This is a genomic window from Advenella kashmirensis W13003, assembly GCF_000506985.1.
Lineage (GTDB): Bacteria > Pseudomonadota > Gammaproteobacteria > Burkholderiales > Burkholderiaceae_B > Advenella > Advenella kashmirensis_A.
In genome coordinates, this window is sequence record NZ_KI650979.1 from 576,447 (window position 1) to 1,037,819 (window position 461,373).

General features: G+C 53.9%; 420 protein-coding genes, 1 tRNA gene, 2 pseudogenes and 1 riboswitch (1 of these 424 cut by a window edge). Of the genes and pseudogenes, 163 read left to right on the forward strand and 260 right to left on the reverse strand.

The window, feature by feature from the left end:
* Positions 1 to 113: the beginning of a TauD/TfdA dioxygenase family protein gene (locus tag W822_RS26830; protein ID WP_024003610.1), read on the reverse strand. Its footprint begins 757 nt before the window's first position; the window shows 113 of its 870 coding nt (coding positions 1-113); its start codon is at positions 111 to 113; the stop codon falls past the left edge of the window.
* Between the two features lie 323 nt (positions 114 to 436).
* On the opposite strand from W822_RS26830, the gene W822_RS45755 reads away from it, so the two are divergent.
* On the forward strand, positions 437 to 1,930 hold the full coding sequence (locus W822_RS45755; protein WP_024003611.1) for a TPM domain-containing protein: 1,494 nt from the start codon (positions 437 to 439) through the stop codon (positions 1,928 to 1,930).
* 103 nt (positions 1,931 to 2,033) lie between these two features.
* Here W822_RS45755 and W822_RS26835 read toward each other — a convergent pair whose 3' ends face one another.
* The 6 genes from W822_RS26835 to W822_RS26855 form a co-directional block, all read right to left on the reverse strand.
* Entirely contained in the window at positions 2,034 to 3,446 is a 1,413-nt protein-coding gene (locus W822_RS26835) for an LLM class flavin-dependent oxidoreductase (protein ID WP_024003612.1), read from the reverse strand.
* A 50-nt stretch (positions 3,447 to 3,496) separates the two neighbouring features.
* Positions 3,497 to 3,808, reverse strand: coding sequence for a DUF4387 domain-containing protein (locus W822_RS26840; protein ID WP_024003613.1), 312 nt, complete (start codon positions 3,806 to 3,808; stop codon positions 3,497 to 3,499).
* Complete coding sequence (locus tag W822_RS26845; RefSeq protein WP_024003614.1) at positions 3,792 to 5,177, reverse strand: acyclic terpene utilization AtuA family protein; 1,386 nt, start codon at positions 5,175 to 5,177, stop codon at positions 3,792 to 3,794. Before W822_RS26845 ends, W822_RS26840 begins: the two co-directional genes overlap by 17 nt.
* A gap of 113 nt (positions 5,178 to 5,290) precedes the next feature.
* Positions 5,291 to 6,274 carry a Bug family tripartite tricarboxylate transporter substrate binding protein gene (locus W822_RS0123150; RefSeq protein ID WP_172642759.1) on the reverse strand — a complete coding sequence of 328 codons (984 nt, stop codon included), beginning with the start codon at positions 6,272 to 6,274 and terminating at the stop codon, positions 5,291 to 5,293.
* A gap of 66 nt (positions 6,275 to 6,340) precedes the next feature.
* Positions 6,341 to 7,351 (reverse strand): flavin reductase, encoded by a 1,011-nt coding sequence (locus W822_RS45760; RefSeq protein ID WP_051401586.1) that lies wholly within the window; start codon positions 7,349 to 7,351, stop codon positions 6,341 to 6,343.
* Positions 7,352 to 7,454: 103 nt separating this feature from the next.
* Positions 7,455 to 8,420 (reverse strand): LysR family transcriptional regulator, encoded by a 966-nt coding sequence (locus tag W822_RS26855; protein WP_024003619.1) that lies wholly within the window; start codon positions 8,418 to 8,420, stop codon positions 7,455 to 7,457.
* A gap of 351 nt (positions 8,421 to 8,771) precedes the next feature.
* Between W822_RS26855 and W822_RS26860 the strand changes: the two genes are divergently transcribed.
* Together W822_RS26860 and W822_RS26865 are read left to right on the forward strand one after the other, a co-directional pair.
* Complete coding sequence (locus W822_RS26860; protein ID WP_024003620.1) at positions 8,772 to 9,740, forward strand: Bug family tripartite tricarboxylate transporter substrate binding protein; 969 nt, start codon at positions 8,772 to 8,774, stop codon at positions 9,738 to 9,740.
* An 8-nt stretch (positions 9,741 to 9,748) separates the two neighbouring features.
* The gene (locus W822_RS26865) at positions 9,749 to 10,522 is read left to right on the forward strand and encodes a GntR family transcriptional regulator (RefSeq protein ID WP_024003621.1); all 774 of its coding nucleotides are present in this window, start codon (positions 9,749 to 9,751) and stop codon (positions 10,520 to 10,522) included.
* Positions 10,523 to 10,587: 65 nt separating this feature from the next.
* Here W822_RS26865 and W822_RS26870 read toward each other — a convergent pair whose 3' ends face one another.
* From W822_RS26870 to W822_RS26890, 5 genes are all read right to left on the reverse strand, one after another.
* Positions 10,588 to 11,445: an isocitrate lyase/PEP mutase family protein gene (locus W822_RS26870; protein ID WP_024003622.1), complete on the reverse strand. Its 858-nt coding sequence runs from the start codon at positions 11,443 to 11,445 to the stop codon at positions 10,588 to 10,590.
* A gap of 36 nt (positions 11,446 to 11,481) precedes the next feature.
* Positions 11,482 to 12,006 carry a LeuD/DmdB family oxidoreductase small subunit gene (locus tag W822_RS26875; protein ID WP_031242073.1) on the reverse strand — a complete coding sequence of 175 codons (525 nt, stop codon included), beginning with the start codon at positions 12,004 to 12,006 and terminating at the stop codon, positions 11,482 to 11,484.
* Positions 12,003 to 13,280, reverse strand: a complete 1,278-nt coding sequence (locus tag W822_RS26880) for a 3-isopropylmalate dehydratase large subunit (RefSeq protein WP_024003624.1) — start codon at positions 13,278 to 13,280, stop codon at positions 12,003 to 12,005. Before W822_RS26880 ends, W822_RS26875 begins: the two co-directional genes overlap by 4 nt.
* Positions 13,281 to 13,460: 180 nt before the next feature.
* On the reverse strand, positions 13,461 to 13,979 hold the full coding sequence (locus W822_RS26885; RefSeq protein WP_024003625.1) for a SixA phosphatase family protein: 519 nt from the start codon (positions 13,977 to 13,979) through the stop codon (positions 13,461 to 13,463).
* A 98-nt stretch (positions 13,980 to 14,077) separates the two neighbouring features.
* Positions 14,078 to 14,926, reverse strand: coding sequence for a response regulator transcription factor (locus W822_RS26890; RefSeq protein WP_051401588.1), 849 nt, complete (start codon positions 14,924 to 14,926; stop codon positions 14,078 to 14,080).
* 202 nt (positions 14,927 to 15,128) lie between these two features.
* Between W822_RS26890 and W822_RS26895 the strand changes: the two genes are divergently transcribed.
* Together W822_RS26895 and W822_RS26900 are read left to right on the forward strand one after the other, a co-directional pair.
* Positions 15,129 to 17,123 carry a ligand-gated channel protein gene (locus tag W822_RS26895; protein ID WP_024003627.1) on the forward strand — a complete coding sequence of 665 codons (1,995 nt, stop codon included), beginning with the start codon at positions 15,129 to 15,131 and terminating at the stop codon, positions 17,121 to 17,123.
* 55 nt (positions 17,124 to 17,178) lie between these two features.
* Complete coding sequence (locus W822_RS26900; RefSeq protein WP_031242074.1) at positions 17,179 to 18,138, forward strand: siderophore ABC transporter substrate-binding protein; 960 nt, start codon at positions 17,179 to 17,181, stop codon at positions 18,136 to 18,138.
* A 43-nt stretch (positions 18,139 to 18,181) separates the two neighbouring features.
* Here W822_RS26900 and W822_RS26905 read toward each other — a convergent pair whose 3' ends face one another.
* A complete protein-coding gene (locus W822_RS26905; protein ID WP_024003629.1) occupies positions 18,182 to 19,108 on the reverse strand; it encodes a LysR family transcriptional regulator in 927 nt (308 codons plus the stop codon).
* A gap of 131 nt (positions 19,109 to 19,239) precedes the next feature.
* Between W822_RS26905 and W822_RS26910 the strand changes: the two genes are divergently transcribed.
* Positions 19,240 to 20,121, forward strand: a complete 882-nt coding sequence (locus tag W822_RS26910) for an aldo/keto reductase family oxidoreductase (protein WP_024003630.1) — start codon at positions 19,240 to 19,242, stop codon at positions 20,119 to 20,121.
* 122 nt (positions 20,122 to 20,243) lie between these two features.
* A complete protein-coding gene (locus W822_RS0123155) occupies positions 20,244 to 20,861 on the forward strand; it encodes a nucleotidyltransferase domain-containing protein (protein WP_031242075.1) in 618 nt (205 codons plus the stop codon).
* A 258-nt stretch (positions 20,862 to 21,119) separates the two neighbouring features.
* On the opposite strand, the gene W822_RS26915 is transcribed toward W822_RS0123155, so the two are convergent.
* Positions 21,120 to 22,022, reverse strand: coding sequence for a LysR family transcriptional regulator (locus W822_RS26915; protein ID WP_024003631.1), 903 nt, complete (start codon positions 22,020 to 22,022; stop codon positions 21,120 to 21,122).
* A 116-nt stretch (positions 22,023 to 22,138) separates the two neighbouring features.
* Here W822_RS26915 and W822_RS26920 point away from each other — a divergent pair, with 116 nt between their 5' ends.
* Positions 22,139 to 23,122, forward strand: coding sequence for a Bug family tripartite tricarboxylate transporter substrate binding protein (locus W822_RS26920; protein ID WP_024003632.1), 984 nt, complete (start codon positions 22,139 to 22,141; stop codon positions 23,120 to 23,122).
* A 28-nt stretch (positions 23,123 to 23,150) separates the two neighbouring features.
* Positions 23,151 to 24,668 (forward strand): M81 family metallopeptidase, encoded by a 1,518-nt coding sequence (locus W822_RS26925; protein WP_024003633.1) that lies wholly within the window; start codon positions 23,151 to 23,153, stop codon positions 24,666 to 24,668.
* A 33-nt stretch (positions 24,669 to 24,701) separates the two neighbouring features.
* On the opposite strand, the gene W822_RS26930 is transcribed toward W822_RS26925, so the two are convergent.
* The 6 genes from W822_RS26930 to W822_RS26955 all read right to left on the reverse strand — a co-directional run bounded on the left by W822_RS26930 (position 24,702) and on the right by W822_RS26955 (position 30,575).
* Complete coding sequence (locus W822_RS26930; RefSeq protein ID WP_024003634.1) at positions 24,702 to 25,664, reverse strand: 5'-nucleotidase; 963 nt, start codon at positions 25,662 to 25,664, stop codon at positions 24,702 to 24,704.
* A gap of 120 nt (positions 25,665 to 25,784) precedes the next feature.
* A complete protein-coding gene (locus W822_RS26935; RefSeq protein WP_024003635.1) occupies positions 25,785 to 26,663 on the reverse strand; it encodes an amidohydrolase family protein in 879 nt (292 codons plus the stop codon).
* A gap of 39 nt (positions 26,664 to 26,702) precedes the next feature.
* Positions 26,703 to 27,779 carry an isocitrate/isopropylmalate dehydrogenase family protein gene (locus W822_RS26940; RefSeq protein WP_024003636.1) on the reverse strand — a complete coding sequence of 359 codons (1,077 nt, stop codon included), beginning with the start codon at positions 27,777 to 27,779 and terminating at the stop codon, positions 26,703 to 26,705.
* A 34-nt stretch (positions 27,780 to 27,813) separates the two neighbouring features.
* The gene (locus tag W822_RS26945) at positions 27,814 to 28,821 is read right to left on the reverse strand and encodes a Bug family tripartite tricarboxylate transporter substrate binding protein (protein ID WP_024003637.1); all 1,008 of its coding nucleotides are present in this window, start codon (positions 28,819 to 28,821) and stop codon (positions 27,814 to 27,816) included.
* A 73-nt stretch (positions 28,822 to 28,894) separates the two neighbouring features.
* Entirely contained in the window at positions 28,895 to 29,536 is a 642-nt protein-coding gene (locus W822_RS26950; protein WP_024003638.1) for a GntR family transcriptional regulator, read from the reverse strand.
* Between the two features lie 64 nt (positions 29,537 to 29,600).
* On the reverse strand, positions 29,601 to 30,575 hold the full coding sequence (locus tag W822_RS26955) for a Bug family tripartite tricarboxylate transporter substrate binding protein (protein WP_024003639.1): 975 nt from the start codon (positions 30,573 to 30,575) through the stop codon (positions 29,601 to 29,603).
* A gap of 315 nt (positions 30,576 to 30,890) precedes the next feature.
* On the opposite strand from W822_RS26955, the gene W822_RS26960 reads away from it, so the two are divergent.
* Genes W822_RS26960 through W822_RS26980 form a run of 5 tightly spaced genes read left to right on the forward strand, consistent with a single transcriptional unit; the run spans position 30,891 to position 34,993 of the window.
* Positions 30,891 to 31,418, forward strand: coding sequence for a cupin domain-containing protein (locus W822_RS26960; protein ID WP_024003640.1), 528 nt, complete (start codon positions 30,891 to 30,893; stop codon positions 31,416 to 31,418).
* Positions 31,419 to 31,441: 23 nt separating this feature from the next.
* Positions 31,442 to 32,326 carry an alpha/beta fold hydrolase gene (locus W822_RS26965; protein WP_031242078.1) on the forward strand — a complete coding sequence of 295 codons (885 nt, stop codon included), beginning with the start codon at positions 31,442 to 31,444 and terminating at the stop codon, positions 32,324 to 32,326.
* Positions 32,323 to 33,180 (forward strand): IclR family transcriptional regulator, encoded by an 858-nt coding sequence (locus W822_RS26970; protein ID WP_024003642.1) that lies wholly within the window; start codon positions 32,323 to 32,325, stop codon positions 33,178 to 33,180. The genes W822_RS26965 and W822_RS26970 overlap by 4 nt, the downstream gene beginning before the upstream one ends.
* A complete protein-coding gene (locus tag W822_RS26975; RefSeq protein WP_024003643.1) occupies positions 33,173 to 33,973 on the forward strand; it encodes an aspartate dehydrogenase in 801 nt (266 codons plus the stop codon). The genes W822_RS26970 and W822_RS26975 overlap by 8 nt, the downstream gene beginning before the upstream one ends.
* Positions 33,974 to 34,018: 45 nt before the next feature.
* A complete protein-coding gene (locus tag W822_RS26980; protein WP_024003644.1) occupies positions 34,019 to 34,993 on the forward strand; it encodes a Bug family tripartite tricarboxylate transporter substrate binding protein in 975 nt (324 codons plus the stop codon).
* A 38-nt stretch (positions 34,994 to 35,031) separates the two neighbouring features.
* Here the strand turns inward: W822_RS26980 and W822_RS26985 are convergent, their stop codons facing one another.
* The 6 genes from W822_RS26985 to W822_RS27010 form a co-directional block, all read right to left on the reverse strand.
* Positions 35,032 to 35,856: a phosphodiesterase gene (locus W822_RS26985; RefSeq protein WP_253272216.1), complete on the reverse strand. Its 825-nt coding sequence runs from the start codon at positions 35,854 to 35,856 to the stop codon at positions 35,032 to 35,034.
* Between the two features lie 4 nt (positions 35,857 to 35,860).
* Positions 35,861 to 36,916 (reverse strand): ABC transporter ATP-binding protein, encoded by a 1,056-nt coding sequence (locus W822_RS26990; protein WP_024003646.1) that lies wholly within the window; start codon positions 36,914 to 36,916, stop codon positions 35,861 to 35,863.
* 12 nt (positions 36,917 to 36,928) lie between these two features.
* On the reverse strand, positions 36,929 to 37,729 hold the full coding sequence (locus W822_RS26995; RefSeq protein ID WP_024003647.1) for an ABC transporter permease: 801 nt from the start codon (positions 37,727 to 37,729) through the stop codon (positions 36,929 to 36,931).
* 9 nt (positions 37,730 to 37,738) lie between these two features.
* Positions 37,739 to 38,566, reverse strand: coding sequence for an ABC transporter permease (locus W822_RS27000; protein WP_024003648.1), 828 nt, complete (start codon positions 38,564 to 38,566; stop codon positions 37,739 to 37,741).
* 76 nt (positions 38,567 to 38,642) lie between these two features.
* Positions 38,643 to 39,653 carry an ABC transporter substrate-binding protein gene (locus tag W822_RS27005; RefSeq protein ID WP_024003649.1) on the reverse strand — a complete coding sequence of 337 codons (1,011 nt, stop codon included), beginning with the start codon at positions 39,651 to 39,653 and terminating at the stop codon, positions 38,643 to 38,645.
* A 38-nt stretch (positions 39,654 to 39,691) separates the two neighbouring features.
* Positions 39,692 to 40,708 (reverse strand): LacI family DNA-binding transcriptional regulator, encoded by a 1,017-nt coding sequence (locus W822_RS27010; protein WP_024003650.1) that lies wholly within the window; start codon positions 40,706 to 40,708, stop codon positions 39,692 to 39,694.
* A gap of 324 nt (positions 40,709 to 41,032) precedes the next feature.
* Between W822_RS27010 and W822_RS0123160 the strand changes: the two genes are divergently transcribed.
* Complete coding sequence (locus tag W822_RS0123160; protein WP_253272217.1) at positions 41,033 to 41,311, forward strand: toxin HicA; 279 nt, start codon at positions 41,033 to 41,035, stop codon at positions 41,309 to 41,311.
* Positions 41,301 to 41,624, forward strand: coding sequence for a type II toxin-antitoxin system HicB family antitoxin (locus tag W822_RS27015; RefSeq protein ID WP_024003652.1), 324 nt, complete (start codon positions 41,301 to 41,303; stop codon positions 41,622 to 41,624). The genes W822_RS0123160 and W822_RS27015 overlap by 11 nt, the downstream gene beginning before the upstream one ends.
* A 29-nt stretch (positions 41,625 to 41,653) precedes the next feature.
* Here W822_RS27015 and W822_RS27020 read toward each other — a convergent pair whose 3' ends face one another.
* The 6 genes from W822_RS27020 to W822_RS27045 all read right to left on the reverse strand — a co-directional run bounded on the left by W822_RS27020 (position 41,654) and on the right by W822_RS27045 (position 49,323).
* The gene (locus W822_RS27020; RefSeq protein WP_024003653.1) at positions 41,654 to 42,655 is read right to left on the reverse strand and encodes a Bug family tripartite tricarboxylate transporter substrate binding protein; all 1,002 of its coding nucleotides are present in this window, start codon (positions 42,653 to 42,655) and stop codon (positions 41,654 to 41,656) included.
* 39 nt (positions 42,656 to 42,694) lie between these two features.
* Positions 42,695 to 43,495: an SDR family NAD(P)-dependent oxidoreductase gene (locus W822_RS27025; RefSeq protein WP_024003654.1), complete on the reverse strand. Its 801-nt coding sequence runs from the start codon at positions 43,493 to 43,495 to the stop codon at positions 42,695 to 42,697.
* 27 nt (positions 43,496 to 43,522) lie between these two features.
* Positions 43,523 to 45,079 (reverse strand): class I adenylate-forming enzyme family protein, encoded by a 1,557-nt coding sequence (locus W822_RS27030; RefSeq protein WP_024003655.1) that lies wholly within the window; start codon positions 45,077 to 45,079, stop codon positions 43,523 to 43,525.
* A 3-nt stretch (positions 45,080 to 45,082) separates the two neighbouring features.
* Positions 45,083 to 46,699 carry a GMC family oxidoreductase gene (locus tag W822_RS27035; RefSeq protein ID WP_024003656.1) on the reverse strand — a complete coding sequence of 539 codons (1,617 nt, stop codon included), beginning with the start codon at positions 46,697 to 46,699 and terminating at the stop codon, positions 45,083 to 45,085.
* 12 nt (positions 46,700 to 46,711) lie between these two features.
* Positions 46,712 to 47,587: a Bug family tripartite tricarboxylate transporter substrate binding protein gene (locus W822_RS27040; RefSeq protein ID WP_051401591.1), complete on the reverse strand. Its 876-nt coding sequence runs from the start codon at positions 47,585 to 47,587 to the stop codon at positions 46,712 to 46,714.
* A gap of 248 nt (positions 47,588 to 47,835) precedes the next feature.
* A complete protein-coding gene (locus W822_RS27045) occupies positions 47,836 to 49,323 on the reverse strand; it encodes an aldehyde dehydrogenase family protein (RefSeq protein ID WP_031242082.1) in 1,488 nt (495 codons plus the stop codon).
* Positions 49,324 to 49,416: 93 nt separating this feature from the next.
* Between W822_RS27045 and W822_RS27050 the strand changes: the two genes are divergently transcribed.
* Positions 49,417 to 50,430: a LacI family DNA-binding transcriptional regulator gene (locus W822_RS27050; RefSeq protein ID WP_024003660.1), complete on the forward strand. Its 1,014-nt coding sequence runs from the start codon at positions 49,417 to 49,419 to the stop codon at positions 50,428 to 50,430.
* A gap of 75 nt (positions 50,431 to 50,505) precedes the next feature.
* Here the strand turns inward: W822_RS27050 and W822_RS27055 are convergent, their stop codons facing one another.
* The 5 genes from W822_RS27055 to soxC (W822_RS27075) form a co-directional block, all read right to left on the reverse strand.
* A complete protein-coding gene (locus tag W822_RS27055; RefSeq protein WP_024003661.1) occupies positions 50,506 to 51,492 on the reverse strand; it encodes a Bug family tripartite tricarboxylate transporter substrate binding protein in 987 nt (328 codons plus the stop codon).
* Between the two features lie 61 nt (positions 51,493 to 51,553).
* Complete coding sequence (locus tag W822_RS27060) at positions 51,554 to 51,967, reverse strand: Zn-ribbon domain-containing OB-fold protein (RefSeq protein WP_024003662.1); 414 nt, start codon at positions 51,965 to 51,967, stop codon at positions 51,554 to 51,556.
* The gene (locus W822_RS27065) at positions 51,964 to 53,154 is read right to left on the reverse strand and encodes a thiolase domain-containing protein (protein ID WP_034279402.1); all 1,191 of its coding nucleotides are present in this window, start codon (positions 53,152 to 53,154) and stop codon (positions 51,964 to 51,966) included. The genes W822_RS27060 and W822_RS27065 overlap by 4 nt, the downstream gene beginning before the upstream one ends.
* 433 nt (positions 53,155 to 53,587) lie before the next feature.
* Positions 53,588 to 54,118 carry a c-type cytochrome gene (locus tag W822_RS27070; protein ID WP_253272218.1) on the reverse strand — a complete coding sequence of 177 codons (531 nt, stop codon included), beginning with the start codon at positions 54,116 to 54,118 and terminating at the stop codon, positions 53,588 to 53,590.
* A 31-nt stretch (positions 54,119 to 54,149) separates the two neighbouring features.
* The gene (soxC, locus tag W822_RS27075; RefSeq protein ID WP_024003665.1) at positions 54,150 to 55,550 is read right to left on the reverse strand and encodes a sulfite dehydrogenase; all 1,401 of its coding nucleotides are present in this window, start codon (positions 55,548 to 55,550) and stop codon (positions 54,150 to 54,152) included.
* Between the two features lie 75 nt (positions 55,551 to 55,625).
* Here soxC (W822_RS27075) and W822_RS27080 point away from each other — a divergent pair, with 75 nt between their 5' ends.
* Both W822_RS27080 and wrbA read left to right on the forward strand, forming a co-directional pair.
* Positions 55,626 to 56,225: a TetR/AcrR family transcriptional regulator gene (locus W822_RS27080; protein WP_024003666.1), complete on the forward strand. Its 600-nt coding sequence runs from the start codon at positions 55,626 to 55,628 to the stop codon at positions 56,223 to 56,225.
* A 181-nt stretch (positions 56,226 to 56,406) separates the two neighbouring features.
* Entirely contained in the window at positions 56,407 to 57,003 is a 597-nt protein-coding gene (wrbA, locus tag W822_RS27085) for an NAD(P)H:quinone oxidoreductase (protein ID WP_024003667.1), read from the forward strand.
* A 10-nt stretch (positions 57,004 to 57,013) separates the two neighbouring features.
* On the opposite strand, the gene W822_RS27090 is transcribed toward wrbA, so the two are convergent.
* The gene (locus W822_RS27090; RefSeq protein ID WP_024003668.1) at positions 57,014 to 58,003 is read right to left on the reverse strand and encodes an NAD(P)-dependent oxidoreductase; all 990 of its coding nucleotides are present in this window, start codon (positions 58,001 to 58,003) and stop codon (positions 57,014 to 57,016) included.
* Positions 58,004 to 58,390: 387 nt separating this feature from the next.
* On the opposite strand from W822_RS27090, the gene W822_RS27095 reads away from it, so the two are divergent.
* The 7 genes from W822_RS27095 (at position 58,391) to acuI (ending at position 65,432) form a co-directional block, all read left to right on the forward strand.
* Positions 58,391 to 59,593, forward strand: a complete 1,203-nt coding sequence (locus W822_RS27095; RefSeq protein WP_024003669.1) for a mandelate racemase/muconate lactonizing enzyme family protein — start codon at positions 58,391 to 58,393, stop codon at positions 59,591 to 59,593.
* 71 nt (positions 59,594 to 59,664) lie between these two features.
* A complete protein-coding gene (locus W822_RS27100; RefSeq protein WP_024003670.1) occupies positions 59,665 to 60,006 on the forward strand; it encodes a carboxymuconolactone decarboxylase family protein in 342 nt (113 codons plus the stop codon).
* 128 nt (positions 60,007 to 60,134) lie between these two features.
* A complete protein-coding gene (locus W822_RS27105; protein ID WP_024003671.1) occupies positions 60,135 to 61,115 on the forward strand; it encodes a Bug family tripartite tricarboxylate transporter substrate binding protein in 981 nt (326 codons plus the stop codon).
* A 35-nt stretch (positions 61,116 to 61,150) separates the two neighbouring features.
* Positions 61,151 to 62,650 carry a class I adenylate-forming enzyme family protein gene (locus W822_RS27110; protein WP_253272219.1) on the forward strand — a complete coding sequence of 500 codons (1,500 nt, stop codon included), beginning with the start codon at positions 61,151 to 61,153 and terminating at the stop codon, positions 62,648 to 62,650.
* The gene (locus W822_RS27115) at positions 62,647 to 63,393 is read left to right on the forward strand and encodes an enoyl-CoA hydratase/isomerase family protein (RefSeq protein ID WP_024003673.1); all 747 of its coding nucleotides are present in this window, start codon (positions 62,647 to 62,649) and stop codon (positions 63,391 to 63,393) included. Before W822_RS27110 ends, W822_RS27115 begins: the two co-directional genes overlap by 4 nt.
* A 214-nt stretch (positions 63,394 to 63,607) precedes the next feature.
* Positions 63,608 to 64,375 (forward strand): IclR family transcriptional regulator, encoded by a 768-nt coding sequence (locus W822_RS27120; protein WP_024003674.1) that lies wholly within the window; start codon positions 63,608 to 63,610, stop codon positions 64,373 to 64,375.
* A 70-nt stretch (positions 64,376 to 64,445) separates the two neighbouring features.
* Positions 64,446 to 65,432, forward strand: coding sequence for an acrylyl-CoA reductase (NADPH) (gene acuI, locus W822_RS27125; RefSeq protein WP_024003675.1), 987 nt, complete (start codon positions 64,446 to 64,448; stop codon positions 65,430 to 65,432).
* A 23-nt stretch (positions 65,433 to 65,455) separates the two neighbouring features.
* Here the strand turns inward: acuI and trpA are convergent, their stop codons facing one another.
* Entirely contained in the window at positions 65,456 to 66,265 is an 810-nt protein-coding gene (gene trpA, locus W822_RS27130) for a tryptophan synthase subunit alpha (protein WP_024003676.1), read from the reverse strand.
* On the reverse strand, positions 66,262 to 67,473 hold the full coding sequence (gene trpB / locus W822_RS27135; protein ID WP_024003677.1) for a tryptophan synthase subunit beta: 1,212 nt from the start codon (positions 67,471 to 67,473) through the stop codon (positions 66,262 to 66,264). Before trpB ends, trpA begins: the two co-directional genes overlap by 4 nt.
* A gap of 133 nt (positions 67,474 to 67,606) precedes the next feature.
* On the opposite strand from trpB, the gene W822_RS27140 reads away from it, so the two are divergent.
* The 3 genes from W822_RS27140 to queC all read left to right on the forward strand — a co-directional run bounded on the left by W822_RS27140 (position 67,607) and on the right by queC (position 69,766).
* The gene (locus W822_RS27140; protein WP_024003678.1) at positions 67,607 to 68,512 is read left to right on the forward strand and encodes a LysR family transcriptional regulator; all 906 of its coding nucleotides are present in this window, start codon (positions 67,607 to 67,609) and stop codon (positions 68,510 to 68,512) included.
* A 66-nt stretch (positions 68,513 to 68,578) separates the two neighbouring features.
* Positions 68,579 to 68,965, forward strand: a complete 387-nt coding sequence (locus W822_RS27145; RefSeq protein WP_024003679.1) for a DUF2784 domain-containing protein — start codon at positions 68,579 to 68,581, stop codon at positions 68,963 to 68,965.
* 93 nt (positions 68,966 to 69,058) lie between these two features.
* Positions 69,059 to 69,766 (forward strand): 7-cyano-7-deazaguanine synthase QueC, encoded by a 708-nt coding sequence (queC, locus tag W822_RS27150; RefSeq protein ID WP_024003680.1) that lies wholly within the window; start codon positions 69,059 to 69,061, stop codon positions 69,764 to 69,766.
* Between the two features lie 6 nt (positions 69,767 to 69,772).
* Here the strand turns inward: queC and W822_RS27155 are convergent, their stop codons facing one another.
* The gene (locus W822_RS27155) at positions 69,773 to 70,639 is read right to left on the reverse strand and encodes an AraC family transcriptional regulator (RefSeq protein ID WP_024003681.1); all 867 of its coding nucleotides are present in this window, start codon (positions 70,637 to 70,639) and stop codon (positions 69,773 to 69,775) included.
* Between the two features lie 234 nt (positions 70,640 to 70,873).
* On the opposite strand from W822_RS27155, the gene W822_RS27160 reads away from it, so the two are divergent.
* From W822_RS27160 to W822_RS27190, 7 genes are all read left to right on the forward strand, one after another.
* A complete protein-coding gene (locus W822_RS27160; RefSeq protein WP_024003682.1) occupies positions 70,874 to 71,827 on the forward strand; it encodes a 4-hydroxyproline epimerase in 954 nt (317 codons plus the stop codon).
* 55 nt (positions 71,828 to 71,882) lie between these two features.
* Positions 71,883 to 73,136 (forward strand): NAD(P)/FAD-dependent oxidoreductase, encoded by a 1,254-nt coding sequence (locus W822_RS27165; protein WP_024003683.1) that lies wholly within the window; start codon positions 71,883 to 71,885, stop codon positions 73,134 to 73,136.
* A gap of 27 nt (positions 73,137 to 73,163) precedes the next feature.
* Entirely contained in the window at positions 73,164 to 74,027 is an 864-nt protein-coding gene (gene dapA, locus W822_RS27170; RefSeq protein WP_024003684.1) for a 4-hydroxy-tetrahydrodipicolinate synthase, read from the forward strand.
* A 13-nt stretch (positions 74,028 to 74,040) separates the two neighbouring features.
* Entirely contained in the window at positions 74,041 to 75,522 is a 1,482-nt protein-coding gene (locus tag W822_RS27175; RefSeq protein WP_024003685.1) for an aldehyde dehydrogenase, read from the forward strand.
* 121 nt (positions 75,523 to 75,643) lie between these two features.
* Entirely contained in the window at positions 75,644 to 77,110 is a 1,467-nt protein-coding gene (locus tag W822_RS27180; RefSeq protein ID WP_024003686.1) for an alanine/glycine:cation symporter family protein, read from the forward strand.
* A gap of 134 nt (positions 77,111 to 77,244) precedes the next feature.
* Positions 77,245 to 77,730, forward strand: a complete 486-nt coding sequence (locus W822_RS27185; RefSeq protein WP_051401592.1) for an EF-hand domain-containing protein — start codon at positions 77,245 to 77,247, stop codon at positions 77,728 to 77,730.
* A gap of 234 nt (positions 77,731 to 77,964) precedes the next feature.
* Positions 77,965 to 78,972, forward strand: a complete 1,008-nt coding sequence (locus W822_RS27190) for an Lnb N-terminal periplasmic domain-containing protein (RefSeq protein ID WP_024003688.1) — start codon at positions 77,965 to 77,967, stop codon at positions 78,970 to 78,972.
* 6 nt (positions 78,973 to 78,978) lie between these two features.
* Here the strand turns inward: W822_RS27190 and W822_RS27195 are convergent, their stop codons facing one another.
* The 4 genes from W822_RS27195 to hmgA form a co-directional block, all read right to left on the reverse strand.
* Positions 78,979 to 80,313 carry an HdeD family acid-resistance protein gene (locus W822_RS27195; RefSeq protein WP_024003689.1) on the reverse strand — a complete coding sequence of 445 codons (1,335 nt, stop codon included), beginning with the start codon at positions 80,311 to 80,313 and terminating at the stop codon, positions 78,979 to 78,981.
* A gap of 49 nt (positions 80,314 to 80,362) precedes the next feature.
* Positions 80,363 to 81,628 carry an MASE1 domain-containing protein gene (locus W822_RS27200; protein WP_172642760.1) on the reverse strand — a complete coding sequence of 422 codons (1,266 nt, stop codon included), beginning with the start codon at positions 81,626 to 81,628 and terminating at the stop codon, positions 80,363 to 80,365.
* A 235-nt stretch (positions 81,629 to 81,863) separates the two neighbouring features.
* Positions 81,864 to 82,298: a phasin family protein gene (locus tag W822_RS27205; RefSeq protein ID WP_024003691.1), complete on the reverse strand. Its 435-nt coding sequence runs from the start codon at positions 82,296 to 82,298 to the stop codon at positions 81,864 to 81,866.
* Between the two features lie 112 nt (positions 82,299 to 82,410).
* Positions 82,411 to 83,766 carry a homogentisate 1,2-dioxygenase gene (gene hmgA / locus W822_RS27210; RefSeq protein ID WP_024003692.1) on the reverse strand — a complete coding sequence of 452 codons (1,356 nt, stop codon included), beginning with the start codon at positions 83,764 to 83,766 and terminating at the stop codon, positions 82,411 to 82,413.
* A 312-nt stretch (positions 83,767 to 84,078) separates the two neighbouring features.
* On the opposite strand from hmgA, the gene W822_RS27215 reads away from it, so the two are divergent.
* The 3 genes from W822_RS27215 (at position 84,079) to W822_RS27225 (ending at position 85,439) form a co-directional block, all read left to right on the forward strand.
* A complete protein-coding gene (locus W822_RS27215) occupies positions 84,079 to 84,336 on the forward strand; it encodes an AbrB/MazE/SpoVT family DNA-binding domain-containing protein (protein ID WP_024003693.1) in 258 nt (85 codons plus the stop codon).
* Positions 84,333 to 84,734 (forward strand): type II toxin-antitoxin system VapC family toxin, encoded by a 402-nt coding sequence (locus tag W822_RS27220; protein WP_024003694.1) that lies wholly within the window; start codon positions 84,333 to 84,335, stop codon positions 84,732 to 84,734. The genes W822_RS27215 and W822_RS27220 overlap by 4 nt, the downstream gene beginning before the upstream one ends.
* 213 nt (positions 84,735 to 84,947) lie before the next feature.
* Positions 84,948 to 85,439 (forward strand): methylated-DNA--[protein]-cysteine S-methyltransferase, encoded by a 492-nt coding sequence (locus W822_RS27225; protein WP_024003695.1) that lies wholly within the window; start codon positions 84,948 to 84,950, stop codon positions 85,437 to 85,439.
* Between the two features lie 131 nt (positions 85,440 to 85,570).
* Here W822_RS27225 and W822_RS27230 read toward each other — a convergent pair whose 3' ends face one another.
* Together W822_RS27230 and W822_RS27235 are read right to left on the reverse strand one after the other, a co-directional pair.
* A complete protein-coding gene (locus W822_RS27230; protein WP_024003697.1) occupies positions 85,571 to 86,869 on the reverse strand; it encodes a M20/M25/M40 family metallo-hydrolase in 1,299 nt (432 codons plus the stop codon).
* A gap of 135 nt (positions 86,870 to 87,004) precedes the next feature.
* Complete coding sequence (locus W822_RS27235; protein WP_024003698.1) at positions 87,005 to 87,694, reverse strand: type 1 glutamine amidotransferase domain-containing protein; 690 nt, start codon at positions 87,692 to 87,694, stop codon at positions 87,005 to 87,007.
* A gap of 161 nt (positions 87,695 to 87,855) precedes the next feature.
* Here W822_RS27235 and W822_RS27240 point away from each other — a divergent pair, with 161 nt between their 5' ends.
* Both W822_RS27240 and W822_RS27245 read left to right on the forward strand, forming a co-directional pair.
* Entirely contained in the window at positions 87,856 to 88,080 is a 225-nt protein-coding gene (locus W822_RS27240) for a type II toxin -antitoxin system TacA 1-like antitoxin (protein ID WP_024003699.1), read from the forward strand.
* A gap of 360 nt (positions 88,081 to 88,440) precedes the next feature.
* Entirely contained in the window at positions 88,441 to 89,589 is a 1,149-nt protein-coding gene (locus W822_RS27245) for a glycosyltransferase family 4 protein (RefSeq protein WP_024003700.1), read from the forward strand.
* A gap of 21 nt (positions 89,590 to 89,610) precedes the next feature.
* Here the strand turns inward: W822_RS27245 and W822_RS27250 are convergent, their stop codons facing one another.
* The 3 genes from W822_RS27250 to W822_RS27260 form a co-directional block, all read right to left on the reverse strand.
* Positions 89,611 to 91,173: an alkaline phosphatase family protein gene (locus tag W822_RS27250; RefSeq protein ID WP_024003701.1), complete on the reverse strand. Its 1,563-nt coding sequence runs from the start codon at positions 91,171 to 91,173 to the stop codon at positions 89,611 to 89,613.
* A gap of 8 nt (positions 91,174 to 91,181) precedes the next feature.
* Entirely contained in the window at positions 91,182 to 92,156 is a 975-nt protein-coding gene (locus tag W822_RS27255) for a Bug family tripartite tricarboxylate transporter substrate binding protein (RefSeq protein ID WP_024003702.1), read from the reverse strand.
* A gap of 84 nt (positions 92,157 to 92,240) precedes the next feature.
* Positions 92,241 to 92,708 carry an Rrf2 family transcriptional regulator gene (locus tag W822_RS27260; RefSeq protein WP_024003703.1) on the reverse strand — a complete coding sequence of 156 codons (468 nt, stop codon included), beginning with the start codon at positions 92,706 to 92,708 and terminating at the stop codon, positions 92,241 to 92,243.
* A 163-nt stretch (positions 92,709 to 92,871) separates the two neighbouring features.
* On the opposite strand from W822_RS27260, the gene hmpA reads away from it, so the two are divergent.
* The 3 genes from hmpA (at position 92,872) to W822_RS27275 (ending at position 96,497) form a co-directional block, all read left to right on the forward strand.
* Positions 92,872 to 94,095, forward strand: coding sequence for an NO-inducible flavohemoprotein (hmpA, locus tag W822_RS27265; protein ID WP_024003704.1), 1,224 nt, complete (start codon positions 92,872 to 92,874; stop codon positions 94,093 to 94,095).
* 162 nt (positions 94,096 to 94,257) lie between these two features.
* A complete protein-coding gene (locus W822_RS27270; protein ID WP_024003705.1) occupies positions 94,258 to 94,878 on the forward strand; it encodes a trimeric intracellular cation channel family protein in 621 nt (206 codons plus the stop codon).
* Between the two features lie 200 nt (positions 94,879 to 95,078).
* Positions 95,079 to 96,497, forward strand: a complete 1,419-nt coding sequence (locus tag W822_RS27275; RefSeq protein ID WP_024003706.1) for an amino acid permease — start codon at positions 95,079 to 95,081, stop codon at positions 96,495 to 96,497.
* Here W822_RS27275 and W822_RS0123165 read toward each other — a convergent pair.
* Both W822_RS0123165 and W822_RS27280 read right to left on the reverse strand, forming a co-directional pair.
* The gene (locus W822_RS0123165; protein WP_024003707.1) at positions 96,460 to 96,864 is read right to left on the reverse strand and encodes a single-stranded DNA-binding protein; all 405 of its coding nucleotides are present in this window, start codon (positions 96,862 to 96,864) and stop codon (positions 96,460 to 96,462) included. The two genes, W822_RS27275 and W822_RS0123165, sit on opposite strands and share 38 nt — an antisense overlap.
* Before the next feature lie 23 nt (positions 96,865 to 96,887).
* Positions 96,888 to 97,880 carry a metal ABC transporter solute-binding protein, Zn/Mn family gene (locus tag W822_RS27280; protein ID WP_024003708.1) on the reverse strand — a complete coding sequence of 331 codons (993 nt, stop codon included), beginning with the start codon at positions 97,878 to 97,880 and terminating at the stop codon, positions 96,888 to 96,890.
* 226 nt (positions 97,881 to 98,106) lie between these two features.
* Here W822_RS27280 and W822_RS27285 point away from each other — a divergent pair, with 226 nt between their 5' ends.
* The gene (locus tag W822_RS27285) at positions 98,107 to 99,468 is read left to right on the forward strand and encodes an alanine/glycine:cation symporter family protein (protein WP_031242092.1); all 1,362 of its coding nucleotides are present in this window, start codon (positions 98,107 to 98,109) and stop codon (positions 99,466 to 99,468) included.
* 117 nt (positions 99,469 to 99,585) lie between these two features.
* Here W822_RS27285 and W822_RS27290 read toward each other — a convergent pair whose 3' ends face one another.
* On the reverse strand, positions 99,586 to 100,104 hold the full coding sequence (locus tag W822_RS27290) for a HugZ family pyridoxamine 5'-phosphate oxidase (protein WP_031242093.1): 519 nt from the start codon (positions 100,102 to 100,104) through the stop codon (positions 99,586 to 99,588).
* A gap of 145 nt (positions 100,105 to 100,249) precedes the next feature.
* On the opposite strand from W822_RS27290, the gene W822_RS27295 reads away from it, so the two are divergent.
* Positions 100,250 to 101,029 (forward strand): class I SAM-dependent methyltransferase, encoded by a 780-nt coding sequence (locus W822_RS27295; protein ID WP_031242094.1) that lies wholly within the window; start codon positions 100,250 to 100,252, stop codon positions 101,027 to 101,029.
* A gap of 82 nt (positions 101,030 to 101,111) precedes the next feature.
* On the opposite strand, the gene W822_RS46735 is transcribed toward W822_RS27295, so the two are convergent.
* On the reverse strand, positions 101,112 to 101,234 hold the full coding sequence (locus W822_RS46735; RefSeq protein WP_024003712.1) for a hypothetical protein: 123 nt from the start codon (positions 101,232 to 101,234) through the stop codon (positions 101,112 to 101,114).
* Positions 101,235 to 101,569: 335 nt separating this feature from the next.
* On the opposite strand from W822_RS46735, the gene W822_RS27300 reads away from it, so the two are divergent.
* Positions 101,570 to 102,052, forward strand: coding sequence for an META domain-containing protein (locus tag W822_RS27300; protein ID WP_024003713.1), 483 nt, complete (start codon positions 101,570 to 101,572; stop codon positions 102,050 to 102,052).
* A gap of 11 nt (positions 102,053 to 102,063) precedes the next feature.
* Positions 102,064 to 102,567, forward strand: coding sequence for a DUF2938 family protein (locus W822_RS27305; protein WP_024003714.1), 504 nt, complete (start codon positions 102,064 to 102,066; stop codon positions 102,565 to 102,567).
* Here W822_RS27305 and W822_RS27310 read toward each other — a convergent pair.
* The 5 genes and pseudogenes from W822_RS27310 to W822_RS27330 all read right to left on the reverse strand — a co-directional run.
* Positions 102,555 to 103,871, reverse strand: a complete 1,317-nt coding sequence (locus W822_RS27310; RefSeq protein WP_024003715.1) for an MFS transporter — start codon at positions 103,869 to 103,871, stop codon at positions 102,555 to 102,557. The two genes, W822_RS27305 and W822_RS27310, sit on opposite strands and share 13 nt — an antisense overlap.
* Before the next feature lie 135 nt (positions 103,872 to 104,006).
* The gene (locus W822_RS27315; protein ID WP_024003716.1) at positions 104,007 to 104,471 is read right to left on the reverse strand and encodes a MarR family winged helix-turn-helix transcriptional regulator; all 465 of its coding nucleotides are present in this window, start codon (positions 104,469 to 104,471) and stop codon (positions 104,007 to 104,009) included.
* A gap of 178 nt (positions 104,472 to 104,649) precedes the next feature.
* Positions 104,650 to 106,491 carry a phosphoenolpyruvate carboxykinase (GTP) gene (locus W822_RS27320; RefSeq protein WP_024003717.1) on the reverse strand — a complete coding sequence of 614 codons (1,842 nt, stop codon included), beginning with the start codon at positions 106,489 to 106,491 and terminating at the stop codon, positions 104,650 to 104,652.
* Positions 106,492 to 106,885: 394 nt separating this feature from the next.
* Positions 106,886 to 108,214 carry an MFS transporter gene (locus tag W822_RS27325; protein ID WP_024003718.1) on the reverse strand — a complete coding sequence of 443 codons (1,329 nt, stop codon included), beginning with the start codon at positions 108,212 to 108,214 and terminating at the stop codon, positions 106,886 to 106,888.
* A 194-nt stretch (positions 108,215 to 108,408) separates the two neighbouring features.
* Positions 108,409 to 110,010 (reverse strand): annotated as a pseudogene (locus tag W822_RS27330) (GMC family oxidoreductase); the annotation flags it as partial.
* A gap of 200 nt (positions 110,011 to 110,210) precedes the next feature.
* Here W822_RS27330 and W822_RS27335 point away from each other — a divergent pair.
* Both W822_RS27335 and W822_RS27340 read left to right on the forward strand, forming a co-directional pair.
* The gene (locus W822_RS27335; protein ID WP_024003720.1) at positions 110,211 to 111,056 is read left to right on the forward strand and encodes an IclR family transcriptional regulator; all 846 of its coding nucleotides are present in this window, start codon (positions 110,211 to 110,213) and stop codon (positions 111,054 to 111,056) included.
* A gap of 22 nt (positions 111,057 to 111,078) precedes the next feature.
* Entirely contained in the window at positions 111,079 to 112,053 is a 975-nt protein-coding gene (locus W822_RS27340; protein ID WP_024003721.1) for a Bug family tripartite tricarboxylate transporter substrate binding protein, read from the forward strand.
* A gap of 95 nt (positions 112,054 to 112,148) precedes the next feature.
* Here the strand turns inward: W822_RS27340 and W822_RS27345 are convergent, their stop codons facing one another.
* Both W822_RS27345 and W822_RS27350 read right to left on the reverse strand, forming a co-directional pair.
* Positions 112,149 to 113,111, reverse strand: a complete 963-nt coding sequence (locus W822_RS27345) for a CobW family GTP-binding protein (RefSeq protein ID WP_024003722.1) — start codon at positions 113,109 to 113,111, stop codon at positions 112,149 to 112,151.
* Positions 113,108 to 114,787 carry an amidohydrolase gene (locus W822_RS27350; protein ID WP_024003723.1) on the reverse strand — a complete coding sequence of 560 codons (1,680 nt, stop codon included), beginning with the start codon at positions 114,785 to 114,787 and terminating at the stop codon, positions 113,108 to 113,110. The genes W822_RS27345 and W822_RS27350 overlap by 4 nt, the downstream gene beginning before the upstream one ends.
* 191 nt (positions 114,788 to 114,978) lie before the next feature.
* Here W822_RS27350 and xsc point away from each other — a divergent pair, with 191 nt between their 5' ends.
* Both xsc and pta read left to right on the forward strand, forming a co-directional pair.
* Positions 114,979 to 116,802 (forward strand): sulfoacetaldehyde acetyltransferase, encoded by a 1,824-nt coding sequence (xsc, locus tag W822_RS27355; protein WP_024003724.1) that lies wholly within the window; start codon positions 114,979 to 114,981, stop codon positions 116,800 to 116,802.
* A gap of 27 nt (positions 116,803 to 116,829) precedes the next feature.
* Positions 116,830 to 117,882, forward strand: coding sequence for a phosphate acetyltransferase (gene pta, locus W822_RS27360; RefSeq protein ID WP_024003725.1), 1,053 nt, complete (start codon positions 116,830 to 116,832; stop codon positions 117,880 to 117,882).
* Here pta and W822_RS27365 read toward each other — a convergent pair.
* The 17 genes from W822_RS27365 to W822_RS27440 form a co-directional block, all read right to left on the reverse strand.
* A complete protein-coding gene (locus W822_RS27365; protein WP_024003726.1) occupies positions 117,856 to 119,565 on the reverse strand; it encodes a cobaltochelatase CobT-related protein in 1,710 nt (569 codons plus the stop codon). The two genes, pta and W822_RS27365, sit on opposite strands and share 27 nt — an antisense overlap.
* A complete protein-coding gene (locus tag W822_RS27370; RefSeq protein ID WP_024003727.1) occupies positions 119,562 to 120,542 on the reverse strand; it encodes an AAA family ATPase in 981 nt (326 codons plus the stop codon). The genes W822_RS27365 and W822_RS27370 overlap by 4 nt, the downstream gene beginning before the upstream one ends.
* A 53-nt stretch (positions 120,543 to 120,595) precedes the next feature.
* Complete coding sequence (locus W822_RS27375; protein WP_024003728.1) at positions 120,596 to 121,393, reverse strand: IclR family transcriptional regulator; 798 nt, start codon at positions 121,391 to 121,393, stop codon at positions 120,596 to 120,598.
* A gap of 61 nt (positions 121,394 to 121,454) precedes the next feature.
* Positions 121,455 to 123,023 (reverse strand): MocR-like pyridoxine biosynthesis transcription factor PdxR, encoded by a 1,569-nt coding sequence (locus W822_RS27380; protein WP_081724270.1) that lies wholly within the window; start codon positions 123,021 to 123,023, stop codon positions 121,455 to 121,457.
* Between the two features lie 30 nt (positions 123,024 to 123,053).
* Positions 123,054 to 123,881, reverse strand: coding sequence for an ABC transporter permease subunit (locus W822_RS27385; RefSeq protein ID WP_024003730.1), 828 nt, complete (start codon positions 123,879 to 123,881; stop codon positions 123,054 to 123,056).
* The gene (locus W822_RS27390; protein WP_024003731.1) at positions 123,874 to 124,686 is read right to left on the reverse strand and encodes a taurine ABC transporter ATP-binding protein; all 813 of its coding nucleotides are present in this window, start codon (positions 124,684 to 124,686) and stop codon (positions 123,874 to 123,876) included. The genes W822_RS27385 and W822_RS27390 overlap by 8 nt, the downstream gene beginning before the upstream one ends.
* A 63-nt stretch (positions 124,687 to 124,749) precedes the next feature.
* The gene (tauA, locus tag W822_RS27395; RefSeq protein ID WP_024003732.1) at positions 124,750 to 125,784 is read right to left on the reverse strand and encodes a taurine ABC transporter substrate-binding protein; all 1,035 of its coding nucleotides are present in this window, start codon (positions 125,782 to 125,784) and stop codon (positions 124,750 to 124,752) included.
* Between the two features lie 181 nt (positions 125,785 to 125,965).
* Positions 125,966 to 126,793 carry a transporter substrate-binding domain-containing protein gene (locus W822_RS27400; RefSeq protein WP_051401594.1) on the reverse strand — a complete coding sequence of 276 codons (828 nt, stop codon included), beginning with the start codon at positions 126,791 to 126,793 and terminating at the stop codon, positions 125,966 to 125,968.
* Positions 126,793 to 128,163, reverse strand: a complete 1,371-nt coding sequence (locus tag W822_RS27405) for an NAD(P)/FAD-dependent oxidoreductase (protein WP_024003734.1) — start codon at positions 128,161 to 128,163, stop codon at positions 126,793 to 126,795. Before W822_RS27405 ends, W822_RS27400 begins: the two co-directional genes overlap by 1 nt.
* Positions 128,164 to 128,177: 14 nt before the next feature.
* Positions 128,178 to 128,570, reverse strand: a complete 393-nt coding sequence (locus tag W822_RS27410) for a nuclear transport factor 2 family protein (protein ID WP_024003735.1) — start codon at positions 128,568 to 128,570, stop codon at positions 128,178 to 128,180.
* Between the two features lie 246 nt (positions 128,571 to 128,816).
* The gene (locus tag W822_RS27415) at positions 128,817 to 130,082 is read right to left on the reverse strand and encodes an NAD(P)/FAD-dependent oxidoreductase (RefSeq protein WP_024003736.1); all 1,266 of its coding nucleotides are present in this window, start codon (positions 130,080 to 130,082) and stop codon (positions 128,817 to 128,819) included.
* Between the two features lie 98 nt (positions 130,083 to 130,180).
* Complete coding sequence (locus tag W822_RS0123170) at positions 130,181 to 130,561, reverse strand: c-type cytochrome (RefSeq protein WP_216593285.1); 381 nt, start codon at positions 130,559 to 130,561, stop codon at positions 130,181 to 130,183.
* Between the two features lie 26 nt (positions 130,562 to 130,587).
* Positions 130,588 to 131,505 (reverse strand): quinoprotein relay system zinc metallohydrolase 2, encoded by a 918-nt coding sequence (locus W822_RS27420; RefSeq protein WP_024003738.1) that lies wholly within the window; start codon positions 131,503 to 131,505, stop codon positions 130,588 to 130,590.
* Positions 131,505 to 132,302 (reverse strand): quinoprotein dehydrogenase-associated SoxYZ-like carrier, encoded by a 798-nt coding sequence (locus W822_RS27425; RefSeq protein WP_024003739.1) that lies wholly within the window; start codon positions 132,300 to 132,302, stop codon positions 131,505 to 131,507. Before W822_RS27425 ends, W822_RS27420 begins: the two co-directional genes overlap by 1 nt.
* Before the next feature lie 224 nt (positions 132,303 to 132,526).
* Entirely contained in the window at positions 132,527 to 133,033 is a 507-nt protein-coding gene (locus tag W822_RS27430; protein WP_024003740.1) for a hypothetical protein, read from the reverse strand.
* Positions 133,033 to 133,641: a hypothetical protein gene (locus W822_RS27435; RefSeq protein ID WP_253272220.1), complete on the reverse strand. Its 609-nt coding sequence runs from the start codon at positions 133,639 to 133,641 to the stop codon at positions 133,033 to 133,035. Before W822_RS27435 ends, W822_RS27430 begins: the two co-directional genes overlap by 1 nt.
* Before the next feature lie 83 nt (positions 133,642 to 133,724).
* Positions 133,725 to 134,681: a LysR family transcriptional regulator gene (locus W822_RS27440; RefSeq protein ID WP_024003742.1), complete on the reverse strand. Its 957-nt coding sequence runs from the start codon at positions 134,679 to 134,681 to the stop codon at positions 133,725 to 133,727.
* Positions 134,682 to 134,832: 151 nt separating this feature from the next.
* Here W822_RS27440 and W822_RS27445 point away from each other — a divergent pair, with 151 nt between their 5' ends.
* Genes W822_RS27445 through W822_RS27455 form a run of 3 tightly spaced genes read left to right on the forward strand, consistent with a single transcriptional unit; the run spans position 134,833 to position 137,318 of the window.
* Positions 134,833 to 135,816: a Bug family tripartite tricarboxylate transporter substrate binding protein gene (locus W822_RS27445; protein ID WP_031242107.1), complete on the forward strand. Its 984-nt coding sequence runs from the start codon at positions 134,833 to 134,835 to the stop codon at positions 135,814 to 135,816.
* Positions 135,817 to 135,865: 49 nt separating this feature from the next.
* On the forward strand, positions 135,866 to 136,579 hold the full coding sequence (locus tag W822_RS27450) for a PIG-L deacetylase family protein (RefSeq protein ID WP_024003744.1): 714 nt from the start codon (positions 135,866 to 135,868) through the stop codon (positions 136,577 to 136,579).
* 25 nt (positions 136,580 to 136,604) lie between these two features.
* A complete protein-coding gene (locus W822_RS27455; RefSeq protein ID WP_024003745.1) occupies positions 136,605 to 137,318 on the forward strand; it encodes an RraA family protein in 714 nt (237 codons plus the stop codon).
* Between the two features lie 125 nt (positions 137,319 to 137,443).
* Here W822_RS27455 and W822_RS27460 read toward each other — a convergent pair whose 3' ends face one another.
* The 5 genes from W822_RS27460 to W822_RS27480 form a co-directional block, all read right to left on the reverse strand.
* A complete protein-coding gene (locus W822_RS27460; RefSeq protein ID WP_031242109.1) occupies positions 137,444 to 138,397 on the reverse strand; it encodes a Bug family tripartite tricarboxylate transporter substrate binding protein in 954 nt (317 codons plus the stop codon).
* 124 nt (positions 138,398 to 138,521) lie between these two features.
* Entirely contained in the window at positions 138,522 to 139,289 is a 768-nt protein-coding gene (locus W822_RS27465; protein WP_024003747.1) for an SDR family oxidoreductase, read from the reverse strand.
* Positions 139,290 to 139,298: 9 nt separating this feature from the next.
* A complete protein-coding gene (locus W822_RS27470) occupies positions 139,299 to 140,513 on the reverse strand; it encodes a mandelate racemase/muconate lactonizing enzyme family protein (RefSeq protein ID WP_024003748.1) in 1,215 nt (404 codons plus the stop codon).
* On the reverse strand, positions 140,510 to 141,232 hold the full coding sequence (locus tag W822_RS27475; RefSeq protein ID WP_024003749.1) for a FadR/GntR family transcriptional regulator: 723 nt from the start codon (positions 141,230 to 141,232) through the stop codon (positions 140,510 to 140,512). Before W822_RS27475 ends, W822_RS27470 begins: the two co-directional genes overlap by 4 nt.
* Before the next feature lie 127 nt (positions 141,233 to 141,359).
* Positions 141,360 to 141,986 carry a pyridoxamine 5'-phosphate oxidase family protein gene (locus tag W822_RS27480; protein ID WP_024003750.1) on the reverse strand — a complete coding sequence of 209 codons (627 nt, stop codon included), beginning with the start codon at positions 141,984 to 141,986 and terminating at the stop codon, positions 141,360 to 141,362.
* Positions 141,987 to 142,157: 171 nt separating this feature from the next.
* On the opposite strand from W822_RS27480, the gene W822_RS27485 reads away from it, so the two are divergent.
* Positions 142,158 to 142,541: a COG4315 family predicted lipoprotein gene (locus W822_RS27485; protein ID WP_024003751.1), complete on the forward strand. Its 384-nt coding sequence runs from the start codon at positions 142,158 to 142,160 to the stop codon at positions 142,539 to 142,541.
* A gap of 30 nt (positions 142,542 to 142,571) precedes the next feature.
* Here W822_RS27485 and W822_RS27490 read toward each other — a convergent pair whose 3' ends face one another.
* The gene (locus tag W822_RS27490; protein ID WP_024003752.1) at positions 142,572 to 143,501 is read right to left on the reverse strand and encodes a ZIP family metal transporter; all 930 of its coding nucleotides are present in this window, start codon (positions 143,499 to 143,501) and stop codon (positions 142,572 to 142,574) included.
* Between the two features lie 137 nt (positions 143,502 to 143,638).
* Between W822_RS27490 and W822_RS27495 the strand changes: the two genes are divergently transcribed.
* The 4 genes from W822_RS27495 to W822_RS27505 all read left to right on the forward strand — a co-directional run bounded on the left by W822_RS27495 (position 143,639) and on the right by W822_RS27505 (position 147,511).
* Complete coding sequence (locus W822_RS27495; RefSeq protein WP_024003753.1) at positions 143,639 to 144,133, forward strand: type VI secretion system amidase effector protein Tae4; 495 nt, start codon at positions 143,639 to 143,641, stop codon at positions 144,131 to 144,133.
* Complete coding sequence (locus W822_RS45765; protein ID WP_024003754.1) at positions 144,130 to 144,570, forward strand: T6SS amidase immunity protein Tai4 family protein; 441 nt, start codon at positions 144,130 to 144,132, stop codon at positions 144,568 to 144,570. Before W822_RS27495 ends, W822_RS45765 begins: the two co-directional genes overlap by 4 nt.
* Positions 144,571 to 144,708: 138 nt before the next feature.
* The gene (locus W822_RS27500; RefSeq protein ID WP_024003755.1) at positions 144,709 to 146,070 is read left to right on the forward strand and encodes an esterase-like activity of phytase family protein; all 1,362 of its coding nucleotides are present in this window, start codon (positions 144,709 to 144,711) and stop codon (positions 146,068 to 146,070) included.
* A gap of 139 nt (positions 146,071 to 146,209) precedes the next feature.
* Positions 146,210 to 147,511 carry an NAD(P)/FAD-dependent oxidoreductase gene (locus W822_RS27505; protein ID WP_031242111.1) on the forward strand — a complete coding sequence of 434 codons (1,302 nt, stop codon included), beginning with the start codon at positions 146,210 to 146,212 and terminating at the stop codon, positions 147,509 to 147,511.
* A 121-nt stretch (positions 147,512 to 147,632) separates the two neighbouring features.
* On the opposite strand, the gene W822_RS27510 is transcribed toward W822_RS27505, so the two are convergent.
* The 3 genes from W822_RS27510 to W822_RS27520 all read right to left on the reverse strand — a co-directional run bounded on the left by W822_RS27510 (position 147,633) and on the right by W822_RS27520 (position 152,056).
* Positions 147,633 to 149,264, reverse strand: coding sequence for an acyl-CoA dehydrogenase family protein (locus tag W822_RS27510; protein WP_024003757.1), 1,632 nt, complete (start codon positions 149,262 to 149,264; stop codon positions 147,633 to 147,635).
* Between the two features lie 71 nt (positions 149,265 to 149,335).
* On the reverse strand, positions 149,336 to 149,728 hold the full coding sequence (gene cueR / locus W822_RS27515) for a Cu(I)-responsive transcriptional regulator (RefSeq protein ID WP_024003758.1): 393 nt from the start codon (positions 149,726 to 149,728) through the stop codon (positions 149,336 to 149,338).
* A 24-nt stretch (positions 149,729 to 149,752) separates the two neighbouring features.
* Entirely contained in the window at positions 149,753 to 152,056 is a 2,304-nt protein-coding gene (locus W822_RS27520; RefSeq protein ID WP_155848075.1) for a heavy metal translocating P-type ATPase, read from the reverse strand.
* A 306-nt stretch (positions 152,057 to 152,362) separates the two neighbouring features.
* On the opposite strand from W822_RS27520, the gene W822_RS27525 reads away from it, so the two are divergent.
* Together W822_RS27525 and W822_RS46305 are read left to right on the forward strand one after the other, a co-directional pair.
* Positions 152,363 to 152,857 carry an acyl-CoA thioesterase gene (locus W822_RS27525; protein WP_024003760.1) on the forward strand — a complete coding sequence of 165 codons (495 nt, stop codon included), beginning with the start codon at positions 152,363 to 152,365 and terminating at the stop codon, positions 152,855 to 152,857.
* A 422-nt stretch (positions 152,858 to 153,279) separates the two neighbouring features.
* A complete protein-coding gene (locus W822_RS46305) occupies positions 153,280 to 153,435 on the forward strand; it encodes a hypothetical protein (protein ID WP_024003761.1) in 156 nt (51 codons plus the stop codon).
* A gap of 120 nt (positions 153,436 to 153,555) precedes the next feature.
* Here W822_RS46305 and W822_RS27530 read toward each other — a convergent pair whose 3' ends face one another.
* The 3 genes from W822_RS27530 to metH all read right to left on the reverse strand — a co-directional run bounded on the left by W822_RS27530 (position 153,556) and on the right by metH (position 159,024).
* Positions 153,556 to 154,194, reverse strand: coding sequence for a YiaD family glycine zipper/OmpA-like lipoprotein (locus W822_RS27530; RefSeq protein WP_024003762.1), 639 nt, complete (start codon positions 154,192 to 154,194; stop codon positions 153,556 to 153,558).
* Between the two features lie 199 nt (positions 154,195 to 154,393).
* Complete coding sequence (locus tag W822_RS27535; protein ID WP_024003763.1) at positions 154,394 to 155,212, reverse strand: helix-turn-helix transcriptional regulator; 819 nt, start codon at positions 155,210 to 155,212, stop codon at positions 154,394 to 154,396.
* A gap of 35 nt (positions 155,213 to 155,247) precedes the next feature.
* Positions 155,248 to 159,024: a methionine synthase gene (gene metH / locus W822_RS27540; protein WP_024003764.1), complete on the reverse strand. Its 3,777-nt coding sequence runs from the start codon at positions 159,022 to 159,024 to the stop codon at positions 155,248 to 155,250.
* 147 nt (positions 159,025 to 159,171) lie between these two features.
* Positions 159,172 to 159,336, forward strand: a riboswitch (cobalamin riboswitch).
* A gap of 70 nt (positions 159,337 to 159,406) precedes the next feature.
* Here metH and W822_RS27545 point away from each other — a divergent pair.
* Positions 159,407 to 161,284, forward strand: a complete 1,878-nt coding sequence (locus W822_RS27545) for a TonB-dependent receptor domain-containing protein (RefSeq protein ID WP_031242113.1) — start codon at positions 159,407 to 159,409, stop codon at positions 161,282 to 161,284.
* Positions 161,285 to 161,286: 2 nt separating this feature from the next.
* Positions 161,287 to 162,216, forward strand: a complete 930-nt coding sequence (locus W822_RS27550; RefSeq protein WP_024003766.1) for a helical backbone metal receptor — start codon at positions 161,287 to 161,289, stop codon at positions 162,214 to 162,216.
* Here the strand turns inward: W822_RS27550 and W822_RS27555 are convergent.
* On the reverse strand, positions 162,152 to 163,063 hold the full coding sequence (locus W822_RS27555) for an NAD(P)/FAD-dependent oxidoreductase (protein WP_024003767.1): 912 nt from the start codon (positions 163,061 to 163,063) through the stop codon (positions 162,152 to 162,154). The genes W822_RS27550 and W822_RS27555 overlap by 65 nt on opposite strands.
* 133 nt (positions 163,064 to 163,196) lie before the next feature.
* On the opposite strand from W822_RS27555, the gene folB reads away from it, so the two are divergent.
* The 4 genes from folB to W822_RS27575 are packed head-to-tail and all read left to right on the forward strand — an operon-like array spanning position 163,197 to position 166,247.
* On the forward strand, positions 163,197 to 163,556 hold the full coding sequence (gene folB, locus W822_RS27560) for a dihydroneopterin aldolase (protein WP_024003768.1): 360 nt from the start codon (positions 163,197 to 163,199) through the stop codon (positions 163,554 to 163,556).
* Between the two features lie 28 nt (positions 163,557 to 163,584).
* Positions 163,585 to 164,592, forward strand: coding sequence for a tRNA 2-thiocytidine(32) synthetase TtcA (gene ttcA, locus W822_RS27565; protein ID WP_024003769.1), 1,008 nt, complete (start codon positions 163,585 to 163,587; stop codon positions 164,590 to 164,592).
* 8 nt (positions 164,593 to 164,600) lie between these two features.
* Positions 164,601 to 165,431, forward strand: coding sequence for an NADPH-dependent 7-cyano-7-deazaguanine reductase QueF (gene queF / locus W822_RS27570; RefSeq protein ID WP_024003770.1), 831 nt, complete (start codon positions 164,601 to 164,603; stop codon positions 165,429 to 165,431).
* 27 nt (positions 165,432 to 165,458) lie between these two features.
* Entirely contained in the window at positions 165,459 to 166,247 is a 789-nt protein-coding gene (locus tag W822_RS27575; RefSeq protein WP_034279416.1) for an EI24 domain-containing protein, read from the forward strand.
* 11 nt (positions 166,248 to 166,258) lie between these two features.
* Here the strand turns inward: W822_RS27575 and grxD are convergent, their stop codons facing one another.
* From grxD to hemA, 4 genes are all read right to left on the reverse strand, one after another.
* Positions 166,259 to 166,588 (reverse strand): Grx4 family monothiol glutaredoxin, encoded by a 330-nt coding sequence (gene grxD, locus W822_RS27580; protein WP_024003772.1) that lies wholly within the window; start codon positions 166,586 to 166,588, stop codon positions 166,259 to 166,261.
* A gap of 68 nt (positions 166,589 to 166,656) precedes the next feature.
* Positions 166,657 to 167,514 carry a peptide chain release factor N(5)-glutamine methyltransferase gene (prmC, locus tag W822_RS27585; protein ID WP_253272221.1) on the reverse strand — a complete coding sequence of 286 codons (858 nt, stop codon included), beginning with the start codon at positions 167,512 to 167,514 and terminating at the stop codon, positions 166,657 to 166,659.
* A gap of 41 nt (positions 167,515 to 167,555) precedes the next feature.
* Positions 167,556 to 168,641 (reverse strand): peptide chain release factor 1, encoded by a 1,086-nt coding sequence (prfA, locus tag W822_RS27590; protein ID WP_024003774.1) that lies wholly within the window; start codon positions 168,639 to 168,641, stop codon positions 167,556 to 167,558.
* A gap of 84 nt (positions 168,642 to 168,725) precedes the next feature.
* Positions 168,726 to 170,000: a glutamyl-tRNA reductase gene (gene hemA, locus W822_RS27595; protein ID WP_024003775.1), complete on the reverse strand. Its 1,275-nt coding sequence runs from the start codon at positions 169,998 to 170,000 to the stop codon at positions 168,726 to 168,728.
* Between the two features lie 144 nt (positions 170,001 to 170,144).
* On the opposite strand from hemA, the gene W822_RS27600 reads away from it, so the two are divergent.
* The 4 genes from W822_RS27600 to W822_RS27615 all read left to right on the forward strand — a co-directional run bounded on the left by W822_RS27600 (position 170,145) and on the right by W822_RS27615 (position 172,588).
* Positions 170,145 to 170,220 (forward strand) — tRNA-Phe (locus tag W822_RS27600).
* 293 nt (positions 170,221 to 170,513) lie between these two features.
* Entirely contained in the window at positions 170,514 to 171,527 is a 1,014-nt protein-coding gene (locus W822_RS27605; protein ID WP_024003776.1) for a class I SAM-dependent methyltransferase, read from the forward strand.
* Positions 171,528 to 171,615: 88 nt separating this feature from the next.
* A complete protein-coding gene (locus tag W822_RS27610; protein WP_024003777.1) occupies positions 171,616 to 172,254 on the forward strand; it encodes a TetR/AcrR family transcriptional regulator in 639 nt (212 codons plus the stop codon).
* Between the two features lie 61 nt (positions 172,255 to 172,315).
* Positions 172,316 to 172,588 (forward strand): c-type cytochrome, encoded by a 273-nt coding sequence (locus W822_RS27615; RefSeq protein ID WP_024003778.1) that lies wholly within the window; start codon positions 172,316 to 172,318, stop codon positions 172,586 to 172,588.
* A gap of 24 nt (positions 172,589 to 172,612) precedes the next feature.
* Here W822_RS27615 and W822_RS27620 read toward each other — a convergent pair whose 3' ends face one another.
* From W822_RS27620 to W822_RS27630, 3 genes are read right to left on the reverse strand one after another with little or no spacing between them, the layout of a single operon-like run.
* Positions 172,613 to 173,509, reverse strand: coding sequence for an amidohydrolase family protein (locus W822_RS27620; protein ID WP_024003779.1), 897 nt, complete (start codon positions 173,507 to 173,509; stop codon positions 172,613 to 172,615).
* 46 nt (positions 173,510 to 173,555) lie between these two features.
* Positions 173,556 to 174,521 (reverse strand): Bug family tripartite tricarboxylate transporter substrate binding protein, encoded by a 966-nt coding sequence (locus W822_RS27625; RefSeq protein WP_024003780.1) that lies wholly within the window; start codon positions 174,519 to 174,521, stop codon positions 173,556 to 173,558.
* Positions 174,522 to 174,550: 29 nt separating this feature from the next.
* Positions 174,551 to 175,336 (reverse strand): class II aldolase/adducin family protein, encoded by a 786-nt coding sequence (locus W822_RS27630; protein WP_031242116.1) that lies wholly within the window; start codon positions 175,334 to 175,336, stop codon positions 174,551 to 174,553.
* 253 nt (positions 175,337 to 175,589) lie between these two features.
* Here W822_RS27630 and W822_RS27635 point away from each other — a divergent pair, with 253 nt between their 5' ends.
* Positions 175,590 to 176,516, forward strand: a complete 927-nt coding sequence (locus tag W822_RS27635) for a LysR family transcriptional regulator (RefSeq protein WP_024003782.1) — start codon at positions 175,590 to 175,592, stop codon at positions 176,514 to 176,516.
* 45 nt (positions 176,517 to 176,561) lie between these two features.
* Here W822_RS27635 and W822_RS27640 read toward each other — a convergent pair whose 3' ends face one another.
* Both W822_RS27640 and W822_RS27645 read right to left on the reverse strand, forming a co-directional pair.
* A complete protein-coding gene (locus W822_RS27640; protein WP_024003783.1) occupies positions 176,562 to 177,728 on the reverse strand; it encodes an acyl-CoA dehydrogenase family protein in 1,167 nt (388 codons plus the stop codon).
* A gap of 25 nt (positions 177,729 to 177,753) precedes the next feature.
* Positions 177,754 to 178,992, reverse strand: coding sequence for a CaiB/BaiF CoA transferase family protein (locus W822_RS27645; RefSeq protein ID WP_253272222.1), 1,239 nt, complete (start codon positions 178,990 to 178,992; stop codon positions 177,754 to 177,756).
* A gap of 157 nt (positions 178,993 to 179,149) precedes the next feature.
* On the opposite strand from W822_RS27645, the gene W822_RS27650 reads away from it, so the two are divergent.
* The 3 genes from W822_RS27650 to W822_RS27660 all read left to right on the forward strand — a co-directional run bounded on the left by W822_RS27650 (position 179,150) and on the right by W822_RS27660 (position 181,863).
* Positions 179,150 to 179,926 carry an enoyl-CoA hydratase/isomerase family protein gene (locus W822_RS27650; protein WP_024003785.1) on the forward strand — a complete coding sequence of 259 codons (777 nt, stop codon included), beginning with the start codon at positions 179,150 to 179,152 and terminating at the stop codon, positions 179,924 to 179,926.
* Between the two features lie 23 nt (positions 179,927 to 179,949).
* The gene (locus W822_RS27655) at positions 179,950 to 180,822 is read left to right on the forward strand and encodes an HpcH/HpaI aldolase/citrate lyase family protein (RefSeq protein ID WP_024003786.1); all 873 of its coding nucleotides are present in this window, start codon (positions 179,950 to 179,952) and stop codon (positions 180,820 to 180,822) included.
* A gap of 63 nt (positions 180,823 to 180,885) precedes the next feature.
* Entirely contained in the window at positions 180,886 to 181,863 is a 978-nt protein-coding gene (locus W822_RS27660; protein WP_024003787.1) for a Bug family tripartite tricarboxylate transporter substrate binding protein, read from the forward strand.
* A gap of 89 nt (positions 181,864 to 181,952) precedes the next feature.
* Here the strand turns inward: W822_RS27660 and W822_RS27665 are convergent, their stop codons facing one another.
* On the reverse strand, positions 181,953 to 182,417 hold the full coding sequence (locus tag W822_RS27665) for a MaoC family dehydratase (protein WP_024003788.1): 465 nt from the start codon (positions 182,415 to 182,417) through the stop codon (positions 181,953 to 181,955).
* A gap of 31 nt (positions 182,418 to 182,448) precedes the next feature.
* Complete coding sequence (locus W822_RS27670) at positions 182,449 to 183,381, reverse strand: 3,5-dioxohexanoate:acetyl-CoA acetone transferase (RefSeq protein WP_024003789.1); 933 nt, start codon at positions 183,379 to 183,381, stop codon at positions 182,449 to 182,451.
* A gap of 136 nt (positions 183,382 to 183,517) precedes the next feature.
* Between W822_RS27670 and W822_RS27675 the strand changes: the two genes are divergently transcribed.
* The 6 genes from W822_RS27675 to W822_RS27705 all read left to right on the forward strand — a co-directional run bounded on the left by W822_RS27675 (position 183,518) and on the right by W822_RS27705 (position 188,556).
* Entirely contained in the window at positions 183,518 to 184,288 is a 771-nt protein-coding gene (locus tag W822_RS27675) for a FadR/GntR family transcriptional regulator (RefSeq protein ID WP_024003790.1), read from the forward strand.
* Positions 184,289 to 184,920: 632 nt separating this feature from the next.
* On the forward strand, positions 184,921 to 185,907 hold the full coding sequence (locus tag W822_RS27685; RefSeq protein WP_024003792.1) for a Bug family tripartite tricarboxylate transporter substrate binding protein: 987 nt from the start codon (positions 184,921 to 184,923) through the stop codon (positions 185,905 to 185,907).
* A gap of 92 nt (positions 185,908 to 185,999) precedes the next feature.
* Entirely contained in the window at positions 186,000 to 186,155 is a 156-nt protein-coding gene (locus tag W822_RS46495) for a hypothetical protein (RefSeq protein WP_172642761.1), read from the forward strand.
* Positions 186,156 to 186,165: 10 nt separating this feature from the next.
* On the forward strand, positions 186,166 to 187,020 hold the full coding sequence (locus W822_RS27695; protein ID WP_024003794.1) for an amidohydrolase family protein: 855 nt from the start codon (positions 186,166 to 186,168) through the stop codon (positions 187,018 to 187,020).
* Complete coding sequence (locus W822_RS27700) at positions 187,021 to 187,656, forward strand: flavin reductase family protein (protein ID WP_024003795.1); 636 nt, start codon at positions 187,021 to 187,023, stop codon at positions 187,654 to 187,656.
* A 30-nt stretch (positions 187,657 to 187,686) separates the two neighbouring features.
* Positions 187,687 to 188,556 carry a cupin domain-containing protein gene (locus W822_RS27705; protein ID WP_051401597.1) on the forward strand — a complete coding sequence of 290 codons (870 nt, stop codon included), beginning with the start codon at positions 187,687 to 187,689 and terminating at the stop codon, positions 188,554 to 188,556.
* 19 nt (positions 188,557 to 188,575) lie between these two features.
* Here W822_RS27705 and W822_RS27710 read toward each other — a convergent pair whose 3' ends face one another.
* Positions 188,576 to 189,088: a Cif family virulence factor gene (locus W822_RS27710; protein ID WP_253272223.1), complete on the reverse strand. Its 513-nt coding sequence runs from the start codon at positions 189,086 to 189,088 to the stop codon at positions 188,576 to 188,578.
* A gap of 122 nt (positions 189,089 to 189,210) precedes the next feature.
* Here W822_RS27710 and W822_RS27715 point away from each other — a divergent pair, with 122 nt between their 5' ends.
* From W822_RS27715 to W822_RS27725, 3 genes are all read left to right on the forward strand, one after another.
* Positions 189,211 to 190,167 (forward strand): Bug family tripartite tricarboxylate transporter substrate binding protein, encoded by a 957-nt coding sequence (locus tag W822_RS27715; RefSeq protein ID WP_024003798.1) that lies wholly within the window; start codon positions 189,211 to 189,213, stop codon positions 190,165 to 190,167.
* Positions 190,168 to 190,220: 53 nt separating this feature from the next.
* Entirely contained in the window at positions 190,221 to 190,967 is a 747-nt protein-coding gene (locus W822_RS27720; RefSeq protein WP_024003799.1) for an HpcH/HpaI aldolase family protein, read from the forward strand.
* Positions 190,968 to 191,063: 96 nt separating this feature from the next.
* The gene (locus tag W822_RS27725) at positions 191,064 to 191,876 is read left to right on the forward strand and encodes a DNA-binding transcriptional regulator (protein WP_024003800.1); all 813 of its coding nucleotides are present in this window, start codon (positions 191,064 to 191,066) and stop codon (positions 191,874 to 191,876) included.
* Here the strand turns inward: W822_RS27725 and W822_RS27730 are convergent.
* The 4 genes from W822_RS27730 to W822_RS27745 form a co-directional block, all read right to left on the reverse strand.
* Positions 191,873 to 192,841, reverse strand: a complete 969-nt coding sequence (locus tag W822_RS27730; protein ID WP_024003801.1) for a Bug family tripartite tricarboxylate transporter substrate binding protein — start codon at positions 192,839 to 192,841, stop codon at positions 191,873 to 191,875. The genes W822_RS27725 and W822_RS27730 overlap by 4 nt on opposite strands.
* A gap of 20 nt (positions 192,842 to 192,861) precedes the next feature.
* Entirely contained in the window at positions 192,862 to 193,620 is a 759-nt protein-coding gene (locus W822_RS27735; protein ID WP_024003802.1) for an enoyl-CoA hydratase/isomerase family protein, read from the reverse strand.
* Entirely contained in the window at positions 193,617 to 194,810 is a 1,194-nt protein-coding gene (locus W822_RS27740) for a CaiB/BaiF CoA transferase family protein (RefSeq protein ID WP_024003803.1), read from the reverse strand. The genes W822_RS27735 and W822_RS27740 overlap by 4 nt, the downstream gene beginning before the upstream one ends.
* A gap of 196 nt (positions 194,811 to 195,006) precedes the next feature.
* A complete protein-coding gene (locus tag W822_RS27745; protein ID WP_024003804.1) occupies positions 195,007 to 195,903 on the reverse strand; it encodes a LysR family transcriptional regulator in 897 nt (298 codons plus the stop codon).
* Positions 195,904 to 196,028: 125 nt separating this feature from the next.
* On the opposite strand from W822_RS27745, the gene W822_RS27750 reads away from it, so the two are divergent.
* On the forward strand, positions 196,029 to 197,057 hold the full coding sequence (locus W822_RS27750) for a TauD/TfdA family dioxygenase (protein WP_024003805.1): 1,029 nt from the start codon (positions 196,029 to 196,031) through the stop codon (positions 197,055 to 197,057).
* Positions 197,058 to 197,147: 90 nt separating this feature from the next.
* On the forward strand, positions 197,148 to 197,618 hold the full coding sequence (locus W822_RS27755; RefSeq protein WP_031242123.1) for a MarR family winged helix-turn-helix transcriptional regulator: 471 nt from the start codon (positions 197,148 to 197,150) through the stop codon (positions 197,616 to 197,618).
* Between the two features lie 59 nt (positions 197,619 to 197,677).
* Here W822_RS27755 and W822_RS27760 read toward each other — a convergent pair whose 3' ends face one another.
* On the reverse strand, positions 197,678 to 198,640 hold the full coding sequence (locus tag W822_RS27760) for a Bug family tripartite tricarboxylate transporter substrate binding protein (RefSeq protein WP_034279422.1): 963 nt from the start codon (positions 198,638 to 198,640) through the stop codon (positions 197,678 to 197,680).
* 49 nt (positions 198,641 to 198,689) lie between these two features.
* Positions 198,690 to 199,601, reverse strand: coding sequence for a LysR family transcriptional regulator (locus tag W822_RS27765; protein ID WP_024003808.1), 912 nt, complete (start codon positions 199,599 to 199,601; stop codon positions 198,690 to 198,692).
* Between the two features lie 96 nt (positions 199,602 to 199,697).
* Between W822_RS27765 and W822_RS27770 the strand changes: the two genes are divergently transcribed.
* From W822_RS27770 to W822_RS27785, 4 genes are all read left to right on the forward strand, one after another.
* Entirely contained in the window at positions 199,698 to 200,849 is a 1,152-nt protein-coding gene (locus W822_RS27770; RefSeq protein ID WP_024003809.1) for a CaiB/BaiF CoA transferase family protein, read from the forward strand.
* Positions 200,842 to 201,783: a hydroxymethylglutaryl-CoA lyase gene (locus W822_RS27775; protein ID WP_024003810.1), complete on the forward strand. Its 942-nt coding sequence runs from the start codon at positions 200,842 to 200,844 to the stop codon at positions 201,781 to 201,783. Before W822_RS27770 ends, W822_RS27775 begins: the two co-directional genes overlap by 8 nt.
* Before the next feature lie 43 nt (positions 201,784 to 201,826).
* Positions 201,827 to 202,801 (forward strand): Bug family tripartite tricarboxylate transporter substrate binding protein, encoded by a 975-nt coding sequence (locus W822_RS27780; protein WP_024003811.1) that lies wholly within the window; start codon positions 201,827 to 201,829, stop codon positions 202,799 to 202,801.
* A gap of 131 nt (positions 202,802 to 202,932) precedes the next feature.
* A complete protein-coding gene (locus W822_RS27785; protein ID WP_024003812.1) occupies positions 202,933 to 203,901 on the forward strand; it encodes a tripartite tricarboxylate transporter substrate binding protein in 969 nt (322 codons plus the stop codon).
* A 78-nt stretch (positions 203,902 to 203,979) separates the two neighbouring features.
* Here W822_RS27785 and W822_RS27790 read toward each other — a convergent pair whose 3' ends face one another.
* The 15 genes from W822_RS27790 to W822_RS27860 all read right to left on the reverse strand — a co-directional run bounded on the left by W822_RS27790 (position 203,980) and on the right by W822_RS27860 (position 219,665).
* A complete protein-coding gene (locus tag W822_RS27790; protein WP_024003813.1) occupies positions 203,980 to 204,681 on the reverse strand; it encodes a TetR/AcrR family transcriptional regulator in 702 nt (233 codons plus the stop codon).
* A 70-nt stretch (positions 204,682 to 204,751) separates the two neighbouring features.
* Positions 204,752 to 205,126 carry a DUF6285 domain-containing protein gene (locus W822_RS27795; RefSeq protein ID WP_024003814.1) on the reverse strand — a complete coding sequence of 125 codons (375 nt, stop codon included), beginning with the start codon at positions 205,124 to 205,126 and terminating at the stop codon, positions 204,752 to 204,754.
* Entirely contained in the window at positions 205,119 to 206,150 is a 1,032-nt protein-coding gene (locus W822_RS27800) for a phosphotransferase family protein (RefSeq protein WP_024003815.1), read from the reverse strand. Before W822_RS27800 ends, W822_RS27795 begins: the two co-directional genes overlap by 8 nt.
* A 3-nt stretch (positions 206,151 to 206,153) precedes the next feature.
* Positions 206,154 to 207,350: an acyl-CoA dehydrogenase family protein gene (locus W822_RS27805; protein WP_024003816.1), complete on the reverse strand. Its 1,197-nt coding sequence runs from the start codon at positions 207,348 to 207,350 to the stop codon at positions 206,154 to 206,156.
* Positions 207,351 to 207,360: 10 nt separating this feature from the next.
* Positions 207,361 to 208,128 carry an SDR family NAD(P)-dependent oxidoreductase gene (locus tag W822_RS27810; RefSeq protein ID WP_024003817.1) on the reverse strand — a complete coding sequence of 256 codons (768 nt, stop codon included), beginning with the start codon at positions 208,126 to 208,128 and terminating at the stop codon, positions 207,361 to 207,363.
* 121 nt (positions 208,129 to 208,249) lie between these two features.
* Positions 208,250 to 209,050: a GntR family transcriptional regulator gene (locus W822_RS27815; protein WP_024003818.1), complete on the reverse strand. Its 801-nt coding sequence runs from the start codon at positions 209,048 to 209,050 to the stop codon at positions 208,250 to 208,252.
* A 38-nt stretch (positions 209,051 to 209,088) separates the two neighbouring features.
* Positions 209,089 to 210,231, reverse strand: a complete 1,143-nt coding sequence (locus tag W822_RS27820; protein ID WP_024003819.1) for an iron-containing alcohol dehydrogenase family protein — start codon at positions 210,229 to 210,231, stop codon at positions 209,089 to 209,091.
* Positions 210,228 to 211,217, reverse strand: coding sequence for an NADP-dependent oxidoreductase (locus W822_RS27825; protein WP_216593286.1), 990 nt, complete (start codon positions 211,215 to 211,217; stop codon positions 210,228 to 210,230). Before W822_RS27825 ends, W822_RS27820 begins: the two co-directional genes overlap by 4 nt.
* 104 nt (positions 211,218 to 211,321) lie before the next feature.
* A complete protein-coding gene (locus tag W822_RS27830) occupies positions 211,322 to 212,272 on the reverse strand; it encodes a Bug family tripartite tricarboxylate transporter substrate binding protein (protein WP_024003821.1) in 951 nt (316 codons plus the stop codon).
* A gap of 73 nt (positions 212,273 to 212,345) precedes the next feature.
* The gene (locus W822_RS27835; protein WP_155848078.1) at positions 212,346 to 213,368 is read right to left on the reverse strand and encodes a Bug family tripartite tricarboxylate transporter substrate binding protein; all 1,023 of its coding nucleotides are present in this window, start codon (positions 213,366 to 213,368) and stop codon (positions 212,346 to 212,348) included.
* A 23-nt stretch (positions 213,369 to 213,391) separates the two neighbouring features.
* Positions 213,392 to 214,645, reverse strand: a complete 1,254-nt coding sequence (locus W822_RS27840; RefSeq protein ID WP_024003823.1) for a CaiB/BaiF CoA transferase family protein — start codon at positions 214,643 to 214,645, stop codon at positions 213,392 to 213,394.
* A 106-nt stretch (positions 214,646 to 214,751) separates the two neighbouring features.
* On the reverse strand, positions 214,752 to 215,873 hold the full coding sequence (locus tag W822_RS27845) for an NAD(P)H-dependent flavin oxidoreductase (RefSeq protein WP_051401599.1): 1,122 nt from the start codon (positions 215,871 to 215,873) through the stop codon (positions 214,752 to 214,754).
* Positions 215,874 to 215,888: 15 nt separating this feature from the next.
* Entirely contained in the window at positions 215,889 to 217,691 is a 1,803-nt protein-coding gene (locus tag W822_RS27850) for an acyclic terpene utilization AtuA family protein (RefSeq protein ID WP_024003825.1), read from the reverse strand.
* Positions 217,688 to 218,488: an enoyl-CoA hydratase-related protein gene (locus W822_RS27855; RefSeq protein ID WP_024003826.1), complete on the reverse strand. Its 801-nt coding sequence runs from the start codon at positions 218,486 to 218,488 to the stop codon at positions 217,688 to 217,690. The genes W822_RS27850 and W822_RS27855 overlap by 4 nt, the downstream gene beginning before the upstream one ends.
* A 10-nt stretch (positions 218,489 to 218,498) precedes the next feature.
* The gene (locus W822_RS27860) at positions 218,499 to 219,665 is read right to left on the reverse strand and encodes an acyl-CoA dehydrogenase family protein (RefSeq protein WP_024003827.1); all 1,167 of its coding nucleotides are present in this window, start codon (positions 219,663 to 219,665) and stop codon (positions 218,499 to 218,501) included.
* A gap of 357 nt (positions 219,666 to 220,022) precedes the next feature.
* Here W822_RS27860 and W822_RS27865 point away from each other — a divergent pair, with 357 nt between their 5' ends.
* Complete coding sequence (locus W822_RS27865) at positions 220,023 to 220,919, forward strand: SIR2 family NAD-dependent protein deacylase (RefSeq protein WP_024003828.1); 897 nt, start codon at positions 220,023 to 220,025, stop codon at positions 220,917 to 220,919.
* Here the strand turns inward: W822_RS27865 and W822_RS27870 are convergent.
* The 15 genes from W822_RS27870 to W822_RS27935 all read right to left on the reverse strand — a co-directional run bounded on the left by W822_RS27870 (position 220,891) and on the right by W822_RS27935 (position 239,188).
* A complete protein-coding gene (locus W822_RS27870; RefSeq protein ID WP_051401600.1) occupies positions 220,891 to 221,676 on the reverse strand; it encodes a GntR family transcriptional regulator in 786 nt (261 codons plus the stop codon). The two genes, W822_RS27865 and W822_RS27870, sit on opposite strands and share 29 nt — an antisense overlap.
* Positions 221,677 to 221,699: 23 nt before the next feature.
* Entirely contained in the window at positions 221,700 to 222,743 is a 1,044-nt protein-coding gene (gene pdxA, locus W822_RS27875; protein WP_024003830.1) for a 4-hydroxythreonine-4-phosphate dehydrogenase PdxA, read from the reverse strand.
* Positions 222,740 to 223,954: a four-carbon acid sugar kinase family protein gene (locus W822_RS27880; RefSeq protein WP_024003831.1), complete on the reverse strand. Its 1,215-nt coding sequence runs from the start codon at positions 223,952 to 223,954 to the stop codon at positions 222,740 to 222,742. Before W822_RS27880 ends, pdxA begins: the two co-directional genes overlap by 4 nt.
* Entirely contained in the window at positions 223,951 to 224,976 is a 1,026-nt protein-coding gene (locus tag W822_RS27885; protein ID WP_024003832.1) for a 2-keto-3-deoxygluconate permease, read from the reverse strand. The genes W822_RS27880 and W822_RS27885 overlap by 4 nt, the downstream gene beginning before the upstream one ends.
* Before the next feature lie 204 nt (positions 224,977 to 225,180).
* On the reverse strand, positions 225,181 to 225,993 hold the full coding sequence (locus tag W822_RS27890) for an IclR family transcriptional regulator (RefSeq protein ID WP_024003833.1): 813 nt from the start codon (positions 225,991 to 225,993) through the stop codon (positions 225,181 to 225,183).
* A 9-nt stretch (positions 225,994 to 226,002) separates the two neighbouring features.
* The gene (locus W822_RS27895; RefSeq protein ID WP_024003834.1) at positions 226,003 to 226,728 is read right to left on the reverse strand and encodes an SDR family NAD(P)-dependent oxidoreductase; all 726 of its coding nucleotides are present in this window, start codon (positions 226,726 to 226,728) and stop codon (positions 226,003 to 226,005) included.
* Between the two features lie 18 nt (positions 226,729 to 226,746).
* Entirely contained in the window at positions 226,747 to 227,490 is a 744-nt protein-coding gene (locus tag W822_RS27900) for an SDR family NAD(P)-dependent oxidoreductase (protein ID WP_024003835.1), read from the reverse strand.
* Between the two features lie 2 nt (positions 227,491 to 227,492).
* Positions 227,493 to 227,999 (reverse strand): 2,4'-dihydroxyacetophenone dioxygenase family protein, encoded by a 507-nt coding sequence (locus W822_RS27905; protein WP_024003836.1) that lies wholly within the window; start codon positions 227,997 to 227,999, stop codon positions 227,493 to 227,495.
* A gap of 68 nt (positions 228,000 to 228,067) precedes the next feature.
* Complete coding sequence (locus W822_RS27910; RefSeq protein ID WP_253272224.1) at positions 228,068 to 229,036, reverse strand: Bug family tripartite tricarboxylate transporter substrate binding protein; 969 nt, start codon at positions 229,034 to 229,036, stop codon at positions 228,068 to 228,070.
* A gap of 343 nt (positions 229,037 to 229,379) precedes the next feature.
* Positions 229,380 to 230,180: an ABC transporter permease gene (locus W822_RS27915; RefSeq protein WP_024003838.1), complete on the reverse strand. Its 801-nt coding sequence runs from the start codon at positions 230,178 to 230,180 to the stop codon at positions 229,380 to 229,382.
* The gene (locus tag W822_RS0123180; RefSeq protein ID WP_172642762.1) at positions 230,177 to 230,896 is read right to left on the reverse strand and encodes an ABC transporter ATP-binding protein; all 720 of its coding nucleotides are present in this window, start codon (positions 230,894 to 230,896) and stop codon (positions 230,177 to 230,179) included. Before W822_RS0123180 ends, W822_RS27915 begins: the two co-directional genes overlap by 4 nt.
* A 193-nt stretch (positions 230,897 to 231,089) precedes the next feature.
* A complete protein-coding gene (locus W822_RS27920; protein ID WP_024003840.1) occupies positions 231,090 to 232,814 on the reverse strand; it encodes an NAD-binding protein in 1,725 nt (574 codons plus the stop codon).
* A complete protein-coding gene (locus tag W822_RS27925) occupies positions 232,815 to 236,183 on the reverse strand; it encodes a TIR domain-containing protein (RefSeq protein WP_024003841.1) in 3,369 nt (1,122 codons plus the stop codon).
* A gap of 121 nt (positions 236,184 to 236,304) precedes the next feature.
* A complete protein-coding gene (locus tag W822_RS27930; protein ID WP_024003842.1) occupies positions 236,305 to 236,733 on the reverse strand; it encodes a VOC family protein in 429 nt (142 codons plus the stop codon).
* Between the two features lie 163 nt (positions 236,734 to 236,896).
* The gene (locus tag W822_RS27935) at positions 236,897 to 239,188 is read right to left on the reverse strand and encodes an NADP-dependent malic enzyme (protein WP_024003843.1); all 2,292 of its coding nucleotides are present in this window, start codon (positions 239,186 to 239,188) and stop codon (positions 236,897 to 236,899) included.
* Between the two features lie 110 nt (positions 239,189 to 239,298).
* Here W822_RS27935 and W822_RS27940 point away from each other — a divergent pair, with 110 nt between their 5' ends.
* Entirely contained in the window at positions 239,299 to 240,285 is a 987-nt protein-coding gene (locus tag W822_RS27940; protein WP_024003844.1) for a LysR family transcriptional regulator, read from the forward strand.
* Positions 240,286 to 240,325: 40 nt separating this feature from the next.
* Here W822_RS27940 and W822_RS27945 read toward each other — a convergent pair whose 3' ends face one another.
* From W822_RS27945 to W822_RS27955, 3 genes are all read right to left on the reverse strand, one after another.
* A complete protein-coding gene (locus W822_RS27945) occupies positions 240,326 to 240,658 on the reverse strand; it encodes a chaperone modulator CbpM (RefSeq protein ID WP_024003845.1) in 333 nt (110 codons plus the stop codon).
* Positions 240,655 to 241,605 (reverse strand): DnaJ C-terminal domain-containing protein, encoded by a 951-nt coding sequence (locus W822_RS27950; RefSeq protein ID WP_024003846.1) that lies wholly within the window; start codon positions 241,603 to 241,605, stop codon positions 240,655 to 240,657. The genes W822_RS27945 and W822_RS27950 overlap by 4 nt, the downstream gene beginning before the upstream one ends.
* Before the next feature lie 108 nt (positions 241,606 to 241,713).
* On the reverse strand, positions 241,714 to 242,646 hold the full coding sequence (locus tag W822_RS27955; protein WP_024003847.1) for a LysR family transcriptional regulator: 933 nt from the start codon (positions 242,644 to 242,646) through the stop codon (positions 241,714 to 241,716).
* A gap of 103 nt (positions 242,647 to 242,749) precedes the next feature.
* On the opposite strand from W822_RS27955, the gene W822_RS27960 reads away from it, so the two are divergent.
* The 3 genes from W822_RS27960 to W822_RS27965 all read left to right on the forward strand — a co-directional run bounded on the left by W822_RS27960 (position 242,750) and on the right by W822_RS27965 (position 245,560).
* Positions 242,750 to 244,276: a CoA-acylating methylmalonate-semialdehyde dehydrogenase gene (locus tag W822_RS27960; RefSeq protein WP_024003848.1), complete on the forward strand. Its 1,527-nt coding sequence runs from the start codon at positions 242,750 to 242,752 to the stop codon at positions 244,274 to 244,276.
* Positions 244,277 to 244,312: 36 nt separating this feature from the next.
* Positions 244,313 to 245,059, forward strand: coding sequence for a helix-turn-helix domain-containing protein (locus W822_RS45770; RefSeq protein WP_024003849.1), 747 nt, complete (start codon positions 244,313 to 244,315; stop codon positions 245,057 to 245,059).
* 117 nt (positions 245,060 to 245,176) lie between these two features.
* Entirely contained in the window at positions 245,177 to 245,560 is a 384-nt protein-coding gene (locus W822_RS27965; RefSeq protein WP_024003850.1) for a VOC family protein, read from the forward strand.
* A gap of 82 nt (positions 245,561 to 245,642) precedes the next feature.
* Here the strand turns inward: W822_RS27965 and W822_RS27970 are convergent, their stop codons facing one another.
* The 3 genes from W822_RS27970 to W822_RS27980 all read right to left on the reverse strand — a co-directional run bounded on the left by W822_RS27970 (position 245,643) and on the right by W822_RS27980 (position 248,453).
* Positions 245,643 to 246,092 carry a PaaI family thioesterase gene (locus W822_RS27970; RefSeq protein WP_024003851.1) on the reverse strand — a complete coding sequence of 150 codons (450 nt, stop codon included), beginning with the start codon at positions 246,090 to 246,092 and terminating at the stop codon, positions 245,643 to 245,645.
* 16 nt (positions 246,093 to 246,108) lie between these two features.
* On the reverse strand, positions 246,109 to 247,488 hold the full coding sequence (locus W822_RS27975) for an MATE family efflux transporter (protein ID WP_024003852.1): 1,380 nt from the start codon (positions 247,486 to 247,488) through the stop codon (positions 246,109 to 246,111).
* Between the two features lie 104 nt (positions 247,489 to 247,592).
* A complete protein-coding gene (locus W822_RS27980) occupies positions 247,593 to 248,453 on the reverse strand; it encodes a LysR substrate-binding domain-containing protein (protein WP_024003853.1) in 861 nt (286 codons plus the stop codon).
* A gap of 142 nt (positions 248,454 to 248,595) precedes the next feature.
* Between W822_RS27980 and W822_RS27985 the strand changes: the two genes are divergently transcribed.
* The 7 genes from W822_RS27985 to W822_RS28015 all read left to right on the forward strand — a co-directional run bounded on the left by W822_RS27985 (position 248,596) and on the right by W822_RS28015 (position 255,152).
* Positions 248,596 to 249,186 carry a cysteine dioxygenase family protein gene (locus tag W822_RS27985; RefSeq protein WP_024003854.1) on the forward strand — a complete coding sequence of 197 codons (591 nt, stop codon included), beginning with the start codon at positions 248,596 to 248,598 and terminating at the stop codon, positions 249,184 to 249,186.
* A complete protein-coding gene (gene metC / locus W822_RS27990) occupies positions 249,183 to 250,346 on the forward strand; it encodes a cystathionine beta-lyase (RefSeq protein WP_024003855.1) in 1,164 nt (387 codons plus the stop codon). Before W822_RS27985 ends, metC begins: the two co-directional genes overlap by 4 nt.
* A 59-nt stretch (positions 250,347 to 250,405) precedes the next feature.
* Positions 250,406 to 252,034, forward strand: coding sequence for a rhodanese-like domain-containing protein (locus W822_RS27995; protein ID WP_051401601.1), 1,629 nt, complete (start codon positions 250,406 to 250,408; stop codon positions 252,032 to 252,034).
* A complete protein-coding gene (locus tag W822_RS28000) occupies positions 252,018 to 252,899 on the forward strand; it encodes an ABC transporter substrate-binding protein (protein ID WP_024003857.1) in 882 nt (293 codons plus the stop codon). The genes W822_RS27995 and W822_RS28000 overlap by 17 nt, the downstream gene beginning before the upstream one ends.
* A gap of 99 nt (positions 252,900 to 252,998) precedes the next feature.
* A complete protein-coding gene (locus W822_RS28005) occupies positions 252,999 to 253,694 on the forward strand; it encodes an amino acid ABC transporter permease (protein ID WP_024003858.1) in 696 nt (231 codons plus the stop codon).
* A 12-nt stretch (positions 253,695 to 253,706) separates the two neighbouring features.
* On the forward strand, positions 253,707 to 254,402 hold the full coding sequence (locus tag W822_RS28010; RefSeq protein ID WP_024003859.1) for an amino acid ABC transporter permease: 696 nt from the start codon (positions 253,707 to 253,709) through the stop codon (positions 254,400 to 254,402).
* Between the two features lie 24 nt (positions 254,403 to 254,426).
* Positions 254,427 to 255,152 (forward strand): amino acid ABC transporter ATP-binding protein, encoded by a 726-nt coding sequence (locus W822_RS28015; RefSeq protein WP_024003860.1) that lies wholly within the window; start codon positions 254,427 to 254,429, stop codon positions 255,150 to 255,152.
* Positions 255,153 to 255,200: 48 nt separating this feature from the next.
* Here the strand turns inward: W822_RS28015 and W822_RS28020 are convergent, their stop codons facing one another.
* Positions 255,201 to 256,136 (reverse strand): LysR family transcriptional regulator, encoded by a 936-nt coding sequence (locus W822_RS28020; protein ID WP_024003861.1) that lies wholly within the window; start codon positions 256,134 to 256,136, stop codon positions 255,201 to 255,203.
* A gap of 164 nt (positions 256,137 to 256,300) precedes the next feature.
* Here W822_RS28020 and W822_RS28025 point away from each other — a divergent pair, with 164 nt between their 5' ends.
* Genes W822_RS28025 through W822_RS28050 form a run of 6 tightly spaced genes read left to right on the forward strand, consistent with a single transcriptional unit; the run spans position 256,301 to position 261,929 of the window.
* A complete protein-coding gene (locus tag W822_RS28025) occupies positions 256,301 to 257,308 on the forward strand; it encodes a Bug family tripartite tricarboxylate transporter substrate binding protein (protein WP_024003862.1) in 1,008 nt (335 codons plus the stop codon).
* 28 nt (positions 257,309 to 257,336) lie between these two features.
* Positions 257,337 to 258,272 (forward strand): NAD(P)-dependent oxidoreductase, encoded by a 936-nt coding sequence (locus tag W822_RS28030; protein ID WP_024003863.1) that lies wholly within the window; start codon positions 257,337 to 257,339, stop codon positions 258,270 to 258,272.
* 40 nt (positions 258,273 to 258,312) lie between these two features.
* A complete protein-coding gene (locus tag W822_RS28035) occupies positions 258,313 to 259,119 on the forward strand; it encodes an HpcH/HpaI aldolase family protein (protein ID WP_031242137.1) in 807 nt (268 codons plus the stop codon).
* Positions 259,120 to 259,142: 23 nt separating this feature from the next.
* Complete coding sequence (locus W822_RS28040; RefSeq protein ID WP_024003865.1) at positions 259,143 to 260,048, forward strand: amidohydrolase family protein; 906 nt, start codon at positions 259,143 to 259,145, stop codon at positions 260,046 to 260,048.
* A 24-nt stretch (positions 260,049 to 260,072) separates the two neighbouring features.
* Complete coding sequence (locus W822_RS28045; RefSeq protein ID WP_031242139.1) at positions 260,073 to 261,062, forward strand: Bug family tripartite tricarboxylate transporter substrate binding protein; 990 nt, start codon at positions 260,073 to 260,075, stop codon at positions 261,060 to 261,062.
* Positions 261,063 to 261,077: 15 nt separating this feature from the next.
* Positions 261,078 to 261,929, forward strand: coding sequence for a TauD/TfdA dioxygenase family protein (locus tag W822_RS28050; protein ID WP_024003867.1), 852 nt, complete (start codon positions 261,078 to 261,080; stop codon positions 261,927 to 261,929).
* A gap of 6 nt (positions 261,930 to 261,935) precedes the next feature.
* Here W822_RS28050 and W822_RS28055 read toward each other — a convergent pair whose 3' ends face one another.
* The 3 genes from W822_RS28055 to W822_RS28065 form a co-directional block, all read right to left on the reverse strand.
* Entirely contained in the window at positions 261,936 to 262,817 is an 882-nt protein-coding gene (locus tag W822_RS28055; protein WP_024003868.1) for a LysR family transcriptional regulator, read from the reverse strand.
* 57 nt (positions 262,818 to 262,874) lie between these two features.
* Positions 262,875 to 263,288, reverse strand: coding sequence for a DUF305 domain-containing protein (locus tag W822_RS46095; protein WP_253272225.1), 414 nt, complete (start codon positions 263,286 to 263,288; stop codon positions 262,875 to 262,877).
* A gap of 81 nt (positions 263,289 to 263,369) precedes the next feature.
* Entirely contained in the window at positions 263,370 to 263,567 is a 198-nt protein-coding gene (locus W822_RS28065; protein WP_024003870.1) for a heavy-metal-associated domain-containing protein, read from the reverse strand.
* A gap of 263 nt (positions 263,568 to 263,830) precedes the next feature.
* Between W822_RS28065 and W822_RS28070 the strand changes: the two genes are divergently transcribed.
* From W822_RS28070 to W822_RS28090, 5 genes are all read left to right on the forward strand, one after another.
* The gene (locus tag W822_RS28070; protein WP_024003871.1) at positions 263,831 to 264,697 is read left to right on the forward strand and encodes an HpcH/HpaI aldolase/citrate lyase family protein; all 867 of its coding nucleotides are present in this window, start codon (positions 263,831 to 263,833) and stop codon (positions 264,695 to 264,697) included.
* Positions 264,690 to 265,697, forward strand: coding sequence for a tripartite tricarboxylate transporter substrate binding protein (locus W822_RS28075; RefSeq protein WP_024003872.1), 1,008 nt, complete (start codon positions 264,690 to 264,692; stop codon positions 265,695 to 265,697). The genes W822_RS28070 and W822_RS28075 overlap by 8 nt, the downstream gene beginning before the upstream one ends.
* A 15-nt stretch (positions 265,698 to 265,712) precedes the next feature.
* The gene (locus W822_RS28080; protein WP_024003873.1) at positions 265,713 to 266,909 is read left to right on the forward strand and encodes a CaiB/BaiF CoA transferase family protein; all 1,197 of its coding nucleotides are present in this window, start codon (positions 265,713 to 265,715) and stop codon (positions 266,907 to 266,909) included.
* 15 nt (positions 266,910 to 266,924) lie between these two features.
* Positions 266,925 to 267,935, forward strand: coding sequence for a cyclase family protein (locus W822_RS28085; RefSeq protein WP_024003874.1), 1,011 nt, complete (start codon positions 266,925 to 266,927; stop codon positions 267,933 to 267,935).
* Positions 267,936 to 268,007: 72 nt separating this feature from the next.
* The gene (locus W822_RS28090) at positions 268,008 to 268,973 is read left to right on the forward strand and encodes a Bug family tripartite tricarboxylate transporter substrate binding protein (protein ID WP_024003875.1); all 966 of its coding nucleotides are present in this window, start codon (positions 268,008 to 268,010) and stop codon (positions 268,971 to 268,973) included.
* Between the two features lie 88 nt (positions 268,974 to 269,061).
* Here the strand turns inward: W822_RS28090 and W822_RS28095 are convergent, their stop codons facing one another.
* Together W822_RS28095 and W822_RS28100 are read right to left on the reverse strand one after the other, a co-directional pair.
* Positions 269,062 to 270,057, reverse strand: coding sequence for a tripartite tricarboxylate transporter substrate binding protein (locus tag W822_RS28095; RefSeq protein ID WP_024003876.1), 996 nt, complete (start codon positions 270,055 to 270,057; stop codon positions 269,062 to 269,064).
* Positions 270,058 to 270,184: 127 nt separating this feature from the next.
* Positions 270,185 to 271,150 (reverse strand): Bug family tripartite tricarboxylate transporter substrate binding protein, encoded by a 966-nt coding sequence (locus W822_RS28100; RefSeq protein WP_024003877.1) that lies wholly within the window; start codon positions 271,148 to 271,150, stop codon positions 270,185 to 270,187.
* Positions 271,151 to 271,310: 160 nt separating this feature from the next.
* Here W822_RS28100 and W822_RS28105 point away from each other — a divergent pair, with 160 nt between their 5' ends.
* Genes W822_RS28105 through W822_RS28130 form a run of 6 tightly spaced genes read left to right on the forward strand, consistent with a single transcriptional unit; the run spans position 271,311 to position 277,077 of the window.
* Complete coding sequence (locus W822_RS28105) at positions 271,311 to 272,081, forward strand: IclR family transcriptional regulator (RefSeq protein WP_024003878.1); 771 nt, start codon at positions 271,311 to 271,313, stop codon at positions 272,079 to 272,081.
* A 27-nt stretch (positions 272,082 to 272,108) separates the two neighbouring features.
* Positions 272,109 to 273,269, forward strand: a complete 1,161-nt coding sequence (locus W822_RS28110; protein WP_024003879.1) for a CaiB/BaiF CoA transferase family protein — start codon at positions 272,109 to 272,111, stop codon at positions 273,267 to 273,269.
* Positions 273,266 to 273,991 carry an enoyl-CoA hydratase/isomerase family protein gene (locus tag W822_RS28115; protein ID WP_024003880.1) on the forward strand — a complete coding sequence of 242 codons (726 nt, stop codon included), beginning with the start codon at positions 273,266 to 273,268 and terminating at the stop codon, positions 273,989 to 273,991. The genes W822_RS28110 and W822_RS28115 overlap by 4 nt, the downstream gene beginning before the upstream one ends.
* A gap of 17 nt (positions 273,992 to 274,008) precedes the next feature.
* Positions 274,009 to 274,839, forward strand: coding sequence for a CoA transferase subunit A (locus W822_RS28120; protein WP_024003881.1), 831 nt, complete (start codon positions 274,009 to 274,011; stop codon positions 274,837 to 274,839).
* On the forward strand, positions 274,839 to 275,573 hold the full coding sequence (locus tag W822_RS28125) for a CoA-transferase subunit beta (protein ID WP_024003882.1): 735 nt from the start codon (positions 274,839 to 274,841) through the stop codon (positions 275,571 to 275,573). Before W822_RS28120 ends, W822_RS28125 begins: the two co-directional genes overlap by 1 nt.
* A gap of 10 nt (positions 275,574 to 275,583) precedes the next feature.
* Positions 275,584 to 277,077: a class I adenylate-forming enzyme family protein gene (locus W822_RS28130; protein WP_024003883.1), complete on the forward strand. Its 1,494-nt coding sequence runs from the start codon at positions 275,584 to 275,586 to the stop codon at positions 277,075 to 277,077.
* Positions 277,078 to 277,406: 329 nt separating this feature from the next.
* Here the strand turns inward: W822_RS28130 and W822_RS28135 are convergent, their stop codons facing one another.
* The gene (locus W822_RS28135; protein ID WP_024003884.1) at positions 277,407 to 278,138 is read right to left on the reverse strand and encodes a GntR family transcriptional regulator; all 732 of its coding nucleotides are present in this window, start codon (positions 278,136 to 278,138) and stop codon (positions 277,407 to 277,409) included.
* Between the two features lie 193 nt (positions 278,139 to 278,331).
* On the opposite strand from W822_RS28135, the gene W822_RS28140 reads away from it, so the two are divergent.
* The 5 genes from W822_RS28140 to W822_RS28160 all read left to right on the forward strand — a co-directional run bounded on the left by W822_RS28140 (position 278,332) and on the right by W822_RS28160 (position 282,269).
* The gene (locus tag W822_RS28140; protein ID WP_024003885.1) at positions 278,332 to 278,613 is read left to right on the forward strand and encodes a UxaA family hydrolase; all 282 of its coding nucleotides are present in this window, start codon (positions 278,332 to 278,334) and stop codon (positions 278,611 to 278,613) included.
* Positions 278,614 to 278,716: 103 nt separating this feature from the next.
* A complete protein-coding gene (locus tag W822_RS28145; protein ID WP_024003886.1) occupies positions 278,717 to 279,892 on the forward strand; it encodes a UxaA family hydrolase in 1,176 nt (391 codons plus the stop codon).
* 67 nt (positions 279,893 to 279,959) lie between these two features.
* Positions 279,960 to 280,958 carry a Bug family tripartite tricarboxylate transporter substrate binding protein gene (locus W822_RS28150; protein ID WP_024003887.1) on the forward strand — a complete coding sequence of 333 codons (999 nt, stop codon included), beginning with the start codon at positions 279,960 to 279,962 and terminating at the stop codon, positions 280,956 to 280,958.
* 14 nt (positions 280,959 to 280,972) lie between these two features.
* Positions 280,973 to 281,911 carry a hydroxyacid dehydrogenase gene (locus W822_RS28155; protein ID WP_031242144.1) on the forward strand — a complete coding sequence of 313 codons (939 nt, stop codon included), beginning with the start codon at positions 280,973 to 280,975 and terminating at the stop codon, positions 281,909 to 281,911.
* Positions 281,912 to 282,047: 136 nt separating this feature from the next.
* Complete coding sequence (locus W822_RS28160) at positions 282,048 to 282,269, forward strand: hypothetical protein (RefSeq protein ID WP_031242145.1); 222 nt, start codon at positions 282,048 to 282,050, stop codon at positions 282,267 to 282,269.
* A gap of 42 nt (positions 282,270 to 282,311) precedes the next feature.
* Here the strand turns inward: W822_RS28160 and W822_RS28165 are convergent, their stop codons facing one another.
* From W822_RS28165 to W822_RS28210, 12 genes are all read right to left on the reverse strand, one after another.
* Positions 282,312 to 284,336 carry a capsular polysaccharide biosynthesis protein gene (locus W822_RS28165; RefSeq protein ID WP_031242146.1) on the reverse strand — a complete coding sequence of 675 codons (2,025 nt, stop codon included), beginning with the start codon at positions 284,334 to 284,336 and terminating at the stop codon, positions 282,312 to 282,314.
* On the reverse strand, positions 284,333 to 285,310 hold the full coding sequence (locus W822_RS28170) for a CgeB family protein (protein WP_253272226.1): 978 nt from the start codon (positions 285,308 to 285,310) through the stop codon (positions 284,333 to 284,335). The genes W822_RS28165 and W822_RS28170 overlap by 4 nt, the downstream gene beginning before the upstream one ends.
* Positions 285,311 to 285,669: 359 nt before the next feature.
* Entirely contained in the window at positions 285,670 to 287,298 is a 1,629-nt protein-coding gene (locus tag W822_RS45775) for a Hint domain-containing protein (protein ID WP_024003892.1), read from the reverse strand.
* Between the two features lie 334 nt (positions 287,299 to 287,632).
* Positions 287,633 to 288,613, reverse strand: coding sequence for a Csu type fimbrial protein (locus W822_RS45780; protein WP_031242149.1), 981 nt, complete (start codon positions 288,611 to 288,613; stop codon positions 287,633 to 287,635).
* 4 nt (positions 288,614 to 288,617) lie between these two features.
* Positions 288,618 to 290,876 carry a fimbria/pilus outer membrane usher protein gene (locus W822_RS28180; RefSeq protein WP_024003894.1) on the reverse strand — a complete coding sequence of 753 codons (2,259 nt, stop codon included), beginning with the start codon at positions 290,874 to 290,876 and terminating at the stop codon, positions 288,618 to 288,620.
* A gap of 137 nt (positions 290,877 to 291,013) precedes the next feature.
* Complete coding sequence (locus W822_RS28185) at positions 291,014 to 291,541, reverse strand: Csu type fimbrial protein (protein WP_024003895.1); 528 nt, start codon at positions 291,539 to 291,541, stop codon at positions 291,014 to 291,016.
* Positions 291,542 to 291,694: 153 nt separating this feature from the next.
* Positions 291,695 to 292,417, reverse strand: a complete 723-nt coding sequence (locus tag W822_RS28190) for a fimbrial biogenesis chaperone (protein WP_024003896.1) — start codon at positions 292,415 to 292,417, stop codon at positions 291,695 to 291,697.
* Positions 292,418 to 292,516: 99 nt separating this feature from the next.
* Positions 292,517 to 293,935: a mannose-1-phosphate guanylyltransferase/mannose-6-phosphate isomerase gene (locus W822_RS28195; protein WP_024003897.1), complete on the reverse strand. Its 1,419-nt coding sequence runs from the start codon at positions 293,933 to 293,935 to the stop codon at positions 292,517 to 292,519.
* A gap of 56 nt (positions 293,936 to 293,991) precedes the next feature.
* Positions 293,992 to 295,866 (reverse strand): glycosyltransferase family 4 protein, encoded by a 1,875-nt coding sequence (locus W822_RS28200; RefSeq protein WP_024003898.1) that lies wholly within the window; start codon positions 295,864 to 295,866, stop codon positions 293,992 to 293,994.
* Positions 295,867 to 295,869: 3 nt separating this feature from the next.
* Positions 295,870 to 297,039: a glycosyltransferase family 4 protein gene (locus W822_RS0123200; protein WP_081724282.1), complete on the reverse strand. Its 1,170-nt coding sequence runs from the start codon at positions 297,037 to 297,039 to the stop codon at positions 295,870 to 295,872.
* Between the two features lie 264 nt (positions 297,040 to 297,303).
* Positions 297,304 to 298,302 carry a coiled-coil domain-containing protein gene (locus W822_RS28205; protein WP_024003900.1) on the reverse strand — a complete coding sequence of 333 codons (999 nt, stop codon included), beginning with the start codon at positions 298,300 to 298,302 and terminating at the stop codon, positions 297,304 to 297,306.
* A 277-nt stretch (positions 298,303 to 298,579) separates the two neighbouring features.
* Entirely contained in the window at positions 298,580 to 299,323 is a 744-nt protein-coding gene (locus W822_RS28210) for a DUF6270 domain-containing protein (protein ID WP_024003901.1), read from the reverse strand.
* A 509-nt stretch (positions 299,324 to 299,832) separates the two neighbouring features.
* On the opposite strand from W822_RS28210, the gene W822_RS45785 reads away from it, so the two are divergent.
* Positions 299,833 to 301,605 carry an ATP-grasp fold amidoligase family protein gene (locus W822_RS45785; RefSeq protein ID WP_024003902.1) on the forward strand — a complete coding sequence of 591 codons (1,773 nt, stop codon included), beginning with the start codon at positions 299,833 to 299,835 and terminating at the stop codon, positions 301,603 to 301,605.
* 36 nt (positions 301,606 to 301,641) lie between these two features.
* Here W822_RS45785 and W822_RS28215 read toward each other — a convergent pair whose 3' ends face one another.
* The 6 genes from W822_RS28215 to W822_RS28240 form a co-directional block, all read right to left on the reverse strand.
* Entirely contained in the window at positions 301,642 to 302,733 is a 1,092-nt protein-coding gene (locus W822_RS28215; RefSeq protein ID WP_024003903.1) for an alpha/beta hydrolase, read from the reverse strand.
* Positions 302,734 to 302,858: 125 nt separating this feature from the next.
* Positions 302,859 to 304,193 carry a hypothetical protein gene (locus tag W822_RS28220; RefSeq protein ID WP_024003904.1) on the reverse strand — a complete coding sequence of 445 codons (1,335 nt, stop codon included), beginning with the start codon at positions 304,191 to 304,193 and terminating at the stop codon, positions 302,859 to 302,861.
* Positions 304,194 to 304,364: 171 nt separating this feature from the next.
* The gene (locus W822_RS28225; RefSeq protein WP_024003905.1) at positions 304,365 to 306,668 is read right to left on the reverse strand and encodes an acylphosphatase; all 2,304 of its coding nucleotides are present in this window, start codon (positions 306,666 to 306,668) and stop codon (positions 304,365 to 304,367) included.
* Positions 306,669 to 306,886: 218 nt separating this feature from the next.
* Positions 306,887 to 311,662, reverse strand: coding sequence for an FkbM family methyltransferase (locus W822_RS28230; RefSeq protein WP_081724283.1), 4,776 nt, complete (start codon positions 311,660 to 311,662; stop codon positions 306,887 to 306,889).
* A 286-nt stretch (positions 311,663 to 311,948) separates the two neighbouring features.
* A complete protein-coding gene (locus W822_RS28235) occupies positions 311,949 to 313,079 on the reverse strand; it encodes a DUF6270 domain-containing protein (protein ID WP_024003907.1) in 1,131 nt (376 codons plus the stop codon).
* A gap of 72 nt (positions 313,080 to 313,151) precedes the next feature.
* On the reverse strand, positions 313,152 to 313,598 hold the full coding sequence (locus W822_RS28240; RefSeq protein ID WP_024003908.1) for a hypothetical protein: 447 nt from the start codon (positions 313,596 to 313,598) through the stop codon (positions 313,152 to 313,154).
* A 367-nt stretch (positions 313,599 to 313,965) separates the two neighbouring features.
* On the opposite strand from W822_RS28240, the gene W822_RS28245 reads away from it, so the two are divergent.
* Positions 313,966 to 315,351, forward strand: a complete 1,386-nt coding sequence (locus tag W822_RS28245) for a hypothetical protein (protein ID WP_024003909.1) — start codon at positions 313,966 to 313,968, stop codon at positions 315,349 to 315,351.
* Between the two features lie 942 nt (positions 315,352 to 316,293).
* A complete protein-coding gene (locus W822_RS28250) occupies positions 316,294 to 317,733 on the forward strand; it encodes a hypothetical protein (RefSeq protein ID WP_155848080.1) in 1,440 nt (479 codons plus the stop codon).
* A 339-nt stretch (positions 317,734 to 318,072) separates the two neighbouring features.
* Here W822_RS28250 and W822_RS28260 read toward each other — a convergent pair.
* Positions 318,073 to 318,386 (reverse strand): annotated as a pseudogene (locus W822_RS28260) (DUF1153 domain-containing protein).
* A gap of 149 nt (positions 318,387 to 318,535) precedes the next feature.
* Here W822_RS28260 and W822_RS28265 point away from each other — a divergent pair.
* Entirely contained in the window at positions 318,536 to 320,146 is a 1,611-nt protein-coding gene (locus W822_RS28265) for a hypothetical protein (protein WP_155848082.1), read from the forward strand.
* Positions 320,147 to 320,227: 81 nt separating this feature from the next.
* Here W822_RS28265 and W822_RS0123230 read toward each other — a convergent pair whose 3' ends face one another.
* From W822_RS0123230 to W822_RS28295, 7 genes are all read right to left on the reverse strand, one after another.
* Positions 320,228 to 324,868, reverse strand: a complete 4,641-nt coding sequence (locus W822_RS0123230) for a glycosyltransferase family protein (RefSeq protein WP_024003913.1) — start codon at positions 324,866 to 324,868, stop codon at positions 320,228 to 320,230.
* A 187-nt stretch (positions 324,869 to 325,055) separates the two neighbouring features.
* A complete protein-coding gene (gene wecC, locus W822_RS28270) occupies positions 325,056 to 326,330 on the reverse strand; it encodes a UDP-N-acetyl-D-mannosamine dehydrogenase (protein ID WP_024003914.1) in 1,275 nt (424 codons plus the stop codon).
* Positions 326,331 to 326,373: 43 nt separating this feature from the next.
* Positions 326,374 to 327,498, reverse strand: a complete 1,125-nt coding sequence (gene wecB, locus W822_RS28275; protein WP_024003915.1) for a non-hydrolyzing UDP-N-acetylglucosamine 2-epimerase — start codon at positions 327,496 to 327,498, stop codon at positions 326,374 to 326,376.
* Between the two features lie 82 nt (positions 327,499 to 327,580).
* Positions 327,581 to 328,240, reverse strand: a complete 660-nt coding sequence (locus W822_RS28280; protein WP_024003916.1) for an ABC transporter ATP-binding protein — start codon at positions 328,238 to 328,240, stop codon at positions 327,581 to 327,583.
* A complete protein-coding gene (locus W822_RS28285; RefSeq protein WP_024003917.1) occupies positions 328,237 to 329,028 on the reverse strand; it encodes an ABC transporter permease in 792 nt (263 codons plus the stop codon). The genes W822_RS28280 and W822_RS28285 overlap by 4 nt, the downstream gene beginning before the upstream one ends.
* Before the next feature lie 12 nt (positions 329,029 to 329,040).
* A complete protein-coding gene (locus tag W822_RS28290) occupies positions 329,041 to 330,213 on the reverse strand; it encodes a polysaccharide biosynthesis/export family protein (RefSeq protein ID WP_253272227.1) in 1,173 nt (390 codons plus the stop codon).
* A gap of 7 nt (positions 330,214 to 330,220) precedes the next feature.
* Positions 330,221 to 331,330 (reverse strand): KpsE/RkpR family capsule polysaccharide export protein, encoded by a 1,110-nt coding sequence (locus W822_RS28295; protein WP_024003919.1) that lies wholly within the window; start codon positions 331,328 to 331,330, stop codon positions 330,221 to 330,223.
* A gap of 284 nt (positions 331,331 to 331,614) precedes the next feature.
* On the opposite strand from W822_RS28295, the gene W822_RS28300 reads away from it, so the two are divergent.
* Positions 331,615 to 332,892 (forward strand): capsule biosynthesis protein, encoded by a 1,278-nt coding sequence (locus W822_RS28300; RefSeq protein WP_081724284.1) that lies wholly within the window; start codon positions 331,615 to 331,617, stop codon positions 332,890 to 332,892.
* Positions 332,893 to 332,901: 9 nt separating this feature from the next.
* Complete coding sequence (locus tag W822_RS28305; protein ID WP_024003921.1) at positions 332,902 to 334,872, forward strand: FUSC family protein; 1,971 nt, start codon at positions 332,902 to 332,904, stop codon at positions 334,870 to 334,872.
* Between the two features lie 4 nt (positions 334,873 to 334,876).
* Here W822_RS28305 and W822_RS28310 read toward each other — a convergent pair whose 3' ends face one another.
* The 9 genes from W822_RS28310 to W822_RS28350 all read right to left on the reverse strand — a co-directional run bounded on the left by W822_RS28310 (position 334,877) and on the right by W822_RS28350 (position 345,138).
* Positions 334,877 to 336,259, reverse strand: a complete 1,383-nt coding sequence (locus W822_RS28310) for a GntP family permease (protein WP_031242157.1) — start codon at positions 336,257 to 336,259, stop codon at positions 334,877 to 334,879.
* A 367-nt stretch (positions 336,260 to 336,626) separates the two neighbouring features.
* Entirely contained in the window at positions 336,627 to 338,342 is a 1,716-nt protein-coding gene (locus W822_RS28315) for a tannase/feruloyl esterase family alpha/beta hydrolase (RefSeq protein WP_051401603.1), read from the reverse strand.
* A 135-nt stretch (positions 338,343 to 338,477) separates the two neighbouring features.
* Positions 338,478 to 339,539: an ABC transporter substrate-binding protein gene (locus tag W822_RS28320; protein ID WP_024003924.1), complete on the reverse strand. Its 1,062-nt coding sequence runs from the start codon at positions 339,537 to 339,539 to the stop codon at positions 338,478 to 338,480.
* Positions 339,517 to 340,698, reverse strand: a complete 1,182-nt coding sequence (locus W822_RS28325; protein ID WP_024003925.1) for an NAD(P)/FAD-dependent oxidoreductase — start codon at positions 340,696 to 340,698, stop codon at positions 339,517 to 339,519. Before W822_RS28325 ends, W822_RS28320 begins: the two co-directional genes overlap by 23 nt.
* The gene (locus W822_RS28330) at positions 340,686 to 342,068 is read right to left on the reverse strand and encodes an FAD/NAD(P)-dependent oxidoreductase (protein WP_024003926.1); all 1,383 of its coding nucleotides are present in this window, start codon (positions 342,066 to 342,068) and stop codon (positions 340,686 to 340,688) included. The genes W822_RS28325 and W822_RS28330 overlap by 13 nt, the downstream gene beginning before the upstream one ends.
* Positions 342,065 to 342,355 carry a (2Fe-2S)-binding protein gene (locus W822_RS28335; protein ID WP_024003927.1) on the reverse strand — a complete coding sequence of 97 codons (291 nt, stop codon included), beginning with the start codon at positions 342,353 to 342,355 and terminating at the stop codon, positions 342,065 to 342,067. Before W822_RS28335 ends, W822_RS28330 begins: the two co-directional genes overlap by 4 nt.
* A 35-nt stretch (positions 342,356 to 342,390) precedes the next feature.
* On the reverse strand, positions 342,391 to 343,182 hold the full coding sequence (locus W822_RS28340; protein ID WP_024003928.1) for an ABC transporter permease: 792 nt from the start codon (positions 343,180 to 343,182) through the stop codon (positions 342,391 to 342,393).
* Positions 343,183 to 343,186: 4 nt separating this feature from the next.
* Positions 343,187 to 344,059: an ABC transporter permease gene (locus W822_RS28345; RefSeq protein WP_024003929.1), complete on the reverse strand. Its 873-nt coding sequence runs from the start codon at positions 344,057 to 344,059 to the stop codon at positions 343,187 to 343,189.
* Positions 344,056 to 345,138: an ABC transporter ATP-binding protein gene (locus W822_RS28350; protein ID WP_024003930.1), complete on the reverse strand. Its 1,083-nt coding sequence runs from the start codon at positions 345,136 to 345,138 to the stop codon at positions 344,056 to 344,058. Before W822_RS28350 ends, W822_RS28345 begins: the two co-directional genes overlap by 4 nt.
* A 197-nt stretch (positions 345,139 to 345,335) precedes the next feature.
* Between W822_RS28350 and W822_RS28355 the strand changes: the two genes are divergently transcribed.
* Positions 345,336 to 346,154, forward strand: a complete 819-nt coding sequence (locus W822_RS28355; RefSeq protein WP_031242160.1) for an IclR family transcriptional regulator — start codon at positions 345,336 to 345,338, stop codon at positions 346,152 to 346,154.
* Positions 346,155 to 346,161: 7 nt separating this feature from the next.
* Here the strand turns inward: W822_RS28355 and W822_RS28360 are convergent, their stop codons facing one another.
* The 3 genes from W822_RS28360 to W822_RS28370 all read right to left on the reverse strand — a co-directional run bounded on the left by W822_RS28360 (position 346,162) and on the right by W822_RS28370 (position 348,303).
* The gene (locus W822_RS28360) at positions 346,162 to 347,475 is read right to left on the reverse strand and encodes an NAD(P)/FAD-dependent oxidoreductase (RefSeq protein ID WP_024003932.1); all 1,314 of its coding nucleotides are present in this window, start codon (positions 347,473 to 347,475) and stop codon (positions 346,162 to 346,164) included.
* A gap of 124 nt (positions 347,476 to 347,599) precedes the next feature.
* A complete protein-coding gene (locus tag W822_RS28365; protein ID WP_024003933.1) occupies positions 347,600 to 348,061 on the reverse strand; it encodes a GyrI-like domain-containing protein in 462 nt (153 codons plus the stop codon).
* Between the two features lie 53 nt (positions 348,062 to 348,114).
* On the reverse strand, positions 348,115 to 348,303 hold the full coding sequence (locus W822_RS28370; protein ID WP_024003934.1) for a YqaE/Pmp3 family membrane protein: 189 nt from the start codon (positions 348,301 to 348,303) through the stop codon (positions 348,115 to 348,117).
* Between the two features lie 109 nt (positions 348,304 to 348,412).
* On the opposite strand from W822_RS28370, the gene W822_RS28375 reads away from it, so the two are divergent.
* From W822_RS28375 to W822_RS28385, 3 genes are all read left to right on the forward strand, one after another.
* Positions 348,413 to 348,952, forward strand: a complete 540-nt coding sequence (locus W822_RS28375) for a DUF924 family protein (RefSeq protein WP_024003935.1) — start codon at positions 348,413 to 348,415, stop codon at positions 348,950 to 348,952.
* A gap of 321 nt (positions 348,953 to 349,273) precedes the next feature.
* Positions 349,274 to 350,653, forward strand: a complete 1,380-nt coding sequence (locus W822_RS28380) for an HlyD/EmrA/EmrK family protein (RefSeq protein WP_081724285.1) — start codon at positions 349,274 to 349,276, stop codon at positions 350,651 to 350,653.
* The gene (locus tag W822_RS28385) at positions 350,646 to 352,211 is read left to right on the forward strand and encodes a DHA2 family efflux MFS transporter permease subunit (RefSeq protein ID WP_024003938.1); all 1,566 of its coding nucleotides are present in this window, start codon (positions 350,646 to 350,648) and stop codon (positions 352,209 to 352,211) included. The genes W822_RS28380 and W822_RS28385 overlap by 8 nt, the downstream gene beginning before the upstream one ends.
* 99 nt (positions 352,212 to 352,310) lie before the next feature.
* On the opposite strand, the gene W822_RS28390 is transcribed toward W822_RS28385, so the two are convergent.
* The 11 genes from W822_RS28390 to W822_RS28435 all read right to left on the reverse strand — a co-directional run bounded on the left by W822_RS28390 (position 352,311) and on the right by W822_RS28435 (position 363,613).
* Complete coding sequence (locus W822_RS28390) at positions 352,311 to 352,961, reverse strand: DUF3540 domain-containing protein (RefSeq protein WP_024003939.1); 651 nt, start codon at positions 352,959 to 352,961, stop codon at positions 352,311 to 352,313.
* Positions 352,962 to 353,002: 41 nt separating this feature from the next.
* Positions 353,003 to 354,928, reverse strand: a complete 1,926-nt coding sequence (gene tssF, locus W822_RS28395) for a type VI secretion system baseplate subunit TssF (protein ID WP_024003940.1) — start codon at positions 354,926 to 354,928, stop codon at positions 353,003 to 353,005.
* Positions 354,928 to 355,440: a type VI secretion system baseplate subunit TssE gene (gene tssE / locus W822_RS28400; RefSeq protein WP_253272228.1), complete on the reverse strand. Its 513-nt coding sequence runs from the start codon at positions 355,438 to 355,440 to the stop codon at positions 354,928 to 354,930. The genes tssF and tssE overlap by 1 nt, the downstream gene beginning before the upstream one ends.
* 116 nt (positions 355,441 to 355,556) lie before the next feature.
* On the reverse strand, positions 355,557 to 356,378 hold the full coding sequence (locus W822_RS28405; protein ID WP_024003942.1) for a type VI secretion system accessory protein TagJ: 822 nt from the start codon (positions 356,376 to 356,378) through the stop codon (positions 355,557 to 355,559).
* Between the two features lie 115 nt (positions 356,379 to 356,493).
* A complete protein-coding gene (locus W822_RS28410) occupies positions 356,494 to 356,979 on the reverse strand; it encodes an Hcp family type VI secretion system effector (RefSeq protein ID WP_024003943.1) in 486 nt (161 codons plus the stop codon).
* Between the two features lie 184 nt (positions 356,980 to 357,163).
* Entirely contained in the window at positions 357,164 to 358,660 is a 1,497-nt protein-coding gene (gene tssC / locus W822_RS28415; protein ID WP_024003944.1) for a type VI secretion system contractile sheath large subunit, read from the reverse strand.
* Positions 358,661 to 358,677: 17 nt separating this feature from the next.
* Entirely contained in the window at positions 358,678 to 359,232 is a 555-nt protein-coding gene (tssB, locus tag W822_RS28420) for a type VI secretion system contractile sheath small subunit (protein ID WP_024003945.1), read from the reverse strand.
* A gap of 82 nt (positions 359,233 to 359,314) precedes the next feature.
* A complete protein-coding gene (gene tssA / locus W822_RS0123235) occupies positions 359,315 to 360,358 on the reverse strand; it encodes a type VI secretion system protein TssA (protein ID WP_031242164.1) in 1,044 nt (347 codons plus the stop codon).
* Positions 360,359 to 360,743: 385 nt separating this feature from the next.
* A complete protein-coding gene (locus W822_RS28425) occupies positions 360,744 to 362,042 on the reverse strand; it encodes a TRAP transporter large permease (RefSeq protein ID WP_024003946.1) in 1,299 nt (432 codons plus the stop codon).
* 90 nt (positions 362,043 to 362,132) lie between these two features.
* Positions 362,133 to 362,642 (reverse strand): TRAP transporter small permease, encoded by a 510-nt coding sequence (locus W822_RS28430; protein WP_024003947.1) that lies wholly within the window; start codon positions 362,640 to 362,642, stop codon positions 362,133 to 362,135.
* Positions 362,639 to 363,613 (reverse strand): TRAP transporter substrate-binding protein, encoded by a 975-nt coding sequence (locus W822_RS28435; RefSeq protein WP_024003948.1) that lies wholly within the window; start codon positions 363,611 to 363,613, stop codon positions 362,639 to 362,641. The genes W822_RS28430 and W822_RS28435 overlap by 4 nt, the downstream gene beginning before the upstream one ends.
* 355 nt (positions 363,614 to 363,968) lie before the next feature.
* Here W822_RS28435 and W822_RS28440 point away from each other — a divergent pair, with 355 nt between their 5' ends.
* From W822_RS28440 to W822_RS28450, 3 genes are all read left to right on the forward strand, one after another.
* Positions 363,969 to 367,589 carry a hydantoinase B/oxoprolinase family protein gene (locus W822_RS28440; RefSeq protein WP_024003949.1) on the forward strand — a complete coding sequence of 1,207 codons (3,621 nt, stop codon included), beginning with the start codon at positions 363,969 to 363,971 and terminating at the stop codon, positions 367,587 to 367,589.
* A 178-nt stretch (positions 367,590 to 367,767) separates the two neighbouring features.
* Entirely contained in the window at positions 367,768 to 368,766 is a 999-nt protein-coding gene (locus W822_RS28445) for a Bug family tripartite tricarboxylate transporter substrate binding protein (RefSeq protein ID WP_024003950.1), read from the forward strand.
* A 72-nt stretch (positions 368,767 to 368,838) separates the two neighbouring features.
* Complete coding sequence (locus tag W822_RS28450) at positions 368,839 to 370,386, forward strand: acetolactate synthase large subunit (RefSeq protein ID WP_024003951.1); 1,548 nt, start codon at positions 368,839 to 368,841, stop codon at positions 370,384 to 370,386.
* Positions 370,387 to 370,461: 75 nt separating this feature from the next.
* Here the strand turns inward: W822_RS28450 and W822_RS28455 are convergent, their stop codons facing one another.
* The 6 genes from W822_RS28455 to W822_RS28480 form a co-directional block, all read right to left on the reverse strand.
* On the reverse strand, positions 370,462 to 371,409 hold the full coding sequence (locus tag W822_RS28455) for a LysR substrate-binding domain-containing protein (RefSeq protein WP_024003952.1): 948 nt from the start codon (positions 371,407 to 371,409) through the stop codon (positions 370,462 to 370,464).
* A 115-nt stretch (positions 371,410 to 371,524) separates the two neighbouring features.
* A complete protein-coding gene (locus tag W822_RS28460; protein ID WP_031242166.1) occupies positions 371,525 to 372,295 on the reverse strand; it encodes an amino acid ABC transporter ATP-binding protein in 771 nt (256 codons plus the stop codon).
* Positions 372,292 to 372,942 (reverse strand): amino acid ABC transporter permease, encoded by a 651-nt coding sequence (locus tag W822_RS28465; RefSeq protein WP_024003954.1) that lies wholly within the window; start codon positions 372,940 to 372,942, stop codon positions 372,292 to 372,294. Before W822_RS28465 ends, W822_RS28460 begins: the two co-directional genes overlap by 4 nt.
* 2 nt (positions 372,943 to 372,944) lie before the next feature.
* Positions 372,945 to 373,805, reverse strand: a complete 861-nt coding sequence (locus tag W822_RS28470) for a transporter substrate-binding domain-containing protein (RefSeq protein ID WP_253272229.1) — start codon at positions 373,803 to 373,805, stop codon at positions 372,945 to 372,947.
* A gap of 127 nt (positions 373,806 to 373,932) precedes the next feature.
* Positions 373,933 to 375,087, reverse strand: coding sequence for a trans-sulfuration enzyme family protein (locus W822_RS28475; RefSeq protein ID WP_024003956.1), 1,155 nt, complete (start codon positions 375,085 to 375,087; stop codon positions 373,933 to 373,935).
* A gap of 168 nt (positions 375,088 to 375,255) precedes the next feature.
* Positions 375,256 to 376,587 carry an aminotransferase-like domain-containing protein gene (locus tag W822_RS28480; RefSeq protein WP_024003957.1) on the reverse strand — a complete coding sequence of 444 codons (1,332 nt, stop codon included), beginning with the start codon at positions 376,585 to 376,587 and terminating at the stop codon, positions 375,256 to 375,258.
* Between the two features lie 132 nt (positions 376,588 to 376,719).
* On the opposite strand from W822_RS28480, the gene W822_RS28485 reads away from it, so the two are divergent.
* A complete protein-coding gene (locus W822_RS28485) occupies positions 376,720 to 377,601 on the forward strand; it encodes a DMT family transporter (RefSeq protein ID WP_024003958.1) in 882 nt (293 codons plus the stop codon).
* A 94-nt stretch (positions 377,602 to 377,695) separates the two neighbouring features.
* On the opposite strand, the gene W822_RS28490 is transcribed toward W822_RS28485, so the two are convergent.
* Together W822_RS28490 and W822_RS28495 are read right to left on the reverse strand one after the other, a co-directional pair.
* The gene (locus W822_RS28490) at positions 377,696 to 378,508 is read right to left on the reverse strand and encodes a siderophore-interacting protein (RefSeq protein WP_031242168.1); all 813 of its coding nucleotides are present in this window, start codon (positions 378,506 to 378,508) and stop codon (positions 377,696 to 377,698) included.
* 49 nt (positions 378,509 to 378,557) lie between these two features.
* On the reverse strand, positions 378,558 to 379,121 hold the full coding sequence (locus tag W822_RS28495) for a PadR family transcriptional regulator (protein WP_024003960.1): 564 nt from the start codon (positions 379,119 to 379,121) through the stop codon (positions 378,558 to 378,560).
* A gap of 318 nt (positions 379,122 to 379,439) precedes the next feature.
* On the opposite strand from W822_RS28495, the gene W822_RS28500 reads away from it, so the two are divergent.
* A complete protein-coding gene (locus W822_RS28500) occupies positions 379,440 to 379,916 on the forward strand; it encodes a hypothetical protein (protein WP_024003961.1) in 477 nt (158 codons plus the stop codon).
* A gap of 109 nt (positions 379,917 to 380,025) precedes the next feature.
* On the forward strand, positions 380,026 to 380,637 hold the full coding sequence (locus W822_RS28505; RefSeq protein ID WP_024003962.1) for a superoxide dismutase: 612 nt from the start codon (positions 380,026 to 380,028) through the stop codon (positions 380,635 to 380,637).
* Positions 380,638 to 380,732: 95 nt separating this feature from the next.
* On the opposite strand, the gene W822_RS28510 is transcribed toward W822_RS28505, so the two are convergent.
* Entirely contained in the window at positions 380,733 to 381,530 is a 798-nt protein-coding gene (locus W822_RS28510) for an SDR family NAD(P)-dependent oxidoreductase (RefSeq protein WP_024003963.1), read from the reverse strand.
* 355 nt (positions 381,531 to 381,885) lie between these two features.
* Here W822_RS28510 and W822_RS28515 point away from each other — a divergent pair, with 355 nt between their 5' ends.
* Positions 381,886 to 382,866 (forward strand): Bug family tripartite tricarboxylate transporter substrate binding protein, encoded by a 981-nt coding sequence (locus W822_RS28515; RefSeq protein WP_024003964.1) that lies wholly within the window; start codon positions 381,886 to 381,888, stop codon positions 382,864 to 382,866.
* Positions 382,867 to 382,934: 68 nt separating this feature from the next.
* Here the strand turns inward: W822_RS28515 and W822_RS28520 are convergent, their stop codons facing one another.
* From W822_RS28520 to W822_RS28565, 10 genes are all read right to left on the reverse strand, one after another.
* Positions 382,935 to 383,900, reverse strand: coding sequence for a PaaI family thioesterase (locus tag W822_RS28520; protein ID WP_024003965.1), 966 nt, complete (start codon positions 383,898 to 383,900; stop codon positions 382,935 to 382,937).
* A 70-nt stretch (positions 383,901 to 383,970) separates the two neighbouring features.
* Positions 383,971 to 384,750: a carboxymuconolactone decarboxylase family protein gene (locus tag W822_RS28525; RefSeq protein WP_024003966.1), complete on the reverse strand. Its 780-nt coding sequence runs from the start codon at positions 384,748 to 384,750 to the stop codon at positions 383,971 to 383,973.
* A gap of 68 nt (positions 384,751 to 384,818) precedes the next feature.
* Positions 384,819 to 386,075, reverse strand: a complete 1,257-nt coding sequence (locus tag W822_RS28530) for an SDR family NAD(P)-dependent oxidoreductase (RefSeq protein ID WP_024003967.1) — start codon at positions 386,073 to 386,075, stop codon at positions 384,819 to 384,821.
* Positions 386,075 to 386,833, reverse strand: coding sequence for an SDR family NAD(P)-dependent oxidoreductase (locus W822_RS28535; protein ID WP_024003968.1), 759 nt, complete (start codon positions 386,831 to 386,833; stop codon positions 386,075 to 386,077). Before W822_RS28535 ends, W822_RS28530 begins: the two co-directional genes overlap by 1 nt.
* A 148-nt stretch (positions 386,834 to 386,981) precedes the next feature.
* Positions 386,982 to 387,941, reverse strand: coding sequence for an acyl-CoA dehydrogenase family protein (locus W822_RS28540; protein WP_024003969.1), 960 nt, complete (start codon positions 387,939 to 387,941; stop codon positions 386,982 to 386,984).
* A gap of 2 nt (positions 387,942 to 387,943) precedes the next feature.
* A complete protein-coding gene (locus W822_RS28545; RefSeq protein WP_024003970.1) occupies positions 387,944 to 389,146 on the reverse strand; it encodes an acyl-CoA dehydrogenase family protein in 1,203 nt (400 codons plus the stop codon).
* An 18-nt stretch (positions 389,147 to 389,164) separates the two neighbouring features.
* Positions 389,165 to 391,306, reverse strand: a complete 2,142-nt coding sequence (locus W822_RS28550) for an acetate--CoA ligase family protein (RefSeq protein WP_024003971.1) — start codon at positions 391,304 to 391,306, stop codon at positions 389,165 to 389,167.
* Positions 391,307 to 391,309: 3 nt separating this feature from the next.
* Positions 391,310 to 392,080 carry an enoyl-CoA hydratase/isomerase family protein gene (locus tag W822_RS28555; protein WP_024003972.1) on the reverse strand — a complete coding sequence of 257 codons (771 nt, stop codon included), beginning with the start codon at positions 392,078 to 392,080 and terminating at the stop codon, positions 391,310 to 391,312.
* Positions 392,081 to 392,183: 103 nt separating this feature from the next.
* Positions 392,184 to 392,978, reverse strand: coding sequence for a flavin reductase family protein (locus tag W822_RS28560; protein ID WP_024003973.1), 795 nt, complete (start codon positions 392,976 to 392,978; stop codon positions 392,184 to 392,186).
* 21 nt (positions 392,979 to 392,999) lie between these two features.
* Positions 393,000 to 394,061 carry an LLM class flavin-dependent oxidoreductase gene (locus tag W822_RS28565; protein WP_024003974.1) on the reverse strand — a complete coding sequence of 354 codons (1,062 nt, stop codon included), beginning with the start codon at positions 394,059 to 394,061 and terminating at the stop codon, positions 393,000 to 393,002.
* 113 nt (positions 394,062 to 394,174) lie between these two features.
* Between W822_RS28565 and W822_RS28570 the strand changes: the two genes are divergently transcribed.
* Entirely contained in the window at positions 394,175 to 395,110 is a 936-nt protein-coding gene (locus W822_RS28570; protein WP_024003975.1) for a LysR family transcriptional regulator, read from the forward strand.
* A 78-nt stretch (positions 395,111 to 395,188) separates the two neighbouring features.
* Here W822_RS28570 and W822_RS28575 read toward each other — a convergent pair whose 3' ends face one another.
* Positions 395,189 to 396,082, reverse strand: coding sequence for an SMP-30/gluconolactonase/LRE family protein (locus W822_RS28575; RefSeq protein WP_024003976.1), 894 nt, complete (start codon positions 396,080 to 396,082; stop codon positions 395,189 to 395,191).
* Between the two features lie 98 nt (positions 396,083 to 396,180).
* Positions 396,181 to 397,155, reverse strand: coding sequence for a Bug family tripartite tricarboxylate transporter substrate binding protein (locus W822_RS28580; RefSeq protein ID WP_024003977.1), 975 nt, complete (start codon positions 397,153 to 397,155; stop codon positions 396,181 to 396,183).
* Between the two features lie 420 nt (positions 397,156 to 397,575).
* Here W822_RS28580 and W822_RS28585 point away from each other — a divergent pair, with 420 nt between their 5' ends.
* On the forward strand, positions 397,576 to 399,972 hold the full coding sequence (locus W822_RS28585; RefSeq protein ID WP_024003978.1) for a membrane-bound PQQ-dependent dehydrogenase, glucose/quinate/shikimate family: 2,397 nt from the start codon (positions 397,576 to 397,578) through the stop codon (positions 399,970 to 399,972).
* A gap of 485 nt (positions 399,973 to 400,457) precedes the next feature.
* Positions 400,458 to 400,790, forward strand: a complete 333-nt coding sequence (locus W822_RS28590; RefSeq protein WP_367379353.1) for a DsrE family protein — start codon at positions 400,458 to 400,460, stop codon at positions 400,788 to 400,790.
* Here W822_RS28590 and soxB read toward each other — a convergent pair.
* The 8 genes from soxB to soxC (W822_RS28630) form a co-directional block, all read right to left on the reverse strand.
* Positions 400,775 to 402,484 carry a thiosulfohydrolase SoxB gene (gene soxB, locus W822_RS28595; RefSeq protein WP_024003981.1) on the reverse strand — a complete coding sequence of 570 codons (1,710 nt, stop codon included), beginning with the start codon at positions 402,482 to 402,484 and terminating at the stop codon, positions 400,775 to 400,777. The two genes, W822_RS28590 and soxB, sit on opposite strands and share 16 nt — an antisense overlap.
* Positions 402,485 to 402,509: 25 nt before the next feature.
* Entirely contained in the window at positions 402,510 to 403,046 is a 537-nt protein-coding gene (locus W822_RS28600; RefSeq protein WP_253272230.1) for a TlpA family protein disulfide reductase, read from the reverse strand.
* Between the two features lie 22 nt (positions 403,047 to 403,068).
* The gene (gene soxX / locus W822_RS28605) at positions 403,069 to 403,701 is read right to left on the reverse strand and encodes a sulfur oxidation c-type cytochrome SoxX (RefSeq protein WP_024003983.1); all 633 of its coding nucleotides are present in this window, start codon (positions 403,699 to 403,701) and stop codon (positions 403,069 to 403,071) included.
* A gap of 8 nt (positions 403,702 to 403,709) precedes the next feature.
* Positions 403,710 to 404,549, reverse strand: coding sequence for a sulfur oxidation c-type cytochrome SoxA (gene soxA / locus W822_RS28610; RefSeq protein ID WP_024003984.1), 840 nt, complete (start codon positions 404,547 to 404,549; stop codon positions 403,710 to 403,712).
* Between the two features lie 52 nt (positions 404,550 to 404,601).
* Positions 404,602 to 404,916 carry a thiosulfate oxidation carrier complex protein SoxZ gene (gene soxZ / locus W822_RS28615; protein ID WP_024003985.1) on the reverse strand — a complete coding sequence of 105 codons (315 nt, stop codon included), beginning with the start codon at positions 404,914 to 404,916 and terminating at the stop codon, positions 404,602 to 404,604.
* A 47-nt stretch (positions 404,917 to 404,963) separates the two neighbouring features.
* Positions 404,964 to 405,452 (reverse strand): thiosulfate oxidation carrier protein SoxY, encoded by a 489-nt coding sequence (gene soxY / locus W822_RS28620; RefSeq protein WP_253272231.1) that lies wholly within the window; start codon positions 405,450 to 405,452, stop codon positions 404,964 to 404,966.
* Between the two features lie 9 nt (positions 405,453 to 405,461).
* Positions 405,462 to 406,556: a c-type cytochrome gene (locus tag W822_RS28625; protein ID WP_253272232.1), complete on the reverse strand. Its 1,095-nt coding sequence runs from the start codon at positions 406,554 to 406,556 to the stop codon at positions 405,462 to 405,464.
* Positions 406,557 to 406,683: 127 nt separating this feature from the next.
* Positions 406,684 to 408,048 carry a sulfite dehydrogenase gene (gene soxC / locus W822_RS28630; protein WP_024003988.1) on the reverse strand — a complete coding sequence of 455 codons (1,365 nt, stop codon included), beginning with the start codon at positions 408,046 to 408,048 and terminating at the stop codon, positions 406,684 to 406,686.
* 267 nt (positions 408,049 to 408,315) lie between these two features.
* On the opposite strand from soxC (W822_RS28630), the gene W822_RS28635 reads away from it, so the two are divergent.
* The 4 genes from W822_RS28635 to W822_RS28650 are packed head-to-tail and all read left to right on the forward strand — an operon-like array spanning position 408,316 to position 411,888.
* A complete protein-coding gene (locus W822_RS28635; RefSeq protein WP_024003989.1) occupies positions 408,316 to 408,993 on the forward strand; it encodes a winged helix-turn-helix domain-containing protein in 678 nt (225 codons plus the stop codon).
* Positions 408,990 to 410,330 carry an ATP-binding protein gene (locus W822_RS28640; protein WP_024003990.1) on the forward strand — a complete coding sequence of 447 codons (1,341 nt, stop codon included), beginning with the start codon at positions 408,990 to 408,992 and terminating at the stop codon, positions 410,328 to 410,330. The genes W822_RS28635 and W822_RS28640 overlap by 4 nt, the downstream gene beginning before the upstream one ends.
* Complete coding sequence (locus tag W822_RS28645) at positions 410,327 to 410,626, forward strand: c-type cytochrome (RefSeq protein ID WP_155848083.1); 300 nt, start codon at positions 410,327 to 410,329, stop codon at positions 410,624 to 410,626. The genes W822_RS28640 and W822_RS28645 overlap by 4 nt, the downstream gene beginning before the upstream one ends.
* The gene (locus W822_RS28650) at positions 410,623 to 411,888 is read left to right on the forward strand and encodes an NAD(P)/FAD-dependent oxidoreductase (RefSeq protein ID WP_024003992.1); all 1,266 of its coding nucleotides are present in this window, start codon (positions 410,623 to 410,625) and stop codon (positions 411,886 to 411,888) included. Before W822_RS28645 ends, W822_RS28650 begins: the two co-directional genes overlap by 4 nt.
* 63 nt (positions 411,889 to 411,951) lie before the next feature.
* Here the strand turns inward: W822_RS28650 and W822_RS28655 are convergent, their stop codons facing one another.
* From W822_RS28655 to W822_RS28685, 7 genes are all read right to left on the reverse strand, one after another.
* Positions 411,952 to 412,710: a citryl-CoA lyase gene (locus W822_RS28655; RefSeq protein ID WP_024003993.1), complete on the reverse strand. Its 759-nt coding sequence runs from the start codon at positions 412,708 to 412,710 to the stop codon at positions 411,952 to 411,954.
* An 84-nt stretch (positions 412,711 to 412,794) separates the two neighbouring features.
* On the reverse strand, positions 412,795 to 414,933 hold the full coding sequence (locus W822_RS28660; protein ID WP_024003994.1) for an acetate--CoA ligase family protein: 2,139 nt from the start codon (positions 414,931 to 414,933) through the stop codon (positions 412,795 to 412,797).
* Complete coding sequence (locus tag W822_RS28665; protein WP_024003995.1) at positions 414,930 to 415,427, reverse strand: MaoC family dehydratase; 498 nt, start codon at positions 415,425 to 415,427, stop codon at positions 414,930 to 414,932. Before W822_RS28665 ends, W822_RS28660 begins: the two co-directional genes overlap by 4 nt.
* Positions 415,424 to 416,173 carry an SDR family NAD(P)-dependent oxidoreductase gene (locus tag W822_RS28670; RefSeq protein WP_024003996.1) on the reverse strand — a complete coding sequence of 250 codons (750 nt, stop codon included), beginning with the start codon at positions 416,171 to 416,173 and terminating at the stop codon, positions 415,424 to 415,426. The genes W822_RS28665 and W822_RS28670 overlap by 4 nt, the downstream gene beginning before the upstream one ends.
* Before the next feature lie 48 nt (positions 416,174 to 416,221).
* Entirely contained in the window at positions 416,222 to 417,187 is a 966-nt protein-coding gene (locus tag W822_RS28675; protein WP_024003997.1) for a Bug family tripartite tricarboxylate transporter substrate binding protein, read from the reverse strand.
* A gap of 26 nt (positions 417,188 to 417,213) precedes the next feature.
* The gene (locus tag W822_RS28680; protein ID WP_024003998.1) at positions 417,214 to 418,677 is read right to left on the reverse strand and encodes an aldehyde dehydrogenase family protein; all 1,464 of its coding nucleotides are present in this window, start codon (positions 418,675 to 418,677) and stop codon (positions 417,214 to 417,216) included.
* A 10-nt stretch (positions 418,678 to 418,687) separates the two neighbouring features.
* Positions 418,688 to 419,896 carry an iron-containing alcohol dehydrogenase family protein gene (locus tag W822_RS28685; RefSeq protein ID WP_024003999.1) on the reverse strand — a complete coding sequence of 403 codons (1,209 nt, stop codon included), beginning with the start codon at positions 419,894 to 419,896 and terminating at the stop codon, positions 418,688 to 418,690.
* Positions 419,897 to 419,959: 63 nt separating this feature from the next.
* Between W822_RS28685 and W822_RS28690 the strand changes: the two genes are divergently transcribed.
* Both W822_RS28690 and W822_RS28695 read left to right on the forward strand, forming a co-directional pair.
* Positions 419,960 to 420,778 (forward strand): IclR family transcriptional regulator, encoded by an 819-nt coding sequence (locus W822_RS28690; protein ID WP_024004000.1) that lies wholly within the window; start codon positions 419,960 to 419,962, stop codon positions 420,776 to 420,778.
* A complete protein-coding gene (locus W822_RS28695) occupies positions 420,775 to 421,830 on the forward strand; it encodes an NAD(P)H-dependent flavin oxidoreductase (RefSeq protein ID WP_024004001.1) in 1,056 nt (351 codons plus the stop codon). Before W822_RS28690 ends, W822_RS28695 begins: the two co-directional genes overlap by 4 nt.
* Before the next feature lie 128 nt (positions 421,831 to 421,958).
* On the opposite strand, the gene W822_RS28700 is transcribed toward W822_RS28695, so the two are convergent.
* The 3 genes from W822_RS28700 to W822_RS28710 all read right to left on the reverse strand — a co-directional run bounded on the left by W822_RS28700 (position 421,959) and on the right by W822_RS28710 (position 425,152).
* Entirely contained in the window at positions 421,959 to 422,945 is a 987-nt protein-coding gene (locus tag W822_RS28700; protein ID WP_031242178.1) for a Bug family tripartite tricarboxylate transporter substrate binding protein, read from the reverse strand.
* A gap of 44 nt (positions 422,946 to 422,989) precedes the next feature.
* A complete protein-coding gene (locus W822_RS28705) occupies positions 422,990 to 423,454 on the reverse strand; it encodes a VOC family protein (protein ID WP_024004003.1) in 465 nt (154 codons plus the stop codon).
* Between the two features lie 84 nt (positions 423,455 to 423,538).
* Positions 423,539 to 425,152, reverse strand: coding sequence for an AMP-binding protein (locus W822_RS28710; RefSeq protein ID WP_024004004.1), 1,614 nt, complete (start codon positions 425,150 to 425,152; stop codon positions 423,539 to 423,541).
* A 138-nt stretch (positions 425,153 to 425,290) separates the two neighbouring features.
* Here W822_RS28710 and W822_RS28715 point away from each other — a divergent pair, with 138 nt between their 5' ends.
* Positions 425,291 to 426,196 (forward strand): LysR family transcriptional regulator, encoded by a 906-nt coding sequence (locus W822_RS28715; RefSeq protein ID WP_024004005.1) that lies wholly within the window; start codon positions 425,291 to 425,293, stop codon positions 426,194 to 426,196.
* Between the two features lie 25 nt (positions 426,197 to 426,221).
* Here W822_RS28715 and W822_RS28720 read toward each other — a convergent pair whose 3' ends face one another.
* The 4 genes from W822_RS28720 to W822_RS0123245 form a co-directional block, all read right to left on the reverse strand.
* Positions 426,222 to 427,136, reverse strand: a complete 915-nt coding sequence (locus W822_RS28720; protein ID WP_051401604.1) for a LysR family transcriptional regulator — start codon at positions 427,134 to 427,136, stop codon at positions 426,222 to 426,224.
* Between the two features lie 81 nt (positions 427,137 to 427,217).
* Positions 427,218 to 427,538: a putative quinol monooxygenase gene (locus tag W822_RS28725; protein ID WP_031242179.1), complete on the reverse strand. Its 321-nt coding sequence runs from the start codon at positions 427,536 to 427,538 to the stop codon at positions 427,218 to 427,220.
* A 125-nt stretch (positions 427,539 to 427,663) separates the two neighbouring features.
* Positions 427,664 to 428,620 carry a Bug family tripartite tricarboxylate transporter substrate binding protein gene (locus W822_RS28730; RefSeq protein WP_024004008.1) on the reverse strand — a complete coding sequence of 319 codons (957 nt, stop codon included), beginning with the start codon at positions 428,618 to 428,620 and terminating at the stop codon, positions 427,664 to 427,666.
* Positions 428,621 to 428,729: 109 nt separating this feature from the next.
* Positions 428,730 to 429,536, reverse strand: coding sequence for an IclR family transcriptional regulator (locus W822_RS0123245; protein ID WP_024004009.1), 807 nt, complete (start codon positions 429,534 to 429,536; stop codon positions 428,730 to 428,732).
* 197 nt (positions 429,537 to 429,733) lie between these two features.
* Here W822_RS0123245 and W822_RS28735 point away from each other — a divergent pair, with 197 nt between their 5' ends.
* From W822_RS28735 to W822_RS28745, 3 genes are read left to right on the forward strand one after another with little or no spacing between them, the layout of a single operon-like run.
* Positions 429,734 to 431,527 carry an acyl-CoA dehydrogenase family protein gene (locus tag W822_RS28735; RefSeq protein ID WP_034279455.1) on the forward strand — a complete coding sequence of 598 codons (1,794 nt, stop codon included), beginning with the start codon at positions 429,734 to 429,736 and terminating at the stop codon, positions 431,525 to 431,527.
* A 42-nt stretch (positions 431,528 to 431,569) separates the two neighbouring features.
* Positions 431,570 to 432,574: a Bug family tripartite tricarboxylate transporter substrate binding protein gene (locus W822_RS28740; RefSeq protein ID WP_031242183.1), complete on the forward strand. Its 1,005-nt coding sequence runs from the start codon at positions 431,570 to 431,572 to the stop codon at positions 432,572 to 432,574.
* A gap of 60 nt (positions 432,575 to 432,634) precedes the next feature.
* On the forward strand, positions 432,635 to 433,801 hold the full coding sequence (locus tag W822_RS28745) for a CaiB/BaiF CoA transferase family protein (protein WP_024004012.1): 1,167 nt from the start codon (positions 432,635 to 432,637) through the stop codon (positions 433,799 to 433,801).
* Between the two features lie 48 nt (positions 433,802 to 433,849).
* Here the strand turns inward: W822_RS28745 and W822_RS28750 are convergent, their stop codons facing one another.
* From W822_RS28750 to W822_RS28760, 4 genes are read right to left on the reverse strand one after another with little or no spacing between them, the layout of a single operon-like run.
* Entirely contained in the window at positions 433,850 to 435,070 is a 1,221-nt protein-coding gene (locus W822_RS28750; RefSeq protein WP_024004013.1) for a CaiB/BaiF CoA transferase family protein, read from the reverse strand.
* The gene (locus W822_RS28755) at positions 435,067 to 435,849 is read right to left on the reverse strand and encodes a crotonase/enoyl-CoA hydratase family protein (protein ID WP_024004014.1); all 783 of its coding nucleotides are present in this window, start codon (positions 435,847 to 435,849) and stop codon (positions 435,067 to 435,069) included. The genes W822_RS28750 and W822_RS28755 overlap by 4 nt, the downstream gene beginning before the upstream one ends.
* 6 nt (positions 435,850 to 435,855) lie before the next feature.
* Positions 435,856 to 436,689: an enoyl-CoA hydratase-related protein gene (locus tag W822_RS0123250; RefSeq protein ID WP_024004015.1), complete on the reverse strand. Its 834-nt coding sequence runs from the start codon at positions 436,687 to 436,689 to the stop codon at positions 435,856 to 435,858.
* Positions 436,682 to 437,518: a Bug family tripartite tricarboxylate transporter substrate binding protein gene (locus tag W822_RS28760; protein ID WP_172642763.1), complete on the reverse strand. Its 837-nt coding sequence runs from the start codon at positions 437,516 to 437,518 to the stop codon at positions 436,682 to 436,684. The genes W822_RS0123250 and W822_RS28760 overlap by 8 nt, the downstream gene beginning before the upstream one ends.
* Positions 437,519 to 437,844: 326 nt before the next feature.
* Between W822_RS28760 and W822_RS0123255 the strand changes: the two genes are divergently transcribed.
* Positions 437,845 to 438,663, forward strand: a complete 819-nt coding sequence (locus tag W822_RS0123255; RefSeq protein WP_024004017.1) for an IclR family transcriptional regulator — start codon at positions 437,845 to 437,847, stop codon at positions 438,661 to 438,663.
* Positions 438,664 to 438,765: 102 nt separating this feature from the next.
* On the opposite strand, the gene W822_RS28765 is transcribed toward W822_RS0123255, so the two are convergent.
* Positions 438,766 to 439,740 (reverse strand): Bug family tripartite tricarboxylate transporter substrate binding protein, encoded by a 975-nt coding sequence (locus W822_RS28765; RefSeq protein ID WP_024004018.1) that lies wholly within the window; start codon positions 439,738 to 439,740, stop codon positions 438,766 to 438,768.
* A gap of 184 nt (positions 439,741 to 439,924) precedes the next feature.
* On the opposite strand from W822_RS28765, the gene W822_RS28770 reads away from it, so the two are divergent.
* Genes W822_RS28770 through W822_RS0123265 form a run of 4 tightly spaced genes read left to right on the forward strand, consistent with a single transcriptional unit; the run spans position 439,925 to position 442,809 of the window.
* Positions 439,925 to 441,058: a CaiB/BaiF CoA transferase family protein gene (locus W822_RS28770; protein WP_024004019.1), complete on the forward strand. Its 1,134-nt coding sequence runs from the start codon at positions 439,925 to 439,927 to the stop codon at positions 441,056 to 441,058.
* The gene (locus W822_RS28775; RefSeq protein WP_024004020.1) at positions 441,045 to 441,485 is read left to right on the forward strand and encodes a VOC family protein; all 441 of its coding nucleotides are present in this window, start codon (positions 441,045 to 441,047) and stop codon (positions 441,483 to 441,485) included. The genes W822_RS28770 and W822_RS28775 overlap by 14 nt, the downstream gene beginning before the upstream one ends.
* A 5-nt stretch (positions 441,486 to 441,490) precedes the next feature.
* Entirely contained in the window at positions 441,491 to 441,910 is a 420-nt protein-coding gene (locus W822_RS0123260; RefSeq protein ID WP_024004021.1) for a PaaI family thioesterase, read from the forward strand.
* Positions 441,892 to 442,809, forward strand: a complete 918-nt coding sequence (locus W822_RS0123265; protein WP_081724289.1) for a LysR family transcriptional regulator — start codon at positions 441,892 to 441,894, stop codon at positions 442,807 to 442,809. Before W822_RS0123260 ends, W822_RS0123265 begins: the two co-directional genes overlap by 19 nt.
* Here W822_RS0123265 and W822_RS28780 read toward each other — a convergent pair.
* Entirely contained in the window at positions 442,806 to 443,585 is a 780-nt protein-coding gene (locus W822_RS28780) for a 2-keto-4-pentenoate hydratase (protein WP_024004023.1), read from the reverse strand. The two genes, W822_RS0123265 and W822_RS28780, sit on opposite strands and share 4 nt — an antisense overlap.
* A 22-nt stretch (positions 443,586 to 443,607) precedes the next feature.
* Positions 443,608 to 444,570, reverse strand: coding sequence for a Bug family tripartite tricarboxylate transporter substrate binding protein (locus W822_RS28785; protein ID WP_024004024.1), 963 nt, complete (start codon positions 444,568 to 444,570; stop codon positions 443,608 to 443,610).
* Positions 444,571 to 444,966: 396 nt separating this feature from the next.
* On the opposite strand from W822_RS28785, the gene W822_RS28790 reads away from it, so the two are divergent.
* Entirely contained in the window at positions 444,967 to 446,178 is a 1,212-nt protein-coding gene (locus W822_RS28790; protein WP_024004026.1) for an MFS transporter, read from the forward strand.
* Here the strand turns inward: W822_RS28790 and W822_RS28795 are convergent.
* Both W822_RS28795 and betT read right to left on the reverse strand, forming a co-directional pair.
* A complete protein-coding gene (locus W822_RS28795) occupies positions 446,169 to 447,662 on the reverse strand; it encodes a Fic family protein (RefSeq protein WP_031242190.1) in 1,494 nt (497 codons plus the stop codon). The two genes, W822_RS28790 and W822_RS28795, sit on opposite strands and share 10 nt — an antisense overlap.
* Positions 447,663 to 447,767: 105 nt before the next feature.
* Positions 447,768 to 450,086 (reverse strand): choline BCCT transporter BetT, encoded by a 2,319-nt coding sequence (gene betT, locus W822_RS28800; protein ID WP_081724290.1) that lies wholly within the window; start codon positions 450,084 to 450,086, stop codon positions 447,768 to 447,770.
* A gap of 284 nt (positions 450,087 to 450,370) precedes the next feature.
* On the opposite strand from betT, the gene W822_RS28805 reads away from it, so the two are divergent.
* Positions 450,371 to 450,793: a DUF805 domain-containing protein gene (locus W822_RS28805; protein ID WP_024004030.1), complete on the forward strand. Its 423-nt coding sequence runs from the start codon at positions 450,371 to 450,373 to the stop codon at positions 450,791 to 450,793.
* A gap of 126 nt (positions 450,794 to 450,919) precedes the next feature.
* Here W822_RS28805 and ssb read toward each other — a convergent pair whose 3' ends face one another.
* Entirely contained in the window at positions 450,920 to 451,420 is a 501-nt protein-coding gene (ssb, locus tag W822_RS28810; RefSeq protein WP_024004031.1) for a single-stranded DNA-binding protein, read from the reverse strand.
* Positions 451,421 to 451,511: 91 nt separating this feature from the next.
* Entirely contained in the window at positions 451,512 to 452,729 is a 1,218-nt protein-coding gene (locus W822_RS28815; protein ID WP_024004032.1) for an MFS transporter, read from the reverse strand.
* A 115-nt stretch (positions 452,730 to 452,844) separates the two neighbouring features.
* Here W822_RS28815 and uvrA point away from each other — a divergent pair, with 115 nt between their 5' ends.
* On the forward strand, positions 452,845 to 455,703 hold the full coding sequence (gene uvrA / locus W822_RS28820; protein WP_024004033.1) for an excinuclease ABC subunit UvrA: 2,859 nt from the start codon (positions 452,845 to 452,847) through the stop codon (positions 455,701 to 455,703).
* Positions 455,704 to 455,705: 2 nt separating this feature from the next.
* Here uvrA and W822_RS28825 read toward each other — a convergent pair whose 3' ends face one another.
* The 5 genes from W822_RS28825 to W822_RS28845 form a co-directional block, all read right to left on the reverse strand.
* Positions 455,706 to 457,337, reverse strand: coding sequence for an acyl-CoA synthetase (locus W822_RS28825; protein ID WP_024004034.1), 1,632 nt, complete (start codon positions 457,335 to 457,337; stop codon positions 455,706 to 455,708).
* 50 nt (positions 457,338 to 457,387) lie between these two features.
* Entirely contained in the window at positions 457,388 to 458,218 is an 831-nt protein-coding gene (locus W822_RS28830; RefSeq protein ID WP_024004035.1) for a response regulator transcription factor, read from the reverse strand.
* Positions 458,219 to 458,381: 163 nt separating this feature from the next.
* Positions 458,382 to 459,512: a deoxyguanosinetriphosphate triphosphohydrolase gene (locus W822_RS28835; protein WP_024004036.1), complete on the reverse strand. Its 1,131-nt coding sequence runs from the start codon at positions 459,510 to 459,512 to the stop codon at positions 458,382 to 458,384.
* A gap of 2 nt (positions 459,513 to 459,514) precedes the next feature.
* On the reverse strand, positions 459,515 to 460,648 hold the full coding sequence (gene aroB / locus W822_RS28840) for a 3-dehydroquinate synthase (RefSeq protein WP_024004037.1): 1,134 nt from the start codon (positions 460,646 to 460,648) through the stop codon (positions 459,515 to 459,517).
* Positions 460,648 to 461,223: a shikimate kinase gene (locus tag W822_RS28845; RefSeq protein WP_024004038.1), complete on the reverse strand. Its 576-nt coding sequence runs from the start codon at positions 461,221 to 461,223 to the stop codon at positions 460,648 to 460,650. Before W822_RS28845 ends, aroB begins: the two co-directional genes overlap by 1 nt.
* Positions 461,224 to 461,373 lie beyond the last annotated feature (150 nt).

Below are 461,373 nucleotides of genomic sequence, written 5' to 3' on the forward strand. Positions count from 1 at the left end.
TTGTCCATCCCATCTCGAATGGCCTGAAGCCCCTGCTCGTCAACGCTTCGCAAGTCGACGTGGCTGACTTCACCTACAAAGTGCGGGTGAATCTGCCGGATGGTTAAACTCATGATGACTCCTCCTATGGATCGTTGTTGGAATATTGTGATGTCGAACGCAAGCTGACAGACACCCCGAACAGCGGACCATGCAGGCACGGAGCCGCATCGTGAGAGGCTGTCATTAAAAATGACTACGTAATCATATTTTGCGGCAAAAACGTTTGGTCGACAACCGCGATTTGATACTGGTTGTTACGCTATCGGATAATTCACGCGTTTTTCCGATCATTTGCCGCCTGAACGGCTGCTGCGGCTAAAATTCCCTCGTTTCACACGCATGGTCCCGGGCGGACACCCCGCAACATTGACCAAATGATCAATAAGGCATTGTTATGCAAAAGAAATTCATCTTATCTTTGCTGCTGGGCATTCTCTTTTGTGTGACTGCATTTGCGCAGTACACCGTCCAGTCGGTTCCCAACCCTAAGCGGTTGGGCCAAGACCAATTTGTCAGCGATCCCGATGGCAACTTGCGCAGCGAGACCATTGCCCAATTGAATGCGATCAGCGCGAACATCGAAAAACAGAACAGCAGTGAATTTGCCCTTGTGGCTGTCAATGATTACCAGGGGTCCAGCGATTTCAGTTTTGCGCTCGACTTGTTTACGCATTGGGGCATCGGCAAAAGGGGCAGCGACAATGGTTTGCTGCTGTTTCTGGCAATGGATCGGCGGGAGTACCGGTTTATCAGCGGCTACGGCGTTGAAGGCATTTTTCCGGATGCGCTGCTGAAACAGATTGGGGAAAGCTATCTGGTGCCGTACATGAAAGCGGGCAATACGGATATGGCGGTTTTAGCCGCCGCCCGGGCAGTCGAAAGCGTTTTCCTGTCCCCTTCTCACGAACTGGAGCTGGCAGGGTTACGGGCATACCAGCCTACTTTGTGGAACCGATATGCCCGGACTTGGGAGCAGACACTATGGGTTGTGCTCGGGTTTTCTGCCGGATTTGCCTGGCTGAGCTGGGCACGCAAGCGCGCAAAGAAAAAATACGCGATCACCAAAAGCCGCTTTAAGGGAGCGGCGATCTGGTACGCGTTCTTTACATTTTTATTTGTCCTGTTTGTCAGCCTATTCTTTTTCGTTTTTATGGAAAAGGTAGATGTCGTTTACCGGTTGGTTAATCTGCCTTATTTCATTGCCGTTTTCGGCGCATTGGTCCTGCTCTTTCATTATTACGAAAGCGCCCGGTTCCTCAGGCGCAGCACGGCAGATCTCAAAACCGGACTCGATATGCAGGTTTCATTTGCCCGAGCCAGCCTGCTGCCGCTACTGCTGTCGCCATTTGCCTACAAGGCTTATTATGATTTGGTCAAAAATGCAAAACGCGCCCGCTTGCGAGCGACGCCACCCGATCCCTCCAGGAAATGGACCCGCCTGAACCGTGACGCGGCCAAGCCGACCGCGCTCGAAAAATATCTGGGCAAGCGCCGGCTGAAGGAAGAGAAAATCGGTGCGAAATCCTACGAGATCTGGCTGGACAGCGAAACCGAACGGTTTCAGCTGACTGATTTCGCGGGCGAAAATGCAAGCCAATACAGCCCATGCCCCAAATGCCATGGGCAGACATTGAAGGCCCCCGCGACCATTGTGCTCAAGCCTCCTACCTATTCCAAGACAGGAAAGGGAGAGCAAATCCAGCGTTGCGCTTTTTGTGACTATAGAAAATCGCTGGGTGTGATGACGCTTCCTGTCCTTGAACGAAGCTCGGATTCGGGATCGGGCTCGAGCTCGGGTTCGAGTAGTTCAAGTGGCGGAAGCAGTTCGTCCGGGGGCAGCTTCGGAGGCGGCTCCAGCGGTGGCGGCGGCGCCGGTGGCCGCTGGTGACCCGTGCAGGACAGGTAAGTAATAGGTCCGGCAGACAGGCGATCGCTTGCCTGCCAGCCAGAATTTTAGGCAACGTGCCACGCAAGCAGGCCCGCCGACAAATTTATTCAACTTGCTCGGTCGCCTTCCTCGATACAGTTGCCGCCTGTTGCTGCGCCCGTCGCCAGTCTCCGCTATTAGGATAAGGTAGCCCAAGATTTTCGCGTAAAGTGTGCCCTTCATAGTCCTTGCGGAAAACGCCTCGACGCTGCAATTCCGGCACAACCAGTCGCACAAAATCCTCGTAACTGCCCGGCGTATGCGTCGGCGAAATCACAAAGCCATCGCACCCTTCTTCGATGAACCATTTTTCCATTTCATCGGCAACCGTCGTGGGCGATCCGACAAAAACGTTGAACTCTTTTAAGCGCGCACGCTTGGAGTAGTCGATAAAATCCCGGACCGACGGATTCGATTTGCCACTGAGCATAACCACCCGATCCCGGAAAGCGCGCCATCCGGACACGGCCTTCATATCCTCATCATTGATGGGTTCATCGATATCACGATCGGCAAAATCGTGATTCAGGACTTCACAAATCAGCGCCAGCGCATCTTCTTCTTTGGCCATTGAATCGGCATACTCCATTTTCTGGCGTGCGATTTCATCGGTTTCTCCGACCACCACGTAGCAGGCGGTGGCGATCTGCACGGTAGCCGGGTCGCGTCCGGCGCCGGCGATCACGGATTTCATGTCCGCGTACTGTTTTTTTGCCATGTCCAGATTGGGATACACCACGAAGATGAATTCGGCCCATCGCGCCGCGAACGCCTTGCCCCGGCCGCTTTGACCCGCCTGGATCAGAACAGGCTGTCCCTGTGGCGAACGCGGGACAGTAAATGGACCACGCGAATTGAAGTAGTCGCCGCGATGATCCAGACGCGTGACCTTTTCAGGATGGGCAAACAATCCGCTGGTTTTGTCCACGACCAGCGCGTCCTCCTGCCAGGTGTCCCAATGCCCCAGTGTTGCCTCAAGAAATTCGTCAGCACGCTCATAACGCTGGTCATGTTCAAGATGACTGCTGCTGCCGAAATTGGCCGCCTCAGAATCGTTCAGCGACGTAACCACATTCCACGCCGCCCGGCCTTTGGTCATCAGGTCCAGCGTAGCGAAGGTGCGGGCCACATGATACGGTTCATAATAGGTAGTCGAATAGGTGGCCCCCAGTCCCAGCCTGCTGGTCACCGCCGCCATGGCGGAAAGAACCACGACCGGATCCATTTTCACTGCACGAATACCGTGTTTCACCGTGTCAGCGTGATCCCCGGCATAAATGTCCGGCATGGCCAGGCGATCATCAAAAAATGCCATGTGGAATTTGCCTTCCTCCAGCACCCGGGCAATACGCTGGTAATACTCCGGCGTCAGGAAATCCGGCGTTGTAGCGGCATGCCGCCAACTGCCGGGATACGTTGAACAGTTCTGGGCCTGCAAAAAGCCGATCAGGCTCATTTGGCGTTTTTTCTTTTGCATATATTGCATCTCCGATTTGGTATGAGGAATGTCCGATGGCCTGTGCTTGTTCAAATAGGGATATCCACTTCCAGCAATGGTCCATGCTGCTGTGCTCCGTACACATCGCTGTCGCCAAAAGCGCCGGCCGGGAGCAGGCGGGGTAACGTCGCCTTGAAGGCGCGGGCGGCACGATACGGTGTGAATAGCACCTCTTCTTCTGCGACCAGGTACAAACGGGAAAATAGCGCTGCGTTCAGGACACCGGTTTTCTCGACGCGATCGAACATGTCATCCGAATCGAAGATGACATCAATGGTCAAATCGAACGGGCCCGCATTTTTGCTCTTGCAGATACTGGCCAGGTCACGAATTCTGGTCATGGCATGCTCCAATATTTGAATAGTCAATAGGAAATAGCTGGTTCGGATCGTCGACGTCGACAATATGGAAAACGCTGAATTCATAGGCGTTTCCAAGCGAAATATCCGAAGGAGAAAAAGGAATCGCCATATTGCCTTCGCGACACATGCGGCCAGGAAAATCTGAATGGAGCATGGAGAGCCGGGCAATTCCGGTGACGGCATTGGCCACTTCCTGCGTGGCGGCCAGCACCTCAACGACAAATGCCATTTCATGCGGCGCATTGAATGCAGCCGATTCGCGCGCTCCCATGACACCGTTGCGACCATAGCTTCGTATCGCAATACGGTAATCATCGGACTTGACGCCAAATGCCGTGGTTTTCTCGTCGATATTCGCGTTGATAATCTCCAGATAGCGCTCGACGTCGCGGATCAGAATGGGGTCCCTCGTCGCACAGATGGTCATTGCGCGAAATCCGGTATGACGCACACCCTCGATCTTGACAGTGTAGGTGGCGTTCGGTTCCCAGCGCATACCGCTGACCCGAACCATGCGATCGTTGATCTGTTCAAAAACGCAATCGGAGGTATCCAGCATACCGCCAGGTTCGGCATGATGAATCGGGCTTTTGTTTTCATGCAGGGCAAAATTGGCAACAGACAGTGTCGTGCACCGCTGGGCCGGATTTGTCGGCTCGAGATCAACATACTGGTCCGTCACACGCGCTAACAAACAGCCCTCGCGCTTCGGAACGGCAGGCTCGGACCCGCATTCCAGCATTTTCCCAGCATACCAGGCCTGTGCGGGAGGCAGCCCGGCACGGATCACCACCGCCGCCCAGGGTGCCGGATCGGTGCTTCTGCCCGCCAGGATCACCTGGGCTCCCTCGTCCAAAGCGCGAATATATGGTTCGGGCCCCATCAAGCCGACAATCCGGGCCGCATCGTTGATCATGTTTTCCGAAAGCGGCTGCTGCCGCGACACCGCCTGCACCCGCCCGCTGGCAACGCGTTCAATCAGGAACTCGGCGTCCAGTTCCGAATGGATAAGCGCCAGTTTGAACGACAGCTGTTCCTCGGCTGCGATTTCCCGGACGATATCGGCCATCAGTTGCAAATGCGGCTCGCCCCCAGCTCCGCCCGAGGTGCTGACAATCACCGGAATACCACGTGATACCCCCCCTTTGATCATAATTCGCAGATCGCGCTTCATGGATACCCGTGAACAAAACGCCTGCCCCGCGCCCAGATAATAGGGACCAGGATCAGTACTGCCGCCGTCGGCGCCGATCATGTGGGGATCCTGCGCCAGCCCGGCCTCGAAAGAAGATTCGGGGAAGCCATATCCCAGAATCGGGGTTGCCGACAGCAATCGGATTTCATTCATAATACGACCGTCCTTTCCTTTTCGGCATCGCAATCCGGCATAACTGCCTGCTCGCCTTTTTGCTCTTCAACATATTCATTCTCCTGTACAGCGTCTATACATCCGCCAGCCATCTATTCAGGTGTGATATTGAACTTGGCGGCCAACGACTTGATACGCTCGAAGTAACGTGCCTGATCCGCGTTGAATTCGTCTATGTCATTGGCTACCGGCTCCGCTGCTTGCGAAACCAGAGCCGCCTTCATTTCGGGGTCGGATGTCACGTTCTTCACTTCCTGGCGCATTCGTTCCAGCGCCGCACGAGGCGTTTTGGCCGGTGCATAGAGACCGTAAGTCACGTAATAATCGAAATCACCCAGCCCAAGCTCTTTGAGCGTGGGCACATCAGGCAGAGCCGATGAGCGCTCGGTACCTGTTACGCCAAGGGCATGCAGACGATTCGATTTCAAATAGGGGGCAGCGGCCGCTACGCTCGAGGACGCGATCGATACAGCCCCACCGGCTGCGTCAACCAACAGCGGACCACTACCCTTGTAGGGCACATGAACCACGTCCATTTTCTGGCTGTCAGCAAGCATCTTCACCAACATCATGGTGAATTTTTCGGAATTGGCAATGGAAAACTTGCCCGGATTTGCACGCGACAGTGCAACAAACTCCTTCATATCCTTGGCAGCAATGCTATTGTTTGCCGAGAACAGCAGCGGCGAGCGCGCAATCAGCGTCACGCCGGTCAGATCCCGGAAGGTGTCGTATGGCAGATCCTTGTGTACCAGCGGGTTCAGCAGATGCGTGCCAACGGCAATAAGATAGGTATAGCCGTCCGGCTGAGCGCGAGCCACCATACTGGTTCCGATAATGCCATCGGCGCCGGGACGGTTTTCGACAATGACCGATTGTCCCAGTCGCTCTGACAATTTGTCGGATAGCTTGCGAGCAAGGTAATCCGACCCGCCTCCCGCGCCATAGGGGACAATGATCCGGATGGGCTTGCTCGGAAAGGTATCGGCATGCGCCCTTGCCGCAATGCCGGTCATTGCCAGCGACGCAACTGTCATTGTTGCCACGAGTAGTCTATTGAAATGCCTCACTTTCATTGTCCTTGTCTCCAATTTCATTGATTTGTTTTGGATAAAGCTGACAGCCCCGCAGCGGCGCCAGACTCACACCGGCAGCGGTGCGTTGAGTTTTGCCTGCGAAACGTATTCAAGGTAATGGCTGACGGCATGCTCGACCGCCGTCCTGTTCCTGCTTTTGAGTGCAGCGAGAATCTCCCATCTGAGCGGATCCAGTTCGGGACGATACAAGGCCCCTACCTGATCGGTTTTGTGATATTCATTAACGCTCAGTTGCAGCAAAGTAGTGAGTGATTGCGCGACGACCGCGATGACTTCATTGTGGGCTGCCGCGGCAATCTGGTCGAAAAACCGGATAGCCAGCCGGGCACGTTGCAGCATATCGCCCGCATCGATCTGGCCCTGCATGTCATGAAGTGTGTGTTCGAGCGCTTCGAAGTCCGCGCTTTCGGCATTGCTGCAGGCGAGTCCGACCATGCCGATATAAACCAGCCTCCTCGCCTCGAGCAGCTTGGCAGGGCCAATGCTCCCTTTGGCTGCAAGCTCGCGCAGAGATTGCGTGACCATCATATAGGCACCCTTGCAGAACACCAGCGGATCGTCTTCACGAACCCGTTCAAATTGCCGGACTTGCCCGATAAAAATAATGTGATCGCCCGCGTCGTGATATTGGTACATGCTGCAGTGAAAACGGGCGACGCAGTCGCTGATCAGGGGCACGCCGGCATAGCCCGATTCATAGGTAATGCCCTCGAACTTATCCGCAATCGCCGAGCTGGCGAACCGTCCCGACAATGCGCCCTGATCTCCCGCCAGTACATTAATGGCAAAGGCGTCGGTGTCCCGGAATATCTGGATTGAGCTGCTTTGCTTGCGCAAGCTCCACAACACGAGCGGTGGATCAAGCGACACGGAACTGAATGAATTGCATGTCAGCCCGCACGCACGACCCTGGCCATCAAGCGCAGTGATAATGGCAACCCCGGTCGGGAAACACCCCAGTGCGTACCGATATTGCTTGCTGTCGAATTCGGTTATCGCACCGGATCGCGCGGCCTGCTGCGGACGCACGGATGACGTTGTTTTATGGGGGGGCACGCAGGTTTCTCCTCAAACACGTTACAGACGAATCTAGTCTATAGCGGTCGTCGCAGGAGAACAATTTCCAATCATTAATACATTTATAAGCCAAATGAAATAATCAGCCTCGTCCTGGAGCGCCCCCTGATGTAGTAGCGAGCGTCGCACCAAAATCCTCACGCAATTGTTCGCAAAAATGGTGGGCTGCGTTCGATAGTCTGGCCTTTCTGGCCAGAAGAATGCCAAAACAGCGCGTCATGCGCAATTCAGCGAGCGACAAAGCAACACGAGGTCGTTGAATATTGGTTTGCGCCATGGATCGAGGCAGGATAGCAACCCCGTGTCCCGTGTCCAGCATCGCAAGGAGAGTCGTCAGGTTGGTCAGCCGTGGGGCGAAATGACAGATCAGCGCCTGTGCCTGCATGGCCTGGGCTATCTGCTGCTGGATGCGGTCATATTGCTGCAGCAACAACAGCGGGTACTCGCTCAGGCAGGCCAGCGTTACTGCGCTCTTCGAAGCCAGTGGATGCTCGCCGGGAACAACCACGGCCATTTCGTCCTCTCCCAGAGGCTCAAACCGGAACAGAGCGGGATCGCCTTCGAACGCGACCACCCCAAGATCAGCCGCTCCGCTTTGGAGCGCAGCGAGAATCTCGTCATGCTGCATATCACGGATATGCACGTCGGCGGCCGGATAGCGCCGGGTAAAGTGCTGAATGATTGAAGGCAGCGATTGCGCCGCAATAATGGGCGACGCCGCCACCACCACGCGTCGCTGCCCCTGTTCAGCCTCGGCCTGGAAATCGGCCAGTAACATGCGCAAGTCCTGCAATGCCAAAGTCGCCTGTTCATATAACCTCCTGCCCGCTTCGGTGGGTTCCATGCGCCGTGTGGTGCGCAGCAGCAGTCTGGTATGCAGAATGGCTTCCAGGCGCTGAATACGATGGGTCACAGCGGGCTGCGAGATATGCAGCTTGCCGGCTGCAGCGTTGAAGCTGCCGCTATCGACTACGGTAAGAAAAGTTTCAAGCTCCAGCAGATCGAAACGAAGCGTATTCGAACGGGTCGGTTTACTGGCCGTTCCCATGCTATCGGTCCTGGTGCTGGAAACCGGGACCGGCCGGAGCACAACGCAAGCAGATGCAGTGAGCGGACGAGCGGTTGGAAAGCAAGTGATACATCGCGTCTCCTGTTTACAGGTGATATTAAATAATTGATTTTTTACAGTATAGGTGAATACGTGGGAAGCATTCATACGTCAGCGGATTACACATAGATACGCCAGCGCTGGTTTTCGGCAGCGAGCGTCGCAACCGGGCAAATATTTCAACCACAATCGGCTTCAATTGGTGATTATTACCGCACTTGTATTGTCATCAGTACATGTATATGATTTAATACATCCTTTCCATGCACAAATACCAGAGGAGACTTTTGCATGCATCGTTCCTATCTACATGCTGGCCTGCTCGCCGCTGTTCTTGGCTTCAGCGCCATCCTGCCCGTTCACGCAGCCACCAGTGGCCAGCCCGTCAAACTTGTCGTAGGCGCCTCGCCCGGCGGGACGACTGACCGTGTAGCCCGTGGCATCGCCCATGAAATGAGCAGTATTCTGGGCCAGACCGTGATTGTGGAAAATCGCCCGGGCGCCGGCGGCAACATCGCTGCGGACGCCGTTGCCCGTGCCCCCAAGGATGGCAATACTTTGCTGGTCAGCTTTACCAGCTTCACGGTCAATGCCACGCTCTATAAGAAACTGCCATTTGACCCGGAAAAAGATTTCACCCCCATTACCATGCTGGCCGAAGTGCCCAGCGTGCTGGTCGCACGCAAAGATTTTCCCGCATCGGACGTGGCCACGCTGATCGATATGGCCAAAAAAGAGCCAGGCAAGTATTCCTTTGCCATTGGCGGCATGGGCTCATCCCTGCATATGGCGACGGCCAGTTTCGAGATGGGCGCCAAGATCGAAGGCCTGACGGTTCCCTATAAAGGCACCTCTCCGGCCATACAGGATCTGGTCGGCGGACAGGTCGATCTTATGTTTGCCAGCGCGGTCAATGTAATGCCGCTGGCCGGCGGCGATCGCATCAAGATATTGGGCGTCACCAGTCCGGAGCCCATGAAACAGTTTCCCACGGCGCCCCCTATCGGAGATACGGTCAAGGGATTCTCGTCCAAAGCCTGGTTTGGTATGTTCGGTCCGGCTGGCATGCCCAAGGAACGTCTCGAGCAACTGCATAAAGCCGCGGTTGAAGGGGCCAAGCACGAGAATTTTGTAAAGCTGGTCGAGCCTGAAGGCGGCACAGTCGTCACCAATACGCCAGAGGAATTTGCCCGGTTCGTGTCCGAAGACATCAAACGCTACGCCGACGTCGTAAAATTCACCGGAGTAACCGCCGACTGACTGCCCATATGATTGAAAACCCCACGCCTCGCTATTACAAAATCTACCGCCTGCTCAAACAGGCTATCGAAAACGGTCAATACGACCATCAAGAGGCGATGCCGGGCGAAAACGTACTGGCCGAGACCTACCAGGTCTCGCGCCTGACGATCCGACGCTCATTGGATTTATTGCAAAGCGAAGGCCTGGTGGAACGCCGCCAGGGCGCGGGTACCTATCCCTTGCCGCGCAATGCCGCCACGCTTCCCTTGACAGCGGACATCAACAAACTGGTGGCGCATCTAAATAAAATGGGAACCGGCACACAGGTACGCGTGCTGGATGTGCAATACGAGATGGCCAACCGGATCGTGGCGCATCAGCTGGCCTTGCCGGCCAAAAGCAAAGTGCAGAAGGCCATCCGGGTCCGCTACCATGACGGCAAGCCCTTTTCCTACCTGGTGACGTACGTGCCGGAGGATATCGGGCGACGCTATACAAAAGAAGATATGACCCGGCAGTCATTGCAGGCCATCCTCAAAGGACTGGGCTTGCGGCTGGGATCGGCTGAACAAACATTTACCGCGACGGCTGCCGATGCACACCATGCCGAAGCACTGGGTGTGACGATTTCATCGCCTTTACTGTGCATTAAGCGCTTGACACGTGACAAACAGGGTCGCCCCATCGAATATCTGGTTGCCGTCTACAACCCGGAACGCTTCGAATACCATATGGCTCTATCCAACAAGCGCTCGCGAGGCGTAGACGGATGGATCGTGGACGAATCGCACTCATCATAATCGCTGGCGGTATATCACGATTGAATTGTTGCCGCCCGCAATATCGACTCGCGCGGCGTCGGCTTTTATTCGTAGCGCGCCGCCTGCTCGAGCAGCGACGGAGTGCCGATCAAATCATTTAACTGGTCAAAATTCAGCATCGACTCGCGTGAGCCGGCGGTCGAGCCATCCTGCTGCAAGCGGCCATAGAAGGTCTGGAGCGTATGCGCCACGGCGCGCGCAGCCCCGCCGGGAAAAATCACAATACTGAACCCAAGTTCACTCAGTTCGTGGGCAGAATGGATTGGCGTCATGCCCCCTTCCACCATATTGGCCAGCAAAGGTGCACGACCAGCAAACCGAGCGCAAGTCCGGCGCATCTGCTCGTCGCTACGCACCGCTTCAATAAAAAGGACATCGGCGCCACACGCCAGATACGCTTCGGCCCGTTCCAGCGCCGCATCCAGTCCTTCGACCGCGACCGCGTCGGTTCGCGCCAGGATCAACGTGCCATCATTCTGGCGCGCATCCAGCGCGGCTTTGATTTTGCCGCACATTTCCGCCACCGGCACGACCGACTTGCCCGCCAGATGGCCGCAACGCTTGGGAAACGTCTGGTCTTCAAGCTGGATCATCGAGGCACCTGCTTTTTCAAACCCGCGAACCGTGCGCATGACATTCATCGCGTTCCCAAAGCCGGTATCGGCATCGACGACGATGGGCAAACGGATCCGATCCGCAATACGCGAAAGCGTCTGTTCGACTTCGGTGTAGGTCGTCAGCCCGATATCGGAACGGCCCAGTCTTGTATAGGCAATGGATGCGCCCGACAGATAGACCGCCTGAAACCCGGCCTGCTCCGCGATCAAGGCAGAAAACGCGTCATAGACGCCGGGTACCAGCAGGCAGGAAGATGAATTCAGAAGTGTTTTGAATGATGTCATATAAAGTGTGGGTTAAAGTCGTTCAGGACGGGCGGATTACGCCTGGCGGGCTGCGGCGAGTTTGCGCTGCAGCTGGGGCAGCAGACCGCCGGCCGCTGCCATCTCCACCAGAAATGGCGGAATCGCCTGACAGGCATAACTGTCTACGGCGTCAATACTGCCGTCGGTCTCATTCGTATCGTATACGTGCAGTCGCGATTGGCGGGTATCGATTTCGATATGACTGCCTTCGGGAATGGATTCGGCTTGCGGACAGACAATGGCCAGCAGCCCCAAATTGAACGCATTGCGAAAATACAAGCCGCTGAATGTCGGGGCAATAACTGCCTTCACACCCAATTGCACCAGTACGCCCACAGCCTGTTCACGCGAGGAGCCAATGCCGAATCCGGACCCCGCCACCAGTACATCTCCTGGCGCCAATTGCGCAGCCAGGCCGGGATACCGGCTTTCCAGGGTGTGCGCGGCCAGCACCGAGAGGTCCTGTTTCATATAGGCGCCGGGTGCCAGTGCGTCCGTATCAATATTTGCGCCGACGCGCCATACACGATGCCTGCTCATGATTTTGCTTCCGCCAATGCGATCCGTGGATCGGTAATGTGTCCCGTCAGCGCCGAGGCAGCAACGGTATAGGACGAGGCCAGATAAACCTGCGTGTCCGCCGATCCCATCCGCCCCCTGAAATTGCGCGCCGTCGTGGAAACGACGTTGGCCGCGCCCTTGAGCGCATTGCCATAACCCGAACATGCACCACAGGAAGTCGCAAATAACTGTGCGCCCGCATCCAGCAGAATCTGCAACGTGCCGTCCGCCTGCGCGTCCTGCTGGTCGCGCAGCGTCGCCGGCGCAACCATCAGTTGTACACGCGGATCGATGCGCTGGCCTTTAAGTACGGAAGCAGCCGCGCGCAAATCCGCCAGCTTGGCACCCGTACAGGCTCCAATATAAGCAAGCTGCACCGGCGTTCCATGCAGTGCATCGACAGCATGCACGTTATCCGGGCTGTGAGGTGCCGCCACCATGGGGGAGAGTGCTGCGGCATCGAAAGATCGCACTTCACGCCGGGCATCTTCGTCCGTCCGCCAATGCTCAAGGTCGACATCCGCCTGCACACCCACGGATTTCAGATAATCAATGGTCGTCTGGTCCGGCGCGATCAGGCCCACCTGCGCACCGATTTCTGCACTCATATTGGACAGCGTCATGCGCTCCTGCATGGCCAGGGCCTTTACAGCCTCGCCGGTATATTCGACGGCGCCATAGTTTGCCCCATTGGTACCATACTGCCCGATCATATGCAGCATCATGTCCTTGGCAGTCACACCGGCAGGCAGGCGCCCCGACCAGTCCATGGCGATCGTCGGCGGCGTCTTGACCCAGATTTCACCAGTGACCACTACCCCCAGCATTTCGGTGCTGCCAATACCGAACATATACGTCCCGAAAGCGCCGCCGGTCGGCGAATGCGAATCGCCCCCGACGCAGAACATGCCCGGACGCAAATGGCCTTGTTGCGGCAGGACCACGTGGCAAATGCCGATTGAATCATAGACATTGGGCAGTTGCTGTTCCGCCGCCCAATCTCGCGCGATTTTCAGAATTTTTCGCGAATCGTCGTCTTCTTCCGGCACATAATGATCCATGACCAGAACCACTTTTGATTTGTCCCAGATCTGTGCGCCGATTTTTTCCAGCATCGGTTTTAAGCGGCGCGGGCCGCTGGAGTCGTGAAACATGGCCAAGTCTACGGCGCACGTGACAATCTCGTCCACCGCCACGTATTGGCGGCCGCATGCCCGGGCGATCAATTTCTGTGCTAGCGTCTGTGGCGCCATGCCGATTCCTTTCTGGAAAGATATGAAGCTTGCCTTCATTATAAAGATGTACTTACAACAATACAAGTTATCCGAAAAAAAACGCTATATAAAAAACGGTGACGTCGCGCGCAGCATAACCCGGCGACCAGTCGACCCATTCTGGTGGACTCGTCCGCGAGGATCCAAGCGCAGTGTTGTTCAGCTTCCGATCATTGTGTCGATCGTTTCAAACCGCAGCAACCTGCCCGCACCTTCAGCGATCTCCGACCAGGCGTCCACATTGAAATCGGTCACCGTCAGCGAAGCCGGCGGAAAGCCCGCTTGCAAACGCGCGAGCGCGTCATTTTCATCCTCGCCGCAAAAATATTGCGTCGTCAGGGCCAGGCCGGGGTTATGGCCGATCATTAATACTGTCTGCGCCTTCGAATCAATACCGTGCAGGACTTCGATAATATCGCCCACGGAAGCTTCATAAATCCGACGCTCCGTCGACGCCTGGACTGTGCCGCTGAAGGCGGCGCTCACTTGCTGCCAGGTCTGTTGTGTACGAACCGCGCTCGACACAATGACCAGTTCGGGCTGCAACTGTTGTGCCAAGAGATATCGGCCGACCAAGGCAGCCTGATCAAACCCCCGATCCGTAAGCGGCCGGTCCGGATCGGGCAAGCCCGCCACGGCATTCGATTTGGCATGACGCAACAACATGAGCCTGAGCATGAATCACCTTTCACCGACAATTAAAACGCCAATCATACAATACCGGGCCTTCGTGCGTATGACGGCGGCGGGGGTTCTCACGGTCCCAAAACAGGCCTTTAGCCCGCCGCTACCGACGTATCGTTGTCGCTGGCGGCCAGCACGTAGCCTTGCCCGCGCAAATTCCGGATCATCAGCGCAGCAGGCTGGCTCTGGGCGCCCAGCTTTCTGCGCAGGCTGCTGATATGGGTATCAATGCTGCGGTCATAAGGGGTAGGTATACGTCCCAGGGCATACGCGCCGATATTGTGCCGCTGCACCACGCTGCCGGCTGAACGCATCAGTATTTCCAGGATGCGCTGTTCCGTTCCGGTCAGGGCGATATCGCTGCCATGCAGCGTTGTCGCACCCGTAGCCGGGTTGAGCGACAGCGGGCCGGCCACAAGCAACGGGACGGCAGCCGGCCGAACGACGGCCGGACTCGCCAGACCGTCCGCTTCCGAGCCGCGATAAGAGATGCTCCGGTAGGCCCCCCCGCGATAAGAGCCAACAGACTGGACTGAGGAACGGGACGGACACCCTGCCCATGGATCATCGGTGCCATGACGCCGCAGCAGCGCATGCATTCTGGCTTTCAATTCCGATAAGTGAAGCGGTCTGGCAAGACAATCATCGGCGCCGGAGTCGAGCCCGTCCACGCAATCCATGCGGGCGCCGGTCAGCAGAATCAGGGGCGTGTTCGTTTGTCGGCGGTAACACCTGAGCCACTCGATTGCGGGCACATCCTGCAAATCGGCATCCAGCAAGGCCACATCATGACTGCGTCTGCGCATCAGACGATCTGCCTGGTAGCCCGAATGCGCCAGATGTACGACATACCCTTGCGATTCCAGATATTCACATAGTGTTTTGGATAACGCTACATCATGTTCGATCAGGAGAACGCGTAGCGCTTGCATCTTGTTCATGCGCATGTTCAATACACACCCCTGCTGCCACGGCCATCATCGGACTGTATGTCAGGAAGTGTCAAGAAATCAAAAGTTATGGAAAAGATATTGCTGAATATTAGCTGACACTATTTAATGCCTAATAGCTAATAATTCTCATTTAGAACTTCATTTAGAAAGAATACGTTTCATTCTATCACTGTCACAAGGAAAATTTCCGATGTTGCCCCCTGTACCGGTGTCAAAACGAGCACCCAACCGCAAGCCTTTAGTACGCCCGTTAGGTGTCCTGTGTGTTCTCAGCCTGAGCACTGCATTGCCGCAAATGGCCTGCGCCCAGGCAGCCGAACCGGTTACAAACGTGACTTCGCTCAATCCGATCGTAGTGACCGCCAGCGGTTTTGAACAGGACATTATTGACGCCCCTGCTTCCATCAGTGTTATTCCACGGGAAAAACTGGAAAAAGGTGCCTATCGCGATCTGACTGACGCCCTGCGCGATGTGCCTGGCGTGATCATGACGCCGTCCGACAACAACACTTCTGACATCACCTTGCGCGGCATGAGCGCCAATTACACCCTGATCCTGGTAGACGGCAAGCGCATGAGCACCCGCGAAACGCAGACCAACGGCAGCACCGGCACCGATCAGAGCTGGGTTCCGCCGCTGGAAGCCATCGAACGGATCGAGGTCGTGCGCGGACCCATGTCGTCGCTTTACGGCTCAGATGCCATGGGCGGCGTCATCAACGTCATCACGCGCAAGGTGCCAAAAAAATGGGGAGGGTCCGTGCGCCTTGACTCCACGCTGCAACAGCATTCCGCGTCGGGCAACAATTTCCAGGGCAACTTCTACATAGCCGGGCCGATCAAAGAGGACTTGCTGGGATTCAGCCTGTACGGCGTGTATTCACATCGCAGCGAGGACGATATCGAAGAGGGCTATAACCGCCACACAAATCGCGGCGCAACCGCGAGACTGTCCCTGACCCCTACCCGCGAACACGATATCGTGCTGGAAGCCGGCGCATCCAAGCAGATTTACCGTTCTACACCCGGCAAGACCCTGCTGCCGACCGAAGCGGAAAGCCGGCGCGAATTCAGGCGCCGGCATTTTTCGCTGACCCACGACGGACGCTGGTCATTCGGCACCTCCAACACCTACGTGCAGCGGGAAGAGACGGAAAACCTGTCACGCGACATGACCATCCGCAATACCACGGCCAGCACAAAATGGAGCATGCCGCTGTTCGAGCGTCACATCACCACGGTCGGCGCCTTTTACAGCCTGGAAGACCTGAAAGACACCACCACCAACAAGATGTCGGACCGCTCTACAGTGGATCGCTGGCAATATGCGTTTTTTGCAGAAAATGAGTGGCAGGTCACCGATTCTTTTGCCCTGACCGGCGGGTTGCGCCTGGACAATGAAAAAACCTCGGGGACGCATTGGAGTCCCCGACTCTACGGCGTTTGGCACCTGAATGACAACTGGACCGTCAAAGGAGGCATCTCCACCGGTTTCCGCGCGCCATCGTTGCGCCAGACCCTGCCCGACTGGGGTGCGGTGAGCCGCGGCGGCAATATGTACGGCAATCCTGATCTGAAGCCGGAAAAGACGCTAACCAAGGAAATCGGCCTGATTTACAGCGACGGCAACGGTCTGATGGCGGGCGTGACCTTGTTCGATAACGAATTCACCGACAAGATTACGCGCGTGCCCTGCCCGGAATGCGGGCCGGTCAACGCGCAGGGACGATCCGCCACGACCTATGTGAATGTGGACGACGCGATTACACGCGGCATGGAAGCGACGCTGACCGCCCCCCTGAGCGACAAGCTGTCCCTGACATCCAGCTATACCTATACCTACTCCAAGCAAAAGAGCGGCCAATATGAAGGCAACCCGCTGAACCAGATGCCCGAGCACATGTTCAACCTGGGCCTGGACTGGAAGCCGACCGACAAGCTGAACGGCTGGGTCAAGGTCACATATCGCGGCAAGGAAAGCGATCCGACGCAGGGAATTTCGGCCAGCACCACCATGGCGCCGTCGGCCACCTATATTGACTTGGGCGGCTCTTATGACGTGAACAAAAATCTGACCGTGTACGCAGGCCTTTACAACCTCTTTGACAAACAGGTCCGCTATGACGATTACGGATATGTCGAAGACGGACGCCGCTACTGGCTGGGCATGAACGTCAAATTCTGATTGAAATAACGGCGGCTGCACCGCATGACCGCCACCACGACAAGGATTATTACAAATGAAATCGACTCGACATACGGCGAAATGCTTCGCCATGCTGCATACTGCGCTGGCGGTTGCGATGGCCGGATACACTGGGGCTGCGCTTGCCCAGACCACTCAGGTCACCGTGCAACATGCGAAAGGATCGGCCACCGTCGCTGAACAACCAGCCAAAACGGTGGTATTCGACCTGCCTTCGCTGGATATCATGCAAGTGCTGGGCGTACAGGCGGCCGGCGTACCGGAAGCCCGCTACCCTGAGTCGCTTTCAGTCTACAATGACAACGCGATTCCCAAGGCGGGCACCCTCTTCGAGCCCGACCACGATGCGATCGGAAAAATCGCCCCCGACCTGATCATCGTGGGTGGCCGATCGCGCGCAAAGTTCGACGACGTAGCCAAACTGGCACCAACCCTGGACCTGAGCATCGATACCGGGAACGCTCTGGCAAGCATTGAACGCAATACCAACACGCTGGCGGCGATCTTCAAAAAAGAATCCGGGGCCAAAGAGGCCCTGGACAAACTGAACAAGGCCGTGGCAAACCTGAAAGCCAAATCCGCCAAGGCAGGTAACGCAATGCTGATTCTCGCAGTGAACGAGAAAACCAGCGTTTTCGGTCCGGGCTCGCGGTTCGGCATAATTTATGACGTCTTTGGATTTACGCCCAATGACGCCGTCAAGGACCTGTCTGCCAAAGATCGCCATCCGATCAAACTGGAAGACATCGCCCGCGCCGACCCAGATTGGCTATTCGTGATCGACCGCAATGCGGCCACCGGCCGGGCAGGCAAGCCCGCCAGAGAGACGCTGGAAAACCCCGTCATCCGAGATAGTCGTGCCGCAAAGAATAATCGCATTGTATATGTCGACCCCTACAACTGGTACATCATGGGCAGTGCCGGGTTGACGTCGATGCAGCAGAATATCGAGCAGATTTCTGCTGCGCTTGATACCGCAATAGCGGTGAAATAAGCGCAACCCCAATCGTTGACTCCTCAATCAGCCGGGTCGCTGCTCAAGCCACGAGCGGCGACCCGGCTGTGACATTATCTGCCCGGATAAAGTCAATAAACGCCCGCAAGGGCGATGGCACCAGACGCCGTCCCGAATAATATAGGAACGGTCCGGAAAAGGCGACCCACCATGGTTCAAGCACCGGTAGCAAGGCGCCACTGTCCAGGTTTGGCCGCAGCCAATCCTCGAAAAGAAACACAATGCCGCTACCCGCAAGCGCAGCGTCCACGGCCAAGTCCGACGCACCTCCGGCCTCAACGATCAGTGGCCCCGTTGCCTCCACCTGCAGTCGTTCACCCTCACGCTCAAACTCCCAGGCGGGCATGGCGCCGCTGGGAAAACGCATTCGCAAGCAAGCGTGACCAAGTAAATCACGAGGGTGATCCGGCATCCCGAATTGTTCGAGATACGCGGGGGACGCAGCAGCAGCAAAGCGCTGGATACGCGGACCGATAGGCACGGCGATCATGTCCTGCTCCAGCCGTTCGTCATATCGTATGCCGGCGTCACAGCCGGCTTCGATGATATCGACAAAATTTTCGTCCGAGAAAATTTCAAGGACAATATCGGGATAAGCTGCCAGGAACCGCGGCACGATATCGGCGAGGACCAGTCGCGAAACGCTGACCGGCACGTTCAGGCGCAATGTGCCGGCGGGCCGCTCGCGAAATACATTGACGGCATCCAGCGCGGCCTCCATCTCAACCATTACCGGATCCAGCCGCGCCAGCAGACTTTTGCCCGCCTCGGTTGGCACCACGCTGCGCGTGGTCCGATGCAACAGTCTGACTCCCAGTTGCGCTTCCAGCCTGCGTATCGCTTCGCTAAGGGCGGACGCGCTGTTGCCGCTTTTTCTTGCGCCGCTGCGAAAGCCTTTGGCCCGCGCGACTGCCACAAACGCATTCAAATCGCCCAGATCAACCTTCATGCCGCCTTTCCTTATTGTGCGCTCATCCGCACACACCGTACGGATTATGACGAATTATCATAACAATATTAAAGGCTTAATATATGACAATCGTTATTGCAAACGATCGGCCATTCACACAAGGAATACTCATGAACGATCTCTCAAAAGCCGGCACCTTTTCTCTGGGCAATCATAGGGTCAATCGTATCGGCTACGGCGCGATGCAACTGGCAGGCCCCGGCGTATTCGGGCCGCCCAGGGACCGCGATGCCGCCCTTCAAGTCCTGCGCCAGGCTGTTGCACACGGCGTCAATCACATCGACACCAGCGATTTCTACGGACCGCATATTACGAATCACCTTATTCGCGAGGCATTGAGTCCCTACCCGGAAGATCTGGTCATTGTGACCAAAGTCGGCGCCGTTCGCGGCGAAGATGCCTCATGGAATCCCGCGTTCTCGCGCGAAGCGCTGACTCAGGCCGTCCACGACAACCTGCGCAATCTCGAATTGGACACGCTTGAGGTCGTCAATTTTCGCTGCATGCTGTCGGCCACGCAGGACACAGCAGAGGGGTCCATCGAAGCACCATTGACTGTGCTGGCAGAATTGCAACGGCAAGGCCTGATCCGGCATATCGGATTGAGCCACGTCACACCCACGCAGGTTGCACAAGGGCGCAGCGTCTGCGATATCGTTTGTGTCCAGAATCATTACAACCTGGCTCATCGCAAAGATGATGAACTGATTGACAATCTCGCGCGAGACGGGATCGCCTATGTGCCCTATTTCCCGTTGGGCGGCTTCTCACCCTTGCAATCTTCCGCGCTATCGCAGGTCGCCGAACAGCTGGCAGCCTCTCCTATGCAAGTGGCTCTGGCCTGGTTGCTGCAACGGTCGCCCAACATCCTTCTGATTCCCGGGACATCTTCCGCGGCGCATTTACGAGAAAACCTCGCCGCAGCTGAGCTGGTTCTGCCCGAGGAAGCACTTGAACAATTGGATAAAATCGCTGGCGCAGGGGGAGCGTGACGAAATGAGCGACAAACTGTCCCCCCTTCCCTGGTTCGCCTCATCGGTACGAGGGCCTGCCTGCGACATTTGCCTCTTCTAGCAATTGACAAATACCCAAATTAGGTATAATATAACCCAATATGGGTACGATTATTTCCTCTTCTCAGTCGTCAAGCAGTCTGGCGAATGCCTTGTTTCCCGGCACCAAGCAGCAGGTGCTACGGATTCTCTTTGGGCAATCGGATCGCAGTTTTTATGCCAATGAGATCATTAATCTTGCCGCTAGTGGCTCGGGCGCCGTACAGCGCGAACTGACGGTATTGACTCAAAGCGGCCTCATCACTGCTACCCGCCGAGGCAATCAGAAACACTATCAAGCCAATCCACAATCCCCTATTTTTGAAGAACTACGCAGCATTGTGCAAAAAACGGTGGGCGTTGCCGAACCTGTTCGCAATGCCCTTGTGCCGATGGCCGCACACATATCCGCCGCATTCGTCTACGGTTCCGTCGCGAAAAAAAACGACACCGCTGCCAGCGATATCGATCTGTTGCTGGTTTCCGATTCACTCAGCTATGGTGAAGTCTACGCCTCTCTTGAAGGCGCCAGCCAGGCTGTCGGTCGGCCCATCAATCCCACGATATTGACCTCAACGGAATTTTCCCGGAGGCTGCAAGCAAACGAATCCTTCCTGACTCGTATTCTGGAGCAGCCTAAAATCTGGATTATAGGAGCGGACGATGCCCTCCCCGTTTGAACAACTTACGGGCCCCGGAAAGGTATTGAAGGCGGAGCCACCCGATCGCAAGGAGTTTGAGGGACTCAAGCGGTCAGGCCAAGCCCGTCTGCACGACGCAAAAAACACTTCTCTTTCTCTCGAAAGTCGTTTCGATCTGGCGTACAACGCCGCACATTCCTTATGCCTGGCCGCACTACGCTGGCACGGCTATAGACCGAGCCAGCGATATATTGTTTTCCAATTGTTACCGCATACTCTCCAACTGGGCCCGCGATATCACATCTTCCCGCTAGAGTCCAACACCTCGGCAACAATTCCCAGAAACCGCGTGGTCACGGCCGATTCGATATGTGTTTTCACTGTGACCAGGCTCAACTGACTGGTCAATACGGGCTGAGTCAATTCGATAAACCGCAAGCTGCGCCCTGAACATATCCGTTCGAACATTTGGGGAACGAAACTGATGCCGATGCCTTGCTCGACCATCAGCAACATAGGCAGTGTTTCATTTCCCGAATAGATGATTCTCGGGTTGAACCCCGCGACATTACATGCCTCAAGAATATGCTCGCGTATGCCATTGCTATCGGTATTGGAATGTAAAAGAAAATTTTCCTGCGCCAGATCAGACAACCTGATGTCGCGTTTTTCCGCCAAAGGGTGATGTACAGGTACCGCAAGCATCAGCGGCTCGGTAACAAGGGGGCGGGTCACCAAATCCTCGGCATGGAAACGGGTCCTGATGATCCCCGCATCAAGTTCATTATTGCGAATGCAATTCACAATGTGCGCACTTTCTCCCTCCCGAACAGTGACAGTGATATTCAGCTTGTCATCCTGGATGCGCCGCATCACTTGCGGAAGAATAAACAGACTGGCTGCGGTTGAACACCCAATGGACACGTTTCCTTCTGTCCCGGCAGCGTTATTTTTCACATCCTGGCGCAGGGTCTTGAACGAAGCAAGTAGATCTTTGGCCCGGGTATAAAACAGCCGGCCTGGCTCACTCAACACCAGACGGTTCTTCTGTCGATTAAACAGCGTTACGTCAAGAGATTGCTCCAGCTTTTGGATCAGGATGCTTAGGGGTGGTTGCGTCATATTCAAAAGTCGGGCCGCTTTTGAAAGATTGCCCGTTTCTACCACCATCACAAAGCAGCGCAATTGGTGTTCGTCCATACCATACTTTATTTAAATGGATATTAGATAAATTATATATTAGACATATTCAAAACTGAAAATTAAACTATAAATTCCACTTTATTAAATATTTCATTCCAAAAATTGGAGACAAAATGAAGTTTTTGAAAATCTTACTAAGCCTGTCGCTTGTTGTCACCGCCAGCACAGGGCTGTCTGTTCATGCCGCCCAAAGCGACTGGCCGAACGCCAAGCCGTTCAGAGTTGTCGTACCCTATCCACCCGGTGGCTCGGCAGACATTCTTGGGCGGCTCGTTGCGAAGAAATTGTCAGAGAATCTGGGTAACAATGCGGTCGTCGAGAATATTGCGGGCGGCGGGACAATCCCTGCTGCGCTATCGGTACTCAAGGACAAAGCAGACGGCTACACCCTTTTCGTAGCCAGCGACAACACGCTGAATATAAACAACTTCCTGCTTAAATCTCCTCGCTATGATGCCGATAAGGACTTCACCAGCGTGACTGTCCTCAATACTTATGCCCATTGGCTGATCGTCAGACAAGATAGCCCGTTCAACTCGATGGAGGATCTCAAGAAATTCATTATCGCCAATCCGAACAAGGCTTCTATCAGTGTGAACACCATTGGCGGCGCGGCCTATCTCGCCCTGGATAAATGGAAAAGAACCAACAAACTTGATTTTGAAATCATTCCATACCGCGGTTCTCCGCCTGCCGTTTCGGATTTGATCGGTGGTGTGACCACCGCGCATATCGATGTAGCGGGGTCCTCGATGTCATATTACGACGGTGGCAAAGTGAAACCATTGGCTGTTTTGCAAACACAACCACTGAAAAAAATCCCCAAACTTCAAACACAGTCCTACGATGATCCGGCTGCCCTGACCGTCAAATCCAATCTTTCAGTCGTCGTGAAAAATGGCACCCCGCCCGAGCTGATTGAAAAGTTATATCAGGCGCTGAAAAAAGGAGAGCACGACAAAGACTTCACAGATGCATTGAATATGTTCGCCTATGACGCAGTCCTGACTCCTCCTACCGAAAGCCGCCGATTCATTCTTGAAGAAACCCGACGCTACAAGGAACTGGTCGACGCTTCCGGTCTGGAAAAACAGTAACCCCCCTTCTCATACACAGGATAGCAGCATGAAAGTTGTCGTCGCACTGGTTCGCCATGAAACCAACACCTTCTCACCGATTCCCACCCAACTGGCTTCGTTCTGTCGCGGTACACAAACCGATGGGCCCGCTTATGGCCAAAATGCAAAGCAATTGTGCGAAAACACAAACAGCGCTGCAGCCGCCTATTTGGACCTGGCCGAATCACTGGACGCAGAAGTAGAGTTCGCCATTCTCGCCAACTCGGTCCCCAGCGGCACGGTGCAGAAAGCCGCGTTTGAACATATTGCAGATACGGTTGTCGCCGCTGTACAAAAGGGATGCGATGCCGTCCTGCTTGATCTGCATGGCGCCATGGTCGCGGAAGGCTACCCGGATGCCGAAGGTGAACTCTTGCGCCGAATCAGGGCGGTCGCGCCAGCGCCGGTACCAGTCGTGGTCGCCCTGGATTTCCATGCCAATTTCAGCGATGCGCTCATTCGACATGCCACCATTATTACGGGCTATTGCACTTATCCCCACGTCGACATCTATGAAACAGGGAAACGGGCCATGCGCACGCTCAAACGCATCCTGTTTGAAAAATTGGATACCACCATTGTCTGGCGCCGTCTGCCAATGCTAACGCATATGCTGAAACAGACACCCGCCGGCCAGCCTATGAAGGACATCATGGACAAAGCCATGAAAGCCGAAGCAGAGGGTGTAGTCCTCAATGCTTCCGTCTTTGGCGGATTTCCCCTGGCCGATATACCTCACGTGGGCCTGTCAGTGGTCATCGTTGCAGAAAAATCCAGGAAAACAGAAGCAGAACAATTACTGGATGAATTGTGCAACATGGCCTGGTCCAGAAGAGACGACTTCGTCTACGAAGTCGAGCCATTGTCCGCGTCCATTACCAAAGCCAAACAGCTGGAACACGGCCCGGTCATTCTGGTGGACCATGGCGACAATTGCGGTGCAGGCGGCGTCACAGACGTCATGGCCGTGCTGGAAGAAGTCATGAAGCAGGGACTCACAGACGTGATTGCCGGCCCGATCTGGGATCCACAAGCGGTCGACATCCTGATACAGGCGGGCGTTGGCGCAACGTTGACAATTGATCTCGGCGGCAAGACCGATATGCCAGAACTCGGCCTGAAAGGACAGCCGCTGCAAATAACCGGGACAGTCATCAATATCACAGATGGCAATTTCCAGATCACCGGTCCCATGTTCACCGGCATGTGGTTAAGCCTGGGCCGCACGGTCGTCTTGGAAAGCAACGGTGTCACCATCTTTATTTCGGAAAAACCGCAGGAGCCGTACGATGTCGGCGTATTTACTCACGCCGGCATTGATCCGTTCAGCAAGAAATATGTGTTGATCAAGTCACGCCAGCACTTCAGGGCCGGCTTTGAGAAAGACGCCAGGCACATCGTGCTGATTGCAGGCCCCGGCGTATGCAGTTCGGACTACGGCATTTTTCCGTTTCGCCATCTGTCCAGGCCGATTTATCCGCTGGATCGCGACGCCAGCCCATCGCATGCAGAAGGGACTCTGTAATTCTGCGCCGATCAGCAGCCAGCGCCTTAAGGATCAGGCGCCGGGCTGCTCTGGGGCTTTGAGCGCTTCCTTATTGGTAATGCCAAACGGAATATGCACCGAAGGCACAAGCGAGCTGGTCAATTCCAGATGAGCAGACTGATCGTCAAAAAAGATATGCGGCTTGAGCACGCCCAACACATGTTTTTTTGCAATACCGCCAAGAAAAAACGCGTCATTGGTCATCACGCCCCAGTTCTTCAGCGTATTTAATGCCCGCTCATGCGAAGGCGCATTTCTGGCGGTCACCAGAGAAACCCGCAAGCGATTCTCGTAATCGGGATTCAGCTTCTTGAACTCTTCCTCGATCGATTGTATTTTCGATACCCGAATCAAAAACTCCTGCAAGGGGCCCGGGCTGTGCGTATTCATCACATTTGCCACCTCATGCGCATGAAAATCGCTTAAGCCCGACGCCTGCATAATGCTTTCTGATTCATCGCTGGCCAGAACGCCATCGAAGTCGAAGGCGATGCGCAGTGCCTTGTCTTCTTCGTCATCGTCAAATTTTGAATCCAGCACATGGCCTGCCGGATAGCCGGATTTGATGGCCTCGTCCACGTCCGATTTATTGCCAGAGAGAAAAAGCGAAATATTCAGTGAAGGAATGTATTCGTAGGGCGATTTTCCCTGCATGAAAATAGCACGCGTGATACCCAGCCCATAATGTTCGATGGTTTTCATGACACGCAGTCCCGTATCGGGATCGTTGCGCGACAGCAGGATCACCTCGACCAACGGATCTTCCGGATCCGGTCGCAAATCATTTAGCGACAGCAGCCGCTTGATAAATGGAAAAGCGATGCCTTTGGGTAAGGGTGTATTCAGATTTTGTGCCTGAAACTTTCGATAGGCTTCCTCGCCGTCCCGCTTGAATACTGCATCCGAATCAGTCAAGTCAAATACGGCGCTGGATGCCACGCCGATGACCAAGCGATTGTCTAGATCGTAGGGCATGGTGTTTTCCCCCAGTGATACCGGTTCGGCGTGCTGCTTATTAAAAGAGGTTGCGTGGTCATTCTCGAATGTAATACCGAAGCTGTCGATGATGCCCTGTATTTTATCGAATAACCCGCCCTATTTCGCCTTTGCTGCTACTCTGTCGAACCGATAAAGCCTTGCGGGATTTTCAATCAGGACTTTTCGACTGACCTGTGGGGTCGCGAGCCAGGCTGATCGCTCTTGCACCAGCGCTTCAGCAGGAGTATCCCTGTAGCGGCTGACGTCAGTCGACAATTTCCCCACTTCCCGGTTGGTGTGCGGCCAGTCGCTGGCCCAAAGAATTCGTTCGTCATTGGCCGCAAGCAGCGCATGAGCGAGCCCGGCTATTTTTTCTGCATCATCGACGCGGCCGACCCGATAGGCGCCCGACAGTTTGATGTACACATCGCCCGCCACCAGTGTCCTGTAGAGTGCTTCGGATTGCAATTGAGTTAACGCGAGAGCCGGCGGAATCAGCCCGAAATGATCAATAACAAGGGGTACGGGAAGCGAACCCAACTGAGCCAGCGCCGCGTTTATCGTCTTGTATCCAGCATACAATTGAAGATGCCAGCCGGATCCCGCCAATCGGGATGACCAGTAGCGGATCGCCTCCAGCGCAGCGGACAAGTCGTCAGCACCGGTGCTTTCCAGATTGATCCGCAATCCGACAATACCCTTGGCCGCCATGCAAGTCAGTTCTTCATCACTCACCCCTCTTCGCATCACGGCAACTGCACGAAAACGCTCGGGTGCGGCTTCCAGGCAGTCGATCAGGCAACTGTTGTCTGTACCGTAGACGCTTGGCTGCACAATAACAGCCCGTCCCACCGACATACGATCCATATGCTGCAGCAACGCCGGGAGGCCCGCCGGGGCTGGCGTATATGGCCGGTCTTTGCTCATGGGATATCGATCTTGCGAACCAATGACATGTACATGGCAGTCGCAGACCCGTTCTAGGCTAGATAACATTTTCAATCCCTCAGACGATGGCGTTTCAGCATCGATACTTCATGAAACCCGCGTTTCGCCGCTGGACAACAACTCAACCAGCGCCTGCCCGACTTCTTTCGTACCAAGTTGACCACCCAGGTCTTTGGTTACTTTCCCGGATTCGATGGAATCAGCAATTGCCTGAAAAATGGCTTCGGCAGCCTGGGTAAACCGGGACGCCTGATTGCGCTGACCATACCAGTTCAGCAGCATTGCCGCAGATAGAACCTGAGATACCGGATTGGCAACATTCTGGCCGGCAATATCCGGCGCTGAACCATGCGCTGCCTGACCCATCGCATATTTGTCACCTGCATTCAGCGAGCCGCCCAGGCCAAGACTGCCGGACAATTCGGCCGTCAGATCGGACAGAATATCGCCAAACATATTAGTGGTCACAATGACGTCGAACTTGGCTGGATCGCGCACCACATGCGCCATCATCGCATCGACAATGAAGTCATCAATCCGGACCTCCGGAAATTCGCGTCCCACTTCATGACAAATATCAATGAACATGCCATCCGCAATTTTCAGCACATTTGCCTTATGCACGATAGACACATGTTTATTGCGCGTCATGGCCAGTTCAAATGCAGAACGTGCAATCCTTTCACAACATTTGCGCGTAATGCGCCTTAACGAAATCACCACATCTGAAGTAATCAGCAGCTCGCTGCTGCCTTGTTCGATATTTCGGTCGGCATAAAAACCCTCTGTATTCTCGCGAACCACCACCAGATCGAACTCACCCAGGCGCGCCGGCACACCGCGATAGGTTCGCGAAGGCCGGATATTGGCATAAAGATCGAGCTCCTTGCGAAAAAACTTGGATGGATTGATCTCTCCCTTGGCTTCGTCCTTGAAATCATAGGTCGCCATCGGGCCGAGCATCAGGCCGTCGGCTTGCTTGACTTTCGCCAGTAACTCGGCGGTAACGGTACTGCCATATTGTTTCAAGCTGTCGTGCCCCGCCACATCATGCGTCAGCTCCAGCTCCAGGCCAAAGCGGGCCGAAGCCGCATGCAGCACATTTTCGGCAACATCCATGGTTTCCGGTCCGATTCCATCACCCGGAAGAATTACGATTTTCATATTTTCCTGTATCCGCTAAATGAGTGTTAATTGATTATTCGATGACAATACCCGCCGACTGAATAAGCTGGGTATACTTGCCAATCTCGGCCTTTACAAAGTCCGTAAATTGCACTGGCGAATTGGCGGTGACCGCTGCACCGTCTGACTCCAGTCGGGCGCGAATGGCTGGTTGCTCCAGAATCTTGTTGATTGCCTGATTCAGGCGCAGGATCACCTCCCGCGGTGTGCCCTTGGGGGCGAAATACCCGCCCCACAAACTGTAGTTGAAGCCAGGCACGGTTTTCTCTGCTACTGTTGGAACCCCTTCCAATGCTGCAAGGCGCGTACCCGTTGTCGTTGCCAGCGCCTTCACTGTGCCGGACTTGATGTGGCCCATCGCCGCTGAGACGCTCGAAAAAAAGCAGTCAACCTGGCCGCCGATCACATCCGTCATTGCCTGTCCGGCGCCCTTATACGGTACGTGGGTCATTTTGGTATGAGTGCCGAGACCCAATGCCACTGCTGCCAAATGGCCGGGCGTTGCCGTTCCCGACGAGGCGTAATTGACCGACTCAGGTACTTTTGCGGCCTTATCGATCAATTGTTCAAGCGTATTGAACGGCGAGTTCTTTGCCGTAATCAGGACCAACGGCGAATCTCCCACCAACACGACCGGCTCCAGCGCTTCGAGCGCCTTGTAGCCTGCGTTCTTGTTGGCAACGGGATTGATCGCAATTTCACCGGTCTGCCCCAGCAACAGGTGGTGCCCGTCCGGCTTTTCACGAATAATGAGGCGCGTGCCGAGCATGCCCGATGCGCCCGGACGATTTTCCACCACCACAGTTTGCCCGAGGACCTTACCCAGAGGCTCGGACAGCATTCGGGCGAAAAGATCCCCCTGACCGCCCGGCGCATATGGAACCGTCACTGAAACGGGCATCGTCGGGTAGGATGTCTCACTGGCGTGGCTCGCGCCGATACGCGCCACCGGTAGCGCCAGTAACGCACAGCCCGATTGCAAAAATCGTCGCTTGCTGATCAATGAATCTTGCCTGTTCATATTTCATCCTCGTTATTTTCTGTGGCAACATCTGCTCTCCGTTACCCAGAGCCCCGTTCCATCCGGAACCGGATCAGCCGACGTCACGCAATATTTTCAGGCGCTCCAGGAACGCCTGCCTGATATGCTGCTTGGCAGCCATATTAGCCGCCTCCGGATCCCGCTTGCGTATGGCCTCCAGAATTTGGCGATGCTCTGCTACGGCTTTTTCTGCTCGCTGAGGAGACTGCAAAGTGCTACGACCCAGCAAAAACGTGGTATCGGTGATGGACTGCAATGTGCGAATCAAGTGCTGGTTATGCGCGGCGCCATAAATGGCTTCATGAAACTGCAAGTTCATCCTGACCGGATCGCTCTCGGGTAGCGCGCTTTGTTCCAGAATGAATTGCATATTATCGATTTCAGCGTCCGTCGCATGACGGGCAGCGAACTCGGCCGCCGCACCTTCCAGTACCTCGCGCATCGCATACAGCTCGGTCACTCCCTGGCGATCGATCTTGGTGATCACCAGCCCACGCCGTGGCTCATGTGTCAAGAGCCGTTCGTCCTCCAATCGTTTGAGCGCTTCCCTGACAGGCGTGCGACCCATGCCGATCAGCTTTGAAATTTCCAGCTCGCGCAGGCGCGCATCGCCGCTGAAAAATCCGCTCAGGATTTTTTGCTTGATATCGCGATAAGCCGCGTGAAACTGGGTATTGTCTTTGGAAATAGGCATGGTGGTTACTCAACTGACGGTTCGGTGGGAAAGCCAAAGCGCGCTGCTGATCGTCCGCTTCGCACTATGATTTCGGTATTGTATCGACAACCGACTTCCATACCGCCAGTTCCTGCTCCAGCATTTGCCCAAACTCGCCTGGCGTACCCGTCACGACATTGGCACCTTCCTGCTTCAGGCGATTGCTGATCAACTGCCCTTTTGCAACTTTGTTGGCTGTGGCATTCAGCCTGTTCACGACAGGCTCGGGAAGACCAGCGGGCCCCAGGACGCCCCACCAGGTTTTGATATCGAAATCTTTCACGCCTGACTCCTGCAATGTCGGCACGGAGGGAAACAGGGGTGAACGCTCCTTCGAGGTCATGGCCAGCAGTTTTACTTTATCGCCCCGAACCTGCTCAAGCATCGTCGGCATGGTCGCAAAAAAAGCCTGCACGCGACCGGCAATCAGATCCAGCGTAGCCGGGCCGCTACCCCGATATGGCACATGAGACATGGTCACGCCCGTGCGTTGCGTGAACAGCGCGCCCGACAAATGATTGATGCTGCCCGGACCCGCAGAGCAATAATTCACACCACCGGGATCAGCCTTTGCTTTCTTGAGCAGCTCGTCAACGTTATTGACGCCAAGGGATTTGTCGACCACCAGCATCAGCGGGCCGTTGCCCAATTGCGCGACGGGTGTGAAATCCTTAATGGGATCGTACAGCTTGCTCTGTTCCCAGGCTGCGTTTGTCGCGAAGGTCGACGTTGCAAACAGGAGTGTGTAGCCATCCTTGCGGGCCTGGGCCACCCTGGCGGCACCAATGGATCCTCCACCGCCACCTCGATTCTCAACGACGATCGTCTGACCCAGCGCCTTTCCGAGTTCGGATGCGAACTCCCGGGCAATGCTGTCTGTACCGCCGCCAGCGGCAAAGGGTACGACAAGTGTGATCGGCTGGGTCGGCCAGGCGTCCGGCGATTGCGCCAGCGCAGTCCCATTGGCCAGCGCCAACAGCAAGGTGGCAACCGGTGCCAGCCATCCGCTTTTATTCATTGTTTCCTCCAGACTGTTTATTTAAATATATTTTTGTATACATAAATATATTTAAACGGATAGTACACGAGGTTTACCAAAGGTGTAAAGACAATTTGCCACGAAGTAACTAAATGCCGAACTGCTTACTGAGTGGATAAGCCCTTGTAAAGAGCACCCAGGAAAACAGCATGAATGTCTGGAAATCAGGGTTAATACCAGGTTGTTGCGGTGCATCTGCCCGATTAGACTACGTTGTCTCATTTGTGAATCACTGTTTCATATATAAAACGTTCAAATTTGATTGAAAATATTCGGACCCACTGGAGTAAAACGATGACCGACACAAATAGCCCCCCACAGTCTTTGCAATGTCCCGACGGCGTGTCGCTGCAGGACTGGATGGAAAGCCGAATCGCCCGCTACGCCACCAGAAAATACGATTGGGAGGCATTGAAATTTCAGGCAGATTTTGACCCCAAGTATCGGCGTGCGCAGATGCGTTATGTTGGCACTGGCGGCACCGGGGTCGCGAGCGATGCCAACACCGTGCCGGCCGAACACTTCACCTTTTCTACCATGGTCATTCCCGCCGGCCACGAAGGCCCCCCCCATCTGCATACCGATGTTGAAGAAATTTTCTTTCTGATTCGCGGCAAGCTCAAGGTTGTAATAGAGAAAGACGGTGAGCGCTTCGAAACTGTGATGACCGATCGGGACCTCATTTCGGTGCCACCGGGCGTCTATCGTGAAGAGATTAATATTGGAGATGAAGATGCACTCATGTGCGTCATGCTTGGTTCAAAAAAGCCGGTTACTCCTACCTATCCGATCGACCATCCCTTGGCCAACGTTAAACGCTAGTACCTGTGGAGTTGTTACCGTTAATGTTTTCCGACTCCCCTAAGCCAACGCTTTCTTCTGAAGAATTGCATGACTTGAATCAGCGATTCCCGCTGGTTCGAATCGCTACCGAAACGGGGCAGCAGATCGCATTCCGTTCCGCAGGAACCGGCCCGGTTACTGTCGTCTGTCTGCACGGGATCGGCTCGGGCTCTGCGTCCTGGATAAACGTTGCGCGACAGTTACCTTCCGGATTGAGGCTAATTGCATGGGATGCACCCGGTTACGGCGAGTCATCTTCCTTGACCGCAGAGTGCCCCAAAGCAACAGATTACGCTCATTCACTTGCAAATATGCTGCAAATCCTTGGCGTACACAGCTGCGTTCTGATCGGCCATTCACTTGGCGCAATGGTCGCCAGTGCATATGCTCGCGAGGCAGAGCGCAACGCGGTAAAAGCACTCTTGCTCATTAGCCCGGCGCAGGGATATGGAGCAACGGCAAAAAAGCAGACGCGAAACCGGATTCTCAATGAACGCATAAGCCAATTGGAAAATGATGGTGTAGTGAATATGGCTGTTAAACGTTCGAGTCGTCTGCTATCGAATCGGGCAACCGAGGCCGACCGCAAATTGGTCATCTGGAATATGGTTCGCCTGCACGACAGGGGTTATCGACAGGCCGTCAATCTGCTTTGCAACGACGATCTGACGGAATACCTGCCGCCGCCCGAAGATATATGTGTTCAGGTTGCCTGTGGAACGGAAGATATCGTTACCACACCAGAAAGCTGCGCCCAAGTTGCGCGCCGGTGTGGCCGACAACTAATTCCTATTGAAAATGCTGGCCACGCCTGCTACGTGGAACAATCCGGGCAAGTTCTGAATATCATGACGACTCTCATTCGCACTTTTCGGGAAACGCAATGAATACCAATCTATCTAAATCCGAAGACAATAGCGAACGCTATACAGTTCCTGCACTTGAACGCGGGCTGATGCTGCTATCGGAATTCAACCGCGCCAGGCCGACGTTAAGCGCTCCTGAGCTTGCCCGGCGCCTTGACATCCCCAGATCCACCGTATTCCGACTTCTCAATACTCTGGAAAGTATGGGTTTCATAACGCGTACGGAAAGCGGCAACGAGTATCGTCTTGGCGTCGGCGTATTACGTTTAGGATTTGAATATCTTGCCTCTCTGGAATTGACCGATTTGGGCCGGCCCGTCCTCGAAAAGCTTTGCCAGGATGTGCAAATGCCTTGCAATCTGGTCATACGTGACGAAAACGCCATTGTATATATCGCAAAAGCGTCGCCTCCTACCCCATTTGCCACGTCTGTGAACATTGGGACTCGCTTGCCTGCACACGGAACGATATTAGGCCATGTCCTGTTGAGCGAGCTGAACCTGTCTCAATTGCATGAGCAATACCCGGAAAACAAACTTCAGATATTTACCAAACACACCCCACATGATGTTCAGGCACTCCATGACTGTTGCCAGGCAGCACGTAAACAGGGTTATGCGGTCAGCGAAGGTTTCTTCGATCCTGCGATTTCCACCATTGCAGTGCCGGTGTTTGGTCATAACAACAAAATAGTCGCCGCCATGGGCGCAAACGCGATGGCTGCCAATTTCGACCGCAGCAAAATCGGACGAATTATTTCCCGTATCCAAGAAGCCGCTGAGGATCTGTCCTCTCTTCTACGCCATTCTCCTTTGGGCATAAATCAGAGTACGCCTCAGAAAAGCGGCAACAACGCGGCAGACGAGCATGCTTAGTATTGCGCTGATCGGCTGTGGGGCAATAGGCGAATCATTACTCAAATCGATTCGTTACGACAACCATCTGCAAGTCGCCGCCATTGTCGTTTCCAAAAGGTCGATCGATCGTGTGGCCCGACTTGCGGAAACACTGGCTCCTGGCGCCAGTGTCAGTGAAAATATCCCTGATAGCGGAATAGATCTGGTTGTGGAAGCTGCCGGTCATCGTGCCATAGAAGCGCATGTTCTCCCGGCTCTTAAGCGCGGTATTTCAGCCGTGATTGCATCGGTAGGAGCCCTGGCGATGGACGACCTCGCGCCACGCCTGGAAACAGCAGCGACCAACGGTAGAAGTCAAGTCCATCTTATCGCCGGCGCAGTAGGCGCAATCGATGCTATTGCCGCGGCAAAAATCGGTGGACTGGACAAAGTACTCTACACAGGCAAAAAACCCGCGCTCGCATGGCAAGGCACGCCAGCCGAACTGCAGTTCAATCTGGCCACACTCACCGAAGCCACAGTGGTGTTTGAGGGCTCCGCACGTGATGCTGCACAACGTTTCCCAAAAAATGCCAATGTCGCGGCAACGATCGCTTTGGCCAGTCTGGGCCTGGATGCGACCACAGTGCGTTTGATCGCAGACCCGAAGGCGTCCACCAATATCCACACCATCGACGCTTCTGGCGCATTTGGCGAATTGAACTTGACCCTCAGCAACCGGCCACTGAGTGACAATCCTAAAACGTCAGCGCTAACCGTGTATAGCATGGTACGAACGCTTCAAAACCTGACTGGCACGCTGGTCATCTAGATGACGCGACTTCTTTTAATCAAGAAACGAATGTAGGAGTTAGGAATGAATAAGCTATTATCAAAACTGTTTAGCGCATCTGTTTTGGCCGTCGCATGCAGTTTTTCAACAAGCCTGTTCGCGGCGCAGCCGCCCTTGCGCATTGTTATCGGATTTCCACCCGGCGGAGTGCTGGACACCTTTGCCCGCTCACTTGCTGAAGAAATCTCAAAACGGGAAAGCAGACCTGTTGTCGTCGTCAACAAACCTGGCGCCTCGACATTGCTGGCTGTCAATGAGGTAGCCCGGGCAAAACCAGACGGATCTACTATGCTCCTGACACACTCGATGCCGTTCACTATTTATCCTTATACTTATAACAAACTGCAGCATACTCAGGATGATTTCGCACCCATTGGATATCTCGCAAGCATTCCAATTGTCATGACATCGGGAAAGAGTCAACCGTTCAAGACCGCTCAGCAATACATCGCTTGGTTACGAAAAAACCCCGACCAGGGCGCAGTAGGAGTAATCAGTCTCGGGGGGCAGCCCCATTTCGCATTATTGCAAATGGCAAAGGCATTGGACGTTCCTGTTTATCCAGTTCCGTACCCCGGTACTCCACAACTGCTCAACGATCAGATCGGAGGCAATATCGGCGTAGGTTTATTGGCCATCGGCCCGCAAATCGAGCTATATCGAGCAGGAAAAATCAACATCCTGGGGTTGGCTGGTCAATCGTCGGTCAAATTCATGCCCGAAGTCAAAACGTTGGAAAGCCAGGGGATCCAGGGTTTCGACAAGCTCAGCCTGTGGTACGGTGCGTATTTCCCGAAAGACACGCCGCCTGAACTGGTTGATAAGTACGAAAAAATGTTGACTGAAATTGTCAATCAGCCGGCATTGCAGAAAAAATTCGAAGGCCAGGTGTTGATTCTCGACGGAAAATCAAAGAAATACGCGGTTGACCTTCTGGATCAAGAAAGAAAGTACTGGCAGCCGATCATTCAGAAATCAGGCTTCAAGGCTGATAAATGAGCAAATGGCGCCGGACCACTGTTCGATATTTTTTCGTCTTAATCAATCAACACCCCGCCTTCATGAAACGGATACGGCCCTTCAAACTGCCCCGAAGGCGCCAGATGGGATACCAGCCTCCCGTTGAGGTCATCCCAGGCATGAACCCTGAATCCGGGCGGCTCCAACATCCATGAGGACTCTGCCTCTTCATCCAGATCCAGCGTCACCTGATGAGCAGGCGCAGGGGCAGTTGAGGCAATGGTGCCGCCAAAGCGCACGTCAATGGCTCTATGCAGATGTCCGCAGATAATACGTTCGATATTGTTATACCCGGACACGATCTCCTTCAATTGTTCCGCACCGGTCTGCACGCCGATCTTGTCCATATGACCGATCAGTGTTCTGAAGGGAGGGTGGTGCATGGCGATCACCACGGGCCGGTCTTCACTGTCAGCCAGCGCCTCGCGCAACCACTGCAACCGTATTGCACACAACTCACCGCCACTCTCCTGTGGGATGACGGTATCCAATGCAATCAGTCGTAGTTCGCCAATATCAACCACGTATTGTATGAACTCACCTTCGCCCAGATAGCTATGGTCTGGAAATGCGGCTCGCAGATTTTGCCGATCGTCATGATTCCCGGGAAGAAGATAAAGAGGCATATCAAGCGGAGCAAGCAGTTCGCGAAGATGCGCATACTCGGCTGGCCGACCAAAGTCAGTCAAATCACCAGTCAACACGATCGCGTCCGGTCGCTGGCGCAGCCTCAAAACCGACTCGACACAGGTGCGAAGGTACGGCGCAGTATCCAGGCGACCATAAGCCAGCTTATCGGGTTCGCGGATATGCAAATCAGTCAGTTGTGCAAAAATTGTCATGGTTTCAGTTGTCATAAGCGGGAAGAAATCGGGAGGCATCGATACGCAGGCCGACGGCTTCGCCCTCCCGGAAAAGGGTATCGCCCGGCTGTTCGGCCATCATCAATTGCCGGTTGGCTGTTTTCAGTTGCAATTGCACCCGGTCACCCAGAAAAACACGGCGCTCTACCGTCGCACGCGGCTGTCCATCGCACACGGCCTCCACACGAATATCTTCCGGGCGCAATAACACCGCGGGGTGCGCCTTCAAGTGTTCAGGACAGGCAAGAACGGCATCTCCAAACGAAATAATGCCATTTGCAATCGCGCTGTCGTCACGCTCCAGGCGGTTTACCCGCCCCAGGAACTGGGCGACGAAAGGATGCTCCGGTTTTCTGTAGAGTGACTCCCCGTTCCCGACTTGCATAATCAGACCTGCGCTCATGATGGCCAGCCTGTCGGCGATGGCCAGTGCCTCATGCTGATCGTGTGTCACGTGTACCGCAGTAATCCCCAGCCGGCGCAATAATTCCGCCAATTCGTCCCGCAGTGATTCCTTCAGTTTCGCGTCAAGCGCCGCCAGGGGCTCGTCCAGCAGCAGCACGCGCGGCTTGACCGCGACGGCCCGGGCCAACGCGACACGCTGGCGCTGTCCGCCCGACAACTCCGCCGGACGTTTTTTCTCCAGGCCATTCAGACGTACCAAATCGACCAGCTCGCCAACCGTTTTCTTTTGCACCTCAGCAGAAACGCCCCGCACGCGCAAGCCATATGCAATATTGGCCTCTACCGTCATTTGCGGAAACAATGCATAGCTCTGAAAGACCATCCCAATGCCGCGTCTCTCGACGGGCAGATGAGTCACCTCCTGCCCTGCAAACAGAATGCGACTGCCTGGATCGGCCGCTTCAAGTCCCGCCAGCAGGCGTAGCAATGTCGTCTTGCCGCAACCGGATGGCCCCAGCAGGGCGATCACTTCACCGGGATTGATGGTGAGCGTCACCGGCTGCAGACCGCGAGTGCCGTCCGGATAGGTCTTGGCACAATCGATAATTTCTATGCGTGTCTTTTCAATATTCATAACGGTAATATCTCAATTGCCATAGCGCTTCTGTACCCAGTTTGCGACGCCCTGCAGCAGCCAGAGGATAGGCAGAATCACCAGTATAAAAATAAGCGTGTAGGCAGAACCTACCTCGATCCGCATTGACGCATAGCTGTCCGCCAAACCGACAGGAAGCGTTCGCGTCAGGGGTGTATGCAACATCCATGTCAGGTTGAATTCGCCAATGGACAGGGTAAAGACCATGAGCATGCCGGCCAGGATTGCCGGAAAAACGGCAGGCACCAGCACGCCCAAAAAGCGTTGCATGAATGAGGCGCCCAGCGTTCGGGCTGCTTCTTCAATGGCCAGAAGATCGGGACGCTGGAAAGCAGAGGAAACAGTTCGCACCATGAAAGGCAGCGTGAACAGGATGTGCCCGATCAAAATAAAGCCAAAGCTTTGTCGCAACAGATTGATGTCGCCATACGCAAGGATCAGCGCCAGGGCCGTAGCCAGTCCCGGAACGGCAACTGGCAGAGTCAGAACCTCCTCAAAGGCACGGGCGTAACGTGACCGGCTGCGCGCCAAAGCATAAGCACAGGGAACGCCAAGCAACAGCGTGCAGGCAACACACACCAGAGCCAGAATCACAGACGCACTTACGGTTGAACCATAAACCGACCAGACTTCCTGGAGCCAGCGCAACGTCAGCCCGCTTTTGAGTCCTGTTCGGTAATTATTCACCAGGCCCGCCATGACAGATATGATGACAGGCACGAACATGAACAGACAAACCACACATGTGATGAGAAAAAGAAAGGGGGCAGGTTTTTGCGATTGAGCATGCATGTTGAAGTCCTACGCACCAGATGATGCCGTGCCGGCCACACGCGCCAAAAACAGCACCGCCCAGGTCACCAGTCCTAGCGCAATCGACAGCGACGCGGCAAGCGCAAAATTGGCGTAGTTGGTGAACTCGTTATAGATCGTAATGGGAACAACCTCGAATTTACTGGCCAGGGTAAAGGCCGTGCCGAACGCACCCATGGCAGTGGCAAAAACAATTGCGCCGCAAGCCACTGTGGTGGGCGCCAATTGCGGCAACCATACATCCCGCGTGATTTCCCAGCGCGATGCACCCAGGACCCGGGCCGCCTCTTCCAGTTGCCCATCCATGGCTTCGGCCGCTGCGGTATACGAGGCAATCGCACGCGGCAGTGAAAAATACAAATAACCCAGAAACAAACCGATCATGCCGTAAGCGAATGTCATTCGTCCCATTCCAACAGCGCTGGACAAGTCGGCAAACCAACCCTGCCGGCCACCCAGCAAAATAATGAAAAAGCCGATAATGACGCCGGGAAAGGCCAGAGGAGCCGTCAACAAGGACAGCAAAACCTGGCGACCGGCAAAACGCCGGCGTGCCAGATAGACCCCCACCGCACCGCCGATCACCAGGGTCACGACAGTAGTAGCGAGCGACAGCAGAACAGTGTTGATCATGCTCCACATATACCTGCTATCGGTCAAAACGAGGAAATAGGTCTCCCAGCCCTTTTCAGCCGGCAGCGCAATCAGCCGCACAACAGGAAGAATCCAGAAGGCCACGAAAAACACCGTCGCGGGCGCGAGGCATGCGAGCAAAAGACGATGATGACGGTTTTGAGCAGCAACACGCCCGGACATTTTTCTGTTTCCTGTTTTGACTATTTCATATGTCATTGATATGGCCTAGCGGGCACGAACGTGCCCGGCAGTTCTACTAGCGCACTTCCTTCATATAGCGATCGGAAAAGCCTCTTTGCACTTCGGCCATCTTGCCATAGTCAATTGCCTTGACACGGGCGTAGTCAGCTTCCGGCAGAAACTTGTCCTGAACATCTTTGGGCATGGCAGTGGCACGCACCGGACGCAAGAACGCGCGCGCCCAGATTGCCTGGCCTTCGTCGGACATGACAAAATCGAGCGCCTTGCGACCGTTGTCTGCATGCGGTGCATTGGCCACCAGGCTCATCACGTACGGCACAGCAACCGTTCCTTCCTCGGGAATCACAAATTCAACATTGGCCTTGTCTTTGTATTTTGCACGGTAGGCGTTGAAGTCGTAGTCCAGCAGAATACCGATTTCACCAGACAGCAGACGCGCGTACGACGTCTGCTTGGGAACGATCGGGTCGTTGGCCTGCAGGGATTTGAAATAATCAATACCAGGTTTGAAATTATCCAGCGTACCGCCCAGCGCCGCATTGGCGGCCACGGCACCCACATAACCCACAAAGGCCGAGGACGGATCAAGATACCCGATCAATCCTTTATATTCAGGCTTGAGCAGGTCTTTCCATGACTTGGGGACAGGCTTGCCATCAAGTGCGTCGACATTGACCATAAAACCCATCGTGCCTGAATGGGTCGTAAACCAGTGTCCATCCGGGTCTTTCAGATCGGCCGGAATATCATCCCAATGCGCCGGTTTATAGGTACCCAGTACGCCTTCTTTTTGCGCCTGAACCGCAAACGAAATGCCCAGATAGGTGATATCGGCAACCGGATTGGACTTTTCTGCCACCAGTTGAGCCAGTGACTGCCCGGAATTTTTGTTGTCAGCCGGAATGGTCACCCCGGTCTTGTCCTTGATAGCCTTGAGCTGTGTACCCCAATCGGCCCATTCGGTAGGACAGTTATAACAGATCGCCGTCTGTGCAGATGCACTCGCGGCAGCAAATCCCAGCGCCAGCAGGCCAGCCTGGGCGACACGTTTAAGAATGCGGGACATTCCAATCTCCAGAATAAATAAAATTTAGTACACGTACGTCAGGAATTGGCGCAGTCATTGATCGGGGCCTGCGCGCATGATTCGCCCCGGTAAAACTCGTGGTCAAGCGTGATACTGTCCGTCGATGCAGGCATGCTGTTGCTTTCAATTGCTGTGATGAGCAACTGCACCCCTTCGCGGCCCATGTCACCATTAGGTTGCGCGATCGTCGACAATGTCGGCGTGAGGTCACGGCCGAGCTGGATACCGTCAAAGCCGGTCACACTCACATCCTGGGGCACCCTGAGCCCGCATTGGTGCGCGGCACGAATCGCGCGCACTGCCAGCAGATCGTTGGAACAGATCAGTGCGGTGGGACGATGACTTGAACTCAATACAAGTGAAATATTTTCGATCGCTGTTTCTACAAACGGCACTTCAATCAATGTCGCCGGTTTCAGCCGCGCCTTTTTCATGCCCGCTACAAAGCCGGCATAGCGCTGTTGCGCCCGATCGGACGCCTTCAGCTGCCCGCACACCATCGCGATATCCGAGTGCCCTAGCTGCGCCAGATGATGCACCAGATCACGCACCGCAATCTCGCCTTCAACAGAGACGCAGGGGTGATCCGGATGACGGTTATATACCAGCACATAGGGGGTGCCTTGTTCGCGAAGCCGGGCAACTGCCTGGGATGTAGCCGCGTCGGATACCACCAGAAGCACCCCGTCTACGCCAAAGGCTTGAAGCTGGGCCACTGCCTCTATTTCACTTTCGATTTTGTATTCTGTGGTAGCAGGCATGATGGCGTAACCATGCGCCGCTGTCGCCTGGGTAATGCCCTGCAGACATTCAGCGAAGACCGGATTGGTCAGCGTCGGCAGCACGACCCCAATGACGCGGCTGCGCTGCGTGCGCAGCGTGCGCGCCGACGCGTTGGGCCGGTAGCCGTACTCGCGCGCCACCTCCAGAACCAGCTGACGCGTCTGCTCATTCACCAGGTCGGGCAAATTGAACACGCGCGATACCGTTGCGGGAGAAACGCCCGCCTGGGTGGCGATATCGAGAATCGAAATCCGGTCACTGCGGTTTTTCATGCTCTTGAAAACGTCCTATGAAAACGATTTCATTTTAGGGTAGCACTGTTACGTGGATGTGACAATCGTGCACTGCGGCAACCAGCGCCCGGCTCTACGTATATTCCGATATTGTGATTCGAAGGGGGTCTGCAATACACTTTTTCTGCTGTTTTTCACTTCCACACATGATCTTGGAAAAGGCCGTCCTCCAATGGAGGTCAGCGCGAACATCAACTGCCCTGATTGTTATCAAGGCTAATGTGTATTGAAAAAAGGTTCCACTATTGATACCATTCAATTGCTATTCGAGGGATAAATCAGGTGACTGGAATAGAAAAAATTCTAGTAAAAATGAAAAACGAACCCGCAAATGTTCGGTTTTCTGAACTCAAGCAAGTCTGCACATATTTTTTTAATCAACCTCGCTCAAACGGTTCCAGTCACATGGTATTCAAAACTCCCTGGCAAGGAGAACCTCGGATTAATATTCAAAATGACAAAGGCAAAGCGAAAGCCTACCAAGTAAAACAAGTACTGGCAGCAATACAGAAACTTGGAGCATGGACTATCTTTTCCCAGGATGACCGCAATGGATGTTAAACATTACACGTACCGAGTCAGTTGGTCCCCAGAGGACAATGAACATGTCGGCCTATGCGCCGAGTTCCCCACGTTATCATGGCTGGCACCGGAACCAGGCCATGCCCTTGTCGGCATCATGCAATTGGTTGCAGAGGTCGTACAGGATATGCAGAATAATAATGAAATCATCCCCCCAGCTCTTGCGGACAGGCAATATAGCGGGCAATTTCGGGTACGTGTACTCCCACAAGTTCATCGAAATCTGGCGATAGAAGCCGCCGAACAGGGAGTAAGCATGAATCGGTTGATCAGTGCAAAACTTGCTGGCTGAAAAGCCGCGATAGCAGGCGGCAACGACCTCTATTGCTGCCTGTCGTCCTTTTTGCAATTCTCAGGCACTACGTCACATGGCAATTTCTCTACCACTTGCTTCCATTTTTCAGACTCGGCGTTCACTCTTTTGGATAACTCCTCAGCAGAACCGGGCAATGGCTGATATCCCAGGCCGGCCAATTGCCTGCGATAATCGGGGTCCTTCTGCACGCGATTGAGCGCCTCATTCAATTTGCGCACAATATCGTCAGGCATCCCTGCAGGCCCGATCAGCGCGAACCAGCCGCCCGCTTCATATCCCGGGACAGACCCGGCAATAGGAGGAACGTCCGGTAGCAACTGCGTGCGTTTTGCACCACTCGTGCCCAACGCCCGTACCTTGCCACTGTGGATCTGCGGCAACGCACCGCCCAGCACATCAAACATGAAATCCGTCCGACCGGCAATCACATCAATCATTGCAGGGCCGCCGCCACGATAGGGAATTGCCGTCAATTGCATATTCGCCTGCTGCGCCAGCAACGCGCCGGCCAGATAATTCCCCGTGCCGACACCTGAAGAGCCAAACGTCACCGCGCCTGGCGATTTTCGAGCCCGGGCAACAAGCTCATCGACGCTCGTCAGCGGGGACGTTGCCGCGGTGACCAATACATATTCGAACGCTGCGTAGCTGCCGATCATTGTGAAACTCTTGATCGCGTCATATGACAATCGAGATGTATGAGGGGCGATAGTATGCAAACTGTTGGCGGTGGCCGCGATCGTATAGCCATCGGGACGGGCTTTTGCCACCTGCTGCAAAGCGATGGCACCGGCCGCACCGGTCACATTTTCGGGAACGATTTGTTGCCCAAGTTCATCGCCCAGACGGGATGCCATAAGTCGGGCAGCCTGATCTGTCGCCCCACCAGCGGCCAGCGGAATGATTAACCGTATTGGCTTGTCCGGCCAGGCCTGCCCCGTTGCCGTCATGGTAAATACACTGCTCGACAAAAAGATCAGCCATCTTCCTGTAGTACACAAGTTCATAGCATCAACACCCATAAAAAGAGTAAGAAAAGGACCGACTCAATGTGGTATCGCGCATGTGATGCCCCCGTCGACGGGCATCACGACACCGGTCACATACTTGGATTCATCGGAAGCAAAAAAAACTGCTGCGTTGGCGATATCCCATACATCTCCCATGCGTTTCAGGGGTACCGATTGCGATCGTTCGCGACGCATCCTCTCGACGTCGCCGTCGTAAAACGACAGAATCGTTCCGTAAATGCGAGGAGAATCTATCAATCCGGGACTGATGCAATTGCAACGAATGTTATCTGCCGCATGCTGAACTGCTATGACATGTGTCATATGATTCAATGCGGCTTTGGAAGCGTGGTACGCAATAAATGGATGACCGGTCCAAGACACGCTGGCAATCGAAGAGATATGTATGATTGACCCGCCACCCTGGCGCTTCATAACGGGAATGACGGCTTTGCAGCCGAGAAACGCGCCTTTCGCATTCACCTGCATCACACGATCCCAGTCTTCTTCGCTTGTTTCAACCGGTCCGCCTTTTGCGTTGGCGCCGGCGTTATTATGAAGTATATCGACCCGACCATAAGTTTCCACGGCCAGTTGCACGGCCTGATCTACCTCTTCAAAATCCGCCACATCCGCTTTCACATGAATCGCCGATCCGCCCTCTTTTCGCACCAAATCTGCCGTTCGGGCGGCCGCGTCCTCGTCAATATCCACGGACACAATGTTTGCGCCTTCACGCGCAAATGCCACCGCAGTTGCGTTGCCATTACCCCACCCGTCGGACACGCACCCAGCGCCAAGAATCAGTGCTGTCTTCCCTTTCAAACGATCAGTCATATTCTGTCCCCATATTTGGAAATTCCGTTATACCTGTCTATCTTGCTCAGACCAGAAGCGCGCCCGGATTTCACGCTTGAGCACCTTGCCAACCGTACTCCTGGGCAACTGCGTCCATATTTCAATTGTTTTGGGTGTTTTCATGCCGCCCAGGCGTTCGCGACAAAGCGCCAGCGCAGCCTCCGTATCCAGTGACTGGCCCGATTTCAACTCGACGATCGCCTTGACCGCTTCGCCCCAGGTATCATCCGGCACGCCCACCACGGCGCAGTCAGCTACTTCAGGCAGCGACCACAGCACTTGTTCGATCTCCCCGGGAGAAATATTGAATCCACCGGAAACGATCAGATCCTTGAGACGGTCAACGATGTAATATATGCCATCGTCGTCCATGTATCCCACATCACCTGTGTGCAACCAGCCGTTCTTCAGTGCTTCACGTGTTTTTTCGGGGTCCTGATAATAACCCTTCATGACCAGATCCCCCTGCACCACGATCTCACCGCGTTCACCAGGACCCAGCAGCCGGCCATTGCTGTCCATAACGCCTATGCGTACCGTGGGCGACGCTCTGCCGCAACCTGAAAGACGATGCCATAATGAAGGGTCTGCCAGAATCCGGGCATGATCGCTGGCGGTCATGCATGTGCATACAAAAGGCGCTTCCGCCTGTCCATAGCACTGAACCATGACCGGCCCGAAAATACTCAGCGCTTCCTGTAATTTTTCCACCGACATCGGCGCCGCCGAATAAACAAAATACTTTAGCGAATCATAGTTATAGTTGCGTACTGCAGGATCGGCCAACAGCCGGTAAATCAACGTTGGTGGCAAAAACAACTGAGTCACTCGATAGCGGTCAATTGCCTGTAGAATCGCCTGCGTATCGGTGGACGATAGAATAATATTGGCTCCGCCATACGCAAGGGTGGCAAACGCTACAGCACCAGCGGCATGCGACAATGGCGCGACCACCAGATGCACCGGCGGCGAGTCTACCGGCATCGACGCAAACCAGTTCGACATCAGCGCGCTATAGACACGATGCGTCACCATGACCCCCTTGGGCAACCCTGTGGTTCCGCCGGTTCCGCGGATTGCGACAACATCATCGGGTTGCGCCTGACTGCGAATGGCAGCGGCTGACTGCTCTGCCATCCAGGACTCCAGATCGGGAACGCCGGGCAAGGTCTGATCGATGCAAATCAGTCCACGCAGTGCGGGAAGAGCTGTACGCAACAAAGGAATTTGATCTGCGAACGCACTGTGAATAAACAGGAACTCGCAGCCCCCTCGTGCCAGAATATTGACGTTTTCTTCAGGAGCATTTCGCGCGTTCACGGGCAGCCAAACACCTTCAGAACGGACAATACCTAAAATGACTGCGAAGGTAAGCAAATGATTATTACTGAGCAAACCGACCTGATGCTGCTGCGTAATGCCCGCGGCATGGAGCCCATTGGCAATACGATGACTGAGCTCTGCAACCTCGCCGTAGTTCAGCGTCCGTCCCTCTGGTTCCACCAGGCAGGGCGCCTCTGCTCCGTAGCTCAGCCCCCTTTCAAAAAAATCAATCAATTGCATGTTTCATATTCCTGTTTCTTCATTCAGAATCATATCGGCCGCCTTTTCTGCAATCATGAGGGTGGCAGCACATGTGTTGGCAGAGGTGATCGCAGGCATGACCGACGCATCAACGACTCTCAGTCCATGCAGACCATGCACCCGTAAACGATTATCTACCACGGCGGACTGATTACTGCGCGGACCCATCGCACACGTTCCCACCACGTGATAACCTGTGCTGCCATACTGTCGGGCATAATCCAGAATTTCATCATCAGTCTGCACATCGTTTCCAGGCAGCAATTCCATATTCACAAACCGCTGCATCGGCTCACTGGCAAATACGCTGCGAGCGCACTTCAAAGCCTGCACAACCGTATATTTATCAACTTCGTGATCCAGGAATTTGGGCTGTATAACAGGGGTTTTACTGGCATCACCAGACGTGATCCTGACATAACCACGGCTTTGAGGACGCAATTGCCACGCCCCGCAAGTCATGCCCGGTTTATCGTCAATATGGCCTATGACCCCCTGAGCATAGTTGGCTGGCATAAAAGAAAGCGCAAAGTCCGGTGAGCGCAAATCAGGCTGTGTTTTTCCGAAGCCATAAAGCAGAATCGGACTGATCGATAGAATACTTGGCTGCTTTCGGAGCCACGCCAATATTTCTTTGGCCAGCGGCAAGCCGCGCACACGAACATTGATGCTATCAACGTCCCGTCGAGCTCGCGCCACCAAACGTGGGCAATAGTGGTCATGCAGATTCTCTCCCACCCCGTGCAGTGGGTTGACCACCTCGATTCCATATCTCTTCAGTAAGGCGGGAGATCCAATCCCAGACAACTGCAGCAATTTCGGAGAACCAATCGTGCCGGCGCAGACAAGCACCTCGGCTCTGGCGTTGATCTGTACCGGCTCGCCTGAATCGCGACGATGACAGAGCACGCCCGTGGCCCGGTTGTGTTTGATCAAAATCCGGCTAACAACGGTGTTGGTCAAAATGTGAGTGCCATAGGCCTTGCGAGCAGGATGAAGATAGGCGTGCGCTGCGCTCCAGCGACGGCCCCCTTCAATGACACTTTGACAATAGCCGATCCCCTCCTGGTCCTGGCCATTGTAATCAGCGTTGCGCATGATCCCCACTTGTCCCGCCCCATCGAGAAAGGCTTCACATAAGGGATCTCTCCAGTCTGTGACCGTCACAGGTATCGGCCCCTCCCGTCCCCTATAATGATCATCGGCCTCACCGATAAAACGTTCACTCTTTTTAAAAAAAGGCAGAACATCCTGATAGCTCCACCCCGGATTGCCCGCTGCCTCCCATAAATCGAAATCGGCTGCTTGTCCCCTGCTGTAAACCGCGCCATTTATGGCACTGGACCCGCCGAGCGTACGGCCCTGAACCAAATGCGTTGTTCGACCATTGGTACCGTCGGAACCGGCAAATTCAAACTGCCAACTGAACCGGGGATTGCGCAGCAGACGTGTAAAGCCCGCAGGTATCCGCGTCCAGATGCTGTTATCCGCTGGCCCCGCCTCAAGAACACAAACACTTTTACCGTGCTCCCCCAATCTGTAGGCCAGCACGCATGCTGCAGTCCCACCGCCGACAATCACATAATCATACGTTGCCATAAGTCATCCACATTAATCAACAGTGATCCCCAGGCGAGCCACCAGTGTGCGCCACCGCTTTTCCTCGGCCTGCATCGTCTGCTTCAGTTTGCTGCCGGTGCTCAGTTGCATCGCAAGATTATTGGACGCCAGATATTCCTTCACTTCCGGATCGGCCGCCGCCACCCGTATTGCATCTTCGAGTATCCCTACAATGTCTGACGGCGTGCCTGCCGGTGCAACGATGCCCATGATTGCGCTCACAGCCAGATTCGCGTGTCCCAATTCAGCAAATGTCGGCACCTGCGATAATTTGGGCATTCTTTTATCACCTGAAATGGCCAGTACTTTCATCTTGCCTTCCCGCGAATAGCCAACTGAGGTCGACACGTCATTGAGCATTGCTTGCACACGCCCGCCAACGAGGTCCGTGATGGCAGCAACACCGCCTTTGTAAGGAACGTGGGTCATTTCAATCCCGGTTTCAGCCTTGAAGTTTTCCATGCCCAAATGTGGTAACCCGCCAGAGGCGGCCGACGCGTAGTTGAGTTTTCCCTGGTTGGCCTTGGCATATGCTATAAATTCGTCCAGGGTATTGGCAGGCAGCGAGCCGTTGATGGCCAATCCAAGCGGAATGGCTGCCACCGAAGCAACGGGCGTAAAATCGCGGGCGAGGTTGTAGGGAGGATTTTTGTAGAGATGCGCATTATAGGAAAGCAATGATAAATCGGTAAAAAACAATGTATTCCCATTCGGCGCAGCGTGCGCCACTGCCTGCGTTCCGATCAGTGTGTTGGCGCCCGCCTTGTTCTCGACAATAATCTGTTGCTTCAACACTTTCCCCAGGGCACGACTGAACTGTCGCGCCATCACGTCAGTCACACCTCCCGCCAGGTAAGGCACAATCATACGTATTGGCTGCGATGGATAGGTTTGTGCAGCTGCAGTCGCTGATATGCTAATCGCGACACTGATCAGGCAGATAGAACACAAGCGTTGTAATAATCCAGATTGAGTAAACATGATCACCTTCATGAACATTGACGAAACAGTTGACCACCAATTAGCCCGGCGACCCGGGTTTCAAATCGTCGGTATCCATACAGCAGCCGGATTCGCGCCGACATTTGAATATCCGGAAATGAAATAGATTGCATTTAACCCAGGTCCATAATCACGGATTTGATCTGCATGAACTCGTTAAGATGATCCGCGCCGAATTCCCGCCCATAACCGCTCATTTTGTAGCCGCCAAACGGCACGGCCGGATCCATTGGGAGGTAACAGTTGACCCAGACCGAGCCTGAGCGAATGGCGGCACTCACCCGATGCGCAATGGAGACATTACGCGTCCACACGCCGGCACCAAGACCATATGAGGTCTGGTTCGCAAGTTCAATGACCTCTTCGACATCATCGAACACGATTGCGGAAACGACGGGTCCGAAAATTTCCTCGCGTGCAATAATCATGTCGTTTCTGACACCCGTAAAAACGGTGGGTGGCACATAAAATCCCTCGCCTAAATCGCCGTCTGTCAGCCTGTGGCCGCCAGACAGGACGTTAGCCCCCTCTTGACGTCCGGCCTCCAGATAGCCGCAAACACGGTCAAGTTGCTTCGCCGATACGAGCGGGCCGATCTGCGTGGCAGGATCCAGGCTGTTCCCGACTATCAGTGACTCTCCGAAACGTGCAACCCGTTCTACGAATTCATCATGAATTGAGCGCTGTACAAAGAGCCGCGTCCCGGCGCAGCAAATTTGCCCGGAATTGGCAAACGCTCCCATTGCGGCGCCTTTGACCGCACGGTCCAGGTCCGCATCAGCAAAAACGATATCGGGAGATTTTCCGCCCAGCTCGAGCGATACTTTCTTGATATTGCCAGCCGACGCGCGAATAATGGACTGTCCGGTCGCGGTCGAGCCGGTAAAGCCCACTTTATCGACATCGGGGTGGGATGCCAGCGCCGCCCCCGCATCACCGAAACCCGTCACGATATTGATCACGCCCGGCTCGAACCCAGCTTCGATCATCAGCTCTCCCAACCTCAATGCCGCCAGGGATGCTTCTTCTGATGGTTTCAACACTACCGTGCAGCCAGCCGCCAACGCCGGGGCCACTTTAGTAATGCATACATTCAACGGGCCGTTCCATGGCGTAATTGCACCGACCACTCCTATAGGTTCCTTGCGTGTGAATGTAAACATTTCACCGGGCAATGAACTTTCAATCGTCTGTCCATGGATGGCAGTTGCCATGCCGGCGTAATAGCGCAACAGCGACGGTGCCCGCGTCCGACCAGCGAGCACAGTGCTGATCGGACCGCCAAAGTCGAGCGATTGCAAGTACGCCAGTTGCTCGTAATCACGCTCTACCAAGTCGGCAAGCTTCAACAGCAATCCCTGTCGTTCCGCAGGCTTTTTTCCGGACCACGATCGTTCAAAGGCTCGGCGGGCCGCACGAACAGCCAGATCGATATCCTTCTGATCACCCTGGGCCAGACGCGCAAGTGGCGCGCCTGTCGAAGGATTGATTGATTCAAATTTTTTTCCACTGCATGCGTCCACCCAGTTTCCATCTATCAGCAAACGCTTGTCCTGTCCGTTGAGCGACGGAATTTTTTTCTCAATTAACTGTTCTTGCATGCCGTCCTCCAGTGTTATAAGTTCATTGCGGGTTACTATATCCCTCAGATCTTTTCATCACAATCCTGTGGAACGTTTTTATACTGGTAAACGATGAGTAAAAGAATTTCGATTCGTGATGTTGCCGAGGCCGCCGATGTATCGATTGGCAGCGTCTCGCGCGTTCTGAACAATAGCGGATATGCCAGCGAAACGCTGCGCAAGCGTGTATCTGAAGCAGCAGAGCGGTTAGGTTACGAGCCGGATTTCACTGCAAAGCATTTGCGAGTCGAAAGAAGCAAGACGATCGGTTATTTGCTCCCCAATATTGCGAATCCATTTCTGGCAGCACATCTGAGCGAAGTGGAACGGCTGACACAGGCTGCCGGCTACTCGTTGCTCGTAGGCAGCTCCGAGCGTCCGGGCAGAGATAGAGAGCTCGTCGCTTTCTTCGAAAATCGGCGGCTCGAAGGCATTATTGCTTCGCCCAGTTATGAATATCCAGACATCGAATCATGTCCGTTTACCCATAGCAAGTTGCCCGTCGTCATTGTGGACAGGGAAATGGGCCACGCATTCGACAGTGTGCTGATTGACCATCACAATGGTTTACTAAAGGCAATGGATTATTTGCTGACACTGGGTCATCGGCGCATCGCGCTCTTTGTATCCAGCGAGCGCTTGCGGCCTGGTCGCGAAAAACTGTCGGGCTATCGAACTGCACTTGAAGCGGCTGGCCTGCCATTTGACAATAATCTGGTCCATATGCCGCACTCGTGGCTTGCCTCGTCCCGATATGCCATGGAGCGCATGCTCCAGCTTCCCAATCCGCCTACCGCATTAATTGCGCTGGGAACGCCTTTACTGTCCGGTGCCATCCACGTCGCATACGAGCATGGCTTACAGGTTCCCCGCGACCTGTCGGTCATCGGAATTGGCTCGCTCGAAACTCTGGAGTTGATGTATCCTCCGGTCACCGCGCTGCGATACAACTTCGAACGCAGCGCCCAGATCGCCGTTCAGCTCATGCTGGACCGGATCAGCGGTTCGGCTCCCGAAGAAGCACGCAAAATGATGGTTCCCTGGGATTTGATCATCGGTGCATCTTGCGCGCCCGCGCGGCGATAGTCATCGGTCCCGTCATTGTCTCGTTCTGCAGGCATGATCCGTCGCATCGCGTATTTCCAGCGCCCATAGCACAGGCTATTGGGCTTTTGCTCCAGATTGCCGGATGATTTTCGCCCATTTCTGTATTTCTGCACGCACGTATCTGTCAGCCTCTTCAGGCGTGCTGGTAAATGGCTCCGTACCAAGGTTTCTCAATTTTTGTATCACTTCCGGGCTGGCCATGGCACTGATCGTTGCCCGGTTAAGCTGATCGACAACCGCCGCCGGTGTCCCGGCCGGGACAAAAATACTATACCAGGGGGACACGTCGAACCCCGGCAAACCGGATTCCGCCACTGTTGGCACATCGTCAAGCAAATCGGCGCGTTTCGCACTCGTTACCGCCAGTGCCTTGAGCTTCTTGTCCTTGATCAAGGGTAACGCGGTATAAATACTGTCGAACATCATCGATACACGGCCTCCCACCAGATCCAGCTCCGCCGGGGCCACACCCCGATAAGGCACATGAACGATATCTGCGCTGATCATCGACTTGAACAGCTCGCCCGACAAATGTACCGAAGTGCCGACGCCGGAGGACGCAAAGGTCAGTTTCCCAGGGTTCTGTTTTGCAAAACGACGCACATCCGCGACTGACTCAAAAGGTGAGTTTGCCGGTACGACCAGCACGTTGGGTGTAATCGCCACCATGGATACCGGCGCGAAGTCACGGACTTGATCATAGTTGAGCGTGGGATAGAGCGTGGCATTGATGGCGTGATTGATCGCACCCATAATGATGGTATAGCCATCGGGCTTCACTCGCGCCACAACGTCGGCAGCGATATTCCCACCCGCCCCCGTTCGGTTCTCTACAACGACCGTTTGGTTCAACTGTTTGCCAAGCTCATGCGCCACCAGACGTGCGAGTTGATCGGTTGTGCCTCCAGCCGAAAAGCCAACCAGCATCCGTATCGGACGATCCGGAAACGTTGACGCAGCTGCAGCGCTGACGAATGCCCATACAAACACAGCCACGCACAGGCGACAACATTGATGGATTGATATTGTGATTTTTGGCATGATGTCTCCCTGATTTTGTCATATGAAATATGCGCAACCAATGCGTATGTGAAATCTGTTTTCACCCGACGGGACTGGTCGGCCCAAAGACGGGAACCCATCTTCCATCTTCCGTCACCGTGAATGCTACCTTGACCGGCATGCCGATATGCACTCTATCTGGGTCGCAGCCAACGATATTGCTCATGAGCTGCACACCTTCTTCGACCTCGATATACGCCAATACATAGGCTGCCTGGTCACGTCTGCGAATGATGCTGAAACTGTATACTTCCCCGTTGCCGGTCGCCTCTATCCAATCGATATCCATCAGACCGCAAAATGGGCAAATTGCTCGAGGATGCCAATGGCAATGCTCACACGAGCGGCAGCGTGGTAATAAAAACCGGCCCTGCGCCGAAGCCTCCCAGAATTGGACAAGCTCAGGGAACGCCTGCACATAGGGATCGCTATGAGTGGAGTCAAGGGGGTTCATTGAACTCTCTCCATCACAATCGTTGCATGATTGTGGCCCACGCCAAATACCAGGCCAGGTCCGCTAGCCAGTGCAATATCGCAGTTTTTAACCTGTACCGCGGGATGTGCTTCACCGCGCAATTGACGTACTGCCTCAATCACTTTTGTGATTCCGCCCCGATTTTGCGGATGATTATTGCATAACCCTCCACCATCGGTATTCCATGGTAAACGGCCGACACCCGAAATCAAATTGCCCTCTTCGACAAATCTGCCTCCTTTTCCTTTTTCACAAAAGCCAAGGTCTTCAAGCTGCATGATGACCATGATTGTAAAGTTGTCGTAGATGGAAGCGTATTTGATATCGCCAGGTTGGACGCCTGCCTGCGCAAACGCTTCAGCCCCTGACTCTGCAGCGCCGGTATGCAGGATGTCGAACCGGCCTCCGTTATGGGTTCTGACCGTTTCACCTGTTCCTCTAATCCGAACCAAAGGTCGCTGCAAGCGACGCGCAATTTCCGGCTTTGCAACGACAATGGCGCCCCCGCCATCGGTAATGACACAGCAATCCAGTCGCCGAAGCGGGTCTGCGACCAAGGGGGAATTTACAACGTCATCCACAGTGTAGACTTTGCGCAGGAATGCATGCGAGTTATGCTGTGCGTGGTGGGAGGCTGATACTTTGACCCAGGCCAACTGTTCTGGGGTCGTGCCGTACTCGTGCATATGACGACTCGCGAAATTGCCATAAATGCCCGCTACTGTCCATGCGTACGGAGACTCCCAGGCAGAAGCCGGCAGGATCGCCGGCAGTTTTCTGGTTTCTGTTCCCGTGGACTGCCCGCTACTGCGCGGTTTCCCGGCAAGGGTTATCAAGGCTACCGAGCATTTGCCATCTGCGATTGCCCTGGCAGCGCGAGCCACATGACTGATATAAGAGCAACCTCCTGATTCGGTGCCGTCCACATACTTCACTTTCAGATTAAGATAATCGACCATCAAAGCCGGGATGCCCCCCGGCGCGTCCGCCGAGCAGAAGTAGCCATCTACGTCGGCAAGCGTCAGACCCGCATCCTCCAGTGCACCACGCGCGCATTCCGCGTGCAACTGGACAATGGATTTATCAGGGGCATAACGCGTCGGGTGCTCATAGACACCGACAATTGCCGGCGCTTCATTGAGCGAGTCGGACACACATGCGTTCATTTTCTTCGTTCATTGATAGGAGGTCGAAATTCGTTAAAAGCGCTCTGTATCACCGATTCTATGTTTATTCGCCTGGCTGAACAATGTGTGATACGTTTTCATAATGGAAAACCACGAGGCTGCAGCGCTGCATATCGGTACATTAATCAATAGTACCGAGTCATCGACGCTGCGCGCCTTGGTCGCGAACGAATTATCTATGCACTAACCCACGTACGCTGGAAAACTGGAGCAAGTCAGAGCCAGACCCAATGCTCAGGCGGCGTTGTTGCTTCGTCTTGTCCAACGCTATCCCGATACGGTTCATCGCCTGGAATCGATCTAACCGCTTAAGCCCCCCGAAAGCGGAAAATCGATCCTGGCGAACGTTAGGCGCTGACGCACCTCTCCTGCATATTCGGGCACATTGTGCCCTGCATGCATGGCTCAAAGGCTACTTTTTCAAACAGTCCGCCATGCATCGTGTATTTTTCGTATCCGGCCGGTTATCAACATAAAAATTATCCCGGTTCGGCATCTTGACCGCAGCAAGTGACTTGGCGTCCAGGGTTGTATCCCCCGGTACGATTTCGTTTTTGGCAAGCAGATACGCGGTCACGCTGTACACATCTTCATTGCTGAGCGATTGCGGGCTTTGAAACGGCATGGCCCGCCGGATGTAGTCAAACACCGTCGTGGCATAGGGCCAGTAACTGCCGATGGTCTTTACCGGCTTCTCCGTGGCCAGGCTACCCTTCCCGCCCATCAACGCGGGTCCAAGGCCACCTTCCAGATTAACGCCATGGCAGCTCATGCACTGGGTCTTGTATACTTTTTCTCCATGCGCCACCGTTCCGCTTCCTTCAGGCAACCCGGTTCCGTCAGGAAAGACATCAATATTCCAGCCGGACAATTGCTCGTGTCCAAGCGGCTTGCCCAGCCCGTTGAAATCATGCGTTTCCTGAGCCTGAATGGCAAATGACATACAGGCGATACCTGCCCCGAATAGAATTGCTTTAAACCCGTCCATTGGTCACCTCCCCACTGGCTGCGATTTTCCATGGCTGAATCGCGTTGTTGTGATAGAAAGACATTTTTCCACGTGCTTCGATAAGCTGAGAAAGAGTCGGCTGAACATAACCAGTTTCGTCGATCGCGCGACTCATGATGATCTGTTCTTCGCCATTCCAGTCAAACAGGAACCGAAATGCGGTCAGCGCTTTATCCATCACCGGCGCTTGCAACGTCGCTTCCTTCCAGGTGTTGCCACCATCCACGGAAACATCCACTGCTGTGATTTTTCCATGCCCGCTCCAGGCAATGCCGCGGATCTCGTGCGTTCCTTTGCGTGTGAGTTTATGCGTGCCCGATGGCTGGGTAATGATCGATTTGCATTCCCCTACAAATGAAAATTTGCGGGAACGGCCGTCGGCCATCAGATCGGTATATTTGCCGGTTTCTTCTCTGGTATAGCCAGGTTCATCTGCCACATGCAGACGGCGCAGCCATTTAATGCTCATATTGCCTTCATAGCCAGGCACGAACAGTCTGATGGGATAGCCCTGTTCCGGACGCAAGCGTTCTCCGTTCTGGCTATAGGCAACCAATACATCGTCCAGGCATTTTTCAATGGGAATGCTGCGCGTCATTGCCGCCCCATCGGCGCCCTCTGCCACGATCCACTTGGCTTCTTTTTTCAGGCCTGCGTGTTCCAGCAGGGTTTTCAGGGGAACGCCTGTCCATTGAGCACAACTGACCAGTCCGGCAACCTCTGCAGCTGTTTTTCCATAGGGAGGCACAAACGACGGGTTACCAGAACATTCCAGAAAATAAGTCGGTGAGACACAGGGGAATTGTCGCAGTTCATCCACCGTAAAGACCAGCGGACGCTCCACCAGGCCGTGCAGCATGAGTCGATGTTCTGCGGGATCAATTTGCGGCACGCCGGCGTGGTGCCGTTCGTAAAAAAGCCCATTGGGTGTAATCGCGCCATCCAGCTCCTGCAACGGTGACGTACTATACGCTGACATGGGTTCTTTGAGGCCTGGATACATATTGCGAATGGCTTTTTTCTCAAAATCCGATGGTTTGCCGTAAGGGCTTGCAGTCGGACTACCCAGGGAACCCGTCCATTTCGGGATGTTTGGCGGCAGATTATCTGCCTGTGCAGTTGCCACGGTGGCGTCGGTGGCTGCGTATCCGTCTTTTGACGCTCCGACGGCAACGGCTGCGGTAACAACCGCACTACTGTGTAATAGAAAATGACGGCGACTTGCACGCGCACCTGCATGATTCTGCTTCAACTGCAGTGATGAGTGCGCTGGCGCAGCTACTGTTGATTCTTCGTTTTCATTCATTGTGATCCCCTGCTTCTTGATGACCGACAGACCGACCGATCGATCGGTTTTAATGATCATAATCCAAGTCACTCGTTCTTGGCAAGGTGTGAAACTGGTAAAATCAGCTCGTTTACATCACATGACACTGCGCTCATGAGCACAACTGAAATTATTTCCCAGGACCCATCCATACACGCTTCCAGGCTGCGCATCATGAAAACGGCGGCGCAGCTTTTTGCTTCCCGTGGTTTTCATGCCGTTGGCATGCAGGCCCTGTGCGAAGCCCTGGAGATCAGCCGGGGCGCGTTCTATCATCATTTCCGTAGCAAAGACGATGTGCTGGATGATATCTGCACACAATATATGACCGATCTGCTGCAAAATGGCAAAGATATCATCAAACATGAGCATGACCCCGAGCGCTGTCTGCAGCGCCTTGGTCGGGATCTGCTCACCGTGATCGCAGCCAACCAGCCGGAGCTCACTGTCTGCTTCCGTGAGATTCAAAGTCTGAGCGATGAACGCCGACAAAAGGTACTGAATCTGCACCAGAAATATGAATCGCTGTGGAAGAAAACCGTTGAAGGCGGTGCACAGGCCGGCGTGCTGCTGCCCTATTCTCCGGTGCGTCTTAAAGCAGTGCTGGGCATGTATTATTACAGTTATATCTGGATCAAACCCAACCGGACCGATGAACTCGCCCAGGCGATTGATTCGTTTAATGACATTGCACTCAAGGGCTTGCGGCGGTAAAGGCGAGCGGACCATTCACAATCGAGTAGACTCGTCCTGTCCAGCCGCCCCGATTTAAACGACTTTTCGCACACAGTCACATGCAGCCCATCATTTAAAACTATACTAACCGTAGCGTTTATAGTTTCTGCCTGGCAGGCCTTTGCCCGCCGGTTCATATACCAATGAAAGGAGTTGTTGCATGACAAAGATACTTGTACTTTATTACTCCATGTACGGTCATATCGAAACCATGGCCCGGCACGTTGCAGAGGGCGCGCGGCGTGTAGAGGGGACTGAAGTCACCATCAAGCGCGTTGCCGAAACAATGAATGAAGAAGCCTTTAAAAATGCAGGGGGCAAGGCCGATCAGGCCGCGCCTGTCGCGTCACCCCAGGAGTTAGCCGATTACGATGCCATTATTATTGGCACGCCGACCCGTTTCGGCAACATGGCCGGTCAGATGCGTACGTTCCTTGATCAGACCGGTGGATTGTGGGCCAAAGGCGGGCTGGTCGGGAAAATTGCAAGTGTGTTCACCTCTACCGGTACCGGCGGCGGCCAGGAAATGACGATCACATCAACCTGGACAACCCTTGCCCATCACGGCATGATCATTGTCCCCATCGGTTATACGGATCCCGCGCTCTTCAAGATAACAGAAGGCGGCGGAACACCTTATGGCGCATCAACCATTGCCGGTGGCGATGGTTCGCGCCAACCAGACGATCGTGAACTGGAAATTGCAACGCACCAGGGCGAGTATGTTGCAAAAATCGCGGTGAGGCTGAAAGGTTAATCGCTGGCCATCAACGTCGGCTTTCCAGTATTTCCATCCGCTTCAGGGCCCGCTCGGCCACTTGAGGATTCACAAGTGGCTCAGGGAGCCTTCCCGCCAGCAGTTCCAGTGCCTGATCGACGGATAAAGTGCTGATGCGACGCATGCTCTCAATGGTGATACCCGCAATATGGCTACTTAGAATAACATTAGGCATCTTCAACAAAGGCGAATCTTCCGGCAGAGGCTGAGTTTCAAACACATCGAGCGCCGCGCAAATTTTTTCCTGAGCCAATACGTCAACCAGATGATCCTGATTGATCACAGCTCCGCGTGCGACGTTGATGATGCAAGCGCCTTGCTTCATCAATCCCAAGGTTCGCCGGTTGACCATGCCTCTGGTTTCTGCAGTCAGTGGACATGCAAGCACGATAAAATCCGCCGCGCGAAACACATCGTCAATCGCTGCGGCGCGAATATAGCCAGGCATCTTTGACGGATCTCGTCGATAACCCATAACAGGCATCTGAAATCCATAATGGCACATTCCGGCCAATGCTTCACCAATCGCCCCCACGCCAATAATTCCAACTGTCTTACCGGAAAGTTCAATTGCCCCGCTGGACAGCTCGCGCGACACGTGCCAGCCATCACTGCGCAGGCGCGCATCAACGGTATGCAAGCGGCGTGATAACTGCAGCATTTGCCCGACAGCATATTCTGCTACAGCTACGGCATTGGCTCCTGGCGTATTCGAGACGGGAATTCCTTTTGCCGTCGCTTCTTCGACAGGAACAATATCCACACCTGCGCCGTGCCGGACAATACCTCGAAGCCGACGTGCATGCTCGAGTATTGACGCAGGAATCGGGGATCGCACAATAATCACATCTGCATTCCTGGCTTCGTCGACAAACGCCTCGCCGTCCAGAGACGAAGCCACACGAACCTGCGCATGCCTACTCAGACGCAGCGTTTCGTCTGGGTCAATCGGATTGGTCAGTAAAACAATGGCACTCACAAGCGCTCCCTGGTTCTGGTTGCCTATTTCGTTGAAAAGAACAAATCTGCCGCATTTTCAGGACCAGATCTTTTGCATCATTCCATCGGATAGGTTCGGAATTCGCAGTGTACCCTGAATTTGCGAAGCGTCTATCCGGGAAAAACCCACACCATTTGTGCCGCGCCTATTGCACTCGTGAAATCTGCTCAAACCATTTCTCCAATCAGCATTTCAATGCAACCCTTCCGTTTTCTGCAAAAAAATAAATAGAGAAAGGGCTTTCCATTCTTTCCGTTTTGTTTTAGTATTTCTCACAATTCCTAATTTTAAGAACATATGTCCTATTATTTGGGATTAATAAATATATAACGCACGTTTTCGCTACGCAAAAAAAAGGAGACGAAGTTGAATATCACAGATGTCCAGACACTGTCCTGCGATGCCGGCTGGCGCAATTACTACTTCGTCAAGATTGCTACGGATGCCGGTATTACCGGTTGGGCCGAGTTTGATGAGGGCTTCGGCTCCCCCGGCGTGACTGCAGTCATTCACAAGTTGGGCGAGATGCTCATTGGCCGCCCCGTCCCAGGGCCGGAACATTTCTACGCAGAAGCGTACAGCCGTACCCGCCCCGCCGCCGGTGGTGTTGTTGCCGAAGGAATCGGTGCTCTTGAAAATGCACTGATGGATGTGCGGGCCAAATCGCTGGGAGTCCCGTGCTATGAATTATTGGGCGGCAAAGTCCGGGACACGCTGCGTGTCTACTGGTCCCATTGTCCGGCATGGCGCATCAACCATCCAAAATATTTCGGGCCCGGCGTAACTGACCTGGACGGCGTCAAGGCAATGGGAGCAGAAGCAAGAGAGCGCGGCTTTACTGCACTTAAATCCAATACGTTTATTTTTGATGAGGGCCCCGCCTATGCCTGGCGCCCCGGTTTTGCCGCGCCGTTCTACCCGGAACTCAATGCCGATCGCCGCATCATCCGCAACTTGCGCGACTGCCTGGAAGCCTTGCGCGACGGGGCCGGTGACGATATGGACATTCTCATTGATCTGAACTTCAACTTCAAAACAGAAGGCTATCTGAAGATTCTGCGCGCCATTGCCGATCAGGATATTTTCTGGGTTGAAATCGACAGCTACAGCCCGGACGCACTGGCCTACATACGCAATCACAGTCCGCACCCCATCAGTTCCTGCGAAACACTGTTCGGTGGACGCGAATTTCTCCCCTATTTCCAGAAGAGCGCCATTGATGTGGCGATTGTCGATGTGGTGTGGAACGGCGCCTGGCAGTCCATGAAGATCGCCAATCTGGCCGACATTCACGAAGTGAACGTCGCTCCCCATAATTTTTACGGCCACTTGTGCACGATGATGAATGCTCATTTTGCATGTTCAGTACCGAATTTCCGTGTCATGGAGACGGACATCGACCGCCTTGCGTGGGACAGCGAACTTTTCACGCACGTGCCGCAATACCGCGACGGACACCTTGTGGTGCCCGACCGGCCCGGCTGGGGAACAGAGCCCATCGAAGAAGCCATCAAAGCCCACCCGCCAAAACCGGGCGGCGGCCTGATTCGCCCGCGCCAATCCCGATAATCCGGCTCGCCAGTCCGGACCAACCACACCCAAAACCGCAGTATCGATCACTCAACCAAGGAGATATACACATGATCAATGACTGGAACGCAACCCTGAGCAACCTTCGCAAAGGCGGCAGTGCTTTTGCCAAGCACAATCCGGCGGTCGTGACTGCCTATCGCGGCCTGAACGAAGCACTCGGACAAGCCAAACATCTGGATAACAAGACGCGGGAACTGATCGCTCTGGCCGTCGCGGTCACCACAAGATGCGATGGCTGCATCTCTTCGCATGCCGCTGCCGCCCAGAAAGCCGGCGCGACGGTAGAAGAAGTAAGCGAAGCCCTGGGGACCGCTGTGGCACTGAATGCAGGCGCGGCTTATGTCTATTCGGTACGAGCCATTGAAGCGTTCGAACAGATGGACCAGTGACATCTTGTCCTGGTAAGAATAGCCATTTTTACCAGGGTGCCTATGCAGGGGCGTGACAACAATAATTCCAAGTCACGGGTAACAAAATATCGCTTTCAAAACAAGGAAGTACCCAAAGGAGACATAAATTGAAAACACAACGACAAAAATTCCTGCAACTGGGAATCACGATTTTTGCTGCGACCGTATCATCGCTGACGACAGTGAACGCATACGCCGCCTGGCCTGCAGATAAACCAATACGCCTGATCGTTCCTTATGCCGCTGGCGGCGCGACGGACATTCTCGGACGGGCCGTCGGAAACAGAATGGCCAAGGAACTGAAGCAAACGATCGTGGTGGAAAACAAACCCGGCGCGGGAAGCATGCTTGGTTCCCAGCAAGTGGTGCGCTCCGATCCCGATGGCTACACCATTTTGCTGGGCAGTATTTCAAATGTGCTGAATATGTACTTCTACAAGGAACCGCTTTACGATCTGCGCAAGGACCTCAAGCCGGTCGCGCAGATTGTTTCTGTCCCGAATTTTCTTGCCGTCAGCAAATCGGTACCTGCCAAAAATGTGGCCGAGCTGATCGCGCTGGCCAAGCAGAAACCCGGTGAACTCAGTTGCGCAACGTCCGGTGTAGGATCGTCTCCATACTTGTCGTGCGAATTATTCAAGGTGATGGCCAATATTGATCTGATCAACACCCCCTTCAAGGGTGGTGCGCCGGCCATTCAGTCCGCCATTGGAAATCAGACCACGATGGTGTTTGCCAACGAAGCATGGCCTTATATTGATTCAGGCCAGTTGCGGGGTCTGGGTGTCACGACAATAGACCGGTCACCTTATGCCAAAGATGTGCCCGCCATTTCCGAAACGCTGCCCAAGTACGACGTCACGGCATGGTATGGATTCTGGGTACCGGCCAAAACCCCTGACAAAATCACAAATGCATTAAGTGAAGCAGTAGAAGATGCGCTGAAAAACAAAGAGGTCCTGAATACGCTTAAACAACTGGGCGCAACACCGAAGCCAACAAACCCGCAGGAGTTTGGCGAGTATGTGAATGCCGAAATTGACCGCTGGGCTGCCATTACAAAGGAAATGAAAGTCGAGGCAAAATGAAAACAGGACTCAGCAATGCCGCGCGGACAGGAATCATGATGAGAAGACTAGGCGATGTACTGAAAAACTGGGTTGAAACCACACCCGACAACCCCGCTATTTCAGATGAAATTCGGTCACTGAATTACCGGCAGCTGGATCAGGCTGTAACCAACTGTCGGGAATTTCTTGCGCAATCAGGCATCCGGCCTGGCGACCGTCTGGCCGTGATCGGAGAAAACAGCACAACACTTGCCATCCTCATTCTTGCGGCGGGCCTGGATGATATTTGGGTAGTATTGGAAAATGCGCGTCGCGCGCCGCTGGAAACCGATGGCGTATGCGAGCACGCCCAGCCTCGACGCGTACTTTATCTGACGGAAAACTCGCCTTCCGCACAAGACCATGCCAATCGTCATGGAGCGTCGTTCTTATCGACGTCTTTCGGCGCGCTGGCCATGGGTCCGCTAAAGGATGCGACAACCGAGCCCTGCTTTGAGTCCGCGCATGAACAGGTCGCCGCTCTTATCTATACGACGGGCAGCACCGGCAAGCCGAAGGGAGTCATGCTGACGCATGGCAACCTGCTTTACATCAGCACGCTAATGCAGAAACAACGCCGCCTGATTCCCGAGGATCGGGTCTACGGCATTCTGCCTATTACGCATGTGATGGGATTGTCGTCGGGCCTGCTCGGTACCCTTGCCTCGGGCGCCCATGTTCAACTGGTGCCACGGTTCTCCGTCGCCCACTGTGCGCGCAGTCTGAAAGAGGACGGCATCTCCATTTTACAGGGCGCACCCGCCATGTTTGCGCGCCTGGTGAAATCGGACGAGATGCGTCATTTTCACTCGGATACCCTGCGGGTCATCGCAGCCGGCGGCGCGCCCCTGGATCCGACGGTCAAACACGAAGTCGAACAGTGTTTCGGCCTGACATTGCATAATGGCTACGGCCTGACAGAGGGCTCTGCGATCTGCTGGACCCGCCTGGAATCATGCAACTCCGACTGTTCCGTAGGACCGGCCAATCCCGAAGTCTCCATCGCCATTCTCAATGTCGATCGTCAGCCTGTAAAACCGGGCAGCCAGGGCTCATTATGGGCAAAAGGCCCCAACATCATGAAAGGCTATTTTCGTGATCCGGAACGTACGGCTGCGGTGCTAACACCTGATGGCTGGTTCAATACCGAGGATCTTGCCAGGCAATTGCCGGATGGACGTATCCGTATCGAAGGCCGCAGCAAAGACCTGATCATTCGGTCGGGCTTCAATATCTCTCCCCTGGAAGTGGAAACCGCGCTCAATGCACATGAACAGATTCAGCAATCAGCGGTGATGGGACATCAGGTATGCGGAAATGAGGAAATCGTGGCGGTGATCGAGCGATCTCCCGACTCGATACTGAATGAAGCAGACGTGCGTCTCTTTCTCACTGATCGCCTGTCTCCCTACAAACGTCCAAACCGAATTATTTTTGTCGATACCTTGCCGGTTGCCCCCAATGGCAAGGTTCTCAAGCAACAACTTAAACTGACCCTGAAGGAGCTGACATGACCAACGCCGTGACTTACGAATCCCGCGACGGCATTGCCATTATCACCATCAATCGCGAAGACCGAATGAATGCCATCGGCCCTGAAGTCGAAGCAGGACTGGCCCATGCCTGGCAACGCCTCAGGGATAGCGCCGAAGACCGCGTCGGCATCCTGACCGGTGCCGGTAGCAAAGCGTTCTCCGCCGGCAAAGACATGGCGTCGACGGCACCGCCCGACTATCGAAGCTTCACACCCAATGTGGGTGTCCTGCTGGAAAAGCCACTGATCGCAGCGGTCAGCGGCTGGTGTATTGGCGGATCCATTGTCCTGACCCTGATGTGCGATCTGTGTGTAGTGACCGAAGACGCAAAATTCACTTATCCGGAAGCCAAGCTGGGCTTTGCAGGTGGCATGATCGCCTCCGCGGCAGCGAGGATTCCTCATAAAGTGGCAATGGAACTGATGCTGCTGGGCGAGACGATCACCGCCCAACGCGCTTATGACATCGGGATGGTCAACCGTGTGGTTCCGCCTGGCGAACATATGAACGAGGCCATGAAACTGGCCCGGCGTCTTGCCGCCAACGCGCCGCTGGTCATGACAATGCTCAAACGCCTTGCTGCCCAGACAACGCCAATGAGTCCAGTTGAAATTGCCGGTCATGCGTGGCGGGAAAACCAGCGGGTTTTTGAAAGTGCAGATTTTTCCGAAGGGCTGGCAAGCTTCTCCGAGAAACGTCCACCGGTATTCAGCGGACGCTGATGCCTGCGCTTATGCATCGGACTTGAAAGCTGTGCCGCTGAATCCCACCGATGATCTTTATTTGCGGATATCGGTCGCCACGGTTCCATCACGATTGCAATTGCGCGTCGATACAGGAACTTAACGCCTTACAATGACGAACATGCTCTTTTCCCCGCCTCTGATGTATTCTGTCGCGTTACCATTTAGCGTACAGGGAAGGATATTTAACGTCATGGACAAAACGCTTCTTAAAGGCTTGAAGGTACTGGAAATCGTCACCGGCTCGACCGAACGGATCCGCACCATAGAGGAACTCGCCGATAAAGTCGGCCTGACTCGCAGCAATACTCATCGCACGCTGCAAACACTGATCCATGCCGGCTTTGTTGCCCGGGACGACCATGACAATTACGTCGGCGGCATCCGGCTTTTTGAACTGGCTGCCAATCAGCTTGCCCAGCTTGATCTGCGTAGCGCTGCCTCGTCGGCGATGCGTGCCCTGGCGGACAGCACAGGCGAAACGATTCACCTGTCGGTGCTCGATGGATTCGATGTGGTCTATGTGGACAAGATTGACAGTCCAAGGCCGATTCGCGCCTACTCCATGATTGGGGGGCGAGCGCCCGCTTATGCGGTCGCCACGGGCAAGGCGATCCTGGCCCATCAGACCGAGAGTTTTCTGCAAAGCCATAGCGCACAACTCAAGAAACATACCGACGCCACGATCACAGACCTTGAAGCATTGCAAAAGGCGCTGGCCAGGACGATCAAACAGGGCTATGCCGTCAACCGGGGCGAGTGGCGTGACGGGGTCGGCGGTATTGCTGTGCCTATTTTCAATGGATTGGGCCAGATCGCCGGCGCCGTCGGCATCTCTGCCCCGCTTGATCGGCTGACACCCGCAAGAGTACGTCTGCTCGTCCCGGAAGTCATTGACTGTGCCCGCACCATTTCGCGACAGCTGGGATACTCAGATCGCCCCGGGAATCTGATCGATTGACCTGCTTTTTTTGATCGACAGGCTGCGTTCCCGTTTAATCTATCACTCACCGAACTGGAGAATATGCAATATGTTTAAAGCCATCATGATTGACAAAGACGATGCAGGATACCGCGCCGAGGTCAAAACCGTTGATGAGGCGCAACTGCCGGAAGGCGACGTGTTGGTCGATGTGAAATTTTCAACCATCAATTACAAGGATGGCCTGGCCATTACCGGAAAATCTCCTGTAGTTCGACAATTCCCGATGATCCCTGGCATTGATTTTTGCGGCCTGGTAAAAGAAAGTCGGCATGCAGACTTTAAGGTCGGCGACCCCGTCATACTCAATGGCTGGGGCGTTGGTGAGACCCATTGGGGAGGCCTGGCCCAGCAGGCCAGGGTTCACGGCAAGTGGCTGATTCGTCTTCCGGCAGGCATGAAAAGCGACCAGGCCATGTCCATTGGCACAGCGGGCTATACTGCCATGCTATGCGTCATGGCCTTGCAGCGCAACGGCCTCACGCCCGACTCGGGCGATATTCTGGTGACCGGTGCAGCAGGCGGGGTTGGCAGCGTCGCCGTTGCCCTGCTTTCCTCGCTGGGTTTTCGCGTACTGGCATCCACCGGCAGGCCGCAAGAGGAGGCCTATTTGAAAAAACTGGGCGCCACCGAGATTGTTGATCGCAGTAGCTTGAGCGAGCCCGGCAAGCCTCTGGGCAAGGAACGGTGGGCCGGTGCAGTGGACAGTGTCGGCAGCCACACACTGGCCAATGTCTGCGCCGGGACAAAATACCGTGGCGTTGTCGCCGCATGCGGCCTGGCCCAGGGGATGGATTTTCCAGGCTCGGTTGCACCCTTCATTCTGCGCGGGATCACGCTCGCGGGAATCGATAGCGTTCACTGCCCCCTTGCCGACCGCCAGGAGGCCTGGGACCGGCTGGGCAAGGAGCTGGATCCGGCCAAACTGGCGCTCATCGGCTCCACGACGGTAGGACTGAATGACGTGATTCCGCTGGCCAGCCAGATTCTGGCAGGACAGGTGCGCGGACGGATCGTGGTCGATGTCAACAAGTAGGTGACAATTGCACAGGCTGCCGGTCAGCGGCGGGCTGCCCGCACCGCCTGTGACAGTTCGCCACAAAGTGCCAGCACGTCTGACTTTGCCTGTTCACCGTCTTTCGCATCAGCGATCTTCTGAACCAAAGCAGAACCGACCACCACGCCATCAGCCACTCTGGCGATATTGGCCGCCTGTTCAGGTGTACGGATACCGAATCCGACACTGACCGGAACGGCAGTATGTTTGCGGATACGCGTCACCGCTTGTTGCACGTGTTCAATCGTAGCTGATCCCGCACCCGTCGTACCCGCAACGGAAACGTAATAGATAAACCCGCTGGCGTTACCCAGAATGCGCGCAAGACGCGCATCGTCACTGGTTGGTGTCGTCAGACGAATGAAGTCAATGCCGGCGGCCTGTGCCGGATCACACAAATCACGATCGTGCTCTGCTGGCAGATCCACGACAATCAGTCCGTCCACACCGGCCTTGGCGGCATCGGCAACAAACTGCGCAACGCCGTATTTGTGAATGGGGTTGAAATAGCCCATCAACACAATCGGTGTCTCGTTATCTTTCGTTCGGAACGCTCCGATCATCTTGAGCGTTTTGGCGACATTCTGGCCCTGGGCCAACGCACGCAGGCTGGAGAGCTGGATAGCAGGCCCATCGGCCATGGGGTCGGTAAACGGCATGCCCAGTTCGATAATATCGGCACCGGCCGCCGGCAAGCCATTCAAAATGGCAGCGGCCGTGTCGTAATCGGGGTCCCCGGCAGTCAGGAAGGTGACCAGGGCCGCACGATTTTCTTTTTTCAATTGCTCAAAGCGTTTTTGCAGGCGACTCATGCTTGTTGCTCCTTCTCTTTGCTGTGTTGCATCACGGTCTGCATATCCTTGTCACCACGACCGGACAAATTGACGACCATCAAATGTTCTTTGGGCAGGGTCGACGCCAGCCTGAAAGCCTCGGCCAGTGCATGAGCGCTTTCCAGTGCGGGAATAATACCCTCCAGGCGACAGCACAAGTGCAATGCGTCCAGCGCTTCATTATCTGTGATGGCGGTGTATTGCACCCGGCCGATGCTATGCAGCCAGGCGTGTTCAGGACCGATTCCCGGATAGTCCAGACCGGCAGAAATCGAATGCGCATCAATAATCTGTCCGTCATCGTTTTGCAGCAGGAAGGTGCGGTTGCCGTGCAGGACTCCCGGCACGCCCCCATTCAGACTTGCCGCGTGCTTGCCACTTTCGATACCATGGCCGGCCGCTTCCACGCCGATAATTCGGACGTCCTTGTCATCCAGAAACTCATGGAACAATCCGATGGCATTAGAGCCGCCACCGACGCAGGCGACCAGCGAATCGGGCAGACGACCCTCATGCGCCATCATCTGCTCGCGAGTCTCTTTACCGATGACCGCCTGGAAATCGCGCACCATTGTCGGATAGGGGTGAGGGCCGGCAACGGTGCCGATCAAATAATAAGTTGAGTCGACATTCGTGACCCAGTCGCGCAAGGCTTCATTCATTGCGTCCTTAAGCGTTCCCGTACCAGCAGTGACCGGCAGCACTTCTGCGCCCAGCAATTTCATACGAAATACGTTGGCCTGTTGACGGTCAATATCGGTGCTACCCATATAAATCACGCATTGCAGACCAAAACGGGCCGCAACGGTAGCGGTTGCCACGCCGTGCATCCCTGCCCCGGTTTCTGCAATGATTCTTTTTTTGCCCATGCGTTTTGCAAGCAAAATCTGACCAATGCAGTTATTGATTTTATGCGCGCCGGTATGGTTCAGCTCTTCTCGTTTGAGATAAATTCTGGCGCCACCCAGGTGCTCGGTCAGACGCTCAGCGTAATACAGCGGACTGGGACGACCCACATAATCGCGTTGAAAATAGGCCAGTTCCTTTGCAAATGCGTCATCCGCTTTAGCCTTGTCGTACTCGGCGGCCAATTCGTGAATCAGTGGCATCAGCGTCTCGGCGACATATTGTCCGCCGAAATCACCAAACATGCCTGCTGGTCCTGTGTCTGTGGTCAATGAAGCCATGAGGGTCTATTCTCCTGTCGATCGCTCTGTCCGGGTTCAAACAGAGCCTGTTTTCATGAAACAAGGATAAGCCATCTGTCGACACAAAAAAAGCGATAAAATTGCCTTAACATGTCAGAAAATATCACACATTATGAGCAGAGACATTCCCCCGCTGAACGCACTGCGTGCGTTTGAAAGCGCAGCCCGCCTGCTAAGTGTCAGCAAGGCAGGAGATGAACTGCACGTGACTCATGGTGCGATCAGTCGGCAAATCCGCCTGCTGGAAACCTCCCTTGGCGTCGAACTTTTCGAGAAAGAAGGTCGGGGCGTAAAACTCACCAATGCAGGAATGCAGCTGCGCGATGCCAGCGCCGCTGCATTCGACCGCATTGCGGGAGCCTGCGCCGACATTCGCCATCTGGCCACCAATGGCCCCTTCGTACTCGCCTGCCCCGGGAGTCTGCTGGCCCGCTGGTTCATTCCCAGGCTGGATAAGCTGAATCACGATTTACCACAATTGCGATTACAACTGACCGCCGGCGAAGGCGAGCTTGATCCACGGAATCCGAATGTGCATGCCACACTCTGTTTTGCCGCGCCTCCCTGGCCACAAGATATGCAGGTGTATGACCTGGGCGCGGAACAGATTGGCGCCGTGATCAGCCCACGACATGTCCACTACGAAGCGCTTGCCAATGCACCTGTTGCCGCGCTTCTGACCGAACCGCTCATGTATCCTGCCTCACGACCACAAGCCTGGACGCAATGGGCACAGGCTCACGCGCTGCCTGCAGACCGTCTGCAACTAGGGACGGCTTTTGAGCATCTTTACTACCTGCTGGAAGCCGCCACGGCGGGGCTGGGCGTTGCCATTGCGCCGCAACAGGTTGTGGCCGACGATCTTGCCGCCCACCGGCTGGAAGCACCCTGGGGGTTTGTCGAAACACCGGCACGACTCAGCCTATGGGTGCCGCAGGCACGCGCAGATCAGCGCTCAGGCGCGCTGGCCGAGTGGCTCAAGAATGAACTTACAAAGCAACGACAGCGACAATCGTGATACTGACCTGCCTGTTCTAAAATAGGGATTATGTCCGTACCTCGTCACCGAGCGAAGGAAAAAAAAATGCCTTACCGCCTGCTTGCCGATCTGGTGCTGATTGCGCACTTCGCCTTTATTCTGTTTGCAATATTCGGCGGGCTGCTGGTACTTTACCGGTTCAAAGTAATCTGGCTGCACGTGCCGGCGCTATTGTGGGGAGCCAGCATAGTCGGGCTGGGAGGGATTTGCCCGCTTACACCACTTGAAAACACACTCAGGAATATGGCGGGTCAGCAGGCCTATAGCGGCAGTTTTCTGGAGCATTATCTGCTTCTGCTCATTTATCCGCCCGGTTTGACCCGTGAGGTGCAGATCCTGCTGGCAGCCGCGCTGATAGTGTTGAATATCCTGATTTACGCAGCGGTGGTTTGGCGCTACGGCAAACAGAAACGAACGGACAAAAGATACTGACACGCGCCCGCAACGCACAATTTCAAACCGGGCTTGTGGATGACTTGCTATGATGGCGGATTGAATGCAACAGCTTTTCACTGAGATTTCGACATGAACAACAAGGCGCTGGTACTTTTTTCGGGTGGACAGGATTCCACGACCTGTCTGGCATGGGCACTCGATCGCTACGATTATGTGGAGACCATTGGCTTCAACTATGGTCAGCGCCATGCGGTCGAACTGCAATGCCGGGACCAGGTCATCGAACAGCTTCGCACCCAATTTCCCCACTGGGCAGACAAACTGGGCAACGACCACATGCTTGATCTGTCGGTTCTGGGGCAGATCAGCGACACCGCACTGACCAAGGACAAAGCCATCGAGTTTGAAAACAGCGGCTTGCCCAACACCTTTGTGCCCGGACGCAATCTGCTGTTTTTTAATTTTGCCGCGACCCTCGCTTACCGCCGGGGACTGGAAGTGCTGGTCGGCGGCATGTGCGAAACCGACTATTCCGGCTACCCCGATTGCAGGGACAATACCCTGAAGGCCCTGCAGGTCGCATTAAGTCTGGGGCTGGATCGCCCCATGGTCATCGAAACCCCGTTGATGTGGATCGACAAGGAAAAGACCTGGCACATGGCCCACTCCCTGGGCGGCGCACAATTGGTTCAATTGATCGAAGAGCACACCCACACCTGCTATCTGGGTGACCGGGAACATCGTCATCCCTGGGGCTATGGCTGCAACCAGTGCCCGGCCTGCGACTTGCGTCGAAAGGGATACGAGTTATATAAAAGCGCGCATGAATATCGCTGATGCGGCTTACGAACGCTCGCGGATCTGTATTGCCCGACCGTATATCGCCCGAGTCTCTTTGAATTGAGAGGGCGATACGCCCGTTACTTGCTTGAACTGTCGACTGAAGGCGCTGTGATCCGTATAGCCGCAGCGGGCGGAAATATCAGTGATTGTCAGATCTTGCGCCAGTAGTCGCAGCGCATGTTCCAGGCGGATTTTCTGGATAAACTGCAAGGGCGTCGTATGAAATATTTTCTTGAAATTGCGCTCCAGCTGTGACATTGACAACCCGGAAATATCAGCCAATTGTTCCATGCGGATCACCTGATCAAAATGGGTCCGTACATAGGCCTCCACTTTCTCCAGGCGTTCGTTTGTGCCGGGCTGATTCAGTTCGTCGGACTGAATATCAACCGATACACCCGCCATTGCGATAATGTCACCTGCCGCTCCATATATTGGCATCTTGTGTGTCAAACACCATCCAAGCTCACCAGAGCTGTAAAAATGCAATTCAAGTTTGTCCGCAATGCAATTGCCGGTTCGTAACACCTCATAATCCTGCTCTGTGTACTCATTGCCCTGACGGCTATTGAACACATCACGCGACGGCTTTCCCAATACATCCTCTACATTGTCCAGTCCGCAACGCTTTGCCAGCGTCTGATTAACCAATACGTATTCCGCTCGCGGATTTTTGATAAAAAACACGACGTTGGGTAAAGCATCAAGAATCGGAGCAAGAATGGATAAATGGTCTAACAAGTCCTTCAGATTTTGTGGACGAAAATTGCCCGCCACGGCAGTGACCAGCCGTTCAATGAGTGGTGCGTCAGGCCGCCAGCCTGAACGAGGCGGATTCCGGTTTGATTGAGTGTCTTCTTTTGCCATGTCTTCCTGTTATTTTGCCCGCGATGCAAAACTCACCTCCAAATACGGGGAAACCCCGACGCTTGCTCTGAGGGGCAGGCAACATCGATATTACCATCGGTGTCAGCCACTAGCTATGCCGTTTCCAACGCGAAAATGAGGAAATCGGTCAAGACAGTTTTGGGGAATTGAATCAAGCTACTAGTGATCGGTGACACATCACCCCTCTTCACTATCCAGGCAAATCAACGAATTATGCAAGACCGTTATCAAAAGCTGCAGGTTATTGACTCTCATACCGAAGGCGAACCCACCCGAATGATATACCAGGGATTTCCGGATCTGGGCAAAGGATCCATGGCAGAGAAACTGGAGACTTTCAAAAGTCAGCACGACGCGCTGCGCCGGGCAATTATTCTTGAACCGCGTGGCAACGACATTCTGGTCGGTGCGCTGTTGTGCGAACCTGTTAATCCAAAGGCAACTGCCGGCGTCATTTTTTTCAACAATAGCGGCTATCTTGGCATGTGCGGACACGGAACGATCGGACTGGTGGCATCGCTTGCCTATCTGGGCCGTATCCAATCCGGAGAGCATCTGATCGAGACACCCGTGGGCGATGTTCATTGCACACTGCACGAAGATGGCAGCGTATCAGTACGCAACGTACGCTCATGGCGCTACCGTAAAGCGGTCACCGTGCAAGTGCCCGACATCGGCCCGGTAACAGGTGATATTGCCTGGGGTGGAAACTGGTTCTTTCTGGTCAGCCAGAAATTGGAAGATATTTGTCTGGAAAACGCTGATCGTCTGACCCAGATCAGTTGGGCAATCCGACAGGCGCTGAAAACGTCGGGCGTAAGCGGCCAGGATGGCGGTGAAATCGATCACATCGAGCTTTTCGGAGAGACCGACAAAGCGGATAGCCAGAGCTTTGTTCTGTGCCCTGGAAAAGCATACGACCGGTCGCCTTGCGGAACCGGCACCAGCGCCAAACTGGCATGTCTGGCCGCTGACCAACAGCTGCAACCGGGCCAGATCTGGCGCCAGGCCAGTGTGATCAGCAGCCAGTTCACCGCATATTATCATCCAGCTGACACCGGCCAGGGCATCATCCCTGTGATTCGAGGCAATGCCTATATCTGCGCCGAAAACTGCCTGGTTCTGGATCAACACGATCCTTTCAAATTCGGTATTACAGCATCATGAACGAGATCGCGCCTGCCGTTGATGCGTACTCACATTTGCGTCTGTGGATGAAATCATGGCCGGCGTAAATGCACCTGATGCAGTCATCGTAATTGGTGCTGGCATTATTGGTTTGAGTGTGGCGATGCATCTGCAGTCTGCCGGCGTAAAAACGGTATTGCTCGATGCGCAAACTGCGGGGCGCGGCGCCACATACGGAAACGCGGGCCATATTGCCACAGAGCAGGTTTTTCCCATTGCAGATACAAGCATTCTGCGCCAATTACCACGCATGCTACTTGACCCCATGGGACCGCTCAGACTGGAATGGCGCTATCTTCCCAGAATGACACCCTGGCTATTGCGGCTGGTTGCCAATATGCGCCCTGCGCGCGTCAATCACATTCATCATGCTTTACTCGCGTTGAATCAGAAAAGCCTGGACGCATGGCAACAGTTTGCCCGCCGTTGGCAATTATCACAGTGGCTGCAAGTACAAGGCTCCCTGCTTACTGCCGAAAAACCTCAAAGCGTGCTGGCCCTGCAACAACATGGCGCCAGACTCAACAGGCTGGGTATCACAAATGAATGGCTCGACGCCCAATCCCTCACCGAACGGGAACCGGCCCTGGCGCCAAGCCAGCTTGGTGCCCTGTTCTATCCGCACACAGGTCATGTGACAAATCTGGATGCCGTCGTCCGTCACTTGCGTACCACCTTTATACAGCTCGGCGGCGTGCTACGAGAAAATTGTGCCGTAGAACATGCCCAGGTCCATGCCGATCAAACGGTTATGCTGCATACCGCATGCGGACCCATGTCTGCAAAACAAGTCGTCCTGTGCGCTGGCGCCCATTCCAGAAAGCTGACCCGGGCCCTGACAGGTGTCGAGGTTCCGCTGGACACCGAGCGCGGTTATCACTTCATGTTGCCCAGCGAAACGTCCCGATTATCCATTCCCGTCACGAGCGTTGACCGGCGCTTCATCATGACGCCGATGGATACCGGATTACGACTGGCAGGTACCGTTGAATTTGCAGGTTTGCACGCTCCTGCAAACATGCAACGGGCGAGGCAGCTACTACAACTGGCCCAACCCATGCTGAATCTGCCGCTGGACAATACCAACGCCTCCACCTGGATGGGCTTGCGTCCTTCCATCGCAGATTCACTCCCGGTTATCGATCGCCAGGGGCCTGTGCTGCTCGCTTTTGGTCATCAGCATCTGGGGCTGACACAGGCCGCATTGACCGCACAGTTGATCGAGGCGCTTTATTTCAATTTCGATCCCGGCGTTGATATGCACCCCTATCGGTTACGCCGCTTTTAGAACTTTTACTCAAATAGGAGAAACACGATGAATCTGAATGGCATTCTGGTCCCCATGATCACCCCGTTCGATGAGAATAATGAAGTCGATGTCGATCGACTGCGTGAACTTGCGGACACATATATTGAAAAAGGAGTAACCGGCCTGGTCGCTTGCGGCACGACAGGTGAATATTACACATTTTCCGAACAAGAACGCGCAACGGTCTTGCAAACCATTGCAGACGCGGGCAAGGGCAAAGTCACGCTGATTGCGGGTATTAGTGATCTGTCTGCTGACACCGCCGTGCGCCGTGCCAAAGAAGCAAAGGCCTTGGGCTACGATGGCCTGATGCTCTCGGTTCCGCCGTATAGCCTGCCAGACCAGGAAGGCATTATCGCCTTTTTTGAACACGTGGCATCAGCAACGGATCTGCCCATCATTATGTATAACTTTCCGGCAAGAGTCGGCGTTGATATCGAGTTTGATACGGTAGCCCGACTGGCCCGGCATCCAAATATCAAGGCTATCAAGGAAAGTAGCGGCAATTTCAGTCATGCCCTGCGCATGCTGCAAGCGAACTTCGATGATTTCCAGGTCATTTGCGGTTGTGATGATCAACCCGTTGACTATTTCTTCTGGGGTGCCCGCAGCTGGATCGCTGGCGCCGCCAATGTCTTTCCGCAAGAGCAGATTTCATTATTTAATGCCGCAATCAATGCCGACTGGGATAAGGCCAAACAAATTATGACAGCGATGTATCCGGCCATTCACTCTATGGAGTCAGGCAACTACAACCAGAAGGCCAAAGTCGGCTGCCTTCGCGGGGCGTTTAATGCAGGCAAGGTGCGACTGCCACTGACGAATCTGTCCGAGACAGAGGTTCAGGAATTTCTGGCGCTGCTGAAATAATCGGAGATACCTCATGACCGTAAACAAGGAGACGATATTTACGCAAGCGGCCCAGGGCAAACTCTGGGCGGGCCATCTGATTCCAGGCCATCAGGCAGGCTCTGATACATTGGAATCCCGCAGCCCGATTGATAACACGGTTATTGGCCATATTGCCGATGGCGACATCGAGTGTGTGAATGCAGCCGTTACCGCTGCACGGGATACTTTTGCATCAGGGCAATGGAGTGACCTTTCGCCTGCCGACCGCAAGCAAATTATGTTGCGCTGGGCACGATTGCTGGAAGAACACAAAGAGGAATTGGCAGCACTCGATTGTGTTGACGCCGGAAAACCTATCACCGAATGTCTCAACACTGATTTGCCGGCCACGATTGAAACGTTTTACTGGTATGCAGAAGCAATCGACAAACTGTTCGACAAGATCGCCCCCACCGGCAAGGACGCATTGGGCTTGATCGTCAAGGAACCGATAGGGGTGGTCGGCGTGGTTCTGCCGTGGAACTTCCCAGCCCAAATGTTTGCATGGAAAGTTGCACCGGCCCTGACAGCAGGCAATAGCGTCATCGTCAAACCTGCAGAATTGACGTCGCTGAGTGCCTATCGCATGGTCCAGCTTGCACACGAGGCGGGAGTCCCGCAAGGCGCGCTCACGCTGGTTTGCGGTCTTGGTGAGAAAGTAGGCGAAGCATTGGGCCGCCATGAAGACGTCGATATGGTGTCGTTCACGGGCTCTACAGAAGTGGGCCGCTATTTTCTGCAATATTCGGCACAGAGCAACCTGAAGGAAATCGTGCTCGAATGCGGAGGAAAAAGCCCACAAATCGTTTTTGAAGATGCCGATCTGGACGCCGCTGTTCCTTCCATACTGGCCGCAGCATTCTGGAATATGAGCGAAAATTGCAGTTGTGGCTCCAGACTGATTGTTGAAGCGTCGATCAAAAACCAATTGCTGACTCGGCTCAAGGCGGGACTGGCAGAATGGAAACTCGGCGACCCGCGAGACGAAGCCGTCTCCATCGGCCCCATGATCGAACAAGCCCATTTCGAAAAAGTAAAAGCCTATATCACCAAGACAACGGATCAGGGAGGCACTCTGGTTGCCGGCGGCAAAATGTACCCGGACCTCGGCAGTGGATGGTATATCGAGCCCACCATTTTTGACAATATCACACCTGACATGTCCCTTTTCCAGGAGGAAGTCTTCGGCCCCTTATTGGCCGTTACCACTTTCAGCACGGACGACGAAGCGATCACGCTGGCGAATCACTCATCGTATGGACTGGCAGCCTCCTTTTATACCGCGAGCCTGAAACGGGCTCATCGAGTTGCCAGGGCAATTCGGGCCGGCACGGTATCTGTCAATGGTTTCTCGGAAGGCAGCATCGCCACGCCTTTCGGCGGCTATAAACAATCCGGATTTGGTGGACGTGACAAGGGACTGGAAGCGCTCGATCAGTATCTGCAAACAAAGACCATCTGGTATGTAAATTAACAAATCAAGCTTGGGGCAGGCCGCAATCCGCTGGTCTGCCCTTTATTCATCGGTCATAACCTGCCCGTCAGAAAAACAGGATGACACACCGTATGCTATCGCACAAAAGGAGAAATCTGTTATGGAGAAGCTTGTCGAGACGATCGTCAGCTATATTTGGGGAGACGCCCTGGTATATCTTGCATTGGGGGTCGGGCTGTACTTCACGGTCGTTACCCGTGCAGTGCAGTTCAGATATTTTTTTGAAATGATCCGACTGCTGCGTGAACGCAAGGAGTCGGCGGACGGTATTTCATCCTTTCAGGCATTTTGCATGGCACTTTCCGGTCGCGTGGGCGTCGGAAATATCGCCGGTGTCGCAACAGCCATTGCGGCGGGCGGACCTGGCGCTGTATTCTGGATGATCGTCATGGCCTTGCTGGGCGGTGCCAGCGCCTTCATCGAATCCACTTTGGCGCAAGTATATAAAGAGCGTGCAGATAACCAGTACCGAGGAGGCTCCCCTTACTATATTGAAAAAGGGCTGGGACTCAAATCCTTCGCAGTACTGGCTGCCAGCGTCATTTGTCTCTCCTATGGCGTGTTGGTTCCAGGCATCCAGGCCAATACCATCGCTGAGTCCTTTTCCACCGCCTTTCAAATTCCGTCGTATATTACCGGCATCATCATCGTGGTCCTGCTGGGCGTGATCATCTTCGGCGGCGTAAAGCGCATTGCCCGCGTTGCCGACAAGGTCGTGCCCATCATGGCGATTGCCTATATCATCCTGATGTTCACCATATTGGGAGCGAATGTAGAAAAAATTCCCGCATTACTACAGTTGATCATCAGTAGCGCCTTTGGCACCCATGCGATTTTCGGCGGGATTGTCGGCACCGCCATTTCCTGGGGCGTACGCAGGGCTGTCTTTTCCAATGTTGCCGGTGCGGGCGAAGCGACCTTTAGCTCTGCGGCCGCCGAAGTGTCTCACCCTGCAAAACAGGGACTGGTGCAGGCATTTTCTGTTTATATTGACACAGTAGTGGTTTGCACATCCACCGCATTGATGATTTTGATTACCGGCATGTACAACGTCATACCACCCGGATTATCTTCCCCACTGGTAGAACACGTGCCCGGCCTGGTTGCCGGCACAGCCTATACCCAGGCTGCTGTCTCGACCGTATTTGCTGACTATGGCAGCGGATTTGTTGCCATCGCGATATTCCTGTTTGCCTTTACAACGTTAATGGCCTACTACTACATCGCCGAAACCACCATGGTGTATCTGGATAGCAAATTGCGATACCCAGTGCTTAAGTTTCTACTGAAAATCGTCTTTCTTGTGGTCGTTTATCTGGGTAGCGTGGAATCGGTCAGCCTGATGTGGGGATTGGGTGACATTGGCTTTGGCAGTATGTGCTATCTGAACTTCATTGCCATTCTGCTGTTGAGCAAAAAGGCGCTGAAAGTACTAAACGATTATGATCGACAGAAAAAAGCAGGGATTGATCCGGTTTTTGACCCGAAGGCTGCCGGTATTGATGGCGCCGAGTTCTGGATCGAATACTCGAATCATACCGTTACATCTCCTCATTATTCCAAATGAAATCACGCATAAATTGGTGTTAGTATGAAAAATCCATTGGTGCTGCAGGACTCAGTTTTTCACACCAACCTGTCGCAACGGGCATTTTCAGGTATTTGTATTGCCTGTCGCCGTTAAAGAAAGGAGTTTCATATATGCGTAACACATTCTTGAGAAGCAAAACCGCCGCCGCTTGTTTTGCAGTCACTGCCAGCCTTGGCTCTGCGATGTTTCTCGCCAATACGGCAGCAGCCCAGAACATGAACCAGGGCACCAATCAGACGATGGAACAAGGCGCCCAAGACGCTCCATCCGCGAGTGGGCAAGCCATGCCACAAGGTAATATGCCTGCCGCTGGCGGCGAGATTTCCCAGGATCAACTGACCAAACTGGATATGAACAAGGATGGCGCAGTGGGCAGAGAGGAATATGACCAGGCCATGTCAGCCGCGTTCAAGAATCTGGATAAGAACAGCGACAACACACTGACTGCCGAAGAAGTGGGAACCATCCTGACGCCTGAGCAGTTTGCTGCCGTAGATGCCAATAAGGACGGCAAGATCAGTCATGATGAAATGACGTCACAAGTGGGTAACGACTTTGCCGCAGCTGACACGAACAAAGACGGCCAGCTCAAATAATCACAATTCAATACCGGATATAAGCCTTTTATATTTGGTAAACTGGACCAATAGCCAAGCGAATTAGGCAACCAATAATCCATGCTCTCTTTGCAAGAGAGACATGGATTTTTTTCGGTCTGATCCGCCCCGACAATGTTGACGTACTTTCGTCGTACCACTACACGCGCATCTTTGCCGGATCGTGAAATTATTGTAATATGACTCACCTCTTCTCCTCTGGCAATGATCAAAATGACAATAACGCTGGCACTGGTTGTCGCGATTTTTTTTGCGTGGGGCGCATTGGCGCTGTGGGTCCAGTTCTCTCGAAATAAAGTACGCCAGGGATCGCTGATTGGACTTTGGACGCTGGTGAGCGCTTTCTTGCTCATTACGATCCTCGTACCGCTAAACACCACAGTACAAACCATCGCCAGCATCGCATTCGCGCTTTCCGTGCTGGCGCTTGGGTACTGGTGGCGAGGCATTCAGCCCTCCAATAATCGCGCCTGGATACCCGAAGTATCCCGTCAAACCCAGGGAAAAATCGACGGTAATAGCGTCACAATAGAAAATGTGCGCAATTTCGTCTGGCATCAGCCCGAGCAGTTCACCCAACGCTGGGAAACGCGTGAATATGATCTGAGCAGGCTGGCTTCTGTCGACCTCGCTTTGTCCTATTGGAGCGGCCCCGCCATTGCCCATGCATTGGTATCTTTTGGCTTTGGCAACGACGAGTATCTGGTGTTTTCAGTTGAAATTCGCCGCAAGCAGGGAGATGCTTTCTCTGAACTGGGTGGTTTTTTCAAGATGTATGAACTCAGTATTGTTGCCGCAGACGAACGGGATGTCCTCTTTGTACGCAGCAATATCCGGCAGGAAGACTGCTATCTATATCGAATCCAGATGGATGCCGCCGCAAGGCACTCGCTCTTTCTGGCGTATCTCGACGAAGCCAATCATCTCGTGCACACACCACGCTACTACCACACGATCACAGCCAATTGCACGACATTGATTTTCCGGATGATGGACCGCATTGTACCCGGACTGCCGCTGGACTATCGGCTGTTGGTATCGGGTTATCTTCCCGAATACCTGTACAAAATGCAGGCTTTGCAAGGGGCAGACTCAGTCGCAGAATACCGCAGGCGCGGCTACTATTCTGATCGTGCCAAGGCAAATGCCGATATTGATCAATATTCCCGGGTGATCAGGGAAGGCGTACCAGGCATCCCTGAAAAGACCGCCCACCCGTGATGGCATTCATCCGGTAACAGAGACGCCCGAGGCCTTGCTCGCACGCCGTAACCGGGCAAACCACGGGGTGCTGACCGGGTGGACGATGGCTCTTAGCGCCCGGGCATAATCCAGTGTCAGCCCCGGAGTCCAGGCCATGGTAGTGGCGCGTTTCCTGATTTGCGCAGCGATCCATAATTCCGGCATAACCAGCACCCGCAACACTTCGCGCCAGGAGCGCGCAGCCCGATCTTCGAGTGCGCCGTCCAGCGCCGCTTCCAGCGCATAGCTCACCGAGCTGGAACAGTTCCGGTAGGTCAAGTTATAAATTTCATGCTGTCGATATTCGCTCCAGAATCGCAATAGTCCGTCCGGGTTATAGGCATGAAACTTGACCTGCCAGTTCGACGGACACCACGCTTGTGATTCCTCGCTGTAACCAGGCTGGAACAGGCCCGCAACGTCATTATCACGAGTCGCCTTCAGAATACGAAAAAACTCCGACGGCGAACGATCAATGTCGGCTGCCGGATACAGACTGATATAGGTTTGCGGCAGCATTTCCAGCGCGGCGTGACCGGTGGAGATAACGCCATTGACGTCCACCGCCGCAATATACCGATTGATGACCGGACGGGGAACAGCGGCATTTTTTGATGAGCCTTCGGGCGTCCACACATGAACAGTTAAGGGTTCAGTCTGAGTCTCGCCTGCCGGAGCGTCCACCCGGACAGGATCGGGCCAGTTTATTTTCCGGATTTTCGGCAAAACGTCCGTTGGTATAAACAGCTCAAACACGGAGGTGCCGTCTTTCAATTGACGGGCGCGCAAATAGACATTGAGTGTGACAATACCACCTGTGATCAGGGTAATGCCGATAAAGACGGATATGGTGGCCGAGTAATGACTGGGATACGGACCAAACATGAACAAGGCAAATACGATTTTGAGCAGTCCGATACCAAACGCGGTGCGCCAGTTGGGAAACCGGACCACCCAGGCCGATGCCATCTGCAATAGTCCCAATACGAAATAGGCCATGCCAAGAATGATCGCCAGCAATATATTACTGATTGTCTGGTTCGAGAGGATCAGAAGCGAAATCAGAAAGAAGCCTCCTCCCTTGAAATATAGCACCGCCTTCTGTGCCCCAAGACCACTGGAAGCGACGCTGAGCGTGATCACGCTTTCGATCAGCAGCAGGATCCCGAAGAGCATGAGCGGGAAATATCGTACACCATCGAGCGCATCGATAAAAATAATGAGCCCCATGATCAGCCAGAGCAGCCCCATAATGCCCAGCAGATAGGCATGGCGACGTACGAAATTGGAGCCAAACAGCAACAGGGCAATCTGTATCATGACAGGCTCCGATATTCAGGGAAATGAACCGGGAAAGCCGCTATTTTTTTCATGACATCCCCCCGCGCTGAATAATCCAGGTTCCGACCAGCAGCGGGCCGCCCGAGTCACTGATGAGCGTCGGCTGCGTTGCGCGCACGCCCATCCACCTGGACGCTGCCGATTGCAATCGAAATGCAGTAGCGCCAGGCAAGTGCGTCATATCACCACCCGAAGCCAAAAGCGCCGCCAGCGAACTACGATCATCCGGATGCACAAGGCCCAGGATATGGGCAGCATTGCTCATAGCCTCACGATCAATACCCAGCATTTCATGAATGGGACCATCCCAGTCCACTCGCCCGCTCGCAATGTGCTGCCGGTACATGAATGCTGCCTCCTGGTCTGCCGCCTGCGTCCTGCCATAAGGTCTGACGCTGTGGGTAAATACCCGCAGGAAAACAATTAGTAATGCCGTGCCCACCAGATAGCATTGCGCCAGCATGAGTGATTCGCCAGGTCGAAGTGATTTAAGAAAGAACGGCCCGGTGCCTTCCGACGAATGGTAAATGACGATTGCGCCCAGGCACAGCAAGGCCAGCGAGCCCAGGCGATTGCCACCGGAAATGGCAACAATAACAGCCAGCGCGATCGGGATCGCCGTTTGGGCAAACACCCATGTGGCCCGCCATGGCGCCTGGCTATGCGCCATCTCCAGCCGCTCCGAATCGAAAATCAGCCAGGCACCGATGACCATCAACACAAATGCAATCACGCTGATAACCATGGCTCGCGCACTGCTAGTCGAGCCGCCCAGTTGAAATCCGCGCAACCCCATGATCACGGCCGTCAGATATAAAACGCCCGAGACATGGGCGCCCCACCATACCCAAACCAGATTGCCGAACGGTGCATTGTCAAACATCGCCAGTCCCCCTACGCCCAGGACGGCAGCGAGCGCACTGACCACCAGCGTTGCGACGATCCAGCGCAAAACAATCTGCAAATCATCCTTGAGCTGTGCGTAGCGTCTTACCAGCCAGGCTGTTGCCATATCTGCGGCCATATTAATGACCGAGAGCGCAAGCGCAATGGGAATATCGTGACTGAACTGAAAATCGACTATCAGGTGTCCAATCAGGAACATCGCCAGCAGCCACGGCCAGCGCCGGTACTCATTGACCAGAAAGGCCGCAACGCCAATGCCCGCAGGGAACCAGACAAACCCCACGTGATCCAGTGGATCGTCCAGTGTGAGGGAAACATAGGTTGCGATGTAATAAAGCACAGCCCAGCCCAACAATGAGGCGGCAACACGTAATTTAGACTCAAGCACGGGCATATGTCCCCAACTGATACTGGTAATATTTTGCAATAAATGAAATATATCACGGACGTGATGACAGGAGAATAGCGCGCAGGGTGTGCGCCAAGCATTTTCACCGACTGAGGAGAAACGGCCCGGTGACACGGGCGTATTGAATGAGGTTAATTGCCAGGCTTTGACCGGGGAGCTATATATTGAATTCAGGCGGCGCTTGCGGCTGCCTGAATTCGAGCGACAACCGGACTTATCCTGATTTTTTCTGCACCATATCCCGGATTTCCTGCATATGTTGTGCCGCGCGCTCACTGATGCTGGCCATCGCTTCAGATTGGGATTGTCGCGCAATGTCGGCCAACTCCTTCATATCGGCCAGAGCCTTTTCGTAGGCTTTGCGGGCCAGTTCAGTTTGTGCAGCCGGATTGGTACCGGCAGTGCCTACTGCTCCCTGAATGTCCGTCATGGCCTGCCGGAACATCTCCGTCTGTTTGTTCGCCAGTGCCTGCATGCCGTCATACACTGCCTTGTTGGCCTGCACCAGCGCTTCCACGTCTTTTCGGCGCGCATCGGCCATCGCAGCCAGGTCCAGTCCGGGAACCTGGAACTGCTCGTACATTTTGCTCAGCTCCGTAAAGGGGTTATGCCCCTCTGTGTTTGTGTTGTCTTGCGTGCTTTTAGCCATGGCCTGTCTCCTTGAGAAATAGAAATTACCGCAGTGAAGCTGTCATTAAATTAGCATGAATTGACTACAGCAGTGAGAACGCCTGGAGTAAAAACAACAACCTTCCATCCGCTCAAGGCTTGAACTGGTCTTTCAGGCCCATCCAGCAGTCAATGTAATTTTTTTCAAGTTCGGGTCCCTGCATTGCAAACTGCGTCGGCACAAACCGGTAACGGCTCTCGAACATGAATGCGAGTGTGTTATCCAGTTTTTGCGGCTGCAACTGCGCGTTCGTTGCCTTGTCGTAGGACGACTCGTCCGGACCGTGCGGCACCATGCAATTATGCAAACTGGCTCCGCCCGGCTTAAAACCACCGGGCTTGGCATCGTACTGGCCATACACCAGGCCCATAAATTCGCTCATAAAATTGCGATGAAACCACGGCGGACGGAAGGTGTCTTCCATCACCAGCCAGCGCGGCGGGAAAATCACAAAATCACAATTGGCTGTGCCGGGGGTGTCGCTCGGTGATGTCAACACGGTAAAGATGGACGGATCGGGATGATCGTAGCTGATGGACCCAATCGTCATAAAATGCGCCGTGTCATATTTTACCGGACTCAGATTGCCGTGCCAGGCAACGACATTAAAGGGAGAACTGTGTAACGGTACGCGCCAGAAGCGTCCGCCAAACTTGCGGATCAGTTCGTACTCTCCATCCGTTTCCTCATAGGCCGCCACCGGCGCCAGGAAATCCCGGGCATTGGCCAGCCCATTGGAGCCGATGGGGCCGAGCTCCGGCAATCGAAAGTGTGCACCGTAGTTCTCACAGACGTAGCCTCGGGCTGGTTCCCCGGCATCAGACAATGAGTCGATTTTGAACGCCACGCCACGAGGAATAATGACAATTTCCCTCGGCTCGACCTTCAGCACGCCCATTTCGGTTGTGATTCTCAACGCCCCCAGCTGCGGCACAATCAGCATTTCACCATCCGCATTCACAAAGGCACGGCGGTTCATTGAACGATCGAGAATATAGATGTGGATGGCAAGGCCGCTTTGTGTATCGACGCTGCCATTGGCGGCAACCGTACGCATACCATCAATAAAATCGGCCTGTGGATGGTCATTCACCCAGGGGGACCAGCGAAGCGGCTCGGGCGGCAACGCCACTGACGGGTCCGCTCCCGACTGCCAGAAAGCGTGTTCATAACCCTCATAGCGGCCGGCCACTACGGACGGTTGCCGGCGATACATCCAGGTACGACGGTTTTCATGCCGCGGTGCCGTGAATGCCGTTCCCGAAATCAGCTCGGTATACAGGCCATGAGGGCCGTGTTGCGGATTGTTTCGCCCCACCGGTAACGCGCCATCGATGGCCTGGCTGGCGTATTCGTTGCCAAAGCCGCTTTGATAGCTCAGCGCCTCGTCGCTGTCGGACGCAACGCCTGAAGGTTGCGCTCTCGTCTTTTGATTATTCTGCGTCATCCCGTATGCTCCATGTGTTCCGTGCACTTCACTTTTGATCAAAACTGCCGATGATTCATGCTCAAAGTATAACGCACCGACTACGCCAATTGGTTTTGCAGATCACATATGTACGGTGCCGTCTTGGGTGAAAACACGACTCGATGTATACAGGGGCTCTATAGCCGGCGATTGGACGGTATTACGATTGGATAATAATGGCATATTGCCGTCATCTGAACATGGAATCTGAACTACAGTAATGGGTATCAGCGTACTTCACAGTAAGGCTTATCTGCCTTACTATTTGAGACTTCAGAAGGAGATATAGCCGTGACGACTTTAACCATTACTGCAAAAGGACAAGTCACTCTGAAGCAGGCGTTGTTGAAGCATCTGGGCGTAGAACCCGGGCAGAAAATCAACGTTGATACGCTTCCCGACGGCCGCGCAGTCATCCAGGCAGCGGAAACCAGCAATAATATTGCTGACGCTTTTGGAATTTTGAAAAGTAAAAACAAGCAGAGCGTGAGCCTGACGCTCGAAGAGATCGACCTCCTCTCCCGTCAGGGCTGGGCAGGTGAAAAATGAAATTGACTGTCGATACAAACGTCGTGCTGCGTTATCTGCTAGATGATGACGAGAATCAGGGTGCAGTCGCTCGCAAAGCGATGCAGACGGCAACTCGGATTGTCATACCGTTACCCGTATTGTGTGAAACCGTATGGACGCTGTCTCGCGGCTACAAGATGAACAATATTGATATCGCCAACGCACTCAAACTCCTGATTGGAGCGGAAACGGTCAAAGTAGACCGCCCCGCCGTCGATGCGGGATTACAAATGCTACAAACTGGCGGAGATTTTGCGGGCGGCGTCATTGCCTATAATGGTCATTCTCTAGGCGGCGAGGTATTCACTTCTTTTGATAAGAAAGCCATTACCCGGCTCAAAAACCTGGGCATCATTAAAACTCGACTATTGTCCTGATCCTCGTTGTACCTACAATACTGACACGAAAAACCAGCCGTGCTACTCCCATCGCATTCAAGCGCAAGGAACGGGGTGCCACCCATTTGGAATCGCAGTATATTCACATCAGCCGTTTGTATCAGGAAACGGATGTGAAACATCAGATAATCGATATTGACCTTGTCACAACGAGACCTGCGATCTCACGCCAATATATTGGGAGAATTCAGAATGACCTATTCATACACCATTATCCCCTCTCCTGTGGGGGAGCTCACTCTCGTCGCCAGAAACAACGCACTGGCCGCCATTTTGTGGGAAAACGACCGGCCAGGCCGTGTCAGACTCGGCACCATGCAGCGTGAGGATACTCACCCGGTACTGCAAAAAACGCAGCAACAGCTCAACGAATATTTTGCCGGCAAGCGGAATCGTTTTGACCTGACCTTGAATATGGACGGTACGCCATTCCAGAAGAAAGTGTGGGCACGATTGCTGGACATCCCCTTTGGTCAGACATGCAGTTACGGCCAGATTGCCGAAGAACTGGGCAATCCTGCCGCGTCCCGCGCGGTTGGCGCGGCCGTGGGGCGCAATCCCATTTCCATCATTACCCCCTGCCATCGAGTCCTCGGCAGTACGGGCAAGCTGACAGGCTTTGCCGGTGGTCTGCACGCAAAGCAGACACTGCTTGAACTGGAGCACCAGCACGCGGCAGCCTGACATGGCGTGCTCGAAATACTTTCAGGCCATGCTCAAAGTGCATGGCCTGAATAACACCTCATCGCAGAAAACGGCCAGAAAGATAAACAGAAGCACCTCCTGCTCTTTCCGCGCGGCTGCCATGGTGACCGTTAAGGCGCCAGTTTTCCTTCCGATAAATCCATGATCATGCGGGTTGCCAGATAAAGACGCGGCACGATTGTCGGAATTTGCACGTACTCGGCATTGTTCGAGTGGGCGCCAAACCCGCTCAAGCCAAAGCCCTCAACCACACCTCCGCGGCTTTTGACTGCAGCAAAGGCCGCATCGGTGCCGCCCCCCGTGGCCTTGTCAGCCACACTCATGTCCATATCAAGTTCATCCTTGTAGATGCTTTGGGCATGCGCGGCCAACTTGCGGCCAATCTCGCTGGCTTCCAGCGGCGGACGGCGCACTTCGAATTTAAGTTCGACTTTACTGTCAGGCAAGAGTTTGTTTTTGATTTTTTCCTGCATGGTTTTTTCCAGTGCATCAAAATCCTGCACTTTCAAGGCACGCGCATCGGCCTGGGCCGTGGCTTCAGGCGGGATCATATTGCGTACCGTACCGACTTTGGCCAGCGTCCAATTCAATTTAAGGCCTTCATCGGGCTTTGACAAGTCTTTCATTTGCAATACCTGATGCGCCAGTTCATACAATGAATTGACGCCGCCCTCCGGTCTGGCTCCCGCATGAGAAGATTTGCCGTGCACTTTCAAATACGCGGCGCCAATACCGCTGGTAGCCAGCCGCACGCCCCCATCCTTGCCACCGCCCTCAAAAGAAAAAACGGCATCCTGGTCTTCGGCAAATTGAGTGATCAGCGCGCGAGCACCTGGCGAACTGATTTCCTCATCGGAATTGAAAACGACAGTCACCGTGCCAAATTGGCGGTAGTCCATTTTCTTGAGCAATTGCACCACATGCAAAATCGCCGCCACACCCTGTTTGTCATCTGCAATACCCAGACCATATGCCTTATCACCATCTACCCGGAAAGGCTGATCTTTCAAGTCCCCTTTCTGATAGACGGTATCCAGATGGGCAATCATCATGATCTTTGACTTGCCCGAACCCTTGATGGTTGCATGCACCACAGGTCCCGTTTTTTCGGGCGTATCGTCCATGCGATAAACGTCTTTGGGTTCGATGATTTCCGTTTCCGCGCCCAGTTGCTTGAGCCTGTCGGCTGCAAACTGGGCAATTTTCGTCACGCCTTCGATATCTTTGCTGCCCGATTCAATATGCACCAGGTCTCGCAGGGTATCCAGATACGCTTGCTGCTCGCTTTTGGCCAGATCATGCACCTTTGCTACAGGCGCGGCCAGCGCGGCGCCTGTAGCAAAAGCCAGTATCGTGCCAGTGGCCAGTTGCCACGCTGTCATGGGTAGCGCACGGGGTCTCAGTTTCATGTCTTCTCCTCCTGAAATGAACTCACTGTCAGTAAAATATTTTTCCAACAGTTTACCGATGTTGACAGAAGACATCATCCCAGATTCTCATCCGAGGTGTAAAAAAAACCTGCCGGACAAAAAACTGCGCTGTCGCTACCCCCGCCGATCACGCAACAGGGTAATGACTGCTTCGGCCACGCCCACTGAAGAGGCCGGATTCTGTCCGGTCACAAGCCTGCCGTCCACCACCACATGTGGCTGCCAGTCGTGGGCGCTGGTGTAGCGCGCGCCATGATCCTTGAGCATATCCTCTACAAGAAACGGCACCACCCCCGTCAGCCCTACCGCGTGTTCTTCCGCGTTACTGAAGCCAGTCACGTTTCGACCGTTGACCAGAAATGTTCCATCCGGCCCTTTCACATGCCGAAAGACGGCGGGTGCATGACAGACAGCAGAGACGGGCTTGCCACTGTCATGAAAATCACCAATCAATCCCATGACATAACCGTTTTCGGCCAGATCCCAAAGCGGCCCATGACCACCGGGGAAAAACACGGCGTCAAAGCCGTCGGCCTTGATCTCGGCCAGTCGCGTCGTTGCCGCCAGCGCCGCCTGTGCGTGCGCGTCGTTTTTGAAGCGTCGGGTGGCCCGGGTCTGTGCATCGGGCGCATCGCTTTTCGGATCAAGCGGCGGCTGTCCTCCCAGCGGCGAAGCCAGCGTTACCCGTGCGCCCGCGTCAAGGAACGCGTAATACGGCGCGGCAAACTCCTCGAGCCAGAACCCCGTTGGTTTCCCGGTTGAACCAAGTTTGTCGTGCGAGGTGAGTATCATCAGAATATTCATCACGTTCTCCATGCGAAGGGTTCTGCCATCTTATCATTGCAATTGACATTTCCTGCGAAATAGATGACGGCGTCGACGGCAGATGTCGTCAAATTCCTGAAAGATATCGCCTCTACAATACAGTTAATCAAATCGTTCGCCCTGCGACGACTGGAGCCATCATGAACACCGAAACGACCAACCGCAGACGGGACGCGTGTCATCTGCGAATCAAAGAGGACGATGTGATGCTGATTGATCGTGCAGCGCTCGTGCGCGGCATGACCCGTTCCGATTTCATTTTGATCGCCGCACGCGAGGCTGCGCAAAGCGCCCTGCGAACCGGTATAGCTTCCCCTGCCACGCTGACTCCCGTTTCCGAAGTTGCCCCGGACCACGCGCGTTAATCCGCGTGCGTTATTCCGGTTTCATGCAAGCAGGCCGCCACCAACGCTACCCTGATCTCTCTGCCGCTCGGCCCCGTGCTTTCTGACATTTACCTTAAATATTGCACGCCTACGCCCGAAATGCGCCTGTTTTTGGTGCATCGCGATACAAATGACACAGACCGCAAATTTGCTTACAGATCTGCGGTCGTCTATTACATCACGCGTCTTTCTATCTGTTACGCACCCGTCCGTCACTGGTCAGACACCAGTATGCTTTGTGCCATGCATCAATCATTCTGCTACTGATCGCAGATGTTCGTCTGCTTCCTTATGAACAGGGAGCCGATCCGGTCAGATTGAACAGGAATTTCAATCTCAATGAAGATACTGTATACCAACTTTCATACCAGCCCCGGCATCGGGGGACATACATCCTATATCAGCCGACTCATTGACGGCCTGAATCAGGACCATGATATTGCCGTGGCCGTTCCCCAGGAAAGTGCGCTTTACCGCATTGCCTCGAATACGCCGGGCGTGCAGGCGTTTGCTCAACCCTATCCGAGCAAACTGCAACAATTGCCAGCCGCCGCAGCCCATTTGCGCGCGATACTGCGGGAGAACCGGTACGATATCGTCCATGTCAATGGCACGGCGGATCATCGCCTGGTTATGCTTGCCTTGCTGGGCATGCACCACAAACCGGCCATTATCTTTACCAAGCACAACGACCATGCGACCCGCTCGCTGGGGTCACGCCTGCGTGCCCGCTTCGGAACCGACCATTGCATTGCCGTTTGTGATTTTGTCGCAGACCGGCTTGCGGGCGGACCTTACGATCAAAGCGGCATTACCACCGTACTCAACGGTATCGATACCACGCATTTCAGCAAGGCGAATGCGGGCGATATCCGTCAAATGAGACAATCTATTCTGGGCAGCGCCGACGACACTCGCATCCTGTTAGGCAGCAATGCGGGAACGACAGAGTACAAGGGCTGGATAGACATGGTACGTGCGCTGGCCCAACTGGATCGTCGCCAGATCGAGCGACTGCATATTGCCCTCGCCGGACCGCGGCCGGACCAGCAGTTGCTGGACGAAATCGGGCAACTGGGCATGAAGGAACATATCAGTTTCGTCGGCGATCTTGAAGATGTACGGCCGTTTATCGGTGCGATCGATGTCGGCTTTGTGCTTTCCTATCGGGTGGAAACGATCTCGTTTGCGTGCCGCGAAATGATGGCCATGGAAAAACCGGTCATCGTGACGCGCCACGGCGGTTTACCTGAAAATATCGACAACCATGCGGATGGCTGGATCATTCCGCCGCGCAACCCCCAGGCGCTGGCCTCACTATTGCAGGAAATTCTGCAAGGCCGTTATGACATCAACGAAATGGGGAATGCCGCCCGCAGGAAAAGCGAACTGCGTTTCGGTCACCAGCAATTCGTCAGCGCGACCGAGCACGTCTATCGCAAGACGTTGCAACAACACGTGCGTCCGCGCCCTGCGACAGCCAGTTAACTTTTCCCGACACCGCCCTGATCACCATTGCCCGTAGAACACGCCGGCCTGTTTGTATTTATGCGTTTGCGTGGCCACTTCCTCTTCGGTCACTGTGATGCGGCGTTTCAGCCCGGCAAACCAGTCCAGCAGGCGCAGTTTCATCTGGAGTCTGACCGCCTCGTAGTCGGGATGCTCACCCAAATCATGAAACTCGTCCGGATCATTCTGCAAGTCAAACAGTTGGGCTCTCTCAGCGCTCCAGTAAACGTAGCGCCAGCGATCGGTACGCACTGACCACGCCCGGCACTCATCCGTTTCTTTACCAAGCAACAACCGGGCTTCCCGATAGCTGTAATCCAGCTCTGAGAACACGCAATCACGCCATTGAACCGATTCACCATGAAGAAGCGGCTGAAGCGCGCGCCCCTCGATCCGATGAGCAGGTATGTCCATATTCAGGGCAGAAAGAATGGTGGGCACGATGTCTACACTTTCCACCAAGCGTGACTCACGCCTGCCGCGCGTTGCATTTGCCTTTTCGGATGGATCATAAATAATCAGCGGAACCCGTTGCACAACATCGTAAAACAGCTCTTTTTCCCCAAGCCAGTGATCGCCAAGCAAATCGCCGTGGTCCGCCGTAATAATGACAAGTGTATTGTCCATCAGGCCAGTTGACTCCATGTAGCCAAAAAGCCTGCCCAGATGGTCATCCAGTTGTTTGATCAACCCCTGGTAAGCCGGCCGCACGCGGTTCACGCACTCCTCGTCTGAAAAACTGACGCTTTCCTCCTGCATGCGATAGGCGTTGAGCACCGGGTGCGCATGTTCTTTTTCCTGGGCGGTACGACGGACAGGCAGGCATTGTTCTGGCGTGTACATGGCATGATAAGGCGCAGGCGCCACATAAGGCCAATGCGGCTTCACATAACTCAGATGCATGACCCAGGGTTTGTCGCCCGCCGATTTCATATAATCCATGGCGCAATCGGTCATATAGGCGGTTTCGGAATGTTCTTCTTTTACCCGGGACGGATAGTTGACATTACGCATATGCCAGCCGCTTCTGACCTGCCCCTGTTCGTCCTGGACAGCGATCACAAAATCAGTCCAGGGATCGGGAGAATCATAACCGTGCGCTCTCAGAAAGGCCGGGTAGCCGCTTTCCACGCCAGGCTCATGATGGCCGTCATAGCGGTCAATCTGTTCGAAGCCCCCCTGCCTGAGCAAAGTACCCAGTTCGGTCTGCCCGTCGATCTGCAAACGCTCCAGTCCCTGTTTATCGGGCATCACGTGCGTTTTCCCGGCCAGCACCAGATCAAGATCACGCGACTTCAGATATTCGCCCAGGGTGACTTCGCTGATGGACAGAGGTACACGATTCCATGTCGCTCCATGCGTGGACGGATAGCGGCCGGTGTAATAACTCATTCGTGATGGACCGCATACCCCGGAGTTGACAAACGCCTGCTCGAACAGAACGCCGCGTGAGGCCAGCCGGTCCATATGGGTCGTCTGCAAATGCGGATGACCATAGCAGCTCAGGTGATCCGCGCGCAGCTGATCTGCCATGATGAAAAGCACATTTTTGATATTGGCCATGTTATATCTTATTTACCTACCTTGAAGCCTGACTCGCGAACCACGGGTTCCCACTGCTTTCTGAATTGTTCTATCGCTTCGCGTGTTTGCGCTGCGTTGGCCTGGACTGGAATCAGATTGACCGAACGGATCTCTTTCTGAACCGTGGGGTCCCCCAGCGCTTTGCTGATCGCTTCTCCCAAATACGTCACCGTCTCATCATTCATAGAAGCGGGTGCAAAAACGGCATTCCAGCCAGTTGCCCTGATATCGACTCCCGCTTTGTGAAACGGCGGGACATCGGGCAGGTTGCTATCGGGCTGCTCGCTGGAGACACCGAGCACCCGTACTTTGCCGCTTCTGGCCATGGGAATGAAGGTGTCCAGCGTGTCGATGGCAACTGGAATATTGCCGCCGGCCAGATCAGTCAACAATTGCGCTGACCCTTTATAACCGACAATTTCCGGCTTCAGCTCAAGCCGGTCGGCCAGCATGAGGCCGAAAAAATGCGGCAGGCTGCCTGTTGCCGGCACGCCAATATTGAGCTGTTTCGGGTTGGTTTTGGCCCAGTGCACAAACTCGTCCATCGAATGGATCGCGCCTGACGCGGGGACGGCAAGCGCAAAGCTGTATTCCGTCACCAGAGAAACCGGCTTGAAGTCCTTTTGAGGGTCGTAATTCAGATCGGAAAAGACAATGGGTGCAATAACTGTGACAGCCGGATTGCCCAGCATCAGGACATGCTGCCCTTTCTTTATGTTTTTCAGTTCAGCAGCAGCGATCCGCCCCCCGCCGCCAGGCTTGTTTTCCACGACCACAGGAACGCCGATTTCCTTTGCCAGCGCCTTGGCGACAATACGGGCCGCGTTGTCACTTGCACCCCCGGGAACGTAGCCTACGGTCAGGGTGACCGGCTCGGTAAATTGCATTGGCTGAGCGTTTACAGTCATACTTGCGGGCAAGAGTCCAAAAGCCAGCAGCCACGGTTTCAGGCGGTTTATCATTCTGCGTCTCCAGTTTTTTTGATTATGGCCCTTCTCCTGTGGCAGGACATACGGATGCACGGGAACGGGATTCAGGGCATCATTCTAGCTCAATTGCCGAAGTCGCGAGTATTGTGTCAATGGATATTCCGATGGAGACAGATTCAGAAGCACGCGTAAATCGTCACGCGAGCCCAGAAAGTCCTGCAGGGTATATTTGTCCAGCACAGCCAGAAAAGCGCGCGTTGCTTCCCGAAAAACAGATGGCAAACCACAGGGACCGGTAATGGCGCAGGAACTGCAATCGACCAGTTCGATATCACCTTCGGTGTGGCGCACCAGTTCGCCAATGCTGATCTGTTCCGGCGGCCGCCCCAGCCGGATACCGCCGTTGCGTCCGCGCAGGGTCTCGATATAGCCCAGTTGGCCAAGGTGCTGAACGACTTTCATCAGGTGATTCTGGGAAATCGCATAAGCGCGCGCGATTTCAGCGATGGAGGTCAGCCCGTCGTCCCGTGATCCCAGGTAAATCAGGACTCTGAGCGCGTAATCTGTATATTGGGTAAGTCTCATGTCAAGCCCCTGCCCGGGCCTTTTGAGTGGTATCGAAAATCGAACTATAACATTCATTTCACTTGCATATTATAAAATTTTGAAATAACATGCATTTTAAATGAATATTATAAATGTAATACCACAATCGCAATCTCGCATCACAGTCCGACAGGAGCCCAAATTGTCTCAACCCGTTGTTACCTCCCTGAGTCCCGAAACCGTTGCCATCGTTAAAGCGACCGTACCTGCCCTGCAAACGCATGGCTCGGCCATTACCGCAAAAATGTATGATCGTCTGTTCCGCGATGAACATATCCGCAGCCTGTTCAACCATGCCAACCAGGCCAATGGCAAACAAATCAACGCCCTGGCAGGCGCCATTCTGGCCTACGCCAGCAACATCGATAATCTGGGTGCGCTGTTACCGGCGGTAGAACGCATTGCGCAAAAGCATGTTGGCTTTCATATCCTGCCTGAACATTACCCCTACGTCGCCACCGCCCTGCTGGGAGCGATCGGCGATGTCCTGGGCGAGGCCGCCACCGAAGACATTCTTAATGCCTGGGGCGAAGCCTACTGGTTTCTCGCGGGCATATTGCAAAATCGCGAAGGCGCGTTGCGCGACGCCATTACACAGGCGCCAGGGGGCTGGACAGGCTGGCGTCCATTTGTCGTGAGCGAAACCATCCGGGAAAGCAGCATCATTACCTCGTTCATTCTTCGCCCGGCTGACGGCAAACCGGTTATGCACCACAAACCGGGCCAGTACATTACCTTGCGCTTCGATACAGCCGGTCAGGCGGGAATGAAACGCAACTATTCCATTTCCTGCGCGCCCAATGGCGAGTATTACCGTATCTCGGTCCGGCGCGCGCAGGAAAGTCAGGGCGGCTCGCACTTCATGCACGACCATGTCCGGATCGGCACCACGCTTGAAATAACCCCACCGGCCGGTGATTTCTATCTTTCAGACAACCCCGAACGCCCTGTCGTTCTGCTGTCAGGCGGCGTCGGCCTCACGCCCATGGTCAGTATGCTGGAAACCATCCGGCAACAGCATCCAGGCCTGCCGGTGCATTATGTGCACAGCACTATGAGCAGCCAGACCCATGCCATGGGTTCGCATGTACAAACCCTGGCATCGCACTTGCCCCACTCCAGAGTATCCACGTTCTACAGCGAGCCCGCTGCGATTGATCAGCCCGGACAGAATCATGACGTCTCCGGCATGGTCTCGCTGGACTGGCTCGAACAGAACACACCGGTACAGGACGCAGACTATTACATTTGTGGCCCTAGCGGGTTTATGCGCGCATTTGTCACAGGCCTGGCTGCCAAGGGCGTGCCCGCCGATCGCATCCATTATGAGTTCTTCGGTCCCGCAGACGAAGCACTGGCCGCCTGAACCACGCACACGCAGCCGCCATCGGACGAACCGACGCCGGTCTCATGAGGCAGGCCAATCTCCCGGGCGCTCGTGACATCGTGCAGTGATCCGGTTTACGAAGGATATAATCGGGCAACGCCCTCAAAATGCCTCAGGCTTGCCCGGTCCGATATCCATCCTATGCTTATATTGTCTATTCTTTATGTGATTGCGATCATTGCCGAGTCCATGACCGCCGCACTGGCTGCTGGCCGTCGCAGCATGGACTGGGTCGGCGTCTGTCTGCTGGGGTGCATAACTGCGTTGGGCGGCGGCTCGGTTCGGGATATTCTGCTCAACCATCACCCGCTTACCTGGGTCGCTCATCCCCACTATCTGGTCATTACCACTATCGCTGCACTGGCCACCATTTTTGTGGCCCGTATCATGCACCATTTGCATAAGCTGTTTCTGCTGCTGGACGCGGTGGGACTGGTGGTCTTTACGATTATCGGCTGCAACGTCGCGCTGGAGCTGGATCTGCCCCTGCTGATTGTGATTATTTCAGGCATGATTACCGGATGCGTCGGTGGTGTGCTGCGCGATATTTTATGCAATGATATCCCGCTGCTCTTTCGCAGCGAACTGTATGCCAGCGTCTCTATTGTCACCGGCGTTCTATATGTCGCGGGGCTGCAGGCCGGCTACAACCATGAACTGGTCATGGGCGTCTCGCTGCTGGCAGGTTTGACACTGCGCATGCTGGCGCTGCGATTTCAGTGGAATATGCCGAAATTCATCTATCACCGCGATGAGCAGTGAAGCGTCATCTGCGCATAATGCAACCACCGATCATCGCTCACCAGACCGACCATTGATTTCATCAGGGAATACCCGCAGCCGCCCCAGCGCTGACGCGGCATGGACCCATCGATAGCCGGTATCTGGCTCTGTCTATACAGAAGCAATAGCGGTAAATTCGTTTCCCAAAGCACGAAAAGACGTACTTAGGAGACACGTAGATGAATATTGATGGTCAAAACCAGCTGCAGCATTCGTTAAAACCGCGGCACATGTCGATGATCGCACTGGGCGGCGTCATTGGCGCCGGGCTGTTTGTAGGCAGTTCGGTCGTGGTAAAAAATGCCGGCCCGGCCGCCCTGATTTCTTTTCTGATCACCGGCATATTGATTATTCTGGTCATGCGAATGCTCGGTGAAATGGCCTCATCCCTGCCGGTGGTCGGTTCGTTCTACGAATACGCCCGCAGCGCGTTCCGCGAGCATCCCGGCAAGGCCGAATTTGCGGGTTTCATGACCGGATGGATGTACTGGTATTTCTGGGTCATTGTGGTCGCTATCGAAGCAATTGCCGGGGCAAAGCTGATCCAGTTCTGGCTGCCCAACATTCCCTCCTGGGAAATCAGTCTTACCCTGATGGCTGTGCTGACGATTACCAACCTGTTTTCGGTGAAGTCCTATGGTGAATTCGAATTCTGGTTTTCGTCGATCAAAGTGGCCGCCATTGTCGTTTTTCTGTTTCTGAGCGGACTGTTCCTGCTGGGCATGTGGCCTAATCATCAGGCCACAGGGCTGGGCGAAATGCTGACTCACGGCGGCTTCATGCCCAACGGCTGGGGTCCGGTACTCTCAGGCGCCGTTGCCGCCACCGGTTTTTATTTTGGTGCAGAAATTGTGACCATTGCGGCCGCAGAGACTGCCGATCCGGCCAAGTCGGTCGCGAAAGCCACGAATTCCGTGATCAGCAGAGTCCTGTTTTTCTATATTGGTTCAGTATTCTTCGTGGTCTGCCTGGTGCCCTGGAATTCCGAGGCCATTGCCACACCGTACGTCAGTGCATTGCAGGTCATGCAGATCCCATACGCGCCGCATATCATGAATGCCGTCATTCTGGTGGCCGTACTGTCGTGCCTCAATTCCGGCCTGTATGCCGCATCACGCATGATATTCGCCTTAACCCGTAACGCCGATGCACCCCAGGCGCTGGCCCGTGTCTCAGAAAACGGCGTGCCTGTACGGGCGATTATTTTTTCCACGCTGTTCGGTTACGCAGCCATTGTTGTCTCATATTATTCACCCGATGGCATCTTTCCTTTTCTTGTGGAGTCTTACGGCACGGTCGCGCTGGTGGTCTATATTCTGATTGCAATATCACATATCCGGCTGCGTAAAAGAATGGAACAGAACTGCCCTGAACGCATTCGGGTGCGCATGTGGTGCTTCCCTTATCTGAGTTATCTGGCGATCGCCGGCATGATGGGCATTCTGGGAGCCATGGCATTTTTGCCGGAACAGAAAAAAGCGTTCTGGTTCGGGTTGCTCAGCCTGCTGCTGTGTGCCCTCGGCTTTGTTCTGTCCCGTTACTGGCGCAAGGAAAAAGATTTCAAACCCGATGTGAACCGGGTCGTGGTCGAACGCTAGTTGTTAAATACGGCAGGCAGCTATCGATGCGGGATGCAATGAGGCTGGCCTGCCGGGTTTCAATTTCGCAGATCATTCCGCTTTTGCCTGTCAGGCCATCCGCAAAATAACGCCGATGCAGCGGACCACAAATCCACAAGCGCGCACCTGCGCGTGCAGACCGGGCGATCCGCTCGGCCAGCAGTCCATACAAAACGGCATCGTGATATTCAACGCAGGTTACATCTTCACCATCACACTCCCACCCCGTTTCATCGCAGGTTTCAATTGTGATACGCAAGACGGCGCCACCGTCCGGAAAATAGCGAAGTCGCGGCTCGCTCACCAGATTGCCTAGCACGCTCATTTCGTTGAGATACGGTTGCATCGTCGCCTCACGGGTCCGCCTGCTTATTTCTTCAGAATCGCTTTGGTGATGGTATCAACGTTGTATTGCATCATCTCCAGGTAAGTGGAGGCGGGTTCATCGGGACCGGACAAGGCATCCGAATACAACTTGCCGCCGACCGATACGCCTGACTCGGCAGATATCTGCTTGATCAGGGCCGGGTTACTGATATTTTCCATGAATATGGCAGCACTTTTATCTTTTCGCACCTGCCGGATGATGGCGGCAACATCGGCGGCCGTGGCTTCGGACTCGGATGATGTGCCTTCGGGCGCGAGCAACGTCAGGCCATAAGTGGCGCCCAGATAGCCGAAGGCATCGTGCGAGGTAATGATGGTGCGCTTGTCCGCCGGCAGGGTTGCGATCGCCTCCCGAACCGATGTGTCCAGCGCCTTGAGTTTTGTCGTGTAGTCGCCGGCATTGGTTTTGTATGTATCGCATCCGTCCTTATCCGCCGCGCACAGAGCCTCTGCGATGTTTTTTACATAGATAATGGCATTGGGTACCGATTGCCACGCGTGCGGATCATATTCGCCATGATGATGATCGTGATGTCCTTCAGGCTCATCATGATCGTGCCCATGATCGTGGTCGTGGTCGTGGTCGTGGTCGTGATGTTCATCGCCATGCCCATGTTCGTCTTCGGTATTTTTCAGCGGTCTGATGCCTTTGGACACTTCAATCAGGGGCGCCTTGGTATCGCTTGATTTTGCCAGCCGCTGCATGAACGGGTCGAACTGCAAGCCATTGACCAGCACCAGATCGGCACGCTTGAGTGCAATCACATCTGCAGGCCGGGGCTCATAAGTATGCGCATCGCCATTGGCAGGCACGATGGATTTGACCGTCACGCGATCTGCCCCCACATTACGCACCAGATCTTCAATAATGGAAAAACTGGCAACAACATGCAACGGGGCTGCGCCGGCATGACCCACGGCACCCAGGAGTGCAGCGCCAATGACACCTGAAATAAAAAACTGTTTGGAAACCATCTGTACATCTTCCCTGTATATTGAGTCGAACCAGCCGGTCTGCCCCTGCGTAAAGGGGCATCAGATCGGCGTTTTGTGAATAATAGTTATGTTATAACATAACAAACAAAATCGTCAATTAATTTACATCAATTTCAAAAAGGGGTGATATCGGGTATTGTTTAGCCTTCGAAGGAAGCAGGACGTCTTCGATCGTCAATCAATTAAAAATGAAGGAGTCAGTACGATGCAGTTTATGGACGTACTCAAAACAATTTTCGACACCCTGGGAGGGTGGGTCTGGGGACCGGTGATGTTGGTGTTTCTGGTTGGCACCGGTATTTATCTGACCCTGCGACTGGCTTTTCTGCAATTTACCATGTTGCCCTTTGCCCTGAAGCAGGCATTTTCACCCAATCGCAAAAATCCGGATGGCAGTGACGATCCGGGAGATATTTCTCACTTCGGCGCGCTCATGACCGCCCTGTCGGCCACCATCGGCACCGGTAATATTGCCGGCGTCGCCACAGCAGTGGTGCTCGGCGGACCCGGCGCCGTGTTCTGGATGTGGGTTACGGCGATCTTCGGCATGGCGACCAAGTTCGGCGAGGGCGTACTGGCCGTCAAGTATCGTATTGTCAATGAACGCGGCGAAATGTCCGGCGGCCCCATGTATTACATTGAACGCGGCCTGAAGTGGAAATGGCTGGCTGTCCTTTTTGCCCTGTTCGGCACGCTGGCCTCTTTCGGCATCGGCAGCTCCGTGCAATCCAATTCGGTCGCCCACTCTATTCAGGCAAGCTTTGACATTGACCCGATGATCACCGGCATTGTGCTCACCATCTTTACGGCGGTGGTTATTCTGGGCGGCATCAAAAGTATTGCAACCGCATCCTCATTCATCGTCCCTTTTATGGCGGTTTGCTATGTTGTCGGCGGTCTGGTCATTATTTTCATGCATCTGGACCTGCTGGGCCCTGCATTTGCGACTATTTTTGAAGATGCCTTCAGTGGCCAGGCTGTAGCCGGCGGCGCGATCGGCACTGTGATCCGGTACGGTGTGGCACGCGGTGTCTTTTCAAATGAAGCAGGCATGGGCAGCGCACCAATTGCCGCGGCCGCTGCCAAAACCGATCATCCCGTGCGTCAGGCGCTGGTGTCAATGACCGGCACGTTCCTTGACACCATTGTTGTATGCAGTATCACCGGGCTGGTGCTGGTCATGGGCGGCATCTACACCAATGGAGAAACCGGCGCCGCCCTTACGACCAATACATTCAATCAGTTATTGCCCGGACCCGGAGGCTGGATCGTCACGATCGGACTAGTGTTCTTCGCCTATTCAACGATCCTGGGATGGAGCTATTATGGGGAAAAATGCGCCGCCTATCTGCTGGGTGAGCGCTTCGTTCTGCCGTATCGCATCATCTATGTTGCCAGCGTCATGCTCGGCACGATTGCCAGCCTGGATCTGGTCTGGGCCGCCGCCGATACGTTCAACGGTCTGATGGCAGTGCCCAATCTGATTGCCCTTGTCCTGTTGTCCGGCGTGATCGTCAAGGAAACCCGCGACTTCACGGCCAAGCGCAAGCGGGGCGAACTGCCTTGATCTGATTTTCACGACACCGCGAGGGCCACATCGCGCCGTTGCAGCGTCGTTCAGACACAGGGGTCGCTGCTGCCCAACTTCCTGCTTCAGGGTAGTAGCAGCAACCCCCGACAGACATTAGCGATATTTATCTATATTTTTTTCATCCAGCTGTACGACACCCTCCGACAGATCGGCGGGATCGAATACAAAAGCCTTCCCAAAGCCCTGAACCAGTGTGCCTCGCAGCGGCGTCAGGCGATACATCGTAAAATCGTCCATTGAGTCAAGCAGCTCAACCGTTTTGCCGGCGCGCCCCGTCAGCAATGCCACCGCCCTTGCGTGTTCCGGAGAGCCTTTGGCAACACGCGATGCCCTTGCCCGATAGTTCAAACGCAGTCTCGCATAAATATTGCGGGTCTTGCTTTCGTCTTCAATAAGCAGAATATCCAACTCCGGCTGGTTCTTCAGATTTTCGCCATGTACGGCCAGACCGGACACCAGAATATAGAAATGTCCGTCCATGTGGGCAAACGGCGCGTAACTGGCTGCCGGGATGTGCGCCGCATTGGTGGTGGCCATGATCAGGCTGAGACACTCGCGGTGCAGGCGATCAATCTCGGGACCCAGTGCAGGCATATCGGCATTGGTGTTCATTACTATTGTTCCATACTGATTGTGGTGACGCCGGCTTGTGTTCCGGCTGTTTGTCAGGTAACCCGAGTATCATCACTTGAACCGGGCGGTATGTTGTGCGCCCGTCGATCAAGCCAGCCGGCTTGCCCTGCACGAGAGGAACGCCATGCCCGACTTTGAAAAACCCATCCACTCTGCCGCCGACCAGGGTTATACCCGTTCGGCAGATACGTACGTGCGAGGTCGCCCTGATTACCCGGCCGGGATTGTCCCCTGGCTTACCGATGTACTGGGTCTCGTGGAGTCGACCACGGTGGTAGATCTGGGCGCCGGCACAGGCAAGTTTACCAGATACCTGCAGCAAACCGGTGCCCGCGTCATTGCGGTCGAGCCAGTCGCTGCCATGCGCTCAGAGTTGGCTGCATACGCCCCCGGAGCCACAATTCTGGAAGGCACGGCAGTGTCGCTTGCGCTTGAAGATGAATCGGTCGATGCGGTTGTCTGCGCCCAGGCCTTTCACTGGTTTGCCGTGCCCGAAGCACTGAATGAGATCCATCGCGTACTGCGCCCCGGCGGGCGTCTCGGCCTGGTCTGGAACAGACGCGACACCGGGTACGACTGGGTCCGGCAACTTGACGACATCGTCAATGTTTATGAAGGCGACACCCCACGGTTCCATACCGGCCAGTGGCGCAATGTGTTTCCCCATCCCGGATTCGGCTCGCTGCAAGAGACGCGTTTTTCACACGGGCATACGGGCACGATCGACGATGTCATCATCAACCGCAGCCTGTCCACCAGTTTTATCGCTGCGCTGCCTGCGACACAGCGGGCGCAAGTCAAGGCTCGCATACTGGAACTAATTGATCGGACCCCGACGCTTAAAAATCATGGCCAGGTCACTTTTCCATACGAAACCCTGGCGTATTGCATAGAGCGGCAATAGGCCAGGGCATTGCTTTCATTCATTCTATTTATGTGCTGCCTGCCAACGATCAGACTGCCGACAGACTGCATTTGTCTCGCTCTCAATCCCAGTACGTTTCCCTTTGGCCGCCCTTCATGGTTCCCAGCAGTGTCACGGCAGAGCAGATTTTGTCCAGGACAGAATCAAGCAGATCGCTGTAGAAATGATGGTGGTGCATGGTCATACCCCTTTTCAAGAAAAATACATGAATTCGAGCTGTCGCGGCGAGAAACAATTTCTGTCGAAACCACTCTTAGCTCATTAAGCAAAAGCCATGCCAGTTTATGCAGGGGCGACGCAGGCTAACTTACTGATGAATCTGGGAAAAAATGCCTCATATTAGTACAAACCCTAGCTCAACGCACATTTCAGAAACAGCCTGCACGGACATGACGCAGCTGTCGCGGGTGGAGATGAGATGACGCTCGCCCGCACCCTGTGTACACGTCCCTGGTTGTGCCCCGGTCTATGACCGGTTATGATGATCCGGCTGAATGCAACCCATCCAAGGAAGGAATCATGACCCAGGCTTTTTTTCGCCGCTTTCTGATCGCAGCCCTGTTCGCGACCGGCTTGTCTGCTTGTGCAGCGACGTCGCCTTCGGCCTCTCTCTCTTCTTCTTCGACAGAGACCACCATGACCAAACCTGACAGTCCCCTGCGCAACACCTACTGGAAATTGGTAACCCTGAACGGCAAGCCCGTGACGACAGCCGATCGGCAGCGCGAAGCCCATATTGTCTTTTCGTCGCAGGACAACCGGATATCAGGCAGCAGCGGCTGCAATCGCATGATAGGCGGGTTCGAGGACAATGCCGACCAGCTTACGTTCAAGGGATTGGGTGGAACCCGGATGGCCTGCCAGCACGGCATGGAACTGGAAAGCCAGTTTATGCAGACCCTGCTGAAGGTTGCCCGCTACCGGATCCACGGCGAGCATATGGATTTGCTGGATACCCAGGGAGCGATTGTGGCCGGCTTTGATGCCGTTGCCCTGCAATAGGTCGCGTCTTCATGCACAGCATCGCAGTTCTTTTTTTACACGGTATCATCATCGGTATTGCCGCGACCGTGATCCTGGATATCTGGGCGCTTGTCGCCAAACGTGCCTATGATGCGGCGCCTGCCAACTGGGCGTTGGCCGGCAGATGGTTTGCGCATATGAAAAACAAGCGCTTTCGACATGAAAATATTGCAGACGCAATGCCCGTGCGCGGTGAACTGGCTATCGGCTGGCTTGCCCACTATATCGTCGGTATCGTTTACGGGCTCTTGGTCGTTGTCATCTGGTCCGTCCAGGAGGTAACCTATCCATCGCTGGGTGCGCCCTTTCTGATCGGGCTGGTGCTGGCCACCTGCGCCGCCTGGTTTGCGATGCAGCCCGGCATGGGGCTGGGCGTGGCAGCTCGCAAGACACCAGACCCGCTGCGCGTGCGATTGCGCACGATTGTCAACCACGTGGTGTTCAGCTTTGGCCTTTATGTCAGCGCCATTGCGCTGCATTGTTATTTGGCCTGAACACGCGCCTGGCGTCGTCTCTGCTCGCGCAACTGGACTTCGTGGCCATCCAGGCTGAATTGCACCCGAAACTGAACCAGTTTGACGCCGAGCGCACGATACTTGAAAAGATAGCGCAACCCGACAATCATCGCCAGAACACCGGCAGCGGCGCCAACACCCAGCGACCAGCGGGGACCGAAGACATCAGCAACCCATCCAACGAACGGCGCCCCGATTAATGTGCCGCCCAGCGCAATCGCCATATAGATCGCCATGACCCGGCCGCGCATCGTCGCGTCTGTAGACATTTGCACGGTACTGTTGACGGTGGTATTGAAGGTCTGGGCGGCGATGCCGAGCACCACCAGCACCACGCCAAACACCCAGTAATTGGGAGAGACGGCAGCCAGCATGCAGCCCAGCCCGAAAATGCCCGCGCCGCTCAGTACATAAGACATGCGAGGACGGGCGCGGCGCGCGGCCAGCAAGGCACCACTGACCGAACCAATTGCCATGGTCGATGAGAGCAGGCCATACTCATTGGCGCCCACCTGGAACGTGGTGACCGACATGGTGGAAATATAAATCGGAAAATTCAGTCCGAACGTGCCAATCAGGAACAGCATCATGAACAGGGCTTTCAGATCGGGGCGCGACCAGACATAGCGGAACCCTTCAACCAGACTGCCACGAGTGCGTGCTGCCCGCTTGCCGCGATTCAAATCCTGTACCCTGAGGTGCAATAACGAAGCGATAACCGCCAGATACGTGATGGCGTTGATCACAAAAACCCAGCCAATTCCGACGCCGGCAATCAGCACCCCCGCTACCGCCGGACCAATCATGCGCGCGGCATTGAACGAGGCGGAGTTCAGGGCGACGGCATTGGACAGATCGGTATCGCCAACCAGTTCAGACACAAACGTCTGGCGCGCAGGGCCGTCAAACGCGGTTACGCAGCCCAGCAAAAGCGCGAACACATACACATGCCACAGTTGCACCAAACCGGTCAGCGTCAGCAGGCCGAGACCCAGCCCCAGCAGGCCCATTATGGCCTGCGTCGCGATCAGCAGCTTGCGCCGATCCAGATAATCGGCGGCCATCCCGGTGATGGGCAGGAGAAAAATCTGGGGGCCGAATTGCAGCGCCATCACGATGCCGACGGCAGTTGCATTATTGTTGGTCAGAGCGGTAAGCACCAGCCAGTCCTGCGCAGTACGCTGCATCCATGTGCCCACGTTGGACACAATAGCGCCACCCGCCCAGATTCGATAGTTGCGAATGGCGAGGGATCGAAACGTTCCGCTTTTGATGGTACCCACAAACTCCTCCCGGCAATGCCGAAAAACGGTTCAGAAGGCGACGAGATGTTCTGCTTGCGTCCGGTGGAACGAGGACGACGAGCGCCGCGAAGTCGTCGGCGATAGGGCTGCGCGTGTATGCCGCCGCAGTAGCGGTTAGTGGCTGACGAGCCGCTTGAGCAACTCGATGGCCTTTGCCAGTGATTCCTGTTCTTTTGCGTTGTAGCAGGCGTGGATTTCCCGGACGAGCCAGTCTTCTCTGGCAGCACGGCTGGCCTGGATCATGGACAGAAAACGCGGCGTCAACGACAGGATGGTCTGGCGACCATCGGCCGGATCAGGTGTGCCCTTGATATGCCCAGCTGATTCCAGGCCCGAGACCGTGGCCCCCATGGACTGCGGCCTGACACCTTCGGCCCGCGCCAGTGCCGTGACGGTCGTAGGACCATCACGCTCCAGACGCAACAGAACGGAACGCTGTGACGGCGTAAACTCGCCTGCACTGGCCTGTGCCCGCAATTTGCGCGAGACCGAGGAAATCAGAATGCGCAATTCTGCTGCCAATTCCGACACCCTGGCCTGCTCGGGGCTCAACGACTGTTTGACCGATTGTTTATCCATGCCGTCTATTATAGCAGATACGAAGGAAAACTACAAAGGAAACCTTCTTTTATGGGCATGCCGTTCCGATACAAACAGACACCTGAGCGACGCGCGCCCTGCCCTTGACCAAGCACAAGGACGCGTTTGCAGCAAGTCACCGGCCGCGAACGTCGCGGCGTCGTGACCGGTAGCGGCTTCAGGCGCCGATCTGACTATCCAGATGCGCCCGGATCTGCGACAGTTCACCCGGCAGCCGCTGTTTGAGTTTCTCGAACAGCTCTGCATGCAAATCCAGTTCCCTGCGCCACTCGTCCTGTTCAATGGCAGTAATGCGCTTGAACTGTTCCGCATCAAAGGACAGGCCGTCCCAGGTAATGTCTTCGAAGCGCGGAGAGACGCCGAACAAGTGCTCTGCGCCCTGGGCTTTGCCATCGATGCGCTCCAGCATCCATTTCAGGACACGCATGTTTTCTCCGAAACCCGGCCAGATGAACTTGCCATTGTCGTCGGTCTGGAACCAGTTCACGCAAAAGATATGGGGCAGTGATGCACCCGCTTTTTCAAGCCGGCTGCCCAGGTCCAGCCAGTGCTGGAAATAGGAACTCATGTTGTAGCCACAAAAAGGCAGCATGGCAAACGGATCACGACGCACCACACCCTGCGCACCCGCCGCTGCTGCCGTCGTTTCGGAGCCCATGGTGGCGGCCATGTACACGCCTTCAACCCAGTTTCGGGCTTCGGTCACCAGAGGAACGGTATCGGAACGGCGACCACCAAAAAGGAATGCATCAATCGCCACCCCTGCCGGATTGTCCCACTCGGGGTCAATCACCGGGTTCTGCGTCGCTGCCACGGTAAAACGGGCATTGGGATGCGCAGCCTTGCGGCCGGAATCGGGTGTCCAGTCTTTGCCCTGCCAGTCGGTCAGGTGCTCGGGCGCCGGTCCCATGCCTTCCCACCACACGTCGCCATCATCGGTCAGCGCGACATTGGTAAACAGTACATTTTCGCGCAGCGAGGCCATGCAGTTGTAGTTGGTTTTCTCATTGGTGCCTGGCGCAACGCCGAAATAGCCGGCTTCGGGATTGATCGCATACAGTCGGCCGTCGGCACCGGGCTTGATCCAGGCGATATCGTCGCCGACCGTGGTAATTTTCCAGCCAGGCAGCGACGCTGGCGGGATCATCATGGAGAAATTGGTTTTTCCGCAAGCAGACGGGAAAGCCGCGGCGACATGCATTTTTCTGCCTTCGGGCGAGGTGACGCCCAGAATCAGCATATGCTCGGCCATCCAGCCTTCGTCGCGTCCCATATTGGATGCAATACGTAGTGCAAAGCACTTCTTGCCCAGCAACGCATTGCCACCGTAGCCTGAACCGAAAGACCATATTTCGCGTGTTTCGGGGTAATGCACAATATATTTGGTCTTGTTGCAGGGCCAGGAGACATCGGCCTGCCCGGCTTGCAGCGGGCTGCCCACCGAATGCACGCAGGGCACAAACTCGCCATCGCTGCCCAGAATATCGTATACCTTGCGTCCCATGCGCGTCATCAGCCGCATATTGACCGCAACGTAGGGTGAATCAGACAATTCGACGCCGATATGAGCAATGGGCGAGCCCAGTGGCCCCATTGAAAAGGGAATCACGTACATGGTACGACCACGCATGCAGCCGTCAAACAGACCATCAAGCGTGATGCGCATTTCCTGCGGCGCTTTCCAGTTATTGGTGGGGCCGGCATCTTCCTGCTTTTCTGAACAGATAAAGGTACGGTCTTCGACTCGGGCAACGTCATCCGGGTCAGACCAGGCCAGGTAGGAATTAGGACGTTTTTGCGGGTTGAGTTTACGCAGAGTGCCCGCATCAACCATCAGTGCACAGAGACGATCATATTCTTCCTGGGATCCATCGCACCATTCGATACGGTCGGGCTGTGTGAGTGCGGCAATCTGCGCCACCCAGGCTTTGAGCCCGGCATGCTGCACCCATTGCGGTGCATTAATTTCAATTGTGGTTTCAGGGCGTGCAGCATTCATAAAGTCTGGATCTCCGTATTCTGTCAAATGCAAAGACGCCTTCTGCAAAAGGCGTCTGTGTTAAACAATGCCGTATTGTGCCGGACAATGCGAACCTTGTCGCGGCAAAACATATAAGTCCGGGATAATGCCCCATTCTAATCCCGCATGACGATTGTGTGTATGTTTTCTGGCACAGCCGTTTCAACTTGTTGCCGCTGTTACGAGTGCATGCAGGGGAGCATGCTGCAGGAAACGGTAAGTGGCCGATTCCACGTGCAGTTGCACCATTTTTCTATAACAAGCGTAATAGCCGGATTTTCGTTTGTAATGCTGCAACGCAAGAAAAAAGACGCGCCAGGTGGCGATCCTGCCACCCGCGCTTCTTTGTATACATTTTCTTCCGTGTGCCCGCTCAGCGCACAACCGCAGCAGGGGTTTGCACGCGTTTGGCGCCGACATTAACGTTATCGGTACCCACAGCGCGGATTGACGCGGCGCTGATCGCCGAGATAATGCCCACAACGACCGTATACGCCACAACCAGCCAGGGCTGGCCATTGTTCTCGCGCAAAAGCGCAGTGGCAACCAAAGGCGTAATGCCCGAGGCGAAAATCCCCGAGAACTGATACACGAATGAAATACCCGTATAACGCACACGTGTGTCAAACAACTCACAAAACAGCGCTGCCTCAGGGCCATACACCATCGCATACAGGATGCCGAATGGAATCACGATGGACAGCCATACAACGAACACATTATCGGAAAAATGCGTCATGAGCCAGAAAGCAGGGATAGCGGAAAAACCGGTGATGAGTGATCCCCAGAAATAGGTACGGGTGCGTCCGAGCCGGTCAGACATGGCGCCGAAGTAGGGAATGAAAAAACACATCACAATCGCGGAAATCATCACGCCCGTCAGCGCATCGGTACGCGAGATGTTCAGGTTTTTGGTCAGGTAGCTGATAATAAACACGCCGAAGATATTAAAGAACACGCCATCGATATACCGTGCCCCCATGCCTTTGATGATGTTCATCGGATAATTTTTTATCATTTCCACAAAGGGAATTTTGCTTTCCGCATTCTTCGCCTTGATCTGCGCAAACTCGGGGCTTTCCTTCACGGCAAGGCGGATATACATGCCCACGAACACTAGCAGCGAAGATAGCAGGAATGCGATGCGCCAGCCCCAGCTTAGAAACTGCGCATCAGTGAGCGTCCATGACAGCAGCGCGACAACGCCCGAAGCCAGGCACAGCCCCAATGACAGGCCGATTTGCGGCAAGGACGCATAAAGCCCTTTTTTGGCGGGTGGCGCATACTCGTAGGTCATCAGGACCGCGCCGCCCCACTCGCCCCCAAGGCCAATACCCTGCAACACGCGGAAAAACAGCAACAGGCCGGGTGCCCATAGACCAATGCTCTGATAGGAAGGAATCAGTCCAATGGCGACTGTGGAAGCGCCCATAATCATCAACGTCATGATAAGCGCACTTTTGCGTCCGACCTTGTCACCCAGATGACCGAAAATAATGCCGCCCAGCGGCCTGGCCAGAAATCCGACAGCAAAGGTGGCGTAGGCCAGCAGTGTACCAATGTAGGGGTCTTCACCCGGAAAGTACAGCTGGTTGAACACCAGCCCGGCAATCACGCCATACAGAAAAAAATCGTACCATTCGATTGTCGCGCCCACCAGCGAGGCGGCCACGACCCTGCGCAATCCTTTTTCATCACTCATTCCTGTCTCCCAGTATTTGTATTGATTGGTTTTCAACTGCCATTGCGACCGGTCTATGTCATTTGCAATGCACCGGATTCATTGCAGGCTTGTGCCTGGTTTTGCTGCAAGCGGGCCGCGACGGCATGCTCGTGGGCCGGGCTCTCTGCATTTGCCGCAGCCGCCGTTGAAACAATCGACCCGTCTTCGGTCCCGGCCTCTTCAAGCGCGAAGGCCGCTGCCCGCTCCGCAATCATGATGACCGGCACGTTGGTGTTGCCCGATACCAGCGTGGGCATGATGGAAGCATCGACTACGCGCAACCCCTGCACACCATATACACGCAAACGATGATCAACCACGGCCATGGGATCGTCCTCCTGCCCCATCTTTGCAGTACCCGATGGGTGGAAAATCGTCGCCCCGTTCTCGCGGCAGAAATGCAGAATGTCGTCGTCCGTCTGCACGTCGCGACCCGGTTTGATTTCGCCTTTCATCAGCGATTGCATGGGTTGCGCATCCGCAAGCCCTCTGGTCAGGCGCACGCCTGCAATGGCGGTGCGGCGATCCCGTTCCGTGTCCAGATAATTGGGCTGCATCGCCGGCGCCTCGAACGGATCGGTCGATCGTATTCTCAGATGACCGCGTGACTCGGGGCGTAACTGGCATACCGAGAACGTGCAGCCTGAGAAGTCATGGACTTTGCCGCCCGCCATATCGGCAGACAAGGTGCCAAAGTGGAACTGCACATCAGGGCGCGGGTCCGTGTCCGATAGCGCATTGCAGAAGATCGCTCCCTGATTGATCCCGATAGCCAGCGGTCCGCCACGCAGTAGCGCCCATTGCAGTCCCATTTTGGCTTTGCCGGTCCAGCTGCGCAAAAGATCATTGGTGGTAATAGGCTTGCTGACCTCATAGATCAGGCGAAACTGCAGATGATCCTGAAGGTTTTCGCCGACCCCCTTGAGTTCATGCACAACAGGTATATTGAACTGCTTGAGTAAAGACGCGTTACCCACGCCCGACAACTGCAATAATTGCGGCGACTGCAAGGCCCCCGCGCACAGGATCACTTCACGGCGGGCATTGATGGTCTTGATTTTTCCATGCTGGCGATACTGAATCGCCGACGCCTTTGTCCCCCGGAACAGGACCCGCATCGCCTGCGCTTCAGTTTCGATACGCAAATTGGGACGATGCCTTGCCGGATTCAAATAGGCCACGGCACTGGAGCAACGCCGACCGTTGCGTGTCGTCAATTGATAATATCCAGCGCCACGCTGATCACCCGTATTGAAATCCTTGCTGGTCGGCACACCCAGGCTGTTGGCCGCACCGATCAATGCATCCACCAGTTCGTGGCGGGTCGGAATCGAGGTCGCATTCAACGGGCCGTCCGTACCGTGGGTCGGGCCGGGCCCAAGATCATTGTTTTCCAGTTTGCGAAAATAGGGCAGGCAGTCTTCCCAACCCCACCCCGGATTACCCAGCTGAGCCCAATGGTCGTAATCTTCTTTCTGGCCCCGGATATAAATCAGGCCATTGATGGAGCTGCTGCCGCCCAGCGTCTTACCGCGTGGCCAGTAGATCCGTCGATCCAGCATATTGTGATCGGGATCCGTATAAAACCCCCAGTTCAGGCGCGGGTTGAACATGGTTTTTCCATAACCGATAGGAATATGAATCCACATATTGCGATCGGCCGGCCCTGCTTCGAGCAGGCACACCGAATACTTGCCGTTCTCGCTGAGCCGGCTGGCCATCACACAACCTGCCGAACCGCCTCCCACCACAACAAAATCTGCATAATCATCCATCGTCTGTCCACCTGCCTGTTTTTTATCTGATCGACACAGTGTGCGTTTGCGGACGGATTATTTTTTAGGGGTATACACCAATGATTTCAGTTTTGAAACAATAACCGCCCAATTCATTTCATTTAACGGAATGAATGATTTCAAATTATTGGATATTTAATATTTTTTATTCCACAATAAAACCATCGAGAGAGATTGACATGACCAACACGGATTCAAAACATCTTCGTATTCTGACTGTGATCGAGCATCTGGCCTGCGCCAGTTATCCTTTGTCGCTGGCGCAGATCGCCCAGCGCACGCAGCTTCCCAAAGCCAGCGTCTTGCGGCTTTTGCAGCAGTTGCAGGACGCCGCCTATGTCACACGCCTGCCCGAAGATCGTGGCTATGTGCTGGGCGCTCGCTCTCATCAAACCGCGCTGTCGGTACTCAGTTCCACGCACTTTGATCGCATGTGCCGCTTGCTGCTGGGCAAACTGGTGGCGGCCGTCGGCGAAACCTGCAATCTGACCGCGCTCATCGACAGCCAGGTGCATTACCTGGCACGTGTCGAACCGCAAAGCGACATGCGGCTGCAACTGCACCTGAGAACCGGCGCGCATGTGCCTTTGCATTGCACCGCCAGCGGCAAGCTGTTTCTGGCCATGCTGCCTGAAGTGCATCGCAGTCGCCTGCTGGAACAGTTGCCATTGCCGGCCATGACACCCAAAACCATTACAGACAGAACCCGCCTTGCGCACGAACTGGCGCTTATTGCCCAACAGAAAATCGGCACGGACAACGAAGAGTTCGTCAAAGGCATGGTTGCCATTGCCGTGCCTGTTCAGGATGACAGAGGCCGGGTCATTGCCGCAGTCGCTTGCCACGCGCCTACCGCTACCCATTCGTTTTCAGATCTTTTTGGTTTCTCCAATCTCATGAAAGAGACAGCCGTCGCGCTCGGGCACGTGCTGGCTGGCAGTGCCAGGACCGGCGCGATGCAGGCGCCGGACGCCATGTCGGACCCGCCCGGGTCCATCCACGACTCAGTTGCGCCCGGCAACTGAACATAACCTCTTAGGTGATGCCATGATTATTCGTTCAACCTTGCGTGTTCTGATGCTGTCTGCTGTCGCATGTACCCTCGGCATAACCTCTGCCGCCCAGGCACAAACCGAGACCATAAAAATTGTAGTCGGTTATCCGGCAGGCGGGATTCTGGATGCACTGGCTCGCGCCGTTGCAGAGGATTACCGAAAAACAGGCGGTGGCCAGGCCTATGTCGAAAACAAACCTGGCGCCTCCACCATGATGGCCGCAACGGAAGTGGCCCGGGCCAAGCCCGATGGACGTACGGTTCTGCTGTCGCACTCCATGCCGTTTACCAGTTATCCCTATACCTACGCCAAACTGAATTATTCACCGGCAGACCTGGTGCCCGTTGCCAACCTGGCGAACGTGCCGATTGTGATGTCGACCGGCAGCGTGCAGCCCTATAAAAATATCCAGGAATATATGGAGGCCGTGAAAAAAGACCCTGCAGTGGGTGCCGTGGGACTGGCCGGCCTGGGCGGCCCCACGCATTTCGGGGTATTGCAGATGGCCAAGCATCACAACATCAAGCTTGAACCGGCGTCCTACTCCGGCGGCCCCCAACTGGTCAATGACGAAATGGGCGGACACGTACCTCTGGGCGTGGACGCCGCGGGCGCGCAAATGGAATTATATCGGGCTGGAAAAATCCGTTTCCTGGGGCTGGCAGGCACGCAGCCGGTCAGCTTTCTACCAGGCGTCAAGACCCTTCATGAACAGGGTGTCCAGGGATTTGAAAATGTGAAGATATGGTATGGCGCCTATGTTCCAAAAGGCACCCCGCCAGAGGTCATCGCCCGCCTGGAAAAATCATTTATTGCCATTGCAAAGAATCCGACGCTTCGCAAAAACTTCGAGAAACTGGGCCTGGAACTGACCGGTGAATCGGCCGCCAGCATGCAAACATTGCTGGATGAAGAAAACCGGATCTGGGCGCCGATCATCAAGGAGTCGGGGTTCAAGGCCAATTGACGGGATCAGCCTGTCCGGTCTGATTGCGGCGGCAGGCAGCCGGCGAAGTTAAGAACTTTGTAAATTCGCCTGCCAGCCGATCGTCTGAGCTTGCCCTACTTCAGCAACGCAAGCTCAAGCGCCTCCGCCAACGGAGCCTGGGCAAAGTCAGGGGTGCCGACAAAGATCAGCGAACTGCCTGCATACCGCTGATTGGATACGTCCAGTGTCAGTACGTGCCCTCGCACATAGTGCAAGACGCAAATTCGCTTATCCGGCCCGACATGCACTATGCCCTTTGCCCGCAAGACCGATTCGTGCAAGCCGGCAAAGATGTCCCTCAGTCTCTGCTCGTCGAAAGCACCGGCGTTTTCAAAACAATACGATTGAAATACAGGCGACGACTCAAAGTGCTCGCTACCGTTCGGCCGCCCCATTGTCCACGACGATGACATTCGTGATGTCGGCGCCTCAGACGTTTGCACCGGCGGCGCAAGTAAAACCTCCCAATCATACCGGCCCCTGCTGCCCGCAAAAACCGGTACCCCTGGGGCCATGTCATGCAGCCACGACAGCACTTCGGCGCCATGTGCGGTGTCAACCAAATCGGTTTTATTGAGCAGAATCACATGAGCACCGACGATCTGCCTTTTCACCATATCGCCCACATACCGGTCTTCGCGCTGCGACAGGACCGATGCCGCGTCCACAACGGTAATCACCGACTGCAGTGCGAACCCCTGGCCCAGTGCGCCGATCTGCGCAATTTTCCGTGGATCACTTACCCCACTGCCTTCAATGACCAGACCGTCCAGGCAGTCGCCTCGCTTTTCAATCGCCATGAGCGCATTCATCAATTCGCCGCCCATCGAGCAGCACACGCAGCCATTGCGCAACGACACAACACCATCGCCACTGACCGATTCAATCAGGGTTGCATCGACGTTGACGGCGCCGAAATCGTTGACCAGGACCATCAGTCGCAGCCCGTGGGGTGCCTGTAACAGATAATTGAGAACCGTGGTTTTACCCGCTCCCAGAAACCCGCCCAGTACGGTGAGCGCGATCGGTTGTTTCATGCGTCGTTTTGCGGGCACGGAAAGACCCGACCGCCCAATACGGTACCCCAGACCGGAATATCCTTGAGGTTGATCGGATCCACCGCCAGCGGATCTTGCTCCAGAATCGCAAAATCAGCCTGCTTGCCGGTTTCAATGCTGCCGATATGGTCATCCAGTTTGAGCGTATAGGCCGCACCCAGCGTCATCGCGTGCAAGGCCTGCTGCACCGTGATCCGGTTTTCTTCGCCCAGCACCCGTCCCGATGCTGTCATACGGTTAACCGCGCACCAGGCCGTGAAGAGGGGCGCAATGGGCGTCACCGGCGCATCCGAATGCAGGGAAATCGGCACGCCCGCCGCCAGAGCCGTCGCCGCCGCATTCAGGCGGCAGGCGCGCTCGGGGCCCATCGTCATCTCGTAATGAGCATCTCCCCAATAATATAGATGGTTGGCGAACAGATTGGCACATACGCCCAGGGCAGCCATGCGCCGGAACTGGGCCGTGCTGGCCATCTGGCAGTGCTGCAGCGTGTGCCGGTGATCCCGGCGCGGCGTCTGCGCCAGAACGGCCTCCAGCGCATCCAGCGCCACCTCGGTCGCTTCGTCCCCATTGGTATGGATATGCACCGTCAGACCCGCATCGTGATAGGTCTGGATCAATCCCTGCAGTTGCTGTGGCGGAATAACCCAAATGCCGTTCTCTTGTGCGCCGGCTGGCGGCCTGTAGTAATGCGGCCAGCGCAATCTGGCGGTAAAACCCTGGATAGAACCATCCACAATCAGTTTCACAATGCCAAACTGCAATTTGTCTGTGTTGCGCGCGATGCTGGGCAGAACCCGCTCCAGTCCCTTATTCTCGTTGTCACGCAAAGGGGCATAGGCCGGCACCAGTCGCAGCGGGAAAGTATCGCTTTCGGTAGTCTGTGCCAGGCTGGCCAATGTATCCGGGCTCAGGTCATTGACCAGGTCCGTTGCGGTCGTGACACCGGCCAGCTGTGCCACCCGGGCGAAATTCCAGATACCGTGCGTCGTTTGTCCTTCATCAAAAAACACATTGCCGATTTTCCGGAAAACCAGATACATGGCGGCAAATTCCTGCAGTTGACCGGTCAGTCGCCCCGACTCGTCGCATTCCACGCCGTCCACACCGGAATCCGGCGTGATGCCGGCCAGCTGCAACATGGCGCTATTTACATTCATCAAGTGAATACTGGCGTGCAGCACGACGACCGGCCGGGTTGCGGATACCCTGTCCAGGTGCTCCGTGGTAATGCGTTCGCCCTGAAAATAGATGGGATCGAACCCCCAGGCGCAGAGCGTTGCATTGGCGTCATCCATCCCCTGTTCCACCTGACGCAGCCGCTCCACCACAGCATCCAGTGTTTTCAGTCCTTCCCATAAACGACCATCGGGACCACGCCTGTCGTAGAACCCCACATACACGAAACTCCACATTCCACCTTCCAGCAGATGACTATGCCCTTCTATCAAGCCGGGGATGATGAATTTATCTGCAAAGCGATCGTCCAGTATCGCCTTCCCCCAACCCTGCAGAGAAGCCAGATCGCCTGCTCCCAGGATGCGCCCGTCACGAACGGCGACGTGGGTAGCGCGCGGTTGCGCTGGGTTCATAGTGATAATACTGCGCGCACGATAAATGCGTATTTCGGCCCGATCCGGTGTTGACTGCGACATGATTGTCCTCCTCCTTGAGTCCGATTATCTTACTATAGCGTCGCTTTTAATTCTATATTACGAGATTATTCATCTCGAATTTTAAAATATTGATTGACCCACATGACATTTCGCCTTTATGATTAACAAAAATCGGAATTATTCATACCGAATATTAATATTTACCCGAACAAAGTGAGGATACGTTAATCATGAACACGTCAACCGCCCAGCAATCCCCCCAGAAAGCGACTCAGCAAGCCGTCACTGGTGTGCAGAAAATGACACCGTCGGAGGCCTTTGTCGAAACCATGGTGTCCAATGGGGTCACCAATATTTTCGGCATCATGGGTTCTGCCTTTATGGACGCCATGGATATTTTTGCGCCCGCAGGCATCCGTCTGATCCCGGTCGTCCACGAACAGGGCGGCGCCCATATGGCGGACGGCTACGCGCGAGTCAGTGGCCGCCACGGTGTGGTCATTGGCCAGAACGGCCCCGGCATCAGCAACTGCGTGACCGCCATTGCCGCAGCATACTGGGCACACTCTCCTGTTGTAATGATCACGCCGGAAACCGGCACCATGGGCATGGGCCTGGGCGGGTTCCAAGAAGCAAACCAGTTGCCCATGTTCCAGGAATTCACCAAATATCAGGGACATGTCAACAATCCGAAACGCATGGCTGAATACACGGCCCGCTGCTTTGATCGTGCCCTCTCGGAAATCGGCCCAACCCAGTTGAATATTCCCCGCGATTATTTCTACGGTGAAATCGAAACCGAAATTCCAAAACCACAGCACCTGGATCGCGGTGCCGGCGGCGAAAAAAGCCTGAACGAAGCCGCAGAATTGCTGGCGACGGCCAAATTCCCGGTCATTCTGTCCGGCGGCGGCGTGGTCATGGCCGATGCCGTCGAAGAATGCAAGGCGTTGGCAGAACGGCTGGGCGCACCCGTCGTCAACAGCTACCTGCACAACGACTCCTTCCCCGCCAGCCATCCACTGTGGGCCGGTCCGCTGGGATACCAGGGCTCCAAGGCAGCCATGAAACTGATTGCCCAGGCCGATGTGGTCGTGGCGCTTGGCTCCCGTCTTGGCCCGTTCGGTACATTGCCGCAACACGGCATGGACTACTGGCCCAAGGAAGCCAAAATCATTCAGATCGATGCCGACAACAAAATGCTCGGCCTGGTCAAGAAAATTTCAGTCGGCATTTGCGGTGATGCGAAGGCTGCCGCTGTCGCCCTGCTGCAACGCCTGAACGATAAGAAGCTGGCATCGGATGCAACCAAAGAAGCACGTGCCAAGACCATTGCCGACGAAAAAGCCGCCTGGGAAAAAGAGCTGGACGACTGGACGCACGAGAAAGACGCCTACAGCCTGGACATGATCGAAGAGGCCAAAAAGGAAGGCGGCAAATATCTGCATCCGCGCCAGGTTCTGCGCGAACTGGAAAAAGCCATGCCTGAAGATGTCATGGTTTCTACCGACATCGGCAATATCAACTCCGTGGCCAACAGCTATCTGCGCTTCGAAAAACCACGCAGTTTCTTCGCCCCCATGAGTTTTGGCAACTGCGGTTACGCCCTGCCCACCATTATCGGCGCCAAAGTCGCCGCACCCGATCGTCCCGCCATCGCTTATGCGGGCGACGGTGCCTGGGGCATGAGCATGGTGGAAATCATGACTTGCGTGCGCCATGACATTCCGGTCACCGCCGTGGTCTTCCATAACCGCCAATGGGGTGCAGAAAAGAAAAACCAGGTGGACTTCTACAACCGTCGCTTCGTGGCCGGGGAACTGGACAACCAGAGCTTTGCTGCCATCGCCGAAGCCATGGGCGCGACCGGGTTTGTCGTGGACAAACTTGAAGACGTCGGGCCAACCCTGAAAAAAGCCGTGGACATGCAGATGAACGAAGGCAAAACATGCGTCATCGAGATTATGTGCACACGTGAACTGGGCGACCCGTTCCGTCGCGATGCGCTGTCCAAGCCCGTCCGTTTCCTGGACAAATACAAAGACTACGTCTAAGTCACGGGCAAAGCCGGGGAGCACATCATGAGCGTTCTGCAACGCATCGTCGACACCGCCAAAGCCGATCCGAAACGGATCGTGCTTTGCGAAGCGCAGGATCCGCGCGTGCTGGAAGCAGCCGTGCGGGCCCGACGGGATCAAATTGCAGACGTCATACTGATTGGCGATCCGGCGCGCAGTGCGCAGGTCGCCAGTCAGCATGGCATTGATCTGTCCGGTCTTGTCATCACCGATCCGGCAACCAGCCAGGCACGTGAACGGTACGCGCAGCAATTGTGCCGCCTGCGTGAAAAAAAGGGCATGACGCTGGAACAGGCACAACAGGCGACTGCCCAGCCCCTGTGCTTTGCCAATGTCATGCTGCAGATGGGAGACGCCGACGGTTCAGTTGCCGGCGCCGTACATACGACCGCAGATGTGGTGCGAACGGCGTTGCAGGTGGTAGGCGCCAAAGCCTCTGCCAGCAGCATTGTATCCAGTTTTTTCCTGATGATTTTCGAACACGAACATCATCCGACCAAGGGCGGGATGATCTTTTCCGATTGCGGTCTGGTGATTGATCCGGATGCAGAACAACTGGCGCGCATTGCCCTGGATTCGGCAAAAAGCGCCCAGGCGCTGCTGGGCGAGCCGCCCCGCATTGCCATGTTGTCTTTTTCTACCCTGGGCAGCGCCGAGCATGTCAACGTCACCAAGGTACAACAGGCCACGCGCCTGGCCAGGCAAGCCGCCCCGGAGTTGCTGATTGATGGCGAAATCCAGCTCGATGCAGCCATCATTCCGGCAATCGCTTCACGCAAGTTGAGCGATTCGCAAATTCACGGACAAGCCAATGTGCTGATTTTCCCGGATCTGAACGCGGGCAATATCGGCTATAAGCTGGCGGAACGACTGGGCGGCGCCATTGCCGTCGGACCCTTGCTGCAGGGCCTGAACAAGCCTGCCAATGATTTGTCGCGTGGCTGCAGCGCCGACGATATTTATAACGTGATTGCCGTCACCTGTGTACAGGCGCAACAACAGCAGAATTCTGCGCCAGCGCACGAAGCATTAGCGTCGGTGCCCGCCCGCCAGTAGCCTGGCAATTTCGTAAAAGACCGCCGGCGTGAGCGCCTGCTGCGGGTCGATAGCCAGGCTGCGCGCATAATACGCACTCAGATCCAGCCCCACCCCCAGCCCGACGACATCAATACCCTGCACCATAGTCTGGCGAACCACTTGCTGCAGATGGCTGGCCAGATAATAATCATCATTCACATACTGCGTCGCGCTGTCCATGGGACAGCCGTCGGATACCACAATAAGCGTGCGCCGCCTGGCAGATTGTTCAAGCAGGCGTTGCGAGGCCCACAATACGGCCTCGCCATCCACCCCTTCACGATACAAATCATTCTTGAGCAGCGCGGCAATATCCAGCCGCGCTCGCGACCAGCTGGTATCCGCCTGCTTAAACAGCAAGTGACATACCTCATTCAATCTTCCAGGATAGTCCGGTTTGCCCTGGCGCTGCCAGTCTTTCATCGCGCGACCGCCATTCCAGGCGCCCGTGGTGAAACCCAGCAATTCAGTCTGCACACCGGCCATGCCCAATGCCCTCAGCAGCGTATCGAGCAAAACCGACAGACGGCGTGCATGCACCCGCATGGATCCGGAACAGTCCAGCAGAATCGTGACCGCCTGATCGACGCGGTCAATGACCTGATCCTGGCGGAATATGCGCGTCTCGGCGGGACTGGCAACAAGCTGGCTTAATGTGCGCCCATCAAGAATGCCCTCTTCCTGGCCAAATACCCAGCCATCGTCCTGGGGAATACGGAAAATCCGGCGAAACAGTTTGGCCAGCTGCGCCACACCAATAGAGAGCGCAGCACGGTCTTCGTCCATTTGCCGGCGAAACTGTTTGAGTTCGGCGCGACGCACCCGCGTAGCAGCCAGTTCGACTCGATCATACCGGCGCGTAAAGACGCGATAGCTGGACTGATGCTGATCGAACACCCGGCTCTGCCCGGCAGGTGCGACGTCAAAACCTTCTTCCTGCTGCGCATCTGGTGTCAGCAACAGCGAAAACAGGGAACGATTGTCCCGCTCCCGTTTTTGTTCCCTGGCGTCCAGTGCTATTTCCGCGGCCAGATTTGCACTGATTTTTGCGGCGAGCTGCGCCGCCGTCCGGGCGTACGCCTGCTGATCCTCACGTTGGCGGCGCAGGGCGTATAACTCTGTGCCTATTTCACTTGCCATACCAGCGCGCGTCGCCTCCAGCAAATCCTGTTGTGCCTCGCTCAGCACACATCCGGTGACCCGGGACCACACAGTCAGCATTACGGTAAACAGTAAAATACCCAGGCTGGTCTCGATCAGGTCCGAATGCTCAAAACCCTGCGCCCAGGCGCGAAAGCGCGCCTGTACGTTGGCGCGCACGCCCGGCCACTCGGACGCCGCGGTGGCCTCCAGCCGGACCTGCTCGAAAAAATCATATAAAAGACGACCAATCTCGTCGTCCGGGCAGGACGCGTCGTAAATTGCCCTGTCAGAGGCAAGCAGACGCAACGCCAGGCCATCGGCCACTGCGCGGAAATCGTTGAACGTATGATTGCCGGTATCCAGACGCAGATGCGGCGCCAATACGGGGACGAGCGTATCGTCCAGATAGAGCCGGCCTTTTCTGAAATGCGCATCGGTGCGGCCGCTGATCGCCCGCAGCGCAGCGCCGCACAATTCGTCGGTATGCTGCTGGAAAAGGCTTTGCGCGATATCGTTCACGTGAGCAGCGTGCCCGCAAAGGCCTCGGGCAACTCTTGTTCAAAGCAGCGTTGATAATATTCAGCGATCAGTTCTTTTTCGGCATCATCACATTTGTTAAGAAATGACAAACGAAATGCAAGGCCGGTATCACCGAAAATCTGTCTGTTCTCTGCCCAGGTAATGACCGTTCTGGGCGACATGAGCACGGAAATGTCTCCCGCCTCGAATCCCTTGCGCGTCAGATTGGCCAGATCCACCATTTTGCGGATGGTTTCGCGCCCCTGCGCATTGTCCATTTGCGGCACTCTTGCCGCCGTAATCTGCACTTCGTCTTCAGGTTGCAGGTAGTTGAGGGCGGCGACAATATTCCAGCGATCCAGCTGGGCATGATTGAGCGACTGCGTGCCGTGATACAAGCCATTCAGATTGCCCAGGCCCAGCGTATTGGCAGTGGCAAACAAACGGAAATGGTCATGCGGCGCAATACTGCGGTTTTGATCCAGCAACATAAAATGGCCATTTCGTTCAAGAATACGCTGAATGACAAACATAACGTCGGGACGCCCGGCGTCGTACTCGTCAAATATCAGCGCCATGGGCTGCTGCAGTGCCCAGGGCAGAATGCCTTCCTGGAATTCAGTCACTTGCCGGCCTTCGCGCAAAACGATGGTATCTTTGCCGACCAGATCCAGGCGGCTGATGTGACCATCAAGATTGACCCTTACGCAAGGCCAGTTCAATCTGGCGGCCACCTGTTCAATATGCGTAGACTTGCCGGTGCCGTGCAAGCCCTGGATCAGCACCCGCCGATTCTGGACAAAACCGGCCAGGATGGCAAGCGTGACATCATGATTGAAATGATAGGCCGTATCAATATCCGGCACATGCTGTGTGGCCTCGCAAAACGCCGGTACGGTCAGGTCGGTATCCAGACCGAACACCTCCCGCACAGAGATGTCCTGCATGGGAGGGAGTGAAGGATGGCTGCTGGTCATGGAAATCTGTCTCCGTTGCCACACGCAGCGCGGCGGCGCTGCGAATGGACTGTTTACATTGCCGCGTTGGCTTTTTCGATATGCGCCAGGGAATCGGCTGCGCGACGCAGCACAGGCAGAAAATCCAGTGCCTTTTCCCGGGTAATGCGCATGACGGGCGACTGTGCCGCGATACCCATATTGGATTTGCCATTTTCCCCGGGCACCAGTACGGCGATACAAATCAGACCCGGCAAAAACTCTTCATTGTCCATGGCGTAACCCTGCCGGCGGACCTGTTCGATTTCCTTTTCGAGCGCGTCATAGCGGATCAGGGTATTCGGGGTATACTGTTCAAGCGGGGCCGCTTCCAGCAGGCGCCGGCATTGGGAGGGCGACATCTGCGCCAGAAAAAGCTTGCCGCTGGCCGAACAATGCAAGGGCACGCGTGAACCCGGATGCAGATAAAAGCGCAATGGCGCCACCGTTTCCACCCGATCCAGATACAGGACCTCGTTGCCGCTGCAGGCTGTGATATTGCAACTCTCGCCGATTTCTTCGACCAGGTGTCGCAACACGGCACGCCTTGAACCGTGAATGGTATTGTTCAGCAGCAATTTTTCCGCCATCTGGTGCAGGCGACGCCCAGTGCTGTATTGCCTGCCGTCCCCATCGCGGATGATCAGCCGGGCGCTTTCGAGCTGCTGCAGCATGCGGTGCAGCGTAGGCTTGGGAATGCCCAGCTCTTCGCTCAGGCTTTGCAACGAAAAATAGCTGTCCTTTTCGGCAATGACTTCCAGAAGGGCAAACAGCCGCAGGGTAGGCGTATTGCCTTCAACTCTTTCCGATTCGATCATATCCATGGATATCATCCTATTTCGCACTATTAATTCCGATTAATGAAATAAATTATATCAATAATCGGAATATCTATCAACGTTTTCTTGATAGTCCCGGAAAGTGCTGCGTGACCAGTTCTGCCAGTGTTTTAATGCCAATCGCAATTTTGGGCTCATCGATCGAGCCATATCCGAAACGGATATACCGCCGCGCGCTTTTTGAGGGCCTGCTGAAAAACACTTCGCCCGGCTCCAGGACAATCCCGTTTTGCAGCGCCACGGCAGTCAGTGCCGTCGTATCGATATGTTCAGGCGCCCTGACCCAGCAAAAAGACCCACCGGGAGAGGAGATGATCTGGAACGCTGGCAAATATTCCCGCAGGGCATCGCGCAAGGCGCGCTCACGCTGTCCGTAGATCTGTGACTGTCTGCGCAGAAACGACTGATAGTGCCCCAGAGACACAAACAGCGCGAAAGCCCGTTGCAAAAAAGAAGGCGCGTGCCGCAGCATCAGGCGTTTGAGCGCGCGCAATTCATCCATCAGCGGCTTGGGACCAACAATAAAGCCAAGCCGCAAGCCAGGCGCAAACGTTTTTGACAGGCTGCCCACATAAATAACGCGCCCGTTCTGGTCCAGGCTTTTGAGGGCGGGAAACGGTTTGTCGATAAAGCTGTTTTCAAACTCAAAATCATCTTCGATGATCACGGTATTGCAAATGCTCGCTGTCTCAAGAAGCGACTGGCGCCGCGCCATGGACATGGTGACACCGGTCGGGCATTGATGACTGGGCGTCACAAAGATCATATCCATTTCAGATGTGATCGCATCGACATCCACTCCCTCGTCGCCCACCGGCACCGGCACAACGTGGCGGGTACGGCTGGAAAAAATGTTCCGGGCATCGGGATACCCCGGCTCCTCCACGCCAACCCGGGTGCCGGGCCTGACCAGCAAATCGGCCAACAGGTAAAGGGCGTGCTGCGCGCCCACCGTCACCATGATTTCATCTTTGGTCGCTGAAAATCCGCGACGGGGCAACACCTGATTCTGGATGGCAGCAATAATCTCGGGATCATCCATCATGATCAGATCCTGCGCCCAGCTGCGAATATCAACGATCGACAGTGCCTTCATGCAGCATTCGCGCCATTCCGATGTCGGAAACAGCGCTGGATCAAACTGACCATATACAAACGGGTACGGCTGCGTCTGCCAGTTGGCCGGCTTGCGGATATTGCGTTGCTGACTGGGCCGCGCCTGGATGCGCTTGTGCCAGAAATCGGTCTCGTCATCGCCACTCGCGCTGGTCACGATATCGAGCATATTGCGTTGCTGGGCCGCCTGTCCGACGAAATGGCCGCTGCGATTGCGTGTAACCAGATAGCCTTCACTGACCAGTTCCTGATAGGCAAACACAACTGTGTTACGGGCCACTTTGAGTGTATCGGACATGAACCTGCTGGAAGGCACCGGCGAGTCTGGCGTCAAATGACCCTGTGTAATGGCGGCCACCAGCATCTGCCTGATTCGGCCCTGCAGGCCCAGGGATTCGCTGGTTTCGCGAAACAGTTTTTCCCACAGCAGCGCACTGAGCGCCGCCCGGCTGGGCGTGACCACGGCCTTGCCCGGACCCGGGTTAACTTGTGTTTTGTGATGACTCATTGCATTTTCTTGTAACGGGCCAGCCTTGTTCTACACCTTGCCCTTCCAGGGCACCATGGCCTTTTCAATATAACGGATCAGCGCATCGAAGAGGAAGGCAAAAAATCCGATAATGATAATGCCCATGATCACCGTATCACTGGCCAGATACTGTGCCGCGTTCAACACCATAAACCCCAGGCCGCGATCGGCCGCCACCATCTCGGCCGCCACCAGTGTACTCCAGCCCACACCGATTCCGATCCTCATACCGGTAAATATTTCAGGCAAGGCCGACTTCAGTATCACATACCAGACAATCTGCCGATGAGAGCCGCCCATGGAATAAGCCGCATGAATCTGCTCCATGGACACGGATTTGACACCCGCCCGGGCGGCAATGGCCATTGGAGCAAAGATTGCCAGATAGATCAGGAAAATCTTGGGAAACTCGCCGATGCCGAACCAGATAATCACCAGCGGCAAATAAGCCAGTGGGGGCAAAGGACGGTAGAACTCGATGACCGGATCAAACAGCCCACGGGCTACCCGATTGACCCCCATCATGATGCCCACCGGCACCGCGGTCACGAGCGCGAGAAAAAAGGCGGAAAACACCCGGGTGAGACTGGCCACAGTATGCTCGACCAGCGTCGCGTTGGCAATGCCATCTGTCATACCCACGATGAATTTGTTGTATACCGCAACCGGCGACGGCAAAAACAGCGGTTTGACCCAGCCGAAATACGTCACGATAGACCAGATGATCAGCAGGGAGACCGCAGTCGCAACACTGATGAACACGCTGGCACCGGCGCCGGGCGCACCGTACACCTGACCGGGAACGGTCGCCGTCCTGGCGAACAATTTGTTAAGCATGATGGCCTCCCTCCCGTTCATCGCTATAGATGATATTGAGTACCGTCTCGCGCATCGCGATGAATTCGGGACTGGATTTGATCTCCCTGGCATTTTTGCCAGCCAGGAACTGCCGGTTGAAGGACAGCTCGTACGTATTGGTAATGCGCCCTGGCCGGGGCGACATGACGATGAGTTTGGACCCAAGAAACAGCGCTTCTTCCACACTATGGGTAATGAAGAAAAACATCTTGTCCGTCACCTCCCATACTTTGAGCAAGAGCTCCTGGATGGTTTCGCGGGTCAGCGCATCCAGGGCTGCCATGGGTTCGTCCATCAGCAACATAGCCGGATTGCAGGTCAGAATCCGGGCAATCCCCACCCGCTGCTGCATCCCGCCGGACAGTTGGTAAATCATATGCTGATGAAAATCCTTCAGGCCCACCAGCTCCAGATTTTTCGCTGCAATATCGCGTCGTTTGGATTTGGGTACCCCCTGCAGCTTGAGGCCGAATTCGGTGTTATCGATCACATTAAGCCACGGCAGCAGGGCGTGCTTCTGAAAAACGACGCCCCGATCTGCACTAGGCCCGGATATGGGCTCCTTGCCCAGCATGATCGTGCCCGAGGACGGCGCCATGAAACCGGCCAGCAGATTCAAAAAAGTCGTTTTGCCGCAACCGGATGCCCCCAGCGCCACCACGAACTCACCGCGGTTGATCGTGAGATTGACATCCTTGAGCGCCACCACGCGATCATTCTGGCGGATTCCGGGATACACCACATTGACGTCCTTGACGTACAGATTCTCGGCTACCGTTTGCATTACATTGTCTCCAGCTACGCTGTGAAAGGTGTTCTGGCCACCTTTCCGGTTATTTCATCTGTATTATTTTTGCTTTGCGGTCTGCTCCGCCCAGGTGGCGTTCACAAAGCCGCTGTAATCAGGAAGCACCGAATCGATCTGCTTTTGTTCTTTAAGAAAGTTTGCACTTTCTGTCAGCGCCTTGACCGCACCAGACGCACTGCCACCACCCAGCCAGGTATTGGATGCCATATCCTTGGGCGTTGGAAAAACCAGCATTTTCATCGCATCCAGAATATCCTTGGGGTCTCCGCCGATCATCTGCGTGTTCCCTTTGACTTCAGGACTTTCAGCCGTCCATTTGGCGCCATTCTGGTTATAGTCGCGATAAGCATCGGCCAGAACCTGGGTGTAGGCCTGCATGAATTTCGGATTTTTCTCGGCCCAGCCTTTGTCCACCACAATACCATCGAAGGTCGGCACGCTGGCCTTGCCCACTTCTTCGGAATCGGTCAGCACGGTCCCGTCCTTGAGCAACGTCGTCAATGCAGGCGGCCAGACATAAGCGGCATCGATATCACCCCGCTGCCACGCGGCGACGATTTGCGGCGGCTGCATGTTCAGAATCCGCACATCCCGCGGATTCATTTTCCAGACTTTGCTCAGCGCTACCAACAGGTGAAAGTGAGAGGTGGAAACAAATGGCACCCCGACCCGCTTGCCTTTCAAATCCTCGGGCTTGCTGATGCCGGACTCCTTGCGCACTACCAGCGCTTCCGAATGACCGATATTGTCAAGGATCCAGAACAGTTGCATATCCACTCCGCGCGTTGCGGCTGCGGCGATTCCGGTTGAGCCCAGCACCCCAATGGGAATGCCGCCCGAGGCCAGTGCGCTAGAAATATCCCCGGCAGAGCTGAACTGACGCCATTTAACGGTATAGCCCGCTGCTTTTAACGGTGCGTCGAATTTTTTCATGGCGATCGCAGAGACGTAGGGACCGACAATCTGCTGATAGCCGACAGTGACCTCTTCCTCTGCCGCTGCATGTGCAGACCAGAGAAAGGCTGTCGCAGTTGCTGTAATACACAGCAGGGTTTTGGCGAACGTTTTTTTCATGTTTGACTCCATGAACGGGTAATTTACAACGTTGTAGTAAACGCGCTTGGGGCGCGCGACGTGATATGTCATGCCTGTATGCGTTATTGCAATTGCGGTTTTCGATCCTGTCTGTATCCTGCCTTTCTGTATTTACCTCTCCTTCCTCCCGATCATTCCTGCCGGCCCGAAGACAGCACCCTTAATGAATCGCCAGCGTGGCCGGATCGGGCTGCACACCAAACCACTTTTGATAAATACGAGCGTATTCACCCGAAGCCATCGCCTTGCGCAAAGCGGCATTGACCCGCGCCTTCAGCGCACTGCCCTTTGGCATGGCGATCGCATAAAAATTGCTTTCGGTGGCTGCGGCGTCCACCACTTTCACCAGGCCCTGTCCCTTGTGCTGGCTGTAATACCGCACGTTCGCCGTGTCATGCACCAGCGCGTCCAGACGGCCGGCCGCCACCTCAAGATAAGGAAAGCCGGTATCCATGTTCTGAAAATAGGTGATCCTGGCCTGCGGCACCCTGCGCACAACAAAATCGGCGGCATCGGTACCGCGCTTGACGCCGACCCGTTTGTCAGCCAGATCGGCAAAGCGCTGAATATCGGTATTGTCACTGGCAACCACTAATGAAATATCGCTGCGAAAATATGGATCGGAAAATTCCATGCTTCGCTCCCGTTCCTGGGTAATCGAAATGCCTGCTATGGCCATGTCCACTTTGCCCGAACTCAGACTCTGAAAAATATTCGAGAAGTCCATCGGTAGAAGCGAATACGACACACCCATTTGTCTGGTAATCAGATCCAGCAAGTCGATATCGAATCCGACATATTTACCGCCTTCCTTGAATTCGAACGGCAGAAAAGCGGTGTCGGTTGCCACCGTCAGCGTGTCTGTCGTAGCCTGTTGCGCCCGGGCCTGTTGTATCCCTGGCGGCGACAGGCCAAGCAACATCAGCAACATGAATGCAGCGATGGCCAGACAGACAGACTTGCGGCCGCAACCGAACCGGAGGTTCATCAGATCACCTCATCTCTCAGGTAATACCAGTGATAGAGCATGGCCTGGCCGAGACGACGAAACGGCGCGAAAAGATGTCCAGGCAACGGCGAGTTATAAATCGGCAGATCCCACTGCGCACCGTCCTGGCCAACGATCCGCTGTGCCAGTCTTCGCCCCGCCCAGGCAGAGGAAGACACACCATTGCCGCCATAGCCAAATGAATAGTAAAGCGACAGTGCTGGATCAGGCTGCACGATTCGCGGCATCATGTCGTGGCTGACATCGACCCAGCCGCTCCAGTTATAGGCGATCGGCACATTCTGCAGCGAAGGAAACTTCCGGTACAGGCCTTTTTTAAGCAGTGCAAGATGCTTTGGGTTGCCCGCGTCCTTGCCGCTGATCGCGCTGCGACTGCCGATCTGTACCGAATTGTCCGGCAACAGGCGATAATAAAACCGCAGCGTACGGGTATCGGTAATGAACACGGTCGACTTCAGGCCGGCCTCGGCCAGTTCCTGTTGCGTCAACGGACGCGTTACCATTGAGTTAGACTGGATCGGCATCAGTTTGGAGCGCGTGGTCGCATGGACGCCCTGGGTGGTGTATCCGCCCGTGGCAAAGGCCACTTTGCGCGCCTTGACGATGCCGCCAGGCGTATGCAGATAATGAATGCCATCGCGCGTTTCCACTTTCATGACCGGGCTGGAAGTGTGTACTTTCACGCCAAGTTCGCGGGCGCGCCTCAGATAACCAAACGCCAGCTTCAGCGGATGAACGCCAACGCCCTGAGGTTCCCAAAGCGCAGCCTTGGCTTCCTGGTCATTCACGTATTCGTCGCGCAACTGCGCCTGGCTGAGCATGCGGGTCTTATAACCGAATATATCGTTCATAACGCGACTTTCATTGCGCAGAAAGTCGATTTTTTTATCGCGATGCGCCGTATACAGGTGACCGCCGGTCTGCGCATCACAATCGAATTGTGCAACCAGTGATTCCCAGTACTCGAAACCGGAGCGGATTTCTGCATCAAGCCGTTTGGCCGTCGCCTCGCCCCACTTGGCTATCCACTGCGACCGGTATAGCCGCCCCATCGCGTTCTGCCCCTGCCCGCCATTGCGGCTGGTACATCCCCAGGCCGCCGCGTTCGCCTCCAGCACCACGACCTGTACATGATGGTCCTGGGCCAGATGCAGCGCAGTCGACAGGCCGGTAAAGCCGGAGCCGACCACAACGACATCCGCCGTCAGGCCATCGGGTGCCGGACCGTCGTCCTGCGGTGGTTCACCGGCAGTGGCCACCCAGTAAGTTGGCGCGTATTGCTGGCCTTGTGTGGGTGTGTCGGTAAGCGGATCGAACAGCGGATCGTAGGCGCGAGTCAAAGTAGCCATGATTAGAATTCCGCTTATTTTCCAGCGGCCAGGGCAGGCCGGTTTTTGCGAAATGCATTTTTGACCAGAATTTTTCCATCCTTGAATGTGAACAGATCCACCATGTTTGCTTCAATTCGCGAGCCATCTTTCTGTGTTCCCGTGAACGTGGTTTCCGACACGCCGCGATCGCCCGATACCCAGTGTTGTCCATTGCGCCACTGCGCATCGGGAATGGTCTCCCATGCTGCCTGAAAGGCTTTGCGTACGGCATCCCTGCCCTGGATCCGGTTACCGCAAACTTGATCGCCGGCAACGGTCTCGAAAACACAATCGTCATGCATGAATGACATCAGGGCGTCAATGTCATGGTCATTCCATGCTTTGGAAAAGGATTCGAGAGTCTGGATATCTACTGCATTGTTCATTTGTAATCTCCTGCTTTGATGTTTCAGTCAAAGATAGAAGATGTTCGCAGTACGGTCTAGGTCCAGATTTTACTCTTCGTTGAGTCCAGTTTTCTGGCCTGGTCTGCTCCACGATTGCGCATTGCTGCATCAGCACAGCGCCACCCCAAGGCAGGTGCGGCGCTGGTGTCCGGTTCTTGTGCGCCGCGGTGCAATTTTGCACTGAAAGCAGGCAGAATTGAAGCCGCTCATCGGCCCCTGCCCACTTTATCCCAGCATGTCGTGCCAGATATTTTTCGCCCAGGCGCGCGCATCCACTGCTTCCTGTTGCGATGGTTTGTCGGACAAGCCGCCACCCTCGGCCGACACCATATCTTTTTTGACGGGATCAAACCGGTACACGTTGGCCACATGCATGGCCTCGTTGTCGTCTACATAGCTATAGCAGGTGTTGGCGAAGACCGGCAGCGGATCAGGCTGGCGGTCAGCCAGTCTGGCAATGATGCCGCTGGCGCACACCTTGGCCTGGGAGTTGGCAATATGCGCTGATTTTGGCAGGCCCGAGTCCACTGAATCGCCCAGCAGATGCACATCCGGCGCATTGCGCGATTCATAGGTCACAAAGTCGACATCGCACCAGCGGCCTTCACTGTTTGCCAGGCCCGTATCCAGCGCAAGTTGCCCTGCCGTCTGCGGTGGAATGACGTTGAGCACGTCCGTTGTCCAGGTACCAAAGACCGTTTTCACAGTGCCGGTCTTCGTGTCGATATCCGTGAGCACACTGCCGGGCTGATAATCGATCAGCCCGGTGTAATGCTCGGCCCAGTTACGCTCGAACAGGGGGCGCTTGGAGGTAATGCCGGGGTTGGCATCCAGCACCAGCACCTTGCCCGTAGGATTATGCTGTTTGAGATACCAGGCCACCTGACAGGCGCGCTCGTAAGGACCGGGCGGGCAGCGGTAAGGAAGCTCGGGCACCGTGATCGCAAACACACCGCCCTTGCGCATGTGCTGCAGTTGGCGGGCCAGGTTCGCTGTCTGTTCCCCGGCTTTCCAGGCATGCGGAAAGCGCGCTCTTGCCGCATCGGTTTGCGCCATCGGCACATTCGCATAATCGAAACTGATCCCTGTTGCCATAACCAGATAATCATAAGGTACTGGACCAGTTGCCGTGCGTACCTGCTTCTTCTGGAGGTCCACTGCCTGCACCGTATCCCGTCGCAACGTGACGCCATGCCGGCTGACAAGCGCTTCGTACGACAAGGTGATTGCAGACAGCGGCATTGAACCGCCCAGCACCAGATTGCTGGTCGGACAGGAGACAAATTGCGCATTCGGTTCAATCAACGTGACCGGCAGATGATAGTCGCTCCACATCCGCAGATATTTTGCCACTGTTGCGCCCCCGAATCCGGCGCCCACCACCACGACCCGCGCACGGGCAAGATTACGCGCGGCACCGGCGCTCAGCGGCCAGACGGTTGTCCCCAGCCAGGCGGCGCCCAAGGTGTTGATAAATTCCCTGCGTTTCATACGTCATATCCCGGGATGTATTGTGATCACTGTACGCCATCATAGCGCCCTGCATTTCATGTGTATTGCATTTGTCATAACATGACGGCTGCCGATATTCAGCCAGGGGGCGGCAAAGACGCAAAGTACGACGCCAGTTTGCGAATTTCATCGGCCGTGAGTCCTTTGGCATGCTGGGTCATCACGTCGCCGGTTTTTTTGCTGTCGCGAAACTGGGTCATGCGCGCCAGAAACTTCTGCGCAGGCATGCCTGCCAGGCTTGACGTAGTGGATACGCTTACACCATTGGTGCCATGGCAGGCGGCACAGGAGGCAGCCAGCACGCGGATATGCAGATCGGGTTGCGCGGACTGCGCAAAAGCCTGATGCGATGCGCCCATCATTCCGGCCAGAACGCATAAGCGCAGCCACAGAGCGAGGGTCCTTTCTGCTCCAGCCTTTTCGCTCACAGGCTGTTTGGCCTGCGCCTTTTCAGTCATGATCTTGTCCTTACCATGCCGGTTCCTTATTCCCATTCCATTTTCGGAAACAGAAGGTTCACATTGCGCGGATTGATGACATCAAAGCGCTGCCATTTATTCTTTTCCTGTGCTGCTGCATGCTGCATTACCTCGCTCATATCCTGCCCTGCGTCAATCCCCTTACGAATATCCGCAAGCAACGTCGTCAGGTAGCGCCGTTGTGCATCCCAGGCTACGGTCGCATCCTGCGGGCTCGACCCATGACCCGGGATCAGATGCGACACACGCTTGTGTTCGAGCGTATCCATCACCCTCAACCAGCCTTTGACATCGCCATCGACCGAAGGCGTCCTTTCGGTAAATAACAAATCACCCGTCCAGAGGGTTTGGGTCTGCTCATCCAGTACCGTAAGATCAGTCGTGGTGTGGGCGGACGGCCAGCTCTCCAGCAAAAGCCGTCTTCCTCCCAGGTCCAGCGTAGTCTGGCCGGACACCTTGATCGTGGGTAACACGATTGCGTTTTTTACGCCATCGGCACGCGACGGCGCATCACGCAGATAAGTATCCTGGCTTTCGTATAATGCCGCTGCCAGTTTGGCATGCCCGACAAACTGGACACCATCACCCGCAAACGCCGCATTCCCCAGGACATGATCAGGATGCAAATGGGTATTGATGACATACCGTATCGGCAGCGACGTCGCCTTCTCCACCGCCTGCTTCAGCGCAAGACCGATGTCGTATGAACCGCCAGTGTCGATCACGGCCACAGCCTGTTCTCCAACCACAAAACCGATATTGGCAATATCACCATCGTAATCGGCATCGTCGAAATCCTGATGACTGCCCTGATGCACATAGACACCCGGCGCGCGTTCCTGTACCGGCAACGGCACTGCCTGGGCTGCGCCGACCGTTATGACCATACCCAGCAGAACAGTGCCGATGCGTGCGAAACACATCACTGCACCGTCACACTGGTTTCGTGCTGATAACGCTTGCCTTCGTTATCTTCTGCGGATACTGTCAGTTTTCCGCTTTTGTCAGGTACAAAATAGAATTTGAAATTGGGATCCTCGCTGATACCAATATACGTATCGGCCTGCAGCACCGGCTTGTCGTTGAACCGGATATCCAGATTTTTTATGTAATAGGCTGGCCGAAAGCCCTGGGTCATGAGGTCGCGCTGCAAACCCGTGTACATGGGATGGCGTATCATCAAACGCGCTTGCGCGGGTTTGCCGGCCTGGATAGGCTCGACTGCAGCCAATTTCATCTGCCCCGCAGTTTTGCGCGCTTCGCTGGCGTCGCCACCCACAGTACCGCCACAACCGCCCGATGCCTTGATCGGTACGGCATTGCGAAAATACCGGCCATCGCTGGTTTCGGCGACCACGTGAACATAATCGTCGACCTCCAGGCGGATTCGGGTGGCAATATCGACTTTGCCACTGTCCGGCGTTAAATGAAAGACAGCCGTCAGGGGAACCGGGTTCTCCGGGACGACCAATGTCACGTTCTTGATGTAGTCATCCCTGGTTGATGGATAATCAATCGAAAAAGCAAAAGGCACCTGCGCGCCACTGGCGGCCCTTTTCGGCGCAGTGATGTGAATAAAGGGGCCATCTTCAAGCTGCTTGCCTGAGAAAAACCCGTTGTTGACCTTGTCCCATTGAGGTGCATCCACGCCTGCAAACGATGGCGACGCCAGCGTTGTAAGCAGGACGGCAGCAAGCCAAAACATCCGACTGCGTAACATGTGAACCTCCTCCGTGAACATGTTCCGTTCTCTATATCTGAACTGCGATCTATTCTTGCGGTCTTTTTTTGTGCAGCCGCTGTCCCGCCGCTTGCACCGGGTTATACCGTAGTCATCGCAATTACAATATACATCGAATTATTGAGCTCATCGGGTAAGCACCGGCCCGTTCTTAAAAGAGAATGACGACCGTGTTACGCAGCGACTGCCCTGGTGAAATCACTTCAGTGCAATGCCCCCCAGCGCTTGACCGACGGCTCGGCCTGCGCCCACAGCCAGTACCGGCCGTTCTTGCACACATCCAGCGTATACCAATGTTCAACCGGCTTGCCGTCCGCCATATCTTCGACTGAAAAAAGCGCCTTTTTACAGGTGGTCAACGCATTGGCCGATTCACTGACTACAACGGTGCGCCCTTTATTATTTCCATACGGCACCGGTTGCTTCACGGCCCAGCGTCGTTCTTCGCCGGGCTCACTTTGCGCAATGGCATTTGCGATTTCCTGCTGCTCGGCCGCACTGAAACGCTTGAGCACATATTTCACCCCGGCATCAACGGCTGCGTTGGTCGCCACCGCAACCGTCAGGCCCCATGCCGGATTACCCGTCATGGACGAGGTGGCTGCGCCGGCGGTAATGCCGGGCACGGTCGCAATCAGGGAACAACCTGCAATACTGACGGTCGCACCAGCCACCAGGAGAAGAACGAAAGCACTGATCCGTCGCCGCATTACTGCAGGGCTCCCCAGCGGCTGACGGCCGGCTCCGCGGTCGCCCACACCCAGCGGGCGTTATCTTTACAGATTGAAGCGACATAGTATTCATTGCGCGGCACCGATTCTTCCATGCTATCGATGGAGTAGACAATCTCTTTGCATTCGAGCATGCCCTGACTGATGAGACGACTAACCGTAACCCGCCCCTGCTCATCCGGCTCCATGGGAATGGAGTGTACCGATTGCCATTTAGCCACCTCGCCTTCCTTCAGTTTACCGGCGGCGGTCGCGATGACCTCTTGCGTATAGCCGTGCATTTCCCGTTGTACATACTGAACGGCGGACCGGGTTGCTGCCTGCACGCCCACGCCGATTCCTGTGGTCACAGCGGCATTGTCCGTCACTTTCTGGGCAACCGCGGCACCCGCAATACCAGCCCCGGCAGACGACCCTTCAAGCACAAGAGATTGGCAGCCCGTCAGCGTTATGACAAGTGAAATGCAGAACAGACGAGCGACTCTGCGGTGGCGGCGCAGCAGGCTGCCATCGGTCGCAAGCAGGGGGAGTACGTCCCGGAGACGGAAAAACTGAAATTGTTGAATATTTAATACGCGAAAAATCATGCACTTACAATGATTTGTTGATACAAAACATTATATTGGCATTAGCGGAGCTCTGACCACCACCCATTTGCGGGAATTTGTAATCAGATGTTGGCGGGGAGCGCTTCGCCTGTCGGTTCGGGCTGCTCGTGCGGCTCGCGCAAATGATAATGCAGATCGCAATACGAGCGGAACAATTGCAGCGATGGCAGGTTGCTATTTGCCATGGTTGCCATCAGGATACACGAGCGAGTACGGGCGCCTGCAATTTGCCGGAAGGCGACGCCGGGCGGGCTGCTCTTGCTGTAAATACTGGGCACAATCGAAACACCCAGCCCGGCCGCCACCAGTGCAAGTGTCGTGCTGTTTTCTCTGACCTGCTGCACGATGCGTGGCACAAACCCCGCCGCCGTAGCCATGGTGGAAATATGTTCGAACAGGCCGCAACCGAGCGCGCTGGGAAACAAGATAAAGCCCTCATCGGCCAGCCTGTCGATATGCACCGGCTCGGTTGTTGTCGCTTCATCACCTTCCTGGCGAGCCGTCACCAGCATGAGCTCGTCCTGCCACAAAGGCATGGTCTGAATACTTGCCGGTGGCCGAAAATTGAGCGCGGGCCTTAAAAAACCGACGTCAATTTCGTTCTCGTTGAGGGCAACGATCTGTTCGCCTGTCGACATATGCCGAAGATCAATTTCAATGCCCGGGTAACACCGGGTAAATCCCTGAATCAGTTTGGGAAAGTCTTCGAACAGAGGCACCGAGGCAGTGAATGCCAATCGCAATTTTCCAACCTTTCCGTCCAGCGTCCAGGCACACAGCTGCTTCGCGGCAGCATAGCGTTCCAGTATGGCCATGGCTTCCCGGTAGAACAGATGACCTGCATGCGTCAGCACGACAGACCGGCGCGTGCGATCAAACAGCTGTACGTTCAGATGTTCTTCGAGCAGTTTGATCTGCTGGCTCAGGGGTGGCTGGCTGATATGCAGACGCTGCGCGGCCTTACTGAAGCTGAGTGTCTGGGCCACTGCCACGAAGTAATTGAGTTGTCTGAAATCCATGTTATTCGAAAAACATATAAATATGAGATTTAAATAATATTAGACCATATAAGTGCAATATCCGAAAATACGATTGAGACACCTGCAGATTCTTCCGTCCGTCAGCCCATTGCCTGACGGCCTCATCGAGATAACAATTAAGGAGCGCCACATGTTTAACTACACTTTGGGTAAACGTATTTCACTTGCAATAAGCATTGCTGCCGGCCTGACCTGCATGACGGGCGTGCACGCCGCCGAATACCCGGACAAACCTATCACCGTCGTAGTGCCATACTCGCCAGGCGGTGGTGTGGATATTGTGACCCGCATCGTCACCAAGGCCATGTCCGACGATCTCAAACAGCCCATTATCGTTGACAACCGCCCCGGTGGCGGCACCAATATCGGCATGAGCTACGCTGCCCGGGCAAAGGCCGATGGCTACACCTTGTATATGGCATCCAATACGCTGACCACGAACAAGGCCCTGTATAGCAATCTTGATTTCGATCCCGCCACCGCCTTTACGCCCATAGGTAAAATCGGCGATGCTCCGCTGGTGGTGGTGGTCACCAAAGACTCGCCCTTCAAGTCGCTGGGCGATCTGGTCCAGTATGGCAAAGATCATAGCGGGGACCTGACGTTCGGAACGGCAGGCACCGGCAGCTCGGGTCATATGGCAAGTGAATTGCTGTTGCGCAAAGGGGGCTTCAAGGCGTTGCACGTTCCTTATAAAGGCGGTGCGCCAGCCATTACCGACCTGCTGGGTGGCCGGCTTTCATTCATGGCGATCAATCCACTGGAAGTGATCTCCCATATCAAATCCGGTGCGTTGCGCCCGCTGGCCGTTCTCAACGACAAACCGACTGTCTTGCTGCCCGACCTGACCACAGCCGCAAAGGCCGGCGTACAGGATGTGAACGCCACGGTATGGTGGGGGCTTGTTGCACCAGCCAATACGCCTGACGGCGCCGTACAGAAGCTTAATCACGCGCTGAATAATGCGTTGAAGAAAGACGACATCATCCAGAGTCTGGCCAAGCTGGGTGCTACACCTGCAGGCGGAACCCCTGCCGAGTTTGATACCTTTCTGAAGAAAGATGCAGCCTCCATGGCGGATCTGGTCAAAAGCGCCAACATCAAAGTGGATTAATCATCATGATGTCATTGACTACAACATTACTTCTGTCCAGGAAATAAACATGCAACAAAAAACAGCATTGGTCGTCAGTGCCCACGCGGCCGATTTTGTATGGCGCGCCGGCGGTGCCATTGCGCTTTACGCCAGCCGGGGCTGGAACGTTCATATCCTGTGCCTGTCATTTGGCGAACGCGGAGAATCGGCAAAAATTTGGAAGACCCCAGGGGTCACTCTCGATGAGGTCAAGCAGGTGCGTCGTAAGGAAGCGGAAAAAGCCGCTACGATTCTGGGAGCCTCTGTCGAGTTTCTCGATTGCGGCGATTACCCCTTGCGAGTCGGCGATGACATTCTTTTTGGCATCGCCGACCGTTATCGTTCGCTGCGGCCGGAGTTTGTACTGACGCATTCCTTTCGCGATCCCTATAATTTTGATCACCCCTTCGCCAATCACCTGGCGCTAGAAGCTCGCGTCATCGCCCAGGCACATGGACATAATCCCGACACGCCGGTGATCGGCGCACCACCGGTCTTTTTGTTCGAGCCGCATCAGCCCGAACAGTGCGAATGGAAGCCCGAACTGTTTCTGGATATTTCATCTGTGTGGGACAAAAAATATGAAGCGTTCCAGACCATGGATGCGCAGGAGCATCTTTGGGAATATTACACCCGCGTCGGCCTGCAACGTGGTGCGCAGGCTTCGCGTAACTCGGGCCAGAAAATAAAATATGCTGAAGGCTATCAGTGTGTATATCCGCGCGTGACTGACGCTTTCTGAGCGTCTATTTTCAGGAAAAAGACAAATGACCATGATCAACAGCCATTTCCAGCGCCCGAGTGCCGCGCAGATTAATGCGGCCAAAACCTTCGCTGCTTCGATTCTGGCCGACGCCGCCGGTCGGCGCGGTGCAATGGACGGTCGCATCCAGCCACTGGCTTCACAAATACAATTATGTGGCCCCGCCTTCACCGTGGAGGTGCGGCCTGGTGACAATCTGATGATTCACGCGGCATTGGTGCTGGCCCGTCCAGGCGATGTCCTGGTCGTGGATGGCCAGGCCGATACCCATGCCGCGCTGATGGGCGAGCTTATGTGCAAACACGCCATGGCAGCGGGCCTTGCGGGCGTGGTGCTGGATGGTGCAATCCGTGACCGCGGCGAACTGCGCGAGGGCATATTCCCCGTATATGCCTGCGCCAGCAATCCGAACGGACCGACCAAGAACCTGCCCGGGCGCATTGGCCACCCAATATCGGTCGGCGGGGTCAACGTGAATCCGGGGGATCTGGTCTGCGCTGACCAGGATGGCGTGCTCGTCATCCCTCGCCATGATATCGATACGGTATTGATTGGCGCGCAAAAGAAAGTGCAGATAGAACAGAAACGCAGGGACGACATCGCCAATGGTGATCTCATTTATAGCTGGCTGGAACAAACACTCAAGGATGTGGGTGCAGTGCCAAAAGATCGAACCCTGACGTCCCTGATTGCCGAGTTTGGAGTTGACAACATCTGAATGCGCTAATCCGGGCAGCACTTCTTGCGCAGCCCGCCGCCTTTTTAAATGCCCGCGAATTGAACTGCACCCAAAAGGTTGACTTGATGCGCGCCTTATGGGATGCAGTTCTAATGCATCGCGGCTTATTTTTTTATATCCACAGTTGAAATAAGATCTTTGAAGTAGCCGGACTGCTGTGCCATGAAGGTCGCGAACGCGGGACCTTTCTGATAGGAGACGGCCAGATTGGCATGAGCCATTCCTTCTTTGAATTTGGGATCAGTAACAATTTTCCCGCTAACATCCCGCAAGTATTCCACCACATTATCAGGCGTATTTTTCGGAACGCCCAGACCACGCCAGGTACCCACCGACACGTTGATCCCGCTTTCCTTCAGTGTCGGCACACTCGCATATTCGCCAGTCAGTCGCGCATCGGTCATCACGCCCAGCATTTTCAGCTGGCCCGAACGAATATAAGTATTGACCTCTACAGGACTGACCACGATTGCCTGTACATGCCCACCCAGCAAGGCAGTCACGCTTGGGGCTGCACCCTGAAAGGAAATGTTGTTGAATTTCACGCCCTGGTCCCGTTCAATGGCTGCAGCGGCCAGATGCCAGATTGTCCCTGCTCCGGCATTACCCATGGACAGCGCTCCCGGATTCTTTTTCGCTGCCTCGATCAGCGCCTGTACATTACTCCAGGGCGTATCCGATTTCACGACAATCGTGCCTGGATCGCCATTGAGCCTGGCGATCGGTACAAAGTCCTTTTCAGTAAAAGAGATCATTTTCAGGTGGGGAAGAATGGCCAGTTCCGAAATCAGCACCGCCACTTTGTAGCCATCGGGCTTTGCCCGTTGCACATCACCCATGCCGATCCCGCCACCGGCACCAGGCTTATTGCTGACAACGAAAGGCTGAGGCATATATTTGCCTGACACTTCTGCAATGACCCTTGCCATCAGATCGGTACCGCCGCCCGGGGAGGAAGGTACAATCAGTTCCACGGGATGATCCGGGTAGTCCGCATGAGCCAGGTTGCCACTCATGCCAGCCACCGCAATAGCCATCAGCTTTACTACGGTTGTCACGTTCACTGTTGTCTCCTTGTTGCTACCGGCACAGTCGCGCCCGGCGGCGGTTTACCTGATTTATCACAGGCTTTTTTTTCGAATTCACCAACCTTGCGGTTGGATATTCACAAAATTGGCTGCATCACAGCACAGCCAGCATGCCGCCATCCACGTAGATGATTTGTCCGTTCACATAGTCCGATGCCTTTGACGCCAGAAAGACTGCCGTTCCGGCCAGCTCTTGTGGAAGCCCCCAGCGGCCGGCGGGCGTCCTGCTTTTTACCCAGCCATCGAATTGCGGATTGTTCAACAGCGCTTCATTCATATCCGTTGCCATATAACCCGGTCCGATGGCATTGATCTGGATATTATGAGTCGCCCATTCAGCCGTCATGGCACGGGTCAGCATTTTGACACCGCCCTTTGACACGGTGTACGGCGCCACAGTCGCACGCGCGCACTCACTGGTCAGTGAACCAATATTGATGATTTTTCCGCCCTTGCCGCGTACTATCATGCGTTTTGCCGCTTCTCGTCCTACCAGGAAGGCACTGGTCAGATTAGTGTCGACCACACGATGCCACTCGTGCGCACTCAGTTCGGTCAAAGGCTTTCTGAGCTGAATACCCGCATTATTAATAAGAATATCCACCGTTTTGTTTTGCTGATCCAGCGTATCAAACGCTGCCGCAACCGCCTGTTCATCGGCCACATCAAAGGCAAGCGCATCTGCACGAAAGCCCCGATCTGAAATATGCCTGACCGCCTGTTCAAGCCGCTGCCTGTTTGTACCGTTCAGAATCACATCGGCGCCATGCTCGGCCAGCGCCTGTGCAAAAGCAAAACCGAGCCCGCGCGAGGAGCCGGTGACAAGCGCCGTTTTTCCGTTCAAATTGAATAATTCAGACATGATATCCTTCTACAATGACTCTGGAGTGCTGACGCGAATCGTCAAATCGTCCCGGGCAAATACCTCATCCCGCAGTTCCACACCGAGTCCAGGACCTTCCATTGGATAAACGTAACCATTTTCGATGCGGGGTACGGCGGTCACCAGTTCGTTGTACCAACCTTTGTAAAAGGCACGCACCGATTCCTGAATCAGCGTGTTCGGCTGGCTGAACGAGCAGTGAACAGCGGCAGCAAATCCGACCGGACCGATGCAGTCATGAGGGGCAAAGGGCCGATGCCAGGTCTCTGCCAGCGCGGCAATTTTCCGGCCTTCCGTCAGCCCTCCACTCCAGCACAAATCCACCATCACAACATGCATGGCATCACGCTCAAGCATATCCTTGTAGGGATACCGCGAGCCCAGGGTTTCGCTCGCGCACACCCATACCGGTGTCGAACGTGCATACTCTGCCAATGCCTGGGGCGAATTCATGCGTATGGGGTCTTCATACCAGCGTGGCGCGTACGGCTCTATTGCACGTGCAATTTCCTTGGCTACAGGCAAATTCCATAACGAATGAAATTCCACCATGATTTCCATTTTGTCGCCGACAGCCTTGCGTATTTTTTCAAATGGTTCCAGCGATTTTTTCATTTGCCCGGCCGTAATGAATAAGCCCTTATTCTCTATGGCAGGCGGATCGAACGGCCAGATCTTCATGGCGGTAATGCCCTGCTCCAGCAGATCCAGCGCCAAATCATCGGCCCGATTCATAAAGCCATCCAGATCCTCGTATGGACCTTCGGCCTGCCCTGGATTGATTTGCCAGTTGGACACCGGCTTGATATTTTTTGATCTCACATAGTTGTAGCCGGCGCACGTGTTGTAGACCCGGATCTTGCTGTGGCACAGTCCTCCGAGCATTTGATGCACCGGCTGATTGCAGACTTTGCCAAAAATATCCCAAAGCGCAATATCAATGGCCGAAGCCGCCCGGTATTCGGCGCCTGTCGAAGACTGGGCCATTGGCAGATTCAGCATTTCCTTGTGCAAGGCTTCGATATGCAGAGGATTCCGGCCCAGGAGCCGGATGGCCAATGTCTCGTGAATATGCGCCTCGACCGCCCCCGCCCCATAAAAAGTTTCCCCAAGACCGACTACGCCGCTATCGGTATGAATGCGTACCCATATCACATTGAAAAACTCCCGGGTACGCACGGTTTCGATTTTTGTAATTTTCATGACAGACGGTGACTCTCTATTGTGTTGACGCTGGCGCGCAAATCACTTTCGGCGCGTCCGATGATTTCAAGCACCGCCTTTTCCGCCTGCGCGCAATTGCGTGCAGAAATAGCGGAAAACAATGCCTCGTGCAATGGCTGGGAGCTGGCGGTCCCCCCTGGCACCTGTATGCACAAATCAAAACTTACTTCGAGAATGACATTGATCGCCTGCTGCATCTGGCGCAGGAACTGGTTATGACAGGCGTTCAGAATGGCGCCGTGAAACCCCAGATCCGCTGGCACATATTCGCCTTTGCCATCGATTGCACGGGCCATTGCATCAAGGTTGTGCCGCATGACGGCAAGATCTTCGCTGCTTGCACGTTGCGCTGCATAGCGAGCCGCCGCCGGCTCAATCACTCTACGCAGTTCCATGAGATCAGTAATGTATTTTTCATCGACCATCCCCGCACTGGCGCGCCAGACAACAACCTTCGGATCAAAAAGCTGCCAGTTGTCCAGCGGCTGCACCAGAGTGCCGGTACGGCGACGCACCGAGACCAGGCCGCGGGCGCTCAATGATTTGATTGCCTCTCGTACCACGATGCGGCTTACTCCCAGCAGTTCGCACAGATCCGGCTCCGCCGGCAGCACCGTCCCGCTTGCATAAACTCCGGTGCAGATATCTGCGCCCAGTCGGTTCAAAACATCGTCGTGTATGGTTGGTCTTGGTATCATGAGTGCAATCATAATACGTATGATGTTTGAAATAAACGGTGTTTACCCTCATGGAACCAGGAGACTCGTGCACAATCCCGTTCAGGTTCTGCGGTTACAGGAATAACGCAAAATCGTTGACAACCCCTTAGTACAGCGTATCGCGCTGCCGTTGCGGCAGCTCGCGGTCATACTTTTCAGCGTCGATACCGTCTTGGGTCAGGCCCGCCAGAATCATGCCCGCTGTCGGCACATTCAGGTCGCGCCGATTCGGCGCAGTGTTCCACAAGCCCGAACGCTGGATGGCTCGTGCACACTGAAAATAAACGCGTTCTACATGAATCACAATCACACATTGCGGCTGTTTGCCCTGCATCGCCAGTTGCTGCAACAAGTCTGGCGCGACACTGATGCGCGCCGTGCCGTTTACTCGCAAGGTTTCGCCAAGACCAGGAATCAGAAATAGCATGGCAATACGCGGGTCTTCAAGCAGATTGCGCAGACTGTCGATGCGATTATTACCGCGACGTTCCGGCAGCAGCAACGTGTGTTCGTCCTGAATCTTGACAAAGCCGGCAGGATCGCCACGCGGCGATGCATCCAGTCCATCGGCGCCGCTGGTGGCCACAATGGCAAAAGGTGAGGCCTCAATCAACGGACGGTACATTGGATGGATATGATCCGCTTCTTTTTTCAGCGAGGCCTCTCCTACAGGCCCGAACCGGGCAGTCAGTTGCTCAATATCATGAATGTAATGTGACTCGTCGTGTGTCATGGACGGATTCCCCGGGGTAAACCGAATGCGAACAGCAAGAGGTCTCACTATAATCTATCAACGACTGCACGCCGGGCGCCATTGGGACCCATATGCAAATTTCATGATTAGGCGTATGCTGTACGGTGTGTCGCCAGCGGCGGCGATCACCCCCCTCCCAAGGAGATAAACATGAACACGAAGCGACTGTCAGGTGTGTTGACCATTCTCGGCGCAGCACTCATCGGCCATGCTGCGCTGGCAGCAGAACCGCCGGTCAAAACGGAAAACGGTATTCTGGTCGACAGCAAGGGTATGACGCTGTACACCTTCGACAAAGACAAGGACGCAGCCGGCAAAAGCGCTTGCTCGGGCCAATGCGCCGACAACTGGCCCCCACTGATGGCGACGTCCGAGGACAAGAAATCAGGCGATTATGATGTGATCAAACGGGACGACGGCCAATCGCAATGGACATACAAAGGCCAGCCGCTGTATCTGTTCAAGAAAGACACCAAGCCTGGCGATATGACAGGCGATGGCGCACGTGACGTCTGGCACGTGATCAAGCAATAAAAGAGCCTTCCGACAGACCGCACTACGCCATCAGCCCAGTGCGGTATCCAGAAACATCATCACGGCGAAGCCGGCCATCAGGCCAATCGTGGCAAAGGTCTGGTGACCGTTACGGTGCGTTTCCGGGATGACTTCATGCGACACCACGAAAATCATGGCACCGGCCGCCAGGCCCAGGCTCATGGGATAGGCCAGCGCCATGCCGCTGGACATGCCGACGCCAACGATGGCCCCTAACGGCTCCATCAATCCGGACGCAGCGGCCAGCAGGACAGCCCGTCCTGACGACATTCCCGTCGCACGCAAGGCCAGCGCTACCGCCAGCCCCTCTGGTATGTCCTGGATGGCGATAGCAGTGGTCAGCGGCAAGCCGACCGCCATATCTGATTTGGAAAAACTGACACCAATGGCCATGCCTTCCGGCAAATTGTGCAGCACAATGGCCAGGACAAAGAGCCAGACGCCATTCAAGCGCTTGTACTCAGGACCTTGTGTACCCAGCTCCTGATGCAGGTGCGGCGTGAAATAATCCAGTCCCAGCATCAGCAAGACACCCAGCGCCAGGCCCAGCACAACCACGGCAGAACCCAGCACCGCGCTGCCGGCAATTTCATGCGCCGCCTCCAGACCGGGCAGCAGCAGGGAAAACGAGCTGGCCGCCAACATCATGCCGGCCGCAAATCCCAGCATGGTGTCCTGCGTCCGGTCGGGGATGCTGCGCAAGGGAAACGCAGCCAGCGCGCCCAATGCGGTCGCGGCGAACCCGGCAAAACCGCCGACCAGCGCATAGTCAAAGGCGCTGTCATCCACCGCCGTCAGCGCGCTGTATGTGCCAGCCAGCAGCAAGAACAGCAGGCATCCACCTGCCGCAAGCAGGCCAAGTGTTACTTTGGGATTGTTGCGGGCCTGAAGCAGCCAGGCCTGCCAAAGAGACTGCTGTGCAACGTCGTTCGTATTCATTTTCACCTTGGTAAACCGTAAATGCCACTAGAAATTCAAACACATCGTAACAAAATGACATGCACCATTTAAATTTATTGCAACATCGATGCGCGAAAATCGATAGCATTCATGATATTACAAATCGGAGCCCGCTAATGGCCAACAGACCCCAATTCAATCACGCCTGGAACACGTTCATCCAGGTCAACAAACCCGTGAAGATGGTGGGCGAGCTGATCGGCGGCAAAGTCAAGGTTAACACCGAAGGCCTGATTTTTCGCAACGCCTGCCCGATTCGCATGAGCTATGTTCTGAATCGCAGCGGCATCCGCATTCCCTCGAACGCTTCCGGCTATGCCGCCAGCAGCGGTGCCGATGGCCAGTGGTACATGTATCGCGTCAACGATATGATCCGTTTTCTGGAAACGACGTTTGGCAAGGCCGACATTGAAATCAATGGTGCACCCACGCCTGCCCAGCTGACCGGCAAAAAAGGCGTGCTGGTGGTCAAGGGGCATGGCTGGGATAATGCGGCAGGTCACGTCACGCTTTGGAATGGAGCAGAATGCGCCGACTCCTGCCATTTATATGCCGATCCTGACAACGGCACATTTGTTCCGGAGAAAGCCTATTTATGGGAATTGCAATGAACGGCAGATCTGTTTGCTCCCTCCTGCTGTGCACCCTGGGTATTGTGGCGGGTAGCGCCAGCCACGCAGCAGATGCAGCCAAACCGGCAACCGGGCTGCAATCGTTTACCCGGCAGTCGCCCGAAACACTCAAAACTTACGATAATCAGGTCAAACTGTTCAAATACTGGACCCTGGCCCGATGCGGCGCTGCGGTCAGCAAAAAAGCCGGCAGTGATGCCTTGCAGGAAGACTGGAGCAATACGGCTGCTGCCTACCTGGAATACGGCACCGTACCGCTGGAAGCCAACGAAGCGGCCGAGGCTCTGGTCCAGCAGTTTTTGGCCACCACCACCCGCAGCGGCTCGACCGGCGGCAGCTACGAAACCATGAAATGCATCGATCTTTTCAACAGCCATGAACTGGATGCACTGGTTGCGCGTTATATAAAAAAATAGGCACTAAGTTAAGAAAACAGGCATGGTGCGCTAAGCAGACGGTCAGAACAAATCGCGTACCCTGGCAGCAACTTACATATACCTGTCACACTGCTCCGATATTCTTGCGGCTTCCCAATCTCATGCAGGAAGCATCACATGATATTTCAATCCCGATTTTCTGCGCTGGTCATTGCGCTGGGTTTTGCCGCAGCCAGCGGCTTTGTGCAGGCCCAGAATAAGGTACCGGCTACGCTCGCAGGCCATGCCATCCTCCCGGCCGACAGCGCCATTGCTGCACCTGATAACGCGCCTGCCGACCTGAAGTCGGCTGGCAAATATACGAGCGCCAAGCGGGTTGAAGACATCGCGACGGTTATGGGTAAATCCAACGGGCGCGAAACCGGCATCAGCCTGCCCATCAAAGGCCAGCCTCTGCAGGGTCACTCCGGCATTCAGGTCATGAAAGACGGCACCGTCTGGATCGTGACCGATAATGGCTCCGGCAACAAAGCCAACTCGCCCGACTCCATGCTGTACCTGAACCAGTACAAAATCGACTGGAAATCCGGCACATTCGAACATCTCAAAACCATTTTTCTGAGCGACCCCGATAAAAAAGTACCGTTCCGTATTGTGCACGAAGGCTCCCAGGAACGTTATCTCACCGGCTCGGACTTCGATACCGAGAGTTTTCAAATCATCGACAACACAGTGTGGATCGGCGAAGAGTTTGGCCCGTTCCTGATCAAGGCTGATCTGGATGGCAAGGTTCAGGCGGTATTTGAAACCGAAATCGATGGCCGCAAGATTCAGTCGCCCGACAACTACCAGGTGGCCTCGCCCGGTGCACCAGGCGACACCTACAAAGGGGTCAACCTGAAGCGATCCAAGGGTTATGAAGGGATGGCGGCTTCACCGGATGGCAAATTCCTGTACCCGTTGCTGGAAGGCCCTGTTTGGGACGAAAAGACGAAAGCATGGGAAACCGAGGACGGCAAGACAGTGTTGCGTGTACTTGAATTTGACGTGGCTGCCGAAAAATGGACTGGCCGCTCCTGGCTGTATCCACTGGAGGCAGCCCACCACGCCATCGGCGACTTCAATATGATCGACGCGACGACCGGTCTGATTATTGAGCGCGACAATGGCGAAGGCACCCCAGACAAGGCTTGCCGCGACGGGGCTGATACAAGCACCTGCTTTGCCGATCTGCCCAAATTCAAACGCGTCTACAAAGTGGAATTCACGCCGAAAACTGCCGGCAAGCCCTTGCGTAAAATAGCGTACATTGACCTTCTGGATATTGCCGACCCGAACAAACTGGCTCGCAAACCACTGACCAATGGCGTGCTGCAATTTCCATTCTTCACCATCGAAAACGTGGACGTTGTCGATAGGGAACACATCGTGGTGGGCAATGACAATAACTTTCCATTTTCATCAAGCCGTGAGCCCAACAAACAGGATGATAATGAGCTCATCCTTCTGAAAACGCCGGAGCTGTTACAGGCCAAATAAGCCTGATCGTGCCTTGCGCGCAAGCCGACCTTCCTGCCTGGGAGAGTCGGCTTTCGTCTTTTCGTGTGTCATACACGATCGTTTTCCACTAGAATGAAGCTGTGCCATTCCATGTCGAATGAAATATCAGGAAATCACGATGCAAACACCAGAACACAAGATCATCATAGTGGGAGGCGGCGCAGGCGGCCTTGAACTGGCAGCCAAACTCGGACGCAAGTTCGGACCCCGGCATATTTTCCTGGTCGATACGGGCGTATTCCATATCTGGAAACCGTCGCTGCACGAAGTGGCGTCCGGTACGCTGGATATCCATCGCGAAGGGCTGTCCTACGCCATGCTGGCCAAAGACCATGGATTCACCTTCGTGCCGGGCGAAATGGACGGCATCAACCGCGAAGCCCGCAGCATTCATGTCAAGGCCGTCCTGAGTGAAGGCGAAGAAGTCTTCGCAGAACGGGACCTGACATATGACACCCTGGTTATCGCCGTAGGCAGCCGCTCGAATTTCTTCAATACGCCGGGCGCCGAAGAATACGCGACGGCGCTCGACTCCACCGAACAGGCCGAGAAATTTCGTTTGAAATTCCTGCGCGAGCTGATCGCTGCTGACCAGCGCAAGAAAAACAATCCCGATCAGTCACTGAATATTGCGATTGTGGGTGGCGGCGCCACCGGTGTCGAGTTGTCCGCCGAACTGCTTGAGGCAGGCAAGGACCTGGGATTTTATGGCATCAACGAACTCAATCCCGAACGCGATATTCACATTACCCTGCTGGAAGGCAGTGCGCGCATTCTTGCTGCCCTGCCCGAAAAAACCTCGGCAGCGGCAACCAGACTGCTGAGTCAGCGCGGTGTCACGGTCAAAACCTCAGTCCTGGTCTCGTCGGTCCAGGAAAAAAGCCTGACCGATTCCAATGGCAATACCTATCCGGCCGACCTGACGGTATGGGCGGCCGGCATCAAGGCCCCCGTATTTCTGACGCAACTGGGCCTGGAGACCAACAAAATCAACCAACTCGTCGCAGACCGCACGCTGCGCACCAGCGATCCGGCCATTTATGCCATGGGCGATTGCGCCCAGGTCGACTGGGAAGAAGGTCGATATTTGCCCGCCCGCGCGCAAGTGGCCCATCAGCAGGCCGATTATCTGGTGGGTCAGTTGTCCGATCGTATCAAGGGCACCCCCACAGACAACAAGCCTTTCGTGTTCAAAGATTACGGCTCACTGGTCTCGGTCGGTCACAACAAGGGGGTGGGCAGCCTGATGGGCGTGCTGACAGGCAAAAGCCTTTTTGTCGAAGGCCTGCTCGCCCGGCTGATGTACATGAGCCTGCACTTAATGCACCATATGGCGATTCTGGGCATTGCCCGAACCGGATCCGTAGCCCTGGGTCGACTGCTGCTCAAACGCAGCACTCCCAGAGTCAAGCTGCATTAAAGGCGTATTAATGGCGATGCAGGTTCAATGCCAGCCCTGCACAGACCCTGTGCCGACCTTCAGCAGAACTTCCCCGGGCCAGTAGTAATCGCATTGCTTTTGCCTGCGTGCCTGCACGCGATCATAACGGTTGATAAGCACGCGCCAGGATCGCTGCCGCATCCGCATAGGCAGACCCGCCCATGACGCCTCCTGGTTCTTCGAAGCGACTGCGCACAAAGGCTTGCGCAACCCAGGACGGCGCATATCGATAAAGCAGCGTCGCCTGTACCAACAACACCAGTCGCTGCGTCACCTTGCGTGCCTGCGCTTCAAGCGCATCGGCCGGCCCTGCCAGCCACTGTGCCAGTTCGGTCATGGCTGCGGCAAGCACAGTATCCGCGCGACAGTCATCCGCCAGGTGATCAAGCAACAACGCAGTCGCATCCGGATGCCGCGACAAGGCCCGCAGTACGTCCAGGCACATCACGTTGCCGGATCCTTCCCAGATCGAGTTGACCGGCGCTTCGCGCAGCAGCCTGGCCAGCGGTGCGTCTTCGATATAGCCATTGCCGCCCCACACTTCCAGACACTCGGCAATCGCAGCAATGCTGCGCTTGCATACCCAGAATTTGGCGGCCGGCGCCACGATGCGCAAAAATGCCTTCTGTAACGGATCTTCGGCGTGGGCAACCGATCTGGCCAGGGCCAGACCAAGCCATAGCGCCGCTTCACTCTCCAGCGCCAGATCGCATAAAACCGACTGCATCAGGGGCTGCGCATCCAACGTTCTGCCAAATACCATGCGGTGCCGGGCATGATGCAGCGCCTGCACCACGCCCTGGCGCAGCAAGCCCGCACTGCCCAGGACGCAGTCAAGCCGGGTCTGGTTCACCATGCGCAAGATCGTGGCAATGCCCGCGCCGGACTCACCGATACGCAAGCCCCAGGCACCATCGAACGCAATTTCGGCACTGGCATTGGAACGGTTGCCCAATTTATTTTTAAGTCTTTGGATATGCACTGCATTGCGGCTGCCATCCGGGCGCCAGCGCGGCATGTAGAAACACCCAAGCTGATCACCTTCGTATGCCAGTACCAGATGGGCATCGGACATGGGAGAAGAGAAAAACCATTTCTGTCCATGCAGCTCATAAACCGGGTGGGATTCATGCAGACCGGCATCGACAGCAACCGACGTATTGGTGCGCACATCGGACCCGCCTTGCCTTTCGGTCATGCCCATGCCGATCATCATGCTGCGCTTTTGCGAGAGCGGCGCGTCGGCACCATCATAATCACGACTGAAAAGCCAAGGCGCCAATTGCGCCAGAAGAGGCTGTTCCTGCAACGCCGCCACGGCGGCAAACGTCATGGTCACCGGGCACAGACTGCCCGCCTCGGTCTGCGCATGCAGATAAAACCGGGCAGCACGCTGGACATGCCGGCCGTCTTGCCAGGCAGAGGAATGCACGCCCTGCTCAAACAGCATCCCCAGCAAGGCGTGCCATGCCGGATCAAAATCCACCCGGTCCTGGCGCTCGCCGGTGCGAGTGAAAATAGCCGCTTCGGGTTCATGTGCGTTGGCCCTGCGCGCCAGTTGCAATACCTGTTCAGACCCGAGCCGGCCGCCATAATCTCGACACGACTGAACTGCGTCGCTCGCATCAAATGCGGTCAGCGCTTCATGCAATACCGGGTCGCAATCGAACAGATTATAATTTTTCAGATCCGGCACCTGATTGTCCGGCGTCGCGAATGTCCTCATCACCATGTGAACCTCCTGAACCTGTAAAGGAGCCCGCAACCCAATGTATCACATCTGTGAACCAGCGCAAATAGCGCTCACCCCTGCTGCGCCAGCCGTTCTATGATCGGACAATCGGGCCGATCATCGCCATGGCAATGGTCCGCCAGATAGGCCAGTTCGTTGCGGATTGCCTGCAGCTTGGCCAGATCCTCGTCCAGCTCGTGTATGTACTGCCGCGCCAACTGCCTGACATCGGCACTGTGGCGCGAAGTGTCCTGCCACAGGCTGATCAGGGTTTTAATGCGCTCCAGCGAAAACCCCAATTCGCGCGCCCGCCTGATGAACGCCAGCATGCGCTGATCCTGCTCCGTGTATTTCCGATACCCCGCATCGCTGCGGTTAACCGTATCGATCAGACCGATTTTCTCGTAGTAGCGGATCATCTTGGCGCTGACACCTGTCGCCGCCGCGACTTCTCCAATATTCATGGTAACGCTCCCAAAAAGATGGCATCAGGCGGCAAAGCGACGCAGCCGCAAGGCATTAGTCACGACAAACACGCTGGACAAGGCCATGGCGCCTGCCGCAAAGATCGGCGACAGCAGCACGCCATTGAACGGAAACAACACCCCTGCCGCAACCGGAATCAAGGCGGCATTGTAAGCAAACGCCCAGAACAGGTTCTGCCGGATATTGCGCATGGTGGCCCGTGATAACGCAATGGCACGCGACACATTGGCCAGGTCGCCGGACATCAGCACGACGTCAGCAGACTCCATCGCGATATCGGTTCCCGATCCGATGGCGATACCCACATCGGCGACGGCCAGAGCCGGCGCATCGTTGATACCGTCTCCCACAAAAGCCACCGGACCATGGGTTTTCTGCAGTTGCCTGACGGTATCTGCCTTGGCATTCGGCATGACCTCGGCCACCACCTCGTCAATCTTCAGCTCACGGGCCAGGGCCTGTGCCGTACGCTGATTGTCGCCGCTGACCATGACCACTTTCAGGCCTTGTTGATGCAGAGCAGCGATTGCATCGGGCGTGGTATCACGAACGCGGTCGGCCACCGTAACCAGCGCGGCAAGTTCGCCATCAATCGCCACATATAACGGTGTTTTTCCTTCGTCGGCCAGCCGGGTGGCCAGCGACGCAAACACGTCCGTATCCAGATTCTGCTGCTGCATCAGACGGTCCGAACCGATCAGGATGTTTCGCTGATTCACCTGCGCCTTCAGGCCCAGGCCGGTGAGAGACTCAAATGCCTCCGCAGGCGCCAGGGTCAGGCCCTCTTGCTGGGCAGCCGACACGATGGCACGCGCTATCGGGTGTTCCGAACGGCTTTCGGCGGACGCCACCAGCGCCAGCACATCTTTGCGCTCGAAGCCCTGCGCCACTGTCAAATCAAACAGTTCAGGATAGCCGCGGGTCAGCGTACCGGTTTTATCCACTGCCACAACGCGAACATCCATTAAGGTCTGCAAGGCTTCTCCCTGGCGAAACAGAATACCCAATTGCGCGGCGCGGCCGGTACCCACCATAATCGAGGTCGGGGTTGCCAAACCCATCGCGCAAGGGCAGGCGATGATCAGCACGGCAACGGCATTGACCAGTGCAAATCCCAGAGCCGGTTGCGGACCGAACACCATCCATATCACGAATGTAATGACCGCAATCAGCATGACAACCGGCACGAACCACATGGTGATGCGATCGACCATGGTCTGGATGGGCAGTTTTGCACCCTGGGCCTGCTCAACCATGCGGATAATCTGCGACAGCACCGTATCGGCGCCGACCCCCGTCGCCTGCAGCGTAAGCAGGCCATTCTGGTTCACGGTACCGGCCACGACAGAAGCACCCGGCATTTTTTCCACCGGCATGGGTTCACCACTGATCATTGATTCATCGACAAAGCTGCTGCCTTCCGTGACCTCTCCATCCACAGGGATACGCTCGCCAGGACGCAACTCGATCATATCGCCTACGATCACGTCTTCAATGGCGACTTCGACAATTTGGCCATCACGTCTTACCCGGGCAGTCTTGGCCCGCAAGCCCGCCAGCCGGCTGATTGCCTCGGAGGTATTGCCCTTGGCCCGCGCTTCAAGATAACGCCCCAGCAGCACCAGGGCCACAATGACAGCCGCCGCTTCGTAGTACACATTCACCGTGCCCGCAGGCAGCCAGTGAGGCGCAAACGTCGCGACCAGCGAATAAAGGTAAGCTGCCGTCGTGCCGACCGCCACCAGTGAGTTCATGTCCGGCGTCAGGCGAATCAGGGCGGGAATGCCTTTGACAAAAAACCGGCGCCCCGGTCCCGCGAGGACTGCGGTTGTCAGCACAAACTGGATATACCAGCTGGTTTGCATTCCGATCGTCTGCGCAATGAGATGATGAAAGGCCGGTACGACGTGCGAGCCCATTTCCAGAATGAAGACAGGCAGCGCCAGGATCGCGGCCAGCAGTAGATCGCGTTTGAGCGTCTGGCGCTCAGCGTCGCGTCTGATAGTGTCGGCATTGCTGCTTTGTTGCGGATTGCTGACCAGCTGCGCCTCGTAACCGGCATGCTCGACCGCGCGTGTCAGCAAGGCCGTATCCATTGTCATCGGCGCGCGCACCTGGGCGCGTTCGGTCGCCAGATTCACACTGGCCGACTGCACCCCGTCTACCGAGGCCAGCGCCTTCTCAACGTGTCGCACACACGAGGCGCAGGTCATGCCGGCGACCGACAGCTCGATCAGGCCTTCCTGGCCCTGTACGCCAGCCTGCGTCGCCTCAATTTGCTTGCGAGAGATGGTATTGGTATTCATGTCTATGCCCTTTCGAAGAAAACCGCCGGCAGCCTCGATTGGATCGATAATCGCTGTCGTTACGGTGCATTTTCTTCACTATAAAGCTTACCATGATGGGAAGGTCAAGTGGCAGATGCGCCTGTGCGCGATAAGGCCTTAAGGTCAAATCAGGGTCGGGGCCACGGCCAAAGTCAAGGCCACTCAGCCAAGTGAATCGAACCGTCGGCGAAGGTTTATCGCTCCCGTCTGGCGCCCTATCTGCAATGTAGGTACACTGACGCCTTCCACCCCGCCTTTCACTCTATTTAAGGAGCTCCACCCGCCATGGATCTGCCCAATCATCAACTTACCATGACCGTCCTGATGACACCGGACATGGCCAACTTTTCCGGCAATGTGCACGGCGGCACGATCCTGAAGCTGCTTGATCAGGTGGCCTACGCCTGTGCCAGTCGCTATGCCGGTCGCTACGTGGTAACACTGTCGGTCGATCAGGTCATGTTCCGCCAACCCATTCATGTTGGCGAACTGGTCACTTTCCTGGCTTCGGTGAACTACACCGGCAATACGTCCATGGAAATCGGTATCAAAGTCGTGACCGAGAACATTCGCAGCAAGCAAATCCGCCATGCCAACAGCTGTTTTTTCACCATGGTCGCGGTCGATGACAATGGGCAAACAGTTCAGGTGCCTCCTTTGAAACCGGAAAACGACCTGGAGCATTGTCGCTATGAAGCGGCAAAAATGCGTCGTTCCCTGCGACGGGAACTGGAAGTTCGCTACGGGGCAATCCGCGACACGGCCGGCTCTCAAGAGTAATTACCAAATATATCAATCATTTAGCTTGACATGCTAACAAAATACTGTTAGCATTCAGTACTGCTGTTACTTCGCGCTTGATCAACAAGTGGCGCTATCCAGTGACGAATACCAGGTTAATACTGATCCTGGACCATTATTCTTATTAAATTTGCGGATCCTCACGACACCGCAATTCGAGACAGCACTCCATAACCCTATCATCATAGTCATAACGGCTGTGTACGTGCGATTGCATGCGCCCTTTACGGTGGCATGCGTACATGTTTAACAATTTGATGCGCCTGTATTTCTCTACTTACAACGATGGCCGGCGTCATCATGATTCTGCAATAAATATCGGCTACGCTATGCATAGCTGAACCGGATTGACTCCGGCGCAGAAAACCAACAACAATAACCTCATAATAAAGGAACTTACGATGAAATTACTGACACGTTTCCGCCAGGAATTTGGCACTCAGAATAAAAATAACACCCAACAGCATCCTGCTGTGAATGTACCGGTCAAACCCACCGGGTTTAAATTGGGCATGGCCATGAACCAGCCTCAATTTCGCATGCATTCTGAAAAATAATCTTTCTATTTAGCCGCCATTCTGTTCACGACGAATGGCAAACAACAAGAAGCCCGCCGTACCGGAACCGAATCCGGCGGCGGGCTTTTTTATCAGCAAATCTGTATTGAATGGGAGTGCTTACTTGACCGCGTACAGATACAGTTCCACCCGACGGTTCTGGGCGCGACCGGCTTCCGTTGCATTGTCGGCGATCGGATCGTTGGGACCACGGCCTTCGATGCTCATCCGGCTGGCATTGACGCCTTTGCCACCGAGATAGTTCACGACGCTTTGCGCACGGTTAACTGACAGTTGCTGATTGAATGCCATTTTGCCCGTGCTGTCGGTATGACCCACTGATTTGAGACGCAGTTGCTGGCTCTCGTTCATGGATTGCGCCAGGGCATCCAGGACAGGGAACAACGCCGGTTTCAGATCATATTTCGCCGTGTCGAACGTGGCGCCTTCAGGAATATTTACCTTCAAACTGCCATCGGGCATCTTGGTGGTGGAAATACCCAGCTCTTTGCCGCCGGCATCATTCACACGACCCACGATACGGTCCCAGTTATAGCCGACAATCGCGCCGCCAATTGCACCAATCCCGGCGCCGATTCCAGCGCTTTTGGATGAATCACCAATCAATGCGCCCAGGCCTGCCCCCAACGCAGCACCGACGCCGGTGCCTGCCGCCGTATTGCCACCTTGCGTTGCACATCCCGCCAGCAAAGCGCCGGTCACCAGCACAGCCGCAATTCGAGTTTGACGAATAATCATTGACTTCTCCTTATTGGATTTGTTTGCACTACTACAGAATCTGAACAACGGGTTGAAAAAACAGCCACTTCAGATACAGCGCCCGTCATACTCAGCGCAGTGTCAGGCAGGATCGGTAATGGATCTGCGAGCAATGCCGCCGGGAGACAGGTGCTGATGGTGTCAATACAATAACCGAGCCTTCGCCAAAGCGCAAGCATCATCCGGCATTCGATCCCTCGACATTCGCCGCCCCGTGCAGGAGCATGACCAGCTTGCAATCATGTTGAGTCGCCAGCCGAAAGGTGATCTGTTCGAACTCGCGATAGCCCAGTTGGGGATGATTAAAGGCGCGCAAGCCGCCCTCGCGCTCAACCACCACCTGCCGGGACCACCAGTGCCGGAACACCGGACTGCCCGTCAGCAATTCATCAATCAAGGTAGTGGTGTCGGCGTCATCCAGGTAGACCCCGATATCGGCCCGAAACTCGGCCACAACCCGGTTGGCCCGGGTTTCCCAATCCACCACAATGGCAGGCGCCTGCGCGTCCAGAAAAATAAAGCGCAGCAGGTTCGGTTGCGCCTGGCCGCCCATCCAGCCGGCGAAAACCTGATCCAGCGCGGCGTTAAATGCCAGCACATTCCAGTGCCGGTCCAGGATATAGGCGGGTACATTGATGCTGTCCACACAGCTTTGCAGGGAGACAGTCGGCGCCGGGACGGCCGTTCCGTTGTGCTCTGGGTCGCTCAGATCGGCCAGTTCAAACAGGTAGGCGCGTTCGGCCCGGGTCATCTGCAGAACGGTTGCCAGACGCGCCCAGACCGCAGCAGACACCGACACGTCCCGCCCCTGTTCGATCCAGGTGTACCAGGTGACACTGATATCGCATAATTGGGCGACTTCCTCGCGCCGCAGGCCAGGTGTGCGGCGCCGCTGTCCGCCGGCAATGCCGGCCTGCTGAGGCGTCACCCGATCACGGGCACTGCGCACGAATGCGCCCAATGCCTGCTTGCGAAGTGCCCCGTGCTTGTCGGCCATGCCACCCTTACTCCGTCAGTTGGTTACCGCCTATTCTACCCCAGCACGCTGGTCAGGGAACGACGCACGTCTTCTTCCGGCAGGCCGCTGCGTTCAATGTAGTCCTGCAACTGGTCCTGACCGATGGTCCCGACATTGAAATAGCTTGAGTCGGGATGGCTCAGGTAAAAGCCCGAGACGCTGGACGCCGGATACATGGCCATGCCTTCTGTCAATTGCATGCCGATGTCTTCGGTTTGCAGGACCTCGAACATATCAATTTTGACACGATGCTCGGGGCAGGCCGGATAGCCTGGCGCCGGCCGGATGCCCTGATATTGCTCGGCAATGAGCGCTTCGTTATCCAGCGATTCATTATCGACATATCCCCACAAATCACGACGCACCCGGGCGTGCATGCATTCGGCAAAACCTTCGGCAAAACGGTCGGCCAGCGCCTTGAGCAGAATGGACGAATAATCATCCAGTTCGGCTTCGAACTGCTTCTCGTATTTTTCAATGCCAATGCCGCCAGTCACCGCAAACAGCCCGATGTAGTCTTTGATTCCGGTCTCTTTCGGCGCGATGTAGTCGGCCAGACATTTATTGGCCACGCCTTCACGCTTGGCATTCTGCTGACGCAAGTTGCGCCAGGTAAACAGGACTTCTTCGCGCGACTCATCGGTGTAGATTTCAATGTCTTCGTGATTGACCGAGTTGGCAGGATAGAATGCGATCACGCCACCGGCCTGAAGCCAGCGTTGCTCGACCACTTTTTTAAGCATGGCCTGCGCATCCTCGAACAGTTTGCGCGCCTGCTCGCCCACCACCTTATCGTCCAGAATTTTGGGGTACTGCCCAAACAGGCTCCAGGTCTGGAAAAACGGCGTCCAGTCGATAAACGGCACGATTTCAGCCAGATCGAAATTCTTGAATTCCCGGCGTCCCAGAAACTTGGGCCGGGGTGGCGTGTAGTTGGCCCAGTCAATTTGCGGGGCAGCCTTGCGGGCGTCTTCAAGCGGGATGATGGGCGTGGCCTTGCGGTTGGCGTGGCGCTCACGCACCTGCGCATACTCTTCACGGACCTGCGCCAGATAGGTTTCCACCTGATCGGACACCAGATTGGTTGCCACGCCTACTGAACGGCTGGCGTCCGGCACGTAAATAACCGGTCCATCGTAGTGCGGTGCAATCTTGACTGCCGTGTGAACGCGGCTGGTTGTTGCGCCACCAATCAGCAGCGGGATTTTATTCTCCCGGAAATACGGGTCGCGCTGCATCTCCGAGGCCACATACGCCATCTCTTCCAGGCTTGGCGTAATCAGCCCGGACAGTCCGACGATATCGGCCTTTTCCTCTTTGGCTTTGGCCAAGATCTGCGCGCAAGGGACCATGACACCCATATTGACAACTTCAAAGTTATTACATTGCAAAACCACGGTCACGATATTTTTTCCGATATCGTGCACGTCGCCCTTGACCGTCGCAATCACAACCTTGCCCTTGGCGCGCACATCGCCCCCGGCGGCTTCGATCTGTCGCTTTTCCTCTTCAATAAACGGAATCAGATGCGCCACGGCATGCTTCATGACGCGTGCCGATTTGACCACCTGAGGCAGGAACATTTTGCCGGCGCCAAACAGATCACCCACGACGTTCATACCATCCATGAGCGGCCCTTCGATGACCTCAATGGGACGCCCGCCCCGGTCGGCAATCTTCTGCCGGACCTCTTCGGTGTCCTCGACGATAAACTGTGTGATGCCGTGGACCAGCGCGTGCGACAGCCGCTTTTCCACCTCCTGTTCACGCCAGGTCAGGTCTTCTTCTTTCTTGGTGCCGCTGCCCTTGACCGAGTCGGCATATTCCACCAGACGCTCGGTCGGCGTGCGCTCATCTGTTGGATCTGTCTTGCCAAGCGGGGGCTGCCGGTCCAGGATCACATCCTCGACCAGATCACGCGTTTTCGGATCCAGATCGGCATAGACGCCCAACTGACCGGCATTGACGATGCCCATGGTCATGCCTTCCTGGATGGCGTAGTACAGGAACACCGTATGGATGGCCTCGCGCATGGCTTCGTTGCCACGGAACGAGAAGCTCACATTCGAGACGCCGCCGGAAATACGCGCGTACGGCAGATTGTCATGAATCCAGCGCGTGCCCTCGATAAAGTCCACGGCATAATGGTTGTGTTCGTCGATCCCGGTCGCCACCGCGAACACATTGGGATCGAAAATAATATCTTCCGGCGGAAAATCCAGTTCATCCACCAGCAAATGATAGGCCTTGCCGCAAATATCCTTGCGACGCTGCAGCGTATCGGCCTGGCCTTCTTCGTCAAACGCCATCACAACCACGGCGGCACCATACTTGCGGCACAGGCGTGCATGCGCGAGAAACGGCTCCACGCCCTCCTTCATGGAAATGGAATTGACCACGGGCTTGCCTTGCACGCACTTGAGCCCCTCTTCGATGACTTCCCATTTGGAACTGTCGATCATGATGGGCACGCGGGCAATATCCGGTTCCGAGGCGATCAGATTCAGAAAGCGACGCATATTCACTTTCGAATCGAGCATCGCTTCGTCCATATTGATGTCGATAATCTGCGCGCCGTTTTCCACCTGCTGGCGCGCCACGGTCAGCGCCTCATCGAATTTTTCTTCGCGGATCAGGCGCAGGAACATCTTGCTGCCGGTGACGTTGGTTCTTTCGCCCACGTTTACAAACAGCGACTCATCGTCAATATTGAGCGCTTCCAGACCGGACAGACGGGTTTTGACCGGCACATCGGGAACCTCGCGTGCAGGCAGTTGCCGGACTTTCTGCACAATCGCGGCGATATGTTCGGGTGTGGTTCCGCAACAGCCGCCCACCATGTTCACAAAGCCGGCTTTCGCGAATTCTTCGAGCAACGCTGACGTATCGTCGGGCGTTTCATCGAACCCGGTATCGCTCATGGGATTGGGCAGCCCCGCATTGGGGTAGACACAAAGCCAGGTATCGCAAATTTTGGACAACTCTGCAATATAGGGTCGCATCAGGGCGGCCCCCAGTGCGCAGTTCAGGCCGATCGTAACAGGCCGGGCATGCCGCACCGAGTTCCAGAAGGCCTCCACCGTCTGGCCCGACAGAATGCGGCCCGACGCATCGGTGACCGTTCCGGAGATCATGACCGGCAAGCGAATGCCACGCGTTTCAAAAACGGTTTCGACCGCAAAAATGGCGGCCTTGGCGTTGAGCGTGTCAAAAATGGTTTCGATCAGAACAATATCAATGCCACCATCCAGCAGCCCGTTGAGCTGCTCTTCATATGCCGCCTGCAATTGTTCAAACGTAACGTTGCGCGCACCGGGGTCGTTCACATCCGGTGAAATGGACGCCGTCTTTGGCTGAGGCCCCAGGGCGCCTGCCACAAAGCGGGGATGCTCGTCAGTACTGAAGGCATCACAGGCCTTGCGCGCAAGGCGGGCCGACTCCAGGTTTAATTCATATGCAATACCAGGCAGATCATAATCGCCTTGCGCTACCGACGTTGCGCCGAAGGTATTGGTTTCGATCACATCGGCACCGGCCTGCAGATACTGCTCATGTATTTCACTGATGATATCGGGACGCACCAGGGACAGTAGTTCGTTATCGCCCTTGACATCCTGATGATGCTCGGCGAATCGCTCACCCCGAAAGTCGGCCTCGGTCAGCTTGTAACGCTGGATCATGGTGCCCATGGCGCCATCCAGCACAAGAATCCGCCCTTTTTGCAGTTGCTCGACAAACCGGGCACCGGCGGTATAGGACTGGATGGGATAAGGCAACTTGGGATATGACACGTTCAGGCTCGATCTAAATAGTTGAATGCAATGCAAAATTGTAGCGGATTTACAACCCTCTCACCCTCAAACCCCTCTAAAGAGCAGGCAAATGGCGTCATACAGCCGTGAAACGGGCCGGCAACGGTCATGATCTGTACCAATCATTTACAATTGCGGCTTCAGGGTGCATTCACCATGCCGCGCATGGGGTGAGTGTTAAACGGGAAACAGGACATGTGGCTGCGAGCAGCCCTGCAACCTGTGCTGCCCCCGCAACGGTAATCAGGCATATGCCTGCAGCCCGACATCGGCCCTGAGCCTGCCGCGGTCTGCCATTGAGCCCGATCGCCTTTATTCGAACCTGATGTGCGGGGTCGCGCATCTATTACCGGTACTACCTATGAAGTTCTTACTCACCCCCATGGCGCTTGCCCTGGTGGTTCTGCCTTTTGCCGCAACCGCGCAAACAGCCACGCCAGCAACCTCCCCCGACGCCGACGTCACCCGCCTTGACACCATTGTCGCCACGCCTGCGCGCGGTAATCAGAACCTTGCAGATGTCTATGGCGACGTCAGCGTTATCTCAAAAGACCAGTTGCAAAACGCCGGCGCAACATCGTTGACCGAACTGCTTTCCCGACAGCCGCAGATTCAGGCCTACCAGCAGGGCGGGCCGCAATCTTTGTCCGGTCTCTTTGTGCGCGGCGCAAGTCCGCAGCAGACCCTGGTCATGGTAGACGGTCAGCGTATCAATGACCCGGCCACGGGCAGCACCTATCTGAGCGCCATTGATCCGACCACCGTCGAACGCGTTGAAATCCTGCGCGGCGCAGCCAGCAGCCTGTATGGTTCCGATGCCATGGGCGGCGTGATCAATATCATTACACGCAGCGATGGCCAGGATAAACCGCTGAGCGTCTTTGGCAATATCGGCGTGGGTACGCACAGCCTGTTCAAGGCAGGCATTGGCCTGTCCGGCGCCAGCAACGGCTGGGATTATCGCCTGGCCGGCAGCTACGCCAGCAGCGACGGCTTTAACGCAACGCGCAATAAACCAGGCACCTTTACCTATAACCCGGATCGCGACGGCTATGAACAGGCCTCACTCTCAGGCTCTCTGGGCTACACCTGGAAACCGGGAAACCGCCTGGGCGTGTCGTTTTATAACGGCTACAATCATGGCGACTTCGATAGCGGCGTCTATGACCGGAACACGTTTGGCATTATGCGTCAGCAGTCCGTTGCCGTAACCAGCAACAATCAGCTCACCGACTGGTGGGAAAGCGTATTGCACGTAAGTGTCAATCGTAATATGTACGATGCACGCGCCTCGTATGGCGATTCAGTCATCGGCAGCATCCAGCGCACCTATTCCTGGCAGAACAACTTTCGCCTGAATCAGCAGAACAAACTCTCACTGGTGCTGGAGCGCAAGGACGAAAGCGTATTTGGCACCACCACCTACGAAAAGGACAAGCGCCATACCAACGCAGTGGGGCTGATCTATCGCGGCGATTTCAATCGTCATCATATTCAGGCCAGCCTGCGTAACGACAACACGACCGGTTATGACGACAAAACGACAGGCAGCCTGAGTTACGATTTTGATATCACATCCGAATGGTCTGCTGGCGTAGCCGCGAACACCGGCTATCGCATACCGACGTTCGCCGACCTGTACACGCCACTGAGCTTCGGCTATCAGGGCAACCCGAACCTGAAACCGGAAACCTCGCGCAGCTTTGAATTGCGTACGGCCTGGAAAACAGAAGACAGCTCCGCATCGATCACCGCGTGGCAAACCAAATATCGTGACCTGATCGACGGCTATGTGTGTGACGATATGTTCAACTGTACTTCCGAAAACGTGGACCGGGCCACAATCCGCGGCATCTCCATCAATGCGGAACATCGTTTTGATCAGACCCGCGTGTATGCTGGTGCGGATTTCATGAATCCGAAAGACAATGAATCCGGCAAGCAGCTGATTCGCCGCGCCCGCCAGGTATACCGTGTGGGTGCATCGCATACCTTCGGCCAGGCCAGTATCGGTGCAGATTTTGTCCATACCGGCACACGCTATGATGACAAGGACAATACCCGTGAAAAGCGCCTGGGGAGCTATGGCGTACTCAACCTGCGGGCCAGCTACGCATTCAGCAAGAACCTGGAGGCCCAGGTGTACTGGAACAACGTGCTGGACAAGAAGTATGAAACTTCCTATGGCTACAATACGGAAGGTTCCAATGTGTTCCTGAATCTGGCATTCCGGATGTAATCATGGTCAGCCGCAAGCGTACGCGTTTTCTGCATAATACAAATGCAATGAAAATCTGGTTGCTTGCGGCGCTGCTGTGCATCGTCGCTACGACCGGTCCGGCACGGGCTGACATAGGCAAAACAGCAGTCAGCCTGGCGCCGCACCTGACGGAACTCATGTTCGCAGCTGGTGCCGGGAATCATTTGCTGGGTGTATCCGAGGCCAGCAACTATCCAACGTCGGTAGCCTCATTGCCGCGCGTGGGCAGTGGCGTTGCGCCCAATGCCGAGCGCATTGCGCTTTTGCGCCCCGATGTGATTCTGGCCTGGGGATATACGAATCGCAAAGATCTCTACCCTGCCCTGCGCAAGCTGAAGCTTCCCGTCCATTACCAGGCGCCAGTCACACTGGACGACATTGTTCGTGATATTGACGAATTGGGCGAACTGTTTGGAACACAAGCGGCAGCGCGCACCACAACACAAGCTCTTCAGGACATATTGAATGAGACACGCCTGCGTTATCGCGATGCGGTCAAAGTGAAAGTATTTGCCCTGGTGGGCCTGGACCCCTTGTATACGCTGGATAATCGTTCATTTGTGATTGACGCCCTGCGCGCTTGCGGCGCGCAGTCGGCATTCCCGTCCCTGTCCACGCCCGCATCAATCATTAGTCGCGAACAGTTGTTGCTCGCGCACCCCCAGGCCGTATTGTTCGGCTCAAAACAGATTGACGCCGAAAGCCGGATGATTGCGAATTATTTCGCGGACCTTGGCACTGCCCTGCAGCCCGATCAGCTGATCGGGCAGGATCCCGATATCCTGTTTCGCCCGACCGACAGGCTGATTCGCAGCCTGCCCCAGTTATGCAGCAGAATTGACCAGATCAGGCGCCGTCTTTCTCCAGTTCCTTCTGAATCGCCTTTGCCGCCACCACGCCATCAGCCATAGACGTCACCACGCAAGGGTGCTGCCGATGCGTGACTTCACCAATTGCGTAGATACCTGGCAGATTGGTTTGCGTTGTCTGGAAATCGGTCCGTATATAGCCCAACTCGTTGCAATCGAGGCCCAGATCTTCCATGCCCTGAAGTCGCGCGCGAAAGCCATACAGCACTACCACCGCATCGTAGGGTCGGCCATTGACCTGGCGTGTCTCGGGATCGAATGTGTAGGCACCTGTCGTGACATCCGATTCATTCAAAAACTTCATCCAGTGTCGCTGGCATCGCAGGGTGCGCGCATAAATATGCACAGACTTGGCTCCGCGCTCTTTCAGGAACAGTGCATTTTCAAATGCATTGTCGCCCCCGCCCAGCACAGCAACATTCTTTAGCGCAAATTCATAATTAGCCACATGTTTGCCCGGCCCGACCAGTACGTCGTCGTAATGATCCCGCTCCCAGTCTGGTGGCGTGCGGGGCTCTACCCCACTCGCAATCACGACAAAGCGCGCATGCAGCGGCAGATCGGCACCAAAAAATACTTTGAATACTTCGCGGCCGGTTCCATCGGGCGTGTCGCCGCGCTCGATGCGCGTGACAAGTGAGTTGAGCAACACCGGCACACGGGCGCTGTCCAGGCTTTGCTTGATCCGGGCCGCCACCTCTTCGCCGGTCAGGCCGGGCGCGGTGACATTCCAAGTATCTTCGAAGGGATTACTGGCGCTCAGACCACCGGCGCGCCCGCTGGATTCGATGATCAGGGGAGAAAAACCCATATGGGCCAGCCACACCGCACAGGAGGCCCCCGCCGGGCCCGCGCCAATCACAATGGCATCATATACCGCCTGCTGCATTTCAGGAAAAATCCTCGTTTAATCATGAATTTATCTAAACTAACCGTATTGTACCCCCGGCTTTGATACTAAAACACTACAATAGCATCCTGAACAAAAACCGGGCTTTTCCGGCTTCTTTTACCGATTCCCCATGACCACACGCCGCATCTTTTTCACCCGGCTCGCGCTGGACGCCCGCATTGGCATTCTGGAGCACGAACTGCGTGCCACCCAGCCCCTGCATATCGACGCAGATATCGACATGCATGTCGATCACGAAGTCAACGACCACGATATTCGCAGCGTGCTGGACTACCGAAAATTGCGTGAAGCGATTATCGAGGAATGTACGCGTGCACATGTTCATTTGGTCGAGACACTGGGCGACATGGTCATCCAGCGCCTGCTGAAAGACTTTCCTGAAGTTTACCGGGTCAAACTGCGCATCGGCAAACCCCTCGCCTTCTCGGACTGCGCCGCGGTCGGAGTCGAAGTGGAAGCCAGCCGCTGACACGCCCCGCACCAACCATACGATCATCATGACCTCTGTTGCCTCTTTGCCCGCCACTGCCAGCCATCAGGCCATGCAGAAGCAGCGCCAGCATGAAAACAAACTGACCAAGCGCATCATGCGCGAGGCCGGCACCGCCATCGTCGACTACAACATGATCGAAGAAGGCGATAAAGTCATGGTCTGCCTGTCCGGCGGCAAAGACTCCTATGGCATGCTGGATATTCTGCTGACTCTGCAAAAGCGCGCGCCCATCCATTTTGACATTATCGCCGTCAATCTGGATCAGAAACAGCCTGGCTTTCCGGAGCATGTCCTGCCCGACTACCTCAGCAAGCTGGGCGTGCCGTTCCATATCGAGAACCAGGACACCTATTCCATTGTCAAACGGCTGATCCCCGAAGGCAAAACCACCTGTTCGCTTTGCTCGCGCCTGCGGCGCGGCATTCTGTATCGCGTCGCCAGCGAACTGGGCGCGACCAAAATCGCATTGGGTCATCATCGCGACGATATTCTGGCCACTTTCTTCCTGAACCTGTTCTATGCGGCCAAGCTCAAGTCCATGCCGCCGAAACTGGTTTCTGATGACGGTCGTCATACCGTGATCCGACCCCTGGCCTACATCGCGGAAAAAGACCTGATCGCCTACGCCGAACTCAAACAGTTTCCGATCATTCCCTGCAATCTTTGCGGCTCTCAGGAAAATCTCAAGCGCAAGGAAGTCAGTCGCATGATTGCCGCGTGGGAAAAGGAAAGCCCCAAAAAAGTCTGGAATACCTTCAAGGCCCTCTCTGCCATTGCACCCTCGCATCTGATGGATCGCGATCTGTTTGATTTTGCCGGGCTCAAACCCACCGGTGTTGCCGATGAAAACGGCGACAAGGCATTCGACGCTGAATCGTTTACCGATACGGATACGCCAGACGGCCCGAACCTGGGCGATGACGATGACAGTCGTGATCACGCCGCCGCAGCTGCAGACCGGGGTGCATCAACGCCATCGTATAAGCGCACCATCCATATTCAATCATTGTGAGCCTTCACATGACCGACTCTATTTTGCACCACGCGCCGCTGGGCAAGGAAACCCACTATCCCCAGCACTATGATCCCTCATTACTGTTTCCCATTGCCCGCGATGCGGGACGCGCGCAACTGAGCCTGCAGCCCCATCCGCAATGGTATGGTGCAGACATCTGGAATGCCTACGAAGTATCGTGGCTGACGCCCAAAGGCAAGCCACAAGTGGCATTGGCCCGCTTCAGTTTTCCGGCTACCAGCACGCATCTGATCGAATCCAAATCCTTCAAACTGTATTTGAACTCCTTCAACCAGACACCCATGCCCGATCGTGATGCCGTAATCGCCTATATGCAGCAGGATCTGAGCGCTGCGGCCGGTGCACCGGTCAGCGTCACCCTGATCGAGCCTGCCGATTTTGCCGGACAGACAATGGGCGAACTGGAAGGCACACTGCTCGATACGCTGGACATTGACGTGTCTGTTTATCACCCCGACGCCACATTACTGAGCGCCGACGCCTCGCGATCACGGCACGAAACGCTGCGCTCCGACCTGCTCAAATCCAACTGCCCGGTGACAAGCCAGCCGGACTGGGGAAGCCTGCAGATTGAATACACGGGTGCCGCTATTGATCATGCCGGCCTGCTGAAGTACATCGTGTCCTATCGGGAACATAGCGGTTTTCATGAACAGTGCGTGGAACAGATTTTCTGCGATATCATGCATACCTGTGCGCCGCAAGCGCTGAGCGTCTATGCGCGCTACACGCGGCGCGGCGGTCTGGACATCAATCCCTGGCGCAGTACCGAGCCGGATTTTATTCCGTCTGCGCTGCGCAATGCACGCCAATAACTCATCCCTGCAAAGGCTGGTCGCCACATGAAATCTACTCCTTATGTCAGCGTCGCCGCCGCATTCAGCAAGGCCCTGGCCACGCAAATGCGCCCCTCCATGCTGTTTGCCATTATCCTGCCATTTGTGATTGCCGCAGTGGTCGCGCTACTATTGCTGATCTTTGCCTGGACGCCACTGGATAACTGGCTGGACAATACCGCCCTGCATTGGGGCTGGTTCCAGTCGGTATCGGGCAGATTGTCTGGCTGGGGGTTTGCGACGATGAGCGACTGGCTGACCGGGGTTATTTCCTTTGTCGCACTGTTGGTCGTCAGCGGCATCGCCGGTCTGGCGGCAGCAGCCATTCTGGTCATGCCGATGGCCCTGAAAACCATCAGCACCACCTCTTATCCCGAACTGCAAAGAAAGGGAGAAAACGCGACCGTTACCAGCCTGGCCAATACCGTGAAGGTCAGTGCCATTTTTGTGATCGGCTGGCTGGTCACCCTGCCACTTTGGCTGATTCCCTTTGCCGGCATCGCACTTTCATTATTCTGGGGCGCGTATGCGTTCTCGCATATGACACGGCTGGACGCCATCGTCGAACACGCCACTCTGGAAGAAAGGGCTTACGTACTACGTCATTACAATCGTGGTTTCTGGCAGATCGGCCTGATATGTGCGGCCATCGCCCTGATTCCGTTTGCCGGCTTCATCATGCCGGTGTTTTCAATCCTGGCATGCACCCATTATGGGCTGATGGCGCTAAAAGCGGTGCGCACGCAACAACCCGCTATCGAAGGCAACGCCGCGACACAGCGGCAATTGCCCTGATCGACTGCGCTTCAGGACTCGAACGCGCCGGCCTCTTGCAGCACGGTTTTGAGTTCGCCGCTTGCATACATTTCACTGACGATATCCGAACCGCCAATGAATTCTCCCTTCACATACAGCTGGGGAATGGTCGGCCAGTTGGAAAACTGCTTGATGCCCTCGCGTACTTCCTGATCGTCCAGTACATTGACTGTGACCAGTTTTTTCACGCCTGATTCACGCAGAATCTGGATGGCCTTGCCGGAGAAACCGCACTGTGGGAACTGGGCCGTGCCTTTCATGAACAGCACGACGGGATGTTCTGTGACCGTCTCGCGGATAAAATTCTGTACTTCGCTCATTGTATTCACCTGTGTCAGCATTGAAAGAAACCAGGTTCACTCTGGCCATCTCTCAAAAGAGTTTAACGCTAAATAGTAAAGCACCCGCCGGAAATGCGCTCAATGCCGGATAAATCATTGCGGGATTCAACCTGGGTAAATCCGACTTTGGCCAGCATGTAGCGAACGTGCTCGGCCTGGTCCCAGCCATGTTCGATCCACATCTGACCGCCGCTGGCCAGATACGACCGGGAGCCGGCAATAATGCGGCGGATGGCGGCCAATCCGTCAGAATAATCCGTCAGCGCCATGGGCGGCTCAAAACGCAAATCGCCCTGTTGCAGATGCGGATCATGCCGTCGGATATACGGCGGATTGGCCACAATCAGATCAAACGCCTGTGGCGGAATGCCTTCAAACCAGTCGCTTTCCAGGAAACGGACCTGCGCCGTACGGTGTTTTTCCGCATTACGGCGCGCCAGCGCCAGTGCATCGGGGCTTTTATCCGTGGCAAGCACCAGTGCGCCCGGACAAAACCGCGCGATGGAAACGGCAATCACGCCGGTGCCGGTTCCCAGATCCAGCACATTGGCTCTTGGATTTTCCCGTACGTAATCGATGGCCGTTTCCACCAGCAACTCGGTCTCGGGGCGTGGAATCAACGCCGCAGGCGAAGTTTCAAATGTCAGCCCCATGAATTCGCGCTCGCCCATGATATAGGCCATGGGCTCGCCGCCCAGGCGCCGTTCAATCAGCGCACGGATCTGCACGACCTGCTCATCGGTCAACGGTTCCCGATCATGGGCAATCATCCATGAACGCGATACTTTCAGGATTTGACCGATCAGCATCCGTGTTTCAAGCGGCGGCAGGCCACTGTTACGCGTTAAAGATTCAATCGTGATGGCAAGCGCCATTCCTGCTCCTTCTACTTCGACCGGGTTCATACCGGCAGCCAAATGTCGTCGATAAGGGTTCCTGCATAAGGCTACAGAGAATCGTCACCCAGGGCAGCCAGCAACTCGGCCTGGCGCTCGGCAATGAGCGCGCCTGTCAATTCGTCCAGCGAGCCTTCCATGATTTGTGCCAGTTTATACAAAGTCAGGTTGATGCGGTGATCAGTGACCCGTCCCTGAGGATAATTGTAAGTACGAATACGCTCGGAGCGATCACCCGTGCCCACCAGACTCTTGCGCTCAGCCGCTTCCTTCTGCTGCTGTTCCTGACGCTGGATATCGTTGATGCGCGCCGCCAGTACACTCATTGCTCGCGCCTTGTTTTTGTGCTGGGACCGGTCGTCCTGGCACTCGGCCACAATCCCCGTTGGAATATGCGTGATCCGCACGGCCGAATCGGTTTTATTGATGTGCTGGCCCCCGGCGCCGCTGGCGCGAAACGTGTCAATACGCAAATCGGCGGGATTGAGCACCACATCGGACACCTCATCGGCTTCCGGCAACACGGCGACCGTGCAGGCCGACGTATGCACACGTCCCTGTGATTCGGTTTCCGGAACCCGCTGCACACGATGCGCGCCGGACTCATACTTCAGGCGTCCGTACACGCCCTCGCCATCAATCCGGGCTATCACCTCGCGGTAGCCACCCATCTCGGATGCGTTCTCGGACATGATCTCCACTTTCCAGCCTTTCTCCTCGGCATAGCGGCTGTACATGCGGAACAGATCGCCGCTGAAAATGGCGCTTTCATCGCCACCGGTGCCTGCCCGCACCTCCAGAAAGACACTGCGGCCATCGTCCGGGTCTTTCGGCAGCAATTGCAACTGTAATTGCTCCTCAAGGTCCTCGATACGCGCTTTTGCCGTATCCAGTTCCTCCTGGGCCATATCGCGCAATTCAGGATCCGACATCATTTCAGTTGCCGTCTGCAAATCGGCTTCGGTCGCCTCGTAACTGCGAAACAGCATGACCACCGGGTCGATTTCTGCGCGTTCACGCGACAACTTGCGAAAGCGATCCATGTCGTTGGCTGCATCGGGCTCGGCAAGCAAGGCATCTACTTCGATAAGGCGCTGCGAGATTTGCTCCAGACGGGAGCGCATTGAAGATTTCATAACGAATATTGGAAAAGACGACGTGTTCAGGAAAAGGCGGCGCGAGAAGAGCGCCGCCGCCAATAATGACTGGCAAGAGCAACGCTAATGGTTGCTGTCCTGATACGGAAAGAGTTGAGGCAGCATATTCATGAGCGCGGCACGATCCTCGCCCTGGCTGCGATTGAGCGCCACCATGGGCGCATGCAAATATTTTTGCGTCAGGCTGTGCGCAAACTGCTCCAGAACCAGATCGGCATTCTCGCCTTTGGCCAGCAGTCGCCGCGCCCGTTCCAGCTCGGCCTGCATGACGGCGTCGGCACCCTGATTCAGATTGCGGATAACCGGCACGACAGCGCGCGAGTCCAGCCAATGCATGAAATTCTGCACCCGGCTGTCGATAATGGCTTCCGCCTGGACCACAGCCGCCTGGCGGGAATCGCTGGCCATTTGCACATAACGCCCCAGGTCGTCGACGGAATACAGATAAACGTCGTCCAGTTGTGAAACTTCAGGTTCGATATCGCGCGGCACGGCCAGGTCAATCATGACCATGGGCATATGACGCCGTGATTTGGATGCTTTCTGTACCAGCCCCAGGCCCAGGATGGGCAAGGAGCTGGCCGTACAGGATACGACAATATCAAAGTCGGCCAGGCGATCAGGCAGATCAGCCAGTTTCATGGTCTGCCCGTCAAACTGCGAGGCGAGCGTTTCGGCACGCTCTCGCGTGCGATTGGCCACGACCATACAGGATGGCTTTTGCGCAGAAAAATGGGTGGAACACAGCTCGATCATTTCACCGGCGCCGATAAACAACACGCGGGTTTTGGACAGATCGCCAAACACGCGCTGCGCCAAGCGGACCGCTGCGGCCGCCATGGAAACAGACTGGGCGCCAATGGCCGTTTGCGTACGGACCTCTTTGGCGACCGAAAAGGTTTTTTGAAACAGCTGATGCAGCAGCGTTCCCAGCGAACCGGCTTCGCTGGCTGCACGCACGGCAGTTTTCATTTGACCGAGAATCTGGGGCTCGCCCAGCACCATCGAATCAAGGCCGCTGGCTACGCGGAAAGCATGGCGCACGGCCAGGTCTTTGTTATATTGATACAAATGCGGACGCAATTCGTTGGCTTCCAGCGAATTGAAGTCGGCCAGCCAGGCGGGAATGTGCTCAGCCACCTCGGACTGGGCCGCGCAATAGATTTCTGTGCGATTACAGGTGGACAGGATGGTTGCTTCCTGCACACGCGTGCCAAACGCAGAACGCAGGCCGTCAAGCGCCGGCCGCAGCAGCTCTGCAGGCATGGAAACCCGTTCGCGCACCGACACCGGTGCCGAATGATGATTCAAACCGAAGGTTAGAACGTCAAGTGACATGGCCGTAATATCTTGAATTTTCTTTTATGATCTGGTATTAGTCTGATTATAGACCGTCCGGACTCTTTTTTGAAATATTTATGCCGTCTTCGCTTCAAAATATATACACAAGCGAAAAACTAGTGTATTATTTCGTTCTTTGTTGGCCAGGTAGCTCAGTCGGTAGAGCAGAGGATTGAAAATCCTTGTGTCGGCAGTTCGATTCTGCCCCAGGCCACCAAAAACCTCTATATGTAAATTAGCCGCTTTTCGAAGCGGCTTTTTTATTGTCTGCAATTGCATCACTTCCCACCTCTCTGATTCGCTCAATCGAACACACCACCTACGTTGCCAAATAAGTGCACGTCGTATACTATTGATCATAGTGCATTATTTTGCATTGACAGATGATTCTACTGAGTTTCGCAACCGCGCATGACGCTTTGCGGAACTGCGACGTGTTCGTACGTGAAGGCCTGCACTTTGCTGCCTGCCTCATCGAAACCTGACTAATCTAAGGCAATAGGAAGTTTCATGATGTCGATAACACCACTCTTGACCCTTCTTAGCGAAGGAAAACTTCGAACTGCAGTAAAGGCGAATGCGCTTTATAAACCGTTCTACACGCTCGTTTATCTTGCGACTCTGAAAAATTGTGGCTTAATGGACCGGCTATCGTCCGGCCCGGCACCATTCAATGATCTTGTCATGACCTACACCAGCGACATAAAAACCAAGGACGCATTGGAGAGCTGGCTGCAAATGGGCTGCCGGTTGAAGCTACTCGTTGTTACTGATCAGGGTTACGTTCTTACGGGATTGGCCGAAAAACTGTCGCAACCGCAGAACGACGCAACTCTGGCGCTGTTGCAGGAAGTAGGAAGCCTGCATTATCGCCTGATCACCGAAACCCCGGAAAGGATCGGCAAAGGCGAGTTATGGCAGCTCGACAACCAGGATGGTTCGCTCACAGCGCGATCTTCCCGCGCCCTGGAGCCGTTCGTATTGGAGGCAATCAAACGATACCTTCCCCATTCAAAACCCTGCAAGTTGCTTGAAATCGGCTGCGGCTCCGGGATCTATATTCGACATGCTGCTGAGCATAACCCGCTCTTGACCGCAGTGGGCCTGGAATTGCAGGAAGACGTAGCGCAGGTCGCCAGAAAGAACCTGCATGATTGGGGCATTTCCGATCGTGTCGCCATTGACATTGGGGATATACGAACAATGCCTGTCACACCCCATTTCGATGTGGCTACGCTCCATAACAATATTTACTACTTTGCCGTTGACGAAAGAATTCAAATCCTTGATAGAATTCGAGGGTTTCTGAAGCCGGACGGCACACTACTGCTCACCACATGCTGCCAGGGCGGAAATATTGGCATGGAGGCCCTAAACCTTTGGGGTGCATCCAATCTGCATGGCGGGAGGCTTCCTGAAAAGATGGAGATGATTGACCAGCTACAACAGGCTGGATACGCAGACATTAATTCCATGCGATTGATTCCCGGTGACAGCTTTTACGCCTTCAGCGCTCGCAAATGAATGGCGCTGCTCCTTGGCCTGCCACAGGAAAGAGCAGCACCTGACGAACAATCACACACAAAGCATATAATTCGGAAGGACTTGCGCTATGAAATCCACACATGACGCGCCGGGGCGCCGCGAACGCAAGCTCAGGCAGATGATGGAACATATCGCCGGCACCGCAGCGACGTTGTTTGAATCTCTGAGCTACGAATCCGTGACAATGGAACGGATTGCCGAAGAGGCGGACGTCGCCAAGCGAACGCTATACAACCACTTCCCGACCAAAGAAGCCGTCCTTGCCTACTGGATTGACGCTGAGTTGAAACGAGACTTGGCGAGCCTGCAGAGCAGCATTGCCAGATGCAGAACGTTCCGTTCGCGTATCACATGTGTGTTACGCGCATCAGCTGACTGGTGCGAGAAACACCCGGACCATCTGATGGCCTATCTTCGGCATCGGCTCCTTGGCGCAGGTACGCGCGGCCCCCAGGAAGCCCGTTCGGACAGCAGCGACATCGCGCTCGTGTGGCAGCAACTCATCGCAGGCGGCCAGCAGACCGGCGAGATCAGCAAAGAGTCTCCCGCTGATCAGCTCGCCACTTGGTTTCATCACCTGTACCTGGGCGCCTTGCTGCGATGGCTGCATACACCCGGCCTGTCTCTGGAGGGCGAATTTCGTTCCATTACCAAGCTGTTTATCGAGGGAGCTGCTGCAAAAAGGTCAAGCACAGCGGCTCACTGATTTCCGGGCTTTAATACTGAACTACAGATCGCACATTGTGCCGAATGTCATACGCCGCGCAATGGGTCTAGGCGGCCTGGATCTGAATCGCGCCCTGCAGGGCGGTGCCATGTCCGACGGCATCTGGTATGCGCCTGCGCTGACAGCGGATCAGGATGACGGGTTTGCACCCAGCACCAAGGCCAACCCCAAACCTTACGGCATGCCACCCTTTCGCCATTTTCTGAACGATATGCAAATTGCCGCAGTCGCCAGTTATGTCCGCAATTCCTGGAGCAACCAATCAGGCGGCGTCAACCAGCGACAGGTCAATCGTGTCAGGAATATTGATTAAGGGATTCTCCGACAATATTTAGTGCTAACGTGATTCGAAATGATACAAACGGGCCGGGTTAAATACCAAAACCTGTTCCCTGCTTTTCTCATCAGGCAGCCAACGAGCCAGGGTGTTGAGCAGGACGCCATCGTCGGGCACTTGAACGGGTTCATAATAATTGATATGCGGCCAGTCCGATCCCCATACGACCTGCTCGGGATTGGCCGCCACGATTTGCCGCGCAAACTCGTCAGTATCATCATAGTGGCCGTACCGGTTGGTATTGCGATCGGCCCCTGATATTTTGGTCCAGGCGTCCCCGTCTTTCAACATGCGCAATAATTGCTGGAATCCTGGATCCTGAACGCCACGAGACGCGTTCATACGTCCCATATGATCAATCACCAGCGTGATATTCAAACGTAGTAAACGAGGAGCCAGTTGAACCAGATCCGGAGCATGAACCCAGATTTGCGCATGCAACCCTAAATCACGCATCACCGGGGCGAGACGCTCCAGCGTATCGAGTCCTACCCCATTCCGATACACCGCCATCCCGTCTATGGCATATAAATTGAATCTCAAACCGGTAATACCCGCCTTGCGCCAACGAATCAAGGTGTCTCTATCCACATCGTCGGTGGTAACAGCAACACCCCGCAGTCTGTCAGGCTGCTCAGCCAGTGCATCCAGAATAGAACGATTGTCCGTCCCGCAAGCGCTCGCCGTCACCAGTACGCCGCGCGTAAATCCAATGCGTTGCAAGTGCGCCAGATAACGTTCCAGCGCGTTCTCCGGCGGCGTATAACTTCTGTCATCTGAAAGTGCATAGGCAGAGTAGGGGCCAAAAATGTGCGCATGACTATCGCAGGCGCGTTCGGGCACCTGAAAAGTAAGAGGCGTAATGTGGTCTAGCGGGGCAAGGCAAGGTTTCGTCATGGAATACTCAAAAGTTTAAGGGTGTCAGCAATGACATTGCGAACCATTAACGGGTTTTCAGCTTCCCGGCCTGATCCAGGCGGCGCGCCATCTCCGTTTCACTTGAAATAAGGTCAGTGAATGTCGCGGGTGTGGATGACTCTGCCATGCTGCCGATATTGTCCATGGCAGTCATAACCTTGCTGTCCTTCGATACCTGTACCACCGCATCATTCAATTGCTTGACGACATCCGCAGGCACGCCCTTGGGCAAAAGAATACCGGTACGTGTGGATTCGTCCAGCCCTTTTATGCCGGACTCTTCCAGCGTGGGCACGCCTTTGAGGGCCGACACAGGCTGTGCGGTCATAACAGCAAGCGCCTTGATTTTGCCGCCCGTGATCAAGCTCGTCGAACTGCTAAGCTGGTCAATGACCGTGTCGAGCTGGCCTCCTGCCAGATCGACCAGAGCAGGCGCGGATCCCTTATAGGCAATGGGATTGAAAGTGCAATTGGTCATCTGCTGCAACTTGATCAACGCCACATAGTTAGTGGTTCCGATACCTGAATGGCCGACCGTCAGTTTACCGGGATTACGACAGGCATCCTTGATCAAATCATTAATGGAATGGTACGGGCTGTCCACCGGCACATCCACGACCAGCGGCGTGCTGGCGATCAACCCGACGGCTTGAAAGTCCTCTGGTTTGTAGTCAGTCGCTGCCATGAACGGTGCGACGGCAATCGCATTTGGTGTGGTCACGAGCATGGTGTAGCCATCGGGTGCCGACCGGGCGACCTGATTGGCACCAATAATACCGCCCGCGCCTGGTTTATTGACGACGACGATTCTGGCATTAAGGACCTTTTCCAGGGCCGGAGCCACGATTCTGGCTGTGATATCCAGGTTGCCGCCCGGCGAAAACGGCACGACCATGGTAATCGGTTTATCAGGGTAAGCGGCAGACGCAGGTGCTGCGCCCAGGATAGTACAGGCGCAAAGCGCCCCCACAGCGAATTTTATCGATGTCATGAAGTGTCTCCGATGTAATAATGTTTTATTCAGGTACGGTAGGATGGATCCAGACGATCCAGTTTGCGCAGCAAAGCGGGCCATTCCATGACCCCATAAGGACGGCGAGTACCCGGCTGGTAATTGTTCCAGGTTTCTTCCAGGACACCGGCTCCCACCTCGGACAGAGGCGAATTGCATGCCATGGCGGCAAGCTGGGATCTACAGGCCAATTCCAGACGGTGCATCCAGTTGAACGCTTCTGCGATGCTAGCAGAAGCGACGAGCGCACCATGATTGCGCAAAATAAGCGCCTCACCTGCACCAAGATCCTGAATCAGAGATTTCTTTTCTTTATCGTCCAGCACCACGCCTTGATAATCGTGATATCCGATTTTCAAAAACCGCATGGCCGTCTGGTTCAGCGGCAACAGACCGCAAGCCAGCGATGAAACAGCCATAGAAGCCCAACTATGCGTGTGAATAACACAAGCGACATCATGTCTTGCCTCATGAATTGCACTGTGTATCACGTAGCCTGCCCTATTGATGCCATAGTCCAGGTCCCCGAAGTCAGGCTTGGCCAGGATATTTCCGTTCAAATCGACTTTAATCAGGCTGGAAGCAGTAATTTCTTCATACAGCATGCCGTAGGGATTGATCAGGAATGCATTCTCTTCACCTGGCACACTGGCTGAAATATGATTCGCGATCATATCGGACATGCCATACAAGGCGACTAACCGATAACACGCAGCCAGATCGACTCGCCGTTGCCACTCCTGTGCACTGCATTGATGTTGTATTGACGAAATTTTCAATTCATATCGGTTCATGGCGAGATCCAAAAAAATGGCAAGTATTTCGGGAGGCACTGTGCCTGTTCTGCACTTATATCGGTAAAAGGCGCTTTAACGGGACGTAACGGTCTACGCTTCGCATTCTAAGAACACATGTGCGTTTTGCCCAGTAGCGTAGAATCAAGAGCCCTTTAATTTAATTAAACACTTGTCATATCATAGATAGAGTAAGATCGGCAAACACGCCCGACTCCCTCAGGGTTGCCCCGGCTGGCAACAAGGAATCTAAATGGAACTACGCCAAATTCAATACTTTATTCGGGTTGTGGAGTCCGGCAGCATGGGCAAAGCGGCAATGGCACTCGACGTCACCACCTCCACGCTCAGCCAGCAAATCAGCAAACTGGAAAGCGAGTTATCCACCCGGTTATTGCAACGGCAATCGACGGGCGTGATACCTACCGGCGCAGGTCTGGAGTTTCTTCGACATGCCCGGGCCATTTGTCACCATGTCGAGCAAGCCTCCAGCGCCACGCGCAGCGAGCGACTCTCTGGTAAGGTCAGCATTGGGATGGCACCCACTACGGCGCTGAAACTCGCTTTACCTCTGCTGACAGAAATGCGCAAGCGTTACCCGAAAATAAAAGTTCAAATAGTAGAGGGCTTGTCCGCCCATCTGACCACCCTGCTCGATACTCGCCGGCTGGATATGTCCATGCGTTTCGACATTGGCGAGGATCCCAGAATGAGCGCGCTACCTTTGTTGAAAGAAAAGCTTTTTGTCATCGGCAACGCCTCCCTGCCTGGTATGCCCCGTGGCAAACGCACTTCACTTGAACAGATTGCTGATCTGCCCTTGATTCTTCCTACGGGACGGCATACGCTGGTGAGTATTATCATCAATGCGTTCAACAGAAAAAACATCAGGCCTAATATTGTTCTTGAAATCGATGGTTTGAACACGCTTATGAGCGCCGTCCAACAAGGCATGGGAGCGACGATACATCCAAGTTCTGCAATGGCCCTGATTCAAAATGAAGATATCCTGTCGGTGCTGATCACGGACGAATCGCTCTTTCGCTGCACGATCCTGACAGCGCCATCCGACGAAGAACTTTCGCCGGCAGCCCTGGCCACTCGCGTGGTTCTGAAAGACGTAGTGCGTTCTCTCATTCAAAGCGGGGATTGGGACGGAGCTATCCGGCAGTTTTCTTGAGGAAGTCAGATGAGAAAGGCAGTTCTGGCGGATACCAACACCCTATTAATAAGACTTCGGCAACCCCAGCACCTTCTCCGCAATAAAACACAAAATCAGCTGCGGCGATACCGGCGCAATACGAGGCAGCATGGCTTCACGCATATAGCGTTCAACATGATATTCCTTCGCATAGCCCATGCCCCCATGTGTCAGTACCGCCGTCTCGCAGGCATGAAACCCCGCCTCAGAAGCAAAGAATTTGGCCGCATTTGCCTCTGCAGCGCAGTTATGATCGTTGTCATACAGCCAGGCAGCTTTTTGATAAAGCAATGTCGCGGCCTCCAGCTCAACCCATCTTTCAGCAAGCGGATGCTGAATCCCCTGATTCATGCCGATCGGTCGATTGAATACAACTCGGTCAGCAGCATACTTTGCTGCCTTGCGTAACGCAGCTTTGCCCAGACCCGTTGCTTCTGCTGCAAGCAGGATTCTTTCCGGATTCATGCCATGCAGAATATACTGAAAGCCCTTTCCTTCTTCGCCGATCCTGTCTTCTACCGGAATCTCCAACCCGTCTATGAACAACTCATTGGAGTCGACCGCCTTGCGTCCCAGTTTTTGTATTTCCCGTACATCAATTTTCGAACGATCAAGATCGGTATAAAAAAGACTCAAGCCGTGCGTCGAAGAGGTCACCTGGTCTACAGGTGTTGTGCGCGCGAGCAACAAAATCTTGTGCGCCACCTGCGCCGTTGAAATCCAGATTTTCTGGCCGTTGACCACATAGCGATCTCCTTTGCGCTGTGCCGTAGTCTTCAGTTTCAATGTATTCAGACCCGTGTTGGGTTCAGTAACGCCAAAGCACGCTTTGGTTTCCCCATTGATGATTGGAGGCAGCCATCGCTGCTTTTGCTCATCTGACCCGAATACCACCACCGGATGCAAACCGAATACATTCATGTGAACGGCAGACGCCCCGGAGAGCCCGGCCCCTGTGCCCGAGATGGTTTCCATCATCAGAGCAGCTTCGGCAATGCCTAAACCCGCGCCACCATACGCTTCTGGCATGGCGATGCCGAGCCATCCTGCCTTGGCAATGGCTGCATAAAAGTCGTCCGGGAACCCTCCGTTGTTGTCTTTCGTGAGCCAGTAATCGTCGTTGAATGGCGCGCACAATTCTTCAATAGCCGATTGAATCGCAGCCTGGTCTTCTGTCAATGAAAAATCCATATTACATCCGTCATTTAATCAATTATTACGTAGAAGCGGCAAGACGATCCGTGGACACCGGTTGGCTCACGGCGCAACCCACAGAGCCCTTCTGTCTGAGCTGCGCAATATCTGTCTCGGAATACCCCAGGCTGGCCAGAATATCATCGGTATGCTCGCCATGCGCAGGCGGCGCAGATCGTATGGCATTACGTTCACCATTGAATCGCAAGGGTTGACTGATCACGTTCAAGGCACTGTCGGTCCCGCTTTGCCATGTCTGAACCATGCCGCTTTCAAGCGTATGCGGATGATTAAGCATTTCTCCCACACCCTGAATCGATGCGCAGGGAATACCAGTACGCGATAATTGAGAAATCCAGTCATCCCGCGTACGCTGCAGCAATATCGCCTGTACCGCTGCAACCACCTCGCTGCGGTTTTCAACGCGGCACGCGTTGGTCTTAAAGGCCGGCATGTCGGCAAGCTCACGTGCACCGGTCTCGCGACAAAATGTCTGCCACAAAGCGTCATTCGCGATCCCCAGCAGAATCGGCTTATCACGCGTCTCGAATGCCTGATACGGACACAGGGATTCATGGGCAGACCCCCAGCGTCGTGGCTCCGTTTTGCGCTCCCAGTAGCTTTGCGACATATAGCCCAGAAAGCCGACGGCAGTATCGAACAGCGACGCTTCAATAAGTGCGCCCTTGCCCGTGTGGCCATGCTGCACGACTGCGCCCAGAATGCCGATAGCCGCATGCATGCCGGTTGCCTGATCCACGGGAGAAAACGGGCTGCGCGCCGGCATACCGTCCTGTTCGCCGGTTGTTGCCATCATTCCGCTGAAGGCCTGCAGAATCACATCGTATCCTTTCGCCTGTTTCAGCGGTCCGACACTGCCAAACCCCGTGATGCTGCAATAAATGATGTCCGGTTTGATTTTTTGTGCAGATTCATAGTCGATGCCCAGGCGGGCCGTGACGCCTGGCGCAAAACTCTCCACTACGACATCTGCACGCTGAATCAGTTGCCGCGCAATCACCTGTCCTTCCGGGGATTTGAGATCCAGCGCGATACTGCGCTTGTTGCGGTTCGCGCTCAGAAACACGGTGCCCGTTCCCTCATGAAAGGGCGGCCAGCTGCGGGTATCGTCGCCGCCGCCCACCGTCTCGACCTTGATGACCTCTGCGCCCATATCGGCGAGGTACTGCGTACACAAAGGTCCGGCAAGCACCTTGGAAAAATCGACGATTTGAAGATGCTCCAGCATTTTCGTTTGCACCACTTCCTCCATTTAAATGGGACAACTTTATTTAAAATTCTAATGGTCTAACCGTTGACTAATTCAATATTATTATCTATTCTTTATCGTGTCAATCAACACAATTTGCCACTCCCGTAAACTTTACACCCCGATCTGCTATCGGTAAGGAATAGACGTGTCCATCGATTTTCAGCTGGAAGACAATGGCATCGCCACGATCACGATCAATCGCCCTGAACGCCGGAATGCGCTTGACCAGGCCCACTACGATCTGCTTTCGCAAGCCTGGAAACGCGTTCGGGATGACCCGGCCATCCGCGTTGCCATCGTGACGGGCGCAGGTGATCAGGCCTTTTGCGCCGGCGCCGATATCAAAAGTTTTCTCACAACGGCCCCGCCGCTATCTGCACTGTTAAACACCCAGCAGGGCGAACTGCTGAATCGCGGGCTGGAGGTCTGGAAGCCCATTGTCGCGGCCGTCAATGGTTACTGCCTGGGCGGCGGCATGACATTGCTGCTTGCCACCGACCTGAGAGTGTGCACAACGCAGGCGCGCTTTGGCCTGTCGGAAGTGCAGCGTGGCGCTTTTCCGGCGAATGGCGGCACACAACGCATCAGCCAGCAGTTGCCGCACGCCATCGCCATGGAAATGCTGCTTATCGGAGATCAGTTCGACGCAAATACTGCCGAACGCTGGGGCCTGGTCAATAAAGTTGTGGAGCAGGACGCCCTTATGCAATGCGCGCGTGACTACGCCTTGCGTCTTGCCGCCAACGCACCGCTGGCCGTTCAGGCAGCAAAAGAGCTGGCAGTCCGCAGTCGTGACGCCGATTTGGCCACAGGGCTGCGGATGGAACAGCTGTTTCTCAGAATTTTGCAGGAATCAGTTGATATCAAGGAAGGAGCCGACGCCTTTAAAGAGCGGCGCCCCCCGGTGTTCCGGGGCCAATAACACTACCTTAAGGAGTAGCCACAATGACATTCCGATCATTACTTTTCGTTCCTGGCGACAGCGAACGAAAGATGGTCAAGGCAGAGACATCAGGAGCCGATGCGCTGGTCCTTGATCTTGAAGACGCAGTTGAAGTCTCGCGCCTGCCCGTTGCGCGGCAAATGGTGCATGATTACCTGAAGCAGCGGCAGGATCGTCGCCAGAAACTATGGGTGCGCATCAATCCCCTGGACACCGCACTGGCACTTGATGATCTGGCCGCCGTGGTCAAGGCCGCGCCCGACGGAATCCTGCTACCGAAGGGCTCCAGCGCGCAGGAGATCGTGCGACTGGGCTTTTTTCTGGATGCACTGGAGGCCCGCGACGGTGTAGAAAAAGGTGCCATTGCCATCATGCCGGTCGCTACCGAAACCCCGTCCGCGCTGTTTTCCCTGGGCGGATACAAGGATTGCAGCCCGCGGCTGCACGCATTGACCTGGGGCGCAGAAGATCTGGCCGCCGCCATCGGCGCCAGTACCAACCGGGTGGAAAACGGCGAATATGAGTTTACTTACCAGCTCGCACGATCACTGTGTCTGCTGGGCGCGCACGCGGCCGGTGTACCGGCCATCGATACGGTCTGGTCCAATTTCCGGGATAAAGAGGGCCTGGAAAAAGATGCCATCCGTGCCCGCAAGGCCGGATTCAGCGGAAAAATAGCCATTCATCCGGATCAGATCGCCATCATCAATCAGGCATTTACCCCCGATGCAGCCGAACTGAACTATGCAAAAGCGGTTGTAGAGGCATTTGAAAAGGCCGACGGCGCCGGTACCGTACAGCTGGAAGGCCAAATGCTCGATCGTCCTCATCTGAAACAGGCCATGCAGATACTTGCACGCATGGAGCAAGCCTGAAAACCAATGCAGTCAACGTACCAGCCCTGACCAGGGTTGCATAATGAAAGACAGGAGACAAAGATGAACACCATCATCCAAAAAACGTTGCTTGTAACATGCCTGAGCGCGGTGGCGGGAAGCCAATCGGCCTGGGCCCAGGACACTTACCCCCAAAAGGAAATCCGTTTTATCACTGCCTTCAGCGCCGGCAGCGCCAGTGACATTGTCGCGCGCCTGCTGGCCGAACGATTACAGAAGAATCTGGGGCAAACGGTCATCGTTGAAAACAAGCCTGGCGCCTCAGGACAGATCGCCGCTGATTATGTGAAAAATGCCAAACCCGATGGCTACACCATCATGCTGGCAACCAATACCACGCATTCTGCCAATCCGTACCTGTTCAAGTCGCTGCGATATGATCCCGTGAAGGACTTTACCCCGCTGGCACAAATCTGCAATTTCCCGTTTGTCCTGGCCGTCAGTGGTACGCTACCCATATCCAGCGTACAGGAACTGATCGATCACAAGAAAAAGGATGGCGCAGCGCTCAGTTACGCGTATGGAAACAGTACGGGCCAGATTGCCGCCGCGGCATTTGACAAAGCAGTTGGAATAAATGCGACTGCCGTACCCTATAAGAGCTCGCCACAAGCCATGACCGACATCATCGGGGGACGGGCCTCGTTCATGTTTGCCGATCTGGCATCGGCCGGTGCCTATATCGAATCAGGAAAATTGAAAATCCTGGGCGTCACCACCAAGAAGCGGTCGGTACTCGCGCCCAAGCTTCCAACGATTGCCGAAACAATCAATCAGCCCACGTTTGACCTGGCTGCCTGGGTAGGCATCTTTGGCCCCGCCGACATGCCCAAGCCTATCGTAAAGCGCCTGAGCGACGAACTGGTCAAAATCACCTCGTCTGACGATATGCAGCAGCGCCTGATAAAAATGGGTGCCGAGCCGACAGCCGCACCGGCAGAAAAATTCGGCCCGTTCGTTGTAGATCAATTGAAAGTCTGGGGAGAAAAAGTCAAAGAGGCGGGAATCGAGCCACAATAAATGAACCGGATAGTGGACACCTGGCCACTATCCGGTTCTTACATAAGCGCCGGCGGGGTTACAAAACCCCGTTCGCCGTTTTTGGAGGGTCAGTTCACCTTGTGGGGAGCTCTGAGCATCAGCGCAGATCGTTTGCACACCGCAACCAGCTCATTGCGTTGATTGAAACCACGATGTTCGAATACAACGATGCCGTTGTCCGGACGCGAACGACTGTCTCTCAAAGAGACAACTTCAGATTCCACGTGAATGGTATCGCCATGAAAAACAGGTCGCGGAAAGCGCACCTCGTCCCAGCCCAAATTGCCCACCGTTGTCCCCAGCGTTGTTTCGCCAACCGAAATACCGACCACCAGTCCCAGGGTAAACGCACTGTTGACCAGACGCTGACCAAATTCGGTATGCTCCCGGCAATATTCCTCATCCAGATGCAAGGCTGCAGGATTGTGCGTGAGCGCAGTAAAAAATACATTATCCGCTTCCGTTACCGTGCGCCGGATCGGGTGGGAAAAGATCTGATTCAATTCAAACTGTTCAAAATACAAACCGGCCATGCCTCATCCCCTTGTTGAATGGCAAAGATACTCAGAACGCAACATTGTCTTTCCCCTTGGTCTGAAGCATCGCCCGCGCTTCTTCAGGAGTCGCGATTTCCAGCGACAACTCTTCCAGAATGGTTCGTATTTTGGTCACCTGCTCCGCATTCGAACGCGCCATTTGCCCTTTGCCCAGGTACAGACTGTCCTCCAGTCCGACCCGGACGTTCCCGCCCAGTAACGCACTCATCGTCACAAAAGGCATCTGATGCTTTCCTGCTGCGAGAACGGACAGGTAATAATCGTCGCCAAAGAGTTTGTCGGCAATGGCGCGCATATGCAGCAGGTTCTCCTGATGGGCACCGATTCCACCCAGAATGCCGAAGATGCATTGCAGGAAAAAGGGCGGCTTGATCAGACCGCGATCTGCAAAATGCGCCACATTATATAAATGCCCAACGTCATAGCACTCGAATTCGAAACGGGTCCCCAGCGCGGACAACTGGCCCACGCCCTGTTCGATCTGCGCGAACGTATTGGACAAAATAAAATCTTTGGTCATCTCCAGATAAGGCGCTTCCCAATCATATTTGAAGGCATCGATTTTCGCGCCTGCGCCGGAAATATTGAAATTGAATGACCCCATATTCATGGAAGCGACTTCCGGTTCCGCCCACACTGCCGGCGCCAGGCGCTCCTCCAGCGTCATGCCCAGGCCGCCTCCGGTTGTAATGTTGATGATGGCGTCAGTCTGCTCTTTGATCACAGGCAGAAACTGGGCGAACAGTTTGGGATCCTGTTTCGGCTGACCGGTTGCCGGATCGCGCGCATGCAAATGGACCATCGCGGCGCCCGCCTGCACGGCTTCGATAGCGCCCTGCGCGATTTCATCCGGTGTAACCGGCAAGTATTGCGACATCGACGGGGTATGAATCGACCCCGTGACTGCACACGTAATAATGACTTTTTTGGACTGTCTCATGTCTGCTCCGATTGAAGGTGGAGAAAAGATTATGTTTATTGCACAAGCATAATGTCTTTCTTTTCAATGGTCAAACAATTAATTTTTCAACTTTTGGTGATAAAATCGGAGCCGTATTATTAAACTGGACAAGAAAATGAGTCGTTCCCCCTCTGCCTCCACCCCCAGACTATCGCTGATCGATGTACCCAAATCCTGCGATATTCTGGCTTCCATGTTGCGCGAGCAGATCCTGGATGGAACAATCCCGGATGGCTCCATGCTGCCTGCAGAACGCGAGCTGGTTGAACAAACCGGGCTGAGCCGCGGTTCGGTCCGCGAGGGCCTGCGCATTTTGGAAGCAGAAGGATTCATCAAAACCAGATCGGGGCGTTATGGCGGCTCCATGGCCACCCGCCCGACCGGGGCGATGGTATCGGAACAAATCAATGTCTTTGCCCGAATCAGCGGCATTCCATTGACTTCGATTGTCGAAGCGCGCGTCGCGCTGGAGCCCATGCTGGCCAGGCTCGCAGCCGTCAATCGCACCGACGAAGATCTGGCACAACTCGAAGCCATTTCAAAGCGGATTGTCGCCGCCAGTAACGACGTCCCCACGTATCTCCAGGAAAATGTCAATTGGCATTGCGCGCTGGCTCAGGCGAGTCACAACGAGTTGCTTCACACCTTCACCGTCTCCATTGCTCAGCTTATTCGCGAAGCAACCTCAATCAAAAACATGGCGCCGCTGGAGATCAGGATGATTGTCATCCAGGCCCACGACAAAATACTTCAGGCCATCGCAGACAAGGACCCGGAAGCCGCCGAAAGACGCATGTTGCGGCACGTGCAGGCCTACGCCGAGCATGTTAAGCAGCTCATGAAAAAAAGCAGCGCAACAACCGGCAAAAGCAAAAAATCAGCTTGACCTGACTGCGCGGCGCAGAACCGGTTACCGCTACCAACCGACAAAACAACCATCCCTCAACGTTCTAGCAACGACCTTTCTTTGCCTGTCCGGGCGGACAGAAGTGGCCACGGCGATGTGACCGATGCTTTTTGTATTCCCGATGATGGCTGCGATGTCTGTAGTGACTATGACGGTCATATTTTCGTTCGTATTTAGGCCCGCTGTATCTATATCCATCGCGATACCCCGAATGACGGTCATGCACAACGCAACCGGTCAAAAATACCGTTAAAAGACCAATAATCACAATCAACTTTTTCATCATTCCTCCCAACATAATTAACTTTGGCGATATTTTAGTGACGATGGGCCGTTTTTGTATTGCGCAGTTGTAAGCCAAATTTCAGTTTGGTACACAATATACGACGATGCGATCTTCAAACACCCGTTTCACTGTGCGGAAAGCTTGAAATCCGGCGTTGACGCAATTTGCAGGCCACTCGTACACTGGCCCGTCCTGGCTTCCGGAGCTGTTTGTCATCCGCGCAGCGGTAACGTTACCAAGTAAAAACACCGCTCCACCCCGATGGCACCAACACGGCGCCAATAAAAGTATCAAAGAACCAATACCCAATAAAAGGGGGAGACTCATGAAAAACCTCGCACGATCACGTCGTTTTTTCACAGCCGCTTTTGCTTTGTCCGCAGTCTTGTTCTGCAGCGCTTCCCGTGCCGATGACTACCCAAGCCGACCAGTCACCTTCGTCGTCGGCTACAGTGCCGGAGGAGCCATTGATCAGTCGGCTCGTCTGCTTGCGCAAGCACTATCCAAACGCTGGGGGCAAACCGTTATTGTAGATAATCGTCCGGGCGCGAACGGCACCATTGCCGCGACCGCTGTCGCCAACGCCAAGCCGGATGGCTACACGATTCTGGTCACGGCAACAAGTCATAACCTGAATAAATTCGTCAACAAGGATTTGCGTTATGACGTCGAAAAATCATTTACTCCTGTGGCCATGACTGTCGACGTCAGCAATATATTGGTGGTCAATGCCAACTCTCCATACCAGAACCTAAACCAGCTGATAAGCGCCGTCAAAGCAGAACCTAACAAGTTTAGTTACGCATCGCAGGGAATCGGCGGAATTCCACATTTGGCCGGTGAAATATTCAAACAAAAAACGGGAACCCGGATTACGCACGTTCCCTACAAAGGCGCCGCGCAAGGCATGACTGATCTCATCGGTGGAATCGTGGATATGTCGATTCCCTCGACCGGCAGTGTCATGCACTTTCTACAGCAGGGAAAACTACGAGCATTGGCGATTGCCTCAGATGAACGCTTCGATCAGCTACCGGACGTCCCCACTTTCACCGAAAGCGGTATACCGGACTTTATCGTCAGTACATGGCACGGGCTGTTGGCGCCGGCAGGCACCCCGTCCGACAGCGTGCTCAAGATCAATACGGCTGTAAACGAGATAATCCAAACGGAAGCATTCAAAAAGGCCTTGCTGGCCCAAGGTAGTGTCGCCGCCAAACCCGTGACGCCAGAACAGTTTGGCCGAAGACTGGCAAGCGAACTCAAAACCTACGGACAAGTGGCAACGGCCATCGGGCTTGGTGCGCAATAACAAGGTAAAACGGAGACGATAAATGAAAACTTCAGCCTATTGCGATGGATTATCCGCCGAGTGCCTGGCACAAACCGGCACATGATGCGACTATGGAACAATACCTCTCTGTCCTTGACACACATGGTGTGCAGTTTGCCGTACTCGCCGCGGCCAGCATCTACGGCAACTACTCTGAACTGGACATCGACGACCTTTTTTTTGCCCCCTTTACACTCAATTTTTATTCCAACCTCATTTATCCGTGAGCTACACACTATGACGCTAACACCGGGCAGTACTCCATCCTTTGCAGTCGATACACACGCCCATGTTTTTGATTTGACACGGTACCCGTTTCATGAAAGCAGCGGCTTTTCCATCCTGCCCAATGAAACCGGAACGGCCGAGCAATACACTGCAGTACTGGATGCGCACGGGTTCAGTCACGCGGTGCTCATCAATCCACTGGGTGGGTACGGCATTGACAACCGCAATATGCTGGATGTGATTGCTGCATCCAATGGCCGTTTCAAGGGGATTGCCGTTGTTCCCCACGATATCTCTGAAACTGAGCTCGATGCGATGGTTCAGGGCGGGGTCGTGGGCATCCGTTTCAATTTGAGCTTTCCTGCCAGTCCCGCTATCGGCGGCCCCGGCGGGGCCCGTTTGCTGGCTTTGGCACAAGAGCGCGGGCTCATCGTGCAGGTTCACTACCATGACGAAGCTCATTTACTGGAAGCGTACACGATCTTGGAGAACTGTCAGGCGCCACTGGTCATTGATCACTGCGGCCGTCCCGTGCTGGATCAAGGGCCTGAGCAAGCAGGGTTTCAGGCCCTGCTGGAGCTGGGGCGCTCGCACAATTGCATCATCAAGCTCTCGGCCCTGTTTCGCTGTTCTGAACAGGGGTGGCCCTATCACGATAGCGACCCTTATGTCGAGAAATTGATCGACGCTTTTTCGGTAGACCGCTGTATTTGGGGATCGGACTGGCCCTTTCTTCGTGCAAAAGCGCGCATAGACTACGGCCCCGAACTCGGAGGCCTGTCCCGCTGGTTTGCCGATCCCGAAGATCGAAGCAAAGTATTGTGGAAAAATCCTTCGCAAATTTTTGGCTTCAAAGGAGTCTGAATGTTTCTGGATCCCCTGTCGACCCCCGGCTTTAAGCGCTCTTTGTTCAATGCCATTGTCGCGCCCCGTCCGATTGGCTGGATCAGCACAATCAGCAACGCCGGCCAGGTCAACCTGGCCCCCTTTTCCCAGTTCAATCTGGTCTCAACCTCGCCACCGGTGGTGATGTTCTCATGCAATACGCCGGATGATCGGCACGAGAAAGACACGCTTGCCAATGTCAGAGAAACAAAAGAGTTTGTGACCAATCTGGTTTCATGGGAGTTGCGCGAAGCCATGAATTTGACGTCAACGCCCTGCCCTGCCGGTACCGATGAGTTCGAGCTTGCGGGGCTGGAAAAATCGCCATCGATAAAAGTGCGACCTCCCCGCGTTGCCGCCGCACCGGCCAATCTCGAATGCCAGCTTCTACAGATCGTGGAAATCCTGCCCGAGCACCCGGGAGAAACACGAAGCAGTGTCGTGTTCGGGCGTGTCGTAGGGGTACATATGGCACCAGAGTATTTGACCGAGGAAGGCCGCTTTGATTCGGTGAGCGTAAAACCCTTGACGCGCCTGGGGGGCATCGACTATGCCACTGTGGGCGACATATTACAAATGCCTGCGCCCTTTCGCCGGGCAGGCCAGTCCAACTGAACCGTATATTACCTGACAAGGAAAACGACCATGCAACAAGCTCTCGAGCAGGAAATCAGTCCATTCAGTGTGCGAAAACGCAGCTTTCAAATCTTTGACGACGCTTCATCGACGCAAATCGGGTCGGCACGACGGTGGCTGATGCGAGGCCAGAACTTTATCGTGGAGTGGCTGGAGGCTGGTTCGAACACCGAGACAATCCAGATAGAAAGCGAATACGAAACGATGGTGCTCATGCCCGACAGGGGTGGCGTTATCCATCGTGCCGACAAGCCAGCCGTTCACGCTGTGGCGGGCACGGTATGCATCGTACCCGCCGGTCCCTATTCGATTGCACTGGAACCGGGTGCTAGCTACGGTGTGATTGCATCATCACGCGCTGATATCAATATGGACGACATATTGAACGCGCCGGCCTACGCCGATCCCGACCCGCGTATTGATCCGATCCGGACGCCGTATAGACGACAGGTTAACCAGGGCGACGTCCAGGTACTGCAGATGGACGACATTGCCTCGCCTGCCGACAAACCCCGACTCAAAATCATTCAAACCGAAACGCTCAGTATCAACTGGGTTGCTTACGAAGGCCCCCGCAAACGGTCTCAACTGAGTCCCCACAAGCACGCCAGCTACGAGCAGGGATCACTTGCCATACGAGGCAACTATCAACACCACCTGCGCGTGCAGTGGGGAAACGATGCGAATCTGTGGCAGGAAGATGAGCACTGTGGGGCGCCCTCTCCCTCTCTTTTGGTCATCCCTGTACACCTCATCCATACAACCGAGGGAGTAGGAGACGAAGCGCATCTTCTGATTGACATATTTTCACCCCCGCGTGCTGACTTCATTGCCAAAGGGTGGATCTATAATTCTGGCGAATACACCTTGGAAAAGTAACGCCCGATTCACCACAAAATCAGCCTGTCGTTGGCGTTTCATCCCGAAATAAAGCAGTTAACGTGCGTTCGCTATAACGCCATGACTGATCAGGCTGACGCACCAGGATTTCTGTTACCGCTGCGATCATGATGGGAGGCCGGGAGGGCAAGACCGGCTCTCCGTCCGCGGCATATAAGCTCATAATATAGTTGCATCGGGCCCGATTGTCGCTTATTGCCTCTGCCCTGAAATTTTGCACAATATGCAGGGAAACGCGAGCGCCCCGCTGTCTGCGTGAACGATAAAATTCCTGTATCTGCATTTGGCCCCGACGCGTCTTCATACTCGTCGTAAAAGTGGCATCTTCAGTATAAAACTCGTGGGCATTTTCCCCCCAATTGCTGTCGACTTCATGCCAATAGTCTATGGCCAGCGCCTCGAACTCCTGGCGTATTGAAAGCGTTTGCCGCATCATATCCCCGTCTTGAAATAAATAATCCGAAAGAGCTTGCATGCTACTCCTGCCGGCGGCTCTACGCCATACATTCAAGCCGATATTTCGTCTGGCGGAAAGCTCGAATAGAGTGCTTGGTAAGGCATAACGGCATCCGTATACTGATCGGCATAAAGCGGTGAGAATCAACATCAGAACAATTGATAAGGAGAGACATTTTGAATCTCATACGACATGCCATTGCGCTGGGCATTTCCTGGCTTCCATTGCTGGCGTTTGCGGGCGGCGACTATCCCATAAAACCGATTCGTGTCATCGTGCCCTACGCACCGGGCGGCTCCGACCTTTACATCCGGCCACTGCAAGAGCGGCTGCAGGAAAAACTCGGTCAGCCCATTGTCGTTGAAAATGTCGGTGGTGCCGGTGGTGTCGTGGGATCATCCCGGGTCGCGACCAGCAAGCCCGACGGCTATACGGTCCTGTTCGCGGGCAGCGGTGCAATCATTACCTCCCCTAAAGTCACTGGTGCAACATACACGTGGCGAGATTTCGCCCCGGTTGCCAATGTCATTTCCATCCCCTTTACCCTGGTCACTCGCAGTGGCACGCAGATCAAAAATTTTGATGATTTTTTGGCGCAAGCCAAAGCTGAGCCCGGCCAAATAACTTATGCGTCGCCAGGGCACGGTACCTCCACGCAGATTGCAGCCGACGCCATGGCTAAGACGGCCGCGGTATCGATACAAGAAGTGCCGTATCAGGGGGGTGGGCCCGCCATCACCGCGTTGCTCAGCGGCATTGTCGATAGTGCGCTGGCCACGCCCAGCATCATCGTGCCACAAGTGAAGGCCGGCAAACTGATTGCGCTGGCGGTCACCGGCGAACAACGCTTTGCACCATCCATGGAGGTCCCGACCCTGCGTGAAAAAGGGGTCGACGTCGCCGTTGTATCGCGCTACGGTTTTTACATGCCTCGCAATACGCCGCCTGAAATCGTCAGGAAATTTTCCGATGCGGTCCGGTACGCCGTGAAGGACAAACACTATGTTGACCTTATGCGTGAAAGCTACAACGAAATTGAATTTCTGGCTCCGGCCGATTATGAAAAAGCCATGCAGGCAGAAGACAGTTACTTCACCAAGCTCATGCAAGACATGGGCATGAAAATAAAATAACGCCTGTCTGGCGCCAACCGGAATTATTGACAGCCTTTCAGAACGAGTGATCTATGAAGTTATCCAAGCCTTCCTCCGACGCCCCGCAAATTGGGACATTCGTCAAAACCAACTCCCCACACGTGATTGAAATTCTCGGGCTGAGTTCGCTCGATTTTGGTGTACTGGATGCCGAACACGCGCCCCTGGATCGGTCGGCGCTTGACGTTCTGATGCTCGCCAGCCGGGCTGCCAAATGGCCTTTAATTGTGCGTATACCCGACACGACTGCAGCAACCATTCTTTCCGTACTCGATATCGGTGCCGCCGGACTGCTGGTACCGCACGTCGATAGCGCCCAGCAGGCGCAAGCGGTTGTAGGGAAAAGCCGATATATGGGAGGTGAGCGAGGCTTCTCCAGCTCACCGCGGGCTGCCCGTTACGGAACGCTGAGCATGAAAGACTGTCTGATCGCTGCCGAGGGCAGTCTGGTGATCGCCCAGATAGAAAGCGACACGGCGGTCAACTCAGTCGAAGATATATTGAACGTTGAAGGCATTGATGGCATTTTTATCGGCCGAGCAGATCTGGCCCTGTCCTTCGGACTGGATGACCCCAAACACGCACGCGTCTCGCAAGCGACTGAACACGCTTTAAAAAGCGCAACATCCGTCGGTAAAATTGCAGGTATCGCCGTGGGCAATGTCACAGAACGCGATACTTATGCAGCCATGGGGGCTAACTGGATCGTGGTCGGATCGGACCAATCATTGCTGCGCCAGGCAGCACAATCAGCAGCACAGCCTTCCCCCGTCGTGTAATATGATGGCAACCGCAGGGTCCAGTCGCATCGGCGGCTGGGCGTGCAACGCCTGTAAACACCGACACTGCGTCATATCGTCAATCCGGGAGCTGCTTTGGGCACATCTCAACCCGTTCGTTCCGTCGCGCGCGCCATCGATCTGCTGCAGGCAATGAACCGCCAGGCCGTATCAACCGTGGACATGTTGCACGCGCAGACTCGTCTGCCCAAACCGACTATAGTGCGTCTTCTGCGAACCCTCGAGAACCTTAAACTCGTACGCCATGCGCCTCAGCACGGCGCCTATTATCTGACCTCAGAAGTTCGTACGCTGTCTGCGGGCTACCATAGCGAGCCCAAAATTGTCGAGGCAGCCATGTCGCTGATGGATGCAATGACACTGAAGGTTAAGTGGCCTATGGCGATCGCTGTTTTTGAGGACAACGCTGTTGTTGTCCGGTACAGCACCATCCCGCTATCGCCACTTGCGCTTCTGCATTCGTCCATCAATATGCGCCTGAGCATGGCCAGCCGTGCGCTCGGTCGCGTCTACCTGGCATTTTGCGATAAAAGTGAGCAGCAAATCATGCTGGATGCGCTGGCTATGTCTGACGATCCGGAAGATGCACCGGCTCGTGACCGTCTGGCATTCTGCTCGCTATTGGACGACATACGCCGCGCCGGCTATGCGACAAGAAACAAGGCAGTCCGCCCCATTTCCCAAACAATTGCGGTCCCGGTCATCGTTGGGAATCGCGTCGTCGCGTCGGTCGGCATCACTTTTTTTTCATCGATACTCTCGGAAAAAAAAGCGGTTTCCACTTATTTGCGAGATCTGCAGGAACTCGCGCACAACGTTAGCGTTCGCCTGCAACAACTGGACGATTCAGAGCGGATGGAGGCATCTCCCCTGGCCAATGCCGTTTAGTTGAGCGTCACATTCGACGCTTTTAGCCGATCAAGGGCTTCTGCTCCCCGTTTTTGCACAAAATCCCCAAACTCCTTCCGCGAGCCGGAGGCTCTGACGATATTACCCTCGACAAGCAGTTTTTTACGCATCTCCTTATTCTGCAATGCAGTCTGCGTTGCGGCAAACAGTTTATCCGCAATCTCTGCAGGCAATCCTTTGGGTGCCAGCAAGCCGAACCATATTTCATATGTGAAGCCAGGCAGACCTGACTCGTTCAATGCAGGCAGGTCTGGCGCGATCGGCGAAGCGTGAGCCGACGTCACTCCCATCATCTTGTATCGATTGGCCTTTCCCAAAGGCAGAACAGACGCAGCCGTACCGAATGAATACTTGACTTCGCCGGACACAATCGCCGTCATGGAATCTGCACCGCCTTTGAATGGAACATGCAAAATTTCTTCGCCTACTGCTTTTTCAAACATCAGACCCGCGATATGGGGTGATCCACCAATGCCGGACGACGAATAATTAAAGTTCTCGGGGTCTTTTTTGATCAATTCCTTAAGCTCACCTACAGTATTGGCAGGAATATCTTTATTGACGGCAAGAATCAGCGGAGAGGACACCAACTGGCTAATCGGTGTGAAATCGTTCGGTGTGTATTTGACGCGATACAGATATTGGTCCACGCCGAAGGTATTTGCGGTGCCAATACCCAGGGTATAGCCGTCGGGCTTGGCGCGTGCCAGGTTTGAAGTGGAAATCGTCGCGCCCGCACCTGGCTTGTTTTCAACAACAATTGTTTGATTCAGTGCTTTACCCAGGTTATCAGCAAACAATCTGGCCGTCAGATCGGCGGCGCCGCCCGCAGGATAGCCAACCAGTAAGGTGATCGGTTTTTCGGGATAGGCTGCCAATGCCGTAGATGCAGCCAGTATTGAGAGTGAAGCCAGCGTTGTTTTCAGCAAAAATGATTTTTTCATTTTTTCTCCATTGTTTTAATTTATCGGCCCTTGAATGCCGGCTTGCGTTTTTCTGCCCAAGCCAATGCGCCCTCTTTGATATCGTCTGAATTAGCGGCAATTGCAATATCGCTTTTCAGTTCATCCACATCGAGTGCACCACGGGCGATGCTGTTCAGATGCTTTTTCATTCCCAGCAGCGCCAGCGGCGCCATCTGACCCAGGCGCTCGGTCAAGTTATTGACAGCGTCTTCCTGCGCGTCTGCGCTGACCAAATGGGTCAGATAACCAATCGACAGCATTTCATCGGCATCGATTTTCTCTGCAGTGAGAAACATTTTTTTTGCGGCGTTCAGCCCCAAACGACTGACATAACGCTTGAGTCCGCGCTCGTAAAAATGCAGACCCAATCTTGCTGCGGGCATGAACATATTCACCAACGGATTGCCGATTCTGAAATCGCATGCCAGGGCCAGGTCGGTGCCACCGCCATAAACGCCACCGTTCAATACGGCGATTGTGACTGGCCGAGCGTCCTCCAGCATGTTTGCAATATCTTCAAAGGAATGTGTTTTCTTTCCGAAACCGCGCAAATCGTAGCCGCTGCAAAAATACTTGCCTGTACTTCTGACTTGCAGGACCTGGATATCGTCCTGCTGGTTAACCGTTTCGATATGCCTGGCAATTTCCATCAAATCATTCGAATCCAGGCTATTGGCTTTATGCGGTTTGTTCAATGTAATAACGGCAAGACGCCCATTGATGTCCAATCGCGGCAAAGTCGCTTCCGTGCTTGTCATTGAATGACTCCTTTCTGTTTCATCTCTTCTATTTCTTTGGAATTAAATCCCATCTCTGCCATGATTTGCTCCGTATGCTCGCCATTATCGGGACCGGCGTGATGAAATTTTTCATCGTGAGGAAAGGCCGATAAATTGATGGGGGAACGAACCAGACCGATTGTACCCAGTACCGGGTGCTCGGCAGGGGTCACCATTTTCAGGTGCCTGGCTTGTGGGTCTTCAAAGGCCTGTCCGATGTTGTATATCGGTCCGCAAGGGATTCCGGATGGATTCAATGCATCGATCAATTCACTGCTTGTAAAATTTTTTGTATGTGCTTCGATGATCGCATCCAGTTCACTTCGATTTGCCTTGCGTTTATCCGGGCTGCTGAATCGCTCATCCGAACCATATTCAGGACAGCCAAGTTTGTCGCAGAGCATACCAAACATCCTGTCGGTACTCGCGGCGATATTCACCAGTCCGTCTTTGGAGTGGAAGCTTCCCATGGGAGAAAGCGTTGGATGGAAATTTCCCGTTTGCACGGGTATTTCTTTGTTCATGGTATAGCGCGAACCCTGGAAATCCAGCTTGCTTAGCATGCTTTCCAGCAGCGAGGTATGAACCCACTGCCCCTGGCCCGTGATCTCTCTATGCAATAAGGCAAGCAGAATGCCCTGCCCCAGGAACATGCCAGATGTGGTATCGGAGATAGCGATCCCCGTGCGGGTAGGGCCTGTTGCCTCATCTCCCGTGACCGACATGAGTCCGCTCATCCCTTGCAGGATCTGGTCCAGGCCCGGCCTGTCTTTATAAGGCCCATCCTGGCCGAAGCCGGAAATACTCGCAAGAATGATTTTGTCGTTCACTTGCCTGAGTTGATCGTAGCTGAGTCCCAGCCTTTCCTTGACCTCGGCGCGGAAATTTTCGACGACAACATCCGCCTTTTTGACAAAGGTGTATAGAATCTCTCGCCCTTCCGGGCTTTTCAGATCAAGACAAATGCTTCGTTTATTTCGATGCAGATTCTGGCTGTCCGACCCCCTGTTCTTGCCGATGATTGAACCCCTGTCCCGGCGGACCGGCGGTTCGATCCTGATGACTGTGGCACCCCAATCGGCCAGCAAACGCACGGCAACCGGGCCCGCCCGGGCGACTGTCAGGTCCAGAACGGTATATTTGGAAAGAGGTTTATCCTGAGTATTCATATTGACGTATCTTGCAAAAATAGGCCGGCACCGAACAGACCATTCACCAATCCTGATGGAGGTTTGCGTGTGCCTGCCCATCCTCTTGTGAACGCTGCCCAGCGGCTGGGGCTGCATGATGATGGATAAGTCTAAGAAACTCTGGTAAATAAGTAAAATCGAATTAATTGATTTTTATATCAGAAATATTGATGAATCAATTTTGATTTTCAATGATATGAGTGAGCGTGCGCATGAACGCATCGGCCGCGGGCGACCTGCTTCTGCCTTTGATGGAAGCAATACTGATCGTTCGGGACATACTCGGCTCAATCAGTTCCGAGCGCACCAGATTGCTCGTGAACCCGGATATGCATGCATAACTTGGGACAATGCATATGCCCTTCACGGAAGAGGTCAACGCCATGACCGTCAGCCAATGATGGGATGCCAGCGTCGGGCGAACAACGCGTTTGGCGGCATTCCAGAAGGCATGTTCGATCATTTTGCCGACGCTGCTGTCTTTGTCAATACCAACAATTTTCTTGTCCAGCAGTTCTGCCCACTTTACTTTTTTCTTCAAACCGACAGATGGATGAGACAGCGCCACGAGACGATCATCGAATAAGGGGTGCATTTCAATTTCTGCAGCCCTGCCCTCAAAGGTACCGATAGCCAGATCGATTTCCCGCCGGGTTAACAGGGAAACCAGCGTGTGCGTGGATGCATCTTCTATGCGGATCGCAATACCGGGATAAAGCTCATTGAATCGGGCGATGACCTTCGCCAGCAGCGTACTGCCCAGCAAGGGCGTTACACCGATGGAAACCGTACCGTTGGCGAGATCACCCAGCGCTTGCAGGTTGACGATATGCGAGTCCAGATCGTCCAGCAGTCGGCTGACTGAATCGGCGAAACTCTGACCCGCTGCAGTGGGAATTACAAATTTGGTTGTGCGATCGAATAACCGCAACCCTACAATGGCTTCCGCTTCACGAATTGTCATGCTCAGATTGGATTGCGTTGTATGAAGATTTGAGGCCGCGACTGTGAAACTGCGCGCAGAGGCTAGTTCGCGAATAGCCAATAGTTGCCGGATGGAAAGTTTAATCATGATTCGCCACTATGAAAGTAAGCCCAGATTACATCATTGTGTCGATAATTTCACAAAGGGCTTTCCACTTCCACGCAATTTTAGTAAACTAACTTTACTAAAATTAAAGTTGATAAGGAGACCCTATGAAGACGCCCATTTTGACTACACCCCTGTCTGGTCCGGCCACCTGGAAAGGCGCAGATTTGAACGAAGGTACCCAGTGGCTCTGTTACTTCTCCGAGCCCGAGTTGCAGGAAATTGACACTGCCGTCAAGGCGCTTACCGACAAATATGACACCACCCTGGAGATCACGCCGAAAGATCTCGATATGCCGCTGGTCAGCAGAAAATTTGATCGCATTCGTGATGAGCTCGAGAACGGCCGGGGGTTTCAGGTTCTGCGCGGGATCCCGGTCGCGAAGTATTCACTTGCACAAAACGAGCGTCTTATCTGGGCGCTCTCTTTGCTGTTGGGTGAACCCGAGGAACAGGATAAACAGGGAAATTTGATCCACAGTGTCCACGACAAAGGAAAAAATCTGACAGAAAACAGCGCTGCCCGGGGATATGAAACGGATCAGGAGCTGACTTTCCATAACGACGGTGGAGATGCTTTCATGCTGCTTTGTCTGAAAACTGCTGTATCCGGTGGCGTGAGCAAACTGATGAGCGTCAACCAGTTATTCAATGAAATCCTGAGACGCAAGCCGGAATTGGCCAAAACGCTGCAACAGCCTTTTCATTTTGACACACGCGAACAACACCCCGATGGCAGAAAAATCGAATCGGTTCCCATCTTCAATTTTTACGAGGGCAAACTCAGCGCATTGTACAAGCGTGCCTATATAGACATGGCCCAACGTTTTCCCGACGTTCCCCGATTAAATAACGATCAAATTGCCGCCTTGGACCTGTTCGACGAAATCTGCAATGAACCCGATATGCAGATGTCATTCTCCATGGAGCCTGGCGACATACAGGTCGGAAACAATTATTCCATTCTTCATTCCCGTACGAAATATCAGGATCATGATAAGCCCGAGGATAAGCGCAGGTTGTTGCGTACCTGGCTGACTTTGCCGAATGGCCGTGCCCTTCCACCTGTCTTTGCCGGCACCCGGGAATTTGTCCATTCTTACCGGCGCAGACAAGCACAGGAGCAGAGCGCTTGATCGCACTCGTCGCATGCTGTGATCCCGATTATTCCCTGGTCTTTGTTCTGCTAAAATTGAACGACCAGGGAACGTCTACATCTACAACACATGGCCACGCAACAAGAGCTTGAGCAATTAGAATCACTTCGTCCAAAAGGCCTCAGCCGTCTTCTGCTTTTGGCTCGCCGAAATTTCGTGATGGAAATTGCACGGCTCATCCAGGAAACAGGGCAAGCGCTTGTTCCTGATTCGTGCCTCATGCTACTGCCGCATATCGACATCGGAGGAACAAGAAGCACCGATATTGCGCGGCGTGCAGGTATGACTAAACAGGCAGTCACCCAGGTCATACAGCAAATGGAAAAAGCCGGGCTGGTTCAACGAGAACCCGATCCCGCAGATGCGCGCGCCATACTTATTTCATTTACCGAGTTCGGCATCGGCTACTTGCGCGACATGCATGCTGTGATCGACCGCGTTGAGCTTGATCTGTCAAAACAACTTGGTCAAGAACAGATGAAGCAATTGCGCAGCACGCTGGATTTTATGGCCTATGACTGGCCCTCCATGAACAAATAATACGAACGGGTACAAAATGGAGCCTGCCACAGGCACAATGACAGGCCCGCTTGACAAACTTAGTTTTTATGAATGAGTGACGGGTTTTCTTTGACAAACCCCGCCGTCGATTTGGTTTCATGCTCCAAAAGAACGCGCAGTTGTTCTGCAGTGGAAGACCCTAACTGGTAACCCATGGGCTCAAGGTCCGCCCGCGTTTGCGGGTCATTCACAAATTGTGCCGTGACCTGGCTTAGCCGATTAACAATGTCAGTCGGCGTTCCTTCAGGAGCAAAGACGGCATACCAGTTTGAGATTATTGCGTTTGGCATTCCCAGTTCAACCAACGTGGGCACATCGGGTAAGGCCACACTTCTTTTGGCCGACGTAATAGCAAGAGGACGCAGCTTGCCGCTTTTGACAAGGGTCTGCAAGACGGGAATATTTGCGAACACCATATCAACCTGGCCGCCCGCAGCTTCCATCGCAGCCTGCGCGCCGCCTTTATACGGAATATGTCGCAAATTCAAACCCGTGTACTTCTGTACCAATCCGACCTGCAAGAACAAAGAAGCGCTTGATATCGTGTACTTGCCCGGCTCCTTTTTCGCCATTGCAATCAGATCACTCATTTTCTCTCCCCCAAAATCAGCGTTACTGGCAATCAACCCGGGGATGTGCGTGACCAGACTCACCGGCACCAGCGCTTTCCGGGCGTCAAATGGAGGCACCGGTCCTACGGAAGGATTTGTCGCAAGCGTATCTACACCGAAAAGAAAAGTGTACCCGTCTGGTTTTGCACGCACCACCTGATCTGCACCAATGTTTGTAGAAGCGCCGGGCTTGTTCTCGATTACCACAGGCTGCTTCAGTACTTCCTGTACAAAACTCCCATATTTTCGGGCAATGGTGTCGGTAGAACCGCCCGGTGCATAGGGCACAACCATTTTTATGGGCTTGTCTGGCCAGGCCGCATGAGCAGGCGCGTACGCCCAAATTAAAAGGGCACTTGCCAGTAATCTGCCGGGTATATGCATTGACATGTCTCCAATCATTGTTTTGTGGCAATGTTAGAGATTTTCTTGATTTTAATCAAGTAACTTTATTAATTATTTCACGCCATCCCGACTCAATTTTCTCCATAAACGCCCTGACCGCAGGCGACAACGAGCGCCCTGTCCTGGTTACCAGGCCGATCGGCCGGGTGACCGGCCCAACCAGCGGCACCGTCGTCAAGCCTTGCATGTCAAGCAATTGCAATGTGAGACGGGGCACTGCGGTCACGCCCAGTTCGGCCCGGACCATCGCGGCGACAGCAGGAATACTCGGATACGCCAGGCAGTCAGAGACATGAAGGCCCTGACCCAGTATGGCGGCATCAGTAAGTGGCCGAATGCTGCTGCGCGCCGTTGCGGGCAAGAAAGGCCGTTTTTCAAATACTGACCACTGAACGACGGGTCGGCAAGCCAGCGGGTCGTCATCACGGCAAAGCAGAACGAAGGGGTCGTCCAGCAAATGCGTGTAGGAAAAGGGCTCACTTCGTTTAGGCCTCATGGAGATCCCGAAATCCGCCCTCCCCTCTGCCACGGCTGACAGGATTTCCTGATCCTGCCCTTCAAGCAACGTAAACCCAACTTGGGGGAACATTTGACGAAACGAGGCAACGGCGGGGGTGAGCAGCGCCACGCTGACAGACGCCAGCGTCATGGCCGTGATATGTCCCCGATGGCCATCGAGAAACTGTCCCAGTTCACTGAATGCACTGTCGAAATCCTGCAGGATGCGTGTCGCGATCGGCAGCAGTTCCCGGCCTGAGGGCGTAAGCGCCACATGGCTCGTGTCACGGTCAAACAGGCGCGTCCCGATGGCGTCTTCTGCCAGCCGGATGGTCCGGCTAAGTGCAGGCTGGGATACATGCAGGTTATCGGACGCCTCCCGGAAATTGACGGTGCGCGCCACTTCCACGAACGATTCCAGCTGCTTGAGCGTCAGGGATGTTCTCATTGCAAACGTGATCCAAAAAGTTGATCAGACAGATCGAATTATTCTAATTCCAAAATCAGTCTTTGGCCCCTAGAATGTCCTAAGGAGGAAAATGATATGAACAGAATACTCGAAGGCGTGCGAGTGCTGGAACTCGGGCAGGTGCTCGCCGGCCCCTTTGCTGGTGCAATTTTTGCCGATCTTGGCGCCGAAGTCGTCAAGGTGGAACGCGCCCGGGTAGGCGATGACGCTCGTCATATGGGCCCGGCATTTCACGAAGGCGCAGCACTCAACTTCCACATTTTCAATCGTGGCAAGAACTCAATTGTCATTGACCTGAAGTCGCCCGCCGGGCTGGCCGAACTGGAGCGCCTTGCACAAGACACCGACATACTGGTTCACAATCTGCGCCCGGGCGTCACCGAACAACTGGGGATCGATGGCGCCAGCATGTGTGCGCGCCACTCTCGCCTCATTTACTGCGCCATTTCGGCTTTCGGCCATCTCGGCCCCATGTCCGGTCAGCCAGGCTATGAGCCGCTGGTACAGGCATTCAGCGGGATGTCCAGCACCAATGGCGGTCCCGACGACCCACCCATGCGCAGCGCGGCGTCATTATGTGACCAGGGAACAGGCATGTGGGCAGTGATCGGCGCACTTGCATTGCTGGAACGACGACATCGAACTGGCAAAGGCGGGATCGTCCAAACCTCGCTCCTTGAGACCGCCCTGGCCTGGAACGCACAGAAAGCAGATGCCCATGTAAATGAAGGTCGTATGCCGGCTCGTCACCGTTCCGGGCATCCTGGTTTTGTACCTTATGAGTCTTTTGACACAGCAGACGATCCCATCCTGATCTGCTGCGGGAATGATCGACTGTTTGCCAAGTTATCGAAAGAACTGAACCGGCAGGACTGGGTAACCGACAGTCGGTTTAGCACCAATCGTGACCGGCTCACGCATAAAACGGAGTTATTCGCCCAACTGGAGCCCGTGTTAAAGCAACAACCGCGCGCGCACTGGCTCACCCGCTTCGAACAGGCGGGCGTACCATGCGCACCGGTGAACACGATCCCTCAGGCACTGGCACACCCCCAAACCCAGGCGCTGGGCATGGCGCAACCGATTCCCGGGGAAGGCTTTACGCTTACCGCACTGCCCCTTTCCATTGATCACGAACGCCCCTCGCTGCGCAGAACCGGACCACGGCTGGGCGAACATAACATTCAGTACGGCCTTGCCGAGCCACAAGGAGAGTCCGATGAGTAACCTGCCCAAACAGGTGTATATCAGTGAAGAAGGCCCGCGCGAGGGTTTTCAAATTGAAAAGGGCCCCATCCCAACTGCCGATAAGGTCCGCTTCGTCGAGGCGCTGGCTGAGACAGGGTTAAAAGAAGTTCAATGTGTCTCGTTCGTCAGCCCGACCCGAGTGCCTTCCATGGCCGACGCTGAAAAGGTGGCAGCGACTATCAATCAAAAGAGCGGCGTGCGATACACCGGGCTGTGGCTCAATAAGCACGGCCTGCTTCGGGCCCAGGCAACGCCGCTGGACCCGATGGCCTGGGTCGGACTCTATGCTTCCGAAACCTTCTCCGTGAACAACCAGGGCAAAGGTACGGCGGACCTCATCGCGTCACAGCGAGCGGTTCTGACCTATCTCGTCGAGCAGGCCATTCCATTGGAATTTGGCATCATCATGACCGCTTTCGGCTGTAATTTCGAAGGAGATATTACGATCGGGCGCGTACTTGAACAGGTCGACCGCCTTCAAAGCCTGGTCGCCGAATTCAACCTGCACCTGCCTGTCCTCAAGCTTGCCGACACTGTAGGTTGGGCCAATCCGGATCGGGTAATGCGAGTGATAGGCGCGATTCGTGACAAATATCCCGAGCAGCGTCTTGGCCTGCATCTGCATGACACCCGTGGTACGGCCATGGCAAATGCATTTGCCGGACTGCAGATGGGCGTGGACTCTTTCGACAGTTCATGCGCAGGCCTGGGGGGGTGTCCTTTTGCGGGTCACGCCGGTGCAGCGGGCAATATTTGCACCGAGGATCTCGCCTTCATGTGCGAAGAAATGGGCATTTCGACCGGACTCGATCTGGATGCGCTCGTGGCGTGCGCGCACCTGGCCGAGGAAATCGTCGGGCATCCTCTGCCGGGCAAGTTGATGCGCGGAGGAACATTAACGCATTTTCGCTAAGTAGAGATTCAAACACTAAACAATTAAATTACGGAGACCAACCATGCTGCCATCAATCAAAACAACAATCGGATTCACTTGTGCCCTGGCCTTCTGCGCCAGCGCACAGGCTGCATCGGGCCAAAGCTATCCCAACAAGCCGATCACAATCGTGGTTCCCTTTGCCGCAGGCAGCGGCACCGATCAACAGGCGCGCATCTTTGCACAGGCTTTGACAAGCGAGTACAAAGTGCCAGTCGTCGTGGATAACCGCGCAGGAGCCAGTGGATTCATCGCATCCCAGCATGTCGCTCGGGCCGAGCCGGATGGCTACACCCTGCTCATGACGACCAATACCACACATGCAGCCAATGCGCATCTTTTCAAGAAACTGCCTTATGACCCGGTCAAGGACTTCACGCCGGTCACGCTACTGGGCAAAGGCCAAATGATGCTCGTGGTGCAAAACGATTCACCGATCAAGTCCATATCGGACCTGCTCGCAGCCGCGCAGCAGCGTCCTGGAAAAATGAATTTCGGCAGCGGCAGTTCCTCGAGCCGGGTCGCTGGAGAAATGCTCAAGCAATTATCTAATATTGATGTGGTCAACATTCCCTATAAAAGCAATCCGATGGCGGTGACGGATTTGATGGGTGGCCAGGTCGACTTTATGTTCGCCGATGGTCCGACTGCGATTCCACAAATCAATGCAAAAAAACTGCGTGCCCTCGCCACCAGCGGCAGCCGGCGCCTGTCCATTGCACCATCAATTCCAACGGTGGCTGAAAGTGGCGTCAAGGGCTACGACATGACTTACTGGACAGGCGTGTACCTTCCTGCAAAGGCGGATCCCTCACTGGTACAACGCCTTAATGAAATGTTCATCAAGATCGCCGGACAGCCTGAGTGGAAACGCTTTCAAGAGACTACTGCGGGCGACGTAGCCACCACCACACCGGAAGGCCTTGCTCAGTTCCAGGCTGCTGAATCACAAAAGTGGGGCCGGATTATCAAAGCAGCGGGCATCATTCCCGACTGACTAAAGGCCACCCGTTCCGCCCAGCAAAACGGGTGTACTCAATCGATGCAGTGCCCGGCCATGCAGATGAATTTAATCGTTAGCCCACCTATAATCAGTCTTCGGTTTCAATTTTATCAACAGGCTAATATATGAATAACATCTTCCGCGTCGGGAAATTTCTGGCAGGCTCGCTGCTGCTCATCGCGCCCTGCCTTGCAAGCGCAGCCGGCGATTATCCCGACAAGCCCATCAGTATCGTCGTGCCTTACGCCGCAGGCGGCACGTCGGATTTGATCGGGCGGGCGCTGGCAGAAAGCATGGGACGCTATCTGAAGCAAACAATCGTCATCGAAAACAAGCCTGGCGCAGCCGGATCCATGGGTGCGCAGGAAATGGTTCGCACGCGCCCCGATGGTTATAAACTGACCCTGTCGCCTCACGGTATTTTCAGACAGCCATATCTGCAAAAAACCCGCTATGACCCGATCAAGGACCTGACCTATATTGCGTCTTTTTCCAATTATGATTTTGCACTGGCCGTAGACGCCAAGTCGCCCCTGAAAACAGTCCAGGAGTTTGTCGAGTACGCGAAGCAACATCCCGAAGAGATGACTGTGGGAACGCCCGGCCGCTTTACCGGTAATCAAATGGTCATGGTGGAACTCAATAACGCCACCGGCGCCAAACTGACGCATGTCCCATTCAAGGGAGATGCCGAGGCAATTACCGCATTGATGGGCGGCCATGTGAAGGCTGTTGTCAGCACCAACACGATCCTGCCATACTATAAATCGGGCACTGTTCGAGTCCTGGCAGTAGCTTCAAAAGACAGGCTGGCGGCATTCGACTCCGTACCCACCTTTACCGAAGCCGGTTACCCAGTTGTGATACCGTCACCGCTGGGTCTGGCCGGGCCCAAAGGCCTGCCGCCTGAAATCGTAGAAAAACTGGATGCGGCCGTGAAAGCGGCTACGCAGGACCCGGTCTTTCTGAGAGCCATCAGCGAATACGGAATACAGACGTATTATATGGATCACAAGCAATACGCCGATTTTGCTGTCAAAACCTTTGCGGAAGAAAAGGACATTGTCGGCAAAATGAACGACGACAATCGCTAAACGTTATCACCGAAGCGCAAGGCTGGGCTGGTTCATACATTACAGCCTGCCGTGCGCCCCGAACCATGATCGCCTTACTTAATGAGTGCGAGCCGGGTCTGTCAACACTCCCGTCAACATCGCAATCACGAAATCGACATACTGACTGACCGAAATCGACTGATTACGATACTTACGCCGCTTGAGATACCAATCTTGCATAATCGCCTTTATGGTTGATGACAGCAACCTGGCATTGATCGGCAAAAAATGACCTTTCTCAATTCCATCTGAAATGATATTGAAAAATATATCTTCAATTTCCTGCTCAACTGCAATGGCCGCCTTCATTTGCTTTTTCGGCAGACTTTTAACTTCCATAAACGAAAAATAAAACCACGGCAACATTAATTCACTTAGAAAAAGATGAGAGGAGACTGCGGCCCGCAATTGATCAAAAGGAGCGACGATATCCTCTATGCTCTTTAAAAGAACGCGTTTGGTAAGCAAAAACCCATGCCCTTGTATCAGGACAAGCAAATCATCTTTATTGCGTATATACGCATATAAGCCCCCAATACTGAACCCCGAGTCGGCACACAAATCACGTAACGACATGGCGTGAAAGCCCTTGGAGCCCGCCAGCCGCAGAGTCGAATCGATGATACGCACGAGATTTTTAACCGCCACATGCTCCTTCTGAATCCGGATCATATCCCCGTGCTGCAAATATAATTCACGGCAAATATCCGCCTTGGTCAAACTTAAATCTGTCTTGAAAGTTTCAAAATCAATTTTCATACAATTGCTTCAGGTTGTGGCACGAACAATGTTCCGTACACGATACTTCGCAGGCAAGGGTCGTTCTTTTTTACAAGCTCAAATATTTGGGATTGCTGATCTGCAGTTTGCGCCTCGTCAGCGCAAGCAACATCTCCGCTAAAGGTTGTTGCCATCTATCAGGAATGCTTCTTTGGCGGATGAGATCAGCAAGCATGGCCGCATTATCACAATCGACCTTTTGACCTGATTCAACGCCGACTTCAATTAAAAATAGTCCAAGCGACTTTTCTTCTTCCAGGTCTGACCGCTTTTCAGCATCCAGCTCGCGCGCAGCAATTCCCATGGCATTAGCCAACATCATCGTCGTGTAGCGCGACTCATCGGGCAATATCGGCAGTATTTCTTCAAGCAACACGCGGCGCGCCGTAAGAAGCAAATTCTGCCCGTCTGGCTGATTACCCATCTGTATTCTCCATCGTCAAACACTGGTTAAGCACATCAAACTCCATTTCCGGCACCATCCGCCCTGTCAATGCAAGTTCCAGCGAAATTTCCTCACCCGAAAGATGCCGTTGCGCCTGTTGCAGGGCAATAATTGCCCATCGAACCATTGCCATGACCTCCCAATACTTTACTCTTTCAGGCTCTACGTCTACACACGCAACATTTGCATAGCCGTCAAAAAGATCACGCTTGTGACCCATCCCTCCGACTTCCTTGTCGACCTTCCCGAAGCGCCAGCTTCTCGCGCAAAGCCACCCCAAGTCTTCATACGGATCACTCCAGGCGGCAAATTCCCAGTCCAATATTCCGGTAAGTCGGCCCTCATAGACCATATAATTTCCTGTGCGGAAGTCGCAGTGACACAAGGAAAGTGGCAGCGGCGAAGGCATACGATCTTCCAGCCAGTTCAATGCCCATTCCAATACAGGGTGAGGCTCGGATATGTCATCCAAGGCGGTTCTATAATTTCTAATACGCGCTGATGCCGCAGTCGGTTGAGGTATTTCCAAAAAGGAGAGATCTGCACTTTCGGGCTGAATGCGATGCAAACGAGCCAGCTCCCGCCCCAGAGAGCGCACAAGCGCGGATGCTTCACCCTCCGACAATTCCTGCCTGACAAGCTGTCGTCCATTGGCCACTCCAGCAACCTTGCGCATGATGCAGAAGGGTTGTCCAATGACGGACTTATCTGTGCATAACCAGAGTGGCTCCGGCGCCGTCACGCCCGCAGCATAAGCGCATTTGATCACCGCAAATTCCTGCTCACGGGTCAGAGAGGCAGCAATCGTCGACGGCGCATCACTGCGAACCACAAATGTGTGCGTACCGGGACAGCTTCCGCCATCCATTACAACAGAAAGAGCATGGTTATTCTGTATCGCTCCACCCGAAAGTTTGGTAAAGCCGGTGACCTGAATACTGTTTGCCCTGGTATTACCTGCGATGAAGTCTGCAATACGAAAGGGATCCGACATCTCGTCCATTGCCTATCCCCATTTCCAGAAATCAATCCCTTCATTCATCAAATTTTTGGACAAAACCATTTTATGTACTTCGGAAGCGCCATCCACCAAACGGGCCTGCCGCGCATAGCGATAAATCCATTCCAGGGGGGTATCTTTTGAATAACCACGTGCGCCACATAACTGAATGGCAGTGTCAACAGCCTTGTGCAGCGTATTGGACACAACCACCTTGGCCATGGACACTTCCTTTCGTGCAAAATCTCCCTGGTCCAGTTTCCAGGCGGCATGCATGGTCAACAGGCGCCCTATCTGTATCTCCATCGCTGCCTCGCCGAGCAACCACTGTACGCCTTCACGATCAGCCAGTCGGAAACCGAAGGATTCACGATGAGAGACATATTCCGTGGCAATTTCCAGTGATCTCTTTGCCAGACCCAACCAGCGCATGCAGTGCGTCAACCTGGCAGGCCCCAATCTGATTTGAGTCAGTTTCAAGCCGTCGCCGATCTCCATCAGACGATGATGATCCGGAATACGCAAGTCATTGAATTGCAATTCACAATGCCCTCCGTGTTCTTCGGGTCCCATAATCGGAATACGGCGGATGATCTCCCAGCCTGGATCGTCTTTATGAAACAAAAAGGCACTAAGCCCCTTGCGTTTATCTTCGGATGTTTTCGCCATCAAAATGAAATGGCTGGCCACGCCCGCGCCTGTAATAAAATGCTTGCGTCCGTTGATGACCCAGTCATTTCCTTCTTTTGTGGCGGTAGTCAACATCATGGAAGGATCGGAGCCACTGCCCGGCGCAGGCTCGGTCATAACAAATGATGATCGAACAGCGCCATCAATAATGGGCTGCAGCCATGTCGTTTTTTGCTCCTCGGTCGCGACCTTATTCAGCACCATCATATTGCCATCATCCGGGGCGGCAGAATTGAAAACCACGGGGCCGAAAATAGAGCGATTCATTTCTTCATAGCAAGGTGCCATTTCAGCCATACTCAGCCCTTGTCCGCCTCGCTCCACCGGCATTTGCAGGGACCAAAGCCCCCGTTCCCTCGCCTTTGCCTGCATCTGCGCCAAAATTGCCGGCGCAATGTTCTCATGCTCATCATACGAGTCTGCCACTTTTTCCAGCGGAATCAGTTCATCGTCCACAAATTGGCGGATACGCTGCCTTAGCCGTTCTGTCTTTTCAGATAATTTAAAATCCATCTCTTAATCCTCACAGTGAAGAATGCAAATGACCGCCATCCACTACAATAGTGCTGCCCGTCATATATTTTGACGCCTCTGACGCCAGTAAAAGCAAAGCGCCGTCCAAGTCCTCAGGCTGGCCCAGACGCCGTAAGGGAACACGGTTGATTAGTGCTTTGCCGGCATCAGAGTCAAAAAACGCTCGGTTCAGCTCCGTCTCGATGTAGCCTGGCGCCAAAGCATTGACCCGAATACCATAACGCGCCCACTCCAGTGCCAGCGCGCGAGTCATTTGCTCCAGCGCGGCCTTTGATGCCGTGTAAGGTATCACCGCGCCGGCGACACGATGCCCCAAAATCGAGGTGATATTGATAATCGAGCCCGGACAGTTCGCACCGATCAATCGCCTGGCCATTTCATTTGCAATGATCCAGCTGCCTTTTAAATTGGTGTCCATCACCGAAGAGAACTCTTCGACAGACATATCAATGGATTTCTTGTTGATCGCTATCCCAGCATTGCACACTAGTAAATCCACCAATCCCAGACGGTCCTGGATCTGGTCCAGTCCGCTTCTGACCGATTCCGCGCATGTCACGTCCATGACTATCGGCATAGCTTCAATGGACTGCTTGACTAGTTCCACCTCCAAATCTTGCAGTGGCGACAGCCGTCTGCCCGCCAGTGCAACTTTGGCTCCGGCCCTCCCCAGCACATAGGCAAAACGACTTCCGAGACTTCCGGCCGCGCCTGTCACCAGAGCGATTTTTCCCGCCAGACTTAACGTCGCTTCCATTTCACCTCCTATATGATGAATATAAATTTCTGACTCCGTTTCGTCAAAATAAAACGAATGTTCTATTTATTTATAAAAAAACTCCTCTGATTCTTAATAATCTACGTGTTAACGAATAATTTTACGGTTTGAAGTGCTCGGACAAGTCAAGTTCGATACCGAAAAGATCACCCCTGTAGCTAGATATACCGTAGTAAACGACCCGATTGCGCTCATCGGTAAACACACGAATCGCATGAGCCACTGGCGCCGCCATAGGGATACGGAGCTTTTCCGCTTCATGAATATCGGCAGCAGCTACGGTGAAACGCTCTTTACCGCCCGTAATCGGCATGGAAGAATACTTTTGCACAAGTCTGAAGAGTTTATATTTTTTTTCAGCTCCGGCCGGAAATTTCCTGGAAATTGCCTCGGCAACATATACAGTAGATTGGCAGTAAGGGCGACCATCATCGCTGTCGACTTTATCGATGCGAACGTACGAATCAAATGGCTCGCCGACCGCCCATCTGTTGTCGGGCAATGGCTGCCCCGTCAGGCGGGTATCGAGTTGAACACTGTACTTTTCCGGATCGGTATAGGACATCGTTGTGAGGGACTTGAACATGGGGAGCGTCTGTCGCTCTCCTGGAGAATGGATCACTTGCGTTCCCCGGCCACGTTCGACTGTGATCAGTCCTTCATCAGCAAGAATCTGCAGACCATGACTGACAGTGATCCGGCCCAGGTTATACGTTTTGCATAATTGGGCAATGCTTGGTAAAAGATCGCCCGGCGCGAATTCACCGCCCAATATGCGTCCCCGTAGCACGCTGGCGAACTGTGCATATAAAGTGGTCGCCCCCTGCGTAAAGACCGGTGCAGGACGTGGAAATACACGATCTTCCTCGTGTTTTGGTTTGCTGCGAGTTGACGAAATCATAAGCTTTGTTTATCCCCATGGCACCCGATGGGCTTTTTTTACCACGCCGTTTCAATAATATCCTCTGGCTTGCCTGCCACGCCATTTGCAGCCGCAAACCAGTCACGCTTCACATCGCATACTAGCGCCGGGATGCTCTCCCGAGGCACACCAAGATCGCGCAGACGGCAAGCATAGCCCAGCGCCGAAAAACCTTGCGCAAGCACATCCGCGCATTCCTGCAGCGAGACATCGCGAGCAAGTCCGAGCGCACTTGCGATTAATCTTACCTGAGCCAAAGTAGCGCCATCATAGCGCGAAAGCACAATAGGCAGCAATACGGCATGACAGGCACCATTGGAAATACCGAGACGGGCTCCAATCGCATGGTCAATCGCCGAACATACACCTCCACCCGCATGATCGGTCCCCTGCCCGCACAGGACTGCGGCCAGGGCCAGGTTCACACGCGCTGCAATATTCTCTGGATTGTCCTTCAATTGCGAAAGCATGTTCCAAGTCAGGTATAGAGCATGACTTAGGGTCGCATCGGAAAGGGGATGTGCCGTTGAGGATAGAATGCCTTCGATCGCCATACCCATAAGATGGATGGCAGCAGATGACACCAGTTTAACCTCGGCAGTCATCAACAACTCAGGCTCTAAAAACACCGCTGCAGCACGTGTTTTCGGATCATACAGCGCAAGGCGCGTACGTGCTGACTCCTCCAGCACAGCACTGCCTGCTTTGGCGATGGCGGTACTGGGTACCGTCGGTACGACGAATATCGGCAACTTGGCTTTCATCAGTCGAGGACTGACGAGTTGACCGTCCCTGGCGTGGGTTGCCATCACAGGAAAATCATCTCCTTCAGCCAAGATGATGGCGGTGGCACGTGCGGTCACCATTGCGGAACCTCCGCCAAGCGCGATGAGGCAATCGCCCTTGACCGACCGGGTGAGTCTTGCCGATGCGCGTATTGTCTCGACAGGGCTGTGAGGGCGCACGCCACTAAACCACTGTGCAGGCTTGCCATCCAGCGCATGCTCGATCAATGCATGGACACGAGCGTTGCGATCTAATGTCGCGCCGCTTATCACAACGGGCCGCGAGCAGCCATGCCGAGCCAGTTCGGAACGAAGTGATTGAAGACTGCCTTCTCCATCGTAAATACGCTGCGCCGCGGAAAAATATCTGTTCATAATTTTATGATGGCCTTGCCAGAATTCTTACCTTGAAGCATGGCGATGAATGCGGGTACCGCAAGATCCAGCCCCTCTTGAACCTCTTCGCGTATCGCGATCCTGCCCTCTCGATACCAGGCTCCCATATCACGCAGGAAATCGGGACGGCGGTTCGCATGATCGCTCAGAATGAACCCTCTGACCGAAAGCCGCCGCGCAAGAATATCAAACCAGCCTGGTCCGGACGCAGGGGAATCGTTATACTCGGATATCTGGCCGCAGACCACAATGCGTCCGTTACGATTCATCAGCGGCCAAGCGACATCCCTGACGTGGCCGCCCACGTTGTCGAAGTACACGTCTATACCTGCTGAACATGCTTCCCTTAGTGCTTCATCGAATGCCGCATCCTTGTAATCAACTGCAGCGTCATAGCCAAAGTCACGCCGCAGATGCGTCATTTTCTCCTGACCGCCGGCAATACCCACCACACGACATCCTTTGATACGCGCAATCTGCCCCACCATGGAGCCGACCGCTCCGCTTGCAGCAGACACGACCACCGTCTCCCCCATTTGGGGCAAGCCAAAATCGAGCAACCCGACATAGGCGGTCATCCCCGATGTACCCAACGCACCAAGCCATACCGTAAGCGGCGCGATATCGGACTCGACCTTCGTTACGGCGTGACCATCGGAAATCGAGTATTCCTGCCACCCTCCGTCTTGTATCATGACGACGTCGCCTTCACGATATAAGGGGTTTCGGCTTTTTAGTACAGTACCGAGCGCCTGTCCGTATATCACATCTCCGATCTTCATCGGAGCGCGATAAGAAGCAGCCTCTCCCATCTGAAGTCGGGCCGCAGGTGCCAATCCCAAATGGGTATGACGAATCAGCACCTCGCCTTCACCAGGCACCGGCACGGACGACTCGATCATCCGAAAATTTTCGGGGCATGGCAATCCAGTCGGTCTGGAGGCAAGAATAATCTGTCGATTCACGAGAATTCCCAGTTTTGTTAGAAATACGCGGACATGCTGCTTGTGGTGCATATACACAGCATACTACCTCACGAGAAGGTCGCTTCCCCACGAACGAGAGCCGGTTATTGTGGCTTGATGTCAAGCTCCCGGATCACCCCGGCCCATAATTTTTCATCGATACGAATCTGCTTTTCTAATGACTCCGCTGTACCCGGCCTGGGTGTCAGACCCATGCCGGCAAATCGTTTCTTGATCGAAGGTTGTGCCAACACCGTGTTCAGCGCTGTATTGTAGGCATCCACCACGTTTTGCGGTGTATTGGCGGGCAATAGCATTGCATACCAACCGTCCGTTATAAATCCGTCATATCCCGACTCCGCGATCGTCGGCGTATCGGGAAAGTCTGCCATACGATCTTTGGAGGTCACGGCCAAGGCCTTTAACCTGCCTGCCTTCACTTGGGGAGCAGCAAATGCCACCGTGGACAGTGTGAAATCCACATGCCCGCCTATCACATCCGATTGCGCCTGCGATGAGCTCTTGTAATGCACCATGCTGACATCCACTCCTGTCTGCTTTTTAAGACGCTCCAGCATCAAGTGTTGGGGAGTTCCGAGTCCTGCCGACCCAAAGGTCACGGTACGTTTGTCCTTTTTAGCAAGCTCTATCATATCTTTCAGATCTTTGCCCGGCAAGTCAGGCCTGGCCACCAGGATGTAGGGTGTTGAGGCGATCATGCCAACCGCCCGGAAGCTTTTCACAGTATCAAACGGCAAATCGGGGAAAAGGCTTTTCGCCGCAGGGTGCGCGTTGTAAGTAATAAGCACCGTCTTACCATCCGGCGCGGCCTTTGCGACGTGTTCCGCTGCAATATTGCTTGAGGCTCCCGGACGGTTTTCGACGATAAAGGTACGGTCCATCTGTTCACCCAGCACATCCGAAATGGCGCGAGTGACACTATCCATGCCCGCACCTGGGGCACTGCCGATAATGATTTTGGCAACTTCTTTTGCCGGCACCACCGTATGTAAACTGATCGCGACCAGCGCAACGACAACTCCTTTCCAATTCATGCTTATCTCCTATGATGCTTCTTATTAACGTTATATCGGTGTGAGGGCCCCACGATCCATCACAATCATGGTTTTAATCCGGTTTGATCCCTTGTTCGGTGATCACCTTTTTCCACTGAATGGCATCATGCTCAATGAGCTGGTCCAGCTCTCCAGGCGTTCCCGGAGACGGCGTCAGCCCGGCCGCCTTGAATTGTTTACGCAACGTATCAGTCGCAAGCACCTTATTCAAGGCAGCATTGTACTGCTGCACAATCGAATCCGGCGTCCCGGCAGGCAGCAGCATGGCATACCAGCCATCTGTCACAAAGCCTTCGTAACCTGCTTCCTTTATAGTTATGGCGTTCGGGAACTGCGGCAGCCGCTCTTCGCTTGTCACCGCGAGCACTTTCATTTTTCCCGCAGCGACATGTGGTTCGCAGAACGCGATCGTCGACAAGGTAAAGTCAACACGCCCTGCCATTACGTCTATCTGACCCTGCGACGGGTTGCTATACTGAGCCATGACAATATCCACACCGGTCTGCTTCTTGAGGCGTTCCATCATAAGATGCTGAGGCGTTCCCAGGCCGATTGAAGCAAAAGACAGTGAACGCCCGTCTTTTTTGGCCAGATCGATGGTCTCCGTGAGCGTTGAACCCGGCAGGGACGGGTTAGCCACGATGGCATACGGCGTGGTGGCAACTTTGCCAACAGCTCTGAAGCTGGTGACCGGATCGAACGGTAAATTGGGATGCAATGCGCCGGCGATGGGATGCACGTTGAAGGTGATTAAAACCGTACTCCCGTCGGCTGGCGCTTTCGCGACATAGGCTGCAGCAATGTTGTAGGAAGCCCCAGGGCGATTTTCAACAACGATTTTTTGCCCAAGAACCGGAGCCATACTATTTGCAAGCAATTGTGTAACATGGTCTACGCCGCCACCAGGCGCACTGCCAGTAACAAATTTGATATATTGCTGCGCATGCGCGCTTCCCATTCCAAGTACGCTCGATAGTGACAAGGCGAGAATGATTTCTCTGCATTTCATGCTGTGTCTCCCTATTTTTGTGTAATAACGTCGAATCCAGCCTGTACCTCCTGTCCCGAAAAACACGTTCTCCAGACGTGTAACCAGGACTACTCATCAACCTTGGCCTCATCCTGCTTATGCGCCGGTGCCTGCAGCGTACTCTTGTGCCGGATCAAATTCTCGATCTCCTCATCCGTATATCCGACTTCTTTCAATATCTGACAACTATGTTCACCCAGCATAGGCGGCAAACGGTAATTTGTGGGCGGCGTCCCGTGCCATTCGCTGGGCACGCTCATTTCCCGGATTGTTCCGACAACCGGATGCTCCGCCTCGGAAAAAAAATCAATATCACGCAGGTGTGGATCGTCAAGCAAGCTCTCGGGCGTGTTCATCGGAAACACCGGTATATCGGCACTTTCAAGTGCCTTTTGCCATTCTTCGGCTGTGCGCTGGAGCATTTGTTCACTCACAAAAGCGCTCAGCTCTTCACTATGAGCAGTCCGTGTGGTCATTGTCGCCAGCCTGGGATCCGTCTCCCACATATCAGACCGTCCAATAACTTGCAGAAAGGCCTTCCAGTGATGATCATGGTAGATCGTGCAGCACACCCACGCGTCCTTGGTGCGAAATGGTGTGCGCGAGCGCGCCAGAATGCGCGGGTAGCCAAAACCACCCTGGGATGGAATAAATTTTTGCCCGTACAAATGATCGCCGAGCACATAAGGCACCATGGTCTCAAACATGGGAACATCCACCCGCTGCCCTTTCCCCGTTCGGTCTCGACTGTATAATGCAGCAAGAATGACGCCGAACGCATAATAGCCAACGGTGCGGTCTGCGATATTCACCGGGATATAGCGCGGGTTTCCATCGGTATTTTCTGCTACAACCCACGGCAGCGACGTTGCCGCCTGTATCAGATCGTCAAACGCCGGAGACCGCGCATAACGCCCCCTTTGCGAAAACCCCACCAGGCTGACATACACAATCTGGGGGTTGACTTCCGCCAAATCCTCGTAGGCCAGTTTCAGACGTTCCATTCCCTTGGGACGAACATTGGTCGTGACAACATCTGCATCCCTGACCAAACGCAGGAAGGCCTCACGCCCATCCGGCTTCTTCAGATCCAGCACGATACTGCGCTTGTTGCGGTTGAGTCCCAAATAAAGCGGCCCCATTTTTTCATCGCCATGGGGGCCGATCTTGCGCACGGCGTCTCCATCGACCGCCTCGACTTTAATCACATCGGCCCCGAGATCCGCCAACATCTGGGTGGTTGACGGTCCCATCAGTACTGCAGTCAGATCGATGATCTTGAGCCCCGCAAGCGGCCCGGAAAAATGCTGCTCTTTCGACATGATTTCCCTTTCAGCAAAATAGCGATTTGAATCTTAAATAACGCACAGGCAACCCGATGGAATCAAGGATCACGAGTCAAGTCTGATCGGCTTGTCCCGCTTGTGATCATGCATCCAATCCTGCCTTCTCCCGAAGCCCCTCGACAGTGTCTGCAAACTCCTCGAGCATGTCGTATATCACCTGGCGCACCGAGCTTTCCTGGTTAATGCTACCCACGATCTGACCAACCGGACATGTCATGTAATCAAGTGCGCGAGCCCGATCAATACGCAATCGGGCCTCCACATTCAGAACGCTTTGCCACGGCATCGGCAATGGCTGAGGAGCATCAGCTTGTACCCATGCGTCGGTGAACTTGCTGCGCAGCATCCGGCCCGGCTTACCTGTTTTGGACCGCGTCTGAACTGCATCACCGGAACGTGCCTTGAACAGCAATTGCTTCATTTCATCGGAAAGATCGCTTTCCCGTGTACCATGCCAGACCGAACCACACCAGATACCCTGGGCACCCAGAGTAAATGCAGCCGCCATCTGGCGACCTCGGCCAATTCCGCCTGCAGCCAGTACCGGCATGGGAAACACAGCGTCCACTACCTCGGGCCATAACACCATCGACGTCACGACACCCGTGTGCCCCGCCGCTTCGGTGCCTTGAGCAATCACAAGGTCCAATCCTGCCTGCTTGTGCTTAAGTGCATGTTCGACCTTTCCCGTCATGGCGCCGACCTTGATCCCATTGGCATGCAAGCGCTGCAAAATTTCGGGGGGCGGTGAGCCCAATGCGCTTACGACCAGCTTGATATTCGAATGCGTCAACACCACGTCAAGCAGTTCATTGGAGAATTCGGGGGTCATATGCAGACGATCGAGTTCCTCTTTCATAAGGGCGTCACGTTCTTCTGCCGGCAGGGGTGGAATGCCGGCTGAATCCAGTAGTGAACGCTGCCATTGCACATGGGCCTTTGGCAACGCATCGGGATCCAGGGAAGTATCTCCGACAACGTCATATTTTTGAGGCAGCAATAGGTTGACGCCATAGGGCTTGTCTCCTATCTGGTCATCAATCCATTTGAGCTCCATTTCAAGCAGCTCGGGCGTATAGTATGCGGTGCCCAGGCAGCCCAGCCCGCCGGCTCGCGTAATCTCCGATACCACATTTCTGCAATGAGAGAATCCGAATACTGGAATCTCAATGCCAAACATTTGACATAGCGCGTTGTTCATCATGTCTCGTCCTTTCCTTTAATTGGGGTAGCCACTGTCAAGCTCCGGGAGCCACGACTCGGGCACCTGGACCGGATGACTCAGAAGAATCTGGCCAAATGTTTTTCCCAGCGGATCGTTTCTCAATGAGGCTGCGCCGCCCCCTCCCAATGCCCGGGTCATAATATAGTTATAGGCGGAGATACCCGGAACGTCGTACCTGGTGACGGTTCCGTCAACCAGATGTTCGAAGTATTTCTTGACTGCGGCAGCCGTCATCTGTTGGTCAATGCAAGCTGCAAACATCGGCTTGCGCGCAATCAGGCAAAGATGCGCAACATCTCCCTTATCTCCGCTGCGTGCAACCGCAATTGACGACAAGGGCACCGTTCTGACTTCACCGTTCAATGCGTCAATATCATGGTATACGTCGCCATTCGCCTTCTCATAGATGCCTTTTGGCGCAGGCAAGGAAACCGGAATGCTCACACCATCTGTCCCGACGAGTGAAATCGGTACCCGTGATTTGGGCCAGAGAAAGGAAAACAAACGAAACACGGCTGACGGTTTTTGACGACCGCTGAACCCCGTCGTTCCTGCAGCAGCGGATGTTCCAAATGGAGCAATTTCACGGGAAAGAATGTGCAGTGCTTCGGCCTTATCATGCCGGACAGCTATGCGCAGAACCACCTCCCTCGCATCGGGCTTCGCAACGGCCCCGTAGGAACCCAGCTCGCTACCAAGAATCTCGCAACACGTATCCTTGTAATCGTCGAACCCGGCATCGTTCATCAGCTTCGCTGTCCGTCCCAGAATTGCTGCTGACAGACGTTTAGCCTTATCCACTGCATGATCCCCGACGATCGTCAACGTGGACGATAGCCGATACCCATCGAGCCAGGTGCCGCTCACCTTATAAGTATCGGTTGGCGGCCCGCCACGCGCACCGGCTATTCGCACTCTATCGGCATCCACCTGTTCTATGGTGACTGCCGTGAAATCGCATGCCACATCCGGCAATAAATAGTTGGCCGGATCCGTAACCTCGTAAAGTGTTTGCTCGGCTGCCGATAACCGGCTGATCAAGCCACCGGTACTTTGGGGCTTCGTAAGCATAAAGCTGCCATCACTGCTACATTCGGCAATTGGAAATCCAACGTTTTCCCAGTCTGATACCCGCCACCAATCGGTAAACAGACCTCCCGTGGCTTGTGTCGTGCACTCAAGCAAATGCCCGACCAGACTGCCTGCCGCCAACCGGTCGTAATCATCTGGCAGCCATCCAAACTTGTGAATCAACGCCCCCAATGCAAGCGCACTGTCTGCACAGCGACCCGTGATGACTATATCGGCACCGCTTTCTATTGCCCTGACAATAGGAAAAGCGCCCAAGTATGCATTCAGACTGGTCAACTCGGCCGGCAATGCCTCTTCTGAAAACATCTCTGTGACGCCCTCGGCACGAATTTCTTCTTGCACGGGAATCAGATCATCGCCTTCAACGACCACTATCTTGAGCGCCACACCCGCCTTTTCGGCTATCGCACGCAATGCCTGCGCACACGCTCTCGCATTCATTCCGCCGGCATTACTCAATAGCCTGATATTCTTACTCTTGATTTCCTGCAATAAGGGCCCGACCGCCGTTACGAAATCAGTCGCATAGCCTTTGTCGGGATCCCGCGCCCGGGCACTGGCCATGATCGACAAGGTGAGTTCCGCGAGATAATCAAAGACCAGCACATCCACTTGGTCACCGTCCAAAAGCTGCCGAATCCCTTGACTGCTATCGCCCCAAAATGCACTGGCCCCACCAATGCGCAACACATCGTTCGATTTCATTTCGTTTCCTTATGATTCATGTTGATCCACGAAGGAGCCCGTCGTTCATTGAAAGCAGCCAAACCTTCCCGCGCTTCGTCAGCCAGAATCATGGGGGCAATGGCCGTTTCTGCAAATGTCATTGCCTGCTCAAAATTCATTTCTTCCATGCGCCGAAGCATGTACTTTCCGCGTCGCACTGCGCCAGGCGCGGCGGCAACCACGGCATTGACATAGGTGTTTACGCATGAGTCCAGATCATCGCGCGGAACCACGGCATTGAGAAGGCCGTATTCAAGTGCTTGTTGCGCACTGATCGGCTGACCCGTGATGCACATCTCTGCCATACGTCGCGGACCCAGAATGCTTTGCAGCAGCACGGCAACCTGCAGCGGGAAAAGGCCTATTTTTACTTCGGGCAGCCCGAAGCGGGCTTCAGTCACGGCAACTGCAATATCACACATGCTCAGAATGCCCATGCCGCCTGCCATACAAACACCATTGACACGCGCAATCATCGGAAGGCGCGACGCCTTCGTATTACGAAGTAACGTGGCGTAGGCCGTTCCGATCTTGTTGAAATCCACTTTGAAAGGCGTGTCTCCTGGCGTCAAATCCGCACCAGCACAATATGCTTTATCACCCGATCCAGTCACGACAATACAGCGGATATCTGTGTCGTCTTCTGCTGCTACAATCGCATCCGACAATCGAAGGCAGAGCTCGTCAGTAATGGCATTGCGACGGTCAGGCCGATTTAATGTCAAACGCAGGACATGACCTTCACGTTCAACAATTAATGGGTTTTGCTCACTCAAGTCTCTCTCCTCAATATGATCGCGGCAGGCCCAGCACCCGTTCGCTTATGAAATTCAGAATCATCTCTGCACTCACGGGAGCAACTTGCGGCACCATAATCTCGCGAAAATAACGCTCAACGTCATACTCGGCGCCAAAACCCATCCCTCCCAGCGTACGAAAGGCCCGATTGCAGGCAGAGAAACCGGCTTCAGCGGCCAGGAATTTTGCCGCGTTAGCTTGAGCCGCGCACGACTTGCCTGCGTCATATAACGCGGCAGCCTGCCAGATCATCAGATCGGCCGCCTCCAGCTCCATCCAGTTGCGCGCCAGGGGATGCTGAATCGATTGGTTCTGTCCTATGGCACGCCCAAAAACGACACGTTCCCGCGCATAGTCGATGGCTTTTCCAAGCGCTCGCCGGCCTATCCCGACACACTCGGCGGCAACGAGAATACGTTCCGGATTGATTGCATCCAGCAGTATGCGGAACCCTTCTCCTTCCTTGCCAATACGATGCTCCTGCGGAACGGGCAAATTATCAATAAATACTGAATTGGAATCGACAGCTGCACGCCCCATTTTTTGTATTTCAGTAGCCGTGACATAACGCCTGTCAAAATCGGTATAAAACAGACTCATTCCGTCAGTACGGCGCTTGCACTCAGAAAGTGGTGTTGTTCGTGCAAGGATCATCATTTTGCTGGCGTGCTGAGCCATTGATATCCATACTTTACGTCCATTAATGACATACCCGTCGCTCCCTCTCACCGCTCGCGTAGCTATTCCTGTGGTATCAAGCCCCGCATCAGGTTCAGTGACGCAAAAGCATGGAATATCTTTCCCTTGTACCAGGGCAGGCAATATTGAACGACGCTGTTCAGGTGTGCCGTGAACGACAATGGCATGAGGCGCAAAGATATTGATATGAATGGAGGTGCAGGCAGCAAGCACGCCTGCTGAGTTCGCTACCGTCTGCATGAGTAAGGCAGCCTCGGTAATACCTAATCCGGCGCCGCCATACTCCACAGGCATCGTTATTCCAAACCAGCCTGCATCGGCCATGTCCTGTCGAAATTCAGATGGAAATTCGTGATTTTCATCTTTTTTTCTCCAGTAGGCATCGTCGTATTTATCGCAAATTGCTTTGACTGCTTCTTGTATTTGCTGACGCTCGGGGCTCCACTCAACACTCATCCAAAATCTCCATTCATTCAAAGAATTAGAATTGCTACCGGATCGCTATTACCTTTGAAATACCTGCACTCCTCAGTATCGATATGCTCAAGTTAAAATGAGTCTATTCATATTCTAATGACCTGTCAATAGGATGTTTACGAAGATAATGTTTGCCTGATGCCGGTGCACGCTTTCACGAACTGTACCTGCCTGTTCAAGCGCAAACACCTGGACAAGGGCGCCTATTGATAGCGGCGTAGCCGTAAATAACAGGCAAAGAGACGTGCAACATCTCCACATGACAAAAATATGAGAAGATGAATAACCGGATTCCGGTGCATTGTTTCATTCCAGTTTTTATACAGTCAGTTGACCATGGACGCCAAAATAGACAAGACTCTAATCAATAGAGCCGCTGCACTTATCAGTCAGGCCGACGGCTTGCTAATCACGGCCGGCGCAGGTATGGGTGTGGATTCAGGATTGCCAGATTTTCGCGGGGCCGAAGGTTTCTGGCGCCATTATCCGGCATTGCGCAGTCAGGGCATCATCTTTGAAGAAATTGCCTCTCCTGCCCATTTTCCGACTCATCCCCAGCTTGCCTGGGGGTTTTATGGGCATCGCCTGTCGCTCTACAGAAATACGCCCCCTCATGAGGGTTTCCATATCCTGCAGGATATAGCTGTGCGCATGCGTCATCAGGCCTTTGTGTTCACCAGCAATGTCGATGGACAATTCCAGAAGGCCGGCTTCAGTGAAGAACAGGTGGTTGAATGCCACGGCTCCATCCATCATTTGCAATGCGTCGAACACTGCCGGCAGGACATCTGGCCGGCCGACGCCTTTCATCCGGAAGTAGACGCGCAACGCTGCCTGCTTCTCAATGAGCCACCTCGCTGTCCGCATTGCAACTCGCTGGCCCGTCCCAATATCATGATGTTCAACGATTGGCATTGGGTCGATACGCGCAGCCGGATTCAGCACGAACGGCTGCAAGCCTGGCTAAAGAAAGTACGCCACCCCGTGATCATCGAACTGGGCGCAGGAACGGCGATTGCAACCGTGCGCTATTTTGGCGAACGTCAGAAAGCGCCGATGATCCGCATTAATATCCACGAAGCCGGTATGAAGAAATCGAAAAAAAACGTGGCGCTGCCCATGGGCGCACTGGCTGCGCTGCAGGCCATCCGCGACGCACTGCAGGATCCGTCTGTCGGCCTTCCGGCCACATCTGACGCGAGCTCTAGCGGATCGCCCGCTGGAAATCCTTGACCTGAATATTGTTATCCAGCGACGCATCGACCGCAATATCAAAAACCACACGGTCGGCGCGATGCCAGGCAGTAAACCACTCCAGGGGCAGGCCATTCTGATCGTAATAACACGCGTGCAATTGCAGGAGCGAGTCGCTTTTTTTCACTTTCAGATAATCGGCCAGTGTTTTGTCGCAAGGCACGGTCTGGATCTGATTGCGACCCTGTTGCGGCTTGCGATTGAACCGCTGCATCAGTTGCTGGTGCAACGACCGATTGGTCAGGTCCTCCCGGGTCAGGCTTGAAAATTCTCCGGGCAGCCAGGTCTTCACATATGAAATAGGATCGTCGTCAATATAACGCACGCGTTCGAGCAGCAAACCATCCACCTGTCCGTAGAAAGCGGCGACTTCAGCCGGGAAAGCGCTACATTCCAGACGAATAATCGATGTTTGCAGCGCGGTTCCCTCCCGCTCCAGCTGCGCGTGCAGGCTGAGCGAATTCTGAAGATTGCGGCGATGCTTGGCGCGGGGTGCCACGATTGAGGCGCGTCCGGCCTGTTTCAGGATATACCCCTCATCAACCAGCATCGCGAGCGCCTGGCGCACCACACTGCGAGCCACATCAAAGTGGCCGCAGAGCGCGTTTTCACTCGGGATCGGGCTGCCCGCAGGCACCCGGTTTTCAGAGATGGCGGCTTTCAGGCTATGGGCCACCTGAAGGTACAAGGCCTCTTTACCTTTGTTTTTTTCGTCGATTTTTTTCAGATAAAGCACGTTACACCCGCCAATTTAAAAAACTATACCCCTTCAGACCGGGAAGCCGTTTCCCACACTGATGACCATCCCAGGGACAGGCTGGCCGCACGTTCGGCCGCCAGAATCAGGCTTTCTTCGCGCGCAATATTCTTGCCGGCGATATCAAATGCCGTACCGTGGTCAACCGATACCCGCACCACCGGCAGGCCCACCGTAATATTAACGCCATCGTCGCCATATACCGCCTTAAATGGCGCATGGCCCTGATCGTGGTAACAGGCCACCAGAAATTTCCACTTGCCCCGCACGGCCTGCGGCCAGAGCGCATCCGCAGGGATCGGCCCCACCGCATTGATGCCGGCTGCTTTGGCCCGGTCGATGGCAGGCGTCAGAATAGCACTGTCTTCTGTACCGAAGATGTTGTTTTCCCCGGCATGGGGATTCAGGCCGGAGACGGCGATGGGCTCATCCTGTCGGTTGAGGGCTTTGGAGAATGCATGAACCAGCTGCAGGATATCGTCCATGCGCTTGGGATTCACGTCATCAATAGCCTGCCGCAATGATACATGAGTTGTCGCATGGAACACATACAGATCGCCAGCCGACAGAACCAGAGAATAATTTTTTACCCCGAATTCATGAGCCAGCAATTCGGTGTGTCCGGGCCATTTGTGGCCGCCCAGATGCATGGCCGCTTTGTTCAGTGGGGCAGTAACGATGCCATCGACTTCGCCCTTCCGAGCCAGATCACATGCCTTCATCACGAACAGCGCGGAACCGGCGCCGGCACGCGCATCCAGCTTGCCCAATTCGACGTCTTCAAGAGAAGGGCCCACCTGAATGATTTCAATGGTGCCGGGCTCATTGGTTGCTTCTGCAGGAGACGACACTTCACGAACTTTGTTTACATCGCCATTCTGGCTGGCAACCGCCTTGCGCAACGCAGCGACATCGCCGATCACGACAAACTTGGCCATATCACGCAGGCGTGAATGGTTCATCAACATTTTGGCTGTAATTTCAGGGCCAATGCCGGCTACATCACCAATGGTCACCGCCAGCACGGGTAATCTTTTCTCAATCATTTGAATTTCCTTTCTCTCAGGGTCTCTGCAGCCTGAATCAATACATTTTCTGCACCAAAGCCACCAGCCTTGGTCACAATCGGCATGCCGGCATACTCGCCGCCAATCAGGGTGCCCAGCGGCACGCCGCCGGATACTTCATCAATCAGGCGGATACCGGTTGCCTGCAAGGCCGACATCACCTGCTCTGCCCCGTCACCGCCGGTCGCAATCAACCCTCGCACCTGGCCGGTACGCACCACTTCAAGAGCAAACTGACCCAGACGGAGTGCGACCACCGCAGAGGACAATCCGGGCTGCTGCGCTACCGGGGCCAGAACGACCAGCACGGAATTGCTGCCCTGCACCAGCGTTTGCCCCGCCAATTGGTCACGCTGCCATTGCTGCCAGACGCTATCGTCGGCCAGGGCCTCGGGCTCCGGTGTCAACACCGTGGCGCCCTGCTTTTGCAGGGCCGCGACTTGCGCCCGGGTAGCGCTATGCTGCGAGGTCACTACGGCCAGCACGATTTCACCTGAAATATGACTGCCGGCCCATGCAGCAGCCATAGCCATGGCCAGCCCGCCTGCACCAACAGGAAGTGCACGCTCGCCCAGCAACACAATGGCCTGGGCCAGGCGCTTCAGATCAGCGTCGCTACGGGCGTCTACCACCACAATTGATCCGCTTTCACCGATTTTCTCAGCCAGGGATGCGGGCGTATCATCATATTGCGGACTGATCAGTTTGCAGTCCAGCAGGGCCGGTACCGAACTTTCCGTCACGGGCGTGACCGGGTCGGTTCCAGCCGAGGTTTCCGTTACAGGCACACCATTGACCAGCAACACGCCTTGTTCAACGGTTCTGCCGGTATCTGGATAGGCGGGGCATACGACGGCAATGGCATTTTCGTGCCATTGGCTTCGGGCCGCTTCAATTTCCGCAGCAAAGGCGCCGCGCAAGGTGGAGTCCACTTTTTTGAATACATGACGAACGTCATGCTTGCGAAAGGTCTGCATTTCTCGCGCAACCGCCTCTGCTGCGGCCTGCGGGCTCATGGCACGGCTGTTGCTGTTGACCGATACCACTTCTGCCTGCATATCGCCCAATGCAAATGCGTCTTCTGACCCGCCAACGTATAACTGGGTTTCCCAGCCACAGCGGACGAACTGGACAGCGGAATCGCCCGCGCCCGTCAGATCGTCGGCAATGATTGCGATCTGCGGTTTCATAATTTGACCGGATCCCCGGCAAGCGTCTCATCTTCGTCGGCAATACCATCATCGACGGGCTTCAATTCACCTGCTCTTTTCAGGAAATAAGAGGCCAGCAAGGGAGCCATGATCGAGCTGATCAATACGCAAGCGGCAACTTGCGCTGTCGCGGTCTCGACATAAACCTGGAAGCGCGGATCGGCAGCAGCGACAATGGCCGGTGTAGCGATGGCATTGCCAGCGGTGGTTCCCGCCGCAAAACCGATACCGCTTTTGCCGCCGCGGCGCAGGATGAGTTTATATCCCATATAAACCAGGAACCCGGTAATGGGGCTGATCAGCAGGCCCAGGACAATCCCTGTCATACCGCCGCTGACAATGGCCGACAGATTGATGCCGGTACCCAGCGCGAATGCAAAAAACGGGATCACAATATTGGGAACCGGATCCAGGACTTTACGCCAGTGCGGATCCACGTTACCGACCAGTACGCCCAGCAGAAACGGCACCAGCGCAGCAACAAGGGCAATCAGCGGAATATCGCCCAGGCCAGATGCACCCAGGAAAAGCAGACTGAAGAAGGGACCGTCATTGACGGCGCTGGCCACATAGGCGCCACGATCGCGGGCATCGCCATATTGACCGGTGAAGGCGAGCCACAGGCCGCCGTTGCTGTTGTCAAACGCGGCCAGCAATGCCAGGATGGAAATGCCCCAAATACCATCGATACCGACAAAGCTGCCCAACAGAATGATCAAGCTGGCCGGAATAATGGTTTTGCAAAAGAGAATGGTACCTGCTGTCGCCAGGATCGGGCCGCCGGTACGAACATTGACCTGCGTGCCGGTGGCAAAAATCAGCAATGCAATCAAGGGCAGAGCGCTGTCTTTGAACAGCGCGGTCGTGAAACTGCCGATACCCAGGGCTTCAGGTGCGAAGGTCCCGATTATCGAGCCGAGTATCAGGGGAATAAGCATCAATCCGCCAGGGATTTTCTGCATGGTTTTGAACATGGGAAATAGGGAACGCTCTTGTGTCATCATCCGGCCCAACCTTTTGGTCACAGGGGAGTAGTAAAGAAATGAATGGTCTCGCAAGTGGCTTTTTGATCGTGCTTCTTATCTTCGCCACAGCTCTGTACGTACAACCTGTACGTACAGGTGCGATTATTCTCTTTTAGAAAAGAATTGTCAACCCGTGATGGATGCGATTAATTATTATGATAAGGACGATTGATTCGGCACTCAGGCTTCGATGTCAAGCAGACGCAGTTTTTGTGATATCGCCTGGCAGGCAGCAATGAGGGGGTCAATGTAAGCCGTGCGACGGTCGGCCGCCAGACGAAACAGGGGAATACTGATGCTGACGCAGGCAACCGGTCGACCGATTTTATCGACAATGGCGCAGCCATAGCAGAAAATATCACGTTCGTTTTCTTCACGATCTTCGGCAAAGCCCTGGCGCTGAATATCAATGATTTCATTACGCAGCGCCTGTGCAGACAACAGCGTGGTATTGGTATATTTCTGAAAGCGGATCGCGCCAATCAAGCGACTTCTTTCACTTTCATCGCCCAGTGCCGCCAGATAGGCTTTACCGACCGAGCTTGAATAGAGCGTCACCTGACTGCCCAGTCGTGAATTCATGCGCACGGCCTGCGGGCTTTCCAGCTTGTCAATATAGGTCATGGCGCCGTTGACCGGCACCGCCAGGTGGACCGTTTCGTTTGTCATATCACGCAGCCTGATCAACTGTTCCCGGCAGACTTTGCGAAGATCGGAGCTTTCCAGCGCCTGGCTGGCCAGACTGATCAGACGCGGTCCCAGCGTGAAAATCTGGCCGCCTTTATTGATCACCAGGCCTTCGGCCTGCAAGGCATCGACAATACGATACAAGGTGGGTTTGGGGTATCCGACCGCGTGGCTCAGATCCTGAATGGTGACGCCATGACCGGCATTGCTGGCGATCGCGTCCAGCACACGCATGAATTTGGAAAACGAAGCAGTGCCGGCCACTTTCTGGCCAGCCTTGTCCTGCAAGATTGTCGTCGTTGTCATGATGAAAAATCAAGTTACCATATAGCCACCATCAACCGGCATGATAACACCCGTCATGAACGAAGATGCGTCGGAGCACAGAAAAACCACCGCACGCGCCACATCTTGCGGCGTGCCCCAGCGTTTGAGCGGTGTTCGATCCAGAATCGGGCGTGCCCGGGATTCATCGTTTTGCAGCGCTTCGGTCAAAGGGGTCGCGATCCACCCGGGCGCCACCGCATTGACACGAATGCTGTCGGCTGCATAGGCAATGGCCAGCGATTTAGTCAATTGTGCAATGCCACCCTTGCTCGCACTATAGCCTGGCACCAGGCCGCCACCAAAAAAGCTGAGCATGGACGCCATATTGACGATGCATCCGCCAGATTGAGCCAGCGCGGGACGCAGGGCTTCGCACAAGCGCATGCTTCCGACCAGATTGACATCAATCACGCGTTCAAACACGGGCAGTTTGAACTCTTCCACCCGTGCAATAATCCCGGCACAATTGACCAGGATATCCACGTTCCCCAAGGACTGCGCGAACGCCCTGACATCCTCGTCGCTGGTCACATCCAAAATCACTTCTTTTACGGTGGCGTGACGCCAGGCCTCTTCACCCGTCGCCGGCAGGCCGGCCGCGTAGACCTGCGCGCCCAGGCCGGCAAGTTCTGCGGCAATCGCACGCCCGATTCCCTGGGTTCCACCCGTGACCACCGCAATTTTTCCCGCAAACAAATCTGTCTTGAAACTCATGGATTTTCCAAATAAAGATCAATAGGTGGCGCGACCGCCGGACAGGTCAAACACGGCGCCGGTACTGAATGAACACGACCCCGACAGCAACCATAAGGTGAGCTCGGATACCTCATCGCACTCGCCCAGGCGCTTCATCGGGCTTTTTTCTATCATGGTCTGCACATGCGCCGGCGACATTTGCTGCAACAGTGTTGTGTTAATTGCAGCAGGCGCAATGGCATTGACCCGCATCGCAGTCTGCGCCAGTTCCTTGCCCAGGGATTTAGTCAGGGCAAGCACGCCCGCCTTGGCCGCACTATACGCCGATGCATTGGGCGTGCCTTCCTTGCCCGCCAGCGAGGCGATATTCACAATGCGCGCGCCCGGAGCCTGCTTCATCACCGGCACGGCCACCCGGCAGGTGTTGTACACGCCCAGCAAATTGACCGCGATCACTTGCTGCCATTCCTGCGGATCGGTTTGTTCCAGCGGCAGCGTGGAGCCGGCAAATCCGGCGCAATTGACCAGCATATCAATCTTGTCATATTGACCAACCACCGTTGCGCAGGCATTCTCAAGTGAGCCGATATCACACACGTCAACTTGACTGAAGCGCACCCTGTCTCCCTGCAAATCTTCGGGCGGCGCCCTCCTGTCCCAAATTGAGACCGTGGCACCGGCCGCCAGCAATCTGCGCGCGATATCCAGCCCAATACCGCTGCTGCCACCAGTGACAACAGCGCTACAGCCTGAGAAATCATAATTGGCTTTGATACTCATAATCAGCGCACGAACTGGTCAACATAGTCAGCCCCCAGGCCGACACTTTCATAGTGCTTGCGGCACATGTCCAGTTTGGTGAACACGTCTTCGTAACCCGTGTGATTGCCTTCGCTGTCAACGTAATACATGATGCCATTGACCTGGAACATGGTAATCATTTCTTCCACGTCTTCAGGCACATACAGGGTGTGCGTTTCTCCCGGCGGCTCAAAGACGTAGCTGCCTTCGGTCGCCACCCAGTCATGCTCAAGATAACGCCAGGTGCCTTTGATCACATAACCATGCACCGGCTGGGGATGCCGGTGACAGCTTAATACGCCGGATTTGCGCACGCGCAGCAGATTCATCCAGTATCCCTGCGACACGTTCAGGCACAGCGGGCGGAACCAGACGTTGGGCGCCTGTGGTACCCAGACGCGCTCATCTTCAGGAACGGCATTGGGCACAACGATATCCTTGAGCGCCTCTTTGGGATTGGGGTAACGATAAGGAGTGGGTTCGGTCATGATAATTCCTTGGCCCCGACCAGACGGGGCGATATTTCAAGTGTGAAGGTGCGAAAGAGCCGGCCCGCTTATTTGATGTCCAGTTCTTTGAGCACTTTGCTGTAGCCTTCTGTCTCCAGCTTCATTTTCTGCTCAAACGCCTCGCCGTCGGCGTACACGTAGCCCAGATTCTGCTGCCTGATCGACTTGATCAGCTCGGGGTCCTGAGCCACTTTTTCGAACGCCTGCTTCAGCATTGTGACGGCCTCGGCCGGCATATTTTTTGGTCCCGCTACGCCACGCCAGGTACCGTAAGAAACATCGATGCCCTTTTCTTTTGCCGTTGGCACATCCTTGAACTCGGGCACGCGCTCGTCGTCCATGACCACGAGCAAGCGCATTTTGCCGCTGCGCACATACTCTGCCGCTTCAGCGGGACTGGTGGCTACGGCGTCCACCTGCTTGCCCAGCAACGCCAGCAAAGACGGACCCGAGCCCGGGTATGGTACATGCGTGACCTTGGTACCCGATTTGACTTCGAATGCACTCAGGGCAACATCGTACACAGCGCCGGTTCCCGGTGTTCCCACGTTCATGCCATCGGGATTCTGTCTGGCCGCGGCAAGGAAATCCTCAACGGTCTTATAAGCCGAATCATTGTGCACCACCAGCGTGGTCGGATCGGCATTCAACTGCACCAGTGGTGTGAAGTCTTTGTAGGAGCGATCAAACAGATTCAATAAAGGCAGAGTAACAAACTCGCCCGTTACGATGGCCAGCGTATAGCCATCAGGTTTTTGATTGAGCACATACTTCCAGCCCACGGCGCCACCGGCCCCAGACTTGTTCAGCACAATCATGCCCTTGGGGAAGTGCTTTTCGGCGGCCTTCGCAAAGCTGCGGGCAACGGCATCAGTGCCGCCGCCTGGCTGAAACGGAACCACAAGTGTAATTGGCTGGCTGGGATAGGCGTTGGCAGCAATCGCCTTGGTGGACAGGCAAGCCAGACTGGTACAGGCGATCAGCGAAGCCAGCAACACGCGACGGGAATACATCATGACAGGAACGGTCTCCGAGAATGGATTGAATACGAACAATGAACAGTTCGTCACGGACGCATGCTTCCATCGCCGATCATGATTCTGTTAAAAGTCCATAATATGGATTTATTTCTATATTATGGAAACAGTGTATAGCGTTTGATAGCCCAAGCCAGCTAGGGATAACCCGAAATCACGAATGAAATGTTTACAAAAGAAATGAAAAGGCCATGCCCGGCATGGCTATATCAGCGGCAAGCAGTGCACCGTGGGGGACTTTCAATAAAGAGGAAAGCACGCCCCCTGCATGGCGGATCAGTTACGCCCAGATATGCGCAGTTTATGGGCGTGCCCGCATACTTTATGCCGGCTCGTGCAACTTCCAGTACAAGAAGTTATTCTGCGGACTGAATACCCGCCGGAACACCAGTAAAACCGCCAATACACACGCGATACCCGATGAGGCGGTCAGCAGGAACATCAACAGAATCTGGTAACGGATTGCCTGTTCCGGATCCTGGCCAGCCAGGATCTGACCCGTCATCATGCCCGGCAGGCTGACCAGACCGATCACCATCATGCTATTGATCGTCGGCATCATCCCTGCCCGCACCGCGTTCTGTGCCGGCTCGCGATAGGCTTCCCATCCGCTGGCTCCAAGCGAGAGCATCATTTCCACATGGTCCCGTTTCTGGGTCAATTCGTTTGTAATACGATCCAGCCCCAGCGACACTCCTGTCAGGGTGTTGCCCATAATCATGCCAAGCACGGGGATCACATACTGCGGCGAATACCAGGGTTCAATACGCAGAATCAGCACCAGCCCGATGCCCATGGTCAACCACGAAGGAATCCAGATCGCAAACAGTGCATCGAACGGCATGCCCTGATAGCGTATGCGACTGCGATTGCGGGCCGCCAACCCTGCAATGACCGTCATGACCGCCATAATGGCAAGCACGATATACCATTTATCGGCGGCAAAAACCCACTTGAGTATCAGGCCGATGGCAAACAGCTGCACAACCATGCGAATGGAGGCAATCAACAGCTGCTTTTCCAGTTTGAGCTTCAGAAAGACCGAGATCAGGCCATTGGCCAGAATCAGCAGCGCGGCCAGTCCGATCTCGCCAACCGATATTTCCATGTAGTCAGGATTCATGCATGCGCTCCTTCGCTATCGTCGGTGCTCAAATGGCCGTTTTCCATCAACCATATACGCTCGCCCACACGTGCTTTCTGCTGTTCATCATGGCTGATCCACAAGGTCGCGGTTTCATGACGGTTCACGGTCATCCAGTGGTCAATCAGTTTTTCCACGAGCTGCGCCGTGGCTTCATCCAGCGCCGAGGTGGGTTCATCCAGGAGCAAAAGACAGGGATCCAGTTGCAACACGCGCAAAAGACAGACCAGTTGCATTTCCCCGCCCGACAGAGCTCCAGACGCCTTGTCAAGAAATGACGAGGGACGGTCAATGGCCTGCAGAAATCGTTCTATTTTCTGCCGGTCATATTTTTTATCACGATTGACGGCCAGCCCGAAAGGAAATGTCAGATTGCCCTCAACGCTGGCATGCAGCAGCACCGGGCGCTGCCGGATATATGCCACCTGCGCACGATAGCGACTGCTGTCAGACTGGCTGACCGTACGGCCACGCAGCGCCAGCTCGCCGGAATCGGGTTTATCAAGCAGGGCCAGCGTGCGCATGAACACGCTCTTTCCCGAGCCGGATGCGCCCGACAGGACGACACGATCGCCGTGCCGGATGATGCACGAGGCCGGATAAAGCAGCACATGATCACTGAGCGGATCTTTGCGAGTGAGATGGGTTGCCTGCAATAGTGCTGGCCGGGAGGAGGTCGAATGAACGCTTGCCACAACTGTTTCATGCCAATGTTGATAGCGACGCCACCCGCATAGCCGCCAAAAAAAAGCGGCCGCAGGGCGCGTGACTGAGCCAGGGAAACGGCCGGAAGAAAAATGAATTTTTTCCCCGGACGAACTGCGCACAATATACACTGAAAGCGTGGCCAGGACATGTCAAACGCCCTGCGAGGGAACGCGAGACCGGTTAAGTGTCCGCCAGCAACTGCGGAATACGCAGGATTACGTCCCGATCCTTTTGTTTTTCCGGTTCAGGCAACATGTCCCACGCCACCATGGAGGGATGGCAACGACGCAAATCATCCCGCTGGACGCCATAGCGCCAGCCGGCAAGATAACGCTGCGCGACCCAGCGCGCATGTTCTACCTGCGCCAGCCGCTCCACTTCCTGCGCAGTGAACGAGATGGGACGCGGGTCTCCTGCTATCTGTGCATCGGCCCCTGTCAGCTTGCCGCACATGGCCAGCTTGTAGGGAATATGATCGGCCTGTGCCCGGTTGGCGTCTTTCGCCGGCTCATTCAAGGCATCCCAGGATTGCTTATAGGCTTCACTTTCACTGAGTGCACCACCATCCGGGGCCAGTTGCTGCAGGTAATCCTCGTGAATGGCACGCGCGATGGTGTCCAGCCGTTCCTTCGTGATCAGTTCCACCTGACACACCGACTCCAGACTGCCGAAAAACCGCAGCCGATTAAGCCGGTTCTGCTTTGTTCTGAGTAGCGCATTTAGGCCATCGTTATGGTAATTCAATGCAAATACGCGAAAAGTAGAGACCGGCGTGGCGTGCAGCATTTCCAGCGACATTTTCAGATTGGCCGAATCCTGCTCGAATGCAGCAATCACAACCGGAATAACGTGTTCTGGCGGGTCAATCACCAACTCATTCAGGATTTGGTCGTAAGCACCATCGAATTCGACATATTTAATGGAAGAGACCATACCGGCGCCAGGATATTCAGCAACCAGCTGCCTGCCGGCCATGTCGGCCCCGGCGCCACACACAATGATCTCGGGCGAGGCCGGATTCGCCGTGTGCAGAACCTGCAATGCCTGCACCAGCAGCGATTTGGCGGTATCGCCTGTGCCAAATATCACCAGGCGGAAAACCGTCTCCTCATCGCGCAGCGCCTCGGCATATTCATAAGGGAAACGGGCGAAGAACTGGCGGGCGATCATCTGATGATGATTGAAGAACCGCAAATCAATGCCATTTTGCTTTTCATCTTCAAAATAATCGGATTGCTGCAGCATGGCGCTGACACGCGCGTTCGCGATATGCAGAAAGCACCGCACCTGATATTTTCCCGGATTCTTTTCTGTGATCTGATGCAAGGCACGCACCACATTGATGGTGGTCTGTTCATCATTCAAAAAGCAAATGAGATAGCGGGCAGTACGAATCCCCGCGTCCTGCAACACCATGCTTTGCGTACCATCGCCAAATAGCACCAGGTGTCCCTCACGGCGCAGCGCCCGGGCGTGCTTGTGCTCCGCATCCAGCTCAATGGCCACCCCTGTCATATGGTGCGATTGAGCCAGATCGTTCAGCAAGGCCTTGCCCTTTTGATTGATGCCAAGCACCAGCACCTGGTTACGCCTGAACAGCAGCCTGAACTGCGTGTAATAATCAACAAAAAGCTTTTGTGCAATTCTGACCATCCCGGCCAGCAGCGCCAGGGTCACGACAATCTTGACGAACGTGAGTTGCCACGGCAAATTCTCCGGCGGCAATGAAGATGAAACAGGATCGGATCCCATCAGGGTGCGTAGCGTACGATACAGCTTTTCAGGCAGATAGAGCCATTCATTGATTTGTGGATAGTGCTTGCCCAGTCCCGTCCAGGTCAACACAATCACTGCAAGCCCACCCACCAGAACCAGAATGCTTTTTGCGCGATGAGACAGTTTCATTTATGGATGCTCCTGCAAATTGTCGTGTACCTGCCGCAACAGCGCCAGGGTTTTTTCCTTCACACTGAGGTCCTGAACTCTGTGAAGTTGCAGACGGACCATCTGTTCCAGGCGACGGGCAACGAATCCGGTCTCCCTGTTCTGACTGAAATAAACCGCCATTGCAGCGCGGGCCATCGGATGAAAACGCCAGTAACTGTCGAGCAATTGCAACTGTGACGCATCGCGTATGGGTATGTATTTTTCAATGTAAGCAGTCAATGAAACAGTGGAACCGGGCACAGGCGGGCGGACATACGGGTCCTGGAAAAACCAGGAATCGGGGCGCTGCGCCGCGCGAGGAGCATCAACAACGGCTGCGGCATCATTGTCGTATTGCTTGCCGAAATAAATCTCGGTCTGATCGGCCAGATCGCGCGCAGGGGCAAGCAGCGCATCAGGCACCGCCCATACATTCAGAATGGACTCGCCGGCCCGCGCGTCAAGGGTCAAGATATCCTTGCCGTTGCGCAGTAACACCACGTCATTGATACGACTGATCCCAAACGGCATGACAACCGGCATTCCTGTGGTCGTGTCATACATGGCAATGCCCTTATTGCCACCCACGCCCAAGGAGTCTGAAGCGAACAGAATCTGACCGTCTGCAGAAAACTTCAAGTATCCATTAGTGGCATCGTTACTGATTTTCTGCCCGATCGGGCGCATTTTTTCCAGGCTCCACAAGCGGATATATTTGTTATCTTCAGCCATGGCAATCAGCTTGCCGTCTGGGCTGAGTTCGGCCTTGGGTGAGTCACCTGCAGTGGGAAGCGTCAGGCGGCTGACAAAATCCGTCAGATCATATAACTGTGCATTGTCATTGAAAAACGCCAGCAGATATTTATTATCGGGTGTGAAATAGGCCCCCTTGATCCGCGTGCTCTCCTGATGCAAGACCTTGCCCGTGGCGACGTCAACAACGCGCCAGTTGCTCTCTTCGTCCAGAGCGAGGATTGTCGACAAATCCGCCGACAACTTATATTTTTCGCCCTGCTTGAGGGTAAACGTGCGCGCAAGTTCACCGGACGCGATATCCCAAATGCCCAGTTTTTTTTCATCGAGTCTGGACGAAACCTGCCTGCCATCGCGACTGAACGAGATCATGCCTTTGACAGACACCGGCTTGCCGATTGGCTTTCCGGTACCGGCACGATAGAACAGCAGCTGGCTTCGATCGTTTTCCGGTGTTGAAATCACATAGATGAAATCATGTTCTTCATCTACGCCGAAGCGATCAATGGTGAACGGAGTTTCGATGTACTTTTTGGCGCCATCTTTTGCTTCCAGGGAAAGATACTCCAGCGCGCGACCATTCTTTTTAAGTATCAGCACACCCTTGCTATCGGGCATGGCACGGAACGATACCAGTTTTTCGCCCAGGCTATGCTGCGACCGAAGCAATGCCGGCGCCAGGTCCGTCACCAGGTAAAACGACCCCTCCTGAAGCTCAACCCGTTGCGTCATATCAGGAGACACGCTCGACGAATCATCATATAAAAGTCGAACAAGGTTGAGCGACGTTTCGCCAGCAGACACGGCCTGGTCGGTATTGATATCATGTACCGTATAGTTGCCCTGCCACAGCGTGGTATAGGTTTTCCCATCATTGAAATAAACATCTTCGGGCACCAGCTGACCCGGCACTCTGGCCACCTCGCGATTATTTTTCCGCAAATCAATGTGATACATGCCATTGACCGCCCGGACAAACACGTGCTGCGCGTCCGGGCTGAATTTGAGCCTCATGATTCTGGCCGGCACCTGATAGTCGCGTGCCTCAAGCAGTTGACCGTCGGCGCTCACGGGATAGATGCGAATACGATTGTCATTATCCTCATTTTCATGAAAAACAATGAGCCGCCCTTGCGGCTCAATCTCAATCTGGTCGGTCGCGGCGCTCGAACGGCGACGGGTGGGCACCTGATCAACGGCAAGCTGATGCGTGCGCATGTTAAATAGTTGTGATTTGATATATTCCAGCTTGCCGTCAACAACGTGCCACCCCTGTATGACAAGCCAGCGACCGGTTGCATCCGGTACCAGGGAAGCAATACGCATATCGGCAGGCGCCTCATAAACAATACTGATGGGCTTGCCTTCCTGCCATGTCGCTATTTTGTTATCGGCAGTCGTGAAGTACAGAATACCTCTGGCATCAAACAGCATTTTTGTAAACGAATTGGCATTGGCATCGTTCAAGGTCGTGTGCAATGTCTGTTTGTACGCATCCCATATCTGTATGCCGCGTTGCGCATTGGTGGTGGCATTGATTGCAGCAAGCCAGTGACCATCGGGGCTGAACACGGGCGTCGAGTCCAGTCTTGGCATCAGCGTCATGCCGTTCTGACGCATCAGCATTGACTGCACATACAACGCGGTTCGTTCATTGCCATAGCGTGTCGCGGCAGCCATGTAGGCCGCGCCCTCGGCCACTTCTTTCTGGTCAATTTTATTCAGTCCGGAAAGAAACAGGGAACGCGAGAGCATGGATTGGGCAGAGTTTCTTTCAGTCCAGGCGTATACGCCCATGCCCATCGCCATGACCGCCAGCACACCAATGACGATTGCAATACGCTTGATAATCTTCGTGCGCTGCCTGGCTTTGACCAATTGATAGGCCTGATCGCGCTGGGTCAGGTCGCCAAGGGGCACATCCAGCACACCGGCAATGACCTTGAGGCGGGCCAGATCAAGACGATCCCTGTAGGCCTGTACCCTGCGCTCCACCTCCCTGCGTGACAACTTGCGATCCTGCTGCAACTGCCGCCGATACGCCTCCGGCGTGGTGAAACCCTGCTCCTGCGTCCCTGGAATGCGGGCGTCAGCGGCGATGGGCTCTTCGCTTACATTGGTGTCAATCGCGCCGGTCTCATCTACCCTGAAACGCAATACCTCCGGAAAACATTGCTGTTCGGTAGACTCTTTGCCATATTCAGGCTCCCCGGCAAGAATCAGGGCAATCATGCGATCACTTTTGCCTGTCTGCTTGAAATGGCGCAGCTCCTGGCTTACATATACTGAGCGGGCCGATTGCGGCGAACTCAGATAAATCAGACAGGCCGAGGCATCCAGCGCCGTGGTCAGCGCCGAGGACAGGTTGGAACTGGCCGACAGCTCCTTTTCATCCTGAAAGACAGGATAGATTTGCGCGGGAATAGGCCTGCCGGCACGATTGGACTTGCCGACCAGGTCAGCCGGCACCTCGTAGGTTTCCAGCTCATGATGCAGCCAGTCGGCCCATTTACGCCCTTCTTCCCGGTTATCAGCGTGGCTGTAACTGATGAATGCCGCATAGGTCAGCCGACTCTCTGCCGTTTCTTCGTTCATATTTATCTATGCAGACAGGTTCCCAGAGCCATCCGTTTTACCCGAGAACCGTTACCCAGACAATATGTGCAGCCTCATTTCAACAGGAAATGATGTATCGGATTGTGAAATATGTTGAACATTATGACGCCACCCACGGATCATAACTGGTGAAATTCCACACATTGCCTTCCAGGTCTTTGGCGTCGTATGAGCGCCCAGGATAGCCCTGGTTATCATAAGGCGGCTTGATGATGTTGGCGCCGTGCTTGCCCGCATGCGCCGCGTGGGCATCGGGATCATCGACATGCATGCAGATGCACATGGTAATACCGCGCGCTTCGTCCGGGGTCAGCCATTGGTACAAGTCCTTGGCCTCCGATTCCCGGTCGCTGCCGAGCATGATCATGTTGTTGCCGATGACCAACTGGGCATGGTGAATAATTCCGGGATCTTTTTCATCGGCGTAAACCGCGTGGCGGGTAAATCCAAAGGCTTCGCATAGAAATCGGACGGCGGACGGCGCGTCCTTGTACCGAAGACAGGGAATAATTGCACTTTTCTCCGACATGATGAACCTCCTTATCCATTCAGAAGGAAAGAGAATCCAGCATATTCCTTTGTGAATAAAGTTGCAATCTGCCTGCCCAAAACATCGTTCAGCGGTACCCGCCGGCTATGGGCGAGTACACAGATGTCATATTGCACAAACGGCCAGCAGCAGCCTGCGTGCCTTAGCTCTCGACGCGATTCGCATCCAGCACCGTGAGCGCTGCCATATTCACAATCCGCCGTACAGTGGAACTGGAAGTCAGGATATGCACCGGCGCATTTGCACCCAGCAGGAACGGACCGACTGCCACGTTGCCACCGGCGACGGTTTTCAGCAGGTTATAGGCGATATTGCCTGAATCGACATTGGGGCAGACCAGCAGATTGGCCGACCCTTTAAGGGTAGACGACGGCAGAATGCGCTCGCGCAATACCTCGTTCAGGGCACAATCGCCGTGCATTTCACCGTCGATTTCCAGATCCGGATTCTGCTCGCGGATCAGTTCCAGCGCACGACGCATTTTTTCGCCTGAAGCCGAACTGCCCGAGCCAAAATTGGATCGCGACAGCAATGCGACTTTGGGTTCCACGTCCATCTGCGAGAGCACCTGCGCAGCCGCCAGCGTATATTCCGCAATCTGTTCTGCAGTGGGATCATCATTGACGTGGGTATCAACCAGCGCCACCATGCGTTGATCCAGCAGCAGGATGTTCATGGCCGCATAAGAACACGCCCCCGGTTTTTTACCGATCATCTGGTCAACAAAACGCAGGTGCTCGTGATAAGAGCCAACGGTGCCGCAAATCATCCCGTCGGCATCGCCAAGATGAACCATCATCGCGCCGATCAGCGTCAGACGGCGACGCATTTCCACACGTGCCATTTCCTTTGTGATTCCCTGACGACACATATGTTCCCAATACGTGGTCCAGTATTGATGGAAGCGGGAGTCAAACTCGGGATTGGTGACTTCGACGTCTTCACCCAGTTTCAGGCGCAAGCCGAATTTCTCGATGCGGGCCAATAGCACAGACGGGCGACCGACCAGGATCGGACGGGCGAGTTTCTCATCGACCACCACCTGCACGGCACGCAAGACCCGTTCGTCCTCACCTTCGGTAAAGACAATACGCGCCTTGCCGCCATCGCGAACGATCTGTTTGGCCGAGGCAAACAAGGGCTTCATGAATGCGCCGGAGTGGTACACGAACTGTTGCATACGGGCTGCGTACGCTTCGAGATCGTCAATCGGTCTTGTTGCCACACCACTATCCATGGCAGCCTTGGCCACTGCCGGTGCCACGCGCACAATCAGGCGTGGGTCGAACGGCTTGGGAATCAGGTATTCAGGTCCGAAAGACAGGTCGTAACCACCGTAGGCCGTGGCTACCACGTCGTTGATTTCCTCTTTAGCCAGGCCCGCAATGGCGTAGACTGCAGCTTTTTCCATTTCACGTGTAATTGTGGTTGCGCCTACATCAAGCGCCCCACGGAAAATATACGGGAAGCACAATACGTTATTGACCTGATTGGGAAAGTCAGACCGGCCGGTCGCCATCACCACGTCGTCACGCACCGCCTTGGCCACGTCGGGCATGATTTCGGGATTCGGATTGGCCAATGCCAGGATCAGGGGACGCGTTGCCATGGTCTTGACCATTTCGGGCTTCAGCACCCCGCCGGCAGACAAGCCCAGGAACACGTCGGCACCGTCGATAACCTGGGCCAGCGTACGAGCATCGGTCTTCTGGGCAAAACGCAGCATTTCCGGCCCCATAGGCGTATTGCGCCCTTCGTAGACCACGCCATCAATGTCGGTCACAAATACATTTTCCAGCGGCAGGCCCAGATCGACCATCAGGTCCAGACAGGCCAGTGCGGCGGCGCCTGCGCCCGACGACACCACTTTGACCTGTTTAATATCCTTGCCGACTACCGCCAGGCCGTTGATAAACGCAGCAGCTACGGTAATTGCAGTGCCATGCTGATCGTCGTGAAAGACGGGAATGCTCATGCGTTCACGCAATTTGCGCTCGACTTCAAAGCATTCCGGGGCCTTGATGTCTTCCAGGTTGATGCCGCCAAAGGTGGCTTCCAGTCCGGCAATAATTTCCACCAGTTTGTCCGGATCGGTTTCATTGATTTCAATATCGAATACATCCAGGCCGGCAAATTTCTTGAAGAGGACGGCTTTCCCCTCCATGACCGGCTTGGAAGCCAGTGCGCCGATGTTGCCAAGGCCCAGTACGGCTGTTCCGTTACTGATGACCCCGACCAAGTTACCCCTGGCGGTATAGCGGAAGGCGTTGAGCGGATCGCTCACGATTTCCTCACAGGCGGCGGCTACGCCCGGCGTATAGGCCAGGCCCAGATCGCGTTGCGTGACCAGCGGCTTGGTCGCCGTCACCGCGATTTTGCCGGGAACGGGAAACTCGTGATAATTCAGCGCTGATTGACGATCAATGGTACTCATGGCGGGAGCCTCCTGAAAAATTGATTTTGCAATAGTGTAGGTCCTTACCATAAGTAAATTATTTTCAATTATGATATAGATATAAGAAATAACTTATATCTGATCGAAAATTGAACATCCCGACCGCCGATACGCTTGAACACAGACTATCCGGCCGCCTCAAAATGCGGCACCTGACCCTGTTGCTGCAAATAGACGAACTGGGCGCGCTGACCCGCGTCGCCCAGCAAATGGGCACCAGCCAGCCGGCCGTCACACACGCGCTGGCCGAACTGGAAGATATGTTTGGTGTTCCCCTGTTCGAGCGCACGGGGCGAGGCATGACAGCAACGGCTGCCGGGGAGGTGCTGCTGGCTCGCGCCCGCCGCATGCTGCACGACGTGGGCGCGTTGTCACGCGAGATGGCGGCGGTCAATGCGGGCCGGGTTGCTCATTTGCACGTGGGCGCCATTCCGTTCATTCCCGGCCAAATGCTGTCGGCCGCGCTCGAAAGTACACTGCCTGAAGGCCAGCGCATGACCGTGACCATCCATGATGGCACCAGCCGCAGCCTGATGACCATGCTCAGGGACCATGCGCTGGACTTTGTGATCGGACGGGCCTCGGCATCGCTGGATATGACCGGGTTGCAGCAGCAAGTCCTTTATTATCAGTCTCCGCGCCTGATTACCAATCGCGAGCTGGCGGCGCGACTGGGCCAGCGCCGGCTGGACTGGCATCATCTGGCTGAACTGGACTGGATTCTGGAACCGGCCCCCGCCCCCCTGCGGGATCAGGTCGCCGATATGTTTCTGAGCGCCGGAGTGGTCCCTCCGCAACCGCTGATTGAAAGCCTTTCAGCCAAACTCACCGGTGAAATTATTGCGGCCCGCCATCGCGTGGTGTCCATCGTGCCCAGTGATATTGCAGAAGAACTGGTTCGTATCGCCGGTGTCGCGGTGGTTCCCTGGTCGCTGCAATGGACGCTCTCCCCCATTGCCCTGTTCAGCCTGAAGGAGCGACAAAAACGGGACGTCGATGAACGTTTTATCAATTCGCTCAAAGCCTATTGCGAGAAACATCGAACCGCCTATCCGCCAAACCGGTATCAGTATTGACGGCTGCCCTGCGCGCCGGTCTTATTAGATACAAAGTGCTTTATTTGAGCGGAGGCCGGCTGCTGTGTTTGGGTCGCAGTCCGAGCAACTCAGATTCCAGCGCGTCAACCCGACGCAGCAGATTGAGTACCAGTGCCACCCCGTCGGCATTCAGCTCAAAATCATCGCGAAGCCTGCGTGCCTTGCGCGCGACCACAATGCATTCGGTATAGAACATGCTGGATGTGGACTCGCCACTGACCGGTGCAAGTACGCCGGTTTCCACCAGATCCATGACATCGGCTTCACTCAGGCCCGAGACGGCCGCCACGTGCTGCAGCGAGCACACTTCGTCATTGTTCAGCCAGATGGTTTCCGTTATCTGCACACTCATGATTGGCCTCCTGCAAAACGCTGCCTGCGAGGATCAAACCCCGCCGATGCGGCAGCAAGGTCGGTGTATAGCGTTTTCTCGCGCTCGGTCACCGATTTGGGTACTTCAATTGTAATAATGGCGTAAAGATCGCCCTGCACATTGCCGCTGCCCGGCAGGCCGCGCTTGGCCAGGCGCATCTTGCGTCCGGCAACAGTTCCAGGCGGAATGGTCAGCGCCACCTCCCCGCCCAGCGTCGGAATTTCCACCGTGGCGCCCAGCACGGCCTCCCATGGAGCCAGCGGCACCTCGATTGTCAGATCATTGCCGTCGACCTGATAAAGCCGATGCGGCTGCACTTTCATGGTCACGAACAGATCACCAGGCTGACCGCCATTCATGCCCTGGCCGCCCTTGCCGGCAAGCCGCAGTCGCTGGCCGTCCGCCGCCCCCTTCGGAACGCGAATACGAAAGGTCTTGGGTACGCGATGCAACAACCCCTGGCTGTCATAGTCCGGAACCGCCACCGAAATCTCGGTTTCCGCGCCGTTATAGATTTGCTCAAGGGTGATCGGCATGGTGAATTCAAATGTTTCGCCATGACGGGGTCGGCGTGCGTAATTGGCCGCTCCTTCCCGCTGCGCTTCGGCAAAAGCCTTGAGCAGGTCAGACAGATCCACATCTGAAAAATCCGCCGATGATTCGTTAAAGTTCTGCTGCCACTGATTAGGCGGAACAAAATCATCACCGGGCTGATGTCGACCAAGGTTGTCATAAGCCTCGCGCTTTTCAGGATCTTTTAATGTGGCATAAGCCTCGGCCACTTCTTTGAATTTGTTTTCTGCGTCGGGTTCCTTGGATACATCTGGATGATACTTATGCGCCAGGCCACGATATGCCTTCTTGATATCGGCCTCGGTCGCGTTTCGCTCCAGCCCGAGAACCTTGTAATAATCTACGTATTTCATTTGCACCTACCGGTTTCAATGTCATGACGGGATCGATCAAATTGATTTTACCAAGTATTTAGTATCGCAGCGCTATACATAATGGCAAGGCCCTGCTGCAAACTTCAATCATAAGAATGCGTCCCGCCTGAATGCCGCCTTCAGATAATCAACCAGCAGTCGAATAATGCCGGGCACATGAGGGCTATACGGCCGCAGGGCGTAAATCTGATCACCAAATACGCCCACTGACTGCCACTGCGGCAGCAACTGCACCAGCGTGCCCTTTTCAAGTTCCTGTGCTGCCGAAAAATCAGGCACCAGCGCGATGCCCTGGTGGGCCAGGACCATCTCCCGCAGCGTTTCGCTGTTATTGGCGGCGAATGAGCCGTTGACCTGCACACTCACACGCCGCGAAGATGAGCGTCGACTCTCGAAATGCCAGTCCGGCTGCGCGCCAAAGCGTAAATAGGTAAGACAATTGTGATTGACCAGATCCTGGGGCTGGATCGGTGCAGGGTGTTTCTTCAGATACTGCGGAGTCGCAAGCAGCAGCGTTCGCGTCGCGCATAGCTTCCAGGCGACATAGGTGTCGGGCACGCTCGATGCATGGCGGATCGCCAGGTCGAATCCCTCCTGGGCCAGCGGACTGATGTGGTCGGACAGTTCGATCTCGACACGAATATCGGGATACTGGCGCATGAAGGCGGGCAGACGGGGAATGATTTGCTGTCGGGCAAGCGCCACCGGCGCGGTCAGACGGATAATGCCCTGCGGCGTGTCTGCCAGTTCCCGCACCCGGGCGCACCCGGTTTCAATATGGCTGAAGGCCGGGCGGGTCTGTGCCACCAGTTCGCGTCCCGCCTCGGTGAGCCGGACGCTGCGCGTGGTGCGCTGAACCAGGGCAATACCCAGCGCGCTCTCCAGCTCCTGAATGCGCTGGCTCATGGCCGCCTTGCTGACGCCGAGCTTGCGCGCCGCCGCAGTGTAGCTGCCGGCCACATCCAGCACACCCAGCCAGTATATGTGTGACCACAGAGGTTCGATTTTTGTGTTTTTCATGCCTATATTGTCCATTATTCTGAACAATTAATCCACCAACCGCGTATTGATCCGGAACGCCCCGGGTGTCTATACTGGAGCCACTATTGAAAAGGAGCCCGATATGACCACCCCTTCCACTGCGGCCTATACCGACACTGCCGATGTCGTCAACTATATCAACGGCAAGATCGTCACCCCAGACACAGCTGAAAAACAGGCGGTCTTCAATCCGTCTACCGGACAGACGGCCCGTCATGTCGTCCTCTCCGGGGCAAAAGAAGTGGATGAGGCTGTCAGCGCTGCCAAGGCTGCGGCTTCCGGCTGGGCGGATGTCCCGCCCATTCGCCGGGCACGCATTATGAACCGTTTTCTCGGACTGATGCACGAGCATGCCGATGCACTGGCAGCCATTATTACGGCGGAACATGGCAAGGTCTTTTCTGATGCCCAGGGTGAAGTTGCACGCGGCATCGACGTGATCGAATTTGCCTGCGGCATTCCCCAGTTGCTCAAGGGGGACTTCACCGACCAGGTCTCTACGAACATTGATAACTGGACGCTGCGTCAACCGCTGGGCGTGGTGGCAGGTATTACCCCTTTCAATTTCCCCTGCATGGTGCCATGCTGGATGTTCCCGGTCGCCATCGCCGCAGGCAACACATTTGTCCTCAAGCCCAGTGAACGCGATCCCAGTGCCTCCCTGTTCATGGCAAAGCTGTTCAAGGAAGCCGGCCTGCCCGACGGCGTATTCAATGTTGTGCAGGGCGGCAAGCCTGCGGTGGACGCGATTCTGGCGCATCCCGATGTGTCTGCAGTCAGCTTTGTGGGCTCCACGCCCATCGCACACTACATCAGCGAGCAGGCCGCGCATTTCGGCAAACGTGTCCAGGCACTGGGCGGCGCCAAGAACCACATGGTCGTCATGCCCGATGCCGACGTCGACCGCACCGTTGACGCATTGATCGGGGCCGCCTATGGTTCGGCAGGCGAGCGCTGCATGGCGATTTCAGTGGCCGTGCTGGTCGGCGATATTGCCGATACGATTGTGGAGCGTGTCGCGGAACGCGCCAAACAGCTGGTTATCACAGACGGCATGAATCCCAAGGCGGAAATGGGCCCGATCGTGACGCGCCAGTCGCTTGAAAAAATCGAATCCTATATTGAATTGGGTGAAAAGGAAGGTGCAACACTGGTCGTCGACGGACGCGGCCTGAAAGTGCCCGGCCATGAAAAGGGTTTTTTCACGGGCGGCACCCTGTTCGATCATGTCACATCGGATATGCGCATTTACAAGGAAGAAATTTTCGGCCCGGTCCTGGCATGCATCCGGGTCAAAGACCTCGGTGAGGCGATTCAGTTGATCAACGATCACGAATTCGGCAATGGCGTATCGTGCTTTACCAGCGACGGACACACGGCGCGGGAGTTTTCACGGCGCATTCTGGTCGGCATGGTCGGCATCAACGTACCGATTCCCGTTCCCATGGCCTGGCATGGTTTCGGCGGCTGGAAGAAAAGCCTGTTCGGCGATATGCATGCCTATGGCGAAGAAGGCGTACGCTTCTACACACGACAAAAATCCATCATGCAACGCTGGCCTGAAAGTATAGACAAAGGCGCCGAGTTTGCCATGCCGACGGCAAAATAAGGCCGGACAGAGCCCGGGACCGGTACACTGGCGTTTATGCATACGCCCAGCCAGCCCGGCATCCCCCGCTTTTTGCAGGATGGTGTTCTCTATGAGGAATACCATCCTGATAATGCTTTCAGAAAGCAGGTGTATTGCTTTTGGCGATTGCGCACGCAATATCGGCTGGATATGGACTGTCACTATCTGGTTCTGCCCGATGCGTGCATTGACCTGATCTTCGACGTATCGGATCACGCCGACGGTGCTGCGCTGGTCATGACCCCCGGCCTGCAGGCGATCGAACTGAACTTGGGGCGCTCCTTCTCCTATACAGGGATTCGGTTCCATCCAGGAGTCTGGCGCCAATCGCAACACGTCGTCGCACAATCACAGATGTATTCTTCTCTAGGTGTTATGGATATGGCGGCGGTGGCGCGCAAACTGAAAGACGACATCCATGTTGAACACCAACAAACACGCCTGCAAGACCTGGTCAAGCATCTGACGGAACACAAGGTCATCAACGAAACGGCCTGGCTGCTACAACTGCTCGCGCAGCCCAATCCGCCCAAATCGGTAGATGAGCTCGTCCAGAAATCCGGTTACAGTCGAAGGCAACTGCAGCGACTTTTTCGGAGCAAGACTGGCTTTTCTGCGCATGACTTTCTGAAAATTCTGCGTTTTCACCAGGCGCTTGCCGGCCAGAACATGGATGGCTATACCGATCAGTCCCATTACATTCGTGAATTCAAGCGCATAACCGGCATTACACCCGTGGCGTTCCGCGGGCTGTACCGCTGACGCGCGACACAAACACTCCCCTTACGGAAATCATGTTCGCCGTGGCCGATGGCCGAAATATACAATACACGGCGCACGCGCCCGCCTATGATAAAGGCTCTCAATCAGGAGCGATTTATGAAAAAAGCCTATTCAATTGTGATTACCGGCCAGCTGCAGTCCTGCGCCGATTTCTATACCCGTCATTTTCAGTTTGACATTGTGTTTCAGGAAGACTGGTACGTTCATCTTCTGCATGCAGCCAGCGGCGCGGAACTGGCGTTTTTGGCACCCGATACCCCCAGCCAGCCGGCTGAGTTGCACGCGCCGTATTCGGGCACTGGTGTGGTGCTCAGCCTCGAAGTCGAAGATGCCGAACTCGAATACCGGCGTCTCGCCGATAAGAAAGATTGCGACATTTTCCTGCCACTGAAGGATGAACCGTGGGGGCAGCGTCATTTCATGCTGCGCGATCCGGCTGGTGTGTGTATAGACGTGGTGGAACAGCGCGATGAGTCCTGATCGGTACTCCTTTATTTTGCACCGGGCTATTCGATTGCCGGGCTCCGCGATTGCCGGCTTCTCTGAATGCAGGCTTCTCTATTTACGGAGCTGATTTCGACGATTCAGGCAACACGACAATCGTTCCCTGTGCGGTCGCACACAGTTTTTCTTCCCCTTCCTTGATGACGAACACATCGCAGCGCGTCACCGCCTGGGTCCGCCCCTTATAAACCAGCTGGCCGCGGGCAATCAGCATCTCTCCGATGACAGGTCTAAGAAAATTAATCTTGTATTCAGAAGTGATCACCGGTACGCCATAGGAAATCCCGGCCGAAAAAGTGAGCGCCGTATCGGCAGCATATCCCAGCACGCCGCCATGCACCGTACCCATATGCTGCATCAGATTTTCGCTTATGCGAATACGAAATTCACAACGGCCATCAGCAGATGCACGCGTAACCTCGGTTTTTAAAAGTGCGCTGAACGGCTGATTTGCCAGAACGCGCTGCGCGATCGCCAACACTTCATCGTTATCGATAGTCTGGTTCATAGTCAATTACCTCAGGTTATCCTGTCTTTTTCATTTCACCCACATAATAGTAAAACCGTCGCCACAGAAGCAGCGCCGTGGCGCTCAGACCGACAAAGAATCCAAGCCAGACGCCGTTCACGCCCCAGTGAAAGACATAAGTAAACACCAGCACCACCGGTACGCCGATCAGCCAGTATCCCACCATCGTCAGCACGAATGTATCCCGCGCCTTCAGAATACCGCGCATAGCGCCCACGGCCAGATTTTGCTGGCAATCTGCGAACTGCAGCAAAGCGGCCAGTGCCAGCAGGGGGACGGCGATCTGACGGACCAGTCCTACGTCAGCCGTCTTGTCATCCAGAAACAAGCCGATCAGAATATCGGGGAACGTCACATAAATGATCGCCACCACGCCCATCCCCACGAACCCCATCCGGATAATCGCCCGGGCAAGCGCGCGCAGGCGCTCGGTGTCACGCTGCGGCAAGGCATGGCTCATGTGGATAGATACGGCATGAGACAATCCGATCGAAACCATAAATGCAATATTGACGAACTGAAAAGCCAGCGTATGAGCCGCCAGGCTGGCTGCGCCCAGGGTGCCGGCAACCAGCGTCAGAACCGATACAAAGCCGGCTTCGCTGGCATACGCCGCGCCGGTCGGCATACCCAGCTTGAGCATATCGCGAATGAAAAGGCGTGACCGGGTCGAACGCAGCGACACGCTGCGGGAGATGGGCAGCCTCAGGACCGGCGATAGCAGTGCATCGCGGCGTGCCAGTGCATAAAAACCCACGGCCATCAGAGTTTGGGTAAACAACGTGGCCAGACCCACACCGGGCAGTCCCATCCCGGACCAGTTGCCCACCCCGAAAACAAACAACAGGTTCAGACCAATATTGACCAGCACGGCAAACAGCGTGATCAACAGCAATGGCCCCGGACGCTTGAGCGCGACGGCCGCGTTGCGCAGGACCTGCAGCCACAGCAGCGGGATCAGGCTGGGGGCAAGAAAGAGCAGCAGCGAATAACCCAGCGCCAGCAGTTCCGGATCCTGTCCCAGGTATCGTAAAAGGGGAAAAACGAGCAGCATCAGCGCGACCATGAAGGCGCCGCACAGCGTGGCCAGCAACAGACTTAAACGTACCTGCGAGGCCAGACGCGCCCTGACGCTGAACCCGCCACGCGCCCAGCCCTGGGCCAATAAATTGGCAACCGGCGTGACCAGCCCGACGCTGGAGGTTCGGAGCAGTCCGAAAATCGTAATGGCAATGCCGCCAGCGGCGATCTCGGTGGGACCAAGCATGCCCATCATGATCAGGTCGGTTGTGGTGAGCGCGATAGAGGCCAGCTGCATCAGAATCAGCGGCCATGCCAGAAAGGCAATTTCTTTAACTGTCGTACCAGCTTTCACAACGCACCACACGCGAGCAACGCAAAAATTTGAATCCGTATATGATATCTCAAATTATTTTTATGTGACACGCAGACAAGACTGATTCAGTCGGCCATCTCCTCTTATCTGTCAACGTATTCGAACTGGGCTCGCAGCATTTCATAAATATTGAGCGTCAACGGACTGATTGTGTCCTTCCGGGTAAGCAATTTATAAGTGACAAACGGAAGCTGCGGGAGCCCCTCGGCCTCGCCGAGTACCCGCATATCCGGCCCCAGAAACTCAACACTTCTGGCAGTAACACCCAGCCCGGCCCGGACGGCAGCTTTGATTCCGACAAGCGATGGCGCAAGATAATTGATGTGCCACTTGATTTGCGTATGCTCCAGCGCAGACAAAGCCAGACGGCGAAAAATGCTCGGTTCGTCAGCCAAGATCAAGGGCAATGGTGCACGCCGGTTATAAGGAAAATCTGCAGCGCATACCCAGACGGTAGGCGACGTGCGCAGCACAAACGCATTCAGGGCGGCATCATCACGAGTAGAAATCGTCAGATCGATATCGCCCGCTTCCAGCGAGACCATCAGGGACGGGCTTCGATCGACCTGGATCTCCAGCTTGACCCGCGGCGCTTGTCTGGCAATGTGGGTCAACATCAGCGGCAAAATCGTATCTGCCACATCCAGTGTTGCTCCCAGCCGTATCTGCCCTTCCATCTGCTGCTGGCCGACCGTTCGAAGAACCTCGTCATTGATCGCTAACAGTCTTCTGCCATATTCGGCCAATTGCTTGCCCTGCATCGTCAAAACGACCCGTCGGCCTTTTTTCTGAAATAGCGGATACCCCATCTGTTTTTCAAGGCGTTGCATCTGCTGGCTTATCGCAGACTGCGTTTTGAAAAGAGTCTCTGCGGCTGCGGAGAACGTATTAGTTTTCTCTACAGTTACCAAAGTACGCAGCAGACCAAGATCCAGATTGTTCATAGGGAATACCCTTGATTGAAAGAGATGCAAAAGAGACTTTTCATAGTAAACATATTAGCACTCCTTATACATTTTCAATAAAGTCTAATTAGTAAACGCAGCGCGATCTATCTATACTTTTGAAAAATCACAGGAGAAATAAATGACACCTACGAACGACAAACAGGCTGCTATAGAAAAATTTATCGAGATCGCCAAAGAGGCGACCGCAGGCGAAACGACCAGGGAAACGCTCGCAACAGTGCGCGACGCCCTTATTGATATCGCAGCACACAAGGAATGGTGGGCCCAGTCAGATTACCCCGCGCCTACAGGCGACGAGCTGCAGGCGCGATATCTGATTCACGCTGAGCCAAATGACACCTATGCTTTGTATTTGAATGTGATGAAGCCGGGTAAAAAAATTGTTCCGCATAATCACACGACATGGGCCTGTATCGCTGCAGTCGAGGGCGTCGAGAGCAACTACCTGTATGAACGCACGGACGACAAAAGCGTGCCCGGGCATGCCACTGTTGTACAGACTGGCATGCAGCCGGTACAACCGGGCCAGGGCATCGCCCTGCTGCCGGATGACATCCATGCCGTTCGTATCGAAGATGACAACATCCGGCATCTGCATATGTATGGCCGCTCACTGGAAACACTGACAGAGCGTCTGGCCTTCGATACCGCTGATAACACATACAAAATCATGGACGTCGGCGTCAAAACAAAGCGGAGCCAGAGTTGAACTCTTCCAGGGCCCGTGCAACACAGCTCGCTTCACTGGGCCGGCCCTCGTCCGGCTGGGCGAACACCCCCATCGTGAAAGGCAGTACCTATCTTTTCGACAATCTGGATCAATGGCGCAACGCAAGACAAAAGCGGGAAACAGAGCGCGTTCTCTCCTATGGCGCACGCGGCAATGAAACCGTACATGCGCTTGAAGACGCTGTCACTGCAATCGAACACGGCTATCGGAGCCAGTTGTTTCCTACCGGGCTGGCTGCCATTGCCACGACACTGCTCGCCTATCTGAAAGCGGGCGACCACGTACTTGTTTCGGAAGGCGTATATGATCCCGTACGTCGCTTATGCGAGACCCAATTGTCGGGCTATGACATCACGCACAGTTATTTCAAACCGCAAGATCCCGATTGGCACCTGCAACTGCGGCCGGAAACACGCCTGGTCTATGTAGAATCTCCGGCGTCGTTGCTTTACGACATGTTCGACTTACCGGCAATTTCAACTGTATGCAGGGACCGAAACATACTTCTGTGCGCAGACAATACCTGGGGGGCTGGAATCTGCTATCAGCCACTCACCCTCGGTTGCGATATCTCGGTAACAGCAGCCACAAAATACCTTGGCGGACATTCCGATGTGGTGATGGGATCGGTCACGACCAATAAAGCCTGCTTTTCCGGGATCGAACAGGCCAGCATCAATCTAGGTCAGACTGTTTCAGCCGAAGATGCCTTCCTGGTGCTTCGAGGTATTCGCACACTGGATTTGCGGATGCAACGGCATGCCGGCAGCGCCCTGGATATCGCAAAGTGGCTCACATCTGTCAGGGCTGTGCATCGGGTGTTCCATCCGGCCCTGGAAGGAGATTCAAGCCACGATTTATGGAAGCGCGACGCCAGCGGGTCAAATGGACTATTAACCATCGAGTTCGATCCGTCACTGAGCACGCAGAAAATCGAAAACGCCATAGACAGCCTGCAACTGTTTGGTATTGGTTCCTCCTGGGGAGGATACGAGAGTCTCGTTCTTCCTGTTGATCCAGGGCGAACCCGTCTTCGGGACAGCAAACGCGTTGGATACCTTCTGCGCCTGCATATTGGCCTGGAAGATCCGGACGATCTTATGCACGACCTGGCCACCATGTTCGACCAGTTGGTCTGATCTGCCGCCACCGCACGAGCGGCACACCACACTTCACAATTGCATAGCAAGGCGACACATTGAAAACCGAATATATCGATGCACACGCATTAAAACAGCAGATCCATGACGCAGAAGAAATAGCCATTCTGGATGTACGGGAACATGGCCAATATGGCGAGAATCACCTTTTTTTCGCCGTCTCTTTGCCTTACAGCGTGCTGGAACTGGAAATTGAAAGACTCATTCCCAGAAAAAGTACGCGCGTTGTTCTTTACGGTAACCGGCACGAAAGCGAAGTCATAACATCGGCCTGCATGGCAGCGTCCAGGATGGGCTATACAAATCTGAGTATCCTTCAGGACGGCATACAGGGCTGGCAGACCGAGGGCTACGCCACCTTCGCAGGGGTAAACCTGCCAAGCAAAACATTCGGTGAGCTTGCCGAGCACGCCTACGACACGCCAAGAGTCACGGCGCTGGAACTGCACCAATGGCTAAATGACGATAGTCATAAAATCGTCGTGCTGGACGGGCGGCCCGTACCTGAGTACAAAAAAATGAATATTCCGGGATCCGTATGCTGCCCGAACGGCGAACTGGCCTTGCGCGCCGGTCAGTTGGCGCCCGATCCTGAAACCACAATTGTCATTAACTGTGCGGGCCGCACACGTAGTATTGTCGGGGCCCAGACGCTCATCAATCTGGGAATCCCCAACACCGTCTACGCTTTGGAAAACGGGACCCAGGGATGGTATCTGGCAGACCTGCAACTGGAACACCAGTCGGACCGGCTCTATCCTGGAGAGGTCAAAGACGAAGATCTGCCGATGTTGCGCGCACGCTCGGCCGCTGTCGCCAGACGCCACAACATCGGCACAGTGGACGCACCTCAGGTCTCGGAGTGGCTGTCTCAGGGTAATCGCTCTACATTTCTGTGTGATATCCGCACGCCGGAAGAATATGCTCGGGACAAGCTGCCGACCATCGTGCAGCATACACCCGGCGGCCAGCTCATTCAGGCAACGGATGAATATATCGGCGTACGGAAATCAAGACTTGTTCTGCTGGATTTCGACGGCATTCGGGCTCCAGTGACGGCAAGCTGGCTCAAGCAACAAGGCTGGGAAGTGTATTTGCTAAAAAATCCCGCCGCGCTTGAAGTGACACCTCGCCCCGGCAATCACAAGCCAGTCCTGCAACACACAACAACATTGACTCCGGCCGATGTCTCCCGGTTTATCACCAATAACCCTGATGCAAAAATAATCGATACGCGCGCCAGTATGCAGTTTCGAAAATTACGGCTGAAAAACAGCGATTGGGCAATACGCCCGACACTCGGCGCAGCGGCTCCTCAGAACAAGACAACAGCAGTCTTATTGATCGGGGAGAGCCAGGACAAACTTCAATTGCTCGCTGGTGATCTTGAACGCGCAGGACATACTGATATTTATCTCATATGTATGGACGCACTCTCCATCAGTCGCTGCGGCCTGCCTGTAAGCGATGAAGACGATGCCCTTGAAGACCACGCATGTATTGACTTCCTGTTTTTTGTGCACGACCGTCACCAGGGGAATAAGGAAGCCGCCAGAAAATATCTCGAATGGGAAACCAACCTCATTTCGCAGATTGATGAACAGGAACGCCAGACGTTTTCATTTGATGCAAACTTTACCGGAGCCAATAATGAAGAAACGAAATAGCAACACGCTGCCAACCCGTTCTGCAAGCGCAAGCGCCGCGCTGCTCATAATTTCCATACTGGGTGCTACATGGAGCAGCTCAGCATATGCCAATCGCCTTGAGGATATCAAAAGCCGCGGAACGTTGATCTGCGCAACGCAGAATGCCAGTTCGCCCTATGGCTATCAGGATCCAAAAGAACGAAAATACGTGGGTTACGATGTCGATATCTGTCAGGCGATCGCAAGCCACTTGGGCGTAAAGCTGCAACACAAACCCGTTTCGACGGAAGCGCGCATTCCGGAAGTAAAAATGGGCCGCGTGGATATTGTTGCAGGATCAGTAGCATGGTTACCCAAAAGAGCACAGGAAGTGGATTTCAGCCTTCAGTATCTGCAGGGGAATATTAAAGTGCTGGTTAAAAAAGATTCAGGTATCAAAACACTGGCAGACCTGAAAGGCAAAAAAGTCTGCGCATCATCGGGATCCAGCTCCGCTGCTATCGCCCAAAAAGCGATCCCCGGAGCGGATATTCTCACGTACCAGAATATTTCACAGTGCTATTTGGGCCTGCAGAACGACAAGGTGCAAGCGATGAGCGCCGGAGAACTGGTGCTACTGCGCTTTTCGAACGACTCGCAAAAAACCGGTTCCCCTGCGGTATTGCTTGAACAGCCCACAGCAACAGAGCATATCGGCGTCATCATGAATAAAGGAGAGCCCGAGCTAAAAGGGGCAGTCAACGAGGCGCTCCAGGCAATGGATCAATCCGGTGAATTGGACAAGATATTCAATAAGTGGCTGGGTGCCGATTCAATTTATAAATTGACCCGTGAATTCAAAGTGGAGCCTGTTACCCAGACAGATAACGCGACAGCTCAATAGCGCCCCCTTTCTTTTAATGGGTCAACAAACGCGTGCCAGCATCGCACGCATGCGATCCCGCATACAGGAGATCCGGGGAACGTCGTTCCCCAGCTTGCCATGAATTTCTCGCTTTCCTTGCTATCCGATCCCGAAACCGTTCATCTGCTTTTAACCGGTATTTCAGTCACGTTGCGCCTTTTTATCGGGGCCCTTGCGTGCGGATTTGTGATCGCCCTGCTGTTGACGGCTGCCAATCTCATTCCATTCCGTCTGGTGCGAGCGCTTATCAGCCTGTATGTGGAGTATCACAGAAATGTGCCGACCGTTGTGCAGATCATGGTTTGGTACTTCGGTATGCCGGAAATCCTGCCAAAGGCACTCAAATTATGGATCAACCAGGGCAATTCCGAATTTTCCTTTGCCCTGATCGCACTATCACTGAATGTCAGTGCCTATTATTACGAAGATATCCGCTCCGGTATCAAAGCAATCGCAGGCACCCAACTGGAGGCGGCAAGAGCGGTGGGCCTCAGTTCGATGCAGGCGCTGCGCTGTGTCGTGCTCCCACAGGCCGTACGCATCGCCGTTCCGCCGATTATCAATCGCTCCCTGATTCTGTTCAAAGACACCAGTCTGGCCATGGTGATCGGGGTGACCGAATTGACCTATCAAGTCAAGCGTATCGAGAACATTACCTTCCAGACGTTCCAGATCTTCATGATATCGACCTTTCTGTATCTCGTGATATCGCTGATGATTGCGCTGCTGGGTGCACAGGTGGCCCGTCGCTACCCCGCAAACTTCAAAAGATAGAAGGACATCAACATGTACGACTTCATCTCAACCTACGGCATGATGTTTCTGGTCGGCTCATGGCCCGGCGGCCCCATTGGCGGGTTTGCAGGCACACTGATCCTTGCGGCGCTCAGCCTGACAGCGGCCTTCCCGATCGCCATGCTCATTGGTACAGGCAGAACCAGTGAAATAGGCACTATCCGGCATCTTTCCACCATCTGGGTGTATGTGTTTCGCTCCATCCCTCTCATCATGATCATCTTCTGGGCCTATTTCCTGTTGCCCACGATTATGAAAACGGAAATACCGCCGTTCTGGACAGCAGTCGCTGCAATTGTGATTTATGAATCGGCTTTTCTGGCAGAAATCATACGGGGCGGCCTGCAGTCATTGCCTGCCGGACAGGTGGAAGCAGCGCGTGCCATGGGGTTAGGGTATTTCCAGACCCTGTTCACTATCCAGTTGCCGCAAGCGCTGAGCAATATGATTCCGTCTCTGCTGAATCAATTTGTGTCAACGATCAAAGCCACTTCCATCGTCTACATTATTGGCGTCAACGAAGCGGCATTCTCGGCGCAACAGATCAACAGCATCGAATTGACAGGAACCTTACGCACGTATCTCGTGCTGGCGATGTTCTATTTTTTCATATGTGCACTCCTGTCCAGATTGGCAAAAATACTGGAAGCACATCTGACCGCAAAACGCATGGGCCAAGCGGCCTGACGCCAACATCATAAGGAGACGACAATGATCAAATTTGAAAACGTGAACAAATGGTATAAAACCTACCATGCCTTGAGAGATATCAATGGTGAAGTGAGCACCGGGGAGGTCGTGGTGGTTTGTGGCCCGTCAGGATCCGGCAAGTCCACCATGATCCGGACCATCAACAAACTTGAAGATATCGCCAGCGGCACCATACGCGTGCAAGGCCAGTGCATCAACGACAAGCATGTCAATATTAATCAATTGCGTGCCGGAATCGGCTTTGTATTCCAGCATTTCAATCTTTTCCCGCATTTATCGGTGAAAGACAATGTCGCATTATCTCCCATCAAAGTCGCCGGGCAATCAAAAGCACAAGCCTATGAAATGGCAGACGAACTATTAGAGAAAGTCGGTCTTTATGCAAAAAAAGACGACATGCCCGCTAATCTTTCCGGCGGACAGCAGCAACGCGTAGCGATTGCCCGCGCTCTCGCGCAACAGCCTCCCGTCATTCTTTTTGACGAACCGACCAGCGCGCTTGATCCGGAAATGGTGGGCGAGGTGCTGAACGTGATGAAAAAGCTGGCCGCCGACGGCATGACGATGATTTGCGTGACTCATGAGATGAATTTCGCCCGTGAAGTTGCTGATCGTATCTGGTTCATGGATCAGGGGAAACTACTGGAAGACACCACTTCAAATGCCTTCTTTACGCAAGCCACGCATGAGCGTGCCCGAAAATTTCTGGCCGACATTATTCACTGAAGCCAAGAACCGACGCTACCGCCATGCATCAGTGAAGGCGGGCTCCAGCTATTCCCCTGCAAAGCTGGAGCCGTAACTGCGCACCAGCAACTCCTGGCTCTCGTTGATGGTCTTTTTCAATTCCTCTACAAAATCATTTGCAACCAGGGAACGCGAGGCGCCCGCCGGGCGGATAAGCAGCGTCTTCAGACTGATGTATGGCCGCAGCGGTCTGGCGACAAGACCGGGAAAAGTAAGCGATGTCAATAGAAACGGCTCCACCAGCGCAATGCCCGCGCCGTAGTACGACATCATGATACCGGTTAGCGACAGGCTGACCTGCACCGCCACGACGGGCGCCACCCCGGCATCGGCCAACGCCCTGTCCACATACCCGCGAAGCACGGCCTGGGGCAAATAGGTAATGATCGGATACGGCGCCAGATCCTTTAAATCGATTTCGTCATATTTGGCCAGCGGATGCGATTCCGGCAGCACGCAGGCGATAGCCGAATCGACCAGAACTTCGGCTTCAACGGCCTTGCTCAGCGACTCAAAATTGTAGGCCAGACCCAGCTCCGCTTCCCCGTACGCAACACGCTCCGCCACCTGAGGCGATGTCAATGACTGCAACGCGACCTGCACTGAAGGGCGGGTCGCAAGAAACGTCGCCACCGCCTTGGTCAGGTAGCCATTCGCAATGGGAAAGGCTGCGGCAAGGGAAAGATTTCCCAGCCGCCCTCCTGCAAGATCCTGCACCTGCCTGTCGATTGCGTCCAGGCGCCCAAACACAGAAGCAACATCCGGGAACAACGCTTTGGCCTCGGGCGTTGGCGTCAAGCGGCCGCCGGTTCTTTCAAACAGCTGGATTTTCATCCGTGATTCCGCCTGTTTGAGCATCTCGCTGACCGCGGGTTGCGAAATATGCAGTGACCGCGCGGCAGCCGTGATCGAGCCGGAACGCATAATGGCATGAAACACTTCAAGGTATCGAAGATTGATCATAAAAAGGTCTCTGTACGATCCAGGCGCCGACGCCGAAGCCATAAGTATAGGTTATGTCGCAGCCCCAAAAAACGATTTGATCCCTATTACCCCGACATCCATAATGCAGTCAACAAACAATCATCGTCATGCATGACGCAAAACAAGATGGAACAGGAGACAACATGAACCCATCGCACGCAGCCGCATGGCTGCGCACCAGCATCGCCTGCATCGCCGGCCTTGCCGCTACCTTCGCCATCGCCGGCAGCCAGGCCCATGCAAACCCCGATTCGTATCCCGAAAGGCCGGTAAGAATCATTGTCGGATATGGCCCCGGCGGGACCGGTGATCTGACAATCCGCATCATCGCGCAAAAGCTGACAGAATCACTGGGACAGCCGTTCGTAGTTGAAAACAAGCCGGGCGCGGGCGGCATCGTGGCATCGCAAACCGCGCAACAGGCCAAGCCAGACGGGTATACGCTCAATTTTATAGCGGCGGGCAACTTCGCCATGACGCCGTCTCTTTTCCGTTCGCTACCCTTTGATCCGATCAAAGACTTCGACATGGTTTCGCTGATCGGAAACTTTGGCTTTGCGTTGATCGTCAATGGCAAATCCGACATGCGGACGCTTGCAGACATCATCGGACAGGCAAAGAAAAAACAGAAAGATTTTTTTGTTGCAACCGTCTCTGTAGGCAGCGCCCAATACCTGTCCGCCCAAATATTCAAATCCATGACCGGTGTCAACATGAATGTTGTTCCCTACAAATCGTCCGCCGACGTCATCAGGGCTGTGCGTGCCGGTGACGTGGACGCGGCCTTCGAAACCATCGCCCCTGTGCTGCCTCATGTGACCTCTGGAGAACTCAGGGCTGTCGCGGTGTCCGAAGCAACCCGCTTCGCGGGACTCCCGAACGTGCCGACCCTCAAAGAAGCCGGTCTGCAGGACTATGCCGTATCTGCATGGAACGGCCTGGCTGCCCCTCACGGCACGGACCCGGCAATCATCGCCAAATTGAATGCGGCAATCGGCAAGGCAGTTGCAATGGAAGATACCAAAGCAAAATTCCAGGCGCTCGGCGTCACGGCCAAAGCGAACACACCCGACGAGATGACCGCGCTCCTGAAAAAGGACACTGCATGGTGGAAAACCGTCATCGAACAAGCCGGCATTCAAAAACAGTAATTCAACACCTTCCCAACCGATATTGCATATGAAAAAAATCTACATACTCGACGCCTTCCACGAAGCCGGCGTCAATCTTGCCAAAGAACATGCGCAGGTCGTCTGCTGGCCGGACCCGGCGATCGCCAGCTGGCCGGACGATGCCGATGGCGTCATGGTCCGCATGACACCCATTACCGGGCAGGACCTTGCCCGGGCAAAAAAGGTCAAAGTGATTTGCAAACAAGGTGTGGGCGTCGACACGATCGATCTGGAAGCGGCACGACTGCACGCTATTCCGGTTTGCCGGACCCCCGGTGTCAATAGCGAGGCCGTGGCGGAACTGGCTTTTTCACTGGCACTGAGCGTGACTCGACGCATATGCCGCTTCGACCGAATGCTGCGGGCCGGCCAAGAGATCGTGCGCCCCCAGCACCTGGGCCTGGAGATGGCAGGCAAGACCGTAGGGCTGATCGGCATGGGCAATATCAGCACCCGCGTTGCCCGCAAATGGATAGGGGCATTTGACGCAAAGATTATTTGCCATGACCCCTATGCCCCTGAAAACGCCTGGCAGGACATCCCGCATCAACGCGTTGACTCTCTGGACGCGGTACTGACGCAGGCGGATGTCGTCTCCCTGCATCTGCCCCTGACAACGGAAAGTCGCCACATGATCGGCCGCAAGCAGTTGGAAAGCATGAAACCCGACGCGGTGATTGTGAACACTTCGCGAGGCGGCATCATCGATGAACAGGCGCTCTACGAAGTCATGCGCGCCGGCCATCTGTTCGGCGCAGGGCTGGACGTGTTCGAGCAGGAGCCGCCGCCCGCCGATCACCCCCTGCTTTCGCTCCCAAATGTCGTCGCTACGCCGCACGCGGCAGGCGGCACCCGGGAAACACAGCAGAAGAGCGCATTGCAGGTTGCCCAGCAGGTCATTGATGTGCTGGCCGGGCACCCGCCTGCCAACCAGGTCAACTGACATAACGTTTCGACAATCCCCTTAAGCATCAGGAAACACAATGAATCTGAAAGCCAGCGATATATTGAAAAACAACGTGCGTGAAAAACTCGATAACGACGAAGTGGTGTCTTCCATGACCGTCAGGTTGGTACGAGGTATTGAAATCGCGCAAATAGCCAAAACCGCCGGTTTTGACTCGATCTACATCGATATGGAACATAGCAGCCTGTCAATGGACATGACCGGCCAGATATGCATGTCGGCGCTGGCGCTGGGCATTGCGCCTTTTGTGCGTGTGCCGGCCAAAACCCCGGAATGGATTTCACGCGTCCTGGACGCGGGTGCGCTGGGTATTATTGCACCACATATTACGTCTGCGGAAGAAGCGCGCGAAGTGGTTTCCTACGCCAAGTTCCAGCCATTGGGCGAGCGTTCCGCCGCTGGCGGTTTGCCACATTTGCAATACCGCGCCTTCCCTGCCTCCCAGGCCTACCCGGTTCTCAATCAGGCCACGATGGTGATTGTCCAGTTCGAGACCGCCGCCTCGCTGGAACAGGCAGATGAAATACTGGCGGTAGACGGTGTCGATATGGTGCTGATCGGCACCAACGATCTGACCGCCGACATGGGCATCGCCGGACAATACGATCATCCCCTGGTAGAGAAAGCATTCACCGATACGATCGCAGCCTGCCGCAAGGCAGGCAAGCATTGCGGCGTGGGCGGACTGTCTTCACGCCCGGACCTGGCCGAAAAATTCGTCAGGATGGGCGCCCGGTACGTGTCAACCGGGACCGATATCGCCTTTCTACTGTCAGCCTGCACGGCCAAGGCCAAACAGGTGACCGACATTACCTATCGCTAACGACACAGGGAGATCGCAACGCCATGTCAAATGAAATGCAGCAGGAGACGCTTAGCTTTGCCATGCCGCCGGAGGCTTGTGACTGTCACACGCATGTATTCGGCAACAGCGCGCAATACCCGTTTTCCCCGGAACGTACCTATACGCCTGGCGACGCACCCCTGGCTGCCTTGTTACTCCATTTGAAACGGTGCCATCTTGAACGGGTCGTACTTGTGCAACCCTCCCCATACGGCTCAGACAACACCTGCCTGCTCGATGCATTGCAAACGATACCGGCGATCGGACGGGGGGTTGCCGTCATTGACAGAACCATTGCAGATGACACGCTATCCAGGATGCACGACGCCGGGGTCAGGGGCGTGCGTGTCAATCTGCAAACGCACGGGATCGACGATCCCGCAGTCGCGGCCCGGGAGCTGACATGGACGGCCAACCGGGTGGCGGATCTCGGCTGGCATGTACAAATGTTTACCAACCTGCATGTTCTCACGCAACTGCACAAGACGCTGCTGGCCCTGCCGACCAACGTTGTCATTGACCACTTCGCGCATGCCCGGGCGTGCGACGGAACCCAGCAGGAAGGGTTTGACATCCTGCTGGACATGCTCGCTTGCGGCAAGGCCTGGATCAAGGCATCTGCGGTCCAGCGCATTTCATCGGCCGGCGGCTTTGCCGATGTACAGCCGATCCTCAAGGCCTTGATAGAAGCTAACGACACACATGTGATATGGGGGAGTGACTGGCCCCATCCTGGTGCCCGCCCGGGGATACCCCGCAACAAGGATGAAATCGAACCGTTCAATGACGTCGACGACATTCAGGCGCTCAACCGCCTGGCCGAATGGGTTGGGTCAAATGAAATATTAAAAAAAATATTAGTGGATAATCCCGGCCGACTGTATGACTTCGACCGGACAGCAACTTAACCAAGGAAAGACAGGAGACAAACAATGAAACCCAAAAATATTATCCGGCGCAGCATAGGTATCTGTATATTCAGCCTGTGCTCCCTGCTGGCAACCGCGCCCGCTCTGACCGCCGCTGAAACGACATCACGACCGCTGCAAATTGTCGTGCCCTTTGCGCCCGGCGGCAGCAACGACATTGTAGGACGTGCGGTGGCCAATCTGCTGACGACGCGATTGCACCGCAGCGTGATTATCGAAAACAAACCCGGCGCCGGCGGCACCATCGGCTCGGAAAAAGTGGCCCGCGCTGCGTCTGACGGCAATACCCTGCTATTGATCTCGTCCACCTTCACCATGAACCCGTCAGTGATGAAACTCAACTACGACCCGGTGGATTCGTTCATCCCCGTTGCCCTTCTGGGCCAGGGGCCCAGCGTGATTGCCGTCAATGCCTCGTTGCCGGTCAACTCGGTCAGGGAACTGATCGAATACACAAGGAAGAATCCGGGCAAAGTGAATTTCGGCTCGTCGGGCGTGGCCAGTTTCCAGCACTTTGCGGTGGAATTGTTCAAACTGAAAACAGGCGCGGATCTGACGATCGTTCATTATAAAGGCGGCGCACCTGCGCTGGTCGATCTGGCATCGGGCAATGTTCAGGTTGCGCTGGGCAGCCTTATCCAAATGCAGCCTTACGTCAATTCCGGAAAAGTCAAAATCCTGTCGGTCGCCGGTCCCGAACGCGTCGCACTCATTCCCGATATTCCCACTCTTAAAGAAGAAGGAATCGACGTGGACGCCACCAACTGGTGGGGCATCATGGCCCCCAAAGGCACGCCCGGTGACATTGTCGAGGCCTTGCATAGGGACATTAACGCAGTTCTGTCCAATCCCAAACTGAAAGACAGCCTGGCCAGCGAAGGCGCCCAGATCACAAGCGCAACCCGCGAGCAGTTCGATCAGCGCATCGCAGAGGAAACCAAAAAGTGGGCCGCTGTAGCACAGCAAACCGGACTGGACCATTCACAGAAATAAACAGGAGACATCGAAATGGCATTGCAAGTATTACCTATCAACAGCATATTCGGTGCTGAAATATCGAATATCGACCTTGCGCAACCCGCGACTGCAGAAACAAGGGAACAGCTCAACAAGCTGTTTGCCGAACACGCCGTGCTGGTGTTTCGCAACCAGTATCTTGAACCGGCACAATTTGTTGAAACGGGCAGGATTTTCGGTGAATTAATGGAGCAGCAGGTCAAGCAGTTCATTCTTCCCGATCATCCACTGGTGGGCATTAATTCAACCCGCGATTTACCCCGCAAAAACGGCAAACTGCAAGTCCGGGGAGAGAATTACCACACAGATCATTCCAATTACCTGGAGCCGCCCAAGGCGACCAGCCTTCTGGCGGTCGAAATTCCCTCTTACGGCGGCGACACGCAGTTTGTCGATGTGCGCAAGGCGTATGACGATTTGTCCGACAATATGAAAAAGAAAATTGCCACGCTGCGCTCGAAACACATCTACGAAAGCAGCCGCAGCCCCAGAAGCTTCGCCAAGCTGACAGCCGAAGAACATGCTGCCATTCCCAACGTTATTCAGCCGATCGTTATCAAGCACCCGATCAGCGCCCGGCCGGCACTTTACATGAATACCGGAAGGATGGAAGGCATCGAAGGCATGGAGCCGGAAGACGGCTTCGCACTGATTGATCAACTGTATAAACACGCGACACAGTCAAAATACGAATACCGCCACCAATGGCGGGTCGGCGATCTTGTCATCTGGGACAACCGTAGCGTCATGCACCAGGCCAATGCCGATTATGATCCGGAAGAATATCGCTATTTGTATCGAATCATGCTCAAGGGACAGCAACTGGAACCGGCGTTCACATAGCGTTATCTACCGATTCAGCGACCTGTACGCCGCTACTGCCGCCTCACAAAACGCGCGCACCAGTCGGATACGTGCCGATTTGCGTGACCAGACCAGGCCGAAGCGGCGCGGCGCACTCACTTCCGGCAGAGGAATTTTGATAATTTTCAGATCACGCTTGTACAAATTGGCCGAGTCGGGAATGATCGCAACACCCAGATTCTGATTGACCATCAGCGCAATGGATTCGATCGCGTTCAGTTCAAAACGCTCAATGGGCGTGATGGCCACCGCGCGCAAATACTGCTCGATCAGCTTGCCGCTCCAACTGTTGTGGTCATACCGGATGAACGGTTCGGTGCGCAACAGCTGGTCTGGCGGCCTGCCGCGATGCATTTCCGAGGCCAGCAACACAAACGGTTCTTCGCGAAGCAGCACCCACTCCTGGGATTTGGGCAAAGCGTAGGGCGGTTCTATGGCAATCGCCGCATCCAGGTCGCCATTTTCGATATCACGATAAAAATCCGGTGACACGCCTGGCTGCACAACGACATGCACATCAGGATAGCGACGGACCAACAGACTCAGAATATCGGGCAGCACACTGTTAAGTGCGCTGTTCCCGGCGCCGATCCGCAGCTCGCCGCGAATTTCATTTGAATTGGCCAGTCCGGGCAGCGCATCCACTTCATTGACAATCAGCATGAAGCGGTCCAGCAGGCGCAGCCCCGCCTCGGTCACATGCACCGTTTTACCGGCGCGTGCCACCAGCGCGACTCCGATCTCTTTTTCCAGGGCCGCGATTTGCTGGGCCACGGTGCCGTGGGTCACATTCAGTTTTCTGGCGGCCTGCGCCATGGAGCCCAGTTGGTGGACCAATAAAAAAGTGCGAATGAAATGGGTGTTCATAATACGAGCACGGCCGCTGATTGTTGTCCTCAAGCCGCTATTATGAACGTAATTGCCCTATTTCTTGCGCTTTTCGTAATCGGCAATCCATTCGTCAAACTGGGCGATTTCCTTTTTCTGGGCTTCGATGATCTCTTTTGCCATGGCCTGCAATTTTGGGTCTTTTCCCTTGTCCAACTCCATCTGCGCCATATCAACCGCCCCCTGATGATGGATTCTCATCATGACGGCAAAGTCGTAGTCAGTATCGCCAGAAGCCTTGACCGCCGCCATATCATGCTGCATGCCGGTCATTGATCCGTGCATATCCATCGGCGCGTTCGTCGTCGCTGCCGTATGCCCTGCGGCGTGACCCGTCGTCTGAGCCATGGCAGGCATTGTCATCGCAAAGCCGCTTAACGCCAGTACGGCGATAGACAGACCACGGCGAGCTACGCCGCCTGCAAAACCAGATTGTGTATATTCAGACATAATATTTCCTTTGAAATAAAAAATCCCCCCCCGCTGCGACACCAGCCACAGCTGTCGCCGCCTGACTGATTGAAGTTTCAATCATCGTCCCTGGCTGGGAGGATAGCCTGCCCCTTCCAGGGCAGCCACGATCTGCGCCTCTGGCGCGGTCGAACTGACTCGCACCTGGCGCCCCGCCACATCTGCATCTACCACCGCATCAGGATCCACTGACTGTACAGCTTTGGTAACCCGACGTACGCAACCACCACAAGTCATATCTTCGATTCGAAATTGCATATCATCACCTCATCTGTTCATTACAGATTGCAGAATAAAGGTTACAACAGTGGGAAGGTCAAGGATTATTTCATTACGAATGCCATTTCTCTCATGGCAACGGCTAAGCCACATGGCGTTCGGCCTTCGCGACCGGAACAGCGAGGCAAGCCAGCTATTCAGTCCGCCCAATAAGACATATTTACTATCGTTTTAAGATAAAAATACCCACACTTTTTCTATCTTTTATGCCTTATGATCCGTCGTTGTAAAAGGAGGAAAAAATGAAAAGCAAACTATTCGTTCCGGCATCGCGACCTGAACTATTCGAAAAAGCACTCAACAGCCCGGCAGATGCACTGTCTTTTGATTTGGAAGACGCCGTACTGGAGCAACATAAAGAACAGGCGCGCCGGCAATTGGCCGATTTCCTGCAAACGCTGGAGCGCGGCACGCAGCCCAAAACCATTATTGTGCGTATCAACGACATGAGCACCTCCTGGTTCAGCGACGACCTGCAGGCGTGCATGCTTGAATCGGTCGATCTGATCAATATCCCCAAGATTGAGTCCGCCGAACAAATGCAGGATTTCTTCGTGGCGTTCGACAAGGCGGCAAGCGCAATCGACAAGCCGCCCGCCATCCTGGTCAATATCGAAACACCGCTGGCGCTGGTCAACGCTGCAGGCATTGCTGCGGCTGACAGAAGAATCGCAGGTCTGCAACTGGGACTGGGTGATCTGTTTGAGCCACAGGGTATTCATCGCTATGAGCCGGCCAATGTACACCATGTGATGATGCAATTGCGTCTGGCGGCGGGCAGTGCCGGCGTGTATGCCTATGACACTGCCTATGCCGATATTCGCAATATGGACGGGTACAGGCAGGAAGCGCAACTGGCCCGGTCGCTGGGTTTCCTGGGTAAAACATGTATCCATCCTTCACAGGTGGCGATTGCAAATGAAATATTCACGCCAAGCCAGGAAGAAATCGAATGGGCGCAAAAAATCGTCGAATCGGCTGGCAACACCGCACATGGCGCTTATGTCCTGGACGGTCAGATGATTGATGTCCCTTTTATCAATAAAGCAAAAATGATTCTTCGCCAGACGGCCAAGACTTCCATCCATCCAGGAGACAACATTGAATAGAAAACAGACGCACAACAAGTCCTTTGTACACACCGCCGCAGCCGCATTGCTTTTGACTGTGCTGGCGCAGCCCATCATCGCTGTAGCGGCAGATGCTGCAGATTTCCCGGGCGACCGGCCCATTACCCTGGTCGTGCCTTATCCGCCGGGCGGCTCCAATGATACGTTTGCCCGCGCGGTTGGCATGAAACTGGGCACACTCCTTAAAACTACCGTTGTCATTGAGAACAAGGGTGGTGCCGGCGGCTCCATCGGCACCATGCAAGTGGCACGCGCCAAACCTGATGGCTACACCCTGGCGGCGGTCTCGTCCAGCTTTACCACCAACGCAGCCATCCAGCCAACACTGCCCTTTGATCCCATCAAAGACCTGCGCGGAGTCGGTCTGATGGCCGAAGGCCCTTTTATTCTCGCCGCGCGCAAATCTTTAGGCATCACCAAGGTTGCCGATCTGATCGATTATGCCAAGACGCATCCCGGCCAGTTGAATTACTCCTCCTCCGGCCCTGGCAGCAGTAATCAGTTTGCGACTGAAATGATGAACTCGCTGGCAAAAATCAAGATGACTCATGTGCCCTTTAAGGGAATGGGCCCGGCAACCAATGCGCTGATCGGCGATCAGGTGGATGTGTTAATTGCCAGTGGTCCGTCACTGCTGCCCGCTGTCGGCACAGGCAAAGCCATAGCACTGGGCGTAACCAGCAGCGAGAAAAGCCAGGTCGCGCCTGATCTGCCGACAATTGCTACCGATGTACCCGGTTATAACTTCAAAATTTGGTGGGGCATTCTTGCGCCCAGGGGAACTCCCGACGCTATCGTCAACAAACTCAACGACGCCCTCAAGCAAGTCACCGCCGAGGAGGAACTGAAAAAATTCTTCCTGAAAGAAGGCGCCGAAGCGGCCTATATGACGGCCAAAGACTTCGACAAGGAAATCAGCGACAACATCGCACTCTGGAAAAAGGTCGCCAAAGACAGCGATATTCACGTACAGAAATAAACACGGATCAGCTTTATGACATCAACCTTTTCAGAAAACAATGACTTACCCCTGTCCGGCATTCGCGTGCTGGATCTGAGCGCCTATATTGCCGGGCCTTACGGCTGCACCCTGCTGTCCGATCTGGGCGCTGAAGTAATCAAGATCGAACCGCCCGAAGGTGACAATCTGCGCAAATACCCCTCTACCCTGGCAGATGAAAGCCGGGCGTTTATAGGCGTTAACCGGGGCAAACGCGGTATCAGCATTGATCTTAAAACCGCCGAGGGGTATGCCATTTTTCTGAAACTGGTGCAGCAGGCTGATGTCGTGGTCCATAACTTTCGCCCCAAGGTGCCTGCCCGTCTGAAAATCGATTATCCGACATTATCACAAGTGAATCCGACACTGGTGTACTGCGCCATGACCGGCTATGGCTCGGCCGGTCCCATGGCCGACAATGCGGGTTATGATCAGGTACTGCAGGCCATGTCGGGCATTTGCGATTCGCAGGGAATGGGCAAGGCCGAGCCGGAAATTGTGTACGGATCTGTGGTGGACTTTTACGCCAGCGCCATGATTGCCAACAGCGTGAATGCTGCGCTATTCAAGCGTGAACGCACAGGCAGGGGCTCATATGTAGAGGTCTCGCTGCTGGCCAGCGCCCTCACCATGCAGTCCACCCGCCTGGTGTGGGCTGAAGGCGAGCCCAAACGGATCGAGCGCGACATGCGCTCGGGTGGCATCACCGGGATTCACCCGACCAAAGAAGGATTCATCTACCTTTCCGCCAACACCCCGCATTTCTGGGAAGCGCTATGCAAACTGACAGGTCTCGCATCGCTGGCGGCCGACGTTCGCTATGACACCGTACGCAAGCGCGCGGAACAGGCCAGTGTGATTGTGCCCATCATCCGCCAGGCGCTGCAACAACGCAGCGCAGCCGACTGGGAAGCGCATTTCGGGACGCAGGTTCCCTGCTCTATGGTTCGGCCTGTCGATGATATGTTCGAGCATCCACAGGTGCAGGCAGAAGGCATGATTCGGGAATTCTCGCATCGCAAGATTGGCAAATATAAAAGCATCACCGGTCTGATCAAAATGAATCAGACCGCATGCGCGACCGATCTGCCGGCACCGGACTTTGGCGAACATACCAGCGAACTGCTTGCCGAATATGGTTATGCCGATCGCGATATCGATGATCTCAGGCAACGCGGTATTGTGCGCTGACAAGGAAACCCAATTATGACAACACAATGGAAACAACGCCCCGACGGGGCCAACTGGGGAGACTTCGGCGCAGAGGATCAATTGGGACGCCTGAACTGGATCGATGCCCGTGCGCGCGTAGCGGCCGCCCGGGAGATTGTGACCGGTCAGAGCTTTTCACTGAGTCTGCCGCTTGATGTTCCCCGACAGCCCGTTCTCAACCCCCGTCGCGCGGGTCCTGTCATACAGGCTTCCAGAAAGAATGGCGTACCGATCTTCAATTTCCCGCTGGGTGGCGATACGCCCGGCGCGACCGATGTGGTCAGCGACGATGTGGTCACGCTGTCACCTCAGTACTCCACTCAATGGGATGCATTCGGACATGTGTGCAGTTGCTTTGACGCCGATGGGAACGGAACGGCAGCGCCGGTTGGCTACAACGGCTTTCGCGTGGTCCCACACGCTCAAGCGGCCGACAACCCATTTACAGGCGCGGCCGCCCTGTCCATCGATCCCATGGCCCGCCATGGTATTCAGGGACGCGGTGTGCTGATCGATCTGCGTCATCATTTTGGTGACGAAGCCAGACTGGTGAGTTTTGCCGATATTGAATACGTGATCAAAGCAGACGACATCGATATACGCAAGGGCGACATCGTTTGTTTCCATACCGGGCTGGCCGATATTGCCCTGAACCTGAAGGCAAACGATGATCACGAGATTCTGAAAACCGCCTGCTGCGCGCTGGATGGCAACGACCCGGCGCTGCGCGACTGGGTCACGCAATCAAAGGTATCAGCTCTGGCTGCAGACAACCATGCTGTGGAAAAACGCAATTACACACTGACCGCAAAACGAGGGCCGCTGCTGCCGCTACACGAACACTGTCTGGTCAAACTGGGGATTCCGCTGGGTGAATTATGGCATCTGTCAGTGCTGGCCCAATGGCTGCGCAATCACAAACGTCATGCATTCTTCCTGACTGCCCCGCCTATCTACCTGCCCGGGATGGTCGGCGCACCGGTCAATCCAGTGGCCACCGTATAACGCAGACCGAATGCTAAACCGCGTACCGGTTCGCGCATATTCCATTCATACACTCACGGAGACACGATAATCATGTCACTGAATCAAACTGCTCTTTCTCTGGCCCTGGCGGGCAGCCTGCTCGCCAGCGGCGCGGCGATGGCTGCCGACTACCCTGTCAAGGCCATTCGCATGATCGTTCCCTACTCTGCCGGCGGCGGCGCCGACAATGCAGCGCGCATTATTGCCAAATCGCTGGGCGACACACTCAAACAGCCGATCGTCATCGAAAACAAGGCCGGTGCCAGCGGCTCCATTGGCGCCACACAGGTGGCACGCGCCACTGCCGACGGTTATACGCTGCTATATGATGCCTCGTCCTTTTCCATTAATCCTGTTCTGCGTAAACTGCCCTACGAGCCGCTGAAAGACTTCGTACCCGTGTCCAAAGTGGTCAGTTCGCCCTATCTGATGGTGGTGCCCGAGAATTCGCCGTACAACAGCGTCCAGTCGTATGTGGATGCCGCCAAGGCCGCCCCCGGCAAACTGACTTTCGCCTCTTACGGCATTGGCAGCCCGGTTCATATCGTGGGTGAACTGCTCAAACAGGAAACCGGCATCAACATCGTACACGTTCCATACAAGGGTGGTGCACCGGCGCTGGTAGACGTGATGAGCGGTGTTGTTGATACTTACTTTGCCAACGCCGCATCGGCCATGTCGTACATCCGTGGCAAAAAACTGAAAGCGCTGGCCAGCACCGCCGCCAAACGCGGCGACGATCTGCCGGACGTGCCGACCATGGCCGAACAGGGTGTGAAAATGGATGTCAGCGAATGGAACGGTATTTTCGCGCCGGCGGGTACGCCCGAACCGGTTATCAAAAAACTGTCCGAGGCCATCGCCACCGCGCTGAAAGACCCGCAAACCATCCAGCAATTGAATAACCTGGGCATGCAGGTGGAAGGCACCTCGCCCGAGGCGTTCCGCACATTTATTTCAAATGAACTGACACGCTGGGGCGATGTCGCCCAAAAGAACAATATCAAACTCGACTAGAACAGCATACGGGCCCACCACAATCGGGTCCGTATGTCGGCATGCCTGGTATGCTCGTCCCTTCTTATGCCGGGCGCCTTACCCTGGCTTAGTCAACCCGTATGTTGGCGTCTTTGGCCAGCGCCTTCCAGGCCGGGATCTCTTTTTTCACCACGGCATCCAGCTCTTCGGGCGTGCCGCCGACCACAACGGCACCCTGTGCGAGAAACGCATCCTGTACCTTTTTATCCGCTGCGCTGGCTGCCAGTATTTTCTGGATTTTGTCTATAATGGGCCGAGGCGTGCCTGCAGGCGCAAACATGGCGTACCATGAATCGACGTTAAAGCCCGACACTGTTTCGGCAACAGACGGCACATCAGGCAGGACTGGTGTTCGATCCTTTGTGGATACGGCAAGCGCTTTGAGCTTTCCATTGCGAATGTATTGCGTGACCGAAGGCAGCGACACCCATAGCAATGGAATCTGTCCGCCCAGGACATCCACGGTGGCCGGGCCACCGCCCCGATAGGGCACATGAGTCAGCTTGACATTTGCCAGTTTCTTGAACAATTCACCTGCAATATGGCTGGGCGAACCCACCCCAGCCGAGCCGTAGATGACCGGCTTATCCGCCGCCTTTGCAAATTCAATCAGTTCCGGAATAGTTGAAGGTTTGAATGCCGGGTTCGCCACCAGCACTTGCGGTGCCGAAGCGACCATGGACACAGGCGCCAGATCTTTTTCCGTATCAAACGGCAATGCCGCATAAATGGCGGGGTTGATGGTGTGCGATGACAGCGTCAGCAATAGCGTATACCCATCGGGCGCAGCATTCACCACCTGCGCGGTTCCGATGGTGCCACCCGCACCGCCTTTGTTCTCAATCACCACACTCTGCTTCAGGCCCTTGCTCAACGGTTCCTGAAGAATGCGAGCGGCAACATCGACGCTACCGCCGGCGGGATAAGACACAATCAATCTGATCGGCTTATCGGGATAGGTGTTCGCAGATGTTGCGGCAATCGCTATGCCCGCAACCGCAGCGCAGGCCACCACAGGAATGGTACACAACCATTTGACGAATTTTTTTCTATTGAAGGGCATGACAGTCTCTCTACTTGGGAATTATGGTTATACAGAAAAACGGCAAGTTAACGAAATAGCTTTTCGTACTATTCTTATTGCTCACAACGCTTCATGGCAAATGTGATTCATGGAATGCTTGCTCCACTCATTCAACCTTGGCACGCGTAGCGACATCGGACCACTTTTTCACTTCATCCAGCAGCAGCTGATCCGTTTCTTCCGGCGTTGTTGCATACGCCTGAGCGCCGGAGTCGACCAGTTTTTTCTGCACATCCGGTCTCGCGGCTATTTCCTGCATGGCCTTTGACATCTTCCGGACAATGTCTTTGGGCGTTCCTGCCGGCGCCAGCAACCCATAGTTGGTCGTCAGCACATAATCCTTCACATTCAGTTCCTTCAGCGTGGGTACATCCGGAATAGTCTTGACCCGATCAGCCGTGCTGACAGCGATGAACTTGATTTTGCCGCTGTTCGCCTGAGGCAGCAGCGTTGTCAGCGTATCAATCACCATGTCGATCTGCCCGCCCAACAAATCGGTCACTGCCGGACCGCTTCCCTTATATGGCACATGCAATAATCTGGTATTGGTTGCCAGCTGGAATTTTTCAACGGCCATATGCTGTGAAGAACCGACCCCTGCCGACCCGTAAGAAATTTTGCCCGGATTCTCCTGCGCCTTGCGCACGAGTTCATCCAGAGTATTGACGCCCAGGCCACTGCGCACCGCCAGAACCAATGGCACTGCTGTACCGAAAGAGATGCCTTCAAATGCATCCGGAAATTTATATGTCTTGGGCTTGGAAGGCAGCACCGAGTTGATAGCATGACTGCCCATTGCGCCAAAAAGCATGGTGTAGCCGTCGGGCGCGGCACGCGACACCGCCTCTGCGCCAATCTCACCCCCCGCCCCTGCCCGATTTTCGACCACCACTGTGGCGCCGATGAGGTCGGGAAGATATTGCGCATACACCCGCGCGGAAAAATCCGTCGCGCCGCCCGGTGGATAGGGCACGACCATTGTGATGGGCTTGGCAGGCCAGTCTGCAGCACTAACGACCGTAGACGACACCGCCAGAAAGCATGCCAGCGCCGCACGAACACATAAATTCATTGTCTCACTCCTTTTTATTTTTCCTAACATATAGAATATATATTCTATTTATTGAATAAAAAATAGAATCGCATATAATAAATAGCAGGTCAACGAATTATTGGTTCTATACTAACTATCTTAAAATATAGGACTTTTTGTATCATCATTTGAGATTTATATGGATAAAACTTTGCTGAAAGGCTTGCGGCTGTTTGAGATCATCTGCGCCCAGGAAGATCAGCCCAACACAATAGACTGTCTGGCAGTCGCGGCCGGCCTGACAAAAAGCAATACGCACCGAACATTGCAAACGCTTATCCAGGCCGGTTACGTCGAAAAGAGCGGCCACACCGGTGGCTACAAGCCAACGCTGAAAGTGTTCGAACTGGCCGCCCAGCGCCTGGCGCGCCTGGACGTACGTAAAATCGCCGCGCCACTCATGCGCCGTGTCGCGCTTGAAACACAAGAGACGGTGCATCTTTCGGTGCTTGACGGGCTGGATGTCATTTACATCGATAAAATCGACAGTCCCAATCCGGTCAGAGCCTATTCCATTATCGGCGGACGCGCGCCTGCCTATGCGGTCGCCACAGGCAAGGCCCTGCTTGCGTTCCAGAACAGCGACTATCTGGACCATCAACCCGCGGACCTGATCCGTCATACCGAAAATACGATCACAACTCTGGCCAGCCTGAAGGAAGAACTGGCGACCATTGCCCGCGTCGGCTACGCCATCAACCGGGGCGAATGGCGCAACAACGTGGGGGGTATCGCCGCGCCCGTTTTCGACGGACACAATAAGGCCGTTGCCGCCCTGGGCATTTCGGGCCCGCTGGAACGCCTGACCATGGACAATATGAAACGCTGGTCTTCCGTGGTCCTGGACGCAGCAAGCGAAATATCCCGCGAATCAGGCTATCGCCGTGGCTATTTTGGTGAATCAAACTAATACGAACCACTCTGTGAGCACATCAATATGAAGCAAGAATCAACGCTGCAAGGCGTCAAAGTCATTGAAATATGTAACGTCGCTGCGGGCCCGTTCTGCAGTATGCTGCTGGCGGATATGGGCGCGGATGTCATCAAGATCGAAAACCCCAACGGCGGCGACACGCTCCGAAGCTGGCCACCCATCAGCGAAGGCTACAGCGAAAATTTCGCATCGTTGAACCGGAACAAAAAATCGGTCACACTGGACCTTAAAAATCCAACTGATCTTCAGGCCGCCCAGGCGCTCATGCGCAACGCCGATATTGTTCTGGAAAACAATCGTCCCGGCGTGATGGACAGGCTTGGCCTGGGCTATGCAGATATCAAAACACTTAATCCGCAAATCGTCTACTGCTCCATCTCCGCCTATGGACAGAGCGGGCCGCGAAGCCAGGAAGGCGGATTCGATCTGACCGTACAGGCCATGAGCGGCCTGATGAGTGTCACGGGAGAAGCCGACGGTGCACCCGTCAAATGCGGTGTGCCTGTATGCGATTTCTCGGCCGGCCTGTATGCGGCCTTTTCCATTGTGTCCGCGCTCAGAGTCGCAGAAAAAACCGGCGAAGGCACGCATATCGATATCTCCATGCTGGGCGCCACCCTCGGCATCGCGGCGCTGCAGACATCGGAATATTTTGGCAGCGGCAACAACCCCCGGAAAATGGGCTCGGCTCATCCGCGCAACGCCCCGTATCAGGTCTTCCGATGCAAAGATGGGTATTTCGGCATGGCTGCAGGTAACAATTCGCTTTGGAAATCTGTGTGCGAAGTTGTTCAGCGCCCTGAACTGTTCGACGATGAGCGTTTCGCGACCACGTCGCTGCGTGCCCAGCACCAATACGCATTATTGGAAATCATGGAGTCTATTTTTGCCGGTGCAGATGCACACTTCTGGCTTGAGCAATTCCGGGCTGCCGGTGTGCCCTGCGCACCTATCAATCCGTACTCCGACATTCTCGCAGATGAACAGGTCAAACATATGAACTGGGTCCAGAACATCCCCTTGCCCAATGGGCTGACGGCCAGAACATTTGCCTCACCCATCCGCTTTGACGGGCATACCAGCCAGATCACCGTTGGCCCGCCGGCACTGGGCGAACATAACGATATTCTTGACACATTTGCATTAAGGGGAGAAGACGCATGAGTGATCCCCTGATCATTGAACGCAACGATGACGCCTGGGTTTTCATACTGAACCGCCCCGAGAAGATGAATGCCCTGTCGCCGGCGCTGGTGCAGGCATTGACCGCCGGCATACAGAACGCGCATGCGCAAGCGGTTCCGCTTTTGATTTTCAAGGGAAATGGTAAAAACTTCTGTGCCGGTTTCGATTTCTCCGATTTGGACACTGCCAGCGAAGGCGATCTGCTGCAACGGGTAGTGCAAATCGAATTAATGCTGGACCTGCTGGCAACCTCGCCAGCCATGACCGTCGCACTATGCCACGGAAGAAATTTCGGCGCGGGCGCCGACATCATTGCCTGCTGCAAGCGTCGCGTTGCCGAGCCGGGCACAACATTCCGTTTTCCTGGCATCAAGTTCGGACTGATTCTGGGCACTCGCCGCTTTCAGAACCTTGTCGGCACACAGACTGCACTGGACATTCTGTCCAGTACCCGAACCTTTGACGCCAGTGAAGCATTGAACATCGGTTTCATGCAAGAACTGCAGGCGCAGGAACACTGGTCGACTGTCATCGAAGCGGCCCGCAACAATAATGCCGTTTTGTCTGATGTCACGCGCCAGAATCTGTACAAGGTCCTGTATTCAAACGCTGAATCAGACCAGAATCTGGCTGCGCTGGTTCGCTCGGCCGCGGCGCCCGGCCTCAAGGACCGGATCCGGGCCTATCTGAAACCCAATTAATTATCTGGAGACACCCCATGACATCAGGATTCAACCAGACCGATAAATGCGTATCCCTGCAGGCGCTGGTCAATCGTATTCCCAACGGCGCATCTCTGGCGCTGGGCGGCAGCTTTCTGCATCGCGGGCCGTTTGCCTTTGTCCGCGAACTCATCCGTCAGAATAAGCAGGACCTTGAAATCATCAAGCAATCGCCGGGGTACGACATCGACATCCTGTGTCGCGCCGGTGTGGCCTCCAAAGCACGTGCCGGCATTGTCGCGATGGAAGGCAACTTTGGCCTGGCTCAGTACTATCGCAAGGCTGTGGAGCAAAACCGCCTGGCTCTGGAAGAACATGCTTGCGCCACCCTGACGGCAGGTCTGCGTGCAGCCGCGTTTGGCATCCCCTTCCAGCCCTGCGGCGGCATTGAAGGCAGCGACCTGGCGCAACTGAACAACTGGGTCAAAATTGCCGACCCGTACGGATCCGGAAAAGAGGTCTGGGTCATTCCCGCCATCACCCCCGACTATGCAGTGATTCACGCCAACGAAGTCGATCGCAAAGGCAACGTTCGCGTACTGGGTACCTATCATTGGGACCGGATCATGTCGCGCTCCGCCAAAAGCGTGCTGGTTGTTGCAGAAAACCTGGTCGACGACACCGTCTTCACCGACAGCCCTGAAACCACGCTCATCCCCTACTTCATGGTAGAAGCTTTTTCCATTGTGAAAAACGGCGCCTGGCCCGGCTCTTGCTGGCCTGATTACGAAATTGATTATCCCGCTGTCGAAGCCTACCGGGATCCGGACGAAGCGCGCTTCCAGGCGCATATGAACGCCGCCCCCGAATTACTGGAAAACGCATAATGGAAAACAACTGGTCACCCTTCTCCTACATCGTCACCAATCTTGCCCGCTTCATCCGGCCCAATGAGATCACGTTCAGCGGCGTCAATTCCACCATGCCCATGCTGGCCTGCCTGATGGCAAAAAAAGCCTACGAATGGGATTTCATTTATATCAATGTGGCCGGGGGCGTTGACCCGCACCCGACCAGCATTCCGCTTTCAAGCTCGGACCCGGTGCTGGCCCAGCAATCGGCATCCATCTTTGCCAACGAAGACTTCTATGATCTCTGTACCCGCGGCAAAATGGATCTCACCTTCCTGGGCGCCGCGCAGATTGACGGCGAAGGCAACGCCAACAATTCATGTATTGGCGACTGGCACTCGCCCAAAGTGCGCCTGCCTGGCGGCGGTGGCGGCGCAGTCATGCTGCCCACCGCCAAACGCGCCTGCACATGGCGTACAGAACACTCCACTCGTACCTTCGTCGACAAGCTCGACTTTCGTACCTCCTGGGGTGGCTTTCACGGCGTCGTCACGCCCATCGCCGTCTTCCTGAAAAAAGACAACAGACTGGCGCTGCATTCGTTTCATCCGGATTCCTCCATTGAAGAGGTCATCAGCCGTACTGGTTTCACATTCGACCATGCGGATGCCAAACCGACCGCGATGCCCACCGACGCCGAAAGGGACGCTTTGCGCGCACTGGATCCACAAGGACAATTTGAAAAAGACGCTGGCGTCAAACTGCGTTAGGAGAACGGTCATGACGGCTACCCCAACCATTCTGGCAGACTGGCGTCTTGCCTGGCAGGATCCCAGGAACAGGCAGCGCATCGCCCTGCGCGATGCGCAAACAGACATCTGCTATGGCGCACTGTACGAATCGGTCTGCGGCCTGGCCGGGCGCCTGCGAGCCGCCGGCCTGCGCGATGAAGTACGTGTGGCCATTGCAATGGAACGCGGGCTGGATGCCGTTATTACCCTTCTGGCCGTCATGGTTGCCGGCGCCTGTCCATGCCCGCTGGAGCCCGGATTATCCGAAGCCGAATTAGCGGATCGCCTGCAGGCCGGCGGATTAAGCTGGTTACTATCAGACAAGCCGGAAACGCTACCCGCCCTGAACCAGGTCACAACCATCAACCCCGCAACATTACCTGTTGCTGCCCCATACTGGGCAACAGACATCGCGCCCGCACAACCGGCCCTGATGCTGTTTACCTCGGGCAGTACGGGCAGACCCAAGGGCGTACTGGAAAGCCATCGAGGCGTGCTCAACAATGCCCGCGGGGTGATTGCCATGAGCGAATTGACAGCACACGATGTGTTGCTGCATGTCATGCCCATTTATCACACCAACGGGCTGAATAACCAGCTTTTCAGCCCTCTGGCAGCAGGCGCAACCGTTTATTTCGCCCCCCGCTTCTCGGCGCGCACCATGTCCAACCTGATGGAAACAGTACAGCCAAGTATTATTACCGGCGTACCCACCATGTATTCACGCATGCTGGCTCATCCACTCTCGCAACAAGCTGTTCAGAACCTGAGACTTGCCCGCTGCGGTTCAGCGCCCATCACAACTGAATTGCACAAAAAAATTGAAAGCCATCTGGGACAGCCGCTGATCATTTCATACGGCCTGTCAGAGGCGACCTGCACATCCACCATGAATCCGCCGAACAACAGGAAAATCGGCTCCATCGGCAAGGTACTGGACAATCAGGATGTCTTCCTGCTTTCCGCGACGGGTGAACGTATAACTGCGCCAAACACAAACGGCGAAATCTGCATCAGCGGAGACAGCCTGATGCTGGGATATGTCGGTGTATCATCCACCGGCACACTCGATCCGCAAGGCGATCCATTACATACCGGCGACATCGGCTACTTCGATGAAGAGCAATTTCTATATATCACCGGTCGTATCAAGGATGTCATTATTCGTGGAGGTGAAAACATTTCGCCTTCGCAAATTGAACATGTCATTGCCATGCATCCGGATGTCGAAAACTGTTGTGTGATTGGGCGTCCCGATGAAGACCTCGGGGAAATTCCGGTCGCTTTCATAACAGCAAGAACAGGCAAACAGCTGGACGTTGGGCAAGTGCAGAAACTGCTAAAAACTAATCTGTCGCGTATCTATCAGCCGGCGTCCCTTATTGTCGTGGATGCACTGCCTGAAAACGGCGTGGGCAAAGTTGATCGCAAGGCGCTCGCCAGGCGGCTGCAAGCCGTGCCTGAAGCGGCAGATCGGGCTTAAACTGCAGACAAAAAAATGCCCCGACTCTTGCGAGACGGGGCCAAATGTACGTTGGATAGGTGAATATCAATCGTACGAGCGGCATTTTATAACAATGCGTGCCCCTCGTCCTAAACCTGAAACACCTATTTTGTGAGCTTTGTAAGTAATTTTTCTAAATAGCCATTTATTTTCCCTAACTGCCCCCTTATGATGCGATTCGCTACTATTCACAGCAAAAAAATTGCGCAGCGTTGCTATTACGACGTAAGGACGCAACAGGGCTGTCATGAATTTTAAATTTTCTCAAAAACCGGGAATAGACAAAAGGCGACCCACAACAGCAAGCATCACTCTTTTGCGATGTACTCGTATTTGCTGGTATTGACGCGCGTCTGCCGCCATTCAACCGGCCTGTCCTGATATGTGTAAGCCATGCGATCAATCAACAACAGCGGCATGGCCTGAGCAATATCCAGCCATTTGGCTACGGCGCTGTCAGCCTCACACACACTGAGTTTTTCCCTGGTCTCGACGATATTGATGCCGAAATTATTCTGATAAAAATTATAGAGTGTGCTTGAACGCTCGCTCAGGTTCTGCTCGGTCAACGAGGCGAACAACATTTCCGGCACCTGGATTTCATCGACCATCACCAAATCATCATTCAGACTTAGCAGATTGAAAAAGTGAAAAACATTTGCGTCTTTAGGCAACTGCAACCGTTCACTTGCTTCGCGCGTGGCCTTTTTGCGGCGGAACTTCAACAGGCGAGTGACCGGGTAAGACTTCAGGCCATCGCGTCGTTGAATCCGGAAGAATTTAAAAAAATGCTGGTCGCTTTCATGCGTGGCGACAAACGTGCCGCGCCCCTGATGACGGATCAGGATATGTTCGCTAACCAGCTCGTCTACCGCTTTTCTCAAGGTGCCGATGGAGACGCCGAATTTTTCAGCCAATTGATTTTCGGGGGGAATGGCCTGACCGCGCACCCACTCGCCACTAGCCAATGCGGCCAGCAGCGACTGCTTGATCGCAAAATAAAGAGGGGTGCCCGGCAGAAAAAACTTTTTGTGATTCATAGGAAGCTGATTGTAATTGACCTATACGCATAATGCCACGGCTTGCGCTCGCAACGCCAGCATAAAAATGGAAATATCATTACCCCCTAGATTCATATAGATGATCTAGTTGACTTGTATCAACATTATCACTATGATGATGCAAATATCCTGATCAAAACCCGACCCCATCTGTCAATCAAAGGAGAAAACGATGATCCATGCCGTACTGCATGATTCAAAGGATACCGTTGCCGTTGCCGTCGTCGAAGGCATCACGGCCGGAATGGAACTGAGCTGCTGGAATATGGAAGAAGACAAAATTATTACAGTCAAGGCCACGCAGGATATTCCCATTGGCCACAAGGTTGCATTGGTGAACATGAACGACGGCGATACCGTCTTCAAATACAGCGTTGATATCGGCAAGGTCGTGGCGCCCATTCATGCCGGCGACCACGCCCATGTGCACAACATCAAAACCAAGCGCTGGTAACAACATACCCGGCACCTGCGCCCTTATCGGCACGTCCGCCATCGCTGTTATTTACAGACACCGGCACTGAACGCCCCAAGACTTCAAAGCAAGGATTTTCCCCATGGCCATTATTGATTCAAACACCACCTTTCGCGGATACAGAAGAGACAACGGACGCGTCGGCATACGCAACCACGTTGTGATCCTGCCTGTTGACGATATTTCCAATGCCGCAGTCGAAGCGGTTGCCAATAACATCAAAGGCACCATCGGCATTCCCCATCCCTATGGTCGCCTGCAATTCGGTGCCGACCTGGACCTGCACTTTCGCACGCTGATTGGTACCGGCTGTAACCCCAACGTCGCCGCCGTTATCGTCATCGGCATTGAGGAAGGCTGGACCAAAAAAATCGTGGATGCCATCGCCGAGACGGGCAAGCCCGTTGCCGGCTTCAGCATCGAGCTGCATGGCGATCACGACACCATCATGCGCGCCTCCAAGAAAGCCAAGGAATTCGTGCATTACGCCACCGCACTGGAACGCGAAGAATGCCCGATCGCCGATCTGTGGGTCTCGACCAAATGCGGTGAATCGGACACGACATCCGGCTGCGGCGCCAACCCCACCGTGGGCGACGCCTTCGACAAGCTATATGCCACGGGTAACACACTTGTGTTTGGCGAAACATCGGAACTGACCGGTGGCGAGCAAATCGTAGCGGCGCGCTGTGCCAATGACAAGGTGCGCGAGGACTTCATGTTCATGTTCAACCGCTACCAGGACATGATCAACCGCTGGAAAACCTCCGATCTGTCTGAATCCCAGCCCACCAAGGGAAATATCGCGGGCGGGCTGACCACCATTGAAGAAAAAGCGCTGGGCAATATCCAGAAGATCGGTAAAAAATGCATGGTGGATGGCGTGCTGGACAAGGCGGAAATACCGACAGGCAAAGGCCTGTGGTTTATGGACTCCTCATCGGCTGCTGCCGAAATGGTGACCTTGTGCGCGGCCTCCGGCTATGCCGTGCATTTTTTCCCCACTGGCCAGGGTAATGTGATCGGCAATCCGATCCTGCCTGTCATCAAAATCTGCGCCAACCCGCGTACCGTCAGAACAATGGCCGAGCATGTGGATGTCGATACCTCTGGCCTGCTGCAACGGGAAATCAACCTGGATCAGGCCGGCGACAAACTACTTGAGTGCATGCTGGCCACCGCCAACGGCCGCTGGACGGCGGCTGAAACCCTGGGCCATCGCGAATTTGTCCTGACCCGACTGTTCGAAAGCGCCTGACCCCCAAACGGCCGGCACATAAAAAACCCCGCCCGGCCGTCTATCACAATCGTGGAGGAGACACCCCATGAAGCATCGTCACATCGCAACAAAACGCAGCATACTCAAACTCGGACTGTTGTCAATATTAGGTGCCTGTGCCACGATTGTGGTTCCGGCCGCCCAGGCCGACTGGAAGCCGGACCAGTATATTACCTACATTGTGCCCTTCGCACCCGGCGGGCTGACCGATGTCGCCGCCCGCATGATCGCCAAAGGCGTCGGTGATAAAACCGGCTGGAATATCGTCGTCAACAACAAGGCAGGGGCCAATGCCAACCTGGGCGCGACCGAAGCGGCGCGCGCCAAGCCGGACGGCAATACCTGGCTGGCCATTACCATGACGCACGCCGTCAATAAAACCCTGTTCGGCAAAAGCGCTGGCTATGATATCGAATCCGACTTCGTACCCATTGCCAAAATCGCCTCCTCGGCTATTATGGTGGTCGTGCCGCAGAACAGCCCCATCAAAACCCTGCAGGACCTGATCGACACAGCCAAAAAGAAAACACTGAACGTTGGCAGCAGCGGCACCGGCACGCCGCCACACATTGCCATGGCCCTGTTCCAGGACCTGACCAAAACCAAAATGACCCACGTGCCTTATAAAGGCGGCGCGCCCTCTATGGTGGATCTGATAGGGGGGCAGTTGGATGTCGTATTCTCCAATTACCCGGAATCGCTCCCTTATGTACAACAAGGCAAACTGCGGGCCCTGGCAATTACGTCCGACAAACGAGCCGCGGCCGTGCCGGACGTGCCCACGACGGCAGAAGCTGGCTTGCCCGGCCTGATGGTGGATAACTTCACCGGCTTGCTGGCACCCAAAGGCACAGACCCGGCACTGGTCAAGGAAATCAGTGAGAAAGTGACCGGTGTTGTTGGAGAAAAAGCCATGGGCGAACAACTGGTCAAACTGGGCTTTATTCCCGATCCCATGGGATCGGATGAGTTCAAAACCTATCTGCATGAACAGATCGGGAAACTGGCCAAAGTCATCAAAGACGCCAATATCAAAGTCAACTGAGCATCGCATTTAACATGACCCACACAATTGTCATTTCCGAGTTTATGGATGAACCTGCGGTAGAACGCCTGCGCCAGGTGGCGCAGGTGGATTATCGGCCAGATCTGGTTGATGCTCGCGAGCAGCTGGGGCACGCCCTGTCACAGGCTACAGCACTTATTGTTCGCAATCGCACCCAGGTCAACCAGGAATTGCTGGCACAGGCACCGCAACTGAAAGTGGTGGGCAGGCTGGGCGTAGGTCTGGATAATATTGATATGGCGCTTTGCAAGGAAAAAGGCATTACCGTGTATCCGGCCACCGGCGCCAACGCCCAGGCGGTGGCCGAATATGTGATTGCAACGATGTTTGTTTTGCTGCGCGGTGCTTACCAGGCGAGTGCGCAGATTATCGCCGGCCAATGGCCACGCAATGCATTGGGCAACGGCCTGGAGGTATCAGGACGCACCCTGGGACTGGTCGGATTTGGCGGTATCGGCCAGCTCACTGCCAGCCTGGCCCGTGGCCTGGGAATGAAGATTGTGGCGCACGACCCCATGATCGCGCCGGATAATCCGGTATGGGGTGACAGCAAAGCAACTCCGATGTCGTTGGGCTCGTTGCTGCAGGAAAGCGACGTGGTCAGTTTGCATGTGCCGCTGACTGATGATACCCGTCACTTGATCGATGCCGAACGCGTTGCATTGATGAAACCACAAGGCATATTGATTAATACTGCGCGGGGTGGCATTGTGGATGAACATGCGGTGGTGGCTGCGTTGCAAGGCGGGAAATTGCGAGGCGCAGCGCTGGATGTGTTTGAAGATGAACCGGTGAAGGCGGGAAACAGCTTGCCGGATATACCGAATCTGATATTGACGCCGCATATTGCGGGGCTCACCGAGGAAGCGAATAAGAGGGTTTCAGGGGTCATTGCGGAGAAAGTGGCGACGCATTTAATGGGACTAGCCTGAGATATTAAGGTCGGTTTCCCATATGAGACGCATTATCAGGCACTTACAGTTACCCATAGAAATCCGTCAGGTATACAAATCAGCCGTTATAATGGTCAGAAATATTACAAATAAAATAGACGTTAACGGAGGCAATATGAAGATGTTTTCCATTTACTCAGGTGACAAAGCCGATGAATTGGATGTTCCCCACACCAATGTCCTTGTTTGTAACGAATGCGCCGCAACAGAAATGGACGCCTTTGAAAATGCCGATGAGATGATCGAAATTTCCTGCGATCCCAGTTATGAAGATCGGTGCAAGCTTTGCGGGAAAACGTTTGCCCAGGAAATTGAAGAGCAATCAACCGCAAGATAAGATTGTCGGTTTGCGCTTGAGGGAAAAGCTGTACCTGGCCCCTCAGCGCTTTCCACGCAATCCCGCAATCGCTCCCAACAGTGGCCGCAAATATTTGCGCCAAAGTGGCATATGACTGACACCGGCTGCTTTCCAGCTTAACAATTCATCCAAGGCATTTTCTGGTGTCGTATAGCGACCGGAGCGGCGGCTCACATAAGTAGGATACAGAATCAGCACGCCGGCTACCAGTTCGTCCAGAGATAAGGCGCGCCGACGACGGGCAACCGGATACAAATCTGTGGTCAACCCCCACCCAGCGTAGAAAGGCTGCCCAAAGGTGATCACCTTACACCCCCTTAACAACGCTTCAAAACCAGCCAGTGAAGTCAATACATGAACCTCGTCAACCGAAGCGAACAACTCGCCAATCGGCAAATCTATAATGACTTCGTCACACCACTGCAAGGCATCCTGCTCATTCTGGCCGGCATTACGCAGACCGGCGACCACATCAGGGTGCGGCTTGTAGACAACATATGCATCGGGATTCGCTTGTCGTACGGCGCGCAGCAAATCCATATTTCGCTGCACAGCAGGCGAGCCAAAGCGAATAGACGCATCCGATTCGACCTGCCCCGGCACCAGAATCACGCGTGCCGCTGTTGCCGGCCGACTCCAGCGCCCTGTACCCACATTATATTTTGTCAAATTCTCCGCAACGATTCGCTTGCGCAATTGGCAGGCACGAGAGCGCAAAGCGTCGTCAAACATTGAGGTTTGCAGGATATGCTCAAGGTCTGACTCCTGAGCAGAATCATAATAAATACCCCGGCGATCCATAACCCAGGATGAGGGGCGGATCAGATCCGCGCCCAGGCCGACCGAGCGCAGGAATCCATCCTCAAGATAGACGGTATCCTGGGGGGAAGCAGGCGACTTTTGCGAGCGTCCCCATAAGGCAAGTTGGCCACTGCCCGGGTAGTCGCTCGCCTTATCGATGAACCGGACTTCACTGCCCTGGAAAAACCCCTTGACGATTGGCTTTTTCCAGCGTGAGAAATTCGGTGCATAAACCGGAGAGGCAAACCGCGCGCGCATGGTTCTTTGCAGTCCCATCCATGCAATCAGGCGTTCAGCCGTTGTGAGCTGATTCGTCTCGGGATCCAGATAACGCGGATAGCGCAGGAGCGCCGCAAAAACCAGTTGCGCCAACGTTACCGGCCGGCGTCTCGCCGGCGCGGTGATGGCATCTGTCGTGAGGCCGTACCCGGCATAAAACGGCATTCCGAAAGTAAAAACCGGCTTGCCCCAGATTAACGCCTCAAATCCCATTTGCGATGTGGCCACATACACAGCCCGGGCGTGCTCAATCAGGCGCACCGGGTGCACATCTTCAGCCAATACACGGACACGCGGCATGGCTTGCAGCGCCGCCACGTCAAAATGACCTTTTTTGCGGCCGGCAAATACATCAGGATGGATCTTGACCAGCACTTCCGAGTTTGGATGAGCACTCAGTGCCGCTTGCAGCATATTCTGAAACGTCTGAGGAGAAGCCTTGCCATACCTCAGAGACGCATCGCCCAAGGTTTGATCAGCCAGCAGGACGTAGTTCGCCCGCAACTCGCCGGCATATTCCGGTAGATGATTGTATTTGGACACCCGATGCTGGCGCCACAGCGCAATCAAGGCATCCGCACGCTCCAGTTCACCAGCCTCCAAAGGCTGCATAATCTGCGCTTCGAGCGTCGATGCGGAGTTGCAATCGTAATAAATCCCCGCATGGTCGAATACCAGGGACAAGGGCGGGTCTTCCCTGCCCAGCCCGACCGAACGCAAAAAACCGTCCTCCAGCAGACAAAATGGACTATTTTGTGCCGTCGCAATTCGTACCGCCCGCAAGCCGCTCTTTTTTCGCCCCCAGCCCAGCCGGACATCTTCGGGCCCTGCACCAAACCAGCGGACACGCAGCGGTCCGGACAAATATGCGCCTAAATGACGATTTCGCCACAACCCGATATCCAGCGGGCTGACGGCATAACGCTCGTTCTCTGCCAGTTCAGCTTCAATACCGCCCGTCTTCATGCCGTCAATCTCAAGGCTTCAACCACCTGCCTGATGCGGTCCTGCCAGGTATGATGTAACAGCACGAATTCGGCTCCGGCTCGTGCGCGCTCAAGGTCCTGGCCAGACGGACCGTGTTTAAGCCGCTCAAACAGCGACATCATTTCCTCGCGCGAGGTCACGATATGACAAAAGCCACTGAACATGCGCTCTACCGCCAGGCTGGGATTGGTGACAATAATCGCTCCACAAGCCAGCGCCTCAATCAGGCGGCGGGAATACATGCTGGGCGAATCAACTATCGTGTTGACATTTAACGTCACAAGATTGTCTTTATAGACCAAACCCGTCATAGCGTGTTGAATGGCGTGACGAATTTGCATGGACGGTAAGGCAGGATAACGATAATGCGGATTCTTACGATCTGAATTGCGATCATAGACTATCAGGCCAAGACCCGAGTCCGAACAGGTCCGGAAAGCAATGTCCTGCCAAATCCGGCGCGAATCGTGCAAATGCTTGCTGTAACTGCCCACAAAATTGGCCGTGTGATACTTGAAATTGAACCCGGTAAAGCGATGAAACAAGGGTTGCACCGGAAACATGAGAGTTTCGACCGAGGCATGCGGCCCCACATGTTCGCGATATTTTGGAACACAGGTTTCATCTACCGTAAAAATATGGTCGAACAATCGCGCCGAATCGATGAATCGATCAAAATGAACGCCGTCTTCCTTATTCCAGAACACAGCCGGAATATTCAATTCCCGCGCATAGTTGACCAATTTCTTAAGTGACTTATTGGTTCGCTCGGGATGATCCGGATAACTGGCAATGCGAAATTTCCAGGCGTCGTCAATTCCCTTCCAGGCAGATTCAACAAAAAGCACATCGGGCTTCCAGAACCGGAGAATGTGCATGTAATTGAGTGGCGTCAGGTTCTTGACCCAGGCGCTTTGACTCAGGCAGGCTCGTGTCAGCTCGTCTGATACCAAGGCGATTCTAAGATGTGAAAACTCCCCCTCAGGGTGTACTTGCACGCCACCCCACGGTGATTTGAATGAGCTCAGAAAACTTCTCACGGTTGCCTATAATCTTGAAGAAAGACAGCTATAACAACATTAAATCTATTTACTTTTTGTTTCATTTAAGATGATAGAACAAAATTGCGCCTGTCACGAACACGTATTGTAAAGAATTTGCAACCGGGTTGGGATGAGGACAAACCGCAGTAGCATTTATTATAGAAAGAATAAAAAAGGCAGGTTGCAAGTAAAGTACCTGCAGCCTGCCTTTGTGTACACCGGGCGCGGTCAGAAGCGCCGTACAACGACTGTATTTTCAACTAACCAAATTATGCCACTTTGGACAGTTTCTGAGCAACACCATCAACCCAGTATGTGTAAGTACGCAGTACAGTCAGTTCCAGCGTTGCTTTGCCGGAGGCCTGGATTGTACCGGCTGGAACAACAGTGTTGCCTGTCGTCCAGCGCATTTGCGTACCTTTCACGTCCTGAGGTTTGTTCAGACCGGTAATGGATGCATCAGCCAGATCCAGCTCGCGACGACCATTCTGATCGAGAATAGCCAGGCCGGAAACACCCACGCCAATCTGACGAATATCGCGACGAGCCAGAGGCGTCACATCACGAACAATGGCAGAGCGGGACAGGATGCGAACGTCGCCTGCGTTGACAGGCAGTTCGAACCGATACACGCCTTCTTTCACAAACTCCGGAGAAGCCTGAACGATTTGACCGTTGACTTCGATGCACAGCGCTGCATCGGTTGTGCGGCTTGCACCCGTCAACATCTCGGCACGTGCCAGCAACTGCTTGCGAATGGCTTCAACCACAGCACCTTCGCGAGCAACAGTGATACCGGCCATTTCAGGACGGCCCTCTGCAGGACCGAAGTCCGGATTCATTGCCACTTCAGCCGAGTTCTGGAACATGGAGCGGTTACCCGTATCCACATACGATTCAGCAGGCACGCCTTCGGCCAGCACGATGTCGAACTGCTCCAGCTCAACGTGGAAGTACTGGAATGTACGTGTGTTGAATTGCTGAACAATTGTCTGACCGTTCACCAGCATCATGGCTGGAACCAGGGTGCCGTCGAACGACAGATGGTGACCAGGAGAGACTGTCAGATCAGCGTGGGGCACGTTGTCTGCGATCGCATCTTTCTTGATCAGGATAGGGAAAGCACGGACCGCGTCCTTGGCAGGAATACGGCTCTTCTGCAGCGTGCGATGGCCCAGCCATTTGACGGTTGCAACACCACCAGAAGCGGTCAGGACTTTGTCGCCAGCTTGCAGCGTTTCAACTTTTACTTCACCTTCGGGAGTTGCGATATGCGTGCCTTTCAGGAAGCAAGCGTAGGTCATTGAACCGCCCTCAAAACGGACATTGGCAGGGTCCAGACCGTCGGCATTGAAACGACCAACGATAATGTTATTGGAGTCACGGAAAATCAGATCGCCATTGACGTATTCGCCGCTAGTAGCATTAGCTACATTGATCTGGTCACCTTCGGAAATATTAGTAATGTTGGGGAAAGCAGAAAGATCCAGATTCACGCCCGTAGAATCGTATGTAAATGTAGACGTTCCTGAATCGCCCATATCAATATTGACGGTGTTCAATGCACCGATATTGACTGTGGCGGGATTCATTGTGAAGGAGGAATTCGCGCTCAGGTTGTAGTTGAACGTATTACCAACATTCACACCAGCAAGACCGCCTTGGATCAGATCGACATTTTCACCGATGTTGATGTTCTGTGTGCTCAGCAAACCCGCAGCGACCGTTTGGTTCAAAGTCAAGGGACCTTCAACGTCGTCTACGTTGGTGATGTTCACATTCTTGGTGCCTACTGCACCAACCCCGATGTTTACGTTCAGTACTGAATCATCGGGATTCTGACCTTGATCATAGCTTTGGGTGCTCGTACCCAGGGCCGTAAAGTTAATAGTAGCCATTATTCACCTATCCATAAAAGTTGAATTTGTTGTTACACCGTAGTGCACAACGTTTTTTTAATCGCATTTTATTTAGACTGCGACCGGATGGCGTTCTTAATGACGACCATTCCGGGGAGAACGCAGCGACGATGGGCTTCCCATCACGCCAAAGAAGTAGATCAAACTATGTTTGAAATATTTCGTATGTGATTATTACATGCGAAATGGAATGAAACAATGGGTAAAAAATAATAAATGTTATAACTAAGGGTAAACACCTAATTATTGTCATATAATTGGGCTTATGATGACTTTTATCTCGAAAATAACAATCAACTAATTACCAATAAAATCAATAGGTAATCGTTACTGTGACGGTATCTTTGTAATCTGCCGCACGCAGTCCGCTCTGCGGACTCACCTGCCCATAAACCGTCGCATTCTGTGAACTTCCCGTCGCCTGTCCAGTTACGGTTTCCGGCGTATTGAGTGCCATTCCCCAGCGCTGAGTTCGTCCCGCGTTTTTATACAGCTCATAATTAATGTATTGTCCGTTTGCGGAACGCATGCGCCTCTGATTACCGGACGCGTATAGCCCATTGTTGAGTCCGATCTGGTAAGCCGTGCCTTTGGTGCAGGATGAATTGATTTGCGAAGTAGACTGTACTGCCGAAGAAAAATTGCTTGGCTGGCGGCCAAAGTCCAGCGGACTGGCTGTGATTTGACAGGCGCTCAGCATTTGCGCCGTTACCGGCATCGGCACCACTGCGGGGTTTGAGTCCACGCAAGGCAGAAGATCAATCAAGCTGATAACGGCCATCCGTACCGTGACCGTGAGTGAGGTATTGTATGGTCCCACGCTGCGTTGCATGAAGGGATTGCTGGCAGCAATGCGCCCATAGATGGTCTGGGTTCCCTTTGCCGTCGCCAGCAAAGTTACCGCATACGGCCCGTGCTGGAGAATAACCGGCGGACTCGCGGAGCCGTATACATTCCCAATGACCGTGTTCCTGGCGGCGCTGGAATAAACGTTATATGCCAACCGATCGGATGTCACCGAGGCGTGCGGCAGATAACGGTTATTGACGTCCGTATCGCTGGCCCCCGGGCCGATTTCGATACATACTTTGATATAACTGAGAAGCGAAATAATGGACGAACACGAATAGTCCACAGTCGCATTCACATCGACTGCACCGGCCGTTACCGGGTTGATGCTCCCAAAATTCAATGCAGTCACTGTGGCAGTACATCTGGCCTGGACCGGTTGAGTCGCAAACAGCCCACAGAGAACAATTAATAGCGATAAACACCCGTAAGCAAATCGATTCATGGGTTTAGTCCTTGCATGTCAACGGTCCGATGCGTGGAATGGTCTCCTGCCCGTCCTGATAACTGAATGTGATCCGGCACACTGAGCCTGGCAATTCAACATCCAGGTGATTTCCCGGCTGCAGTTTTTCCAAATAGACAATACCATCGTAACCTACGAACGCGTCGTTATCGCCATTGAGCACGACTCGCGTACCCAATGGCAACGTCTGCCCATGCATATCCTGCAAAACCACGGTGGCAGCACGCACTGGCGCAACCTTGAATAGCACGCGCGTACCGGCCCGGCTTTCTGTTGCCACGGTCGTTTCAACTTTATCAATCATGACATTGGCGGGTAGCGCGGAGGGATCAATCGAAATCCGATTGCGCTGATAAGCGCTCAACGGCGTAACGATCATCAGGCCGCTGCTGTCGGTTGTGCCATACTTGCGGTTCTCCAGCTGAACCGGCACGTCTTTCACCCCGTTTGTGGACACGACTGCAAAACCATCATTAATCTGGCGGCTGGCGAACACACCACCCGACATCAGCACCAGCGCGCCCGTAGTATTCACATACGCCGAACTGCTGCCCTTGTCCGCCTGTATTCCTGCCGAATACTCGCCATAGCGTCCGCGATAACTGGCGCTCGCATAGAGCGCTGTGGAGCGCTCGTCATATTGAGACTGCAACGACCAGGACAACCCTTCTTCTCCCTCGGCACGACGGTATACGCTTGCGCCATAGCGATTTCTGTCACCGAGCGCCGTTGCCGACAAATAGGCTGAATAGCGATTATCCAGACTGAACGAAACACCAAGATAAAGTGTCTGATTGCCTCTATTGCCCAGATCCTTGTTGTAATTCAACGCCAGGCTGGTGGAGTCAGTCAGTTGCTTGCTCCAATACACGTTCAAATATCGGCTTGCAGGCTGCCCAACATACTTCAGATTGATCCAGCTGGCTCCGATTTGCCCCCAATGACCCATATTGAAACCGGTAGAGATGATCTGATTTGTCTGCGCAACATCCGAGCCATATAACGATGCCACGTCCCTGTAGGTTTTCTGCGCCTTCTTCAAATTGGCGCTCACGTGAAAACGACCACCCTGCCATTGATAGCCAGCGCCTACCATGCGACCCGACATACCATCGTGCCGGCTGGTTGAATAGGAGCCGGACACGATGCCCAACTGCCCCAATCGGACGGTAACGCCGGCGCCATAGTTTGTGAGGCGCCGGGTCATCTCGGCATGGGCCTCAGCGGTCAGATTATTACTGATACCATAGCGAATTGAACCCGAATAAACCGGATCATGACCGTAATCAAACGACTTTAAACCGTAAGAACGGCGCACGTATCCTGCTTCGACAGACCAGTCCGCCAGTCCTTTTTTCAATAGCAGCGTACTGCTGTAAAACGGCAATTGCACGGTACGCTGCTTGCCCATCGTATCGGTCAGTACCAGCGTGGCGTTGCCGGCGCCGCTGATATACGGCATGGTCTGGATTTCGAAGGGTCCGGCGGGCACCTGATTTTCAAACTGCCGGATGCCGTTCACAAAAAGCTCTGCCGTCGAAGGAATGTCTGCCGCGCCCAGAAATGAAGGCAGCGGCGCCGTTGAAAAATACGGCTGCAATGCAAAATTGCGACTCAGCTGGATACCCCCGATGCGCGTCGCACGCGACCATGACAAAGCGGCCGTTTGCGTATCGCCCAGGCGCAAGCTGATAGCGCTGCCTGGCCAGGAGGTTTCCCATTGGGTATCCAGGCGTACCGATTTGCGATCCCAAGGATTTTGCTGCACACCGGTAGCAGTCCTGAAGAGCCCTGTGCTGCTGAGCACGCCCAGTGGGCTGAAAAACCGTAGTTCAGAAAAGGCGCTGGCCGAGCGGTAACGTTCGCTGGAGTACCAGGCATACAGATCATAATTTAGCAGCAGGCCGGTCCCCGTGGAGACCTGGATATCGCGCGAATTCTCGTTGGTAAACTGCGATCTTTCCAGATCCAGACTGTCGATGGGCGCCGACATCGATACCCGCTGAATATCCTGGCGATATTCGTAACGCAACCCATCAATGTCATCCAGAGCCACCGTCGGCGTATCTGCCACGCGAAAACCCAGACTTCGCAGTACCTCTGGCGCAGCAAAAAGCCTGCCGTTGCGGACCTGAAAAGGCTTGAGCTCTGCTATCTCGTTACCATTGAGCACGGTTTCCAGATAAACCGTATTATCTTTGATTGCATACTCGCCCAGAGCGCTGGCGTCGCGCGCACTCACCGGCGGGGGGATACCTTGAGCGTACAATCTCGCTGCCAGCCCCCACAATGCCAATATGCAAACGACTCGATATCCTCTGGGCCATTCAACCATTGCCCGCCACTACTTTGCGATACCCGGAACGTATCTCACGGCGCTCAGAAAGTGACGGTCGCTGTGACGGTATCCTGGTAGTCGCCCACCGTGTAGTTCGTGCTCGGCACCTGACCATAAATCACATGCGTTTGGACCGCGCCGGTGCCTGTGCTCTGCAAGGTATTGGTATCGATTGTATTGCCCCAGACGTCCGAACGGGCTGAGTCCTGATACAACTGATACGGCACATAATCGGATTGGTTGTCAGGCGTGGTGCTGATTCCCTGCATGCGTCGCGTGTTCACATCATCAGGCGTGCTGGCATGCTGGCCGGCATCCAGACCAAGATCATAGTCTGCCCCATTCGTGCAGGTGACAGTCAGATTGGTCTGACCCGCAACGTTTGTCTGAAACGAATCGTGCGATCCAAATGCCAGTGTAGAAACCCCATTATCACCAGTGCTGATATTACATGACGGCTCGATTGAGATTGTCACGTCAAATTGCGTGGTATCTGTTGCCGCATGGGCCTGCATTGGACTGACGGCTACAATCAGGCCAGCAAAAAGGATTGCTACTTTTGCTCTCATTATTATCCCCCGTACACGAAACAAGTAATGAATTCTTCCGAATATTGCGTTTGCAATATGAAGTCATAGTACGTTCAAATAATAAAATAAGCAAATATGATATTAATTGTAACATTGGGATCGTATTGGATAAAAACAACAGAACAGAAAGGCCTATCGAAATCCCGCAAATGGAACGTTAAGATTTTTTCCGTTCATGGTGATCTCAAAATGCCCGCCTGCTGCAAACACCTTTGCGTTTTTAGATATAGTCCATTGCCTACTACTGTTCGCCAAAGCATAGCCGAACAGGCCTTTATTGATCATGACAGACCGACCGTTTTTGCTGACGAATTTCACAGCGCTGAGTTTTGCACGCGTGGGGCCTGAATTGGTGACGGCCAAAAGCACGTCTCCGCCAACCCCGCGCCTGAGCTCCCACGCCAGCGATGGGGTCGCTGTAGCAACACTGCCTTGAATAAATACGGGAATGGAATAACGCAAGGCGAATGTCAATCCCTTGGTGGTTGCGCGTTCGAGCGGCAGTTCATCAACCACAATACGATAAGCGCGCTCACCAGTTGCCGGCTTCTGACCTACCCGCACCAGGCGGACAAACTGTTTCTGGCCGCTGGGAATTTTAACCAGTGGCGGGCTGGCGACGAACTCTGGTGTGGGGTTCAGTACGTCGGTCTCGTTTTGTTGAAGCCATTCGAATACCCGGACCTGTACATCCATGGGCTGGCTAGATGTGTTGGTCAGCCATAGGCCGTCTGATTTCTGTGTTTGCTGGATGTTCAGGACGATGGGGGTGACCTGGAGGCCAGCTGCGTGAGCACCCGCTCCAGTCATCAATGTCAATAGGATGTAAAGCCATGTGCGACACAACAGCTGCATAAACAAACCCCATGATTACTAATTATTAACCCGTCCAAGGCCATTCTATCATCGTCAATCTCACTGACGAGGCTTGTTTTCATTTAAACTTTGCCACAGTTATTCAACGATGGTGCTTCTGCCATATGCATCGTCATATCTGACTATATCATCCTCTGAGAGGATTTCCCCTGCCTGCACCTCAATCACTTCTAGGAAATCGTCGCCGATGTTCTCCAAACGATGCCGGGTCCCTAGAGGAATATAAATGCTTTCATTCGCCACTAGCCGTTGTTCCGTATTGCCCTTGATGACCTTAGCCGTACCCGCCACAACGACCCAGTGTTCCGAGCGGTGTATGTGCATTTGCATGCTTAAAGCGGCACCTGGATTGACACGCAGTTTCTTCACAATAAACTTTTCACCGCGGGTTATCAACTCAAAACTGCCCCAGGGCCGGTATGTCTTGCGGTTGGTCGTTGCCTCTTCGAATCCGCGTTGTCTGATATCGCCAACCACTTGCTTAAGTTCCTGGGCCCTACTCTGATCTGCTACCAAGAGAGCGTCTACGGTATTAACAACGATGATATTTTCAAGTCCAACAGCAACGACCAGCCTGCTATCAGAAATTGCCAAAGTATTCGTACAGTCTTTCGCCAGAACCGACTCCGATAGCACATTATTGTTCTTATCGGCGGGAAGAATGCAGCGTAACGCATCCCAGGACCCTATATCGCACCACCCCGCTGCGATTTCAAAAACAACTGCGTTATCCGTTTTCTCCATCACGGCCACATCAATTGATATCGATGGACTGGACAAAAATGCCTTTTTTTCAAGTCGAACAAAGTCCAGATCCCGCGACGAACACTCAACCGCGCGGTCACAAGCCGACAGGACATCCGGCGCGTGCTGTTCCAATTGGCCCAGATATTGGCTAGCCTTGAACATAAATATTCCACAGTTCCATAAATAGTCACCGCTATTCACATATCGCTGGGCGAGTTCCAAAGAGGGCTTTTCTACGAAGTGCTCGATTTGCTTGAGCTCTGACGTACTCTTATATCGGATATACCCGAAACCCGTTTCGGGCCGCGTAGGCACCACACCAAATGTGACCAATTTTCCCGACTTGGCCACGTGGTAGGCACTATCAACAGCATCCAGGAAAACCTCCGGATCGCTAAAATCATGATCGGAAGGCAACACAAGCAACACCGGGTCCTCCGCGATCGTTCTCGCATATATCGCGGCGGACGCAATAGCGGCTGCCGTATTTCTAGCAGCGGGCTCCAGTAGCACCGCAGAGGGAGTCAATCCGATCTGACGTAGGTGTTCGGACACGATAAACCGATATTCTTCGTTTGTGATAACCAGTGGCCCCAACGGCGATAGCTGCCCAACGCGTAAACATGTTTTCTGGAGCAGAGAGAGCTCTCCTTCCAAGACAAGAAACTGCTTCGGATAAGCCTCGCGTGACAATGGCCATAGCCTGGTTCCTGAGCCACCGGCCAGGATAACGGGTATTATCGTTCTCATTATCGGTTATTGTTAAAAGTCCACGAAAAATACTGACCTGGCTGTGTCTCGCATCTTTACTTTCCAGAAGATGTTTCAGACATTGATTCTGTCTGCTGAACTGACCGCCTGGCATATTCATACGCTTTGAGGTAGATCGCACTTATCTCGTTCAGGTATCGATCTCGTTCAATGTCCGTCATGGTCTTACCCTCAGCAATATGCGGAATACAGAATATTTTCTCGCGCTCAATACCATAGTCGGCCCATTGCGTTTCCGAGTCAGCTGAAATTACGATGGCATGCGATTCTTTCATGCACCGATACTCCTGTTCCAGATGCCTGGAGGAAAAGGTACCTGTGGTTGCTCCTCTTTCATTCACCTGAGCGTCCGGCGCTACGGTTCGGTCATACACCAACGGTAGCCGGAACGCTTTCGACAGCGCCAGCCCCATCAACGCAAAATTATATGCACCGTGGCTTTGATGTGCGTGAATAATCGTGGGAGCTTCTACTTGCAGAATTTTCTTTGCAACAATACCTGAGAAATTCAATAATGTAGTGGGCAAAACCGTCGCTTCTTCTTCAGAAGATAAACACGCAATTTCATATCGTTTGATGATCTGACATGTTGATGATATCCACACTGTATTTTGATCGTTCTCTGATGCACTTGTACCAGGGCTGATCACAAAAGGTAAAGCAACCTCGGATTTCTTTTGAGAAGAAAGAACCGACACCAGAAAATGCTCCACACCGGGATTATCTTGAACGTTTTCTATGTACGCAAGATGTGCGACTTTTGGCGTTGTCTCCGCTTGAGCTCCTGTCACACCCGACGCACTAACCTTCCCTGTGCCTGGTAACCAATGGGGATCAAGCAGGCGCGCAGTCGCCAGAGCGGCTCTGGCCTGACGCAAGACATCAGGCGCGTGGAAGCGATTTAGAATTTGGTTCGCTGTGCTGATAATTTTTTCAGAGTAGTCTTGATTAATAAAGTACTCTAAAGCTGCTCCGTATATAACAGCATTCCCGGGGAATTTGTCCAGAAGTTTAGAAAAGGAGTGATGGCGAAGATCTGATGATAAATTGGCCCTATTTATTAATAACCCCAACGATTCGACGGACAAATGAGCCTCAACCAATGTTTCGAAAGGCCATAAATTCTGCGAGACCAGAATACTCGACTCTATGTCGTCCGCTCGCGTCAAGATGCGCATTTTATCCGCGTTAAGCGGCGGAATCAGTTGCACACAGGCCTTACCTCTTGAATACCCTTCGTATTCACTACTTCCCATCGCAGGATTTATGCGCAAAGTCGTCCGATTATGATTCTCCACGGATCCAACAATTGCTTGAGCCGTTGTTGGCTGTACAGCGAGCGCCTCGCCGTCCTCAGTCGCAAATGAAACGAATACGTCAGCGCCCAAATTTTTTTCTGCCGCGCGTATCAATATATCGGAAGAGAAAACAGCACGCCAAAACGGCAATATCTCAAACTCGCCCGTATTAACGCCTTTCGGTTCAAGCGTAAACGTTTTGTTTGTTTTTCCAATTTTCCGATAGTCACGGCATTCAATTTCACTCCCAATCTGCAATTGCGATGAATTCTTCCAGGGATGGAGCGACAGTCTCATCGTATCGGATCCTGGGGGAACATGGATAAGTTCGTCCTCCCATAGAACTGGATCGCTAGGTGAAATTGATCGAATATAAATATAATTCCCGAAGCGAGGGGAGACATTTGCGCCCAGAACGTCTGCGGAAATCACCGCACCATTCCCATCGATGAATTGTATTTGGCAAACTAGCGCCCTTTCGTTCGCTAATAAGGCATCGATCACTTTTACCTTGATTTTGAGAATGTCTCCCGGCGTCACCTCTACCAACTTATCGCGGATGCTGGTCGTTTGCGACTTTTCCTGTTCGTTCAGTTTTTGCCCTGCAACCATCTATCATTCCTTGTCTACGTTTTTTTCTGGAAATAATCTTTCGGCGATTGTCTTGAAAAATTGAATCGAAATCCGCTCAGGGCTATACGTCTCCTGGATGCTGGAGAACACTTCTTCCTGTACTTTATGGGTCAACGCCCTTTCCATTGCGTTCAATAGACCATTCGGGTCCTCGCTGTCGTAAAGCAAGGTCGGGTCCTGCTGAAACACCTCACCGACACCGCCCATATCAGGGGCGATGAGCGGCTTGCCGAACGTCGCGGCCAACAAGGCGACTCCCGAATTTAGTGTCTTAATGTAGGGCGCTACCATCACATCTGCTGCGTTCGCAAAGCTTTGTATGTCGCGCTCGGGTACAGAGCTTTGGATCAGACGTATGGCAGGCAGCGGCGCAATGGCCTCCAATATTTCCGTAACATAAGCTTTATCAGTGGGCATCCCTGCGATTACCAGCCGAAAAAGTCGTTCAGAGTGCATTGACTGCAGACGCCTAAATGCTTCGACAAGCTCCAAAACACCTTTATATCTTTGTAAGGCGCCAAATTGCACAAACGTAAACGTGTTTGCCTCAATATCAAGCTCCAGACGCGCATTTTGTCCATCTCTGACGTTGGCATACCATCCCTCATACGTCGGATGAGGAATATAAAAAACTTTGGATTCTGGAAGTTCAAAATACTGGCGCGAATCCTCGATTGAAGATTTTGATAGAGTATGGATGCAGTCTGCCTGATCAATTACCACCTTGCGCAACGCGATTTCGGCCTCGACCAATACAGAGTTATGAGGCAGCACGTTGTGCATGGTCCAGACAATTCTGAACCCACGCTCGCGCCAGCGGCATAATTTTGTTTTAAATTCGTCAATCCGAATGTTGGCGTCATCCAAGGATTTTGCGTCGGCCAAAACAGATGCAAGCCAATGCAAATGAATGACTCCGCGTCCGTTCCATCGGACAGGTGCCAATTCATCGAAGCCTACGGCGGGAAGAATAGCAAAATCAGCCGATGACGCCCGACAATAGAGCAACCTTTGGAACGGATTTATTTGCGCCAAGGGAGCAAAATTCAAAACGTAGGGCAACTCATCACTGTATTCCGCCTGATCTATGACCGATCTGCAAAACAATTCTGCTGGTGATAATGAACCGTTGATCAACTCTTGAGTTCTCATCACTTAATACCAAATGATTCTACAAAATCTACCATGCTACGATCCTTTTGATTTGGATTTTTGTGGCATTTCAGTAATATTTGAATACTGAATCAAGAAAATATTACATTCTAAGCTTATTGCTTATTACTCGCAGCACTTTTTGGTACTTTTTTGTCAAAATCAGTTGTAATTTTCATCAAAAGGCAACATTTGCAGTGAATTGGGCTAAGGTGGACACCAAATTCGGTCAAATTTGCCCCTGAGAATGTCTGCGACAGCAGATCATTTCCCAAGTGACATACCCGTTTCTTTAAGGGTTAGCTCAGCATAAGTACGTTCGACTTGGTTACGCTGTTTGGTCAATTCCGTCGATAGCTCACGCGTTACACCGCGGTTCTCCATACGTTTTTGCAGGAGCGCCTTAAATTCTTTAGCACTTTCATCTCTTTGCTGGTTGAAAAGTGCTCGAAGCTGGGCGACATAATTGCCATGTTGAACGGATAGTGCTTCAAGTTCTTTCTGATGTGCACTATGTGCAGCAAGCAAATCTGATCTTGCGGCCTCCACTTTCTTCTGTGCAGCATCAAGCTCTAAACTATAACGGTCCAATTGAGCTTGCAGTTGTGAAATCTGATCGGTCAATTCCGCGCTCTCTGCAACTGATCGCTGCACTTGGTTCAACGTTTTTGCATATTTGCCTTCTATGAGTCGATTTGTATGCGTGGCGGCACTTAACTCTTCCTGGACTACCTTCAGCTTTGCACTTTCGACACTCAACGCTTCATTGTCATTTTTCAGCCGTTCGTGCTCGTCTTTTAACTGCTTAACTTCGAGCACTATCTTTTCTAATGCCTCATCCCGAGCATTAAGATTTTCGGATAATAAGCGATGTCGTTCCGCCAGTTCAGCATTTTCCTTTACCCGTTGTTCGATTTCATTTTTTTGACTTTCGCTTCGGACAGCTAACGAATCAAGGGCGTTTCGTTGTTCGGCTGCTTCTGACACCTGAGCTCGCAGATGCCCACATTCTGCGCGCAAGGTTTTGAGTTCTGTGTCCTTTTGACTGGAAATGAACATTATTTCAGCCGTTTTTCTGTTGTGTTCTTGCTGAATCTCGTCCAACAGTCCTGCAAGTCTATTATTCTCGGCTATCAAACGCTCGCGCTCGGATATCCACACGCTGAAGCCTGGAACACCGGCACTGACGCCTGAGTCCTTAGTGGACTTTGCATTTGTAATATCAACGTCATTCGATGCGGCCTTGTCAGTTGAATTATTCACGGCTAAATGCTCTTAAAAAATGCGATCCATATTGACGATATACAGAACTGGTAGTTCAAAAATTTCATGACCTTGCTCTTACCTCCGAATATTACTTAAATTGGTGACATTTAGGTACAACTTCCGCAGTAACGAACAAAATCTTGGAATCTCACTGGCATCGAGACTCTCACTCCTAGTTTTTAACGACGCACTTTCACACGCGAGCAGTTCAATGGCGGGATCGAGTCATGGAATTCACTTAACTCGGTCTTGGTGCGCCGTTCCATATAAAGACTTACATTTTTCCAGCTTGCCCGCCAACACTCCCAATGCTAGCCCGGATTTTGTCGTTTACCCCCGAATAATACTTATCTTCATAATGGTAAGCGCTCAAACCCCAACGATGTCCCTCCCACGCATTCACGTCAGCCAAATCGAATACTTCCAAATTAGCAATTTTCTGTTCCAATATATCGTATAAGGGTTGCAAAATATCGTTGATTCGATTTATATAATGGATATTTTTAAAAGACTGTACGTTATTTTCCTTATCCACATATTTTTTCAAAAAAAGCGACCTGTTGAGAAAGACCTTTTTATATACGGTCAAGTCTTCAACGAATCTCGGAACGATCTGCTCAAATAGTTGCAAATGTTCTGTGCGGTCAATCTGCCTGGCATCAGATAGTTCAACTTTCGCTTGCTTAAACTCAAGGCTATTTGTGACAAACCCATTCTCGTATTGCAGAATTGGAAGTCTCTCAACGAGCAGGTCCATCACAAAATAATCTGCTTTGGGTGCGTCCGACTTGAAATAATCATGCATTCGTTTAGTGAAGTCGCCTAAGACTGTATTCTTCCTAAAACCGGTGATAACATCTATTGATACATTTTGTAATGATTCAATTTTGGCAGTATATTGACTGACTAGTGATGTTCGTGCGAAGTATTCATTAACTTCGCCCGGGGAATTTGGATAGTTGAATAAATCTCGGGACGTGCAGCCCCCGAACACATCAAATAACACCGCTTTCTCCATAATTGCTTTTCCACTAATTAAATTTTGCTGCGTGAGTTTTATGGAAACTGCTGTTAGTACAAAATCCCTTTTGCAACAGAACCAAAGCCAAGAAAGCAGCTAAACCGTGCAAGCAATCTGGCTTCGAAATGAAATACCTACTCGCGCCTGGATTTGGTATTTCGTTTGGCATTTAGAACAGGACTATGAATTCCTCGCTGTCTCCACATAATATTTCAATCATTATAAATTGGAATTCTGTCATAAGAAACCAATCGTTCTCATCTACCCACAGCCGAGCGGATCTTTAACTGCACAAAACAACACCTTCACCATGGTTGTCATACTAATTGCCAGATAAAATCACCAGATAATGCGATAATCTCTCATTTACTGAGGTAGAGTGGTGGTTTATCTCCACGACCAATCCGCTCCGATTTTTCCCGTTTAAAATCTTTAAAAACTGTGCTGGCATGATGCGGCGACTATCTGCGAAAAATGCAGGCTATTTCAACTAGAAGGCAACTCTGATGACATTTGACAAATTACTTGAAGAAAGGAGCGAAATCGAGGCGTTAAAACTTGCGAATATTCCGAGTTTGAAATATCTCGCAGCATTGCGAGGATTTGTCACAAAATTAGACGACATGCAAAAAGAAGAGCCTCTAGCTCATCAGGAGCTTTTTTCGCTTTATACAGACGCGCTGCTCGAACTCAAAGAATATGCAAAATGCCAAGTGTTATTAGAGGGCGCAATCACCCAGAATCCCGAGGATCCTACTATATTGGCTTTGGTGGTGAAATATTTAAGTCAGACTGAAGATACCACGGTCGCGCGTCAGACTTGCGTGGCCATCGGCCAACATGCAGGCGAACTCAAGCTGCAGCCTAATGAGTTAATCGGCTACATCAATATTTTAAAGAAAATAGATATCGGAAAGAGCATTAATTTTCTCGAAACTTACCTCGAAGCCACGAAATCCACGAATATTAAAGCCAAATTTCTGTTGGCAGTTCTATTTGCTGAGAAGGGAGATTTCCAGAAGTGCCGAAGCGTTTTAAAACAGGTGGCTCCAAGGATTGGGATTCCCAGAGATATCTCTACGCTTCTATTTACGCTGAAAGATCATCTGGTTTTCGATGATCTCCTCCGCGCTATTCTATTGTTCGAAAACAAGAGTTTTTTTAGAGAGCTCCTGATTCTGCTTTGTATCAAGAAACATCAGGCTAAAGACATTGATTATGCTCTTTCCCTTTATAAATTCATCTCGGAACAGAAAAGTCTCGAAATAGATTGCAGACTTTTAGGTGCTCAATTAAATCTAGTTAAAGATTTTGACTTTAACTTAGGTCAAGCACTAGCTCGAACGATAAGAGAAAACTATACAGTGAAACAAATCAGGTCCGTTCCATTTATAGATTTAAATCTGATATTTAATGACGATCAGATCCATTCTGCAAGAAGTAATTCGTTTTTCAATTTTTTAAGCATGGAAAGAGATTGGATTTTTTTACATGAGCAATGGGGATCATTTGATCGGATCAATGTTAAAGATCTGATTGATGACAAATTCAATACTTTTCTTTTAGCAGATATATGGGGTATTAAAAGACCAGAAATCTACGAGTATGGTAAATGCTATACCGACCTTAAATTACGCGATTCCGTCGTGCTTAAACCAGTAGCGGGTGCTGTATCTAAAGGTATTTTTATCATATACAACCAGAACCGAATCCATGACTTGTATGGGAAAAAGTGGTTAGACTCGATAGACCAATTGAATGCGAGAATAAACGACTACCTTACAATGGGCGTAGTACGCCGCGATCAATGGTTTCTGGAAGAACTCATATCCAACGATAGCATCGCAACGCGCAAGGCCAGAGATATTAAATTCTATTGTTTCTACGGTAAATGTCTTCTTGCACTTGAGTCCCAAAGAGACGACAGAGTCTTGCGTTGCTGGTACGATCGTTCAGGAAAAATCGTCGACACGGGGAAATATTCAAACAGTGCATTTGTAGGAAAGGGAATTGACCGCTCGCATTTCGAGTTGGCTGAGTCAATTAGCCGAAAATTGCCAATGCCTTTTATCCGTGTAGATTTTTTACAGGCTAATGATCAGATATACTTGGGAGAGCTCACACCCATCCCGAGTGATAGTGAGACACTAAGCTCGTATTGTGACAGCCTAATGGGAAGTGCATTGAGCTTTGCAAATATCGATTTAAGAGAAGATTTGCTATTCAATCGCGAAAAATTTCAGGATTTTTTTCGGCTAGCCAACTATATACGAAATTAAGCTGTATTAGCGCAAAATTTGCGCTAATACATGCTCTCAGCTAGATGTTTTTTTAAATGCATTCTCTGCAATCGCTACAAGCTGTCTAGCCATTTCCTTTGTCTCTGGAACATGACCAGCTGGATCACTATAAAGCCATGCAGTGTGCTGACCCGAATGACTTAAACCGTTTGTCACTTCACCGCCGAGTGCATTCCATAGTGGCATGAAGTGCTTACTAAAATGGTGTCGATCCAGCTTATTCTGCACTATGATCATGCTCGATTCCCTAATTGCTTTCCATTTAAGAGACATATCCACCCGATCTCCAAAAGAAGAACGGATTTCCCTTTCCGGCATGTCGTCAAAACATGCCTTCCGGATCAGTGCTACCTCCTTACGCATCGAATAAGCTAAGATATCTGTCTGAGCGTTAATCGCGATAGCAACCGATCCTTTGATGTCCGACGCTAGGGCTAAGGAGGCAAAACCGCCGGCCGAAGAACCATAAATAACAATTTTCGGAATGCTTTTTCTTTTGGCAAAATTGGTGATAAGTTCAGCCAAATCCGATATAGCACTACTGGACTTATGTCCCAAAAACCAGCCAAGCTGTAATTTATTATGCAGCTCTAAGGTTGGATCCGCTATACAAAGCACGTGTCCAGGAAATATACCTTCCCTAGCCCAAGTCCAACGATTGAATGCGGGCAGCACTCTATTCGCTCGATCGATCGCAGCTGGCATCATCACATAGAGTGTATCATTGCTGCTCGGATAGTATAGTGCAGGAAAATACCACTGCTTTCCTTTAAGCATGTAGGCCACGTGTTGATCTTCGAAATCGTCCGAGCTATGACAATCTAATTCGTACGGTTTAAAATGCACGGGTGAAGACTTGACGGTTTTGATCTCCGAACCCGGCTTTCTAAGAAAACCGAGAACTCGGTAGTATCCTGGAACGCCTTGTGTATCGAATTCGAAAATACTATTAGCAGAATAGCGAGATCTGAATATTCGAGTACCGTTGCGAAAAATATAATACGCAAACTCGGCATCACCTAGATCCAGGCTATCCGATTTAAGTTCACATCTCAATGCATTATCAATGACATTTATTAATACCACTGTTGATTTTTTCTTTCTCATATCACAAAAAAATAAAAACGAAACTTGACCAATTATGACTAGGAGTATATCCGTTTGGCCCCAGATTTAATCGTAGATTGTTTAACAAATTACAACATAACAGTATGAGCTCATTGCGGGTCAAATTAAGCACGTGTATTGACTCGCACTTTTTTGAATATTCGGATCCCATCGTCTGCCACAAAACCTACTACATATAAAAAATCTGACTCTCCTGTGTCTTCGAAAGTAGCAGTATTATCAGCGTTGTAACTACGAATTTTCTTCCGCTTTCCTTCTTTCAAAAAATAGAAAGCAAATGTCGGACTAATAAATACGCCTGGCCTTATGTCGATTTGAGCTACAATCGTGCGACCTTCTTGTCGAGCACTTATTTCAAAATCGTCTGTACTAGGGAACAATCCGCCCTGTTGGCTGCTCCTTGAGTTAGAACTTGCAACCTTACCATTATTGTCGGGCGAATTGACCAGAAAACTATTAAAAATGCTAGCATCAATCGCATTCTTCTCTGGATCCATTAAATATTTGAGACACGCATTGATAGTATTTTTGTTAGGAGCTATATGCCCCCGCCCAAAATTTCCAACTCGAACCGAAATATTTCCATGGTTACGATCGATCAATTCCTCGGAATCATCGTATACTTTGAGATTGCGTAAAAAAGGCAACGCATGGGATTTTACATGCCAATCACTGTTATTTTGGACAAATAACAGATTAACATTTTCCGGAATCCGATAATTTGATTGCAAATCATGACGCACTCCGGTCTCTTCTAAAAACCCACGTAGATCTTCGCGGGTTACAGCTGCTTTAGTATCAATTCTCGCAAATTTCTTGGCAAACCCATGTTTCAAATAGTGCAATACAAACTTAGGCATATATCGAGCGATGGAAGTTTGAGGGTTCCAAACGAGACAATCGGCTTGGGAGGTCAGATACGGTAGCACAGATAAAGCACCGAAACCACCCGCAGATCCGCCAAAAAGTAGAAGACGTGCTTTGTAATAATGTGCCAGCTTATCTAGCCACCTCCCTATAATTTCTGAGGCGTTGACCACATCTTCATTACCGGCATACCAAGAAATTATTAATTCTTCGCACTTAGAAATAGTCGGATCCGCCACTGCCAGCAAGGGAAGTTTCAATCGCTTTGCAACTTTGATACCAGAAAAAAACGGACCCGGCTTCCCATTTCGCATCGTTAGTGCGCCTGTGAAGCCAACCAGCAGCACTCTTTCTTCGGCTTGCTTAATTTGGCGAAGTAAACCGTAGTCTTGCAGATATATATCTATAGTCGTGCCCGTTCCCGTACAAACTCTATGGATACCATCCTGATCCCAGGTGCTGCCTGCCTCTTCATTTTCTTGATGATTAATGATTGGTGCGCCCCACCGAGACAAATCATACGATTCACTGTTAGCTATAGAGTTCTGTATTTGAGGCAAAGGTATTGTCAAAGTCCATGTCCTGAATAATGATGTTACATCAGGTGCACTTTATTGAAGCGGCGATCAATAAGGCCCTGCTTTTTTCGTGAAAATTTAAAATCCGTATATCCGGTTTCATTACTCTTGGGAACCGAAGGGATACTCGAACAATCCGTTGACATCTCGCATCCAGCGTCCCCTTCATAAAATCTCCAACTGATTGTATTGGCTGATTTCGAATACTTTCTCATGCTCTAGCATAATTGATCGAACGACCGCATTTCTCGGCCCGGTATAACTCTCCCGCACAACTCCGTCGACAGTCACATCGGGGCCGATTAATTTGGCTTCCACAACCTTGGAATCGTCTAGGTTTTTCACATACCCCACAAGACTTCGCAAATTGCAGAGCTGCTGAAACCATTTTCTAAACCCAACTCCCTGAACCTTTCCGAATATCTTAACTTTATAACAAACGATCCGAGGTTGATTTTCTCCCAGAATCTCTCTAAACAGTGTCGCTCCAACATCCCTTGGATGGCCAGTACCTGGGAAGAGTTGCAATCCGAGTTCGGGATTCGTATTCACTTCAATAATCGACCACTTTTGGTCATGTGGGGAACGACCTATGGAGTCGGCCATTACGTCCAAACCCACGTGGAACGAGTTAAGTATTGCCTTTCTGGCTTTTACTGCGACGTTAATCCACTCAGGGTGAATCTCGTCGGTGCGATCAATACTTTCTCCCCCAGACCCAATATTCACCGCGTTTAGCAACTGGACATGTTCACCTTGGACGGGAACATATGTCAAAGACTTATTTTGCTTCTTGAGAAAATGAACCATCACATCGTTTTCCTCGAAATGCTTAATACGGTAAAAGGGGTTATTGATTCTTTGGGTGGCTTTAATACTAATTAATTCTTTAATTGTGTGCACGCCGTCTCCTTCGACATAAGCAGCAACCCTCTGAGTGACAGCACAAACTTTTTCCCCTATGACGATGATCCGGTAATCGTTTCCTGTCACGTTTTCCTCCACAAGTACAACCTTAGTACCCAAATCCTCGCAAATTTGCCATGCATTTTCGAAGTCCCCTTTCGTTGTAATATCGGTAGTGACGCCTACTCCGCCAGACCCGTCCAAAGGCTTTACGACAACGGACCCCTGAAAGCTCTTAGCCTTCTTCCAGGCTTCATCCTTTTGAGAAATATCCATTCTGAACCCTTTCGGCGTATTGATGCCGGCTCGGTCAAGCAGTTGCTTTGTCAAATATTTATTATTACTAGCATCTCTGGCAAGCGAAATGGTCTTGGACGACATTCCAGCTATAAAGCGAACGCTCCGACCCGTTGCACAATTTGTAAATTTAATGAGTTCTTTATCTAAAACTTCAATACGTAGTCCCAAGCGATAGGCTGCTTCCTTCAATATCGCAACCTGTGTAGCTGATCTCAAGTAGGTGTTTTCAAAGACGGCAGATTTGCTTAATACACTCTTTTTGATTTCTACCGGAACTCTCGTTTTAAATTCGTGTAACAGGCTTTTAATTTGGTCAGCCATCGTGACGCAGGAAAAAATTTCTCTCAAATCGGCAGTATTAAATTTTACATTCCGTATGACAAAAGAGTGATGATTGGGGCCCGCAAGGAAATCATTGCTATAACATGTTAGCTCTATATAAACACCATCTATAAAAATTTTATCTACCTCCTGCACAAGCAACGCATAGCGCTCTGCTAACAGTTTTGTAAGGTCGATGAACATGGCGCCTTTCCCAACATCAGAGCTCCGCTTCAGCCTGATTATTTCGTTTTCTTCTGGAACCCTGCTTTGATCTATTGCGTTACTAATATTGGTGATTTTTCTTTTTTCATAAAATACATTTTTTGCTCTAGCCTTGTTCTGACGCTCAACAAGTGCCTCAATGTCGGCATTTCCATCTCCGATAACAAAAGCGGGCACCACCCCATAAGCCGCAACAAGTTTCCCTCTCAAGATATACAGTTTAAATGGGTCTCCTGAAAACGAATTCTCTACGCAGAGTAACCTATGCCGTTTTGCCAAAAGATCCCAGGAGCGGGAAAACTCATCAGCGTCATTAATTTGATGAACCGCTTGTATAGCAGATGGATCATTGGGGCTTAGTGTCACGGCACCCAAATTGACGATTTCATGAAAATAATCAACCGCATTTTTTTTGTCGTCATTCTTGAATACTTTATTTTTTGACAATTTGAACGCACTTTCATTGAAGACGTCCTGCAGATAATTCCGATTTTTCGACGTAAGCCGGATAACCGAATAGGCAGAAGGTATGGAATTTTTTTCCTTTATTATTGCGCCGTCCAGCAGCCAGATGTCCTCTGTATACTTGTGCAATTGAATAGAGGAATCTTGCTCGAGCAAATCGTCTATCGACTTGAACTCCTGCTCAAAAGTCGGCGGCGCAAAATTTTTAATATAAAGCAGTTCGTTTTCTATATTACTTGCAAATAATTTCATCAGTGCCACTCCCGCAATTCCCGGACATTAATTTACTGGCTGTTGAGCCCGACAAACAAAAAATATCATTGGCATATGACACTCTGCGGTGGTCGGGCAAATTCAAATTTACAATCTGGAGCCTATCTATCTCATAAATATCCTGGAATAAGTAATTTCGTACCCACGAGTGTCGACCCTAACATTTCCATAAACGCGATAGGAACCAATCTCGTCAATTATTTAGCGGATCGCAACCGCTCATCCGCGTTCACATTATTAGTAAACAACGCTAACTCTTTTCCGACGGTCACGGAATAACCACTTTGTTGATGAACTCGTGCCGCTGCTGCTTCCGACAGAGCCATAAACAACTCGGGATTATTGTAGATTTCCTCAATGGCATCAGCCAGCCCAATATGATCTTCGGGCGCTACAACTCTTCCACACTCATTGTCGACAAACTCCGAAATCGCTCCGACTTTTGTCGTAATTGGAACCAAGCCAGAAGACATTGCTTCATCTCTTGACACTCCCTGGGTATCCATCCGAGAGGGAGTTAGAAATATGCCATATTGCTTATGGTAATCCGCTATCTCAGAATGGGTTAGAAATGCTCTCTTCAGAGTAACGTTTTCAAATTGTTTAAGCGGTCGGGTAATTTCATCAAAAAGAACTCCGTCACCAACCAGACAAAACTCCAACTGAGAAAAGCAACTTCTTGTGGAAAGTTCGAGAATCGCCTTGACTGTTAAATCGTTCGCATAGGTCGTACTAGCATATGGTCGAATTGAAAGAATTTTCCGCCTGAATTCGACGTCCTTTTTATGGTACGAAAAGACCTTTTCATTAATATAGTTATGAACAATCTCATGGTTTAATGCGTTGAGATCGATACCATAATCCTGAGAAACTTCTCGCGCAAATGTGCGCGACACGAACACGAACTTGAGGTTGTTGTTCTGTGTTGCAAGCACTTCATCCCAGAAGGCGACTCTAGTGGAACTTTGATTTTTAGCCTCATCCAATTGCGCCGGTGTTGAGTGCAAGTATTTACGACGCCACCACGGCTGAATTTCTGCCCCATGGACCCACACTGTCACTTGCAAGTAATCCAAATGCTTGTTCAACACGCTCCACATTTTCTTGTCAAGAAAATGCACCAACACAGATCGATACTGACGGCTAGCCAGCGCTTTATCCAACGCTTCTAAAGAGCCAGTAATAACATCAATACCGTCGAATTCATGATATGAAATTGATTCGTCGACCCTAAGACGGAATACGTCTATGGGCACGCCCCTCTCTTTATAAGCCTTGACTCTGCTATGCACAAACCCGTTTTTATATAGATCTGAATAGGTCGGATAATGATTTGTCAAAACCAAATGTTGGGCGCTCGAAAAAACACTCCCGGGATTAAGCTGCTTATGGCCGATGATTAATCTTTCTATTTGGCAACTACCGGACGCGTAGAATCTCATTCCGTATCGAATGAATCGTGTTTCGCCCGGGATATTGAGAACGACATTCTTGTTCGCATACTTGATTTCGTGGCTGATTTTTTCTTTCTTTTGATTAAGATAGACAATGACTATCTGTACATTAAGTCCTGGAGTCGATTCAAGGTGAAATTTAGTTGTCTTATCAAGGCCACTTTCTTCGAGTGTTAACTCACGTTTTGCATAGCAATACTCATGTTTGCCATCAGGCAACGTAGAGGTTACAAGCCACACCGAACCATCGACGTCAAACTGTAGATGATCGCTGGGTCGAGCAAATAATTCCAAGAACTCACTACCGGGAACGGTACCGCCTTCAGCCATAATATCGCTGACACTCGGTTCCATCTCGTCCGCAGCGGAAGTGAGCGACGACAACGACCACCCAGGGTGAAGATCCTTGAGATCACATACTTCTTTTAAAACATCACCCGATAACCTGGCACCCTTGTAGACGTAATTAAACTCATCGAGTGCAATGCCCGATTCTGCCTGAAAATACAAATTGGGCAAGAGGTCATTTAGTTGGCCGTTAGCCATCGAAACTAAATAGTGCGCCCTGAATATGGAACTTCTTGCAGCAAACCGATCATGCGGCGTGTAAGCCTTTTCGCGCTCATGAAGTTCCAGAGAGTCGCCCACGGCTTCATAGTGAGCCACCTTTCCAATAATATCGGCATTGGAATACCTTGTACCAAGCATCAAATCCAGAAGATAATTCTCGCCATAGTAGTCTTCAACCGAAAAAAATGTCTGCCAGGCATATAACTGCCCAGCACTTTCCATTTCATCGCAAAACTCCGCAGTGCTCATACAGCGAATATTCTGTTCTTCGCTGGAAGCGTACGAGGGTATATCATGGACAATTTTGAGCGTTTTCTTCGAATATGATTGTCGATTGAATGTTTCCTTGATGGCTAATATATCCTCTACGGTATGCGCCAAGGAAATAACCGAAACCACTGGATCCAACGTTTTCACCGGTTGCGCGAACGCTTTGCTTTTAATGTATTCGAAACGGTGTTCATAAGTATGCTGAGTCAGCACTTTGCGAAGACCCAATAATCGAAACCGTCGCGACGTTGCGTCATCCCGGTCGATGACTTGCAGCTTTTGAACTGCCTGCTGACCGCTATCAGTAGTTACAACCAGGTCGCCGAACATTAGTCTCACTCCGCGAGAGTAATTGCTCACGGTAATCGTGTTGGAGGCCAACAATTCGTACACGCGCCGCGCAAACATCGTTTGCGAATGCTTAATCGAGTTTAAATTGATCGCGTATTTGTATCCCTTATATGCACGGTCTATTTCTGAAAATGATAGTGTACCGACGATATACTTTTTGTAATCCTCAGGAAACATGTAATCTGGATTATCCTTGCCAAAATTCCGATCATAAATTTCAAAATCGGCGTGGGCAGGAAGCTCCGAGACAAATGTTTCCAAATCTCGCGTCCGCTCCGGATAACGCACATAGTATGCACCCGCAAAACAAAAGGCGTTTTTGCGCACATACTTCTCAATCGGATTGTGCACAGCAGGCTGACATGCAAACGGCAGAAAATGCACGTTGTTATGCCCAAGAGATGCCTTATAGCGCGAAATGCAATCAATGTCTGTCGTAAAAACGTGATCAATCAATTTAGCGACATTCAAGAAAGTCTCAAAATGGACCGGGTCTTCCTTATTCCAGAATATAGTTGGAATCTTCCGTTCCTTGCACCACGAAATTATTTCAACGACTTCGACTGCCCTATGCGCAACGCGGTTACCCCACTCCTCGTCCTTACCTCTCCAAGCTGACTCAATGAAAAGCAATTCTGGCTGGAAGTTCTCAAGTTCCTCTTTATATCCTGCTAGAGAAAGCTGCATTAAGTCACACTCTTCTTTATAAGAATGAAAAGTGAAATCGTCCATAATAGTAGCCACCCTGAGTTTCTTGACAGAAACGTTAGAGGACGGTTCGTCATGACGCAGCTTGTTGAACACGGTGAGCTTTTGCGTGAATTGCCGTAAGCTCTGGTATTTTTCTTTTAGCTCTATTAGTTTGGCGCTCTCATGATGCACATCGGGCACCAATTCGATCCGCTCTGCAGAAAGTTTTTCAATGTTTGTTTTATATTCGCTAATGGTATTTAACTGATTTTGATAGGCGTTTAGTGGCGCCAAGGCTTCTTGACGTTGATTCACGAGATTACGAACAAAAATCAAATTTTCTTCCCGTTCACGTACAAAAATTTCTTTGGCATTGCGAAGGGATTTCTTGTATTGCTCTTCCAGCCTAGCTATGATCATTTGGTCATTTTCTCGCCTGTCTTCTAAGTCACGAATAATTCGATTTTTGTCGCTCAACTCGTCCACTGCTGTAGCCAATCGGCGTCGAGCTTCTGCTACTTCGTAAGCAAACTGCTTATTTTTTGATTGCACGTTTAAAAGCTCATCATTTGTCTTTTCCAATGATTCAAGCAGATCTTCATTCGTTGAAGCAACCTGCCCTTCAGGAGATTGGTTCCAGAGAGCATAGGCTGCCCCGCTCTCACGCAATGTTTCAAGTTCCTTGCTAATACTTTGACGTTCTTCGCTAAGTTCACGGTATGCACTTTTTAATTTTTTTAATTTACCTTTGGTATTACGTCGAGAATTCTTTAAATTTTCGAGAATCTGCAAACATGAATCTAACTCGCTCCGCAACACGCTATTAGCCTGAGTGACTTCCCTGTACTTCTCCTGACAATCATTCAGCTGTTTAATCAGTTTGGCATTGCCACGTGAGATATAGAGATTCTCCACCCGCTTTAAGCGCAATTCCAGCTCCTGCTCACTGATGCTTTCCTGGTTTAAAAATAAGTGCGTCGGGGTCGCATTGAAAGTTTCCACGTACTCGTAACCGAACTCTGCGAGAAATTCCGCGACTTCACGGAAACGATCAAGCGAAATACATTCGATGTAGAGCATTGGCTTATAGTGCTCAATACAATTCCGCCCTCCCCTGAGAACCTCTAACTCCATTCCTTCCACATCGATTTTTATTGCGTCAATCCTATTGATTCCTTCCACCGAATCCAAACAGCGGACTTGTATGTTACCTTCACCCACTTTTAAGGCTTGAGCACCTATATTTTCTGGAAGCACTTTGTCAAATCGCGCTGTAGCTTCTCCTTCACCCAAGGCGTAACCATGGACTGTCACTAATTCTTCCAATCCTGCGTGATTTACTGTCATCTGCATTGCATCCGCCAACTCTGCATTGGCTTCGAAAGCAACTACGTGACAGCTAACGACATTGGCCAGGTAGAAAGTGTGGTTACCAACATTCGCGCCAACATCGATGACCATACTCTCGCGCGACACGCGACGACGCATGTCCTCAAGCATAGACAACTCATAAGGTTTGCCTGATTCGGCTATGGTTTTTTGAATATAGTCATGACGTGGGGAAGTAAGATAAATATCATATGTGTTCGTGCCCGCAGTAACTGTTGCTAAAACAGGTGTATTTAAACCCTCAGTCATATTATTTCGCCGAAAATATCTAATTTACAATCATGATATTTTAACTGGCTTCTATTTCGTTTATGATACGGCCAAGGCTAAAGAAAAATTTCGTATTATTTCAATTAGATAACTAATAACAGGAAAATGAGCGAGATATATCATAAAAATCAATCGCTCCAGTGTGTCGATTTATCTGCCGGCGTTACCGTTAAATTCAAAAAACACAAAAAGTTACTATTAGCACTAAAACATTGCCCGACTCAACTTTGTTATTAATAGCCACGTTTTTTACGGCAATTTGCGTTTATGACTTGGACAACACTGCTTTTCGCTTAATTAACTTGTCGTGACCGTTTAACAAGAAGCCCATCACCTCCAGCTCCTCGCCACTACTAACCAATCTGAACTTAACGATCCGCCTTTCTGAGTAATGGCTAACAATCTTTCGCTGACCATTTACTAAGAGATAGAATGCAAATTTAGCATTTTTAGCGACATTATTGTTTGTCACAATCCTAGCTGTTATGACCCCTTTTTCGTATGTCGCGTCCAATTCAAAGTCATCCATCCCGATGCGCCTATCGCTCTGTTGGCCTTCGCGCCCCAATGCTTCCAACACTTGCTCCATTAATGCCGAGTAATATTCGGGTACATAGTGAAATGGACTTTTTCCCCATCGATGCTGGGCGTCGCTGATAAACATTTCTTTAGAGAATACAAAAAACTGCTCTTCTGACAAATCTTGCGACATTCGTGTGTACATTTTTTCAAGAAGCTCGTTGGCGTTTTCAATATCCGCATTAGAGTAAGAGGGTAAAAAAACCTCACTACTCTCAGAAGAGCGAGCGTGTGACAAACGACGATCAAAACGTATAAATCTCCTTAAAGCAATACCCAATCCCTCAAAAGCATTTTTTTCTTCTTGCATATCGCCTGCAGGTTGGCTAACGAACTGCGTTGCCCATTTCACTCGATTGATCTTCAGCACATGAAGTAATTTTCTTTTTTTTAGAATCTCAACCAGCTGCACCCATCCTTTCTCCCAGAGCGCATAATGTACGCTCGAACCGCTACGTATAATGCGGTAACACTCAGGGATATCTATTTTTGCCGAGAGAAATTCTGTGGACAGCGTGCAGATTTCACTTCGTTGTTGATTTATTAATAAATTAAACCGCTCATCGATCGGGTCATAGATTAAAAGATCAATAGGCTTCGTTGTGAGGAACTTGCGAAATGTTTTTTTCGTATCTCGTTCTACCATCGCGCGCTGAAATTTCGACTTCATACCGCCAAGATCAATCGGAAAACTCGGCTTATCAGCGAACACACTTGCTAATGACGTGCGGGCAAAATAATAGCCCGGCCGAAGAAGCTCTTTGTGAAGCTCAAATCCATCCCGAGTTACACAACTTCCTAGAATTGCAATTTTCATGATCAGTGTCTTAGGACGGGCGCGTTAGCATAAGCTATCCATGCTTTTCGGGAATGTATGTGAGAGCTAGCATCAGTCAATACGTTTGATTTCTTTTTTCTCCGTAAATGTATCCCCATTTTCATTTTTTACGAATGCCACAATTTCTATTTTTGCCCGTCCGTCTGGGAACATAAATTCAAAGGTAGGTGAATGCTCGTGCCAGCGAACATCGATTTGCTTACGATCGGCCAGCAGATAGAACGCAAAGCTATAGTGCTCCCCAGGATCCGGATTTTTTATATTTGTGACGGCACGATATAAACCTGTGTCTGCATCCTTACTAAGCTCAATTTCCAATTCGAGCTTGGCTTTAGGTAGTTCCGAAACAATCTCAGGAACCACTGTGGGCGAACGTCCCGGTGCTAAAACCTCCACGCTCGATATATTTTTTCTTCCGCGCTTTATGGTTATGCCTACAAGTAAACATACATAGGCGGAAAACAGAATAATGAGTGCGACAATATAAGTACTATTCATAAATATTCGATAGTAATGGAATTTTGTTGTGCACCTTCTTGCAAACCGCACGCTGAATCAAATTTGTGCATTTTTTGGTGCCGGAGGGGTTACGAAATAATCGCCTACTATCCATGAGTTATGGACCATAAGCCAACAAAGAGCATTATTGTATATCTTTTGAGCTAAAACTGTATGCTCAGTAGCCTAGTGTAATTTGCGCTTGCGCGCCGAAAATATTGATAACCCAATTTTACTACGAGTTTCAACTCTGTTAAATTACTTCACAAACTGCGAAATATGGACAACCGTCTGCTCATTCCGAAGGCGGATAGATCAGGTATAATTCAGGACGCATTCCCGCCTCTCGGTGGAAGAAAGGATTCAATTGGAAGAACGCGCCACCTGTAGCTACGATTTGACTCAATTCAACGCACCGATATATGCTTTTGAGAATCTGCAAGCAATTGAAGTGCCACTAAAAGACGGTATATATCATAGTACGGAACCGCTTAGCTTAGACGTTTACACCTCCCTGTTCGAAGAAGCTCATACCATCGGAACCATCATCGTCTGCTTTAATGCTGCAGTCGACCAGAGATCTTCGAAGTGCGGGCCTTTTTTTTCAGGTCGGAACCTGGCTGAAAGTCTGAAACTACCTCTAATCTCAGTTGCTGATCCATTGGTTTCGTCAACCAATTTGTCAATTGCCTGGTACGGTGGGAGCGAAAACCACCTTAATTTTCAACAACAGATAGCGTCTTTCCTCGACCGTGTAGCGGAACACTATAAAGCCAGATTGATAATATTTGGTGGATCAGGAGGAGGGTTTGCATCTCTAGCCATCTCACACTTCTTAAAATCCGAAGCTACCCTCGTAGTATTTAATCCCCAAACCTCAATTTCTAAATATTCCTATGAGTTTGCCCACGACTATGTGACTACCGCTTTCCCCTCCCATTTTAGCGTCCTAGCCAGCCAAGAGCCTGAATCCGTAGCGAGCAAGGCAGCAAAGCTCCATGAAACACTTCAACAAACCAATATTGTGCATGATGTGACGGAAATTAATTTCCCAGATAATATCAAACTTCTTTATTTACAGAATAAAACAGATTGGCATGTAGATGGCCATGCTATTCCATTCATCCGCGATAAAAAATGGTCATTATTAGGCCAAAATTCGTTAATTTTCAAAGACCTTGGAATGTATTTTGGGAGTTGGGGAAAGGGGCACATAGCTCCAAATGCTGACATTATCGCCACAGTATTACGTAAAGCCGCCGAGTTACGGTCAATTCGAGCCATATTGACTGATCTGGAGAACGGACTAAATGGATTAAACCCCAATGCCGGCTCAATTACATTTCTAAATTCTACGCAATATAAATTAGCACCGTACTTTCATATCGGAGAAAAACTGGTTCTTGCAGGATGTTCCGTTAAAAGAAAAGGAATACCGTTCCAAGACAGGGAATTATCATTTGCATTTTATTTGATGGATGGGCCAAAACGAATTAGCACGCGTTACTACTCTAAAGATCCCTATTGCGAATTTGAGCTCCCTGGAACTCATCAGAATATCTCCACTCGCTGCTTTGTTCGAGACAAGTTTGGGCAAGTTCTTTCCACATATGGGATTGAAGTTAGCCACGATCAATTTGTCAACTCACAAAAATTGATAGCTGCGAACAAGAACCCAAAGCCAGCCCCAAAAAATAAAAAGCCTTTGAAGCAGTTTTTAAAATTTATACACAAGATGTTCTTCAGAAGGTAAGTTGAGTTTTTGTGTTCCGAAACAAGCCTGTGACGCCGGCATCCTCTATGAACGGCCTGCTACGCGCAAGATGGTTTTACCGGACGCACACCGTCCTTGACGATATTCGCGCTCTGTAATAGGCCGAATGTGGTCGGGCTTACAGCGCTACACTCCAGGGCAACAGTCCCTCGATTTGAATAACTGGATGATCCGCGATCACGGTCAAGACATGATGCAGAAACGGCTCAAGGGTGATTTGATTCAACTTGGTTGCGCCCAGCTGACTGTACATCGGGGCCGCACGTTCGCCCCTCACGTTTAATGACCCAGTAAAAGATAACGGCCACTAACGCGACCGACCGTGCCAATATGTCTTCCCCGGACTCTTACAATGTTGGGCTGGTTCACGATCCACGTTCCGCTCATTCAGCAATTATTAAATAAAAAATCAGCTGATTGTCATATAAATTTCAGGAAAAATTAGCCTATAATTCAACAAAATGTAGGTTTTCATTCAAACTCCGCTGACATTACGGTGAATTTGTTTTTGAAACGGTATTCTCTCCTCTGAATAGAATCGTTCTGGGTAAGTGGCACAGCACAAAAAATATGCAAAATCCAGCAGGAAAACCTCCTTATGTTGCTACCCTAAAACATGAAATGAGGCTTCACGGAGATCAGCTGATATTGACAGCCGAAACCGCGCGAGCACACACCCATGCGTTTTTTATGTCCAGCATCGGAAAATTGAACAGAAAAGTCCACAGTAGGCCCATACGTTTTCAAATAATGGCGTAATAAGTTTATGATTTTCTTAGAATTTTCGGCATTTGAGTCGAATCTCGATTTAAATATTGAGTCCATGGCGTATGGTCTTTCGTAAGTCTAAGCATCATGCGCATAAACGGCAAAAACTCGATATCGTCCTATGAATATTCTGTTGGCAACGATTCTGTCGATTTGACAGTAAAGGCTCACAATACAGAAGGCGTAACTTACGCTGCCTATTTACTTTTCGCTGATGGAACTGTGATAGAAAAAAAATGGTATAAAGCAAACGGTCATTTTATTTTTACCAATATATTACCCGGTGATTATAAATTTCGAATTTATGTACTGCGAGAGGACAAAAAGGTATCATTTCTTAGCACTGGCTTTACTGTAGCTCAGAGCTCAAAAGAATTAGATGATATTTTGGCCGGAATCAACGTTTCAGAAAATTTGCGTAAGCTCTTATCCAAACCTATTAGTTTTTTCCATTTCGCATTTCGTAAAATGCGCTCTGCTATCTTCTATAGTAAAGTGCGCTCCGCTATCCATGGTTCAATACAGATAAATGAAATAACGAGAAGAGAAGTTTGCCTCGAGGCACTAACTCTATGTCGAGCAGGCGGCCTATTATCTCATCAGTTTAAATTCCTTATGGACTGCATCACATATGTCAGTGATATCGGTTTTCTTGAACAAAACCGAGTGGAATTACTAACGCTTATCGCAAATAATCAGTTTATTCATCCTCGTGATAGTATATTTTGGGAAGGGACGATTGAATATAAGGTAGGTAATTACTTTTCTGCGCAAATAGCTTTTCAAAGTCTGCTTCCATTGAGAAATAGCCTCGAGCATCATCAAACAGGTAGTATCTCTTATTTTTACCGATGGGATCCAGAGACGGAATATCATGAACCAAAGAATATCAACATTGTAAAAATGGGCACGGGAGATTCTGCTGGTGTTGTGCTGATGTCATGCGACTATGGCTACTTCATGTCTTATTTTGAAAAAACTATTTCTAAGTTGCTTGCAAATGAAATTATCGTGCATATTCACTTGATTCTCCCCGCTAATGTAGATGTCGAGACTTTAAGCGGTTTAAATCACGAGCGTATCGGGGTGAGCTACGAGTATGAAAGCGAGGATCTAAATCGTAATAAAAAAACTTACTATAGCGTTGCGAGATATTTAGTCTGTTCGTCCATCATCAAGGGATATGGTAAACCGGTGCTCATATCTGATATTGATATCGATTTTCAGACGAATATTACCTCGCTTTTTTCAAAAATTGAACCAAACGAAATCGCGTTAATTTTTAGCCGTCATAATTTGCCCTGGTTAAGAATTATGGCTGGTTTCAATTTATTCGGTGCCGAGACTGCAGATAGTGAATTTTTAACATATATATCGAGATTCCTTCGTTATTGTGTTAATACAGGACGAGATGGTTGGACGTTAGATCAAACGGCCTTGGATTTGAGCTACCGTGCTACGCGTGATGTTGTTAGTATTAAAAACTTGAACTCATTGAAAAAATTTTCTGTACGCCAATATAGCAGTAGAGCAGCTTATAGAAAAAAAGCTCGTCACGCAATCGACACAATAAAAACTGCCGATGCAGATTAATCAAGATTAGCTCATCAGGAAGTGGTGGCCACCGACCGTAGCGCCTGAACGCGGGGCCTGAAGCCAACGGCTCGTTTCTGGACCTGCCAGCCTCTGGGCTGGAAGATGTGCTGTACGGTATTTCTATTAACGTTCAACAGCGCGGCCACGATCCGATAGCCAAAGGACGGGGCCTCTTAAATCATGGCCTTGATCGGTTCTGTGAACTCCGAATTGATCTTTGGCGCTGCTTTGACCGGCTTGTAAGACACAGTACGTCTGGGGATGCCAACCATTTGCACAGTTTGGCGATCGAAACATTAAACCCGCCTTCTTTCAATGCCTGTCTAATCGATTCGATCATTTGTCTTCCTCGTGCAACAGGGACTGCAACTTTTTTCTGGCCCGCAGCTCCAGCATCGCTTCGCCATAGGCTTCCTGTAGCCCATCTATCTGACGCTCGTATTGTTCTTTGACGTCCAGCGGTTTGGCACGCAATGCGTTCTCCATCCCGCGCTTGGCATCGTCCACCCAGTTTTCGATCTCCCAGGAGATAAGTAATAGGCACGATTAGCCTCAGCGACCGTTGTTTTACCCTGCAGAATGTCCAATACCAAAGCGCTTATGCGCTTAGCTGCCCAACGTTTAATTTCCTCTTCCATGAATATACTCATACAGGAGCAGGTGTTTACTAGGTCATTACATCAGGAGATTTTCGCGAGGATCGTTACAGTTATGGTGCAACAAAATAGCAATTGAATTAAAGCCAATGATAGAATGTCTTCGACAAAAAATATTATGCAAATATAACAAAGAGGCCAGAATGTATAAAGAGAATGCGGATGCTGCAGGTATTTCTCTCATTTCTTCATGGAATACAAAAATTAGTGTGCGATCATTTTCGGGCATCGTATATCTAGATAGTGCAATTGTAATAGGGCAAGCAGGGTTCGACTGCTATTCAACCTCAAATGAAATAATAAAAGACTCGTTATGGGATGGGCGATTTTCTTATTTCGAACAAAAAGAGAGGAATGCGTGTGCTTTCACCGACTATATGGGCCAGGACATAATATTCTTCTATCGTTCTGAAGAACACTGGGCGGCATCGAATTCTTTCCTATTTTTGGCTGAATTTTTAGCTGCGAAAGGGGTGAAACTCACAGTACGTGCTCCCTCACTCGTTGCGCCACTATATCCAAACAGTTTTACTCAACAACTGATCTCTGATAGAACTGGAATAGCCGAAATTCGCATGCTACCGGCGCATCAAAAAATCGAGGTTGTAAACGGAAACTTTCGCGTCATCAACAGAATTAATCCCATTCCGTCTAAAATTGGTAAAAGTGAATACAGAGATGTCCTCATTCAATACGCTGAAAAATGGGTCGCTCGTACTCACGCTCTTTTAGCTGAATTTCCCAATACTACAAAAGTCGATATTACGGGAGGGCGAGATTCCCGTCTCATACTCGCTTTAATTTGTGCCGGGCACGATGACCTTTCCAATATCAACTTCAGTTCAAATAAGGCACAAGCCGAGGACTTTAAAGTTGCGCAATCTTTAAGTACACGCCTCGGCTTCGAAATTCGAAACCCGAAAATTCCCATCGCTCGTGCTAGCAACGAGGCAATGCTTGATTTATGGAAATATGGGAATCTCGGGATATATTATCCGGTTTATTTCGCCGGGTCGACACAACCCGCGAGTACGTTGCACTTCCATGGCGCTGGCGGCGGATGTTTACGCGAGGTCTACGGAGACAACCTGGTCAACGCAGTGATGCAGAAAGTCCCGGCAAGTGACATGGTCCGAAGCAGATTGAGAAATGAGTTGCGGACAGCGCTCAAATTATGGGGACTCGATGACCTTCAAGATCCTATGGCATGGACGGTCCACTATCGCAACAGTCGCTCCCGTTTACATTTCGGTCGAAATTGGTTTCGCAATCTATTCAGCACCTTAATTACCCCGATTGCATCATGGGACTTAGTACGTGCAGTAAGCGCTTACGATAAAGAAGAGTTGGCGCGGGCTCAAATTTACTGTGACCTGATGTTACTCTGCAAACCGGAATTGGCCTATGCGCCCTTTGATACACCGGAAAAATCGTTTTCCAGCGAAGCAATTGCCGCATCCCCTTTTGTCGAAAATCGCCCTTCTCTAAAACGACTAATTGGAACTATCAGTATCTATAGAGGGCAGCCTGAAGCCATACCAAAATCGCAAGATATTTCGCTATCCGATCACAAACAATTATTAGGACGCGAGCTGCGTTTCAATAAGTCATTCGCAAAATCGCTTAATATCATCGCGCCACGTTATTTCGTCGATGCCGAAAATGCGCTCTCATCGACACAATCTTTAACAAAGTCCGGGACAAAGGCAGCACATATTATCGCTGTAGGAGAGATCGTGAAGTTGTGCAGCTAATTGCGATATTAGATGGTGTGATTCAATATCCACATCACACCATCATAGTCATTGGTCTGAAACTTAATGCGATTTCGCCGGTTAGAGCACTCCTTTTATAATTTCCATCTCTTTTAGAACTGTCTGCTGTAATCCACTTTGACGCGCGACACGCTGACTGGCGTTTTTTGACAGCTTTTGGAAAAGTTCAGGAGAACGATATAGCGTTTCCACAGCATTCGCTATACCAATATAATCTTCGCCATCGACGAGCATCCCACATTCACTATCAACAAATTCCGGGATAGCGGTAACATTCGTCGTGATTGGCACCAGCCCTGAGGACATTGCTTCATCACGTGATACACCCTGGGAGTCCATCCGAGTGGGTGTAAGGAAGACCCCATAATCCTGATGCAATGACGAAATTTCGTAATGGGAAAGAAACCGCCTGTGGATATTCACATTTTTGAATGATCGCAAAGGTGCAGTAACTTCATCGAATAGCTCCCCATCACCATATAGACCGAATTCGAGTTTTTCAAAAAACTCACGTTTCGACAGTTCCAAAATTGCCTTTACCGTCAAATCGTTAGCATATTTTCGACTGGCGTATGGTCGAATAGAAAGCAATTTTGTTCTTTGGTCAGGATTCTTCTCTCTGTATCGGAACATATTGCCATCAATATAATTGTGGACGATGTCATACTTAACCTTAGTCAAATCTATACTAAAATCTTCAGATACTTCGTCGGCAAAGTATTGAGATACAAAGACCAATTCCAGATTTGGATGCGGCTGAAGCAAAATCGAACGCCAGAATTTAAGACGCCTGTCACTTAATTTCTTTTGACGATTGACTTCGTCCTTGGTCATACGCTCAAATTCAAATTGACGCCGCTGCCAGACCTGGATTTCAGCCCCATGCACCCAAACCGTTACTCGTACACGATCAATGTGCTTGCTCAAAACCGACCACATTTTCTCATCAAGCAAGTGAACCAGTACGTTCTTGTATTGTCCTGTTGATAACGTTGCGTCCAGGAGATCAGCATCTCCCGAAACGACGTCAACCCCCTCAAACTCTCGATATGCGTTAGCTTTCTCATTGGTGATTCTAAAGACAGAAACGTTCAAACCGTTTTCTTCGTATGCTCTTACACGAGTATGCAAAAATCCATACTTGTACAAATCGTTATAGTCGGGATATTGCTTCGTGAGTACCAAATACGGAGAAGCACTTACAATTGCGGCCGGTTTTTGTCCATGGGTACCTAAAACCAACCGGTTGATTCGCGCATCACCTGCTCCCTGTACTCGTAGGCCAAAACGAATCTTTCGGCAATGTTCAGGTATTGCCAGAGCGTTAAAATCCCCCGCTATATTCATGGCGTGGGCAATTTTCTTACCATCTTTATCTTGAAATTCGAATACCGTCTTCAATTGACATGTAGTGTGACACTCCAGCTTGAACTGGCTATTCAAAACCATATTGATGTCTGCACGGTCATATATCTGACGAGAGTAAAGATAAACATATTTATCCGCTGGCAATCTGGACTTAATATAGAATATCTCGCGCTTTATCCCCCATTCGATCAAAGGGTTATTTGAAGCGGGTATACGCTGAGCAATGGCTTTTGCAGATAGTTGTGGTAAAGAATCGTCGTGACTATCAGAATCGACACTTTTAACTTCTGCGGCAATTATTGATAAATCAGCTTCAAACGACAAGCCAGTGTTGACTACTTTGAGATCATTCACAATCGTGGTGATACTTTCTCTCGCTTCCTCGGATACATGTCGACAATAGTTAAATTCGTCCAGAGCGAGCATATTACTCATTTTGAATACGTAACTATCAATTTCACAAGCTGCAAGAACAAGTGTCTCTTTAGCAAGATCGGTCATCTTAATTAAAGAGCTGCGTGCGTCCAGAGCGGATGCTTCCTTGTATTGAGTCTTATCATATTTGAGTTCGATTCTTTCATCGTCAAAATCGTAGTATGAAGTTTTTCCTAAAACAACAGCCGATGTATATCTCCGAGCGAGCACCAAATCGCAAATGTAGTTTGGGCCATAATAATCGCTATTCGAAAAGAACGCGATATAACCGTCTTGTTCCTGCTCCTCAACGTATTGCCCCAATGCTTCGAAATCACGAAGAAGAATAGGATCGAGATCGGACGAGTCGACTTCAATTTTTGTGACAACTAAGCATTTAGTGTTCTTATAGGATTGATGCCGGATGTTTTCCACGAAATAGTCAAATTCGCTCTTGGTTTTGATGAACGAAATAACATAAACAACGGGGTTCTCATCTTCCGGAGGACGCTGCAAAACTTTACCAGCGATATACTGAAGTCGAGCGTGATAAGTATGTTCGCTCATTACTTTGCGCAAGCCAGCTAAACGCAGCTTGCGGTATTTCAACTCGTCGTTACATATTTCACGCAAGCGGCTATCCAGTTCCGAAACACTATCAGAAGACACTACCAGTTCGCCAAAGAGCACACGAACTCCTCGCGAAAAATTTGATACTACAATGGTGTTAGATGCAAGAAGCTCAAATACCCGCCTCGCAAACATAGTTTGCGACTGTTTAATGGTATTCATGTTAATACCATACCGATAGCCTTTGTAGGCTTTGTCTATCTCACTAAATGGCAGTGTTCCTACAATATATTGATGATACTTTTCCGGAAAAACGTAATGGGGATGAGGGTTGTCAAAATTCCGATCATGGATCTCCAAAGGCCGCAACTTAACAATAGTATCGACAAGAGAAGCGAAGTCACGCTGTCGCTCAGGATATCGCAGATAGTAAGACCCTGCGAAATTGAATGCATCCTTACGCTCATATTTCTCAACCGGATTATGAGTCAATGGTTGCGCAGCGAACGGCAACAAATATACGCGACTATGGCCCACGGCCTGTTTATACTTTGGCAAGCAATCCAGGTCAGTGGTAAAAATTGCGTCAACCCGACTGGCGACCGGGATAAAAGTCGAAAAATGTACAGGATCTTCTTTGTTCCAGAACAAACTAGGGATTTTGCTCTGACGACACCATTCGATTATCTCTAATAAAACGGGATCGGCATTGCTAATCTTGGTTTTCCATAAGCCATCTAGCCCGTTCCATGCTGATTCGATAAATAAAAGATCGGGCCTGAACTCAGAGAGTTGCGCTCTCCAAGTTTCTGGATGAAGCTGCAATACGTCTGCTTCCGGGGCATATGAATGATAGGTGAACTCATCCATAATCGCCGCCACTCGCAACTTCGAGCTATTACTGTTATCTATCTGAGTGTTCGCTTCAGCAAAGGAAATTTCAGTTTTTTTTTCCAGCTTTACCTGCTGTGGATTTTGGCTAATGATTGTTTTTCGACTTTGTTTAATCTTTTTTCGGTCACGAGCTTCTTTCCTGATTTGAAGTAAGGCACCAGGCAGTCTAAAAAAATTAGATACGGATTTAGTTGATTGAACCAGTGCATAACCTATTTGGTACGAAATCGTCTTATAACCAGCGTCTCGTTCAACTACGATCCGTTCCTCTAGCGACTCGATCGTTTTGCGATATCGTTCCTCTCTCGCCGCAAGACCAACAAAGTTTACTTTTATTCGCTCATTGGTAGTTTTAAGCTCATTCAATTCTTTCCGGAGCCGATCGACATCACGAACCGCATCTGACAGCTGCTCATTTAATTCATTCGATTGCTGTTGCGCACTATCGTGCATGGAGCGCCAATGACGGACGTCCTGTTCATATTTCGATTCACTCTGAACAAAATCAAAATGCAACTTTCTATATGCTGCTTCACCCTTTTTCCGTTCCTCGAGAGCTACCTCGAGGGCACGCTCGAGATTATCTTTTGTCTGTCGGTATGTGGCTTCTAAGCCATCCAGCGCTTCTTTATATTCACCTTGCCGAAGTTGGCTTGCATACAACAGAGATTCTGTTTCTCTATTCTTCTCTAAAGATACTTCGGACTCCCGTTGTAAATCATACAGTTTCTTTTGCGCTATATTAAGCTGGTCTTGCAAAGTGTCTCTGGCACGTTTGAAAGCATCGCGTTGCTTGGTATGGTGTTGCAAAAGTCGATTCAACTCCTCAAACTGAGCAAGAGAAACGTCCGACTTTTTCAGTGCATCCTGTAATTTTCTTTCAGAACTGTCTGACTGTTCCCGCAAACGGTTTGCGAGTAATTTATACTCATCGCTTTGTATGTGTGTTGCGGCCAGTTCTTCTTCGACAGACCTCAGCTTGTTCTGACTCTGCTCTGCATCATCGTGTAGTTGACCGATTCGATTCTGCAGCGATGTTATTCGCTTCGCTTGTTCGGATATCTCCTCTTTTTGCCTCTGAAGCTCTGCCTCTCGCTCTGTCAACAGAGTTTCTGTTTTTTCCATATTCTTTGTAAGAATATCAATCTGCTGACCTGTCTGAGCAAGAGTAGCTTCAATCTTATCGTTTACGGTATTTAAGGTCGCATCTTTCTTTTGCACACTATCATGCAATTGGTCATAGTATTGCTGATTACTTTTCAGCAATGCCTCAAGGAGCGATATGACTTGCTTCTGCTCGGAAATAATGGCATTCAACGATTCTTCTTTTTCATTCCAAATTGACTCGTTGACTTGGAATGACAGCCGCGCACGATCCAGTTCGTGTTCGAGCTTAACAATGTATAACTCGTGATTTTCTTTATCGTCATCGGAAATATCTGCCAATCCCGTCATTTTTTTTCCTGTTTGAAAACTTCACCGCAAGTAGATCGTCAAGTGCGGTGGGAGAAGAATGCCTGCACTAACGCTCGCATGGTTATTTCTGCCTTTATGCAAAAGATCAAATGCGCACCACTCTACAGCGATGCGCAACTTAAACTATCTTCAACTGCAAAGAATGAACCACTCGTTCTCTAATTTTTTACCAAATTCCCTTTGCATCAAACAAACGCTGGCTAGATTTCAAATCAGGTTTGAGTTCTTTGAACTGCTTGTGATCTACTAATATAACCACCACATCTGCAGAATCTAAGGTTTCTTCAAGCTGCCCCAATTTGAGCTTCACATCAGATAAAGAGCCCGGAAGCTTTTCAATATTCGGTTCCACCGCAATCACTTGATCTGGATATTGCTGAGCCAGGTTTCGGGTAATTTCCAATGCCGGGCTTTCGCGCAGGTCATCAATATCTGGTTTGAAAGCGAGTCCCAAACATGCGATTTTCAACTCAGACTGTTTTCGACCCGCAGAAACCAGCTCCTGAATCAGCCCATTCACTTTTTCTTGAACCCATTCAGGCTTATGATCGTTGATCTCCCGCGCAGTGCGGACAATTTTTGCTTGTTCCGGTGTTTTGTTCACAATAAACCAAGGATCTACTGCTATACAGTGCCCGCCCACGCCGCATCCCGGTTGCAGGATATTGACACGCGGATGGTGGTTTGCAAGTTTAATCAGTTCCCAAACATTAATTCCAAGTTTATCGCAGATCAATGAGAGCTCATTGGCAAAAGCAATATTCACATCGCGAAATGAATTTTCGGTCAGCTTGCTCATTTCCGCCGTGCGAGCGTCCGTAATGAGTAACTCACCTTCGACGAAAATTCGATAGACGTCAATTGCTTTTTGCGAACATTCTTTCGTTAGGCCTCCAATAATCCGATCATTCTGAACCAATTCGCGTACGACATGCCCAGGCAATACGCGTTCGGGACAATATGCTACGTGAACATCCATCTCTTCATCGGCTGCAGATTGCGGAAACTTCAGATCAGGTCGAGCCTTCGACAATACCTCGACCATTTTTTCGGTTGTACCCACCGGGGAGGTAGACTCAAGAATGACAACATCGCCCTTTTTCAAGACTGGGGCAATTGATTCGGAAGCGGCGAGCACATATGACAAGTCTGGCTCATGATCACCCTTGAAAGGAGTCGGCACCGCAATCAGAAAAGCGTCAGCCGGCTCCGGTTTATTCGTGGCCTTTAGATACCCCCCGGACACAGCAGCCTGGACTATCATATCCAGTTCCGGCTCGACGATGTGGATCTTTCCTTGATTGATAGTATCAATCGCGTGCTGATTGACGTCCACCCCGATTACTTTAACGCGTCTTGAAGCAAACATTGCAGCAGCAGGAAGGCCAATGTATCCCAGCCCAATTACGGAAATAGTCGTTTCTTGATTTGATGTTGTCATCTGTTTACCTATAACTATATTTTTTCATTGCATTTTAAATACGCTATGCGAACTGTTTGCGAATCGCCTCGACGATTCGTACACAAGCTTTTCCGTCGCCATATGGATTGTGTGCGAAGCTCATGCTGTTATAAGCTTCTTGATCCGTTAACAATTTGACGACTTCCTCTTCGATTTTGGATGCGTCGGTGCCGACAAGCCTCACCGTCCCCGCTGCTACGGCCTCGGGCCTTTCTGTGGTATCTCGCATAACCAGTACCGGCTTGCCCAGCGATGGCGCCTCCTCTTGAATACCACCGGAATCAGTCAGGATCACTGACGACCGGGTCATCAAATAGACAAATGGCAAATAATCAAGTGGTTCGATGAGGTATACATTTGGCAAAGAATCAAGAATTCTGCCGACCGGCTCTCGTACATTGGGATTCAAATGGACCGGGTAAACAAAATCAGCGTCGGGGAAACGTTCTGCCAAGGCTTTGATGGCACTGCATATGCGCACAAATCCATCACCGAAATTCTCTCTTCTATGTCCTGTGATAAGAACCAGTTTAGCGCCATCGCGTAAAAATGGAAATCGTGCACTGATCGACTCGGCCAGATCAGTATCTGTTTCGAGCTTTTCTTTTACCCATAACAATGCATCGATTACGGTATTTCCCGTCACCGTAATACTATCATCTACGATATTCTCAGCTAATAAATTTGATTTTGCCTGGTCAGTGGGAGCAAAGTGCAATTTCGCGAGTGCTCCCGTAAGCTTTCGATTGGCCTCTTCTGGCCATGGAGAATAAATATTACCTGTACGTAGTCCAGCTTCGACATGACCAACTGGGATCCGATGATAATAAGCCGCGAGGGTAGTTGCAAAAGTCGTAGATGTGTCTCCATGCACCAAAATGAGGTCCGGCTTATCTTTGGCAAGGACAGCTTCGATTCGATTTAGAATTTCGGTGGTGATTCCAGCAAGTGTCTGACCTGGCTTCATAATGTTGAGGTCGTGTTGCGGTGTAATTTCGAACAAATCCATCACCTGATCCAGCATCTGGCGATGTTGTGCTGTTACACACACAGCGCTTTCGATATCGTTCTGTTGCTCAAGAACTTTAACCAAAGGCGCCATTTTAATTGCTTCCGGCCGTGTGCCGAAAACGGTTAATACTTTCATTTAGACCTCTTCACCTGGAATTTCCCGCTTAATAAAAAACACATAATCTATATTAGTACATGGATATGTAATATTAATGACTTCAACCTTCGTTCTGATACATGCGTATCCCTTCTTCGACATCCTCAAACGGAACGACTTGACCATTTCTTAGCAGAAGCACATAATCGCACATGGATCGAACCTGCCCCATACTATGGGTAACCATGATTATTTTCGAAGTGCTGATTCGATCTTTAAATGCTTTTTGCGCTTTTGCACGGAAATGCGCATCCCCAGTGGACATTGCTTCATCGATCAAATAATAGTCGAAGTCAAAGGCAAGACTTAAACCAAAAGCCACTCGTGAGCGCATACCCGAGGAATATGTACTGATAGGCTGATCAAAATATTGTCCTATTTCTGCAAAATCCTCCACATATCGGAGAATTTCCCTCATACGGCTGCCTTCTGCGCCGTAAACGCGAGCGACGAATTTAACATTATCACGTCCGGTCAGCGAGCCTTGAAACCCCCCCGAAAGCCCCACCGGCCAGGAAATGGAACCACTTGTGATGATTTTCCCCTTGTCAGGCACATCCAAACCTGCAATGAGGCGCATCATTGTCGACTTACCTGCTCCATTGCGCCCAATGAAAGCGATATTTTTTCCCGGTGGCACAGAGAAAGACAAGTCGCGAAAAATAGTAACTTTCCCTTTTGTCGTAATATACGATTTTGAAATGTTACGTGCTTCAATCATATCGCCACCAGTTTTGTCCTTCGGATTCGGTACAAACCGAACGCTAGTAACGAAGTCATCACTGCCACCTTAATAGGGTATTCGAGGTTCACCCCATAATGGACCGGATAATGTGGGAACATCGCCAGCCGCAATTCATCGACAATATGCAAATATGGATTCCATAGCAACCAGTTCATGACCTCATTTGGCATAATCCATATTGGGTAAAGCACACCTGACAACAAATAGACCGGTAAAAATATAATTCTGATAACTGTTTTTAATTCCGGTACAACGTCAACCACCATACACAGAATAAGTCCTAAAGAAAAGGAAAAGAATAGTCCTATGAATAAAACGGCCAACCATTTAATAGGATCGACCATGGTAATTTCATAATCGAAGAAAAAACCAAGTATAAATAGGAAAATACAAAAAACGACCGCGGAAATAATTGTTTCTATGATCGCCCGGGCAATCATTGGATCCAACGGCTTAATTTGTTTATAAGCAAACAATGCGCGGTTTGCGTCTACTGCCGACATTGACTGCAAAGCCATGTTACGCATGAGGAAAAACGGGATCATGCCTGAGACGAGAAACGGTGGAAATTCAATTCCATTTCTCACGGTGACATTGCGAAAAGAAAAGATCATCATGATAAATGCGATCTGCACGGCGGGCTCAAAAAACACCCAGAATACGCCAAACCGCTTTCTTCCGAACCGACTACGCATTTCGCGCAATATCAGTGCAAATATCACCGCTTTCGTTATAGCAAATGACGAACGTTTTTCTAAAGTCATGGTTTCATCAGCCTACAGGTTCGAAACCGTCCGGCCTAAGACCAACGTTTGTACGATTGGGGAAATAATTTTCTGCCATTCGTACACCGGCGCATTAGTTACGTAAACTGCATCTTCCGGAAAAACCTGAAATGCACGAGCCAAAAAGATCGATTCAGGTTTACGCATATCCAATCGGAAAACTTCGGCAGCGGGTTCTCCGTCTTTGGGCTCCTGATTGATGCGAAATACAAAAACACCCTGAGGATCGGCCTTCCCTTCATCAAGGCCACCAACGGAACCCAATACTTCCAATAAGCTCGGGTTCCGAGAAGGAAGATCTTTTAAACCTGGATCCTTCACGGACCCCATCGCTACGAAACGTTGACGCGCACGTTCCAGAATAAGTTCTGATCGAGGAGAAACCTGTCGGTTCTTGCCGCTCAGAACATCGTCATAGTTAATAGAATATGATTGCTTTCCATTGCGCACAACAACATTGATCAAGTGCGGTTCGAGCACTGGCCCACCCGCCATATTCACGGCGTCCAAAATGGTGAGTGGACCTTGCAAACTGGAAAACCGTCCGGGCGTCTTGACAGCACCAGCTACCAAGACAGAACCAGATAAATCACCGACCATTTCACTGTGAACCTGAGGATCCGTCGCGACAGCGCCTTTTAACTTTTTCTTGATGGCGTTATCCACTTGGGTTAGAGTGAAGCCTCTGACGTTAACGGTTCCTGCATAGGGAAGCGAAATTGTGCCATCAGCGGAAACACGGACATTTTCGAACGAGGTTCCTCCTGAGGACAAAGGTGCGAACACGCCGCCTTCAGCAGAATCGGATATCATTACCTTAATTACGTCACCAGGCACCAACTGAATAGCGGTTGTTCCCGTTTTGGAAACTTTCGCAGACGGTGGTGGGGGCGCTTGTCTAGAATATTCACCGACCGACGCAGGTGTCAAATCGATCAATTTATATGGTAGATTTGGGTCCTTTCCTGATGACTCTGACGTGATAGAACTGCTATACGGTCCAGAGCCAGACAAAAAAGAACCACATCCGGCTAATACCGAAGATATCAATACCACCCCGAAGGCATTCAGAAACCTCTTACCGCCCGAGCGCGATACGTTGAATGATTGCACTTGCATATTGTTATTTCGCCAAAAAAAACGTGCTTGAAAACTGGTAGCCATATAACACTCAATCCATATGGTCTTCAATCGTAGCAATTACAAACCGTACGATCCCAAGCAGCGCAAGCAAGCCGATCAGAATGGTCAGCAAGTTATAGGGCCTGTCCGGGTAAATAGCACTATCGGGAAGATTAGGACTAACCACCACGGCCAAACTACGAAATTTCTTATTTATTTCAATCCGAGTATTTTGCAAGGACGCGAGACTGACTTTATAAGCCTCCTCGGCGATGCCCGCTTGAATAGTCAGATCACGGAACTTAGAGGCAACCGTGTTCAATTTACTGCTGCCTTCCTGTGCGATCAATCGCTGTGTTTCCGCTATAAGTTGCTTTTCGATTGCTTGAATTTTTCTCCGCTGCTGTTGCACCTGTGGCGCGCTTGAAGTAAGCGACGACGTGAGAGCATTTAGCTTTGCCTTTTCCGTTGCCAATTCGCCTTCCATAGTAGCAATCATTGTTGAACGCGAAGTGACCGTTGCTTCAGCATCCAACAAGTTGTTCTGGGCCTGGAAGTGCAGCAATTCGTCTCGCTTGACTTCGTAAGCTGCTCGCGCAGTTGCCAACTCGCGCTCCACAAAAGATAATTGGTCACGTGTCAGCTTGTGCGACAATTCGTTTACGAAATGTTCACTTTCTTTGAGAATTAAATCCAACGCTTTTCTGGAAAAATCCGGATCTAGTGCCTCGACCTGAACTTCCAAAAGTCCAGTCTCGTCATCGAAATGAGCCTTGACAACCTTCTGGTAAAAAGCGAGCTTATCCGCCTGAGAGGCTCCACTATTCAACCAATAAAATGGATCTTTATATTGAGCAGAGTAATGCTCCGTCCACCCCAATTCCCGTTCAAGCAGAGCAAGCATGTCATTCGACAGAATATACTGACGCAGAAACAGAGTCTCCTCGCGCGAAGTTGGGTTGGTGGCACCAAGCAATAGCGCCAGCCCAGGCGCATTGCTAATGGCTGGATTTGCGTTATCTGTCTGTCTAACAGCAACCTCCGCCACACTTACATAGCGATTAGTCGCGAACATGGTGTAATAAACAATCGCCAAAATCAAGGGCAACACTACGATGCCGATGAACAGGAACCAATTTCTTCCGGATGAATTTGCCATCAGAGGTCGTTAACAAGTCTTAATCGTGTGTGGATTGTAAAATGAAATGCCGCAACGAAGCCAATTCCGACGCCATCCGATGTTTATTAAATGAAACACTGTCTTTTTTTTGCTTCTAACTGATTGATTTTTCGGAAATTTTCTTTATCTTAGGAAATATATTCTCATTTATGTTACAAATAGAAACATTAAAAAGTGTCGTTTCTAGCCAAATTACAACCGAGATAGTATTATCCGGGGAAAGGGATCTGACATTTCACTTTAATAACGGCGCATAAATAATCGTGATAATTGAGGGAATCGAAGCGTTCTCGGGAAAGAACATTCTATTATTGCAAGGGCCGGTGGGTCCTTTTTTTCGTCGTTTCGCAAAAGACCTTAAAAACAAGGGAGCCACGGTTCATACCGTGAATTTTAATGGCGGGGACTGGCTGTTCAATCGTAAAAACTCCATCAGTTTTCGTAAACACCCTCGCGAATGGCGCAGTTTTTTCGAAAATCTGCTGAATGATCTGGATATAGACGTTGTGTTTTTATTCGGCGACTGCAGGCCGATTCACGTTGTCGCACATCAAATTGCGTCCCGTTATGGCGTAAAAATCGGCGTATTTGAAGAGGGATATGTTCGTCCGAACTTCATCACTCTGGAAAAAAACGGCGTCAACGACCATTCAAGCGCGGCTCGGGAAGCTCAGTTTTACTATAGTCAGAAGAAGATTCCGACCCGGCGTGAGCGACAGGTAGGCTATGCCTTCCCATACATGATGCTTTGGGCTTTTTTATATTTCACCTGTAGTCTTCTGCTTAAACCTTTCTTCTGGCATTACAGACATCACCGCCGCCTGCACATCATAGAAGGCTATATCTGGCTGCGCAGTTTTACCCGTAAAGCCTACTATAAAATTGCAGAACGAGGAATGGAAAAGGAATTGACGACGACGTTGTCCAAGAAGTATTTCCTGCTTCCCCTGCAAGTATATAACGATGCGCAAATCCATACCCACTCCGATTTTGCGACAGTTGAGACCTTCATCCGCTTCGTAGTAACGTCGTTCTCCAAGCACGCCCCCATCGGTACGCACTTGGTGATCAAGCATCATCCCATGGATCGAGGTTACAACGATTATTCAAACTGGTTGCAGCAACTGGAGTTTCTGTACGACCTGTCTGGCCGGGTGCACTATATTCATGATCAGCATTTGCCCACGCTGCTGGACCACGCCATTGGAACAGTGGTGGTAAACAGCACGGTGGGACTGTCCGCCCTCCTGCATAACTCCCCACTTAAAGTTTGTGGGCGGGCGATGTATGATTTTAAAGGTCTGACTTACCAAGGTACGCTGGATGAATTCTGGAGAGAGGCAGAGGACCAAAAAGTTGACGAAAAACTGTTCAACTCGTTCAGAAATTATCTGATTGCCACCACTCAAATTAATGGCAATTTCTACAAACGCATTCCCAGACAAAAGTCGGCTACGGGCCTGAATTGGCGAGCACTGCAAACACGCGATCCGGCTTCACGCCCAAACAAACTATACTCCGACAGTCAAATCCACGGCTAACTCCCTCCTATGTCTACCGAACCCCTTGCCCCAAGTCTGATCCGCAAAATCGGTTTGGACAAACAGGCGGTTATTTACGGTCTGCAGCTGGCCTTCAGTGCGTGGCTGGCCTTCGCCATCGCCTCTTTCCTGCACATTCCCAACCCCTTTTGGGCGGCCATGCCGGTTTTTGTGGTCGCGCAGGCCACGCGCGGACTGGCATTTGAACGCGGGTTATACCGGATTATCGGCACGGCGCTCGGCGCTGCCGCCGGCTTCGGCATGATTCAATTTGTACAGGACGCCCCCTATGCGACCATTGCGATGCTTGCGGTGTGGGTTGCAGTGTTCGGGGCATTGACGCATCTGATTTATGGCGTGAAGTCCTATGCCGCGTTGATGGCGGGCATTACGGCTGTCGTGGTCGTGATTCCGTGCATGTTCGTTCCCCAGCATTATCAGGAACTGGCCCTGGCGCGCGTCGCCTGTACCTTCATCGGGGTGATTACAATCACCTTGTCTTCTGCTCTGCTCACCCCTCATGCCGACCGCAGCCGCTTTTATCTGTCAGTATGCGAAGTGGCGGCAAGTGCCTGCTATCTTCTGGGAACAACGCTCAAAGGCGTCACCAAGGAAGGAGCCCGGCAGGAGGCGGAGATTCTGCAAAAGATCAGCCAGCTTGAGACCGCAGGCATTGCCATTATGGCGGGCTCTCCTGCGGCCGTAAAACAAAAGCGCGTGATTAATGCGCTGATCGTTTCCACCATTGGCCTGATTGCGACATCGCGTCGCCTACATACACGCAACCGGCCAGGCCAGCCGCTCGCCCCCGACCTTGGTAACCGTTTGCTGACGTTATCGACGCTGAACAAAGATAATGCGAGAGAGATACTGGATAAACAGCAAATGGCAGAGTCCGTTGCGCTGGCCGAATCGGTTGACCCGACGCTTGCCCAGCATCTGCAGCGTATGCTCAAGGGCACCCGCTGGTTGCTGGCAAACGACGCTGAGGCTGCCCGTTTTGCATTCAGCAGGGATACGCCCGTGCTTGCGCCCTCAACGAATTGGGGGCTGGCGCGTCAGACCGGCTTGCTATGCGGACTGATTACCTTGTTTTCAGCGTCGCTGGCCTATGCAGGCGGCTCTTTTATTGGAGAAATGACCGCACTGGCGACCGCCATGTTTTCGCTGGTGCTGGGTTCCATGCTCAAGCCGCAAATCATTGCGCCACACCTGCTCAAGGGAATTCTGGTGGGCTCGGTGATTGCCGCGGGCTACCGGCTGGCCATTTTTCCGCATATTCACACCACCTGGCTGGTGGTGTTGTCGATCATGCCGTTCCTGCTGGTGGGCGGGCTGGCGCGGGCCAGCATGATGTTCCGCTTCCCCGCTCTGGATGCATGCATGGCGTTTTTGCTTGGCAGCCAGGCCATGCTGCCGGCTCGCGCTGTGACGACGATGGATGTGCTGGCTGAATCCGGTTCTATGATGGTGGCTGCCTGCCTTGTGGCGGGGGGATTTATTCTTTTGCCCCGGCATAGCGACCGCCATGTGAACGAAGCAACCGGCACGATCAACCACGATCTGTTCCGGTTGATCAATAACAGCCGTGATCTGCCTGCGGAGCGCTGGATGGAGCGGTCGGTGCGGCAAACCCTGAGGCTGACGTCGCATCTGGCGCAAACCACGCAGCGTCACAGTCTGGCGCCGGCGCATATTGTGTCTGCCTTGAATTTTGGGCACAGCGTGGCCGAATTGCAGCGGCTGGAACCGTCCTGGACGCCCGAGACCAGTGAGGTGCTGAAGGATCTGAAAAACCAGTTGAATACATTCACCGACGAGCCGGATTCCTTGGCCGCCACGCTGATGCAATACGCCAGGCAGGTGCAGCAGCCCGACGTTTCAGGCGCGTTGTGGTCGGCCTCGGAAGCGCTGGTGTCCGGACGGGACTTTTTCGCATACCGCCCGGGCTTGCGTGGCCCGGGCGAGCAATCCGTCTGACGAATTAAAACGAGCCGAACATCGTACCCAGGGTGATAACAACCGCAACCGACAGCAGCGGCGCCACGATGGTCACCGCGGCGATATTCAGATAAGACTGTCTGTGAGTCAGGCCGCAAATGGCCAGCAGCGTAATAATCGCTCCGCAATGCGGCAGGGTGTCAAAACCGCCGGCCGACATGACTGCGACGCGATGCAGCAGTTCGGGGCTGATCCCGGCTTCCTGGGCCATGCGCAGGTAATCTGCGCCCAGCGTCTGCAGCGCAATGCTCAACCCGCCTGAAGACGACCCGGTAATACCCGCCAGCGTGGTCATGGCAATACTTTCTGAAATGAGCGGATTGTTGGGTGCCACACCCAACACGTATTCCTTGATGATGGCAAACCCCGCCAGGCTGGCAATCACGGCGCCATAGCCTACTTCAGATGCGGTATTGAAAATCGGCAGCATGGAGCCGTAGGCGCCTTTGTTGACGGTGCTTTGCAAGTCTTGCCAGTGACGCAGCCGGGTGATAACCAGCCAAAGGCAGGCAATGATGAGTGAAATAATAATCGCCCACAGTCCCAGCGCCCCTTTCACATTCAGGTCGGGGAATTTTTCCTTCAGGAAATCGAAATCCATGCCGTTGAAAATGCCATAAGTGAACAGGGCATTGATGCCGATCACCAGGATGAGCGGAATGATGCTGCTCACAAATGAAATATTGTGGCCATCGCTGATGACTTCTTCTGCCACCCCATCATTATGATCGCCATAGCCTTCGCCCGCCTCCTTCGCCTTGCGGGCGCGGCCAAGCAGCCACCACATGCCGAAGCCGAACATGATCAGGGCTCCAATAATGCCTAGGCCTGGCGCAGCAAAGGCGTTGGTGCCGTAATACGGAATGGGAATGGCGTTCTGAATGGCCGGCGTGCCGGGCAGCGCGGTCATGGTGAAGGTAAAGGAACCCAGGGCAATCGCGGCGGGCACGAGGCGCTTGGGAATGTCGGCCATGTAGAACATGACTTTTGAAATGGGGTAGATGGCGAAGGCCACCACGAACAGCGATACCCCACCGTAGGTGAGGATACCGCAGGCCAGCACGACGGTCAGGATGGCATGGCGCGGGCCCAGAACCCGCATGATCCAGTTGGCGATAGACGCCGCCGCACCGGAATCGGCCATGAGCTGGCCGAACAAGGCGCCCAGCAGGAAGACCGGGAAGAACTGCAGCAGGTATTTGCCCAGCGCCGGCATGAAGGTTTCGGTATAGATAGGCAGCAACTGGCCGGCATCGCCAGAGAGCAGGACGGCCAGCGCGGCCATGAGCGGCGCCAGGATCAGAACGGAATATCCCCGATATGCCAGGTACATCAGCAGCAGCAGGGATATCACGATGGATAACATACTGAACAAAATAATCCCCTTGATTTATGGATGAAGCAGCGTGTTTTGAGAAATGGAATAACCCCCGGAACCTGGTTTTTGCTGTGAGAGGTGGCTGTTAGATAGTTGATTATTCCATTAGTTTGGACGACTGCTGCCATTATAGGGATTGAATATGGCAATAAGACTCAAGGGTAAACCTTATTGGTGTTATCCCTGATATTGATTTTCAAGTGGTAATAGCATCAGTCATGCCTTCCGGTTAAGCATGCCAATGACAACCGGCCGGGCGGCTTCCGCCGACCCGGCTATTCTGAAATGCAGAATAGATCGTGCATCATAAACAGGTCGCCAAGCGGCTTTACGACCTGTTAATAGATCATTTTACTCACTCCTTCACACACTGAAAGGAAGCCGCGCTGTTCACATCTCCGCTTCCTGCATATTTCGGCCAGCCCGGGTATTCGCACAGCGGCCGCGTTCTGCCAGGGACGCCCGCGGTGTCTGCGACGACTTGCGGTCCGGGCGGGGTGCCTTTTTCAACCCAGTTTTCCAGGGTTGTCAGTGAATCCCAGCTGGCATTGAACACTGTGCTGGCGGCATGGCCGTAGCCCGGGATTTCGTAATAGCGCAGGAAGGCATCGGTTTGCTGCGGGCCCATGGTGGCGCGCACGCGTCTCACAAAGTCTTCGGTCGCGCGGGTGGGCACCAGGCCATCGGCTACCCCGTGCGCAATGAGCAGTTTGCCTCCATGATTGGCAAAGGCAGACAAGTCTGTCTGATTGATGTCCTGCAGGCGTGTCAGTTCGTTAATGCGGTTGCGCCATTTGCCCGGGCGGGTCGGATCCAGTGAAAGGCTGTTATAGGATGGATCCTGCGTGACGAAGTACTTGACCCACTGGTCCCAGAAGCCGGCGTGGTACGGCACGCTTTTGCTGCCCGCCGGATTGGGCGGCATGGGCGTGGCCGGCGCAATCGATCCCAGATTCAGGTAGTTAATGGTGGCCTGCAGTTTGCTGTCGCCGGCGGGGCGGCCAAGGTCAACGCCCCAGGTATTGAAGCCCGCATGGCGCACTTCACCGCTGCCCACAGGCGGGCGGAAGACGATATCGGAGGCAAAGACTTTCATGGCACGAATTTGCGCATCCGACAGGCATTGGTTGCCGGTGTCGCGCCCACCCTCGCAGCGCAGGGGCCGGCCATCTACTGTGGCCGTGGCCGGATCGAAGATCCGGTTGCACTGACGCTGGTTGCTGATCAGGCCATCTTTCACTCCATCAAGTGCGTCGCAAGCCTGTATGCCGGCTTTGTAGAGTTCGGCACGTTTTTCCAGGTTGGGATAGGCGCCAGGCGTTGCCAGGGCGCGGGTAATGCGGCCGAACTGCAAGTCCAGGGACGCGGCGGCAAATGCCGGGTACAGGGCAATGGCCCCATCGAAGTCCTGGGGCCATTTCTGCACAACGGCCAGCGCTTCGCGTCCGCCCGTGGAGCCGCCTGCAAAGTATTTGCGGGTAGCCGGTTTGCCGTAATGGCTGGCGATCAGCTGCTGCGCGGTGTCATGCGTTTTCTTCAGCGCTTCATAGGAAAAGTTTTTGAGTGCTTCAGTGTTCAGTGCGAATTTGCCGGGGTTGTTCGGGTCGTCGGCCAATTGGTGGCCCGAATCGCTGCCATAGGTGGCGTAGCCCAGGCCGATGGGATCGGGCTTGTCCGCGGGACCGGCTGGCAGCAGATCGGTTGTTTTGGCAAGAATGCCGTTGTAGCCGCCGCCCCCGATCATAAGGGATTTGCCATTCCATTCGGCAGGCAGGTTCAGCTGGAACTTGATCGCCGGGGCATGCGTGTCTACCGGTGCGATATCACCCAGGACCTTGCAATAGCCTTGATGTGTTTTGGGTGTCTTGGTGGCGGTTGGTACATATTCGGTGCTGGTTATTGTCGCCCCGCGTGTGGGCAAGCCGATAGCCGAAGCGGGAACGCTGGCGCCATTCAGGTCGTGACAGGTTTGCGCTGCCTGGTTATGAGATGTACCGGCACACCCGGCCAGAAGCAATCCGGCGCAGACGGCACCCAGCGTGGCTGCAAATCGTGGTGATATGACAGGCATGGCTCCTCCCTTATTGCATTTGTCTTATTGAATCTGTCGTTAATCGTTTTGCCAGATACTAAATGCTTTTGAGGATTAAGGGAAGGCCCGGGTCTGCTAATTGCATAGTTTTCCCGACCTACCACGAGCCACGCGTTATCGTTCGATCTGTTCCTTCCACTCGCGATTCAGCTTGGGGCGAGTCTTGTTGATACTGTTCCAATCCACGACCACGATGTGCTTCATGTATTTTTCAAAATCACCCAGCAGATCCTTATGTTCGGTTTTGGCTGCGACATTTTTATTGGATGGATACTGTCCGAATTTGAGGGCGCCTTCCTGAGCCTGCACGGAGAGCAGATATGAAGCCAGTTTCTGCGACAGTTCCGGTTCGCTGTTATTGGCGATCACGCATTCGGCCACGGCCAGCAGGACCGAGCCTTCTTTCGGATCCACATATTCGACCGGCAGGGATTTTTCTTTCAGAGAGTAAATGGCCGTAGGGGTCAGGGGGAACAATGCGGCCTCGCCTGTTTGCGTCATTTCCGAAATTTTGGCAGAACTGGGTACGTAGGCCACCACGTTCTTGGCCACCGTATCCTTGAATTTGGTCAATGCGTCCTCGTAGTTACTATCATCGCCCCCATCAATCCGGTTCAGCATCATGAACGCGTGCAGACCATAGGTGCTGCTTGCCACGGACTGGAAAACCACTTTGCCTTTATATTTGGGATCGGCCAGATCTTTCCAGGACGTCGGCGGCGCCCAGTTGTTTTCCTTGAACAGCTTGGTATTGTAGGCCAGGCCGGTCATGGTGGTGACAACGCCTGCGGCCATGTTCTTGCCGATCAGCGTTTCGGGATACAGCTCCGACAGGGCCTTGTCGTCCTTGATCGGCTCGCACAGGCCCATTTTCGTAGCGCGATTCATAATGCCGTCGTCCAGGAACATGACGTGCATTTGCGGCTTGTCCTTGAAGGCCTGCGCCTTGGCCAGCACATCTGTTGATGTGCCCGGCACAACGACAATTTTTACATTGTTGGCTTTTTCGAAAGCGGGAAAGACATGTTCTTCGAAACCGCGCTGCATATCGCCGCCGTTCATGCCGAGGTATAGCGTTTTCTGTTCGGCATGAGCCGTCACGCCCGTCAGCATTCCGGCCACAGCCAGCATGCAGGCCATCGCGACCGGACGTTTACTTACTGATACTGATTTCATCTGTGTTCCTTTTGCCGGCATGGGATGAAGGGGTGTGCAACTTGCCGGAATCAGCTGCAAACCTGTCAATTCGAAAAGCGTCAATCGGGATAGGGCTGGCGCCGGATACGATAAGTTGCGCAAGTACTTCGCCCGAGGCCAGCCCGACCTGAAATCCTGCGCCGCTGTAGCCGAAACCATGAAACAGACCCGGTATAGTGGCGCTGGCGCCCAAAATCGGATTCAGATCGGGCGTTGCTCCTTCGACCCCGCTCCAGAACCGGATGACCGACGCATTGGCGATACCCGGGATGAGTCCGGCCAGCCGCGTCAGGAGCAGGCTCACGCTCTGGTGCGATGGCCGGGCAAAACCGGGATCGACTGAACGGGCACGGCTGCCGCCGAAAATAATATTGCCGCGCGCAACCTGTCTGGCATACAGCCCCCCACCCTGCACCCCCACCACCACATTCATAATGGGAGGCAGCGGCTCGGTCACACCCATCTGCGGATAGATTTCTCCAAGCGGGACGGCGTCCCCGAACATCTGTGCAATCGTCCCGGCCCAGGCGCCGGCCGCATTCACCAGACAGGCTGATCGAATACGCCGCCCGTCGGCCGTGTCGGACACGAAATGGGTACCGTCAAAGTGACTGCGCGTGATGCGGCAATGTTCCATGAGCACCGCGCCTGCCTGCTGCGCCGCCCAGGCCAGTGCGGGGGAGACCAGGCGCGGGTTCGCGTGGCCGTCTTCCGGGCACAGCGAGGCGCCGGCCAGTTCCGGCCCTAGCCAGGGATAACGCCGCCTGACATCTGCATCATCCAGCAATTGCAAATCCAGTCCGCAGGTCGCGACCATGGCGTTGTATTGCTTCAGTCGCTCCAGATCGCCAGGTGTAAAAGCGACTTTCAGATGACCGCTGCGAATGTATTCGCCATCAATGCCGATCAGTTCCGACAAACGGCTCCATAAGACATGTGAGCGCGCCGCCAGCGGCATCTGCACCAGCGGCCTGCCCTGGCGGCGCACACCGCCGAAGTTGACACCGCTGGCCTTGGTGCCGCTTTGACCGGCGTCGCACAACAGGACACGCTTTCCCTGCCTGGACAAAAAATAGGCGGCGCTGGCGCCGATGATTCCTGCGCCGACGATTAGTACGTCTGCGTTCAGGGTTTGCATGCAGCCCCTCCGATCCGCAAGGGCTTGACCGGCGGCTGGCTGCGCAAGCGCTCAATCCCGGACAGCGGTATGGTCTGCTCATGCGCCAGCAGCATGGCGGCGCCGGCGCCGCACATTCTGCCCTGGCATCGTCCCATGCCCACGCGCGACAAGGCCTTCATTCTGTTCAGTCCTGAACGCGGGTCTTCGTGCAGCATGCGCCGGACGTCGCCCACGCGGATCTCTTCGCACCGGCAGACAACCAGGGTATCATCGGCGTGATCCAGCCAGTGGGTGGGCGGCGCGAACATGTCATCTATCAGCTGGCGAGTGCGGCGCCCCCTGGCGATTTGCCGCGAAACGCGACGCGCCTGCCGCTCGTCATGGGCCAGACCCATATCCTGCATTACGCGGTAGGCACACTGCCTGCCGCCCAGTTCTGCCATGTCGGCTCCGCCAATGCGCATGCCGTCCCCGGCCAGATATACGTTGGCACGACTGCTCTGCCCGCCGGCCTGTACCCTGGGCAGCCAGGCACGATCCTGTTCATCAAAGACAAACTCGCAGCCCAGCAGGCTGGCAAGCTGATTTTCAGAACGCAGGCCGAAACCGCAGGCCACCGCATCGCAAGGCAATACCTGCATTTGCGCCATCGGGCTTGGGTCCCGGCGCCAGCGGATCGCTTCGACCTTGTTGTTGCCGATCGCCTCGAATGCGGACACATCATGTATCAGGGGTACGCCGCGCATGCGCAGCCATGCCATGTAATAGCCCCCCTTTGCCATGAGAAGAGGATCGGCTGCGAATGCGCGCAGACCCTGTCGCACTTCAGGAAACGGACTGGTATCAAGAACGGCCGACACTCGTGCACCGGCTTTGCAATACTGATATGCAACCAGGTACAGAAGTGGCCCGGTGCCCGCAAGCACGACATGCTTGCCGATGGCGCATCCCTGGTATTTGAGCGCGATCTGCGCGCCTCCCAGGGTGTACACCCCCGGCAGGGTCCAGCCGTTAAAGGGCAGCACGCGATCCGTTGCGCCGGTCGCCAGGATCAATGTCTCGTAGGCAACGGCATCATGGCGGTTGCCGCTTGTGATATACAAATTCTGGTCGTCCGCATCCCAGACCAGCGTGTTGGGCAGATATTCAATCAGATCGTCACTGACCAGGTGGTTGGCCAGGTCGTGCAACGCCCTGGCCTTGTGGCGTTCGAATCCGTAGAGCGCCCGCGCATCCCTTTGAAATCCCTCGGGCTGCTGCCGATATATTTGGCCGCCTGGTTTGGGCGCTTCATCAATCACAACGGGACGCAGGCCTGCCTGCACCAGGATCTGTGCCGCCCGAATGCCCGCCGGCCCGGCGCCCACGATCACGGGAGCCCGCTTCATGGAACCTGCTCCGGTATCACAAATCGCATATCCGCCTGCAGTAACGTGGCGCAGGCCCGGATGCGTTCGCCGCTTTCCTGCGTCACGAGGCAGTCCTGGCATGCGCCCATCAGGCAGAAACCGGCACGCGGCGAGCCGGTGAATTCGGTCAATCGTAAATGCGCGTTGCGTGTCAGCAAAGCGGTCATAACCGTGTCTCCCTGGCGGGCGGTACATGGTTCGCCGTTGACATAAAAGCGGCACGGCGCTCGCTTCTGATCGACCAGACGCACGAACAATCCGGACACTATCGCACCTTTATCGATGATATTACATTTGCCATTTACTGCTTTCCGATCAGAATTTTGTCCAGTCCGTAGACACGATCCAGCACAAACATGGTGATCGCAGTCAACAGGATAATGAGCGCGGATACGGCCGAGAGCATCGGGTTAATGGATTCGGTGGCGTACATGTACATTTTCACCGGCAGTGTGATGGTCGTGGGCGAGGTCAGAAAGACAGACATGGTCAGTTCATCGAAACTGTTGATGAAGGCCAGGATCCATCCACCGAAGATGCCCGGCAGAATCAGCGGAAAGGTGATGCGCCGAAATACCGTCCAGCGCCCTGCTCCCAGGGACTCGGCAGCATGTTCGATGCTTTTGTCGAAACCGACCAGCGATCCGAGCACCAGCCGTATGACATAAGGCGTCACGATAATCACGTGTCCCAGGATCAGCCAGAGCAGGCTGCCACGCACGCCGAGCATGGCAAACAGGCGCAGCAATGCAACCCCCATGACAAGACTGGGAATCATCAGCGGCGACAGGAACAGGCCGTTGACGACCTGGCTATAGCGGAAACGACCGCGTGCAATCGCAAACGCGGCCGGCAGGGCCAGCGCGGCGCTGATCGAGGCGCTGGCAAAGGCCACCCACAGGCTTGTCTGGAACGCGGCAATGAATCCGGACTCGTTGAATACGGCACGGAACCAGCGCAGCGAGAAACTGGTGGTGGGGATGGACAGGACATCTTCCGGCGTAAAGGCGACCAGGCAGACAATGACCAGTGGAGCCAGGATGAAGATGGTGACCAGGGTGTTGAATAACAGTGAAAGGGGGCCGTTTTTCATAGTATTACCCCAGGCTGCGCTTGTAGGAGCGCTCCAGAATATGATTGTAGGACATCATGATAATCAGATTCATGATCAACAGCAGGATGGCGAGTGCAGCGCCCATCGGCCAGTTCAGGTCAACCATGAACTGCTCGTAAATGCTGTTCGATACCATGCGCGATCGTCCACCCCCCAGCAGCACGGGAATCGCAAACGCGCTGGTCGACAAACCGAACACGATCAGGCTGCCCGACAGAATGCCGGGCATCGCCTGCGGCAATATCACGCGTTTGATCGTTTGCCATTTGGATGCGTTCAGCGAGTAGGCAGCCTTGATGGTCTGAGGATCGATTTTATTGAGCGAGGTCCAGACCGGAATGATCATGAAGGGCAACATGACATGCACCAGCCCGATGACCACGGCCGATGAGGTATACAGCAATGACCCGAAGCCCATGAGCTGGGTGAGCTTTCCAATGGGAGACATGGGATTGAGCAGCATGCTCCACCCGAAGGCCCGTACCACAAGTGAAATCAGCAGCGGCGACAGGATCACCAGCAGGAACACCGAATTCCACGGCGATTTCATGCGACTGAGGATATAGGATTCCGGTACGCCGATCAGCACGCAAATGAGCGTGACCAGGCCGGAGATCCATAGAGTCCGCCAGAATACGGTGAGTGTATAGTTGCTGGTAAAAATTTCGATGTACTGCTCAAGCGTCCAGCCCGATTGCACACCCAGGTCGTAATCGTAGGGACGCAACGACAGCACGATTGTCAGCACCAGCGGCACGACCAACAGGAAAAGAAAGAGCAGCGTGAGCGGCATCGCCCCCAGAAAGCCCAGCTTCGGCTTGCGCGCCACCACAGTATCGGATGCAGGGCGCGTCATGCCTGGCGATCCCCTGTACGTTCGGCCGCCAGCACCTTGAGCGAATCTTCATGCCAGTCAAGACTGACGGCTTCACCCGTCGTGTACACCTGTTCGTGATTATTGATGACGGAGACAGTGACCAGCCCGAAAGCCGTTTGCACTTCGTACATCCACAGATTACCCAGGAAAAAACTGTTCTGCACCTTGCCGGCAAAACGCCCCTGCCCTTGTCGGCTGATCAGGATTTTTTCAGGGCGCAGGGATACCAGGGCTTCGCTACCGTCATCGACTGCCGTGTCAGCGCTATGAGGCAGTGTAATACGATGACCATCCAGTTCGAACTGTCTGCCCTGCGGGCTGCGGGTCAGCGTGACCGGAAACGTATTGGTCTTGCCGACGAAACGGGAGATGAAAGGCGTAGCCGGATTCTCATACATGGCATAGGGTTCATCGATCTGTATGACGCTGCCTTCGCGCATGACAACGACTCGATCACTGACCGACAGCGCTTCGGCCTGATCGTGCGTCACCATGATCGTCGTGGTGCCGGCTTGTTGCTGGATGCGGCGTAGTTCAAACTGCATTTCTTCGCGCAGATTAGCGTCAAGATTCGACAAGGGTTCATCAAGTAACAGCACGGGTGGCTGTATCACCAGAGCTCGGGCCAGTGCCACGCGTTGCCGCTGGCCGCCCGACAATTCCCGCGGGTAGCGTTGTGCAAACTTTTCCAGCTGGGCCATGGCGAGCGCTTCTTTGACGCGCGCAGCAATATCGTTGCCCGACAACTTACGCATTTCCAGGCCAAACGCCACGTTCTTTTCAACGGTCATATGCGGAAACAGCGCATAGGTTTGGAAAACGATGCCTAACCCGCGTTCATTGGGTTTTGCAAATGTGATGTCCTTGCCGTCCAGAATAATGCTGCCTGCAGTCGCGTCTACAAAACCGGCAATCATTTGCAGAGTGGTGGTTTTGCCGCAGCCGGATGGGCCCAGCAGCGAGACGAACTCTCCCTTCTCGACGTTCAGGGACAGGTCATCGACGGCAGTGACTTCGGCAAATTTTTTGGTCAGACCGTGCAGCTGCAAAAATGACATAGGTACTCGCTTCGTTCAAGGGGGGTAGCGGTCCACGATGGGTCGTCGCGTCCACATTCATATGCTTTTCATTGTCTCTTGGGGACACCGATTTATATATTGGTATTTCTACTAATAAAATTATTTAGATTTATATTTCAATTATTGGAAAAAAATATATAATTAACGAATATTAATTTCATTAAATAGAATTAGATATGGATAATGAATCAGCGGGCGTGCAGGGCGTCCTGGCCAAGGGTTTGGGAATTCTGCGTTTGCTTGGCGATGCCGGACCGCAGGGGATGCGTGTTACCGATATCGCCAGGCAGCTGGAGTTGTCCCAGGCAACCGTTCACCGGTTGCTGCAAACGCTAATCGCCGAAGGATTTGTACAGCAGAGAACGGGGAGCAAATTCTATGCACTTACCCTCGAACTGTTTTCCCTGGTCGCCCGTTCACATCATCAGGCCTCATCGTTGCGCAACATTTGCCGCAGTTCGATTCTGAAAATTGTCGGATCGTTGCAGGACTCCGCTTTTGTCCTGCTACGCGACCGCTATGATGTGGTCTGCATCGATAAAATGGAAGGCAGTTACATTACGCAGTCACTGACCGGCGGCATCGGCGGGCGCATTCCCATCGGGCTGGGCCAGGGCAGCATTGCCATACTGGCGGCTTTACCCGAAAGCGAACAGAACGCCATATTGGCATTCAATATCCCGCGGTTCTATCAGGAAGAGGGAATCGACGAGCCCTTCCTGCGGGCCAGAATCAGGCAAACGCAGGAAGACGGCTACGTACTCAATATCGGCCCCGGCAGGCTGACAGGCATTGGCGGTATTGCCGTTGCCTTCACCGACACGACAGGCTATCCGGTAGGCGCAATTGGGCTGAGCGTTTTGACTGAACGGCTCACGCCGGAGCGACTGCCTTTTATCGTTGATATTCTGAAGCGCGAGGCGGCGGCCATCAGTGCCAGCCTGAATCCGTTTGATCCGGCGCTGGGCAGCCCGCATATGGCACTGTCCAATTGATCTCGATCTAACGCTCTGCGCTGGCTTTAAGGCCCTGATAGAAAATGGCACTTTTGACGCCCAGCGCGCGCAAGGGTTCCGGCGGCAACCACGAGGGTCCACCCAGCGCCAGTACAGCGTCCAGTTCGGCGGAGCGCTGGTTCAGCATCAAGTCGGCCAGCAGCCTGCCATTGACAGTGCCGCGCAGCACGCCGGAACCATTGCAGCCCAGCGAACCGTAAATGCCTTCGGCAAGCTTGCCAAAGAAGATTCCGCCATTGCGCGTGAGCGCCGTAGTTCCGCCCCAGACGAATTCGAACTCATGCGATTTCATCTGTGGAAAGCGACGTTTGTAATAGTGCGTGAGCATGCGGGTGTAGGCGGATACGCTCTGCTCTGCTTCGTAGGAATAGGCGCTGCGCACCATGAACCGGTTACCAGACACCTTGCGAAGCGTGGTCCCAAGCCGGTGTGCGGGCAATACGCCCCACTGCCTTGCCGGCCCCAGCTCAGCAGCCTGCTCGTCGGATAGCGCTGGAGTGAGACCCGCGTAGGTGTAGATCGCAATCAGCCGGTCTTTCAGAAAGCCCAGTTTGCGGGCGAATGCATTATTGGCAATCACCACCTGCCCCGCCGAAAAATCCCCTTTGCTGGTGGCAACGATAAAGTGCCCCGGGGAACCCGAAATACGTTGGGCAAACGTTTCTTCCAGCAGCGTGACGTTTTCCGACAGCGTATCTGCCAGCCCTCGATGCATCGCTGCCGGCTGGACAAAGACATTATTGCGCGTGTAATAACCAAAGGTGTAGTAGCGGGTGCCCAAGCGCTGCTGCAACTGATCCTGCCCCAGTACTTCGCTGTCGATACCCAGGCGGGTGTTTTTTTCGATTCCTGCCCGCAATGCTGCCTTGCCTGCCGGCGTGGCTGCCGCGTTGTATTTACCGCTGCCCTCGTCCCAATCGCATTCGATCCGGTTCTGCTGCAACGTGCCCTTGAGCCATTGCAGACCCTGTTCGTACACACCGATCTGCGAAAGACCCAACAGATCGTCCTGCGCCGGATCCTTGACAATGCCAGAACGGGGAAACGTTGACATGAAGCCCGAGTTCCGGCTGGAAGACCCTTCGCCAATAACGCTGCCTTCCAGAATGAGGACAGTCTTTTCCGGCGCCAGCTCGGCCAATCGGCGCGCAGCCGACAGCCCGGTGAAGCCGGCACCGATGACGATGTAATCAAAAGCGCGCACGCCTTGAGGCTCGGTCATGGCGGTGCGCGCAGGCAGCAGTGCATTCCAGCCCGAACGGCTGCTGTAATAAGGCAAAAAGGGAGTTTTCAGAGACATCGGCCTTGGCACAAAAGGGACAACAAGCCATCCATCATAAAAGGCCGGCGATAATTTTCAATGGTTTTGTTCGCGCAGAAGGGAATTGACGGGGAATGTGTAATGTATCTGCAACATGCTGAACTTATTTGACGGCGATATGCACAGCCACTTCGATCGCCGTCTCGACGCGCCCCCTGTATACCTCGAAGTCGCAGGTGTAGGCGCGCGCAAACTGCGTATCATCACGCTTGAAATAATCCCAGATATCCAGCCACACACGGATGACTGTTTCGGGCATTTTCCCCTTGGCGGTAAAGACCAGATAATTACCCTCCGGCACCGTGACTTCGACCAGGTCAAGGGTGCATTTTTCCGGTTTCTGGTCGGCACCTGCAGTCACTGTGTAGGCACCGTCCTGATCCGACTCGTATCCGGCATACACGCCGTAGACAGCCGCCTCGGGCGGCAGTTCGGGCACCAGTTCCGTATGCACGTCATGCCACAGCAGGGGCAGCCGGGCGGTCTTCAGTGTCTGTTCGTCTGCGTTACAGGTGCGGGTCTGGAGACCGAAGATCTGAAACGAAGGCAGGTGGATGGTTTGCATGGGCGCCTTTTGCAATGCCCTGCAACATCTGCGGGGCAGAATGGGGTTTCAGTTTATACCTGTCGCGACGCGGCGATTTTCTTGTCGGTATTGTACTGGCTCAGTGCATAGACGGCCCATAGCGCAGCGGGCAGCCAGCCGATCAGGGTGATTTGCAAGATGAGGCAGATGATGCCGGCGATGGGGCGGCCGATCGTGAAAAAGACGACAAAGGGCAGAAAAATAGCCAGTAAGAGTCTCATTAGAAATTCCGTAATACGATGCAGTTACTATGGGGGCGATTCATGATGGCAGATGGTGCCAAATCACGTAATATCAAGGCTGTTTATTATATGGAAAAAAGGATCGCACATGTCACCACAGGATATTCTGGACTTCTGGTTTGAGCAAACGCCCCCCGAAAACTGGTTTGTCAACGATTCCCAGTTTGACGCAACGATCCGCGAGCGCTTCACTGAGGTGTGGCAGCAGGCGGCGCGCGCCGAACTCAGTGGCTGGCGTGGCACAATACGGGGTCGCCTTGCCGAGATTATTGTGCTTGATCAGTTCTCGCGCAATATCGGACGCGGCACGCCCGTCGCTTTTGCGCAGGACTCCATGGCGCTGGTGCTGTCCCAAGAGGCCTCGCGTACGTCTGAATTTGCCGAGCTGACGCAGCAGGAGAACAATTTTCTGCTGATGCCCATGATGCATTCGGAATCGACGGTGATTCACCAGGCAGCCGAGTGTCTGTTCCGCAAATATGGGTCTACGGAATCGTACCAATTTGAACTCAAGCACAAGGCCATTATTGATGCGTTCGGGCGTTATCCGCATCGCAATGAGATTCTGGGCCGCGAGTCTACCCCGGAAGAATTGGCCTTCCTGAAAGAGCCAGGTTCATCGTTCTGACGCATCTGCCGGTCGGCTGGCGCTGGCACAGGTTATGGCCTGTGGCCCCTGGCCGGCGCGCACTGCCACCACGCGCAAGCCCACCCCAGCCTGACTGCTGACTGAAAATTCCGACATTCCGCAACGGATTCGGGACATTCCAGGGGTTCTTTTCAAGAAAAGATTTGACCTTGATTTGCCGTGTGATTATTATTGTTTGACCAAGCAATTATTGCATATCCAATAAATAGATATTGAAATACCAGCGTTTGCTGGCAGCGGGCGGGATTTACGTTCCCGCCTGTCCCCTATTCTTTGGCTGATCTTCACGGTTTATCTTCCATGAGTTCCAATTCAAATACACCGGCCGCCGCTCCCGACGCGCCGTCTGCTGCTCCCGTTTCTCCCGTCGCAACGTCAAAAGGCAAGCAGCCCAAAAAACCTGCCGCCAACGGCAAACGCGGCAAACTGTTCAAACTGCTGTTTCTGGTTGTTGTGGTTGTCGCTGTTATTGCAGGTGTGATGTATTACCTGAACGGTCGCTGGTACGAGAGTACCGACGATGCGTATGTGCAAGGCAATATTATTCAGATTACGCCCCAGGTGGGCGGTACGGTCGTGGGCATTTTTGCTGATGATGGCGATTTTGTGCATGCCGGCGATACGTTGATCCGCCTGGATCCGACCGAGGCGGAAGTAGCACTGAACGAAGCCAAGGCATCCCTGGCCAAGACGGTACGCGAAGTACGCAGCCTGTACAGCCAGGCCAGCGGCGCCAAGGCCACGTCGGGCGCACAGCAGGCGATGGTGCAGGCGCAGGAATCGGCCGTCAGGGGTGCCAAAACCGCACTTGACCAGGCGCGCGCCGATTACGGACGCAGACAGAAGCTGGTGAAATCCGGTGCGATTTCCCAGGAAGAAAGCGCCCACTCAAAAGACGTATTGCAGCAGGCGCAAAGCCAGTATCAGGCGGCGCTCAGCCAGCTTGAAGCGACGCGCAGCCAGTTCACGGCGTCGCAACAGACCGCCGAGGTCAGCAATGCGCTGGTGTCGGGTACCCTGATCAATCAGCATCCCGATATTCTGGTGGCCGAATCCAAGCTGAAAGCCGCCTATCTGACGTTTGTACGCAGCACCATTACCGCACCGGCAGATGGCTACGTGGCCAAGCGCGCCGCGCAGGTGGGTCAGCGCGTCGCTGCCGGCAGCGCCATGATGGCCGTGGTGCCGTTGAACAATGTCTGGATCTATGCCAATTTCAAGGAAACCCAGCTCAAGGACATGCGTATCGGACAGCCCGTGGCGATTACATCTGATTTGTATGGCGACGATGTGGTGTATGACGGCGTCATTACCAGCCTGGGGATCGGCACAGGCAGCGCTTTTGCCCTGCTGCCCGCCCAGAATGCCACCGGCAACTGGATCAAAATTGTGCAGCGGATCCCGGTTCGGGTGGAGTTTTCCAAACCGGAGCAACTGCAGAAGCACCCGCTGCGCATCGGCATGTCCATGTTTGTTGAAACCGATCTGCATAATACGGATGGTCCCGTACTGGCCCAGGGGGTCAATCCCAACAGCAAACTGTTGACAACAATTTACGATCAGCAGGTGGCCGAGGCCGACAAACTGATTGCCGATATCGTGCAGCAAAACCTGGCTGCCGACGAAACGGACAACGTGAACAAGGCCCCGACGGACCCCGATAGCAAAGCAAATGAGTAACGAGAAAGCCAAGGCCGGCCCTCCAGGGACGCCGGCACAGCCGTTTGCTCCCGCCAGCCTGTGGCTGACGACGCTGGGTCTGTGTCTGGCGACTTTTATGCAGGTGCTGGACACCACCATTGCCAACGTATCGCTGCCGACCATTGCCGGTAACCTGGGGGTCAGCTCGTCCCAGAGTACCTGGATTATTACGTCCTTTGCTGTCAGCAACGCGATTACCCTGCCGCTCACGGGCTTTCTGAGCCGCCGATTCGGTGAAGTGCGTCTTTTCAATATCTGCACCGTGCTGTTCGTGATTACGTCGTTTCTTTGCGGCATATCATCGAATATGACGGAACTGATTATTTTCCGGGCGCTGCAGGGTGCGGTGGCCGGTCCCATGTACCCCATTACCCAGAGTCTGCTGATTTCCATTTATCCCGCTGCCCGGCGCGGCATGGCGTTGGCGATTCTGGCCATGGTAACGGTGGTCGCGCCGGTTGCCGGTCCGATCCTGGGCGGGTGGATTACCAGCAGCTACTCCTGGGAATGGATTTTCTTTATCAATATTCCGGTCGGGTTGCTGGCCAGTTTCATTGTGTTTGTGCAGATGCGAGCACGTCCTGTCACGACGGTCAAGTCTGGCGTGGATTATATGGGCCTGATCCTGCTGATCATAGCCGTAGGTTCGCTGCAAGTAGTGCTGGACCTGGGCAATGAAAAAGACTGGTTCGGATCAAGCTTTATCGTGGTGTTGACCATTGTGGCCGTGATCGGCACGATTGCCTTTCTGATCTGGGAGCTGACCCATCCGGATCCGATCGTGAATCTGACGCTGTTCCGGCATCGCAATTTTGCTTTTGGTACGATCGCACTGATTTTCGGCTATTCCGCCTTCTTTGCCATTGGGCTGCTGATTCCCTTGTGGCTGCAGCGCACGCTGAATTATGACTCGATGTGGTCGGGCATTGTGTCTGCGCCTATCGGCATTCTGCCGGTGTTTCTGGCGCCGATTGTAGGCAAATATGCCAATCGTGTTGATCTGCGGATACTGGCGTCGCTGTCGTTCGTGGTGATGTCGTTCACGTCGTTCTGGCGTTCTGATTTTACGACAGACCTGGATTACATGCATATCGCCATGACGCAGCTGGTGCTCGGACTGGGTGTGGCTTTCTTCTTCATGCCGGTGCTGACGATTCTGCTGTCCGATCTACGCTCTGACGAGATTGCCGCCGGGTCTGGCCTGGCGGCGTTCCTGCGGGTGCTGGGAGGCAGTTTTTCTGCATCGATTACGACGTTTTTATGGGACCATCGCACGGTCATTCACCATGCGCAGTTGAGTGAAAATATCAATATCTATAATCCCACCGCCGTGGAAGCGCTCAAACAATACGGCGATACGACGGAAATTGCCGCCTACAATATCAACAATCTGATTAATCAGCAGGCCCTGCAGATCTCGTTCAACGAGGTTTTCTGGGGCCTGGGATGGCTGTTTGTGTTGCTGGTAGGACTGGTGTGGCTGACCCGGCCGCCGTTCATGGCCAAGCCGGGGGCGCCACCATCTGGGGGACATTAGCAGGCACGATCTGTCGTGCATTCCCATTATGCGCAAAAGCGACCTTACGGTCGCTTTTTGCTATTTATTACAATCTTCATTGAAGATGCAATACCCTGTCTATCCCATATGAATCTGTTTGCCATCCACCTTGACCAGGTCCTTGGCCGTGACCATGGTGTATTTGGAGTGCAGGCGCGCTGATTGTTCGGCCTGGTAGTCAATGGTGCCGGCGCGCAGGTGTTCGACTTCTTCGGTCATTTTGAAGGACGTGCGGCTCATGAAGGACAGGCGATCCATGATGGACTCGTAGACCTTGCCGATCAGGCGCACCATGCCGACGGTGGATTTGACTTCACGTCCGACATATTGCATTTCATCCACAACACATTGGCCTTTTTCGGCGCTCATTTTCAGCTGGGCCGTTTTCATCTCCAGCGCGGTGCCGCCATGCAGCTGCATGTCCGCCTGGCTGCGGATATGAACCGATTGGGCCGAGATATTGAGTTCGCCCGGCACGCTAACCGTTGACTGGTTCTGCTCGGCCTGTTCGATGACGGCGATGAGGTAGACACGTTCGCGTTCCGGACCGCTGATGAGCACGGTATCGTTTACCTGCGGCTGCAGCAGGCAGCTTGCGGCCAGGCGGCAGACCCATTCATGACCATCGCACTCGACAACAAATTGCTGCTCCTGCTGTTCTTTGACCGTGCCGATCAGATGAACCGGATCATAAACGGGATAGGTTTTGGGCTGGGCAACTGAAGACATGTGGTTTCCTTTGACAGTTGGTCGACAACATACAGCAGCGTTCAGACGGCGGGCCGGGCGCCCATGCGGGGCTTCCAGCGCGCCAGCTCGCCATGCTGCAGAGTAGAGAGCACGAGCTCGGACATCATGTTGATAGAGACGTGACGGGCAAAGAACTGCTCGAGCACGGCGCCAAATAAATACGGACTCACTCCGGAAAAGGCCCCTTCATCCACTTCCAGATGAATACGCGCCCCCCGCCCGAAAACAATGGGACCGGGTACCGGCAGACGGTGATGCACCGGTTCGACCCGGACATGCCGCACGCCATTGATTTGCCGGGCGATCGCCGGATCGGCGATATTTGCATATATTTTTAACATCTCGCGCAGGGTTTGTGCGCCTTTTTCTGTATCCAAATCAATCAGGCTCAGATAATTGAGCCCAAGATGGCTGATCAGGTGCCAGGCATAGGCGCCCTGAGCCAGTGCGGGACGAGGCCGGGACGGGCCGCGCAGAACCCGGATGCCGCCGATGGGAGCCGAGATGCGCAGCATCAGGTCATCCTGCTGGCCCACCGGCATCAGCATGGGCAGATCACGATTGGTGCACAGCACATTCAGGCTCAGGTGACGCAGGTCTTCCGAGAATGGAGCCTGGTGCTTGTCCACAAGTGAAATAAACACTTCGCTGCCGATATAACCTGTACGCGCGCCATTGCGCGACGCGATATCGGACATCAGGCGAGGTTCGCGCCGTAAAGAGTAATAGGCACCATAGTCGTCGGTATCGCTGCCCAACGAGCCGAAAAAGGGTCTGAACTCTTTCTCGGACTGCGCGCTATCATTGGAAAAGCCCATGATACGCCCGGCGTTATAGACCTCGTAATCCAGCGGGCGTACGCGATCGACGACCAGATGGTATTCGTGGATATTGGGCGCGATATTGATTCGATCGGCGTTTTTGGGAAACAGATTGATAACGGGCGTGCAATGCAGGGCCAGGTTCTCTGCCGTGACGTTGCCCTCCAGTTCGGGCATGTCCTTGTCGAACAGAAAAGTGAGTTCGAAGGCGCGCATCTCTTTGCCGGGCGGTGCATTTTTGCTGCGTTCGGCCACATCGGGCGGCAGTTTCAGCGCCTTCTGCATGTTGTTGACGCTGAAAAACATAAAGCGCGCCGGGAAGGCGAAATATTCCTGGATGATGCGATAGCCCTGGAAGATCCGCGACTCCGCGGGCAGCAGTGCCTGATCGGCCTCGAATCCTTCATGACGAACGTCATTGACGTTGATGCGGTTTACCCAGCTGACCGGCTTATCGACATCGTGACACAGCACCGTGATCGTGTGTCCCATGACCAGCTCCAGCAGCCGCTGCATATGGATGTCCTGGCCGTTCAGATGAAAGACCAGCTGATCCAGTTTGAAGTCATGCAGTTTGACGCCGCCCTTGATTTCCAGCCGGATCCGCAGCGAACTGCGCACCGGCTGGTTGCGATTGTTCAGGTTCATCCGCTTCAGCGGCAGGTCTGGAGGCACGCCTGAAAGCTCGGCCGAGGTCACTTCCAGCGGCCATAATGTCACCTTGTGACCCGTGGCAAAATCACAGGCCGTGGGTTCGGTTTTGGGGGTCTTGCCGCGCATGATCGTGCCTTTGGGCAGGACAAAACCTTTGGCCAGACTGCCTTCGTTCATGCTTGGTGTAATTTGCGCGATGGCCATGGACGGCGTGGGTGCCAGGTAATTCGGATAGACCACTTCGAGCAGACGCTGGGAGAACTGCGGAAACTCTGCATCCATCTTCATATGGATGCGCGCGGTCAAAAAGCTGAAGCCTTCAAGCAGGCGCTCAACATACGGGTCAGCGACCTCGATGCCGTTCATGCCCAGGCGGCCGGCGATCTTTGGGTAATTGTCTGCAAACTCCTTGCCCATTTCCCGGATGTAGGCAAGTTCACGATTGTAATAATCAAGAAAACGCGGTTCCATCAGGCAGCTCCCTGTTCCTGCAGATCCATGTGTCCGCTTTCCAGATCAATATCCGTACGAAACAGAAACTCGCGCGGATAGGGGTTGCACCAGAGCTTGCCGCGGATTTCCAGGGAAAGCACGTTGTGGTGCTCAAGCGACGTGACTTCACTGACGCAGGCCACCTCCAGCGAGTCGGCCAGGATGCGTGGCTCGAAATGGATAATGGCGGTCTTGATGGAGGCCTCCATATCGACCCAGTCAATATCCGACATGCGCCGGCCGGCCAGCGCTTCGACGCCGAAATTGATGGTTGAACTGCGTACTTGCGGAAAGACGCTAAGGTCATCGACCGTTTCGATATTGACCGTGTTCAGCACCCAGCGCAAATCACGCAGCACGGCATAACGCAAGGTGTCATAGCTGATCATGACGCTGTCGCGGCTTTCCTGTTTTTTTGCCGGTTCGTTGTCCGTCAGGCGATCCAGCAGCGCAGGCTGCAGGCGATCCTTGGCTGCACGTCGTTCGCGCATTCCAAAAGCCGTTCGTTTGCCTGATATCTCTTCTCTATCCATATACGACACACCAGTTGCAACCAGGTTCTATGCCCCGGCTGTTCTTATATTTTCTACGCATACCGCCTGAGTGTTCAGTTCAGCTGTCCGTGATGAAACGTGACACTGCGCACATCCAGCAGGGCATATTCGGCCGCGTCGGTCATCCACATTTTCTGGCCGGTGCCGATATAAATATCCTGTGCAATTTCGTGCCAATCGGTGCGGCGCGACAAATTGCTGGCGTCGTCCAGGTCGGCATACTGTTTATTGGCCGGTGCCGGGTAACGCGCAGGAATCAGGCCGATCTGCGAGCGGCCGCTGACCAGGGTGATTTCAGCCTGTACCCAGATCAGATCGGTCAGGCCTTCAGGCGGAATCAGCCGCAACGACTGAATCATATCCATGGGCACCCAGCCATAGCGGCCATTGGCAATCACTTCACAGATAGGCCCCAGGCGACCATCGCCGTCGCATAGCCATTCAAAGGCCTGCCCTTCTTCCTGGCCATTGACCACGACCGTTCCGGACAGGGTCGGTGCCGCTTCCAGGGCTTGCTCGCGCAGCGCGTGGGCGGTTTCGTCGTCTGAGCGCAGCGCTTCCAGAAGCATGGCCATCCACTCTGGTGGTTGCTCGAAAACGGCTGGCGTTTTTTCGCCACGGAAAACAGCCTCGCGTTCCTGCTCTGCAGTAATCGCGCCGGTGTACAGTACCGCGACAGGTTGAGCCTGCGCGTTCATTTCGGAACTGAGTTTTAACTGCTCAAATGCCTTGTCCCACTGACCTTTGACGGCGAGCAGCTGGAACAGTCTGGCGCGCAGGTCTGCGTCGGCCGGTTTTTTTCTTATTTCGGCCTTCACCCGGTCCAGCTGTTCATCTACGCTTTTGCCGTCCAGTGCCTTTATGATGCCTGTCATATCCATTCCGTATTAAAAAATGCAACGAGCTAACAAATACCCAAGGTGGCGTACCTGTTAGCTCTAGTGGAACCTCACAAGGAGATCCCCTTGCTGTCACAGCAACTAAATCGGATTAACCAACGATTTTGTTCTGTTTGACGTCGTATGCGACAACAGATTCAGCGCCTTTGCCGCCCTGCTCTGTTTGTTCCCAGTACTGCTGTTTCACTTTGGCAGCCTGGAATGCATAGCTGACCATCATCGCATCACCGTCGTGAGCGCCTGTATATTGAACAGAGGTCACCAGAACGTCTTCCAGCGTGATTTTTGAGTATTCCACTTGTGAACCACCGGCCTTGCAGACAGATACTTCAACTTTGCCCAGGTGTTTACCGGTAGAGCAGTGTTTCATAACGGCTGGTGCAGCACGGTCGATGCGGGCAACAACGTTCAAATCGTTGAAGCTGGCCTTGCCTGTACCACCGCCACCACCAGTGGCCATAGAACCGGGCTGTGTTGCACCCCAGGCAAATGACTGGATATCAGACCAGTCTTTGTGATTTGAATCCTTGGATTCACCGTTTGCACCTTCGATTTTCATAAACATATCAACAGCCACAATTTTCTCCTAGTGAGCTAATTAATTTGATTTGCGATCAGACCCGATGGGTCTGTCATTGCTTCACATACTTCTTACTGCAGAGGGTTCCGGTGCGGCCGGACCCCTCTTTCATGCCCGGCCTATCGCTTCGATAAGCCGGTCAACCGTTGACTGCCCCGGTGGGTCAGTCCTGTTCTGAAAATCAGTTATCGTTTTGCTTCAGAGAGGGTAACTTGGAGACCAGACGCAACGATACGGTCAGACCTTCCAGCTGATAATGCGGACGCAGGAAAAACTTGGCTGCGTAGTAACCTGGGTTATCCTCTATTTCCGTGACCTGGACTTCAGCAGCAGCCAGTGGCTTGCGTGCTTTGGTTTCCTGCGACGAGTTGGCCGGATCACCATCGACATAATTCATGATCCAGTCGTTCAGCCAGCGTTCCATATCATCGCGCTCGCGGAACGAACCGATTTTGTCGCGCACAATGCATTTGAGATAATGCGCAAAGCGGCAGCATGCGAACAGATAAGGAAGGCGCGCTGACAGACGGGCGTTGGCCGTCGCGTCAGGGTCGTTGTATTCGTGGGGCTTTTGCAAGGACTGCGCACCGATAAAGGCGGCAAAGTCCGAATTCTTGCGATGCACCAGCGGCATGAAACCGTTCTTGGCCAGTTCGGCTTCGCGCCGGTCGCTGATGGCGATTTCAGTCGGACATTTCATGTCCACGCCACCATCGTCTGTGGGGAAGGTATGGCAAGGCAGGTCTTCTACCGCGCCACCCGACTCGACGCCGCGGATCGAAGTACACCAGCCGTACTCTTTGAAAGAACGGTTGATGTTGGAGGCCATGGCATAGGCCGAGTTGGCCCAGGTATAGCGCTCGTGCGTGGCGCCATCGGTATCTTCTTCAAAATCGAATTCATCCACCGGATTGGTGCGCGATCCGTATGGCAGGCGCGCCAGAAAGCGTGGCATGGCAAGCCCGATATAGCGGGAGTCTTCAGACTCGCGCAGGCTGCGCCAGGCGGCGTATTCGGAGTTGGTAAAGATTTTGGTCAGGTCGCGCGGGTTGGCCAGTTCCTGCCAGGAATCCATTTGCATGACTTCAGGCGAAGCGCCAGAGATGAAGGGGCAATGGGCGGCAGCGGAAATACGGGCCATTTCACCCAGCAATTCGACATCGGGCGGGCTGTGATCGAAGTGGTAGTCACCTACGATGCATCCGATAGGCTCGCCGCCGAACTGACCGTATTCCTCTTCATATACCCGTTTGAAGATGGGGCTTTGATCCCAGCCTACACCCTTGTAGCGCTTGAGGGTACGGCCCAGCTCTTTCTTGGTAATGCACATGACCCGGATCTTGAGCAACTCATCGGTTTCCGAGTTATTGACCAGATAATGCAGGCCGCGCCAGGCGCCTTCGAGTTTCTGGAACTCTTCATGGTGCATGATGAGATTGATTTGTTCCGACAGCTTGCGATCAATTTCCGCAATGATAGCCTGAATGGTCGAATAGGCATCGGACGACATCGTGACCGTATTTTCCAGCGCCTGTTCGGCCAGCGTGCGCACCGCATTTTCAACCGCTTCGCGTGCCTGATCCGTTTTGGGTTTGAATTCTTTTTTCAGTAGTGAAGCCAGGCCATCGGACGCCAGTCCTTCCAGTTGTACCGCTTCTTTCTGTACGCTCGTGCTCATTTCGCTTTTCCTGTTACTTACTTGCTGGTATCGTCTGCGTCGGGTTTGGATTCATCGGCCGGTGCGGCAGATGCGTCCTTGTTCGGCGCGGCGGCCAGCGTTTTCATCAAGGCGGGATTTTTCAGCACTTTACTGATCAATTCCTCGGCACCGGTCTTGCCGTCCATGTAGGTCAGCAGATTGGCCAGTTCCGTGCGGGCTTCGAGCAGTTCATTGAGCGCATCGACCTTGCGAGCCACCTGGGCAGGTGAAAAATCGTCGATACTGTCAAAACTCATATCCACGCTCAGCACGCCTTCGCCCGTCAGCGTGTTCGGCACCTGAAAGGCGACACGCGGCTTGATGGCCTTCATGCGTTCATCGAAATTGTCGATGTCCACTTCCAGGAATTTGCGATCATTGATATCGGCCTGAGGCACTTCGGATTTGCCCGCCAGATCAGCCATGACGCCCATGACAAATGGCAACTGAATGGTTCTTTCCGCACCATAGATTTCGACGTCATATTCGATCTGCACACGCGGGGCACGGTTTCGTGCAATAAACTTCTGACCGCTTCTGCGAGACGACATTCGTGTAGCCATTCTTTTATTCTCCAACTCTTGGCCGGTACTACCGGCGGATCATATTTATCTATATCTGTTTACTATCTGGTTACTCTTCGCGAGGCATCCAGCTTTCAAACTGCTCGGCGTTACCGGGGGTCAGATTTTTCAGCATTTCATGAAAATTCAGGGGAATGGTCTGCTGAACCCGCCGGATCAGGAACGGCGCCGGATGGCTCGGTTCATGAATCTCAAAATAACTGCTGACTTTTTCCAATGCGACCAGGGCTTCGTCACGTGTCCTGATCTGTACGTCTGTCCAGGACACGGTTCTTTCTGCGGGCGCCTGACGAGCCGGCGCAGCCGCACCCCCCGACTCCCCGGCCTGGTGCGCCGCTTCATCTGTTACCGCGTGTTCGGCAGTGTCACCAGCGGCGGGCACCGTTACACCCAGCGCCCCCGTAATTAATTCAAAACTTCTCAGCAGGGGCGCGATAGACGGCGTCCACTCAGAGCCGAGCTTTTCGGTTACCTCCCCCACGATACCCTGCAGGCTTTTGTTTGCGCCGGCAAGGGCCGTGATTTCGACCGCTTCTGTCAGCGCTGCCTGATTCAATGTTTCGTTCAGACGGGCGCGACCACCCGGAAACAGGTCTGCGCGTGTACCTTCCATGACCGATTCGGCATCACGCAAGGACAGTTGGCCGTGGGCACCGGTCAGCAGAGTGGCGTTGCGCACGCTGCGCCCGACACCCTGCATATCGGCCAGGGAGTTCAGGGCATTGATGCGGGGTAGCGGGTCTTCCCAATCGTCTTCGACCAGTTGCGGATAGACACCCACCCAGCATTTCTGCAGGGCTTCTTCCGCCAGGCGGACTCCGTTTGCATAACCAGCGATACCGTGCAGCGACGTCCAGGCCCAGGCCAGCGCGTGAATAACGCGCAGATCGCATGTGCGTTCACACAACGCAAGTGCCTGCTTTTCTACCTGGTTCCAGTCCGGCGCCTGCGCATCTATGATCGTATCGCCAAACTGCTGCTCGGGTTTTTCAACGACAGCCTGTTGCAATGCCAGAAACGCGGCATCGTATTCCAGATTTTCACCACCGTTTTCTTCGCTGAATGCAGAGAACAATTCTTCAAATGTTTTCATGTACCCCGGCTATCCTAACCATGCATTATTAAACCTATATGACGACTGTAATGTCGGTGCAATGACAATTGCTATTCGCGCAATTTGCGCATTTCGCTACACGTTACACATTAAAAATCAACTTGAGAGTAGTGAAAACCCTAGCGGGACGCGGAGCTGGCGGATAGAATCTTACAAAAGTTATCTGTACTACAGTAGCCGCTGATTGAAAATCGATTCAGCAAAATATATCTGAAAACTATTTATTACATTCATACACAAAGTAATTTTGCTTGTTTTCGTATTATTTTTTCGGATGATCCCGTTTTTTGCGTCAAGAATGAGCACATTCGTAATATGCGCTCACACTCCTTACACCAGGAAAACAATTGCGCTGCGAGGCGAATCAGCGAACGTTCTGTGGCAACCACAACACCAGGTCGGGCACCCAGTAAATAATCATCACGCCGACAATCATCAGCACAAACATGGGGACGGATACCCGGGCGATATAGGTCAGCTCTTTTTTGGTCATGCCTGACAGCACGAACAGGTTGAAGCCGACCGGCGGCGTAATCTGGGCCATTTCAATGACAAAGATCAGAAAGATGCCGAACCAGATCAGATCCAGGCCCGCGGCCTGCACCGTGGGCAGCAGCACGCCGATCGTGAGTACTACCATTGAAATGCCGTCCAGGAGGCACCCAAGGATAATGAAGAACACCATGAGCGCCAGTACCAGCCCGAACTGGGACAAACCCAGGGAGGCAATCCATTCGGCCAGGGCGCGCGGCAGCCCGATATAGCCCATGGCCAGCGTCAGGAACTGGGCCCCTGCCAGGATGAGCGCGATCATGCAGTACATTCTGGTTGCACCCAGCAGGGATTCCTTGAAAGTCGTCCAGCTCATGGACCCCTGCAGTACAGACAGAATGAGCGCTCCGACCACGCCGACTGCAGCGGCCTCCGTGGCGGTGGCGATGCCGGTATAAATGGAACCCAGGACGGCCACGATCAGCAGCACGACCGGAATCAGATAGCGGGACTCGGCCAGTTTCTGGCCGAATGTCAGGGTGTCCTGCTCTTTGGGAATGGCATTGGGATGAAGCAGAGACCACACGATGATGTAGCCCATGAACAAGCCTGCCAGCAAAATACCGGGCACCACGCCGGCGATGAAGAGGCGCGAAATCGAAACGTTGGCGGCGACCCCGTAGACGATCATGATAATAGACGGCGGAATCAGCAGCCCAAGCGTGCCTGCACCCGAGAGCGTGCCCAGTACCTGGTCATCGGGGTAACCACGGCGCTTGAGTTCGGGGATAGTCATTTTGCCGATGGTCGCGCACGTGGCGGCCGACGAACCCGAGACGGCTGCAAAAATAGCGCAGCCGATAATATTGGTATGCAGCAGTTTGCCCGGTAACCGGTTGAGCCACGGCGCCAGGCCCCGGAACAGGTCGGTGGACAGGCGCGAGCGAAACAGAATTTCACCCATCCACAAAAACAGCGGCAGGGCCGTCAGGGTCCAGCTGGAGGCGGCACCCCAGATGGTGAGCGACATGGCATCGCCCGCCGGACGCGAGGAAAACAGCGCCATGGTGAGCCAGGCGCAACCCGACAGGGTCAGCCCGACCCAGACTCCTGCGCCCAGAAAGCCGAAGATAGATACCAGCAGGACGATAATGACAAGTGACTCGTTCATAATGTTTTCTTCGCAAAGTAGTGCGCCCTGGCGGGTGGGCTCCCTGCCGGATGACAGCGATACGGTCTCGGGGTTTTCACCGCCACGGGTTCAGGTCTGCATGGAGACAGGCTCTTCCTCGGTTGCGGAGTAGCCCTTTCTGAGCGAACTGATAAACTCGTCGGCAATCGCCACACAGAACAGCAGACACCCGGCAGCCATGCCCAGTTGCGGTATCCACAACGGGGTTGCATCTTCGCCGGTAGACAAATCATGGTAGCTGTAGGAATCCATGACGAGCTTGATGCTGAACCAGGCCAGCGCCCCCGACAGAATAATGGCAATCACAAGTGTGAACAGATTCAGGTAGTGACGGGAGCGTGGCTTGAGTGCCGCGAGAATCAGCGTGACGCGGATGTGCTCGTTCTTGCGAAACGTACCGGCCAGCGCCAGAAAACCCGCTGCTGCCATGGAGTAACCGGCATAGGCGTCCAGGCCCGGAAAGTTGGTACCCAGCTGCCGAATGATGATGGACCACAGGACGAACACCAAAATGCCGATCATGAACAACCCGGCAAGCCAGGTTGCACCCTCATAGACGCAATCGAGCAGCCGTCTCATTTTGAACGATAGTCGTTAAGCAGTTTTTCGCCGTCGGCGCCGGCTTTCTTCTGCCAGTCGGCAATCATGCTCTCACCGATTTTGGTCAGTCCTGAAACCAGCTCAGCGGAGGGCGTAATAATTTCCACGCCGTTTTTGGCCAGTTGCTCGTTGTACCATTTGGTTTTTTCCTGCGACAGGGCCCAGCCGGTTTTCTCGGCATCGGCAGACGCATCAAGCAACGCCTTGCGCTCTTTGTCGTCCAGCGCATCGAACGCTCTTTTGTTCACAATCACCGCATTTTTGGGCAGCCAGGCCTGGGTATCATACAGTTTTTTCAGGTACTCATAGGTCTTGGTGTCATAGCCGGTAGAGCCGGATGACATATACGAGTCCACTACACCGGTGGCCAGCGCCTGTGATAATTCGGCCTGCTGGATGGTGACCGGATGGGCGCCGACTTCCTGGGCGATTTTTGAGGTGACCGGACTGTATGCGCGCCACTTCAGGCCCTTCATATCGGCAATCGTGTTAAGGGTCTTGTTGGTGTAGATGCCCTGCGGCGGCCAGGCCACGGCATACAGCAATTTCATGCCCTGCGACTCCAGTTTCTTTTCCAGGTAGGGTTTTTGCGCCTGATACAGTTTCCAGGCCTGCTCGTAGCCGGTTGCCAGAAACGGCAGCCCATCCAGTTCGTAAATGGGGTCTTCATTGGCGAAGTTGCTGAGCAGGATTTCCCCTGCCTGGGCCTGATTGCCCTGCACGGCCCGTTTGATTTCCGGTGCCTTGAACAGGGATGCATTGGAATGGATGGTTATCTTGAATTCGCCGTTGGTGGCATCGGACACCGCCTTGACAAACTTCATAGCGATTTCCGTGTGGAAATTGGAATCAGGGTACGCCGTGGGCATATCCCATTGTGTGGCGGCTGACGCATTCAGGCTGAAAAAAGCGGTTGCAAGCGCGGTCAGGACCAGGGCTTTGGTTTTCATTGACGCATCCTTCAAAGATCAGGTTTACGAAGCTGCAGGCATTGGCAACGCCGGGTAGGCAGGGCCAGACGCCACAGAAACAGGCATTTCGGGTTTGATCAGCCCTTTGGCTGTCATAGGGCAGAGAATATAAGATTTTTGCCGCCAGGGCACGAGAAGATTTTCACAGAAAGGGAAAACACTGATAAGGGCGCATGATCGTACGGTGTGCTGATACACTGATATGGCAATCGCTCACAGGGATGGCCGCGACTGCTTATTCGGTCTGCGTGATTCGATCTTTGCGCATATAGTTCGAGTCTGCAATTTCAATCAGCATAATATTCACACATCAAACAGAGACAGGAAACTTAGCATGAGCAAGTGGCAGTTTTGGGTAGACCGCGGCGGCACCTTCACCGATATTGTTGCCATCACACCAGAAAAAACGTTACTTACCCGAAAGCTGCTCTCGGAAAACCCCGAGCACTATGAAGACGCCGCGATAGAAGGGATACGCGATCTTCTGCAGGCGCCTGCGGGTAAACCCATTCCTGTCGAGCAGATTGATTGCGTAAAAATGGGTACCACCGTTGCGACCAACGCCCTGCTTGAACGCAAGGGTGAACGGGTTGTTTTTCTGACCACGCGAGGCTTTGCGCACGCGCTGCGGATTGCCTATCAGAACCGGCCTCGGCTGTTTGATCGTCATATTGTTCTGCCCGAAATGCTGTATGAACGCGTGCTGGAAACCGATGAACGCATGGACGCCGCTGGCGAGGTCGTGACGCCCGTGGATGAGCACGCGCTAAAATTACAGTTGCAATCCGCCTATGACGCGGGGCTGCGCAGCATTGCAATTGTGTTTATGCACGCCTGGCGCAACCCGGCTCATGAAAAAGCAGCCGCGCAGCTTGCCCGGCAGATCGGCTTTACACAGATATCGGCATCGCATGAGGTTAACCCGCTGATCAAGTTTGTCTCGCGCGGCGATACCACAGTCGTGGATGCCTACCTGTCACCTATTCTGCGCCGCTATGTTGATCAGGTCGCCGCTCAACTGCCCGATGTCAATCTGATGTTCATGCAATCGTCGGGCGGACTGTCCGATGCCCATCGCTTTCGCGGCAAGGATGCCATTCTGTCGGGACCCGCAGGCGGGATTGTCGGCATGGCGCGCAGCAGTCAGCAGGCCGGTTTCAAAAAAGTCATCGGCTTTGATATGGGTGGCACATCTACCGATGTCTCACACTTCTCCGGGGTTTATGAACGCGATTACGAAACATCGGTGGCCGGCGTACGAATGCGCACGCCCATGATGCGCATTCATACCGTGGCAGCGGGCGGCGGATCGATCCTGCACTTTGACGGCGCGCGCCTGCGCGTGGGACCGGATTCAGCCGGTGCCCATCCCGGCCCTGCCTCGTATCGCAAGCAGGGGCCGCTGACGATCACCGACTGCAATGTAATGCTGGGTAAAATCCAGCCTGATTATTTTCCTGCGGTTTTCGGCCCTATGGGAGATCAGCCGCTGGATACGCAGATTGTGGCCGACAAATTCCGCGAATTAAGCCAACAGGTGAGTCAGGCGACAGGCAAGATGCTGGCGCCCGAGGAAGTCGCCGCGGGTTTTCTGGCCATTGGCGTGCAGAACATGGCCGAGGCCATCAAACGTATTTCTGTGCAACAGGGCCATGATGTGACCCGCTACACCCTGACGACATTTGGTGGTGCGGGCGGACAACACGCCTGCCTTGTAGCTGATGCCCTGGGGATGACGACGGTATTTGCCCATCCGCTGGGCGGCGTGCTGTCGGCCTATGGCATGGGACTGGCAGACCAGGTAGCCATTCGCCAGCAGACAGTGGAAAAGCCATTGACCGATGGGCTGATGAGCGAACTGGATTCGTTGCAGGACGATCTGGGCCGCCAGGCCAGTGCAGAACTCAGTACGCAATTGACACCCGGCAGTGCAGTCACGTTGAATACCCGCGTCCAACTGAAATACCAGGGCACCGACAGCGCCCTGGAAGTGGATTTCGGCAGCGCATCCGGGATGCTGGCTGCCTTCAATGAACAGTATCAGCAACGCTATGCTTTTCTGATCGAAGACCGGCCGCTGGTGGTGGAGTCGCTGCTGGTGGAAGCGGTGATTGCCGGCAGCCGGATCGAGGAAACCGTGCTTGTACGGCAGGACGAACGTCCGCCGCAAGCCGATTCGCAGCGCGAAATGTACAGTAATGGCAAATGGCACGACACCCCGGTATTTAAGCGCGAGGCGTTGCAGGCTGGCGATGTGATTTCCGGCCCGGCCATTATTGCGGAAGCGAACCAGACCACTGTTGTAGAAGCAGGCTGGTCGGTCACCCTGAATAATCAGGATCATTTGATTCTGACGCGCACGGTACCCTTGCGCAATGCGATGGCCGTGTCTACCGATGCTGATCCGGTGATGCTTGAAGTCTTCAATAACCTGTTCATGTCGATCGCCGACCAAATGGGCCTGAGCCTGCAAAACACGGCCTATTCAGTGAACATCAAGGAACGGCTGGATTTTTCCTGCGCGATTTTTGACGCCGAAGGCAATCTGATTGCCAACGCGCCGCATATGCCGGTGCACCTGGGTTCAATGAGCGAGTCCATCAAGACTGTGATGCGAGAAAACACAGGAAACATGCAACCGGGCGACGCATATGTGGTGAACGATCCATATCATGGCGGCACGCATCTGCCGGATATTACGGTTATCACACCTGTGTTCGACCGGGACGCCGGGCAGATTATTTTTTATGTCGGTTCACGTGGCCATCATGCCGACGTGGGCGGCCTGACACCGGGTTCCATGCCGCCCGATTCCACGACGATTGAAGAAGAAGGCGTTCTGTTTACCAACTTCCAGCTGGTGCGCGGCGGCCGGTTTCGCGAACGAGAAGCCCGCGAGATCCTGTGCTCGGGCAAGTACCCTGCCCGCAACCCGGACCAGAATCTGGCTGATTTGCAGGCGCAGATTGCCGCCAATCAGAAGGGCGTGAAAGAACTGCATGCCATGTGTGATACGTTCGGACTGGATGTTGTGCAGGCTTATATGCAACACGTTCAGGACAATGCGGAAGCGTCTGTGCGCCGTGTCATTCCCCTGTTGCGCGATGGCCATTTCACCTATGACCTGGATAATGGCGCTGTGATCAAGGTCGCGATCCGGATTCACGAGGATCGCCAGTCGGTCACGGTAGATTTCACCGGCTCTTCGCCTCAGCTGACTAATAACTTCAACGCCCCCGCCTCTATTGCGGTGGCTGCCGTGCTGTACGTTTTTCGCACCTTAGTGAACGATGATATTCCACTGAATGCCGGTTGCCTTAAACCGATCAATATTGTGATTCCGACGGCTTCCATGCTCAATCCCGAACCACCGGCTTCGGTCGTGGCAGGCAATGTGGAAACCTCGATGTGTATTGTGAATGCGCTTTACGGGGCGCTAGGCGTGCTGGCTGCCAGCCAGGGTACCATGAATAACTTCACGTTCGGCAACGCGCGCTATCAGTATTATGAAACCATTTCCGGCGGAACCGGCGCCGGCGCACTGCGACTGGACTCGGACCAGGAAGGGTTTGACGGGACCTCGCTGGTTCAGGCGCATATGACCAATTCGCGGCTCACTGATCCTGAAGTGCTGGAGCTGCGCTTTCCGGTCCGGCTTGAATCCTATGCGATACGCGATGGTTCAGGAGGGGCGGGCAAATGGCGCGGCGGCGATGGCGGCATCCGGCGCATGCGCTTTCTGGAACCCATGACGGCAGCAATCCTGTCCAATAATCGCAAGTATGCGCCTTTCGGACTGAAAGGCGGCGAGCCCGGGAAAACAGGCAGAAACACGATTGAGCGTGCAGACGGTTCGGTGACCGAACTCGGTCCGCAGGACAGCGCCGATCTGCAGGCGGGCGATGTATTTGTGATTGAGACGCCGGGCGGCGGCGGTTACGGCGTGGCAGAATAACCGAAAGAGTCCGCTGTGCAGAACGCGTGCAGGCATATCCGCCTGCAGCTGCATATTTCATTCGTATTGCGCGCCGATGCAGATACACTATGCAAAATACAGGTTCCCCATCCGAAAACGAGAGTGCCTTCATGCACCACGACACAACGATAAAAGGCCATCACCTTAAGGAGACACCATGACATTCACTTCTCGCCCGACCAAGCCCACTGGGTTATTGACGCTGGCTACCCTTGCCGTCTGCTGTTTCGCCGGTCCGGCGCAGGCGGCCGGCTACCCTGACCATCCCATCACGATGATTGTGCCCTTTCCGCCGGCCGGCACTACAGACCTGATCGCACGCAATGTCGCCCAGGCGCTGGAAAAGGAACTGGGCCAGACGATTGTGGTTGAGAATCGGGCAGGTGCGGGCGGCAATGTGGGCATGGGTGCGCTGGCCCGTGCCAAGGCGGATGGCTATACGATTGGTATGGGCACGGTCGGCACGCAGACCATCAACCAGTTTCTGTACAAGGATATGCCCTTTGATCCGCAAAAGGATTTTGCTCCCATCGCGCTGGCCGGCACCACTCCGAATGTGATTGCAGTGAATGCCAAGTCCGATATCAAATCACTCAAGGATCTGATTGAAAAGGCCAAGGCTGCGAAAGACAAGAAGCTCAGCTATGCGAGTCCGGGCATTGGATCGTCAGTGCACTTGACAGGCGCTTACCTGGAAGACGCGGCCGGCATCAGTATGCTGCATGTGCCGTTCAAAGGTGTATCGGGATCGATGCCCGCATTGATTGGCGGACAGGTGGATATCCTGATGGATAATCTGCCCAGCACCCTGTCACAAGTGAAAGATGGCGGAAAAGTGCGCGGCATCGCCGTGACAAGCGCACAGCGGGACCCATCGGTCCCGGATATTCCGACCGTCGCCGAATCGGGCCTGCCCGGCTTTGATGTGACGGCCTGGTTTGCCTTGTACGCGCCTGCCGGCACGCCACCCGACGCCCTGGAAACGCTGGTCACTGCAGCCAAAAAGGCCCTGGCCTCTGACGATTTGAAGCAAAAACTGCAGCAGACCAGCGCCCGGCCCGGCACCGTATTCGGCAGGGATCTGAGCGCATTCGAAACGAAAGAGCGCGAACGCTGGAGCAAGCTGATCCAGGACAAACATATTCAGTCCAAATAAGATTTCATCCGAATAATTTTATTGTTAACCCGTTCCACACACGGAACACAGTTGAAAAAGGTTTATAGATTCATGAACGGAGCTGATAGTCTTTGCGATACCTTATTGGCAAATGATGTCGATGTATGTTTTGCCAATCCTGGCACTTCGGAAATGCATTTTGTGGCTGCACTGGATCGCAAGCCGCAAATGCGCTGCATACTGGGTGTGTTTGAAGGCGTGGTGACTGGCGCCGCCGACGGTTATGCACGAATGGCGGACAAGCCGGCCGCCACGCTGCTGCATTGCGGGCCGGGCATGGCAAACGGCCTGGCCAATATGCACAATGCCAAGCGGGCACATACGCCGATGGTCAACGTCGTAGGCGATCACGCCAGCTATCACTTGCAATACGATGCGCCGCTCACCAGCGATATCGAAAGCCTGGCAACGCCCATGTCCGACTGGGTCAGACGCATTCAATCGGCCGATGATGTATCGGGCGCGGCAGCGGCAGCAATCAGCGCAGCCCATAGCGGCTACGGTGGCGTGTCCACACTGATCTTGCCGGCCGATGCCGCCTGGAGCGAAACCACCACGCCAGTCGAAACCGCCCCGCCTGTCACGCGCACGCAGGTTTCGCCGGACGCGTTGCGCGCGGCTACTGAAGCGCTCAATAACGGCCGCAATACAGTCATTCTTCTTTCGGGCAAAGCGCTCCGAAGCAAGGCCCTGGAGACTGCTGCGAAAATAGCCGAACGCACCGGTGCCAGACTGATGGCGCAACAGTCCAACGGACGTATTGAACGCGGCGCCGGCCGCGTCAAAATCGATCGCGTGCCTTTCAGCGTAGACCTCGCCCTGAAGGCACTGCAAGACACTGAGCAATTGATTCTGGTCGGCGCCAAAACGCCGGTAGCCTTTTTTGCGTATCCCGGCAAGCCCGGAGAGCTGGTGCCGGAAAATTGCAAGCGTATCGAACTGACGCAGCCTGACGATGATCTGGGCCAGGCGCTGGAAGCGCTGGCTGATGCGGTGGGCGCCACGAACTCGCCTGTCAGCCTGCTGGCGGAGCGCAGCGATATCGGCCTGCCCACAGGCAAGCTGGATGCGGCTGCGGTGATCCAGGCCATCGGCAGCCTGTTGCCGGATAATGCGATTATCTGCGATGAATCGGTCACTTCCGGCCGCGATTCGTTCAAGTCCACTTTCGGTTCTGCGCCACATGATTTCCTGCAGATTACCGGCGGCGCCATCGGCATCGGTATTCCCATGGCCACCGGCGCCGCAGTTGCCTGCCCCGATCGCAAAGTGGTGCTGATGCAGGCGGACGGCAGCGGCATGTACACGCTGCAGGCGCTTTGGACACAGGCCCGCGAACAGCTGGATGTGGTCACGGTAATCTTTGCCAACCGCAGTTATGCGATATTGCATAACGAATTCAAGCAGGTGGGCGCCGGTGCGCCGGGACGCAATGCGCATCGCATGCTGGACCTGGACAGCCCGGCCTTTGATTGGGTGCATATGGCCAATGCTGCGGGGGTCGAAGCAGCGCGGGTAACCACTTCGGAAGCGCTGGCTGATGTACTCAAAAGCGCAATGGGTCGCAAGGGACCGTTTCTGATTGAAGCGGTGATTTGACAGTAACGGGTTTGGGCGCGGCGGCCCTGCTGCCGTGCTTATTGCCCGCTTGTTGCTTTTATGGACCCGCAGCCACTATGCTGTTCGGGCACCGCCTTCATGCGCGACCGTCGCACCCAGGACCTGATCAATCTGCATCTGGACCTCGTTCATCTGAATCCGCATGAACTTGAGAAACTGTTTTGAACTTTCCGAAAAAAGTTTGTCTGGGCGAAACAGCAAAATGCAACGAAACTCTACATCAAACGCGGCCCGCCTCAGTATGAGACCGTGGTCTGCATAACCTATGGCCGTTACCGGATTGGCCAGCCCCATGCCAACACCCTGTCGTGCCAGCTCGCACACCGTCTGTGAATAGGGTGTTTCAACGACGCGTCTTGGTGTCACACCGGCATTCTGGAACAAGGCATCAAGACGCCTGCGGCTGCTGTCTTCTGCATTCAGGGCAATGAAATCCGTTCCGTCAAAATCAGTGAGTTCCAGAACCTGTTTATTGCTTAGCGGGTGATCCCTGTGCATGACCACCACACCCCGGGTTCGGTAAAACAATGAATGCTCCAGCCCCGCCAGCGACATTTCATCTGCCATCAGGCCGAAATCGGCCTGACCGGATGTCACATGCGCGTGAACGTCTTTCGAACTCATGATCTGCAGATAAATACAGGTTTCGGGAAAACGTTGTCGATACGTCGCCACCACGCGCGGCAGAAAACTGAAGCCCAGTGCCGGATAGACGGCGGCACACAAACGGTCCGGTCCGGCTGATTTCAGGCTGCGTATACGATGTTCTATTGCCTGCAGCCCGACAAAATACTGCTCGATGTCATTCAGCAGGATCTGCGCTTCGCGGGTCGGCACAAGCCGTCCGCGAATCCGCTCAAACAGGCAGAGATCGGCAGAGGCTTCCAGCTTGCGAAGAGACTGGCTGACAGCGCTTTGGGAAATTCCCAACAGGGAAGCTGTTTTGCTTGCCGTTCCGGAAACCATGACGGAACGGAAGATTTCAATATCGCGCGCGTTCATGCCTGGCTCCTGAAAATTGAGAGATCGCGATCAGCCCGGACGGGGCCACGAACCGGGCAAAGCAGAACGCAACCAGGCAGACAGAGAGACGGCGCCCTGGCTCAACCATGGATGACTATTGAACCTGACCCAGAAATTGCGAGATACGCGCATTCGCCTGGCCGCTGAAAAATGAGTCGGCTGCACAGTCTGCCTGAACGGCCCCTTGTTCCATAAAGATTACACGGTTCGCCGCGTTTTTGGCAAATCTGACTTCGTGCGTGACGACAAGCATGGTCATGCCATCTTGTGCCAGGCCGCGCATGACGTCGAGCACACCGTCGCGTAGTTCAGGGTCCAGCGCGGAAGTCGGCTCGTCGAACAAGATGACCTCTGGATCCATGGCCAGCCCCCTGGCGATAGCCACGCGCTGCTTCTGCCCCCCCGATAAATGTGCAGGGTAATCGTTCGCTTTCTGTGCAAGACCCACCCGGTCGAGCAGTGCAAGCCCTTTCTCCCTGGCGGCCTTGGCTGGCATGCCCTGCACGCTGATCAGGCCTTCTATGACATTTGCAATCGCCGTCATGTGCGGAAATAAATTGAATGACTGAAAGACCATGGCCGATTTTCTGCGGATTTGCACGATATCCTTCTTTTGTCTTTTCGTATAGGGCGTATGCGCTGTTATATTGACCTGGATACCGCCGATCCGGACCATGCCGCTATCAGGTTGCTCCAGAAAATTGAGCGACCGCAGCAAGGTCGTCTTGCCGGACCCCGATGGCCCCATGATCACGACGACCTCGCCTTTGCCCACATCCAGGTCCACGCCATGCAGTACCATGTTGGCGCCAAAGCGTTTATGGATATTTCGCGCCTGCACGGCGCTGGTCATATCGTTGGTCATCTGTTGGTCCTCGCAAACCGCTCCTCCAGAAAGGTCTGGAGAATCGTCAATATTTGATTAATGATCCAGTAGATCGCGCCTACCATCAGGAACATCTCCATATAGCGGAAGGTCGCCGCCCCAACCTGATCGGCCACGCGGGTCAGTTCCACCACGGTTACGGTAGAGGCCAGTGAGGTATCCTTGACCAGCGCAATAAGACGGCTGCCGACTGTCGGTATCGCGATGACCAGCCCCTGAGGCAGGATAATCCGTTGCATCAGCTTGCGGTAACTCAACCCCATGGACAGTCCTGCCTCCCATTGACCTTTGTCTACCGCATTGATGCCGGAACGGAAATTCTCGCTCAGGTAAGAGGCAGTAAACAGCGTGAGCGCAATGATGGCCGACGGCACCGGTTCCAGGACAATGCCAATGCGTGGCAGTCCGAAATAAATCAGCAGCAGTTGCACCAGCAGCGGCGTGCCGCGAAAAATGGAAACATAAACAAAGGCGGCATACCGCAGCACGCGGAAAGACGAAATACGTGCAAGTGCAATGAACAGCCCCAGCACACATCCCAGAATGAATGAACTGGCCGACAGCAGCAACGTCAACAGCAGTGCATTCTGCAGCAGCGGCAGGGCCCGCATGAACAGCTCCAGCATGACTATTTCCCCTCTGTCGCAAGCTCTTTTTTGGCAGCGGCGATTGAATCGAGCATTTTGTAGTCCTTGCCGACAAACTGGTTGCTGATGCGTTCGACCGTGCCATCGCCAAGCATGCTTTCAAGTGCTTTATTTACGGCGGCTTTCAGCGCCTCCTGGCCTTTTGGCAATGCCGCCGCGGCAAGCTGATAGGTCAGAGGTTCGCCTACTTCTTTGACAGGGATGCCTTTTGCATGTGCATATTTCATGCCACCAAAATGCGAAATGATGACGGCATCGATCCTGCCATTGGCAATGTCATTGAAGATGAGCGCACCGTTATCGTAGCCACGGATATCGGAATCGGTCAGGTGCTCCCGCGCCCAGGTTTCGTTGGAGGAACCGGTAGAGACGCCTACCCGTTTGCCTGCGAGCGTCGCCTTGCTGCTAATGTCGCTATTGTCCTTGCGTACAAAGATCCGGAACACTTCCACGCCATACGGTATGGAGAAATCCACTTGCTTGCGGCGGATCTCGGTGGGGGTCATATCGTTCATGACCAGGTCGTACTTGTCGGTTTTGAGCCCCTCGACAAAGTTTTTATACGTGTCGCCCACGAACTTGACTTTAAACGGCCCCATGCGGCGCGCCAGTTCCTGTGCCATAGCCACATCGTATCCGGTCAACTGGTTTTTCTCGTCGAGCATGCTCCAGGGCGGGCTTGCCTGGGTATTGGCAATGCGTATGACGCCATCGCTTTTGATCCGTGCCAGCAGATCGACCGGTTGCGCCAGGACAGGCGCCACCACCATTGTGCTTGCCATGGCGATCAACAGCATTTTCGCCAGCCTGCGTTTCCCGTGAGTTTGATTCATTGTTTTCATGTCGTGTCTCCTGATTTGTTTGCGTATCGCGCTGCTTCGATCCCCTTGTGGATATCGAATATTCATACCACGTTTGTCATTGCTTTCGATACTGAAATTTTGATCATCGACTGCCGCCGTTTTTAATTCAGCCTCGCGCCTCATCGTAGGCCCGTAACGCTGCCTGTAGATCCTGAATGATCAGCGCGGGGTCCTCAAGCCCTGCCGATAATCTGATGATGGCCCTGTCGGTACGCGGGAAAATGCGGTCTCGCTGCATCTGCGCCGGGTAAAACGCGATCAGGCCGTGCACCCCACCCCAGCTTGCGCCAAGCGCCAGATGTTCCAGTGCGCCAAAGAACGCCGAATAGGCCTGTTCATTGTCTTGCTGCAACGTAAAGGAGAACAGACAACCACCGGCGGCAAAGTCGCGCTTCCATATTTCATATCCCTGATCGCCCGGCAGGCAGGGAAACAATACCTCGCGGACAGCGGACTGCTTCTGGAGCCATGACGCAATGGCCAGTGCATTCTCGCTTTGCCGGCGATAGCGCAGCTCGAAGGTCTCCAGGCCTCGCAGCACCAGGAAGCAATCATCAGGACTGGTCTGCAGACCCATAATGCTTTGCGTCTCCCGCAATTGCGAAAAATACTCAAAATTATTGGTGGCCACTGCGCCGAGCAGCAGATCGGAATGGCCTCCGAAGAACTTGGTCGCCGCTTCCACGCACAGATCGACACCATGCTCCAGCGGGCGAAACCCCAGGGGGGAGGCCCAGGTGTTATCCATCATCGTCATGACACCTTGCCGCGCGGCGGCTGCCGTGATTGCCGGTATGTCCGCCATTTCCATGGTGACGGTACCCGGCGCTTCCAGGCAGATCATTTTTGTATTTGGGCGGATATAGTCTGTTATTTCACCTGAAATATCGGCCGGATAATATTCCACTTCGACGCCCAATCGGGCAAGCCATTTGTCAGCATAGGTTTTCAGCGCGCCGTAACTGGCTGCGGAAATCAGCAAATGGTCGCCGCCCCGGACAAACGCCATCACAGCCAGGCATAAGGCGGCCTGTCCGGATGGGGTGACTGCACAATGCCTGCCCCCTTCAAGACCGGCGATTTCCTGTTCCAGCAAACGAGCGGTGGGGGTTCCGGTAATGCCATAACTGTATCCGTCCGGCTGGCGCGATTTTCGATTGATGAATGACTCGACACTATCGAACACAACCGTAGAGGCGCGCCAGACCGGGGGAGAAAGTGCAGCAAACGCTTCGCTTGCCGGGTAATACTTCTTGGTCATAATTGGATCCGGGTTTCTGTATTAAGGTCCGGATAGTGTTACAGAAGCGCGTACCCGCGGCTACAGCTGGAATGATGGACTCTATAAGTAAAACTTAAGGGTTTTGTACGCTATTTTTTGCTGCTCCGGCAGTCCAGACGTGGGCAGACAGTTTGGGAAACGACGTTCTTAACCAAACGCCCTCACACAATCCCTGACCCGTTGCAATGCCGATTCCAGCACATCCGGAGAAACCGAGCCCAGTGCGACCCGAATGGCGTGTGGCACATGCGCGGTCGTCGCAAACGGCTCGGCCGTTGAGACGGAAATCTGCTCTCGCATCAGCGCCATCGCAATCTGGTCGGCGCGGGCATCTTCACCCAGAGGAACCCATAGAAAATAAGACGACGGGTGACCAATACATGGAATATCGTCCAGAATCTGCCTGGCCATGGCCTGGCGCGACCGGGCGTCCTCGCGCTTCTGATGTTCAAGTTGCAATACGGTACCGTCCCGGATCCATTCAGTTGTTATAGCACTCATAACGCCGGGCGTGCTCCATGTGGTGGCCCGTATGGTACGTTCCAGCGCAGGCAAATGCGCGGGGGGTGCGGCGATGAGCCCCACACGCAGGCCCGCGGCGACGTTTTTCGAAAATCCGGTAATGTAAATGGTGATATCGGGCGCCAGTTGTGCAATGGGCGCCGGCGCATCCTCTACCAGAAAGGCATAGGCCGCATCTTCGATAATCAGCAATTGATGTTCGCGCGCAACGGCAATCAGCCGTCTGCGACACTCTTCGCTCATGACCCAGCCCAGCGGATTATTCATGGTGGACATGGTGTAGACGCCTCTTACACGTCGGGAGCGACATAGTCTGCCCAATGCCTCGATATCGGGCCCCAGCCCTGCGGCGGGAAGCGCCAGCAACTCCAGGTGCAGCACGTCGGCCAGCACGCGAAACCCCGGATAGGTAAGCGCATCCACGGCCACAACGTCACCGGGCTTGAGGGTGGCCATCAGTGTATTGGCCAGCCCATCCTGTGCGCCGTTGACAATCAGAACCTGTGTAGCATCAACAGCCAGGCCGCGGCTTTCAAGATACTGCGCCATCGCTTCCCGCTCATGCATACGTCCGCCGTGCGGTGCATAGCGTAATAATGAGGCGAGATCGCCCGATGTCGCCAGTTGGCGCAGGGAGATGCGCAGCAATTCGGTTTGGCCAGGTAGCGAAGGGTAATTGAAATTGAGATCGATCATATCGGCCGCCACCACGTGCTGATCAATGCCATGACCCGATGGCAGCGCGATTTCACGCACAAAGGTGCCCCGGCCCGTTTCCCCACTGACCAGCCCCATGGCCTGCAGTTCGGCATACACACGTGTCGCGGTAACCAGGGACAGGTGTTCGCGCGCCGCCAGTTGGCGATGCGTGGGCAGTCGCGTTCCGGGCGTCAGACGCCCGCTGCGTATTTCCTGAGCAAACCGGTCAACAAGGGTTTTGTATCGCAGGCGAGACATATGAACTTGTATCCATGACAATTAATTGATTGTCATGATTATAGATTCTAAGATGTCGATTGGCATCACTGCAGTGCGCCGCCAGTGCAATTGCAGTTGTGATGCCTATGACATAATCAATCAGGTGAATGAATGGAACAGGGCAGGTTACAGGCCAGCGCGTCTGCGGGTTGGTTCAACGGTTTTCTGGGCGTGCTGATTTTCAGCGGGTCGCTGCCGGCAACGCGCGTGGCCGTCATGGAGTTCGACCCGGTTTTCCTGACAGTGGCACGTGCGGCGATCGCTGGATTGCTGGCGTTGGTGGTATTGCTGGTCACCCGGCAAAAACGTCCGACCCTGGCGCAACTGCAGCCGCTGGTGATTGTCGCGTTGGGCGTGGTCGTGGGGTTTCCGCTGCTCACCGCCCTGGCGCTGCAGCATGTGACCTCGGCTCATTCGATTGTCTTTATTGGTCTGTTGCCGCTTGCCACTGCCCTGTTCGGCGTCTTGCGCGGGGGCGAGCGCCCGCGCCCGATCTTCTGGCTTTTTTCGGTCACAGGCAGTTTGCTGGTGGCAGGCTTTGCGCTTTCCCAGGATTTGAGCGCTTCGCTGGCCGGTGATTTGCTGATGCTGGCGGCTGTACTGGTTTGTGGCCTGGGATACGCCGAAGGCGCGACGCTTTCGCGCAAGTTGGGGGGCTGGCAGGTAATCTGCTGGGCGCTACTGATATCGTTGCCCTTCATGCTGCTGTTGTCGCTGCTGACCATGCCGGGCTCGTTCGCGAATATCAGCCCGCCCGCGTGGATCGGGCTGGCCTATGTCTCGCTTTTCAGCATGCTGATCGGGTTCGTATTCTGGTATCGCGGGCTGGCGCAGGGCGGCATTGCCGCCGTCGGACAGTTGCAACTGCTGCAGCCTTTTTTCGGTTTGGCCCTGGCCGCAAGCCTGCTGCATGAGCCGGTGAGCCTGCTCATGGTAGGGGTGACCGTGGCAGTCATTCTTTGCGTGGCGGGGTCAAAACGATTTGCACGGTAGGCTAATACACGGTACATAACGGCGGCTGACCAATGTTGAGCATGGTGCAAATATGGGGAGTCATTATAGAGGTCTACCGCGGTCCTGCCAATTGCTACTCCTGCGCCGCCCCCTGCTTCCAATAGTTGCTGACGCGCACCCGTGATTTGTCGATCCCTTTTTCTTCCAGCAAATGGTGGGTGATTGCGCGCATTTGGGCGGCCTCGCCACCGCCCCAGATATGGCCTTCGCCTTCCGGCAGTACAAATGCGCGCACGGCATCGACCAGTGGCTGTGTGTTGGTTTCGTTGGCCTGCACCCAGTTGATCTGCGCGTTAGCCTGTGTCTGAAATACCTGCTGTTCAGCGGCATCGGCCACTTGTGCAATGACGTGCACTCTCGCGCCTTTGGGCAGTTCTTCAAGACGCCGCCCAATCGCAGGCAAGGCCGTTTCATCGCCGATCAGCAGTTGCCAGTCAAAACCGTCAGGGATTACAAACGAACCGCGCGGTCCGGCCCCAACCAATGCATCGCCCACCTGCACCCGGGCGGCCCAGCTGGAGGCAGGCCCGTCGCCATGCAGAACGAAGTCTACATCCAGTTCGCCATCTGCCGCACGAATACGCCGGGGGGTGTAATCTCGCGCGGGCGGTCTTTGGACCCCTTCAGGGAAGCGGGGACCTTCGGGTGTATTTTCGGGCATGATGGGCTGGCCATCTGCCGGAAAAAACAGTTTCATATGATCGTCGAACGATGCCGAAATGTAGTCCCCGAGATCGGGATTGTGAAAGGTGACCCGGACCATGCGCGGGGTCAGCCGGGTGATCTGGCGGACCTGTAAAAGCCGGGCTTTGAGCGGGTGACGGACGCGCTGGGCGGTCAATTCAGTGGGGCGGGTATTTTGTTCAGTGAGTTGGGTATTTTGCATAATATTGGTTCAAATTCATTTGTGATTGTCGGCGGCGAGGCCGGGCGAGTCAGGACTGCCTGATCTGTTGGAGCGCCGCTTCAAGAATGGCTGTGATGCGCTTTTGTTCCTGCGCGTCGGCCGTGCTCTTGAGCAGCAGTGCCCGCTTGAGCGCCAGGCGGGCGGCCAGAAACTCAGGCAGCCAGCCCGATTGATCGGGCGCATCACTATCGGCAGCCATGGCGCCCTGGATATACCGCATTTTGTTGGCGTGGTGCACCAGCATGGCCAGCAGTTCGTCGGCCTGCTCGCGATGTTCTTCCAGATACGCCAGCCCTTCCGGAAGTAATGCATAAGACTTTTTATTACTGTGTTCCGACACCGAGGCATAGCCGATCTCATGGATGTACGTTAATGCCGGATACACCATGCCGGGACTGGGTTTCCAGTATCCGCCCGAACGGGAATCCAGTTCCTTGACTAATTCATAGCCATGGCTGGGTTGCTTTTCCAACAAAGCCAGCAGCATCAGTTGCAGATCCTCGGACGAAAATTTGCGCCCGCGGGTAAAGTGTGTGTCGTGGCGGCGATGGTCTCGCTCGCCCCGGTGTCGATGGGGTTTGTCGTCTTTCATAAAGGGTTTTCTTTGAGTTCAATTTTTGACTGAATCGAAATTGATATCTTAAAACATATCGTAAGATATATTAATACAAGCATACTGTCAAGTGCGTGTACTCCAGAACACGTCATTTTCGCTCCGAAAAGCGGCCCCTTTTTACCGGTTCAGACCCTGTCAGCAGAGAGGTTTAAAAAGGAACGTACTCTATAACCTATTCATTAATATAGACAATTTGAGCAATCAATATATCCACGACTGTGTCACGGTTGATATATATAATAAAAATCATTACTATTTGCATAAGCGCTACAATGCAAGACCGTGGAGGGCTGTATGCTGAATGAAATATTGAACACTGTCGTGCGTCAGGATGCACTTGATCAGCTGGTGCGCTGGCGCCAGGCCACGACCGATGGCAACGAGGCATACGAAAGGTGCAGGTACAGGGCCGCACTCAGGCACTACGATCTGGCTTTGACGATGGCCACCGAATCATTCGGCCATGCACCAGATGCTGAAGCAGGCATGGCAGCATATGTCATCGCCCACCACAATCTGGCCGACACCTATGAGCGCCTGGGCAGCACCGCGTTGCAGCGATTGCATTTGTGTTTGCCGCACGCAAAGCTATGCGCTGCCATGAACGACGCAACACTCCCCGATACCTGGCAAAGCGCCGCACATAACCATAGCCGACGCACCTATACCGAACTTGTCCGGTTTCTTGGCTTGCATCCCGAAGACTCTGAAGCAAGGCAAGTTGCAAACCACGGCGCAGCGGGTATGACGCTTGGCATACCTGTCCAATAGCCCATGTTTTCAATCTTCGATTTTTCTCCGGAACCCGGGAACGCATTGAATGCACGATGCGCGGGCCGGTTCCACACCATTGACCATCACCATTTACCAGGAGCAGTACATGTCTTACACACTTCCCGCTTTGCCCTACGCCTACGATGCGCTCGAACCCAATATCGATGCGCAGACGATGGAGATCCACTACACCAAGCATCATCAAACATATATCAACAATCTGAATGCCGCGCTGGAGGCCGAGAAGGTGCCTGCCCCGCCTGTAGAAGAGCTGATTGCCGATATTGATGCCCTGCCCGAAACGGTGCGCGGCGCCGTGCGTAACAATGGCGGCGGTCACGCCAACCACAGCCTGTTCTGGCAGGTGATGTCTCCGGATGGTGGCGGCGCGCCCGACGGAAAACTGGCTGCAGCCATTGAGGCAGACTTGGGTGGACTGGAAAAATTCAAGGACGCGTTTACCAAGGCGGCTATTTCACGCTTTGGCAGTGGCTGGGCCTGGCTGAGCGTAACGCCGCAGAAGAAACTTGTTGTAGAGAGTACAGCGAACCAGGACAGTCCGCTGATGACCGGCAATACGCCCGTGCTTGGGCTGGACGTATGGGAGCATGCCTATTATCTGAAGTATCAGAACCGTCGCCTGGAATATATTGCGGCGTTCTACAAGGTAGTGAACTGGCCCGAAGTCGCACGCCGTTATGAAGAGGCAATGCGCTAGCACCCGACTGCTGCCGGACAGCCGCCCGAGGGGAGATTGCCCGGCCTTCGCCCACAGCACAGAATTATTGAATCCATGCAGCGCAGAGATTTGATTTACGGACGTCGCGGACGGGGAATATGGCTCATGAGCGATTGAGTAAAGGCGCCATCAACAACAATTTCTGCGCCGTTGACGTATGAAGAACGATCGCTCACCAGAAAGACGGCCACATTTGCAATATCTTCGGGCCTGCCGATGCGGCGCAAGGGCACGGCGTTTTCCCGCTGCTCGCGCATTTGCGGGTCGGCGTAATACGGTTCGGTCAGCGGTGTGCGGATCAGCCCCGGGCTGATGGCGTTACTGCGTACGCCCTGCTGGCCCCATTCAAAGGCCAGCTGCCGGGACAGCATCAGAATCGCGGCTTTGGTCGTGCTGTAGGCGCCGCTATAGGGCTGTGGATTTGAGCCTGCGATTGAGGCCATGTTCACGATCGATCCCGCACCACGCGCCTGCATCTGTTCACCGAACGCCCGGGCGCATCGCAGATAGCCCGTCACGTTGATGTCGATTTGCCTGCTCCAGTCGGTCACGTCCAGCGAATCCAGACGACCTTGTACGGAAACCGCCGCGTTGTTGACCAGGGCATCGCACTGCCCAAAATGACGATTGACTGAATCGACCGCAGCCAAAACCTGCTCATTGTCAGCAACATCGCAGGCCAGGGAGAGACACTCACCCCTTGTCTGCTCTCTCAAGGCCGCCAGTGCGTCGGACGACAGCGCTTCGCGATCCAGCATGGCCACATGCGCACCCGCTTCAAGCAGCGCCTGCACGGTCGCGCGGCCGATCCCGCCGTTTGCCCCTGTCACGGCGACAACGCGCCCTTCCAACTCCAACCACGTGTCTTTCATTGCCCATCCTTCTCTATTTCATTTGTATTGGTGTATCATGTGCCGCCGCGAGTTCTGCGCCGGGCACGCAATACCTGCCGCTAATGCGTCGCCGCTGTACGTTTGCGCAGAGGGAGCGTCGGTGTCGTCATCTTAGCCTGCACGGCCAATGACGACTAGCGCATCATCGCGCAAAACACTATCAACAGGAAGGCAGGCAATGCGCCCATTCGCCCCGCCAGCATCCGATTGCCCCTGAATTTGCAGTTTTGTTCTGCACGCCAGCCCCTTACCCGCATGCCGCTGACAGTGTATAAAACGCTTTTGATAAAAATAAAGAAACGCACGACTTTACAAAACTGGAGAGAGACCGTATATGACTTTATTTCGACGCACTGCTCTGATCGGCGCATCCTTGCTGGCCTTCGGGGCGAGTACGGCACACGCGCAGGAAGCGGATACGTATCCGAACAAACCGATAAAAATTGTGGTGCCCTATTCTCCTGGCGGCTTTACCGATATCCTGGCTCGCCAGATGTCACAGCAATTGTCGCAAAAATTGTCACAGCCGGTTGTCGTCGAAAACAAACCCGGGGCCGGCACCATTATCGGCGCAGAAACGGTTGCACGCGCCAAGCCTGATGGCTATACACTATTGATGGCGGTGACCACCACGCTATCGAGCAACCCGCACTTATTTTCCAAACTGCCGTACAAAGTTTCTGACTTCAAGCCGATTGCGCTGACCGGACTGACGCCGTTCGTGCTGGTGGCCAACCCTTCTGTCCCCGCCAATAATGTGCGAGAACTCATTGAGCTGGCCAGGAAGGAGCCCGGCAAACTGTCAGGAGCAACCCTGGGTAATGGCTCTTCGACCCATCTGGTGTTGTCCATGCTGCGTGGCGCGACGGGGGCAGACATTCTGGATGTGCCATACAAAGGAGCCTCACCGGCCTCGACGGACCTAGTCGCCGGGCATGTTGATTTATTCTTTGACGCCATCACGACATCGCTGCCCCATATTAAGGAAGGCCGGCTCAAGGCGATTGCCATGACATCTGAAAAACGTTCTGAAGCCGCGCCGTCGATTCCGACCTTTCGCGAAGAGGGTGTTCCCGAGATGCTGGCCTATTCCTGGTATGGACTGCTGGCGCCCGCAGGAACGCCCGACGCCATTACTGAAAAGCTGAATAAAGTGGTCAATGAAGCGCTTGCCTCTCCCGAGATTCAGGAGAAGTTCCGTACGGAGGGCGCCGAATCCCGCCCGATGAGTGCCAAGGCGTTTGGCGATCTGATCGAGGAACACTCCCAGATCTGGGGCAAGGTCATCAAATCGCTGAATATTCGTCTGGATTGATCGCAGCATGTTCGCGAATGGCAGGCGCTGAAATATCGGCGCCTGACAGACGGCCATGATGAGACGATTTATTCTCGGATCATTGTTGTTTGTGCCTGTAGAACAAGACGACCCGTCGCAGTTTTGATCTCGCAAAGAACAACAGCCAGATTGCGTCCCGCATTGACGATGTGACTCGTGGCTGTCAGCGTCCCTTCGGTGCCCGGCCGAATAAAGTTGGCATTGATTTCCAGCACTCGCCAGTCGTCCTTTACCGTTGCCAGGCTGGTCGTGATGGCCAGTCCAAGCAGCACCCCGCCCTGTACATGACCGACCCGATTGCCGATATGCAAACCACACTGGATGTCGCAGGTGGCGGTATGGCCCTGGCCGGTGGGCGTCAGCCCCCAGAATGCCTCTGTGAATGTCGTTTTATCTGAAGCCGTTTTATCATTCGCACGCCCGGCGCTCGTTTGTCGTGCACGCCGGTAGGCATCTGCTTCCTGAGGGGTCAGCTCGTCGACATCAAGCAGCTCAATCTGATCCCAGGAGTGATGGTCGGGCTGTGACTGTACGGGGCGATCAGCCGGACGCTCAAGTACGGCGAAACTGCCTTCGGCAAAGCAGATGGGCGTCTCTGAAGAAAGAATCGTGACGGCGCTGTTTCTGACAGCGATGGCATTGTCGTCCGATTGAAAGCGGCGGTGACTGTTGGCAATCAGTCGCTGCGTTGCGTGACGCCCCGTAAAGGTGAGTTTGGCGCTCACGGTGGCCAGGCGGGTCTCGAACCCGACCTCACCGCGTATGGAAGCGGCCAACGCCACATCGGCCAATATGCACAGGGCCACGGGTAGCGGGCGACCGTGCACGTCCAGGTTGCTATTCAGATCCATGCTCAGGCTGGCATTGTCCTGACTGACAGAGTCATAGGCAATCCCCAGGTAATAGCCGGGTAAATGCCAGGGGGCTGCGCGTTGCAGACTGAGTGCCTTCAGAACGCGCACCACTTCCGGAGCGAGCGACGGGGTATCAGCTTGAGTGTCGATTGCGTGCATATTTCAGTTGAATTGAGCCGGAGATATTTCAAACGGCATTTTCTGTGGACAGTCCGCAATTTTACACGTGTTAGACAGGGTCTGCGCCTTTCGGCGCCTGCGACCGGCTCGCAATGGACTCTTCGAATGTGTTGGCTCCCAGAGCCATTCCATGAATGGACAGGTGCGCTGTGAGCTGGATGGCTTGCAGCAGTTCCGCATGACTGATACCTATTTTCAGCGCGCTGCGGATCCGCATGCGCAGCATGGTTTCATTGAAGCCGGTAAAGCAGGCAGCCAGAGCAATTTCGATCAACGTGCGTTCCGCAAGGGTAAGACCGCCTCTTGCGGATGTGTCACTGCTGTCGCCGTGTTCCAGAAAGTCCAGCAGGACATCCAGATAGCCCGGGTCCAGTTGCGCGATCTGCTCCATGAAGGCAGGCACTTCAGAGAAGTGGCGCTGCACGCGGGATCGTTGTTCTTCGGACATGGCCTGCGCATTGTCCATCCCTATTTCATCTGCAAGAATACGCACTGCATCATACACATGGCTTAATCCCTGGCCCGTCACGATGTGCAAAACATCAAAGACATCGGCCGCTGACACGCCCAATTGCCGGGCAAATTCGAGGTGCGTGCGCAAGCCCGTTGGGAACAGATGCGTGGCCGAGCTGTCCAGCGCGATGTAGATGAGTTCGACCATGCGCGGTGACAATGGACCGTGTCGCGCCGGGTAGCCGGCATAGGAGGCATAAGCGCTCAGAAACTGCGGGTGGTGGCGCAGGATTGTTTCTGTCCAGGGTCGCCAATATCCGCGTTCGGCGATGAACTGCGCCTTGATCTGTTCCTGCTCGGGTGTAATGTCGGTCATGATCCAGGGTTATCCGTAACGATCTCGAAGTATGGCGAGCGAATTAAAAGTATGCAGAATCCGCAAGGTTATGCGACATGTGCGCGAATGGTCTGCCCGGTCAGAAATTGGGTGCGGGCGCCGCCGACAAATCGCAACAACGGAACAAGGGCGTCGGGACGCACGTTCGGATCGATTTCAATCGCATTGACACGCATGGCGCGTGCGCCCAGTTCACATGCCAGACTGCAGACCAGCATGCGTGCTGCGGCCATATCGCCTGCCTGTTGCCAATGGCCAGTCGCGCGCTGCGACGGCATGAGCAGGATCAGGCTGCTATGCGGCCCGTTCTGGCCGGCGAAGCGCCGCGCCGCTTCGTGGACGGCCTGCAGCATTTGGCCACGCTCCGCCTGCAGGCAGGAAAAATCAAGGACCGCGCTGTAGTGCGGATCAGCCACTGGCGTTTCCTGGATGCCCGGGGTGCTCGCCCATTCTGCCGGCGGGTTGCCTGCAAGTTGATAGTGGACCGTGCTGTCGAACGGCAAGGGTTGTTGCGTGGCGGGCGCAAAAGGCTTGCTGCCACCAAAGATGGCAGACCCGCCATCCACACTCAGCCGCTCGCCCGATAACGGTGCGGCTCCTTCCGATGCCAGGAAATACAGCGCCTCGGCCATGTCCTGTGGTTCGGCCATGCGGCCCAGGGGAATTTTCGCAACGATGTTTTCCGGCTGAAGACGGCCGATGTCGATCAGTTCCGCCACCAGTTCGGTACGCACGAAGCCCGGGCACAGGGCCGTGACGCACAGGTCAGGACGGGCGGCGGCCAGTGCCTGGGTTTGCGCAAGCAGACCGGCTTTGGTGGCGCTATAGGCGCCTCGCAGCGGAATGGCGTGCAAGGCGGCGCCCGAGGCCACATTCACTATCCGCGCACCCGGCACCAGTTGTGCGGCCACGGCGTCGATAACGAGCGCAGGTGCGCGCAGGTTCAATGCAACCAGGCGATCCAGGTGTGCTGCATCCTGTTCGGTCAGGAGCAGACCGCTGGTATCGGACATGCCTGCATTATTGACCACGGCATCCAGCACAAGCGTAGGGTCTGTCAGAGATTCGATATCCGCGGGCACAGTCAGGTCGACCGTCCGGCTCATATGAGTAAGGGCATCGATCTCATCGCTTGCGCGTATCGGCGCAAGCGTGTCCAGCACCTCGGCCAGCGCTGTGACGTTGCGATCAACGAGAACACAACGCCAGCCCCGGCTGGCAAACAGCACGGCACTGGCCCGGCCGATGCCGGAAGCCGCGCCGGTAATCAGCACGGTGGGGATGGACGTGGGCTGCACAGCCATCAGATATTCGTAAAGGTGATGCCGCCATCGACGACCAGTGCCTGACCGGTAATGAAACCGGCTTCGTCACTGGCCAGAAAGCAGATGCCCCTGGCAATATCGGTGACCGTTCCCAGGCGGCCCAGCGGTGTGCGGGCAACACGGTTGGCATCACGCTCGGCATTGCGATTGCGCTGCGTGCCTTCAGTGGGCACGGCCGACGGGCAGACGGCATTGACGCGGATGTGACGTGCGCCCAATTCCGCTGCGGCTGCGCGCGTAATGCCCAGCACACCGGCCTTGATACCGGAATAGACAACGGAATTCATGGCTGAACGCAAGGCCGCCGTCGAGGCGACATTGACAATCACGCCGCCCTCTTCCGGGTCCATGACATCGACCGCTGCCTGCAGGCCCCAGATGACCGATTTGAATCCGATATCCACCATGCGATCGACGGTTTCCGGCATGATATCGGGGATCGCCTGATAGCGAACCCATGCGGCGTTGTTCACCATGATATCCAGGCGTCCCTTGTGCTGGTGCGCCCGCTGCACTGCCGCGACGACGCCTTCGCGCGTCGACATGTTCTGCACGACGTCAAAAGCCTGACCTCCGGCGTCGGTAATTTCCTGGACGGTCGCGCTGACAAATTCTTCTTTGAGATCGTTCACGCCGACAACCGCCCCGCGGGCGGCCATCTGTTTTGCGGTTTCCTTGCCGATGCCATTACCGGCCCCCGTCACCAGGGCCACGCGGCCCGCCATATCCTGTTGCATTGTTGTCTGTTCCTTGTCTTGTTGTATGCCGATTGCTATATATCGTTTGCCATATACCGCTTGCTTTCTGCTTTCTGCTTTCTGCTTTCTGCTTTCTGCCGTTTGCTGTATACCGTTTGCCCGCTGCTATATGCCGTTTGTGTTTGCACTAAGCCGCGGCAATAAACTGCACGCCCAGATTTTCCAGTTGATGCCCGTTATTGAACGCGGCCTCGATTTTGCGCACATCGCGCAACGAATAATGCAGCGGCAGTTCCCAGGTAAAGCCCATACCGCCATGCAGATGGATGGCCTTTTCGATAATGAACACCGCATTGCCGATAGCCCCTGCAAAAGCCGTATCGGCAGGGCGCGCCGCACTGTATTCGTTCTTGCGCAACGCCCGCTGCAGCGTAGCCGTCGAGGCTTCGTGCAACAGTCTCATGCGGGACAGGGTATGTCGCACGACCTGTTTGGCCGACAGCGGACGGCCGAACTGAACGCGGGTAGCAGTGTACTCGGCTGCCTGTTCAAGTGCCTGGCCGCCCAGGCCGTTGATGAAACCGGCATACAGCACATGCGCATCATTTTTCAGCGCGGCCCAAGCCTTGGCCGACAGACGCGCCTGAATAATGGGCGCTTCGATTGCGATATCGTAAAGGGGATATTCCGGATCGATGGCATCATTGGCTTGCACCGACACAGATTGAGCCTGCAGCAGGCTGGCACCGTCTTCATCGGCCACCAGGATCCAGTCGCACGCGTCGGCAAAGCCGGCATGTGTCGCGCTCTTTTGCTGTACGCTGCCCTGCCAGGCAATGACCCCAATCTTCTCGCCCGCGATCAGCGCATCGGCAATGTCGCTATCGGCAAAGGCCCGCGCCAGCAGCATCTGTTCCACCAGGGGAAAATGCAATTGCAGCTTGCCGGCGGCTTCACACACCGGCACGCCAAATTCCAGACCCAGGCCCAGACCGCCACGCGCTTCCGGCGCGCAGACGCCGAACAGGCCCGAGGCCGCCAAAACGGCAGCCGCCTGGCGCGGTTCGCGTCCAAGCACATCGGCAACCGCTGCGGCAGCCGCTTCTGCAAACTCTTCCGGTCGCAGACTATCTTGCTGATGACTCATGATCAGATATCCTTTGGCAATTGCATAATACGTTGTGCAATGATGTCCAGTTGCACTTCGGTGGTGCCCGCGTAAATGGTTTCGGCATGCGAGAACAGATACGCCGTGGTGAAGTGCTTGCGGGCGCGCTGAGCCAGCGGGCTGGAAGTCGGACCTACCTGAGAGACGATTTCCTGTGCAAGCGCCATGAATGCCTGATGGCATTCAGACCAGAACAGTTTGGTGAGCGAACCACGCGCCCCAATGGCCTCGCCGTTCATCAGCTGTTCGACCGAGCGTTCTACCAGACCTTTGAGCGCATCAATTTCGCAGACGAGCTGGCCGATGCGGCGCTGGTAGTAGGATTCCTGCAGTCGACGGGACAGTTGCGCATCCGACTGGCAGGCCTGAATCAACTGGCGCAGTTCGCATTCGAAACGCCAGGCCCGGTACATGCGGTTGGTGGCGCGTTCGATCGACAGCACACGGATCGCCGCGCTCCAGCCTTCGTCGGGCGCGCCCAGGCGGGCACTGTCGGGCACGACCACATCGTCGAAGAATACTTCGGCGAAGGATTCTTTGTTATCAATGGAACGAATCGGCACCACGCGGATGCCGGGGGTGTTCATGGGCACGGCAAACATCAAGAGGCCGCGATGTTTGTCGGCGACCGTGCCGGTGCGGGTCAGCAACAGGCAATAGTGTGCCTTGGCGGCGCCGCTGGTCCAGATTTTCTGTCCGTTGATGCGCCAGTTGTCGCCTTCCTGCACCGCACGGGTACGCAGGCGAACCAGATCGGAGCCCGCATCGGGTTCGGAAAAGCCCTGGCACCAGTACTCGCGCATCTCCAGGATGGCGGGCAGAAACGATTGTTTCTGCGCCTCGGTACCCACGGTCATGATGATGGGGCCCGCCAGCTCCTTGCCGATCGAGCTGACGCTCTCGGGCATGGGCAGCGCACCGATTTCCTTGTTTACTGCCAGGTGTTCGCGCAGGCTCAGGCCATGGCCACCGTAGGTTTTGGGCCAGGTCATCCCCGCCAGACCAGCGCGGTACATGGCCGCTTCCCAGTCGCTGGATTCGGCCAGCGTAGGTGTCCGATAGTCCAGGCTATCCGAGCGCATATAAGACGGAAGATTATTCTTGAGCCATTCACGGGCATGCGTACGATACGCATCCGGCGCCGTGGCAGGATCAGGAATGATCGGATTGGAGTGAAAATCCATGGTTGACCTTAAAGAATGTCATTCAGAAGTGTGACCGGCATGCCGGGGGATCAGCAGTGCGTCGAGCACCACGACACCCTCGCCTTCGGGAAGAACAAGCACCGGATTCATATCAATTTCCGCCACATCGTCGGCATGGCGGCAGGCAAACTCCGAGAGCCGGGCCAGCGCATGCGCAGCAGCCCGGACATCGGCTTTCTTCCTGCCCCGCGCGCCGTTTAGCAGCGGGAACAGTTTCAGCGAGCGGATCATAGCCTGCGCTTCATCTTCCGATACCGGCGCGGTCTGCACGGCCACGTCCTGGAGAATTTCAGCGTAGATGCCACCGCTGCCGACCATCACGACCGGGCCGAAAACCGGGTCTCTGGAGATGCCCATGATCAGCTCGTTTCCGCCCTTGATCATCGGACTGACCAGCACGCCATCCAGCCGGGCGTCAGGCGCGTGCTTCGCGGCAGCCTGCATGATCTGTTCATAAGCGCTGCGCACGGCGGCCTCATCGGCCAGGTTCAGCAGTACGCCCCCGATTTCAGTTTTGTGGGCAATATCCTGGGATACGATCTTGAGCACCACGGGAAAGCCCGTGCGCACGGCTTGTGTGGCAGCGGCGTCGGCTGAGGTGACAATCGCTTCGGCCGGCACGGGTATCCCCATCGCGGCAAGCGCTTGTTTGGCAGTATATTCATTGCTGAAGGCCGCGCGATCGAGTGGCTCCCTGGCGCCACGGTAACCCGTGGTCTCTGGCAATGCCGCCAGTTGTCCCATGCGCACCAGCCCCGCCAGCCCGCTTGCAGTCGCATCAATACCAGGGAAAACAGGAATGCCCAGGTCATTGATCTCGCGTACGGCATCGGCTGGACCCTGGCTGGTAACCACAAGCAGGCGGTCTGGATAGCGGTGGCGAATCTCTTTCAACGCTTCCATATACACCCCGCGCAGGCGCGTGTTGTAAAGCGAAAGCGACAGGAAAATCTGCGTTACGTCGGTTTGCGTGTCTTCCATGAGCGCAGCCAGCGTACCCTGCAGGACGTCTGGACGGGCCGACACTTGTGCGGTCGCATCTACCGGATTGTTCGTGCCCGCCAGCGGCAACACCTTCAAAATCTTGTCTTTTGTGCCGGCATCCAGTTCGCTGAGCGCCAGGCCGGCCTTCACGGTCGCATCGGCCATCATGATGCCGAAACCGCCCGAGGCGGCCAGCAGCGTGATCCGGTTGCCTTTGGGCAGGCCGCCGGGCAGCAGAAGCGACGCGGCGTGCCCAAGCTCCAGCAGTTCTTCGATGGCATTGACGCGCAAGGCGCCGTAGCGACGGAAGACGGCATCGATGACCGAATCCGAACCGGCCAGTGCGCCGGTATGCGTGGCCGCTGCGGCCTGGCCCTGATCGGTCGAGCCGATTTTAAGCACGATCACCGGTTTATTGTTTTTGCGGGCCAGATCGAGCGCCCGGGTCAGCCTGTCGGCATCGCGGCAGGTTTCCATGCAGCACAGAATCAGGCGTGTTTGCGTATCGTTGGCCAGCGCGGCAATGCCGTCGGCCACATCGATATCCGCTTCATTGCCGGTGGCGATGAAATGACTGACGCCCAGGCCGCGCCGCGCCACGTTTTGCACGGCAAAGCTGCCGATATTGCCGGACTGCGAAACAATACCGACCTGACCGGCAGGCGGCATGCTTTGTTCAAGAATAATGGAAAAGGAGCCGATGACGCCTTGCGCCACACTGATCGTGCCCAGGCAGTTGGGACCCAGCAGACGCATGCCATGCTTGCGCGCGATCGCTACCAGTTCGGCCTGCAGCGCCGCGCCTTCCGGCCCGGCTTCTGCAAATCCTGAAGAGAGCACCACCACGCCGCGCACGCCGACGGAGGCGCAATCCTGCATGGCCTTGACGGCAGCCGTTGCGGGTACCGCGATAATGGCCATGTCGGGGGCGGCCGGCAGTTCACAGAGCGAGGTATAGGCCTGCACGCCCTGGATCACGCCGCCGCGCGGATTGACCGGATAGATCTGGCCCTTGTAGCCATATTTGAGCAAAAAATGGATGGGACGCCCACCGATCTTGGTGATATCGTCAGACGCGCCGACGATGGCAATACCCTTGGCCATGAAGAAAGCATCCAGCCCCGCGCCGGGCTGAGGCACAGCAAACGTATCCATCGCTCAGCAGCCTTTGAATTTGGGTTCGCGTTTTTCCAGAAACGCCATGCGCGCTTCACGTGCATCTTCGGTCTTGGCCAGCAGCATGGTGAATTCCTGCTCAAAGCGATAGGCATCGCGCTGCGGCATGACATCTACCATATTGGCCGCGCGCTTGGCGTAAATCGTTGCCAGCGGCGCCTTGGCAGCGATCACGCGGGCCAGTTCCATGGTCACGGGCAGCAGTTCTTCCGGCTTGAGCACGTCTTCAATGACATTACGGCGCAGCAGATCATGGGCGGTCAGGCGCTCCCCGGTATAGAACATGCGGCGCAGCGTCGAGCGGCCAAAAAGCGTGCGCAGCATTGACGCGCCGCCCGCCAGGCCGACGTTGATTTCGGGCATGCCGAAAGTGGCATTCTCTGAGGCATACAAAATATCGCAGGCGGCGGCCAGGCCGAGTCCCGCACCGAGCGCCGCCCCGTTGACGGCGGCGATGACAGGCTTGGCGCATTCGCGAATGGCGTTGCCGGTTTCGCGCGTAATACGATTGTGTTCAAGAAAATCACCGGGGATATCCTGATTGGGCCGGTCTTTCAGATCGGCGCCGGCGCAGAAGATCGAACCGCTGGCCGTGAGAACGGCGCAGCGCACGTCGTCGCGTGCCGAGATTTCATCGAACGCCGCTACCAACTGGCGACGCATGTCGCGACTCAGGGCATTGACGGGCTTGCGATCCATCGTCACCAGCGCGACGTAGTCCGATACTTCAATATGAACACATTTTTCAGTCATGATATTTGCTTTGTTGAATTCTGTTTGGGGTTGTCTTTGTTCGAGCACCGCAGGTTGCCCCGCGGCAGATCCTCCACAGCCTGGCCACAGGCTGCCTGCAAGTCTAGCCGGGCAGCGGCTCCAGGCGGTGCATACCGGCGTTGAAATTGATCATGGGACTGGCCTGACGGCTGACCGAGCGGCGGATTTTGCCAACGATCATGCGATGCGTGCCCAGCGCCTGTGTATTGACGATATCACATTCCACGGTAGCCAGCGCGTCGCTCAACACGGGCTGGTCATGCAGGCCATTGCGCCAGTTGCCTTTGGAAAAGCGCGCCGGCCCCTGTTTTTCGCACAGAAAAGTGGACAATACATCTTTATGTTCTTCACCCAGCACATTGGCAACGAAACGATTGTTTGCCAGCAGCGACGGCACAATGGATGAGCGTTCATCAATAAAGAAGCCAACCAGCGGTGGCTCGGCAGAGATGGAGGTCAGGCTGGAGACAATCAGTCCGGCAACGCCGTCACCACTGCCGGTCGTCACGGCGCTGATGCCCGCCGGCAGTGCGCGCATGGCGGCCTTGAATTCGACTTCAGTGACGACCTCATCGATTTCATTGCGTTCAATGTGAACACGTACGTCACCCTGGTCATCGACCCAGCCCGCCTTGGCGGCATAGGCGATCATGCCGGCAAAGCCGCTTTCCCACTCGACATCGCCCGCGCGACCGCAAAGGTAGCGCAATACAGCCGGCGACAGCCGGATATGGTCCTCGTCTTCCCGCCGACCGATTTTCTGTATCGCCCGCTCCAGCTTTTCGGGCGGAAGCGGATCGACCAGAATATCGAGTTTGCGAAATTCTGCAGAATCAAGAACAGTGACCGCACCGGTGTTTGTCAGATGAATGCGCACGATTGTCTCCTTGGGTATGCCTCAGGCAGCTGCCTTCAGACCCAGTTCCTTATTGACGGCCGGAATGATTTTCTCACCCCAGAGTTCGATTTGTTTGAGCATGGTTTTCTGGTCAAAGTCACCCAGCTGGGTTTGCAGGGCAATATGCTTGGGCTTGAGAATGCTGATTTCTTCCAGCAATTTGTCGATGACCTGGTTGACCGAGCCGACCGGCAGGTTCTTGCGCAGTTCGTCGAAACTCATGTCGGTTGGCGAAGGCACTTCCTGGATCATATAACCGTCTTCGGACTGGGCGCGGCGGAATTTCAGGCTTTCGGAAATCCGGCGCTGGAAGCGGGCACAATCCAGATAGGCGTCGATTTCTGACTTATTGTCGGAGGCATAACCGCAACGAAGGAAGCCGAATTTGACATCGCGATCCAGATCCTTGCCGTTGTCATCGGCGACTTTTTCGAGTCGTTCACGCAGTTCTTTGATGCCGTCATTGCCCTTGAGCAACGCGGTCACGAACAGATTATGATTTTCGCTCACACCACGGCCGAGGGCGACAGGGTTGCCCGAGGTAATCCACAGCGGCGGCATCGGATTTTGCTGACAGCGAACCGCAATCGAGCTGGGGGGCAGTTTCAGAAACTCACCCTCATATTCAAAGGTCTTTTGTGTCAGACCCATGGGAATCATGTCGAGAAATTCGTTATAGATTTTTGAAGCATCTTCCAGCTTGACACCGAACCGTTCAAACTCAAAAGCCTGGTAACCCGAACCGATACCCAGATCCAGACGACCGTCGGAGACGGTGTCCACAAATCCGACTTCAGCCAGGAAGCGCGCCGGGTGATACAAAGGCAGAATACACACCGCAGTGCCAAGGCGAATGCGCTTGGTCATGCCGGCACAGTGCGCCACCATCATCAGGGGTGAAGGCGACAGGGAATAATTGTTGAAGTGATGCTCTGCATACCAGGCGTTGTTGAATCCGGCCTGTTCTGCAGCGATTGTTTGTTCGACCGAATTGTTGATGACTTGCTTTGACGACTGATGGTAGCCGCGCTGTTGTGCAAGAATAAATACACCGAATTCCATGAGAACTCCTCTCCAGTATGTATTGATTTGACTTGCATCAATCTTAAATTATAATCAGCCGATGATGGAATAGCCAAAATTCGGCAGTCTGTCCTGCGTATATTGAGGTAATCATGGATCGTCTTAGAGCAATGGAGCTTTTCCTGTCGGTATCCCGTACCGGCAGTTTTACGGAAACCGCAAGGCAGTTCGGTGTATCGCCGACGTCCGTCTCGCGCATGATTACCGACCTGGAGCAGGAACTTACTGTACGGCTGCTGCTGCGTTCGACCCGGCAGGTCATGCTGACCGAAGCAGGCCAGGAATACGCACACCAGCTCGATGGCATTTTGTGGAGCATCCACCACGCCCATGACAATATTACGGCGATCAGCTCTTCTCCCCAGGGACTGTTGCGCGTGCACTCCCGGGTCATGTTCGGCGTAGGCGTGCTGACCCCGCTTATTGCGCGTTTCAGGGCGCTTTATCCCGATATTCATGTTGAATTGCTGCTGGCCGAAGCCCAGGCCGATCTGCGCCTGCAGCAGATCGATGTGGATTTTCGCATTGCGCCCCCCGTGGAGGCGGGGCTCAAACGCCGCATTCTTTTCAAAAGCGAACGCTATCTTGTCGCCTCGCCTGACTATATCGCCACCATGCCGGAGCTGACCAGTCCGCCGCAACTGACGAATCACGCCTGCCTGTGCTATCTGAAACCGGGGGAACGCTATGTGTGCCGCTTTATGTCGGAAAAAGGCGTTGAAGAGGTCCCGCTTAATCCTCGCCATGTGACCAATAGCGGCATTGTGCAACTGGAGCTGGCGCGGCTGGGCGAAGGCATTGCCCTGCTGGATGATTATACGGTCGCCAACGATATCGCCCAGGGCCGCCTGGTGCGGCTCTTGCCGGATTTCCGGGTGACCAATTCGTCTTTTGAAGATGGCATTTACGCGACGATTCTGGATACGCCTATGATTCCCGCCAAAATCCGCGTGTTTCTGGACTTTGTGGCCGCAGAGGTGTCGGGTAGCGACCGGCGCTTTCTGGCGTATCGGCAATTGGGCGCTTGAACAATCAACCTGGCTGGCGGTCAGTATGGCCGACAATCCGGCTGGCTGACGATCAAGCGCGCAGGTCCGGGCAGGTGATCAGACCGGCAGGCCGATACGGCTGCGCGCGGGCGGCATGCCCTGCGCTCCACAGCCACGAATGCGCAAGATTGCGCCGTCCAGCGGGCCATCGGCGCGCAGGCGACCGCTGTCGCTGATGGACGTCACATAGAGTTCATCCAGATGCTCGCCCCCAAAGCAAAGCGACGCCGGATGCGTCAGGGGCACGGCAATTTTGTGGGTCAGCGCGCCGTCCGGACCGAAGCGTGCAATGGCGCCGACACGTACCAGAGCAGTCCACAGGCCTCCCTGAGAATCAAAACAGCACCCGTCAGGGCCGGAGTCATATGCGTCTGTATTGATAAAGAGGCGACGATCGGCAAGCGTACCGTCGGCTACCATGGTATAGGAGCTGATGCTGCGGGTGCTGCTGTCGCTCACATACAGGCGCCCGTCCAGCGGATTAACGCAGGGTCCGTTGGTAATGCCGATGCCCGTGTCCAGCTTCATGAGGCCGCCATCCGGCCGGATGCGATACAACCCGCCCAGCGGCGGTTCATTGTTGTCCCGGTAAACATGCATGGTACCGACAATAAAACTGCCATCCGGCATGGGCTCGCCATCGTTCAGGCGCAAATGGGAGTGACTGTCATCAATTCGCGCGATCAAGTGCTGTGCGCCTGTCGCCGGATCCACCAGGACAATGTCTTCCTTGAGCGCGACCAGCAGGCGACCGTCTGCATTCAGGCAGAATGATCCAGCCGGTGCGGGCACCGTCACGCTTGCTGCAATCTGTCCCGTTGCCGGATCAAGTCGCTGGATCAGACCAGCCCGGGCGTCTATAAACCACAGTTGCCGGTGTTCCGTATCCCAGATTGGGCATTCACCCAGTGCGGCCCGGATGGTGCCGACTGGTTCGATTTCAATTTGCATAGGTCAGATGGCTGTCGAATGGCTGTCGCGAACCGCGCAGGGGCATGGCGTTGCTTTGGCATTGCCCCCTGCGGTTCGCTTGCCGGGCTGCCGCATCGTTAGTTGATGACGATATTATTGTCCCGGATGACTTTACCCCAGTACTGGCGATCGGCCTGCAATTGAGCATCCAGTACCTGCGGGCCACCGGCCTTTTCCGTCTGACCATTATCCCTAAGCAGCTTGCGGAACTTCTCGGTTTTGACCGTGTGGACGGCAGCGGCGGAGATTTTTGCAATGACCTCGGGCGGTGTACCTTTAGGAGCATGCAGGGAAGTCCAATAGGATGATTTAAGCTGTGGGTACCCCAGTTCAGTCACCGTGGGGATATCAGGAAATGAGGGGTCCCGTTTATCGGTCGTGAGCGCCAGTATTTTCAGATCGCCCGCTTTCTGATGCTCGATCAGGGCGATGGGCGTAGCGTAGGACAGATCACCGCGGCCAGCCATCAGATCGATCAGGGAGGCCGTATTGTTCTTATAGGCGACGGCCGTCAGCGGCACGCCGAACGCAGTGGACACTACACGACCGAACAGATCCGTCACACTGCCAGGCCCCATGGTGCCATAAAGCAGGGGCTTATCGGATTTTTTTGCATAGGCGACCAGTTCTCCCAGGGAATTGACCCCCATTGAACTGGGAACCGTGAGAGTTAACGGACCGTCAAACAGCATGGCAACCGACTCGAAACTGTCGAACTGATATTGCAAATTGGGCCGCAGCATAATATTGAGCGAGATCGGTCCCGTTCCACCCAGAAGCAGTGTTGTGCCGTCGGGCCGGGCACGCGCCACATACGAGGCGCCGATAATGCCATTGGCCCCGCCTTTGTTCTCGACGATCACGTGGCGGCCCAGCTCCTTGGCCATGCCCTCGGCCAGCAGGCGCGCGAAGTTGTCATTCGTACCTCCCCCGGCGTAGGGGACGACGATGGTAATAGGTTTGTCGTCTGCCTGGGCGCAGGCCGGCATCGACGTGGCAAGGACGCTGCTGAATGCAGCAGCAATAAAAAGGCGTCGCTTGATGTTGCTCATCTATGTTCCTCCAGAACTATTCTGTGCCCTGCAATGACAAACGTCATCACGCCGGCATTGGTGCGCATGATGACGTTTGAGCTATCTTCAATACAGATCACCGTGCCCGGACACCGCAATGCGTTCCTGACTTTGCCTGCAGGGCTATATAGAGGAGACAATCATATATTTGATTCGTGCTAATTATTACCCCAGCAGATTGCAGTACTGTTTTACCTGAATGCTCCGTAAAGCCTCTGCCAACCGAAACGAGGGCGAAAAGCGAAAATGCGACGAAATAGCCGGATGCCGCGCCAATAAATAGGAACAAGCCGGTGCGCAGCTGTTGCGAACCCGCCAAATACTGGATATTTCAACTGAATACTCTTATATAAGATATATAATCAAATGACGTTTGAAATTAATGGGGGGAGAAAAACCATGTCAACGTATAAACACACGACACGCAAGCCATGGTGGCCACGTGTATTTGGAGTGGTGCTGGCACTGATGGGCCTGGCGCTATTGATCGGCGGTATTCGCCTGGTGTCGCTGGACGGCTCCTGGTATTACCTGATAGCAGGCGCCGCGACACTGATCGCCGGCCTGCTGTTACTGGCAGCAAAGGCCTCGGGCGCGCTGCTGTATTTTCTTGTGGTCATCGGGACCGTCATCTGGGCATTTGCCGAAGTCGGCAGCGATTTCTGGGGACTGGTTCCCCGGCTGGCGCCAGTCCTTGTGCTTGGACTGATTGCCGCGCTGGCCCTGCGCAGCCTGCGCCCGACCACGCGCGCGCTCGCCATTCCGGCGGCCGTCGTGCAGTTACTGGTGCTGATTGCGGGCGGCGTGATGATCTTTTCTCCGCAAGGGACTATCGAAAACGCAGCGAACAACGGTACAAAAATTGTCAATAACATCCCGCTGGTGAGCGATGCCAACAGCAAGGACAATCGCTGGACCCAGTACGGCCGCACCGGCCACAGCGATCGTTTTGGACCGTTTGACCAGATCAAACCGGACAACGTCAACCAGCTGGAAGTGGCCTGGACCTATCATACGGGCGCGCAAACCGGCAAGGCCGACGAAGATCAGGCCACGCCGATCCAGGTGGGCGACTCGCTTTATTTGTGCACACCACAAAACAAAGTTATTGCCCTGAATGCGGAGACAGGTGAAGAGCGCTGGACGTTCGATCCCAAGCCCAAGCTCAGCCCTAGCTGGAACCGCTGCCGCGGTGTGGGCTATTATGAAGTGGCTGAAGAGGACAAATCGGGCAATGGCATGTGTGATGCCCGCATCATTACCACCGACAAGCAGGCTCGCCTGTGGGCGCTGGATGCCAAAACCGGTGAACTGTGCCCCGGCTTCGGCGATAGCGGCAAAGGCTATACCGATTTGAGCAATGGCATGGGTGAGTACCCAGATTTTTACTATATGCCAACGTCACAACCGCTGGTTGCAGGTGATCGCGTCATTATCGGCGGCTGGGTCTGGGACGGCAAGCAAACCCATGAGCCATCGGGTGTCGTACGTGCTTTCAATGCAAAAGACGGTTCACTGGACTGGGCATGGGATCTGGGTAACCCCGAGATTACCAAACTGCCGCCCGAAGGACAGACCTATACGCAGGGTACGCCCAACTTCTGGACACATGGCGCCTATGACGAAAAACTGGGCCTGATCTTCCTGCCTTTGGGTAATGCCACGCCCGACTTCTGGGCCGAGCACCGCAGCGAAGACATGAACAAGAACGCGTCTTCCGTGGTTGCACTGAATGTGGAAACCGGCCGTCGCGTCTGGCAATTCCAGTCCACCCACCTGGACACATGGGATTATGACAACGCCTCACCCCCGACGCTGGTCGAGGTGCCCGACGGCCAGGGCGGCAACACACCTGCCCTGGTACTGGCGACCAAAACGCACCAGCTGTTCCTGCTGGATCGCACCAACGGCAAGCCGCTGGCTGAAGTAGAAGAGCGCCCTGCGCCGCAGCAAACCATGCAAGGCGATGCGCCCGCCTCACCGACCCAACCGTGGTCTGCCGGCATGCCGCAACTTGGCGCGATGGCCATGAGCGAAAAGGACATGTGGGGCGCCACCATGTTCGATCAGTTGTTTTGCCGTATCAAGTTCAAGCAGTTGAACTACGAAGGCCCGTACACCAAGATTACCGACAAGCCAACGCTCGTATGGCCAGGTTATTACGGTGGCTTTAACTGGGGCGGTCAGGCTTATGATCCGCGCACCAATATGTTGATTGTGAACGACATCAACATGCCGCAGATCGTGTTCCTGGAACCGCAGGAAACGGCCGATGCTAAAACCAAGGAGCTGAACGCCAACGATATTACCAAGGCCAACTGGTCCAACTCGCATGTGCAGGACGGCACGCCTTACCAGGCTGTGCGCGGTTCTTTCAATTCTTTCCTGGGCCTGCCTTGCAACCAGCCTTCGTGGGGTAACCTGACCGGCGTGGATCTGAACACCAAGACCATCGCCTGGCAAGTGCCGTTGGGTACGGTTGAAGACAGCCGCCTGATGGGCGTGCGTACCAGCCTGCCTGTACCGTTGGGTATGCCGACGCTGTCTGGCCCGCTGGTGACGGCGGGTGGCCTGACCTTCTATGCCGGTACGCAGGATTATTATCTGCGTGGCTTTGACAACCGTAACGGCAAGGAAGTCTGGAAATCACGTCTGCCCGTCGGTGCACAGGCAACGCCGATGACTTATCTGTCGCCGGAATCCGGTCGCCAGTTCGTGGTTGTCGTTGCAGGCGGTGCCCGCATGACGCCTGAGAAAGGTGATTATGTGATTGGGTATGCGTTACCGAAGAAGTAATAATAAATAATTAATGTTTGATCAGGGAGCGGCCGCGATGGCCGCTCTTTGTCAGTTTTTTTTCCTCCCGACCGGAAACGAATACAGTTTTTTCGGCGCGCACCTGACGCATATGATGCACGCCCCAGATTAATAGAACATTAAGCCGACGTATATAAACGTCATTCACCAATGATCACAATACAATTCACATTTTTTTTCTGAACATTCAGCACACCCCCCAGAATGGCGTCCTCCTTGACTTCCAGACGAATTCACTCGATCCAATTATTTCATTTGTGATTCAAACAAGAACGTCATCCAAAGGCTAGGGGTTTTCCCCATTTCGCTGGTCGCGGAAAAATCGCATTCTAATATTGCCGCAGTTGAATTAATACCAGATTTTTTTATATTGGATGACGAATATGCTTGGAAAAATACCACTCTTAATTATCGGAATGTCTTGTGCTTTAGCTTCTGGAGTTGCACTTGCCAAAGACAAGGTTGTGTACCATATAGACGATGCCGAGCACCAGGCGCTCAAGGCCTTGCGCAATATTCGCAATCAACTCGACTACAACCCCGACACGGATATGAAAGTTGTCATGCACTCGGAAGGCGTAGACATGATGATGACAGATTACAAAGATGCGGCCACCACAGCCCCGCTCATTGCCGCGCTGTCAGCGAGAAACGTCACATTTGAAGTATGCGAAATCACCATGAAACGCAGAAAACTGGACAAAGATAAATTCATGCTGGAAGCAGACTTTACCCCATCCGGCGTTGTGCGTCTCACGCAATTGCAAAACCAGGGCTACGCTTACATCAAGCCCTGATTGTTTTCAATCCCTTTGATTTGCGGAGTATTCAACTGAATATCTCCGATCACTTTTTTGTCCTTTAAATAGCGGCTGACCAGCTCCCAGATAGGTTCGCCCTGCTCACTGGACTCCTGTACGGATGCCCAGCCGGCGACCTTATAGAGTTTGCCGGCTTCCAGAGGCTTGTCGTTTAAAGTCATATTACTAATGCGATTACCCATGGACTGGTTTGGATCAATCGTATAGCTCAAACCGCCAACACGAACCATATCACCGCCTTGCTGATAATAAGGATCGGTATTAAACAGATTGTCAGCGACATCCTCCAGAACCGTTTTGATCGTATCGCCGCTCATTTCATTAAGTGTCGTACCTGGATACGTTATTGCGGTTTGATTCATCACATCTTCCATCGTAATTGCCTGGCCCGGCAACAATGTAGTTCCCCAGCGAAAGCCGGGTGAAAAAGCAATCTGCGCACCCTTTTCCTGCAACAACGCATCAACAATGAGTTGATCAAAAGACCCGTTAAAGTTACCTCTTCGATAAAGCAGTTCGTTTGTGACCGCGAGTTTTTCATTCAGCTTATCCAAATAGGGTTCACGGACGGAGTGAATCAATTTTTCCATCTGAGGATCCGGATCCAGGAAATTGGAAAATACCGGCAGCAATTTATACCGAAAATCCTTTACCCCCCCCTTATCCACATTCAGATCCAGAACACCCAGATACTTGCCATTACTCCCGGCATTGGTCACCAGTGTTTTGCCTTTTGCATTGGAAACAATGACGGGTTCCGGAACGCCGTCGTGCGTATGACCTCCCAATATGGCATCAATCCCAGTGACCTTGCTTGCCAGTTTGAGATCCACATCCATACCATTATGAGACAGGACAATAACCACCGCCACGCCTTTACCACGAACCTCGTCAACAGTTTCCTGCAGCTTCTGATCCTGGATGCCGAAAGTCCAGTCGCTGACCATATAGCGAGGATTGGCAATGGGCGTGTACGGGAAAGCCTGACCGATAACAGCAACCTGCACACCATTGATTTCCCGAATAGTGTACGGCTCAAATACAGGATCGCCAAAATCCGAGGTTTCCACATTCTGTGCCAGGAAATTGATTTTTCCCTTGAGGCCGTCCACCGCTTCCTGAACTCGATCCATCCCATAAGTAAACTCCCAGTGGGCCGTCATCATGTCCACGCCCAGCAACAGGGACGCGTCGATCATATCCTGCCCCTTGGTCCATAAAGACGTTGCGGATCCCTGCCAGGTGTCTCCCCCGTCGAGCACCAAGGCATGTGGACGATCGGCCTTAAGTCGCTTGATCAATGTAGCCAGATGCGAAAACCCGCCTACCTTCCCAAAGCGCTGCGCGCTCTCTGCATAGTCCAGCGCGGTAAAGGCGTAAGCCTGCATGGAGTTGGATTTCATTTTATATTCTTTGAGGAATGCATCTCCAACCAGATGTGGCGCTTTGTTCAGAGACGCGCCCAGACCGATATTTACCGATGGCTCGCGATAATAAATGGGCTGCAATTGAGCATGAGAATCGGTGAAATGCAAGAAACTTACATTGCCGAATTTCGGTAAATCATAAAATTTCTGCATGGTATTTTCAGCGGCCAGTAAGTCTTTGGAAAAGCCATAGCCCCCCGCAGAAGCGATCGCCAAAATCTGGAGAAACTCTCTTCTGTTCAGCATATTTATCTCCTTTTGTCAGTATTCATTTAGCGTACTTACGCATATCCAGGACATCTTCTTCAAACATTTCCCCGGGCACCGCTTCCTGGATAATGCTGTTTTTATCAATGACATATACCAATGGAATCACTTTTATTTCACCGAAAACCGCCTTGAGCGCCGGCGTGAATTTCGCGACCTTGAACGTATACTTATGTTTATTCACGTAATCGGAGGCCGCTTTCGGCTCCTTGTCGATAGATACCGTAATGACCTGCATATCTGAATCTTTGACCTGCTCATGCAGCTTCTGGATATACGGATTCTGTCTGGCGCAGTAAGGGCACCAGGATGCCCAGAAGGACAGCAAGACAGGTTTATTCTTCAATGACTCACGGGTAATCACACTGCCATCGAGCAGCGTAAATGCCGGCAAAGTAACGGCAGTGCCTTTTTTTAATGACGTCACACCTGCATGAGCTTGCAGTGATATCCCCAGGCATATTGCCAGTACGTAGAAAAGCCTAAGCAATGGCGCTTTGGGTTTGATTATGAATATGCTTGCTGTGATTGCGTACATCGCCGTTTTCCTGACATCAGGCTTATTCATTATTCACCGGTGAAGCAGGATCAAAGAGCAATGCCATGACATCTTTGATTTGCTGCTCTGTCAAAATACCTGCGGAGCCAAAACGCGGCATATTGGAACAGGCAGTGTAGGCATGCGAGTTATAGATTTTGTTCCAGGTATATTCAAGCATCTGCGCAGCATTTCCCCGACTCTTGCCATAATTGAGCAGCGACGGCCCAATATTGCCGAAAGCAATTTCCGATTTGGTCATCTGATGGCAGGCATAGCAGTTGCCACCGGAAGCCACACCAGGTTTATCGCTAAACTGAAGCCCGACACCGGATTGCGCAATTTTTTCGCCCACTTTCCAGTCGCCAAGAAACTGTTTATCGGCCGGTGGCTTGACCGATGCCATGGCTTGCTTCAACAATCTTTCCGTGACCTCTTTGGGTATGGGTTGCCCGGTAGCTGCCATCTGCGAACAGGCTTTTTGCTCTGGCGACTGCTCCAGACGATCGAGCGTGACGTCTCCAACAGGCGAAAAGGAGTTTTTCAAAACCGTCATGACGTCCTCGTCGCTTACGCCTGTCAAAGGCTCTGCAAATGAGTTGACGCCAGCCAAAGACATAGAGGCAATCATCACCAAGTAATATAATTTTTTCATTGTTTTTCCTAACGTTTGATTCCAGGAGCCGCCATTTTTCCTTCTTTTGCCTTCACAGCCAGGAAAGTCAACAGATCAATAGAGGCCTGAGATGCAAATTTGAGTTTTGGCAACCTTTGCTGCCTGAAGCAATCCTGCAAGCGCCATTGCATGGTTCTGACTACACCCTGGGACACCCGGTAGCCTGGCCAGGTTGTATAAGCCTGTTGCGCATCTTTCGCATTTAACAGGTCGGGCAGATTCTGCAAGCGAATTCTCTTGTCGCTTGCGCCATGGCAGGTGGCACAGGAAAAATCATAAGGGCCGCTGCGATGAAAAAATATTTTCTGGCCTCGCTCATACGCGGCTTTTTCAGCCGGATGCTTTTGGGGCGCGGCCATTGCAATGCCGGAAGACTCGTTGGCAACGTAGGCAACAATCGCCTCCCAATCGGTAGAGATGTCTCCGGATTTGGAAAAGACCGTTGGCGTAATGTCCTTTGGATCGATGCCCTGCAAAGTTTCCATGCAATACATAATCCGCGTCTCTGCATCCATGACTTTGCCGGCATCCTTGAAAAAACGCGGCAACTGGGCATAAGCGCCCCGGACCACACCCGGGCCCAATCCCAAATCACAGGCTTCCAGTGACACGTCCTTGGGCCCCTTTTTTTCCAGCCAAAGTTCTTTGCCGGTATCTACAAGTAAATCACCGGGGTTTCCACCATCCGATAACATCTGCCGATAATCATCAATGCCCTCCTGCGTTTTATCTGCAGACTGGGCGCTCGCCGATCCGGCTCCTATGGCCGAGGCGATCAGTAATATGGCAGCCGCGTCGGGTAATTTTTTTTTTAATTCTCTTAACATTGTCTTCTCCCATTTACTATGGATACTTTCCCAAGCATCCGTCAGGACATTATTATTTGATCTCTGCCGTGTCGGATCTGGTTTCTTTCTTGGTATCTATCCACGTTATCTCGATTTTGTCTCCTTTCTTGGCACCCTTGAAACTGAAGGCCAGGTATGGATCTCGAGATATCGCCGGTCCCCACTGGGCAGACAATACCTCCTTGTCATTGCATGTGGCTTTCACGTTTGTGATATGCCAGGCCGGCACTATTTTTCCCTCCGAATCCTTGCGCTGTCCGGTTTCCATCACGTGCGCCATCAGTACCTTTACGCTTACTACTCCACCAGATTCTTTTGCGCGAATACGCATTGGTCTCGTTGCCATTTACCACTCCCATTTAATGTCCGAATAAATTCAAAAACCAACAGTCATTAGCCGCCGCAGCCGCCCAATGTCACCTTGACTTCTTTATGCGCCAGATAGTATTTGTCGCCCGCCTTAACCAGGCCGAAAATATCCGACGTTTTGGCCATCTTCACCCGGGTCGCGATATTAGCCTCGGTGCCCTCCGGGATCGTGAACATTCCGGTCATGGTGTTCGGATTCTCGGGAATAAGAAATGCCATCATCGTGACGTTCTCCAGATCTGTACTCAAGGCAATGGGCACCACTGCGCCATTCTCAGCAATATCCGGCGCCACCAGCTTTACCTTCTCGCTATTTTCGGGGGTGTTTGCACCCAAAGCCTTGAAAACACCTTCGTTGTCGGTTGCCTCAAACAATTCCTTATTCCATTGCGCCTCAGCTGCAAATGCTTCCTGGGTCGTAAGCACACCGGTCATTACCGCAAAACTTAATACCGCGCCAGCCTGCAGAAAATTACGTCTTCTTATATCCATCGTGGTCTCCAATAAAATCAATCGAGGTTCTTAATCGTGATCGGCCGAAAGTATCCATTTGGTTACCAGGGAGAGATCTCCATCGGCAATGCCTGGATGCGGTGGCATCGGTATGGCCCCCCAGACACCCGATCCGCCTTTCTTTATTTTTTCTCCCAGCATGGGAGCATCCTTCTCCGAATACTTTTCGCTGATCTCTTTAAACGACGGACCAACCAGCTTAGTGGTCGCGGCATGACAGCTGGTACACGCATTGGTTGTCAGAATAGCCTTGACTTTTTCCTGGGCCGCCGCATCCATGCCCGTTCCGGATGCGGGTGAGCTATCGGCCTTGGCACCGTTATCTTTCTTCGAATCATTTTTTTTAGCATCGCCATTTATTGTCTGCAGGGCGTATGCCCGCACGGCAGCAGCGTTCGCTTCTGGTTTGCCGGTGAGTTTTGGTTCGTCGGAATTGACGCCAATTGTTGCACCCACAATACGCATTTGCGCGGCATAATTTCCGTTCATATTCCGTGCATGCTCGGGCAACTCGGACACGACTTTCGTTTCCCGGACGCAATCTTTCATGCATGCCGTATTTTGTGTATCAGGTTTACCCTTGGCATGCCAAAGGCCAGGGTATACCACCATCCCATCTCTATTAGGTATTCGTTTTTGCACATCTGCAATATTATTGTTGGACAATTCGAAATCATCCGGAATAACGCTGGCTTCGCTCAGCAGATAAGCCACCACAGCATAGGTTTCATCAGCCGTCAGTGATTTTGGCGCATTCCAGGGCATGGCTCTGTATATAAAATCCCATAATGTAGATACCGTACTGATCTTCATCATTGTGGTCGATGGAACATTGGCTTCGGCGCGAAGATTGTTGACTCGCCCGGCTTTCACATCATCCTCTGTCGTTCCACCCAGCAATGGGGCAAAAAATTTATTGCTCTCGGCAAAGTCACCATGACAGGAAGCGCATTTGGAAGACCAGACCTCTTCTCCATCTGCCACGCTGCCCTTGCCAGGTTTCAAGCCCTGGAAATCCGGACGCACGTCAATATCCCAGGCCTCGACTTCTACTTTTAACGCATCACGACCAATATTGTGAAAAGATAAATTTTGCTCCGCCATTGTTTTGATCGTTGTCTCAATCTGTTTCTGCTCATCGGGCGTAGACGTCAGCGCAGAGATGTCGATCGGCTGGGCAAAGGACAACGGTGCAAAAAAAATAGAGAGCACAATCGATAACGCATGACCATTATTCAACGTGAACATTGAACACCTCCCCTGATTCGGCCACTTGCCATGACTGGATCGCATTATTGTGATAAATGGAGCGGGTGCCGCGCACGGCAACCAACTGGGATTTGGTCGGCTGAACATAGCCTGTTTCGTCCACCGCCCGGCTTTGTAATATGGCTGGCGATCCGTCCCAACTCCAAGGAAAATTGAACCGTGTCAGACATTTATCCAGAATGGGGGTATTGAGCGTCGCTGTTTTCCAGTTCTTGCCGCCATCGACCGAAATATCTACTTTTTTTATTTTCCCCCGGCCTGACCAGGCCAGACCCGTAATATTGTAAAAGCCTGTCGAGAGCAATGCCTGGCCTCCCGATGGGCTGGTAATCACCGACTTGCATTCCTGAATGGAGGTATATTGACGTAACGTGCCGTCGGGCATGTGGTCGACATAACCCAGGGTTTCATCTTTGGCGTTCCATGGCTTGTCGCCTACCTCGATTCTGCGCAGCCACTTGACCCAAGATACTCCTTGTACACCCGGCACTACCAGACGTAACGGGTAGCCATTCTCGGGACGCAGCATTTCACCATTCATTCCCCAGGCAACAATGACATCATCCATTGCCCGCGCCATGGAAATGGTGCGTGTCTCGCTGGATCCGTCATTGCCTTCAGCAAGAATAAATTGCGCGTTCTTGAAATCTGCTCCGCAGTCCTGCAGCAGGTATTTCAAGGGGACACCTGTAAACTCGCAACAGGACAACATGCCGTGCGTGTACTGAACCGTAGGAACGGCGACGTTGCCCCACTCCATGGCGGTATTGGCGCCACACTCAATAAAATGCATCCGCGACACCGAAGGCATGCGCATCAGATCGTCCATCGTATAGACCTTGGGATTCTTGACCATGCCATTGATCATGAACCTGTGTTCAGTGGGGTCAACATCTACCCATCCCTGATGATGGCGTTCGAAATGAAGCCCGTTGGCCGTAATAATTCCAAACATGCCCTGAAGCGGCGAAAATGCAACAGATGCCTGCGGGACCGCCGTTAATCCGGGAGATTGTCTTCTTTGCAAATTCACTTCATATTTTGAAGGCTGCCCATAGGGATGAAAAGCGACCGGATTACCCAGCGACGTACTCCACGGACGCGGTTTCGTGATCATCTGGTCGGGTTGATTTTGCGTTGCAGCACGCGCTGCACCGCCACCGGCAAGTGCCGCGCCGGCCGCCATCAAACTTTTACGTATGAAGCTTCTTCGCGAGTCATCCCAGCCGTGTTGACGAACCTCAGATACAAACTCATCCGAAATAAAGTTCTCTGGTGCGCTGCGCAAACGTGCAAATTTTTGCGAGTCACTGCGCTTGTCTCTCATCCTTATTGCTCCACATGATCAAATCGTTTTTATAGTCCAGCCGTTCGCGACACTGGTTAACGGAAAAACGTCTTGCAGTAATCTGCGGACCGGTTGGCTGATGCAGCGAAATAGTGCTTACGGTAACCTGCCAGAATTAAGGCAATATTAAGAAAACAGGAAAACTGCAGATACCGAAAAACCTGTTAAGATGAGCCGCTTGTTATTGCAGGGATATTGAATTTTTTGATTTGATGATCATCGCCAACCAGGAAATAGGTGGCCATTATGCACGTACTACTCGTCGAAGATGATGCGCTTGTGGCTAGTGGCATTGTCACCGGATTAAAATTACATGGACTGACAATTGACCATGTCAATTGCGCCAGTTTGGCCGATACTGCTTTGAAGTCCTCATATTTCGATGTGTGCATTCTCGATCTTGGTCTACCGGACGAGGACGGTATTTCATTGCTGCATCGTTGGCGCGATCAGGGTCAACAGTTGCCCATTCTGGTGCTGACCGCGCGGGATGCGCTTTCCCATCGGATAACAGGATTGCTCGGCGGTGCCGACGATTATCTGATCAAGCCGTTCGATTTGCTGGAGCTGCAGGCGCGGCTGCACGTGCTGACGCGACGACTTGCCGGCCGCAGCAAGGACTTCGTCGAGCACGGCGGCCTCGTCTTCTGTGCTTCAACCGGCGAGGTCCGGCTCCATGGGCATCCGGTATCTCTCGCCAGGCGCGAACTCGCATTGCTAAGAGCATTATTACAGAACCCGCAAGCTATCCTGAGCACCGAACAACTGTGCGATAGCGTTTACGGCTATGAACAAAGCCTGGAGAGCAATGCGATTAATGTTCATGTGTATCACCTGCGTCGCAAGCTCGGCAACAATATCGTCGAGACCGTCCGGGGGCTGGGTTACCGGCTTGGAATGCCGGAGAAGATGGATTCATTATGAGTTTGCGCGTACGGCTGCTTTTGATTATTGGCCTGGGCTTGTCGATTCTATGGACTGTGGTCGCCGGGTGGATGTTCCTCGATGCTCGTCAATCTTTGCGTGATGCGCTGGATAACCGCCTGGCCGCTTCTGCACGAATGGTGGCAGGTATGGTTGCGCAATTGCCGGAACCGGCCTATCTGGCGGCAGACGACAGCAGAAAACCCTTTGACGTTATTGCCCGTGACGGGGTTGCGTGCGAAGTGAGTCTGTTACGCAGTCAAATAACGGCACAGGCGATTGTGCGCACCGCGGGCGGCCCTGATCTGACTCACACAATCTCCGGCTTTGGTACGCATATGTATGGTAAAAAAAGATGGCGTACCTACATGCTCAGGCAGGGGAATATCCAAATTGCCACCGCAGACAGTATGGACACCCGGGAGGCGCTTATCAAAGAGCTCGCATTATCTGCGGGCGTCCCCTTTCTTGTAGCGCTGTTTGGCAGTTTGATCATGCTCTGGTTTTGCATCACTCATGGGATCGCACCACTCGAACGCATTCGGAATATTCTGGCAAAGCGCAAGCCGGGTGATGACAGTCCGCTGGCGCCAATCAAGGCACCGGTTGAATTACAACCCCTTCTGAACACGATAGAACAATTGCTGGAGCGTCTACAAGCTGCCATCTTGCGCGAGCGACGGTTTACCGATAATGCCGCGCATGAACTGCGAACACCGTTGACCGGAATCAAAACACATATCCAGGTTGCCGGACTGGCAGCCGAACTGCCCGATGAAAATAAGATATTGAAAGCTGCATTGGACAAGGCCGACCATGGAGTGCTGCAATTGCAGAGTATTCTTGACCGTTTACTTAATCTGGCCAGGCTGGATGATGAAGCACTTCATGCCGAAAGCAGTAACCCAATCGAAGTAGCGTATGCTGCCAGGGAACAATTTCAAGCGTCATATCCAGATCTGAAAAACAGAGTTTTCATTAAAGAGGAAGGCGCAATCCCATGTGTCAATGTCGCAAGACCGTTGCTTCTTTCGGCTACACAAAATCTGATTGATAATGCCTTGCGCTATACGCCATATGACAAGCCGGTTATCGTTCACGTCAAACAGCCTGATAGTGGGCGGGTTCGTATCAGCATACTTGACGAAGGGCCTGGACTTAATGCGCACGACCGGGCACAAGCGGTAAATCGATTTTGGCGTCGAGACCGGACCATACCCGGCAGCGGGTTAGGGCTTTCGATTGTAGAGGCGATTGCAAGACGACACGATGGCACTTTCAAATTGCTTGACCGCGAAGGACCAGGGCTTGAGGCGCGACTGGAGTTTCCGGTGTGAAATTAATTAGCCTATTATTCTTCTTTCAGATCAACACAGGTTTGAGTCAATCCGCACCAATGAATTCTGCACAGTTTCTGTCTGGCGCCTGTATTAGCTGCCATACCTTAGATAAGGCAGCACCGTCAGCCATACCAAGCCTGGTGGGCCGATCTTCAGAATCTATTCTGTCTGATATGCTTGATTATGCGAGTGGCAGGCGCGCTGGCCTCTTGATGCCTCAGATCGCGAAAGGCTATTCACGTGAGCAAATTGAAGCGATTGCGAATTATTTTTCATCGCTGGATCCGTCATGAGACGCAGGCGTTTTCTGAAGCACACACTGTTTTTCTCTGCTGCCATGCTGGGCACGCCCGCTATTGGAACAAAACGCAAGCCGCATGTCGTGGTCGTTGGTGGCGGTTTTGGGGGTGCCATTGCAGCGAAATACCTTCGAACGTATAGCAGAGGCCAAATTGATGTAACGCTGATTGAACAGCACAAGCAGTTTGTGTCATGCCCAATGTCAAATCTTGTTCTGGTCGGCCTAAAAGATATAGCGTACTGTACTCAAAAGTATGATCAACTTGCAGATCGGTGGGGCGTGCGGATAATTCACCAGCGTGCAGAAAAAATCCGGGCGGATTCATCACGCCTTGTTCTTGCAGATGCTTCAGAAATCGTCTACGACCGACTTGTTGTGTCGCCGGGTGTAAATCTGCAATGGGATGCAATAGATGGTATGGATCATCCGAAAGCGAAAGATGTCGTGATTGATGCCTGGCAATCCGGCACCGATAGCGTTCGCTTGCGTAACCAGATACAAACGCTGAAACCAGAAGGGTCAGTCGCCATTTGCATTCCACTGGCGCCCTATCGCTGCCCTTCCGCCCCATACGAACGCGCCAGTTTAATTGCCTGGTATCTTAAAAAATATAAGACTGGCGCAACCGTACACGTTTATGACGCCAACCAGGAAATTACGACTGAAAAGGATCTTTACCAGCGCTTTTGGCAGGAACACTACGAGAACGTTCTGTTCTATCATCCGGAAAATACCCTGGTAGGAGTTGACATAGAACAAAGAAAATTGCACTTTGAATTTGAAGATGCGGCAGCAGATGTGCTTAACATTATTCCCCCCATGCGTGCCGGCCGGATTGCTATTGATGCGGGTCTTGCCACTTCAAATGACAAATGGTGTGAAGTCGATTTTCTCAATTTTGAATCTGTGGCACAAAGAAACATACATATATTGGGCGATTCCATTCAAATTGCACCGCTTATGCCTAAGTCGGGCCATATGGCGGCCCAACACGGCCGAACCTGTGCGTATGCAATATGCGACAGCTTACTCAATAAAAACACTTCGCTGGCCCCGGTATACGCCAATACATGCTTTAGTTTTGTTTCAGAATCCCATGCCATGCATGTGGCATCGGTGCATCACTATTCGAAAGAAAATAAAACCATGGAGTCCGTGAAAGGTGCGGGCGGCGTTTCTGCGGCCCCCAGCCCAGAAGAGGTTCCACTGGCCTTTGCCTGGGCGGATGCTATCTGGGCCGATATGTTCCAATGATTTTTTATCCGACTACATCCATGCGCAGGGGACGTACATCGATATAACGGATATCCGGGCGATTCAAATCTGTGTACCACCTCCACCCGAAGCCATATCCCAGACCTTCTGCCCGATCGGATTCTTTTGCTCCTCGATAATATGGGCCATCAGGCCAACCGAGCGCCCTATCATCGTCAGTGCTTTGCCAAGCTCTGGCGTCAGTCCCATGTCGAGTACGATGGCGCCCTTGGCGCCAGTGGCGTTGAGCGGAATTTTTCGTCCCGACAGACGGGCTGCAGCGGCAGCCAATTCAAGCGCGAAGCGTGAATAATAACCGAAATAACCGCATTCTTTGGCGATTTCAAACATCCGTTCACACCGAGGATCTCCATCTACATGAATGGGGTGTCCCACACCCGGGATTTTACGTTTGATTGCCTTGTTGGTTTTCACGCATTCCTCTGCGTACCTCCTCAACTCGTCATCGGTATAGCTGTCCTGCGCAGGCAGCGCGTCGCGCAAAAATCTGGCTGAATACTCTATTACGCCCAGAAAGCGGGAGCCGGCTCCCAACAATCCTGCTGCCAATGCGCCTTGCATGGACTCTGGCGCGCCGTGTAAAGTCAATCGTGCCGACAAGGCACTGGGTGTCAAACCATGATCCGTCGCACTGACAAGAAACAGATTCAGCATACGCTTGAGCTCGGGCGTGGGAAATTGCCCCAGCAACTCCAGCGCCAACACATCGATAAAATCACGATTGAAAAGATCGTTGACCAGGTCGTGGCCACGAACCAGAATGGAATGGGCATCGCCGCCGCCAATTTCACTGTTAAACATTAAAACACTCCGTCATTAAATTACTTATAAACTTGCACTGGCCGTTTCGCCGTATGCGACTCGACGCCGATTCAGGGAAAAGTCCTATTCAAACACCGCATCCAGTGCAACAACCCCTTGTCCGTTATTCAAAACAACCAACGGATTGACTTCTAGCGATTGCGCGCGATCACCCAAACTGAGAAATAGAAGGGCCAGGCGCTGCGTGGCGTCCAGCAAGGCACCCCGGTCACGTGCCGGCATTCCACGATAACTCGACAAGCGTTTGGCAACACGCGTTGTATCGAATACCTGCTCGATCTGGGAGCGACTTGCCGGAAGATGACAACGTGCCACATCGGCTTCGATCTCTACCCATACGCCGCCGGCGCCAATTGTCAATATCGGACCGAAGACCGCATCGCGATGGATGCCAACCAAAATCTCGACACCGTCCGTGATCATCTCGGAAACAAGAACACCACGAATACACTTGTCGGATATTTTGTGCTCGTGCGCATTCTTGATGATCTGGCCGAATGCATCGTGCACCTGTGCTTCGTTCCATAAATTCAATTGCACGCCACCGATTTCGCTTTTGTGCAGCACGCCGTCCGCCACCAGTTTTAGCGCCACAGGAAAACCGATCCGACTTGCCTGCACAACAGCCTCTTTTGCTGTTATTGCTTGAGCCTCTTTGGGGGAGCGTATTCCGTTTTGCGCCAATAACGCCTTCGCCCCTGCTTCATTGCGCGGCAAATCGACCAGCGTCCCAGCATTGGGCAAAACGGGCATCAGACCATTGGGGTCGCGTGCTGTATTTGATTTTTCCGCGTACCACGTGATCCGTTTGATTGCCTGCATGGCATTGCGCAAACTGTAAATAGGCGCAAATCCCTCGTTGATCAACAAGTCGTGGGCTGGCCCTCGCCGACTGCTCATCCATACCGGCACGAAGGCTTTCATGCCATTCCTGGCAACGTCAAGCATATTGCGTACCGTACTTTCCGTGCTAGCAGAATAGTTTGAGGTGACGGGATACAACACCGCATCGACAGCAGGATCGTTAAAAAGCGGGGACAAACATTTTCTGGCCAATTCAGGATCGACAAGAGCCTTTGTCGTCAGATCGACCGGATTGGTCAATGCGGCATACGATGGTGCGTAGCGAGCCATTTCCGCAATGGTCGACTGCGCCAGGCAGGCCATGGTCAATCCCGCTTCACCTACTTTATCGGCAGACAATACGCCCGCTCCGCCGGATGACGAGTAAACGCAAATTCGTTGCAAGCTTTGCACACTCACGCGTGACATCAGACTCGCGACATCCAGCATCTCATCCAGGTCGTCAACGCGAATGACGCCATATTGAGAGAACACGGCATCATTGACAACATCGTCGCCCGCAAGCGATGCTGTATGCGATTGGGCGGCCTTCTTCCCAAAATCAGAACGACCGACTTTCAGTGCGATGAGCGGCTTGCCCGCCCGCTGCGCCGCTTGTGCTGCAGCTACAAAGCGTGCTCCGTCCTTGATACCTTCAATCACAGTACAAATAATGTCAATATCCGGGTCTTGCGCCAGCCAATGGATAAAATCTGCATTATCCAGATCCAGCTCATTGCCGGTCGAAAACCAGCTAGAGAAGCATACACCGCGCTCGTTTCCTTGCATCAGCGAGCGCCCAAGACCGCCGCCTTGCGTAACCAGGCCGATGCGGGAAACCCGGTTATTACGACCGTCATTGCGAAACTCAGTCGAAAATGTCAGGCCAAGACGCGGTGACAACAGAGTCATGCCGGCGCAGTTCGGTCCATATAGACGCATACCGCTACGCCTGGCCAAAGCCAGCATCTCCTGCTCTGTCGTCTGTCCCTGCTCACCAAGCTCAGCAAATCCACCAGTAAACACAATGGCGTAGCGCACTCCTTTTGCTGCGCATGCCTCCAGCGTTGAATAGGCAGCATCGGCAGGTACTAATAGCAACGCCACGTCGATGGCTTGTGCCGGTACGTCGCCGACCGATTGATACAGCGGTCTATGCTGCCATTGCCCCCCCTTCGGGTTGACCAGAAATACATCTCCATCAAACTCCGAATGATCGAGCAGATTGAGCACAGTGGTGTGGCCCAGCGTTCCAACGGTCGTCGAAGCGCCGACAATCATGATTGAACGAGGCTGGGTCAATCTGAGCAAATCATCAAATGTCAACTCCGATGACGGTTGGGGTAATGATGTACTCATGCTGCCCCCTCTTTACGTTTCATCAGCGTCGTCCATTCAGTTTCCGCCACAATGTCCCCGTGCTGGTTCTTGATGGTCCGATGCATCAAGACCCGACCTGTACCTGGCCGCTTCTGGGACTCGATTTTTGTACCGATGCGAAGCTCCACGTGGATGGTATCGCCGATAAAAACCGGCTTGCGCCACCGACATCGCAATTCAGTCAATGCAAAACGGGCACCATCCATCAATCGATAAACGGGCATGCGCGTCGTTAATCCCGATGCGATAGACAGCGTCAGCATACCGTGGGCGGCACGCTGGCCAAAAGGGTGTTCCGCCGCAAAAATCGCATCTGTATGCAGCGCGTTGAAGTCGCCGGAAAGACCCGCAAAATGGACGACATCCGCTTCAGTGACAGTGCGGCAGGGACTGGTCCAACTCTGCCCTTCTTCCAGATCGTCAAAATAGAGCCGCCTGCTCAAATGCTCGTTTAAATCAAACGACAGCGTCATGCGTAGCGTCCCCCGGTAACATGTACTGTTTCGCCAGTGGTGAATCCCGCCAGCCGCGAGGCCAGGAATGCGACGGTCGCGGCCACATCGGACGGATCGCCCAGCCGGGCAACCGGCGTATTGGACTTGGCCCGTTCTGTTAGTTCCTGGTAGTCTGAACGTTGTTGCATGCGTGGCGTCGAAATAACGCCTGGCGCAACCGCATTGGCGGTAATACCGAACTTGCCGGACTCCAACGCCAAAGAGCGAGTGAAACCTATAAGGCCGGCCTTCGCTGCAGAGTAATTCGTCTGCCCGGGATTGCCCAGATGCGCACGCGATGCAATGTTAATGACCCGCCCATAGCGGTTGTCCATCATTATCGGCAGTACAGCACGCGTGCAATGGAAAGCCCCTTGCAGTGTCACATCCAGGACGGCATGCCAATCTTCTTCGGACATTTTGGTCAAATAACGATCACGTGCAAAGCCGGCATTATTGACCAGGACATCGATTTTTTTCCATTTATGGGTTGCCTCCTGTACGGCCAAGGCAACTTCGTCTTTGTTCGTCACATCGGCACGTACACCAAGCACGCTGCCTCCCAGGGCGGTGAGTTTTTCGCAAGCCGTGTCGATAGCTTCCTGATTCGCGTCGCAAATGACGACATTGCCCCCTTCCTGAAGAAAGCGCGTTGCCATCGCAAACCCCAATGTTCCCGCGCCGCCGGTAATAAAAGCAGTGCTTTCTTTCAATCCCAGATCCATATTCAATTTCCCATTCGAAGTGTAGTTTTAGTCACGATTCTGTCTTCATCAATCGATTCGAAGTTTGGCTTTTTCAACGATTATTTTGGCTTCTGTTCGCTCGTCAGCCCAGAATTTAGCGAATTGTTCCGGCGTACTGCCTACCACCGGGGTATAGACGCGCGCAAAACGCTCGCGTACAACAGCGGTGTTTAAAGCGTCACGCAGTGCCTTGGAAAATTTATCTATAATCGGCTGAGGGGTACCCTTAGGCATAACTACCGCTTGCCAGGTCGTCACATTGAAGCCCGGAACGCCAGATTCAGCGATTGTTGGCAACTCTGGCATGTCCGGTGCACGCTTGCCGCTGCTGATCGCCAGGGCCCGTAATGTACCGTTCTCAATGAATGGCGCTGTCGTCGACCTGCTGTCGATCATGAAAGATAATCTGCCGGCAATGAGATCCTGCAAAGCAGGCGCGCTGCCCTTATATGGCACATGAGTCAGTTTCGCCTTCAGGGCAAGCGCCAGGGACGTGCCGGCGATATGCATCGAGCTGCCCTGACCGGCCGAGCCGAATGTCAGTTTTTCCTGATCTTCCCTGATTCCTGCGATCAAATCCTGCATGGTCTTGTAAGGCGAATCTTTCGGAACCACGACAACCAGAGGCGAATCTGTCAATTGTGTCACCGGCGCGAACACTTCGCCGGGATCGGTTTTGACGCTTTTGTAGAGATAAGTATTGACTGCCAGTGGTCCCACGTTAGCCCATAACGCGGTATAGCCATCAGGGGCCGCATTGGCTACGGCAGTATTGGCAATGTTGCCGTTTGCGCCTGCTTTATAGTCCGGCACCACCGGCTGACCGAGTTTTTCGGCTAGCACATCCTGCACCATTTTGAACGCAATATCGGAAGCGCCTCCTGGTGCGAAACCGATTACCATGCGTACGGGCCTTTCAGGCCATTCTGCCTGCGCCCCGGTCGCCAGCGAACTTGCGGCGATTCCCAATGCCAATTTGATGACGAATTTCATTCTTTCCTCCTGAGTTTATGTATTTGTCAAACGCTCATGTCGAATTTGACGTTCTTCAGTTGCGTGTTTTCATAGATGGCTTCCAGACCCCGTTCCTTTCCGATTCCCGATTGCTTATAGCCGCCAAAAGGCGCATCGAATGATGTGCGTACACCCGTATTAATGGCCACGCTTCCCGATTGCAATCCTCGCGCCATTCTCAACGCGCGACCGCCATCCTGGGTGAAAACGACAGCAGCGAGGCCGTAGCGTGAGTCGTTGGCGATGCGTAACGCATCAGACTCGTCTTTGAACGTGATGATTGACTGTACGGGTCCGAAAATCTCGTCTTGCGCCGACTGCATTCGGGCGTGCGAATTTAGCAACAGCGTAGGCGGTACGAAAAAACCGCCTGATGTCGCTTTGTCCAACATCATGTCGCCGAATGACACAGGCTCTGCGCCTTCTTCTTGCGCAATTTTGATGTATTGCTCGACGCGCTGCTTTTGCCCGGCACTGACCAAGGGGCCCATTTCGGTCTCTGCTGCATCAGGCGGACCAACGCGAATCGTGCTGAGACGCCGTTGCAAACGAACGAGAAACTCCCGGGCGATCGAATCCTGCAATAATATGCGTGTGCATGCTATGCATACCTGACCAGAATTCTTTATTACATCCCCGGACGCAACTGCGACAGCCTTGTCCAGTGCCGCATCATCAAATACGATCAACGGCGATTTGCCACCCAGTTCAAGCGTGACCCGCTTCACGTCACTTGCAGACGAAGCAAGAATTCGTGCGCCGGTGACCGTTCCCCCTGTGAACGAAACCCGCGCCACGAGCGGATGCGTGACCAGGCTTTCACCGACCGTGCCGCCCGGGCCATTAACAACGTTCACAACGCCCGGCGGAAAACCGGCCTCTTCAAACAGCCGCGCCAGCGCCATTGTGGAAAGCGGCGTAACTTCAGACGGTTTGAGTACAATCGTATTGCCGGCAGCCAGCGCGGGCCCCAATTTATTTACTGTCAACGTCATTGGATAATTCCAGGGCATGATCAGCGCACATACGCCCAGCGGTTCACGCAAGGTGTAATTGAGCACATCCAGGTCGCCAACTGTCATCGTTTCCCCGCGAACAGCAGGGATAATGCCGGCAAAGTAATCCAGGGACGAAGGCATGCCTTTCAGGGATTCTAGCGAATGAGTAATCGGCTTGCCTACATTGAGTGTTTCGATCCACGCGAGCTTTTCCCGATCGCGCTCGAACAGGACGGCCAGGCGTCTAAGCAGGCGGCCCCTTTGGGCCGGCGTCGTTTTTCGCCAACTATTTTCATATGCACGATGGGCAGCCAGCACCGCCGCATCTACATCTGCTGCGCTGGCCTGATGAACCTGAGCCAGTATCCTTCCGGTGGCAGGATTGTACGTATCGAAGGTCTGGCCATCCTGGCCGGCACGCCAGCGCTCGCCGATGAGCATGTCGTAGGGTTGAGTGTCAATGACGTTCATGGTTGGATCCTTAAGCGACCATTTGCAGGTACAGTGAGCTGATTTGTCGATGTGTAAGTACGCGAGGATTGAGTGGCATGGAGGCGCTTTTTAGCGCCTGATGCGCCAGCAGGTTTCCGTCCTGTTCTGACAGGGACAGATCTTCAAAATGCAGGGAGATATGCGCATGGCTGGCGAGTTGTTCAATTTTTTCAATCAATGACAACGCGGCCTGATGATCGTCGCGCGTATTGCCGAAGCCCAGTTGGCGTGCCGCATCGGCATATGCCTGCGCGTCTGTTTGTATGGTGTAGCGCGATACAACGCGAAACAAGGGGGCCAACACCTCGGCGTGTGGCTTCTTTACGCGGGACTCGAGCGGCGTACACATGGCATGAACGGCGTCGACCTTGCATATGCCGATTGCCACACCGGCCAGATACGCTCCCATTTGCATGTCAGAGCGCGCACTCAAGCTATCAGGATTATCCAGTGCTGCGGGAAGCGCCCGCATACATACCCGCAAAGCATGCAGTGCGATCGCCTTGCCAATCGGAGAGGGATCGGTATTGACCCATGCCCCCAATGCATGCAGCGCCGCGTCAAAGCCGCCTTGCGCTGTAGCGCCAAAGGGCAGGCTCAACGTGAGTTCAGGCTGTAGCGCGACGAATGCCGGACGCGTGCGCAAGGACCGGTAAAGATGCTTACGACCGTCCTCACCCTGAATCAGGGCGGCCGAGCTGCTCTCGCTGCCCGTTCCCGCGGTTGTCGGGATCGCGAGTAATAAAAGATCGTCGGCCGAGACCGCCCCCTCCAGCCAGGCCTGTCCACGAACCGTCGCCAGTTCATCGGGCTCCAGACCACTGCACAGGCAGCCGTAAACCACCTTGGCCACATCAATAACACTGCCGCCTCCCACGGCCACAATCGACTGACACTGGAATTTGCGTGCGAGCTGTAACGCGGCCCGCACCTGTGCCAGCGACGGATTGGGCACGACTCCATCAAAAACCTGAAACTCGTTGTTTGACGTCGCGGCCAATGCCTGTGTCACGACTGTCGCGCCGGCGTTCCATGCCGCGCGATCGGTAATAACGAGAGGACGACGCATGCGCATGCCGGCAGCCTTTGCTGCCCGCATGACAGCGAGCTTTCCCCAATAGCAATGGCCCGGCCACGAGACAGCGCCAGACAAATGGGCAATAAATTGTGAAGTATTGATATCTTCCGTGCTTTCCATTATAATTTGCTCTGCGAATTATTAATTTGCATTTCGAATCATCATAATGAAAGGTGGATATTCATGTCAAGAGGTCCCGGATCCAAAATCGATGAAAGCGACAAAACGTCAACCGATAGCGATAGGCAATTTGTCACCGCACTGGCACGCGGCCTGGAAATATTGCAATGCTTCGATGCAGAAGAACGAATGCTGGGTACCACGGAAATCGCCCAGAAGACCGGCCTGGCGCAACCGACCGTTTGGCGCCTGTGTTACACCCTGCAGAAAACGGGCTTTCTGAGCCCCGTGCCGGGTAAAGACAAATTGCAATTGGGAACAGCCGCGATCGCTTTGGGTGCAGCCGCTTTGGCTGGCCAGGACGCTTTGGAAGTGGTTCGCCCCATGCTGCAAGCCATTGCCGATCGCTATCAGGTAGCGGTCGCCTTGGGGCGTCGTGAAGGCGACAGCATTGTTTATCTGCTGCGTTGCCAGGGAAACTCTCCTCTGTTGATGAACTTGCGCGTTGGGTCCCGTATCCCATTGTTTCACAGCGCAATCGGCTGGGCGTACCTGGCAAATTGCAGGCCTGAAGAGTGCGAACAATTGCTGGCAGATGCGGCAGCTAGCGGCAAACTGACCGATGAAGCTGAACTCAAGACAATGAAACAGGCCCTAGCACGCTATCCCGCGCGTGGATTCGTGTATCACGAACGTCCCAAATATCAGATCAACACAGTGGCAGCGGGAATCAAGCTGCCTGATGGTGAGCGATTTGTGGTCAGCTGTGGTGGGCCGACCTCGCTCTTACCCACGCCGCTGATGTTTGAGGAAGTGGGTCCGCTCCTTAGTCAGCTTACTCGCGAACTGCAACCGGTCTTGCTCTTGGGAAAAGATTTATGAGCATGAACGAATCTTCTTCTGTAGTACATAACATTCAGAAATGTCATATCGATACCGACATTCCCGATTCCTACCGAACTCGCATCACAGAACTACTCGGTATTCGTTGGCCGCTTTTACTGGGCGGTATGATGTGGCTCTCGGATGCAAGCCTGGTGGCGGCCATGGTTCGTGCCGGCGGCATGGGTTTCATTACCGCGCGCAGTTCAAGCACAAACGAACAGTTTCGGTATCAAATGCAGTTATGCCACGATTTGAGCGGCGGCCTGCCCTTCGGCGTGAACCTCACGCTTTCCCGTCGCATGGAGCACAATGACATCATGTTGGAGCGTTTGCTCATTGCAATAGAAGAAGGCGTACGTATATTCGAAACGGCAGGATTGCCTCCAACGCCATTGATGCCAGCGCTTCGCAATGCAAATGCGATCATTATTCACAAATGCGCTCATGTGCGACATGCCATCGCGGCACAAAAGCTGGGCGTAGATGCTGTCACACTGGTTGGAATGGAAGAAGGCGGGCACCCTGGCAGCAACCCACTCCCTACCTTTCTGAACGGAGCATATGCGCTCGAACACTTGCATGTTCCTCTGGCGTTGGGTGGAGGCATCGGCCATGGACGCCAGATTGCAGCCGCTCTGGCGCTGGGGGCTGATGCTGTCGTCATGGGCAGCATTTTCACATCCGCCCAGGAAACACCGGCTCATGCTGCCTATAAACAGCGCGTAGTGACGACAGACCAACACGGTACTTGCACCTTGCTCAGCAGCCTGGGCGATACCTGGCGTGTCATCAACAACGACAACGCCCGCAAAGTTGCCGCTATGGAACAGGCGGGTGCACGCCGTTATTCCGAATTCGGAGATTTAATCAGTGGAGCCCGCACTAACACATTGGCCTACCAGAAGGGCCAGGTCGAAGAGGGCATGCTTTCAATGGGTCCGGCCGTCGGCTTCGCAAGAGCCGTAGAACCTGTGGCAAGCATCGTGGATCGGCTGAAACAAGAGTTTATGGATGCCAGCACGCGGTATCGACAGATGTTTACGGCTTGAAGCGCATCAAAATTGTGGAAACTAAAAGAAGTTGGAACAACCGGTTCCACTGAATCATGAGAAGGGTCCACTCTGCCACCCAGTCAGAGAACCGCAGCAACAGCCGTTCTCCACCGGGAATGAAATGATTAGTCCTTTGCTGCGCCTGAGATGTCAACCATCTTTTTGATAACCTGATCCACCGTTTCAAATTTCTTGTGAAACTGCACTGCATCACTTTGCGCCCCTTCCAGGCCAAGTTGTGCAAAACGCGCCTGCATGGGCCCTGATTTCGCAATATCGAGTGTTTCCTTTGTCAGCAGATCCAGAATGACCTGTGGTGTTCCTATTGGCGCAGCGAAGACAAAACCGGTCGGAGCCCGAAACTGTTCATCGGGATAGCCCGCTTCAGTCATAGTCGGCACATCTGGCAAGGCAGAGATGCGCTGATTGGCCAGCACTGCCAGCGGTTTGATTTTGCCCGACTGGATGTAAGGATTTTGCGGCCCCAAGGTACCGATCCCCCACGGTACGACACCCGCCGCCAGATCCTGTGCAAATGGACCCTCGCTCTTATACGGGACATGCGTCATATCCAGGTCGTAGGTTTCATTCAGGTAGGCGCTCACCAGATGGCTGGCCGACCCTTTTCCGATCGAACCATAACTGAGCTTACCCTTGCCGTCACGCGCCCATTGCAGAAACTCAGCCACGTTTGTGGCGGGTACGTCTTTGTTCGTCACCAGAATCAGAACGCTTTCGGCCACCTCAGAGATTATAGCCAGGTCGTTCTTAACGTTGTACGGCACCTTCGGATACAAGTGATGCGCGTAATAAATTGGAGCAGAGTAGGCAAACAGGATGGTATAGCCGTCAGGTGCTGCACGCGCCACTGCCTGTGTGCCAATCTGACCCGAGGCCCCGGATTTATTTTCGACAATAACCGTTTGATGCAAGCGCTGGGATAACGCTTCGGCATACGAACGCGCCAATATATCGGTTCCTCCGCCCGGCCCGGCAGGTACCACGATCGTAATCGGTCTGACCGGGTAGTTTTGAGCCAGCACCGTATTGCTACAGCCCAGCACGGCGATCGCAGCGAGAATTTTGAGTGAAATACGTCGTTTGGCAAACATGGCAAATTCCTTTGAAAAGGTTCTCAAAAGTACAATGACACTCGTCATTGCGCTTTACCCAGTCCGTAATACTCACGAACAACAGGGTCACGGGTTGCACCCGCTTCAAAGACTTCAAGCAAAACGTCGTCTGGCGCCTTGACCATGAAATAGCCGCCCCCGAACAGTTCCCGTACCGGGTTGGGCAGATGAACGCCAGCCGCTTTCATCCGATCATATAAATCATGCAAACCGACAACCTGGAATCCCAGATGATGCACAGCATTGCGACCCAGATCGCGAGGTGCCTGATCATATAGATGCATCGCACCAATACCAATTTTCATGAACACATTGCGTGCGCCACCGAATTCGTTATCCCACACCACTCTGGCTTCGAACCACTTTTTGTAGAATGCGATCGTCTCGTCGATGTTTGAAGCAAACAGATGGATATGCTGAAAGTGATATTTCTCATCACGCCCATATGGGCGACTCTGGCTATGTTCGGAAAGATCAATGTCTGACATACAAAACTCCTGATTGTTAAATAGGTATGAGCGGCCGCAAGTCGTTGTGGCCTCTTTGGTATCTGAAAATGGGTTGTACCGATGCTATTTTTTCCAGCGCTTGTAGCTGCGCAGATCGTGAATATGCGGCACATTGGGATTGAACCCATTGGGGAAGATGCGGTGCTTCTGTACCTTTTGCGTTCCGGTCACTGGCAATTCATCGACAAAATAAATCCACCCTGGCGTTTTGTAGTAAGCCAGACGTTCTTGTACAAAATGGAAGATAGACAAGGCCAGAGCATGGTCTCGCACGTCATCCCCTGTTGTGATGACACACGCAAGCACCTCTTCATCACGAAGCTCATCAGGCGCAGCCATCACCGCCACCTGTTTGACGTGAGGGCATTCCACCAGCACGGCTTCCACTTCTGCACTGGAAATGTTCTCGCCGCTTCGACGCACGATATTCTTCTTGCGATCAACAAAAGTAAACATGCCATCTTCCGCACGCGTGCATAAATCTCCGGAATGAAACCAGCCACCTTCCCACGCAGCCTCGGTTGCGACCGGATCATCAAGATAACTGTCAAAGAATCCATAGCGTGGATTCTCTGCACTGTGTCTTACGACCAGTTCTCCCACGGTACCGTCCGGTACCGGCTCGCCAGCGTCGTTCACAATCCTTGCCTGCAGGCCGGCTTGCGGCCGACCACAGGCTCGCGTGTGGATATGCCGGGGCTCGCGATCAACAATCAGGATACGACCGGTCTCGGTCATGCCCCAGACTTCAATTAACGGAATACCAAACCGCTTCTCAAAACGCTCATGCAACGCAGGATCCACGCCCGCTCCAAATGCGCAAGTCACACCTGATTCCCGATCACGTGCAGACTCAGGCTGCCCCAGCAATGCCGGAATCATGATACCCAGATACTTGAAGCGGGTCGTTTTGGTTTCCGCAATGTCATTCCACCAGTTGGTCGCACTGAACCGACCCGGCATGACATAGGCAGACCCGGTCAGGATTGCGGCTCCCAAAGTGTTGACCATCGCGTTGAGGTGGTACAGAGGCAATGGATTCATGGTTCGCTCGGCTCCCTCGGCAAAGGCCAGATGACCAGGCATCCTGACGTTATAGGCAGAGGATTCCTGCAAATACACATTGGTCAGTACGCAACCCTTGGGTTTTCCGGTTGTGCCGGATGTGTAGAGAATAGCGGCAGCGCGTTGCAAGGGACTCTGCGGCGTAACGATATCGTTTGCGCGCCAGATGGTGCCCAGGCCCTCGGGACCGTGTGTACTAAGGGTGACTTCCCGTCCAGTCGCTTCGATGGCTGACGCAAGCTGTTTCTCCAGCACCTCCAGCCCGATCACGGCGCCGCACCGGGCGTGTCCGATTTGATATGAAAGCTCACTCACCGTGAGATCGGTATTCAGCGGGACAACACAGACACCCAGTCCATTCAGAGCCAGATAGTGATAGACGAATTCGGGCCTGGATTCGAACGCCAGAGCGACACGGTCACCCGCTCGTAATCCCTTGGCCTGGTACTGTCGCCTCAAGCCCTGAATTTGCTCAAGCGTATCGCCATACGTCATTTCGATGGGTACACCCCAGGCATCGGCCTGGCGTTGCGGCAAAATCAGCAGCGGCTTGTCTTGAAACGCCCCGGCTGACTCAAGGAATACGTCATAGAAGCTGTCTTTAAGTTGCATTACTCGTGTCTCTCGATATTGTGATGTTCATTAGCAATTTTTTTGTTGTTGATTGAATATACGTTTCATTGGATAATTTGACAATTCCCAAAATTCATTGACAGAATCGAAAAAAATTTTTGCATGTCAAAAAATATTCTGGACAGCGTCGCGCTGCTTCATCTTGTAGACATTATTGATGCGGGTAACATCAGTGCAGCTGCGCGCCGACTGAAAATGACCCGCGCCAATGTCAGTTATCATTTGAACCAACTGGAAAGAAATGTCGGCGCACAGTTGCTTCGTCGTACAACCCGCAGCCTGGAACCCACCGAAATGGGATTGCAGCTCTATCATCAGGGCTGTGTCATTCGTAACGCACTTGCCGAAGCCAGGGAGGCCACCTCTCTGCGAGATACGCCTCGTGGCCGTGTACGGCTTTCAGTGCCAATTGGTTATGGCCAGTTGGTTCTGGCACCATGGCTGCTTGAATTCAAGCGTCTGCACCCGTCGATCGATCTGGACGTCATCTTTGATACGAAAATCAGAAACCTCATCAACGACGAAGTCGATGTCTCGGTGCGCGTGCTCTCGGACCCGCCTCAGAATCTGGAATCGCGCGACCTTGGCCCCGTGTCCATGCTGATCTGCGCGTCGCGCCCTTTCGCTGCCGAACACGGCCTGCCGCAAACGCTGGATGAGCTTAGAAATTTTCCTATTATCGCCGGCTCTCCTGTTGGCAAAAAATTGCGCGTTGCAGGAATATTTAAGGGTGTGCGACACGAAATCGTACTGGAGCCATCGCTGGCTTCTGACAATTTTTTGTTTCTGCGTCAGGCGCTGCTTCAGAATCTGGGGGTCGGCGTGACGACCGATTATGTCGTACGCGATCAAGTAGCGTCAGGCGAAATCGTTCGCGCGATGCCAGAGTGGTCACTGTCAATTTATGGCAACCGCATGCATTTGCTGTTCATGCCCGATCAATACCGCATACGGGCGGTAACAACACTGATCGAATTTCTGGCCCACAAGGGTAAAACCGTGGCAGCTATGGAACAGAAATAGCTGTACGCAGATTCAAACACCCACTCTATTTTTGCTTTACGCGGCTGGACGCCCGCAAATGCCGTTTGGCATAGCCAAGCAGGTTCTGCACCATGGGCTGCTCCGCCCCATTCACCCACATGCATTGCAGTTCGGTACACGCTTCGCTTTCCAGCGGAATCATGGCTGATGCCAGCCCCGATTGCGCGATGCACTGCGGCACGATGGCAACGCCCATTCCTTTTCCTACCATGGCCACCACCGTCGTCCACTGCCGGACCTGATGCCTGATTCTGGGATTGAAGCCAGCCTGAACGCATAGCGATACAATTCGATCGAAATAAATCGGCGAGGCTTCGCGCCAGAAACAGATAAAGCCCTCATCCTTCAGCATATCCAGCAAAAAATCGTGCGCACGCAGCGCCGGGTGGGCTGGCGGCACGCAGACGACCAGGGGTTCCTGCAAAATGGTGACCGATGACAAACTGGCCGGCACGATTGTCGAATGGCCGAAGCCGACATCAATGCGACCAGCCAGCAGGCTTTGCACCTGATCTTGCGTTGCCATTTCCAGCAATTCGATTTCGACCAGTGGCTCGTCCTGCTCCATGGCTTGCACCATTTCGCTCAGACCCTGATAAAGCATCGATGCATGAAAGCCGACACGCAGTTTGCCTCTTTTTCCTTCGGAGACGCAGCGGGCCAGTTCGTACGCGTCTCCGACCTGCCCCATGAGACGCTGCATGCGCCCGTAAAGCGCTTCGCCTGCAGGTGTGAGCATCACATTCCGGCTGTTGCGCTCGACCAGAATCACATTCAAGTGGCTTTCCAGCTGACGGATGGCGACGCTGAACGGCGGCTGCGTCACGTTGCAGCGCAGGGCTGCCCTGCCGAAATTGAGCTCTTCGGCCAGCGCAATAAAAAAACGCAAATGCCGCAGTTCAATGGCTTCTGATCCCATGATGACTCCTTCAATTGGCTGCCGTGACGCATTATTATGCCAGCCGGTGCGCGAAGTCGGGCGTCAACTGTCCCAGGCGTGTCAGTCTGATCGTGGCGCCGTGCTTCTTGTACGGTACAGGGTGGCCGCATACGTCTGTGATTCATACGATTGCAGCAACGGCTTGCGCCGCTCTGAAAATTCGATGTAATGCGGCATATTGATATGATCGTTCAGATATTCGATGCTTTCCCACATTTCGAAAACGAACATATCCTGGTCGTTTTCCAGGGACGGATAATGTGAATAGGCCAGATTGCCCTGTTCCTTACGTGTGTTCTGTACATTATCCATGACAAAAGATAACAGCTCTTCTCTTTTGCCCGGTTTGAGTGTGTATTTGACTGATACGATAATGGTCATACCTGATCCAAAAAAACGGCTCCCGAAAAAGGGGAGCCGGGGTGTTTCGACAATGACATATGTCATTCGTCCATGTTTCATTCGCCGCATGATCGGACAAACGGTGAAGTCGGTCCTGATATGCGTCAGTTCGGCTCGATGCCACTGTCCTTGATAATTTTTTCCCAGCGCTGCATGTCGTCTGCCACGAAGGTTTTCAGCTCTTGTGGTGAACGCCAGGCCGGGACAGTCAGATAATTGCGTTCGAACAGTTCCAGAAGCGACGCGCTGTCGCGCAAGCCTTTGAGTGCCTCAAGTAGCGTTGTGCGCGCGTTTTCGGGCACACCCGTGGGTACAGAAAACGAGTACCACATGGATGTTTTGAAATCGGGCAGCGATTCTTCAATCGTCTGAACATCAGGCAGTTCTTTCATCCGTGTCGCTGTACCAACAGCGACCGGTGTCAGTTTACCGGCCTGGATCAACGGTACGGCGGGGCCCAGCGCGTTCAGGCCAACGTCTACGTCACCCGCCAGCAATGCGTTCATGGCCTGCCCAGCTCCCGGATACGGTACCGCTGTCATATCGAATTTCAATGCTGTCTGCATCTTGTTCATCGGCAACGTCAGCGGACCCGGCGCCGACACTGCGGAGTAATTGAGTCCGCCCTTTTTCGTGCGCGCCAGGGCCGCAAGATCATTCAGAGATTTGAGCTTTAATTCCGGCCGGGCGAGCACCACGATGGGCGTTTCCACCAGAACTGACAGAACATCCAGATCACGTGCTGCATCGTAAGGCATGTTCTTGCGTATCAGTGGGTTGATGGTCAAAGGGGTATTGGGTGTAAACAGGATGGTATAGCCGTCCGGCCTGGCCCTTGCCACGTATTGGGTACCGATGATCGCGTTTGCGCCACCTTTGTTCATCACCACGACAGACGTTTTAAGACTCTTTGACAAGTCTTCGGCCACTTTGCGCGCCATGATGTCGGCGATGCCGCCCGGGCTATAGGGAACAACCAGTTGTATCGGTTGTTCGGGGTACGCAGCCTGCGCTCCGACGGAAACGGTCGTCAGAATGACGGCCAGCAAACGTTTCAGCATGTGATGGGTCTCCTATGATTGTTCCTGATTATAGGAAGGCCGCGCGCGCAACGTCCAATACTGAATGGATACTAATCTATTCGCAGGACGAATGGATCAAACAAGCTCGTCAGCTCAGTCGTTCGCTGACGCTTTCGATGTCCTGTGCCATTGTTTTCAGTCGTGGCGCCACCGTGCTGTAAATCAGTTTCTCGGTCAGTTGCGTGGCGTCCCCCCCGCAAGTCAGAATCAACCGCCGACCGAGGTCTTTTACATACAGGGGAACCGCTACACCATTGACGCCGGATCGCCACGAATGGATCGACGTACAAAACCCCTGCTGATGAAACTCGGCAATCGAAGCGTCCACAATGGCCTGCAATTGCCGGGCATCGCGTCTGCCATCGTCAAGCAAATGGCCTACGATCCGGGCGCGCTCCGAAGAACTGCAGGAAGCCAGATACACCCGTCCCATTGCCGTCATATCCACCGCCATCCGCGCCCCCACTTCCATGGGATACGCCTGCATGGCCGCAGAGGTTGCCACTTCTATGATCAGCATGCTGGTATCTTCGCAGGTCACAATGGCAACCTGACTGTCCGAATCATTCGCCAGTTCCTGCATGGCAGGCATGGCGATATTGCGAAGAAGCATTCCCCCCAGCATGGCCCGCCCCAGCGACAGCACTTTGACGGCAAGCCGGTAGGCGCGATGACGGCTGTCATACTCCAGATAGCCTTCTTTTACCAGCGTATGGGTCAGGCGTGAAACCGAAGAACGCGGCATCTCTGCCAGTCGTGAAAGGTCCGCATTGGTCAGCAAGGGGCGCTCGACCCGAAAGCAGGCCAGCAGCGCCAGTCCACGAACCAGTGCATTGACGATCTGGCGATCTGCGGGTGGGCCAGGAGGCCGACCGGATTCTGATGTTGCGGACATGTTGCTGGATTCCTGAGCCTTGACTGTCTGAACGGATGGGTTTGCTCTTGCATTATATCGATATTTCATTTGGCAACCGAAACACATTTTCAAAGCCCTGCGTCAAGCACCCTCCCGCAATGCGGAATGAATCTTGTCGTTTATCCGGTGCAGGCAGTAGAGTCATTTCCATGCACCATACACACAAGGAGAGACTGATGCTTGCCACGCTCAATGCGGCTGAAAGCCTGCAAAATCAACCAGATACCCATTCCCTGCCAGACCCCGCGCAGTTGGTCGCGCCTGATTGTCACGGCATGAACTTTTACGATGCCGATCCTGCCTTCAAGGCGCTACTCAAGTTACGCTTGCCGGCTGATACGCTTACGTTCCTTGACCCCCACCTGTCCAGACTGGGCGAAATCGCCGGCAATGAACTCGATACCTATGCGTCCATTGCGGATAAAGAACGAAACAAGCCGTACCTGCGCACGCGCAACCGGTTCGGCGTGAATGAAGACTGGGTTGAATATCATCCGGCGTACCGCTCAATGGAACGCATTGCCTATATTGATTTTGGCATTCATGCCATGTCGCGAACCGAAGGCGTCCTGGGCTGGCCACAACGGTATGCGCCCCTGGCTAAATATGCGTTTCAATACCTGTTTGTGCAGTCCGAGTTCGGTTTGATGTGCCCGATCAGTGTGACGGACAGCTCTACCTATCTGGTGGAGCGCTACGGCAACGAAGATGTAAAGCAGCGTTTCCTGCCAGGCATGACCAGCACCGATCCCGCTACCCTGCTCAAGGGTTCGCAGTTTATGACGGAACGCACCGGCGGATCAGATGTCAGCGCCAGCCGCCTAAAGGCGGTCAAAAAAGGCGACGCCTGGGAGCTGTATGGTGACAAATGGTTCTGCTCTGCCGTGGACGCCGACGTCGCCCTGTTGATCGCCCGCCCCGAGGGCGCATCGGATGGCAATGAAGGATTGGCCTTGTTTGCCATGCCCCGTCGACTGGACGATGGCAGCCGTAACAAGTACCGGATTGCGCGTCTGAAAGACAAGCTGGGGACTCGATCCATGCCCAGCGGTGAAATCATTTTCGAGGGGGCCATTGCCTATCTTGTCGGCCGCGCCGATCGGGGCTTGAAGCAAATGCTGGATCAGGTGAACCTGTCACGTTTATCGCATGGCGTACGTGCCGCAGCCATGATGCGGCGTTGCCTGAATGAATCAATGGTGGTTGCAAACCACCGGGTGGCGTTTCGCAAACGATTGATCGATATGCCCTTGCAGCGCCGTCAGTTGATGAAACTGATGTTGCCGACCGAGCAGGCGCTGTCTGTTTTCATGCATGCGGCCGAAGCCATGCAGAAGGCCGATAGCGGTGACAGGCAGGCGGCCCTGGTGCAGCGCATCCTGACGCCGTTGCTCAAATTCAGAGCGTGCCGGGACAATATCCAGGTCGCCACCGGTGCCATGGAGGTACGCGGCGGCAATGGTTATATCGAAGATTTCGTCAACGAAAGACTGGTACGCGACGCCCATATCGGCGTTCTGTGGGAAGGCACCAGCAACATCAATGCAATTGATGTGGTTCAGCGCGCGGTGGCCAAACAACAGGCTCATCGGGCCCTGGCAGCATCCCTGGTCACCTGGCTGGACGATTCGCCGGGCATTCCGGCAGCCTTCCGTCAGTTGTTGCTGACGCAGCTTGAGCAGATTTCAACTGAAATCGAAGCATGTGCCAGCGATCCTGATCTGGTAACGGAATGCAGAACGCTGTCTTCCCAGCTTTATCATTGCGCCGCTGCCATTCTGATGGCCGGCGAAGGCGCAAGAACAGGTGCAGACAACGGAGATGCCCGCCGTCTGCTGTTGAGCCGCCAGGTACTGCGCCATCGCCTTGGAGAAAAGCAGCTGAAGCGACAGAACGAAGTGCAGGTAGAGGCGTTACTGCTCGACCCTGCGCCGGTTGCACTCGAGACGGCAATCGCGCTGCTGAGCTGACATCCGCAAACCAGAACACAACCGTCACACGGAGGAGACAAGATGAAATCAATTACCCAATCAACCATACGCGCGCAAATGATCAAGGCCGGTGCCATGTTTATTGCATTTTCGTGCCTGCTGTCCGCTGCGCAAGCAGCCCCCGCAACGGACTACCCTAACCGTCCGATTCGCCTGATCGTACCCTACGGAGCAGGTGGACCCACGGACATGGTTGCCCGTGAACTGGCCAGCGGTTTGCAAAAGAACCTGGGCCAGCCCGTTGTGGTCGAGAATAAGCCTGGCGGCGGCAGTATCATCGGTGTTGATCATGTCGCCAAGTCTTCGGCTGATGGCTATACCATGCTCTTTGCCACAGGGGCGCCATTTATCATCAACCCCTACCTGAACTCGAAACTGCCCTATCGCGTGGACGAATTCGCACCCGTTGCCAAAGTCGCGTCCTATTCGATGGTATTGTCGACCAGCCCCAAACAGCCTTTCAAAACAGTGCCGGAGCTGATCGCTTACGGCAAAGCACATCCAGGCACGCTGACCTATGGCTCTGCGGGCAATGGCACATCCAACCATCTGGCAGGAGAATTGCTGCAAACGATGACCGGTATCAAAATGACGCATGTACCCTATCGGGGCAATTCGCCCGCGATGACAGATGTGGTTGCCGGCAATATCTCCATGATGTTTGACATGCCAGCGACCACCCAGCCTTATGTACAGAGCAAACGCGTGATCTTGATGGGAGCAACCGGCACGACACGTAATAGTCTGGCTCCAAGCACACCCACCATCGCTGAACAGGGCGTCAGCGGATTCGACGTTAGCTCCTGGTTCGGCGTCCTGGTGCCTGCCGCGACAGGCCAGGATATTGTTACCCGGCTTAATCACGCGGTAGATCAGGTCCTGAACGAGCAGGCATTCAAAGCCAAGTTGACGTCACTTGGGTACGAAGTGACGCCGGGCACACCGAATGACCTGGCGCAGACAATAGCCGGTGAAGGCAAATTATGGTCAGAGGTGATCCATAAGGCAAATATTCATTTGCAATAGTTCTGACTCGAACACCGCCCATATTTGTCCATATCTGGACGACAAATGAAGGAGACTCTCTTGGATACTACGCTCAGACCCCTGGATGGCATCACCGTCGTTGCCATGGAACATGCCATTGCTGCGCCGTTTGCCAGCAGACAACTGGCCGATATGGGCGCCCGTGTCATCAAAATTGAACGACCGCCCGCAGGAGATTTCGCCCGTGAATACGACACCTCCCTGAACGGCATGTCTGCGTTTTTTGCCTGGGTTAATCGGGGCAAGGAAAGCATCGTCCTGGATATAAAGGATGAGGATGATCGTCGTTTTCTGACGGCCATGCTATCTCAGGCCGATGTCTTTCTGCAGAACCTGGCGCCCGGCGCGGCCGCACGTGCCGGACTGGACTTTACGACTTTACACGCACACTGCCCCGCTCTTATTTGTTGCGATATTTCCGGTTATGGCGAGGGCGGGCCTTTCTCCGAACGCAAAGCCTACGACCTGTTGATTCAGGCGGCCTCCGGGCTGACATCCGTCACGGGTACCCCCGAACACCCGGCGCGTGCAGGCATCTCCATTGCTGACATTTCAGCAGGCATGTACGCATATTCCGGGATTCTGCAAGCCATTCTTCTGCGGCAGCGTACCGGCAAGGGGAGCCGTGTTGAAGTCTCCATGCTGGAATCCCTGGCCGAATGGATGTCTTTTCCCCTTTATTCTGCCCACTACAGCGGCACGCTTCCTGAACGATCAGGCATATCCCATTCTGCGATCGCTCCCTACGGACAGTTCCTTGCGGGCGATGGCGGACACGTGGTGTTCGGGCTGCAAAATGATCGGGAGTGGCAACGTTTTTGCGCTGTGGTGATGGAAGATGAGGCGTTACACCAGGACTCGAGATTCTGCACCAATGTCTTGCGGGCTCGCAATCGCGAATCACTGGAGGCGTTGATTACGCCGAAGTTTTCAACGATGACGCGGCAACAGGTAACTGAAAAACTGGATCTGGCAGCCATTGCCAATTCGCCGCTTAACGATATGCATGATTTGTGGAATCACGCCCAGCTGGAAGCGAGAAATCGCTGGCGCGAGGTTAAAACGCCGGCTGGCCCTATGCGGGCGCTTATTCCATCCGCGACCCTGACGGGGGTGGAGCCGGCGATGGGCGCGGTGCCTGGGCTGGGGGAACATACGTCGGCATTACGCAGGGAGTTTGCTGTGTGTTGTACAGAAGCGGACTGATGTTACATTTATCAAGGGTTGTTTAATACCCCTATCCAGTGGTAAATCCTATAATCGTGTTTTTCGGCATCCAAATGCGCCTTGCTCAGAAAAGCGCTCAATTTGATCCTCGCTCAACTTAAGCACATCAGCCAGCACGGCAACATTATCCTGACCCAGACCTGGGCTTGGCCTGAGCGGCATACGCGGCACGTCCCGGAACCGTATCGGTGAATGCGGCAAAGCGACGGATCCAAGCACAGGATGATCCATGTCCTGCAGCGAACCACGCTGGTGCAGATGGGGGTCCCTGCTCAGCTCCAGCAAATCCCTGACCGGGGCGGCAGGAAACCGTTCACGTTGCGATATTTGAAAAATATCTTCCTTGGCGTGCAATTGCGTCCACGCAGAGACCAGTTCGTCGACTTCGTCAATAGCATCGGCTCGAGCCTGATTCGTCGCATAACGCGGGTCCATACCAAGTTCAGGCCTTCCCATGGCACGCGTCAGGGTACGCCAGTGATTGTCTTTGACACAGATGATCGCAACATAGCCGTCACTGGCGGGATACACGTTATAAGGCACGACCGACAATCCGCCGTGACGATTACCCGTGCGGGGGATCTGCTGTTTCTGCTTGTGAAACATACTCAGATTGGATGCAAGCGGGTGATAGCACATATCAAACATGGCCGTCTCAACAACGCAGCCCTGCCCGGTCCGTTCACGACTCATCAGCGCAGTCAGAACGGCGCCGTACAAATGCGATCCTCCCAAAAAATCGCTGACTGCCGCACCGGCCTTGACGGGGGGGCCATCAGGGAAGCCGGTCACCGACATGATGCCCCCGATCGCCTGTATGGTTAAATCCATCGCCAGTACATCTCGATACGGACCGGTCGATCCATAACCGCTCCCTGACGCGTAGATGAGACGCGGATTGCGCTGATGAAGCTGGTCGGGGCCAAGTCCGAGTTTTTCCATGACGCCGGGCGCAAAATTTTCGAGCAAGATGTCGGCATGCTCAACCAGTTCCAGCAATACTTCCCGACCCGCTTCTGTTTTCAGATCAAGTGTCATGCCCTCTTTATTCGAGTTGAGCATGGCAAATGAAAGCGAGACACCACCTGGGGCATCGGACCTGTTTCTGACCGAGTCGCCTGTGGGGGGTTCAATTTTAATCACCCTCGCACCCGCCAGTGCCAGGAGAAATCCACAATAAGGTCCCTGATAGACCTGGCCGAGGTCCAGTACCGTGAGCCCCTCCAGTGGATATTGTGTTGTATTCATCGCGCGCTCCTGTTGGCAGCCGTCTCGACGAGTTCACGATGATCCGGCGTGAAATGGGCGAGCGCCTGAAACGCGGCCGACATTTCCAGCACGGACTCCAGCCGCGAGTGCTGGGATTCACGCAGCAGGCGTTTTGCCATGCGGACTGCATAAGGTGGATTTGCAGCGATGCGGCGAGCGAGTGCAGTAGCCTCCTTCAATAAATCATCGTGCTCCACGATCCTGGAGATCAGCCCATAGGAAAGGGCTTGTTCGGGGCCAATTTTGTCGCCAGTGAAAATCAGTTCCGCCGCACGGGACGGCCCGACAATCTTTTGCAATAACCAGGCCCCGCCATCGCCTGGTATGATACCCAGCTTCACGAAACTTTCCGCAAACGAGGCTTTTGTACTGGCAATACGAATATCGCACATGCACGCCAGATCAAGACCCGCACCAACGGCTGGCCCGTTGATCGCCGCAATGGTGGGAACCTCCAGGCCATGCAAGGCATGAACCACACGGTGAATGCCTTCCTTGTAGCGGTATCGCTGGTCAGCAGCAACGGCGTTGGGATCACAAATCCGCTGCCACATATTCTTGACATTGCCGCCCGCGCAAAAAGCGCTGCCCGCTCCCGTCAGCACCACGCAGTGAATATTTTTGTCGTTTGAAATACGTTCACAGCTGGCCACAAGTGCTTCGAACTGTTCCGGACCACTAAGCGCATTACGCTGATCAGGGTCGTTAAGCGTCAATAGGGCTACCCTCTCGTCGATCGAGATTTCTACAAAACTCATTGGGATTTACTCCTCGGTAAATGATGGTAAGCGTTTTTCCCGCCTGGCGTTTTTGGCTGCGGCGTAGTCTGCGGACTGCCTGGCCTGGGTGAGTTCTCTGCCGGACTGCCGGGCCGCATCCATGAAAGACTGTGTCTGACTGCCCAAAAGCTGTTGTTTAATCACTCTCATCGAGCGTGGCGAGCAGCGCGTTGACAGCTCTTGCGTATACGCGTTCACAAATTTCTCGAAACGGTCCCTCTCCGCAACATGATTGATGAGTCCAAACCCAAACGCCTCAATCGCGTCGAACAATCTTCCCGAGAGCAAAAGCTCAGTGGCGACCCCATGGCCTACAAGGTTTGTCAATCGATGTGCAATTCCATATTCGGCAATCAGCCCCAGCCGGGCGTAGGGAAAGCCCAGTTTCGCATCGCTGACCGCCAGCCGTATGTCACAAAGTGATGCCAGAACCAGACCGACGCCAATCGCGGCTCCATTCACAGCGGCGATAGTCGGCTTGGTCGCAGTCATCAGATATCCGAAACGAAACTCGTCAATGTGTCTGGGTACCTGTTGCCATCCAGTGTCTGCGGCTTCTGCAGGTTGGGTCGCCGTCTGGTCGGCTCCGGAACAAAACCCTTTGCCCGCGCCGGTTATCAGGATGACCTTACAATGTTTTGCCGCCTGTGCGGCAAGAAAGGCCGAACGCAATTGCGAGTCCATTGCGGGTGTCATTGCGTTCAGACGATCTGCCCGGTTCAGAATCAATTTGGCCACCGCACCGGAGAGATCCGATTTCACAAGTTCAGACTGTTCCGGACAGGCTGTTGCCAGTGGCTGCGTATTTTTATCAGTCAAGTTTGACTCCGACCTGTTTTATGATTTTTGCGTATGCAGGCATCTCTTTTTCTATTTGTTTTCGCAAATCGTCTCCTGACAAGAAGCCTGGCTTCACACCAATAGACAGCAGCTCCTTTTGCACTTTCGGATCTTGCAGAACCGACTGCAGCAACGTTTGTAATTTGGCTACGACATCATCTGGCGTTTTGGCAGGCGCTGACAAACCCAGCCAGGTTTCAAATTGATATTCCCGAGGAATGTTTGTCCCATTAAGCACTTTCTGCACTGGTTGCGCGTCGATCAGATCAGAGTAAGAGTCAGCATTGGTCAATGCCAGGACCGTAACCTGCCCGCCTTTGACTGCCGAGTCGATAGTCGACAACCCGCCAATCATAAGATCAATGTGACCACCCAGAAGATTTGTCAATGTCTGGGCCGAACCTTTGAAGGGAATATGTGTGATTTGGGCGTGTGCATACCGATTCAGGACCTCACCGGCAATATGTGCGCCGGTGCCGCTTCCCGGGGAGCCAAACGTCAGCTTTCCTGGATTTTTATTCGAATAATCGATCACTTCCTGCAGTGTTTTCTGAGGCAAGTCTTTTCTGGCGACAATCACAGTCGGCAACGATCCAAATCGACCGATGTGATGAAAATCCTTTATCGGATCAAAGGACAGGTTTTTGAATAGCGCTCCTGAGGAAGACAGCGATGAAGAGCTCAACAGCAAGGTATAGCCATCTGGTTTAGCCTTGGCAACCATGTCAGCTGAAATATTTGCGCTAGCACCGGGTCGATTTTCAATAACGAACTGCTGTCCGGATTTTTGGGACAACGCATTGGCCACAATTCGCGCAGGTCCATCCAGGGTTCCTCCCGGGGGGTACCCAACGATGACCCTGACAGATCGTGCCGGAAAATCGGTCTGACTGGCCGGACTTGAGCCGAAAGCGCCAGCCGTGAACAGGAGTAATGCTGCACAGTAAAATTGTCTCATTCCATTTGTCATTTACATCTAGCCTTTGTTGTTGGTTATTGGTGTCCAGTATAAAAGTGTCGCCGAATCGCTTACAATCCATGTGTTTCATTGTGTGGATCACCATCGAATATGCTGTCATGCTAACCGGCACCGTTTTCGGGTGATATAGGGGAGATTTTCGGAAGATTGCGGCAATGAGTGATCAATACAAGAATACGGACGCAGATGCGAGGCAGGGTGCAACGACCGGCCAAGAGCACCGCTCCGTTAATCGTTCGCTGGAGCGAGGCCTGGCCATCGTGCGGTGCTTTCGACCAGGCGTCGGATCGCTCACAAATGCAGATATCGTCGAACGGACAAACCTGCCTAAAGCCACCGTCAGCCGACTTGCTAGAACGTTAGTGGAGATGGGTTTTCTGCGACGAGACCGGGTATCTCAGGCATATCGCTTGTCATTTTCAATGCTGAGCTTGGCGCACGCCGTTTTGCTTGACTGCCAGATCGCCCACGAAGCCATTCCGCTGATGCATGACGTCGGCATGAAACATCATATCAATGTCGGATTATCGACCGTAGACCATCTGGATATGGTTTATTTGCATGTTGTTCATGGAGATCGCTCACGTCTGGGACGCCGCATGGAGCCTGGCCATCGCCGGGTCGTGGAAACCACAGCGATCGGTCACGCATACCTGGCCAGTCTCAACCACGCCGAACGGGCAGCGTATGTAGAGCAACTACATAGCCGAAACTCCCGGAATTGGCGGGCCGTCAGTACGGACATTGATGCAGCACTTGAACAATTCGATAAAAAGGGATATTGCACACGAATTTGGCATGAGGATACCGAATCAATGGCGGCACCAATTACATTCGGCGATGAAACATTTGTGTTTAACCTGAGCTATAGCGTTAAAGAGTTTTCACGCAGAAAAATTACCCTGGAGCTCGTTCCCGCGCTGGCTGATCTGCAAAAAGCCGTACTGCAGAGAATGACCGTTGATGATGCGTGACGGTATTGCCCCAGTTTATTGGCAGCAGCCCTGCTAAAACTTGTTCACGAGATGTATCTAAAGAGTCCGGAAAATGGCGGAGCTTCTCCGGAGCGTGTACGATCAATCTATCTTTGCATTCGTCTCTTGGATAATACGCTTCCACATTGGCGTTTCACTTGCCATCCTGTTAGCCAAATTGTCTGGAGTATTGTCAATAGGCAAGATAAGTCCTCGCGCTTTCAATTTGTTTTGAATGTCTTTATCAGCCAAAACTTCCTGGGCTATGGAAGACAATTTATTTTTTACAAATTCAGAAATACCTGCGGGGGCCAATAATGCGAAAAACACGTTTACATCGATTCCCTGCATTCCCTGCTCCTGCAATGTTTTCACTTCAGGAAACATCTCCGATCTGGTCGTCGATGTGACCCCCAGGATTTTAAGTTTTCCTGATTCTATAAAAGGCCTGGCTGTGAACACGTCTGTGAATGTCATTGTGACCTGGTCTGCAAGCAAAGCCTGTAGTGCCGGGCCTGAGCCTTTGTAAGGGATATGCGTCAAACTGATATTGTTAGCTCTGGCGAACAGTAAAGCCGACAAATGAGTGGTGCCGCCGCTACCCGCGCTCGCGTATGTCGCATTGTTGTTACGGCTATAGGTGACTAGATCGGCTACTTTATCAACGGGAAGGTTCTTGTTAATTAGAACGGCGTTTGGCAAACTGCCAAACTCAGCGATGGGCGTGAAGTCTTTCAGAGGATCAAACTTCATGTTCTGATAAAGCCCTGGATTGATAACCAGCACCGGCGAAGATCCGAAAAGCAGGGTGTACCCGTCTTTGCGCGACCTAGCAACATGATCTCCTGCAATATTGCCTCCGGCACCAGCGCGGTTCTCCACAACAATCGTCTGTCCGGCCACGTTCGACATTTTATCTGCCACAATTCGGGCAATTAAATCGGCTGGCCCCCCCGGCGCATATGGAACCACAAACGTGATCGGTCGCGCAGGGAAAGTTTCGTCGGCAAACGCAATTGTGCCTGTGTGCAGGCCGGCAATCGCAGCCATAGCACTTATTATTGATCCAATTTTCATGTGTCATCTCCTGGTTTTCATTATGCACATGCGTATCATATAAGGCTGTTCCTGCGGAACCATTCTATCAACGTATAGCGCTATACTTAAATCGTATTTTGAGTTCTGCATGGCTGTATAAAATCGTTATTGATCGATTAAAAATAGCACGCCTCGTGTGCATGTTTACAGCAAAGACGGTTATATGAACGCAAATACAGGCGCCCTGAAGGGCTTACGAGTGATAGATGCATCCAGAGTGTTGGGCGGCCCCTTTTGTGGCCAGATACTCGGAGACCACGGTGCAGAAGTCCTGAAAATCGAAATCGAAACTGGAGACGATACCCGTCAATGGGGTCCACCCTATATGGGACACAATTCCGCTTACTTTTCGGGAGCAAATAGAAACAAGCGTAGTCGGGTTCTTGATCTGTCGAGCTCAGACGGGAGACAAGCGTTTTTCGAACTTTTGAGCGACACCGACATCCTGGTCGAAAATTTCAAAGAGTCGACGCTGAAAAAGTGGGGTCTGCATACCGGAAGCTTCACGCAATCCAACCCGAAATTAATTCATTGCCGTGTGTCAGGCTTTGGATCAGATGGCCCTTATGGCGGTTTGCCCGCCTACGATACAGCCATACAGGCGCAATGCGGATTGATGAGCGTCAATGGAGATAATGCCAGTGGTCCGATGAGGGTTGGCTTACCTATTGTAGATATGACGACTGGTTTGAACGCGACAATCGGTATCCTGCTGGCGCTGCATGATCGCGAACTGACCGGTAAAGGGCAGATTGTGGAGACCACGTTATTTGCAAGTGCCATTTCGTTATTGCATCCTCATTCCAGTAACTATTTTTCCACTGGAAAAAGCCCGATCCCCACCGGTAATGCTCATCCGAACATTTATCCGTACGACAGCTTTCGAACTGCGACGGGAATGATTTACCTGGCCATCGGAAACGACACACAATTCGTACAGTTTTGTCGTCATTTGGAACTGGACTCTCTGTCTGCTGATCCTCTATATGCGACAAACCCTGCCCGTTCAACTAACCGGGAGCAGCTCAGAACGATTCTTCAAACCGCACTGCAAGACACTGATGGCAACCAACTGACCAGTGAATTGATTCGTCTTGGTGTACCATGCGCGCCTATCAAAAACGTTCAGGAAGTGCTCGAAGACCCCCATACCCTGCATCAGAATCTGATCGTCAAGCTGGACCCAGGATACACGGGTATCGCGTCGCCAATCTCGCTGAGCAGAACGCCCGCCTCCTATCGACTCGCACCACCACGTTTACCTTCAGAATCCGGAGAGCCCGATGATGTCAGGTGAATTCAGATTACCGTACGGCTCCGATAAACGCTATCACCTGCATCACCCCCATATCATTTGCTCGGATATCGATGTCACTCTCGATTTTTATCAACGGTGGTTTGACGCTGAAGTAAAATGGGACGGTCTTTATGCAGGTACCCGGAACGTGTTCCTGAAGATCGGCATTGGCGCCATGCATTTGTATGAGAAAAAGATTGATGCCACCCCTCGGAATGCCATTCATCATATTGGAATTCAGGTTGCGGGACTTGAAGATCTTTATCAACGCATGCGAGCGGCTGGTGTTCTGATCAGAAACCCTATCAGACAATCTGATGGCGGTGGGTATTTTATGCTCGAAGCTCCAGACCATGTTTTGCTGGAATTATTTGAACCTGGTCCGCTGCGTTCGGCAGAGGTACTGGCCTATTACGGATATAAGTAACCGCGATGACAACAGACCCCACATTTTTCGGCGTGCAGATTCCACTGTTGAATAAAATAAGAATAGTTGAAGATGCCATCCATGATGCGAATACCATTTCTGCTATTCTTCCGTATGACGAGTCAAATAATAATGCACGAGGTCAGGTCAGCGGCCCGGCGCTCACTGCACTACTGGACTTCTCCATGGCCGCCTCCGTTCGTGCACACTCTCCCCTCACACACACCGTAGCAACAATCGATCTGTTTTTGAAGTTTCTGAAACCTGCCGAATCAGATGTCTACGCGGAATGCACGTGTGAGCACAGAACAAATGGCATTTGCATTGCTCGCGGAGTCGTATACGACGAAAAAGGGGAAAAAATTGCAATTGCAAATGGTACTTTTAAGCTCATAGCGACAGAACAATGCGAGAGAAAGCAATAGAGCTACGCCACCTTCACTACTTCATTGCCCTGGCAGAACAACTGAACTTCAGTCGTGCAGCGATGCTCTGCCATGTTTCGCAGCCGCCATTCAGTGTTGCGATTCAACAGCTGGAATCCTATCTTGGACTACAACTTGTCATCAGAAGTAGCCGCACTGTAGAACTGACGGATGCAGGACGGGATTTTTACCGACGTGCCACGCAGATTGTCCGTAGCGCAAATCAAGCCTTTATCGATACACAGAACTATGCGCAGAGCCAGGCACACCGACTGAACATCGGATTTCACGGCTCTATGATATTTCGTGGCGTGACCGAGATGGTCAAAACATTCAAACAACAGTTTGCAGATGTGCGCGTCTCCCTTCACGAAATGTCCTCCAAAAGCCAACTGGAAGCGGTAATGACCGGTGATCTGGATATGGGATTTACACATTCTCTGGCATCGATTTCGAGCCACCATGTCGGATGCATTAATCTGTTTTCAGAACGTTTTGTACTTTGTATGCCGGACAGCTTCAGGATCAACGCATCGTCGGTCGATTTAGCTAAATTTAAAGAAGAAAATTTCATTATTTTTGATCGTGATGCATCTCCTTACTACTTTGATACGATTACCTCCATATGTTTACAAGCGGGTTTTTCTCCAAAGATAGAACATCATGCAAAACAGTGGCTGACGACAATCGCTCTGGTGTCCAAGGGTATGGGTGTGGCTATTGTTCCGGAGTGCCTGGCGCAGACACGCATAGCCGGCGCAATATTTCGCCACATTGATACCGATATCGTTGCTTACTTGCAGTGTATTTATGCCAGAACAGCGGACCAAACACTGATTCGAAGCATGGTTGATATCGCAAAATCACATATTCGCTCCGCGAGATTGCCGGACGATTAACAAATGTGCAACCTAACAGACCCTACATTTTCATAGACCGCTTCAAATACGTCGCCTTGTGAGGCCTTGCAAAGAATATTGCACGAGCCCGAACTGACAAGATGACCCGCCCTCAACGAATTGCCATATTTTCTCAATTTGTTTGCCAGCCACACAACCGGATTCAACGGATGGCCCATCACATCGCAGGATTGCCCTGAGGAATGAAGTTGTCCGCTTTTATAGAGATTCACCTTAATTCCTTTGTGTAATGCTGCCTGCCAGTCTGGCACCGCATTTCCCAGAACATATCGCCCAGAGGCGAACCCATCTGCCATAATGTGATACACGGACGGCAGTCGCTTGCGTGGAAATCGACATTCAGCAATTTCCATGCAGATGTGAACTGACTCAACGCAACGGGCCACATCATCAAAGGTATATTCGCCATTCTTTGCCGGAAGATCATCCCCCATTTGAATGGCAAACTCACATTCAATGACCGGATCCAACAGATTTTCGTAGACAACGTCCCCTGGTGAATGCAGCAGGTATCTCTCGAAGGTCGCACCAAATACCGGCCCCTCGGTTCGGAGTTTTTGCTGTAAGCGCACATTTGTCGCGGCTATTTTCCACCCTAATTGTGGCCATTTCAGGTTTTCGGCTACGGCAAACATGACTTTAATTCCATCATCTTCCGTCTCAAGCACCCAGTCGGGGTCATACTCCATAATCTGCCGATTATCAGATCGGGCATCAGTCAAGGCTTTAATCAACGAGTGTTGCTCGGCAAGCATAGCTTTCCCCTTTTGTCTCGAACTATGGCTGCTGGACATTGATATTGTTATCGACGATGACTTTTTTCCATCTTTCTATATCCCTTTTCAGAAAGTCACGCATTTCCATTGGACTTTTTTTGGCTGGCACCAAAAGATAATTGGCAGCGTACATAGCCTGAAGCTCTTTGCTCAGTTTAACCCGGTCAAAGGCGTCAGCCAGTATTTGCTTGCGGTCACTGTCCATACCGGAAGGCACTGATAATGAATACCAAATTGACGACTTGAATCCTGGCACAGCTTCTTCAATAGTTTCGACTCCCGGAATTTCTTTGATTCGTGCTTCAGTACCCACAGCAATAGGAATGACCTTGCCAGAGGTAATGAACGGCAAAGCGGATCCAAGCGCATTGATGCCCACATCCACGTCCCCGGCAATAACTGCATTCATCGCATCAGCAGCACCTTGATAAGGTATCGGCGTCATGTCGAAACCCAGTTCGTTCTGAATTTTGTACATTGGCAGCGTCAATACGCCTGCGATTGATACTGCAGAATAATTGAGCCCACCGTTGTTTGTCGCCGCACGTGTCGCCATTTCCTTAAGGTTTTTAACACCGAGATTCTTTCGCGTGACAATGACAATGGGCGAGTCGGCCACGATCGACAGAATTTCAAGATCGTTTTCGGGATCATAAGGCAGATTTTTCTGCGTTAGTGGATTAATCGAAAGCGGTGTGTTGGGTGTGAATAGAATTGTATAGCCATCCGGCCTTGCTCTGGCGACCGAGCGTGCACCGACGACCCCGTTAGCCCCACCTTTGTTAACCACCGTGACAACGGTCTTCAGCTCCTGAGAAAGCCGATCAGCAATCGTCCGCGCCATCAAGTCGGCGATTCCGCCGGCGCTGTAAGGAACGATAATCTGGATTGGACGATCAGGAAAAGCTTGAGCCATATTGCCCAAAAAAATAGCCACGATACCAACTACTACCCGCTGTAACATAGTAAATCCTTCTTGCAACTGGAGACTCTTCGATGTCGCGCCTACCGCTTGATCTATTTAAGATTCTAGGCGCAGGTGCGCTTGCGATTGATATTATTTTCGAAAGCAACCATTCGTTCTAAATATAGTGCAGCACACGCTGAGCCGCGCTCCTGGGGATTCGGCACGTCGTCATTCTCAGGATACAAATACGGGTAAACCCGCAGCATGCTAAAATACCCGTCATCGAGGGATATCCGGCATGCTGGTCATACTACGCTGGGGTTCACACGCCAACTTCCGCCAGAAAAATAAGGCAAAGACAAATGGCCGTGTTTGCCTGCAAAATTCGTTCAATAAAAACTCAAGCGTAACGCGCCATCGCCCATCCCGAAGCAAACTGAATATGGTCGCACAATGAAATTGAAGGTCACGCCCTATGCCTGGGTGAGTTTTGCCATGATCGTCGGCGTCATGGGCACGGCGCTCATCAGCCCCCTGTATGCTGTGTACAAAGAGACGTGGCAGCTGCAGACGAGCGATATCTCGCTCATTTACGTACTTTATATGGCCGGCGCCCTGTCCGGCCTGTTATTTTTGGGACGCCTGCCCGATCGAGTCGGCTTTCTGCCCATGATGCGCCTGGGGCTGGCGCTCGTGCTGACCGGCACGTTTATCAGTATGATCGCCTGGGACATGCTCAGCCTGAACATCGGGCGCTTTATCGTGGGCGTCGCCTCAAGCATGATCACTACCAGCTCGACGGTGGGACTGTCACGACTGTCACGCTCCGGCAACATGCAGCGCGTGGCCACGATGACCGGCTTTTTAATGGCGTTCGGATTTGGTCTGGGGCCTTTGGTAGGCGGTCTTGTCGGTCAGTTTTCTTCCAATCCGCTGATGATCGCCTATGTGCCGACGCTGCTGCTGGGCACGATGGGTCTGGTGGCATTATTACGCTTGAAATTACCGGACGAGACCCGGCCCAAGTCTCGCAAGCGCCTTGCCGTGCATGACGTGCTGCCCAAGCTCACTTGGTCGCAACCCGAGACCTCGCGCGCGTTTGTGCTGACCTGCTGCCTGCCCTTCCTGGCCTTTGGCGTGTTTGGACTTTATGCATCCATGGCACCGTTGTTTCTGGACCAACTGGTCCCATGGCATGGTCCCGCGGTGAGCGGTACGGCCATTGCCCTGATTTTGTTCATGTCTGCAGGCATCCAGGTGATTTCGGGACGCATGCCGACGCATTGGTGCGGGGTGGCGGGACTGGCGAGTCTGGCGATCAGTAACGCGTTGCTTATACTCAATCTGTTGGCGAGTTCGTCCATTTTGTTCGCGCTGGGCGTCATGTTCACCGCGATGGGACACGGGATGTGCATGCTGGCCGGGATGAGTATGATCAACCGCCTGGCCACGGCCGGAACGCGTTCGGGGCTGATGGCTACCTACCTGGTCATCGGCTACTTCGGCAGTATTGTACCCATGATGGGTATTGGCTGGATTGCCGATTATTGGGGACTGGACGTAGCAGTGCGCACGTTTTGCTCATTGGTCATCGTGATTGCGGTGCCGGTGGCGGTATTTTTCCAGCGGCATCCGCATATTCGACCGGCCAAAGTTCAGCCTTGATCAAAAAAGATCGCTTGCACTTGCGCCTCAATTGCATCCAGCACAGCGGGTTGAACCCGGTCTCTGTATTGCTTGCGCCGGTTCTGTGAAATCTTCCCGCCATGGCTGTGAGCCATACGAATCAAAGCGTGCAGATCTTTATCCTGAATGTCGTACTGCGTATTGATCCGAGCAAAGACGGTGTCGAAACCCCGCAAATAATCAGACTCTTTGATGAGTGATGTATCGAGCGCGTAATGCGTCATTCGAATGCCAAATTCCATGCATGCAGTCGCATCCCAGTAGCGATATGGGTCGCCGTCGCCTTTGAACCGCGCATCGATATGGTCATGATCCACAATCATGACGTCCCAAAGTGCCCTTATGGGCTTGGAGACGCTTTGCAATGCTGACAAATAGCCCGATTCGTCATGTAACATCGCTACAGAGATTGGCAAGATGAGTCCCTGATCCAGTTTGCCTGACCGGCATAACGCGTGATGCACAAGGAAACGGGATAGCCGGCCATTGCCGTCCATGAAAGGATGAATGAAAACAAAGGCAAAAGAAACCAAAAAGGCCTTCAGCAACGGGTCAATCGATGGTTCACCATTGGCAAAATCCATCAAAGCCTTCATCAGCGGTTCGACTTCACTCACCGGAGGAGGCAAATAGGAAATACTGGATGCTCGCAAGCGCCCACCCTGCTGCAACCAATTTTGCTCATGTCGAAACGAAAAGGCGGCCAGATAGGGGTTGGTAATCGTGTCCCGCTGCAATTCGCACAGATATTCTTCCGATAACGCCCGCCCTTCATGCGCACCTTTCAGTACTTGCACAAAACGCCGAGCCTTGTCTTCAGAAGGCGCCTCGTGCTCAATGGCGAATGATCCGCGTGTCTCATCGAGATAGGCCCAGCCCAATGCACGCTCCAAATGTTGCTCACCGCCAATGGATTCAACAAAGGCATCCAGATCCGCAAATATATCGCGGGCCAGCAAAGCGCCAAGGGCACTGGTACGGCGAATAACGGGACAGAAGTTCAGGTCTCCGATTCCGTTGAGGTTCACGCGGAATTTGGGCTGTCGACGCGAAACCCCGCAAACATATGCTTTCGGATCAAACAGGTTCACATAGGGCGCCGAGGTGGAATTGGCTTGTAATGTTTTACCCGTAAAAGCCTCATAAAGCGCAGCAATGGTGCGTATATATTTGCCATTGGGTGTCGCATCGAGTCGAGCCTGGATGACACCCGCCTCCAATACCAAACAGACGGCTTGCAGCACTTCCAGCTCGACGCCCTGATATTTCAGGGCGAATTCCAGATGGGTCAGCAAGTCGTCGTCCCTGGGCTCCACAGCCGTTGGAACAAGCAGTGTCGTGCCGTGCTCCCTGACGGCGAGTACGGCACTATCAACCTTAGCGGTAAGCCGGTACCCAGACACGCTAAGCTTGAGCTTTTCCACCAGGTAGCCGTAGCCGATTTCGCGATTAACGATAGCCATGATATTCGCAGAAAATATTAACCGTTACAATTTTTTCTTCATTATCGGCTGATTTTCCAAGATTTTCTTCATTTTCAGACTTGACTGGCGCAAAATCCGCTACGGTCACGCTTTAGTCGTTGTGTCATCGGCCCCCGTCGGCGGCACTTCAGGCGATGGCTCAGTAGGCAACGTCGGGGGCGTAAGAACAGAAGCGGTGTTGGTTTCCGACGAAAACGTCAGGAACGCCAGGTGCGCCTCGTATCGTTCCAGCACGTCGTCAATGACCTGCTGTTTGGTCAGCCCCATCAGATCATAGCCGCCTGAACCCGTCTGCGTGAATACCTCCAGTCGATAGTACACATCGATCTCACGCGTCATGCGGCCGCTGAACATGGGTACTGGCGCCTCGACGACGGCGACATGGTAGTGGAACGCACGATACGAACTCATCGACACCCGTAGCAACGGCTCCACGATGCCCTTGGCATTCGAGATTTCACTGCGCTCAACTTCGTAACCCTGCTTGCCGAATTCAGCTGCGACATCGTCAAGCGCAGGCCTTACGGTACGATCAAGAAATTGTGTGGCCTGCCGCTGTGATGGAAAAGTGCGCATCTGTTCAAGGCGCTGTTTCCAGGACCGCTCGGGCATGTGACCGCCGATTGGCGCCATGGATGGCTTGCGCAGGACCTGGCCTTCGCGCGCCGCCCGCTCCATTCGCAGTACTTTGTAAAAGGACGCCATCACCAGATAGGAGATGATCGTTACTGGCAGGGCAAAGATCAGCGTCGCATACTCCATCGTTGTGACGCCGCCCGCGATCAGCATAGCCACGGCAAGCAAGGCGGTGAGCACAGCCCAGAAGATGCGCAGCCATTTCGGACCATCCTGTGCGGGATCGGGGATGGACGCCGAGAAGTTTGACATGACCATTGCGCCCGAATTGGCGCTCGTCAGATAAAATAGCAAGCCGGAAAGGGTCGCCAGACCGATCAAAAACATGGCGCCGGGGAACATTTCCAGAAGCGCATACCAGCCCTGCTCCGGGCTTCTGATCGCGATCTCGGCAAAGGCCATGTTGCCTTGCAGGACCTCATAGAGTGCCGAATTGCCAAATAACGAGACGATGATGAAGTCGCACACCACAGGCGCGGTGATCGCCGCGATTACGAACTCGCGCAAGGTGCGTCCGCGCGAAATACGGGCCAGAAAGACGCCGACAAAGGGTCCCCAGGCGAGCCAGAACGCCCAGAAAAACAGGGTCCAGCCGCCCATCCAGTCGGCGCCGCCGGTTTCGTAGGCGAATGTCTGCAGTGTACGGGCAGGAAAGGTCACAATGAACTGACCGATATTTTCTACCAGTGCATTCAACAGAAATGCCGTCTGCCCGGTCACAAGAATGTAGACCATCATCGCGATCGCACTCCACAAATTGAGTTCGGCGATCCAGCGAATGCCACGGTCAACGCCCGATGTGGTGGCCGCGATGGTCAGCACCACGGCGCCGATGACAAGTGCAATCTGCAGGGCAAGACCCTGCTCCAGGCCGAAAATCAGCGAGAAGCCCACATTGAGCAGCACCACACCGATACCCATCGAAGTGGCAACACCAAATACCGTACCAACCAGTGCAATAATGCTGATCCCATCGCCCAGTTTGCCACGCACGCGTTTGCCAAGCAACGGATACAGGGCGGCTCGAATGGACAGGGGCATATTCCAGCGATAGGCGAAATAGCCCATTGCCATGCCAAGCAGTGCGTACATTGACCAGCCGGCAATGCCGTAATGGAACATCGTCCAGACGACGGCATCCTGCAGAGCCTCGGGCGTGCCGCCGACGCCTGCAGGGGGGTGCAGATACTGGACGACCGGACCGGTGACCGAGTAAAAGAGCATATCAATACCGACACCGGCAGCAAACAGCATGGCAACCCAGGTCACGAGCTTGTATTGTGGGCGGGAATGGTCAGGGCCGAGACGCACGTCGCCTTCCTTGGAGAACGCGACCCACAGCACGAAGCCGATGACAAGTGTCATAGTAAGAACGTAATACCAGCCAAGGTTCAACGCAATCCAGTGAACAGCGCCCTTCATCGTGATTCGCGCGTGATCGGGGTTCAGGATGGCCCAGATGGAGAAAGCAAGAATGATGATCGAAGACACCACGAGCACGCTCAGGTTGATGTGGGCCGTGGGCGCATCAACCACTTCCTGTGGCCCTTTGCTCAGATCGTTGCGCGAGACCGGAGTGTCGTCGTCCTCGCGGTCATGTCGGCGGTTTGTACCGCCGAAGCGTGTGCGTTCAAGGGGCGGGGATACTCTTGCCTGAGAGTCAGACGCCTGGTTGGCTGTTTGAACCGTATTGGCGCGGTCGCCTTCGGACGACTCACCCGAAACGTCCGGACGACTACCTTCGGGTGGCAACTGATTATTGTTCATTTATAAGTCCCCTCAGACAATCGAATTGAGTCAATCCTATCACAAACCTGATAGCATCTTTGCTCGGCCAGTATCGATCTTTGCCGGGTCGATACATTCAGGCCCTGGGCGTGGTCATGGGAATTATCGAAATGCTGAACGCCGGGCCAGGATCTGGAGTCATGCCGTTATAGTGTCAGTATTGGGTTTGTCGTCGGAGCTGTTTATGGTATCACTACGGTGGCACCCCTCTAGCCCGCCCCCTGGACCCGTCCCACAATCATAAGAATGGAGATTTCGGATTAATGCATTGGATTTTCGCGTTTGGCATATTTGTTTCACTGCTTTTTGTTTTTGTGATCTCCTACAAAAACAAACCATCGCAAGGCCCTAATCGCTTTGGCAAGACGGCTTCGCCTGTCGGCTTTACAACTGCGGTGCGGAGGTTCTTTACCGGATACTTTGATTTTGCGGGCAGAGCGAGCCGCACGGAATTCTGGTATGCAATGCTTTTCTACGTGCTGCTGCTATTCGTGCTCGGCTTGCTCAATCTTCCAGATATTATTGTTTCAATCTTGCTGGTCGTGACAATGATACCGTTTTTCTCCGTCACCGCACGTCGCCTGCACGACACAAACAGAAGCGGCTGGTATCAGCTCGTCTCGTGGTTCATGCCTGTCGGCACAATCGTTGCCCTATTCTGGTTCAACGAACCGCCAAGTGATTGATTCGGCCAGGACCACAACAAACAATTGCGAATTTTAAGGAAAACCGGGATGGGGCGGGAACAGAAAAAAACCCCAGTAAAAGCATACTTTACCGGGGTTTATTTACATAGTTAGATTAGGTGGTCCCTAGAACGGGATATCGTCATCCATATCCATGATATTGGCAGCAGGTTTCTGTGCAGGACGCTGCTGTTGCTGCGGCTGGCTGCGCTGCTGGGGTGCCTGGCGCTGTGAGGATGAGTAAGAATCATCACCACCAAACCCGCCATCATCCATACCACCGGTGCTTTCGCGACCACCCAGCATTTGCATCTGATCAGCCACGATTTCTGTTGAGTAACGGTCTGCGCCCGTATCCTTGTCTTGCCACTTGCGGGTTTTGAGACGACCCTCGACATACACCGAGCGCCCTTTTTTAAGGTATTCGCCGGCGATTTCAGCCAGACGGTTATAGAACACAACACGGTGCCATTCTGTGTCTTCGCGACGCTCGCCGGTGTTCTTGTCTTTCCAGTTGGAGGTGGTGGCAATGGAAACGTTACAGATGGCGGCGCCATCCGGGGAGTAGCGGACTTCGGGGTCGCGCCCCAGATTGCCCACGATAATGACTTTATTGACTGATGCCATGGTTAAATCCTGACTGTAGATGGTAATTGCAGCGGTATCTTAACCGCCCTTACCGGCTTGCACAATTAGGTCATTATAGCCATCGGGGGCTTTACGTAGGAGATTTGAAGCTTCTGGCGGTAAAGAACCAGACCGCCGCCAGGGCTGCGCCCATGAGGAATACGGCTGGCGTTCCGGTGTACCGGGCCAGCAGACCGCCCACGGCGCCGCCGGCCGCCACGCCCAGCGCCTGTGACATATTGTAAAAACCCAGAGCAAGCCCTTTGTGCTCGGCCGGCGCAACACGCGACACCAGCGATGGCTGCAGCGCTTCCAGAATATTGAATGCGACAAAATAGCCTACAAACAGCACAACTATCGCGGTAAATGACTGTGTGGCAAACGCCATAATGGCCATGACGATGGCCAGGCCGGCAACGCTCCACTCCAGACTTTGCTTGTGTACGTGCCGCGTTTCCGTATAGAAGACGACCGGCACCATGGCAACGAATGAAGCCAGGATCACCGGCAGGTAGACTTTCCACAGCGTACCGGTGGACAAGCCGCCCAGTCCGATCAGCAAGGGCGGCGCCACCACGAAAATGGACATGAGAATGCAGTGCAAACAAAAGACGCCAAAATTCAGGCGCAGCAGATCGCCGTTTCTGAGTACATCGCGCGGACGGGACGCAATGGCCGGGATTTGCAATGGCGCCACCGGCACAATGAACGTAGCCAGCAGCAGGCTGACAAAACCCAGCAGGGAGATGATCCAGAACAGGCCCGAAAGACCGCCATATTCAACCAACAGCGGCGAGATTACCAGCGCAAGTGCAAATGAAATACCGATAGAGCCGCCGACCATCGCCATGGCACGCGTACGCACTTCCGGGCGCGTCGCGTCGGCCACCCACGCCGTAATGGCTGCGGAAATGGCGCCCAGCCCCTGGATGGAGCGACCAATGAGCACACCGGTGACCGAATCGCTGAGCGCACAAACGATGCCGCCGATAATAAACAGCACCATGCCGGCGATAATGACGGGCCGACGACCGAAACGATCTGACGCCATGCCCAGCGGGATCTGCAACACCGCCTGGGTCAGCCCATAGGCGCCGATCGCCGCGCCCACCAGAGCCGCATTGGAGCCGCCGCTGAGCGTTTTGGCGGCATCTGCAAAAACCGGTGTGAGCAGGAACAGCCCCAGCATACGAACCGCAAAAAGCAGCGCCAGCGTTGTGCTGGCACGACGTTCGGTGGGCGTAAGTTTGAGTTTTGCCGGTTTGGCAGCACCTGCTTCAGCGGGTTGACGTGGCGCAGCGGAATTCATTCAGCACAATAAAAAGACAAAGTGGGAGGAAGGTATAACTGGTGTTGACACCTGCGTTATAGTAATGGATTAGTCCGAGAAAAACCCGATTCGTTCAACAGGAAAAGATAATTTCATGGATGCCATCCGCATTCGCGGTGCCCGAACGCATAATTTAAAAAATGTGTCGCTTGACCTTCCCCGGCATAAACTGGTCGTGCTGACCGGCCTGTCCGGCTCAGGCAAATCGTCGCTGGCCTTCGACACATTGTACGCGGAGGGACAGCGGCGCTATGTGGAAAGCCTGTCGGCCTATGCCCGCCAGTTTCTGCAACTTATGGACAAGCCCGATGTCGACCTGATCGAAGGCTTGTCGCCGGCCATTTCCATTGAACAGAAGGCCGCGGGCCATAACCCCCGCTCGACCGTCGGCACGATTACCGAAATCCATGACTACCTGCGGCTGCTGTTCGCCCGCGTCGGCACGCCCTATTGCCCGGTACACGGCGAACCGTTGCAGGCCCAATCGGTCGCCCATATGGTGGATCATATCCTGGCGATGACCGCCGATACGCGCATTGCCATCCTGGCGCCCATCGCCCGGGAGCGCAAAGGCAGTTACGAAGATGACTTCGCCCAGTTGCAGGCGCAGGGTTTCGTGCGGGTGCGCATCGATGGCCAGATGACGGAACTGGAACCGCCGCCGCTGCTCAACAGAAACGAAAAGCATTCGATCGATGTCGTCATCGACCGCTTGCGGGTGCGCGCTGAAAGCAAGCAGCGCCTGGCTGAAAGTATTGAAACGGCCCTCAAACTGGCCGACGGTCGCGTACTGGTGCTGGATATGGACCGGGAACAGGAGCAGCCCTTTTCCATTCGCTATGCCTGTCCGATATGCAATCATGCGCTGGCCGAACTGGAGCCGCGCCTGTTCAGCTTCAACAACCCGGTGGGTGCCTGCCCGACCTGTGACGGCCTGGGGCATACCTGGTTTTTTGATCCGAAACGGGTGGTGGCCTTTCCTACACTCAGCCTGTCCAGCGGCGCCATCAAGGGGTGGGATAAACGCAATGCCTTTACCCATTCGCTGTTGACCAGCCTGGCCGCGCATTACGAATTTGATATTGATACGCCTTTCGAGGAACTGCCCAAGGCGCTTCAACAGACTGTGCTGTATGGCTCGGGCAAGGAAGAGATTTCTTTCCTGTACCTGAATGACAAGGGGCGCAGTTCGGTCAAGAAACACGCCTTTGAAGGCATTATTCCCAATCTGGAGCGCCGCTGGAAGGAGACCGATTCCAATACGGTACGGGAAGAGCTGGGCAAGTATCGCAGCCTGCAGGTGTGTCCCGATTGTGGTGGCTCGCGCCTGCGTGAAGATGCCCGGCATGTGCTGATCGGCAATGAACCGCGTGGCGGTTCGCGGGTCGGCATGGCCATTTATGAAGTCGAAGCCATGGCGCTGTCCGAGTGCCTGCACTGGTTTGAAGCGCTGACGCTGACCGGCGCCAAGCAGGAAATTGCCGAGCGCATTGTGCGGGAAATCCGCGCCAGGCTTGAATTTCTGAATAATGTGGGGCTCAATTATCTGTCGCTGGATCGCAGCGCCGACACCATTTCCGGTGGCGAGGCGCAGCGTATCCGGCTGGCCAGCCAGATCGGTTCAGGGTTGACCGGCGTCATGTACGTGCTGGATGAGCCGTCCATCGGCCTGCATCAGCGCGACAATGACCGGCTGATCCAGACGCTGGCGCATTTGCGAGATCTGGGCAATAGCGTGATTGTGGTCGAGCATGATGAAGATATGATTCGCGCCGCAGATTGGGTGGTGGACATGGGCCCGGGTGCCGGCGAACACGGCGGGCAGATTATTGCATCGGGCACGCCCGCGCAGATCGCCAGCGATGAAGCGTCGCTGACCGGTGCTTACCTGAGCGGACGCCGCCGCATTGAAGCGCACCGCCCCCGCAAGCTGGACGACGACCAGCTCTGGCTGCAGATTAACGGCTGTTCGGGCAATAATCTGAAGAATGTCGATCTGCGCGTGCCGGCCGGCAAGCTTGTGTGTGTCACCGGCGTGTCCGGCTCGGGCAAATCAACGCTGATCAACGATACGCTGGCCACGCTGATGTCGCACGAATTGCACCGCGCCCAGACCGAGCCGGCACCGTATACGTCGGTAACGGGCATGGAGCACTTTGACAAGATTATCAATGTGGATCAAAGTCCCATTGGACGTACCCCACGCAGTAATCCTGCCACCTATACGGGGCTGTTCACCCCCATTCGTGAACTGTTTGCGGGTACGCCCGAATCGCGCACGCGAGGTTACGATCCCGGCCGGTTTTCATTCAATGTGAAAGGCGGGCGCTGCGAGAGTTGCCAGGGCGATGGCGTGATCAAGGTTGAAATGCATTTTCTGCCCGATATGTATGTGCCTTGCGATACCTGTCATGGCAAACGCTATAACCGCGAAACGCTGGAGATCCGCTATCGCGGACGCACCATTAGCGATGTGCTGGACCTGACGGTTGAACAGGCACTGGAATATTTCAGCGCCGTGCCGGTCATCAACCGCAAGTTACAGACTCTGATGGACGTCGGTCTCAGTTATATCCGGCTGGGCCAGTCGGCTACCACGCTGTCTGGCGGCGAAGCACAACGCATCAAGCTTTCCCTGGAACTGTCCAAGCGCAGCACGGGCAAGACCATGTATATTCTGGACGAACCCACCACGGGCCTGCATTTTGCCGATATTGCCCTGTTGCTAAAGGTCATCAACCAGCTGGTCGATGCAGGCAACACCGTTGTGGTGATCGAGCATAACCTCGATGTGATCAAGACAGCCGACTGGATTATTGATATGGGTCCCGAAGGCGGCCAGGGCGGCGGCCAGATTGTGGCCACGGGCACACCGGCAGACATTGCGGCGGATCCGAACAGCCATACGGGGCGGTATCTTAAGCCCCTGCTGGCAAAAGAAAAGGCCGCCTGAACTTATTCGCGTTGGCCCGTATAGTCGCGCAATTGCTTGCGTATGATTTTGCCCGTGGTGGTCATGGGCAGTTCGTTCACAAAATAAATGCGGCGCGGATATTCATGAGCAGCGACGCGTGTTTTGACGTGTTCCTGAATGTCTTTCTTCAGGGCGTCCGAGGGCAACACGCCTTCGTTCAATATCACAAATGCGGTTACGACTTCTGTACGTTCCTCGTCGGGCAGTCCGACTACGGCCACCATGCTGACGTCCGGGTGTCCGAGGATGCAATCTTCAATCGGGCCGGGACCGATGCGATAACCTGCACTGGTAATGACATCATCGTTACGGCCGACAAAACGAAAGAACCCATCGTCATCGCGAACGCCCATATCGCCTGTCAGCAGAAAGTCGCCGGCAAATTTTTCCCGGGTGGCCTCTGCATTATTCCAGTAGCCCAGAAACATGACCGGATCGGGTTTTCTGACACCGATATTGCCTTCGATGCCATTGGCGACGGGCAATCCCTGTTCATCGACAATCCGGACATCATGACCCGGCACTGCTTTGCCCATGCTGCCGATTCTGGGTTCGAACAGATCAGCGCAGGATGACACCAGCATATTACATTCGGTCTGCCCGTAGAATTCATTAATGGTCAGATCCAGATTGCGCCGCCCCCAGTCGATCAATTCCAGTCCCAGGCTTTCGCCGCCACTGGCAATGGAACGCAGCGACAGTGGCCAGCGATCTCGCGGATTTTCCAGGCGGCGCAACATTTTGAGCGCGGTGGGCGGCAAAAACGTGTGAGTGACCTGATGTCGTGACATCAGATCGAACGCAGCCTCGGCAGTAAATTTGGAAAACCTGCAGGCCAGCACGGGAATGCCATGATGCAGTGATGGCATCAACACATCGAACAGGCCACCGATCCACGCCCAGTCGGCGGGCGTCCACATGAGTCCGGCATTTTCCGGGAAAAAATTGTGCGATATTTCAACGCCGGGCAAATGTCCCGGCAGGATCCGATGGGCATGCAGCGCCCCTTTGGGCTTGCCGGTGGTGCCTGAGGTGTAGATGATGACCGCCGGATCGTCGGCAAGCGTATTGACCGGTTCAAAGTCTGCCGACTGCGTCTGCAGTGACGACCAGAATGGCAGCGTTCTGCCTGTGGGCTGAGTGCCGTCAATATCAATGACCGTTGTGAGTTCCGGTAGTGGATCGGATAAGGTCCTGAGTTTGGCCACCCCTTCTGTATTGGTGACCAGCGCACGCGCCCCGGAATTGGACAGGCGATAGCTCAGGGCATCGGAACCAAAAAGTGAAAACAGGGGAATGGCAATGACCCCCAGTTTGTAGCAGGCGATATGGGCAATAGCCGTTTCAATCCCCTGTGCCAGAAGAATACCCACCCGATCGCCACGCGCAACGCCGGCCTTTTTCAGCACCTGAGCAAACTGGTTTGAGTATTTTTTGAGATCGTCAAAGGTGTAATGACGAATGTCATCAGGCGAAATTTCCTGGATGATCGCAACACGACCGGAGCCGTCGGCCCATTTATCGCAGACATCGACACCGATGTTGTAGTGCTGCGGGATAGCCCACCGTGTAGCCGACACCGTTTCGGCATAAGTTGAATGGCGTTTGAGCAAGACAGGTCTCCTTTTTGTTTTTGTTATTGTATATCGGATCCCCGTCTTCGCTATTGACCTTTGATATCTTTCTGACCCCCGGACAACTGACTACGCCTGATTTGATGCCGGTACGCAGTGGGCGACATGCCTTCTGCATTCAAAAATGCGGTTGCGAAATTGGCCGAATTGGAAAAGCCGACATCTTCGGCAATGGTCAGGGTACGCATTGATGTCGTGGCCAGCAAATGTTTCGCCGTGCGCATGCGCAAGTCACGGACATAGACGAAAGCGCTACAGCCGCATACGTTGTGGAACGCCCGGTTCAGGCGCTTCTTGTTCATGGACACCAGCGTGCATAGTTTTTCCAGGCTCAGATCATCAGCCAAGTTCTCCTGCGCAAACTTCATGATAATGCGCACAGCCACCTGATCATCGCTATCGACAAGACCCGGCTGAATGGGCTGCGCGAGCATTTCCTGCTGTTTGCGCACACTATGCAGTCGTTGCGAGATGCCCGCATGAATACGAATGCGCGCAACCACCTCGTCATGAGGACGCGAGCGCGAGATGAAATCGGACGCACCATGTTCCAGCGCCAGTACACGTGATTGCGGATCGTCGTGATTGGTGTAGAAGAGCAGCGGAATATCGGTAGTGAGTGTATTGGCCTTGAGTCTGCGGCATAGCGGAATACCGTCAAGCCGGGGTAGACGAAGGTCAGAAACGATGACATCAGGCTTGATGGCAATCGCCTTTTCGTAGCCCTGAAGGCCGTCAAATGCAACTGTGATCCGGAATGAAGCACTGCGTAACGCCGCAATGACGCCTTGCAGACTATGCGAATTGCCGTCGACAAACAAGGTGTGACCAACGTGCGCTGATGAGACCGAACTGTCCATAAGATTTCGCTTGGTTATGAAATTAAAAATGCGAAATCATTGTCCAACAAGATTCAGAGTCCTTATTTTGAAAAATTTCCCGATCATTTTTGATGAACGATTGAAACGTATTTTTCTTGAAATTTTTAAGTCAAATCCATGTTTTTTTGGAATATCTCCCGGCTTATACGACGAACAGGCGCTTGTACTCCTTGATGGCGTACCGGTCAGTCATGCCGGCAATATAGTCGGCAATGACACGCGCCTGCCGTTGTTCATCATTGCTCCGATAGCCGGCAGGCAATAATCGCGGATCATCGATAAAAGCTTTGAACAAAGACTGCACAATCGTGCTGGCCTTGTTGGCCATGCGCATGACTTTGTAATGGCGGTACAGGTTGTGCATGAGAAAAGACTTGAGCTCGTCTGCCTGTTCCCGCATGGGGGCCGAAAAGAGCAGGAGCGACGGCGCCTCGATCACATCTTCCCGCGTCCGGATCCGGTGCGCCTGTAGCTGGCCGCGCGTGGTTTCAGTCAGATCGACGATCAGCGCATTGATCATGCGGCGAATGATTTCTGCGATCAGGCGACGCCCCTGAACCTCTGGAAACAAGCGGCTGACTTCGTCGTGATACGTTGCAAACAACCGCACCTGCCGCATCTGTTCGATGGTGATCAGGCCCGAGCGTAGACCATCGTCAATATCATGATTGTTATAGGCGATTTCGTCAGCCAGATTGGCCAGTTGCGCCTCCAGTCCCGGACGTTTTCTGTCCAGGAAACGCTGACCGATCTCGCCCAGCTGGCGGGCATGTGAAAGAGAACAGTGCTTCAAAATACCTTCACGCGTTTCAAAGGTCAGATTCAGCCCGTTGAATAAGGCATAGCGTTCTTCGAGTTCATCGACCACCCGCAGGCTTTGCAGATTATGCTCAAAGCCGCCTGCGTTTGGACACAACTGTTGCATGGACGAATGCAAGGCGTCCTGCCCGGCGTGGCCGAAGGGGGTGTGCCCCAGATCGTGCGCCAGCGAAATGGCTTCGGTCAGATCTTCGTGCAGACCAAGATTGCGCGCGACGGCACGGGCGATTTGCGCCACTTCAAGGCTGTGGGTCAGGCGCGTGCGGAATAAATCACCTTCGTGATTAACGAAAACCTGTGTCTTGTATTCCAGACGGCGAAACGCCGCGCTGTGAATGATCCGGTCACGGTCGCGCTGGAATGGATCCCTGGCCGGATCGGCTGCTTCGGCATGCTGCCGGCCACGACTGCTGGCGGGATGAGTGGCATAAGAGGCGAGCGTGGTCGCAGTCATGCTCAACCCCCGCTTGCAATGGTTTCCCGGGCGCGGGCAGATTCGCGTTCAATTGTCACGTTGCCCACCGTCTCCTCAAGTGTTTCCTGCACCTTGTCCAGGGGCGCGGCCTGCACCACTGCCTGGCCTATTCCGGGAAGGAGCACATAGCGTATTTCGCCCCCTTCCGTTTTCTTATCGCCCTGCATCAGGTCGAGCCAGCTGTCCTGCCCCAGGTCGGGCGCAACATCGGGACAGCCGATGGCACGCACCAGTTGCCGAACCCGTTCGATATCCTCGGCAGGCAAGTCCAGTACCTTGCCTGAAAGCACGGCGGCCTGAACCAGTCCGCAGGCGACGGCTTCGCCATGTAACCACGTGCCAAACCCCAGCCCGGCTTCGATCGCGTGACCGAATGTATGGCCCAGGTTCAGTATGGCGCGCAGACCGGTTTCTTTTTCATCTTCCGACACCACTTGCGCTTTGAGTTCGCAGCACCGGCCGATGGCGTAGGCCAGCGCGTCGGCGTCCAGCGCCACCAGTTGCGCAACATTGCGCTCGCACCATTCAAAAAAGGCCGCATCAAGGATCAGGCCGTATTTGATGACTTCGGCCAGACCGGCAGATACTTCCCGGGCAGGCAGGGTGCGCAAGACATCGATATCAATGTCGACGCTGACCGGCTGGTAGAAAGCGCCGATCATGTTCTTGCCCAGCGGATGATTGACCGCCGTTTTGCCGCCGACCGAAGAATCAACCTGGGCCAGCAGCGTGGTTGGAATTTGCATATAGCGGATGCCGCGCATATAGGTGGCGGCCGCAAACCCGGCCATATCACCGATCACGCCACCGCCCAGCGCAAGAATCACGGCGCGGCGATCCAGTTTTTCGGCCAGCATGCGATCGTAAATTGTGTTGAGCGTATCGAGCGATTTGAAGGATTCACCATCGGGCACGATAATGGTCATGACCGGTTTGCCCAGCGGGGCCAGGGCCTGCCGCAGGACCGCGCCGTACAGGCCGTCAACGACCGGGTTGCTGATGATGACCAGTCGTGTAGCGTTGCCAGGAACGGATTGGGCAATGCGCTGCAAACGCCCCGGCTCGATATGAATGGGGTACTGACCTGCTGATGTAGCGACGTTGACGGGAGCCATCAGATATTTTCACCTCGTTGTGCGTGTTCTTTCAGTAATCGGGCTACGGCATCGAGCACCGTATGAATGGAGCCATGGCCGGTTTCGACTGTGTAATCGGCCAGTTGCTCGTAAATGGGCTCGCGCTGTCGCAGCAGTTCTACGATACGCGCTTTGGGGTTGGCCGTCAGCAGCATCGGGCGGTTTTTGTCCTTAGCGACTCTCCGAAAGAGCTCGTCGCTGCCTGCCTTCAAATACAGCACGATACCGCGCGCGCGCAACAGCGCCTGGTTTTCGGGCGCCACTACGGCACCGCCGCCGGTAGCCAGCACGACGGCGCGGCGCAGCGTGACCTCTTCCAGCACCTGGGTTTCCCGCCGCCGAAAGCCGGCCTCGCCTTCAATATCGAAAATGGTGGGAATACTGACGCCACAGCGCGCCTCGATTTCGTGGTCAAGATCAAGAAATTCCCGGCCCAGGGAGCGGGCCAGGCCTCGACCGATCGTTGTTTTGCCAGCCCCCATCATGCCGATGAGGAAAATGGGAACCTGGCCGGAGGGGCTGATATGGGCGTCGCCCTGTTCTGAGTGCAGCATGTACGTAAAAGGTTTTTCTCCCGGTTACGCCGGGGCGTGAAAATACAGTGCTTCTGTCACCATTGTCAAAGAAATGACACCATGTTTTCAATGATTTGTCGTTTATTTGTTGCAACATAGCACATGTGTGGCACGCTGCACAATTCAGTT

Coding starts and splice junctions, on each gene's coding strand:
- W822_RS28695 (WP_024004001.1), top strand. CDS start 420,775: ATGAGCATGAACGAATCTTCTTCTGTAGTACATAACATTCAGAAATGT.
- W822_RS26990 (WP_024003646.1), bottom strand. CDS start 36,916: ATGAATATTGAAAAGACACGCATAGAAATTATCGATTGTGCCAAGACC.
- W822_RS28655 (WP_024003993.1), bottom strand. CDS start 412,710: ATGTTTAACAGTGAAATTGGCGGCGGCGATGCCCATTCCATTCTGGTT.
- W822_RS28265 (WP_155848082.1), top strand. CDS start 318,536: ATGTATAAAGAGAATGCGGATGCTGCAGGTATTTCTCTCATTTCTTCA.
- W822_RS26855 (WP_024003619.1), bottom strand. CDS start 8,420: ATGGGAACGGCCAGTAAACCGACCCGTTCGAATACGCTTCGTTTCGAT.
- W822_RS27500 (WP_024003755.1), top strand. CDS start 144,709: ATGATATTTCAATCCCGATTTTCTGCGCTGGTCATTGCGCTGGGTTTT.
- W822_RS28585 (WP_024003978.1), top strand. CDS start 397,576: ATGTCAACGTATAAACACACGACACGCAAGCCATGGTGGCCACGTGTA.
- W822_RS28730 (WP_024004008.1), bottom strand. CDS start 428,620: ATGCTGAAACGTTTGCTGGCCGTCATTCTGACGACCGTTTCCGTCGGA.
- W822_RS28355 (WP_031242160.1), top strand. CDS start 345,336: ATGGATAATGAATCAGCGGGCGTGCAGGGCGTCCTGGCCAAGGGTTTG.
- W822_RS28185 (WP_024003895.1), bottom strand. CDS start 291,541: ATGAGAGCAAAAGTAGCAATCCTTTTTGCTGGCCTGATTGTAGCCGTC.
- W822_RS27195 (WP_024003689.1), bottom strand. CDS start 80,313: ATGATACAGATTGCCCTGTTGCTGTTTGGCTCCAATTTCGTACGTCGC.
- W822_RS27640 (WP_024003783.1), bottom strand. CDS start 177,728: ATGGATTTTTCATTGACAGAAGACCAGGCTGCGATTCAATCGGCTATT.
- W822_RS27745 (WP_024003804.1), bottom strand. CDS start 195,903: ATGATTAAACTTTCCATCCGGCAACTATTGGCTATTCGCGAACTAGCC.
- W822_RS28235 (WP_024003907.1), bottom strand. CDS start 313,079: ATGAAAATTGCAATTCTAGGAAGTTGTGTAACTCGGGATGGATTTGAG.
- W822_RS28385 (WP_024003938.1), top strand. CDS start 350,646: ATGAGTAACGAGAAAGCCAAGGCCGGCCCTCCAGGGACGCCGGCACAG.
- dapA (WP_024003684.1), top strand. CDS start 73,164: ATGAATCTGAATGGCATTCTGGTCCCCATGATCACCCCGTTCGATGAG.
- W822_RS27670 (WP_024003789.1), bottom strand. CDS start 183,381: ATGAGACAGTCCAAAAAAGTCATTATTACGTGTGCAGTCACGGGGTCG.
- W822_RS27450 (WP_024003744.1), top strand. CDS start 135,866: ATGCAACAAAAAACAGCATTGGTCGTCAGTGCCCACGCGGCCGATTTT.
- W822_RS28480 (WP_024003957.1), bottom strand. CDS start 376,587: ATGTCTCGCCTGCGATACAAAACCCTTGTTGACCGGTTTGCTCAGGAA.
- W822_RS28795 (WP_031242190.1), bottom strand. CDS start 447,662: ATGGCTATCGTTAATCGCGAAATCGGCTACGGCTACCTGGTGGAAAAG.
- queC (WP_024003680.1), top strand. CDS start 69,059: ATGAACAACAAGGCGCTGGTACTTTTTTCGGGTGGACAGGATTCCACG.
- W822_RS27185 (WP_051401592.1), top strand. CDS start 77,245: ATGCGTAACACATTCTTGAGAAGCAAAACCGCCGCCGCTTGTTTTGCA.
- W822_RS28720 (WP_051401604.1), bottom strand. CDS start 427,136: ATGGGATCAGAAGCCATTGAACTGCGGCATTTGCGTTTTTTTATTGCG.
- W822_RS27315 (WP_024003716.1), bottom strand. CDS start 104,471: ATGGATAAACAATCGGTCAAACAGTCGTTGAGCCCCGAGCAGGCCAGG.
- W822_RS27720 (WP_024003799.1), top strand. CDS start 190,221: ATGAAGTTATCCAAGCCTTCCTCCGACGCCCCGCAAATTGGGACATTC.
- W822_RS26865 (WP_024003621.1), top strand. CDS start 9,749: ATGATTGAAAACCCCACGCCTCGCTATTACAAAATCTACCGCCTGCTC.
- W822_RS28215 (WP_024003903.1), bottom strand. CDS start 302,733: ATGAGAAAGAAAAAATCAACAGTGGTATTAATAAATGTCATTGATAAT.
- W822_RS28815 (WP_024004032.1), bottom strand. CDS start 452,729: ATGAATTCCGCTGCGCCACGTCAACCCGCTGAAGCAGGTGCTGCCAAA.
- W822_RS27045 (WP_031242082.1), bottom strand. CDS start 49,323: ATGCAAGAACAGTTAATTGAGAAAAAAATTCCGTCGCTCAACGGACAG.
- W822_RS46095 (WP_253272225.1), bottom strand. CDS start 263,288: ATGTCTGAATATACACAATCTGGTTTTGCAGGCGGCGTAGCTCGCCGT.
- W822_RS28210 (WP_024003901.1), bottom strand. CDS start 299,323: ATGGAGAAAGCGGTGTTATTTGATGTGTTCGGGGGCTGCACGTCCCGA.
- ssb (WP_024004031.1), bottom strand. CDS start 451,420: ATGGCATCAGTCAATAAAGTCATTATCGTGGGCAATCTGGGGCGCGAC.
- W822_RS27060 (WP_024003662.1), bottom strand. CDS start 51,967: ATGAACCCCCTTGACTCCACTCATAGCGATCCCTATGTGCAGGCGTTC.
- W822_RS28390 (WP_024003939.1), bottom strand. CDS start 352,961: ATGTCTTCAGTTGCCCAGCCCAAAACCTATCCCGTTTATGATCCGGTT.
- W822_RS28680 (WP_024003998.1), bottom strand. CDS start 418,677: ATGAACGTCATTGACACTCAACCCTACGACATGCTCATCGGCGAGCGC.
- W822_RS28100 (WP_024003877.1), bottom strand. CDS start 271,150: ATGAATTTATGTGTTCGTGCGGCGCTGGCATGCTTTCTGGCGGTGTCG.
- W822_RS28330 (WP_024003926.1), bottom strand. CDS start 342,068: ATGAAGCGGGCTCCCGTGATCGTGGGCGCCGGGCCGGCGGGCATTCGG.
- W822_RS27490 (WP_024003752.1), bottom strand. CDS start 143,501: ATGAATACGAACGACGTTGCACAGCAGTCTCTTTGGCAGGCCTGGCTG.
- W822_RS45780 (WP_031242149.1), bottom strand. CDS start 288,613: ATGAATCGATTTGCTTACGGGTGTTTATCGCTATTAATTGTTCTCTGT.
- W822_RS27660 (WP_024003787.1), top strand. CDS start 180,886: ATGAACACCATCATCCAAAAAACGTTGCTTGTAACATGCCTGAGCGCG.
- W822_RS28510 (WP_024003963.1), bottom strand. CDS start 381,530: ATGAAAGACACGTGGTTGGAGTTGGAAGGGCGCGTTGTCGCCGTGACA.
- W822_RS27510 (WP_024003757.1), bottom strand. CDS start 149,264: ATGGTGATGAGGACATTCGCGACGCCGGACAATCAGGTGCCGGATCTG.
- W822_RS28375 (WP_024003935.1), top strand. CDS start 348,413: ATGTCACCACAGGATATTCTGGACTTCTGGTTTGAGCAAACGCCCCCC.
- W822_RS28700 (WP_031242178.1), bottom strand. CDS start 422,945: ATGTTTGCCAAACGACGTATTTCACTCAAAATTCTCGCTGCGATCGCC.
- soxA (WP_024003984.1), bottom strand. CDS start 404,549: ATGTTAAGAGAATTAAAAAAAAAATTACCCGACGCGGCTGCCATATTA.
- W822_RS28545 (WP_024003970.1), bottom strand. CDS start 389,146: ATGGATTTTCACTCCAATCCGATCATTCCTGATCCTGCCACGGCGCCG.
- W822_RS28095 (WP_024003876.1), bottom strand. CDS start 270,057: ATGCCCTTCAATAGAAAAAAATTCGTCAAATGGTTGTGTACCATTCCT.
- W822_RS27240 (WP_024003699.1), top strand. CDS start 87,856: ATGAACACCGAAACGACCAACCGCAGACGGGACGCGTGTCATCTGCGA.
- W822_RS28740 (WP_031242183.1), top strand. CDS start 431,570: ATGAAATCAATTACCCAATCAACCATACGCGCGCAAATGATCAAGGCC.
- wecB (WP_024003915.1), bottom strand. CDS start 327,498: ATGAAAGTATTAACCGTTTTCGGCACACGGCCGGAAGCAATTAAAATG.
- W822_RS28500 (WP_024003961.1), top strand. CDS start 379,440: ATGCTGAATGAAATATTGAACACTGTCGTGCGTCAGGATGCACTTGAT.
- W822_RS28315 (WP_051401603.1), bottom strand. CDS start 338,342: ATGCCTGTCATATCACCACGATTTGCAGCCACGCTGGGTGCCGTCTGC.
- W822_RS27530 (WP_024003762.1), bottom strand. CDS start 154,194: ATGATTATTCGTCAAACTCGAATTGCGGCTGTGCTGGTGACCGGCGCT.
- W822_RS27830 (WP_024003821.1), bottom strand. CDS start 212,272: ATGAATTGGAAAGGAGTTGTCGTTGCGCTGGTCGCGATCAGTTTACAT.
- W822_RS28805 (WP_024004030.1), top strand. CDS start 450,371: ATGCATTGGATTTTCGCGTTTGGCATATTTGTTTCACTGCTTTTTGTT.
- W822_RS27420 (WP_024003738.1), bottom strand. CDS start 131,505: ATGTGTTTCGCACGCATCGGCACTGTTCTGCTGGGTATGGTCATAACG.
- W822_RS0123155 (WP_031242075.1), top strand. CDS start 20,244: ATGGGTACGATTATTTCCTCTTCTCAGTCGTCAAGCAGTCTGGCGAAT.
- pdxA (WP_024003830.1), bottom strand. CDS start 222,743: ATGATTGAGAAAAGATTACCCGTGCTGGCGGTGACCATTGGTGATGTA.
- W822_RS28600 (WP_253272230.1), bottom strand. CDS start 403,046: ATGTACGCAATCACAGCAAGCATATTCATAATCAAACCCAAAGCGCCA.
- W822_RS26900 (WP_031242074.1), top strand. CDS start 17,179: ATGAAATCGACTCGACATACGGCGAAATGCTTCGCCATGCTGCATACT.
- W822_RS27030 (WP_024003655.1), bottom strand. CDS start 45,079: ATGCAATTGATTGATTTTTTTGAAAGGGGGCTGAGCTACGGAGCAGAG.
- W822_RS27470 (WP_024003748.1), bottom strand. CDS start 140,513: ATGAAAATTACAAAAATCGAAACCGTGCGTACCCGGGAGTTTTTCAAT.
- W822_RS27140 (WP_024003678.1), top strand. CDS start 67,607: ATGAGCAGAGACATTCCCCCGCTGAACGCACTGCGTGCGTTTGAAAGC.
- W822_RS27100 (WP_024003670.1), top strand. CDS start 59,665: ATGATCAATGACTGGAACGCAACCCTGAGCAACCTTCGCAAAGGCGGC.
- W822_RS27295 (WP_031242094.1), top strand. CDS start 100,250: ATGCCCGACTTTGAAAAACCCATCCACTCTGCCGCCGACCAGGGTTAT.
- W822_RS28280 (WP_024003916.1), bottom strand. CDS start 328,240: ATGATTGAAGCACGTAACATTTCAAAATCGTATATTACGACAAAAGGG.
- acuI (WP_024003675.1), top strand. CDS start 64,446: ATGTTTAAAGCCATCATGATTGACAAAGACGATGCAGGATACCGCGCC.
- W822_RS27435 (WP_253272220.1), bottom strand. CDS start 133,641: ATGATTTTTCGCGTATTAAATATTCAACAATTTCAGTTTTTCCGTCTC.
- W822_RS27495 (WP_024003753.1), top strand. CDS start 143,639: ATGGCCAACAGACCCCAATTCAATCACGCCTGGAACACGTTCATCCAG.
- tssC (WP_024003944.1), bottom strand. CDS start 358,660: ATGAGCACGAGCGTACAGAAAGAAGCGGTACAACTGGAAGGACTGGCG.
- W822_RS28230 (WP_081724283.1), bottom strand. CDS start 311,662: ATGACTGAGGGTTTAAATACACCTGTTTTAGCAACAGTTACTGCGGGC.
- W822_RS27885 (WP_024003832.1), bottom strand. CDS start 224,976: ATGACACAAGAGCGTTCCCTATTTCCCATGTTCAAAACCATGCAGAAA.
- W822_RS27635 (WP_024003782.1), top strand. CDS start 175,590: ATGGAACTACGCCAAATTCAATACTTTATTCGGGTTGTGGAGTCCGGC.
- soxX (WP_024003983.1), bottom strand. CDS start 403,701: ATGAAAAAATTATATTACTTGGTGATGATTGCCTCTATGTCTTTGGCT.
- W822_RS27865 (WP_024003828.1), top strand. CDS start 220,023: ATGGACGCCAAAATAGACAAGACTCTAATCAATAGAGCCGCTGCACTT.
- W822_RS26895 (WP_024003627.1), top strand. CDS start 15,129: ATGTTGCCCCCTGTACCGGTGTCAAAACGAGCACCCAACCGCAAGCCT.
- W822_RS27545 (WP_031242113.1), top strand. CDS start 159,407: ATGAAGTTCTTACTCACCCCCATGGCGCTTGCCCTGGTGGTTCTGCCT.
- W822_RS27350 (WP_024003723.1), bottom strand. CDS start 114,787: ATGTCGCAGTCAACACCGGATCGGGCCGAAATACGCATTTATCGTGCG.
- W822_RS27785 (WP_024003812.1), top strand. CDS start 202,933: ATGAATAACATCTTCCGCGTCGGGAAATTTCTGGCAGGCTCGCTGCTG.
- tssE (WP_253272228.1), bottom strand. CDS start 355,440: ATGCGCGAACGACGTGCAGCCAAGGATCGCCTGCAGCCTGCGCTGCTG.
- W822_RS28320 (WP_024003924.1), bottom strand. CDS start 339,539: ATGAAATCAGTATCAGTAAGTAAACGTCCGGTCGCGATGGCCTGCATG.
- W822_RS28650 (WP_024003992.1), top strand. CDS start 410,623: ATGAGACGCAGGCGTTTTCTGAAGCACACACTGTTTTTCTCTGCTGCC.
- trpA (WP_024003676.1), bottom strand. CDS start 66,265: ATGAGTCGCCTGCAAAAACGCTTTGAGCAATTGAAAAAAGAAAATCGT.
- W822_RS27740 (WP_024003803.1), bottom strand. CDS start 194,810: ATGAATACTCAGGATAAACCTCTTTCCAAATATACCGTTCTGGACCTG.
- W822_RS28675 (WP_024003997.1), bottom strand. CDS start 417,187: ATGAAATTCGTCATCAAATTGGCATTGGGAATCGCCGCAAGTTCGCTG.
- wecC (WP_024003914.1), bottom strand. CDS start 326,330: ATGACAACATCAAATCAAGAAACGACTATTTCCGTAATTGGGCTGGGA.
- W822_RS27385 (WP_024003730.1), bottom strand. CDS start 123,881: ATGCTTAACAAATTGTTCGCCAGGACGGCGACCGTTCCCGGTCAGGTG.
- W822_RS27575 (WP_034279416.1), top strand. CDS start 165,459: ATGAAATCTACTCCTTATGTCAGCGTCGCCGCCGCATTCAGCAAGGCC.
- W822_RS26870 (WP_024003622.1), bottom strand. CDS start 11,445: ATGACATCATTCAAAACACTTCTGAATTCATCTTCCTGCCTGCTGGTA.
- W822_RS28200 (WP_024003898.1), bottom strand. CDS start 295,866: ATGGTTGCAGGGCAAAAACTGAACGAACAGGAAAAGTCGCAAACGACC.
- W822_RS28065 (WP_024003870.1), bottom strand. CDS start 263,567: ATGCAATTTCGAATCGAAGATATGACTTGTGGTGGTTGCGTACGTCGG.
- W822_RS27415 (WP_024003736.1), bottom strand. CDS start 130,082: ATGAAACGCAGGGAATTTATCAACACCTTGGGCGCCGCCTGGCTGGGG.
- W822_RS28225 (WP_024003905.1), bottom strand. CDS start 306,668: ATGAAATTATTTGCAAGTAATATAGAAAACGAACTGCTTTATATTAAA.
- W822_RS27890 (WP_024003833.1), bottom strand. CDS start 225,993: ATGACAACGACGACAATCTTGCAGGACAAGGCTGGCCAGAAAGTGGCC.
- W822_RS28460 (WP_031242166.1), bottom strand. CDS start 372,295: ATGACCAACGATATGACCAGCGCCGTGCAGGCGCGAAATATCCATAAA.
- W822_RS26915 (WP_024003631.1), bottom strand. CDS start 22,022: ATGGACGAACACCAATTGCGCTGCTTTGTGATGGTGGTAGAAACGGGC.
- tssB (WP_024003945.1), bottom strand. CDS start 359,232: ATGTCGTCTCGCAGAAGCGGTCAGAAGTTTATTGCACGAAACCGTGCC.
- W822_RS27810 (WP_024003817.1), bottom strand. CDS start 208,128: ATGGAAGCGACGTTAAGTCTGGCGGGAAAAATCGCTCTGGTGACAGGC.
- W822_RS26920 (WP_024003632.1), top strand. CDS start 22,139: ATGAAGTTTTTGAAAATCTTACTAAGCCTGTCGCTTGTTGTCACCGCC.
- hemA (WP_024003775.1), bottom strand. CDS start 170,000: ATGTCACTTGACGTTCTAACCTTCGGTTTGAATCATCATTCGGCACCG.
- W822_RS27520 (WP_155848075.1), bottom strand. CDS start 152,056: ATGAATACCAATACCATCTCTCGCAAGCAAATTGAGGCGACGCAGGCT.
- W822_RS27110 (WP_253272219.1), top strand. CDS start 61,151: ATGATGAGAAGACTAGGCGATGTACTGAAAAACTGGGTTGAAACCACA.
- W822_RS28130 (WP_024003883.1), top strand. CDS start 275,584: ATGACGGCTACCCCAACCATTCTGGCAGACTGGCGTCTTGCCTGGCAG.
- W822_RS28070 (WP_024003871.1), top strand. CDS start 263,831: ATGAAAAGCAAACTATTCGTTCCGGCATCGCGACCTGAACTATTCGAA.
- tauA (WP_024003732.1), bottom strand. CDS start 125,784: ATGAAAAAAACGTTCGCCAAAACCCTGCTGTGTATTACAGCAACTGCG.
- W822_RS27920 (WP_024003840.1), bottom strand. CDS start 232,814: ATGAAACTGTCTCATCGCGCAAAAAGCATTCTGGTTCTGGTGGGTGGG.
- W822_RS27440 (WP_024003742.1), bottom strand. CDS start 134,681: ATGGATTTCAGACAACTCAATTACTTCGTGGCAGTGGCCCAGACACTC.
- W822_RS27915 (WP_024003838.1), bottom strand. CDS start 230,180: ATGAATCCTGACTACATGGAAATATCGGTTGGCGAGATCGGACTGGCC.
- W822_RS28370 (WP_024003934.1), bottom strand. CDS start 348,303: ATGAGACTCTTACTGGCTATTTTTCTGCCCTTTGTCGTCTTTTTCACG.
- W822_RS28835 (WP_024004036.1), bottom strand. CDS start 459,512: ATGACTGCGACCACGCTCGCCTCTTATGCCACTCATCCCGCCAGCAGT.
- W822_RS28440 (WP_024003949.1), top strand. CDS start 363,969: ATGAGCAAGTGGCAGTTTTGGGTAGACCGCGGCGGCACCTTCACCGAT.
- W822_RS28310 (WP_031242157.1), bottom strand. CDS start 336,259: ATGTTATCCATCGTGATATCCCTGCTGCTGCTGATGTACCTGGCATAT.
- W822_RS27015 (WP_024003652.1), top strand. CDS start 41,301: ATGGATGTTAAACATTACACGTACCGAGTCAGTTGGTCCCCAGAGGAC.
- W822_RS28780 (WP_024004023.1), bottom strand. CDS start 443,585: ATGCTTGCCGAGCAACACTCGTTGATTAAAGCCTTGACTGATGCCCGA.
- W822_RS26840 (WP_024003613.1), bottom strand. CDS start 3,808: ATGACCAGAATTCGTGACCTGGCCAGTATCTGCAAGAGCAAAAATGCG.
- W822_RS26985 (WP_253272216.1), bottom strand. CDS start 35,856: ATGACAATTTTTGCACAACTGACTGATTTGCATATCCGCGAACCCGAT.
- W822_RS46735 (WP_024003712.1), bottom strand. CDS start 101,234: ATGACCATGCACCACCATCATTTCTACAGCGATCTGCTTGATTCTGTC.
- W822_RS27180 (WP_024003686.1), top strand. CDS start 75,644: ATGGAGAAGCTTGTCGAGACGATCGTCAGCTATATTTGGGGAGACGCC.
- W822_RS27465 (WP_024003747.1), bottom strand. CDS start 139,289: ATGTCTGAATTATTCAATTTGAACGGAAAAACGGCGCTTGTCACCGGC.
- W822_RS27405 (WP_024003734.1), bottom strand. CDS start 128,163: ATGGCTACTTTGACTCGCGCCTACGATCCGCTGTTCGATCCGCTTACC.
- W822_RS26945 (WP_024003637.1), bottom strand. CDS start 28,821: ATGAACAGGCAAGATTCATTGATCAGCAAGCGACGATTTTTGCAATCG.
- W822_RS28670 (WP_024003996.1), bottom strand. CDS start 416,173: ATGGATCTGGGATTGAAAGAAAGCACTGCTTTTATTACCGGCGGCGCG.
- W822_RS28685 (WP_024003999.1), bottom strand. CDS start 419,896: ATGGAAAGCACGGAAGATATCAATACTTCACAATTTATTGCCCATTTG.
- W822_RS28635 (WP_024003989.1), top strand. CDS start 408,316: ATGCACGTACTACTCGTCGAAGATGATGCGCTTGTGGCTAGTGGCATT.
- W822_RS28845 (WP_024004038.1), bottom strand. CDS start 461,223: ATGCTGCACTCAGAACAGGGCGACGCCCATATCAGCCCCTCCGGCCAG.
- W822_RS27820 (WP_024003819.1), bottom strand. CDS start 210,231: ATGAACAGATATTTTTCCGCGGCGCAGCGTATTTACGATGGAGAAGGC.
- W822_RS27065 (WP_034279402.1), bottom strand. CDS start 53,154: ATGAACGCATGTGTGTCCGACTCGCTCAATGAAGCGCCGGCAATTGTC.
- W822_RS0123170 (WP_216593285.1), bottom strand. CDS start 130,561: ATGACTGAAAAGGCGCAGGCCAAACAGCCTGTGAGCGAAAAGGCTGGA.
- W822_RS27245 (WP_024003700.1), top strand. CDS start 88,441: ATGAAGATACTGTATACCAACTTTCATACCAGCCCCGGCATCGGGGGA.
- W822_RS26905 (WP_024003629.1), bottom strand. CDS start 19,108: ATGAAGGTTGATCTGGGCGATTTGAATGCGTTTGTGGCAGTCGCGCGG.
- W822_RS28055 (WP_024003868.1), bottom strand. CDS start 262,817: ATGAACACCCATTTCATTCGCACTTTTTTATTGGTCCACCAACTGGGC.
- W822_RS28165 (WP_031242146.1), bottom strand. CDS start 284,336: ATGAAGACGGGCGGTATTGAAGCTGAACTGGCAGAGAACGAGCGTTAT.
- grxD (WP_024003772.1), bottom strand. CDS start 166,588: ATGAGCGAAGTACAGAATTTTATCCGCGAGACGGTCACAGAACATCCC.
- W822_RS28040 (WP_024003865.1), top strand. CDS start 259,143: ATGTCAAATGAAATGCAGCAGGAGACGCTTAGCTTTGCCATGCCGCCG.
- W822_RS28025 (WP_024003862.1), top strand. CDS start 256,301: ATGAACCCATCGCACGCAGCCGCATGGCTGCGCACCAGCATCGCCTGC.
- W822_RS28830 (WP_024004035.1), bottom strand. CDS start 458,218: ATGGACAGTTCGGTCTCATCAGCGCACGTTGGTCACACCTTGTTTGTC.
- W822_RS27770 (WP_024003809.1), top strand. CDS start 199,698: ATGAACAGAATACTCGAAGGCGTGCGAGTGCTGGAACTCGGGCAGGTG.
- W822_RS27300 (WP_024003713.1), top strand. CDS start 101,570: ATGACCCAGGCTTTTTTTCGCCGCTTTCTGATCGCAGCCCTGTTCGCG.
- soxC (WP_024003665.1), bottom strand. CDS start 55,550: ATGATCATTAAAACCGATCGATCGGTCGGTCTGTCGGTCATCAAGAAG.
- W822_RS28690 (WP_024004000.1), top strand. CDS start 419,960: ATGTCAAGAGGTCCCGGATCCAAAATCGATGAAAGCGACAAAACGTCA.
- W822_RS28110 (WP_024003879.1), top strand. CDS start 272,109: ATGAAGCAAGAATCAACGCTGCAAGGCGTCAAAGTCATTGAAATATGT.
- W822_RS27630 (WP_031242116.1), bottom strand. CDS start 175,336: ATGAACCGATATGAATTGAAAATTTCGTCAATACAACATCAATGCAGT.
- W822_RS27340 (WP_024003721.1), top strand. CDS start 111,079: ATGATTATTCGTTCAACCTTGCGTGTTCTGATGCTGTCTGCTGTCGCA.
- W822_RS28525 (WP_024003966.1), bottom strand. CDS start 384,750: ATGACCGACATTACACCCGAGCAGGAACAGATCAAGGCGCAGTTCATC.
- W822_RS27840 (WP_024003823.1), bottom strand. CDS start 214,645: ATGTCGAAAGAGCAGCATTTTTCCGGGCCGCTTGCGGGGCTCAAGATC.
- W822_RS28105 (WP_024003878.1), top strand. CDS start 271,311: ATGGATAAAACTTTGCTGAAAGGCTTGCGGCTGTTTGAGATCATCTGC.
- tssF (WP_024003940.1), bottom strand. CDS start 354,928: ATGGAACCGCGTTTTCTTGATTATTACAATCGTGAACTTGCCTACATC.
- W822_RS26875 (WP_031242073.1), bottom strand. CDS start 12,006: ATGAGCAGGCATCGTGTATGGCGCGTCGGCGCAAATATTGATACGGAC.
- uvrA (WP_024004033.1), top strand. CDS start 452,845: ATGGATGCCATCCGCATTCGCGGTGCCCGAACGCATAATTTAAAAAAT.
- W822_RS27175 (WP_024003685.1), top strand. CDS start 74,041: ATGACCGTAAACAAGGAGACGATATTTACGCAAGCGGCCCAGGGCAAA.
- W822_RS28515 (WP_024003964.1), top strand. CDS start 381,886: ATGACTTTATTTCGACGCACTGCTCTGATCGGCGCATCCTTGCTGGCC.
- W822_RS27985 (WP_024003854.1), top strand. CDS start 248,596: ATGACACCTACGAACGACAAACAGGCTGCTATAGAAAAATTTATCGAG.
- W822_RS28495 (WP_024003960.1), bottom strand. CDS start 379,121: ATGAAAGACGACAAACCCCATCGACACCGGGGCGAGCGAGACCATCGC.
- W822_RS27485 (WP_024003751.1), top strand. CDS start 142,158: ATGAACACGAAGCGACTGTCAGGTGTGTTGACCATTCTCGGCGCAGCA.
- W822_RS45755 (WP_024003611.1), top strand. CDS start 437: ATGCAAAAGAAATTCATCTTATCTTTGCTGCTGGGCATTCTCTTTTGT.
- W822_RS27345 (WP_024003722.1), bottom strand. CDS start 113,111: ATGAAACAACCGATCGCGCTCACCGTACTGGGCGGGTTTCTGGGAGCG.
- W822_RS28240 (WP_024003908.1), bottom strand. CDS start 313,598: ATGAATAGTACTTATATTGTCGCACTCATTATTCTGTTTTCCGCCTAT.
- W822_RS27860 (WP_024003827.1), bottom strand. CDS start 219,665: ATGAGTGTTGAGTGGAGCCCCGAGCGTCAGCAAATACAAGAAGCAGTC.
- W822_RS27845 (WP_051401599.1), bottom strand. CDS start 215,873: ATGATGAACAACGCGCTATGTCAAATGTTTGGCATTGAGATTCCAGTA.
- W822_RS27445 (WP_031242107.1), top strand. CDS start 134,833: ATGTTTAACTACACTTTGGGTAAACGTATTTCACTTGCAATAAGCATT.
- W822_RS28530 (WP_024003967.1), bottom strand. CDS start 386,075: ATGGCTGTGCAGCCCACGTCCATCCCCACCGTGCTGATTACCGGCGCG.
- ttcA (WP_024003769.1), top strand. CDS start 163,585: ATGACCTCTGTTGCCTCTTTGCCCGCCACTGCCAGCCATCAGGCCATG.
- W822_RS27815 (WP_024003818.1), bottom strand. CDS start 209,050: ATGATTTCGTCAACTCGCAGCAAACCAAAACACGAGGAAGATCGTGTA.
- W822_RS27255 (WP_024003702.1), bottom strand. CDS start 92,156: ATGATAAACCGCCTGAAACCGTGGCTGCTGGCTTTTGGACTCTTGCCC.
- W822_RS28035 (WP_031242137.1), top strand. CDS start 258,313: ATGAATCTGAAAGCCAGCGATATATTGAAAAACAACGTGCGTGAAAAA.
- W822_RS27305 (WP_024003714.1), top strand. CDS start 102,064: ATGCACAGCATCGCAGTTCTTTTTTTACACGGTATCATCATCGGTATT.
- W822_RS27020 (WP_024003653.1), bottom strand. CDS start 42,655: ATGAACTTGTGTACTACAGGAAGATGGCTGATCTTTTTGTCGAGCAGT.
- betT (WP_081724290.1), bottom strand. CDS start 450,086: ATGAACAATAATCAGTTGCCACCCGAAGGTAGTCGTCCGGACGTTTCG.
- W822_RS28080 (WP_024003873.1), top strand. CDS start 265,713: ATGACATCAACCTTTTCAGAAAACAATGACTTACCCCTGTCCGGCATT.
- W822_RS26935 (WP_024003635.1), bottom strand. CDS start 26,663: ATGTTATCTAGCCTAGAACGGGTCTGCGACTGCCATGTACATGTCATT.
- W822_RS26885 (WP_024003625.1), bottom strand. CDS start 13,979: ATGCTCAGGCTCATGTTGTTGCGTCATGCCAAATCGAATGCCGTGGCG.
- W822_RS28770 (WP_024004019.1), top strand. CDS start 439,925: ATGAACGCAAATACAGGCGCCCTGAAGGGCTTACGAGTGATAGATGCA.
- W822_RS26860 (WP_024003620.1), top strand. CDS start 8,772: ATGCATCGTTCCTATCTACATGCTGGCCTGCTCGCCGCTGTTCTTGGC.
- W822_RS26955 (WP_024003639.1), bottom strand. CDS start 30,575: ATGAATAAAAGCGGATGGCTGGCACCGGTTGCCACCTTGCTGTTGGCG.
- W822_RS27225 (WP_024003695.1), top strand. CDS start 84,948: ATGACCTATTCATACACCATTATCCCCTCTCCTGTGGGGGAGCTCACT.
- W822_RS28120 (WP_024003881.1), top strand. CDS start 274,009: ATGACATCAGGATTCAACCAGACCGATAAATGCGTATCCCTGCAGGCG.
- W822_RS0123165 (WP_024003707.1), bottom strand. CDS start 96,864: ATGCAACCGTATCTCAACGAAATGAGCGTGCTAGGCAATCTGGTGAGC.
- W822_RS26930 (WP_024003634.1), bottom strand. CDS start 25,664: ATGCCCTACGATCTAGACAATCGCTTGGTCATCGGCGTGGCATCCAGC.
- W822_RS26960 (WP_024003640.1), top strand. CDS start 30,891: ATGACCGACACAAATAGCCCCCCACAGTCTTTGCAATGTCCCGACGGC.
- W822_RS28575 (WP_024003976.1), bottom strand. CDS start 396,082: ATGCAAATTGAAATCGAACCAGTCGGCACCATCCGGGCCGCACTGGGT.
- soxZ (WP_024003985.1), bottom strand. CDS start 404,916: ATGGCAACGAGACCAATGCGTATTCGCGCAAAAGAATCTGGTGGAGTA.
- W822_RS28555 (WP_024003972.1), bottom strand. CDS start 392,080: ATGACTGAAAAATGTGTTCATATTGAAGTATCGGACTACGTCGCGCTG.
- W822_RS26925 (WP_024003633.1), top strand. CDS start 23,151: ATGAAAGTTGTCGTCGCACTGGTTCGCCATGAAACCAACACCTTCTCA.
- W822_RS28705 (WP_024004003.1), bottom strand. CDS start 423,454: ATGTCAGACATTGATCTTTCCGAACATAGCCAGAGTCGCCCATATGGG.
- W822_RS28365 (WP_024003933.1), bottom strand. CDS start 348,061: ATGCAAACCATCCACCTGCCTTCGTTTCAGATCTTCGGTCTCCAGACC.
- W822_RS28565 (WP_024003974.1), bottom strand. CDS start 394,061: ATGGAATTCGGTGTATTTATTCTTGCACAACAGCGCGGCTACCATCAG.
- W822_RS26965 (WP_031242078.1), top strand. CDS start 31,442: ATGTTTTCCGACTCCCCTAAGCCAACGCTTTCTTCTGAAGAATTGCAT.
- W822_RS27035 (WP_024003656.1), bottom strand. CDS start 46,699: ATGGCAACGTATGATTATGTGATTGTCGGCGGTGGGACTGCAGCATGC.
- W822_RS28640 (WP_024003990.1), top strand. CDS start 408,990: ATGAGTTTGCGCGTACGGCTGCTTTTGATTATTGGCCTGGGCTTGTCG.
- W822_RS28000 (WP_024003857.1), top strand. CDS start 252,018: ATGAAGAAACGAAATAGCAACACGCTGCCAACCCGTTCTGCAAGCGCA.
- W822_RS26910 (WP_024003630.1), top strand. CDS start 19,240: ATGAACGATCTCTCAAAAGCCGGCACCTTTTCTCTGGGCAATCATAGG.
- W822_RS26950 (WP_024003638.1), bottom strand. CDS start 29,536: ATGCCTATTTCCAAAGACAATACCCAGTTTCACGCGGCTTATCGCGAT.
- W822_RS27055 (WP_024003661.1), bottom strand. CDS start 51,492: ATGCCAAAAATCACAATATCAATCCATCAATGTTGTCGCCTGTGCGTG.
- W822_RS27145 (WP_024003679.1), top strand. CDS start 68,579: ATGCCTTACCGCCTGCTTGCCGATCTGGTGCTGATTGCGCACTTCGCC.
- W822_RS28010 (WP_024003859.1), top strand. CDS start 253,707: ATGTACGACTTCATCTCAACCTACGGCATGATGTTTCTGGTCGGCTCA.
- W822_RS27250 (WP_024003701.1), bottom strand. CDS start 91,173: ATGGCCAATATCAAAAATGTGCTTTTCATCATGGCAGATCAGCTGCGC.
- W822_RS28490 (WP_031242168.1), bottom strand. CDS start 378,508: ATGCAAAATACCCAACTCACTGAACAAAATACCCGCCCCACTGAATTG.
- W822_RS0123200 (WP_081724282.1), bottom strand. CDS start 297,039: ATGAGAACTCAAGAGTTGATCAACGGTTCATTATCACCAGCAGAATTG.
- W822_RS27905 (WP_024003836.1), bottom strand. CDS start 227,999: ATGACCGAACCCACTCCTTATCGTTACCCCAATCCCAAAGAGGCGCTC.
- W822_RS27930 (WP_024003842.1), bottom strand. CDS start 236,733: ATGTCGGAGAAAAGTGCAATTATTCCCTGTCTTCGGTACAAGGACGCG.
- W822_RS27025 (WP_024003654.1), bottom strand. CDS start 43,495: ATGACTGATCGTTTGAAAGGGAAGACAGCACTGATTCTTGGCGCTGGG.
- W822_RS26975 (WP_024003643.1), top strand. CDS start 33,173: ATGCTTAGTATTGCGCTGATCGGCTGTGGGGCAATAGGCGAATCATTA.
- W822_RS27400 (WP_051401594.1), bottom strand. CDS start 126,793: ATGAACCTCCGGTTCGGTTGCGGCCGCAAGTCTGTCTGTCTGGCCATC.
- W822_RS27080 (WP_024003666.1), top strand. CDS start 55,626: ATGAGCACAACTGAAATTATTTCCCAGGACCCATCCATACACGCTTCC.
- W822_RS28750 (WP_024004013.1), bottom strand. CDS start 435,070: ATGAATACAACACAATATCCACTGGAGGGGCTCACGGTACTGGACCTC.
- W822_RS28135 (WP_024003884.1), bottom strand. CDS start 278,138: ATGAATCACAAAAAGTTTTTTCTGCCGGGCACCCCTCTTTATTTTGCG.
- W822_RS28345 (WP_024003929.1), bottom strand. CDS start 344,059: ATGACGCGCCCTGCATCCGATACTGTGGTGGCGCGCAAGCCGAAGCTG.
- W822_RS27675 (WP_024003790.1), top strand. CDS start 183,518: ATGAGTCGTTCCCCCTCTGCCTCCACCCCCAGACTATCGCTGATCGAT.
- W822_RS0123265 (WP_081724289.1), top strand. CDS start 441,892: ATGCGAGAGAAAGCAATAGAGCTACGCCACCTTCACTACTTCATTGCC.
- W822_RS28775 (WP_024004020.1), top strand. CDS start 441,045: ATGATGTCAGGTGAATTCAGATTACCGTACGGCTCCGATAAACGCTAT.
- W822_RS27120 (WP_024003674.1), top strand. CDS start 63,608: ATGGACAAAACGCTTCTTAAAGGCTTGAAGGTACTGGAAATCGTCACC.
- W822_RS27655 (WP_024003786.1), top strand. CDS start 179,950: ATGACATTCCGATCATTACTTTTCGTTCCTGGCGACAGCGAACGAAAG.
- W822_RS27375 (WP_024003728.1), bottom strand. CDS start 121,393: ATGATATCCATGGATATGATCGAATCGGAAAGAGTTGAAGGCAATACG.
- W822_RS28455 (WP_024003952.1), bottom strand. CDS start 371,409: ATGAACGCGCGCGATATTGAAATCTTCCGTTCCGTCATGGTTTCCGGA.
- W822_RS27925 (WP_024003841.1), bottom strand. CDS start 236,183: ATGAACGAAGAAACGGCAGAGAGTCGGCTGACCTATGCGGCATTCATC.
- W822_RS28470 (WP_253272229.1), bottom strand. CDS start 373,805: ATGAAAACAATGAATCAAACTCACGGGAAACGCAGGCTGGCGAAAATG.
- W822_RS27780 (WP_024003811.1), top strand. CDS start 201,827: ATGCTGCCATCAATCAAAACAACAATCGGATTCACTTGTGCCCTGGCC.
- W822_RS28050 (WP_024003867.1), top strand. CDS start 261,078: ATGGCATTGCAAGTATTACCTATCAACAGCATATTCGGTGCTGAAATA.
- W822_RS26880 (WP_024003624.1), bottom strand. CDS start 13,280: ATGGCGCCACAGACGCTAGCACAGAAATTGATCGCCCGGGCATGCGGC.
- W822_RS27430 (WP_024003740.1), bottom strand. CDS start 133,033: ATGCGGCGACGGATCAGTGCTTTCGTTCTTCTCCTGGTGGCTGGTGCG.
- W822_RS27775 (WP_024003810.1), top strand. CDS start 200,842: ATGAGTAACCTGCCCAAACAGGTGTATATCAGTGAAGAAGGCCCGCGC.
- W822_RS26845 (WP_024003614.1), bottom strand. CDS start 5,177: ATGAATGAAATCCGATTGCTGTCGGCAACCCCGATTCTGGGATATGGC.
- W822_RS27290 (WP_031242093.1), bottom strand. CDS start 100,104: ATGAACACCAATGCCGATATGCCTGCACTGGGTCCCGAGATTGATCGC.
- W822_RS0123230 (WP_024003913.1), bottom strand. CDS start 324,868: ATGACGGGATTGGCAGATATTTCCGATGACGATAAAGAAAATCACGAG.
- W822_RS27260 (WP_024003703.1), bottom strand. CDS start 92,708: ATGAGACTTACCCAATATACAGATTACGCGCTCAGAGTCCTGATTTAC.
- W822_RS27230 (WP_024003697.1), bottom strand. CDS start 86,869: ATGAAACTGAGACCCCGTGCGCTACCCATGACAGCGTGGCAACTGGCC.
- W822_RS27750 (WP_024003805.1), top strand. CDS start 196,029: ATGAAGACGCCCATTTTGACTACACCCCTGTCTGGTCCGGCCACCTGG.
- W822_RS27900 (WP_024003835.1), bottom strand. CDS start 227,490: ATGAGTATCAAAGCCAATTATGATTTCTCAGGCTGTAGCGCTGTTGTC.
- W822_RS28535 (WP_024003968.1), bottom strand. CDS start 386,833: ATGCAACAGGATATGGCGGGCCGCGTGGCCCTGGTGACGGGGGCCGGT.
- W822_RS28030 (WP_024003863.1), top strand. CDS start 257,337: ATGAAAAAAATCTACATACTCGACGCCTTCCACGAAGCCGGCGTCAAT.
- W822_RS27805 (WP_024003816.1), bottom strand. CDS start 207,350: ATGGATTTTAAATTATCTGAAAAGACAGAACGGCTAAGGCAGCGTATC.
- W822_RS27115 (WP_024003673.1), top strand. CDS start 62,647: ATGACCAACGCCGTGACTTACGAATCCCGCGACGGCATTGCCATTATC.
- prmC (WP_253272221.1), bottom strand. CDS start 167,514: ATGAACCCGGTCGAAGTAGAAGGAGCAGGAATGGCGCTTGCCATCACG.
- W822_RS27665 (WP_024003788.1), bottom strand. CDS start 182,417: ATGGCCGGTTTGTATTTTGAACAGTTTGAATTGAATCAGATCTTTTCC.
- W822_RS27950 (WP_024003846.1), bottom strand. CDS start 241,605: ATGAAATACGTAGATTATTACAAGGTTCTCGGGCTGGAGCGAAACGCG.
- W822_RS27765 (WP_024003808.1), bottom strand. CDS start 199,601: ATGAGAACATCCCTGACGCTCAAGCAGCTGGAATCGTTCGTGGAAGTG.
- W822_RS28450 (WP_024003951.1), top strand. CDS start 368,839: ATGAACGGAGCTGATAGTCTTTGCGATACCTTATTGGCAAATGATGTC.
- W822_RS27755 (WP_031242123.1), top strand. CDS start 197,148: ATGGCCACGCAACAAGAGCTTGAGCAATTAGAATCACTTCGTCCAAAA.
- W822_RS27965 (WP_024003850.1), top strand. CDS start 245,177: ATGAAAAAAGCCTATTCAATTGTGATTACCGGCCAGCTGCAGTCCTGC.
- W822_RS46305 (WP_024003761.1), top strand. CDS start 153,280: ATGAAATTACTGACACGTTTCCGCCAGGAATTTGGCACTCAGAATAAA.
- W822_RS27205 (WP_024003691.1), bottom strand. CDS start 82,298: ATGGCTAAAAGCACGCAAGACAACACAAACACAGAGGGGCATAACCCC.
- W822_RS27410 (WP_024003735.1), bottom strand. CDS start 128,570: ATGAACAATGCAGTAGATATCCAGACTCTCGAATCCTTTTCCAAAGCA.
- W822_RS27320 (WP_024003717.1), bottom strand. CDS start 106,491: ATGAATGCTGCACGCCCTGAAACCACAATTGAAATTAATGCACCGCAA.
- W822_RS27555 (WP_024003767.1), bottom strand. CDS start 163,063: ATGCAGCAGGCGGTATATGATGCCATTGTGATTGGCGCGGGCCCGGCG.
- W822_RS28425 (WP_024003946.1), bottom strand. CDS start 362,042: ATGAACGAGTCACTTGTCATTATCGTCCTGCTGGTATCTATCTTCGGC.
- xsc (WP_024003724.1), top strand. CDS start 114,979: ATGAACACGTCAACCGCCCAGCAATCCCCCCAGAAAGCGACTCAGCAA.
- W822_RS28405 (WP_024003942.1), bottom strand. CDS start 356,378: ATGACAGGCATCATAAAGGCACTGGACGGCAAAAGCGTAGATGAACAG.
- W822_RS28550 (WP_024003971.1), bottom strand. CDS start 391,306: ATGGATACGTTTGCTGTGCCTCAGCCCGGCGCGGGGCTGGATGCTTTC.
- queF (WP_024003770.1), top strand. CDS start 164,601: ATGACCGACTCTATTTTGCACCACGCGCCGCTGGGCAAGGAAACCCAC.
- W822_RS27955 (WP_024003847.1), bottom strand. CDS start 242,646: ATGAAAAACACAAAAATCGAACCTCTGTGGTCACACATATACTGGCTG.
- W822_RS27165 (WP_024003683.1), top strand. CDS start 71,883: ATGGCCGGCGTAAATGCACCTGATGCAGTCATCGTAATTGGTGCTGGC.
- W822_RS27380 (WP_081724270.1), bottom strand. CDS start 123,023: ATGAGTCATCACAAAACACAAGTTAACCCGGGTCCGGGCAAGGCCGTG.
- W822_RS28580 (WP_024003977.1), bottom strand. CDS start 397,155: ATGAGCAACATCAAGCGACGCCTTTTTATTGCTGCTGCATTCAGCAGC.
- W822_RS27705 (WP_051401597.1), top strand. CDS start 187,687: ATGCAACAAGCTCTCGAGCAGGAAATCAGTCCATTCAGTGTGCGAAAA.
- W822_RS28445 (WP_024003950.1), top strand. CDS start 367,768: ATGACATTCACTTCTCGCCCGACCAAGCCCACTGGGTTATTGACGCTG.
- W822_RS28285 (WP_024003917.1), bottom strand. CDS start 329,028: ATGACTTTAGAAAAACGTTCGTCATTTGCTATAACGAAAGCGGTGATA.
- hmgA (WP_024003692.1), bottom strand. CDS start 83,766: ATGACGCAGAATAATCAAAAGACGAGAGCGCAACCTTCAGGCGTTGCG.
- W822_RS27625 (WP_024003780.1), bottom strand. CDS start 174,521: ATGACATCGATAAAATTCGCTGTGGGGGCGCTTTGCGCCTGTACTATC.
- W822_RS28665 (WP_024003995.1), bottom strand. CDS start 415,427: ATGACGCTGTCGTTTGATTTAAACGAGCATTTGAGCAGGCGGCTCTAT.
- W822_RS27895 (WP_024003834.1), bottom strand. CDS start 226,728: ATGAGTTTCAAGACAGATTTGTTTGCGGGAAAAATTGCGGTGGTCACG.
- W822_RS27730 (WP_024003801.1), bottom strand. CDS start 192,841: ATGAAAAAATCATTTTTGCTGAAAACAACGCTGGCTTCACTCTCAATA.
- W822_RS28155 (WP_031242144.1), top strand. CDS start 280,973: ATGACCCACACAATTGTCATTTCCGAGTTTATGGATGAACCTGCGGTA.
- trpB (WP_024003677.1), bottom strand. CDS start 67,473: ATGGCTTCATTGACCACAGACACAGGACCAGCAGGCATGTTTGGTGAT.
- W822_RS28290 (WP_253272227.1), bottom strand. CDS start 330,213: ATGGCTACCAGTTTTCAAGCACGTTTTTTTTGGCGAAATAACAATATG.
- W822_RS45775 (WP_024003892.1), bottom strand. CDS start 287,298: ATGGCTACTATTAACTTTACGGCCCTGGGTACGAGCACCCAAAGCTAT.
- W822_RS28020 (WP_024003861.1), bottom strand. CDS start 256,136: ATGATCAATCTTCGATACCTTGAAGTGTTTCATGCCATTATGCGTTCC.
- W822_RS28140 (WP_024003885.1), top strand. CDS start 278,332: ATGATCCATGCCGTACTGCATGATTCAAAGGATACCGTTGCCGTTGCC.
- W822_RS27910 (WP_253272224.1), bottom strand. CDS start 229,036: ATGATGTATTCCCGTCGCGTGTTGCTGGCTTCGCTGATCGCCTGTACC.
- W822_RS27335 (WP_024003720.1), top strand. CDS start 110,211: ATGACCAACACGGATTCAAAACATCTTCGTATTCTGACTGTGATCGAG.
- W822_RS28160 (WP_031242145.1), top strand. CDS start 282,048: ATGAAGATGTTTTCCATTTACTCAGGTGACAAAGCCGATGAATTGGAT.
- W822_RS27050 (WP_024003660.1), top strand. CDS start 49,417: ATGAGTAAAAGAATTTCGATTCGTGATGTTGCCGAGGCCGCCGATGTA.
- W822_RS26890 (WP_051401588.1), bottom strand. CDS start 14,926: ATGAACAAGATGCAAGCGCTACGCGTTCTCCTGATCGAACATGATGTA.
- folB (WP_024003768.1), top strand. CDS start 163,197: ATGACCACACGCCGCATCTTTTTCACCCGGCTCGCGCTGGACGCCCGC.
- W822_RS27190 (WP_024003688.1), top strand. CDS start 77,965: ATGACAATAACGCTGGCACTGGTTGTCGCGATTTTTTTTGCGTGGGGC.
- W822_RS28540 (WP_024003969.1), bottom strand. CDS start 387,941: ATGAGTCATCAGCAAGATAGTCTGCGACCGGAAGAGTTTGCAGAAGCG.
- W822_RS27610 (WP_024003777.1), top strand. CDS start 171,616: ATGAAATCCACACATGACGCGCCGGGGCGCCGCGAACGCAAGCTCAGG.
- W822_RS27935 (WP_024003843.1), bottom strand. CDS start 239,188: ATGAGTACCATTGATCGTCAATCAGCGCTGAATTATCACGAGTTTCCC.
- W822_RS26970 (WP_024003642.1), top strand. CDS start 32,323: ATGAATACCAATCTATCTAAATCCGAAGACAATAGCGAACGCTATACA.
- W822_RS28430 (WP_024003947.1), bottom strand. CDS start 362,642: ATGAGACGGCTGCTCGATTGCGTCTATGAGGGTGCAACCTGGCTTGCC.
- W822_RS28340 (WP_024003928.1), bottom strand. CDS start 343,182: ATGAAAAACGGCCCCCTTTCACTGTTATTCAACACCCTGGTCACCATC.
- W822_RS28725 (WP_031242179.1), bottom strand. CDS start 427,538: ATGACCATTATCGTATCAGTCAAATACACACTCAAACCGGGCAAAAGA.
- W822_RS28085 (WP_024003874.1), top strand. CDS start 266,925: ATGACAACACAATGGAAACAACGCCCCGACGGGGCCAACTGGGGAGAC.
- W822_RS27325 (WP_024003718.1), bottom strand. CDS start 108,214: ATGAGTGATGAAAAAGGATTGCGCAGGGTCGTGGCCGCCTCGCTGGTG.
- W822_RS27695 (WP_024003794.1), top strand. CDS start 186,166: ATGACGCTAACACCGGGCAGTACTCCATCCTTTGCAGTCGATACACAC.
- W822_RS27790 (WP_024003813.1), bottom strand. CDS start 204,681: ATGAAAATTGATTTTGAAACTTTCAAGACAGATTTAAGTTTGACCAAG.
- W822_RS28125 (WP_024003882.1), top strand. CDS start 274,839: ATGGAAAACAACTGGTCACCCTTCTCCTACATCGTCACCAATCTTGCC.
- W822_RS28145 (WP_024003886.1), top strand. CDS start 278,717: ATGGCCATTATTGATTCAAACACCACCTTTCGCGGATACAGAAGAGAC.
- W822_RS46495 (WP_172642761.1), top strand. CDS start 186,000: ATGGAACAATACCTCTCTGTCCTTGACACACATGGTGTGCAGTTTGCC.
- W822_RS27550 (WP_024003766.1), top strand. CDS start 161,287: ATGGTCAGCCGCAAGCGTACGCGTTTTCTGCATAATACAAATGCAATG.
- W822_RS45765 (WP_024003754.1), top strand. CDS start 144,130: ATGAACGGCAGATCTGTTTGCTCCCTCCTGCTGTGCACCCTGGGTATT.
- W822_RS28360 (WP_024003932.1), bottom strand. CDS start 347,475: ATGTCTCTGAAAACTCCCTTTTTGCCTTATTACAGCAGCCGTTCGGGC.
- W822_RS27615 (WP_024003778.1), top strand. CDS start 172,316: ATGGGTCTAGGCGGCCTGGATCTGAATCGCGCCCTGCAGGGCGGTGCC.
- W822_RS28295 (WP_024003919.1), bottom strand. CDS start 331,330: ATGGCAAATTCATCCGGAAGAAATTGGTTCCTGTTCATCGGCATCGTA.
- W822_RS27270 (WP_024003705.1), top strand. CDS start 94,258: ATGCTTATATTGTCTATTCTTTATGTGATTGCGATCATTGCCGAGTCC.
- W822_RS27070 (WP_253272218.1), bottom strand. CDS start 54,118: ATGTCATTTGCCATTCAGGCTCAGGAAACGCATGATTTCAACGGGCTG.
- W822_RS27505 (WP_031242111.1), top strand. CDS start 146,210: ATGCAAACACCAGAACACAAGATCATCATAGTGGGAGGCGGCGCAGGC.
- W822_RS27760 (WP_034279422.1), bottom strand. CDS start 198,640: ATGTCAATGCATATACCCGGCAGATTACTGGCAAGTGCCCTTTTAATT.
- W822_RS27850 (WP_024003825.1), bottom strand. CDS start 217,691: ATGAAATCGAACGATGTGTTGCGCATTGGTGGGGCCAGTGCATTTTGG.
- W822_RS28520 (WP_024003965.1), bottom strand. CDS start 383,900: ATGCACGCAATCGACACTCAAGCTGATACCCCGTCGCTCGCTCCGGAA.
- W822_RS28090 (WP_024003875.1), top strand. CDS start 268,008: ATGTCACTGAATCAAACTGCTCTTTCTCTGGCCCTGGCGGGCAGCCTG.
- W822_RS0123150 (WP_172642759.1), bottom strand. CDS start 6,274: ATGAAAGTGAGGCATTTCAATAGACTACTCGTGGCAACAATGACAGTT.
- W822_RS27480 (WP_024003750.1), bottom strand. CDS start 141,986: ATGACACACGACGAGTCACATTACATTCATGATATTGAGCAACTGACT.
- W822_RS27370 (WP_024003727.1), bottom strand. CDS start 120,542: ATGACCAGCAGCCATCCTTCACTCCCTCCCATGCAGGACATCTCTGTG.
- W822_RS27040 (WP_051401591.1), bottom strand. CDS start 47,587: ATGATTGTGCCTTACCTGGCGGGAGGTGTGACTGACGTGATGGCGCGA.
- W822_RS28785 (WP_024004024.1), bottom strand. CDS start 444,570: ATGTTACAGCGGGTAGTAGTTGGTATCGTGGCTATTTTTTTGGGCAAT.
- W822_RS26835 (WP_024003612.1), bottom strand. CDS start 3,446: ATGCAAAAGAAAAAACGCCAAATGAGCCTGATCGGCTTTTTGCAGGCC.
- pta (WP_024003725.1), top strand. CDS start 116,830: ATGAGCGTTCTGCAACGCATCGTCGACACCGCCAAAGCCGATCCGAAA.
- W822_RS27280 (WP_024003708.1), bottom strand. CDS start 97,880: ATGGTTTCCAAACAGTTTTTTATTTCAGGTGTCATTGGCGCTGCACTC.
- W822_RS27000 (WP_024003648.1), bottom strand. CDS start 38,566: ATGTCCGGGCGTGTTGCTGCTCAAAACCGTCATCATCGTCTTTTGCTC.
- W822_RS28435 (WP_024003948.1), bottom strand. CDS start 363,613: ATGAAAACCAAAGCCCTGGTCCTGACCGCGCTTGCAACCGCTTTTTTC.
- W822_RS26995 (WP_024003647.1), bottom strand. CDS start 37,729: ATGCATGCTCAATCGCAAAAACCTGCCCCCTTTCTTTTTCTCATCACA.
- W822_RS28505 (WP_024003962.1), top strand. CDS start 380,026: ATGTCTTACACACTTCCCGCTTTGCCCTACGCCTACGATGCGCTCGAA.
- W822_RS27160 (WP_024003682.1), top strand. CDS start 70,874: ATGCAAGACCGTTATCAAAAGCTGCAGGTTATTGACTCTCATACCGAA.
- W822_RS27525 (WP_024003760.1), top strand. CDS start 152,363: ATGGATCTGCCCAATCATCAACTTACCATGACCGTCCTGATGACACCG.
- W822_RS45785 (WP_024003902.1), top strand. CDS start 299,833: ATGACATTTGACAAATTACTTGAAGAAAGGAGCGAAATCGAGGCGTTA.
- W822_RS27960 (WP_024003848.1), top strand. CDS start 242,750: ATGACCACCCCTTCCACTGCGGCCTATACCGACACTGCCGATGTCGTC.
- W822_RS27535 (WP_024003763.1), bottom strand. CDS start 155,212: ATGGCCGACAAGCACGGGGCACTTCGCAAGCAGGCATTGGGCGCATTC.
- W822_RS28465 (WP_024003954.1), bottom strand. CDS start 372,942: ATGCTGGAGCTGTTCATGCGGGCCCTGCCGCTGCTGCAGAATGCACTG.
- W822_RS0123245 (WP_024004009.1), bottom strand. CDS start 429,536: ATGTCCGCAACATCAGAATCCGGTCGGCCTCCTGGCCCACCCGCAGAT.
- W822_RS28735 (WP_034279455.1), top strand. CDS start 429,734: ATGCTTGCCACGCTCAATGCGGCTGAAAGCCTGCAAAATCAACCAGAT.
- W822_RS28710 (WP_024004004.1), bottom strand. CDS start 425,152: ATGCAACTTAAAGACAGCTTCTATGACGTATTCCTTGAGTCAGCCGGG.
- W822_RS27455 (WP_024003745.1), top strand. CDS start 136,605: ATGACCATGATCAACAGCCATTTCCAGCGCCCGAGTGCCGCGCAGATT.
- W822_RS27390 (WP_024003731.1), bottom strand. CDS start 124,686: ATGCAAACGGTAGCCGAGAATCTGTACGTCAAGGACGTCAATGTGGTG.
- W822_RS27700 (WP_024003795.1), top strand. CDS start 187,021: ATGTTTCTGGATCCCCTGTCGACCCCCGGCTTTAAGCGCTCTTTGTTC.
- soxC (WP_024003988.1), bottom strand. CDS start 408,048: ATGAGAGACAAGCGCAGTGACTCGCAAAAATTTGCACGTTTGCGCAGC.
- W822_RS28380 (WP_081724285.1), top strand. CDS start 349,274: ATGAGTTCCAATTCAAATACACCGGCCGCCGCTCCCGACGCGCCGTCT.
- aroB (WP_024004037.1), bottom strand. CDS start 460,648: ATGGCTCCCGTCAACGTCGCTACATCAGCAGGTCAGTACCCCATTCAT.
- W822_RS0123255 (WP_024004017.1), top strand. CDS start 437,845: ATGAGTGATCAATACAAGAATACGGACGCAGATGCGAGGCAGGGTGCA.
- W822_RS28350 (WP_024003930.1), bottom strand. CDS start 345,138: ATGTCATTTTTGCAGCTGCACGGTCTGACCAAAAAATTTGCCGAAGTC.
- W822_RS27275 (WP_024003706.1), top strand. CDS start 95,079: ATGAATATTGATGGTCAAAACCAGCTGCAGCATTCGTTAAAACCGCGG.
- W822_RS28765 (WP_024004018.1), bottom strand. CDS start 439,740: ATGAAAATTGGATCAATAATAAGTGCTATGGCTGCGATTGCCGGCCTG.
- W822_RS27220 (WP_024003694.1), top strand. CDS start 84,333: ATGAAATTGACTGTCGATACAAACGTCGTGCTGCGTTATCTGCTAGAT.
- W822_RS27285 (WP_031242092.1), top strand. CDS start 98,107: ATGCAGTTTATGGACGTACTCAAAACAATTTTCGACACCCTGGGAGGG.
- W822_RS27945 (WP_024003845.1), bottom strand. CDS start 240,658: ATGAGTGTGCAGATAACGGAAACCATCTGGCTGAACAATGACGAAGTG.
- W822_RS27155 (WP_024003681.1), bottom strand. CDS start 70,639: ATGGCAAAAGAAGACACTCAATCAAACCGGAATCCGCCTCGTTCAGGC.
- W822_RS28115 (WP_024003880.1), top strand. CDS start 273,266: ATGAGTGATCCCCTGATCATTGAACGCAACGATGACGCCTGGGTTTTC.
- W822_RS28005 (WP_024003858.1), top strand. CDS start 252,999: ATGAATTTCTCGCTTTCCTTGCTATCCGATCCCGAAACCGTTCATCTG.
- W822_RS0123260 (WP_024004021.1), top strand. CDS start 441,491: ATGACAACAGACCCCACATTTTTCGGCGTGCAGATTCCACTGTTGAAT.
- W822_RS28755 (WP_024004014.1), bottom strand. CDS start 435,849: ATGAGTTTTGTAGAAATCTCGATCGACGAGAGGGTAGCCCTATTGACG.
- W822_RS27605 (WP_024003776.1), top strand. CDS start 170,514: ATGATGTCGATAACACCACTCTTGACCCTTCTTAGCGAAGGAAAACTT.
- wrbA (WP_024003667.1), top strand. CDS start 56,407: ATGACAAAGATACTTGTACTTTATTACTCCATGTACGGTCATATCGAA.
- W822_RS27475 (WP_024003749.1), bottom strand. CDS start 141,232: ATGATACCAAGACCAACCATACACGACGATGTTTTGAACCGACTGGGC.
- W822_RS27970 (WP_024003851.1), bottom strand. CDS start 246,092: ATGAACCAGACTATCGATAACGATGAAGTGTTGGCGATCGCGCAGCGC.
- W822_RS28195 (WP_024003897.1), bottom strand. CDS start 293,935: ATGAGAACGATAATACCCGTTATCCTGGCCGGTGGCTCAGGAACCAGG.
- W822_RS27235 (WP_024003698.1), bottom strand. CDS start 87,694: ATGAATATTCTGATGATACTCACCTCGCACGACAAACTTGGTTCAACC.
- W822_RS28305 (WP_024003921.1), top strand. CDS start 332,902: ATGTCTACCGAACCCCTTGCCCCAAGTCTGATCCGCAAAATCGGTTTG.
- W822_RS28150 (WP_024003887.1), top strand. CDS start 279,960: ATGAAGCATCGTCACATCGCAACAAAACGCAGCATACTCAAACTCGGA.
- W822_RS28045 (WP_031242139.1), top strand. CDS start 260,073: ATGAAACCCAAAAATATTATCCGGCGCAGCATAGGTATCTGTATATTC.
- W822_RS27735 (WP_024003802.1), bottom strand. CDS start 193,620: ATGACAAGCACGGAAGCGACTTTGCCGCGATTGGACATCAATGGGCGT.
- W822_RS27795 (WP_024003814.1), bottom strand. CDS start 205,126: ATGGGTAATCAGCCAGACGGGCAGAATTTGCTTCTTACGGCGCGCCGC.
- W822_RS28570 (WP_024003975.1), top strand. CDS start 394,175: ATGGATCGTCTTAGAGCAATGGAGCTTTTCCTGTCGGTATCCCGTACC.
- W822_RS27620 (WP_024003779.1), bottom strand. CDS start 173,509: ATGACGAAACCTTGCCTTGCCCCGCTAGACCACATTACGCCTCTTACT.
- W822_RS26980 (WP_024003644.1), top strand. CDS start 34,019: ATGAATAAGCTATTATCAAAACTGTTTAGCGCATCTGTTTTGGCCGTC.
- W822_RS27425 (WP_024003739.1), bottom strand. CDS start 132,302: ATGTTACGCAGTCGGATGTTTTGGCTTGCTGCCGTCCTGCTTACAACG.
- W822_RS27685 (WP_024003792.1), top strand. CDS start 184,921: ATGAAAAACCTCGCACGATCACGTCGTTTTTTCACAGCCGCTTTTGCT.
- tssA (WP_031242164.1), bottom strand. CDS start 360,358: ATGAAAACATTTGAAGAATTGTTCTCTGCATTCAGCGAAGAAAACGGT.
- W822_RS28485 (WP_024003958.1), top strand. CDS start 376,720: ATGGAACAGGGCAGGTTACAGGCCAGCGCGTCTGCGGGTTGGTTCAAC.
- cueR (WP_024003758.1), bottom strand. CDS start 149,728: ATGAATATTGGAGAAGTCGCGGCGGCGACAGGTGTCAGCGCCAAGATG.
- W822_RS27980 (WP_024003853.1), bottom strand. CDS start 248,453: ATGAACAATCTGGATCTTGGTCTGCTGCGTACTTTGGTAACTGTAGAG.
- W822_RS27005 (WP_024003649.1), bottom strand. CDS start 39,653: ATGTCCCGCATTCTTAAACGTGTCGCCCAGGCTGGCCTGCTGGCGCTG.
- W822_RS28790 (WP_024004026.1), top strand. CDS start 444,967: ATGAAATTGAAGGTCACGCCCTATGCCTGGGTGAGTTTTGCCATGATC.
- W822_RS28660 (WP_024003994.1), bottom strand. CDS start 414,933: ATGAGTACATCATTACCCCAACCGTCATCGGAGTTGACATTTGATGAT.
- W822_RS26940 (WP_024003636.1), bottom strand. CDS start 27,779: ATGAAAATCGTAATTCTTCCGGGTGATGGAATCGGACCGGAAACCATG.
- W822_RS28625 (WP_253272232.1), bottom strand. CDS start 406,556: ATGGCGGAGCAAAATTTATCTTTTCACAATATTGGTCGTGATGCGTTA.
- W822_RS27800 (WP_024003815.1), bottom strand. CDS start 206,150: ATGGACGAGATGTCGGATCCCTTTCGTATTGCAGACTTCATCGCAGGT.
- W822_RS27880 (WP_024003831.1), bottom strand. CDS start 223,954: ATGAAACCGCAGATCGCAATCATTGCCGACGATCTGACGGGCGCGGGC.
- W822_RS28190 (WP_024003896.1), bottom strand. CDS start 292,417: ATGCAGCTGTTGTGTCGCACATGGCTTTACATCCTATTGACATTGATG.
- W822_RS45770 (WP_024003849.1), top strand. CDS start 244,313: ATGCATACGCCCAGCCAGCCCGGCATCCCCCGCTTTTTGCAGGATGGT.
- prfA (WP_024003774.1), bottom strand. CDS start 168,641: ATGAAATCTTCAATGCGCTCCCGTCTGGAGCAAATCTCGCAGCGCCTT.
- W822_RS28015 (WP_024003860.1), top strand. CDS start 254,427: ATGATCAAATTTGAAAACGTGAACAAATGGTATAAAACCTACCATGCC.
- W822_RS28475 (WP_024003956.1), bottom strand. CDS start 375,087: ATGACCAAGAAGTATTACCCGGCAAGCGAAGCGTTTGCTGCACTTTCT.
- W822_RS28325 (WP_024003925.1), bottom strand. CDS start 340,698: ATGCAAACCCTGAACGCAGACGTACTAATCGTCGGCGCAGGAATCATC.